Origin of the sequence: Pseudomonas putida (assembly GCA_029953615.1) — a bacterium.
GTDB lineage: Bacteria > Pseudomonadota > Gammaproteobacteria > Pseudomonadales > Pseudomonadaceae > Aquipseudomonas.
Genome location: CP124529.1, coordinates 1,954,243 through 2,415,615, shown reverse-complemented (window position 1 = coordinate 2,415,615; position 461,373 = coordinate 1,954,243). Strand labels below are relative to the sequence as shown.

Sequence of the window (461,373 nt, the reverse complement as noted above, 5' to 3'; positions counted from 1 at the left end):
CAAGAAGCTGGACGAACTGTCCTCCCGTGCCACCGTGGTCATCCCCAACGACGCCACCAACGGCGGCCGCGCGCTGCTGCTGCTGGACAAGGCCGGCGTGATCAAGCTGAAGGACAACAAGAACATCCTGTCCACCGTGAAGGATGTTGCCGAGAACCCGAAAAGCCTGAAGTTCCGTGAACTGGAAGCCGCCACCATCCCGCGCGTGCTGACCCAGGTCGATGCTGCCCTGATCAACACCAACTACGCGCTTGAAGCCAAGCTGAACCCGGAAAAAGACGCCCTGGCCATCGAAGGCAGCGACTCGCCGTACGTGAACATCCTGGTTGCCCGCCCGGACAACAAGGACTCCGATGCGATGAAGAAGCTGGCCGCTGCACTGCACTCGCCTGAGGTGAAGCAGTTCATCAACGAGAAGTACAAAGGCGCTGTAGTTCCGGCGTTCTGATCCGAACTATCGCGCTGGATTCTTCGCGGGCACGTCGGATCGCCGCACCGCCGCTCCCACAGGTACATCGCTAGCCTCAGGCCTTGTGATATCCCTGTGGGAGCGGGCGTGCCCGCGAAGCTTTTAAAGCCCCATCAATCCCGCTTCACAAGCCCGGGCAACTGCGCCGCCAGCTTCTGGTTGTTGAACGGCGCCCGAATGAACCCGCGCTGACGCCCGTCCGGCCCCACAACCGCCAGGTTGCCGCTGTGATCCACGGTATACCCCGGCTTGCTGGTATCGGCCGGGATGAACGGAATGCTCAAAGCATTGGCCAGCTTCTGGGTATCCTCGATCGACCCCACCACCCCGACAAAATCCTTGTCGAAATAACCCAGGTACTGCTTCAGCTGGTTCGGCGTATCGCGGTTCGGGTCCACGCTCACCAACACCACCTGCAGCCGATCGATGGCCTCCTTGGGCAGCTCGCTCTTCACCTGGCGCAACTGGGCCAAAGTGGTCGGGCAGATATCCGGGCAGTAGGTGTAGCCGAAGAACAGCAGCGACCATTTGCCCTTCAAGTCATCCAGTTGCACCGGCTGGCCGTCCTGGTTGGTCATGGTCACGTCGGCCACGGTACGGCTCTGCGGCAGCAGGATGATGCCGGCATCGATCAGCTCGGCGGGGTTCGGCTGGTCGCGGCCATTGAGCACCTTGTTGACGGTCAGGCCCAGGATCAACGCGACCAGGGCAACGAGGATGAAGACGGTTTTCTGGGTTCGGGTCATAGGTTCAGCAACAGGTAGTGGTCGAGGAGCAACGCGATGAACAGCGCGAACAGGTAGCCGATAGAGTACTTGAAGGTGGCGATCGCCGCGTGCGGCCGGCTGCCACGGTACAACACCCAGGCCCATTGCAGGAAGCGCAGGCCCAGCACCAGGGCGCAGGCCAGGTACAGCAGGCCGCTCATGTGGATGGCATAGGGCAGCAGGCTTACTGCCAGCAATACCAGGGTGTACAGCAGGATATGCAGTTTGGTGTAGCGCTCGCCATGGGTCACCGGCAGCATCGGGATATCGGCCTTGGCGTATTCCTCCTTGCGGTGGATGGCCAGGGCCCAGAAGTGCGGTGGGGTCCAGGCGAAGATGATCAGCACCAGCAACAGGGGCTCGGCGCTGACATGCCCGCTGACTGCCACCCAACCCAGCAACGGCGGTGCGGCACCAGCCAAGCCGCCGATGACGATGTTCTGCGGCGTCGCACGCTTGAGAAAGCCGGTGTAGAGCACCGCATAGCCGAGCAGGGAAGCCAGTGTCAGCCAGGCGGTCAGAGCGTTGGTGAACACTAGCAGCAGGGCCATACCCAGCAGCGCCAGCGCCAGGGCGAACAGCAGCGCCGGCAGCGGCTCTACCCGGCCCTGGGCCAGCGGTCGCTTGTGGGTACGCGCCATCAGCGCGTCGATGCGTCGGTCCACCACATGGTTCACCACCGCCGCGCCGCCTGCACACAAGCCGATGCCCAGGTTGCCGAACAGCAGCACGCTCCAGCTGACACCCGCACGGGTGGCAAGGAACATGCCCGCCAACGAGGTGATCAGCATCAGCACCACCACCTTGGGCTTGGTCAGCTCCAGGTAATCACGCCAGCTGGCCCGCCATGCGCTCAGAAGCGTCGCCACGAATCATTCCTCATGTGGTGGGAGATGCCCACGCCAGCCACGGGCCGCAGGCGCCAGCCATGGCCGACCCCCACCCGAACCTTGTCGACCACGCGGATGCGGTAGTTCACCAGCACCATGCTCAGCAGCAACAGCGCCCCACCCGCGTTGTGCGCCACGGCCACGGCCAGCGGCAGGTGCAACAGTACATTGCTGATGCCCAGGCCGACTTGCACCACCAGCGCCAGCAGCACCAACCGCGCCAGGCCAGGGAGGCCGCAACGGTGCAGCTTCCAGCTGAGCATCAGCAGCACGCAGGTCACCAGCAACGCGCCCAGGCGGTGGCTGATATGGATGGCCGTGCGCGCATCACTGTCCAGCTGCCCACCCAGGTAGTTGGGCCCGACGTGCTGGGTCAGGTGGAAACCGTTGCTGAAGTCCGCCGCCGGCCACCACTGGCCGTGGCAGGTGGGCAGGTCGATGCAGGCGACGGCCGCGTAGTTGGCACTGACCCAGCCGCCCAGGGCGATCTGGCCGATCACCACCAGCAACGCCAGCGCAGCGATCACGGCGCAGGCTCAATGGCAGCTTGGGCAAGGGCGCAAATGCCCGAGACAGACGCAGGGACAACAGGAACAACAAGCTCAGGGTAGTGAAGCCGCCAAGTAGATGCGCAGTGACCACCTGCGGCCACAGCTTGAGGGTGACCGTCCACATGCCGAAGGCTGCCTGGGCCAGCACCACGCCCAACAACAGCAAGGGCAGGCGATATGGCTGGCCATCGCGGGCATGCCTGCGCAGCGCCTGTACGGCAAGCAGGGCAATCACCATCGCCAGGGTGCCAGCGAAGTAGCGGTGGACCATCTCGGCCCAGCCCTTGGCGGCTTCCACCGGGTGTTCGGGGAAATGCAGCTCGGCATGGGCCAGCTGCGCTTCGCTCTTGGGCACGCTGATGAAGCCGTAGCAACCCGGCCAGTCAGGGCAGCCGAGGCCGGCGTGGGTCAGGCGGGTATAGGCACCGAGCAAGACGACCAGCAGTGCCAGCAGGGTGGCGAACACAGCAAGACGGAATCCGGGTCTGGCCATGGCAGGCTCCTAGCCGATGTTGGAGAGCTTGAGCAGGTGGCGCAGGTCGTCCAGCACATGCTTGCCGTTGACCTTGGCGTCGTAGCGCAGCACCAGGTTGCCGTGCGGGTCGACGATCCACAGCTGCGGGCCGACCTCACCGACCTGCTGCCGATAGCGCTGGGCATCCAGCGAGTAGCGTTGCAACTGCGGGTACTCGCGGCCGATCAGCGCCTGGTAGTCGGCGCTCAGCGGCTGGGCGGCGGCCAGTGCATGGCTGGCACGGCCAGCATCGCGGCCCAGCCCCACCTGGATCTGCCGAGCCAGGTACACCAGGCGCTGGCAGTCCTCGGCACATCCCTCGGGTGCACTCACCAACAGCTGCCAGCGCTCGTCCTGGCCTGAAACGCCAAGATCGGCGCGGCTTTCACCGTTGCCGATCATGGCGCCGTGGTAACTGCGGCCCTCCGGCACCCAGAATTTGAGCTTGTACATGCTGGTGGCCAGAACCATCGGCCCGAGTACCACCAGCAGAATCAGCAACAGCTGCAAACGCCCGCGGGCTCTGGGTTTGCTACGTTCAGGCACTTCCAGTGGAGTGGCGGTGGCCATGGCGTTTCTCCTTGTTGTGGTGCCAGCCGAAGTAGAGGTAGAGCAGTACCAAAGCGGCTGCCAGGGCAAACCACTGCACGGCGTAGCCCAAGTGTTTTTCCGGGCCCATGGCAACGACCGGCCAGTCCAGGCGATAGGTCGCCGGGCCGGGCTCCAGGCGCAACTCGTGGGCGAAGCCTTCGCGATCGAGCTGTTGCCATAGCTGCGCACCATCCACGGCGTTCAGCAGGTGCGGCCACTGGCCGCCTGCAGGGTCTGGATGCAGCTGGAACGTGCTGCCTGGCGCGACATATACCGAAGCGTCCAGCGCCAACGCCTGGGCCGGAGTGTCGAAACGCACCGGCACACGTCGATCCGGCCAGGGCAGCCAGCCGCGGTTGACCAGCAGCCACAGGCCGCTCGCCTGGTCATGGAAGGGTTGCAGCAGCTCGACACCGGCCTGGCCATCGCGCGTGCGGTTGTCCAGCAGCAGACTGTGCTCGGCGTCGAAACGGCCATAGAGATGCACGCGGCGGAAGGCATTGTCCGGGTTCGCTGTCAGCTGGGCCACGGCCAAGGGCGCTTCGATGCGCCGCTCAGCGTAGGCAGCCAGCAGCACGCGCTTTTCCTCGGCACGGCCGAGTTGCCAGCAGCCAAGCGCGAGCAGCCCCGGCAGCAGCGCAAGCACTACCAGGGTTGGTACCCAGCCCGGACGAAACGGCCTCATCGGAGCCTCGCCGGGCCGATCGCTATACTTGTCCACATCACCGCATCCCCCCGGAGTATCGCCATGCTCAAGGCCGCGATTGTCCTGATGCTGTTGGCCACGATTGCCAGCCTGTTCAGTGGCCTGGTGTTTCTGGTCAAGGACGATGAAAACTCGACCCGTTTGCTGAAAGCGCTGACCGTGCGGGTGACCCTGGCGGCACTGACCATCGGTTTGGTCGCCTGGGGCTTCATCAGCGGTCAGCTGGTCTCGCACGCCCCTTTCTGAAGTTTTCACCTGATCCTGTGGGAGCGGGCATGCCCGCGAATGCGATGTTGAATGTACCGACGCATTCGCGGGCGCGCCCGCTCCCACAGGGTTCTATATTCACAACACATAGACAAAGATGAACAACCCCACCCACACCACATCGACGAAGTGCCAGTACCAGCTGGCCGCCTCGAAACCAAAGTGTTTTTCCGGGTTGAAATGCCCGCGCAAGATGCGCACGAACATCACGATCAGGATGATCGTGCCCAGGGTCACGTGGGCGCCGTGGAAGCCGGTGAGCATGAAGAACGTCGCGCCATAGATCCCCGACCCCAGGGTCAGCCCCAGCTTGGTATAGGCCTCGTGGTACTCGTAGGCCTGTAACGCGATGAAGCTGGCGCCCAGGATGATGGTCAGCGCCATCCACAATTTCAGCGGGCCACGGTGGTCGCGGCGCAGGGCATGGTGAGCGATGGTGATGGTCACGCTCGAACTGACCAGCAGGATGGTGTTGATCAGCGGCAGGTGCCACGGGTCGATCACTTCCTTGGGCGGCGGGAACAGTTTCGGGTCGGGCGTGTGCAGCAGCGGCCAGGTGAACTCGAAGGTCGGCCACAACATATGCGCAACACCCTTCGCCCCTTCACCGCCCAGCCATGGCCCGGCCAGCACCCGCACGTAAAACAGCGCACCGAAAAAGGCCAGGAAGAACATCACCTCGGAGAAGATGAACCAGCTCATGCCCCAGCGGAACGAGCGGTCCAGTTGCGGGCTGTACAGCTCCGCACGGCTCTCCCGCACCACCGAACCGAACCAGCCGAACAGCATGTAGGCCAGGAACAACGCGCCAATGAAGAAGATCAGCGGCCCGTGCGACTCCGGGTGGCCAGCCTTCATGTCGTTGAACCAGGTACCCAGGCCGAACACCGTGATGAACATGCCGATGGTGGCGATGATCGGCCACTTGCTCTGCGCCGGAACGTAGTAGTGCTCATGACTTGCCATTGCTGTTCTCCTTCCCTTAACGGGCGCCCTGGACGTCCTCGGCCGCGACATGCGCGACCGGCGGGTGGCGAGCGGTGATGTCGAACAAGGTGTAGGCCAGTGTCAGGTGCTTCACGCTGGCCGGCAGGTCGCGGTCGACGATGAAGCGCACCGGCATCTCGATGCGTTCACCGGGCTGCAGCACCTGCTGGGTGAAGCAGAAGCACTCGGTCTTGTGGAAGTACGCCGCGGCCTCGGCCGGGGTGATGCTGGGGATGGCTTGCGCACTCATCGGCCGATCGGTCGGGTTGTGGGCGATGAAGATCATCTGGTTCACCGCCCCCGGGTTGACCTCCAGCTGGTCTGCGGTGGAGTAGAAGTCCCAGACCATGTCGCTGGCATTGGTCGACATGAACTGCACCCTCACCGAACGCGTCGGGTCGCTGACCTGGCTGCCTTCATACTGCCCGCCGGTCTTGCCGTTGATGCCGAAGGCCTTGCACATCACGTCATAGATGGGCACCAGGGCGAAGCCGAAGGCGAACATCACCACCGTCAGCATCAGCAGGCGCAACACCAGGCGTTTCAGCGAAAGGCCGTTCATGGCACGCGTCCTATTTCACTTCCGGTGGCGTCTGGAAGGTGTGATACGGCGCAGGCGAGGGGATCGACCACTCCAGGCCCTCGGCGCCATCCCAGGGCTTGGCCGGTGCCGGCGCACCGCCGCGGATGCACTTGATGACAATGAACAGGAAGAAGATCTGCGTGGCGCCGAACATGAACGCGCCAATCGACGACACCATGTTGAAGTCGGCGAACTGCAGGTTGTAGTCGGGGATGCGCCGTGGCATGCCGGCCAGCCCCACAAAGTGCATGGGGAAGAAGGCCATGTTCATGCCGATGAACGATAGCCAGAAGTGCAGCTTGCCGAGGGTTTCGTCGTACATGTGGCCGGTCCATTTCGGCAGCCAGTAATAGGCCGAGGCGAAGATGCCGAAGATCGCCCCCGGCACCAGCACATAGTGGAAGTGCGCCACCACGAAGTAGGTGTCGTGGTACTGGAAGTCCGCCGGGGCGATGGCCAGCATCAGCCCGCTGAAACCACCGATGGTGAACAGGATGACGAAGGCGATGGCGAACAGCATCGGCGTCTCGAAGGTCAGCGAGCCTTCCCACATGGTGCTGACCCAGTTGAACACCTTCACCCCGGTAGGCACGGCAATCAGCATGGTGGCGTACATGAAGAACAGCTCGCCGACCACCGGGATACCGACCACGAACATGTGGTGGGCCCAGACGATGAATGACAGGAAGGCGATGGCGCCGGTGGCGTACACCATGGAGGTATAGCCGAACAGCGGCTTGCGCGAGAACGCCGGGATGATCGAGCTGACCGCGCCGAAGGCCGGCAGGATCATGATGTACACCTCGGGGTGGCCGAAGAACCAGAAGCACGTGCTGGAACAGCACCGGGTCACCGCCACCGGCGGCACTGAAGAAGCTGGTACCGAAATGGATGTCCATCAGCATCATGGTTACCACGCCGGCCAGCACCGGCATCACAGCAATCAGCAGGAACGCGGTAATCAGCCAGGTCCAGACGAACAGCGGCATCTTCATCAGGGTCATGCCCGGGGCACGCAGGTTGAGGATGGTGGCGATCACGTTGATCGCGCCCATGATCGAGCTGATACCCATCAGGTGGATGGCGAAGATGAAGAAGGTAACGCTGGCCGGGGCGTAGGTGGTGGACAGCGGGGCGTAGAAAGTCCAGCCGAAATTCGGCCCGCCTCCCGGGCTGAACAATGTCGAGACCAGCAGCAGGAAGGCCGCCGGCAGCAGCCAGAAGCTGAAGTTGTTCATCCGTGGCAGGGCCATGTCGGGTGCACCGATCATCAGCGGGATCATCCAGTTGGCCAGGCCTACGAACGCCGGCATCACCGCGCCGAATACCATGATCAGGCCGTGCATGGTGGTCATCTGGTTGAAGAACTCCGGCTCCACGATCTGCAACCCGGGCTGGAACAGCTCGGCGCGGATCACCATGGCGAACGAGCCACCGAGCAGGAACATGATGAAGCTGAACCACAGGTACATCGTGCCGATGTCCTTGTGGTTGGTGGTCAGCACCCAGCGCATCAGGCCCTTGGCCGGGCCGTGTGCGTGCTCATGGCCCTGGGCGTGGTCGTCGATCACTGCACTCATGTCCTGTCTCCTGCAATCCGTTGATTGCCGCGAGTAACCCGGTTCATTGCGCTTCTGCCTGCTTCAGCGCCAGCACGTCCTTCGGCGTCACCATGTCACCCTTGTTGTTGCCCCAGGCGTTGCGCTCGTAGGTGACCACGGCGGCGATATCGACTTCCGAGAGCTGCTTGCCGAACGCGGCCATGGCGGTGCCGGGCTTGCCGTGGAAGACGATGCCCAGGTGGCCTTCCTTCGGCCCGGTGGCGATCTTCGAGCCCTTGAGCGCCGGGAACATCGGCGGCAGGCCCTGGCCTTCGGCCTGGTGACAGGCCACGCAGGTGGTGTGGTAGACCTTGTCACCACGTTCCACCAGCTCCTCCAGGGTCCATTCCTTGCTGGTCAGCTCCTTGAGCTTGGCAGCTTCGGCCTTGCGCTCGCCCAGCCAGGTGTCGTAGTCGGCCCTGGACTTGACCTCGACTACCACCGGCATGAAGCCATGGTCCTTGCCGCATAGCTCGGTGCACTGACCGCGGTAGATGCCGGGTTTCTCGATACGGGTCCAGGCTTCGTTGACGAAGCCGGGGATGGCATCACGCTTGACTGCGAAGGCTGGCACCCACCAGGAGTGGATGACGTCGGCAGCGGTCACCAGGAAGCGCACCTTGGCGCCAACCGGCAGCACCAGCGGCTGGTCGACTTCGAGCAGGTAGTGCTCGTCCTTGGGGGCCTGGTTATGGATCTGGTCGGCGGGGGTGGCCAGGTTGCTGAAGAACTCCACGTCCTGGCCCAGGTACTTGTAGTGCCACTTCCACTGGTAGCCGGTAACCTGGATATCGATGTCCGACTCGCTGGCATCGTAGATGTCGATGAGGGTCTTGGTGGCCGGGATGGCCATGGCGACCAGGATCAGGAAAGGGACAACGGTCCAGAGGATTTCCACCCAGGTGTGCTCGTGAAAATGCGCAGCCTGCTGCCCGGTGGAGCGGCGGTGGATGACCATGGACCAGAACATCGCGCCAAAGACAACTACGCCGATGATCACGCAGATCCAGAAGATGGTCATGTGCAGGTCGAAGACGGCGTTGGAGACTTCCGTCGCCCCTGGGTGCATGTTCACGGTCCAGGCGGCGTTGGCCTGACCAAAAACCGACCACAACAGGAGGCCCATCCAGACATGTGGATGTCGCATCATTGCGGGTTCCCCTTCTCGTTCTTGTAGTCCCGGAGGCGTGGCCTGCGGCAAGAGGGAACGGCGGTCAAGACTGCCTGGCTTCGACGACCGAGCCCCTGCTAAAAGCAGTCGGGCCTCATCAACGAATCACGTTCACCGGGAGTATAGACAGCGACCAACGGCACGCAATGAAGGCCGTGAAATGAACGCGACGAAATACCTGAACGGCCTGAAAACCGCGCGCTTGACACGGCATGGCACAATAATGGCGTTTCGATATACCTGAGCATGCACACGTTTGCGCGACTTATAACAAATGCGTCTTAGGTATTCTGTATGTCGAGCTAATTTAGTGTCTTCCGTTTGAAACGTAATGTCCCTGGAGTTGTCATGAACATCGCTGCTGTACGCGAGCAGGTAAGCCAAGCCCATCAACACGAAGGCCAGACCGGCCAACTGAAAAAGCGTCTCGAGCTGCAACTGCCCCACCTGCACCCCTCGATCCAACTGCCCGAGCAGGACGCACAGGGTACTTTGGCGCGCTTCGTCAGCGCCTACATCGACCAGGTTCCGGAACTGCTGGAGGCCGCCCACGAGGTTGCACGCGAAGCCGGGATCGAATCGCAGATCAAACCTGTACTGAAAATTGCCGAAGCCTACTTCCTGCAGCCGCCCAGCGTGATGCAAGGGCATGTAGGCCTGGACTGCCTGCTGGATGAGGCCTACCTGGCGCACCGCCTGGTGGAAGAGGTGAACGACCTGTACATCCGTCACTTCCAGCAGCCGCTGATCCCGGTCGACACCACCGTCGCCAACCTGATTGCCCACCAGTTGATCGGCGAGGAGTTTGCCAACCAGCTGGATGAAGTGGTGCACCACTCGGTAGACGAAATGTTGAACGACGAAAGTTTCGCGGTGGAGTCGGTGGAGGCCTACCGCGAGAAATTGAGCAGCCCGGAAACGGGGGCGGCGTGGAAGCGCTGGCCGTGCTTGTCGCGGCAGCTGGGTGTGGAGTTGGGCCAGCCGGCCTGACATTCCTGTCCCGGCCTCTTCGCGGGCACGCCCGCTCCCACAGGTTCAACACAGGACTCGAAGCCCTGCGCAATACCTGTGGGAGCGGGCGTGCCCGCGAAAGGGCCGGCTCATGCAGCATAGATCCCGGATCTAGGCCCCAACCCCAGCCGTGGTGCGCATCCGCCCCTCGATCCTCCGCTTCAAGCGCCGCTGCTCGATCAGCAACCGCGACCCATTGGCCGAATTACTGCGGCCCCAATCTTCAAGCAGCTCAAGGCACGAGTGGTCGATATAGCTCAGGTTACCCAGCGGCACATGCAGCGTGGTCCCTGCCGGCACGCTATCCAGCACCTGGGTCAGCGCCGGCACCTTGAGGAAGGTGGCGGCACCACTAAGCCGTAACTCCATGTGCCCGGCCGTCTCCAGGCTGACCAGGTTGATCTTCAACCGCGCAGCCTTCAGTGCCAGCTTCAGCAAGGTCAGGGCAAAGCCCAGCAATACGCCGGTCAGCAGGTCGGTAAAGATGATCGCCAGCGCCGTCGCCGCGTAGGTGAACATCGGCATGCGGCCATAGCGGCCTAGTCCGCGAAACGCCTTGAAATCCACCAGTTTGACCCCGGTGAACACCAGCACACCCGCCAGGCTCGCCACCGGGATCTGCTGCAGCACGCTGCTCAGCGCCACCACAAACGCCAGCAGCCAAAAGCCATGGAAGATTGCCGACGCCCGGGTCTGCGCGCCCGCCTGCACGTTGGCCGAGCTACGCACGATCACTCCGGTCATCGGCAACGCGCCCAGCACCCCGCACAGCATGTTGCCGATACCCTGAGCCGACAGCTCGCGGTCGAAGTCCGACCGCTGGCCGCTGTGCATGCGGTCAACCGCTGCAGCCGACAACAAGGTTTCGGCACTGGCGATGAAGGCCAGGGCAAAAGCGGCGACCAACAGGGTGGGGTCGGCCAGTTGCATCAGGTCACCAGGGCGGATCCAGTCGATGGCCTCGGACAGGTCGGCCGGCACCTGTACGCGGTTCACCGGCAAGGCCAGCCACATGCTGATGGCCGTCATGGCCGACACGCCCAACAGGGCACCCGGCACGAAGCGCAGCCGCTGCGGTCGCAGGCGCTCCCAGCCCCACATGATGGCGATGGTACCAAGGCCCAGCGCACCGGCCATCCAGCCGGAGCCGGCGCTTTCCCGTGGCAGGGCTGCGGCCACCGTCGTCGGGAACTCCAGCAGGTTCTGCATGCCGGATGGCTGCGGCGCGGTGTCGAACATCACATGCACCTGCGACAGCACGATCAGCACGCCAATACCCGCCAGCATGCCGTACACCACCGCCGGCGCAGTAACCCGGAACCAGCAGCCCAGGCGCAGGCGCCCGGCCAGCAACTGCAGCAAGCCGGCCAGCAGCAGGATCGGCCCGAGCATGGCCATGCCATGCTGGCGCACCAGTTCGAACACCAATACCGCCAGACCGGCCGCCGGGCCACTGACCTGCAGCGGCGATCCGGCGAGAAAACCTACGACAATGCCGCCGATAATGCCGGTAATCAGACCTTTGGCCGGCGGCATGCCAGAGGCGATCGCAATGCCCATGCACAACGGCAGGGCCACCAGGAAGACCACCACCGACGCCAGCAACTCACGCGGCAGGGCCGCTTTCAACTGTGTAATGTTCACCGTGTTTCTCCTTTCTTTGTCACACAGCCATTCCTCTGGCCGTGGGCACGTTTGTCCCCGACGAGCGCGCAGGCGCGGGCCGCCAGCGGGCGTGCCGGCAGACAGTCAGGGAATTCAGGGCAGCCGAAGGCCGCGCCACACCCCTACAGGGTGCGGCCGGCTATCAAGGTTTCAGCGGGTGGATGGGTCGCTTAGTAGCGACCTCTCGGAGTAGCGCAGGGGACCGGCTCGCCAGCAGTCAGGGGCAGGAAGCTGTCGCTGGCGGCGTCGTAGGCTTCGATCTTGCTGGTCTCGATATCGTAGACCCAGCCATGAATGAACAGCTCACCGGCTGCCAGGCGCGAAGCCACCGAAGGGTGGGTGCGCAGGTGATGCAGCTGGGCGATGACGTTTTCCTTGGTCAGCACTTGCATCGTTTCGTGTTCGCTGCCGCACGAGCAGTTGTTCTCGACCACGGTGCGGGCCACTTCGGCGTGGCGCAACCAAGCGGACACGGTCGGCATCTTGGTCAGCGATTGCGGGTTGAGCACCGCACGCATGGCGCCGCAGTCGGAGTGGCCGCAGACGATGATGTGATGCACTTTCAACGCCAGTACGGCGTACTCGATGGCGCTGGAAACGCCGCCGTTCATCTGGCCATACGGCGGGACCACGTTACCGACGTTACGGGTCACGAACAGGTCGCCAGGCGAACTCTGGGTGATCAGCTCGGGAACGATGCGCGAGTCGGCGCAGGTGATGAACATGGCACGCGGGGTTTGCGCGGTGGCGAGCTTCTTGAACAGCTCTTGCTGCTCGGGGAAAACGTCATGGTGAAAACGCAGGAAGCCGTCGACGATGTGCTTAAGGGCGGCATCGGCGCTCTCCGCGGGGACCTGCGGTACGACCTTGGATGGGTCCTTGACGGGCATGATTCATCCTCTTGACGGTGTGTAGGTAAATCCATTTTACCGGTGAAAGATTCTGGCTATGCAGGGATTTAGATGACACGCACGGGCCATAGATCACAGTCGGTGTGGACTGATTTCCTACGCTAGCGGGGAAAACTTAATTGAAACTTAATTCGGAGGCTCTAGAACGGGTGTTCCAGATGAGCATGGCGGGAACTGGATAATAGCAAATAACCATCAGCTGCCAAGTACCATTACTGCAATTATTCATTCCCATGAGTTGTACTGGGGGTAGCGCACCTCAGCGTCTACCGGGACTGGCGATCCCATACCAGCCAGGGCCTGACCACCTCGTCCAGCTGAGCCCGAGGCACTGCGCCAAAGTAGCGACCGTCGAACGACAACCGGCTGTAATCGGAAAGCATCAGTACCTCGCCATCAGCCAGGCGAAAATGCGTCAATGCCGGGTGCGGCATGCTGCGGCCGCTGGGATCCTTGGACAAAGGCTGGCTGCGCGGCTGCAGCAGGCCGTTGACAGTAACGCCCCCGGCGCCGATCCGCACCTCGTCCCCCGCAACTGCTACCAGGCGCTTGATCATGCGCATGTATCCCCCTGGGCATGGCCCGCTGCTGAGGTAACCTCGCGCGTTGGCCAAGTCGAACACCGGCTGCGGAGGCGGGCAGAACATGACCAGATCGCCTTTCTCCGGCGCCTTGTCGACTACCCAGTAAATGCCCGGCGGGAAGCTGCTGGTGACGTTGATCCGGGCGCCGCCATGCAACACCAGCGGCAACAGCAGCAACACCAGGATGCCCAACAGCGCAGCCATGCTCAGTGGGCGCCTCATGCCAGCGTCGCCGAGCCATGTATGTCGATGGTGCGGTCGCTTTCACGCGGCGCAGGCACCTTTGCACGGGCAAGGAAGATCGGGTCCTGGAAATACAGCGGCTGCTTGCCATAGAACGCCGGGTAGCCAGCGCAATACACCACCATATCGCCGGCTTCCTGGATGTTGCCCTGGCTGTCCTTGCGCGGGCCGGGCATGCGCAAGGCCTCATCGGTGGTCAGCAACGGTCGCTGCACTTCCTGGATGGTGCGCGACACCTGGCCGAGTAGCGCACTGGAGCGGCGCCCACTGGTAGTGATCTGCTCCTTGACGATAGTGGTCTGTCCAGTGAGCTTGGACAGGTGCTCTGCAGTTTCCACGCGGTTCGGTGGGTAGGCGTTCTGAATATGGCAGTTGGAGGTGATGCTCTCGTTCTGCCCGTAGAACTCCTGCAGCTGCGACAAGTCCTGGATGATCAGGTAGCACTTGATACCGTAGCCGGCCACAAAGGCCAGCGACTCCTGCATGATGTCGAGCTTGCCCAGGCTCGGGAACTCATCGAGCATCATCAGCAGGCGGTGTTTGTAATGAGCCTTGGGCCGGCCGTCCTCGAAGTCCATCTTGTCGGCCAGCAGGCGGACGATCATGTTCACCAGGATGCGCACCAGCGGGCGCAGGCGCGCCTTGTCGTTGGGCTGGGTGATGATGAACAGGCTAACCGGGTCGTCGTGGTTCATCAGGTCGCGTATCTTGAACTCCGAGCGGGCGACGTTGCGCGCCACGATCGGGTCGCGGTACAGCGACAGGTACGATTTGGCCGTGGACAGCACCGAGCCGGCCTCTTCCGCCGGGCGATCAAGCATGTCACGCGCGGCAGAGCCCACCAGCGGGTGGTTTTCACCACCGAGGTGCCCGTAGTGAGTCATTTCCTCCCACAGCTCATTGATCGGCCGCGACGGGTCAGCGAGCATGGCGTCCAGGGCCGGCAAACTGGCTACACCACCTTCATCCAGCGAGCGGTAGCACAGGTGCAGGATGCAGCCCACCAGCATCGCCTGCGAAGTTTTTTGCCAGTGGTCGTTGAGGCCCTTGCCGTCCGGGTCGACGATCAGCGTCGCCAGGTTCTGCACGTCACCCACCTCGAATTCGGTGCCGAGGCGGATTTCCTCCAGCGGGTTCCAGCCCACGCAGCCGTTTGCCGTGGCCGGCTCGAAGCGCAGCACCCTGTTGCCGGCATGCTTCTGCCGCCAGCCGGCGGTCAGCGCCCATAGCTCGCCTTTGAGGTCGGTAATCACTGCGCTGTGCTTCCACGACAGCAAGGTCGGAATCACCAGGCCGACGCCCTTGCCGCTGCGGGTCGGGGCGAACGTAAGAATGTGTTCCGGGCCATTGTGGCGCAGGTAATGCAGCTTGTTACGCTTGTCCAGCCAGGCGCCCACATACACACCTTCGTCGGCCAGCAAGCCGGCACTCTCGATGTCCTTGCGCTCGCCCCACCGCGCCGAACCGTGCAGAAAGGCATTGGCCTTGGCGCTGTTGCTGTTGATCAGGCGGATGATCATCACCGCCATCATGCCCCCACCACTGACCAGCATGCCGAGGGAGCCGGCGCGCATCAGCGGGTCCTGATACTGGCCCGACCAGTTGGCGGCCCATACCAGGATCATCCACGGTGCATAAACGCCGTTGAGATTGGCGCCCAACGCCGCGTGGTACTGGAACAGGTAGGCGAAGTACTGGGTGGCAGTAGCCAGGCCGGCGAGCAGGAAGAAGATCGCCAACAAAGCCTGCCAGGTACTGCCGCTGCTACGCTGGCCACCGCGGATCTGCGGGCCGACGGCGTTATTGTGTTTCATAGGTTCGCTCCGTGAACGAAGGAATTGAAAAGGGAATACTCATTCAGGGCGACGAGGTGCGCGAGCGCCCTACGTCCTGGGCCTGGCTGCGCCGCTGCGCTTCGGTCAGGGAGCGCTCGGCCTGGCGTTGCAGGCTCCACTGCTCGGCCAGTTCGGGCTGCTCGGCACGCAGGCGGCGCACCGCCAGCTCCTCGATGCGCGGACTGTAAAGGCCCATGCCGTGATGCAGCTCCTGCACCCGCTCAAGACGGCCTTGCAGTTGCAGCAGGCGCGCCTGGCAGCGCTGGTTGCACTGTTCCCAGGTGGCACGGGTGGAGGGTAGGGCGAGCCAGCCCGGGCGGCCGGCCAGGTTCTGTTGCAGTTGCGCCTGCTGGCGCTCCACCAGGCTTTCCAGGCGCTGCTCGAGCGCTTGCGCCTGTTCGGCCTTCTGCTCGACGTACTCGCCCAGGGCCTGGGTATAACGCGCCTGCACCGGGCTGCCTTCGAGCAGGGCGGTCTGCTCGGTCGCCAGTGCCTGGGCCTGGGCTTCAAGGGCTTGCCCGGCATCTTCCAGCCGGGTCCTGGCCTTGTTCGGATTGTCCATGGGCACCTGCTTCATATCAGGAATAAATAACCGGCCTTGGCCATCGGGATGCGGATCAACCAAAGCGCCAGCAAATGCAGGGGGTAGTAGCCGTAGAACAGCCAACGCCAGCGTGGCAGCTTCGGTTGCAACCAACCGGCCACCAGCAGCAACGGGAGGGCGGCGAACGCCCAGGCGTTGCCATTGATCGGCGACAGCACTGCCAACGAAACCACGACCCCCACGCCAGCCATGGCATTCGGGCGCCGCACGTACCAACCTACGCACAGCCCCAGCAGCACGGCCGGCCACCAGAATTCGACCAGCGCTCCGCCGACCACGAACACACAAAGCGCGACAGCCCAGTAACGTGCTTGCCCAGCCGCCGCACGCTCACAAGCAGCGGTCACCACGGTGACTACCAGCAGGGTAAAGAGAATGTTCAGCGGATAGGCGCCATACAGCAGCCCACCCAGTGCGATGAACGGCGGTGTCGCCAACACACCGAACAGACACAGGCGCATCGCGGTGCGGCGGTAGGCGCCCTTTGCCCCGACACCCGGGCGCGCCAGATTGCACGCCAGCACCGTCACGAACAGCGGCATCGCCAACCGCCCGGCCTCGAACAGGTACGGCAAGGTCTCGTTGAAAAGGTACTTGTTGACGTGATCGCCGGTCATCAACAGCAACGCCAGCCATTTCAATGCCTCCAGGGCACCGTCAGCCAATTGCAGGCGAGGCAGGGCGAAGGTCTTCCGCCCTTGTTGCACTGCAATTTCACCAACCAGACGACGCTCGCTCACCGGCGCATCGCCTGGGACGGGCTCACGTCCAGCTCCAGTTTCGACGCGACGTTTTGGGCCACTTCGCCGATACCTTTGTCATGCACGATCGCGGTGCTCTTGCCCACCTGGAAGTTGCGGCTCGGGTCAACATCGCGGCGGTCATGAATGACGAACTGATCGGTCTGGCCGACCTTCTGCAGGATGTGATGCTCGTCCATGTCGACAACCATTCCGCTGGTGGCCTTGCGCCCGGTTTGCGAGGCTTCGCCAACGCTGGCCGACGGGGTGAGGCTAAGGGCCTTCTCTTCCATGGCCTTGAACGAGTCACTGTGATGAGCTTGGGGGTTTTGCTGTTGGCCTGGGTTGGCTCGCTGCGGAGCTGGCACAGCTTGAAGTTTCAAACTCTCGATATAGTCCGCAGTGGGTTGCGAAGCCTTGAGCGCGCCGGACATCGTAGTAACCTGCTCCTGCGAGGTGGCATTCAGCTGCGCACGAGCCTGCTTCAAGCTATCCATGGTTTCTGCGTGCGCTTGCTTGCGGTTTTCCAGGCCCAGGAACTGCGCCGAAGCCGATAGTGTCTGACGCCCGACGTCCGCTATACGGCCCCCGATCTTCTCGAACCCGCGCACCATTGCACTGCGACCAAGACTTTGATCATTCTCGAAAATGACACCTCGTCCATTGGTCTCATGATCAAAAGGCTTATTTTGGCGGTTGAGAGGATTGAAGTAACCGCGCTCCATAGGAAAGGGCGTGTTGTTAACGACCTGGAAAGAGCCATTCTCACGACGAGTGAAAGCCTTGTTACCTTCCTTGAGGCGCGAGTCGATCAGCGCCTCCTGGACTTTCTCCGGGCTCTTGATCACTTCGTTGTACTGAGCGATGCGCTGCAAGTCTTCCTTCTGCATCGGCTTCATCTCGATGCCGGCCGATTGCAGGCGGTCATACATCACCGCCAGCGGGCCAGCCGCCAGTACGTCGTCCTTGTAGCCACCGCCAACTTGCGAATGGGCACCTGCGAATTTCAACTCCTCGATACGCGAATTGTCGTCATTGCGCAGGGCGCTGGTCAGGCGAAAGGTGTCACGGTACTCGTTCACCGCCACCAGGTGCGTGGTCGAGTCGACGTTCTTGCCAATCTCCAGGTTCTTGCCCAGGTGGGTATCCGACATCGCGTTGCCGTAGGAAGCCACGGTATCGAAGATGCCCAGCTTGTTCACATGCGCCTGGCCGGGAGGAATCAGGAAATCGCCGGTCGCCTTGCCCTGCTCATCCAGCTTGGATACGCCGCGCTCGATGAATTCGTTGGCCAGTGCTCGGGACTGTGCGGCCCCACGGCTGAAGCCGACGATATTCACGTCGATCTTCTGGTCTGGGTACTTGTTGTGAAAAGCAACGATGGCATCGTAGGCTTGATCGATACGCTCCTGGCCACCGAGGCCAGTGCCGCCTTCGAGCAGGGAGCGACCCGAGGTATCGGGCTGGCTGCCAACGCCATCAAAGTAAACCTTCTCCGATTGGCCGGACCGTTCATTGCCATTGTACTGCTGAGGCAGATGCCCGGAATTGCGGGCCAAGTTGCTGCCTTGAGCGGTGTCCAATTCGTAAAGACGGGCCACATTGGTTTGCTTTCCGTCAGGAAAGTCCAGATCTTTATTATTCCCGGTGCCGTCGAAATACACCGTAAAGCGTTTGGTACCGCTCATACCACGTCCCTATGGATGATCCCGCACCAAGACAGGATCGTCACTCCAAAAACTATCGCGTACCGTTTCAGGAATGCTGCTTGTTGAGGGTTACGATCAAATCGTGGACCCCGTCACCGGCACTATTGATGAAGGCGCTCAGGAAAGCATCACTCTTGTGTAGCAATGGGGAGCCCTTCAACGAGTCGCCTGCCGCACGGATGGCGAGTGCACCAAAACTTTCACCCATATCAGAAACACTCTGTGCGCGAGCAGCAGGATCGTCGTACGGTTTCTTGAACCAGGTTGCAATCTGGTACTCGACGTTCTGCGACTGGAAGGCGCGGTTCAGGTGATCGGCCAAGGCGAAAAGCGTTTCTTTGGCCAGCGTCGAATCGACATCATTGGCTTTCAGTAAGGCCTCGACCCGCTTGCCGGCCGCCTCGATCAGGTCCTCGTGGGTGTAACCCTGCATTGGGGGGAAAACGCCCTCAGGCAGTTTCATGCCAGGTGTATAAGGTTGGTACTGGCCTTGACTGTCTTGCATGAAAATCTCCTTGGCTTGAAGCGCAGACGGAATGGCAGGCAATAGCATGCAGGCTCCCAGCACGACAGGGATGAGCGAGCCAAGGCGCAACCGCGACCAGAGGCTCTCGGCGCGGCAACAAGCGTTGCCGAAAATGGATGTATTCGCACCGATGGCGGTACCGTTCAATCCCTGTCTCCCTGAACACGCCTCTCGGCGGATCCCTGTTTAATGTGGTCGCGGCTCCTGCCGCCTAGTGTAAATCGGCGAAGAATACCGATATAGCTGTAACCAGGCGAAGGCTTCATCGCGGTAACTCAGCGCCGCATGGCATTGGCCAATACAGGGCTTAGCTCCATTTTCGGAGCTAGGGTGCCGGCCAGATCGCCGATACCTTTGTCATGCACGATCGCAGTGCTCTTGCCCACCTGGAAGTTGCGGCTCGGGTCAACATCGCGGCGGTCATGAATGACGAACTGGTCGGTCTGGCCGACCTTCTGCAGGATGTGATGCTCGTCCATGTCGACAACCATTCCGCTGGTGGCCTTGCGCCCGGTTTGCGAGGCTTCGCCAACGCTGGCCGACGGGGTGAGGCTAAGGGCCTTCTCTTCCATGGCCTTGAACGAGTCACTGCGTTGCTGCGCCTGGGGGTCTTGCGGCCGATCCTGTTTGAGATCCTTGGGGACTGGCACAGGTTGCAGGTTCAGGCTGCTGATAAAGCTTTGATCAGGTCGCGAGCTGGTCATCGTGTTGGCCATGTCCTGGCTCTGCTGGGTGGCAGCCTGCCGGTACTTGGCCAATTCCTGTTCGAATGAATCTGCCCGTGCTTCCTGCCGCTCGGAACGGCTGCGCAAGCCGAGGTACTCGGATGCACGATCCTTGAGCTGGGAGCCTTTTTCGGCGAACCAGCTTCCAACCGACTCGGCGCCCCGTTGAATGCCACTCTTGCTCAAGGAGTTGTCATTCTCGAAAATTATTCCCCGGCCATTCGTCTGGTGGTCGAAAGGATGGGCCTGGCGATCAAAGATATTGATCGTGCCGCGCTCCATCGGGAAGGGTGTGTTATCCACAGTCTGAAAGGCGCCGTCAGCGCCACGGGTGAACGCGTCCTTGCCGTTGATCAACCGCGAATCGATCAGCGCCTCCTGGACTTTCTCCGGGCTCTTGATCACTTCGTTGTACTGACCGATGCGCTGCAAGTCTTCCTGCTGCATCGGCTTCATCTCGATGCCGGCCGATTGCAGGCGGTCATACATCACCGCCAGCGGGCCAGCCGCCAGTACGTCGTCCTTGTAGCCACCGCCAACCTGCGAATGCGCACCTGCGAATTTCAACTCCTCGATACGCGAATTGTCGTCATTGCGCAGGGCGCTGGTCAGGCGAAAGGTGTCACGGTACTCGTTCGCCGCCACCAGGTGCGTGGTCGAGTCGACGTTCTTGCCAATCTCCAGGTTCTTGCCCAGGTGGGTATCCGACATCGCGTTGCCGTAGGAAGCCACGGTATCGAAGATGCCCAGCTTGTTCACATGGGCCTGGCCGGGAGGAATCAGGAAATCGCCGGTCGCCTTGCCCTGCTCATCCAGCTTGGGTACGCCGCGCTCGATGAATTCGTTGGCCAGTGCTCGGGACTGTGCGGCACCACGGCTGAAGCCGACGATATTCACGTCGATCTTCTGGTCTGGGTACTTGTTGTGGAAAGCAACGATGGCGTCGTACGCCTGGTCGATACGCTCCTGGCCACCCAACCCGGTGCCGCCCTCCAGGGCTGAGCGCGCCGAGGTCTTGCCTTGACTGCCAACCCCGTCGAAGTAGACCTTTTCCGATTGGCCGGAGCGCTCCTGGGCATCGTATTGCTGCGGGACATGCCCCGAATTGCGCGCCAGATTGGTGCCTTTGGCCGTATCCAGGTCGAATAGCCGAGCTACGTTGGTTTGCGTGCCCTCAGGTGTATTCAGATCTTTGTTGTTGCCGGTGCCGTCGAAATACACCGTGAAGCGCAATGCATCGCCCATGTCATATCCCTATGAAGTGCCACGTGCCTAAAACGTAAATCCACCGGCGCGTCGCCGCGCCGACGTTTCCTCAGGAACTCTTTTTATTCAGGGTCACGATAAGGTCATGCACGCCATCACCGGCCGCACCAATGTATGCCTTGTAGAACTCCTTGCCCTTGAGCAACAACGGCGAGCCACTCAGCGAATCGGCTGCCGCGTCGACGGCTGCACCGCCAAAATCTTCACCCATTCGCTCGACACTACGGGCACGTGCGGACGGGTCGTCATAAGGCTTCTGATACCAGCTGGCTACCTGGTACTCGACGCCTTCCTTCTCGAACTGCGTGTTCAGGTGAGACGCCAGAGCAATCAACGACTCCCGCATCAGGGTCGGATCGATACCCTGCTCCTTCATGAGTGCCTCCACACGCACCTGGGCTGCCGCGATAAGGTCTGCATGGGTGTAGCCTGGCATGGGCGGAAACACACCATCAGGCAACTTCATGCCCGGGGTGTAGGGTTGATACTGGCCTTGATTGTCTTGCATGGAAATCTCCTTGGCTTGAAGCGAAGATGAAGTGGCAGGCAGGAGCACACAAATCCCCAGCGCTAAAGGGATGAGCGAGCCCAGGCGCAGCCGCGACCAGAGGTCAGAGGTGAGGCTATAGGCTGTGCCCGAACTGGATGCTTTCGCATCGATGGTTTTACCGTTCAATCTCAATCTCCCTGAACATGGCTCTCGGCGTGTCCCTGTTTGATGTCACGTCGCAGCTCAAGTCGCCTTGCGTGAGGCGAAGAATATCGATAAACCTGTGGCCAGGGGCCACTAGTCGTGTAGTTCAGCAGTAACGACCGTCTCACAACCGCGCTGCGCAGGATTTCGCAATGCGCCATCCAAGACCTCTCTCACCTGCTCCCCGTCACCAGTCCACGGGGTACATAGGCCGACGTAGGGGCGGTTTGCGACGTGACCGGCTGCCGTACGACAGCCGCCTGCACCGCTGGAGCCGTTTCGGCAGTCGCCACCGGAACCTCGCTCGGCACGCTGGATAACACCGCACCTTGCGCCACCTGCTGCGTGGCGAAGCGCTCATCGAGCCAGTCGGCCCACCAGGCCGCGCGACGCATCACCTGATGGCGGTAGCGCGCATTGATCGCTGGCGTGCGCGAATGATAGTTGGCCACCCGCGTCCACAGGTCGCCGCGGTCATTACGCACATGGCCACGCAGGCGCCAGGCAGCCAGGTCGTAGGAGTAGCAGCCACCCTGTTCGACATCCTCGGGGGTGATGCCATAGCGCGAGAGTTCGCGCAGGTACGAGGTATTGAACTGCATGGGCCCCACGTCGTAGGTGCCGTTGCGGTTGCGCACCCACTGGCCAGGCTTGCCGCCCTCCTGGGCGGCCACAGCGAGCACGATGTTCACCGGCAGCTCGTACTTCACGGCGGCCATGATCGAACAGGCGACCGGCTCGCTGAGGGCCGGTGGTGGTGCGTCGGCAACGAATGGCATCTCGGGCGCGCCTCAGATGACCTTGCCGAACTTGTTGTTGATCGACTTGGTCGCGCTCGGGTCGGCCTTCGGGCAGCTGTCGAGGAAGGACTGGCGAGCGTTGGACGTCTGGCTCAGCTTGATCTTGCCTTTCTTCCTCTTGACGATGCTGAAATAGTCAGCGACCGGGCCGTCACAGTTTTCCACCACGCCGGCGCCCTTGAGCTTGCCCCACATGCACAACACAGTGGCGCATGGGTCGCGGGCTTCGGCGGGGAGGGCAATGGCGAAGGTGGCGACCAATGCACCCGTTGCAAAAACTTTTGCTTTTTTCATGAGCACTCCATGTTCAAGTTCTGTCCTGCTTGCTTTCTCTGAAGCTCTTCACCTCGGCATCTGGCTCGAAATCACGACTGACCGAGCGGGTATCCAATCTCGCGCTGCGCGATGAGCCAGGATTGGATAATTCCATGGCAAGCCGTCCGGCGGCTGTTTTGTCGATTCGAGACTGAGCCACGCGGCCCATGCCAGAAGCTAGGTTGGCCGTCATCTGCAGGGCAATACGGCCTGCATTGCCCATCTTGTTGGATGACGACTGGCCAGCACCTCCGGCTTTGCCGCCTTTGCCATCAGAGCCGCTACCGCTCGTCGCCTCGCCCCCACCACTGCTCTCACGCTCACCCAGGGCACCTGAACCGCCTGCAGTCCCCCCCGTTCCGCCGTCTGCATCTTTGTCTGAAGATGCCGCTGAACTGCCAGCTGTTTCGCTAGCTTGGCCAGCTGAAGATGAAGCAGATGCTGAGGATGACTCTTCTCCTGCAGAAGATGCTCTCTGTGCGACCGCACCGGTCGCAGAGGATGAGTTACCCATCACGGAGCCAAGCGGACTGGCGCCGCCAGGGCTGTCTGAGCCAGGGCTAGCTCCGCTAGGGCTACCCGGCCCTCCCAGCATTCCACTAACCCTCGAAGCGATGTCCGTCCCGGCGGAAACGCTGGACTGCGCCCCCTTGAAGGCGGAATTCAAGGCTTGCATGGTACCAACAAGGTTTGCCCCACCCGTCACCATCGCCGACGCTGCCTGGCCCATGTAGGATGCCGCAGTGGTCGCCGCTCCTACAGCCGCTCCTGCACTGAAATTGCCAATACCAGTGGAAGCGCTGCCTGCACCACCTACAAGCGCTGCAATCATCGGAGGTATTTTGTTTACCAAGAACAGCAGCAATACCGATACGACAAGCATCACAGCAAGCTCCTGCACGGCGACATCGTCGCTGATTTTGTCGGCAAACGTCTGGATGAAATCTTTGCCGATAGCAATCAGTAGCACCATGGCGAACAGTTGAGCGCCCAACCCGAGAACGGCCCGGTAGTAATTCAACGCGATATCCGAAGTCCAACGCGAGCCACCGAAGCCCAAGAAGAAGACGCCCGCATACATCAGGAACCAACTCGATGCCAGGAGGATCAACAGGTTGATGCCGACAACCGCTAATACCAGCAAGATGGCGATAGCCATAAATTCCATGGTTAGCTGGCGACCCAATTCTCGCCAACTCAGCTGGTCAGTGGCTTGCACCGTTCGGTCATACAGCTCGAAACCCAAATCGACAATGGTAGAGGGCTTCAGATCTGTGCTACCCAGACTACCTGCTTTAGAACCAAGCTGGCTTAAGGATTTGACGATCGTATCGGCAATTTGCAGCCCACCCATTGCATTCTTGAGCAGCCACCAATAGAAGCCGAACACCACCATAAAACGAATCAGCTCTGAAAAGAATTCGCCGATCTCTGCCTTGCGCATGAGTAGCATACCGAATGTCCAAACCATAGACATGGTTGCTAAAGCGAGGAACAACCTTTCGGCAGCTGACTGGATGGCAGGTAACCACTTGGAGGTAGCCTCATGGAATCTGTCGAGTACCTCATTCATGATGCCTGAGCTACCCAATTGACTCTCCGCCGCAAAGGCAAGCGTCGGCGTTGCAAGAAAGAAAGCAACCAACAGTACTGTAAGGGTTAGCTCCCGACGCTTACCAATCATCAAACTATTCCACCTTAATATTTGTCTTCAGGGCTTTTTTCAAATTTCCACTTGGTCATCTTTTTAGCTTTCAGGAAGCTATTGCAGGCGGCGGTGAATTCATTTCTGTTGGACTCCTTCGACAAACTCGCCAGGTTTTTCTCGTACATATCCGGCGCACAGTTATCTGCTGTAGGCTCAGGTACCTTTTCTTCAAAACAGCCTACAAGCGTAAGAGCCAGACTTGCAGCGAGCGTCAATTTTTATAAAATTGAATATTCATCTTATATCCTCAGTAATTATCTTCAGGGCTTTTTTTGAAATCCCACGTCGTAAGCTTTTTGGCCTGCGCCTGACCACGGGCTTTTTCATCCAGTTCCGCCGCAGCGCGGTTCGCCTCTGCGGTCTGCTGGGCCAACATGAGAGTACGCAATTGCAACAGTTGGTTCGCTTGCTGACTTGAGAGCTGGTTGGCGTACTGAATCGCCTTGACTTGACCATCCGCAGTGGTCGCTGCTTTTTGCAGGTTTTCTAACTGAGAAGCGTCCGCCTTCAGGTTTTCCTGTTGTTGCTTGATGCTCTTAAAGAGTGCGTCATTGGCAGTTTTTTGGGATTTGGATGTCATTTCCTCATGCTTCACAAGCTCTGCTCGATCTGCATCGGTACAGCCACCACCACTAAAGCAGGGGGAACTACGGTAGTAGCTGGTATCTTGAAATTTGTCCAGATAAGCATCAAGGCTACCCGCTTGGTTCGTGTAGTAGTATGAGCATATCTTGAGCTTGCATCAATTTGCTAATAGTGGAGTTGGCTTGATCCCATATATATGCCGCTGGCGCCGCAGTATTCTTGATCATATTTTCATACTGATCCAACTGGGTCTTGTACTGACTAATCTGCGTGCTGTATTCCTCGACCTGCTTCAACGTCTGAGCGATGCTCTCGACCATGGTCACATTGTTCAATGCCACGTTCGCGCCATCAATCACGGGAATACCGGCATTCACCTGCAGGCTGAATCCAAGGCCCGCCAACAGCGCAATCGCCGGCTTCACTAACGTCTTAGACTTCATGTTCCTCTCCTTGGCGTGTTTCATCAGTAATCGAAAGACTGGTAAGGCTTCGAGAACGTCAGGTCCTTGGTCACCATCACGTTGAAGCGATACCCCGGACGGATTTCCAACGTGGGTGCAATGTTCAGGTTCTTGGCGATCATTTGCGCGGTGACCTGACCGAGTTGCTGGCCGAGCGCTTCACTCATGGCACTGCTGGCCGTCTCGCGGTCGGAGCTGTCGCTACTGGCACGGTCCTGACTGAGGCTGATACCTGCGACGATGCCGGACATCAACAGGGCCGACCCGAAGATCCGCACGTAGTGGTTGTTTGTCTTGTCTTCGAAGCCGGAGTACCCCCCCATGTCCGCGCCTGGCATTGAGCCGATGTCCATCGCCTTGCCATCAGGGAAGATGATGCGCTGCCAAGCTACCAGCACGCGCTTCTGTCCGTAGGCAACATCGCTGGAGTAGCTGCCGACCAAGCGCGAGCCTTGCGGAAGCAGCAGGTGCTTGCCGGTGGCGGTGTCGTACACGGCCTGTGATATCTGGGCCATGATCTGCCCCGGCAAATCGGAATTGATACCGGACACCAGCATGGCTGGGATAACAAAGCCTGCACGCAGTTCATAGGGGCTGCGTGGCGCCTCAGGACTGGCGTCCAGTCGCCAGCGATCTTCGCCAGGGATATTGCCGAACTGCTTGTAGTCCTTGGCCGCTGCTGGCCGAGGCCTGCATCAGAAATGGCGAATCACTTTCTGCTCCGCCACCGCCGCCCGCGCCCGCACCAATGCCAGCAGAGCGCAACTCGGCCAGTCGGGCTTTGAAGGCCGCATTTGGATCACTGCGCGATTGTTCATCCAGGCGCTGACGCGCGGCAGCGATACGGGCCAGGGCGTCCTGCTGGCTGAGCGGGCCACCAGCCCCGCCAGCAGCACTCGAGCCCGCGCTGCGTGGCGCCGTGACCTGCACGGTGCTGCGTGCCTGAACGGCTTCCTGGAGCTGCTGCATCTTCATGCGCCGAATGCGCTCGAGCTCTTCGGCATTGACGTCTGACAGCATTTCACGCGGTGGCATGGGTGGTGCGTCGAGGTTGGTCGGTCGCACAACCTGCAGGCCGGCCGGCTGGGCTTGCGTGTTGTCCAGCACCGGCAAGGCCGGCGGCTCGGCCTTGCTCGGGATGATGCCATCCGAATCGATGCCGTTGATCTGCTGGGCAAACAGGCTGCTGTTGCCGGCTTTTTCAGCTTCCTTTTCCACCGGTTTGTTCTGCTTATCCGCACGATCGGCTGCGACCAGCAGCATGATCAGCAAGAAAGTCATGGCAGCACCGCCAATGATGTACATCGGCCAGTTGTTGACCCGGCGCACCCCAGCGCTGCGGTTCAGCTTGCCGGGGGACGCGTCCGGAGACATGGCGTCGTTCATGTTACTCATTGCTCGTCACTCCTTGCGCACCCAGGCACCGGCGGCCAACAGGCGGCCGTTCTGTACCGCGTAGACGCGGCTCAGGGATTCACGCCCGACCAGCAGGGTGACGCGGAACAGCTCGCTGTCCTTGGGCGCATCGACGATATAGTTGACTGGCAGCGGTGCAACCGTACCGGCCGGCGTTGGCGCAGGCTGGGCCTTGGGGTCGAACTCCTGCACCGAGAAGCCTGCGGCGCGCAGTGTGCTCACCAGCGAGGCGCCGTAGCCATCGGGGGTTTCCTGGTTGATCCGCAGGCGCGTGCTGGCCGGCGGGTGTACCACGGCCAGCTGGCGCACAGTGGCACCGGCCAGCTGCTGGTTGATTGCCGGCGTGGTGCGCTCGGCGAAGTTGCCATATGGGCCGCTTGCACAGGCGGCAAGCCAGAGGGGGGCGAACAGTGCGATCCATGCGCGCATATCATTTACCCCGCTGGATGGTGATACGGTCCTGGGACTTGCCGACACCGGCAATCAGGATGGCCTTGTCGAACACGGTGTCGACGATGTAGCGGTCACCCTGGATGCGATAGTTGACCATCACGGTCTCGTCATCGCGGAACCAGCCACCGTCCTTGCGCACCACCAACAGCGACGGCGCTTCGGTCTGAGCCATGCTGCGCGGCATCTGGATGATGGTCTTGCTGCCGTCGTTGTAGACCCGCACCGGCTTCCACGAGGTATCGCCGCTGACGGTGTAGTCGAAGCTCAGGTTGCCCAGGTACTCGCCGGTTTCCGGGATGGTCGCCTTCTTGCGCTCGGTCGCTTCGCGGTTCTTGATCAGGTTCCATTTCGCCAGTGCCTCTTCCGGATAGGTGAAGGCAACTTGCGGCATGTACTGGGTACGGTGCGAGCGCAACTTGAAGTGGTAGGTGCGACGGTTGGTGGTGACCACCAGGGAAGTTTCCAGCCCCACGTCCATCGGCTTGATGATCAGGTGCTGGACCTCGCTCTCGCCCATGCCGGTGATGGCCGGCTCGACCGTCCAGCGTGCAGTGTCGCCAAGGTTGATCGAGTTGACCTGCTCACCGGCTTGCAGGGCGATGTCGCAGACCTGCAGCACGGCACAGACGATACTCGGCTGCTGGGCGCCGTAAATGAAGCGGGCGGTGCCGTCGCCGCCGTCCACTGGCTTGATGCCGGTGGCGCTGGCCTGCTGCCAACGCTGGGAAATGGCCAACGCGGCCTTCTCTTGCGGCGTGAGGGTCGGATTGGCATCGGAGAAGTACAGATCGGCCTGGCTTGTTCCTGGCGCGGCCTGTGCGAACGCGGGCAGGAGTGCCGCGAGGATGGCGCAAAGGTAACGGTTCATGGTCGGTCCTTCAGAGTTGCTTGGACCAGGAGAAGTCGCGCACGTACGTCCCGATCGGGTTCATCCGTATTTGCTCTTCGCTGGTCTGGGTAGTGGGTTCGGCGGTATAGGTGGTCACCAGGGCACGCCAGTTGGCCTTGCTCTTGATCAGGCCCTGGCGGTCACGGGTGACTTCTTCCCAATCGACCTGCCAGGTTTCCGGGGTCTGCTGCATGACCGAGCGGATATCGACGCTGACGGTTTCCTCGGCTGCACGCAGGAACGGGCTCGATTCTTTGGTGCCATTGAGCCACTCGTTCATCTTCTGCGTTGCTGCGTCGTTCGGCGCCAGCAAGGCGTACAGGCGGAAGATCGATTTGCGCAGAAGCGCGACATCCGGTGTAACGGTGCGGGCATCCGCGATAAACAAGGCCACTTGTGACTTCACCACCCGCAGGTCGACGGGCTGGGCCACCTGCGCCGGCGCGACCGCCATCGGTTGGCCGAGCTTGTCGACTTCCACGACGTAAGGCACGAACTTGGACTGGCTACCGATATGGATGATGCCGCCGACACCGGCGAGGGCGACCATCATCGAAAGGATGCCTACCACCTGCCAGGACTGCCGCGAAGTCACCACGCTACCAACATGGTCGTTCCACGTACGACGGGCGGTCAGGTACGGGTTATCGAGGACGGCGCCCTTGGGCCCGGCCGTGTTGCTTTCACCGTTCATGGCGGAAGCTTTGGCGGGGCGTTTCATGACCATCCCCTTGATGCTTTCAGCGAGGCTCATGCGGCCACTCCATAGTCGTTCAATCTGAGGCCCCTGGCCGCCAGCCATTCGGCCACCCAGCCATCACCGTACTTGGCTTCCAGGCGCTTGATGGCGGCCACCGACTCTTTGTCGGAGGAGCCGACGAAGGCCAGCGCCAACGGGCCCAGAGCCAGGTCGTAGAGGCGTCGGCCGTTCTCCGATACGTAGTAGTACTGGCGCTTGGGAACAGCCGTGGCGAGGATTTCGATCTGCCGAGCGTTCAGCCCCATGCGCCGGTAGAGGGCAGCAGTGTCCTCGTCGCGGGCATAGACGTTGGGCAGGAAGATCTTGGTGGCAGTGGACTCGACGATGACATCGAGGATCCCCGAATTGGCCGCGTCCGACAGGCTCTGGGTGGCCATCAGCACCAGGCAGTTGGCTTTACGCAATACCTTGAGCCACTCGCGGATTTTCTCGCGGAAGGCAGGGTGACCGAGCATCAGCCAGGCTTCGTCGAGAATGATCACCGCGGGCTGCCCCTTGAGTGCGCATTCAATGCGGCGGAACAGGTACAGAAGCACCGGCAAGGCGTACTTGTCGCCCAGGTTCATCAGCTCCTCGATCTCGAACACGGTGAAGTCGGACAGCGCCAGGCCGTCCTCCTCGGCATCGAGCAAGTGGCCCATCGTGCCGTCGACGGTGTACTGGCGCAGGGTTTCACGCACGGCCTCGTCCTGCACGATGATGCAGAATTCGGACAGCGTGCGGGAGCCGTCGCGGTACATGGTCATCACCGCATGGCCGATCTCGTTGCGCTGCGCTGCGGTGGTTTCCAGGCCATTGAGCGCCAGTACGGTGTCCAGCCATTCCATCGCCCAGGCGCGGTCGCCCTTGGTTTCCAGGAATTGCAACGGGCAGAAGGCCAGGCGCTCGTCGTCTGCCGCCACGGTAAAGTGACGACCGGACTGACCTCCGCTTTCAGCACGAATACCGGCCGCCAGCGGGTACATGGACATGCCCTTGTCGAAGGCGAAAATCGACATGCCCTGATAGCGACGCAGCTGGGCTGCAATCAGTGCCAGGTGTGTCGACTTGCCAGCGCCGGTCGGGCCGAACATGAAGGTATGGCCCAGGTCACGCACGTGCAGGTTCAGGCGGAACGGTGTGGCACCGCTGGTCACGCAGTGCATCAGCGCTGGTGACAGGGGCGGGTAGAGCGGGCAGGGGGCATCGGCACTGCCGGTCCAGATGCTGCTGGTAGGCAGCAGGTCGGCCAGGTTGAGGGTGTTGATCAGCGGCCGCCGCACGTTTTCCACGCCGTGCCCAGGCAGGCTGCCGAGGTAGGCGTCGAGCGTGTTGATCGATTCGATGCGGGCGGCGAAGCCCATGCGCTCGATGGCTTTCTCGACCTTGCGGGCAGCTTCTTCCAGCTGGGCACGGTCCTCATTCATGAGCACCACTACACTGGTGTAGTACCCCTGCGCAACCAGGCCGCTATTGACTTCGGCGATCGCGTCGGCGGCGTCCTGCACCATGGCCAGGGCGTCCTGGTCGATGTTGCCATTGTTGGTATTGAATACCTGGTCGAAGAAACCGCGAACTTTCTGCTTCCACTTCTTGCGGTACTTTTCCAGGTGCTGGACCGCCTCATGGGTGTCCATGAAAATGAAGCGGCTGGACCAGCGGTATTCGCAAGGCAGTTCAGCCAGTGCCGCGAGAATGCCGGGGGCTGACTCCAGCGGGAACCCTTCGATGGCCACTACCTGGACGAAGTTACGACCAATTTTGGGTACTACGCCCCCCCAAAGTTCCTTGCCGCCGATGACAGCATCCAGGTACATCGGGTTGCTTGGCAGCAGGACCGGCTGGCTTACACCAGTGACACAGAACTGCACCCAGCTGAGCAGGTCGTCATGGGTGATCTCGGCACCTTCCTCGGTAACCATGCGGTTGCCTTTGAGGCGCGTCAACTTGAGCACCGAGGAAAGGCTGCCTTCGACGCCGAGACAGTCACGCTTGAATTGCTCGATCAGGTTACGTGTACGAGCCTTTGCGTCTGGCGGCGCAGTGTCGTCGTCGAACATCAGTTCAACGAATTTCTGTTGCGCCAGCATCGGTGGGAAATAGGTGAGGGTCAGCACGAAATAACCTTCGTACATGGTCCCCAGCGATTCGAAGTACGCACGGCGCTCTTCGTCGATGGCTGCAGTCAGGCTGTCAGCGAAGTGCGAGACACCTTTTGCAGAGTAGTTCGACGCCGGACGGCGCACCGCATCGACGTGGATCATCCAGCCGTTACCCAGGCCGGCCAAGGCCTGGTTGATGCGCAGCGAAACCAGTTCGCGCTGCGCTTCGGTGCTGCTGGCGTTGTCATCTCCGCGGTACAGCCAAGCGGCCATGAAGGCGCCGTTCTTGCCCACGATAACGCCATCGTCGACCATCGCCGCATGGTTCAGCAGGTCGGCAAGGCCGGCATCTTTCGAACGATGCTTCTTCAGCTTGAGTTCGGCATCCACCTGCAGCAGGCGTTGAACCAGCAGCAGTACCAGCAAAACACCGAGGGCAGCGATGGCATACGCAATACCTTCGATCATTTGTATTGACTTCCCTGACTTGGAGGATTGTCCCTGAACGGCGTGCTACGCGCCGGGTAATAGGACTTGTAGCGGCGATGGCGCAGGTACACGTGGCGCATCTTCGGGTCGGACTTGGCCATGACACGGAGCACGAACAGGGCACCGAACCACAGCACCAGGCCGACCATGGTTGCCCGCACTTCCTGTGCACTGAAGATCAGCGCGAAGGCGAGCAACCCGGAAAACATCACCAGCTCGCGATCCCCGCCCATGAACAGGTTGTCCCGGTTTCCGGCCCGCCGGATGGGAATCGTGCGCAGGGCCATGGTTCAGACCTGACCTTGCGCCGGGCCATACTGCGGCAGCAGCTGTGCCAGCTCGGCGCTGGTGCCGAAGAAGGTGGTCATGATGTTGTTCGCGCCAACGATCAGTGCCATTACCAGAACGAGGAAGATCATCGTACGGAAGAAGCCATTGAGGTCGCCGCCGAAGATCAGGACGCCCCCCGCGACCACGATGCCGATGATCGACACAGCGAAAGCAACAGGGCCGGTAACCGATTTTTGCAGCGAGGTCAGCCAGCTCTCATAGGGCAGCGAACCGCCGGTGCTGGAAGAGGCGAAGGCGTTTTCCGGAGCTACCATCACAGCCAGCATCAGGAAGCTGAAGGCCAGGTAGCCAAAGGTCTGGGCGTTAAAGCGGAACAGCGAAGTGTTGGCTTGCATGTGCGATATTTTCCTTAAAGGTTGCGCATGAGGTAACGGCCGTTTTCGTACCCGGAAACTTCGAGGATTTCCTGGACGCGACGGCCTTCTGGGGTTCTGGCGATGGAAATGACGACATGAACCGCTTCGCCAATCAGCGGCTCGATCTCGGCTGGGGCCGATTTGTTGCGGGAAACCAGGGATTTCAGGCGGGTCAGCCCCTCGCTGGCGCTGTTGGCGTGCAAGGTAGCCGCACCACCGGGGTGGCCGGTGTTCCAGGCATCGATCAGGTCGAGCGCCTCTTCGCCACGCACTTCACCGACCAGGATGCGATCCGGGCGCATGCGCAGGGAGGTTTTCAGCAGGTGAGTCATACTCACGTCCACGGTGGTGTGGTACTGCACGAAATTCTTCGCCGCGCATTGAATCTCGCCGGTGTCCTCGATGATGAACACGCGCTCGCTGGGGAACTCGACGACCATTTCGTTGATCACCGCGTTGACCAAGGTGGTCTTGCCGGTACCGGTACCACCAATCACCAGGATGTTGCGGTGCTCGCGGATGGCGCGCTTGATTGCATCGCACTGGGCAGGCGTCATGATCGACGATTCGACGTACTGGTCGAGGGTGTAGATGGCCACTGCCTTCTTGCGGATGGCGAACGTGGCCGCGCGCACGACCGGAGGCAGCTGGCCGGCGAAGCGCGAGCCGTCCAGCGGCCATTCGCCTTCGAGCAGCGGCTTGCTGCGGGTCACTTCCTTGCCATGGAAGCCGGCCACCGTCTTGATGATGGACTCGGCCTGCGCCGGGCGCAGGTCGCCAATGTGTTTCATTGGCTGGCCTAACTGCTCGAGCCAGAGTTTGCCGTCACCATTGCACATCAGCTCGACGGTCTGAGGATCGTTGAGCGCATCAATAATGAGCGGGCCGGCATCGCGCTCCAGCTTTTTCCTGGCGCGATCTTTCAAGCTGGCAGTTTCTGCAGTTTCCACACTAAATCGTCCATGAAATTGATGCCCGACTCCGTTCTTGGGAAGGGCATTTAAGCTTCCTGCTGCAGCTCATCGAACTTTGGCTGAATCGAAGCCTTTTTGGCTCCATCGAACTGGCGATCGAGCAAAAACTCTGCTGATCAATGAGCGGCCTTTTAGAAAGGCGCGGAGATTACCGGAGCGAATTTTCCTACACAATTAGTACCAAAATGCCACCATGCTGCCCCACCAAGACCGCTCTGAATGGGCGTAAATCAAGGCTCTAGCGCTCTGTCGCATCAATTCGTGATGGAATTGCCTTCACGTTTTGCTAGAAAAACATGACGCAGTTCACATTTAACCGCGACGTATTCTTACCTGACTTGCGCATGAACTCGAGCAGTTCACCAATCAAGGTCCTATTGTGATCACGCGTAACTATTCAAAGACCAACAACCCATCAGAGTAATGGCAACTGGCTACCTGGAGGACTGAACTTCGTACAGTCAAGTACTTGGGAATCTCGCCCTTCGAAATCCAGTTTGCGCAGGGTCTTGGCGAAGCGTTGAGCCAGCAATTCGGCAAATACCCCTTCACCGCGCATGCGCACACCAAATCGGCTGTCATACAGCTCGCCACCCCGGCTCTGGCGAATCAGGCTCAACACATGCGCCGCCCGCTGCGGGTAGTGGTCCTGAAGCCATTGCTCGAATAACGGCGCCACCTCCAGCGGCAGGCGCAACATCATGTAGGCCGCGCTCTGGGCACCTGCCTCCCTGGCGGCCTCCAGCAACCGTTCCAGTTCACTGTCGTTGATCATTGGAATCATCGGCGAACACAACACGCCCACGGGCACCCCCGCCTCGCGCAACACGCGGATCGCTCGCAAGCGCGCCTTGGGTGACGCCGCACGCGGTTCCAGCACCCGTTTCAGGTCATCGTCCAGCGTGGTCAGGCTGATCATCACCCGCGCCAGGCGCTGGCGGGCCATCTCGGCGAGCAGGTCGAGGTCGCGTAACACCAGCGAACCCTTGGTGACGATGGTCACCGGGTGGCGAAAACGCAGCAGCACTTCAAGCAGGCGCCGGGTCAGCATTTGTTCCCGCTCGATTGGCTGGTACGGGTCGGTATTGGAACCCAGGTTGATCGGTGCGCACACATAACCCGGTTTACTCAATTGTTGCGCGAGCACTTCGGCGGCGTTGGTCTTGGCAATCAGCTTGGTCTCGAAATCCAGACCGGGGGAAAGGTCCCAGTAGGCGTGGGAAGGGCGGGCATAGCAGTAGATACAACCATGCTCGCAGCCACGGTAAGGGTTGATGGAGCGGTCGAAGGGCAGGTCGGGCGAGGTGTTGCGGCTGATCACCGACTTGGCCGTCTCGACTCGCACCTCGGTGCCCTGGGTTTGCGGCACCTCCTGGTACCAGCCATCATCCTCAGCCACCGAATGGCTGGGGGCAAAGCGGTTGTGCGGATTGTGCGCCGTGCCACGGCCCTTTTGCGGTGCTGGAGGAATCATGGCTTACCCCGGATACTGTATTCATATACAGTATCGTGCATGTCTGAATCTTGCCAGCACCTCCGGTCAGCGTGCCCTCACTTCAGGCCATGCCAACGCAGGTAAGGCTCCTGGCTCGCCTGTCGACCAAGGAACACCTCGATACTTTCACGCAACGGGCGCGATGCCCCCGGGGCAAGCAATGTCTCCTGCAGCGCCCGGCCTGTGGCCCGATCCAGCAGGCCTTGTGCCTCGAAGCGGGTGAACAGGTCCAGGGCGTGCACATCCGACCACAGATAGGCGTAATAGCCGGCATCGTAGCCATTCACCAGATGGTCGAAAGCGTGCGCCGGGTGTTCGAAATCAGCCAGTGGCCAGTAGCCACAGCGCTCACGGGCATCGCTCAGGCGCTGTTCGAGGGACCGGCCATCGTTCGGCGTGCCATGCAGGTCCAGGTCGAACAACGCCAGGCTCAGATCACGCGCGGTTTCCTCCACGCCTTGCTGCCGCAAGCGACGCAGGCACTCATCGACCCGCGCCCGGGTAAGCTGGCTGCCATCACGCTGGTGCGACGAGATCGCCACCAGGTAATCCGCGTCCCAGACCCAGCGCTCGAACAGCTTGCCGAACAGCTCCACGCCATCGGTCCCGAGTTCGGTGACGTTGGACATCACGTGGTTGGTCGTGCGCACCAGCAAGTGGTGCAAGGCATGGCCAAGCTCATGGAACAGCTTGCGCAGTGACAGATGGTCCAGCAACGGCTGGGTACCCGGCAGCGCTGCTGGCACGTCGCTGTAGACCACCACCGAGGCCGCCTGGTAGATCCCCTCGGCATCGACCCGGCGGTTGCGAATATAGGTGGTGAACACCGAGTCAGGCTCCTTGCTGGCATGCTGTACCGCGTCCAGGTAGAGGAAACCGATCAAGGCGTTGTCCTGCCACACCTCGAACGGTTGCACACTGTCATCCCAGGTTGCCAGCGGCCTGGGCTGCAGCGTCACGCCAAACAGCTTCTCCGCCAACTGTTGCAACGCGCTGACCACGGCATTCAGCGGGAAGTATTCGCGCAAGGCTTCGGTGGAAAGCTCCGTGCGCGACGAGGCCTGCAGATAGGCAATGTCCCAGGGTTGAATATTCTCCAACCCCTTGGCTGCGGCCTGGCGCTGCATGTCTGCGCGCCACTGCAGCATGGCCGGCAGCACATGGTCGGCCAGGTCATGAAGAAAGCCGCGCACCTGGGCAACCGAACCCGCGCTCTTTACATGCAGGCTCTGCTCCAGATGGCTGGCAAAGCCGAGCAGGTGGGCCTTTTCTTCCCGCAGCCTCGCCAGTTGCTCCAGGTGCGAGCGATTGTCCTGCTGCAGGCCAAGGCCAACGCCTCGGGTGTTGTAAGCCCGGTACACGCGCTCACGCAGTTGCCGATTGTCGGCATGTTTGAGCACGGCATCGGTGGCCACGCTTTCACAGGCAATCAACCAACCCGGCTCACCCGCCTCCTGTGCCCTTGCAGCCAGCTCTTCACGGATGCGTCGAGGAACACCGCTCAGTTCGGATTCATCCGAGATGCTCAACCCTGGCCGGTTTATGTTGCTGCGAAACGCCTCGCGCCCGGCGCCAATCTGTTTCTGCAGTTCGGCCAGACGCACCTTGCCTGCAGGGTCGAGCAATGCACCACTGGAGGCGAACTTGTGCAAATGCCAGCGCAACGTGGCGCGTTTCTGTGCATCCAGCTGCTTGCCGATGTCGCTGTTGGCCAAGCGCTCGTACAGGGTTTGCAGTGCGGAGTTGGTGAACTTTCGTTCAAACCGCTCTGTGGCCTTGGCGAAGAAGTCGAAGATGGCCCCAGCCCAGGTTTCATCCCGACCAATCAATGGCGAGGCGGCATACAACACCGCCAGCAGCTGGCTATCCAGCCCGTCCACCGCCAGCACCATGTCATCCCAGGTTGGCAATGCCTGCTGGTCGCGGATGATGCGTTCGATACCTTGCTCGTGTGCCAACAGCACGTAGTCGAAGGCAGCTTGCATGTTTTGAAGCGTGATCGACGGATAATCGACGGGGGTGTGGCTGTTTTGCAGAAGGGGATTGTCCATGGTGCAACACCTTGCTCGTAGAAAAGAGCAGGCGAGCTTGCATGGCAAGCGTGCAGCGGGCGCCCTGAATATCTACCACCCGGGCATGCAAGCCCGGGTGGCATGACAGCATTATTCAGCCGGCTTCTTCAGCTTCGGGTTGGGGAAGAACTGCACCGTCTGTACTTTGGCCGGCGCGGCTTTCGGTTCCAGATGGTTGACCCGGGTGCCGAGTTCCTTCGGCACCGACAAGCCCTGCTCGTTGAGGGTGTCGGTAAAGCCGCAGGCCACGCATTCGCGGTGCGGTACGCCGTCTTCGTTCCACATCATCAACTTGTCGGGTTCGCTGCACGCCGGGCATACCGCCCCGGCAATGAAGCGTTTCTTGGTCTTGTTCACGGCTACCTCGCTCATGCTGCAGCGTCCTCGCTCAGGCCACTATGGCGCAGCAAGGCATCGATGGAAGGCTCACGGCCACGGAAATCGACGAACAGCTCCATCGGCTCGCGCGAACCACCGCGTGCCAGGATCGCCTCGCGGAAGGCGCGACCAGTCTCGGCGTTCAGCACACCTTCTTCCTCGAAGCGCGAGAAGGCGTCAGCCGAAAGTACTTCGGCCCACTTGTAGCTGTAGTAGCCCGCCGCGTAACCACCCGCGAAGATGTGCGCAAAGCTGTTGGGGAAGCGGTTGTACGCCGGTGGGCGCATGACCGACACCTCGTCGCGTACGCCTTCGAGCACCTGCAGCACGCTGCGGCCGTCACCATGGGTGGCATGCAGCTCGAAGTCGAACAGCGAGAACTCCAGCTGTCGCACCATCATCATGCCCGACTGGAAGTTCTTCGCCGCCAGCATCTTGTCCAGCAGGTCCTGGGGCAGGGGGGCACCGGTTTCGTAATGGGCGGAGATCAGTGCCAGGCCTTCCGGCTCCCAGCACCAGTTTTCCATGAACTGGCTGGGCAGCTCGACCGCGTCCCAGGCCACGCCGTTGATGCCGGATACGCCGGCATGCTCGATGCGGGTCAGCATGTGGTGCAGGCCGTGGCCGAACTCGTGGAACAAGGTGGTGACTTCATCGTGGGTCAACAGCGCCGGCTTGCCGGGCGCGGCCGGGGTGAAGTTGCACACCAGGTTGGCCACCGGGCTCTGCAACTGGCCAGCGGCGGTGCGGCGACGGTCACGCGCGCCATCCATCCAGGCGCCGCCACGCTTGTTGGCGCGGGCGTAGAGGTCGAAGAAGAAGCGGCCGATTTGCTGGCCGTTTTCCTTGATCTCGAACAGGCGCACATCCGGGTGCCAGCTGTCGAAGCCCTTGAGCTCGGTGATCTCGATGCCGTACAGGCGCTGCACGATGCTGAACAAGCCGCCCAGCACCTTGTCGATCGGGAAGTAGGCGCGCAGGGCTTCCTGCGACACGCTGTAGCGCTGCTCACGCAGCTTCTCGCCGAAGTAGCCGGCGTCCCAGCTGGCCAACTCAGGGCAGCCCTGCTCGGCGGCAAAGGCCTTGAGCTGCTCCAGGTCCTGGGCGGCGAACGGCTTGGAACGCTTGGCCAGGTCACGCAGGAAGCTCAGCACCTGGTCGCTGGACTCGGCCATCTTGGTGGCCAGGCTCAGCTCGGCGTAGTTCTTGTAGCCCAGCAGTTCGGCCAGCTCCTGGCGCAGGCCGAGGATTTCCTGCATCACCGGGCCGTTGTCGAACTGGCCGGCATTCGGGCCCTGGTCCGAGGCACGGGTACAGTAGGCGGCGTACAGCTCTTCGCGCAGTGCACGGTCGCTGGCGTAGGTCATCACCGCGTAGTAGCTGGGAAACTCCAGGGTGATCAGCCAGCCGTCGAGGCCCTTGGCCTGGGCAGCGGCGGCCATCTGCGCCTTGGCCGAATCGGTCAGGCCGGCCAGCGCGGCTTCGTCGGTAACGTGCTTGGTCCAGGCCTGGGTGGCGTCGAGCAACTGGTTGGAGAACCGGCTACCCAGCTCGCTGAGCTTGCTCTGCACTTCGGCATAGCGCTGCTGTTTGTCCGCCGGCAGGTCGATACCCGACAGGCGGAAGTCACGCAGGGCGTGCTCGAGGATAGTCTTTTGCGCCACGTCGAAGCCGGCGGCTTCGGGGCTGGCGATCAGTGCCTGGTAGGCTTCGAACAGCGCACGGTTCTGGCCCAGTTCGGTAGAGTAGGCGCTCAGCGCCGGCAGGCACGACTCGTAGGCTTCGCGCAGTTGTGCGCTGTTGCACACCGCATTGAGGTGGCTGACCGGGCTCCAGGCGGCGCCCAGGCGGTCGTTCAGTTCGTCCATGGCCAGCACCAGGCCGGCCCAGGTAGGGTTCTTGCCCTGCTTTTCGAGGATCTCGGCAATGGCTTTACGGTTGTCGGCCAGGATCGCTTCGATCGCCGGCAACACGTGTTCGGCACGGATTTGCGAGAAGGGCGGCAGATCGTAGGACTGCAGAAGCGGGTTGTTCGCACTCACGGTTTGGATACCTTGGCAGAAGAAACACTGCCCCATCTTAATTACAATCGACGCCGACCGCAGCAGGCAGCCTGCCTATCGGCACAGATGAGAGACGCTATCATGGCCATCCGAAGCTTCCAGCAACACACTCCGAAAGTTGGGCCCAGGGCCTTCGTCGACCGGTCGGCGGTGGTGCTGGGCGATGTGGAAATCGGTGAAGACAGCTCGGTCTGGCCGTTGACCGTGGTACGCGGCGACATGCACCGCATCCGTATCGGCGCGCGCACCAGCGTGCAGGACGGCAGCGTGCTGCACATCACCCATGCCGGCCCATTCAACCCGGACGGCTTCCCGCTGATCATTGGCGACGAAGTGACCATCGGCCACAAGGTCATGCTGCATGGCTGTACCCTGGGCAATCGCATCCTGGTCGGCATGGGCAGCACCGTCATGGACGGCGCCATCGTCGAGGATGAGGTGATCATCGGCGCCGGCAGCCTGGTGCCCCCAGGCAAGCGCCTGGTCAGTGGCTACCTGTACATGGGCAGCCCGGTGAAACAGGCCCGGCTGCTGAACGACCAGGAGCGCGCGTTCTTTTCCTACAGCGCCAGCAATTACGTGAAGCTCAAGGACCAGCATTTGGCCGAGGGCTACGATCAACCTGAATGACCGCATTCGCGGGCTTGCCCGCTCCCACAGGTCTAGTGGAGCCTTCCAGGCCAGCGCTGTACCTGTGGGAGCGGGCGAGCCCGCGAAGCAGGCCACGCAGCACTCAAGTGGAACCCAGTAAATGCACCAGCAGAACATCCTGTTCGACCTCGACGGCACCCTGACCGACCCGCGCCAGGGCATCACCCGCTCGATCCAGTACGCCTTGGCCAAGCTAGGCATCGACGAGCCGGACCTGACCCGCCTCGAACACTTCATCGGCCCACCCCTGCTGCAGGCTTTCATGCAGTTTTACAACTTCGACGAAGCCAAGGCCTGGGATGCGGTGAACTTCTATCGTGAACGCTTCAGCGTCACCGGACTGTACGAAAACCTGGTGTTCGACGGTGTGCCGGAGCTGCTCGATGCGCTGAGCGGCCAAGGCCGCACGCTGTATATTGCCACCTCCAAACCTTGGAAATTCGCTCGCGAAATCGCCCGTCACTTTGCCTTCGACCACCACTTCAAGGTGATCTATGGCAGTGAACTGGACGGCACGCGCACCAACAAGGTCGAGCTGATTCGCCACCTGCTGGATGAGGAGCGCCTGGACCCGGCGCAGACGCTGATGATCGGCGATCGCAAGCATGACCTGATCGGTGCACGCAGCAATGGTTTGCAGGCAGTGGCGGTGGGGTACGGGTTTGGTAGCCAGGAAGAGCTGATGGCGGAAGAACCGGCATTCCACTTTGCTACCTTGGCCGAGATGCATCAGGCATTTCTCAAGGCTTGATGGCCATGGGGGCTGCTTTGCAGCCCATCGCCGGCAAGCCAGCTCCCACAGGTACTGCGCATGACTTGAAATCGGTGCGGTCGGGGTGGGAGTTGGCTTGCCGACGATGGGCCGCAAAGCGGCCCCAAAAACTCACAGGTTAGCCATCAACCTCTGCAACACAGCCTTCCTTTCAGCGATCGGCAACCTTCCCAGTTGCTCAACCCGCTCGTAAAACCGCCGCCAGTCCCCGCCAACCTCGCGGAACACCACCGCAAACGCCGGCACCCACTGGTCATACAGCCCGAACGGCAACAACTTGGCATTGCTCATCGGCCCATACATCCAGGCGTCATAGCGCTTGTCACCACCCCACTGGGCATCACGCACCTGCCGGTATTCCCGCCTTAGACGTTCGAACTCCGCCTGCTTGGCAGCCCGCTTCTGCACATCACCCAGAGGCCCTGCATAAATCGCCTGCAGCCGCTCGCGGCTGGCCAGCACCAGCCGAATGAACTGCTCACGCTGCTTCCCCCGCTCCCCGTCAGAGGCAGCCAGGCCTCGCGCCACGCGCCATTGCCGCGTGCCTTCCTGTTCGACGAAGGAGGCAAACGACTCGTTGAACTCGGTATCGTCCTGCACATAGAAGCGCTGGTGGGCCAGCTCATGGAAGATCAGTGTGGCCAGGCGCTCGTCGCTCCAGCCCACCATCGATGACAGAATCGGGTCGTCGAACCAGCCCAGCGTCGAATAAGCCTCCACGCCGCCCACGTACACATCCATGCCGTCCTGGCGCATCAGCGCTGCCGCCCCACGCGCCGCGCCTTGTTGGTAATAGCCGCGGTAGGCCACACACCCCGCGATCGGGAAGCAGTGCGTCACTGGCTGCAACGACAGCTCGGGGGTGGCGAACACGTTCCACACCACATAGGGCCGGCCAATGTCGGCATACACCCGGTAGCTGCGGTTATCCGGCAGCTTCAGCTGCTGGCTGGCAAATAACCGCGCCTGCCTGGCGTGCTCCAGTCGTGCGCGCAATTGCGTTGAAGTGGCCGGGTTGGCCACTACCTGCTCCACCGGCTGCCGTGCGCGTAGCAGCTGCCACTGGCCCTCGGCCAGCTGCCCATAGTAGGCCACGCTGCTACAACCGTTCAGCAGGAGCACCGCCAGCAGGGGAACCAAACGGCTAAAAACGAGGTCGAGTGGCCCAGGGCCTGAGCGCTGCACAAGAATAAGTCGAAGCATCCGCAACTGTCTGACTCGCTCATGGCCGATTCACGCCAAGACTATCTCGCCAAGGGGGCGTTTCGCCATGCGTGCACTGTTGGTCACCAGCTCACTGTTGCTGATATCCGCCTGTTCGACCCTGCCAGACCCGGACCCGAACCAGGCCTGGATCGACCTCACGCCCTACGACAACACCTCGCTGCACGCCGTGCAGGTAGATGAACGCGACTGGGCCGACAACCGTTACTTCGAAGTACCGCCCGGCAGCCACGAGCTGACCGTGCGCTACCAGTTCCCGGTTACTCCAAGCAATATCGGCCCGGTCGAAGAGCCTTTGTGGCGGGATTGCCAGGTCAAGCTGACCTTCAAGGATTTCAGTGCCGGCCAGCGCTACCAGCTGCAGGCTGGCAGCATCGGCTTCCGCCCCTGGATCAAACTCTACGACCATCAGCAAAAACTGGTTGGCCAAGGTTTGCCTGCAGGCTGCCAACGCACCTGAATCGCACAAACGGCGCTATGCTTGTAGCGTGTAAATCGCAAGCGGGAGTCTTGCCATGCGCCAGCCCATGATGCTGATGGCCCTCAGTGCACTGGGGGCTTGCGCCAGCCCCTTGCCGCCCGTCGACCCCAAGCAGGCCTGGGTCGACCTGTACACCATAACCCCCGGCAGGGTGATCATGGCCGACCGCCTTGATGGCAAACGACTGGAGGATGGCCGTTACTTCCAGGTGACGCCGGGCAAGCACGAACTGGTAGTGCGCTTCGATTATGAGATCAAGGGGGGTGGCCTCACGACCCAGCCCAGGGACCGTACGTGCTACCTGACCGTGCGTTTTGACAACTTCAAGGCCGGTGAGCGCTATCGCCTGGAGGCACGGGCGCCGGTGATGGAGCCGCAGGTGCTGCTGTATGACGGCAGCCGCAAGGTGGTGGTGAACGAACCTAGCGAGGTGTTCTGCATTCCTTGATCAGGGGCCGCTTCGCAGCCCATTCGCAGCATAGGGCTGCTACAAAGATCGCGTATTTCCTGTAGGAGCAGCCTTGCGCTGCGAATGGGCCGCAAAGCGGCCCCAGGCTCCAGGACTCACCGATCATTCTTCTGATAAATGATTTTTTTGGTCCCACCATCACAGGTCCCGACGACCATGTTCGGGTCCTTGACCTCACTGTTGGGCACGATTTCCAGGGTATAGGACGAAACCCCCTGGGCCTGGATCTTGGCCTCGATCTCGGCTTTGAGCTCTTCGCACGGCTTGACCGCCGCCAGCGTAGACGTGGCGACCAGGGAAGCCAACACGGCGATTGCGACGCGAATCATGAAACGGCTCCTGAAAGGGCAGCGTGCTGCCGACGCTGTCTAGACTACAACAAACCGCCCTCATTGCACTGCTTCAACCCACCAACGCCGCATCCAGGCTGATCTTCGCGTTCAGCACCTTGGACACCGGGCACCCGGCCTTGGCCTTCTCGGCAATCTGCAAGAACTGCGCTTCACTCGCCCCGGGCACCTTGGCCCTGAGTACCAGGTGCACTGCGGTAATGGCAAAGCCGTCAGCCTGCTTGTCGAGCGTCACTTCGGCAGCGGTGTCAATCCTGTCCGGGGTGAACCCCGCTTCGCCCAGCATCATCGACAGTGCCATCGAGAAGCAGCCAGCGTGCGCCGCGCCGATCAGCTCCTCCGGGTTGGTCCCGGGCGAGCCCTCGAAACGGGTGTTGAAGCCGTAGGGGTTCTGCTTGAGCGCGCCACTTTCGGTAGAAAGCAGGCCTTTGCCGTCCTTCAGGCCACCTTGCCAGATCGCCGATGCTGTCTTTTTCATGATGCCTCCTGGTCTCGGGTTACATACTTAAGGCTTCAGAGGCCAGCCGCCTACAGCAAGTTCAGAGCAATCGCACGGCAAGCATTGAATCCGGCGAATGTGCCCATACAGAGTTGAAAAGGCCTGTGGCCAAACACCTTTGCGGAGGCTCCATGACGCAGTTGCGTGACCTGAAGATTTCCACCCTCGACCTGGTGCCGGTACGCGCCGATGCCGGCCCGGCGCAGTCGCTGCGCAACTCGCTGGACCTGGCGCAGCACGTCGAGCGCTTTGGCTACAACCGCTTCTGGGTAGCCGAGCACCACAACATGGACGGCATCGCCAGTTCGGCGACTTCGGTGCTGATCGGCTACCTGGCCGGGGGCACCTCGAGCATTCGCGTGGGCTCTGGCGGGGTCATGCTGCCCAACCATGCGCCGCTGGTGATCGCCGAACAATTCGGCACCCTGGCCAGCCTGTATCCGGGGCGTATCGACCTGGGGCTGGGCCGCGCGCCGGGCTCCGACCAGATGACTGCCTACGCCCTGCGTCGCGACCGCGCTGGCGGCCCGGATGACTTCCCGGATGATGTCGAGGAACTGTCACGCTATCTTGGCCCGCGTACCGATGATCAAAAAGTGATCGCTGTGCCTGGGCACGACACCGATGTGCCCATGTGGCTGCTGGGTTCCAGCCTGTTCAGCGCCCAGTTGGCGGGTATGCGCGGCATGCCCTACGCCTTCGCCTCGCACTTCGCACCACGCCTGATGCATGAGGCGATCCGCGTGTACCGCAACCACTTCAAGCCGTCGACCACATTGGACAAGCCGTATGTGATGCTGGGCATTCCCATGGTAGTGGCAGAAACTGACGAAAAGGCCGAGTACCTGGCCACCTCCGTGTACCAGCGCATCCTCGCGCTGATTCGCGGGCAGAGCCTGATGCAGAAGCCGCCAGTGGAAAGCATGGATGGGCTGTGGCTACCCCATGAACGGGACGCGGTGGGCAGCTTCCTCGGCCTGGCGATGATCGGCAGCCCGCAGAAAGTGCGGGCCAAGGTGGAAGTGCTGCTAGAGCAGACCGGCGCGGATGAGCTGATCTTTACCTGTGATTTGTATGAGCATGCGGACCGGATCCGGTCCTATGAACTGATGGCGCAGGCGCTCAAGACCGCGTGACCTTCTTCGCGGGCTTGCCCGCTCCCACAGGGACTGCACAGATGCTGAAACCTGTGCAGCCCCTGTGGGAGCGGGCGAGCCCGCGAAGAAGCCAACGCGTTAACCGCGGCGGTACACAATCTCCTTGGTACCCGCCTCGCAGGTTCCGATCACCTTGCCGGCCGGGTCCCCCTTGTCGACGATCTCCAGCTTGTAGCCGGTGACCCCCTTGGCATCCAGCTTGGCCGCAATTTCTGCCTTGAGCTCCTCACACGGCTTGCCTGCTGCCAGCGCACCACCGGCCAGGGTCATCAGGCCCAGCGCCAGAATCAGTTTGTTCATCACTCGCTTTCCTTGTGCAGATGAAATCAGAAAGGGCACCCGCCAAGGCGCCCCTTTCCTGAATACCCCATCATGCCGGGCTCATCCAGCCCGGCAGTGTTTCAGCTATTGGCGATACGGAAGCCGACCTTCAGCGTGACCTGGAAGTGCGCCGCCTTGTTGTCGCGGATATGGCCACGGGTATCTATCACTTCGAACCACTCCAGATGCTTGATGCTCTTGCCGGCTTCGGCCAGGGCATTGTTGATCGCCTCTTCGATGCTGGTGGTCGAAGACCCCACCAGTTCGATCTTCTTGTAGGTGTGATGATCGGTCATGAGCGCTCTCCTTGGATGATGGTGAAATTGAGCCTAGCAGCGCAGGCCGGGTTTACCTGCGAGCGGTCACCCTAGGCGAAAGTTCGATCGCACTTTCGCTTCGCTTGGCAGTCGCAACCTCTACAGCCCACAACGCGAAGGAGAGTCAATATGCACCGCAATTCGCTGCGTAAAACGTCCCTGGAAAGCATGGAAGCCGAAATCGAGAGCCTTCTGAAAAGTCTGGAGAACCTCAAGCATGACGCGTCGGAAGAATCCCAGAAGTCGGTGAAGGCCATCCGCAGCAACGCCGAAAACGCCCTTCGGCATTCCCGTAGCCTGCTGAGCGATGCCTACGAGGAAGTGAAGCAGCGGACCCGCCAGACCGGCATCGCCACCCGTGATTACGCCCAGGAACACCCGTACACCACTGCGGGTGTTGCCATCGGCGCACTGGGCCTGCTGGCGGCGTACCTGATGTGTAAACGTAACTAAGCGCCCTGGCGCGCCAGTTCCGCCCTTAACCACTGCGCCAACTGCTCGGCGCGCCCGTCCGCGGCGCGCCTGGGCACCCATAGGGCCAGCGCCGCAGGGGTAGGTGAAAAACCCCATGGGGCACTCAAACGGCCCGCCCGCAGGTCATCGGCGACCAGAGGCTGCGGCGCAATCGCCACACCCAACCCGGCCACGGCAGCTTCCAGCAGGTAATACAGGTGCTCGAAAGCCTGGCCATAGTGAAGGGCCGCCGGCTCCAGCCCCTGTTCCAGCGCCCAGGTGGGCCAAGCCTGCGGGCGGGAGGTGGTGTGCAGCAAGGCTTCGCCCAGCAAGGCCTTGGCCGGCGCAGCCTGCAAGCGCTCGAAACCGGCGAAATGCGGGCTGAGCACCGGCCCGATGCGTTCCTCGGCCAGTACATGCACCTGCATGTCCATCGGCCATGGCGGCTCGGCATATACCAGCAGCGCATCCAGCCCTGGCCGTCGCGGGTCCAGGTCCCCTTCACCGGCCGACAGGTGCAGGCGCAGTTCAGGCAAGTCCGCCTGCAGCCGCCCCAATCGCGGGATGAACCAGCGCGCCAGCAGGCTGCCCGAGCAGCCCAGCACGAATGGCGCCTCGCTGACGTCGCGGCTGAGCTCGGCGCACACGCTGCGCAAGCGGTCGAAGGCTTCGCCACTGGCATCGCGCAGGCGTATGCCGGCATCTGTGAGTTTGATGCCACGCCCGTCCTTAACGAAGAGCGCTACGCCCAGGTGCTCTTCAAGCACCTTGATCTGCCGACTGACGGCGCCATGGGTGACATGCAGCGCTTCCGCCGCCTGGCTGACGCTGTTAAGCCTGGCGGTGGCCTCGAAGGCCCGCAGGGCGTTGAGGGGAGGGAGGTCGTGGGCCATGGTACCTGTGAGTTTTTCTGACAAGTTTGCGCAATCTTATCGGTTTTCAGCCGGGCGTGCCGTGGTTAGAGTAAAGCCCATCACTCATTCATTACGCCCTGGAGCGCCCCATGACCCAGTCCCAATACCGCCCCGGCCCCGACGCCAACGGCCTGTTCGGCTCGTTCGGCGGCCGCTACGTGGCCGAAACCCTGATGCCACTGGTGCTGGACCTGGCTCGCGAATACGAAGCGGCAAAGGCAGACCCCAAGTTCCTCGAAGAGCTGGCCTACTTCCAGCGCGACTACATCGGCCGCCCCAACCCGCTGTACTTCGCCGAGCGCCTGACCGAGCATTGCGGCGGCGCGAAGATCTTCTTCAAGCGTGAAGAGCTCAACCACACCGGCGCGCACAAGGTGAACAACTGCATCGGCCAGGTGTTGCTGGCCAAGCGCATGGGCAAGAAGCGCCTGATCGCCGAAACCGGCGCCGGCATGCACGGCGTGGCCACCGCTACCGTCGCGGCCCGCTTCGGCCTGCCTTGCGTGATCTACATGGGCGCCACCGACATCGAGCGCCAGCAGGCCAACGTGTTCCGCATGAAACTGCTGGGCGCCGAAATCGTCCCGGTCACCGCCGGCACCGGCACCCTGAAAGACGCCATGAACGAGGCACTGCGCGACTGGGTCACCAACGTAGAAGACACCTTCTACCTGATCGGCACCGTCGCCGGCCCGCACCCGTACCCGGCCATGGTCCGCGACTTCCAGTCGATCATCGGCAAGGAGACCCGCGCCCAGTTGCAAGAGAAGGAAGGCCGCCTGCCAGGACAGCCTGGTCGCCTGCGTCGGCGGTGGTTCCAACGCCATGGGCCTGTTCCATGAATTCCTCGAAGAACCCAGCGTGCAGATCATCGGTGTCGAAGCCGGTGGCCACGGCGTGCACACCGACAAGCACGCGGCCAGCCTGAACGGTGGCGTACCGGGCGTGCTGCACGGTAACCGCACCTACCTGCTGCAGGACGAAGACGGTCAGATCACCGACGCCCACTCGATTTCCGCTGGCCTGGACTACCCGGGCATCGGCCCGGAGCACGCCTACCTGCACGAAGTGAAGCGTGTCGAGTACGTCAGCATCACCGACGACGAAGCGCTGGATGCGTTCCACGCCACCTGCCGCCTGGAAGGCATCATCCCGGCCCTGGAAAGCTCCCACGCCCTGGCCGAGGCGATCAAGCGCGCACCGAAGCTGCCCAAGGACCACCTGATGGTCGTGTGCCTGTCGGGCCGCGGCGACAAAGACATGCAAACCGTCATGAACCACATGGCCGCCCAGGAGAAACAGGCATGAGCCGTCTTGAACAACGCTTCGCCGAGCTGAAGGCCGAAGGCCGCTCGGCACTGGTCACCTTCGTCACCGCGGGCGATCCGGGCTATGACGCCTCGCTGCAGATCCTCAAGGGCCTGCCGGCTGCCGGTGCCGACGTGATCGAGCTGGGCATGCCTTTCACCGACCCGATGGCCGACGGCGTGGCCATCCAGCTGGCCACCCTGCGTGCCCTGGAAGCCGGCCAGACCCTGGCCAAGACCTTGCAGATGGTTCGCGAATTCCGTGTGGATAACCAGACCACACCGATCGTACTGATGGGCTACTACAACCCGATCCACCGCTTTGGCGTGGAAAAGTTCGTCGCCGAAGCCAAGCAAGCCGGCGTCGATGGCCTGATCATCGTCGACCTGCCGCCAGAGCACGACGCCGAGCTGGCGACCCCGGCCCAGGCCGCAGGCATCGACTTCATCCGCCTGACCACTCCGACCACCGACGACGCGCGCCTGCCGCGCGTGCTGGAGCGCAGCTCCGGATTTGTCTACTACGTGTCGGTAGCCGGTGTGACCGGCGCTGGCTCGGCGACCACCGAGCACGTGACCGAAGCCATTGCCCGCCTGCGTCGGCATACCGATCTGCCGATCAGCGTTGGTTTCGGCATTCGTACGCCGGAGCAGGCTGCGGCCATTGCCCGCCTGTCTGACGGCGTGGTGGTGGGCTCGGCGCTGGTCGACAAGATTGCCCAGGCCAAGAGTGCCGAGCAGGCGGTGAGTGATGTATTGAGCCTGTGCTCGGCACTGGCTGAAGGGGTGCGCGGCGCCCGTCGTTAAACCGCGTCGCCTTCATCGCCGGCAAGCCGGCTCCCACAGGTACAGCGCCGCCCTCAGGCCCTGTGATATCCCTGTGGGAGCTGGCTTGCCGGCGATGAGGCCAGTACAGACTATGAAGATCTAACCCCCAAACATCGACAGATCCAGCGGCCGCACCGCCCCCATCCAGATCGCATGGTCCCGGTGGTCCGCCAGTTCATCCCCGGTTAACGGGTGCATGAACACCACCAACCCCTTCCGATACAGCGCCAACCACGGCAGCACCACCCCCACAAACTCTGGCTCGAAGGCCAGCTGGCAGCTCCAGTCCGGGTGCGGCCCCACGGGTTTCTGGTGCATGCGCCCCATGCTCACGGGAAACAGACGCGCCGCCTCTTCACACAGTTCACGGGCCTGGTCCATGGTCGCTGCGTTGTAGTAAACATGGGCGTGGTAACCCTTGATCCTCTGCACGATAACTCCTGATTGCGGTCCAACCATCACCACCTGCAAAGGGAGTGATGCAGTGAAAAACGCCGAAACCCCAGTGTTCAAACTGGTCCTGTTCGGGCCTGACAGCAGCCTGGGCAATGCCCTGATGGTAGAGCTGTTGTCGCGCCAGCACGAAGTCACCGCCGTGGTCGACGACCTCAACCGCTATGCGCCGCGTCCTGGCCTGCATTTCAAGATAGGCGGGCTGAGCGATGCCGACCAGGCGGAGCAGGGCGCGGCAGGCGGCTCGGCGGTCATTGCCCTGTTGTCGACGCTGGCGCCGGGCGATCTGCCCAGGCAAGCCCGCATGAGCGAGGCGCTGGTGGCGGGGCTTAAGCGTACGACTATACGCCGGCTGTTGCTGGTGGGCGATTTCGATGTGCTGGATGAGCCGGGCAAGTACAGCGAGGCAGAGCGGGAATGTGTGGACCAGGTAGTGGACGGGTTACAGCGCAGTGCGTTGCACTGGACGCTGATCAATGCCCCGCAGGAACTGGCTGGGTTGGGGATGGAGCATTTTCGCAGCACCGAAGGGACGCTGGAGCCGGGGTTGGCTGAGCCGTTGCGGCACCTGGCCAGGGTCGCGGCGGGGGTGGTGGACATGCTGGAGCTGGACTTGCACCGAGGCGAGCACCTGAACTTCGTGGTCTAGATTGCCGGGGCTGCTGCGCAGCCCATCGCGACACAAGGCCGCTCCTACACGGGCCGGCCTTTGTAGGAGCGGCCTTGTGTCGCGATGGGCCGCAAAGCGGCCCCAAAATCTCAAAGGCTACGTTCCTGCTCCAACCAATCCACGAACCGCTCGATCAACGCCCCACGCCGCTTGCGTGGTGGCAGCACCGCGTAATACCCGCGCGCCGAGCGCAAACTCCCCTCCAACGGCCGGCATAGCAACCCTTGCTCCACCAGCCCATCCACCAGGTGCCCCCAGCCAATCGCCACCCCTTGCCCGGCAATCGCGGCCTGGATCAGCAACGTATAGTTATCAAACCGCAACTGCCCGGCCGGCGGCGGGCTGGCCACGCCAAACCCGCGAAACACCCCCGCCCAATCAAACCAGCGGCTAGCCTGCTCGCCCTTCAAATGCAGCAAGGGCAATCGTTGCAAAGCCGCGGCTGACAAGGTTTTGCCATGAATCAGCCGCGGGCTGCACACCGGAAAAACCTCCTCATCGAACAGCCAGCGGCTCTCGCCCTGGTGAAAGCGCCCGTCGCCAAACAGCACCGCCACATCGATGTCCGGGCGCAACATGCCCTGGCTGCGCTCACCGGTCACCAGGCTCACATCCACCTGTGGATAAGCCTCGTGAAAACGCTGCAGCCGTGGCATCAGCCAGAACGCCGCAAAGGCGAAGTCGGTAGCCACCTGCAGCACTTCGCGCTGGCCGCGCCCACTGGCCTGGGCAATGCCGTCCTCCATGGCCTGCAGGCCCTGATGCACCTGTTCGAACAGCACCTGGCCAGCCTCGGTCAGCTCGATACCCCGGTAAATGCGGTCGAACAACCGCGTGCCCAGCTGTGCCTCCAGCCGTTTGACTTGCTGGCTCACCGCCGGCTGCGTGGTGCCCAGCTCCAGTGCCGCAGCGGTAAAGCCACGCAACCGTGCGGCAGCCTCGAACACGCGCAGTGTATCCAGCGACAATTTGGCAAGGTGTTCAAACATAAGCAGGGCTAATCCCAGTCATTGCCCGCCATGGGCTTTACCCATGTTATCCACAGTCGCATCTTGGTAGGCAAGCGGTTCGCATAACCCTCAACGATGGAAGCCACCATGACGCGCCCAAATATCCTGTTCATCATGGCCGACCAGATGGCCGCGCCCTTGCTGCCGATCTACGCCTCTTCGCCAATCCAGATGCCGCACCTGAGCCGCCTTGCCGAACAAGCGGTGGTGTTCGACTCGGCCTACTGCAACAGCCCGTTGTGCGCACCATCGCGCTTCACCCTGGTCAGCGGGCAATTGCCCAGTCGCATCGGCGCCTACGACAACGCCGCCGACTTCCCTGCCGACGTGCCAACCTACGCTCACTACCTGCGCCGCCTGGGCTACCGCACCGCGCTCTCTGGCAAGATGCACTTCTGCGGCCCGGACCAGCTGCATGGCTACGAGGAACGCCTTACCAGCGATATCTACCCGGCCGACTACGGCTGGGCGGTGAACTGGGATGAACCAGACGTGCGCCCGAGTTGGTACCACAACATGTCCTCGGTGCTGCAGGCCGGCCCGTGCGTGCGTACCAACCAGCTGGATTTCGACGAGGAAGTGGTCTTCAAGGCGCGCCAGTACCTGTACGACCATGTGCGCGAAAACGATGGTCGGCCGTTCTGCCTCACCGTGTCGATGACCCACCCGCACGACCCGTACACCATCCCCAAACGCTACTGGGATCGCTACGAGGGTGTGGATATCCCCATGCCCCGTGCCGAATTCAACCAGGCAGAACTCGACCCGCACTCGCAGCGCCTGCTGAAGGTCTATGACCTGTGGAACAAGCCGCTGCCTGTGGACAAGATTCGCGATGCCCGCCGTGCCTACTTCGGCGCCTGCAGCTACATCGACGACAACATCGGCCTGCTGCTGCAGACCCTGGAGGAATGCAACCTGGCCGATGACACCCTGATCGTGTTCTCCGGCGACCACGGCGACATGCTGGGTGAGCGTGGCCTCTGGTACAAGATGCACTGGTTCGAGATGTCGGCGCGCGTGCCGCTGCTGGTGCACGCGCCCAAGCGCTACGCGCCAGCCCGGGTGAGCGCCTCGGTATCGACCTGCGACCTGCTGCCGACCCTGGTCGAGCTGGCTGGCGGCGCTGTGGATAACCACCTGCACCTGGACGGCCGCTCGTTGGTCGGCCACCTGCAAGGGCAGGGCGGCCATGACGAAGTGATCGGCGAGTACATGGCCGAAGGCACCGTCGGCCCGCTGATGATGATTCGCCGCGGGCCGTACAAGTTCGTGTACAGCGAAGACGACCCATGCCTACTCTACGACCTGAGCCGCGACCCGCACGAGCGGGAGAACCTCACCGGCAGCCCGGAACACCAGGCGCTGCTGCAGGCATTTGTCGCTGAAGCACAGCAGCGCTGGGATATCCCCAGCCTGCGCCAGCAGGTTCTGGTCAGCCAGCGGCGCCGCCGCCTGGTAGCCGAGGCGCTGGCCATCGGCAAGCTGAAAAGCTGGGACCACCAACCGCTGGTGGATGCCAGCCAACAGTACATGCGCAACCACATCGATCTCGACGACCTCGAGCGCAAGGCACGTTATCCACAGCCCGCCCCCTTGGATTGAGAAGAGAGGCCGCCATGCACAAGTTCTCCGCCACCGTATTCGCCCTGGCCCTGAGCCTGAGTACCGCCGCAGCCTACGCCGCCGACAGCGACGCGCAATGCACCACCGTGAAGATGGCAGACCCCGGCTGGAGCGATATCGCCACGACCAACGCCGTGGCCCGCCTGCTGCTGGAAAGCCTGGGTTACCAGGTGAAGATCGACAGCCTGGCCGTGCCGATCATCTACGGCGGCCTCAAGGATGGCCGCGTCGATGCCTTCCTCGGCAACTGGATGCCGGCACAGCAGGGCTTTCATGACAAGTTCATCGCCAACGGCGATGTGCAGCAACTTTCACGCAACCTGGAAGGAACCGAGTTCACCCTGGCAGTGCCCGACTATGTGTGGAATGCCGGGGTGAAAGATTTCGCCGACTTGCAGAAGCACGCCGACCAGTTCGACAACAAGCTGTACGGGATTGGCTCGGGCGCACCGGCCAACCTGTCGCTGAAGCAAATCATCGACAACAACGAATTCAACCTCGGCCAGTGGAAGCTGGTGGAGTCCAGCGAGCAGGCGATGCTGGCCCAGGTCGACCGGGCGGTGAAGAAGCAGCAGTTCATCACCTTTCTCGGCTGGACCCCTCACCCGATGAACGTGAAGTTGAAAATGCATTACCTGACGGGTGGGGAGAAGTGGTTCGGCAGCAAGGGCGAGGTGTACACCCTGACCCGCAAGGGTTATCCACAAGCCTGCCCGAATGCGGCGAAGCTGCTGGGTAACCTGAAGTTCACATTGGACATGGAAAACACCATCATGGCCGAGGTTGTGGACAAGAAGATCAGCTTCGATGAAGCGGCCAAGGCTTGGGTGAAGGCGCACCCCGAGTTGCTGGAAGGGTGGTTGGCCGGGGTGACGACCAAGGCCGATGGCAATTGCGCTGGAGGCCGTCAAAGCCAAACTGTAACCTCACAAGCAAACCTCTATCCCTGTGGGAGCGGGCATGCCCGCGAACACCGGCGAAGCCGGTGCCATCCACCGCGGCGGCTTCTTCGCGGGCGCGCCCGCTCCCACAGGGATTGGTGAAACAGTAAGGAATGTGGATAACCCATGCATCGCCTCGCTCACCTGCTGCCCTTCCTCTCCTGGCTCCCCCGCCAATCGGGCCGCAGCCTGCGCCAGGACCTGCTGGTGGGCCTAAGCGGTGCCATCCTCGCCCTGCCGCAATCCATCGCCTATGCCCTGATCGCCGGCCTGCCCGCCGAATACGGCCTGTACGCCGCCATCGTGCCAGTGCTGATCGCCTGCCTGTGGGGCTCGTCCTGGCACCTGATCTGCGGCCCGACCGCCGCCATCTCCATCGTCCTCTACGCCAGCATCAGCCCGCTGGCCGTGGCCGGCAGCGCCGACTACGTCACCCTGGTGCTGCTGCTGACCTTCCTCGGCGGCATCTTCCAGCTGCTACTGGGGCTTTTGCGCTTCGGCGCTCTGGTGAATTTTGTCTCCCATTCCGTGGTGCTCGGCTTCACCTTGGGCGCCGCTGTCGTCATTGCCCTGGGCCAGTTGCCCAACTTGTTGGGCATGGACCTGCCAAGCCAGGCCACGGCGCTGAAGACCGTGCAAGACCTGGCCAGCCATGCCGGCGAGGTCGACCTGCCGTCCTTGTTTCTTGGCCTGGCCACGGTGGTGATCGGCGTGGCCTTCAAACTCTGGCGCCCACGCTGGCCGAGCCTGTTGATAAGCCTGATCCTGGTCAGCCTGCTGGCCTGGCTGCTGCCCGGCTTTTTTGGCCATGTGCCACGGGTGCCTGCGTTCACCGGCCAACTACCGCCCTTCAGCCCGCTGCCCCTGCTGGATGTGGAACTGATCCTGCGCCTGCTGCCCAGCGCCGTGGCGGTGGGCATGCTCGGGCTGGTCACCAGCCTGTCGATCGCCCGCTCGTTGTCGGCACGTTCGGAGCAGTTGATCGACGCAGACCAGGAAATACGCGCACAAGGTCTGTCGAACATAGTCGGTGCGTTGTTCTCCGGTTACCTGTCTTCTGGCTCCTTCACCCGTTCCGGGCTGAGCTACGACGCCGGCGCCCGCTCGCCCATGGCCGGGGTTTTCTCAGCGTTATGGGTGGCGGTGTTCGCCGTTGCCGGGGCCGGGCTGATCGCGCACCTGCCGATCCCGGCCATGGCCGGCAGTATTCTGCTGATTTGCTGGGGTCTGGTGGACCACCGGGGGATTCGAGCGCTGTTCCGGGTCAGCCGCTCCGAGTTTTTGGTAATGGCGCTGACGGCGGCAGCGACCTTGTTGCTGGAGCTGCAGACGGCGATCTATGCCGGGGTGCTGGCGTCGCTGTTCTTCTACCTGAAGCGCACCTCGCGACCACGGGTGCAACAAAGCCGTGAAGGGGAGGCGGATGTGCTGCGGGTGGGCGGGTCGATCTTCTTTGGTGCTGCGCATTATCTGCAAGTGCGCTTGCAGCGCTGCCAGGGGCCGCATGTGGTGATCGATGCCCGGCAGGTGAATTTCATCGATTACTCGGGTGTGGATATGTTGCACCGCGAGGCGCGGCGGTTGCGGCGGGCGGGCGGGAGTCTGACCTTGCACCGGGCCAGGCCGCAGGTGATCGAGGAGTTGCAGAAGCTGGAAGGGGTGGAGCTTTGTCCGATCCGGTTTGAAGAGTGATGTTGGGTTGAGATTTTTGGGGCTGCTGCGCAGCCCATCGCGACGCAAGGCCGCTAAACCGACCGAGCAATGCCTGCTGACGCGGTCCCCTGTAGGAGCGGCCTTGTGTCGCGATGGGCCGCAAAGCGGCCCCGGCAATCTCAGCCGCGAGCCAGCTGCCGGCGCAACTCAGCCAACACCGGCGCCGTATCCGGCCGCACCCCACGCCATATAAAGAACGCCTCTGCCGCCTGCTCAGCCAGCATCCCCAACCCATCCAGTACCTTGGCCGCGCCCAGCTTCTCAGCCCACTGGCAAAACGGCGTCGGCTCCTTGCCATACATCATGTCGTAACAAACCGTGCGCCCCGCCTCGACCAGGCTGTCGGCAATCGGCGGCAATTCGCCGGCCAGGCTCGCCGAGGTGGCATTGATGATCACATCCACCGGCTCCTGCAACCAGGCAAACCCGCTGGCCACCACCGGTCCCAGTTCATCGAACTCACGCGCCAGCTGCTCGGCCTTTTCCACAGTACGGTTGGCAATCACCAGCGACTGCGGCTTGTGCGCCAGGATCGGCTCCAGCACACCACGCACCGCACCACCAGCACCCAGGATCAGAATGCGCTTGCCCGCAAGCTCGACCCCGGCATTCACCGTCAGGTCGCGCACCAGGCCAGCGCCATCGGTGTTGTCGCCCTGCAGGCTGCCATCGGCCAGCTTGCTCAGCGTATTCACTGCGCCAGCGCGTTGTGCACGCGGGGTCAGGCTGTCGCACAGGCGGTAGGCCTCTTCCTTGAACGGCACGGTTACGTTGCCACCGCTGCCTTGCTTGAAGAAACCGCGCGCGCAGTCGCTGAACTCGTCCAGCGGCGCCAGCAGGGTGGCGTATTCCAGGTCCTGGCCGGTCTGCTCGGCGAACAGGCGGTGGATCAGCGGCGACTTGCTGTGGCCGATGGGGTTACCGAAAACGACGTACTGGTCCATGACGGCTCCTTGGTTATCCACAGAATTACTGGCCGAGCCAGTCGCGGTCCTGCAGGAAGTACTCGGTCAGGCGCGCTTCTTCGCTACCGGGCACGGCCTTCCAGTCGTAGCCCCAGCGCACCTGCGGCGGTAGCGACATGAGGATGGACTCGGTGCGGCCACCGGACTGCAGGCCGAACAGGGTGCCACGGTCGTAGACCAGGTTGAACTCCACGTAGCGCCCACGGCGGTATTCCTGGAACTCCCGTTGCTGCGGGGTGTAAGGGGTGCCCTTGCGACGCTGGATGATCGGCAGGTAGGCGTTGACGTAGGCGTCGCCGATGGCGCGGATAAAGGCGAAGCAGGTGTCGAAGCCCCATTCGTTCAGGTCATCGAAGAACAGGCCGCCGATGCCGCGTGGCTCGCCACGGTGCTTGAGGTGGAAGTAGCGGTCGCACCAGGCCTTGTAGCGCGGGTAAACGTCGGCGCCGAACGGCGCGCAGGCCTGCTCGGCCACCCGGTGCCAGTGGATGCAGTCTTCTTCATTGCCATAGTACGGGGTCAGGTCGAAGCCGCCGCCGAACCACCAGACAGCCTCTTCACCTTCCTTTTCGGCAATGAAGAAGCGCACGTTGGCGTGGGAAGTGGGCACATGCGGGTTGTGCGGGTGAATCACCAGCGACACGCCCAAGGCCTCGAAACCACGGCCCGCCAGCTCAGGGCGGTGGGCACTGGCCGAGGGCGGCAGACCCGCACCGAACACATGGGAGAAGTTGACCCCGCCTTTCTCGATCACCTTGCCATCGCCGATCACCCGCGTGCGGCCCCCGCCACCGGCTTCGCGCACCCAGGCGTCCTCGACGAAGCGGGCGCCGCCGTCTTCTGTTTCGAGGGCAGAGCAGATGCGGTCTTGCAGGTCGAGCAGGTAGGCTTTCACGGCCTCGGTGCGGCTAGTCATCGGGTCACCAGGAACGGGCAGGGAAGAATTCGCCGGGTAGCATACCACCGCCAACGCGCGCGCCGCAGTTGACGGCGATCAAGCAAAGGCGTCCGATAGAAGGCCTTTCCCGATCCCGACGACAGGAGTGCGAGATGGCCAAGCGTATCCAGTTCAGCCAGCATGGCGGCCCGGAAGTGCTGCAGTTTGTGGAGTTCGAACCAGCCCCGCCAGGGCCACAGCAGGTGCGTGTGCGTAACCATGCGATCGGCCTGAACTTCATCGATACCTACTTCCGCAGCGGGCTGTATGCACCGCCATCCTTGCCTTCGGGGCTGGGTACAGAAGCGGCTGGCGTGGTCGAGGCCGTGGGCGAGGGTGTGACCCGGCTGAAAATGGGTGACCGCGTGGCCCATGCCGGCGGCCCGTTAGGCGCGTATAGCGAGGTGCATACGCTGCCGGAAGCCAACCTGGTGAAGCTGCCCGACAACATCAGCTTCGAACAGGCGGCGGCGGTGATGCTCAAGGGTTTGACCGTGCAGTACCTGCTGAAGCAGACCTACGAGGTCAAGCCAGGTGACGTGATCCTGTTCCACGCCGCAGCCGGTGGTGTGGGCTCGCTTGCCTGCCAATGGGCCAAGGCCTTGGGCGCCAAGCTGATCGGGACCGTGAGTTCTGCCGAAAAGGCCGAGCGGGCCAAGGCGCTGGGGGCGTGGGCGACTATCGACTACAGCCGTGAGGACGTGGCCCAGCGGGTGCTGGAGCTGACCGATGGCAAGAAATGCCCGGTGGTGTATGACGGCGTGGGTGCCGACACTTGGCTGACTTCGCTGGACTGCCTGCAGCCGCGTGGGTTGATGGTGAGCTTTGGTAATGCTTCCGGTGCGGTGAGCGGGGTAAACCTGGGGATTCTGGCGCAGAAGGGTTCGCTGTATGTGACCCGGCCGACGTTGGCGACCTATGCGAATAATGCCGAGAACACGCAGGCCATGGCTGATGACCTGTTTGCGATGATTGGCAGTGGGAAGCTGGTTGTAGATATTCAGCAGCGGTATCCGCTGAATGAGGCGGCCAAGGCGCAGGCGGAGCTGTCGGCGCGGCGGACTGTGGGTTCTACAATTCTGCTTCCTTGAGTTCACTCATACAGGTACTGCACCGATCTTAAGTGCTGTGCCATCCCTGTGGGGGACGGGGGGTCGGTGACGACTCGATGCCATCGAGAATCGCCTCCACCAACCCCTCCGCCGGTTCTATGGAATGCAGGCTCGACCAGTACATGCCACGGCCCTCTTCGCGCAGGTATTCGAGGGCTTTGGAGCCCGTTTCATATGCACCGCGCAGGTACAGGCCTACATGGACCAAGGCGTCCTCGGCGGAAATGTAGATTCTCGGGCCGCTTTGCGGCCCAATCGCCGGCAAGCCAGCTCCCACACCGACCGCGCCGATTTCAAGTCATGTGCAGTACCTGTGGGAGCTGGCTTGCCGGCGATCGAGGGCGAAGCCCTCGCCAGCGGTATCAGCCTGGACGAACGACTTCGCCAGTAGCCAGGTTCCGAATCACACTCGGATTCTTCCGCCCCCCCAGCGCCCCACCGAGCACCAGGTCCAGCTGGCCATGGAAGTACTGCTCCACCCGCAACCGGGTCTTCGCCGCCGGGCGCCCGCCCGGGTTGCACGAAGTGGAAATCAACGGCCCCACCAACGCACACAGCTCGCGTACCACCGGGTGATCGCTGACCCGCAGCGCCACGGTGTCATGCTCCCCGGTCACCCACTCGGGCAACAGGTCCTGGTGCGGCACCAGCCAGGTGTTCGGCCCCGGCCAGGTGCTGCCCATGCGGTCGATCCAGTCTTCGGGAAAATCCTCGAACAAAAAAGTCGAACTGGCGGATGTTGTCGGCGACCAGAATCAGCCCTTTATCCACAGGCCGCGACTTCAGCGCCAGCAGGCGATACACCGCGTCCTCGTTCCACGGGTCACAGCCCAGGCCCCAGACCGCTTCCGTCGGGTAGGCGATCACCGCGCCCGCCCGGATCTCACGTGCGGCTTGTTGCACACGAAAACTGCTCACCATTTCTGTCACTCCGCCTATAAACCTTGCTTGTGAGCAGTGTACTTAGCCCGCGCGGGCAAACCAACGCCCGGCTTCATTGCTGACCCGGCCCTGCAACTCCAGTTCGGTCAGTTGCGCCAGCACCTCGGCCAAGGGCTGCTCGCTGCAATGGGCCAGGCTTTCACTGGTTTGCGGCGCGGCATGCAGCAGGGCGAGCAGCGGATGGTCGAATTTATCCACAACCGCAGGCGGCAGGTTCTGCCAGCCTTGCAGGCTCTCCAGGATCTGCTCCACGCTTTCCACCAGCAGCGCGCCGTCACGGATCAATTGATGGCAGCCTTTGCTCCCGGGGTGGTGAATGGAGCCCGGAATGGCATACACCTCGCGGCCTTGCTCGGCGGCCAGGCGTGCGGTGATCAGCGAACCACTGGCCAGGCTGGCTTCAACCACCAGCACGCCCAGCGACAAGCCGCTGATGATGCGATTGCGCCGCGGGAAGTTGCCGGGCAACGGCCCGGCATCCAGCGGGTACTCGGAAACCAGCGCGCCGCCATTGTCGATCATCGCTTGCGCAAGCGACTGGTGGCGCTGTGGATAAAGTTTTTGCAACCCCGTGCCGAGCACGCCAATCGTGCCCCCACCAGCCTGCAATGCCGCCCGATGAGCGGCACCGTCGATGCCCACTGCCAAGCCACTGGTAATGGTGAAACCGGCCTGCGCCAGGTAGCGGGAAAACGCCGCAGCCGTATCCAGCGCCGGGGGTGAAGCACGCCTGCTGCCCACAATTGCCAACTGTGGACGCTCGAGCAAAGCAGGGTCGCCAGCGACGAACAGCAGCGGTGGGGCATCATCGGTCTCCGCCAACAGTGGCGGGTAGCCAGGGCCATCCCACATCAGTAAATGCTGGCCCGGGCGCTCTAGCCAGGCCATTGCAGCCAGTGCACCTTCACGCACTTCGGCACTGCGCCGGGCATCAATGGTGGCCTGTGGTATGCCCAATGCGCGCCATGCGCCGGCCGGTGCACACAATGCCGAAGACGCACTGCCAAAGGCCTCCAGCAAGGTGTTGAAGCGACGCAATCCTGTTTCCGGCAGCCGGTGCAGGCGTAATCTTGCCTCCAGTTCGGCAGGCGCAAGAGGCGACGAATGGTAGGTTTGCATGAGGATCATCCTTGATCAAAACGGGGCCAGCGACGTGGCACAAACTGTGGATAACTTTGTTGATAACGCTTTGACAACCTGTCCATCGAATGGGCTATAAGCTGGCCCTGAAAACCCTAGACGAGCTTTCGCAGGTGCTGAATTCCCCGTTTCCCTTTATTATGTGTGCTCAGTTTTCAACCGAACGCACAGTGACTGCCTGACCTTATGGCCATCTTGAACATTCTCGAATTCCCGGACCCGCGCCTGCGCACCATCGCCAAACCGGTGACGGAGTTCGACGACGCCCTGCGTCAGCTGATCGACGACATGTTTGAAACCATGTACGAAGCCCCTGGCATCGGCCTGGCGGCCACCCAGGTCAACGTGCACAAGCAGGTCGTGGTCATGGACCTCAGTGAAGACCGCAGCGAGCCACGCGTCTTCATCAACCCCACGGTCGAAGAGCTGACCCACGACATGGGTCAGTACCAGGAAGGCTGCCTGTCGGTACCGGGCTTCTACGAGAACGTCGACCGCCCGCTGCGTGTGCGGGTCAAGGCCCAGGACCGCGACGGCAAGCCCTACGAGCTGGAATGCGAAGGCCTGCTGGCGGTGTGTGTGCAGCACGAATTCGATCACCTCAACGGCAAGCTGTTCGTCGACTACCTGTCGCAGCTAAAGCGCGACCGGATCAAGAAGAAGCTGGAAAAGCAGCACCGCCAGCAAGCCTGATCCCTACCTTCCAGAAGGCTTGCTCCGGCAAGCCTTTTTCTTTTTTGAAGCGAGAACTCCATGCGCATCGTCTTTGCAGGCACTCCAGAGTTTGCCGCCGAACACCTCAAGGCCCTGCTCGACAGCCCGTACGAGATCGTGGCCGTCTACACCCAGCCCGACCGCCCCGCCGGCCGTGGCCAGAAGCTGATGCCGAGCCCGGTCAAGCAACTGGCTGTGGCCCGTGACATCCCGGTATTCCAGCCGCCGACCCTGCGCAACGCCGAAGCCCAGGCCGAACTGGCCGCGCTGCAGCCGGACCTGATGGTGGTGGTCGCCTATGGCCTGATCCTGCCGCAGGTTGTGCTGGATATCCCGCGCCTGGGCTGTATCAACAGCCACGCCTCCCTGCTGCCACGCTGGCGCGGTGCCGCACCGATCCAGCGTGCCGTGGAAGCCGGCGACGCCGAGAGCGGTGTGACCGTGATGCGCATGGAAGCAGGCCTGGACACCGGCCCGATGCTGCTCAAGGTAGCCACCCCGATCAGCGCCGAAGATACCGGCGGCAGCCTGCACGACCGCCTCGCACAAATGGGCCCGCCGGCTGTCGTCCAGGCCATCGCCGGCCTGGCCGATGGTTCGCTGCACGGTGAAGTACAGGACGATGCCCTGGCCACCTACGCGCACAAGCTGAACAAGGACGAAGCGCGTATCGACTGGAGCCGCCCGGCCGTCGAGCTGGAGCGCCTGATCCGGGCCTTCAACCCGTGGCCGGTGTGCCACAGCACCCTCGATGGCGAAAGCGTGAAAGTACTGGCCGCCAACGTGTCCACAGCGAAAGGCACCCCCGGCGAGATCCTCTCCGCCAGCAAAGACGGCCTGGTGGTCGCCTGCGGTGACCAGGCGCTGAGCCTGACCCGCCTGCAACTGCCCGGCGGCAAGGCGCTGAACTTCAGCGACCTGTTCAACAGCCGTCGCGAGAAGTTCGCCAGCGGCAAGGTGCTGGGCCAATGAACCCACGCCTCGCCGCTGCCCGTGCCCTTGCCGCTGTGCTCAGTGGCAAGGCCTCGCTGAACAGCTCGCTGCCGACGCAACTGGACAAGGTCGATGAACGCGACCGTGGCCTGACCCAGGACCTGGCGTTCGGCACCGCGCGCTGGCAGCCACGCCTCGACCTGCTGGCCGCGCAGCTGCTGCAGAAGCCGTTCAAGGCCGCCGATGCCGATGTGCAGGCGCTGCTGCTGGTCGGCCTGTACCAGCTGTTCTACAGCCGTATCCCGGCCCATGCGGCCATCGGCGAGACCGTCGGCTGTGCTGACAAGCTGAAGAAGCCATGGGCCAAGGGCCTGCTCAATGCCGTACTGCGCCGCGCCCAACGCGAAGGCGAGGAACTGCTGGCCGGCATGGAGCGCGACCCGGTGGTACGCACTGCCCACCCGCGCTGGCTGCAGAAGTCACTGAAGGCCTTCTGGCCCGAGCAGTGGGAGGCCATCTGCGCCGCCAACAACGCCCACCCGCCGATGATTCTGCGGGTCAACCGCCGCCACCACAGCCGCGATGCCTACTTGGCGCTGCTGGCCGAAGCAGGCGTCGGCGCCAGCGCCTGCCAGTACAGCCGTGACGGCATCGTGCTGGCAGAAGCCTGCGACGTGCGCGGCCTGCCGGGCTTCGCCGAAGGCTGGGTGAGCGTGCAGGACGAAGCCGCGCAACTGTCCGCCGACCTGCTGGAGCTGGCCCCCGGTCAACGCGTGCTCGATGCCTGCTGTGCCCCGGGCGGCAAGACCTGCCACCTGCTTGAAGCCGAACCGGGCTTGGCCCACATGACGGCCATCGACCTCGAAGCCAAGCGTCTGACCCGGGTGCGCGAAAACCTCGACCGCCTGCAACTGGAGGCCGAGCTGATCGCCTGCGATGCCCGCGACACCGCCAGCTGGTGGGACGGCAAGCCGTTCCAGCGCATCCTGCTCGACGCACCGTGCTCGGCCACCGGCGTGATCCGCCGCCACCCGGACATCAAGCTGACCCGTCAGGCCGACGACATCCCTGCCCTGGCCACGCTGCAAGGTGAGCTGCTCGATGCCCTGTGGCCGACCCTGGAAGTCGGCGGCATGCTGCTGTACGCCACCTGCTCCAGCCTGCCGACCGAAAACACCGAAGTGATCGATGCCTTCCTCGCCCGCACCCCGGGCGCCCGTGAGCTGGACCTGGCCACCGAAGCCGGTCTGCGCCAGCCCCACGGCCGCCAGTTGCTGGCCCAGGAGGGCGGCCACGACGGTTTCTACTATGCCAAGCTGATCAAGATCGCCGCATCACGCGGATAAGCACAAAAAGGTAGGGAGTAGCGGATGAAGATCATCATCCTCGGTGCAGGGCAGGTAGGCGGTACGCTGGCGGAGCACCTGGCCAGCGAAGCGAATGACATCACCGTGGTCGACACTGATGGCGACCGCCTGCGCGACCTCGGTGACCGCCTGGACATCCGCACCGTGCAGGGCCGCGGCTCGCTGCCCACGGTGCTGCGCCAGGCCGGTGCCGATGACGCCGACATGCTGGTGGCGGTTACCAACAGCGACGAGACCAACATGGTCGCCTGTCAGGTGGCCTATTCGCTGTTCCACACCCCGACCAAGATCGCCCGGGTGCGCGAGTCGGCCTACCTGACACGCGAAGAGCTGTTCGACAACGACCATATCCCGGTCGACGTGCTGATCAGCCCCGAGCAGGTGGTAACCAACTACATCAAGCGCCTGATCGAACACCCGGGCTCGCTGCAGGTGATCGACTTCGCCGAAGGCAAGGCCCAGTTGGTGGCGGTGAAGGCCTACTATGGCGGCCCGCTGGTCGGCCAGCAACTGCGCCAGATCCGTGCGCACATGCCCAACGTAGACACCCGCGTGGCAGCCATCTTCCGCCGCGACCGGCCGATTACCCCCCGCGGCGACACGGTCATCGAAGCCGACGACGAAGTGTTCTTCATCGCCGCGAAGAAGGACATTCGCGCGGTGATGGGCGAGCTGCGCCGTATCGACGAGACCAACAAGCGCGTGGTCATCGCCGGTGGCGGGCAGATCGGCGAGCGCCTGGCCGAGGCCATCGAAAGCCGCTACCAGGTCAAGATCATCGAGATGAGCCCGGCGCGCTGCCGCTACCTCTCTGACACCCTGGAAAGCACCGTGGTGCTGCAGGGCAGCGCCTCGGACAAGGACCTGATGCTCGAAGAGAACATCGCCGACGCCGACATCTTCCTGGCCCTGACCAACGACGACGAAGCCAACATCATGTCGTCGCTGCTGGCCAAGCGCCTGGGTGCGCGCAAGGTGATGACCATCATCAACAACCCGGCCTATGTCGACCTGGTGCAGGGTGGCGACATCGACATCGCCATCAGCCCGCAGCTGGCCACTATCGGCACCTTGCTGGCGCACGTGCGCCGGGGCGACATCGTCAGCGTGCACTCGCTGCGCCGCGGCGCGGCCGAAGCTATCGAAGCGGTGGCGCACGGCGATTCGAAATCGAGCAAGGTAGTCGGCAAAGCGATCGAAGATATCGCCCTGCCGCCGGGCACTACCATCGGCGCGATCATTCGTGACGAAGAGGTGATGATTGCCCACGACGACACCATGATCGCATCGGGCGACCATGTGATCCTGTTCGTTGTGGATAAAAAGCATATTCGCGATGTGGAGAAGCTGTTCCACGTCGGTTTGAGTTTCTTCTAGGAGAACAGGGTATGCGCGAATCGCTGGAGAAGATGCTGGCCAAGGGTGTGGATAACCCGTTGTTGAGGTTTGGGCTGGGCAAGGCCTGGCTGGACGAAGGCAATGGCGCTGAAGCGGCGGTGCACCTGGCGCGCTGTGTGGAGCAGGATCCGAAGTATTCGGCGGCGTGGAAGCTGCTGGGCAAGGCGCATCAGCTGCAGGGTGACCTGGCGGCGGCGCGCAAGGCCTGGGAGGAGGGGATCATGGCGGCGCAGGCCCATGGGGACAAGCAGGCCGAGAAAGAGATGACCGTGTTCCTGAAAAAGCTCAACAAAGTCTGAAATCGCCGGGGCTGCTTTGCAGCCCATCGCAGGCAAGCCAGCTCCCACAAGGACCGAGCAGGCCCTTAGGCTCTGTGCATAACCCCTGACGCCCCCAGGTTGAAGGATAACCTCAGGCCAGCGCGGTCAATGTGGGAGCTGGCTTGCCGGCGAATGGGGCGCAGAGCGCCCCCAACGATCTCAATACCAGCGCGGCTCGCCAGCCGGACGTTTCTTGAAGCGCTTCATGCTCCACATGTACTGGCTCGGGTACTCGCGCACGTAGCGCTCGACCACCTTGCTCATCGCCGCCGCGGACACCGTTACGTCAGTGCTGTACATCTCTTCCGGCGCCGCCTCCAGAAACACCTTGAAGCCCGAGCCATCCGGCAACCGCAGGGCATGCAGGAACACCCCCACTGCCTTGCCCCCGGCCAGCATGTTCGGCACGAACTTGCTGGTCAGCGCCTGGGTGCCGAGGAACGGTACGAACACTCCCGCCGACTCCGCTGGCTCCGGGTCGGCAGGAATACCTACCTGGCCACCACGGCGCACTTCCTTGATCACGCTGAGGATGCCTTCCTTGGTCGAAGGTGCCACGCGGTTGCCCATCTGCACACGCTGCTCACGCAGCAGGTCATCCACCGCCTTCAGCTTCGGCGGGCGATAGAAGATGATCGGTTTGCACTGGTTGCAGTAAAAGTGGTTCAGCACTTCCCAGTTGCCCAGGTGGCTGGTGATGCCGACCACGCCCTTGCCCGAGGCCAAGGCCTGCTCCAGCACTTCCAGGCCATGCACTTCCTTGACCAGCTCCAGCGAGCGCTGCGGTGGCCAGATCCAGGCACAGGCACTTTCGACAAACGATTTACCGATATCCTTCAACGCGCGGCCCACCAGCTGTTCGCGCTCGGCCGGGTTCATCTCCGGGAAGCACTTGGCCAGGTTGATGCGCACGACATTGCGCGAGCCGTTGGGGATCTTCCACATCAGCCAGCCGATACCGGCGCCGACGCGCTGCACGGCGCCCCAGGGCAGCTTGGCAAACAGACGCAGCACCCCAACCATCAGGGCGCCCTTGAACTTTTCCACAGGCGAATTCCTTATTTCAGCAAGGCGCGCATTGTAACCCCTCAGCGCAACAAGGCGGCGTAGCGATCGCAATCGGTGGTGTGGTCCATGACCATGCCGGTGGCCTGCATGAAGGCATAGCAGATGGTCGGGCCAACGAACGTGAAGCCGGCTTTCTGCAGGGCCTTGCTCATGGCCTTGGCTTCATCGGTAACCGCTGGCACTTCGCTGCGGCTTGTGAAGTGGTTGATCTTCGGCACACCACCGACGAACGACCACAGCCATTCGGCGGGGTTATCCACAGCCAGCCAGGCCTGCGCGTTACGCCTGGCAGCCTTGAGCTTGAGGCGGTTGCGGATGATGCCGGCATCCTGCATCAGCTCTTCGATACGTTCGTCGCTCATGACGGCGAGCTGCACCGGATCGAAGCCGTGCATCACCTCACGGTAACGCTCGCGCTTGCGCAATACGGTGATCCATGACAGCCCCGCCTGGAACCCTTCGAGCAAAAGCATCTCGAACAGCAACGCCGGGTCACGCTGTGGCGTTCCCCATTCCTGGTCATGGTAGGCCTGGTACAACGGATCGTCGGTACACCAAAAGCAGCGTGGCATAAGGCTCCAATGAGTAGAGGGCGAGGCGAATCAGGTTATACTCCCGCTCTTTACATCCGCATCCCCAGATACAGGTGAATTTCGTGAGCCAGCCTACGCCAGCCGTGCGTACCTTCCAAGACCTGATCCTCGCCCTGCAGAACTACTGGGCCGAGCAAGGTTGTGTGGTGCTTCAGCCCTACGATATGGAAGTAGGCGCCGGCACTTTCCACACCGCTACATTCCTGCGCGCCGTGGGTCCAGAAACCTGGAACGCCGCCTATGTGCAGCCTAGCCGTCGCCCTGCCGACGGGCGGTATGGCGAAAACCCCAACCGCCTGCAGCACTACTACCAGTTCCAGGTGGTACTGAAGCCCAACCCGGCCAACTTCCAGGAGCTCTACCTCGGCTCGCTGAAAGCCATCGGCCTGGACCCGCTGGTCCACGACATTCGCTTCGTCGAAGACAACTGGGAATCGCCGACCCTCGGCGCCTGGGGCCTGGGCTGGGAAATCTGGCTCAACGGCATGGAAGTCACCCAGTTCACCTACTTCCAGCAGGTTGGCGGCATCGAGTGCTACCCGGTCACCGGTGAAATCACCTACGGCCTGGAGCGCCTGGCCATGTACATCCAGGGCGTCGACTCGGTGTACGACCTGGTGTGGGCCGACGGCCCGTTCGGCAAAGTCACATACGGTGACGTGTTCCACCAGAACGAGGTGGAGCAGTCGACCTACAACTTCGAGCACGCCAACGTCGAGAAGCTGTTCGAACTGTTCGACTTCTACGAAAGCGAAGCCAACCGCCTGATCAAGCTTGAGCTGCCGCTGCCGACCTATGAAATGGTCCTGAAGGCCTCGCACACCTTCAACCTGCTGGACGCCCGCCGCGCCATCTCGGTAACCGAGCGCCAGCGCTACATCCTGCGTGTACGTACCCTGGCCCGGGACGTGGCGCAAAGCTACCTGCAAGCCCGCGCACGCCTGGGCTTCCCGATGGCTACCCCCGAACTGCGTGACGAAGTGTTGGCTAAGCTGGAGGCTGCACAATGAGTGCTCAAGATTTCCTGGTAGAACTGGGCACCGAAGAGCTGCCGCCGAAGGCCCTCGCCAGCCTCGGCGAAGCTTTCCTGGCCGGTATCGAGAAAGGCCTGCAGGCCGCTGGCCTGAACTACACCGGCAAGCAGGTATACGCCGCGCCGCGTCGCCTGGCCGTGCTGATCCGCCAGCTGGACGTGCAGCAGCCTGACCGCAGCATCAATATCGACGGTCCGCCCCTGCAGGCTGCTTTCAAAGACGGCGAGCCTACCCAGGCTGCCTTGGGCTTTGCGAAGAAGTGCGGTGTGGAGCTGTCGGAAATCGACCAGAGCGGCCCCAAGCTGCGCTTCTCCCAGCACATCCCGGGCAAGGCCACCGCTGGCCTGCTGCCGACCATCGTCGAAGATTCGCTCAACGACCTGCCGATCCCCAAGCGCATGCGCTGGGCGGCCAGCCGTGAAGAGTTCGTGCGCCCGACCCAATGGCTGGTGATGCTGCTGGGCGACCAGGTGGTCGACTGCACCATCCTGTCGCAGAAGGCCGGCCGTGAATCCCGCGGCCACCGCTTCCACCACCCGGAAAACGTGGTCATCACCACCCCGGCCAACTACGTCGAAGACCTGCGCAAAGCCTACGTGCTGGCCGACTTCGCCGAGCGCCGCGAGCTGATCAGCAAGCGTACCGCCGAGCTGGCCATGCAGCAGGAAGGCAGCGCCATCGTGCCACCGGCGCTGCTGGACGAAGTGACTGCCCTGGTCGAGTGGCCGGTGCCGCTGGTGTGCTCGTTCGAGGAGCGTTTCCTCGAAGTGCCACAGGAAGCCCTGATCACCACCATGCAGGACAACCAGAAGTACTTCTGCCTGCTGGACAGCGAAGGCAAGCTGCTGCCGCGCTTCATCACCGTGGCCAACGTCGAGAGCCGCGACCCGAAGCAGATCGTGCAAGGCAACGAGAAGGTCGTGCGCCCACGCCTGACAGACGCCGAGTTCTTCTTCAAGCAGGACAAGAAGCAGCCGCTGGAAACCTTCAACGAGCGCCTGAAGAACGTGGTGTTCCAGGCTCAGCTGGGCACCGTGTACGACAAGGCCGAGCGCGTTTCCCGGCTGGCCGCCTTCATCGCCCCGCTGATCGGCGGCGACGCCCAGCGCGCCGGCCGTGCCGGCCTGCTGTCGAAGTGCGACCTGGCCACCGAGATGGTCGGCGAATTCCCTGAAATGCAGGGTGTTGCCGGTTACTACTACGCGCTCAACGACGGTGAGCCGGAAGACGTCGCCCTGGCCCTGAATGAGCAGTACATGCCGCGTGGTGCTGGCGCCGAACTGCCACAGACCCTCACCGGTGCTGCCGTGGCCATCGCCGACAAGCTCGACACTCTGGTCGGCATCTTCGGCATCGGCATGCTGCCTACCGGCAGCAAGGACCCGTACGCCCTGCGCCGTGCCGCCCTGGGCGTGCTGCGTATCCTGATCGAGAAGCAGCTGGACCTGGACCTGACCGGCGCGGTCGAGTTCGCGGTCAAGCAGTTCGGCGCCAAGGTCAAGGCCGCCGGCCTGGCCGAACAGGTACTGGAGTTCATCTTCGACCGCCTGCGTGCGCGTTACGAAGACGAAGGCATCGACGTGGCCACCTACTTGTCGGTTCGTGCCCTGCAACCAGGTTCTGCCCTGGACTTCGATCAGCGCGTGCAGGCTGTACAAGCCTTCCGCAAGCTGCCGGAAGCCGAGGCCCTGGCCGCGGTGAACAAGCGTGTATCGAACCTGCTGAGCAAGGCCGAAGGCGCCATCGCCGATCACGTCGAACCGAAGTACTTCGACAACGCCAACGAGTTCTCCCTGTACTCGGCCATTCAGCAGGCCGACCAGGCCGTGCAACCGATGGCTGCTGCACGCCAGTACAGCGAATCGCTGGCCCGCCTGGCGGCCCTGCGTGATCCGGTCGACGCCTTCTTCGAGGCAGTGATGGTCAACGCCGAGGATGCCAAGGTACGCGCCAACCGTTATGCCCTGCTCAGCCGCCTGCGCGGCCTGTTCCTGGGCGTGGCCGATATTTCGCTGCTGGGGTAAGCCTTGAAACTGCTGATTCTCGACCGTGACGGAGTCATCAACCATGACTCCGACGCCTACATCAAGACGCTGGACGAGTGGATTCCGATCCCTGGCTCGGTCGAAGCGATCGCGCAGTTGAGCAAAGCGGGCTGGACGGTGGCCGTGGCCACCAACCAGTCCGGCATTGCCCGTGGCTACTATGCGCTGGCAACCCTCGAGGCCATGCACGCGCGCCTGCGCGCGCTGGTGGCCGAGCAGGGTGGCGAAGTGGGCCACATCGTGTATTGCCCGCACGGGCCGGACGAAGGCTGCGACTGCCGCAAGCCCAAGCCTGGAATGCTACGGGCGATTGCCGAGCATTACCAGGTTGGCCTTGGAGGCGTCTGGTTCGTTGGCGACAGCAAAGGTGACCTGGAGGCCGCCCTGGCCGTCGGTGCACAACCCGTGTTGGTGAAAACCGGCAAGGGCGAGCGGACCCTGGAAAAAGGTGTTCCGGAAACTACACTGATTTTCGACGATCTGGCAGCTATCGCCAGAGAACTAATTTAAACAGTGCGCCTTCGGGCGCATTTTTCTCAGGCGGGCATGCCCCGCAATGGTACAAGCCACTATGTCGATCCTGCAGGCGATCAGAATCTTTCTTTTTTACCTGCTGCTGGGCACCAGTTCGCTGCTGTGGTGCTCGCTGAGCTTCTTCGTCGCGCCGTTCCTGTCATTCCCCAAGCGCTACAAGTTCATCAACGTGTACTGGTGCCGTTGCGCGTTGTTCCTGGTGCGCACCATCCTGGGTATCGACTACAAGGTCACTGGCGCCGAGAACGTGCCTGATGAGCCTTGCGTCATCCTGTCCAACCACCAGAGCACCTGGGAAACCTTCTTCCTTTCCCAGTACTTCTCGCCGCTGAGCCAGGTGCTCAAGCGCGAGTTGCTGTACGTGCCGTTCTTTGGTTGGGCCATGGCCATGCTGCGGCCGATCGCGATCAACCGCGACAACCCCAAGGAAGCCCTGCGCCAGGTAGCCAGCAAGGGTGACGAGCTACTCAAGCAGAAGACCTGGGTGCTGATCTTCCCGGAAGGCACCCGCGTGCCATTCGGCACAATGGGCAAGTTCTCCCGTGGCGGTACCGCGCTGGCAGTGAATGCCGGGCTACCGGTGCTGCCAGTTGCCCACAATGCTGGCAAGTTCTGGCCGAAGACCGGTTGGGGCAAGCGCGCTGGCACCATCGAGGTGGTGATTGGCGCGCCGATGTACGCCAACGGCACCGGACCACGGGCCATTGCCGAGCTCAACGACCGTGCCGCGGCGTGGAACGAAGCCACTCAGCGGGCCATGGGTTCGCTGCCACCAGCAGAGGAAAAACCCCAGGAGCAGATGGCCTGACCATCTGTGGATAACTTGTGTGCAATTTCTGGATGAAATGCTTTGAATCTACGCTAAGTCGTTGAATTAGCTATTTATTTCTTTGTATGACATTTTTCTGAAAATCGTGCATAAGTTTTTTTGGGGCATAAGAAAACCGGCTTTTACAGCCGGTTTTTTTATGGGTTCATGCAGGTGTGGCTGATCTGTGTAGGAGCGGCCTTGTGTCGCGATAGGCTGCGAAGCAGCCCCGGCAATTTGTGCATCGCTGCTGAACCCCGGGGCCGCTTTGCGGCCCTTTCGCGACACAAGGCCGCTCCTACAAAGGTCCGCGCCAGCCCTTAGATCTTGTCGATATCCACATCCTTGGTTTCTTTCAGGCAGAAGATACCCACCAACAGGCTGACCCCGGTCACCAGCACCGGGTACCACAGCCCATAGAAGATATCCCCGGTGTACACCACCAGCGCGAACGACACCGTTGGCAGGAAGCCACCGAACCAGCCGTTGCCGATGTGGTAGGGCAGCGACATCGAGGTGTAGCGGATGCGAGTCGGGAACAGCTCGACCATCACAGCCGCCAGCGGGCCATAGGTCATGGTCGCGATCAGGATCATCGCCACGATCAGCACCACCACCATCACCTGGTTGACCTGCGCTGGGTCGGCCTTGGCCGGGTAGCCGGCCTGTTCCACCGCAGCACGCATGGCTGCTTCGTCGAAGCCGTTGATGGTTTTGTCACCGATGTTGACCACTACATCGCTGCCGGCCACATCCACCGAGCTATAGGGCAGGCCCTGCTTGACCAGGAAGGTCTTAACCTTGTCGCACGGGCTGTCGAAACGCGCCTTGCCCACCGGGTCGAACTGGAAGGTGCAGCCTTGCGGGTCGGCAGTGACCACGATCGGCGCCTGGCGGCTGGCCGCGTCGATCTGTGGGTTGGCGTAGTGGCTCAGCGCCTTGAACAGCGGGAAGTAAAGTACCGTGGCCAGCAGCAGGCCGAGCATCAGGATCGGCTTGCGGCCAATCCGGTCGGACAACCAGCCGAAGAACACGAAGAACGGCGCCCCAATGACCACGCTGATGATCAGCAGGGTGTTGGCTTGGGCCGGGTCCATTTTCAGCATCTGGGTCATGAAGAACAGCACGTAGAACTGCGCCGTGTAGAAGGTCACGGCCTGCCCTGCGTTGATACTGAACAAGGCAGTGAGCACCACTTTCAGGTTCGGCCAGGAAGTGAACGACTCACGAATAGGCGACTTGCTGACCTTGCCCTGGGCCTTCATTTTCACGAAGGCCGGCGACTCATGCATGCTCATGCGGATCCAGGTGGAAATCGCCAACAGCACGATCGACAGCAAGAACGGCAGGCGCCAGCCCCAGGTTTCGAACTGGTCGCCACTGATATAACGGCTGCCCAGCACCACGACCAGCGACAGCAGTAGGCCGAGAGTGGCGGTGGACTGGATGAAGCCGGTGTGGAAGCCGCGTTTGCCAGGCGGTGCATGCTCCGCCACATAGGTAGCCGCACCGCCGTACTCACCGCCCAGCGCCAGCCCCTGCAGCATGCGCAGGACTACCAGGATGATCGGTGCTGCAATGCCGATGCTGGCATAGGTGGGCAACAAGCCGACGGCAAAGGTCGACAGGCCCATCAGCACGATGGTGACGAGGAAGGTGTACTTGCGCCCGATCATGTCGCCCAGCCGGCCGAACACCAGCGCGCCGAACGGCCGCACCAGGAAGCCGGCGGCAAAGGCCATGAGGGCGAAGATGAAGGCGGTGGTGTCATTCACACCCGCGAAGAACTGCTTGCTGATGACCGCTGCCAACGCACCATAGAGAAATAAAGTCATACCACTCGAAAACGGTCCCGAGGGATGACGCGAAAATGATCTTGCGTTCTTCACGGCCGCTCGCGCTGCTGGCCGCCGCGCCCTGCTCCTGGAGGTAATCCGACATCGTTGCTGTCCTCGGCCCGCAGGCCACAGTGATTATTCTTGTTGTTCCACTGTCGGCAGCTTCTGACCGCCAGCTGCCGGTACTGCACGCACCCGTGGTCAGGGCGTCGGTATCGCGTCTTCGTTCAGATAGGTCTGGGTGGCAGCTCCTTTGAGGATCAGTTGCGCCGCCTTTTCGGCGATCATCAGGGTGGGTGAACAGGTATTGCCGGAGGTAATCTGCGGCATGATCGAGGCGTCCGCCACACGCAGGCCGGGGATGCCGTGCACGCGCAACTGGTTATCCACAACGTCCAGTTCGCCATTACCCATGCGGCAAGTGCCGACCGGGTGAAAGATGGTGGTGCCAATTTTGCCTGCGGCTTCGAACAGCTCTTCTTCGGTTTGCAGCGTTGGGCCCGGCAGGTATTCCTTTGGGTCGAACGCGGCGAGAGCAGGGGCCTGGACGATACGCCGGGTGAGGCGAATGGAATCGGCGGCGACCCGCAGGTCCTGGGGATCACTGAGATAGTTGGGGTCGATCAGCGGCGTGCTGTTCATGTCGCTGCTGCGGATATCGATCCGCCCGCGGCTGGCCGGGCGCAGGTTGCACACCGAAGCGGTAAAGGCCGGGAACCTGTGCAGTGGCTCACCGAAGCGTTCGAGTGACAGCGGCTGCACATGGTACTGCAGGTTGGCGGTGGCCTGCTCCGGGCTCGAACGCACGAACGCGCCCAGCTGGCTCGGCGCCATGGCCAGTGGGCCGCTGCGGTCATAGAGGTAGCGCAGGCCCATGCCCATCTTGCCCCACAAGCTGTTGGCCATCTGGTTCAAGGTGCGGGTATTGCGGATCTGGTAGATCAGGCGCAGTTGCAGATGATCCTGCAGGTTGCCGCCAACGCCTGGCATGTCGTGACGCACGCCAATGCCCAGGCGTTCCAGTAGCTGCCGCGGGCCAATGCCGGAGCGCTGCAGAATGCCGGGTGAGCCCACCGCGCCCGCACAGAGAATGATCTCGCGACGGGCCGCGAACTCGTGCCAGGCCCCTTGCCAAAACGCCTTCACCGCCCGTGCGCGGGTGTTGTTGAGCAGCACCTGGTCAACCTGAACGCCGGTCAGCACGGTGAGATTGGGGCGGTCCTTGATCGGCCGCAAGAAAGCCTTGGAAGCGTTCCAGCGCACACCGCTGCGCTGGTTGACCTGGAAGTATCCACAGCCCTGGTTGTCGCCAGTGTTGAAGTCGTCGACCTTGCCGATGCCGCTCTGCTCGGCGGCGTCGCGGAAGGCGTCGAGGATCGGCCAGCTGTAGCGCTGGCGCTCGACCCGCCATTCGCCGTCACCACCGTGGTGTTCGCTGGCGCCGGCAAAGTGGCTTTCGCTGGCCTTGAACAGCGGCAGTACGTCCTTCCAGGCCCAGCCGTCGTTGCCTTGCTCGGCCCAACGGTCATAGTCGGCGGCCTGGCCGCGCATGTAGATCATGCCGTTGATCGAAGAGCAGCCACCCAGCACCTTGCCGCGTGGATAGCCCAGCGCACGACCGCCCAGACCAGGCTGCGCCTCGGTCTTGAAGCACCAGTCGGTGCGCGGGTTGCCGATGCAATAGAGGTAACCGACGGGGATATGGATCCAGGGATAGTTGTCACGGCCACCCGCTTCCAGCAGCAGCACGCGGCAGGAGGGGTCGGCGGACAAACGATTGGCCAGCAGGCAACCGGCGGGACCGGCCCCTACGACCACGTAGTCGAAGACAGAATCGGCTGATGGCATGTGCAACCTCGGGCCTGATTATTATTCTTGTCCCGATCCATCTTAGTGAGTAATTTCGTGGAGGAAACACGAGATTTCGCGCAGCCGCTGTGCGTTTTAGCACAGTGGTAAGTCTGTACTGGCCTCTTCGCGGGCACGCCCCGCTCCCACAAGGTAACGCGATCCCTGTGGGAGCGGGCGTGCCCGCGAAGAGGCCGGAACGAACTGCCAAAAAGGATCAGCATGTTCGACTGGAACGATCTGCGGTTTTTCCTCGAGTTGCAGCGCAGCGGCCGTTTGCTTACCGCCGCCAAGCGCCTCAACACCACCCACAGCACCGTGGCCCGGCACATCGAGAGCATCGAACAAAGCCTGGGTACCGCGCTGTTCGTGCAGCATGCCCAGGGCTATGAACTGACCCCCTCGGGCCAAGCTCTGCTCAAGCACGCCGAAGCCATGGAAAACGTTGCCCTGCTGGCACAGGAAGAAATCACCCAGGCCATCACGCCACTGGGCAAGATTCGCCTGGGGGTGACCGAAGGCATCGGCATCATGTTCTTCACCCCGCGCATGAATGCGCTGTTCGACCGCTACCCCGGCCTGGAGGTGGAGCTGGTGGCGGTGCCGCGCTTCGTCAGCATCCTCAACCGCGAGGCGGAGATCAGCATCCACCTGGAACGGCCCAACGCAGACCTGCTGATCACCCGCAAGCTCACCGACTATCGCCTGGCCTTGTATGCCAGCCAGGCCTACCTGGATCGCGCGCCCCCGCTACGAAACCGCGAGGACCTGGCCCGGCATAACTGGATCGGCTACGTGGACGATTTGCTGTTCAGCCAGGAACTGCTGTTTCTCAACAGCTTCTGCCGGGCACCTAACGTAGTGTTTCGCAGCACCAGCGTAATCGCCCAACAAACCGCCGCTCGTGCCGGGCTGGGCATCGCCGTGCTGCCCAATTACATGGCCCGCCACGACCCGACACTGGTGCGTGTACTGCCTGGTGAAACCATCCAGCGCAGCTACTGGATCTGCACCCGCCGCGAACTGCACAAGTCAGTGCGCCTGCGAGTAGTGTGGGACTACCTGCTGGCGCTGTGCGCTGCAGAACAAAGCGAGTTGCTAGCCGAGTAACGCCTTGCCGGCCAGCAACAGGGCCGCAGCCCAACCGGCCACCGCAAACATCTGCTGCAAGCGCGGCCCGGCCAGCCTGGCGGCCAAGGGCCGCGCCAGCAGCAGGCCGAGCACCGCGCCGCCAGCGAACGGGGCGCCAACCTGCCAGTGCATCACCCCTGCCAGGCTGGCGCTGACCACACTGCCGGTAGACACCAATGCAATCACCGCCAGCGAGGTGGAGACGATGCTGGCCATGCGCAAGTTGGTATAGCGGTTAAGGGCCGGGATGATGACAAAGCCACCGCCTACGCCGAGCAGGCCGGACAGCAGCCCGGACAGTGCGCCGGTAAACGCCAGGGCGCGGGCGCAGGGCAGGGTCCAGCGCAAACGGCCCTGCAACGGGTTCAGCACGCAGGGTTCGATATAGCGGTGGGCGTCATTGGCTTCGCCGCGCAGTTCCTTGGCCGCCTTGCACCAGATGCGCAGGCAGGCGTACACCAACACGCCGGCGAACACCAACTGCAGTGGCGTGTCAGGCAAGCGGTGGGCCAGCATCAGCCCGAACGGGGCCGCTACCACACCGATCACCGCGATGAACAACGCCGCCCGGTAGCGCACCAGGCCCTGACGCAACCCCAGCACAGCACCCACTGCCGCCGCCATGCCTACGGCCAGCAGGCCGACCGGTGCAGCCTCGACCATCGACAAACCCAGGCCGAACACCAGTAAAGGCACTGCGAGAATGCCACCGCCGGCACCGGTCAAGGCCAGCACGGCACCGATGATCGCGCCCAGGCCCGCTCCCAGTAGTTGATGTTCGATCACTGCCCACCCTCGGCTACCAACTGCGGGCGTGCCAGCCACTCCCGGCCCTTGAGCATGCCTTTCCAGTACAAGGGCGGCAGCACCCGTGCCTTGAGCAACCACGCCAGGCGTGTAGGTCGGCGGCCATCCAGTAACCAGTTTGGGAAACTCGGTGCCAGCTTGCCGCCATAAGTGAACTCAGCCAGCACGATCTTGCCGCGCTCGACGGTGAGCGGGCACGAGCCATAACCATCGTACCGGGCCAAGGCAGGTAGCCTGCCAAGGGCCACCAGCACATTGTTGGCCACGACCGGAGCCTGCTTGCGGGCAGCCGCGGCAGTCTTGGCATTGCTGGTATTGGCCACGTCCCCCAGGGCATGCACATTGGTGAAGTGGCGATGACGCAGGGTGTGCGGGTCAACATCGACCCAGCCGGCGTTGTCGGCCAACGGGCTTTCACGAATGAAGTCCGGTGCCACCTGCGGCGGTACCACGTGCAGCATGTCGAAGGCCTCGATAAGGGTTTCGCTGCTGCCATCGGCCAAGGTGCGCAGGAAGGTGGCGCGCTTGTTCGGGCCGTCCACGGCGACCAGGCGGTGGGAAAAATTCAGGTCCACGCCGTACTTGTCGATGTACTTCATCAGCGCGGGCACGTAATCCGCCACCCCGAACAATACCGCACCGGCGTTGAAGAAGCTGGCCTTCACCGCCCCCAGATGACCATTGCGCAGCCAGTGGTCACATGACAGGTAAAGCGCCTTTTGCGGCGCGCCCGCGCACTTGATCGGCATCGGCGGCTGGCAGAACAGGGCGCGGCCTTGCCTGAGCTTCTGCACCAGCTCCCAGGTGTAGGGCGCCAGATCGTAGCGGTAATTGGAGGTGACGCCGTTGTGGCCCAGGGTCTCGCTGAGCCCATCGATGGCCGCCCAATCCAGCTTGAGGCCGGGGCACACCACCAACTGTTCATAACTGATGGCGTGGCCGCCTTCGAGGAGGACCAGCTGGCCCAGCGGGTCGAACCCCTGCACACGTGCCTTGATCCAGCGCACACCGCGCGGGATGGTCGAGGCCATGGTGCGGGCAGTGCTCTGCGCCTTGAACACACCGGCACCGACCATGGTCCAGCCGGGCTGGTAGTAATGCACCTCGGCGGGGTCGATCAGGGTCACGTCCAGCGACGGGTCACGGCTGATCAGGCTGGAAGCAGTGGCGATACCGGCGGCACCGGCACCGACGATGACCACTTTGTGGTGATCGTTATTGGTAGGGGACAACAAGGCAGGCATGGCGGTAAATCCTGGAAATCTGGTTATGGAGCAGGGCGGTTACAGCTTGTTCAGCGGGATCTTCAGGTAGCTCACACCGTTTTCTTCCGGCGCGGGGAACTGGCCGCTGCGCATGTTCACCTGCACCGATGGCAGGATCAGCACGGGCATGTCGAGCGTCTTGTCGCGGGCTTCACGCATGGCGACGAAGCTGTCCTCGTCGATGCCCTGGTGGATATGAATATTGCTGGCGCGCTGCTCGGCCACGGTGGTGACGTACTGCATGTCGCGGCCACCTGGAAGGTAGTCATGGCACATGAACAGCCGGGTCTGGTCGGGAAAGGCCAGCAGGCGACGGATCGAGCGGTACAGGGTGCGGGCATCGGCCCCCGGGAAATCGCAGCGGGCGGTACCATAGTCGGGCATGAACAAGGTGTCACCGACGAACACCGCGGTCTCGCCTGCGTCCTCGATCATGAAGCTCATGCACGCAGGTGTGTGCCCCGGGGTATGCAGCGCGCGGGCATGCAGGTTGCCGATGCGGAAACCTTCCTCATCTTCGAACAGCACATCGAACTGGCTGCCATCGCGGGCGAAGCCAGGCTCGGCATTGAACAAGGCACCGAATACTTTCTGTACCTGGGTGATGTGCGCGCCGATGGCGGTGTGGCCGCCGAGCTTTTCCTTCAAATAGGCCGCCGCCGAAAGGTGGTCGGCATGCACATGGGTTTCCAGCACCCACTGCACCTCAGCTCGCAGCTCCTTCACCCGGGCAATCAACTGGTCCGCAGAAGCAGTGCAGGTGCGCCCCGACTTGGGGTCATAGTCGAGGACACTGTCAATCAACGCACACTTGCGCGTTACGCCGTCCATGACTAGGTAGCTGATGGTCGAGGTCGCCTTGTCGTAAAAAGCGTCCACGTGCAGGTTGTTGCCGATGATCATCGCGTTCTCCAATTTATCCGCCCAGCCTTGTACAGGCGAAGGCAGTGCCAGGAGGTTTATCAAGATGCATGCCAGGCATTTTCCTGCGCTTGGGCCAATGAAACCGGTCCTTTGCTGGCAACTGCCGATGACCGTGGCAGCGCAGATGGCAGTCGACTGTCAGCCAATGGCAGTGTTTGGCAGTCCTTGCTACTCTCCGTCGCTCATCCAGTCGGTGCCGTCATGCCTGAAGCCCATCCCCTCATCCTAGCCCTGGTTTCCTATCTTGAGCACGATGCCCTGCCAACCATCGTGCTGGATACCGAGTACAACATCCTGGCCGCCAATGCTGCCTATCGCCGCCAGTTCGGCCGGCATGAGCAGGCGCCGCTGGGCGAAAAATGCCACAAGGTCTCGCACCACTATGCCGTGCCTTGCGACCAGGCCGGCGAGCATTGCCCGATGCGCAAGGCGTGGCACAGCAAGGTGCCAGAGCGGGTGTTGCACATTCATCACACGCCACGCGGCCCCGAGCATGTGGATGTCGAGTTGCGGCCGATCCTGGATGAACAGGGCAGGGTGGTGGCCTTTGTCGAACGCCTGACCAGCATCACCCTGGCGTCGGCGCAGCCCCAGGAACACGGGCTGGTCGGGCGAGCGCCAGCGTTTAAAGCGGCTCTGGCCAGCCTGCAGCGTGCCGCGCCGGCGCAGATCCCGGTGCTGCTGCAGGGTGAGTCGGGTACCGGCAAGGAACTGTTCGCTCGCGCGGTGCACATGGGCAGCCCCAGGGCCAACGGCCCATTGGTGGTAGTCGACTGTACCGGCCTGACCGAGTCGTTGTTCGAGAGCGAGTTGTTCGGCTACGAGAAGGGCGCGTTCACCGGTGCCAACCAGCGCAAGATCGGCCTCGCCGAAGCAGCGCATGGCGGCACCCTGTTCCTCGATGAAATTGGTGAAGTACCGCTGGCGATGCAGGTGAAGCTGCTGCGCCTGATTGAGTCCGGCAGCTTCCGCCCGGTGGGTAGCCTGCGCACGGTGCATTCGGATTTTCGCCTGGTTTCGGCTACGCACAAACCCCTCCGGCAGATGGTGGCGGATGGGACCTTCCGCGAAGACCTGTATTACCGCATCAGCGGCTTCCCGATCCGCCTGCCCGCATTGCGCGAACGGGTCGAGGATTTACCCCTGCTGGCACAGAGCCTGTTGCAGCGCATGGCAGGCAAGCCAACGCCCAGGCTGAGCGACGAAGCTCTGCAGCAGCTTGGGCTGCATCCGTTCCCAGGCAACATTCGCGAGCTGCGCAACATGCTGGAAAGGGCGCGACTGTTTGCCGATGACGGGCTGATCCGGCCGGAGCATTTGCCGGAGGATATCGGGCCGGCGGGGGCGATCACGGCAGGTGGCAGGCGCAATCACCTGGGTGAGCTGGCGCAGGCACTGGAACAATTCAAGGGCTCGCGCAGCGAACTGGCCCGTCACCTTGGTCTGAGTGAGCGCACGCTATATCGCCGGTTGAAAGAGCTTGGCCTGAATTAATCGTTCGCTGAACGCGGTCTACAAGGTCCGCGTATCGCCGAGGGCAACACACATCCTGTGGGAGCGGGTTCACCCGCGAACACCGGCGAAGCCGGGGCCATCCAGCGCGCCTCTCAGACCTTTACCGGACCTTTACCTCTGTCCTGACATTAAGCGGGAATGATTGTGGTCTGATCAGTTAACCGAACCTGGCAGCCAGTCAGCTCCCGCCAGGCGTCAACATGCAGAGGACCGCAAAATGTAGAAAACCCTGACCGTGATCTGCGCCGCGCTCATGCTCAGCGCCCCCTTGGCCAGTTTCGCGCAGCCAGGCCCCCCTGACCGGCATGATGGCGGCCCATCACACCAGGGCAACCCACCGCATGGTCAGCCAAAGACTCAAGGCCGACATGATAATGGCCGCGGTCCCGCTTACCGAGACCCGAACTTCCGCTCACAACAGGGGATGCCGGTACCTCATCAACAGTGGCAGCGTGGCCATGTGGTTGACCCGCATTACCGTGGCGACCGTTACTGGGTGACCGACTGGAAAGCACGCCACCTGTATGCGCCACCGCGTGATCACCGGTGGTTCTATGTGAACGGGGACTATGTGCTGGTGGCTATTGCCAGTGGTGTGATCGTCAACGTCCTCAACGGTTACTAAATACCTGTTCCACGTGGAACATTGTCAGCCTACGACGATGGCCATCCAATCTCCTTCCCGGGCTTCAGGTGGGGCTGCAAGAAAACTGAGACAAAAAAAAGCCCGCGCGTGCGAGCTTGATGTTGACCGGCGGGGACCAGAATCTGGGCCCGGCCGGTCATCTATTTTTGGAACGTGCAGCTCTATTCTGTGAACCTACCCCGGATCAGAAGTCCAGGTTCGACACCGACAGCGCGTTGCTTTCAATGAAGTCACGACGTGGCTCGACCGCATCACCCATCAGAGTGTTGAAGATCTGGTCGGCAGCGATCGCATCCTCGATGGTGACCTTGAGCATACGGCGGACGGTCGGGTCCATGGTGGTTTCCCACAGCTGCTCAGGGTTCATCTCGCCCAGCCCTTTGTATCGCTGGATAGTATGGCGCTTGGTGGTTTCGTTCATCAGCCAATCCAGGCCTTCCTTGAACTCGACAATTGCCTTGCGGCGCTCACCGCGCTGCACGTAAGCACCTTCACCCAACAAGCTGGACAGCTTGGCGCCAATGTTGACTACGGTACGGTAGTCATTGCTGCCGAAGAAGTCCCGGTTGAAGGTGACGTAGCTGGCCAGACCGTGGGAGGTAACTTCCACTTCTGGCAACCATACGTTGCGCTCTTTGTCTTCGCGCAGGCTGGCTTTGTAAACCAGGCCGGACTTCTGGCTGCTGTTCAGACGCTCCTGGAACTGGGCCAGCCAGGCTTGCATCACAGCATGGTCACCCAATTGCTCCAGGGTCACCTCCGGCAGGTAGATGAAGTGCTCGGTCAGTTCTTCCGGATACAAGCGCGACAGGCGCTTGAGGGTCTTCATGACACTGCGGAATTCATTCACCAGCGCTTCCAGCTGCACACCGGAAACAGCTGGTGCCGACTCGTCCAGGTGCAGGCTGGCATCTTCCAGGGCCGACTGGGTCATGTACTCTTCCATGGCCTCGTCGTCCTTGATGTACTGCTCCTGCTTGCCTTTCTTCACCTTGTACAGCGGTGGCTGGGCAATGTAGATGTAGCCGCGCTCTACCAGCTCCGGCAGCTGACGGAAGAAGAAGGTCAGCAGCAGGGTACGGATGTGCGAACCGTCAACGTCAGCATCGGTCATGATGATGATGTTGTGATAACGCAGCTTGTCGATGTTGTACTCTTCGCGCCCGATACCGCAGCCCAGTGCGGTGATCAGCGTGCCCACTTCCTGGGACGAGATCATCTTGTCGAAGCGCGCTTTCTCGACGTTGAGGATTTTACCCTTCAACGGCAGGATCGCCTGGGTACGACGGTTGCGACCTTGCTTCGCCGAGCCACCCGCGGAGTCACCCTCCACCAGGTACAGTTCGGAAAGGGCAGGGTCCTTTTCCTGGCAGTCCGCCAGTTTTCCTGGCAGGCCGGCAATATCCAGCGCGCCTTTACGGCGAGTCATCTCACGGGCTTTACGTGCCGCTTCACGGGCACGGGCCGCGTCGATCATCTTGCCAACGACGGCCTTGGCCTCGTTCGGGTTTTCCAGGAGGAAGTCGGCGAAGTACTTGTTCATCTCCTGTTCCACGGCGGTTTTCACCTCCGAGGAGACCAGCTTGTCCTTGGTCTGCGAGCTGAACTTAGGGTCCGGTACCTTCACCGAGATGATCGCGGTCAGGCCTTCACGGGCGTCGTCGCCGGTGGTCGCCACCTTGTTTTTCTTGGCCAGGCCTTCCTGCTCGATGTAGCTGTTCAGGCTACGGGTCAACGAGGAACGGAAGCCCACCAGGTGAGTACCGCCGTCGCGCTGTGGAATGTTGTTGGTAAAGCACAGCAGGTTTTCGTTGAAGCTGTCGTTCCATTGCAGGGCGACTTCAACACCCACGCCATCGTCACGCTGGACGTTGAAGTGGAAAACCTGGGAGTTGACCGGAGTCTTGTTGGTGTTCAGGTATTCGACGAACGCACGCAGGCCGCCTTCGTACTTGAAGAACTCTTCTTTTCCGCTGCGTTCATCCTTCAGCAGGATGCCAACGCCCGAGTTCAGGAACGACAGCTCGCGGATACGCTTGGCCAGGATGTCCCAGCTGAAGTGAATGTTCTTGAAGGTTTCAGCCGATGGCTTGAAGTGGATGTGGGTACCGGTGGTTTCGCTGTCACCGACAACCGCCATCGGCGCCTGTGGAACACCGTGAACGTAGGTCTGTTCCCAGATTTTGCCGCTACGGCGAACGGTCAGTACCAGTTTCTCGGACAGGGCATTCACAACAGAAACACCTACACCGTGCAGACCACCGGATACCTTGTAGGAGTTATCGTCAAACTTACCGCCAGCGTGCAGCACGGTCATGATGACCTCGGCTGCGGAAACGCCTTCTTCTTTATGCACGTCGACCGGAATGCCGCGACCGTTGTCGCGCACACTGATGGATTCGTCCGGGTGGATGATGACGGTGATGTCATCGCAGTGACCAGCGAGGGCTTCGTCGATCGAGTTGTCGACCACCTCGAAGACCATGTGGTGCAGGCCGCTGCCATCATCGGTGTCGCCAATGTACATGCCGGGGCGCTTGCGCACGGCATCCAAACCTTTCAGCACCTTGATGCTGGAGGAGTCGTACGTTTGATTTTCGCTCATGCATTCACTCCCGATGGTCGTGGGTCTGGGTGATACGGCCTTGTTCCACGTGGAACAAAGCAACTGGCGTTTCCGTCTGCCAGCCTTCCCTCAGTAATTCGTGATCTACACAGGTGATGAACACCTGGCAGCGTAACTCTTCAAGCAAGCGGCATAGCGCGCGGCGATGCTGGTCGTCCAGTTCGGACGGCAAGTCATCCACGAGATAAATACAGTGACCGCGGCGAACCTGGCTAACGAGGTGGCCTTGGGCAATGCGCAAAGCGCACACCACCAGCTTTTGCTGACCACGCGACAGGATGTCGGCTGCATTGTTGGCAGCCAGACGAAGACGTAGATCAGCACGCTGCGGACCGGCCTGGGTGTGGCCCATCTGCTGATCGCGAAGGAGAGAGGAGGCGAGTACTTCTTGCAGTTCCCGGTCCTTGTCCCAACCTCGGTAGTAGCTCAGGGTCAACCCGTCCAGCTCGACCAGTTCGCTCAGGGTTCGCTCGAAGACGGGCTTCAAGGCCTTGATGTAGTTGCGACGGTATTCATCTATTTCCGCGCTGGCCAGGCACAATTCCCGGTCCCAAGCGGCTTGCGAAGCTGGGTCAAGTGTACCATGTCGCAACCATGAGTTCCGCTGCCGCAGTGCCTTCTGCAGCCGTTGCCAGGCCGGCAGGAAACGAGGTTCCACGTGGAACACTCCCCAATCCAGGAACTGGCGACGTATTTTCGGGGCACCTTCCAACAGGCGGAAACTGTCTGGGTTGATGAGCTGCAGTGGCAGTAACTCTGCCAGCTGCGCGGCACTACGCGCATTCTGCCCATCTATGCGAATAGTGAACTCCCCTTGTCGCTCCCGGGATACACCCAGGTTGCTGCTGCCACCCTCGGCCAATTGCACTTCGCCAAATACGGTACAGGCGGGCTGTTCGTACTGGATAACCGGGTTCAGGCGGGTGCTGCGGAATGAACGCGCTAGCCCGAGCAGGTGCACGGCTTCGAGCACACTGGTCTTGCCGCTGCCGTTGGCGCCGTAAAGGATGTTGATGCGGGGGGAGGGTGAGAGTGTCACCGGGTGCAAGTTGCGCACCGCGGTGACCATGATACGTCGAAGGGACATTTCGCCTGCTACGGGTTACAGACGCATCGGCATGACAACGTAGGAAGAATCGTCGTTACCTGCTTCCTGCAGCAGGGCACTGCTGTTGGAATCCGACAGGATCAGACGAACTTGCTCGGTAGTCATCACGCCCAGCACGTCCAGCAGGTAACTGACGTTGAAGCCGATCTCCAGCGAGCTACCATCGTAGTCTACGCTGATTTCTTCTTCAGCTTCTTCCTGCTCGGGGTTGTTGGCCTGAATCTTCAGTTGGCCAGCAGCCAGCTGCAGGCGGATACCACGGTACTTTTCGTTGGAAAGAATCGCAGTACGGCTAAAGGCTTCACGCAGCGCCTGGCGGTCGCCGACCACCAGCTTGTCACCGCCCTTGGGCAGTACGCGCTCGTAGTCCGGGAACTTGCCGTCCACCAGTTTGGAGGTGAAGGTGAATTCACCCGTGGTGGCGCGGATGTGATGCTGGCCCAAAACGATGCTCACCATGCCTTCCGGGTCAGTAAGCAGGCGCGCCAGTTCAAGGATACCTTTGCGTGGCACGATGACCTGATGGCGATCATCCTGCTCGATCGGCGCGCTCATGGAGCACAGCGCCAAGCGGTGGCCGTCAGTGGACACCGCACGCAGCGTGTTGCGGGAAACCTCCAGCAGCATACCGTTGAGGTAGTAGCGCACATCCTGCTGGGCCATGGCGAAACCGGTGCGCTCGATCAAGCGACGCAGCTTGCTCTGTTCCAGGTTGCAGGTCAGCGAGCCCGGGCCTTCTTCCACGGTCGGGAAGTCATTGGCCGGCAGGGTCGACAGGGTGAAACGGCTACGGCCGGCCTTGACCAACAGTTTCTGCTCGTCGACCTTGATATCGATCAGGGCATCGTTCGGCAGGCTCTTGCAAATGTCCATCAGCTTGCGCGCCGGGACGGTGATTTCGCCAGGCTCGGCCGGCTCTTCCAGTTGCACGCGGCCTACCAGTTCGACTTCCAGGTCGGTACCAGTCAACGACAGTTGCTGGCCTTGCACCACCAGCAATACGTTGGACAGGACCGGCAAGGTCTGACGGCGCTCGACGACACCGGCGACCAGTTGCAGGGGTTTCAACAGGGCTTCGCGTTGAATGGTGAAATGCATGGTCTAGTCCCTTGCCTTCAATTAGCTGCGCAGACGGCCATCAGGTCGTCAGCGTCCGCAGCAGGTTCTTGTAGTCCTCGCGGATGTCCGCGTCGGATTCCTTCAATTCGTTGATCTTGCGGCAGGCGTGCAGCACGGTCGTATGGTCGCGACCACCGAACATGTCGCCGATTTCCGGCAGACTGTGGTTGGTCAGCTCCTTGGACAGGGCCATGGCCACCTGACGTGGACGCGCCACAGAACGTGAACGACGCTTGGACAACAGATCAGAGATCTTGATCTTGTAGTACTCGGCGACAGTGCGTTGAATGTTATCCACACTGACCAGCTTGTCCTGCAGCGCCAGCAGGTCCTTGAGCGACTCACGGATCAGCTCGATGGTGATGTCGCGGCCCATGAAGTGCGAGTGAGCAATCACCCGCTTCAATGCGCCTTCCAGTTCGCGGACGTTGGAACGGATACGCTGGGCAATGAAGAAGGCTGCATCATGCGGCAGCTCGACCTTGGCCTGGTCGGCTTTCTTCATCAGGATAGCCACCCGCGTTTCAAGCTCCGGTGGCTCGACGGCCACTGTCAGACCCCAACCAAAGCGTGACTTCAGGCGCTCTTCCAGCCCTTCGATCTCCTTGGGGTAGCGGTCAGAGGTAAGGATTACCTGCTGGCCGCCCTCGAGCAAGGCGTTGAAGGTGTGGAAAAACTCTTCCTGAGAGCGCTCTTTACGGGCGAAGAACTGGATATCGTCGATCAGCAACGCATCCACCGAGCGGTAGAAGCGCTTGAATTCGTTGATGGCGTTGAGCTGCAGCGCCTTGACCATGTCCGCGACGAAGCGTTCCGAGTGTAGGTACACGACCTTGGCGTTCGGGTTCTTCTTCAGCAAATGGTTACCCACAGCATGCATAAGGTGGGTTTTACCCAGGCCCACACCACCATAAAGGAAGAGCGGGTTGTAGCCATGCTTGGGGTTGTCGGCCACCTGCCACGCAGCCGCACGTGCCAGCTGGTTCGACTTACCTTCGACGAAGGTGTCAAAGGTAAAAGTACGGTTCAGGTAGCTGGTGTGCTTGAGCGCACCTTCAACCTGTACGGTGCGCTGTTCTGTCCGGGCACCGCCCGCCGGCGCCGAAGCCGGCTCGGCCATGGCATCGAAGCTGTCACGCGAGGATGGCTCGGCCAGTTCATCGACAAGCACAGGCTCGGCGGCGGCCACGGCGACCGGTTCGACAGCTGCCGGCACTGCCTTCAATGTCTGGCTCTGCGCCTGGGTATGCGCCAGCGAAGCGGCCACGGCGGCACTCACTGGCGCGTTAGGCGCAGCACGTGGAGCCGAGCTGCGACGGCTGCCGATCAACAAGGAAAGGGCAGGCGCAATGCCGCTGCCGTTTTCGCCCAACAGTTCGAGCAAACGACCCAGGTACTTTTCATTGACCCAATCGAGAACGAAACGGTTAGGCGCATAGACGCGCAACTCGTCGCCTTCGGCTTCGACCTGTAGCGGACGGATCCAGGTGTTGAATTGCTGGGCAGGCAGTTCATCGCGCAGAAGCTCCACGCACTGCTGCCAAAGTTCCACTGACACGGATATCCCCTGAGTTTGAAAGCCGGATGAGGCAAAAACAAACCGCCATTGTACCGGTCGAGCGTTCAGTTATCCACATGTGGACACACCAGGAACCATGACAAAACAGCCATTTATCGACCGAAACAGCTTCGTGGCGCTGTGAATAAGCCCTGTGGATAAGCTACCATAAGCGCTATGCACAACCCTGAGGTCAAGCCTGTTGATAACTCGGATGTGGATAAGGGCCAATTTAATCCACAGCTTTTGACCACGAAGAAAACAAGCGCAGCACCGGTTTGGAACACAGTTATGAAACTCTGTACAGCGCGTGTTTTCTGGCCTTTGGTAGGTTATCCACAGACGGTTATCCACCTAAGAGTTATAGATTCTTCAGAAAAGCTTTTTATATGTCTCTTCTTTTTTTCATGTTGTCCCCGATTCGTGTGTCCGATCAAGCACCCCTCGGTAAAGGACAAGCACGCACCGTCCATCACGTGCTCTATATGGAAAGACTGGTTGGAAATTGACCTACGGGCTTGCTTTCTCTAGAATCGCCGGTCTCTTAAAAAGGGGGCCATCCCGGCCCGTCGTCGACAAACCAGGTAATACGCCATGAAACGTACTTTCCAACCAAGCACCATCAAGCGCGCGCGCACCCACGGCTTCCGTGCCCGTATGGCTACCAAGAACGGCCGCGCTGTTCTGTCGCGTCGTCGTGCCAAAGGCCGTAAGCGTCTGGCCATTTGATTTTTCGGCACAGGTGGTGAGTCAGGACTTCAGTCGGGAAAAGCGACTGCTTACACCCCGGCATTTCAAAGCGGTCTTCGACTCCCCAACCGGCAAGGTTCCAGGGAAAAACCTGCTGATCCTTGCTCGCGAGAACGGCCTCGATCACCCACGCCTTGGCCTGGTGATCGGCAAGAAGAGCGTCAAGCTCGCCGTTCAACGCAACCGCCTCAAGCGCTTGATGCGCGATTCCTTCCGTCTGAACCAGCAGTTGCTTGCCGGGTTGGACATTGTGATCGTCGCGCGCAAGGGATTGGGTGAGATAGAAAACCCGGAATTGCACCAACACTTTGGCAAACTCTGGAAACGCCTGGCGCGCAGCCGGCCAACTCCAGCAGTGACCGCCAATTCCGCAGGGGTAGACAGCCAAGATGCGTAAACTGGCGCTCGTTCCGATCCAGTTTTACCGTTATGCCATTAGTCCTCTGATGGCCAACCACTGTCGTTTCTTCCCCAGTTGCTCCTGTTACGCTTATGAAGCCATTGAAAACCACGGCCTCTGGCGTGGTGGGTGGCTAGCCGTTCGTCGCCTGGGGCGTTGTCATCCGTGGAATGACGGCGGTTTCGATCCCGTTCCTCCCGCTCCTTCCTCCCGAACTTCTTCGATAGCCGAGTAATCATGGATATTAAACGCACGATCCTGATCGTCGCCCTGGCAATCGTGTCCTACGTCATGGTCCTCAAGTGGAACCAGGACTACGGCCAGGCTGCCCTGCCGACTCAGAATACTGCTTCCAGCACTGTTGCCCCGGGCTTGCCGGATGGCGTACCGGCCGGTAATGCCGGCGCCAGCGCCGATGTACCAAGCGCCAACGCCGAAACCAGCGCAGCCGAACTGGCGCCGGTCGCGGTCAGCAAGGACCTGATCCGGGTCAAGACCGATGTCCTGGAGCTGGCTATCGATCCGGTCGGTGGTGACATCGTCCAGCTGAACCTGCCGCAGTATCCGCGTCGCCAGGATCACCCGGACATTCCGTTCCAGCTGTTCGACAACGGTGGCGAGCGTGTCTACCTGGCGCAAAGCGGCCTGACCGGCACCAACGGTCCGGATGCCCGACCTGCCGGTCGCCCGCTGTACGCTGCCGACAAGAAGGGTTACCAGTTGGCCGATGGCCAGCAGCAACTGGTAGTCGACCTGAAGTTCAGCGACAACGGCGTCAACTACATCAAGCGCTTCAGCTTCAAGCGCGGTGAGTACGACCTGACCGTTAGCTACCTGATCGACAACCAGAGCGGCCAGGCCTGGAGCGGCAACATGTTTGCCCAGCTCAAGCGTGACGCCAGCTCCGATCCGTCGTCGAGCACCGCCACCGGCACCGCTACCTACCTGGGCGCCGCCCTGTGGACAGCTTCCGAGCCTTACAAAAAGGTCTCGATGAAGGACATCGACAAAGGTAGTTTGAAAGAAAATGTGTCCGGCGGCTGGGTTGCCTGGCTGCAACACTACTTCGTGACCGCCTGGATTCCGGCCAAGTCGGACAACAACGTTGTTCAGACCCGCAAGGACAGCCAGGGCAACTACATCATCGGCTACACCGGCCCGGCCATCAGCGTGCCTGCTGGCGGCAAAGTCGAAACCAGTGCCATGCTGTACGCCGGCCCGAAAATCCAGTCCAAGCTGAAAGAGTTGTCCCCAGGCCTGGAACTGACCGTCGACTACGGCTTCCTGTGGTTCATCGCGCAACCGATCTTCTGGCTGCTGCAACATATCCACAGCCTGCTGGGTAACTGGGGCTGGTCGATCATCGTGCTGACCATGCTGATCAAAGGCCTGTTCTTCCCTCTGTCGGCTGCCAGCTACCGTTCGATGGCGCGTATGCGTGCCGTTGCGCCGAAGCTCGCTGCACTGAAGGAACGCTTCGGTGACGATCGCCAGAAGATGTCCCAGGCGATGATGGAGCTGTACAAGAAAGAGAAGATCAACCCGCTGGGCGGCTGCCTGCCGATCCTGGTGCAGATGCCGGTGTTCCTGGCCCTGTACTGGGTACTGCTGGAAAGCGTGGAAATGCGCCAGGCCCCATGGATGCTGTGGATTACCGACCTGTCGATCAAGGATCCGTTCTTCATCCTGCCGATCATCATGGGCGCCACCATGTTCATCCAGCAGCGCCTGAACCCTACGCCGCCGGATCCGATGCAGGCCAAGGTGATGAAAATGATGCCGATCATCTTCACCTTCTTCTTCCTGTGGTTCCCGGCGGGTCTGGTGCTGTACTGGGTTGTGAACAACTGCCTGTCGATCGCACAGCAGTGGTACATCACCCGTAGCATCGAAGCAGCCAGCAAAAAAGCTGCTGCTTGACAGGCTACTGCGCTAGCCTGTGAATAAAAACGCCCCCTAGTGGGGCGTTTTTGCTATCTGTCGTTTTTGTCGTAGAGGCTTTCGAGCATGAACACTGTGCGTGAAACCATCGCCGCCATCGCCACCGCCCAAGGCCGTGGCGGTGTGGGGATTGTCAGGTTGTCCGGCCCTCTGGCTGCCAAGGCCGGCCAGCTGATCACCGGCCGTACGCTTACCCCGCGCCATGCCCATTACGGCCCGTTCCGCGACGAGGAAGGGCTGGTGCTGGACGAAGGGATCGCGCTGTTCTTCCCCGGCCCGAATTCGTTCACTGGCGAGGATGTGCTCGAGCTGCAAGGCCACGGTGGCCCGGTGGTGCTGGATATGCTGCTGCAGCGTTGTGTACAAGTGGGTTGCAGGCTGGCTCGCCCGGGCGAGTTCAGCGAGCGCGCGTTCCTCAATGACAAGCTCGACCTGGCCCAGGCCGAAGCCATTGCCGACCTGATCGAGGCCAGTTCCAGCCAGGCCGCGCGCAATGCCCTGCGCTCGCTGCAGGGGGAGTTCTCCAAGCGTGTACACAGCCTGACCGAGGCGTTGATCGCCCTGCGTATCTACGTCGAGGCGGCGATCGACTTCCCCGAGGAAGAGATCGACTTCCTCGCCGATGGCCACGTGCTGGCAATGCTCGATGCGGTGCGCGGCGAGTTATCCACCGTTCAGCGTGAAGCCGGGCAGGGCGCCTTGCTGCGTGACGGCATGACCGTGGTCATCGCCGGTCGGCCGAATGCCGGCAAGTCGAGCCTGTTGAACCAGCTGGCCGGGCGTGAAGCGGCGATCGTCACCGATATCGCCGGCACCACGCGGGACATCCTGCGCGAACATATCCACATCGACGGCATGCCGCTGCATGTGGTCGATACCGCCGGTTTGCGCGACACCGATGACCACGTGGAAAAGATCGGCGTGGAACGCGCACTGAAGGCCATTGGCGAGGCTGACCGGGTGTTGCTGGTGGTGGACTCCACCGCGCCCGAGGCCAGCGACCCGTTCGCCCTGTGGCCAGAGTTTCTCTACCAGCGGCCTGATCCGGCCAAGGTCACGCTGATTCGCAACAAGGCCGACCTGAGTGGTGAGCGGGTCGCGCTCGAACAGTGCGATGACGGCCATGTAACGATCACCCTCAGCGCCAAAGGGGATGACGCAGGGCTGCAGTTGCTGCGCGACCACCTGAAGGCCTGCATGGGTTATGAACAGACTGCCGAGAGTGGTTTCAGCGCCCGCCGGCGCCACCTGGAGGCCCTGCGCCAAGCCAGCGAGCACCTGGAACACGGCCGTGCACAACTGACCCAGGCTGGCGCAGGTGAGCTGTTGGCGGAAGACCTGCGCCAAGCGCAGCAGGCCTTGGGGGAGATTACCGGGGCATTCAGCTCGGACGACCTGTTGGGCAGGATCTTCTCCAGCTTCTGCATCGGCAAGTAATCCACAGCCAGGCAAGGCCAAGAGCCGCTCCTTCGGGAGCGGCTTTTTTTTGCCTGTAATTCGTTACAGGAGATAACCGGGTACCTGTGGGAGCGGGCGTGCCCGCGAAGAGGCCCTTACAAGCCCTGAATCGCTGTGGCTGTAACGACGCTTTCGCGGGCTTGGCCCGCTCCCACCTTGTCCGCATCCAGGCCTACCTCCATGTTCTTTCCATTCACAGGCTCGAATCCGTGCTCGGGAGCCCTGTGGAAAACCCGCCTTCAGCTCCGTTGATAAGCAGGCTCTTTTTCTGAGGAAAAAACCGCCTGTGGGTAAACTGCTATTTAATCCACAGGCTAAATCACGTTATCCATAGCCCTCATGGCACTCCAGCCACAGGGTTTAATCTTGCCCTATACAGCGTGGATAAAGGCCTTCACAACCTTATCCACAGATAGGGCTGTGCATAAGAATAAACATAAAAACAAAGCTTTTATAAATTTCTCTTCTTTGATTTCTGTTGTCTGCCACTCATCCACAGATTGGTCAAATTTTGCTCAGACGGTTTCTTTAAAGGGGGTGAAGTCCCTATACTTGTCCGCTTACCTTCTCTATTCGCAAAAACAGGCACGAGGTGCGTGGTGGATTTCCCTTCCCGTTTTGAAGTGATCGTCATCGGCGGCGGCCATGCCGGTACCGAGGCTGCGCTTGCGTCTGCACGCATGGGTGTGAAAACCCTGCTGCTGACCCATAACGTGGAAACCCTCGGTCACATGAGCTGCAACCCCGCAATCGGCGGTATTGGCAAAAGCCATCTGGTCAAAGAGATCGATGCCCTCGGCGGCGCCATGGCGCTGGCCACCGACAAGAGCGGCATCCAGTTCCGCGTTTTGAACAACCGCAAGGGCCCGGCCGTACGCGCTACCCGAGCACAGGCCGACCGCGCCATCTACAAGGCCGTGGTGCGTGAAATCCTGGAAAACCAGCCAAACCTGTGGATATTCCAGCAGTCGTGCGATGACCTGATCGTCGAGCAGGACCAGGTCAAAGGCGTAGTGACCCAGATGGGCCTGCGGTTCTTCGCCGAATCGGTGGTACTGACCACCGGTACCTTCCTCGGCGGGCTTATCCACATTGGTCTGCAAAACCATTCCGGTGGTCGCGCTGGTGATCCGCCTTCGATCGCCCTGGCCCACCGTATGCGTGAACTGCCGCTGCGCGTCGGTCGCCTGAAAACCGGTACTCCGCCACGCATCGACGGCCGTTCGGTGGACTTCTCGGTAATGACCGAGCAGCCGGGTGATACGCCGATCCCGGTCATGTCGTTCATGGGCAATGCCCAGATGCACCCGCGCCAGGTGAGCTGCTGGATTACCCATACCAATGCGCGCACCCACGAAATCATTGCCTCGAACCTCGATCGTTCGCCGATGTACTCGGGCGTGATCGAAGGTGTCGGCCCGCGCTACTGCCCGTCGATCGAAGACAAGATCCACCGCTTTGCCGACAAGGAAAGCCACCAGGTGTTCATCGAGCCGGAAGGCCTGACCACCCATGAGCTCTACCCCAACGGTATTTCCACTTCGCTGCCGTTCGACGTGCAGCTGGAGCTGGTGCGTTCGATCCGCGGCATGGAAAACGCCCACATCGTGCGCCCGGGCTATGCCATCGAATACGACTACTTCGACCCGCGCGACCTCAAGTACAGCCTCGAGACCAAAGTCATCGGTGGCCTGTTCTTCGCCGGCCAGATCAACGGCACCACCGGTTATGAAGAAGCCGGCGCCCAGGGTTTGCTGGCCGGGACCAACGCGGCTCTGCGAGCGCAGGGCCGTGACAGCTGGTGCCCGCGCCGCGACGAGGCGTACATCGGTGTACTGGTCGACGACCTGATTACCCTGGGTACCCAGGAGCCGTACCGCATGTTCACTTCGCGTGCCGAGTACCGCCTGATCCTGCGCGAAGACAACGCCGACCTGCGCCTGACCGAAAAGGGCCGCGAACTCGGCTTGATCGACGACCAGCGCTGGGCCGCCTTCTGCGCCAAGCGCGACGGCATCGAGCGCGAGGAGCAGCGCCTGAAGTCGACCTGGGTGCGCCCGAATACCGAGCAAGGCCAAGCCATTGTGGATAAGTTCGGCACCCCGCTCAGCCACGAGTACAGTTTGCTGAACCTGCTGGCGCGTCCGGAAATCGACTACGCCGGGCTGATCGAGGCCACCGGCGGCGAAGCGATCGATCCACAGGTCGCTGAGCAGGTCGAAATCCGCACCAAGTACGCCGGTTACATCGACCGCCAACAGGATGAAATCGCCCGCCTGCGTGCCAGCGAAGACACCCGCCTGCCTGTGGATATCGATTACTCGACGATTTCGGGCCTGTCCAAGGAAATCCAGGGCAAGCTGGGCCAGACCCGCCCGGAAACCCTGGGCCAGGCTTCGCGCATTCCGGGCGTGACCCCGGCGGCGATTTCCCTGTTGCTGATTCACTTGAAAAAACGCGGCGCTGGCCGCGAATTGGAGCAAAGCGCTTGAGTTCCCTGGTCACCCCGCAACACGCCGAAGAGTTGTCCACAGGTGCGCGCCAGCTCGGGGTCGAGCTGACCCCCGAGCATCACGAAAAGCTGCTCGGCTACCTGGCCCTGTTGATCAAATGGAACAAAGCCTACAACCTCACTGCCGTGCGCGACCCGGACGAGATGGTGTCGCGCCACCTGCTCGACAGCCTCAGTGTCATGCCGTTTATCCACAGCGAGCGTGACAACTGGCTGGATGTCGGCAGTGGCGGTGGCATGCCCGGTATTCCGTTGGCTATCCTGCATCCGCACAAGCGCGTGACGGTGCTGGACGCCAATGGCAAGAAGACCCGCTTTCTGACCCAGGTGAAAATGGAGCTCAAACTGGACAACCTCACGGTTATCCACAGCCGGGTCGAGGCCTTCCAGCCGGCACAACCGTTCAGCGGAATCATCTCTCGCGCCTTCAGCAGCATGGAGAACTTCACCAACTGGACCCGCCACCTGGGCGACACCGGGACGCAATGGCTTGCAATGAAGGGGCTGCATCCTGCCGATGAACTGGTAGCATTGCCCGCAGACTTCACAGTGGAAAGCGAGCAGGCCCTGACCGTTCCAGGTTGCCAGGGCCAGCGCCATCTGCTGATACTGCGCCGCAAGGCATGACTGGGAACACACGCAACAATGGCTAAGGTATTCGCAATCGCGAACCAGAAAGGTGGTGTGGGCAAGACAACCACCTGTATCAATCTCGCCGCCTCGCTGGCCGCGACCAAGCGTCGCGTGCTGCTGATCGACCTCGATCCGCAGGGCAACGCCACCATGGGCAGCGGTGTGGACAAGCACGAGCTCGAGCACTCGGTCTACGACCTGCTGATCGGGGAATGCGACCTGGCCCAGGCCATGCATTACTCCGAACACGGTGGTTTCCAGTTGCTGCCGGCCAACCGTGACCTGACCGCCGCCGAAGTGGTGCTGCTGGAAATGCAGGTCAAGGAGAGCCGCCTGCGCAACGCCCTGGCGCCGATCCGCGAGAACTACGACTACATCCTCATCGACTGCCCGCCGTCGCTGTCGATGCTCACCCTGAACGCCCTGGTCGCCTCCGATGGCGTGATCATCCCGATGCAGTGCGAGTACTACGCCCTGGAAGGTCTCAGCGACCTTGTGGATAACATCAAGCGCATCGCCGCCCGGCTGAACCCCGAACTGAAGATCGAGGGCTTGCTGCGGACCATGTACGATCCGCGCCTGAGCCTGAACAACGACGTCTCTGCGCAGCTGAAGGAGCACTTTGGCCCGCAGCTGTACGACACGGTCATTCCTCGCAACATTCGCCTGGCCGAGGCACCGAGCTTCGGCATGCCGGCCCTGGCCTACGACAAGCAATCGCGCGGCGCACTCGCTTATCTGGCCCTGGCCGGTGAACTGGTACGCCGTCAACGCCGTCAGTCACGCACTGCACAAACAACTTAAGGAATCCGTATGGCCGTCAAGAAACGGGGTCTCGGACGTGGGTTGGATGCACTGCTCAGTGGTCCTTCCGTCAGCGCGCTCGAAGAGCAGGCTGTGAAGATCGACCAGAAAGAACTGCAACACCTGCCGGTCGAGTTGATCCAGCGTGGCAAGTACCAGCCACGCCGGGACATGGACCCGCAGGCGCTGGAAGAGCTAGCGCACTCGATTCGCAACCATGGCGTGATGCAGCCGATCGTGGTGCGCCCGATCGATGGCAACCGCTACGAGATCATCGCCGGTGAGCGCCGCTGGCGCGCCACCCAGCAGGCTGGCCTGGACAAGATTCCGGCCATGGTCCGTGAAGTGCCCGACGAAGCCGCCATCGCCATGGCGCTGATCGAGAACATCCAGCGTGAAGACCTCAACCCGCTGGAAGAAGCCCTGGCCCTGCAGCGCCTGCAGCAGGAGTTCGAGCTCACCCAGCAGCAGGTGGCTGATGCCGTGGGCAAGTCGCGGGTAACCGTGGCCAACCTGCTGCGCCTGATCACCCTGCCGGATGCGATCAAGACCATGCTCGCCCATGGCGACCTGGAGATGGGCCACGCCCGTGCATTGCTCGGCCTGGAAGAACACCGTCAGGAAGAGGGGGCGCGTCATGTTGTCGCACGTGGGCTCACCGTGCGCCAAACCGAGGCACTGGTCCGTCAATGGCTCAGCGACAAACCTGATCCGGTCGAACCGAGCAAACCTGATCCGGATATCGCACGCCTTGAACAGCGGCTTGCAGAGCGCCTGGGCTCGGCCGTGCAGATCCGTCATGGCAACAAGGGCAAAGGCCAGTTGGTTATTCGCTACAACTCGCTTGACGAGTTGCAAGGTGTGCTTGCTCACATCCGCTGAAACAATTCCTGTTGTAGCGTGCAGTCGGAAATCACTACGAAGAGTTGAATAGGGGTTAATCCACCCCTATACTCTGCGCGCATTTTGTCGGCACAAATTATGCCAAGTCATAGCTGACTTGTTGGTCGACTTCCGAGGAGCAGTTGTGATGGAAATCCGCACGCCAAACCGCTTGCCTTTCCATCGCTGGGCGGTTTTCCCGGTACTGCTGGCTCAATTCGTCGTACTGCTGCTGGCAACGTTGGTGTTGTGGCAGTGGAAAGGGGCGGTCAGTGGATATTCAGGCCTTTGTGGAGGCTTGATTGCCTGGCTACCCAATGTGTATTTCGCCTGGAAGGCTTTTCGCTTCAGCGGGGCTCGGGCGGCACAAGCCATCGTCAAGTCGTTCTACGCTGGCGAGGCAGGCAAGATGATTTTGACGGCAGTGCTTTTTGCACTGACCTTCGCAGGAGTGAAGCCACTGGCGCCGTTAGCAGTATTCGGCGTCTTCGTGTTGACCCTTTTGGTCAGCTGGTTCGCGCCCCTGCTGATGAATAAAAGACTTTCGAGACCTTAGGGCGTTTGAGGCAACCATGGCAGCAGAAACCGCTTCGGGCTATATCCAGCACCACTTGCAGAACCTGACCTACGGTCAACTACCAGACGGCAGCTGGGGCTTCGCCCATTCGGCTGCAGAAGCCAAGGCAATGGGCTTCTGGGCGTTCCACCTGGACACCCTGGGTTGGTCCGTCGCGCTGGGTCTGATCTTCCTGTTCATCTTCCGCATGGCGGCCAAGAAGGCGACTTCCGGCCAACCTGGCGGCCTGCAGAACTTCGTTGAAGTGCTGGTGGACTTCGTCAACGGCAGCGTGAAGGACTCCTTCCACGGCCGTAGCCCGGTAATCGCCCCGCTGGCGCTGACCATCTTCGTCTGGGTGTTCCTGATGAACGCCATCGACCTGGTACCGGTCGACTGGATTCCTCAGCTGGCCATCCTGATCTCCGGTGACCCGCACATTCCGTTCCGCGCCGTGTCGACCACCGACCCGAACGCGACCCTGGCCATGGCCTTCTGCGTGTTCGCCCTGATCATCTTCTACAGCATCAAGGTCAAGGGCCTGGGCGGTTTCATCGGTGAACTGACCCTGCACCCGTTCGGCAGCAAGAACATCTTCGTGCAGATCCTGCTGATTCCGGTCAACTTCCTGCTGGAATTCGTCACCCTGATCGCCAAGCCGATCTCGCTGGCACTGCGTCTGTTCGGCAACATGTACGCCGGCGAGCTGGTGTTCATCCTGATCGCCGTGATGTTCGGCGCCGGCATCCTCTGGCTCAGTGGCCTGGGTGTGGTGCTGCAGTGGGCGTGGGCAGTGTTCCACATCCTGATCATCACCCTGCAAGCCTTCATCTTCATGATGCTTACCATCGTCTACCTGTCGATGGCTCACGAAGATAACCATTAAGACCGCCTGGCGTGTCTGATAGCCTTCCCCGCTCGTTTGGGGGGAGGGCTTAAAAAGTCCGCAAGGGCATGCTGTACCAAACGATTTGTTTTACCGCTTCAAACTAAAAACCTAACCAATACGACGTAAAAGTCGGGAGGAAAGATGGAAACTGTAGTTGGTCTGACCGCTATCGCTGTTGCTCTGCTGATCGGCCTGGGTGCTCTGGGTACCGCCATTGGTTTCGGCCTGCTGGGCGGCAAGTTCCTGGAAGGCGCTGCTCGTCAGCCTGAAATGGTTCCGATGCTGCAGGTGAAAATGTTCATCGTTGCCGGTCTGCTCGACGCCGTAACCATGATCGGTGTTGGTATCGCTCTGTTCTTCACCTTCGCGAACCCCTTCGTTGGTCAGATCGCCGGCTAATCACTCGTACCCACGAGTTGATGGCTGTGATGAATTAAGACCGAGCGAGGTGTTGGCGTGAACATTAATGCAACCCTGATTGGCCAATCCGTTGCTTTTCTGATTTTTGTACTCTTCTGCATGAAGTACGTATGGCCTCCGGTCATCACTGCTCTGCAAGAGCGTCAAAAGAAGATTGCCGACGGCTTGGACGCTGCCAACCGCGCAGCTCGCGTACCTGGAGCTGGCCCAAGAGAAAGTGGGTCAGCAACTGCGTGAAGCTAAAGCACAGGCAGCCGAAATCATTGAGCAAAGCAAGAAGCGCGCTGCTCAGCTTGTCGAGGAAGCCCGTGATCAGGCCCGCGTCGAAGCTGACCGTGTGAAGGCTCAGGCTCTGGCCGAGATCGAACAGGAACTGAACAGCGCTAAAGACGCCCTGCGTGCCCAAGTGGGTGCCCTGGCCGTTGGCGGTGCTGAAAAGATCCTTGGCGCCACAATCGATCAAAACGCGCATGCGGAGCTGGTTAACAAACTGGCCGCTGAAATTTAAGCGAGGGCGATCATGGCAGAACTGACCACGTTGGCCCGACCTTACGCTAAGGCTGCCTTTGAGCATGCCCAGGCCCATCAGCAACTGGCCAATTGGTCAGCCATGCTCGGCCTGGCTGCTGCGGTGTCGCAAGACGACACCATGCAGCGCCTGCTCAAGGCCCCGCGACTGACGAGCGCAGAAAAGGCCGCCACGTTCATTGACGTGTGCGGTGACAAGTTCAATGCACAGGCACGGAATTTCATTCATGTTGCCGCGGAAAACGACCGTCTCCTGCTTCTGCCGGAGATTGCCGCCCTGTTCGACCTGTACAAGGCCGAGCAAGAGAAATCCGTGGACGTGGAAGTCACCAGTGCCTTCGCGTTGAACCAAGAACAGCAAGACAAACTCGCCAAGGTTCTCAGTGCACGGTTAGGCCAGGAAGTGCGCCTGCACGCGTCGGAGGATGCCAGCCTGATTGGCGGCGTCGTCATCCGCGCCGGTGACCTGGTAATCGATGGCTCTGTTCGCGGCAAGATCGCGAAACTGGCCGAAGCATTGAAATCTTGAGTTTGAAGGGGCAGCAGAGCAATGCAGCAACTCAATCCTTCCGAAATTAGTGAAATCATCAAGGGCCGCATCGACAACCTCGATGTGAGCTCCCAAGCCCGTAACGAAGGTACCGTTGTTTCGGTATCCGACGGTATCGTGCGGATCCACGGTCTGGCCGACGTCATGTACGGCGAAATGATCGAGTTCCCTGGCAGCGTCTTCGGCATGGCCCTGAACCTGGAGCAAGACTCCGTAGGTGCAGTGATCCTGGGTGCCTATGACACCCTCGCCGAAGGCATGAGCGCCAAGTGCACCGGTCGCATCCTGGAAGTTCCGGTGGGCAAAGGCCTGCTGGGCCGCGTCGTCGACGCTCTGGGTAACCCGATCGATGGCAAAGGTCCTCTGACCACCACCGAAACCGACGCGGTCGAAAAGGTCGCTCCGGGCGTTATCTGGCGTAAATCGGTAGATCAGCCTGTACAGACTGGCTACAAATCCGTCGACGCCATGATCCCTGTCGGCCGTGGCCAGCGCGAGCTGATCATCGGTGACCGTCAGATCGGTAAGACCGCCATGGCCATCGACGCCATCATCAACCAGAAAGACTCCGGTATTTTCTGTGTTTATGTTGCAGTCGGCCAAAAGCGTTCCACCGTTGCCAACATCGTTCGCAAGCTGGAAGAAACCGGCGCCCTGGCCAACACCATCGTGGTCGTTGCCAGTGCTTCGGAATCCGCCGCACTGCAGTTCCTGGCGCCATACGCCGGCTGCACCATGGGCGAATACTTCCGTGACCGCGGTGAAGACGCCCTGATCGTTTACGATGACCTGTCCAAGCAGGCCGTTGCCTACCGCCAGATCTCCCTGCTGCTGCGCCGTCCACCAGGACGCGAAGCGTACCCAGGCGACGTGTTCTATCTCCACTCCCGTCTGCTGGAGCGTGCATCGCGCGTTTCGGAAGAGTACGTCGAGAAGTTCACCAACGGCGCAGTCACTGGCAAGACCGGTTCCCTGACCGCCCTGCCGATCATCGAAACCCAGGCTGGCGACGTTTCCGCGTTCGTTCCGACCAACGTGATTTCCATCACCGACGGTCAGATCTTCCTGGAATCGGCCATGTTCAACTCGGGCATCCGCCCTGCAGTGAACGCCGGTGTTTCGGTATCCCGCGTAGGTGGTGCCGCTCAGACCAAGATCATCAAGAAACTGTCTGGTGGTATCCGTACCGCACTGGCTCAGTACCGTGAACTGGCTGCATTCGCCCAGTTCGCTTCCGATCTGGACGAAGCGACCCGCAAGCAGCTGGAGCATGGTCAGCGCGTAACCGAGCTGATGAAGCAGAAGCAGTACGCGCCAATGTCCATCGCGGACATGGCCCTGTCGCTGTACGCCGCTGAGCGTGGTTTCCTGACTGACGTGGAAGTCTCCAAGGTCGGCAGCTTCGAGCAAGCGCTGATCGCCTACTTCAACCGTGATCACGCCGAACTGATGGCCAAGATCAACGTGAAGGGTGACTTCAACGACGAAATCGACGCTGGCATGAAAGCCGGTATCGAGAAGTTCAAGGCCACCCAGACCTGGTAAGCCGCAGCGGGGGCCGCGGCCCCCGCTTGCTAACCTGATAGGTGATACATGGCAGGCGCAAAAGAGATTCGCAGTAAGATTGCGAGCATCAAAAGCACGCAAAAAATTACCAGCGCCATGGAGAAAGTGGCGGTCAGCAAGATGCGCAAGGCACAAATGCGCATGGCAGCTAGCCGTCCTTACGCGGAGCGTATCCGCCAGGTGATCGGTCATCTGGCCAACGCCAACCCGGAATACCGCCACCCGTTCATGATCGAGCGCCCTGTAAAGCGCGCCGGTTACATCGTGGTGAGCAGTGACCGTGGTCTGTGCGGTGGCTTGAACACCAACCTGTTGAAGGCCCTGGTCAAGGACATGAACGCAAACCGCGAACAGGGCGTGGAAATCGACCTGTGCGTGATCGGCAGCAAGGGTGCGGCATTCTTCCGCAACTTTGGCGGCAACGTCGTAGCCGCGATCAGCCACCTGGGCGAAGAGCCATCGATCAACGATCTGATCGGCTCCGTCAAAGTGATGCTGGACGCCTACCTGGACGGCCGTATCGATCACCTCTCGGTGGTTTCGAACAAGTTCATCAACACCATGACCCAAAAACCGACGGTCGAGCAATTGGTACCGTTGGTGGCAACCCCGGATCAGGATCTCAAGCATCACTGGGATTACCTGTACGAACCCGACGCAAAAGAGCTGCTGGACGGCTTGATGGTGCGTTACGTGGAGTCGCAGGTGTACCAGGCGGTGGTCGAGAACAACGCTGCTGAGCAAGCGGCCCGGATGATCGCCATGAAGAACGCCACAGACAACGCCGGTGATTTGATCAAAGAGCTCCAGCTGATCTACAACAAGGCGCGTCAGGCTGCGATCACCCAGGAGATCTCGGAAATCGTCGGCGGCGCTGCCGCGGTTTAACGGTTCAAAAATTCAGAGGATCCAGCTATGAGTAGCGGACGTATCGTTCAAATCATCGGCGCCGTCATCGACGTGGAATTCCCACGTGACGTCGTGCCGAGTGTTTACAACGCGCTGAAAGTACAAGGCGCGGAAACCACCCTGGAAGTTCAGCAGCAGCTGGGCGACGGCGTGGTTCGTACCATTGCGATGGGCTCGACCGAAGGCCTGAAGCGCGGTCTGGATGTCGTCGACACCGGCGCTGCCATTTCCGTTCCAGTTGGTAAGGCCACCCTGGGCCGTATCATGGACGTACTGGGCAACCCGATCGACGAAGCCGGCCCGATCGGCGAAGAAGAGCGTCGCGGTATCCACCAGCCAGCGCCTTCGTTCGCTGACCAGGCAGGCGGCAACGACCTGCTGGAAACCGGCATCAAGGTTATCGACCTGGTCTGCCCGTTCGCCAAGGGTGGTAAGGTTGGTCTGTTCGGTGGTGCCGGCGTCGGCAAGACCGTAAACATGATGGAACTGATCCGTAACATCGCCATGGAACACAGCGGTTATTCCGTGTTCGCTGGTGTGGGTGAGCGTACTCGTGAGGGTAACGACTTCTACCACGAGATGAAGGACTCCAACGTTCTCGACAAGGTAGCGCTGGTCTACGGTCAGATGAACGAGCCACCAGGAAACCGTCTGCGCGTAGCGCTGACCGGCCTGACCATGGCCGAGAAGTTCCGTGACGAAGGTAACGACGTTCTGCTGTTCGTCGACAACATCTATCGTTACACCCTGGCCGGTACCGAAGTATCCGCACTGCTGGGCCGTATGCCTTCGGCGGTAGGTTACCAGCCGACCCTGGCTGAAGAGATGGGCGTTCTGCAAGAGCGCATCACCTCCACCAAGGAAGGTTCGATCACCTCCGTGCAGGCCGTATACGTACCTGCGGACGACCTGACCGACCCGTCGCCAGCCACCACCTTCGCCCACCTGGACGCCACCGTCGTTCTGTCCCGTGACATCGCCTCCCTGGGTATCTACCCAGCGGTCGACCCACTGGACTCGACTTCGCGCCAGCTGGACCCGAACGTGATCGGCAACGAACACTACGAGACCGCTCGTGGCGTTCAGTATGTTCTGCAGCGCTACAAAGAGCTGAAGGACATCATCGCGATCCTGGGTATGGACGAACTGTCCGAAGCCGACAAGCAACTGGTAGCCCGCGCTCGTAAGATCCAGCGCTTCCTGTCGCAGCCGTTCTTCGTGGCCGAAGTCTTCACCGGTTCGCCAGGCAAGTACGTTTCCCTGAAAGACACCATCGCTGGCTTCAGCGGCATCCTCAAAGGTGACTACGACCACCTGCCAGAACAAGCGTTCTACATGGTCGGCAGCATCGACGAAGCGATCGAGAAAGCCAAGAAACTGTAATCCCGGCGCCCCGAAAGGGGCGCTAATCAGGTTGAGGCAAGCAGATGGCTATGACAGTCCATTGCGATATCGTCAGCGCGGAAGGAGAGATTTTCTCCGGCCTGGTCGAGATGGTAGTTGCGCACGGTAACCTGGGTGATCTTGGTATCGCTCCGGGCCACGCGCCGCTGATCACCAATCTCAAGCCTGGTCCGATCACGCTGACCAAGCAGGGTGGCGAGCGCGAGGTGTTCTACATCTCCGGTGGCTTCCTGGAAGTGCAGCCGAACATGGTCAAGGTACTCGCCGACACCGTGCAGCGTGCAGCCGACCTGGACGAAGCCTCCGCTCAGGATGCCGTCAAGGCAGCTGAGAAGGCCCTGCATGAGAAAGGCGCGGATTTCGACTACAGTGCCGCATCCGCACGTCTGGCCGAGGCCGCAGCACAGCTGCGTACCGTCCAGCAGATCCGCAAGAAGTTCGGCGGTTAATTCCGCAGGCTTCATGTAGATTGAGAACAAGGGTAGCCATCGGCTACCCTTTTTCTTTTTTTGTAACCTATGAAACCGGTCATTTCACTGACCGCCCAGGATTGGTAGCCAGTAATGTCACTCGATATCGTTATTCTCGCCGCCGGCCAAGGCACCCGCATGCGCTCGGCGTTGCCCAAGGTGCTGCACCCGGTAGCCGGCAACTCCATGCTCGGCCATGTTATCCACAGCGCGCGCCAGTTGCAGCCGCAAGGTATTCACGTGGTCATTGGCCATGGTGCCGAGCTGGTTCGCGAGCGCCTTGCCGCTGACGACCTGAACTTCGTCATGCAGGACAAGCAGCTGGGTACCGGCCATGCAGTTGCCCAGGCGTTGCCGGCGCTGACCGCCGACACCGTGCTGGTGCTGTACGGCGACGTGCCGTTGATCGAAGTAGAGACCCTGCAGCGCTTGCTGGCCAAGGCCAACGAGCAGCAGCTCGGGCTACTTACGGTGACCCTCGACGACCCGACCGGCTATGGCCGCATCGTGCGTGACGAGCAGGGCAAGGTTACCGCTATCGTTGAGCACAAGGACGCCAACGATACGCAGAAAGCGATCAAGGAAGGCAACACCGGTATTCTGGCTCTGCCTGCCGCGCGCCTGGCCGACTGGATGGGCCGCCTGTCCAACAACAACGCCCAGGGCGAGTATTACCTGACCGACGTCATCGCCATGGCCGTGGCCGATGGCCTGGTTGTGGCTACCGAACAGCCACACGACCCGATGGAAGTGCAAGGCGCCAACGACCGCCGTCAGCTGTCAGAGCTGGAGCGCCATTACCAGCTGCGCGAAGGCCGTCGCCTGATGGCCCAGGGCGTGACCCTGCGCGACCCGGCGCGTTTCGATGTACGCGGTGAAGTGACCGTTGGGCGTGACGTGCTGATCGACATCAACGTGATTCTCGAAGGCAAGGTGGTCATCGAGGACGATGTGCAGATCGGCCCTAACTGCGTGATCAAGAATACCACCCTGCGCAAAGGGGCAGTGGTTAAGGCCAACAGCCATCTGGAAGGCGCGGTGATGGGCGAGGGCAGCGATGCCGGCCCATTCGCCCGCCTGCGCCCGGGCAGCGTGCTGGATGCCAAGGCCCATGTGGGTAACTTCGTCGAACTGAAAAACGCCCACCTCGGGGAAGGCGCCAAGGCCGGTCACCTGACTTACCTGGGCGATGCCGAAATCGGTGCGCGCACCAATATCGGCGCTGGCACCATCACCTGCAACTACGATGGTGCCAACAAGTTCAAGACCGTGATGGGCGAGGACGTATTCATCGGCTCGAACAATTCGCTGGTGGCGCCTGTGGAAATCAAGGCTGGCGCGACCACTGCAGCGGGTTCGACCATCACCCAGACCGTCGAGGCTGGCGACCTGGCGGTGGCCCGTGCACGCCAGCGCAACATCTCGGGCTGGAAGCGGCCGGAGAAAATCAAGAAAGACTGAGTTATACACAGCTGTTTCGATCGAAAGCCGGCTTATGTGAATAAGTCGGCTTTTTTGTTGGCTGGACAAATACCCGCGGTACTAATCTCCAATTTCTATTGCGGCGATTCCTCTGAGGGAGCGGGCACGCCCGCGAACACCGGCGCAGCCGGTGCCATTCACCGCGTTGGATTTTTCGCGGGCGCGCCCGCTCCCACAAGGGCCAGGTTGTTCCATAGATTTATCCACAACTTGACGAATCGCTCATCTTAGGTTTTGATTGCGATCATTATCTTTCGAAACGAAACTTAAGCGCTCATGTCGAAACGAAACACCCCGCAGCGGCGGCACAACATCCTGGCGTTGCTCAGCGAGCAGGGCGAGGTGAGTGTGGATGCGTTGGCCAAGCGTTTCGCAACCTCGGAAGTCACCATTCGCAAGGACCTTGCTGCCCTGGAAACCAATGGCCTGTTGCTACGGCGCTACGGCGGCGCGGTCCCGGTGCCGCAAGAGTTGCTCGGTGAACCTGCCCAGCCGGTGTCTTCCTATAAAAAGGCCATCGCCCGCGCCGCCGTTGCGCGTATCCGCGAACATGCGCGCATCATCATCGACAGCGGCAGCACCACGGCAGCCATGATCCCCGAACTGGGGCGCCAGCCTGGTCTGGTGGTGATGACCAATTCGATGAACGTCGCCCGCGCCATCTGCGACCTCGAACACGAGCCGGTGCTGCTGATGACCGGTGGCACCTGGGACCCGCATTCCGAGTCGTTCCAGGGCCAGGTGGCCGAGCAGGTGTTGCGCTCGTACGATTTCGACCAGTTGTTCATCGGCGCCGACGGCATCGACCTCGGCCGCGGTACCACCACCTTCAACGAACTTCTCGGGCTGAGCCGGGTCATGGCCGAAGTCGCCCGTGAAGTGATTGTGATGGTCGAGTCGGACAAAGTAGGCCGCAAGATCCCCAACCTCGAGCTGCCCTGGGGCAGCGTGCACACCCTTATTACTGACGAACGCCTGCCCGCAGCGGCACGCGAACAAATTCAAGCCCGCGGCATCAACCTGATCTGCGCCGCGATCAGCCAGGAGCAATAAACCATGTGTGGAATCGTTGGTGCCGTCGCCGAGCGCAACATTACAGCCATCCTGATCGAAGGCCTCAAGCGTCTTGAGTACCGCGGGTACGACAGCGCCGGCCTGGCCGTCCTCACCCAGAACAGTGAACTGCAGCGCCGCCGCCGTATCGGCAAGGTCAGCGAGCTGGAAGCCGCTGTTGCCGCCGAGCCGCTGGCTGGCCAACTGGGCATCGCCCACACCCGCTGGGCCACCCACGGTGCGCCGACCGAAGGCAACGCCCACCCGCACTTCTCGGGCAATGAAGTGGCCGTGGTGCACAACGGCATCATCGAGAACCACGAGGAACTGCGCGAAGAGCTGAAGGGCCTTGGCTTTGTCTTCACTTCGCAAACCGATACCGAAGTCATCGTCCACCTGATCCACCACACCCTGAAAAGCGTTCCGGACCTGACCGACGCCCTGAAGGCTGCGGTAAAGCGCCTGCATGGCGCTTACGGCCTGGCGCTGATCAGCACCCAGCAGCCTGATCGCCTGGTAGCTGCACGCAGTGGCAGCCCACTGGTCATCGGCCTGGGCCTGGGCGAGAACTTCCTGGCGTCCGACCAGCTGGCCCTGCGCCAGGTCACCGACCGCTTCATGTACCTGGAAGAAGGCGACATCGCCGAAATCCGCCGTGACCAGGTCTCCATCTGGGACCAGGACGGCCATAAGGTCCAGCGTGAAACCGTGCAGTACCACGAAGGCGCCGAAGCCGCCGACAAGGGTACCTACCGCCACTTCATGCTCAAGGAAATCCACGAGCAGCCAAGCGTGGTGCAGCGCACCCTGGAAGGCCGCCTGGGCAAGGACAACGTGATGGTCCAGGCCTTCGGCCCGAAGGCTGCCGAACTGTTCGCCAAGGTGCGCAACGTGCAGATCGTCGCCTGCGGTACCAGCTACCACGCCGGCATGGTCGCCCGTTACTGGCTGGAAAGCCTGGCCGGCATCCCGTGCCAGGTGGAAGTGGCCAGCGAGTTCCGTTATCGCAAAGTGGTGGTGCAGCCGGACACCCTGTTCGTCTCCATCTCGCAGTCTGGCGAAACCGCCGACACCCTGGCCGCGCTGCGCAACGCCAAGGAACTGGGTTTCCTAGGCAGCCTGGCGATTTGCAACGTTGGTATCAGCTCGCTGGTACGTGAGTCGGACCTGACCCTGCTGACCCTGGCCGGCCCGGAAATCGGTGTGGCCTCGACCAAAGCCTTCACCACCCAGCTGGTATCGCTGATGCTGCTGACCCTGGCCCTGGGCCAGGTACGCGGTACCCTGGAAGCTGGCGTCGAAGCCGAGCTGGTTGAAGAGCTGCGCCGCCTGCCTGCCCGTCTGGGCGAAGCCCTGGCCATGGACGCCACCGTCGAGAAAATCGCCGAGCTGTTCGCCGACAAGCACCACACCTTGTTCCTCGGCCGTGGTGCGCAGTACCCGGTGGCGATGGAAGGTGCACTCAAGCTCAAGGAAATCTCCTACATCCACGCCGAAGCCTACCCGGCAGGCGAGCTGAAGCACGGTCCGCTGGCGCTGGTGGACAACGACATGCCGGTGGTTACCGTTGCGCCAAACAACGAACTGCTGGAGAAGCTGAAGTCCAACCTGCAGGAAGTGCGTGCCCGCGGTGGCGAGCTGGTGGTGTTCGCCGACGAGCAGGCCGGCATGACCAATGGAGAAGGTACCCATGTGATCAAGGTGCCACACATTGCTGACGCCCTGGCACCGATCCTGTACACCATCCCGCTGCAGCTGCTGTCGTACTACGTGGCCGTGCTCAAGGGCACCGACGTCGACCAGCCGCGTAACCTGGCCAAGTCGGTTACGGTCGAGTAAGCAGGAAGCCGGGGACGTTTTGATGGTTTTAGAGAATTAAAGCTTTCGCAGGAGCCGATGAGGTCCATCTCATCGCCTCCTGCGATGCTCCCGGCCCTTCGCCTGGCTCTCGACTCTGTCACCCTTCCTGCACCCGGGGACCGGCCGCCACTCGGATTTAGATATTCTTAGGTCTGCGGATCTCCGTTACTAAAGTTGGAGCAACAGGCAAATAAAGCTGCTTGCCAGTATTATGGGTTGGCATGGCTGTTACGGCTTTAATAAGCTGGTGCATTTGCATACTGATTACCCTTTTCGGAATGTGTTTAAACCAAAAAACTGTTAGCGTACTCAGGGACAGAGTTTGTATCTGGCCGATATTGCTTTGATTCCCTTGCAACTACTGAATCGCCCCTGATTTCCTAGGCCCTTTCAAGCTTCACAATGGCTTGGAGATTCAGGAAACCAGGTGTAGCTCCATGGACGCGAGCCTATTTCAAAGGGTTCATTTTTTGAAGTCGACGCTCAGTTTTGGTCGCTCGTCCACCGAGAGTGAAAACACATCGGGGCGATAGTAATGACCGACTACGTCAAAGTCATAACGAGCACGAACCAGTTCACCAAGGTCAATATTCGCGGTGAGCAGTCCTTCCTGATTTTTAAGGGGACCGGCAAGAACATCACCCAGCGGGCCAATAATGACGCTATTACCACTGATCAATGGTCGGTCGGAATCCCAGCTTGGGACATCGATGCCAAGCGTGGCTGGCGATGGCTGTACCTGACATGCACTCACAACAAACATTCGGCCCTCATGGGCAATGTGGCGCATGGACGAGAGCCAGACGTCGCGCTCGTCGACGGTGGGAGCACACCACACCTCGACTCCTTTTGCGTACATGGCCGTACGGAGCAGCGGCATGTGATTTTCCCAGCAGATGGCCGTACCCAGTTTCCCTGCTTTGGACTCGACAACTGGTAATGTCGAACCGTCTCCTTGCCCCCAGATCAACCGTTCGGTACCAGTTGGCATCAATTTGCGATGCTTAGCGATCAGGCCATGATCAGGCGAGAAAAAAAGTGCACTGCAGTAGAGGGTGTTTCCAGAACGCTCGATGACGCCGATTACGATATGAGCTCCGGTACGTTGAGCTAGTCCTTCCAGTTCGATAGTTTCAGGGCCTGGGACCTCGATAGAGTTTTCGAAATAGGTCTGGAATGCCTGTCGACCTTCGGGTAAGCGGTAGCCCAAACGAGTACCGAATATTTCGCCCTTCGGGTAGCCCCCCAAGACCGCTTCCGGCATTACCACGAGCTCTGCACCGGCTGCCGCAATTTCACTCTCATAGGCAAGAATCGATTCCAGTGTCTTGGCTTTGCCCTCAGGGTGTGAGCCGATTTGAAGTGCCGCAACAGTTGTGGTTGCCATGGTTTTCCTCGCAAGAGAAGGTGTGAATGGGCATAGTCCTCTTCTGGTTAGCTATCAATCAACAGCTCAAAGAAAGCATCTGATATGACTAAAAATGATATCGTGGAGCTGGACCTCAACTTGCTCAAGGTCTTCGAGGCGCTATACGAAGAAGGGGGCGCAGGGCGCGCCGCCGTCCGATTAGGAATAACTCAATCAGCGGTGAGTGCCTCCCTTGCTAGGTTACGGAGAGTGTACGGGGACCACCTGTTCGAGCGCACAGGTCGTGGGTTGAAGCCAACGGCGAAGAGTGAGGAGTTGAGACCTGTCATTAGCGCAGCTCTCGAAAAATGCCGCCAGACTCTCCTGCTGTGTTCCAAAGAGGTCCAGGCGTTTGCTGGCAGAACGCTCACACTGGGGTTGTCGGATGACTATGAGATTGCCATTGGTAGGGCATTGATCAATATGGTGTCCGAGAGGGCTCCCGGGCTTCGTTTAATTTTCAAGCAAACCCATAGCATGATCGCGAGCGAGGCGCTTATGGCTCGTAAGATCGACGTGTCTTTGACTGCGGGATCGGTCCCTTCACGAGCGATCGGACGAAGAGTTCTCACGACCGGGGACTACAGCTGCTTGATTGCGCTTCCTGAGGGCAAGGAGATGATTACTTTGTCCCGGGACGAGTACCTAAGGCGAGGGCATCTACTGGTTTCTTCTGGTGGTTACGTCGGGATTGTGGATGAGGTACTTGCCGCGAGTTCGGCTGTAAGAAAAGTTGAAGCGGCGACGACTCATTTCGCGGCATTGCCGTTTTTGCTCAAAGGCAGTGACTCCGTCGCGACACTGCCAACACATGCTGCACGTGCTCTGGCAGACACCACGGGTCTTTCTTTATGTCCCTGCCCTGTTGAGCTGCCTCGTTACTCAGTTGAGCTCGGGTGGCGTATGGACAGTGCCCGAGACCCGGCACTCCAGTTGCTGGTTGGCCTGATCACTGAGGCGTACAGAGCTCTCGGGCTTCCTGATGCTTCCTTGAATCGCTGCGAATAGGGGCTACTGCCTACCGTCACTGGGACAGGTGGAGGTGGTCTATAGCGGTTTTTGCTATCCACTGTGTCGAAGTCAGGGGGCTAGTGGGCCAGACATGCTGCCTGTCACGACACACGGATTATATAATCCGACGTCAGCCCCTGAACTGACGCGCAGCCCATATTGGCCAGGGTTCGGCTTATTTCATCTCTGAAAATGTCCAACACCTCGCTCACACCCCTTTCACCCGCTGCGGCAAGGCCATAGAGCACCGGGCGCCCTATCAATACGCTGCTAGCACCCAGCGCAAGCGCCTTTACTACATCGGAGCCGCGTCGGAATCCGCTATCTATCAGCACCTTTCCGGGGTGGGCCTGTGCAACCTGCTGAAGCGTTGTCAGTGGCGAACAGCTTGAATCAAGTTGCCGGCCACCGTGATTCGACAGGATGACGCCATCTGCGCCCAGTGCTATGCAGTGCGAGGCATCCTCAGGATGAAGCACACCTTTGACCAGAAGCCGATGGGGCCAGCGGGCACGTAGCCTCTTTAATGCTTCCCAGTCAAAACTAGCATCCATTTTGCGCGAAAGAAGCGCTGCTTGCAGCTCAGTGTCGTAGGCTTCCTTGCTGGCAAAATTGGCCATCTGGGGCATGCCTGCCGTGAGCAGCCGAAGCGACCAACGCGGGTGAAGCAATCCATCTAACATCACTCTGGGCGTGTATTTGAATGGCAGGCCGAAACCGCTGCGCAAATCTCGCTCGCGCTTGCCGTTTACCGCTACGTCAGTGGTCAGGACCAAGGTTCGATAGCCTGCGGCCAGAGCTCGATCGACCAGTTGGTCCGCCAGTGTAGGGTGCACTACGTACAGCTGAAACCACAGATCGCCGCCGACCTTTTCGGCAACTTCTTCGATCGATGTGTTAGAGGCAGTAGAGAGAATAAAAGGAATTCCGGCCTTCTTCGCTGCGCGTGCGACTTCCAGATCGCCCCCTGGCCAGAACGCACCATTGAGCCCAGTCGGAGCAATCATCAACGGCAGTGGCTGATGCCTGCCGAGCACCTGACTGCCTAGATCCCGCTCGGCCACATTGACCAGCCGCCGAGGTAGTAGCTCCAACTTGTCAAACGCGTCGAGGTTGCGCTGCAAACATCTTTCGTCGTCAGCGCCACCTTCAAGGTAGTCAAATACCATTCTGGGTAAACGCTGTCGGGCAAGTTGTCGGTAGCCGACGACGTTGAAAGCTGGGCTCATAGCGTCCTCATGGTACGGCAAGGTAATAACCGTGAGACAACCTAGAGGACGACCAGAACCATAGCAAATCGATACTCGCCGCGCTGGCTATAAACGCTGTCTATGGTGTGCAGGGTTTTTGCGCAATTGCTCAAACGAACGTGCGCGAGTCACGCCGGCGGTCCTGGTTGAGGAGGGTCTCGATCTTGCGCAAGGCGTGGCTCAATTCGGCTTGATTGCTGGCGCCGCCCAGAGAGATTCTCAGGCAGTCCGGTGCAGGTGTCGCAACCGCGAACGAATGCCCGCTGGCTACCTGCACGCCTTGATCGCGCAGGGCATGAGTGAACAGCTCCTGATTCCAGTGCGAAGGCAACTGCAGCCACAGATGCAGCCCGGTCGGATGCGACTGGAACGGGTGCGACAGCAGTTTGCCGGCCAATTGTTGGCGGGCGCGAATTTCGCGTTTGATTTCCTGCATCAAGCTCGCAGCGGCTCCGCTGCTGATCCATTGCTCGACCAAGGCCAGCAGCAATGCCGAGCAACCCATGCTGGTCGCACGCAGGCTGAGTTGCAGGCTCTGGCCGTCATCGCCGTGCGGGGGGAGTACGAATGAGGTGCGCAGGCTTGGCCACAGGCACTTGGACAGGGACGCAAGGTAGTAGGTGTTGCGCCTTCCGGTGAGGGTGGCTATGGGCGGCGGCGCATCGTCGAGGAGATAGCGGTAAGGATCGTCCTCGATCAGCGTGATGCTGCAGCGCAGGATGATTTCGGCGATTTCTCGGCGCCGTGCCAGGGGCATGGTATGTGCCGTCGGGTTATGGAATGTCGGATTCAGGTACAGCAGACGTGCGCCGCTTTCCTCACAGGCTTGAGCCAGGGCGTCGGGTTGCATGCCCTGCGCGCAACTAGGCACAGGCCACAGCCGCAGTTTCAATTGTTCGGCAGCGAGGATCAGCCCCGGGTAGGTAAGCGCGTCGCACAAGACGACGTCTCCCGGGCGCGTCTGCGCACTGAGGATAGCGAAGATCGCCACTTGGGACCCCGAACAAACCACCAGCCCGCCACAGTCAATTTCGCCCAGAGCTGGGCGCAGCCAGCCTTGTGCTGCCTTTAACAAAGCGAGGGGTACCGGCTGCTGCTGGTAGGCCGAGAGCGCCTCGATGCTGTCGCGAGATAACAACTCGGCCATCGCGCTGCTGGCCTGCTGGGCCATCGAGCCATCGGCGGGCTGCGGAGGAATGTTCATCGCCAGGTCGACGCTCTGCGCCATATCAGTTTCGCTGGCGCCCATAACGAAAGAGCCCCGCCCACTGTAGGACGCGATCAGTCCACGGTTACGTGCCTCGGTGTAGGCGCGAGTGATAGTCGTGAGATCTACGCCAAGGTGAGCCGCGAGGATGCGTTGCGGCGGTAGCTGATCTCCTTGCTGGAGTGAACCAGACTGTATGGATTTTTCCAGCATTTCGAGAATTTGTATGTATTTAGCGCCTCCGCCCGGCACAAAAGGCCTGGTCCAAGCGATAACGGGTGGTGCAGATGACTCGTCACTTAGGGGCATAACGATTCCTACGGTTGTAAACCCATACGCTCAAGAATAAAATGTCATACAGATTATCATTATTCCATACAATGTAAAAGCGTATGGTTAATTCTCGGGCACTCGCTCAGCGCGGCAGGTTGCAACCATAAGCGCTTACGGGGTGCCAGTCATGGAGATGTTTCATGAGTGACTGCCATCTGATCTGTGCCAATCGCCTTGGCGATGGTGCCGTGGTCTGGCTGGATGAAGTGTATGGTTGGGTCGAATGCCTGGAGCAGGCTGCGGTTTTCAGCGCCGAGCAGTTGCCGGCTGCGCAGAGCGCTGCCGAGACAGCGGTTCGCGACAACCTGGTGGTTGGGCCACTGCAGTGCCCGGCGTCGCTGGTTGAAGGTGTCCCTGAACCACATAGCCTGCGCGAGCGGCTGCGGGCACGCGGTCCGTCCGTGCGTACCGACCTGGGTAAGCAGGCGCACGCCGAGCGCACTGTGGCCGAGTCACCCAGCCAGCGACCGGTAGTGCCCATGGCTGCCAGCAGAGCTGGGGTTTATCAATACGACCCTGATGAACGCGAGTTTCTCAAGGATCGCGCGCGCCAGTTTGGCCAGCAGGTAGAACGTCGACTCAGCGGTGAGCTCGATGAAGAGGCGTTCAAGGTCTATCGACTGATGAACGGCCTGTATCTGCAACTGCATGGCTATATGCTCCGCGTGGCTATTCCGTATGGCACCTTGAGTGCGGTGCAACTGCGTCAGCTGGCCTATGTCGCGGACACCTACGACAAGGGCTATGGTCACCTCACCACGCGGCAGAACATTCAGTTCAACTGGCCCAAGCTGGCAGATACCGCCGAAATCCTATCGGTGCTGGCCGATGCCGATCTGCACTGCATTCAGACCAGCGGCAACTGCATCCGTAACGTCACCACCGACCATTTCGCTGGCGCCGCCGCCGATGAACTGGTCGACCCGCGGGTGCATGCCGAGATCCTGCGGCAGTGGTCGACCGATCATCCCGAGTTCACCTACCTGCCGCGCAAATTCAAGATCGCCATGACCGGTAGCCCGCATGACCGTGCGGCTGTGCGCTTCCATGACATCGGTATTCTGGCGCGTCGAAACGAGCAGGGGCAGGTCGGCTTCCAGATTTACGCCGGCGGCGGACTGGGGCGTACGCCGATCGTCGGTACGCTCGTACGCGAGTGGCTGCCTGAGCGTGAACTACTGCGTTATGTCGAGGCCATTCTGCGTGTTTACAACGCGCTCGGACGACGTGACAACCTGTATAAGGCGCGCATCAAGATCCTGGTGCGAGAGCTCAAGCCTGGCCGTTTCATCGAGATGATCGAAGACGAGTTCGCGCGCCTGCCCAGCGACCGACAATATCTCGAGCCTGAGATCGTCAAGGCGATCACCGCACGCTTCGTGCAGCCGGCCTTCGAGACGCTACCGGGCCTGTGCGAGGACTTTATCGAGAGACGCGCGGAAGACCCGGCGTTCGCCGCCTGGGTGAGCAGCAACACCCACCCGCACAAACGTCGCGGATACATCAGTGCGGTGGTTTCGCTGAAGCCGCCAGGCGGTATTCCCGGCGATATCAGTACGCAGGAGATGCTCCAGCTGGCCGACCTTGCCGAAGGGTACTCGCTGAATGAAGTGCGTATTTCCCACGAGCAGAACCTGGTACTGCCTCACGTCCGTCAGCGCGACCTCTACACCGTATGGCAGGCGCTGTGCGCCATGGGCCTGGCCACCGCCAATGTCGGCTTGCTGTCTGACTCGATTGCCTGCCCGGGCATGGACTACTGCAGCCTGGCGACTGCCCGTTCGGTGCCGGTTGCCCAGCGCATCGCCGCGCGTTTCGATGGGCCTCGGCAGCGAGAGATCGGCGAGCTGAAGCTGAATGTGTCTGGCTGCATCAATGCCTGCGCCCACCACCATGTCGCGCATATCGGCATCCTCGGGCTGGATAAGTCAGGCCACGAAAACTACCAGATCACCCTGGGCGGCAGCGCCGAGGAAGATGCGGCAGTGGGGACCATTTTGGGCCGCTCCGTGCCCTACGAGCAGGTCCCTGAAGTGATCGAAGCGATCATCGACATCTATCTGAATCTGCGTGAGCCGCACGAGCGCTTCCTCGACACCTATCGGCGTGTCGGTATCGAGCCTTTCAAGGAGGTGCTGCGTGATACTCATTGATCGCCATGGCCTGCCGCAGAGCGACACCTGGCACTACCTGGATCGCGACGAAACGCTGTCCTATTCGCCAAGCACCGTGGTCCACCCGCAGCAATGGGATGCCTACCACATGCACTTTGGTACCCCGGCCCGAGGCCTGTGGCTGACGGGTGAGCAAACGCTCGACCAAGTGCAGGCAATACTCGGCCAGCTCACCCTGATCGTGGTGGAGTTCGCCAAGTCGCGGGATGGCCGCGGCTTCACACTAGCGCGCCTGCTGCGTGAACGCTACGGCTTTGACGGGGACCTGCGTGCCGCCGGGCCGTTGCTACCTGACCAGTTCGCCATGCTCCTGCAGTGTGGTTTCAGCAGCGTTCTCATACCGCCTGCAAGCCCTGTCGTGCGCTGGCAGCAAGCTGCTGGCGCCATTCACAACGCGCGCCCGCGGACACTGCTCGAGCGCCTTTCCCAACGTAATGAGGTATAGCCATGTCTGGCCTGACAGCGCTTGAACTGGCCCGCTTACAGAGTTCGGTTTCACCGTGACATTCCACATCGTCTTCCCGGCGATCACCATCGGCCTGGCCGCATTTCTGGCAATGCTGGAAGGCTTGTGGCTATGGAAGAAAGACAGCGCCTACCTCGACCTGTACCACTTCTGGTCGAAAATCTTTGCGGTCAACTTCGCCATGGGCGTGGTGTCCGGGCTGGTAATGGCTTATCAGTTTGGCACCAACTGGAGCTTCTATTCGCAATTCGCCGGCAGTATTACCGGGCCACTGCTTACCTACGAGGTGCTCACGGCATTCTTCCTCGAGGCAGGCTTCCTCGGTGTGATGCTGTTTGGCTGGCACAAGGTCGGGCGCGGGCTGCATTTCTTCGCCACGCTGATGGTTGCCGTCGGCACGATGATCTCTGCCACCTGGATCCTCGCATCCAACAGCTGGATGCAGACCCCCCAGGGGCATGAGGTGGTCAACGGTGTGGTAATCCCGGTGGACTGGTTCGCGATCATTTTCAACCCGTCCTTCCCCTACCGCCTGGCGCACATGGTCACTGCGGCCATGCTGTCCACGGCGTTGTTCGTCGGCGCTTCGGGCGCGTGGCACCTGCTCAAGGGCAACAACACGCCGGCAGTCAAGCGCATGTTCTCCATGGCGCTGTGGATGCTGCTGTTCACAGCCCCTCTGCAGGTACTGATCGGTGACATGCATGGCCTGAACACCCTCAAGTACCAGCCGGCGAAGATCGCTGCGGTGGAAGGCCATTGGGCCAATGTTCCGGGCGAGGGCGTGCCGTTGATCCTGTTCGGGCTGCCCGACATGGATGCGGAAACCACCCGGTTCAAGGTCGAGATTCCGCGCCTGGCGAGCTTGATCCTGACCCACTCGCTGGATGGGCAGATCGCTGGCCTGAAGGACTTCCCGCGCGAGGACCGCCCCAACGCCACCGTGCTGTTCTGGAGCTTCCGGGTGATGGTCGGGCTTGGCCTGCTGATGGTTCTGCTTGGCGGGTGGGGCGCCTGGATGCGCTGGCGTGGGCGGTTGTACCAGTCGCCGATGCTGGCACGCTTTGCCCTGTGCATGGGGCCGTCAGGGCTGATCGCATTGCTGGCAGGTTGGTACGTCACCGAGATCGGCCGTCAGCCGTGGGTCGTGTATGGGCTGATGCGCACCAAGGACGCGGTCTCCGAGCATTCGGCCATGACCCTCACTGTCGGCCTGGTGGTGCTGGTGGTGATGTACCTGGGCATCTTCGGCACTGGTATTACCTACATGTTGCGCCTGGTGCGAAAGGGGCCGCAGGCGGATGAACCGCACCCTGCGGACATCGCTGACAACCAGCGCCCGGCTCGCCCGCTGTCTGCGGTGGACGAGTCACTGTCCGGCGCATCCAACTCCACACATTGACTACGGGAGACGTTGTCATGGGTATAGATCTTCCGCTGATCTGGTTCCTGATCATCGGCTTCGGGGTGATGATGTATGTCATCACAGACGGCTTCGACCTGGGAATCGGCATTCTCTTTCCTTTCATCCGTGATCGCGAACACCGCGACACCATGGTCAACACCGTGGCGCCGGTATGGGATGGCAACGAAACCTGGCTGGTGCTGGGGGGCGCCGGGCTGATGGCGGCCTTTCCGAAGGTCTATGCGATTCTGCTGAGCGCGCTGTACCTGCCAGCGCTGGGCTTGCTGGCCGGGCTGATCTGGCGAGGCGTATCGTTCGAGTTTCGTTTCAAGGCAGACGAGGCGCACAAGCCGTTCTGGGACCGAGCATTCATGTCTGGCTCATTCGCCGCAGCGTTCTTCCAGGGAGTGATCCTGGGGGCGTTCATCGAAGGCCATCAGATCGTCGACGGCGTAGCCACCAACGACGTCTTGAGCTGGCTGACGCTGTTCAACGTATTCTGTGGCCTGGGTGTGGTGGTGGCCTACGCGCTGCTCGGCGCGACATGGCTGGTGTACAAGACTGAGGGGCCGCTGCAGGCGAGCATCATTCGCGCTGCAACGCCGATCACCCTGGCGACAGTGGTGACCATGCTGGTAGTGAGCATCTGGACGCCGATGACCCATCCGGCGATCTTCGAGCGCTGGTTCAGCCTGCCAAACTTCTGGTTCTTCCTGCCGGTGCCGCTGCTGGTCATGCTGGCTACCTGGGCGATCCTGCGGTCGCTGCGCGGTGTGCCTCATGCTGGCCCGTTCATCTGGTCGCTGGTGCTGGTCTTTCTCGGCTACACGGGGCTGCTGATCAGCATCTGGCCCTATGTGCTGCCACCGAGCCTGACTATCTGGGAGGCGGCCGGCCCGCCGCAGAGCCTGGGCTTCGCCTTGGTCGGCGCGCTGTTCATCATTCCGTTCATTCTGGGTTATTCAGCCTGGTCGTATTACGTTTTCCGCGGCAAGGTCAAAGTCGGCGAGGGATATCACTGATGAGCAAAGCAGTCTCTTCCAATCACTTTGGCCGAAAGCTGCTGTGGATGGCCGGTATCTGGGCCGCCAGCGTGGTCGCCCTGGGCGCCGTGGCCATGGCGGTGAGGGTGGCGATGTCGTTGGCCGGCATGCATCACTGAGCCGCCCCCGCGTCGCTACCCAGTGCCATCTGTACCTGGCGGACAAACCAAGTCAGTGCGGTGGACTGGGCGCTGCGCGAATGCCAGTACAGGGTCACGTCGAAGGCCGGGACATCGAAGGGCAGCTCGAGCGTCTTGAGCTTCCTCGGCAATGGCATCTCGCAAAAGCTTTGGGCGATCTGGTGGGGCAGGATACCCAGCAGATCGGTGCCTGGAATCAGTCTGGGCAGGACCGAAAAATGCGGCAGACGCAGCTTGATCCAGCGCTCGACGCCGAGTAGCTGCAGCGCATCTTCAGCCATGCCATGGCCAGAGGTACGCGTCACCAGCACGTGCGGCTCAGCGAGAAACTGCTGCATGTTGATGGCTTCACCGATACGTGGATGGGCCGCATCGAGCAGCAATACATAGCGCTCTTTCATCAGTACCCGCGAGACCATCCCGGTTTCGTTGAGCTTCCTGCTGCAGATGGCTGCGTCGATGTGGCCATCGTTCAGCCACGTGCCGACCTGGTCGATTTCCAGCGGGACCACTTCCAGCTCGATGTTCGGTGCCAGGGTGCCGAGGTGTTCCATCAACCGAGGCAACAAGGCCATTTCGCCCAGGTCCGACAGCGCCAGACGGAACTGCCGCCGCGAATGGCCGGGTTCGAACTTGCGCGCTTCGCCTACCGCCGAGTCGATGCAGCGCGAGGCTTCCTTGAAACCTCCATAAAGTTGTGTGGCCAGCCGTGTCGGTTGCATGCCTTGGCGATTACGCACGAACAACGCGTCATCGAATTGCTCCCTGAGTTTTGCCAGGGCATAGCTGACGGATGGCTGAGTAACGAACAAACGTTGCGCAGTGGCCGTCACGCTTTGGGTCTCATAGAGGGTGATGAAGGTGGTGATGAGATTCAGATCGAAGCTGGCCATGACCGCACGCCTGTTGTTTTTGTATATCGAGATACGCTTCTGCACCGCTGGCAGCGTGGCTAGAGCCCGGCAACGGATTCAAGCGCTATAAAATAGATCAGATTTATACAGCATCTGTAAAACATTTATTTGATCGATTTGAAGTGGCTTCATAGAGTGGAGCTCTCACGACACACGCGGATTTCTGCCCATGCAAACCATCCACTCCGCGGCTTATACGCTGCTGCGACGCCACGGCATGACCACCATCTTCGGTAACCCGGGCTCCAATGAACTGCCGTTTCTGAAGTCGTTCCCGGAAGATTTTCAGTACGTGCTCGGGCTGCATGAAGGTGCGGTGGTCGGCATGGCCGACGGCTACGCATTGGCTAGCGGCAAACCGGCCTTTGTCAATTTGCACGCGGCAGCGGGCACCGGCAACGGCATGGGTGCACTGACCAACTCCTGGTACTCGCACAGCCCGCTGGTGATCACTGCGGGTCAGCAAGTGCGGCCGATGATCGGTGTCGAGGCCATGCTGGCGAATGTGGATGCAGTGCAATCTGCCTAAGCCGTTGGTGAAGTGGAGCTACGAACCTGCCAATGCGCAGGATGTGCCGCGTGCGCTCAGCCAGGCCATTCACTATGCCAACACCACGCCGAAAGCACCGGTTTACCTGTCGATCCCTTACGACGACTGGGACGCGCAATGCGCCCCCGGCGTCGAGCATCTGTTCGAGCGCCATGTACAGGTCGCTGGCACGCCCGACGCGGCCCAGTTGCAGGCGTTGATCGAGCAACTGGATGACGCACGTAATCCGGTACTGGTGCTAGGCCCTGAGGTGGACGCCACCCTTAGCAACGCTTCCGCCGTGGCCCTGGCCGACAAACTGCACTTGCCGGTGTGGATTGCGCCGTCGGCCTCGCGCTGCCCGTTCCCCACTCGTCACCCAAGCTTCCGTGGCGTGCTTCCGGCAGCCATAGCCGGGATCAGCAAGATTCTTCAAGGGCACGACTTGATCGTGGTGGTTGGGGCGCCGGTGTTCCGTTATCACCAGTTCGCGCCAGGCGACTACCTGCCGGCGGGCGCACGCCTGCTGCACATCACGTCCGATCCGCAGGAAGCGGCGCGCGCGCCCATGGGCGACGCATTGATCGGTGACATCGCAGTCGCCCTGCAAGCGCTGGCCGAGGGCGTCAGGCCGAATTCGCGAGCTTATCCCGAGCCACTGCCGGTGCCACAGGCGATTGCAGACGAACCTCGTCATCTGCGTCCAGAGACCTTGTTCGATGTGCTCAATGCAGTGGCACCGGAAGACGCTATCTACGTCAAGGAATCGACTTCCACCACCAGCGCCTTCTGGCAGCGGATGAACCTGCGCCATCCGGGCAGCTATTACTTCCCGGCTGCAGGCGGCCTCGGCTTCGGCTTGCCTGCTGCAGTCGGCGTTCAGCTGGCCCAGCCGCAGCGGCGCGTAGTCGCACTGATCGGGGATGGCTCTGCCAACTACGGCATCACCGCCTTGTGGACTGCTGCCCAGTACCGCGTGCCGGTGGTGTTCAATCATCCTCAAGAACGGCACCTACGGCGCATTGCGCTGGTTCGCCGGAGTGCTCAAGGCCGAAGACGCCCCTGGTCTGGATGTCCCGGGCCTGGACTTCTGCGCCATTGCCAAGGGCTACGGTGTCAACGCCGTGCACACCGACACTCGTGCCAGCTTCGAGGCGGCATTGCGCGCCGCGCTGGACGCCAACGAGCCTACCGTCATCGAAGTGCCGACGATCACCATCGAACCTCACTGACGTGCTGCGGGGCCATCATGGCCCTTCAACCTACTGACATAAAAACAAGAAGACATGACGATGACTCATAAACCTGCGCTGCACATTGCGGGGGACGCGCCCCTCGGCAAGCTCCATTACACGCTGCTGTTCTGGTGCTCGTTCATCATGCTGTTCGATGGCTATGACCTGGTCATCTATGGCTCGGTGGTACCGCGGCTGATGGAAGAGTGGGCGTTGACCCCCGTAGTGGCCGGCTGGATGGGCAGTGCGGCGTTGTTCGGAATGATGTTCGGTGCGGTGGTGGTCGGGCCGCAGGCTGATCGACTCGGGCGCCGCAAGGTGATCATCGGCTCCATTGCCCTTGCCAGTCTCTGCGCCCTGGGGACTGCCTTTACCTGGGATGCACCTAGCTTTGCCTTGTTGCGGTTCATCACTGGCGTCGGTCTGGGCGGCGCAATTCCCAACATCGTGGCATTGATGAACGACTTGGCGCCGACCTCGCGACGCAGCTCGCTCACCACCATCATGCTTAGCTTCTACTCGATTGGCGCGATGGTTTCGGCGCTGGTGGCGATGCTGATCATCCCGCGTTTTGGCTGGGAGGCGACCTTCATCATCGGGGGCGTACCGTTGCTGCTTCTGCCTTGGCTGGCGCGCCAACTGCCCGAGTCACTGCACTATCTGTTGGAGAAAGACCATGCCGCGGCGAGTGCCCTGCTCAAGCGAATCGATCCGCAGGTAGATACCAGTACCGTCAGTTTTGCCGCACCGCTGCGCACCTCATCTGCAGCACCGCTCTCGCGGCTGTTCGCCGAGGGCCGTGGGGTTGGCACGGTGTTCCTGTGGCTGGGCTTTGGCATGTGCATGCTGATGGTCTACGGACTCAATACTTGGCTGCCGAAGATCATGGTCGCCGGTGGCTTCGAGCTGGGTTCGAGTCTGATGTTCCTCGTTACTCTCAACATCGGCGCTACGGCTGGCGCGCTGGGCGGCGGCTGGCTGGCTGACCGCTGGGGCTGCAAGCCGACATTGATACTGTTCTTCCTGCTTGCCGTGGTGTCCTTGTGCACTCTGGGTCTCAAGCCAGGCCCGGTGCTACTCAACATCATGCTGCTGGTCGCGGGGGCTACAACCATAGGTACACTTGCGGTCATTCATGCCTTCGCAGCCCAGCAGTATCCGAGCGAGATCCGCTCCACGGGCGTCAGCTGGTGCTCGGCAATCGGCCGCTTCGGTGGCGTCGCCGGCCCAACGCTGGGCGGGCTGATGCTGAGTATGAACCTGCCGCTTCAGCTCAACTTCATCCTCTGTGCGGTACCAGGCGTGATAGCCATCTTCGCCATCGCGATGATCCGCCAGCGCCGCATCGCAGTACCAGCCGCCACCATGCCGGCGGTGGACGCGCGGCCTTGAGCTGAGCGCGGCGCCTAGTACATCCAGGGCGAGTTCGCGCCCACCTTGCCATGTCAGGAATTCCCGCCGTTCAGCCATGAGCGGCGGGTGGATCGTGCCGTTCACAAAATAATAAAAAGGTATCGGGTATGCGTTCGTCTCTAATGTGCAGCCGCCGTGTGTGGCTGATAGGTTGTGCCTGCTTTGCCCAATCGTTTGCAGCCAACGCAGACTTTGTCGAAGACAGTACCGTGGCGCTCGGGCTGCGTAATGCTTATATCGACAGGGATTTCAAGCAGCATGATGCCGCCAAGTCACGTGTCGGCAGCTGGACGCAGGGCTTCGACCTGCGCTTTGCTTCCGGATATACCGAAGGCCCTCTGCAGTTCGGTGTAGAGACCAGTACACAGTGGGCCTATCGCCTTGATGGCGGCGGAGGCCGCGGTCCAGACAGTGTGATCCCGTACGATGCCAGCAAGGGTGAACAGGTGCGCGACTATGGGCGCACTGGAGTTACTGGCAAGGTCAAATACTCGCAGACCGAGCTGCGCGTCGGCGAGTTGCGTCCACGTTTGCCAGTAGCCTACATCGACGATTCGCGGCAACTGGTGACTACGTACCAGGGTGTCATGGTCGAGTCCAAAGAGTGGTCCAACCTTGCGCTAACCGCGGGGCGGATCAACGAGATCGCGACTCGCGAGTCCTCGAACCGGGAAAAGATCTACCTCATGAATGGGGCTAACATCCGGCGCCCAAGCGACGGTCTGAACTTTGCCGGCGCTACTTATCAGTTCACCCCTAACCTGTCCGCAACCTACTTTTACGGTCAGCTTGAGGACATCTACCAGCAGAATTATCTAGGCCTCTCCAACCGCTGGGCGCTCTCGGGCGGACTACACCCTGCTGACCGAGCTGCGTTACTACCAGAATCGCGAGGACGGCCAGGCGCTGTACGGTGAGATCGATAACAAGAGCTACGGAGCCATGACCACCCTCAAGACCGGTGGGCATGGCTTGGGTGTTGGCTATCAGCGCATGCTGGGCGACAGCGCCTTCCCGTTGTTCAACGGCTATGCACCGCAACCTTACCTGGTCAACTGGTCGACTGTTGGCTTCTTCAAGGCCAACGAGACGTCCTGGCAGCTGCGCTACGATTACGATTTCGTAGCGCTTGGAGTACCTGGCCTCAGGTTCATGACACGCTACCTGCGTGGCAGTGGCATTGATCGTGGCAATAACGACCTGGACAAGAATGCTGAAAGCGAGCGCAACTTCGTCTTCAGCTATGTGGTGCAAAGCGGTGCACTCAGGGGGTTGGGCTTTGAATGGCGCAACATTGACGTGAAGACGCGCTACGGCAGCGGCAGGGCGTCGGGTGCCGATTACGCCGAAAATCGTCTTATCACGACCTACACCTGGAACTTCTGACTGGGCCGACGGTGGGCAACGGTATCGGTTTACCAAAGCACACATCTCGGGATTTCGGTATCAGCGCATGCACCGAGAATGTGCGGCCTATCACCCATGCGAACCGGGCTGCAGGGACATGCGTTGAGTACAGCCAGCTGCAAGACCCCGCTGTTTAACTGAGCGTCGCATAATTGTTGCCTGAGGCAACCGTGCGCTTCGGGCTGCGCTACCAACCGTTTTCAGCGGAACATTATTTGCAGGTTTACGTTATGCCATCTTCCAGGTAACCGCGATGACGACTTCCATCTCAACTGCCTGCGTTCCGGCGTCAGAGCTCGGCGGTTTCTGGGACGATATCAGCAGCCGATTCTTCGCCAAACTTGATTGTCAGCTGGGCGGACTCTCCAGTAACGATGCGCCTGTTGGTTTTGAGGCGCATCTCAAGCACAGTCGTCTAGGCTGCCTCGATCTGATCGATCTTCAGGCAAGTGCGCACAGCGTCGAGCGTCGGGTCAGCGGTGGCGGCGACCCGCATTATTTCATCCTGAGCCTGATTACCCATGGCATGTGCGAGCTCACCCAGGATGACCGGCGCTGCACTGTAGGTGCTGGCGAGATCGTCCTTTATGATACCCGCCGGCCGTACAAGGTCGTGCTGCCTCGCGCTTTTCGCATGTGCTCGCTGCGCATACCTCAAGAGACCATGCACCTCTACAACCCGGCTGCAGAGCGTGCAGTGTCGAAGCCGCTGACAACGGCCAATGCGATTGGCCGGATCATTGGCGGCCTCATGCTGACGCTGTTCGAAGAACAGAAGCATGCCACCGAAGTGGGTGAAGACGCCTTTGCCAGACCGCTGCTGGAGATGCTCTCGCTGGGTGTGCAGTCGTTGGCCAAGGATGAGGCCGACTCGGCTTGCACCCGTCTCGTCCAGTTTCACCTTGAGCGCATCAAGAGCCTGATCGATGCTCATCTGACCGAGCCACTGCTGAGTGTCGAGTGGATCGCCGAACAGCTGAAGATGTCCGTCAGCTCTGTGCACCGGGTATTTTCCGGGCAACCGGTCTCGGCGAGCGAGTACATCTGGGGCAAGCGTCTGGAGTTGTGTCGGATGGCGCTGGCCAACCCTTGCCTGCGTGACCGCAGCATCAGCGACATCGCCTATAGCTGGGGCTTCTCCAGCAATGCGCATTTCAGTCGGGTGTTCAAACGTCACCTGGGTATGTCTCCCCGCGAATATCGCGCGGTCTCGCTGCCCACGAAGTAAACATCCTGCAGGCCCCGCGCTGTGGCCAATGCCAAGCGAGCGGGGCCAGGCCATCACTACAGGGTGGCGGCACGCTCAGGGGATGCTGCGCTGGCTAAGGCGCGTGGCGCCGTTTCGATGAAGGCGAACGAGACGATAGCGATGGTGGCGAAGGCCACGCCGACAATCATCATCGGATACTGCAGGCCAAATGCATCAGCTAGCCCTCCCGCGACGATAGGCATGAGAACGCCACCGAGCATCTCGCCGATGCAGGTCGGAATGCCCACGGCGCTACCGGTCATGCGCGCGGGTACGGTTTCTGCGGGGATGATCGCCAGAAATATCGGCGCAATGCCGAAGCCGAATACACCTGCAATGAACAACAGCGCGAACATACCGGCCGGGGGCAGTGGGTACAGCGCAAATACCAGCATCAGCGCGCTGTAGGCCGCCGCGCAGACAATCATGATCGGGCGCCGGCCAACACGGTCAGACAGCGCCGGCATAATAATCATGCCGAAGAAACCGCCGAAGCCCCAGCCGGAAACGATCAGGCCAACCGTACTCAGTTCCAGGCCTACGACCTGGGTCAGGTACAGCGCAACGAAGGTCGAGAAAACGAACAGGCCCGTCTGGAAGCAGCAACTGACCATGGTGGCGACCCAGATGTTACGGTAACGCAGCGCCGCGAAGGCGCCATCGCTTGAGGCGCCGTGGGCACTTGGCGCCTCCCGTGCGGGCTCACGCATGAACCTGGCCAAACACCAGGCTAGCAGCACGCCGGGCACGCCCACCACGATAAAGACCATCTCCCAGGGCATGTAGTTATTGAGCTGAGTGGCGATGATCGGCCCCAGCCCGATCCCCAGCAGCGGGAAGAAGGCCTGGTGGATCCCCAGGTTGAGGCCTTTTTTATCGGGCGAGGAGGCGCTGGCAATGGCTGCGACGCTGGTGCTGAATACGCCACCTTCGCCTATGCCCAGCAGCCCTCGGATCACCAGCATGCTGGTGAAACTCTTGGCGATAGCTGTCATCCAGGTCATCAGCGAGAAAAACAGCGTCGAATAGATCAGCACCCGCTTGCGCCCGTACTTGTCGGACATGCTGCCCAGTACCCAGGTCGAGATCGCCCAGGTTAACGCCAGCACGGAAGCTATGGCGCCGGCCTGCATATTGTTGAGGCCAAGCTCAGGGATGATCACTGGGAACAGATAGAGAACGACAAACCGGTCAAGGCCGACGATCCCGAACAGGACAGCCAGCAGGAGTACCAGCTTCCACTCGTAAGAGAGTTTTTTCATGGTTAGTGCTCAGAAAGGAGTGGGCGTCAGAAGGCGTGTGCGATGCGGACGTTCACCCGGAATTTCTCCTGAGCGCCGTTGACGACATCAAGGTCCTGGCCGAATTGGGTCTGTACCTGCAGGGTCGGTTGCAGGAAATGCTGCCACGTCAGCAGATAGCGCTGGGTGCCGGTCGTGTCGTTCTGGGCCACGCCACCGACATGGGTTTCGCCACCTGTGGTGTGAAACCAGCTGACAGCGAACTGATTCGTCTGGTTGAAGACATAGCGCAGGTGCGTTTGCACTTCGAACACATCGTCCTGGCGTAGCGTCTGGCCGAAGAAGTCATCGTTATCGCCGAAGGTGTCGTGTTCCAGCGTTATCTCTGCATACAGCGTGTTAGGCAACAGCGCCTGCACATAGGCCAGGTGCAGCATGCCTTTCCAGCGGTTCTCACCGAGGTTGACCGGAGCGTCTTGGTCATAGCTGCCCAGTGGCATGCCGACATAGCCGGCGATGGCGAGATAGCGCTCTTGCTTGGGGTCGTTTACCAGCCACAGTGCACTTCCGACCATAGGGTCTGCGGCGCCGCTGACGCTATAGTCCTTGCTGCCGCTCAGGTCGAGATGGCCGAAGGGCAGGATGACTTGTGGCGTGACGGTGAAACCGCCCAAGGTGGTCCAGTGCACGAAGCGAGCGATGCCGATGTCGCTGTCCAGGCCAAAGTCCTTGGTCACGGTGCGGCCATCGAGCTTGATACGGTTGCGTTCGGTGTGCTGGTAATACAGCAGACCCAACTCGGTGCCCGGTGGCAAGGCGACATAGTCGCCGGGATCGGTTGATAGCACGGCGGCGTCGACGACGTTGCTGTTGGCCAGAGCCAACGCTGTGAGGGCTGCACACAAGGTTGTGAAGACGGTCTTGTCTTTGCGGGCTTGCATGATGTGATTGCTCCAGAAATTTATTATTGGCAGTGAGCAAAGGGGGCGCTGGCGGGTCGATTCTTATGTGGGGTGCCGCCTCAGACGTCTGGCTGAACCTCATCAGAGTTGTTGGTGGGCGTGACTGCGGCGGGTTGTGCGAAGGTGCCGAGGTGCATTGGCCGGCGAGGGGTGTTGTCGAGCAGCAGGCGGGTGACATCCGGCCGTGAGTAGTGGCCTACCGGGTCGGCGGCGAGCTTGGCCAGGCTCAGAACAGCCAGATCGACGTCCGCAAGTAACAGCCCCTCGCGGTGTTCATCCAGTGGCTCGGCCAGGGGCGCGCCATCGGGCCCGAAGATCCGCGCATGGCCACCGCCAGATGGCAGCAGGCGCTGGGCCTCTTCGTTGTGGCAGAGCAGCTCGATCATCCTGTCGCTCACTACCGAGCTGGGCGCCACGACGAAACACTGGCCTTCTACGGCGTAGGTCTGGGTCACGGCCGTGTTGACCTGCGGACCGAGGGCGTAGGCCGACCCCGCTGTACAGCGAGAAGCTCGGCCAGGCTGCGATATGCACCTGCTCGTGCTGGGCGAACAACGCATATTTGCTCAGCGGCTGCACATGTTCCCAGCAGCACAGCGAACCGACTTTTCCCAGTGGCGTATCGATCACGCTCAGGTCACTGCCATCGCCTTCGCCGAAAAGGCTGCGCTCAACCAGCGTTGGTTTCAGCTTGCGCCGGGTGCTGAGGGTCTTGCCCTGGTCGTCGATCAGCGCTTGGGCCATGTACAGGCTGCCGTTGGATTTTTCGCTGAAGCCGATGGACAAGTAGATATGCAGGCGTCTGGCTGCTTCACACAGGCGCTGGTACTGCGGGCTGTCAATTGTCAGCGAGTTGTCGTGATAGCGCTGGATGGGGGGGGGGGGGGGGGGGGGGGGGGGGGGGGGGGGGGGGGGGGGGGAATTGCATGGCCCAGGCCGGCGAACCCAGCCAGAGAAAGAACGGATAGCCGGGGAAGAAGTTCTCGGGAAAGGCAACGAGGCTGGCGCCGGCGCTGGCGGCCTGTTGCATCAGGCCGATGGCCTTCTCGATGGTAGCTTCCAGATCAAGAAATTCAGGTGCGGCCTGAACGGCGGCAACGCGGTACTGGGGGTGATTGATGGGCATCGCAGGCTCCTTGGGGCATGTGCAGCCTCATTCTATGGAGCTGGCCTGCGGCGCTTTTTACCCTGCGTACCGCCAAAGTTGCCTAGGCGTAGCAAATCCAGGGCGCTGCCCTGGGAAGGCGTAATGTTCAAGGTTAAATAAGTGCGGTCTATGGTTTTCCTATCAACCATCTATTTGTGAGATATCCGACGAGTTCTTACAGTGTGTCTTTACCACTCGGAGAACAGCGATGAAGATTGCGATTGTTGGTGCGGGAGCCATGGGCGGTCTGTTTGGCGCCCGTCTGGCATTGGCAGGGCAAGATGTTTCGTTTGTCGAAGCCTCCGACCACGCCATCGAGATCATCAGCCGGCAGGGTCTGCGCCTGGAAACCCCCGATGTGCAGGCAACCGTGCAGGTCCCGATTGGACGGGCAGCGCAATTTTCTGGCCACGTTGATTTGCTGGTGATCTTCACCAAAGGTTTTCACACCGCAGCGGCGATCGACTCAGTGCGTCATCTGGTCGGGTCCGACACCTGGGCGCTGTCGTTACAGAATGGCCTGGGCAACGCCGAACTGATTGCCGAGGTGGTGCCTGCTGAACGCGTGATCGTCGGCATGACCAACTTTCCTGCCGACCTAGTGGCGCCAGGCGTGGTGCATAGCCATGGCGAAGGCCACGTCAACCTCTGGTCCTATAGCGGCGAAGACAGTCCGGTGGTTCAAGAGGTTGCCGCTGTATTCAGCCAGGCTGGATTGGCCTGTGAGGCCGATCCGCAGGTACAGGTAGCGATCTGGGAAAAGGTTGCCTTCAACGCAGCACTCAACTCGGTGTGTGCCGTTACTCGACAGACGGTCGGTGCGGTTGGCAGCTCCGAGCAGGGGCGCCAGGTATTGGACAGCATCCTTGCGGAAACAGTGGCCGTTGCCCAGGCGAATGGCATCGCGGTAGATGGCGCGCGAGTCAACGCTGCCGTCGACTACGCCTTGCGCAATCACCAGCAGCACAAGCCGTCGATGCTGCAGGACCTGGAAGCCGGGCGAAAAACCGAGATTGATTTCATCAATGGAGCAGTCGTCGCGCAGGGCAAGCGCTTGGGCGTGGCGACGCCAGTGCTGCAGGCGCTGTACAACCTGGTCAAGGTCAGCGAGGGCTAAACCTCGCTGCGTTGCAGGCGGAACTCCTTGGGCGTCAGCCCGGTGGCCCGCTTGAAGTAGCGCGAGAAATAAGCCTGCTCGGCAAAGCCCAGGCTGTCGGCTACCTGTCCGATGGTCATGGAGGTGTAGACCAGGTTGCGCTTGGCCTCGAGGATCACCCGTTGGTTGACCAGTTGCAGCGCAGACTGCCCGGCAAGCTGCCGGCACAGCGCATTGAGGTGGGCAGTGCTGACGCCGATCTGCTGGGCGTAGTGCTCGATCTGTTGGTGTTCCCGGAAGTGCTTTTCAATCAGCTGCGCGAGGTGATCGAGGTGCTGCATGCCGCGCTCTCGGGGTTTGGCGATGTGCTGTGCACGTTCGCGAGAACGCCGCGAGATCCATACCAGCAGGGCGCACAGCAGCGACTGCAACATCAGGTCGCGCTCCGGCCGGCGGGAGGCGTATTCCTCGGTCAGCTGGGCGAGCAACTGTTCAAGGTAATCACGGTCATCGCCGGCCCAGTAGCAGTGTGCTTCAGCCATCGGCTTGCCTTCAAGCAACGGCGCAAAGCGGTCGAGTACCGGCTTGGCCAGGCTTATCACGTAGCCCTGAATGTCCTCGGAGAAGCGAAAACCATGAATGCTCATCACCGGAACAATCTGCAGGGCACCGCCGCTCACTTGTTGCTCGACACCTTCGACCAAGACCCGGGCCTGTCCGGCCTGTACGTAGAGCAACTGAGCAAGGTCACCGTGGCGGTGGGTCTTAATTTCCCAATCATGCAAACGGCTGCGCTCAGGTATCGACTCGCAGTGGATCAGGTCCGGCGTCGGCCAGGACGTCTCGCCGTAGAGCTTGAACACCGGGATGCCATTCACAGTCGCCATACGGATACCTGCCGATCCTCGAAAAGTCCTAAAAATAAAGCAGAAATTGCCTTTTTATAGAACCTTTATCTGCGAAAAATACAGAACGACAAATCGTAACCCAGAGCCGCCAGGCTCATGAGGATAAAAACAATGAAGACTCAAATTGCCATCATCGGGGCAGGTCCGTCTGGATTGCTGCTCGGCCAATTGCTGCACAATGCCGGTATCGACAACGTCATCATCGAGCGCCAGAGCCCTGATTATGTCCTTGGCCGGATCCGGGCTGGCGTGCTTGAGCAAGGCATGGTCGATCTGCTGCGCGAGGCGGGTGTCGGTGCACGGATGGATCAGGAAGGACTGGTGCATGATGGTTTCGAGCTTGCCTTCAATGGTCGTGTGGAGCACATCAACCTGCGCGAAATGACTGGCGGCAAGACCGTGATGATCTACGGCCAGACCGAGGTTACCCGTGACTTGATGCAGGCGCGTCGGCAAAGCGGTGCGCCGACCTACTATGACGCCAGCGATGTGCAACTGCACGAGTTGAAGGGCGAAAAGCCTTACGTCACGTTCATCCAGGACGGTAACCAGGTACGCATCGACTGCGACCTTATCGCCGGCTGCGATGGCTATCATGGCGTTTCCCGCAAATCGATACCGGATGGTGTGCTCAAGGAATTCGAGCGGGTTTATCCGTTCGGCTGGCTGGGTGTACTGGCCGATACGCCGCCGGTCAACGAAGAATTGATCTACGCCAGCCATGAGCGAGGCTTTGCCCTGTGCAGCATGCGCTCGCCTACGCGCACTCGTTACTACGTGCAGGTCGCCAGCGATGAAAAGGTCGAAGACTGGTCGGATCAGCGCTTCTGGGACGAACTCAAGAGCCGTTTGCCCGAAGCCGTTGCCGCCAAGCTGATCACCGGCCCCTCCATCGAGAAAAGCATCGCGCCGCTGCGCAGCTTCGTGGTCGAGCCAATGCAGTATGGCCACCTGTTCCTGGTCGGGGATGCCGCCCACATCGTCCCGCCTACCGGCGCCAAAGGCTTGAACCTGGCCGCCAGCGATGTCAGCACTCTTTACCGGATCCTGCTCAAGTACTACCGCGACGGCCGTCAGGACCTGCTCGAGCGTTACTCGGAGATCTGCCTGCGCCGAGTCTGGAAGGCCGAACGCTTCTCTTGGTGGATGACCTCGGTGTTGCATCAATTCCCCGGCACCGACCCCTTCAGCCAACGCATGCAGCAGACCGAGCTGGAATACTTCGTGAGCTCCGAAGCCGGGCGCAAAACGATTGCAGAAAACTATGTTGGCTTGCCGTACGAGCCAGTGGCGTGAACCCCCTGCGCTGTGATCAACGACTCATCGAACGATGAGCGCTACTCCAATAAAGAGGTAACTCATGACTCACCTTGCCACGCAATTCCCAGTCTTCTCCCAACAGTTCATTGCAGGTCAATGGCGCGACGGCCGTGACGGCAGTGTGCTGCAGGTGACCAACCCGTTCGATGGCAGCGAGTTGGCGCAAATTGTCCAGGCTGATCGCGACGACCTTGATGAAGCCTATCGCAAGGCCGCGCAAGCGCAGGTGCAGTGGGCCGCCACCGGCCCTGCCGAGCGGGCAGCGGTGATGCATCGCGTGGTGCAGTTATTCGACGAGCACCGCGAAGCGATCATCGACTGGATCATTCGCGAGTCGGGCAGTACCCGCATCAAAGCGCAAATCGAATGGGGCGCGGCGCGCAGCATTACCCTGGAGTCGGCCTCGTTCCCGGCCCGGGTTCACGGCCGCCTGTTGCCGTCCAATGTGCCTGGCAAGGAAAACCGCGTATACCGTGAGGCGCTCGGGGTTGTTGGCGTGATCAGCCCATGGAACTTCCCTCTGCACTTGTCGCAGCGCTCCGTTGCGCCTGCCTTGGCCTTGGGTAACGCTGTAGTGATCAAGCCTGCCAGCGACACGCCGGTCACCGGCGGTCTGCTCCTGGCCAGTCTGTACGAGGCAGCCGGGCTGCCGGCGGGGCTGATCAGCGTCGTGGTCGGCGCCGGGGCGAAAATCGGCAATGCGTTCGTCGAGCATGAGGTGCCCAAGTTCATCTCCTTCACAGGCTCGACCCCAGTCGGGCTGAACATCGGCCGCCTGGCATCGGGCGGGCAGCACCTCAAGCATGTGGCGCTAGAACTGGGTGGCAACAGCCCCTTCGTGGTCCTGGCCGATGCTGACCTCGAACAAGCGGTAGGCGCGGCGGTGATGGGCAAGTTCCTTCATCAGGGTCAGATCTGCATGGCGATCAACCGGATCATCGTTGAAGACGCGATCTACGATGAATTTGTCGCGGGTTATGCCAAGAAAGTAAAAGCGTTGAAAGTCGGCAACCCACACGAGGCTGACACAGTGATCGGGCCGATTATCAATGCCAAGCAATTGCAAGGTCTGGTGGAAAAGATTGCGCGAGCCAAGCAGGAGGGTGCCCGGACCGTAGTCGAAGGCGAGGTACAAGGGCAATTGCTGGCGCCGCATGTGTTTGCGGATGTCACCAAGGATATGGAGATCGCCCGCGAGGAGATCTTTGGCCCTCTGGTTGGAATTCAGCGCGCACGTGATGAAGCCCACGCCCTCGAGCTGGCCAACGACAGCGAATTTGGCCTGTCCAGCGCTGTGTTCAGTGGCGATCTGGAACGTGCTGTGCGCTTCGCCCGCAAGGTCAAGGCCGGGATGACTCACGTCAACGATATCCCGGTGAATGACGAGGCGCATGCACCATTTGGTGGCGAAAAGAACTCTGGGCTTGGTCGTTTCAATGGCGACTGGGCCATCGAGGAGTTCACTACCGATCATTGGATCAGCGTGCAAGCCAGCCCGCGACGCTATCCATTCTGAGGCCAACGGGAGAACGATCATGCTGAACGGTAAAGTGCTGGTCATCACAGGTGTGTCCTCAGGCATCGGTGAAGAAACCGCCCGGCTTGCGCGCGCCCAGGGTGCCCACGTGATCGGCGTTGACATCAACCGCCCCACAGTCGAGGTCGACCGCTTCATCCAGGCCGACTTGTCGTCCCAGGCCTCGATCGACTCATTGCTCGGGCAGCTGCCCGATGGCATTGACGGCCTGGCCAATATCGCTGGCTTGGCACCGACGCAAAATGCCGAGCTGGTGCTCAAGGTCAATCTGGTCGGTCTCAAGTACCTTACGCTAGGGATGTTGCCGCGCCTCGCCGACAACGCCTCCATCGTCAACTTGGCCTCGCTCGCGGGTGTGGGCTGGCCACAGTCAATCGCTGCGATCAAAGACAGTGAACATCTGAGTTTCTCTGGCGCAGCGGCGTTCTGTGCTCGCCATGAGATCGTCGGCGCGCGCAGCTATTTTTTCTCCAAGGAAGCGCTGATCGCCTGGACCTTGCAGCATCGCTGGACCTGGCGCGATCGCGGCATTCGCATGAATGCCGTCAGCCCAGGCCCGGTAGACACACCGATCCTCAAGGACTTCATCGAAACCCTCGGTGCCCGTGCCGAAGAAGACATGAAAACCATGGATCGACCCGGCCACGCTTCCGATATTGCGCCGGTAGTGGCCTTTCTGCTCAGCGACGGATCACGCTGGATGCGCGGTACCAATGTGGCGGTCGATGGCGGTATGCATTCGCATATTCTGGCCAGCAGTAACGGCTTATAGACTACTTAGTGTAGGTATCCCGACGAAGCCCTACGTTTAGGGCTCCGTTGAGTTTTCCTGAAAGCAGCGTCGTATATGGCTGCGACAGATTTAATTCTCTAGCGCATCTGTTCACGTAGGCATTTTTGCTACCGCGACAGTTTTGCGTTTCCTCCAAACGAAGCTGCAAGCCACAAAAATCTTGGCCCCGTTGCGACAGTTTTAAGTCTCTAAATCCATTTGAGCCCCGTCGCGACACAAGGCCACTCTTACAGGAGAACGCAATTCCCTGTAGGAGCGGCCTTGTGTCGCGATGGGCTGCAAAGCAGCCCCGGCGATCTAGCATCAGATCTGCATCGCCATCCCGTCCACATTCATCGCTGCCTGGCGCAAGGCCTCGGAGCGGGTCGGGTGGGGGTGGCAGGTGAGGGCGATGTCTTCCGCCGAGGCCGAGAACTCCATGGCCACGCAGAACTCACCGATCATCTCGCTGACACTTGGGCCTACCAGGTGCACACCCAGCACTTCATCGGTTTCGGCATCGGCGATGACCTTGGCGAAGCCTTCGGTCTCATGGTTGATCTTGGCGCGGCTGTTGGCCGTGAAGGGGAACTTGCCCACTTTATAGGCACGCCCTTCGGCCTTGAGCTGTTCTTCGGTCTTGCCCACGGTGGCCAGCTCCGGGCGGGTGTAGATCACGCCAGGGATAAGGTTGTAGTTGACCTCGTGGGGCTTGCCGGCGATGCGTTCGATGCAGGCCACCGCTTCGTCTTCGGCCTTGTGCGCCAGCATCGGGCCGGAGGTGACGTCGCCAATCACCCAGATACCCGGCACGCTAGTGCGGTGGTGGTCGTTGCTGAGCATGCCGCGCTTGTCGGTCTCCAGGCCCACGCTTTCCAGGTTCAGCCCTTTGGTATAGGGGCGGCGACCAATGGCGACCAGTACGTAGTCGGCCTGCAGCGTTTCTGCGCTGCCGCCGGCGGCGGGCTCCAGGGTCAGGCTCACGCCATCGGCGCTGACGCTGGCCTGGGTCACCTTGCTGCCCAGCTTGAACACCATGCCTTGCTTGGCCAAGGCCTTCTGCAGGGTCTTGGCGGTTTCTTCGTCCGTGCCCGGGCAGATGCGGTCGAGGTATTCGATGACCGTAACCTGGCTGCCCAAGCGGCGCCATACCGAACCCAGCTCCAGGCCGATCACGCCGGCACCGATGACGACCAGGTGCTTGGGCACCTGTGGCAGCGACAGCGCGCCGGTCGAGTCGATGATGCGCTGGTTGTCTATGGTCACGCCCGGCAGAGGGGTAGGCTCGGAACCGGTGGCAATGACGATGTCCTTGGCCTGCAGCGCGGTTTCGCTGCCGTCCTCAGCCTTGACAACGACCTTGCCGACACCCTCCAGGCGGCCCCAACCCTTGATCCAGTCGACCTTGTTCTTGCGGAATAGATACTCGATGCCCTTGGTCAGGCCGGTCACGCTCTCGTCCTTCTGTTTCATCATCTGGGCGAGGTTGAGGCTAGGTTTGACTTCGATACCGAGGTGGGCGAACTCGTCACCACTGGCCGCTTCGTACAGCTCGGAAGCATGCAGTAGCGCCTTGGAAGGCATGCAGCCCACGTTCAGGCAAGTGCCGCCCAGGGTCGAGCGGCCTTCCACGCAGGCTACGCTCAGCCCCAGCTGGCCGGCACGGATGGCTGCGTTGTAGCCGCCAGGGCCACCGCCGATGATCACCACGTCATAGGATTTCATGGGTTCAACTCCAGGATGAAGAAGCGCGAGAGGGGCACAAGGTTAAGCTGAGAAGCAAAAATTGTATACAATCTGCTGTGTGGATAAGATCAGTTGGTTCTAGACCATGGTCTCGTTTAGAGGAAACATCCCACGAATGAACTACTCTAATCCGGCGACGTTCGAAATATCAGGCGTCGTGGCCAAATACGGACAGGAGGGTCGTTCATGCTTGCGCAACTTCCACCGGCACTGCAGAGCCTGCATCTGCCGCTGCGGCTGAAACTGTGGGACGGTAACCAGTTCGATCTGGGGCCTAGCCCGCAGGTCACCATCCTGGTCAAGGAACCACAGCTGATCAGCCAGTTGAGCCACCCGAGCATGGACCAGCTGGGCACGGCGTTCGTCGAAGGCAAGCTGGAGCTGGAAGGCGATATCGGTGAAGCCATCCGGGTATGCGATGAGCTGAGCGAAGCGCTACTGACCGATGAGAATGACACCCCACCGCAGCGGCTGGCCCATGACAAGAGCACCGACGCCGAAGCCATTTCCTATCATTACGATGTATCCAACGCGTTCTACCAGCTATGGCTGGATCAGGACATGGCCTATTCGTGCGCCTACTTCCGCGAGCCGGACAACACGCTGGATCAGGCCCAGCAGGACAAGTTCGATCATCTGTGCCGCAAGCTCCGCCTGGACGCCGGTGACTACTTGCTCGACGTTGGCTGCGGCTGGGGTGGGCTGGCGCGTTTCGCTGCTCGCGAATATGGCGCCAAGGTGTTTGGTATCACTCTGAGCAAAGAGCAGCTAAAGCTTGGCCGCGAGCGGGTGAAGGCTGAGGGGCTGGCCGACAGGGTCGACCTGAAGATTCTCGACTACCGCGACCTGCCTCAGGATGGCCGTTTCGACAAGGTTGTCAGCGTTGGCATGTTCGAACATGTCGGGCATGCCAACCTGGCGCTGTACTGCCGGAAGCTGTTCGGTGCCGTGAGGGAAGGTGGCCTGGTGATGAACCACGGCATCACCGCCAAGCATGTCGATGGCCGCCCGGTCGGACGTGGCGCTGGCGAGTTCATCGACCGCTACGTGTTCCCCCATGGCGAGTTACCGCACCTTTCGATGATCAGCGCCAGCATCTGTGAAGCGGGGCTGGAAGTGGTAGATGTGGAAAGCCTGCGTTTGCACTATGCGAAGACCTTGCACCACTGGAGCGAGAACCTGGAGAACCAGTTGCACAAGGCGGCGGATCTGGTGCCCGAGAAGACCTTGCGCATCTGGCGCCTGTACCTCGCCGGGTGTGCCTATGCCTTCCAGAAGGGATGGATCAACCTGCACCAGATACTCGCCGTGAAGCCTTACGCCGATGGGCATCATGACCTGCCTTGGACGCGTGAAGACCTGTATCGCTAATAACGCAACCGCTGTGGGAGATTCTGTCTGGCGCAGTTTCTGTGGGAGCGGGCGAGCCCGCGAACACCGGCAAAGCCGGTGCCATCTACTGCGCCGCCTGTTTCGCGGGCACGCCCGCTCCCACAGTGACCGCATTCAGCTTTACAGGATCGGCGAAATCAGCCGCGCAATCCGCATCCCCAGTTGCTGCAGCCGATGGGTATCGCGGCTGTCCTCAGCAGTAATTTCTCGCGCCTGTTCAAAGTCATTGATCAGCATGCTCTCGACCTGATCGGCGAAGCTGCGGTCTACCGTCAGCAGGGTGATTTCGAAGTTCAGACGGAACGAGCGGTTGTCCAGGTTGGCACTGCCGATCGCGCTGATTTCGTCATCCACCAGCACCACCTTCTGATGCAGGAAGCCCGGTTGGTAGCGGAACATGCGTACACCTGCACGGACTGCTTCGAAGGCGAACAGGCTGGAGGCGGCATAGACGATGCGATGGTCTGGGCGTGACGGGATCAGCACGCGCACATCGACCCCGCGCAGCACCGCCAGACGCAACGCGGCGAACACCGCCTCGTCGGGGATGAAATACGGGCTGGTGATCCAGATGCGCCGGGTGGCTGAATGGATCGCCTCAAGGAAGAACAATGAGCAAGTTTCCTGTGGGTCGGCCGGGCCGCTGGCCAAGGCTTGGCACAGCACGCCATTATCCGGGTATGCGTCTGGCAGGATCAGCGGCGGTAGCTGGCGCGTGGCCCAGTACCAGTCCTCGGCGAACGACTCTTGCAGGCAGGCCAGCACCGGCCCGCTGATTTGCACATGGGTGTCGCGCCAAGGTGAGAGCTGCGGGTGGTCACCGAGGTATTCATCGCCCACATTGTGCCCACCGATGAAACCGAGCAGGCCGTCCACTACCACGATCTTGCGATGGTTGCGGAAGTTCACCTGGAAGCGATTGAACCAGCCACGACGGGTAGCGAAGGCATGGATCTGTACACCACCGTCTCGCAGGCGCTGGCTGTAGTTGGCCGGCAAGGCATGGCTGCCGACGCGGTCGTACAGCACGAATACCTGCACCCCCTCGGCGGCCTTGCGCAGCAGCAGTTGCTGCAGCGCCTTGCCGAGGCAGTCGTCATGGATGATGAAGAACTGCACCAGCACCACGTCGCGAGCTTTTTCGATGGCAGCGAAGATGGCATCGAATGTCGCCTTTCCATCGATCAGTAGCTTCACCTGGTTGTTGGCCAGGCAGGGCATGCGCCCGAGCTTGGGCATGGCGCGCAAGGCCGCATAGCTTTCCGATTCGCGAGCAGTAAGGGCTTCCTCTACCCAAGGCCGCCAGTTAAGGCTGGCCATGGCCACGTGCATTTCCTGGTTGGCCTGGCGCCGGGCCTTGATGTAGGCATAGAACGAGCGCGCACCGAAGACCAGGTAAGGGATCAGGGTGAGGTAAGGGATGAAGAACAACGGCATGGCCCAGGCGATTGCGCCTTGGGCAGTGCGCACGGTGAACAGTGCGTGCAGTGCGGCGACGATACCCAGCAGATGAACCAGGCCGAGTAGATAACCGAAGAAGTAGGGGCTGTGGTAGTCCATATGCATCCTGCTGGCCAAGTACACTTGAGTAACAGAACACGTTCCCGGTCCGCCTTGCAACCTGCAGGTGGATTTGGCGTCTAAGGCTCAGCCCGGCCCGCTTGGCCGGCTTTTTTCCAGGAGCGTTCGTCCATGAAGATTCGTCTGCCACTGTTGGCGTTGGCCCTAGGTGTGAGCAGCCCGCTGGTGCATGCTCAGATGTTGCAGCCTGGCTTGTGGGAGCTGACCACCAGCAACATGCAGGTCGATGGCAAGCCGTTACCCGACATGGAGTTCATGCTCGGCCAGTTGAAAAACCTGCCGCCGGAGCAGCGCGCGATGATGGAAGGGGTGCTGGCCAAACAAGGGGTTACTGTTGGTGGTAAGGGGGTGCGTTCGTGCCTGACGCCAGAGCAGGTGGCAACCAACGATATCCCGCTACAGGACCCGAAGTCAGGTTGTACCCAGAAGATCACCGACCGCACCGGAAATGTGTGGAAGTTCCAATTCAGCTGCCCCAAAGCACAGGGCAGTGGCCAAGCGACTTTCCTCAGTGACCGGGAATTCACCACACAGGTCAATGGCACGTTCAACGCCTCGGGTATTCAGCAACAGGGCAGCATGAACACCCGTGCCGTGTGGTTGGGTAATGACTGCGGGTCGGTCAAGCCGCGCAGCTGACATCCCATTGCCACTGGCTGGTCGCGACAGCGTCGTGGGCGTGCAGGCTTTCTGCATGCTCCACGCGCAGCTTGAAGGCCGTGCTCCATTCTATTTGCCGCAGTGCCCTATGCAGGCGTCGAGCGGCGTCTTCGCAAAACATCAAATTCTGGCCGTTGGCCAAGGCAAAGGCCTGTTCATCTGCGCGCTTTACCGCGGTCTGTACCGCTGTCCCCAGGCTGGCTTCCATGCGGTCGATCAGCTCGGTGATTGGCAGTACCTGCTGATTGCTGTGCAGCCTCACCCGGATTTGCGCGCTACTACGTTGGCTATGGGGCGTCGCTACGATGCCTTCGGCGCTGCCAAGCCACCGCAGCACTGCAGACTTATCAACCTGCTCAGCGCTGAAATGCGACTGGAACTGCTGTTGAATCAGCTGCCGTGAAAGTGCAGCCGAGCATGGGCAGGTCGAGGAGTAAGGTATGGAAACGGATAGTTCCACGTGGAACATTTCATTTTCGATCTTTGCATCGACTGTGACGGCATAGCTTTTCCAACCTTCCAGCGGGCTGATCAAGGCGGGCCTTTTCAGCAGATGATCGAAGCGCAGACGCACATAGGCTGCGGAAGAAAGACCATCATGGCTGTTGAGGAAATCAGCCAGCAACTGGCGGAGGGCAAGCGGCGTCAGGGGCTGGTGTTGCAACGACTCCAAGGCGAGATAAAGCCTCGACATGTGGATACCGCGTGAATTGCCATCTACCAGGTTAACGCCGGCATCGACATTGGCGGCCGCTGTGCGCCCTTCAAACTGCACCGGTTGGGCGATTCCGCACATACCTACCCAGTTCAAGGGCAACGGGTATTCCTGGCGTTGTGCGGCGATGTCGGGGAGCTTGAGCTGGGTCATTTGGCATTCCAAACAGAAGGGGAGCACGCGTCCGTCGATAACGGCTTGGCGAAATTGTATTGTTACTTTATAACATTGTGCAATGCATCGATTCGAATGCGCTCGCCTGAAGAGGTTTCGCCATGTCCAACCGTCTCCCTGTCACCGTGCTGTCCGGCTTCCTTGGCGCCGGCAAGAGCACCTTGCTCAACCATGTGCTGCGTAACCGCGACAATCTGCGGGTCGCGGTCATCGTCAACGACATGAGTGAAATCAACATCGACGCCAGTGAAGTGCAGCGCAACGTCAGCCTCAACCGCGCCGAGGAGAAGTTGGTGGAGATGAGCAATGGCTGCATATGCTGCACGCTGCGTGAAGACCTGCTCGAGGAAGTGGCACGGCTGGCCGAAGAAGGTCGGTTCGACTACTTGCTCATCGAATCCACTGGGATCTCGGAACCGCTACCGGTAGCCGAGACCTTTACCTTCCGCGACGAACAGGGCCGTAGCCTCTCTGACATGGCGCGGCTGGACACCATGGTCACCGTGGTCGATGGCCTGAACTTCATGCGTGATTACCAAGCGGCCGACAGCCTGGCCAGCCGTGGCGAAACCTTGGGTGAAGAGGACGAGCGCTCGATCAGTGACTTGCTGATCGAACAGGTCGAGTTCGCCGATGTGCTGTTGCTGAGCAAGATCGATCTGATCAGTCAGCACGAGCGCGAGGAGCTCATGGCCATTCTGCGCAGCCTCAATGCCCGGGCGCAGATCGTGCCCATGGTCATGGGCCAGGTACCACTGGAACGCATCCTCGATACCGGCCTTTTCGACTTCGACCAGGCTGCCCAGGCCCCTGGCTGGCTGCAGGAGTTGCGTGGCGAGCACGTGCCGGAAACCGAGGAGTACGGCATTGCCGCCACCACCTGGCAGGCCCGGCGACCATTTCATCCACAGCGCTTTTTCGACTTTATCCACACGCCTTGGAGCAATGGGCGACTGCTGCGTTCGAAAGGCTTTTTCTGGTTGGCCAGCAAGTACCAGGAAGCCGGGAGTTGGTCGCAGGCAGGCGGTATGATGCGTCACGGCCTTGCGGGCCGCTGGTGGCGGTTCGTGCCACGCGAGCAGTGGCCACAGGATGTGGATAACACTGCCGCGATCTTGAAGAACTGGGTTGCCGAGTGTGGTGACTGCCGCCAGGAACTGGTGTTCATAGGGCAGAATATCGACTTCGGAAAATTATCCACAGCACTCGACGCATGCCTGCTGACCGACCAGGAAATGGATTTGGGGCACATGGGCTGGTTGCGCCTGCCCGACCCATTCGGTCCATGGAGTGAGGAGGCCGCAGCATGAACCCGGCACGCAAGCCTGTGGATATTTTCCAGGTGTTTGGCGAAACACCGCAGGTGCTGACCGATGTGCTGCAGGAGGGCGTGAACCTGGCGGTATGGCACCGACGTTTGCCGCCGCAACTGGAGGATTTTGCCGCGCTGGTTGTCAGCCTTGGCCAGCCCTTGGCAGATCAGCGCGTCATCGATGTGGACGAACAGCACATGCCGGTATTGACCGAACTGTTGCCCGAAGCGGCGGACTTGCATGGCTATGAGGCATTCGTGGCGGATGTGGCCTGGCTGGTAGCGGCTTATACCTGCCTGGTGGGTGCGCAGCGGGTCGGTTTGCGCCTGCGGGTACTGACAGGCCCCATGTGTCCGCGTTTTCATGTGGATAACGTTCCGCTGCGGCTGCTCACCACCTACGCTGGCCCAGGTAGCGAGTGGCTGAAGGAGGACGCGAGCCCTCGTGGTCACTTACACACAGCGATACCATCTGTGGATAACATCCAGCACCTGCAAGCTGGCGATGTGGCAGTGCTCAAAGGTGAGAGGTGGCAGGGCAACGAAGGCGCGGGCCTGGTGCATCGCTCCCCCTCGGAGAAGCGGGGGCGCCTGCTGCTCAGCCTTGACTGGCTGGCTTGACGGCGCATAGTGAGGCATCACCCTTGCCCGAAGCTGCCCCATGCTGCAGAACATTCCCACCCATGTGATTGCCGGCCCGCTGGGGGCCGGCAAGACCACCCTGATCCGTATTCTGCTGGCCCAGCGCCCTGCCAGTGAGCGCTGGGCTGTGTTGATCAATGAATTCGGCCTGGTAGGCCTGGATGCTGCCTTGCTCAGCCGTGACGAAGACGGCATCGCCATCGGCGAGGTCGCGGGTGGCTGCCTGTGCTGCGTCAATGGCATGCCGTTCCAGGTGGGCCTGGCCCGGCTGCTGCGCAAATCCCGGCCTGACCGGTTATTCATCGAGCCGTCCGGGCTGGGCCATCCTTTGCAGTTGCTTGCGCAGTTACAGCAGGCCCCTTGGGGTGGAGTGCTGACAATACAGCCATTATTGGTGGTTGTGGATGCGCAGTCGATGGTGCGGAACGAGCGGCTCCCGGAGGCTCAACAGCAGGCGTTCGATGCGTCTGAAAGCGTTGTCCTCAACAAATCAGAGGCTGTTGATGATTATTCCAAGCTATTGATAAATAAAAAGTTTTATGGGAAGAAATTATTCTGGACCATCCAAGGAAAGTTGCCCTTGTCGGATCTTCCGGTTGCACCCAAGGGCATTGTCGATAGCTCGCTTGTGGATAACATGATTGTCGACAATCCTGGAAATCCATCCGCAGCGCTATGGACGGATCCTCGCCAACCGATCTGTCTTGCCCAGCAGGGAGAAGGAGGTTGGAGCATTGGCTGGCGCTGGCACCCTGGCCAGCAATTTTATCCACAGCGGCTGCAGGCATTCTTGCGGGCTTGGCCGTGGCGGCGCGCCAAGGGGGTTATCCACAGTGTGGAGGGCTGGCAATCATTCAATGGCCTGAATGGGGATATACCCGCCTGGCAACCCAGCGATTGGCGCAGGGATACGCGTATCGAGCTGATTTTCGACCAGCCGCAATCGCAACTTGCGTTGCAGGCCGGGTTGAGCGAATGCACGCGTCAGTTGATCAGTTGCGCCAGCGGTTGTGCTCCTGGCGCCACTGCTGCATCTCGATGACATTGTCGGCGCGCGGTGGGGTCTTGATCTCGAACGGGTAGGGCGCCAGTTCGATCTGCACGCTGTGGGCGCCGAACTGGGTTACGGTACCGGGGTGGCGCTGTTCGCCCGTGACGGTGAACTCGAAGGCATAGATGCGCGCCAGGCGCTTGCGGCCGTTGGCGTCACGGACAAAGGCAATGCGCTTGAGTGCGACCGCATCGTCGAGCAGTTCGAGGTCGAGCTTGGTGCAATGCTGTTTGACCCGTTCCAGGGCTTTTTCGCGCAACCCGTGGTTGTGCCACAACCAGGCGCCTGCCGTGGCGACCAGCATCAGGACGAAGAGGTTTTCCAGGGTCAACATTTGCATATGCTCCAAACAGGTCGATCCAGCTTAACTGCGTCCCTGGCCTGTCGTACAGGTGGCAATCGAGTTCATACTGCGCTGCGCACAATCCCTGAAACAGCTTTGGAAACCTCCCGCATGAAACGTACCCCGCACCTGCTCGCCATCCAGTCCCATGTGGTGTTCGGCCACGCCGGCAACAGCGCCGCGGTGTTTCCCATGCAGCGTATCGGGGTCAATGTGTGGCCGCTCAATACCGTGCAGTTCTCCAATCACACACAGTATGGCCAGTGGGCGGGTGAAGTGCTTGCCCCGGCGCAAATTCCTGCGTTGGTGGAAGGCATTTCCAACATCGGCGAGCTGGGCCACTGCGATGCGGTGCTGTCCGGTTACCTGGGCAGTGCCGCACAAGGGCGGGCGATTCTGGCCGGCGTCGAGCGGATCAAGGCGGTGAACCCAAAGGCTTTGTACCTGTGCGACCCGGTCATGGGTCACCCGGAAAAGGGCTGCATCGTGCCAGAGGAAGTCAGTGAGTTCCTGCTCGACGAGGCGGCCGCAAGGGCCGACATCCTGTGCCCCAACCAGCTGGAGCTGGACAGCTTCTGTGGGCGCCGGGCGCAGTCGTTGGAGGACTGTGTGAACATGGCGCGCAGCCTGCTGCAGCGCGGGCCGCAGGTGGTGCTGGTCAAGCACCTGGCCTACCCCGGGCGTGCCGAGGAGCAGTTCGAGATGCTGCTGGTGACAGCCGAGCACAGCTGGCACCTGCGCCGCCCGTTGCTGGCGTTCCCGCGGCAGCCGGTGGGGGTGGGTGATCTGACCTCGGGCCTGTTCCTGGCCCGCGTGCTGATGGGCGACAGCTGGGTGCAGGCGTTCGAATTCACCGCTGCGGCTGTGCACGAAGTGCTGCTGGAAACCCAGGCCTGCGCCAGCTACGAGTTGCAACTGGTGCGGGCCCAGGACCGCATCGCGCACCCACGGGTGCGCTTCGAGGCACAGTTGCTGGCGCTTTAAATGGCGTCGGTTTTCAGGTCCTGGTAGCGCTTTTCCAGTTCCTGGCGGATCTGCCGGCGCTGCTGGCCCTGCAGGAAGCGGCGCTTTTCTTCGCTGCTTTGCGGCTGGCGTGGCGGCACCGGCACCGGGCGACGGTTGTCGTCGACCGCGACCATGGTGAAGAAGCAGCTGTTGGAATGGCGTACCGAGCGCTCGCGGATGTTCTCGGTCACCACCTTGATGCCCACCTCCATCGAGGTGTTGCCGGTGTAGTTGACCGACGCCAGGAAGGTCACCAGTTCACCCACGTGCACAGGCTCGCGGAAGATCACCTGATCGACCGACAGGGTGACCACATAGCTGCCGGCATAGCGGCTGGCACAGGCATAGGCCACTTCGTCGAGATACTTGAGCAGGGTGCCGCCATGTACGTTGCCAGAAAAGTTGGCCATGTCCGGGGTCATCAGGACGGTCATGCTCAGCTGGGCGTTTCCAGGTTCCATAGTGTGCTCACGGTGAGGTTGCGCTGAATCGGGCGAGTGGGGGGCGTTATCTGCAGACACTTGTGTTCCCCTCTTCTGAATTTGCCTTCTTGGTACGGGACGTTGGCTGACGCTCCATCGTCACGCCGATCATGCCATCAGCGACGCTTTTCCAGCCGATCTGTTTCTGCATATTGCATCGTCTTTTTACGGCGGGGCGCGATGTTAACCTGACTGCACCCATGCAACATGGGCTTTTCCAGCATTCAAAACAGTATGTACTTGCTGCTCGCTCAGGGTTGCCTTGGCAGAGGAGCGGTCTGCCCAGGCATCCAGCACCGGACGAGAAAAGGAGTATCACGCCATGCATGCCATCAGCTTCATCCAGGATCTGGCAGTCATCATGCTGGTTGCTGGCGTGGTCACCGTTCTCTTTCACCGGCTCAAGCAACCCGTGGTGCTGGGCTACATCGTCGCCGGTTTCATCATCGGCCCGCACACCCCACCGTTCGGCCTGATCCACGACGAAGACACCATCAAGACCCTCGCCGAGCTGGGGGTTATTTTCCTCATGTTCTGCCTGGGGCTCGAATTCAGCCTGCGCAAGCTATTCAGGGTAGGCGCCACGGCATTCATCGCGGCGTTCCTGGAAATCGTGCTGATGATCTGGATCGGCTTCGAGATCGGCCGCTGGTTCGGCTGGAACACCATGGATTCGCTGTTCCTCGGTGCCATCCTGGCAATTTCCTCGACCACGATCATCGTCAAGGCGCTCAACGACCTGAAGATGAAGAACGAGCGTTTCGCCCAGCTGATCTTCGGCGTGCTGATCGTCGAGGACATCCTCGGCATAGGCATCATCGCCCTGCTGTCGGGCATCGCCGTCAGCGGCACAGTCAGCTCGGGCGAGGTGTTCTCCACTGTTGGCAAGCTGTCGCTGTTCATGATCGTCGCGCTGGTGATCGGCATTCTGCTGGTGCCGCGGCTGTTGGCCTACGTGGCTAAATTCGAAAGCAACGAGATGTTGCTAATTACCGTACTGGGCCTGTGCTTCGGCTTCTGCCTGTTGGTGGTGAAGCTGGAATACAGCATGGTGCTTGGTGCCTTCCTGATTGGTGCGATCATGGCCGAATCGCGCCAGTTGCTGAAAATCGAAAGCCTGATCGAACCGGTACGCGACCTGTTCAGTGCGATTTTCTTCGTCGCCATCGGGCTGATGATCGATCCCCAGGTGCTGATCGACTACGCCTGGCCCATCGTGGTCATCACCCTGGCTGTGGTGCTTGGCAAGATGCTGTCGTGCGGCATGGGCGCGTTCATTGCCGGCAATGACGGGCGCACATCGTTGCGGGTGGGCATGGGGCTTTCACAGATTGGCGAGTTTTCCTTCATCATCGCCGCGCTGGGCATGACCCTGCAGGTGACCAGCGACTTCCTCTATCCGGTGGCTGTGGCGGTATCGGCAATCACCACGCTGCTAACACCCTACCTGATCCGTGCCGCCGACCCGCTGTCGCTCAAGCTGGGCAAGGTGGTGCCCAGCCGCCTGGCGCGGGTGCTGTCGTTGTATGGCGAATGGTTGCGCAGCATCCAGCCGCAGGGCGAGAGCGCCATGTTGGCGGCGATGATCCGGCGCATCCTGTTGCAGGTGGGGGTGAACCTGGCGCTGGTGATCGCCATCTTCTTCAGTGGTGGCTACTTCGCCGGGCGCATTGGCAACTGGCTCAGCGAGTGGGTCAGCGATGCCAGCCAGCAGAAAGCGCTGATTTGGGGCGTAGCGTTATTGCTGTCGCTGCCATTCCTGATTGCTGCCTATCGCAAGCTCAAGGCGCTGTCGATGCTGCTGGCGGAGATGGGCGTCAAGCCCGAAATGGCCGGGCGGCATACCCAGCGTGTGCGCCGTGTGGTGGCTGAGGTGATCCCGTTATTGTCGCTGCTGGTGATTTTCCTGCTGTTGTCGGCACTGTCGGCAAGCATTCTGCCGACCAGCGAGTTGCTGCTGGTGATTGCCGTGGTGGCTGCGGTGGTGGTGGCCCTGCTGTGGCGCTGGTTTATCCGCGTGCATACGCGTATGCAGATTGCCTTGCTGGAGACGCTGGAGAACAGCCGCGAGAATACGCACTGACTGTGGGAGCGGGCATGCCCGCGAACACCGGCGCAGCCGGTGCCAGTCACCGCGCTGGGTTCTTCGCGGGCGCGCCCGCTCCTACAGGTACTGCATGGATGCTGACCTTTGTGCAGTACAGCATCAAATCAGAAGTTGGAATCAGCTCTCCAGCCAGACATCCCGCGCCCAGTGCCACACCGATTCCCAGCTTTCCTCGACGACGATTTCCTCTTCGGCATCCCACAGCACCACGGTGCCGTCTTCTTCGACGCAGTAGTAGTTGTCGCCGTCCTGGCACAGCGGAATCAGGTCACGCGGCACGCCGGCATCCCAGGCGTTGGCGGCGACCTCGGGCAGGTAGGTATGCGACTGTGGGTCGGTAACGGTTACCGGCTCCAGTGAGCCATATACCACGTCACTGACGGTTAGCAGGAACTCTTTGAACACGAACGGAATGTTGATGAACAGCTCTTCTTCGATCTCGACCAGCAGGTCCTCGTCGGGAAGCTCAAGGGGCACCGGCACTGGCTCGTTGGCTTCACGGAGTTGTTCGATCACTTCTTCCACGGTTCGCTTCCTCTGACCTAGATGACAACGCTGCGCGTTATACCCTAGTAGGCCACTCTGGCAAAAGCAAAACCCCGGGACAGGCCCGGGGTTTTTTGTGCAGCACGCAGCGGTTAGCCGTTTTGACGGATACCGGCTACCAGCCAAGGCTGGTTTTCGCCTTGGGCGCGAACCATGTGCCAGCTTTCGCTGAACACTTCGCCCTGGTCGAAACGCGAGTTCTTCGACACGCCACGGAAGGTCAGGGTGGCGTCGGTGCGGTCGGCGCGGTCGTCGACACCGTCCAGTTGCACTTCGAGGTTGTCGATGTAGGTGGACTGGAAGCCATCACCCAGTTCGGCGCGCTCGCGCTTGAGGAACTCGAGCATCTGCGGGGTGACGAACTCGGCGATCTTGTCCATCTCGTTGGCGTCCCAGTGCTGCTGCAGCGCCTGGAAGTGGTTACGGGCAGCAGCCAGGAAGTTCTGCTCGTTGAACCAGGCCGGGGCGTTGATCACCGGTGCGGCCGCGGCGGCAGGTGCAGCCGAACCACCGAAGATCGACGGCTGGGCAGGCTGGCCGTGAGCTTCACGCTGCATCGGCGCATGACCTGGCATGGCCATTTGCGGCTGCTGCTGGCGACGGCGCGCGGCGATGAAGCGGAACACCAGGAAGGCGATGAGCGCCACGATCAGGAAGTCCATGATCTGGAAGCCTTCGAAACCGTCGCCCATGAACATGGACGCCAGCAGGCCACCGGCAGCGAGGCCAGCCAGAGGGCCCAGCCAGCGCGAAGCACCGCTGGCGGCCGGAGCGGCACGGCCAGGTGCGGTCGGCGCGGCGGCGGGCGCGGTTGGCGTGGCCTGGCGGGTCTGGTGAATAGGCGCGGAGCCCGAGCTCTTGCCGCCGCCAAAACGCTTGGCGTTGGCATCCAGGCTCAGCGTCAGGCCGACGCAGAGCGCCAGAGCGATGCTAAGAAAACGTTGCATAAATGGGATATCCCCTGTTGTGGATTGCACGCGCGTCATGGTGCACAGGTTCCCGGGCACATGACCAGCGACATAATGTTTCTAGCTTTTGCCTGAATGTTTCCAAGCGAGCAGGACTGGCCCTCTGGATACTGCCGCGGTCCCTGTGGGAGCGGGCGTGCCCGCGAACACCGGCGAAGCCGGTGCCATCCACCGAGTTGCCGGTTTCGCGGGCATGCCCGCTCCCACAGGTATTGCGCAGGCTTTTAGATCGCCTCGAGCTTGGCATACCCCAGCATCAGCCACTTGCTGCCTTCGGCAAAATTCACCTGCACCCGCGCCTGGGCGCCGGAGCCTTCGAAATTGAGGATCACACCCTCGCCGAACACCGCATGCTGCACCCGCTGGCCGAGGTTGAACGCGGTCTGCGGAATGCTGGCATTGGCGAACAGGTTGCTGCTGTTGGTGGCTGCCTTGGTCCCGCCGAACGGGCGGCTGACGCTGTTGGACAGGCGCACTTCCTGAACCAGGCCCGCCGGAATTTCGCGTACGAAACGTGACACCTTGTTGTAGGTCTCGCTGCCATACAGACGACGCGTTTCGGCGTAGGTCATGACCAGCTGGCGCATGGCGCGGGTGATGCCCACATAGGCCAGGCGGCGTTCCTCCTCCAGGCGGCCAGGCTCTTCCAGGCTCATCTTGTGCGGGAACAGGCCTTCTTCCATGCCCACCAGGAACACATACGGGAACTCCAGGCCCTTGGCGCTGTGCAAGGTCATCAGCTGGATGCTGTCTTCATGCTCGTCGGCCTGGGTATCGCCTGCCTCGAGCGAGGCGTGGCCGAGGAACGCCGAGAGTGGCGAGAGGTCGGCGTCTTCGTCGGTGGACTCGAAGTTGCGCGCTGCGCTGACCAGTTCCTCAAGGTTTTCTACCCGTGCCTGGCCTTTTTCACCCTTTTCTTCCTGGTGATAGATGATCAGCCCAGACTGCTCGATGGTGGTCTGGGTCATGGTATGCAGTGGCATGTCCACGACCTTGGCTGCCAACCCCTCGATCAGCTCGATGAACGCACCAAGGGCACTGGCGGCGCGGCCTTTCAGGGCTTTGGCAGCAAGCAGCTGGCACATGGCCTCCCACATCGACAGCTGGCTGTGGCGGGCATGCTCTCTTATGGCTTCGACGGTTTTTTCGCCAATGCCCCGCGGTGGCACGTTGATCACGCGCTCCAGGGCGGCATCGTTGCCACGGCCTTCGATCAGCCGCAGGTAAGCCATGGCGTTCTTGATTTCGGCGCGTTCGAAGAAGCGCTGGCCACCGTAGATACGGTAGGGGATGCGCTCACGCAGCAAGGCTTCTTCCAGCACCCGCGACTGGGCGTTGGAACGGTACAGGATGGCGATTTCGCTACGCGCATTGCCCTTCTTGACCAGGCTCTCGATGGTTTCCACCACGTAGCGCGCTTCGTCGTGCTCGTTGTAGGCCGCGTACAGGGTCAGCGGTTCGCCTTCGCCCAGGTCGGTCCACAGCTCCTTGCCCAGGCGCCCGCTGTTGTTGGCGATCAGCGCGTTGGCCGCCTTGAGGATGCCGCCGGTAGAGCGGTAGTTCTGCTCCAGGCGAATCATTTCGGCGTCGGGGAAGTCGGCGGTGTACTGGTGAATGTTCTCGATCTTGGCGCCGCGCCAGCCGTAGATCGACTGGTCGTCATCGCCCACCGCCATCAGGCTGGCGCCGCCGCGCGCCAACAGGCGCAGCCAGGCGTACTGCACGGCGTTGGTGTCCTGGAACTCGTCTACCAGTACATGCTGGAAGCGCCGCTGGTAGTGTTCCAGCAGGCCGGGGTGGTCGCGCCACAGGTCCAGGGCACGCAGCAGCAGCTCGGAAAAGTCGATGACCCCGGCACGCTCGCAGGCCTGTTCGTACGCGGTATAGACCTCGCGCATGGTCGCCAGGAACAGGTCGCCGCCTGCCTGGATATGCTGCGGGCGCAGGCCTTCGTCCTTCTGCCCGTTGATGAACCACTGGGCCTGGCGTGCAGGCCATTTCTGCTCGTCCAGGCCCAGCTCGCGCATCACCCGCTTGATCAGGCGCTGCTGGTCGTCGCTGTCGAGAATCTGGAAGTTCTGCACCAGCCGTGCTTCCTGCCAGTGGGCCCGCAGCAGGCGATGGGCCAGGCCGTGGAAGGTGCCTACCCACATGCCCGCCGGGTTGATGCCCAGCAGCTGCTCGATCCGCTGGCGCATTTCTGCCGCGGCCTTGTTGGTGAAGGTCACCGACAGGATCGAGTGCGGCGATGCCTGCTCTACCTGGATCAGCCAGGCAATGCGGTGCACCAGCACGCGTGTTTTACCGGAACCGGCGCCAGCAAGCACCAGTTGACGCCCGAGCGTGGCCGCTACGGCCTGGCGTTGGGCATCGTTGAGGGAATTCAGCAGGAGGGAGAGGTCGTCTGTGTGCATCGGGCCATTCTAGGGCGCGGCAGGAAATGGGGCAAACCTCTACTGTATGAATATTCACCTGTCACATGCCCGTTCATCGAGCCAATGGCAGGTGCCAGGTCGCCGCTCGGGCGACCTGGTGGGCAGCGGTTCAGTCAATTGCCTCGATAGTGCGAATTTCGCAGCGCTGCGAACCGCCGGCATGGATGATCTCCACGGTGTTCCAGCCAGTGCCGCCTGCACGTTCGAACACCACGGTTTTTTCCGTCACCACTTGCGGGGTGATTGCGCCGCTATCCTGCAGCTGAAGCTCCAGCACTTCCCAGCCGCCCTTGTGGCGCCCCTTTGGTTCGACCAGCACCGGTTCGATGGCCGGGCAGCCGACCGTAACGGTGCCGTGAACCCTGAAAACCTGCTCGCCGTTGGCGATGTCATTAATTGCAACGAGGTTGGCGATAATAGCCATTGTCTGCTCCTGTCTCGGTTGAAAGTAGCGCCAGCGCGCAGGGGCTACTTTCTGCCCTTTCACCTGCCACAGGAGCAGGGCAGTGCTTCAGCTATGCCAGTGCCTGCCATGCCTGGCGAGCAGGCTGTTGGCTTGCTCCGGCCCGTTGCTGCCTGCCGGGTACGGTCGCGGCGCCTGGAAGTGCTCTTCACAGCCCTTGATGATCGGGTCGATCCAGGCCCAGGCCGCTTCCACTTCATCGCGGCGCATGAACAGCGTCGAGTCGCCCTCCAGCACATCCAGCAGCAGCCGCTCGTAGGCCTCCCAGCGGCGGGTCTGGCTGAACACCTGGGCCAGGTTCAGGTCCAGGTCGACCGGTTCCAGGCGCATGCCTTTGCCCGGACTCTTGGTCATCATGCGCAGGCTGATGCGTTCGTCCGGTTGCAGCTGGATCAGCAACTGGTTGACCTGTCCACCCTTGAACAGCTCGTGGGGCACTGGCTTGAACTGGATGACGATCTGCGATGAGCGCCGTGCCATGCGCTTGCCGGTGCGCAGGTAGAAGGGCACGCCGGCCCAGCGCCAATTGTCGATGTGCGCCTCGATGGCGATGAAGGTTTCGGTGTCGCTGTCGTTGTCGACGTCCTTTTCGAAGTAATAGGCCGGCACTTCCTGGCCGCCGATGTGCCCGGCGCCATATTGGCCGCGTACGGTCTTGTCCTGAACGTCCTGACCAGTGATGGGCTTGAGGGCCCGCAGGATTTTCACTTTCTCGTCGCGCACCGCTTCGGCCTCGAACTGCGCGGGGGGCTCCATGGTCACCAGGCATAGCAGTTGTAACAGGTGGTTCTGCAGCATGTCGCGGGTCGCCCCGGCGCGGTCGTAGTAGCCGCCGCGGTTCTCTACCCCCAGGGTCTCGCAAACGCTGATCTGCACGTGGTCGACCTGGTTGTTGCGCCACACCGGCTCCAGCAGGGCGTTGGCAAAGCGCAGGGCCATCAGGTTCTGCACGGTTTCCTTGCCCAGGTAGTGGTCGATGCGGAATACCTGGTTTTCCTCCAGCACTGCACCAATCGCTTCGTTGATGGCGGTAGCCGATTCCAGCGAGTGACCGATCGGCTTTTCCAGCACGATGCGCGCTTCGGCGTCGGCCAGCCCGGCGTTATGCAGGTGCCTGGCAATCGGCACGAACAGGTTGGGGGCGGTAGCCAGGTAGAAGATGCGGGTCAAGCCGCCGGGCTCGCCCAGGTAGCGCGACAGGCGGCCGAAGTCGGCGCTTTGCGAAGCATCCATGGCAAAATAGTCGACCCGCGCGGAAAACCGCTGCCAGACCTCTTCGTCGAAGTCGTTGCGGGCGATCTGGGCCCGGCAGTGGCGTTCGGCGAGCTTGAGATAGTCGTTACGTGGCAAGGTGCGGCGCGCCAGCGCGATGATCCGCACGGCAGGGTCTAGACGGGCCTCGCGAAACAGGTGGTAGAGCGCCGGAAGCAATTTGTGCAGGGCCAGATCGCCGGTGCCACCGAAGACCAGAATGTCGCAAGGAATAGTCAAACCACCACTCTCCACGTTCGTTTAACTGGGCGGGTTGGCGTCCATGTAGTATAACTACAAGAAAGCTACAACCCGGCCAGCCGATCATAACCGAGTCCAGCCCGTGAATCTGTTGCAACATATCGCCCAATCGCGCCACCTGCTGCGCAAATCGGAACTCAAGGTAGCCGACCACGTGCTACTCGACCCGGCTGCCGTCATGCACAGTTCAATGGCCGACCTGGCGCACAGTGTGGGTATCAGCGAACCGACCATCGTGCGGTTCTGTCGCGCGATCGGTTGCTCGGGCTTTCAGGATTTGAAGCTGAAGCTGGCGCAGAGCCTGGCCGCGGGGGCCAGTTTCGGTCAGTTCGCCATCCATGAAGACGATTCGGTCGCCGACTACAGCCTGAAGATCTTCGACACCACCCTGCACACCCTGATGGAAGTGCGCGAGCACCTCGACCCACAGGCGCTGCAGCAGGCGGTAACCGCCATGGCCCAGGCGCAGCGCGTGGAGTTCTATGGCTTTGGTGCCTCCGGTGCGGTGGCGGCCGATGCCCAGCACAAGTTCTTCCGCCTGCTGCTCAGCGCGGCAGCTTATTCCGACCCGCACATGCAGGCGATGTCGGCGGTGACTCTGAAGCCGGGTGATGTGGCGGTATGCATTTCCCAGTCGGGCCGTTCCAAAGACCTGTTGATTACTGCCAACCTGGTCCGTGAGAGCGGTGCCAACCTGATTACCTTGTGCCCCAGCCAGACACCGCTGGCCGAGCTGTCGACGGTCAACCTGGCGATCGACGTGCATGAAGACACCGAAATCTATACCCCGCTGACCTCGCGTATCGCCCACCTGGTGGTGATTGATGTGCTGGCCATGGGCGTGGCCATGGCGCGCGGGCCGAGCTTGGTCAACCACCTGAAGAGCGTGAAGCGCAGCTTGCGCAGCCTGCGCTTGTCGCCGAAGTCGATCAAGGCTACCGACGACTGAACGCCTGCACCGGCCTCTTCGCGGGCTTGCCCGCTCCCACAGGGATTGCGCCGATTTCAAAAAGTGCGCAGTACCTGTGGGAGCGGGCGAGCCCGCGAAGAGGCCGGTACAGGCAGTGAAACTTCACTGTTTTGTCACCATTCCACAGCCAAACCGTAACCCATCAAGGCCAGTCTGAAACTCCCGCATCCTATCTGGGAGACAGGCAATGGCTCGTGACTTCGACGGTACCTACCAACCCAGCGCCAAGGCTCGCAAGCAGCAGGAAAAGGACCGGCGCCGCATGGAATACCGCCGCGCGATCGAGAGCTATTGCGACCAACGTCAACTGCTCCGCGAACTGGTGGACTATCCCGAGCTGCAAGCGCTCACGGTCTGGCAGGCGTCGGCAGCGGCTTCCCCGAAAAACGCTCAACCAGCGCGCTGATCAACGCACGTTCGCTACGAATGAACGCCAGGAAGGCCAAGGCCACCGGCGACTGCCGTTTGGCCTTGGACTGCACGACGCACCAGCTGCGGTACAGCGGCAGTTCCTCCACCGGCAGTTCCTTCAGCACACCGGTGGCCAGTTCCAGGTTGACCGCATGGCGGGTCAGCAGGGCAATGCCCAGGCCGGCGATCACGCACTCCCGTTGGGCGTCGGCCGAGGCCACTTCCAGGGTCTGGGTGAAATGTACGCGCTTGTCCTTGAAGTATTCCTCGCACGCCTTGCGCGTGCCCGAACCTTGTTCGCGGACCAGCAGGGTATGAGGTTCCAGGTCCTGCAGGCGCAGCTGTTCCAGCTTGCACAGCGGGTGCTCGGGTGGCGCCACCGCGACGATCGGGTTGTTGAGGAATGGCAGGAACTCCAGGCCCATGTCCTGCGGCACCATGGACATGATGATCAGGTCGTCGCGGTTGTCCGACAGGCGGCGGATGGCCTGGGCCCGGTTGACCACCGTCAGGGTCAGGTTGACCTCCGGGTGACGTTGCTTGAAGGCCGCGAACAGGTGTGGCACGAAGTACTTGGCACTGGACTCGATCGCCAGTTTCAACTGCCCCTGCAATGAGCCCTGCATGTCCGACAGCTGCATGTCCAGGCTCTCCAGGCGCCCGAAGATATCGCGGCTGGCGCGTTGCAGGGCCTCGGCAGCTTCGGTCAGGTAGAGCTTCTTGCCTACGTACTCGAACAGCGGCTGGCCGATCAGCTCTTCGAGCTGGCGGATCTGTAGACTAACGGCGGGTTGCGTCAGCGCCATCTCTTCCGCCGCACGGCTGTACGAACGCAAATCGCACACCTCGTTGAAGATCTGCAGCTGACGCAAAGTCATACGCATCAAGGACTTACGCATTTTTATCCGCCCTTCGGCAATACCTTGTTACCGCACTATAAGCTTTTGCTAATACAGCCCCTAACAAATATTGATTTTTGTTTATCAACCTACAGCGCTAGGGTGAATGTGCGACTGGCCAGCAGCGTCTGGTCACGCGCCGACCGGGAGAACCGGCTCGACTGTTCCTACGGCTTTGGGAAGACTCCAGTGATAAAAAAAATCCTGATCGCCAACCGAGGTGAAATTGCAGTTCGGATCGTGCGCGCCTGCGCCGAGATGGGCATTCGCTCGGTGGCGATCTATTCCGACGCCGACCGCCACGCCTTGCACGTCAAGCGCGCCGACGAAGCCCACAGCATTGGTGCCGAGCCGCTGGCCGGTTACCTGAACCCGCGCAAGCTGGTGAACCTGGCTGTGGAAACCGGCTGTGATGCCCTGCACCCGGGCTATGGTTTTCTGTCGGAAAACGCTGAACTGGCAGAGATCTGCGCCGAGCGCGGGATCAAGTTCATCGGCCCGGCCGCCGAGGTCATTCGCCGGATGGGCGACAAGACCGAAGCGCGCCGCACCATGATCGCCGCCGGTGTGCCGGTAACCCCGGGCACCGAAGGCAACGTTGCCGATATCCACGAAGCCCTGAGCGAAGGTGACCGCATCGGTTACCCGGTCATGCTCAAGGCCACCTCGGGTGGTGGTGGCCGTGGTATCCGCCGTTGCAACAGCCGCGAAGAACTGGAACAGAACTTCCCCCGCGTCATCTCCGAGGCTACCAAGGCCTTTGGTTCTGCGGAAGTGTTCCTGGAAAAGTGCATCGTCAACCCCAAGCATATCGAGGCGCAGATCCTTGGTGACAGCTTTGGCAACGTGGTGCACCTGTTCGAGCGCGACTGCTCGATCCAGCGCCGCAACCAGAAGCTCATCGAAATCGCCCCGAGCCCCCAGCTCACCCCTGAGCAGCGCGCCTACATCGGCGACCTGGCGGTGCGTGCGGCCAAGGCGGTGAACTACGAGAACGCCGGTACCGTGGAGTTCCTGCTCGCCGATGGCGAGGTGTACTTCATGGAAATGAACACCCGGGTGCAGGTGGAACACACCATCACCGAGGAAATCACCGGTATCGACATCGTCCGGGAACAGATCCGCATTGCCTCGGGCCTGCCGCTGTCGGTCAAGCAGGAAGACATCCAGCACCGCGGTTACGCGCTGCAGTTCCGCATCAACGCCGAAGACCCGAAGAACAACTTCCTGCCCAGCTTCGGCAAGATCACCCGCTACTACGCCCCCGGCGGCCCGGGCGTGCGTACCGGACACAGCGATCTACACCGGTTACACCATTCCGCCGTTCTACGACTCCATGTGCCTGAAACTGGTGGTGTGGGCGTTGACCTGGGAAGAAGCCATGGACCGCGGCCTGCGGGCCCTGGACGACATGCGCGTGCAAGGGGTGAAGACCACCGCCGCGTACTACCAGGAAATCCTGCGCAATCCGGAATTCCGTAGCGGCCAGTTCAATACCAGCTTCGTCGAAAGCCACCCGGAACTGACCAACTACTCGATCAAGCGCAAACCCGAAGAGCTGGCCCTGGCCATCGCCGCCGCCATCGCCGCCCACGCAGGCCTGTGAGGAACCCCATAATGTCCAAGAAAATTCACGTAACCGACACGATCCTGCGCGACGCCCACCAGTCCCTGCTGGCCACCCGCATGCGTACCGAAGACATGCTGCCGATCTGCGACAAGCTCGACAAGGTCGGCTACTGGTCGCTGGAAGTCTGGGGTGGCGCCACCTTCGACGCCTGCGTGCGCTTCCTCAAGGAAGACCCATGGGAGCGCCTGCGCAAGTTGCGCGCGGCGCTGCCCAACACCCGCCTGCAAATGCTGCTGCGCGGCCAGAACCTGCTGGGCTACCGCCACTACAGCGACGACGTGGTCAAGGCCTTCGTCGCCAAGGCAGCGGTCAACGGTATCGACGTGTTCCGCATCTTCGATGCCATGAACGACGTGCGTAACCTGCGTGTGGCCATTGAAGCAGTCAAGGCCGCCGGCAAGCACGCCCAGGGCACCATCGCCTATACCACCAGCCCGGTGCACACCATCGAAGCCTTCGTGAACCAGGCCAAGCAGATGGAAGCCATGGGTTGCGACTCGATCGCGATCAAGGACATGGCCGGCCTGCTGACCCCGTTCGCCACCGGTGAACTGGTCAAGGCGCTGAAGGCCGAGCAATCGTTGCCGGTGTTCATCCACTCTCACGACACTGCCGGCCTGGCCGCCATGTGCCAGCTGAAGGCTGTGGAAAACGGCGCCGATCACATCGACACCGCCATCTCCAGCTTCGCCTGGGGCACCAGCCACCCGGGTACCGAGTCGATGGTTGCCGCGCTCAAGGGCAGCGAGTTCGACACCGGCCTGGACCTGGAGCTGTTGCAGGAAATCGGCTTGTACTTCTATGCCGTGCGCAAGAAGTACCACCAGTTCGAAAGCGAGTTCACCGCTGTGGACACCCGCGTGCAGGTCAACCAGGTACCGGGCGGCATGATTTCCAACCTGGCCAACCAGCTCAAGGAGCAGGGCGCCCTCAATCGCATGAACGAGGTGCTGGCAGAGATCCCGCGCGTGCGTGAAGACCTCGGCTTCCCGCCGCTGGTGACCCCGACGTCGCAGATCGTCGGCACCCAGGCGTTCTTCAACGTGCTGGCCGGCGAGCGCTACAAGACCATCACCAACGAGGTGAAGCTGTACCTGCAAGGCGGTTACGGCAAGGCCCCGGGCGTGGTCAACGAGCAGTTGCGCCGCCAGGCGATCGGCAGCGAAGAAGTGATCGACGTACGCCCGGCCGACCTGCTGAAGCCGGAAATGGCCAAGCTGCGTGCCGACATCGGCGCTTTGGCCCGTTGCGAAGAAGACGTGCTGACTTTCGCCATGTTCCCGGATATCGGCCGCAAGTTCCTCGAAGAACGCGAAGCCGGCACGCTGACCCCTGAAGCCCTGCTGCCAATTCCTGAAGCCGGCGCAGTGGCATCCCATGGCGGTGAAGGCGTACCGACCGAGTTCGTCATCGACGTGCACGGCGAAACCTACCGCGTCGACATCACCGGCGTGGGCGTGAAGGCCGAAGGCAAGCGCCACTTCTACCTGTCGATCGACGGCATGCCGGAAGAAGTGGTGTTCGAGCCGCTCAACGAATTCGTCGGCGGCGGCAGCAGCAAGCGCAAGCAGGCCAGTGCCCCGGGCCACGTCAGCACCACCATGCCAGGCAACATCGTCGATGTGCTGGTCAAGGAAGGCGACATGGTCAAGACCGGCCAGGCCGTGCTGATCACCGAAGCCATGAAGATGGAGACCGAAGTGCAGGCGGGTATCGCCGGCAAGGTCGTGGCCATCCACGTGGCCAAGGGCGACCGTGTGACGCCGGGTGAGATCCTGATCGAGATCGAAGGCTGAGATAAGCCCTCATCTACAAGCGGTTAACCTCTGGGGAGCGGATGCTCCCCTTTTTTTTGCGTTGAATCTGCCGGCCTCTTCGCGGGCTTGCCCGCTCCCACAGGTTTTCCTCAAGTATCGAGACTGGTGGTGTACCTGTGGGAGCGGGCAAGCCCGCGAAGAGGCCGGTTGTTCCAGTGCAATTCTCAACCCTTGCGGCACGCCTCCAAGGTCAGCACCTGCCCCTCGGGCTGCTGGTTTTCCTCGCTCAACCACCGCTCGAACCCGGCAGCCACGGTCGGCCACTCATCATCGGTAATCGAGTACCAGGCGGTATCCCGGTTGTGGTCTTTCACCACCAGGTGTTTGCGGAACACTCCTTCGAACACAAAGCCAAACCGCTCCGCCGCCCGCCTGGAGCGGGCGTTGGCGTTGTTGCATTTCCACTCCAGCCGGCGGTTGCCCAGTTCGAAGGCCAGCTTGCCCAGCAGGTACACCGCCTCGGTGCCCTTGGGCGTGCGCTGCATGGCGGCGCCGAAGGCGACGTGGCCGATTTCGATGCGGCCGTGGTCGGGTACGATCGACATCAGGCTGAGGATGCCCTGGGCCTGGCCGCTCGGGCGGTCGATCACGGTGTAGAACAGCGGGTCGCGGCCGGCGGCGTTGCCCTCCAGCCAACGGTTGAAGGCGGCACGTTCGGTGAACGGGCCATAGGGCAGGTAGTCCCACAGCACCGGGTCGGCAGCCGGACCTTGCAGCGCCTCCCACAGGTCGTCGCCATGGCGCGCCGGGTCGAGCTTTTCAAGGCGGATGAAGCGGCCGTCGATGGGCTCGGCCTTGGGGGCTGCAGCGGGTTTCCAGTTCAATGCGTCGGTCATGTTCGGGCTTAGAACTCTTTGCGGAATTGTATGAAGCCCGAGCGCTCGGCAACCTGCTGGTACAGGCTGATGGCGGTGGCGTTGGTCTCGTGGGTCACCCAGTACACCTTGCTGCAGTTGTCGGCCTTGGCTCTTGCGTAGACGTGCTCGATCAGCTGGCGGCCGATTCCCAGGCCGCGCTGCGCGCTGTCCACGTACAGGTCCTGCAGGTAGCAGGCGTTGCCGATACTCCAGTTGGTACGATGGTAGATGAAGTTGACCATGCCCACCGCCTTGCCATCGACCCAGGCCAGGACTGAATGGGTCGGCTCGGTGGGGTCGAGCAGGCGCTGCCAGGTGCTGAGGCTCACCTCATCGCTCAGTTCGGATTCATAGAAGCGCAGATAGGCGTGCCACAGGGCAAGCCAGGCAGCATGGTCTTGGGCAGTGACGGGGCGCAGGGTAACGCTGGACATGGGGCTGTTCCTTCAGAGTGGGCGCATGTGCGCCGCGAGTTGGTTATCCAGGTAATCGGGGCTGGCGCTCAGGCCTTCGCGCACGCCGGCAATGTCTTGCTCAGAGCGGTTCTGGCTGAGCTTGCGCGCGCCTTGCAGGCGGGCGATGGGCAGGCGGATGCCGACGATGGCGCGCAGCATGCCGTCGAGGTAGTCACGCGGGGCATCGCTGACGTTCCACGGTTCGCTGCGGCCTTGTTCGTGGCGCTCGGTCAGGCGGCTGACAATGGCCAGCAGAGGCTCGGCGTCGTGTATCACTTCAGCCGTGCCATAGGCGTGCACGGCCAGGTAGTTCCAGGTTGGCACTACCTTGGGGTTGTCGGCCTTGCTCGGGTAGTAGCCGGGGCTGACATAGGCATCGGCGCCGGGGAACACCAGCAGGGCTTCGCTTCCTTGCTCCAGGTCGCACCATTGGCGGTTGGCCCGCGCCAGATGGGCATAGACGGTGCCGAATTCGCCTTCGGCGGTATTGACCAGCACGGGCAGGTGCGTGGCCAGCAGGCCTTGTTCGCCCTGGCTGACCAGGATGGCCAGCCGGGTAGCGAGCATGTGCTGGTGCAGACGCCCGAGGTCGTGTTCCTGATGGGGTTTGCTGTTGTACATGCTCGGTTTCCTTGTGCGATGGCCCTATCCTAGGCAGGCTATTGGTTCATAGTAAGAGCCATTAGCAGCTGTTTTCATAGGTCCAATACCATGAGCGAGCGCCCCCTCGTATTGCCTTTCGACCCTGCCGGGATCGCTCTCGATCGCCGCCGCGGGCTCAGCCAGCAGCTGTACCAGGCGCTACGTGCGCGAGTGCTGGACGGGCGCCTGAGCAGTGGCACGCGTCTGCCCGCTACCCGTGATCTGGCTGCCATGCTGGCGCTTTCGCGCAACAGCGTGGTGCGGGCCTATGACCAGCTGTATGCCGAGGGCTACATCGAAAGCCGGGTAGGCGACGGCACCTATGTCAGCCAGCTGCCGAAACTCTCCACTGCAAAACTATCCACACAAGTATCCACAGGGTTATCCGGGTGGTTATCAACAGGTTTATCCACATTTTCATCAGGAGATACTGAGGATTCATCCAGCAGGCGACGTTTCAGCGAGCCTTTGCAGCGTCTGAAAAGTAACCATTTGCCGCCGCCAAGAAGCGGTGCTCCGCGTGCTTTTCGCGTCGGTATTCCGGCGTTCGACCTGTTCCCGTTCGACGTCTGGGCCAAGCTGCAGGCGGGTTTCTGGCGCAACCCGGGTCCCGCACAGCTGGGCTATGGCGACCCGGCAGGCGAACCGCTGTTGCGCGAACTGATCGCGGCCTACCTGCGTCGCTCGCGTGGTCTGAGTTGTACGGCTGAACAAATTGTGATCACCAGTGGTGCACAGCAGGCCATCAGCCTTTGTGCACAGTTACTGTTGCAGCCGGGCGATGGCGTAGCTGTGGAAAACCCGGGATACCGCGCAGCCGGGCATGCCTTTGCGCTGGCCGGTGGCCGGTTGCATGGCGTACCGGTGGACGAGGACGGCATGGACTGTCGTCAGCTCGGGCAGCTGGCGGGTTGCCGGCTGGCCTATGTCACGCCGGCCCACCAGTACCCAACCGGGGTGACCATGAGCCTGGCGCGACGCCTGGAATTGCTGGCCTGGGCCGAGCGCAGCGATGGCTGGATCATTGAAGACGACTACGACGGCGAATACCGCTACAGCGGCGCGCCCTTGGCCCCGCTTGCGGCGCTCGACCAGCACGGGCGGGTACTGTACGTCGGCACCTTCGGCAAGATCGCCTTTCCGGCGTTGCGCCTGGGCTACCTGGTACTGCCGCCGCAACTGGCGCAGGCATTCAGCCAGGGCAGGGCGCTGGCAGTGCGGCATTCGGAAGTCAGTAGCCAGTGCGTAATGGCCGAGTTCATGGCCCGCGGGCACTTCCAGCGGCATATCCGGCGCATGCGCAAGGCGGCGCTGAGCCGGCGCAATGTGCTCAAGGCCGGCTGGCCTGTGGATATTCCGGGGTTGTGCGGCATGCCGGAAGTAGCGGCCGGGCTGCATGTAAAGGTCGATGTGGATAACTTTGCGCGGGAGCAGGAACTGGTGGCCAAGGCTGAAGCGGTAGGGGTGGAGGTAACACCGCTGAGCAACTTCTGGCTGGCGGATAGCGAGGTACCTGTGGATGAGCGCGCCGGGCTGGTGCTGGGATTTGCAGCGGTGCCGGAGGGGGAGATTGCCGAGGCGTTGATGCGCTTGCGCAAGGCCTGGAGAAAGTGAATGGGGCCGCTGTGCGGCCCTTCGCGGGCACGCCCGCTCCCACCTGGTTCGCCTGTTATGCGATCAATGTGGGAGCGGGCATGCCCGCGAAGCAGGCGACTCAGGTACCGGACTTGATCCGCGTCCAGGCCCTGGTCCGCGCCCGCTCGGCATCCCTTGCCAAAGGCTTGAGCGTGTAAAGCTTGGCCATCGCCTCCGCCGTCGGGTACAGGTTGGGGTTGTTGCGAATCGCCGGGCTTACCTTGTCGGTCGCATCCTTGTTCGGGTTCGGGTACCCGACAAAGTCGCTGATCGGCGCAATCACCTCGGGTTGCAGCAGGTAGTTGATGAATGCATGGGCATCTTCCGGGTTGGCCGCGTTCTTCGGAATCGCCAGCATATCGAACCAGATCGGTGCACCTTCCTTGGGCAGGCGCATGTCCACTACCACGCCATTCTTCGCCTCGCGGGCGCGGTTGGCGGCCTGGGAGAAGCTGCCGCTGTAGCCCACTGCCACGCAGATATCGCCATTGGCGATGTCAGCCATGTACTTCGAGGAATGGAAGTAGGTGATGTGCGGGCGAATCTTCAGCATCAGAGCCTCGGCCTGCTTGTAGTCGGCCGGCTTGTCGCTGTTCGGCGGCAGGCCCAGGTACTGCAACGCCAGCGGCATGATCTCCGAAGGCGAGTCGAGCAGGGCGACGCCGCACTGTTTGAGCTTGGCGATGTTTTCTTCCTTGAAGATCAGATCCCAGCTGTCCACCGGGGCATTGTCGCCGAGCGCCGCCTTTACCTTGGCCGGGTTGAAGCCGATCAGCACCGTGCCGTACATGTAGGGCACGGCAAACTTGTTGCCGGGGTCGTTGGCCTCGATCAGCTTCATCAGCGCCGGGTCCAGGTGCTGCCAGTTCGGCAGCTTGCTGCGGTCCAGCGGCTGGAACACTCCCGCTTCGATCTGCTTGGCGAGGAACACATTGGACGGCACCACCACGTCGTATCCGGAGTTGCCGGTCAGCAGCTTGGCTTCCAGCGCCTCGTTGGTGTCGAAGATGTCGTAGACCAGCTTCACCCCGCTGCCTTTCTGGAACTCGGTGAGGGTTTGCGGGGTGATGTAGTCGAACCAGTTGTACACCCGCAGGGTGCGCTGTTCGGCCTGGGCTTGCAGGGCACCGGCGAACAGGGTCGCGGCGATGAACGGGGCGAGCAGACGTTTGAGTCGGGCCATTACCGGGCTCCTGGCTGGGCGCGCTGGAAGCCTTCCAGCACATTGACTGCGTTGATGCCGATTTCTTCCACAGCGTAGCCGCCTTCCATCACGAACAGGGTCGGCTTGCCGAGCCGGGCGATGCGCTTGCCCATTTCCAGGTAGTCCGGGCTGTCCAGCTTGAACTGCGAAATCGGGTCGTCCTTGAAGGTGTCCACGCCCAGCGAGACCACCAGCACGTCGGCGTCATAGGCGGCGATGCGCTGGCACGCATCTTCCAGGGCGGCGCTCCAGGCTGCCCAGTCGCTGCCGGCCGGCAGTGGGTAGTTGATGTTGCAGCCTTCGCCGGCACCTTCGCCGGTTTCGTCGGCATAGCCGAGGAAGAACGGGAACTCGTCGCGCGGGTCGCCATGGATCGAGGCGAAGAAAACATCGTTGCGGTGGTAGAAGATGTCCTGGGTGCCGTTGCCGTGGTGGTAGTCGACGTCGAGGATGGCGACCTTGTGCCGGCCTTGGTCGAGGAAGGCCTGGGCTGCGATGGCAGCGTTGTTCAGGTAGCAATAGCCGCCCATGACTTCGCCAGCCGCGTGGTGCCCTGGCGGGCGGCACAGGGCGAAGGCGGAATGTGCGCCTTGCTGGATTGCCGCCTGAGCGGTGAGGGCGACCTGGGCGGCGCTGTAGGCGGCCTGCCAGGTACCGGCGGTGATCGGTGCGCCGGCATCGAAGCTGTAGTAGCCCAGTTCACCGTGCAGACCGGTGGGTTTTACCTGGCGCAGGGTGCGTGCGGGCCAGGTGAACGGCAGCAGGTCGCCTTCCTGGCCCAGTGCGGCCCAGCGCGCCCAGGCACCTTCGAAGAAGTTCAGGTAGTCGGCACTGTGGATGCGCAGCAACGGTGCGCGGCCGAAGTCTGTGGGCCCCTGGATGTCGCCGAGGTTGCGCTTTTTGACCTGGTCGAGCACATGGTCGGCGCGTGACGGCATTTCGAAACAGGGCATCAGCTTGCCGTCGATCAGCTCGCAGCGGCCGTGGTGCAGGCGGTGGTCATCGGAATAGATCGTCAGCATTGTTGTTCTCCGGTAGGTACTGGCGTGGGCCCATTTTCATGGGCGGGCCAGTGGGGGAGAACGACGCAAATGGCCAAAAGGGGATCGATGTGGCCAAGGTCTCTGGCCTGTTTTTCCTGCGCCGGCCTCTTCGCGGGCTTGCCCGCTCCCACAGGATCTCCACAACTCTCGAAAGTTGTGGAAGACCGGTGGGAGCGGGCAAGCCCGCGAAGAGGCCGGTGCAGGTCAACCGCGGAAGTGACTGGGCGCCACACCACTCCAACGCTGAAAGGCATGCCGGAAACTGGCCGTTTCGCTGAACCCCAAGGTTTCGGCAATCCGGTAGATCGGCATCTGCTCATCAGCCAGCAACTGCTTGGCCCGCTCGAACCTTAGTTCATCCAGCAGCTGTTGATAACTGCTGCCCAACGCCTGCAAATGCCGGCGCAAGGTGCGCGACGAGCAGTTCATCTGCCGCGCCAGCCCTTCAAGCCCGGGTGCCGCATCCAGTTGCTGCACCAGCAGTTGGCGAATCCGCCCCAGCCAGGCCTGGCGGCCGGTGAATTCCAGGTTCAGCCGTCGGCAACGTTCGCTCATTGCCTTGTGGGTAATCGGGTCGGCCAGCGGCAGTGGTGTGTCCAGCCAGCGCCGTTCGAAGGCAAAGGCATTGTCCTCGGCGCCGAAACCGACCGGGCACGGGAATGCCCCGGCGTAGAGCGCGTGGTAGCCGGGGCGTGGGTGTTCGAAACGGGCCCCCAGCAGCGGCAGTGGGCGGCCGAGCAGGTCGTCGCAGATGACTTTCAGCGATACCAGGCAGAACTCGGCATTGAAGGCGGTCAGCGTCGGGCTGTCGTGGTAGTCGCTGGCGCTGAGCCAGACGCGCTGGCCGTCGTCGAGCAGGCGCAGCTTGAAGACTGTTCCCAGCAGTGCCGGGTACTGCAGCGCCAGGCGCAAGGCGTCACCCAAAGTGGCACTGGAGAGCAGGGCGTAACCGAGCATACCGTAGCACGACACATGCATGCGCCGGCCCAGTTCCAGGCCGATATCCTCGCGCCGGGCAACGGCATTGGCACACACCTGCAGTTCCTGTTGGGTGGTGATGCGCGCATCGGCATGGCCCAGGTCCGCCGGGCCGATGCCGCTGCCGGCCAGCAGCGCCGACGCTTCGCAACCGTCTGCCTGGAACACGTTGAGGATCAGCGAAACCGCGTTGAGGGTGGTCAGGTGGCTGTGCAGCATGCTGGGTAATCCCGTTGGCCTGGGACGCATTATGGAGCAAGTTGTGTGCCGATGTTCGACTGCTGTCCGCAGGGCTATTGTGGGAGCGGCCCTGCGTCGCGATGGGCTGCAAAGCAGCCCCGGAATCCTTCAGGCAAAAAAAAGGCCCGAAGCATGGGCTCGGGCCTTGGAAAGGTTGAGAGGTGTCTAGTCCCTCGACCTGGTGAGACTGTTTACAGCGGCCTGGTTACGCCTTCAGCGGAACCAGACGCGGAGCGATCATGTTTTCCGGACGCAGGATGTCGTCGAGCATCGCGTCGTCCAGCAGCTTCTCTTCGCGCACCAGTTCCAGTACGCCGCGGCCGGTTTCCAGGGCAACGCGGGCGATACGGGTGGCGTTTTCGTAGCCGATGTACGGGTTCAGGGCGGTGACCAGGCCGATCGAGTGCTCGACCAGTTCACGGCAGCGCTGTTCGTTGGCGGTGATGCCGACGATGCAGTGCTCGCGCAGCATGTCCATGGCGCGTTGCAGCAGGCGGATCGAGTCGAAGATCTTGTAGGCGATCAGTGGCTCCATCACGTTCAGCTGCAGCTGGCCACCTTCGGCAGCGACGGTCAGGGCCAGATCGTTGCCCATGATGGCGAAGGCCACCTGGTTGACGGCTTCCGGGATAACCGGGTTGACCTTGCCTGGCATGATCGAGCTGCCTGGCTGACGCGCTGGCAGGTTGATCTCGTTGATGCCAGTGCGCGGGCCGCTGGACAGCAGGCGCAGGTCGTTGCAGATCTTCGACAGCTTGACTGCGGTACGCTTGAGCATGCCGGAGAACAGCACGAAAGCGCCCATGTCGGAGGTGGCTTCGATCAGGTCGGCAGCCGGTACCAGCGGCTGGCCACTGATGGCAGCCAGGCGCTGTACGGCCAGGGCCTGGTAGCCAGGGTCGGCGTTGATGCCGGTGCCGATGGCGGTACCGCCCAGGTTGATTTCGGTCAGCAGTTCCGGGGCCAGCGAGCGCAGGCGCTGCAGGTCTTCGGTCATGGTGGTGGCGAAGGCGCGGAATTCCTGGCCCAGGGTCATCGGTACGGCGTCCTGCAGCTGGGTACGGCCCATCTTCAGTACGTGATCGAACTCTTTACCTTTGGCAGCGAAGGCCTGGATCAGGCTGTCGAGGCTGGCCAGCAGGGCGTCGTGGCCCAGCAGCAGGCCCAGACGGATGGCGGTCGGGTAGGCGTCGTTGGTCGACTGCGCCATGTTCACGTCGTTGTTCGGGTGCAGGTACTGATACTCACCCTTCTGGTGGCCCATGGCCTCCAGTGCGACGTTGGCGATGACTTCGTTGGCGTTCATGTTGGTAGAAGTACCAGCACCGCCCTGGATCATGTCCACCACGAACTGGTCGTGGTAATCGCCTTTGATCAGGCGGGCGCAGGCTGCAGTGATAGCAGCATGCTTGGCATCGCTCAGGTGACCCAGCTCACGGTTGGCGTCGGCGGCAGCCTGCTTGACCATGGCCAGGGCCACGACCAGCTTCGGGTAGTGCGACAGCGGAACACCGGAGAGGTGGAAGTTGTTGGCAGCGCGCAGGGTCTGGATGCCGTAGTAGGCATCTGCAGGAACTTCAAGGGTGCCCAACAAATCTTTTTCGACGCGGAACGATGCAGCGGAGGACATGATGTATATCATCTCGATTTTGACCCGGCACATGCCGGAATGGCGCCAATCCTAGGCCTGAAGGTGATTTTGCGGCCAATGCTGTTGCACGCTAACCTATGCACAAACGGCATAGTGTTTCATGTGACGCCAATTGACATTCGAGCGTGTTCCATTTTGGTGCACGCCAGGAGATGTGCTTCGTGAACCTTGAAAGCAAATGGCTGGAAGACTTCAGTGCGCTGGCCGCCACCCGCAGTTTTTCCCAGGCGGCAGAGCGGCGTTTCGTCACCCAGCCGGCCTTCAGCCGGCGCATTCGCAGCCTGGAGGCCGCGTTGGGCCTACAGTTGGTGAACCGTTCCCGCACGCCGATCGAACTGACCGAGGCCGGCCAGCTTTTTCTTGTCACGGCACGCACAGTTGTCGACCAGTTGAGCGAAATTCTTCGCCATTTGCATCATCTGGAAGGCGGCCAGGGTGAGGTGGTTCAGGTGGCGGCGGCGCATTCCCTGGCGTCGGGCTTTTTCCCGCGTTGGGTGGCTCAGCTGCGCAACGACGGGTTGAACATCGCCACCCGCCTGGTTGCGACCAACGTCGGAGATGCCGTGCATGCATTGCGTGAAGGTGGCTGCGACCTGATGCTGGCCTTCTATGACCCGGATGCCGCCCTGCAGATGGATGCCGAAATCTTCCCGTCGCTGCACATGGGTACCACCGAAATGTTGCCGGTGTGCGCCGTGGATGCCGACGGCAAGCCGTTGTTCGACCTGGAAGGCGAGGGTAGCGTGCCGCTGCTGGCCTATACCGCCGGCGCCTTCCTCGGCCGCTCGGTCAACCTGCTGCTGCGCCAGCGCAACCTGCGCTATACCACCGTCTATGAAACCGCCATGGCCGACAGCCTGAAAAGCATGGCGCTGGAAGGCATGGGCATCGCCTGGGTACCGCGCCTGTCGATGCGTGGCGAACTGGAACGAGGCGAGCTGGCGATCTGCGGCGGCAGCCAGTGGCACGTGCCGCTGGAAATCCGCCTGTACCGCTGCGCACTGGTGCGCAAGGCCAATGTAAGGCTGCTGTGGCGCAAGCTCGAGGGGGCGGCAATGGTTGACCCAAAAGTCAGCCAAAGCCCCGAAAAATAAGGGGCGACAGTTGGTCGCCGGGGTGCCTTAAACGCACCACCTTACGGTATACTGCGCGGCCTTTCGACCGGATGCGTCCGGTCCTGATCAGCAAACAAGCCACGCCGGTCGTCCCGCGTGGCTTGTTGTTTTTTGACGCGCCCAAGGGCGCACAAGCGAAGAGGCTCGACGATGAGTGCACTGGTTGGCGTGATCATGGGCTCCAAGTCCGATTGGTCCACCCTTAGCCACACCGCCGATATGCTGGAAAAACTCGGCATTCCCTACGAGGTGAAGGTGGTTTCCGCCCACCGTACCCCGGATCTGCTGTTCCAGTATGCCGAGGAGGCTGAGGGCCGTGGCATCGAGGTGATCATCGCCGGTGCCGGTGGCGCAGCCCACCTGCCAGGCATGTGCGCCGCCAAGACCCACCTCCCGGTGCTGGGCGTGCCCGTGCAATCGTCGATGCTGTCGGGTGTCGATTCGCTGCTGTCGATCGTGCAGATGCCAGCCGGCGTGCCGGTTGCCACCCTGGCCATCGGTCGTGCCGGTGCGGTCAACGCCGCGCTGCTGTCGGCCAGCATTCTCGGCGCCAAGTACCCGCAGTACCACGCGGCGCTCAAGCAGTTCCGCACGGAGCAGACCGACACCGTGCTGGACAACCCAGACCCGCGCCAGGCTTGAGGCTAAACCCATGAAGATCGGTGTAATCGGTGGCGGCCAGCTGGGCCGCATGCTGGCCCTGGCGGGTACCCCGCTGGGCATGAACTTCGCTTTCCTCGACCCGGCGCCGGACGCCTGCGCCGCGCCGCTTGGCGAGCACCTGCGTGCCGACTACGGCGACCAGGACCACCTGCGCCAGCTGGCTGATCAAGTCGACCTGGTTACCTTCGAGTTTGAAAGCGTCCCGGCCGAGACCGTGGCCTTCCTCTCGCAGTTCGTACCGGTATACCCCAGCGCCGAAGCGCTGCGCATCGCCCGTGACCGCCTGTTCGAGAAGAGCATGTTCCGCGACCTGGGTATCCCAACCCCGGCCTTCGCCGACATTCTTTCGCAGGCCGACCTGGAGGCCGCGGTGGCCAGCATCGGCCTGCCGGCCGTGCTGAAAACCCGCACCCTGGGTTACGACGGCAAGGGCCAGAAGGTGCTGCGCACCCCAGAGGACGTGGTCGGTACCTTTGCCGAGCTGGGCAGCGTGCCGTGCCTGCTGGAAGGCTTCGTGCCGTTCACCGGCGAAGTGTCGCTGGTGGCCGTGCGTGCCCGTGATGGCGAAACCCGCTTCTACCCGCTGGTGCACAACACCCACGAAAGCGGCATCCTGCGCCTGTCGGTCGCCAGCCAGGCGCACCCGCTGCAGGCCCTGGCCGAAGACTACGTGGGCCGGGTGCTCAAGCAACTGGACTATGTGGGCGTGATAGCCTTCGAGTTCTTCGAAGTCGACGGCGGCCTGAAGGCCAACGAGATCGCGCCGCGCGTGCACAACTCCGGGCACTGGACCATCGAAGGCGCCGAGTGCAGCCAGTTCGAGAACCACCTGCGCGCCGTCGCCGGCTTGCCGCTGGGCTCGACCGCCAAGGTCGGTGAGAGCGCAATGCTCAACTTCATCGGTGAAGTGCCGGCGGTGGACAAAGTGGTCGCCATCGGTGACTGCCACCTGCACCACTACGGCAAGGCCTTCAAGGCCGGTCGCAAGGTTGGCCACGCTACCCTGCGTTGCCACGACATGGCCACCCTCGAGCGCAAGATTGCCGAAGTAGAAGCCCTGATCGGCAACTGATCGAACTTCTACCAGCGGCTTGCCCTCTGAAATGGCAACGAGCCAAAGCGCTGTCTAGGCTTTGGCTTGTTCCATCATTACTGCAGAGGGATTGCCATGGGTATCATTGGAACCATCTTCATCGGCCTTATTGTCGGCCTGCTGGCCCGCTTCATCAAGCCGGGCGACGACAGCATGGGCTGGATCATGACCATCCTGCTAGGTATTGCCGGTTCCCTGCTGGCCACCTACGGCGGCCAGGCGCTGGGTATCTATCAGGCCGGGGAGGCGGCGGGCTTCTTTGGTGTGCGCTGGTGGGGGCGGTGGTCCTCCTGGTGATCTACGGATTCATCAAGAAACGCTGAATACTGGTTAGAATGCCCGGCAATTCATTCGAGTTGCCGAGCATTTTCATGCGTGCCTTATTCCTCGCCTCACTGCTGTTGGCCAGCACCCTGGCTCATGCCGAACTGCCTGAAACCGACTGGCTGGAGCTGATGCCCAAGTCGGACCAGCAGGCGCTCGAGCAAATGCCTGAAATCGACCACAACTCGCCGGAAGCCATGGGCACCTTTACCGACAAGGGCGGCCTGAAGCAGGGCAAGGGTTTGCCGGCGGTGATGTACTCGACCAAGACCGTGGCGGCCATGAACGGCAAGGACATCCGCCTGGGCGGTTACCCCGTACCACTGGAGAGCGACGCCAAGGGCAACAGCACGCTGTTCTTCCTGGTGCCGTACCCGGGCGCGTGCATCCACGTGCCGCCACCACCGCCAAACCAGCTGGTGCTGGTGCGCTACCCGAAAGGCCTGAAGATCGATGACATCTACACCCCGCTGTGGGTCAGCGGAACGCTGAAGGTGGAGAAGGTCAGCAATGACCTGGCCGACGCGGCCTATGCGCTGGATGCGGGGAAGGTGAGGGTGGTGGAGGATGCTGATCTCTGACTTTTCTGTGCCGGCCTCTTCGCGGGCTTGCCCGCGAAGAGGCCCGCACAGGCACTGCAAGACTCAGATCATTTCACAGCCAATCCTGACCCCCAGCGAGCTGCTGGCCCCAGGCTTCAATTCTACTAGGTCATCCCACACATTCGCCGTCTCGATGCACAGCATCCGCTGCCAGCCATCATCCGCCATGTCCGGCAATTCCCTGGCCCGATCGGTCCAGGGGTTCCAGATCACCGCCGAACGCGACCCGCTGCTGGTCAGGGTTATCCGCCGGTTCCAGTGCGGGTCGACGATGCTCAGCTGGGGCGGGGTCGCCAGGTAGATCCGGTCAGTCTCCCCGGCAAACTCAAGGGCCCCCTGCTGCTGACGCTGTTCCCAGTCAGCCAGGGTCTCGATATAGCCAAGCCCCTCAACCCCTTCGACCCGCGCCTGGCGCACGTCACTGACTGCGAAGTAACTGTGCAGGGCCTGGCTGATGGTAACCGGGGTATTGCCCATGTTGCGGCTGGTCAGGTTCAGCTGCAGGTCTTCGCCCAGCTCAACCACCAGCTTCAGTTCGACGTCATGAGGCCAGCCAGGCAGGTCACCCTGCGCTTGCGGTAGTTCGAATTCGATGCGCAGTCTGTCGCCTGCTTCCTCGATACCCAGCAATTGCCAGTCGCGCGCGCGCGCCAGGCCGTGCGCGGGTGCCTGTTCGCCATGGTACATGGCCTGCACGGCCTGGGGGTTGCGCTGCAGGTTGCCGAACCACGGCCAGCACACCGGCACTCCGGCGCGTACCGACTTGCCCTTGCGGAAGATGGCCTGGTCGCTCAGCCACAGCAGCGGTGGCTCGCCCACTCGCTGGTAGCTGAGGATCTGCGCGCCCTGCTGGGCGATCAGGAGTTCGGCGCGGTCGCTGCTGATACGCCAGCAGTCGAGTTCGCCATGTTGCTCGGTTACGACCTGGAAGGTAGCCATTGCATTCATCTCATTGATTGCCAGTGGGCCTTGGACCCGGGCTCATGCAATGAGTTTACCGCCGGCGTGGCTCAGCGACGAGGTACGGAGCGGGTGCGGCCACTGCCGTCGATGGCGACGAAGACGAACACGGCTTCGGTGACCTTGCGCCATTCGCTGGACAGTGGGTCGTCGCTCCACACTTCGACCATCATCTGGATCGAGCTGCGGCCGATTTCCAGGGTCTGGGTATAGAACGACAGCTGCGCGCCAACGGCGACCGGTACCAGAAAGGCCATGCGGTCGATCGCCACGGTAGCCACGCGGCCGCCGGCGACACGGCTGGCCATGGCGGTGCCGGCCAAGTCCATCTGGGCGACCAGCCAGCCGCCGAAGATGTCGCCAAAGCCGTTGGTTTCACGCGGCAGCGCGGTGATCTGCAAGGCCAGGTCGCCTTGCGGGATTGGATCTTCTTGTTCGAGCTCAATCATGCGATGGGGCCTCTGACCCGTGACGCTTTTCGTTGGTGTGGCGCAAAGGCCGGGTAAACGATTCAGCTTGAAACATACTACGCCGATTTCGTTTCACTGGGCGGCCGTAGGGAAACTCTGCGAAACCGCCTGACAATAATGACCGGCGTTTTCGCACAACATCCCACGTTAGGAGCAACCTTTTCCTACGAAGCGCCAGTATATAGAGCATGACGGCCAGCGACGACCGCGCATTCATGAATATGTGTAGGGATTTTGTATCGCTTTCGGCGCAGCTCAGCAATTTGCTATCTTCGCCTGTCTCCCAATCCAGAAGCCGCGTGCCAAGCGGCCTGCATGCCCACAAAGAGAACAATCAGCGATGACTTCCGTGCCGAGCAGTATCGAGCAGCCCTCGCGGCCGCTGACCCGCAGTGACTACAAGACCCTCTCACTGTCCGCTCTGGGCGGCGCGCTGGAGTTCTACGACTTCATCATCTTCGTGTTCTTCGCCACTGTGGTCGGCAAACTGTTCTTCCCGGCTGACATGCCCGAATGGCTGCGCCTGATGCAAACCTTCGGCATTTTCGCCGCCGGCTATCTGGCGCGGCCGCTGGGCGGCATCATCATGGCCCACTTCGGCGACCTGCTCGGGCGCAAGAAAATGTTCACCCTGAGCATCTTCATGATGGCCTTGCCGACGCTGATCATGGGTCTGCTGCCCACCTATGCACAGATCGGCATGTGGGCACCGATCCTGTTGCTGCTGATGCGCGTGATACAGGGTGCGGCCATTGGTGGCGAGGTACCGGGTGCCTGGGTGTTCGTGTCCGAGCACGTGCCAGAGCGCAATACCGGCTACGCCTGCGGCACCCTCACCGCCGGCCTGACTGCCGGAATCCTGCTCGGTTCGCTGGTGGCCACCCTGATCAACAGCGTCTACAACGCGCAGGAAGTGGCAGATTACGCCTGGCGTATCCCGTTCCTGCTCGGCGGTGTATTCGGCCTGTTCTCGGTGTACCTGCGCCGTTGGCTGCACGAAACCCCGGTGTTCGCCGAAATGCAGCAGCGCAAGGCGCTGGCCGAGGAGCTGCCGTTGCGCGCGGTGCTGCGTGACCATCGTGGTGCGATCATCCTGTCGATGCTGCTGACCTGGATGCTGTCGGCTGCCATCGTGGTGCTTATCCTGATGACCCCGGCGCTGCTGCAAAGCATCTACCACATCAGCCCCACCGATTCCCTCAAGGCCAACAGCCTGGCCATTGTGCTGCTCAGCTTTGGCTGCATAGGTGCTGGCAGCCTGGCCGACCGCTTTGGCGCGGGCCGGGTGTTCGTGATCGGTAGCCTGCTGCTGCTGGTGACCTCCTGGACCTTCTACCACAGCCTGCCTACGCGGCCCGAGCTGCTGTTCCCGTTGTATGCCGTGACCGGACTGTGCGTGGGCGTGATCGGTGCGGTGCCTTATGTGATGGTCAAGGCCTTTCCGGCGGTGGTGCGCTTCAGCGGGCTGTCGTTCTCGTACAACGTGGCCTACGCGATCTTTGGCGGGCTGACACCGATGGTGGTGACTGCGCTGCTGAAAGTGAGCCCGATGGCGCCTGCCTACTATGTGGCGGGGCTGTGTGCCGTTGGTCTGGCTGTGGGCCTGTACCTGCTCGCCAACAAGCGCTGATCTGCGCCAGGGCTACTGGCCTCTTCGCGGGCACGCCCGCTCCCACAGGGCCTTTGGTGAACCCTGTGGGAGCCGGCATGCCCGCGAAGAGGCCGGGCCTGCTTTTCGATGATGGCCTTTCATCCAATTGTCATATTCAAGTCATATCGTATTCATGCGGCCTACAGATACTTGGGCCCGTTCCATCCAACACCCCAATATTCCTGCTAGGAGCAAGGCATGAAACTGAAGCGTTTGATGGCGGCCCTCACCTTTGCCGCCGCTGGCGTTGCAACCGCCAACGCGGTAGCCGCTGTCGATCCTGCGATCCCGACCTACACCAAGACCACCGGTGTTTCGGGCAACCTCTCCAGCGTCGGTTCGGACACCCTCGCCAACCTGATGACTCTGTGGGCCGAGGCCTACAAGAAGGAATATCCGAACGTAAACATCCAGATCCAGGCTGCCGGCTCCTCCACCGCGCCACCCGCGCTGACCGAAGGCACCGCCAACCTCGGCCCGATGAGCCGCAAGATGAAGGATGTCGAGCTGCAGGCCTTCGAGCAGAAGTACGGCTACAAGCCGACTGCCATCCCGGTCGCCGTAGACGCCCTGGCTGTGTTCGTGCACAAGGACAACCCGATCAAAGGCCTGACCATGGCCCAGGTCGACGCCATTTTCTCTTCCACCCGCCTGTGCGGTGGCAAAGCCGACGTCAAGACCTGGGGTGACCTGGGCGTGACCGGCGACCTGGCCAACAAGCCAGTACAGCTGTTCGGCCGTAACTCGGTATCGGGCACCTATGGCTACTTCAAGGAAGAAGCCCTGTGCAAAGGCGACTTCAAGGCTAACGTCAACGAACAGCCTGGCTCGGCTTCGGTCGTGCAGTCGATCAGCTCCTCGCTGAACGGCATCGGCTATTCGGGTATCGGCTACAAGACCGCCAGCGTCAAGACCGTGGCCCTGGCCAAGAAGGAAGGCGGCGAGTTCGTCGAAGACAATGAAACCAACGCCCTGAACGGCACCTACCCGCTGTCGCGCTTCCTGTACGTCTACGTCAACAAAGCCCCGAACAAGCCTCTGGCCCCGCTGGAAGCCGAGTTCGTCAAGCTGGTGTTGTCGCAAGCTGGCCAGCAGGTCGTGGTGAAGGATGGCTACATTCCGCTGCCGGCCAAAGTCGTCGACAAGACCCTGGCTGACCTGGGCCTGTCCCACGCAGGTAACGTTGCAAAAAAGTAAGTAACTGAGGAGGAGGCCGGTGCTGCTGCCCGGCCTCTTCCACGAAATTTCAGTCCGAAGCCAGGTTTCCTGTGCGGCGGGCTTTCGTGCGTCACCACTTTGTAATGTTTTTGTCACACGGGACCGCTAGGGTGTGCGCATGAATGATCTGGCCAACTCCAACATGACCCAAAATTCCCAGCCTGTGCGGATTGATTTCAATACGCCGGAGTTGCAACGCAAGCGTCGCATGCGCGCGCTCAAGGACCGCCTGACCCGCTGGTATGTACTGGTGGGCGGGCTTGCCGTATTGGCGGCGATCACCCTGATCTTCTTCTATCTGGCCTATGTAGTGCTGCCGCTGTTCCAGGGCGCCGAGCTGACCAGCAAGAAGGCCTTGGAGCCGACCTGGCTGCAACAGGATGCCGGCAAGCCGCTGATGATCGCGCTTGAAGAGCAGAACCTGGTGGGCATGCGCGTTTCGGACAAGGGCCAGGCACTGTTCTTTGATACCAAGACCGGCAACGAGCTCAAGCGTTTCGACCTGCCGGTGCCGGCAGGCACCCAGGTCACTTCGATCAGTGCCGACCAGCCGGGTAGCCCGCTGGTGGTGCTGGGCTTGTCCAATGGCCAGGCGCTGGTGTTCCACCACACCTACAAGATCACCTACCCGGACAACAAGAAAACCATCACCCCCGGCATCGACTACCCGTACGGCGAGCAGCCGTTCGTGCTCGACGAGCAGGGCCGTGCGCTGGAGCATGTCAGCGTCAACGTCAATGGCGACACCCTGCTAATGGCCGGTTCCACCGGCGCGCACCTGCAGGTGGTCGAGCTGACCCGCAGCGAAAACATGATGACCGAAGAGGTCACCACCGAGCAGCGCCGCATCGAACTGCCGCAGATGACCGAAACGGTGAAGAACATCTTCATCGACCCGCGTCAGCAGTGGCTGTACGTGATCAACGGCCGTGCCACCGCGGACGTGTTCAACCTGCGTGACAAGAGTCTCAACGGCCGCTACAAGCTGTCTGAAAGCGCCGACACCGAAATTACCGCCACCGCCCAGCTGGTCGGCGGCATCTCGCTGATCATCGGCGACTCCAAGGGCGGCCTGGCCCAGTGGTTCATGGCCCGTGACCCGGATGGCGAATCGCGCTTCAAGCTGATCCGCACCTTCCAGATGGGCAAGGCCGCAGTCGTGCAGATCGACGCCGAAGAGCGCCGCAAGGGCTTCGTGGCCCTCGACGCCGCAGGCGAGCTGGGCGTGTTCCACAGCACCGCGCACCGTACCCTGCTGGTCGAGCCGGCCGCCGAAGGCCCTGGTATCCTGGCCCTGTCGCCACGTGCCAACCGCATCATCATCGAAGAAGGCGGCAAGCTGCTGCCGCTGAGCCTGCGCAACCCGCACCCGGAAATTTCCTTCAGCGCGCTGTGGGGCAAGGTGTGGTACGAGAACTACGACGAGCCGAAATACGTCTGGCAATCGACCGCTTCGAACACCGACTTCGAGCCAAAGCTGAGCCTGTCGCCACTGACCTTCGGTACTCTGAAGGCCGCGTTCTACGCCATGATCCTGGCGGCCCCGCTGGCGATTGCCGCGGCTATCTACACCGCCTACTTCATGGCCCCGGGCATGCGCCGCAAGGTCAAGCCGGTGATCGAACTGATGGAAGCGATGCCGACGGTGATCCTCGGCTTCTTTGCCGGCCTGTTCCTCGCCCCGTACCTGGAAGGCCACCTGCCGGGCGTGTTCAGTCTGTTCCTGCTGATGCCGCTCGGTATCCTGCTGGCCGGCTTCGCCTGGACCCGCCTGCCCGAGTCGATCCGCCTGCGTATCCCGGATGGCTGGGAAGCGGCGATCCTGATCCCGGTCATCCTGTTCACCGGCTGGTTCGCCCTGACCATGAGCCCGCACCTCGAAAGCTGGCTCTTTGACGGCGACATGCGCCTGTGGATCACCAACGATCTGAAGATAACCTACGACCAGCGCAACGCCCTGGTGGTGGGTATCGCCATGGGCTTCGCGGTCATCCCGAACATCTACTCCATCGCCGAAGACGCCGTGTTCAGCGTGCCGCGCAGCCTGACCCTGGGCTCCCTGGCCCTGGGTGCAACGCCCTGGCAGACCCTGACCCGCGTGGTCATCCTCACCGCCAGCCCGGGCATTTTCTCGGCGCTGATGATCGGCATGGGCCGTGCGGTGGGCGAGACCATGATCGTGCTGATGGCCACCGGCAACACACCGGTGATGGAGCTGAACCTGTTCGAGGGCATGCGCACCCTGGCCGCCAACGTGGCCGTGGAAATGCCGGAATCGGAAGTCGGCGGCAGCCACTATCGCGTGCTGTTCCTGGCCGCGCTGGTGCTGCTGATGTTCACCTTCATCATGAACACCTTGGCCGAGCTGATTCGCCAGCGTCTGCGCAAGAAATACTCGTCGCTTTGATAGAAAGGTAGCGATCCGTGAAAAAGGATTCCCTCAAAGGCTGGTTCAAGAGCGGCGCCCCAGGCGTCTGGATGAGCGGCGGCGCGGTGGCCATGGCAGTGATCATGACCGTTGGCCTGCTGGCGGTGATTGCCGTGCGCGGCCTGGGCCACTTCTGGCCGGCCGATCTTGTCCAGGCCACCTACAAGGTGCCGGGCCAGGCCGATCACGTTGTCATTGGCGAAGTGGTGCAAAAGGAAGAGGTACCCCGCGCCCGCCTCAAGGGCGCCGGCCTGCCAGTGCCTGACCAGGGCCCGGAGTTCATGACCCGCGAGCTGATCAAGGTGGGCAACCGTGACCTCAATGGTAGCGACTTCACCTGGGTGGTCGGCGACTGGCTGGTCGACGAAAAGCACCCGACCGATCTGATCGCCCTGGAGCGCCGGGAGTGGGGCAACTTCTACGGTTACCTGGTCAGCGTCAAGGAAGAGGGCCGTGTGGTCGCCGAAGGCGCTGCCGCCTGGAACGAGCTTCAGGCCCGTCTCAAGCGTGCCAACCAGCTCAACAGCGAACTGCAAGGCCTCGAGAAGAAAGACATCGGTGCCATCAACCACGGCCTCGAGCGCCTGCGTCTGCAGGCGCGCAAGCTGGAGCTGGAGGGCAAGCTGGACGCCGCCGCCCAGGCCGACTTGGACGCCGAGCGCGCCGAGCTGAACAGCCGCTACAAGGCCATCGAAGACCGCCTGACCGGCCTGCACCAGGCCTTCGCCCGCGACAGCCTGGTGGCTCGCGATGGTGACGGCCGCGAAGTGGAAATCAACCTCAGCAAGGTGGTGCACGCCATCCAGCCGAACGCCATGTCGGGCGTTACCAAGCTGGGCACCTACTTCACCAAGGTCTGGGAGTTCCTTAGCGACGACCCACGTGAAGCCAACACCGAGGGCGGTATCTTCCCGGCCATCTTCGGTACCGTGATGATGACCCTGATCATGGCCGTAATCGTCACTCCGTTCGGTGTGCTGGCTGCCGTGTACCTGCGCGAATACGCCAGGCAGGGCCCGGTGACCCGCCTGATCCGCATCGCGGTGAACAACCTGGCCGGGGTACCGGCGATCGTCTATGGCGTGTTCGGCCTGGGCTTCTTCGTCTACGTGCTGGGTGGCTCGATCGACCGGCTGTTCTTCCCCGAAGCACTGCCGGCGCCAACCCTGGGTACCCCTGGCCTGCTGTGGGCATCGCTGACCCTGGCGCTGCTGGCCGTGCCGGTGGTGATCGTGGCCACCGAGGAAGGCCTGGCGCGTATCCCGCGCACCGTGCGCGAAGGCTCGCTGGCGCTGGGGGCGACCAAGGCCGAGACCCTGTGGAAGATCGTTTTGCCGATGGCCAGCCCGGCGATGATGACCGGCATGATTCTCGCCGTGGCCCGCGCCGCCGGCGAAGTGGCGCCGCTGATGCTGGTAGGCGTGGTGAAGCTGGCGCCGTCGCTGCCGGTGGATGGTAACTACCCGTACCTGCACCTGGACCAGAAGATCATGCACCTGGGCTTCCACATCTATGACGTCGGCTTCCAGAGCCCCAACGTCGAAGCCGCGCGACCGCTGGTATATGCCACGGCGTTGCTGCTGGTGCTGGTGATCGCGGCCCTCAACCTCTCGGCCGTGTGGATCCGTAACCACCTGCGCGAGAAGTACAAGGCCCTCGACAGCTGATCCTGATTGCAAGCGCGCCGCTCGCGAACGGGCGGCCCTTTGAAACGAATTGTTAGCGTATGGAGTTGACCATGCAGCAAGAATCCCACGCCCACGGCATCGACATGTCTGCCTTGGGCCGCGACAAGCAGAGCCTGCGCCTGGCCGAAGAAACCGTAGCCATCGAAGTTCCGGGCCTGAGCCTGTTCTACGGTGACAAGCAAGCGCTGTTCGACGTGCAGATGAACATCCCCAAGCAGCGCGTGACCGCCTTTATCGGCCCGTCCGGCTGTGGCAAGTCGACCCTGCTGCGCACCTTCAACCGCATGAACGACCTGGTTGACGGCTGCCGCGTGGAAGGCGCCATCAATCTGTACGGCAACAACATCTATCGCAAGGGCGAAGACGTGGCCGAGCTGCGCCGCCGTGTGGGCATGGTGTTCCAGAAGCCCAACCCGTTCCCCAAGACCATCTACGAAAACGTGGTCTACGGCCTGCGCATCCAGGGCATCAACAAGAAGCGTGTGCTTGACGAAGCGGTCGAGTGGGCGCTGAAGGGCGCAGCTCTGTGGGACGAGGTCAAGGACCGCCTGCACGACTCGGCACTGGGCCTGTCCGGTGGCCAGCAGCAGCGTCTGGTCATTGCCCGCACCATCGCCGTGGAGCCGGAAGTGCTGCTGCTAGACGAACCGTGCTCGGCACTGGACCCGATCTCGACCCTGAAAGTCGAGGAACTGATCTACGAATTGAAATCCAAGTACACCATCGTCATCGTTACCCACAACATGCAGCAGGCGGCCCGTGTTTCCGACTACACCGCCTTCATGTACATGGGCAAACTGATCGAATTCGGGGATACCGACACCCTGTTCACCAACCCGGCGAAGAAGCAGACCGAAGACTACATCACCGGTCGCTACGGCTAAGCCGCTTTGCAATCTACCCCTGGGCCTCTGTGGGAGCGGGGTTTCACCCGCGAATCAGGCGCCGCGGTGTATGGCACCGGCTTTGCCGGTGTTCGCAGTTAAACCCGCTCCCACAGGCCAGGGAACGAGACGAATTACTTGAAGCTTGCAGCTGCTTCGCGGAGCGAACGATGATCAACAAAGAAAGCCTTACCCATCACATTTCCCAGCAGTTCAACGCCGAGCTCGAAGAGGTGCGTAGCCACCTGCTGGCCATGGGGGGCCTGGTCGAAAAGCAGGTCAATGACGCAGTCACCGCGCTGATCGAAGCCGACTCGGGCCTGGCCCAGCAAGTGCGCGAAGTCGACGAGCAGATCAACCAGATGGAGCGCAACATCGACGAGGAGTGCCTGCGCATCCTCGCCCGCCGTCAGCCGGCGGCCTCCGACCTGCGCCTGATCATCAGCATCTCCAAGTCGGTGATCGACCTGGAGCGCATCGGTGACGAGTCGACCAAAATCGCCCGCCGTGCCATCCAGCTGTGCGAGGAAGGCGAGTCGCCACGCGGCTACGTCGAGGTGCGCCACATCGGTGACCAGGTACGCAACATGGTCCGCGACGCGCTGGACGCCTTTGCCCGCTTTGACGCCGACCTGGCACTGTCGGTGGCCCAGTACGACAAGACCATCGACCGCGAGTACAAGACCGCCCTGCGTGAGCTGGTGACCTACATGATGGAAGACCCGCGTTCGATTTCGCGGGTACTGAGCGTGATCTGGGTCCTGCGTTCGCTGGAGCGCATCGGCGACCATGCACGCAACATTTCCGAGCTGGTGATCTACCTGGTGCGCGGCACCGACGTGCGGCATATGGGTCTCAAGCGCATGACGGCAGAAGTGCAGGGCACTGCTGTCGTCGAAGGCGAAAACGCTAATGTTCCGGCTGAACCTGACGATAAGTAAGGTTGCTCCCGAGCATCGACGCCCGGCCTCGGCCGGGCGTTTTCGTTTGCGGTCGGGGAGCCGGCAGGCACCCGCGAACGATATGAAGAAGTCCCGGCGTGACCAGGTTGTAGCAAGTGGCCATTATTCGGCGGTAGGCTAGTCGGGATTCAGAAGGAGTATCGATGAGTAAAGTGAATGTGCTGGTCGTGGATGACGCCCCGTTTATCCGCGACCTGGTCCGCAAATGCCTGCGCAATGCCTTCCCGGGCATGACCATCGACGACGCCGTCAACGGTCGCAAGGCCATGGCCATGCTGGGCAAGGAAGCGTTCGACCTGGTCCTGTGCGACTGGGAAATGCCGGAAATGTCCGGCCTGGAACTGCTTACCTGGTGCCGTCAGCAGCCTGCGTTGAAGAACCTGCAGTTCATCATGGTGACCAGCCGTGGTGACAAGGAAAACGTCATCCAGGCGATCCAGGCGGGGGTTTCCGATTTTGTCGGCAAGCCATTCACCAACGAGCAGTTGCTGACCAAGGTGAAAAAGGCCCTGACCAAGATCGGCAAGCTCGACAGCCTGATGGCCAGCGGCCCGGCGCGGATCAATTCGGCGTTCGCCAATGACTCGCTGAACGCGCTGACAGCTGGCAAGCCTGAGGCAGTGAAGGTCGCGGCGCCGGCACCTGTACCCGCCAGGCCAGTGGCCAGCGCCCCTCGGCCCGCCACTCCTGCGCCGACCGGTCGTGGCCAGGGCCAGTTGCGCCTGGCCAGCGGCATGCAGGCGTGCGTGATCAAGGCACTGAGTCTGAAAGAGGCCCTGCTGGTGGTGCGCCGTGGCGAAGCGCTGCCGCAGGTGCTGGAGGGCGCGGTGCTGGACCTGGAACAGGGCGAGAATGCCGAGGTCGCGCGCCTGAACGGCTACCTGCATGCCATCGCGGCACTGGAACCCAAGCCTGACAGTGACTGGTTGCAACTGACCTTCAAGTTCGTCGACCAGGATGCCCAGAAACTCGACTACCTGTCGCGGCTGATTGCCCGCGGGACGGCGCAGAAGCACTTCACCCCCGGCGCCTGATTAACGGCTGCTGGCCTCATCGCCGGCAAGCCAGCTCCCACAGGTACAGCGCCAACCCAGGGCCTTGTGCATTTCCTGTGGGAGCTGGCTTGCCGGCGATGAGGCCAGTCCTGCTGACGCCATCCGACCAACTGCAATACCCGCCAGCAAACCCGCTGCTAGGCTTCGACAAATCATAACTGTCAAAAAGCCACTATCATGCCCGCGCGCCTGCTGCTGTTCTGTGCATTGCTCATGGCCTCGGCGTCGAGCCTGGGCATGACCATCTACGAGATTACCGATGATGGCCGGGTAACCTCCTATTCCGACCGGCCCGGCCCCGGTGCCAAAACCTTTGTGCAGCGCGTACCCATGGTCGAAGTGCCCGAAGGCCAGGTGCTGCTGAACGCGATTACCTTCAACGGCGGCGTGAGCTTTTCGGCCCGCAACCAGCTGCATGTGCCGGTGGAGGTGGAGTTGCGCCTGGACAACCTGGTGAACGCCCAAGGCGGCAACGCACCGCGTATCGTCCGCCGGGTGCTGCCGCCGCGCACCACGCAAATGCTCAGCGTGCTCAGGGGGCGGCCCGGGATGCTGCTGAACTACCGCTCGACCCTGCTGCAGGCCATGGGCGACCCCGGCAAGCGGCCCCAGGGCTTCCGCTATGCATTCCCCTGGATTGGTGGGCCATTCCGCGTGACCCAAGGGCCCAATGGCCGAATCAGCCATTTTGGGCCCAAGGGGCGATATGCCATGGATATCGCCATGCCCGAAGGCACCACCATCATCGCGGCGCGGGAGGGGGTGGTGGTGAAAACGGAGAACAGCCAGAGTGGGCGCGGCCCCAACCCGTCGGGCAATTTCGTCAGGGTCCTGCACCCGGACGGCACCATGGGCGTGTACCTTCACCTGATGCGCGGTTCGGTCGTGGTGGCGGAGGGGCAACGGGTGCGGCAGGGGCAGATGCTGGCCAAGTCGGGCAATACCGGCAACAGCACCGGGCCGCACCTGCATTTCGTGGTGCAGCGCAATGTGGGGTTGGCGCTGGAATCGATACCTTATCGGTTCGACAGGCCGATCAGCGGGTTGCCTGACTTTACCGCGGGTAATCCATGATCAGTGCCGGCCTCTTCGCGGGCATGCCCGCTCCCACAGGATTACATCGGCCTTGGGTCTTGCACATCACCTGTGGGAGCGGGCGAGCCCGCGAATAGCCCTTAATCCAGCTTGAGCACCTTGGCCAACACGATCTTCGGCCCTTTCATCTTCTTGATGATGATGCGCAGCCCTTCGACCTCCAGCACTTCCTCTTCTTCTGGCACGCGCTTGAGCGTCTCGTAGACCAGGCCGGCCAGCGTTTCCGCCTCGATGTGGTCAAGGTCGACGCCCAGCAGGCGCTCGACCTTGAACAGCGGCGTGTCGCCACGCACCAGCAGCTTGCCTGGCTGATAGGCGAGGATGCCGCGCTCGGTCTTGCGGTGTTCGTCCTGGATGTCGCCCACCAGTACTTCCAGTACGTCTTCCATGGTCAGGTAGCCAATCACCTTGCCATCGGCTTCCTCCACCAGCACGAAGTGCGCGCCGCCTTTACGGAACTGCTCCAGCAATTGCGCCAGGGGCATGTGCCGCGACACGCGTTCCAGCGGCCGGGCCAGGTCGTCCAGGTCGATGGTTTCGGGCAGGTGCTCGAGTTCGGCCAGCTCCAGCAGCAGGTCCTTGATGTGCAGCAGGCCGGTGAACTCCTCGCGCTCGGCGTCGTACACCGGGTAGCGGCTGAACTTGTGGCGGCGTACCAGGGCCAGGATCTGCTTCAGCGGTGCATGGGCGTCGATGCTGACCATGTCCTCGCGTGAGTTGGCCCAGTCGACCACCTCCAGCTCGCCCATTTCCACGGCCGAAGCCAGTACACGCATGCCCTGGTCGCTCGGGTCCTGGCCACGGCTGGAGTGCAGGATCAGCTTGAGCTCTTCACGGCTGTAGTGGTGTTCGTGATGCGGGCCGGGCTCGCCCTGGCCGGCAATGCGCAGGATAGTGTTCGCACTGGCATTGAGCAGGTAGATGGCCGGGTACATCACCCAGTAGAACAGGTACAGCGGCACTGCAGTCCACAGCGACAGCAGTTCGGGCTTACGGATGGCCCAGGACTTGGGCGCCAGCTCGCCAACCACGATGTGCAGGTACGAGATGACAAAGAAGGCGACGAAGAACGAGATGGCCTTGATCAGCTCGGGCGTGTCCACGCCCAGGTATGCCAGCAGCGGTTCGAGCAGGTGGGCGAATGCCGGTTCACCGACCCAGCCCAGGCCCAGCGAGGCGAGGGTGATGCCCAACTGGCAGGCCGACAGGTAGGCGTCGAGCTGGTTGTGTACCTTGCGCAGGATGCTGCCACGCCAGCCGTGCAGCTCGGCGATGGACTCGACGCGGGTGGCGCGCAGCTTGACCATGGCGAACTCGGCGGCAACGAAGAAGCCGTTGAGCAGCACCAGGAGCAAGGCAAAGATGATCATGCCGAAATCGGCGAATAACGAGGTGAGGCTGATACCAGGGGAAGGGTCCATGATGGGGCTTTTTACGGGGTCCGTCTTCGAGATAGAGAGAAAAAAAGTGCCAGCTTTAGCTGGCACAGGGGGTTCAATGTAGCGGCTGGGGCCGCAAAAGCAAAGTGTGGCGGACTTATTGCGGTCCCTGTGGGAGCGGGCGTGCCCGCGAAGGGCTGCGCAGCAGCCCCGATCTCAACCCTTGCCGTTGGCCAATTGTGCCGGCGCGAAGTGACAGGTAAAGGTACTGCCATGCCCCGGCACGCTGCTGATCTCCAACTTGCCGCGGTGGCGCATCAGCACATGCTTGACGATCGCCAGCCCCAGCCCGGTGCCGCCGGTATTCGACGCACGGCTGGAATCGACCCGGTAAAAGCGCTCGGTCAGGCGTGGCAGGTGCTTGGCATCGATGCCCACCCCCGAGTCCTGCACCGACAGGTGCGCGCCCTGGGCATCGGCCCACCAGCGGATACGGATGCTGCCTTCATCCTGGGTGTACTTGACCGCGTTGAACACCAGGTTGGAAAAGGGCACTGCGCAGCTCCGACTCGCTGCCCTTCAACTGCACGCCGGGTGCGGCTTCCAGGGTGATGCGCTGGTTGCGCGGCCCGGACAGGGCCTGGGCGTCGTTCCTGATGGCGGCGAGCAAGGCATCGACCGCTACCGGCTGGTTGTCCGACGGGTAGTCGGTGGCCTCCAGCTTGGCCAACAGCAACAGGTCGTTGAGCAGCGTCTGCATACGCGAGCCTTGCTGGCTCATCTGCTGCAGGGCGCGGCTCCAGCGCGGGTTCACGTCCTCGACGTTGTCCAGCAGGGTTTCCAGGTAGCCGGTGATCACCGTCAGCGGCGTGCGCAGCTCGTGGGACACGTTGGCGACGAAGTCCTTGCGCATCTGCTCCAGCTGGTGGATGCGGGTTACATCGCGCACCAGCATCAGGTGCTCGTTGTTGCCGTAGCGAGTGATGTGCAGCTGCACGCGCATGCGGTCGTTGATCGGCGAGGGGATTTCCAGCGGTTCAAGATAGCTGCCTGCCTCGAAGTATTCCTTGAAGCGCGGGTGGCGCACCAGGTTGGTCACCTGCTGGCCGCCGTCCTGCGGGGTCTTGAAGCCCAGCAGGGTCTCGGCGGCGCGGTTCCACCATTCCAGGTTGCCGTCGCTGTCGAGCATGATCACTGCGTCACGCAGCGCGGCTGTGGACTCCTGCACCCGATCGATCACCGCCTGCAGGCGCCCGCGTACGCGCTGGTCGCGGCGTTGCAGGTGGTAGATGCTGTCGAACACCTCGCCCCACAGGCCGTAGCCATCGGGCGGAGCTTCGTCGGGTTGGTGGTTGCGCAGCCAGTCATGCAGACGCAGCAGCTGCTTGAGGGTCCAGCCCAGGTAGAGCGCCAGGCCGATAGCCAGGCTCCAGCCATAGTAACCGCTGATCAGCCCGCCGATCAGGCAGACGGTGATCAGCAGCAGCAGGTGGCGAATCAGGGTCGCGTGCCAGTTCTGGTTCAATTGACGGTCCTTGTACGACGTGCAGCTTGGCGCTTTACAGCTCGATCAGCTCTTGGTCGAGAAGCGGTAGCCGGTGCCCCGGACGGTTTGTACCAGATTTTCGTAGGCCTCACCCAGCGCCTTGCGCAAGCGGCGGATGTGTACGTCGACGGTGCGTTCCTCGACATACACGTTACCTCCCCACACCTGGTCCAGCAGCTGGCCACGGGTGTAGGCGCGTTCCTGGTGGGTCATGAAGAACTGCAGCAGGCGGTACTCGGTGGGGCCCATTTCGGCGGGCTTGCCGTCGATGGTCACACGGTGGCTGATCGGGTCCAGCAGCAGGCCGCCGACTTCGATCGGTGCTTCGCTGTCGCTCGGGCCGGTGCGGCGCAGCACGGCTTTCAGGCGGGCGACCAGTTCACGCGGCGAGAAAGGCTTGGTGATGTAGTCGTCGGCGCCCACTTCCAGGCCCTGGATCTTGTTGTCTTCTTCACCCTTGGCGGTGAGCATGATGATCGGGATGTCGCCGGTCAGCTCGTCGCGCTTGAGGCGCCGGGCCAGCTCGATGCCGGAGGTACCCGGCAGCATCCAGTCGAGCAGGATCAGGTCCGGTTTTCGGTCGACGATGATCGCGTGGGCTTGCTGGGAATTTTCCGCTTCCAGGCAGTCATAGCCGGCCATTTCCAGGGCAACGGCGATCATCTCGCGAATCGGCGCTTCGTCGTCGACGATCAGAATGTTCCTGCCAACCATGCTCAAAACCTCTCCTGGATACGGTGTCTTGGCCCGCATTAGATAACGGAATTATTGCAGCTGTGTGACAGGGTGTTGGCCGTTATGGCGACATTCCGTGACTGAACTAGGCTTTAAAGGCCGTAGTTGTGGCAAACGGAACTCAATCCCCCCCGAAACAATGGTGAATCCAATGACACGACAAACGCTGAGCTGGATGGCCCTTTTCACTGCGCTGGCGCTCCCGGGGGTGGCCTTGGCCGACCATGCGATGGAGAAGGGCGGCATGTTGGTCGATCATGCCGGCATGACCCTGTACACCTTCGACAAGGATGCGGGCGGCAAGTCGATGTGCAATGGCGAATGCGCCAGCAACTGGCCGCCGCTGATGGTCAAGGCCAATGACGAACCGGCCAAGGGCAAGTGGACGGTGGTGATGCGCGATGACGGCAGCAAGCAGTGGGCCTATGACGGCAAACCGCTGTACACCTTCATCAAGGACAAGAAGGCCGGGGACAAGACCGGTGATGGCGTGAAGGACGTCTGGCATATCGCCAAGCCTTGAGATCCCGGGGCCGCGTTGCGGCCCATCGCCGGCAAGCCAGCTCCCACAGGTTATGTGCAAGCTGTGAAGGCAGCGCTGTACCTGTGGGAGCTGGCTTGCCGGCGATAGGGCCATCAGCTTTAGCGCAATGCGTAATCCAGCACCACTCCGATGAACACCAGCATCCCCGCCCAGTGGTTGTGCAGAAACGCCTTGAAGCACGATTCCCGGTCCAGCCTGCGCGTCGACCAGTACTCCCAGGCAAAGCACGCCGCCGCGCCCAGCAGCCCCAGGTGGAACCAGCCACCCAGCTCGAACCGGCTGCCGGCCAGCGACAGGCAACCCAGCGACAGCAGCTGCAAGGTCAGGATGATAGTACGGTCGGCGTCGCCGAACAGGATCGCGGTCGATTTCACGCCAATCTTCAAGTCGTCATCACGGTCGACCATGGCGTAGTAGGTGTCGTAACCCACCGTCCACAGCAAGTTGGCGATATACAGCAGCCAGGCACTGGCCGGCAGCTCGCCGCCCGCTGCGGTAAAGGCCATGGGAATGCCCCATGAATACGCCGCCCCCAGCACCACCTGCGGGTAATAGGTGTAGCGCTTCATGAACGGGTAGCAGAATGCCAGTGCCACTGCGCCGAATGACAGCCACACCGTGCGGCTGTTGGTGCACAGCACCAGCAGGAAGCTCACGCCGACCAGGATGGCGAACAGTGCCAGTGCTTCGCGCGGGCGGACCCGGCCACTGGCCAGGGGGCGGTCGGCGGTGCGTTTGACGTGGCCGTCCACCTTGCGGTCGGCAAAATCGTTGATGCAGCAGCCTGCGGCGCGCATCAGCACCACGCCGAGGCCGAAGATCAGCACGTTGGCCAGGGTGGGTGAGCCGTTGCCGGCAATCCACACTGCCGACAAGGTCGGCCACAGCAGCAGGTAGATACCAATCGGCCGGTCCATGCGGCTGAGCTGGACGAAGTCCCAGGCCCGCGGGTGCAGGCGGTTGAGCGACTTCAGCAGGTGCAGGTACATCAGCGGTTTTCCTCCTTGGCCGCTTGCCACAATGCTGGCAGGAACACCTCTGCCACCAGCAGGTCCAGGCCGCCACGTTCGAAGCGCGAACGGCGGCCCCACAGCGCCGCATGGGCGGCATCGCTCGGCAGCCAGGCCTGTGGATAACTGCACACCTCGATGGGGTGGCGGATGAACGCCTGGTCGCAGAAAAGCAGCTCGCCCAGCGAGCGGCTGCCCAGGGTTTCCAGGTCCAGCCCGCCGCGCTCCAGGGCGCTGCGGCTGGCGACGCTGCGGGCGAATACCCAGGGTTGGCCATAGCCGCGCAGGTACACCTCACGCACCCAACCCTCGGCGCCGGCGGCGATGCCCAGTGCCTGGCATTCGTCATCGCGCAGCGGCTGCCAGCCCTCGAACAGCGGGGTGACGGAGAAGTGATCATTGGACAGGCGGGTCAGGCGACGGGTCAGCGAGCCCTCGTCGAACAGCCAGTCAAGGGTAGGCTGGTCGATATCGGTCGCCAGCCGTGAATACGGCAGCCACGCGACAGCGGCTGCTTGCGGGGATTCGTACGACACGTCGGTCTGCTTGTTACAACCAGAGAGGCGGCGAGCTTAGCATGATTGCCCCGACTGCTTGCATACTGCTGGCAGGGCCGCTACAAAGCCCCACGCATTGCGCGCTGGCCTTTTCGCGGGCGCGCCCGCTCCCACAGGTTATGCACAACGCCTGTGGGAGCGGGCGTGCCCGCGAAGAGAGCGCCATCAGCAGCAACACGAAGCCCCAGCCTGAACCGAGGAAACCCACCCCCCATGAAAAAGTGGCAATGTATTGTCTGCGGCCTGATCTACGACGAAGCCGAAGGCTGGCCCGACGACGGCATCACCCCCGGCACCCGCTGGGAAGACGTGCCTGAAGACTGGCTGTGCCCCGACTGCGGTGTCGGCAAGAGCGACTTTGAAATGATCTCCATCGGCTAATCGAGGAAAGCACGACATGACGTCCCCTGTGGTAATCATCGGTACCGGCCTTGCGGGCTACAACCTGGCCCGTGAATTTCGCAAGCTCGATGCGCAGACGCCGCTGCTGCTGATCACCGCCGATGACGGTCGCTCCTACTCCAAGCCCATGCTGTCCACCGGCTTTGCCAAGCAGAAAGACGCCGATGGCCTGTGCATGGCCGAGCCGGGCGCCATGGCCGAGCAACTGAACGCCGAGATTCGCACCCATACCCGCATTAGCGGTATCGACCCGGGCCACAAGCGCCTGTGGATTGGAGAGGAGGCGGTGGAGTACCGCGACCTGGTGCTGGCCTGGGGGGCGCAGACCGTGCAGGTGCCGATCGAAGGCGATGGCGGCGATCGGGTGTTCCCGATCAATGACCTGGAAGACTACGCGCGTTTCCGTGCCGCCGCCTTCGGTAAACAGCGTGTGCTGGTCCTCGGTGCCGGCCTGATCGGCTGCGAATTCGCCAACGACCTGAGTCTGGGTGGCTTCCAGGTCGATGTGGTAGCGCCCTGCGAGCAAGTCATGCCGACCCTGCTGCACCCGGCCGCTGCCACTGCCGTGCAGGCCGGGCTGCAAGACCTCGGCGTGCGCTTTCACCTGGGCCCGGTGCTGACTCGCCTGCAGCAGGTGGCCCAGGGCCTGGAGGCACACCTGTCCAATGGCAGCGTAATCGCTTGCGATCTGGTGGTTTCGGCTATTGGCCTGCGCCCGCGCACCGACCTGGCTGCCGCCGCCGGCCTGCAGACCAACCGGGGCGTTTGCGTGGATCGCCAGTTGCGTACGTCCCACGCCAACATCTTTGCCCTTGGCGATTGCGCAGAGGTCGATGGCATCAACCTGCTCTATGTGATGCCGCTGATGAGCTGTGCCCGGGCCCTGGCGCAAACCCTGGCCGGCAAGCCGACAACGGTCGCCTACGGGCCGATGCCAATAACCGTGAAAACCCCGGCCTGCCCGCTGGTGGTATCGCCGCCGCCACAGGGGCACGAAGGCACCTGGCAGGTGGAGGGGCAGGGCAGTGACCTCAAGGTGCTTTGCCTTGATGCAGACGGCAAGCTGCTGGGCTACGCCCTCACCGGGGCGGCCGTGATGGAAAAGCTGGCCCTGAATCGCCAGCTACCGGCCGTGATGGCGTAAATAGCGGGTGTTCTGTCGGATTTATCCTGTTGTTGCTCGCACAATGGCCGCCCAGATACTGGCGCGGCCCCGGTGCACGTGCCATTCTCACTTCCGTCTGCCGCAGATTAGAGCCTGCGGTGCCTTGAGCGCTGCTCGCAGGGCAGCACGGCATAACAACAAGAATTCCGTCAAAGAGGCTTCACTATGCGCAAACCAGAACTCGCCGCCGTCATCGCCGAAAAGGCCGATCTGACCAAGGAAAAGGCCAATCAGGTTTTGAACGCGATTCTCGACAGCATCACGGGTGCCCTGGACAAGGACACCGTGACCCTTGTCGGTTTCGGCACCTTCGAAAAACGTCATCGCGGTGCGCGTACCGGCAAGAACCCGCAAACCGGCGAGCCGGTGAAGATCAAGGCCAGCAATACCGTGGCCTTCAAGCCAGGCAAGAACCTGCGCGACAGCGTCAACATCCCCGTCAAGGCGGCCAAGAAAGGCAAGTGATCGCTCACTGACATCCCAGTGTCAGCCAAGCGGGCGCCTCGGGGCGCCCGTTGTGCTTTCTGTAGGCAAAATGTTTCGAACTTGCATAAATAGTTCCTGAAAAGGATAAACTGCGCGCCTTAGTCACTTTTAATTCGAGGCGCGTTGATGAAGTTCCGCTTTCTTCTCTGGGCCATGGGGCTGTTGATGGCCAGGGCCAGCCGCAACAACCCGGCCTTCCAGCAGCAGCTCAAGGGCAAGGACCTGGTGTTCCAGATGCAGACCCTGGACGGCAAGGTCGCCCGGCACTTCATCGTCAACAACGAACGCATCAGCAGCAAGGGCGGTTCGCACCCGCAGCCGGCGTTCGCCATTGCCTTCAAGGATGCGGCCTACGGCTTCGCTACCATGCAGGCAGGTAACAAGCAGTTGGCGTTCATGCAGGGGATTCAGGACAAGAACATCCAGATCAAGGGCAATCCGGCGTTGGTAATGTGGTTTCAGGGGTTGATGAAGTACCTGAAGCCGAAGAAGAAGGGCTGAAAACCCGACGGGGATGTTGACGCTTTACCTGTGGGAGCGGGCATGCCCGCGAAACAAACGACGCGGTGTATGGCACCGGATTCGCCGGTGTTCGCGGGCACGCCCGCTCCCACAGGTTACGCGTTGATGCTTAATGCGGTGCATGGAACTGCGCAGCCAGCTCGCGCAGCAGATTCTCGGCTTCGAGCACCTTGTTCACCACCTCCTCCGCCTTTTCCCGGGTAATCCCCAGCCGCTCCAGCAGCTCGTCAGGGATTTCCTGTTGCGGCCCCGAGCCGATACCCCGCGAGCGCAGCAGGCGGGTGGCCAGGCACACCAGGTTGGGGAAGGCCGAAAACTCGCCGTCATAGACCGGGTCGTGCTGGAAGCGCAGCGCGGTAGACAGTTCTTCCGGCATATCCCACAGCTTCATCAGCCAGGCACCGATCTGTTCGCGGCTGATGCCCAGCAGGTGTTGTTCCACGTAAGTGTGGCACAGGTGCGGGTTGACCTCCAGGTGGCGGCAGATCAGCGAGAAGTGTGGCGGAAACACGTGTGCCAACAGCAAGTAGCCGAAATTGTGCAACAGCCCGGCCAGGTAGGTCAGGCCAGCTTCCGGGCGTTCGGCGCGCGGCATGGCACGGGTCAGGCCATCGATGACTGCAGCCGTGTAGATCGACTGCTGCCAGTACGGGGTGGCCTGCTGCGGGTGGTCTTTCGGCAGGCTCAGGGTCTTGCCCAGTGCGAGGCCCAAGGCCAGGTTGATCACCAGGTCGAAACCCAGCACACGCACGATGGCATCTTCCACAGAGCGAATCTTGTGGCTCGAGCCGTAGTAGGGCGATGCCGCCCAGCTCACCACCTGTGCCGCCAGCGCCGGGTCGGTCTCGACCACGCCAGTGATGTCGTCGACACTGGCGTTGGGGTCTACCCGCAGCTTGATGATCTTTTGTGCGGTGTCGGCCAGTGGCGGGATTTCGATGGTTTCTTCCAGGCGCTTCTGAATGCGCCTGGCGGTGAAGGCCTGCACTGCCTGGGTGATTTCCCGAGTGTCGTCATCGGGGCGGTTGAGGTTGGGGCTGATGGCCTCGACCTCCTGGCCGAAGCTGCTGGCGCTGGCCTTGACCAGCATGCGCTTGAAGTGCGCGCGGTCGATTTCCAGTAGCAGGCCGGCTTCACCGGACTGGATGAACACGCTATCGGCGTCGAGCAGGCTCTTTTCGTACTGGCACGGCGAGCTTGTCAGCGCCGGGATGGCCGGCAGGGCCTTGAGCTGATGCTTGTCCAGCATCTGCTTCAGGCGCGGCACCGACACCGCTGTGAGCTTGCGACCGGTCAGTTCGGCCAGGCGGTCAAGGTCCAGCAGCTGGCTTTGCGGGAACAGCACCATCAGGGCGCCGACCTCGTCATCGAGCAGCACGGCCTGCACCCGCGACGCTGGCGGCAGGTGTGGATGCTCGACCACCTCGCGGTAGGCTACGCCGAGTTTGTCGAGCAGCAGCCGGATGACCGAGGGAGCGTGGGGGGGCGCGGTGTCCAGGGCAACTTCAGTCATGGTCCGTATCCACTGATTCGATAAACGCGAAGTATAACCAGCCTCGGGATAAAACTGGATCCATTATGGGACTAGCGTCACACTTGGCCATATTGCTGACCATGGCGCAGCCAGCGGTCGAGCAGAGGGCTGACGTGTTCCGGCCAGCGTGCGATCAGGGCCTGGGCGGCGTCACGTACGGCCGGCAGCAGGTCGGCGTCGCGCATCAGGTCGGCGACCTTGAATTGCAAAAGACCGGTCTGGCGGGTGCCGAGCATCTCGCCCGGCCCACGCAACTCCAGGTCTTTCTCGGCGATGATGAAGCCGTCGTTGGTTTCCCGCATGATCCCTAACCGCTCGCGGCCGATCTGCGACAGTGGCGGGTGATACAGCAGCACGCAATGGCTGACGGCACTGCCGCGGCCAACCCGGCCGCGCAGCTGGTGCAACTGGGCCAGGCCCAGGCGCTCGGGGTTCTCGATGATCATCAGGCTGGCGTTGGGCACGTCCACGCCCACCTCGATGACCGTGGTGGCCACCAGCAACTGCAGGTTGCCGGCCTTGAACTCGGCCATGATCTCGGCCTTTTCCGCCGGTTTCATGCGCCCGTGGATCAGCCCCACCCGCAACTCGCCCAAGGCGCTGCCCAGCTCCTCGTAGGTGCTTTCGGCGGCCTGGCAGGTCAGTTCTTCGGATTCTTCGATCAGGGTGCACACCCAGTAGGCCTGGCGCCCTTCGGCGCAGGCCGCACGCACCCGCTCGACCACTTCGAAGCGTCGGCTGTCGGCCACCAGCACGGTGTTTACCGGCGTGCGCCCGGGTGGCAGTTCGTCGAGCACCGAGGTGTCCAGGTCGGCGTAGGCGCTCATGGCCAGAGTGCGCGGAATGGGCGTGGCGGTCATGATCAGCTGATGCGGGCACAGCTCGCCGGCTACGCCCTTCTTGCGCAGTGCCAGGCGTTGCTGCACGCCAAAACGGTGCTGTTCATCGATGATCGCCAGGGCCAGGTGCTTGAACTTCACCTCTTCCTGGAACAGCGCATGGGTGCCGACCACCATGGGTGCACCGTTGGCGATCTGCTCCAGGGCGGCTGCCCGGGCCTTGCCCTTGAGCTTGCCGGCCAGCCAGGCGACTTCGATGCCCAGCGGTTCGAGCCAGCGCTTGAAGGTGATGTAGTGCTGCTCGGCGAGGATTTCGGTGGGCGCCATCAAGGCCACCTGGTAGCCGGCCTCAAGGGCCTGCAGCGCGGCCAGGGCTGCGACCACGGTCTTGCCGGCGCCCACATCGCCCTGCACCAGACGCATCATCGGCTCATGCTGGCTGAGGTCGTAGGCAATTTCGTTAGCCACCCGTTGCTGCGCGCCAGTCGGCTGGAAGCCCAGGTTGGCCAGGTACTGCGCCGGCAGGCGCTGGGCCTTGGGCAGGACTGGCGCGCGCAGGCTGCGCAGGCTTTCACGCAGGCGTTGCTGCGAAAGCTGGTGGGTCAGCAGTTCTTCGAAGGCCAGGCGGTGCTGGGCCCAGTGCTGGCCTTCGGCAAGTTCGTCGAGGTCGGCGTCGGCCGGCGGGTTGTGCAGGTAGCGGATGGCATCGTCCAGCGGTGCCAGCTGGTAATCCCGGGCCAGTTCGTCGGGCAGCCAGTCCGGCAGGCTGCGCGGGCCGAGCAGCCCCAGGCTCTGCTGGCACAACAGGCGCAGGCGTTGCTGGGTAAGCCCTTCGGTTGACGGGTAGATCGGCGTCAGGGTCTGCTCGACCGGTGGCGGCGGTTCGTCGCCATTCAGCGCGCGGTATTCCGGGTGGTAGATTTCCAGGCCGGAAGCACCGGGGCGGGCTTCGCCGTAGCAGCGCAGGTGGGTGCCACGCTTGAGGCCTTCTTTCTGCGCGTTGCTGAAGTGGTAGAAGCGCAGGCTCAGTACGCCAGTGCCGTCACCCAGGCGCACAACCAGGCTGCGGCGCTTGCCCATGGTCACATCGGCGCCGCTGACCACGCCTTCGATCACTGCGTCCTGGCCCGGGCGCAACTGGCCGATCGGTACGACGCGGGTGCGGTCCTGGTAGCGCAGGGGCAGATGGAACAGCACGTCCTGCAGGTTCTCCAGGCCGACCTTGGCGAGTTTCTCCGCCATGGCCTCGCCAACCCCCTTGAGTACCGTGACCGGAACCTTCGACAGCTCACTCATGACTCAGGCCGGCTGTTCCGCAGGGGTTTTGGCGACCGAGCACAGGCGGATCGAGTCGGCGAGGATCTCGATGGCCTTCGGCCGCGGGAAGCTGGCGCGCCAGGCGATGGCCACGGTGCGGAATGGAGCCGGTGCGGTCAGTGGGCGAACCTCGATGACGCCGGGGGCGTAGTGGTGGCTGTGCACCGCCGACAGTGGCAGGATCGACACGCCAAGGCCCGAGGCCACCATGTGACGGATGGTTTCCAGCGAGCTGGACTCCACCGTGGTGTGCCTGGAGCCTTCACCGCCCTTGTTCAGCGTTGGGCAGGCTTCCAGTACCTGGTCGCGGAAGCAGTGGCCTTCACCGAGCAGCAACAGGCTCTTGTCGTTGAGCATGGCGGTGTCGATGGTCTTTTTCGCCGTCCACGGGTGGTCGGCCGGCATCAGGGCGCAGAACGGCTCGTCGTACAGCGGCAGGGTCAGCACGTCGGCTTCGTTGAACGGCAGGGCGATGATCACCGCGTCCAGTTCGCCGTTGCGCAGCTTTTCGCGCAGTACATGGGTGAAGTTCTCTTCGATGTACAGCGGCATCTGCGGTGCCACGCGGTGCAGCTGCGGAATCAGGTGCGGGAACAGGTATGGGCCGACGGTGTAGATGGCGCCGACCTTGAGCGGGGCGGTGAGCTGGTTCTTGCCGGCCTGGGCCAGCTCGCGAATGCCCTGGGCCTGCTCCAGTACCTTTTGCGCCTGGGCGACGATGCTTTCACCGACCGGGGTCAGGCGGACCGCGCTCTTGCTGCGTTCGAAGATCAAAACGCCAAGCTCATCCTCGAGCTTCTTCACACCGACCGACAGGGTCGGCTGGCTCACGTGACAGCGCTCGGCGGCATGGCCGAAGTGCTGTTCCTGGGCAAGTGTGACGATGTAGCGTAATTCTGTGAGGGTCATAACGTGCGTCCATGAAGTTGCGAGCCCAGCATAGCGGCTGCAATCGATAGACGCACGTTATCAGACTTGCCGATTTGTGACAGAAGCAAAAGTCTTAGCGGCGGTCCAGCGAGTAGACGAACGGTGCCACGACCTCGATCGTGCCATTGTTCAGCAACTCGGGTGGCGGCTTGGGTACCGTGCCGGCCCGACGGATCATTTCCAGGGTCGCCCGGTCGAGGGCGGCACTGCCCGAGCCACCGGCCATGGAGTACGACACCACCTTGCCTTCGGCGTCGACCACGAAGCGCAGGCGGTTGATGCCCTGCAGGCCGCGGCGGCGTGCGTCTTCCGGGTAGCGCTTGTACTTGGCCAGGTGACGCAGCAGGTCGCTCTGCCAGGTCGGCAGGGCGTTGCTGTTGGACGCAATGCTTGGCGCCGGTGCCGCCGACTTCTGCGGTGGCGTGTTGCTGGGCGGTGCGTCTACCGTCTGTTCGGTCGGAGGTGCTTCCTTCGGCGGCTCAGGCTTTTTCTCGGGCTTCGGCGGCTGCGGCTTGGCCTTTGGCTTGGGCGGCTTGGGTATGGCGATCTTGGGTTTGGGGGCCTCGGCCAGCTTCGGCAGCGGCGGTTCCTCGACCGGTGCCGGTGGCTGCGGGGCCGCTTTTGGCGGTGGTGGTGGCGCAGGCTCCGGCAACGGTGCCAGCTCGACCATCATGGCTGCCGGGGGCAGCTCGATAGCCTGGGGCACCGACCAGTTGAGCGTCAGCAGCACGGCGACCACGTGCACGCCCAGCACGATCGCCAGGCTGCCACCGTAGCGCGCCATGTTCGAGCGCGTTCTTGTCATTTCTTGGCTGCCGTCTCGAGACCTACCAGACCGACTTTCAGGTAGCCGGCCGCGCGCATGTTGTTCATCACCTCCATCAGGTCACCGTAATCCACGCCTTTGTCAGCCTGGAAGAAGATGGTGGTTTCCTTGTCCCCCTTGGTTTTGGCATCGAGCATCGGGCCAAGCTGGTCGGGGGCCGGGACCTGATCGTCGCCGACGTACAGCTTCTGGTCGGCCTTGACGCTGACGAACACCGGTTTCTCGGGCCTCGGCGCCGGCTTGGCGGTCGAGGCGGGCAGATCGACCTTGATGTCGACTGTGGCCAGAGGGGCTGCAACCATGAAGATGATCAGCAGCACCAGCATCACGTCGATGAACGGCGTAACGTTGATTTCGTGGTTTTCGGCGAGGTCGTCGCCACCTTCGTTGAGATGCAGGCCCATGGCTTACCCCACTTTCACCATGTGCGGGGCAACACGGTCGCTGCCCTGGTGGTCCAGGTCACGGCTGACCAGCAGCAGCACCTGGGCGGAGGCGTCGGACACCTGTGCCTTGTAGCCAGCAATGGAGCGGGCGAAGACGTTGTAGATGACCACGGCCGGAATTGCTGCGACCAGGCCCAGGGCGGTGGCCAGCAGGGCCTCGGCGATACCCGGTGCAACCACGGCCAGGTTGGTGGTCTGGGTCTTGGCGATGCCGATGAAGCTGTTCATGATGCCCCATACGGTACCGAACAGGCCGACGAATGGCGCAGTGGAGCCGATGGTGGCAAGTACGCCGGTGCCGCTGCTCATGGTACGACCGCTGGCGTGTACCAGGCGCTCCAGGCGGAAGCTGACGCGCTCCTTGATGCCTTCTTTTTCGCGAGCGTTGGCCGACAGGCGCATCTCTTCGAGTGCATCGTGGACCAGCGTGTGGGCCAGGGTGCCTTCCTTGTTGGAAACCTCGCTGGCTTCCTTGAGGCTGGCGGACTTCTTCAGCAGGGCGATTTCACTACGCAGGCGACGCTTGGCGCCCATCAGCTCGAAGCCTTTGGCGATCCAGATGGTCCAGGTGATGATGGAGGCGATGGCCAGGCCGATCATGACCGCCTTCACCACCACGTCGGCGTTCTTGTACATGCCCCATGGGGACAGGTCGTGGGCCATGCCCAGCGAGGTGTCTTCAACCAGGGCTTCGACGCTCGGGTCTACCGCGACCGGGGCATCAGCCGGGGTGGCGGTAGCTGCGCCGTCAGCCGGTGCTGCGACTGGAGCGGCTGCCGGAGCAGCTGGTGCAGTAGCGGCTGCAGGCGTGGCAGCATTGGCGGTTGGCTCATCGGCCATGGCCACCGGGGCCAGCACCAGGCTGAGTGTCAGCGCGGCGATGGCGCGCCAGGTGCGCGACGGGGTTGGCGAAGCGGAAGGTTGAGTACGTGTCATGCTGGCCGGACCTGATGAAGAATGAAGTTAACGTTCTCCAAGGCCTCGAGGTAGGCCGAGAACAATTTGGCGGCCATTATTGCAAGTAATTCTTGTTAACAAAAGTAATCTTGTTGCTTTTTTCGCCTATGGTCTACCCATCCATCGTGTAGCGTGGTCGGGCTGATCAATTGGTCTAGGGAGTTCAGAGATGTCAGACCTTTCCGTGATGGTGGTGGGTTGTGGTGATGTAGGCGGGCGCCTTGCCCGGCAGATGCTTGCGCGCGGCTGGCAGGTGAGTGGCCTGCGCCGCTCGGTCGGGCAGTTGCCTGCCGGGGTCGTACCGGTGGCTGCGGACTTGTCCGAGCCATCGATTCCCGACGCCTGGCCGCAGCGCGCGCCGGACTACCTGGTGTATTGCGTGGCGGCCAGCCAGCACGACGAAGCGGGTTACCAGGCGGCGTATGTCGACGGTTTGCGCCATGTGCTGGCCTGGCTGGCCGAGCGCGGCCAGCGCCCACGACGCCTGCTGTTCGTGTCCAGCAGCAGCGTGTATGCACAGAAGGACGGCGAGTGGATCGAAGAAGGCGCTGCCACCGAGCCCGAAGGCTATTCCGGGCGGTTGATGCTGGAGGCTGAACGGCTGGCACTGGCCAGCGGCATCCCGGCCAGCGTGGTACGCCTGACTGGCATCTATGGCCCTGGCCGCGAGTGGCTACTCAGCCAGGTGCGCCAAGGCTACCGAGTGGCCGAGGAGCCACCGCTTTATGGCAATCGCATTCATGCCGAGGACGCAGCCAGCCTGCTGGCGTTCCTGTTGCAGGCCGATGCCGACGGCAAGGTGCTCGACGACTGCTACATCGGCGTCGACGACGACCCGGCGCCACTGGCCGATGTTGTGGCCTGGCTGCGGGCGTACATGGGGGTAACCGAATGGTCGGATGAGCAGCGCGTGCGGCGCACCGGCAGCAAGCGCTGCAGCAATGCCCGGGCGCGGGCATTGGGCTGGGCACCGGTATTCTCCACTTACAAGGAAGGATACGCGGCCATTCTCGAGGGCAAGCGCTGAGTCCCGATGCCCCTGCATATGTACCCCTTCTTCGCCGCGGCTCACGGTCATGCTGGGTTTTGCCAAGCACAGGCTTTGCAAAAAACAGATGGCTGAAAAAGGGGAATTACATGGTGTTCGACTTGAATCGCTACATAGGTAAGCTAGGTGCCGAACGCAGCGAGGTTATTAGCAGTGGCCTCATCCCGCCAGGGGAGTTCGATGACGTCAGCTGGGCTGCGCCTGGCGTGTATCTGGCGTTCAGGATTCATGACCAACAGTTTCAGGCGCTGGGATTTGTTTTCGACAAAGCCCGCGTCGAGCTTGCTGACGTGTTTGTACGCGATAACTTCAAGGGCAGGTTGCCGCAGCCGTTTGCATCACTCACAAATCGCAACGATGTGCGCTGCCTGGCTGATGGCGAAGAATTTCGCGTGAAACTGTTTGATGGAGGCTACACCCGCTTCAGGTACAGCCTGAAAAAGGCGCACGGTTGGCCGGGACAGGATGTCGTCCTTGGTGTGACATATGACGATCAGGGCGGGCTGGTAGCCTTGGAGTTCGTCTGCGTAGAAGCTTCAGAACTGTTAACGCTGAGCGATTTTTACAGCAGACAGTAAGCAAACCCATGGGCACACCGCCTTGTTTCGACATGGCGGCGTACCCACGCGTCTAGTTTATCTATCCCGCTTCAGCACCCATTGCCGGGCGCCCGCTGCCAGTTGCGGGAATTCATCCGCTTTGGCGGTGTTTACTGCCGTATAGATCGTCAGCTGCTCACCATCGCGCTTGAGGATGAACGGTGCACCGCGCTGATTGCGCTCCAGCCACAGGCTGTCATTGCTGCCACCCATGGTCGCGCAATCGCCCGCCAGGCACAGGGCGAAACGGTCTGGTCCGGGCAGGCCGGTGACATTGCCGGTGTCGCTGAAGCGCACGCTGGCGCCTTTGCCCTGGCCTTCGACAATCTTCCAGTTGCCACCCAGGAAGGCCTGGTACAGCGCCTTCTCGAAGTTGCTGCCCAGTGGTGCATTGGCCGCTGCCGGTGCCTTGGCGCGCACGAAGGTCTGCTTGCCGCCGTTCTGATCGACAGCCTGCAGTTCGTCGCCATCGAGCGACAACTGCTCGGTCTGGCCGCCCTGGAAGCTGGCCTGCCATTGCTTGTCGGTGGCGCTCAACTGGCCGTCGGCCGCTTCGAAACCATTGCTGTAGCTGGCCTGCTGGCTGGCGACGTCAAGCTTCCATTCGAACACCGGACCGTGCTCATTGAGCGCCTGACGCAGGCTGCCGCCCTTGACGGCCGCATCGATGGCGTCCTGGTTGATCCAGGTGCCGTTGAAATCTTCGGGTTTGTGGCTGGCGCAGCCGCCCAGAAGCAGGGCTGCCAGCGCGAAAGGCAGTGCTTGACGCATGACGGGGATAACCTTGCAGAGAAGGGAAGGTGACGGGCAGGGCGCCCGTCACCGGGGCATCATTCGATGACCAGGATGGCGTCCATTTCGACCTGGGCGCCTTTCGGCAGCGCGGCAACGCCGATGGCGGCGCGGGCCGGGTACGGCTGCTCGAAGTAGCGGCCCATCACCTCGTTGACCTTGGCGAAGTGGCTCAGGTCGGTGAGGAAGATGTTCAGCTTGACGATGTCCTTGAACGAACCGCCAGCGGCTTCAGCCACGGCCTTGAGGTTCTCGAACACCTGTACGGTCTGGGCTTCGAAGCCATCGACCAGTTCCATGGTCTTCGGGTCCAGCGGGATCTGGCCCGACATGTACACGGTGTTGCCGGCTTTGATCGCCTGCGAGTAGGTGCCGATGGCGGCAGGGGCCTTGTCGCTGTTGATGACGGTCTTGCTCATGATGACTCCTTGCGGTTGGCGGACTACGTACGCATGCGGGTGATGCGGACCACACCGGTCAGGGTACGCAGCTTCTTGATCACACGCGCCAGGTGCACGCGGTCGTGCACGCTGACCACCAGTTGGACCACGCTGATACGGCCGTCGCGTTCGTCCATGCTGATCTTCTCGATGTTGCCGTCGGCGGCGTTGACACTGCTGGCCAGCAGGGCGATCAGGCCGCGCTGGTGCTCCAGTTCGACACGCAGCTCGACATTGAACTCACCGGTGATGTCCTTGGCCCAGGAGAGCTGTACGCATTTCTCCGGGTTGTGGCGAATTTCACTGATGTTGCGGCAGTTTTCCAGGTGTACGACCATGCCCTTGCCGGCTGACAGGTGGCCGACGATCGGGTCGCCCGGAATCGGCGTGCAGCACTTGGCGTAGCTCAGCACCAGGCCTTCGGTACCGCGGATCGCCAGCGGGCCTTCCGGTGCCGGCAGCTGTTCGCCTTCGGCCGACAGCAGGCGGCGTGCGACCACGTAGGCCATGCGGTTGCCCAGGCCGATGTCTTCGAGCAGGTCTTCGATCAGCTCCAGGCGGTACTCGGCAAGAATCGCCTGGATACGCTCCTGAGGGATCATCTCCAGGCTGCTGTCGAAGCCGGTGAGCACCTTGTTCAGCAGGCGTTCGCCCAGGCTGATGGACTCGGAGCGACGCTGCTGCTTGAGCGCGTGGCGGATGTGCGTGCGCGCCTTGCCGGTAACCACGAAGTTGAGCCAGGCCGGGTTGGGCCGCGCGCCCGGGGCGCTGACGATTTCCACCGTCGAGCCGCTTTGCAGCGGTTCGGACAGCGGCGCCAGTCGGCGGTTGATGCGGCAGGCGATGCAGCTGTTGCCAACGTCGGTATGCACCGCGTAGGCGAAATCGACGGCCGTGGACCCTTTGGGCAGCTCCATGATGCGGCCTTTGGGCGTGAACACGTAGACCTCGTCCGGAAACAGGTCGATCTTCACGCTCTCGATGAACTCCAGCGAGTTGCCGGCACGTTGCTGCAGCTCGAGGATGCCCTTGACCCACTGGCGGGCGCGGGCGTGGCTGCCCTTGGGCTGTTCGTCGTCGTTGGACTTGTACAGCCAGTGCGCAGCGATGCCGTTGTTGGCCATCTCCTCCATCTCGCGGGTGCGGATCTGGATTTCGATGGGCACGCCGTGCATGCCGAACAGCGTGGTGTGCAACGACTGGTAGCCATTGGCTTTGGGGATCGCGATGTAATCCTTGAAGCGACCGGGCAGCGGCTTGTACAGGTTGTGCACGGCGCCGAGCACGCGGTAGCAGGTGTCGACCTTGTCGACGACAATGCGGAAGGCGTACACATCCATGATCTCGTTGAAGGCGCGGCGCTTGCCACGCATCTTCTTGTAGATGCCATAGAGGTGCTTCTGCCGGCCGCTGACCTCGCCCTCGATGCCGTCGGCGGCCAGGCAGTTGGCCAGCGAGTGCTCGATCTTGGCGACGATCTCTTTACGATTGCCGCGTGCGCTTTTTACCGCCCTGTGAATCAGCGACGAGCGCATCGGGTGCATGGCCTTGAAGCCGAGGTCCTCGAACTCCACGCGCACGGTGTGCATGCCCAGGCGGTTGGCGATGGGGGCGTAGATTTCGAGGGTTTCCTTGGCGATGCGCCGGCGTTTTTCGCCGGACAGCACTTCCAGGGTGCGCATGTTGTGCAGGCGGTCGGCCAGCTTGACCAGGATCACGCGGATATCGCGTGCCATGGCCATGGCCATCTTCTGGAAGTTTTCGGCCTGCGCCTCGGCCTTGGTCTCGAAGTTCATCTGGGTCAGCTTGCTGACCCCGTCGACCAGTTCGGCCACGGTCTCGCCAAATTGCTGGCTGAGGGCTTCCTTGGCGATGCCGGTGTCTTCGATCACGTCGTGCAGCATGGCCGCCATCAGGCTTTGATGGTCCATGTGCATGTCGGCGAGGATGCTGGCCACGGCCAGGGGGTGGGTCACGTAGGGCTCGCCACTGCGGCGGCGCTGCCCATCGTGGGCCTGTTCGGCGTAGAAATAGGCACGCCGGACCAGGTTGACCTGTTCGGGGCCAAGATAGGTCGACAGCCGTTCGGCCAAGGCTTCTATACCCGGCATAGGTTCACCTCCTGCCGAGGAAGGGGGCCTTGCGCCGTGCGACGTCGACCAGGCATCAATCAGACAGCCTCGTTGTTCTCGTCCTCGAACGCGGCGAACACCGGATCCTCGGTGACGATCTCTTCAGCGGCGATGAACTCGTTGGTGACGATGCCTTCGGCGATTTCACGCAGGGCAACAACGGTCGGCTTGTCGTTTTCCCACGCAACGCGTGGCTCTTTGCCGCCGGTCGCCAGCTGGCGAGCGCGCTTGGTCGAGAGCATGACCAGCTCAAAGCGGTTATCCACGTGTTCCAGGCAGTCTTCAACAGTTACGCGGGCCATGGTCTTCCTCAGTAGCAATTGCGGTGGGCGTGCAGCCCGATAATGGGCAGGCGGACTCGATAGTTTAAAAAATCACCAGCCAATAGGGAAGCGCTGTTTTGTCGGGTAGATCGGTGTGGGCTTCTTCGCGGGCATGCCCGCTCCCACAAGTCCTGCACAGTTCCCACCGTCGCCGCTTTAACTGTGGGAGCGGGCGTGCCCGCGAAAGGGCCGGAACAGACACCCTCGATACATGAGCCTGACGATAACCTCAGAGCATCGCGTCACGCAACCGCGGGGTCAGCTCCTCGAACAGGGTCTGCACCGAGCGCAACGCCCGACAATCCGGCCGTGTTAGCAACCATAGCTGGGTGTCGCAACCCGGCAGCGGTCCGCTCAGCGCATCCACCCCGGGCAGTGCGTGCACCATGTAGTCCGGCAACGCCGCCACACCGAGCCCGGCCGTGACCAGCTGGGCGATGGTCGACATGCTGCTGCACTGGTAGCGCGGGCTCAACCCCGGGTGCTGCTGGTTGCGCCAGACCACCGTGGGGTGGTCCTGCATCGAGTCGTCGGGGGCGATCCACGGCACGCTGGCCGGTGACTCTGCCAGGCGTTCGCGCCACTGCGGCTGGCCGCAGACAACGTAGGAGGTGGACCCTAGATTGCGCCCCACCAGGTGCTCCGGCGGCGTGTTGGTCAGGCGCAGGGCTATGTCGGCATCGCGCCGGCTGAGGTTGGCGAAGGTGTTGGAGGTGCCCATCTCCAGCGACAAGGCCGGGTAGTTAGGCATGAACTCGGCCAGCGCCGGCAGCAGCAGGCTGTGCATCACCGCCTCGGTACAGGTCAGGCGCACGGTGCCGCTGACCACCTGCTCGCCACTGGTCATGGCGATGCGCGCCGCCTCCAGTGCCTGCTCGGCGCGTTCGGCCTGTTCGGCCAGGGCCTGGGCGGTGTCGGTCGGCAGGTAGCCTTTGCGGCTTTTTACAAACAGCGCGGTACCGAGTGCCGATTCAAGCCGACGAATCGAGCGAAACACGGTCGAAACGTCGACTTTGAGCAGCTCGGCGGCTTTGGCCAGCGAGCGTCCGCGTTCCAGAGCCAGGACCAGGGAGAGGTCGGCGTGGGTAATCTGATATTGCATTGGTGCACGCTCTGCTTGCCGAATTGCCAATGTCTGTTGCGTTTTGGCCATTTTATAGTGGAACGGCCCCCGGGAATCAATGCGCCCGGTCGGGTAACCAGTCCCCACGATGGGAAAGTGAAAAGAACAACAGCTGCAACCATCGTCGCCCGTGAGGCGCCAGCCGTATCCCCACATCGCCGCAGCAAATCAAAGGATGTACAGCCATGACGTCGGTAACCCCGTGCGCCAGTTCTTCCAGCGAGATGAATGACTTCCTCCAGGCCCATCCGGACACGCAGTACGTCGATCTGCTGATCTCCGACATGAACGGCGTGGTACGTGGCAAGCGCATCGAGCGGGCCAGCCTGCACAAGGTTTACGAGAAAGGCATCAACCTGCCGGCATCGCTGTTCGCCCTGGACATCAACGGTTCCACCGTCGAGAGCACCGGCCTTGGCCTGGACATCGGTGATGCCGACCGCATCTGCTTCCCGATCCCCGGCACGCTGTCGGACGAACCGTGGCAGAAGCGCCCCACCGCCCAGTTGTTGATGACCATGCACGAGCTGGATGGCCAGCCGTTCTTCGCCGACCCGCGCGAAGTGCTGCGTCAGGTGGTGAGCAAGTTCGACGACCTGGGCCTGGATATCTGCGCCGCGTTCGAGCTGGAGTTCTACCTGATCGACCAGGACAACCTCAACGGTCGCCCGCAACCGCCGCGTTCGCCAATTTCCGGCAAGCGCCCGCAGTCGACCCAGGTGTACCTGATCGATGACCTCGATGAATATGCCGACTGCCTGCAGGACATGCTCGAAGCGGCCAAGGAGCAGGGCCTTCCCGCCGACGCCATCGTCAAGGAAAGCGCTCCGGCACAGTTCGAGGTCAACCTGCACCACGTGGCTGACCCGCTGAAGGCCTGCGACTACGCGATTCTGCTCAAGCGCCTGATCAAGAACGTCGCCTACGACCATGAAATGGACACCACGTTCATGGCCAAGCCCTACCCGGGCCAGGCAGGCAACGGCCTGCACGTGCACATTTCGTTGCTGGACAAGAAAACCGGCAAGAACATCTTCGCCAGCGACGACCCGCTGCAAAGCGACGCGCTGCGCCACGCCATCGGCGGCGTGCTGGAGACCATGCCAGCGTCGATGGCCTTCCTCTGCCCGAACATCAACTCGTATCGCCGCTTCGGCGCGCAGTTCTACGTGCCCAATGCGCCAAGCTGGGGCCTGGACAACCGCACCGTGGCCGTGCGCGTGCCCACCGACAGCAGCGACAACGTACGCCTCGAACACCGCGTGGCTGGTGCCGACGCCAACCCGTACCTGATGCTGGCTGCAATTCTGGCTGGCGTGCACCACGGCTTGACCAGCAAGGTCGAACCGGGCGCCCCGATCGAGGGCAACTCTTACGAACAGCTGGAGCAGAGCCTGCCGAACAACCTGCGCGATGCCCTGCGCGCGCTGGACGACAGCGAAGTCCTCAACCAATACATCAGCCCGGACTACATCGATATCTTCGTGGCCTGCAAGGAAAGCGAACTGGCCGAGTTCGAAGTGTCGATTTCCGACCTCGAGTACAACTGGTACCTGCACACGGTGTAAGCCCATGAGCGCAAATGCGGTCCCCTTGATCGGTGTCAGCGCCTGCCGCCAGCAGGTGGGGAAGAACTCGTCGCACACGGTAGGCGACAAGTATGTCGAGGCGGCCGGCTTTGCCGGCTTGCCGCTGATCTTGCCGGCTCGTGACGGGGGCAGCGACACGCAGGCGCTGCTGGCCCGCCTGCACGGCATTGTTTTTACCGGCTCACCTTCAAATATCGAACCGCATCATTACAATGGCGCCCCCAGCGCGGCGGGTACCCGGCACGACCTGGCACGCGATCGCTTGACCCTGCCGCTGTTGCAGGCAGCCATTGCCGCTGGTGTACCGGTGTTCTGTATCTGCCGTGGCTACCAGGAATTGAACGTAGCCCTGGGCGGCAGCCTGCACCAGCGCGTGCAGGAACTACCCGGCTACCTTGACCACCGTGAACCTGAGGACGCACCCCTGGAGGTGCAATACGGCCCTCGTCACCCTGTCGGCATCGAGCCTGGCGGGTTGTTCGAGCGCCTGGGCCTGGCGGCGCAGTTCGAGGTCAACTCGCTGCACAGCCAGGGCATCGACCGCCTGGCCCCGGGCCTGCGCGTCGAGGCACGGGCCCCGGATGGCCTGATCGAAGCGGTGTCCATGCCTGCGGCGCCGGGTTTTGTGCTCGGCGTGCAGTGGCACCCGGAATGGCGATTTACCGAAAACCCGGTTTCGCTTCGCCTGTTTCAGGCGTTTCGCGAAGCCTGCATTGCTTACGCAGCACGGGAGGGCGCACGGCAGAAGGCACTCTGACGTCAGCCGAAGGTCTCGGATGACGTGTTCCCGGCAGCAAGCTTTCAATGAGTGAAAGCGGGCCTTGTACCCAAGGCCTGTGAAAACAATTCCAAAATTTACGGCAAATACTCATGAGCAATTACACAGAAGCCGGCCGCCCACCCGATGTGGCGACCGACGCGGGCAACACCCAGCGCAGCAAGGGCCTGGCCAAAGGCCGGCTGGGCTTGCTGGCCAGCGTGGTGCTGGGCATCTCAACCATCGCCCCGGTCTACACCCTGACTGGTGCCCTTGGCCCGACCGTGCGTGAGGTGGGGGCGCACCTGCCTGCCGTGTTCATCGTCGGCTTCCTGCCGATGTTGCTGGTGGCCCTGGGCTACCGCGAACTGAACTCGGCGGAGCCGGACAGCGGTACTTCGTTTACCTGGTCGGCGCGAGCCTTCGGCCCGATGATCGGCTGGATCGGCGGCTGGGGCCTGGTGGTCGCCACCACCATCGTGTTGTCGAACCTGGCAGGGGTCGCGGTCGACTTCTTCTACCTGTTCCTTGGCCAGATCACCGGCAAGCACGAACTGGCGGCGTTGGCCGACAACCTGTTGATCAACGTAGTGACCTGTTGCGTGTTCATTGCCCTGGCGGTATGGATCTGCTGCCGTGGCATCGCCACCACCATGACCGTGCAGTACGGCCTGGTGGCACTGCAGTTGGTGGTGCTGATCGGCTTTGCCTTCGCTGCCTTCGACGGTGCCACCGCGCCGCCGCCGCTTGAATTCGACTTCGCCTGGTTCAACCCGTTCGGTGTCGAATCGTTCTCGGCCTTTGCCGCCGGGCTGTCGCTGTCGATCTTCATCTTTTGGGGATGGGACACCTGCCTGACCGTCAGCGAAGAGTCGGTAGGCAGTGAAGAGGTGCCGGGCAAGGCTGCCACCTGGACCGTGATGTTGATTCTCGGCCTGTATCTGTTCACTGCGATCGCCACCCTGCAGTTTGCCGGGATCAGCGAGTCTGGCCTGGGCCTGAACAATCCGCGCATCCAGGAAAACGTGTTTGCCCACCTGGCTGGCCCGGTCATGGGGCCGCTGGCGATCCTGATGTCCATCGCTGTGCTGGCCAGTACGGCGGCGTCGCTGCAGTCGACCTTCGTGGCGCCGGCACGCACCTTGTTGGCCATGGGTTACTACGGTGCGGTACCGCAGAAGTTCGCCAGCGTCTGCCCACGCTCGCAGACCCCGCGCTACGCCACCATCTGCGCCGGCGTGGCTGCGGGCGTGTTCTACGTGACCATGCGTACCCTGAGCGAGAACGTGCTGGCAGACACCATCACTGCGCTGGGCATGATGATCTGCTTCTACTACTCGCTGACCGCGTTCGCCTGTGTCTGGTATTTCCGCCACAGCCTGTTCGACAGCCTGCGCCACTTCATCATGCGTGGCCTGTGCCCGCTGGTGGGAGGGGTGATCCTGTCGGTAATCTTTGTTCGCACTGCCATCGACAGCGCTTCGCCAGACTTCGGCAGTGGCTCGCATGTGGGCGGGCTGGGGCTGGTGTTCGTGATTGCCGCGATCATCTCGGTGCTCGGCATCGCGCTGATGATGCTGTCGCGCATGCGCGCGCCGGCGTACTTCCTGGGGGCTACCCTGCGTCAGCAGGCTACCTTGCCACTGCAGGAATAAAGCTGGGGGCGCTTTGCGCCCCTATCGCGACACAAGGCTGCTCCTACAAAAGATCGCGTTAGTCAGGCTTGCGCGATCTCCTGTAGGAGCGGCCTTGTGTCGCGAAAGGGCTGCAAAGCAGCCCCGTGCGGTCTATCAGGAGAGCAGTTCTTTCAGCAAAGCAGCATGGCGCTGCTGCTGCTTCTTCAACACCAGGCGATTCGAGCGGAACACCGCTTTCAAATCCTCCAGCGCCACGTCGAAATCATCATTGATGATTACGTAGTCATACTCGTCGTAGTGCACCATCTCGCTGACCGCTTCCTTCATGCGCCCCGCGATGATCTCTTCGCTGTCCTGACCGCGGCCGTCCAGGCGATGGCGCAGGGCCTGCTGGCTTGGCGGCAGGATGAACACCGACAACGCCTGCGGCATCAGCTTGCGCACTTGCTGCGCGCCCTGCCAGTCGATTTCCAGGATCAGGTCGTAACCCTGGTCCAGGGTTTGCTGCAGCGCGCTGCGCGAGGTGCCGTAGAAATTGCCGAACACCTCGGCATGCTCCAGGAAGTCGCCTTGGGCGATCAGCGCCCTGAATTCCTCGTGGACGACGAAGTGGTAGTTCACCCCGTGCTGCTCGCCCGGGCGCATGGCGCGGGTGGTGTGCGAAACCGAGACGCGGATTTGCTTGTCGTCTTTGGTCAGGGCGGTGACCAGGCTGGTCTTGCCTGCGCCCGAAGGGGCCGAAACGATGTAGAGGGTGCCGCTGCTGTGGTTCATGGTCGGGGTGGCCTTACTCGATGTTCTGTACTTGTTCACGCATTTGTTCGATCAATACCTTCAGGTTGACCGCCGCTTGCGTGCTGCGTGGGTCGAAGGCCTTGGAGCCGAGGGTGTTGGCCTCGCGGTTGAGCTCCTGCATCAGGAAGTCCAGGCGCCGGCCGGCGGCGCCGCCACCCTTGAGCACCCGGCGCACTTCGGTGACGTGGGTGCTGAGGCGGTCAAGCTCTTCGGCCACGTCGCTCTTCTGGGCCAGGAGTACCATCTCCTGCTCCAGGCGCTGCGGGTCGAGTTCGGCCTGCATGTCGCCGAAGCGGTCGAGGATTTTCTGCCGCTGCGCCGCCAGCATCTGCGGCACCAGGGCGCGCAGGGTGGTGACTTCGCTGGCCATGTTGTCCAGGCGTTCGTTGATCAGCCGGGCCAGTTCCTGGCCTTCACGCTGGCGCCCGGCCTTGAGTTCGGCCAGCGCTTCGTCGAACAGCGCCATGGCTTCGGCGTTCAGTGCCTGCGGGTCGCTAGCGTCGGCCACCAGCACGCCTGGCCACGACAGCACCTCCAGCGGGTTCAGCGGTGCCGGCTGCTTGATCAGGCTGGCCACTTCCTCGGCGGCGGCAACCAGCTGCGCGGCGCGTTCGCGGTCCACCTTCAGCGGTTTGCCGTTGCTGTCTTCGTTCAGGCGCAAGGTGCATTCCACCTTGCCCCGCGACAGGCCCTGGCGCAGGCCCTCACGCACGGCGCCTTCGAGGTCGCGCAGGGCCTCGGGCAGGCGCAGGTGCGGTTCCAGGTAACGGTGGTTGACCGAACGCAGCTCCCAGACCAGGGTGCCTTGGCTGCCGGCGCGCTCGACTCGCGCGAAAGCGGTCATGCTGTGCACCATGGGGAGTACCTCGCGTAGATGAATGAACGGTGGGAGCCTCTCGGCTGCAAGGCGCAGGATTGTAGCGCAGTGGGGCCTTGGCGCCCAATCCACCCATGTTACCGACGGGTGGCCTGGCCGGTAGGAAAAGGCGACGGGCTGTGGCGGGCGCGACAATAGGCATGTCTTCCCCGGGCCGTGGGCTCTATAATGCTCGGCAGATTCAAAGTCCCAGTACAGGTATCCCAGATGAAACGTCCAAGTGGTCGCGCCGCCGATCAGCTCCGCTCGATCCGCATTACCCGCAACTACACCAAGCACGCCGAAGGGTCGGTACTGGTCGAGTTCGGTGACACCAAGGTCATTTGCACGGTCAGCGTGGAAAACGGTGTGCCGCGCTTCCTCAAGGGCCAGGGCCAAGGCTGGCTGACCGCCGAATACGGCATGCTGCCGCGCTCCACCGGCGAGCGTAACCAGCGCGAAGCCAGCCGTGGCAAGCAGGGTGGCCGCACCCTGGAAATCCAGCGTCTCATCGGCCGTTCATTGCGCGCCGCGCTGGACATGAGCAAGCTCGGTGACATCACTCTGTACATCGACTGCGACGTGATCCAGGCCGATGGTGGCACCCGTACCGCGTCCATCACCGGTGCCATGGTCGCCCTGTGCGATGCTCTGGCGGTGATCAAGAAGCGCGGTGGCCTCAAGGCCGGCAACCCGCTCAAGCACATGATCGCCGCAGTATCGGTGGGCATGTACCAGGGCGAAGCGGTGCTCGACCTGGACTACCTGGAAGACTCCGCCGCCGAAACCGACCTGAACGTGGTCATGACCAGCGCCGGTGGTTTCATCGAAGTGCAGGGTACCGCCGAAGGTGCGCCGTTCCAGCCTGAAGACTTCAACGCCATGCTCGCTCTGGCGCAGAAGGGCATGAACGAGATCTTCGAACTGCAGCAGGCGGCGCTGGCCGACTGAACCCAGCCAGGGAGGTGCGGGGCATGAGCGAATCCAACCTGTCGATCACCCCGCCCAATGCCGAAATCCGGCAGTGGGCGATGTTCTGCCACCTCTCCGCGCTGTTGGGCCTGGTGGTGCCGCTCGGGCACTTGCTGGGCCCGCTGGTGCTGTGGCACCTCAAGCGCGAGCAAGACCCTTTCATCGACGCCCAGGGCAAAGAGGCGCTGAACTTTCAGATCAGCGTGACCATTGCCGGGTTCATCTGCTTCCTGCTGATGTTCGTGTTCATCGGGTTGATGCTGTTCGCCATGCTGATGGTGGCGGTGCTGGTGCTGATCATCATTGCGGCGGTGCGGGCGAATGAAGGCAAGCCGTATCGCTACCCGATGATCTGGCGGCCGATCAAATAAAGCTGGGGCTGCTTTGCAGCCCTATCGCGACACAAGGCCGCTCCTACAGGGGAATGCATAACCCTTGTAGGCGCGGCCTTGTGTCGCGATAGGGCCGCAAAGCGGCCCCATGCCTTTTAGATGGTCAACGTCCAGTCATAGTCGACAATCAGCGGCGCATGCTGGGAGAAGCGCGGCTGACGTGGCAGGCGGGCATTGCGCACGAAGCGGCGCAGGCCCGGGGTGAGGATCTGGTAGTCGAACCGGTAGCCCAGGTTGAGCATTTCGGCCTGCTCGTTGTCCGGCCACCAGCTGTACTGATCACCCTCACGGCTGACTTCGCGCAGGGCATCGACGTAACCCATCTCGCCAGTGATCGCGTCCATCCAGGCACGCTCCGGCGCCAGGAAGCCCGGCGACTGCTGGCTGTCACGCCAGTTCTTGATGTCGAGCTTCTGCTGCGCCACGTAGAACGAGCCGCAGTAGATGTATTCGCGACGCTTGCGACGCTGTTTGTCCAGGTACTTGGCGAAGTCGTCCATCAACTTGAACTTCTGGTTCAAGTCTTCGTCGCCGTTCATGCCCGAAGGCAGCAGCAGGCTGGCAATACTGACTTTGTCGAAATCTGCTTGCAGGTAACGCCCGTAGCGGTCGGCTGTCTCGAAGCCCAGGCCGGTGATGACTGCCTTGGGCTGCATGCGCGAATACAGGGCCACACCACCTTGGGCAGGCACCTCCGCGTCGCAGGCATAAAGGAAATAGCCATCGAGCTGGAAAGCTGGGTCATCGAGTTCAAAGGCCGAGGCGCGGGTATCCTGAAGGCGAGATGACGTCGGCATTCTGGGCTTGCAGCCAGCTGAGCAAACCACGCTCGGCCGCAGCCTGAATGCCATTTACGTTCACACTGATGATCCGCATAAATGGCCCCAAAAATCTCGTGCGTGTATGATACCCGAGCTCAACCCATTTAGCTAAATCCGTGGTGTCCGGGACTATTCATGCAGCCGTATCAGCGCGACTTCATCCGTTTTGCCATCGATCGCGGGGTACTGCGTTTCGGTGAATTCACCCTGAAATCGGGGCGTACCAGCCCGTATTTCTTCAATGCCGGCCTGTTCAACAGCGGTTCTGCCCTGGCCCAGCTGGGCCGTTGCTATGCGGCGGCCATCGTCGACAGCAAGATCCCGTTCGACGTGCTGTTCGGCCCGGCCTACAAGGGTATCCCGCTGGCGGCGGCCACCGCCGTGGCCCTGGCCGAGCAGCACCAGCTCGACGTGCCATGGTGCTTCAACCGCAAGGAAGCCAAGGACCACGGTGAAGGCGGCAGCCTGGTCGGCGCACCGCTGGCCGGTGATGTGCTGATCATCGACGACGTGATCACTGCCGGTACCGCCATTCGTGAGGTCATGCAGATCATCAACGCCCAGCAGGCCAAGGCTGCTGGTGTGCTGATCGCACTGAACCGCGAAGAGCGTGGCAATGGCGAGCTGTCGGCGATCCAGGAAGTGGAGCGCGACTTCGGTATCCCGGTGGTCAGCATCGTGTCGCTGACCCAGGTGCTGGAGTTCCTGGCCGATGACCCTCAGCTGAAGCAGCACCTGCCGGCTGTCGAGGCTTACCGGGCGCAGTACGGGATCTGATCCTGGCCTGGCAATGAAAAAGGCGACCTTCTTGTGAAGGTCGCCTTTTTTGTGTCGCCTGTACCGGCCTCTTCGCGGGCATGCCCGCTCCCACAGGTTTTGCGCCATCCCTGTGGGAGCGGGCGTGCCCGCGAAGGGGCAGTGCAGGCTAACCGATCACTCAGCGCGGTTTGCGGTTGGTAATCAAGGTACCCACGCCGCTGTCGGTGAAGATTTCCAGCAGCACTGCATTCGGCACGCGGCCGTCGATGATGTGCGAGCTGTTCACGCCGCCCTGGACCGCATCCAGCGCGCACTTGATCTTCGGCAGCATGCCGCCGTAGATGGTACCGTCAGCGATCAGTTCGTTGACCTGCTCGGTGGTCAGGCCGGTCAGTACTTCGCCCTGCTTGTCCATCAGGCCGGCGATGTTGGTCAGCAGCATCAGCTTCTCGGCCTTCAGCGCCTCGGCTACCTTGCCCGCCACCAGGTCGGCGTTGATGTTGTACGACTCACCGTTGGCACCCACGCCGATCGGCGCGATCACCGGGATGAAGTCGCCCTTCACCAGCATGTTCAACAGGTCGGTGTTCACGCTTACCACTTCGCCCACGTGGCCGATGTCGATGATTTCCGGGGTGGTCATCTCGGGCGTCTGGCGGCTGACAGTCAGCTTGCGGGCGCGGATCAGCTCCGCGTCCTTGCCGGTCAGGCCGATGGCGCTGCCGCCGTGGCGGTTGATCAGGTTGACGATGTCCTTGTTGACCTGGCCACCCAGCACCATCTCTACCACGTCCATGGTCGCCGAGTCGGTGACGCGCATGCCGTCGATGAAGTGGCTTTCGATCGACAGGCGCTTGAGCAGGTCGCCGATCTGCGGGCCACCACCGTGGACCACCACCGGGTTGATGCCCACAGCCTTCATCAGCACGATGTCACGGGCGAAGCCGGTCTTGAGCTCCTCGCTCTCCATCGCGTTGCCGCCGTACTTGATCACCAGGGTCTTGCCGACAAAGCGGCGGATGTAAGGCAGTGCTTCGGACAAAACCTCGGCTACATGGGAAGCGGCATCGCGATCGAGGGTCATGCAGGGCTCCTGTAAGGAACAGATAGTCGGTCAGAACGGCAGTTGCAACTCAGGCTCTACCCGCAGCAACTGGGTACGGAATACATCCTTGATACGTTGCAATTCGGCGTCGCTGTCGGCCTCGAAGCGCAGCACCAGCACCGGGGTGGTGTTGGAGGCGCGAACCAGGCCCCAGCCGTGGGCGTAATCCACCCGCACACCGTCGATGGTGGTCAGGTTGGCTTCGCCCCATTCGGCGTCGCGTTGCAGTGCATCAATGATGCTGAATTTACCCTCGTCGGTCACATCAATATTGATTTCCGGCGTGGAAATATCGTTCGGGAAGGCGGCAAACAGGTTTTCGGCGCTCTGCCCGGCCTTGCTGAGGATCTCTAGCAGGCGCGCGGCACTGTAGATGCCGTCGTCGAAACCGTACCAGCGTTCCTTGATGAAGATGTGACCGCTCATCTCGCCGGCCAGCAGCGAGCCGGTCTGCTTCATCTTCTTCTTGATCAGCGAGTGACCAGTCTTCCACATCAGTGCGCGGCCGCCGTGCTGCTCGATCAGCGGGGTCAGGCGACGGGTGCATTTGACGTCGAAGATGATTTCGGCGCCCGGGTTGCGCGACAGCACGTCCTGGGCAAACAGCATCAGCAGGCGGTCGGGGTAGACGATGCTGCCGGTATTGGTCACCACGCCGACGCGGTCGCCGTCACCGTCGAAGGCCAGGCCGATATCGGCGCCGGTTTCCTTGACCTTGGCGATCAGGTCTTCGAGGTTTTCCGGCTTGCCTGGGTCCGGGTGGTGGTTGGGGAAGTTGCCGTCGACCTCGCAGAACAGCGGGATCACTTCGCAGCCCAGGGCTTCGATCAATTGCGGCGCGATTACGCCCGCGGCACCGTTGCCACAGTCCACGACCACCTTGAGCTTCCTGGCCAGCTTCACGTCCTCGACAATCTGCTGGAAGTAGCGGTCAAGGATCTCGACCTTTTCCACGCGGCCATCGGCGCGGCTCAGGTTGTTGGTTTTCAGGCGGGTCAGCAGGGCCTGGATCTGTTCGTTGGCCAGGGTGTCACCGGCAATCACGATCTTGAAGCCGTTGTAGTCCGACGGGTTGTGGCTGCCGGTCAGCATCACTCCGGACTTGCCGGCCAGCACATTGGCTGCATAGTACAGGGCCGGGGTAGGCACCAGGCCGACGTCGCTGACGTGGCACCCGGCGTCGACCAGGCCCTTGATCAGCTCTTCGACCAGCATCGGGCCGGACAGGCGGCCATCGCGGCCGACCGAAACCTGCGGTTCGCCCTGGGCCAGGCTCTGCGCGCCGATGGCACGGCCGATCCAGTAGGCGGTTTCGGCGTGAAGGGTTTTGCCGACCACGCCGCGAATGTCATACGCGCGGAAAATGCTGTCTGGCAGTGCGGCGGGTACCAGGTGGGCCATGTCGTTCATCTCTGGAAGCTCCATTAGTCAAAGGCTTTCTGGGCAGGCGCAAACTGAACGCTTGGACGGTGGTTTCGCCAGAGAGTTCGCCATCCTTGGCCTGAACGGTCGTTTCTCGGCTCAGTGGCTGCCGGAATGACCAAAGCCGCCAGCGCCGCGCTGGCTTTCATCGAACGCTTCGACGATGTCGAAATGGGCCTGGACTACGGGTACCAGCACCAGCTGGGCAATGCGCTCGCCAACGGCGATGGTGAACGGGGTGTTGCCACGGTTCCAGCACGACACCATCAACTCGCCCTGGTAGTCCGAGTCGATCAGCCCGACCAGGTTGCCCAGCACGATGCCGTGTTTATGGCCCAGGCCCGAGCGTGGCAGGATCACCGCCGCCAGGCCCGGGTCGCCGATGTAGATCGACAGGCCGGTAGGGATGAGCAGGGTCTGGCCTGGCTCGAGGACGGTGTCTTCCTTTAGCAGGGCGCGCAGGTCGAGGCCGGCGGAGCCAGGGGTGGCGTAGGTCGGCAGCGGAAATTCGCTGCCCAGGCGTGGGTCGAGGATCTTGGCTTGAAGAGCGTGCATGTAACTTATTGAACCTGGTTGAGCCGTTCGGCGATGAAGGCGACCAGTTGCCGGGCAATCTTGCCTTTGCTGGTCTGCGCGAAGAGGGTCTGGTGCTGCTGGCGGTCGATCACGGTCAAGGCGTTTTCCTCGCTGTTGAAGCCGATGCTGGGGTTGGCCACATCATTGGCGACGATCAGGTCGAGGTTCTTGTCCTTGAGCTTGCGCGTGGCGTAATCGAGCAAGTGTTCGGTCTCGGCGGCGAAACCGACGCTGAACGGGCGGTCGGCGCGGCCAGCGAGGGTGGCAAGGATATCGGGATTGCGCACCATCTGCAGCAGCATGCCGTCGCCGGTCGTAGGATCTTTCTTCAGTTTTTGCGTGGCAACGACTTCCGGGCGGTAGTCCGCGACCGCCGCCGAGGCGATGAACAGGTCGCACGGCATGGCCGCTTCACAGGCGGCGAGCATGTCCCGCGCGCTGACCACGTCGATTCGGCTGACCCGGTCGGGCGTCGGCAGGTGTACCGGGCCGGTGACGAGGGTGACCCGAGCCCCGGCTTCGGCGGCCGCTTCGGCCAGAGCGAAGCCCATCTTGCCGGAGCTATGATTGGTGATGTAACGCACCGGGTCGATGTTTTCCTGGGTCGGGCCGGCGGTAATCAGTACGTGCTTGCCGGTCAGTGCCTGGCGCTTGAAGCTTTCCGCGGCACACCAGGCCAGGTCGGTGGCTTCGAGCATGCGGCCCAGGCCCACGTCGCCACAGGCCTGGCTGCCGGACGCCGGGCCGAACACCTGGATGCCACGGCTCTTGAGCAGCTCGAGGTTGGCCTGGGTGGCCGGGTCGCGCCACATGGCCTGGTTCATCGCCGGGGCTACGGCGACGGTGGCGTCGGTGGCCAGCACCAGGGTGGTCAGCAAGTCATCGGCCATGCCTTGGGCCATACGCGCCATGAGGTCGGCGGTGGCGGGGGCGATCAGCACCAGGTCGGCCCACTTGGCCAGTTCGATATGGCCCATGGCCGCTTCGGCGGCAGGGTCGAGCAGGTCCATGTGCACCGGGTGGCCCGACAACGCCTGCAGGGTCAGCGGGGTGATGAACTCCGCACCCCCACGGGTCATGACGACGCGCACCTGCGCGCCGTGCTCCAGGAGACGGCGAATCAGTTCGGCGCTTTTGTAGGCGGCAATGCCGCCACCCACGCCGAGAACGATGCGCTTGCGATACAGCCGCTGCATAGGCTTGCCTTTTTCCAGTGAGAGCGGGCGGCGACGTTTGAAGATGCCTGCGGCAGAACGTCGCATGTACGAGGCGAAATAGATTAACACAGGGCCGAAATGGGCCGCAGCAAAGGCAAAGGGACGGGATGAATATCAGGGAGTGGCCGGCTGAAGAACGGCCGAGGGAGAAGTTGCTGCAGCGTGGGGCAGCGGCGCTGTCGGATGCAGAGTTGCTTGCCGTGCTGCTAGGTTCCGGGGTTGCCGGGCGTAATGTGCTGGACCTTGCGCGGGGGCTGCTGGTTCGTTTTGGCGGGCTGAGGCAGTTTCTTGAGGCTGATCGCGAGGCTGTACTGCGCGAGCTGGGCATAGGGGCCGTGAAATATGCACAGTTACAGGCGCTTTTGGAGATCGGCCGACGTTATCTGGATGAGAACATCGAGCGCGCAGCGGCTCTCGAAGGCCCGGCGGCGGTACGGCGTTATCTCAAGGCCATGCTGCGTCATGAGGCCAGTGAGGTATTCGGTTGCCTGTTTCTCGATACCAAGCACAGGCCGTTGGCTTTTGAAATCCTGTTCAGGGGCACGATAGACCGGGCGAGTGTCTACCCGCGGGAGGTGGTGCGGCGGGCATTGCTGCATAACGCGGCGGCTTTGATCCTGTGCCATAACCACCCCTCGGGTATCAGTGAACCGAGCCAGGACGATGTGCATTTGACCCTATCGTTGAAGCGGGGGCTGGCGTTGATCGATGTGCGGGTGCTGGACCACATCATCATTGGCGACGGGGAGCCGCTGTCGATGGTCGAGCATGGGTGGATCGTGGCTTAGGCCCTTGTGCTGCCTGTCCCGGCCTCTTCGCGGGCTCGCCCGCTCCCACAGGTATCGCACCAACCTTGAGTGTTGTGCTGTCCCTGTGGGAGCCGGGCAAGCCCGCGAAGAGGCCGGTGCAGGTTTACTTGGTCACTGAGACCTTGCTGAAATCCAGCCGCCCGAACGGGCTCACCTGATACCCCTCTACACCCTGACGCAGCAGCGTCGCCGCCGTAGGATGCGCCAATGGCACCCACAGCGCCTGCTGCTGAATCAAGGTTTGCGCCTGCTGGTACAGCCGGCTGCGCACGCTCTGGTCGTTGGTGGTACGCCCGGCGCTGATCAACTGGTCCAGGCGGCTGTCGCAGAAGCGTGCGAAGTTGGTCCCCGACTGCACCGCCGCGCAGGAAAACTGCGGGCTGAGGAAGTTGTCCGGGTCCCCGTTGTCCCCCGCCCAGCCCATGAACAGCAGGTCATGCTCGCCCGCCTTGGCGCGGCGGATCAGCTCGCCCCACTCGATCACGCGAATCTCGGCCTTGATCCCGGCCTTGGCCAGGTCCGCCTGCAGCATCTGTGCACCAAGGCTGGGGTTGGGGTTGAGCAGGCTGCCCGACGGACGGGTCCAGATCGTGGTGCTGAAGCCCTCGGCCAGGCCGGCCTTGGTCAGCAGGGCCTTGGCTTTTTTAAGGTCCAGCGGGTAGCCGGCCAGGTCCTTGGCGTAGCTCCAGGTATTGGGCGGGTAGGGGCCGTTGGCGGCCACCGCGGAGTCTTCGAATACCGCCTTGAGGTAGGCCTGCTTGTCGAAGGCCAGGTTGATGGCCTGGCGCACCTCCGGCTTGTCCAGCGGCGGGTGCTGGCTGTTGATGGCGACAAAGGCGGTCATGAACGCCGGGGTGGTGGCCACCTTGAGGTTGCCGTCCTTTGCAGCTTCGGCAATATCCAGTGGTTTGGGTGACAATGCGACCTGGCACTCGCCGCGCTTGAGCTTCTGCAGACGCACGTTGGCGTCGGTGGTGATGGCGAAGATCAGCGGGTCGACCGCCGGCTTGCCGGCGAAGTAGTCGGGGTTGGCGCGGTAGCGCACCACGGCGTCCTTCTGGAAACGCTGGAACACGAACGGCCCGGTGCCGACCGGCTGGCTGTTGAGCTTCTCCGGCGTGCCGGCCTTGAGCAGCTTGTCGGCGTATTCGGCGGAGTAGATCGAGGCGAAGCCCATGCTCAAGGTGGCCAGGAACGTGGCGTCCGGATGGTTGAGGGTGAAGCGCACGGTGTTTGGCGTCGGCGCCTCGATCGCCTTGATCAGGCTGCCCAGCTGCAGCGACTGGGCATGCGGGTAACCGCCCGGTGCGGTCTTGTGCCAGGCATGGGCGGGGTAGAGCATGCGCTGGAAGCTGAACAGCACATCGTCGGCGTTCAGGGCGCGGCTTGGCTTGAAATAGGCGGTGCTGTGGAATTTCACCTCGTCACGCAGGGTGAAGTCGTAGATCAGGCCATCGGCCGATATCGTCCAGCTGGTTGCCAGGCTCGGTACCACCTTGCCTTGCGCCGCGTCGAATTCCACCAGGCGGTTCATCAGCACATCGGCCGTGGCGTTGGTGGTGCTCAGCGAGTTGTACTGCACCACATCGAAGCCTTCGGGGCTGGCCTCGCTGCAGACGCTCAGCGGGGCTGCCTGGGCAGCGCCTGCGGCAAACAGGGCGCCTGCGGCGAACAGGGAGTTGAACAATAAGGAAAGGGCGGCGGCACGCATGGTGGCTCCTTGGCTGTCAGTGGCCCATCTGCCAGTGCAGTCTGGAAAAGGCCTACCCTAGTGTGCCCGTCGGGAAATGACCACACCCTTTTTTACAAAACTGGCGACGAGCGGTCGACTGCTGGCGGGGCCTGCCGCTATGCTGGCCCGGCGCGCTTGGCCGGTACCGGAAACGTATCTTCTGTTGTTGTGGCCAAGTCTTTCTGGTATAAAGCAGCGCTCTTTTCTAGGGGCTCGGCCTGTCGCGTCAGCGTATCCGGTCGGTAAGACCTCCAGAATCACGGCGCCCAGGCGCCAAAGACTGAGAGATTAAGCGGCCAACCCATGCCGGGTTGGGCATGTGGTTTTAGAGGGCTGAGTCCATGTCGAGAGTCTGTCAAGTTACTGGTAAGGGTCCAGTAACCGGGAACAACATTTCCCACGCAAACAACAAAACCCGTCGTCGTTTCCTGCCGAACCTGCAGCACCACCGTTTCTGGGTTGAATCCGAGAAGCGTTTCGTGCGTCTGCGCGTATCCGCCAAAGGCATGCGCGTCATTGACAAGCGTGGTATCGACGTAGTGCTGGCCGAGCTGCGCGCTCGCGGCGAAAAGTTCTAAGGAGAACGTCATGCGTGAATTGATCCGTCTGGTTTCGAGTGCTGGCACTGGCCACTTCTACACCACCGACAAGAACAAGCGCACCACTCCGGACAAAATCGAGATCAAGAAATACGATCCGGTTGTTCGCAAGCACGTGGTGTACAAGGAAGCCAAGATCAAGTAATTGATCGGCAACCTGAAAAAACCCGTATCCGAAAGGCTGCGGGTTTTTTTATGCCTGTTCGGGCCTCTTCGCCGGCTTGCCCGCTCCCACAGGTACATCACAAGCCCGAGAGCAGTGAGATCCCTGTGGGAGCGGGCGAGCCCGCGAAGAGGCCGGAACAGCCTCAGATCATTTCTGCTCGAACATCACATAAATCTTGCGGCAAGGCTCCAGCACCTCCCAAGTGCCCTTGAAGCCGGCCGGGATGACAAACCGATCACCGGCACGCAGGGTCTTGGCCCCGCCATCCTGGTCACGCAGCACCGAAACACCCTGGACGATCTCGCAGTATTCATGCTCGGTGTAGTTCACCGTCCACTGTCCCACCTCGCCTTCCCACACGCCCGCAGCAAACTGCCCGCAGGGGCTGGAATAATGGTTGTAGACCGCCTGGTCGGGCTCGCCCTTGAGGATTTTTTCCGCCGCCGGGCGGTAGCGTTCGGCCTCGGTGATGACCTGCGCGAAGTCGATGATGCTGTCGATGCTCATGGTACGGCTCCTGTTGTTGTTTAATAAAATGCACATCAGTAGGCTTTTGAGCCATCTGTGTCAAATATATTGATAGTTTACCCGGGCTGGTTTAGGGTATCGCTTGCCAGTGTGCGCTCGTCGCCCGGCCAGAATTCTGACAACGCCTGTGAGTCCTCAGTGCGGCGTTGCACCTAAACAAGAGGAGGAGTTTCGTATGACCACCCTGACTCGTGCGGACTGGGAACAACGCGCCCAGCAACTGAAGATCGAAGGCCGTGCCTTCATCAACGGCGAATACACCGATGCCGTCTCCGGTGAAACCTTCGAGTGCCTGAGCCCGGTCGACGGACGCTTCCTGGCCAAGGTTGCCAGCTGCGACCTGGCCGATGCCAACCGCGCTGTGGAAAACGCCCGTGCCACCTTCAACTCCGGCGTGTGGTCGCAGCTGGCCCCGGCCAAGCGCAAAGCCAAGCTGATCCGCTTCGCCGACCTGCTGCGCAAGAACGTCGAAGAGCTGGCACTGCTGGAAACCCTGGACATGGGCAAGCCGATCGGCGACTCCTCCAGCATCGATGTACCTGGCGCTGCCAATGCCATTCACTGGACTGCCGAAGCCATCGACAAGGTCTACGACGAAGTCGCCCCGACCCCGCATGACCAGCTCGGCCTGGTCACCCGCGAAGCGGTGGGTGTGGTCGGAGCCATCGTACCGTGGAACTTCCCGCTGCTGATGGCCTGCTGGAAGCTCGGCCCGGCCCTGGCCACCGGTAACTCGGTAGTGCTCAAGCCGTCCGAAAAATCGCCGCTGACAGCCATTCGCATCGCTCAGCTGGCCATCGAAGCCGGTATTCCGGCTGGCGTGCTGAACGTGCTGCCAGGCTACGGCCACACCGTGGGCAAGGCCCTGGCCCTGCACATGGACGTCGACACCCTGGTGTTCACCGGTTCGACCAAGATCGCCAAGCAGCTGATGGTTTATGCCGGCGAATCGAACATGAAGCGCATCTGGCTGGAAGCTGGCGGCAAGAGCCCGAACATCGTCTTCGCCGACGCTCCGGACCTGCAAGCCGCCGCAGAAGCTGCCGCCAGCGCCATCGCCTTCAACCAGGGTGAAGTGTGCACCGCAGGCTCGCGCCTGCTGGTCGAGCGTTCGATCAAGGACAAGTTCCTGCCAATGGTGGTCGAGGCCCTGAAAGGCTGGAAGCCAGGTAACCCGCTGGACCCACAGACCACTGTCGGTGCCCTGGTCGACACCCAGCAGATGAACACTGTGCTGTCGTACATCGAGGCTGGCCACAAGGACGGCGCCAAGCTGCTGGCCGGCGGCAAGCGCACCCTGGAAGAAACCGGTGGCACTTATGTCGAGCCGACCATCTTCGACGGCGTGACCAATGCCATGAAGATCGCCCAGGAAGAAATCTTCGGCCCAGTGCTGTCGGTGATCGCCTTCGACACCGCTGAAGAAGCTATCGCCATTGCCAACGACACGCCGTATGGCCTGGCCGCTGGTATCTGGACCTCGGACATCTCCAAGGCCCACAAGACCGCCCGTGCCGTGCGTGCTGGCAGTGTCTGGGTCAACCAGTACGACGGCGGCGATATGACCGCGCCGTTCGGTGGCTTCAAACAGTCGGGCAACGGCCGTGACAAGTCGCTGCATGCGCTGGAGAAGTACACCGAGCTGAAGGCGACCTGGATCAAGCTGTAATCCCAGGGGGCCGCTTTTGCGGCCCATTCGCGGGTAAACCCGCTCCCACAGGTACACCACTGCCCTTGAGAGCGGTGCAGTACCTGTGGGAGCGGGTTTACCCGCGAATGGGCCATGGAAAATTCTTGGCCTGGGAGGCTGCAATGCGTTGGGGTACCTACTTCGCCGTACTGGCATCGGTGCTTAGTGTCGGCCTGGCGCTGGGCGTAAGCATGCCGCTGGTATCCCTGCGCCTGGAGGCCTGGGGCTACGGCAGCTTCGCCATTGGCGTGATGGCCGCGATGCCGGCGCTGGGCGTACTGGTAGGTGCCAGCCTGGCCAGCCGCCTGGCCGGCTGGGTCGGCGTGCCCTCGGCCATGCGCCTGTGCCTGTGGGGCGGAGCGCTGTCGATCGGCCTGGTCGCACTGTTGCCCAGCTACCCCCTGTGGCTGTTGTTGCGCCTGCTGATCGGCATGTCGCTGACGGTGGTGTTCATCCTCGGCGAAAGCTGGATCAACCAGCTGGTGGTCGAGCAATGGCGTGGTCGCCTGGTGGCGCTGTACGGCAGCAGCTATGCCCTCAGCCAGCTGGCCGGGCCGCTGGTACTGGGCTTTCTCGGCTCGGATGACGACTTCGGCTTCTGGGCCGCGACCGGCCTGCTGCTGGTGGCTCCGCTGATCCTCCTTGGGCGTGGCGGTGCGCCGAGCACAGAGGCCTGTAGCGTCACCTTCGGTGATCTGTTCGCATTTTGCCGACGCTTGCCGGTGATCGCCTGGGCCATTGCCCTGTTTGCCTCGTTCGAGGCGATGATCCTGACCTTGCTGCCGGTGTACTGCCTGCAGCAAGGCTTCAGCACCGAAATCGCCCTGTTCATGGTCAGTACCGTGGTGGTGGGCGATGCGGTGCTGCAGCTGCCCATCGGTGCGCTGGCCGACCACATGTCGCGGCGCACCCTGTTCACCGGCTGTGCGGTGACCCTGCTGGTATCCAGCCTGGCGATTCCGCTGTTGTTGCACACGCCGGCGATCTGGCCGTTGTGGGTACTGTTCGGGGCCAGTGCAGGGGGCTTGTTCACCCTTTCGTTGGTGCTGATCGGCGAGCGCTACCGCGATGATGAGCTGGTGCGGGCCAATGCCCATGTGGCGCAGCTGTGGGGTATTGGTTGCTTGCTCGGGCCATTGCTGGCGGGGGCGGGGAGCCAGTGGATCAGTGGGCATGCGTTGCCGTTGCTGATGGCGGCGGGGGCTGCGGGGTTGGTGGTGTTGACCCGGCGGCGTGGGGCTTTTGAGCCTGTGTCTGCCTGATGGATATTGGGGCCGCTTTGCGGCCCATCGCGACACAAGGCCGCTCCTACAAGGGATCGCGTACCTCCTGTAGGAGCGGCCTTGTGTCGCGATGGGCTGCAAAGCAGCCCCAAAAATCTCTGCTACAACATCTTCTCCAAGCCCACCGCCTTGCTGACCCAGGCATTGAACCGTCGCCATATCCCGCCCGGCTCGGAAGTCAGCATATGCCGTTGGCCATTGTCCTCGGTCGCCCACACCAACTTGTTCCCCACCAGCTTCACCTGGTAGCTCAACGCCGGGGCCATACCCTGCTCGGCCAGTTCGCGGGTGTATTCGGCCAACTCCGGGCTGTCTACCAGCACCCCGACCTCGGTATTCCACAGCACCGACCTAGGGTCAAAGTTGAACGAGCCGATGAAGGTCTTGCGCCGGTCGAATACGATCGCCTTGGTATGCAGGCTCGAATCCGAGCTGCCGTGATAGCTCAAACGCCCGGCGCTGGGGTCGCCTGGCTGTCGGCGAAGCTCGTACAGCTGCACGCCATGTTCGAGCAAGGCCCGGCGATAGGGCGCATAGCCGCCATGCACGGCCGGCACATCGGTGGCCTCGAGCGAGTTGGTCAGCAGCTTCACCGAAGTGCCGGCATCGGCACGCCCGGTCAGGTACAGCAAGCCCGGCTCGCGCGGCACGAAATAGGCCGACATCAGGATCAGCTCGCGCTGGACGCTGGCCAAGTCAGGTGCCAGTTGCTGGCTCAGCAGCAGTTGCGGGTCTGGTTCGTCGTTGGCCAGCACCTTGCTCGGTGCATCCCACAGCGCCTGGGCATGGGCCCAGATCAGCTCGTTGCGCCACACATCCAGGCGCGGCTGCGACTGGTAGGCCATCAGGCGGTCATACAGTGCTTTGCGCTGGGTCCTGGCTTCAGCCAGGGAAATTTCCAGGCGGTGGCGGCTGGCGCGCAGGTCGCTGGCATCCGGGTCACTCCAGAGGAAATCGGTGATCGGTCGGCTGAGGGCGCTATTCCAGTACTGGTCGAAGCTGTGCCCCAACTGCTCGGCTATCGGGCCTACCCCCAGCAAGTCGATGTCGGTGAAGTTGAGGTTGGGTTCGGCATCGAAATACTCGTCACCCAGGTTGCGCCCGCCGACGATGGCCATGCTGTTGTCCACCAGGAACAACTTGTTGTGCATGCGCCGATGCTGGCGCGACAGGTTGAACAGGCGGCCCACGGCGCGCGTTACGCCGGTACTGCGGCCCAGGTGCAATGGGTTGAATACGCGGATGTGGATGTTCGGATGGGCATCGAGGGTGCCCATGATGACATCCAGGCCGTCGCTGGTAGTGTCGTCGAGCAGGATGCGCACGCGCACGCCACGGTCGGCGGCGCGCAGCAGTTCATGCACCAGGGCACGGGTGCTGAGGCCATCGTGGACAATGTAGTACTGCAGGTCGATGCTCGCCTGGGCGTTGCGGATCAGTTCGGCGCGGGCGCGGAACGCCTCGTTGCTGTTGGGCAGCAGGCGAAAGCCCGAGCGGCCGCCGTAGGGCGTGGCCTGGCGCAGCACCGAGCGGCCGAAGGCCGAGTCGTTGGCGGGCAGCGCCTGGCTGGTTTCGCGGGGCGTGCCAACGCTGGCACAGCCGGCAAGGCCGAGCAGCAGCGCCAGCAGCAGAGGCAGGGCTCGCTGGAGTCTCAAGGGTAGATCGTCCTGTGCAACGAAGGCTTTAAGGATTGGACCGTGGCGGGCGGCGCAAAGTTACGCGTCGGCGCTTTCTTCATCCAGTAGACGAAGGGCGGTTTCACCTACCTTGCGCACGGCAGCCTCGATCTGTGGCGTTGGCCGTGCGGCAAAGTTCATGCGCAGGCAGTGGCGGAATTTACCCGAGGCCGAGAAGATGCTGCCAACGGCCACCTGCACACCTTCTTCCAGTAAAGCGCGGTTCAGCCGCAGCGTATCGAAATGTTCAGGCAATTCCACCCACAGCATGAAGCCGCCCTGGGGCCGGCTGACACGGGTGCCCGCCGGAAAGTAGCGGGTCACCCAGTCGCTCATCAGGTCGCGGCTACGCTGGTACTGGCTGCGCATGCGCCGTACGTGGGGCTGGTAGTGCCCGCCAGCGATAAAGTCGGCGATGGCAAGCTGGGGCTGACTGGCCGTGCTGCCGGTGCTGATGTATTTCATGTGCAGTACCCGCTCCAGGTAGCGCCCGGGTGCTACCCAGCCTATCCGCAAGCCGGGAGCGAGAGTCTTGGAGAACGAACTGCAGAGCAGCACACGACCATCGTCGTCGAACGACTTGAGGGTGCGCGGGCGCGGATAGGTATAGGCAAGGTCGCCATACACATCATCTTCCAGGATGGCTACGTCGTAGCGCTGGGCCAGGTTAAGCAGGGCCTTCTTGCGGGCCTCGGGCATGATGTAGCCGAGCGGGTTGTTGCAGCTTGGGGTGATCTGTATGAGCTTGATCGGCCATTGCTCCAAGGCCAGTTCCAGCGCCTCCAGGCTGATGCCGGTGACCGGGTCGGTGGGGATCTCCAGGGCTTTCATGCCCAGGCCCTTGAGGGTTTGCATGGCGCCGTGGAAGCTCGGGGAGTCGACCGCGACGATATCGCCCGGCTCGCACACCGCGCGGATGCTGCATGACAGCGCCTCATGGCAGCCGGTGGTAATCACCAGGTCGGCCGGGCCCAGGCGGCAGCCGGAGTCGAGCATCAGCCGGGCCACCTGTTCGCGCAGTGCCAGGTTGCCGTGGATGTTGTCGTAGTACAGGCCAGGCATGTCCTGCCGCCGGCTCAGCTGGGCGAGGCTGCGCAGCAGTGGCTTGAGGGTGGGGCTGTCGATGTCGGGCATGCCGCGACCGAGCTGGATCACGCCCTGGCGTGGGGTGCTGCGCACCAGGTCCAGCACCTGCTCCCATTGCGAGATGTCCACCGGGCGCTGGGCCGGGCGGCTGACGGCGGGCAGGGCCGGCAGGTGGCGGTGGTCGCTGACGAAGTAACCGGACTTCGGCCGGGGCGAGACCATGCCGCTGTCTTCCAGTATGCGGTAGGCCTGCTGCACGGTGCTCAGGCTGACCCCGTGCTCCACACTCAGGGCGCGCACTGACGGCAGGCGCTGGCCGGGGCGGTAGAGGCCCTGCTCGATGCGGGCACCGAGCAGTTCGGCGAGGTTCAGGTAGAGGGTCACGGCATACTCCTGCGCTGCATTGGCATAGCGACCGGTACAGTTGGGGTGAAAATACAGCATTCAGTCGGCCAGCGGCCAATTCTGTATGGGAATAATAAGGCGGTATTGGATCTGTATTGCAGATACTGCCGACGCGCATGCTTTCCCTACGGTATCAACTGAACGGGAGGATGCGGTGATGGGTGGCATGAGCGATGTGCGCTTGCAACTGTTGGCCAGGGAACTGGAAGCCGGGCAGCAGGCCAAGGTGTTCAACGCGCCAGCGGGGCTGGGGCGTTGGGGGCTGATGCTGCATCGCTGGCACACTCGCAGGGCGCTGCTGCAGTTGACCGATGACGAGTTGCGCGATGTCGGACTGAGCTGGGAGCAGGCGCGTACGGAAGGGCAAAAGCCTTTCTGGAAGGACTGACCATACAGATATTGCGCGGTCGATGTAGGAGCGGCCTTGTGTCGCGATAGGGCCGCAGAGCGGCCCCAGCGGTATTTGCGGCGAAGCTGAAACCTGGGGGTGCTACGCACCCCTTTCGCGACACAAGGCCGCTTCTACAGGGACCGCGCAGCTTTCAGATCAGCTCTTTCAGGCGATGCCAGAGCATGCCCAGCGCCAGCAGCGGCGAGCGCAAATGCTGGCCGCCGGGGAAGGTGATGTGCGGCACTTTGGCAAACAGGTCGAAACGCCCGCTCTCCTGGCCGCTGATGGCCTCGCCCAGCAAGCGCGCCGCCAGGTGGGTCGCGTTGAGCCCATGGCCCGAATAGGCCTGCGCGTAATACACGTTCGGCTGGCTGGCCAGGCGGCCGACCTGCGGCAGGCGGTTGGCGCCGATGCCGATCATGCCGCCCCACTGGTAGTCGATACGTACGTCGGCCAGCTGCGGGAACACCTTTAGCATCTTCGGCCGCATGTAGGCGGCAATATCCTTCGGATCGCGGCCCGAATAATGGCAGGCGCCGCCGAACAGCAGGCGGTTGTCGGCAGACAGGCGGTAGTAATCCAGCGCGACACGCTGGTCACACACTGCCATGTTCTGCGGTAGCAGCGCGCGGGCGCGTTCCTCGCCCAGAGGCTCGGTGGCGATGATGTAGCTGCCGGCTGGCAGCACCTTGCCGCCCAGTTCGCGGTTCAGGTTGTTGTGGTAGGCGTTGCAGCACAGCACCAGGGTCTTGGCGCGCACCCGGCCCTGGGCGGTATGCACCTGCACTTCAGGGCCGTAGTCGATCTGGGTGACCTCGGACTGCTCGAACAGCTTCACGCCCAGGCTGCTGGCCACGGCAGCTTCACCCAGGGCCAGGTTGAGCGGGTGCAGGTGGCCGGAGCCCATGTCGATTAGCCCGCCGACATAGCAGTCGGCACCGACCACGCTGTGGATATCGTCCTTGCCGACCAGGCGCAGTTCATGTGCGTAGCCGAGGCTGCGCAGTTCCTCGGCATCCTGCGCAAAGCCCAGCAGTTCGGCGGGTTTGTTGGCCAGGTCACAGTAACCCCAGGTCAGGTCGCAGGCGATGGCGTGCTTTTCGACCCGCTCGCGGACAATCTGCACGGCTTCCAGGCCCATCAGCTTCATGCTGCGCACACCTTCCTCGCCGATCACCGGAAGGAACTGTTCCAGGCCGTGGCCGACGCCACGGATCAGCTGCCCGCCATTGCGCCCGCTGGCGCCCCAACCGAGCTTGCGCGCTTCCAGCAGGATGACCGTAAAGCCGCGTTCGGCCAGTTCGATGGCGGTGTTAAGGCCCGAGTAGCCGCCGCCGACAATGCACACATCGGCGCTGTGCTCGCCTTGCAGGAAGGAGTGGTCGGGGTGTGGCGCGCTGCTGGCGGCGTAATAGGAGGCGGCGTGCTGCGCGCTGTGGATCATTGGGGCTGGTCCTGGGCTGATGGGCTAGGGGAGGAGGATAAGCCGGGGCTTTGGGGGGGGCAACCGGCCTCATTCGCCGGCAAGCCAGCTCCCACAGGAGTTGCGCAATGGCTGAGACCAGTGGTGTACCTGTGGGAGCTGGCTTGCCGGCGAATGGCCCTATAATCCAACCTCAGTTGCCAACTTTGTACTTAGCCATGTCCTGCAACCGCCACAAGATCCACTTCCTGCGCGAACTCATCCCTTCCTTCGAGTGCGAGCCCGGCTGCCACGACTGCTGCGGCCCGGTCACCACTTCGGCGGAAGAAATGGCGCGCCTGCCGCGCAAGTCCCAGGCCGAGCAGGACGCCGCCCTGGAGCGCCTGGACTGCGTGCACCTGGGCCCCAACGGCTGCACGGTGTATGAAGAGCGCCCGATGATCTGCCGCCTGTTCGGCACCACGCCGCGCCTGGCCTGCCCGCGTGGTCGTGGCCCTGAACAGATGATCGAGCCTGCTGCGGAGCAGCTGGTCCACCAGTTCATTGCCACCACCCGCCAGGTGCTGGTCTGACTTCAGTCCGGGATCGGCAGGCAAAGGCTCTCCTTCACCTCTTCCATCACGATATAGCTTTTGGATTCGCGCACGTGCGGCAGTTTCAGAAGGATGTCGCCGAGCAGCTTGCGGTAAGAGGCCATCTCGGAAATCCGAGCCTTCACCAGGTAGTCGAAGTCACCTGAAACCAGGTGGCATTCCAGTACGTGGGGCAGTTTCAGCACCGCGCGGCGGAACTCCTCGAAAGTGTCGCCCGATTTGTAGTCCAGGCTGATTTCCACGAATACCAGCAGGCTGCCCTTGAGGTGCTGCGGGTTCAGGCGGGCGTTGTAGCCCATGATGATGCCCTCGCGCTCCAGGCGGCGGACCCGCTCGGTGCAAGGGGTGGTGGAAAGCCCGACTTTCTCGCCCAGTTCGGTGAAGGAAATGCGCCCGTCATTCTGCAGGATACGCAGAATGTTACGGTCGATCTTGTCCAGTTCACGCTTGCTCTGGTGCTGGGTTCTCATAGGGGATGCCCCTCCGTGAAAGGCGATTTTGCCGAGAATTCTCGCCAATAATAGGCTTTTATATAGTGAATTGCACTGCCTTCAAATTCCTATACTGCGCGCATTCATGCCATTTCAATAAAAGTCTGCGGCGCGCCGCGTGCGAGGGATAAAACGATGCGAGTTCTGGTACTAGGTAGCGGAGTAATCGGAACCGCCAGTGCCTACTATCTGGCCCGGCAAGGTTTCGAAGTAACGGTGGTCGATCGCCAGCCGGCGGTGGCCATGGAAACCAGCTTTGCCAACGCCGGCCAGATCTCGCCTGGCTATGCCTCGCCCTGGGCCGCCCCGGGCGTGCCGCTGAAGGCCATCAAGTGGCTGCTGGAGCGCCACGCGCCCCTGGCCATCAAACTCACCGGCGACGTCGACCAGTACCTGTGGATGGCCCAGATGCTGCGCAACTGCACCGCCAGCCGTTACGCGGTGAACAAGGAGCGCATGGTGCGCCTGTCCGAGTACAGCCGTGACTGCCTCGACGAGCTGCGCGCCGATAACCGGTATCGCCTACGAGAACCGCAGCCTGGGTACTACCCAGCTGTTCCGTACCCAGGCTCAGGTAGATGCTGCGGCCAAGGACATTGCCGTGCTGGAACAGTCCGGCGTGCCTTACGAGCTGCTCGACCGCGACGGCATTGCCCGCGTCGAACCGGCTCTGGCTGGCGTCAAGGACATCCTGGCCGGCGCCCTGCGCCTGCCCAATGACCAGACTGGCGACTGCCAGCTGTTCACTACCAAGCTTGCCGAAATGGCCGTGAAGCTGGGCGTGGAGTTCCGCTTCGGCCAGGACATCCAGCGCCTGGACTTCGCGGGTGACCGCATCAATGGCGTGTGGATCGACGGCAAGCTGGAAACTGCCGACCGTTACGTGCTGGCGCTGGGCAGCTACTCGCCGCAGATGCTCAAGCCGTTGGGCATCAAGGCCCCGGTTTACCCACTGAAGGGCTACTCGCTGACCGTGCCGATCACCAACGGTGACATGGCCCCGACCTCGAACCATTCTCGATGAGACCTACAAGGTCGCCATCACCCGTTTCGACAACCGCATCCGCGTCGGCGGCATGGCTGAAATCGCCGGTTTTGACCTGTCGCTGAACCCGCGTCGGCGCGAAACGCTGGAGATGATCGTCAACGACCTTTATCCTCGCGGCGGTGACCTGAGCCAGGCCAGTTTCTGGACCGGCCTGCGCCCGGCGACCCCGGATGGTACCCCGATCGTCGGTGCCACGGCGTTCCGCAACCTGTTCCTGAACACCGGTCACGGTACCTTGGGCTGGACCATGGCGTGCGGCTCCGGTCGCCTGCTGGCCGACCTGATTGCGCGCAAGAAGCCGCAGATCAGTGCCGAAGGCCTGGACATTTCCCGTTATGGCAACAGCCAGGAAGTGGCCAAGCACGGGCAGACCGCGCCGGCTCACCAGCAGTAAGTTCGCCTGTACCGGCCTCTTCGCGGGCTCGCCCGCTCCCACAGGAACACCACAGATGTTGAAAACTGTTGCAGTACCTGTGGGAGCGGGCGAGCCCGCGAAGAACCCAACACCGATTTCAACCCGAACCACCATAAGGCAGCCGCCATGCGTCCCGCCCGCGCTCTGATCGACCTCCAGGCCCTGCGCCACAACTACCGTCTGGCCCGTGAACTGACCGGTGCCAAAGCCCTGGCCGTGATCAAGGCCGATGCTTACGGCCACGGCGCCGTGCGCTGTGCCCTGGCCCTGGAGGCCGAAGCTGACGGCTTTGCCGTGGCCTGCATCGAAGAAGCGCTGGAGCTGCGCGCTGCCGGTATCAAGGCCCCGGTACTGCTGCTCGAAGGCTTCTTCGAAGCCAGCGAGCTGGCCCTGATCGCCGAGCACGAGCTGTGGTGCGTGGTTCACTCGCTGTGGCAACTGGAAGCGATCGAAAAGACTCAGCTGCACAAGCCGCTCACCGTCTGGCTCAAGCTTGACAGCGGCATGCACCGTGTCGGCCTGCACCCCAAGGACTACCACGAGGCCTACCAGCGCCTGCTGGCCAGCGGCAAGGTCGCGCGCATTGTGCTGATGAGCCACTTCGCTCGCGCCGACGAACTGGAGGCCGACGCCACCGCCCAGCAGATCGCCGTGTTCGAGGCCGCCCGCCAAGGCCTGGCCGCCGAGTGCAGCCTGCGCAACTCCCCCGGTGTGCTCGGCTGGCCGCAGGCCCCCAGCGACTGGGTGCGCCCGGGCCTGATGCTGTATGGCGCCACACCGTTCGAAGTGGCCCAGGCCGAGGCCGAGCGCCTGCAGCCGGTGATGACCCTGCAATCGCGGGTGATCAGCGTGCGCGAGCTGCCTGCCGGCGAGCCGGTGGGCTATGGCGCCAAGTTCGTCAGCCCACGGCCAACCCGCGTTGGCGTCGTTGCCATGGGCTATGCCGATGGCTACCCGCGCCAGGCGCCCAACGGTACCCCGGTGCTTGTCGCCGGCAAGCGCACCCAACTGATCGGCCGGGTGTCGATGGACATGCTCAGCATCGACCTGACCGATGTACCGGAAGCCACTGTCGGCAGCCCGGTCGAACTCTGGGGCAAGCATGTGCTGGCCAGTGACGTGGCTGCGCACGCGGGTACCATTCCCTACCAGATTTTCTGCAACCTTAAGCGGGTACCGCGGGACTACATCGGCGAATGACACGCTGAAGCGGACAGGTTGAAGGGTGGTGTGTTGTAAATACTGAACGGCATTGCCATGATATCGTTCACATCCACCCCCCTTTCCACCGTTTCAGGAGGCTCCAGCTTTGGACGTCGGCGAACGACTGCAAGCCATCCGCAAGCTCAAGGGCCTGTCCCAGCGTGAACTCGCCAAGCGTGCCGGCGTGACCAACAGCACCATCTCGATGATCGAGAAGAACAGCGTGAGCCCGTCGATCAGCTCGCTGCGCAAGGTGCTGAGCGGCATTCCCATGTCCATGGTCGAGTTCTTCTCGGTCGAACTGGAACCTGAAAGCCCCACGCAGATCGTCTACAAGGCTCATGAACTGATCGATATCTCCGACGGTGCCGTGACCATGAAGCTGGTCGGCAAGTCGCACCCCAACCGTGCCATCGCCTTTCTCACCGAGGTGTACCCGCCGGGTGCCGACACGGGGGCCGAAATGCTTACCCACGACGGCGAAGAAACCGGCATCCTGCTCGAAGGCCGCCTGGAGCTGGTGGTCGGCAACGAGATCTTCATCCTTGAAGAGGGCGATAGCTACTACTTCGAAAGCACCCGCCCGCACCGCTTTCGCAACCCGTTCGACCGGCCGGCGCGGCTGATCAGTGCGGCGACGCCATCAAACTTTTGATCCAGCGCAGTGCATTGATTCGGCAATACCCCTTTCCTGTGTGGGGTCGTTTCACGGCCTCTGGGTTCCCGCTATACTTTTCAACGCTCGCCGATCCGTGGCCGCGAGCGTGATTAGCCACCATGAGGGTGTTCGCGTGAACCAAATCAAGAAGATGCTGGCCGTACCAGCAGCCGTATTCGCCCTCTGGGCAATGAGCGCAACCGCTGCGACCAATGATGACATCGCCAAGCGCCTGGAGCCGGTTGGCCAGGTGTGCGTCCAGGGCCAGGAGTGCAAAGGCATGGAAGTGGCCGCCGCCGCAGGTGGCGGGGGCGCCAAGACACCGGACGAGATCATTGCCAAGCACTGCAATGCCTGCCATGGTTCCGGCCTGCTCGGCGCGCCGAAGATTGGCGATACCGCAGCGTGGAAGGAACGCGCCGACCACCAGGGCGGCCTCGATGGCATCCTGGCCAAGGCCATTACCGGCATCAACGCCATGCCACCGAAAGGCACCTGCGCCGACTGCTCGGATGACGACCTGAAAGGGGCAATCAAGAAAATGTCCGGGCTGTGAGAAACAGCTGAATTGCATGAGGCCCGCCATTATTGGCGGGCTTTGTTTTTGTGGGGCATGTGCCGGCCCTTTCGCGGGCTTGCCCGCTCCCACAGGTGTGTCACAGGCCTGTTCCTGTGGGAGCGGGCAAGCCCGCGAAGAGGCCGGCACAGGCAACCAAATACTTAAGGCCCATGTCCAACCCCTGAACCCATGGATGTCTCAGGAGGCCCCGATGCACCTCTGCTCCATCGACCAGGCTGTCGAGCAAGTCCTGGCGCGCCTGCCAGCTCACATTCACATGGGCCTGCCGCTGGGCCTGGGCAAGCCCAACGCCTTCGTCAATGCGCTCTATGCCCGCGTGCGCGAGCTACCGGAGCGGCAGCTGACCATCTACACGGCCTTGTCCCTCGGCCGCCCGCCACTGGGCGATGGCCTGCAACGGCGCTTTCTCGAACCCTTCGTCGAGCGCGTGTTCGCCGATTACGAAGAACTCGCCTACCTCGCCGACCTGCGTAACGACAGCCTGCCGCCGAACATCCGTGTCGAACAGTTCTTCATGCAGCCGGGCAGCCTGCTGCACAGCGAATCGGCCCAGCAGGACTACGTCAGCAGCAACTACAGCCATGCCGCGCGCGACATCAACGCCAAGGGCCTGAACCTGGTCGCCCAGCTGGTGGCTGCCACCCCCGAGAAACCTGTGCACCTGAGCCTGGCCTGCAACCCCGACATCACCCTCGACCTGCTGCCGATGATCGCCAAGCGCCGCGCCGCCGGCGAGACCATCCTCATGCTCGGCCAGGTGCATGCAGAGCTGCCTTACATGCCGGGCGACGCCGAGCTACCCATCGATACGTTCGACCTGCTGATCGACTCAGCCGAGCAGCGCCGCCTGTTCTCCACGCCAAACATGCCGGTCAACACTCAGGACCATTGCATAGGCCTGCACGCCAGCAGCCTGGTGCGTGACGGCGGTACGCTGCAGATCGGCATTGGTGCCATGGGCGATGCGATCGCCGCGGCATTGCTGGCGCGCCAGGGCGATAACGCGGGCTACCGTGCGGTGCTCAATGCGCTGGATGTCGGCCCCTGGCGGGCGCTGATCGAGCGGGAAGGGGGCCTGGATACCTTCGCTCAAGGCCTGTATGGCTGCAGCGAGATGTTCGTCAACGGCTTGCTGGTGCTGGCCGAGGCAGGCCTGTTGCGACGCCCGGCGGATGAGCAGGGCGCGTTACTGCATGGCGGCTTCTTCCTCGGCCCGCAGGCGTTCTACCAGCGCCTGCGCGACATGCCGCTGGAACAGCGCGCAAGGTTTGCCATGACGCGTATCAGCTTCATCAACGAGCTGTACGGGCAGGAGGAACTCAAACGCCGACAGCGCCGCGATGCGCGCTTCATCAACACGGTGTTCGGCATGACCCTGCTCGGCGCCGGGGTGGCCGACCAGCTGGAAGACGGTCGCGTGCTCAGCGGCGTGGGTGGGCAGTTCAACTTCGTCGTCCAGGGCCATGCGCTGGAGGGCGGGCGTTCGGTCCTGCTGCTGCGCAGCTGGCGTGAGGCGGGCGGGGAGGTGACCTCGAACCTGTTCTGGAACTATGGCCACTGCACCATCCCCCGGCACCTGCGCGATATCGTGGTGACCGAGTATGGCATTGCCGACCTGCGTGGGCAGACCGACAGCGAGGTGATTGCGCGGTTGCTGGCGGTGTGCGACTCGCGGTTCCAGCAGGGGCTGATCGAACAGGCAAAGGATGCTGGCAAGCTGGCCAGGGATTTCCAACTGGAGGCGCGCTTTACCGACAACACGCCGCAGCGCCTGGAAGCGATCAGGGCGCGGTATGCGCGATTGTTCCCGGAGTATCCGCTGGGTACTGACTTTACGGCTGAAGAGCAGGATTTGTTGCGGGCGCTGAACTGGCTGAAGAGCAAGTTCAAGCTGAGCGAGGTGCTGGAGCTTGGCAAGGCAGCGCTGGATGCGCCGGGGCCGGAGGGGTATGAGCGGCATCTGGCGCGGATGCAGCTGGATCAGCCGCAGGGGCTGAAGGAAGAGCTGTACCAGCGGTTGTTGCTGGCGGGGTTGGCGGCTGCCAGATAGAGAGGGTTGAGGCCATTCGCGGGCATGCCCGCTCCCACAAGGCCAACACAGGTCCTGGAAATCTGTGGTGTACCGGTGGGAGCGGGCGTGCCCGCGAAGCAGGCGCCGCGATTACTCGATGAAGGTCACCACACCACCTTCCAGCGACTTCACCCGGGCCAGCGATTCAACGCGGTAGCCCTGGCTGTCCAGCTCGGCACGGCCGCCCTGGAACGACTTCTCGATCACGATACCCAGGCCGGCGACGGTGGCGCCGGCCTGCTTGATGATCGAAATCAGTGCCTGCGACGCCTTGCCGTTGGCCAGGAAGTCGTCGATCACCAGCACGCGGTCGCTGCTGTTGAGGTGGCGCGGCGAGATGGCAACGGTGTTCTCGGTCTGCTTGGTAAAGGAATACACCGAAGCGGTCAGCAGGTTCTCGGTCAAGGTCAGCGACTGGTGCTTGCGGGCGAAGATCACCGGCACACCCAGCTTCAGGCCGGTCATCACCGCCGGGGCGATGCCCGAAGCCTCGATAGTGACGATCTTGGTCACGCCCGCGTCGGCGAACAGACGGGCGAACTCGTCACCGATCAGCTGCATCAGTGCAGGGTCGATCTGGTGGTTGAGAAACGCATCGACTTTTAGAACCTGATCGGAAAGCACGATGCCTTCTTCGCGAATCTTCTGATGCAGTGCTTCCACTGTGGTATTCCTCGATGTAACAAAGGTGGCCGCACATAGCGGCAAAGTTAAAGAGTAATGGTTGATCAGCGTTTGAGCATTGCCCGGATATCGGCCAGGGCGTTGTTGCCCCGTGCGGCCTTTACCTCGACCGGTGCATCGTCCAGGCCTTCCCAGGCCAGGTCGTCCGGCGGCAGTTCGTCGAGGAAACGGCTGGGCGTGCAGTCGATGATTTCGCCGTACTGCTTGCGCTTGGCGGCGAAGGTGAAGGCCAGGGTCTGGCGTGCGCGGGTAATTCCCACGTAGGCCAGGCGGCGTTCCTCTTCGATGGTGTCGGCCTCGATGCTGGAGCGGTGCGGGAGGATTTCCTCTTCCATGCCCATGATGAACACGTAGGGGAACTCCAGGCCCTTGGAGGCATGCAGGGTCATCATCTGCACACCTTCGGCGTTCTCTTCCTCTTCCTGCTGGCGCTCAAGCATGTCGCGCAGCACCAGCTTGCCGATGGCGTCTTCGATGGTCATGTCACCCTCTTCATCCTTTTCGAGGGTGTTCTTCAGCGCTTCGACCAGGAACCAGACGTTGCTGATGCGGAACTCGGCCGCCTTGTCGCTGGCGGTCTGCTGGCGGATCCAGTTCTCGTAGTCGATATCGCGGATCATCTCGTGCAGCGCGGCAATCGGGTCTTCCAGGGCGACCTTGTGGCGCACCCCGTCCAGCCAATGCTTGAAGCGCTGCAAACGCTCGGTGTAGCGGGCATCCAGATGCTCGCCCAGGCCCAGCTCCTCGCTGGCGGCGTACATCGAAATGCCGCGCTCGGTGGCGTAGTTGCCAAGCTTTTCCAGGGTGGTGGAGCCGATTTCGCGGCGCGGTACGTTGATCACCCGCAGGTAGGCGTTGTCATCGTCCGGGTTCACCAGCAGGCGCAGGTAGGCCATCAGGTCCTTGACCTCCTGGCGGCCGAAGAAGCTGTTGCCGCCCGACAGGCGATACGGCACCTGGTGGTGCTGTAGCTTCAGTTCGATCAGTTTGGCCTGGTAGTTGCCGCGGTAGAGGATGGCAAAGTCGCTGTACGGGCGGTTGGTGCGCAGGTGCAGGGTGAGGATTTCCATGGCCACGCGTTCGGCCTCGGCTTCCTCGTTCTTGCAGCGGATCACGCGGATCTCGTCGCCCACGCCCATCTCGCTCCACAGCTGCTTCTCGAACGCGTGCGGGTTGTTGGCGATCAGCACGTTGGCGCAGCGCAGAATGCGACTGGTCGAGCGGTAGTTCTGCTCCAGCATCACCACTTTCAGGGAGGGGTAGTCCTCCTTGAGCAGCATCAGGTTTTCCGGCCGGGCGCCACGCCAGGCATAGATCGACTGGTCGTCGTCGCCCACCACGGTGAACTGGTTGCGCATGCCGATCAGCATCTTCACCAGCAGATACTGGCTGGCGTTGGTGTCCTGGTACTCGTCCACCAGCAGGTAGCGCACGCGGTTCTGCCAGCGCTCCAGCACGTCGGGGTGCTCCTGGAACAGCTTGACCGGCAGCAGGATCAGGTCGTCGAAGTCCACCGCATTGAACGCCTTGAGCGTGCGCTGGTAGTGGGTGTAGACGATGGCGGCGGTCTGCTCACGCGGGTTGCGCGCTTTCTCCAGGGCCTCGGCGGGCAGGATCAGGTCGTTCTTCCAGGCACCGATCATGTTCTTGATCTCGTCGATGCCGTCGTCGCCGGAGTATTCCTTCTGCATGATGTCCGACAGCAACGCCTTGATGTCGGACTCGTCGAAGATCGAGAAACCCGGCTTGTAGCCCAGGCGCTCGTGCTCCTTGCGAATGATGTTCAGGCCCAGGTTGTGGAAGGTGCACACCGTAAGGCCACGGCCTTCCCCCGGACGCAGCAGGGTCGCTACCCGTTCCTTCATCTCGCGGGCGGCCTTGTTGGTGAAGGTCATCGCCACGATGTACTGGGCGCGGATGCCGCAGTTCTGGATGAGGTGGGCAATCTTGCGCGTGATCACGCTGGTCTTGCCCGAACCTGCACCGGCGAGCACCAAAAGAGGGCCGCCGACATAGTCACGGGCTTCCTGCTGCCGGGGATTGAGTCGGGACATGCTAGAAACCGGGGGTCGCCAGAAAATAGCCGCGCATTCTAACAGGCATGGGGCAGTTGTGGCGCGACCGTCTGACGTCTGAGTCAAATATGTAAACGGGATTTGCCGGCAAGCGCAGTTTCGCGCAGGATGCACGACAAAATACGTCGGGATGCTACGCGCGCAAATACATGTATTAAAGTGAAAAGCATTTTCATTTAATGCAGTAGCATACCTGGCAGTCCCGTTGCACCGTAAAGCCCTAAGGAGCCCGCTTGTCCACGCCTGTCGAACCGTTGCGTTTGCTGCTGTTGGCCGATGAGCCGGAATGGGCCGCCCTGTTGCACGCCTGCATGCCTGACCTGGGTGGCACTGCGGTGCTGCTGACTGCACCGAACTGGGAGTCGGTCGACAGCCTGTTCAGCCAGGATCGCCAGGCCGTCGTGCTGGCGACGCCAGCGCTGCAACCGGCGCCCGGACGCTGCGAGCTGCCGACTATCCTGCTGCTTGACCACGAGCCCCAGGTAGCGCCCAGTGCCGTTAGCGACTGGTTGGTGCGTGACCGCCTTGATACCGATACTTTGCGCCGTTCGCTGCGTCACGTGCGCGAGCGCGGCGTGCTGGTGGCCACCCTGCAGCGCCTGGCCGAGCAGGACCCGTTGACCGGTATCGCCAACCGCCAGGGCTTCCAGGCTCTGCTGACCGCGCGTCTGGCCGAGAACGAAGGCCGCGGCGTTGCCCTCGGCCATCTGGACCTGGACAACTTCCGCCACGTCAACGATGCCCTCGGTCACCAGAGCGGCGATCGGCTGATCCTGCAGGTGGTGGCACGCCTGAAACAGCAACTGGAGGCGGGCGACCAGCTGGCGCGCCTGGGTAGCGACGAGTTCGCCCTGCTGATCGACACCCGTCGCGACGCCAACCGTGCCGAATGGATTGCCGAGCGGATTGTCGAGGCGTTGGCCGAACCCTACTGGATCGACGGCGAAAGCCTGCTGCTGGGTTGCAGCCTGGGGCTGGCCCATGCCCGTGCCCAGGGTGGCGCCGACCCACTGATGTGGCACGCGCACATCGCCATGCGCCAGGCCAAGGGCAGCCAGGGTTGCACCTTCCATGTGTTCAACGAACGCATCAACCGCAACGCCCGCAGCCTGGCCGACCTGGAAAGCGAACTGCGCCGCGCCCTGCGTCGTGACGAGCTGGAGCTGCACTACCAACCGCGGTTGAACCTGGCGGACGGGCGTATCGTTGGCCTCGAAGCGCTGGTGCGCTGGCGGCATGCAGAGCGCGGCCTGTTGCCGCCCAGCGAGTTTGTGCCGCTGGCCGAGCAGAGCGGCCTGATCGTGCCGCTGGGCTACTGGGTGATTTCCCGTGCCCTGCGTGACATGCAGGCGCTGTGCGAGCGCGGGCTGGAGCCGCTGCACATGGCGGTCAACCTGAGCTTCCGCCAGTTTCAGGACAGCCAGCTGCTGGCAACCCTGAGCCGCCTGATTCTCGAGCATGGCGTGGATGCCCGCTGGCTGGAGTTCGAACTGACCGAAACGGCGGTGATGCGCCGTAACGAGCTGGTACGCCAGACCATGGACGCCCTGGGGCGCCTGGGGGTGCGCTTTTCGCTCGATGATTTCGGTACCGGCTTCTCTTCCTTCGTTCATCTCAACAGCCTGCCGATCACCTTGCTCAAGGTGGACCGCAGCTTTGTCGCGGAGATGGAAATGCGCGAGGAGAACCGCAAGCTGGTGCACGCCATGATCAATCTGGCGCACAACCTCAACCTCGAAGTGGTGGCCGAGGGAGTGGAGAGTGAGGAGCAGATGGCGTTGTTGCGCGGGTTTGGTTGTGACCAGGTGCAGGGGTTCCTGGTCAGCAAGCCGCTGCCGGTGGGGGAGTTGATGGAGTTCTTGCTGGATTACAGCAGGCCGAAGCTGGTTAGCCTGTGACATTGCAGGGGAGGGCTTTGCCCTCCATCGCGACACAAGGCCGCTCCTACAGGGGACCGCATGACCTGAGCCTGTCGCGGTCCCTGTAGGAGCGGCCTTGTGTCGCGAACGGGCTGCAAAGCAGCCCCAACAATCACACAGACACTGGTGAACCGTCTGCCAGACCGGCCTTGCCCAACAACCGCTTCATCCGCCACTCGAAGCCAAAGGTCAGCGCCACCGCCGCACACGCCAGCCCCAACGCCAGCCCCCACCATACCCCAACCGCACCACCGCCCAAGGTAAAGGTGAACAGCCAGGCACTCGGCGCCCCCACCAGCCAGTAGCACACCAGCCCGATCAGGAAGGTGGTCTTGGCATCCTTCAGCCCGCGGATCGAGCCCATGGCAATCGTCTGCATGCCATCGAACAGCTCGAACCACGCCGCCACCATCAGCAACTGCACCGCCAGCTGGAAGATCGCCGCAAACGCCGGGTCGTCACGGTCGATGAACAACCCCACCAGCGCATCGGGCAGCAGCCAGAACAGCGCGGCGAAGGCAAACATGATCATCGCCCCGAAGCCGATGCCCACCCGCCCGGCGCTGCGCGCCGCCAGCAGGTTGCCGGCGCCGTAGTACAACCCCACGCGCATGGTCACCGCATACGACAACCCGGTCGGCACCATGAACGCCGTAGAGACGATCTGCAGGGCGATCTGGTGCGCCGCCAGTTCGGTACTGCCCAGTACGCCCATGCACAGCGCGGCGAAGGCGAACAGGCCGACTTCCACCATATAGGTACCGCCAATCGGCAGGCCCAGCCGCCACAGCTCGCGCAGTGCCGGCAGCGACGGGCGTGACAGGCCCTTGCGCAGCGGGTAGGCGGCATACGCCGGGTGCCAGCGGATATACAGCGCCAAGGCGATGGCCATGCCCATCGACACCACTGCAGTGACCAGGCCGATGCCCATCAGGCCCAGCTTGGGCAGGCCGAACATGCCTTCGATCAACGCCACGTTGAACAGGTAGTTGAGCACCGTGCCGACCAGGCTGATGACCATCACCGGGGTCGAGCGGCCCAGCGCGCTGGTGAAGCCGCGCAAGGCCATGAAGGTCAGGTAGCCGGGCAGGGCCAGTGGCAGCAGGGTGAGGAATTCGGCGGCCGAGGCAACGTTCTCGGGCTTTTGCCCGAACAGCAGCAGCACCGGCTCCAGGTTCCACAGCACCAGCGCAGCGAACAGGGCCAGGCCCCAGGCCAGCCACAAGCCGCCCTGCGCCAGGCGGGTGGCGCCCTCGATGTCGTTGGCGCCCTTGCGGATCGCCACCAAGGTGCCGACCGCCGCGATCACGCCCAGGCAGAAGATCGACACGAACGAGTAGCTCGCCGCGCCCAGCCCGCCACCGGCCAGGGCTTGCGGGCTGATGCGGGCCATCATCAGGGTATCGGTCAGCACCATCAGCATGTGCGCCAGCTGCGAGGCGATCAGCGGCCCGGCCAGGCGCAGCAAAGCCTTGAGTTCTGTGGTGGGCGCGACATGCATGGGGCAGTCCTTTTCCTGGGGTGATCGACGAAGGGCGATTCTGAGGCTTTGGTCAACTTTGCACAAAAGGATAAAAGCGATCATTGGCATGAGTCTGACTCATGCATATATGCTTCTCGGTGATTCGCTCCACAGCCCCTTATGGCAGGTGCCCCATGTCCCGTCAGCTCCCCCCGCTGTATGCCTTGCGCGCATTCGAAGCCGCCGCACGGCTAAGCTCCTTCACCCGTGCCGGTGAAGAGCTGTCGATTACCCAGAGCGCGGTCAGCCGGCATATCCGCACACTGGAGGAGCACTTTGCCTGCCGCCTGTTCGTGCGCAGTGGCCGCAGCCTGCAACTGACCGAAGCGGCGCGGGTGCTGCTGCCTGGTGTACGCGAAGGCTTTGCTGCGCTGGAGCGGGCGTGCGATACCTTGCGCGGTGAGGATGACATCCTGCGGATGAAGGCCCCCTCGACCCTGACCATGCGCTGGTTGCTGGCGCGCCTGAGCCGCTTTCGCCATTTGCAGCCTGGCAATGAAGTGCAGCTGACCAGTGCCTGGATGGATGTTGACCATGTGGACTTCAACCAGGAACCTTTCGATTGCGCGGTGTTGCTCAGCGACGGGGTGTTTCCGCCAGACTGGGAAGTGCGCAAGTTGTTCCCGGAGTTGCTGATCCCAGTGGGTGCGCCTGACCTGCTCGACGAGCAACCCTGGGACGAGCGCCGGCTGGCCTGCATCGAATTGCTGCACCCCACGGTGGACAAGCGCGACTGGCGGGAATGGCTGGAGCGCATGGGCCTGAGTGACAAGGTTTCGCTCAAGGGCGGGCAGGTGTTCGACACCCTGGAGCTGGGCATGATTGCCGCGGCGCGTGGCTATGGCATTTCCATGGGCGATTTGCTGATGGTGGCCGAGGATGTGGCGCAGGGGCGCTTGAGCTTGCCTTGGCCGACGGCGGTGCCTAGCGGGATGGATTATTACCTGGTGTGGCCGCGCACTCGTCCGGGGGGCGAGCGGTTACGGCGGCTGAGCGATTTTCTGGAAGAAGAGGTGGCGGCGATGGATTTGCCGGATGTGGAAATCCTGCCGCCCCTCTGATCGCCTGTGCCTTACATCGAGCCCAGGTTCAACGCCTGTGCACAGGCTTGCAGCGACCGGCGCTCGCTCTGCGCATACAGCGCCAGCTCATCCTGCACCTGCAGCCCCAGCGCCGCTTCGAACGCGTCGCGGTTGGCGTTGATGCCATACTCGGCCTGCGCATCGTCACCCAGGTTGGACTGGAAGATCCCCGCTGCGCTCACTGGCAGGAAGTCCTCGTACACCAGCGCCTCGAAGTGCACATGGCCAGCCTCGATCAGCCCTTCCAGTGTGGTCGGGCGGTCATCCTGGTCGCGCGCGGCCAGGCCTTTTTCGGTGGCGAAGTAGCGGAAGTAGGCCAGCCCTTGCTCACGCATCTGCGCCAGGTCATCCGGGAACTCGGCAAAGGTGTCTTGCAACAACGCCATGTAGCGTTCGGCATTGGCCTCGGCCGGGGCGCCACCCAGGGCGGCGCGGGTGGCGTCGAGCAGCTTGTCGTACAGCTGGCGACCTTTCGGCGTCAGCGCCGCGCCGCGTTGCTCGATTTCGCCGAAGCGCGCGGTGTGGCTGCCTTCGCTGCCCTGCTGGCCGCTGAACGCGACCTTTTCCTGCAGGGCCTTGAAGCTGGTCTGGCGCAGCAGGATCGGGTGACGGCGGGTGGGCGGGCCTTCGACCACAGCCTTCGGCGGGATGCCCTTGGCCGGCATGCCGAGCTGGATCGCATCGATGTCCAAGGTGCGTGGGGTCAGGTGGTTGATGTGTGGGCCCTTGAAGGCCACCACATCGGCGATCAGGCGGTGCTGGTCGTGCAACTGTTGGTACTGCTCGGCAGTGACGGTGGCGTCGTGGTGCCAGCGGAAGGTGTGCAGCGCTTCCTGCACGAACGCCTCGGCATCGGTGGCATTCAGGCCACCATCGCGCTCGCATTGGTCGATCAGTTCAAGGGCGCGGGCGGTGAAAATCTGGCGCTTGGCCAGAATGCTCTCTGCCAGCTCGCGCAGTTGCGGGTTGTCGATCAGCTCCAGGCGCAGCAGCGAAGTGAATACGCGGAACGGGCTAACGTGCAGCGACTGCTCATGCACCGCACGGAAGGCGGTGGAATGCACCGGCACGCCGGCGGAGCTGAGGTCGTAGTAGCCGACCGGCTGCATGCCCATGACCGCGAACAGCCGGGCGATGGTGGCCAGCTCTGCCGCGGTGCCGACGCGGATGGCACCATGGCGTTCCTGGTCCAGGCGCTCGATCTCGCCGGTCCAGCGCAGGGCCTCGGCAACCTCGGGTTGCTGGTCCATGACTTGCTGGTTGATTTCGCTCACCAGCTCCAGCAACGTGCCGTACAGGGGCACTTCCTGTTTGTACATGAGCGACATGGCGGCAGAGAACTGCGCGCGGATGCTGTCGGGGCTGACGAAATCTTGGGCGGGCATCGCTAGCTTCCTGGTTGGGTTCGGACGCTTACATGAAAGCTGGGAATGCACTCGCCTCACAAGCGAAAAAAAGTGAGTGTGTCATTCCTTTTTTGATCGACCTCAAGGGCCCTATCGCCGGCAAGCCAGCTCCCACAGGTTGGACACAGGATTCAGCAATTGTGGAGCTCCCTGTGGGAGCTGGCTTGCCGGCGATGGGCCGCAAAGCGGCCCCGGCAATCTCAAGCCTGAAGCTGCTCCCGAATCCATTCCACCAACGCCCTTACCTTGGGCACCTCCGCCGCATGCTCGGCATACGCCAGGTAATGCGCCCCGGCACTGCGCATCGCATGGTTCCACGGCACCACCAAACTCCCCTCCGCCAATTCCTTCGCCGCCAGGTAACGCGGCACCAGCGCCACCCCGCACCCGGCCTGTGCCGCGCTCAAGGCCATATAGAACGTATCGAAGCGCGGCCCGTGGTAGGCGCTGACGCTCTGCAAACCCAATTCCAGGAACCACTCGTGCCAGGCCTCCGGGCGCGAGGTGCTCTGTAACAGCACCAGCCCGGCCAACGCCTCGGCACCCTCCAGCTCCCGCCCGGCCAGCAATTCCGGCGCACACACCGGCACCACCTCTTCACCGAACAGTTCCACGCAGGTGGCCCCCGGCCACGTGCCCTGGCCATAGAAGAACACCACGTCTGCCGAGCCCTGCAGCAGGGCGAACGGCTCCATCTCGTTGCGGATGTCCAGGTGGATATTGCTGTAGCGCTTGCCAAAGCCCTTGAGGTGCGGGATCAACCAGCGCACGCCAAAACTCGGTTGAGTGGCTACCTTAAGTATCTCGGTCTGCTCGCCGTAGGTAAGCACGTAGCGGCTGGACATATCCACCTGCGTGAGGATCTTGTTGACCTCGGCCAGGTACAGGCTGCCCGCCGGTGTCAGCTGCAGGCGGCGGCGGATACGCAGGAACAGGTGGTGGCGCAACATGTCTTCAAGCTGCGCCACCTGCTTGCTGACGGCACTCTGGGTCAGGTGCAGCTCTTCGGCGGCACGGGTAAAGCTCAAATGGCGGGCTGCAGCTTCAAAGCACTGCAGGGCGGTCATGGAGGGCACCAGGCGTTTGGACATAGCGGTCTCTGCGGCTCAAATCATTACCTGACGGAATGATATGCGGAATAAAGGTCGTTTGTTGTACCTATGTGATCGGATTAATACTGATCCACATCATTTTTCCACCCCATCACCCGATGTAGGAGAAGCACAAATGGTTGCTGGATTGCTCGAGCGCCTTGGCGTTGCCGCCGAGGCTTACACCCAGGGCGACTACCCTGTTCACACGCCGATCGACGGCAGCCAGATCGCCTCGGTGAAACTGCTCGGCAAGGCCGAGACCATCGCCCGCATCGATCAGGCCCAAAGCGCCTTCGAAGCCTGGCGCAGCGTACCGGCCCCACGTCGTGGCGAGCTGGTGCGTCTGTTCGGTGAAGTGCTGCGTGAGCACAAGGCCGACCTCGGCGAGCTGGTATCGATCGAAGCCGGCAAGATTACCCAGGAAGGCCTGGGCGAAGTGCAGGAAATGATCGACATCTGTGACTTCGCCGTTGGTCTGTCGCGCCAGCTGTACGGCCTGACCATCGCTTCCGAACGCCCTGGCCACCACATGCGTGAAACCTGGCACCCGCTTGGCGTGGTCGGTGTGATCAGCGCCTTCAACTTCCCGGTTGCCGTCTGGGCCTGGAACACCGCCCTGGCCCTGGTCGCCGGTAACTCGGTAGTGTGGAAACCGTCCGAGAAGACCCCGCTGACTGCCCTGGCCTGCCAGGCGCTGTTCGAAAAAGCCCTGAAAGCCTTCGGCGATGCCCCGGCTGGCCTGGCACAACTGGTGATCGGCGGCCGTGAAGCCGGCGAAGCCATGGTCGACGACCCGCGCGTACCGCTGGTCAGCGCCACCGGCAGCACCCGCATGGGGCGCGAAGTCGGCCCGCGTGTGGCTGCCCGCTTCGGCCGCAGCATCCTCGAGCTGGGCGGCAACAACGCCATGATCCTGGCCCCGAGCGCCGATCTCGACCTGGCCGTGCGTGGCATCCTGTTCTCCGCCGTCGGCACCGCCGGCCAGCGTTGCACCACCCTGCGCCGCCTGATCGTGCACCGTTCGATCAAGGACGAAGTGGTGGCCCGCGTCAAAGCTGCCTACGGCAAGGTGCGCATCGGCGACCCACGCAAGGACAACCTGGTGGGCCCGCTGATCGACAAGCAGTCGTTCGACGCCATGCAGGGCGCGCTGGCCAAGGCCCGCGACGAAGGTGGCCAAGTGTTTGGTGGCGAGCGTCAGCTGGCCGACCAGTATCCGAATGCCTACTACGTGTCGCCTGCCATTGCCGAAATGCCGGCCCAGAGCGACGTGGTGCGCCACGAAACCTTCGCTCCGATTCTGTACGTGCTGGCTTACGACGACTTCGAAGAGGCCCTGCGCCTGAACAACGAAGTGCCACAAGGCCTGTCGTCGTGCATTTTCACTACCGACATCCGTGAAGCCGAGCGCTTCCAGAGCGCCTCGGGCAGCGACTGCGGCATCGCCAACGTCAACATCGGTACCAGCGGCGCCGAGATCGGCGGTGCGTTCGGCGGCGAGAAGGAAACTGGCGGTGGTCGTGAGTCTGGTTCGGATGCCTGGAAAGGCTACATGCGTCGCCAGACCAACACCGTGAACTACTCGCGCGAGCTGCCGCTGGCGCAGGGTATCGTGTTCGACTGATAGCCGCAGGCGGGGGCTTCGCCCCCGTTTCGCCGGCAAGCCAGCTCCCACAGGGATCGTGCAGGTGGCCACGATCATTGTGGGAGCTGGCTTGCCGGCGATGGGCTGCAAAGCAGCCCCAACAAGAGAACAAATTGCTGGAGCCGGGCCATGTCCGAACTGCGTCAAGAATGCTTGTGGGAATTCGTCAGCAAACCGAGCGTCGCCGCCCAGGCCCTGGCCGGTGAGCACAAGGCCGATGTCTGCGTGATCGGAGGCGGCATTACCGGCCTGTCGGCGGCCATCCACCTGCTCGAACAGGGCAAGTCGGTGATCCTGCTGGAGGCCTGGAAGATCGGTCACGGTGGCTCCGGGCGCAACGTCGGCCTGGTCAACGCCGGCACCTGGATCCGCCCCGACGATGTCGAGGCCACCCTCGGCCTGCAGCAGGGCAGCCGCCTGAACAAGGTGCTTGGCGAAGCCCCGGCCGAAGTGTTCGCCATGATCGAACGCCTTGGCATCGACTGCCAGGCCCAGCACAAAGGCACGCTGCACATGGCGCATAACGCCACCGGTATCGCCGACCTCGAAGCCCGCCACGAACAATGGCGCCGCCGTGGTGCCGATGTGGAGCTGCTGACCGGTGCCCAGTGCCAGGAATACTGCGGCACCGACAAGATCTCCGCCGCGTTGCTCGACCGCCGCGCCGGAACCATCAACCCCATGGGCTACACCCAGGGCCTGGCCGCAGCGGTGGCGCGCTTGGGTGGCAAGCTGTACCAGCAGTCATCGGTCGAAGGCCTGGAGCGTGACGGCGATGCCTGGCGGGTGAAGACCGCACGTGGTTCGGTGCGTGCCGACAAGGTGGTGATTTCCACCGGCGCCTACACCGAGGGCGACTGGAGCAACCTGCAGAAGCAGTTTTTCCGTGGCTACTACTACCAGGTAGCGTCCAAGCCTTTGCAGGGCGCCGCAGCCGACAAGGTGCTGCCACATGGCCAAGGCTCCTGGGACACCCGCACCGTGCTCAGCAGCATCCGTCGCGACGACCAGGGCCGCCTGCTGCTCGGCAGCCTGGGCCGGGTCGACAACAAGCCGACATGGTTCGTGCGCAGCTGGGCCGACCGGATCCAGAGCCACTATTACCCGGAGCTGGGAAAGGTCGAGTGGGAAATGCACTGGACCGGCTGCATCGACTTCACCCCAGACCACCTGATGCGCCTGTTCGAACCGGCGCCGGGGCTGGTGGCAGTGACTGGCTACAACGGGCGGGGCAATACCACCGGGACCGTGATTGGCCGGGCGTTCGCCGAGTTCTTGCTGAAGGGGGAGGAGGGCAGCCTGCCGATCCCGTTCTCGCCGATGAAGGGCGTGAGTGCGCCCTCGCTGCGGACGGCGTTCTACGAGTCCGGGTTCTCGCTGTACCACGCGGGGCAATGCCTGAGAGTTGTGTTGTAAGCACTGGCCCCTTCGCGGGCATGCCCGCTCCCACAGTGAGTGCTGTGGTGGACATGTGGGAGCGGGCGCGCCCGCGAAGAGGCCAGCACAGGCTTACTTGTGCAGCCAGCTGAGGAAGCCGCCTTTCTTGATCGAAACCGGCTTCTGCAGCAACAACGACTCCCGGCTCTGCCGCCGAAACCGCTGCAACTTGCTCAACGCCGTCTGCACATCGCCGCGTTGCACCAGGCAGCTCTTCACCTGTTCCTTGTCGATCCGATACAACACGCAACCGGTCAGCGTGCGGAACTCGGCCAGCGATTCCTCTTCGTCGATGATCCCCTCGATACCCAGCACCTCACCCGGCCCCATGCGCCCGGCCTCGACCAGCCTGTCGCCATCGCGAATCGACGCCGACACCACCCCGCTGCCAATCACCAGCAAATGATCGGAATGCTCGCCCACGCCCAGGATTACCTGGTCCGCCAGGTATTCCACCGCCGTCATGCGCTGGCTCAGCGCATCGCGCTCTTCACTGCTTAGCGAGCGGAACACCCGCACCTCGTCCAGCACCTCGCGCTGGCGGCTGCGGGGTGGCATGGCCAGGTCGGCGTTCCACATTACCCCGCTGGCCTCCAGGTGCCGGTGGGCCAGGTCGAACAGCTGGTTGCGCGCGTCGCCCTTGGCGCCTGCGTCGGCCACGAAGCCACTGGCTTCGTACTCCACTGATTCCAGCGTCGAGGCTTTCACCGTCACCTTTGGTTTTGGGGTTGCAAGAATGGCACTGACGCCTTGCAAGGCCTTTTCCAGCGCATCGAACACCCGCTTGGGCCGCACCTTGGCCGGCACCACCACGGTAATCGATACCCCGTGCACATCGGCCGGGCGGCTGTGGTTGAGCAGCCGCGCCTTGGCCGCCACCGAGTTGGGGATCACTGCCAGGCTGCCGTTGCTGGTGAGCAGGCGGGTGGCACGCCAGTCGATTTCCAGCACTTTGCCTTCGGTGCTGTCGATGGAGATCGAGTCGCCAATCTGATACGGCCGCGTGGTGTTGAGGATGATGCCACTGAACACGTCGGCCAGTGTGCTTTGCAGCGCCAGGCCGATGACGATGGCCATCACCCCCGATGTGGCCAACAGGCCCTTCACCGGCAGCTGCAATACATAGCCTGCGGCAGCGACCACGGCAGCCAGAAAGATCAGCGCCCCCAGCACATCCTGCAGCAAACGCCCGCCATGGCTGCCGCGGGCCACCAGCAACAGGCCGAACACCACCGTCACCGTGCGTGCGCCGAACAGCCACCAGCCGATCGCCAGTACCGTGGCGAGCAGGTTGCGCGAGACGTCATCGGGCCAGGGTGGCGGTTGCAGCGGGCTCATGCCAGCTGCCATCAGCACCGCGCTGAACAGCAGGAACAGCACCAGCCGCGCGGCGATGCGCCAGGCCCGGTGCTGCAGAGGAATGAGCTGCCAGAGCACGAGGTCGAGCAGGATCAGGGCGATGCCGAGCAACAGCGGGTATGACTGGATGAACGCCAGCATGGTGGTCTCGGGTGAGGGAGGGTTGTGGGTAGTAATAGAGCAGGTTGGCCGGGCAGGCAATGACAGCCTGCGCCGGCCTCTTCGCGGGCTTGCCCGCTCCCACAGGGATCGCACATCCATCAAGTTATGCACAACTACTGTGGGAGCGGGCAAGCCCGCGAATAGGCCGGCGAGACCAACATCAATTTATCGTTCCTTAAACAGAACGCTAGGGCCAAAAACCGCTATCTACCGCTGAAAAGGTGTTGGTTTTAATCTTCTCCCATCAACGCGAAACACCCAACTTACTGAAAATCAAAACCCTTAGGAGCTACCCCATGACCAACTTCAAATACAACCGCCTGAACAAAGACGACGCCGCCGTACTGCTGGTCGACCACCAGGCTGGCCTGCTGTCGCTGGTCCGTGACATCGAGCCGGACGCTTTCAAGAACAACGTATTGGCCTTGGCCGACCTGGCCAAGTTCTTCAACTTGCCGACCATCCTCACCACCAGCTTCGAACAAGGCCCGAACGGCCCGCTGGTGCCAGAGCTGAAAGCCCTGTTCCCGGACGCCCCGTACATCGCCCGTCCAGGCCAGATCAACGCCTGGGACAACGAGGACTTCGTCAAGGCGGTGAAGGCCACTGGCAAGAAGCAACTGATCATTGCCGGCGTGGTGACCGAAGTGTGCGTAGCCTTCCCGGCGCTGTCGGCCCTGGAAGAAGAGTTCGAAGTGTTCGTGGTCACCGATGCCTCCGGCACCTTCAACGCCATGACCCGCGACGCCGCCCATGACCGCATGAGCCAGGCCGGCGCACAACTGATGACCTGGTTCGGCGTGGCCTGCGAGCTGCACCGCGACTGGCGCAACGACATCGAAGGCCTGGCTGCGCTGTGCTCCAACCACATCCCGGACTACCGCAACCTGATCACCAGCTACAACGCCTTCAACGCCAGCAAGTAAACCGATCGCCCCGGGCACCGCCAGTCGGTGCCCGGCAAGGCAGCACACCTGTCCAATCCAGCGCCCGTCCGCCGTTGCACAGTGGATGCGGGCAAGCTCATCCCAAGGAACGCTGATGAACACCGCACTCCAAGACAACCGCGAAGTAGTAACCGTATGCCTGCAACACCAGGTTCTTGATAGCACCCCGGGCACCACGGCAGCGCAACCGCCGCGCTGGAAGCAGGCGCTGCTGACCTACCTGGTGATCTGCCCGATGACCATGGTCATTCCGCAACTGCTGGCGCCGCTGTTCGCACGCTTTCCGCAGCTGGGCGGTGTGATTGCCGGCAACCTGATCGTCAATGTGTTCGTCATCCTGCCCGTGGTGTTCTACATCATGCCTTGGGTAACCCGCCGCTGCGCCAACTGGCTGCGTGGCTGAGCCAGGCCTTTACCTCGACATTTTCAAGGAGATACCGACATGAGCACCTTCGTTACCCGCGATGGCACTTCGATCTACTTCAAGGACTGGGGCAGCGGCAAGCCGGTGCTGTTCAGCCACGGCTGGCCACTGGATGCCGACATGTGGGATTCGCAGATGGAATTCCTGGCCAGCCGCGGCTACCGCGCCATCGCCTTCGACCGCCGTGGTTTCGGCCGTTCGAGCCAGCCGTGGAGCGGCTACGACTACGACACCTTTGCCGACGACATCGCCCAGCTGATCGAGCACCTCGACCTGCGCGACGTGACCTTGGTGGGCTTCTCGATGGGGGGCGGTGACGTCAGCCGCTACATCGCCCGCCACGGCAGCGAGCGGGTGGCCGGGCTGGTACTGCTGGGCGCGGTAACGCCGGTGTTCGGCAAGCGTGACGACAACCCTGAAGGCGTCGACCTGTCGGTATTCGAGGGCATCCGCGCCGGCCTGCGTGCCGACCGGGCGCAGTTCATCGCCGATTTTGCTGCGCCGTTCTATGGCATCAACCATGGGCAGCAGGTGTCCCAGGGCGTGCAGACCCAGACCCTGAACATTGCGCTGATGGCATCGATCAAGGGCACCCTGGATTGCGTGACTGCGTTCTCCGAAACCGACTTCCGTCCGGATATGGCCAAGGTCGATGTGCCGACCCTGGTGATCCACGGCGACGATGACCAGATCGTGCCGTTCGAGACCACCGGTAAGCAGGCGGCGGAACTGATTCGCGGAGCTGAGCTGAAGGTGTATGCAGGGGCGCCGCACGGGTTTGCGGTGACTCATGCACAGCAGCTGAATGAGGACTTGCTGGCGTTCCTCCAGAAGTAACGGTGCTGGGGCATTCGCGGGCTCGCCCGCTCCCACAGGTAGTGCACAGCATTCGAACGCTGTGATTTCACTGTGGGAGCGGGCGAGCCCGCGAAGAGGCCAGCCCAGGCAGCACAAAACCTGATCAGGGCTAACCTTCTACGACCCACCGCACATTCATCCAAGCCCTGACCCGCCACCAACCGGCATGCTCTGCAGTTGCGCCTGCCGCCGCCGCACCCAGAGACGGAGAACCCCATGTCCCAGGACCGCAACGACAAGACCCGTCGCCAGTTCCTCGCCACCAGTACCGTGCTCGGTGCCGCCGGCGCGCTCTGGTCCGCATTGCCCTTTACCGGTTCCGCCGGTTCCGCTCACGCATCCACCCAAGGAGGTTCCATGACCGCCGATCTCATTCTGTTCAACGGCAAACTGCACACCGTTGATCGTGAAAAGCCCACCGCGACCGCCGTTGCCATCAAGGATGGCCGCTTCATCGCCGTGGGCAACGACGCCGAGGCCATGGCCCACAAGGGCGCCACCACGCAGATCATCGACCTCAAGCAGCGCACGGTCATCCCGGGCCTGAACGACTCGCACCTGCACCTGATCCGTGGTGGCCTGAACTACAACCTGGAATTGCGCTGGGAAGGCGTGCCGTCGGTGGCCGATGCCCTGCGCATGCTCAAGGACCAGGCTGCACGTACGCCCACCCCGCAGTGGGTACGCGTGGTCGGTGGCTGGAACGAGTTCCAGTTCGCCGAAAAGCGCATGCCCACCCTGGAAGAAATCAACCAGGCCGCGCCGGATACCCCGGTGTTTCTGCTGCACCTGTATGACCGCGCGCTGCTCAACCGCGCCGCACTCAAGGCCGTCGGTTACACCAAGGACACGCCCAACCCACCGGGTGGCGAGATCCAGCGCGACAAGTTCGGCAACCCGACCGGCATGCTTATCGCCCGCCCCAACGCGATGATCCTCTACGCCACCTTGGCCAAGGGGCCGAAGCTGCCGCTGGAATACCAGGTCAACTCCACCCGCCAGTTCATGCGCGAGCTCAACCGCCTGGGCCTGACCAGCGCCATCGATGCCGGTGGTGGCTACCAGAACTTCCCGGACGACTATCAGGTGATCCAGGAGCTGGCCGACAACAACCAGCTGACCGTGCGCATTGCCTACAACCTGTTCACCCAGAAACCCAAGGAAGAGCTGGACGACTTCCGCAAGTGGACCTCCAGCGTCAAGCTGCACAGCGGCACCGACTTCCTGCGCCACAATGGTGCCGGCGAAATGCTGGTGTTCTCCGCCGCCGACTTCGAAGACTTCCTCGAACCGCGCCCGGACCTGCCGCAGACCATGGAACAAGAGCTTGAGCCGGTGGTGCGTCATCTGGTCGAGCAGCGCTGGCCGTTCCGCCTGCACGCCACCTACAACGAATCGATCACGCGCATGCTCGACGTGTTCGAAAAGGTCAACCGCGACATCCCGTTCAATGGCCTGCCGTGGTTCTTCGACCACGCCGAAACCATCACCCCGCAGAACATCGAGCGCGTGCGTGCGCTGGGCGGCGGCATCGCCATCCAGGACCGCATGGCCTTCCAGGGTGAGTACTTCGTCGACCGCTACGGCGCCAAAGCCGCCGAACAGACCCCGCCGATCAAGCGCATGCTCGACATGGGCGTGCCGGTGGGCGCCGGTACCGACGCCACCCGCGTATCCAGCTACAACCCGTGGACCTCGCTGTACTGGCTGGTCAGCGGCAAGACCGTCGGTGGTATGGAGCTGTACCCGGAAGGCCTCAGCCGTGACACCGCGCTGCAGCTGTTTACCCAGGGCAGCGCCTGGTTCTCCAGCGAGCAGGGCAAGAAAGGCCAGATCAAGGTGGGCCAGCTGGCCGACCTGGCGGCGCTGTCGCTGGACTTCTTCAGTGTTGATGAAGAGGCGATCAAGGGCATCGAGTCGGTGTTGACCGTGGTCGATGGCAAGGTGGTGTATGGCGCGGCGGAATTCGACAAGCTCGGCCCGCCTCAGGTGCCAGTCTTGCCGGAGTGGTCGCCGGTGACCAAGGTGCCAGGCCACTGGCGGGTGGGCACGCCATCGCTGGCAGCCGCCGTGCACCAGTGCAGCGGGCCATGCGGGGTGCATGCGCATAGCCATGAAAAGGCGCGGCATTCGAGCGTGCCGGTGAATGACTACCAGGGCTTCTGGGGGGCGTTGGGTTGTTCGTGCTTTGCTTTCTAAGCTGAGCTGGTGTGAAAAGGGGGGGCCAGTTATTGGCCCCCCTTTTTTGTTCCTTCAGTGCTGGCCTCTTCGCGGGCTCGCCCGCTCCCACAGGTTCACCCCAGTCCTCAGGCTCTGTGCGATCCCTGTGGGAGCGGGCGAGCCCGCGAAGAGGCCGGGAAAGCCAACATCAATGGTGAGCCTTGTGCACACCTCCAGCCAACAGATGCCGGATCTTCACCTCAATCCCATCGGTCTGCAGCACCCGCACCCGGGCCTCGATCTTCAGCTCACCCCGGGTTACCCGGTGGTGGTGCCGCAAATGCTCCAGCCACGACTCCTCGAAGAAGAATTCCAGCCACAACGCCGGGTCCGCACTGTCGCGCATCAACCCCCACGACAACGCGCCATTGCGCTTGCGCATCGCCTCCAGCTCCCGAGCTGCCTGCTGGAATGCCTCGGCCTTGGCCGGGTCAACGTGGTACTCCACGGTGACCATCACCGGCCCGCTTTCCTTGTCCATGTCGTCGCTCAGCAGCGGCACTGGCCAATGCAGTGAGGGAGTCAGCTCCTCGGCTGCGGTTTCCGGCAGCGTCACCTTGCAGGTCAGCAGCGTGCCCAGCGCCAAACCACCTGCGGCCAGCAGCAGGCTCAAGGTGATCGTTGCATGGCTGGCCAGCGTGCCCCACAGCAACCCGCCACTGGCCATGGCACCAAAGAAGATCAGGATGTACACCGACAACGCCCGCGCCCGTACCCAGGCCGGCACCGAGGTCTGCGCCGCCACCTGCAGGTTGGACAACACAGCTATCCAGGCAGCGCCGCTGAGCAGCATCGCCGGCAGCAGCACATAGAAATTGCGCACCAGCGCCAGGGCCAGCAGGAACAGGGCATACAGCAGGCTGGCGAGCAGTACCAGGCGGTCGCGGCTGATGCGTTCGCGCAGGCGTGGCAGCAAGGTGGCGCCGGCCACCGCACCGATGCCGATGGCCGCCAGCAGCAAGCCGAAATCGGCGGCAGTGCCATGCATCTCGCCACGCACGATCAGCGGCAGCAGCGAGGTGCCGGCGCTGGCGCAGAAAAAGAACGCCAAGGCGCGTAGTATCACGGCTTGCAAGGGCTTGGCGCTGCGCGCGAAACGCAGCCCGGTGCGCATGGCGCCGACGAAGCGCTCGGCCGGCAGCAGCGGTTCCTTGACCTCGCGTTTCCACAGGAACAACACCAGAATCACCCCGGCGAACGAGATGGCATTCAGGGCGAAGGTCAGCCAGGGGCCGACCATGCTCACCACCACGCCCGCCAAAGCCGGGCCGATGGCGCGCGACACATTGATACCGACACTGGACAGCGCCACCGCGTTGGCCAGGTCGTCCTTGCCTACCAGCTCCGGTGTCAGCGCACTCCAGGCCGGCATCATCAGTGCCGTGCCGATGCCCAGCGCCAGGGTAAGCACCAACAGCAGGGTGACGCTCATCAGCCCGAGCAGGGTCAGGGCCGCCAGCACCACGGCAACCGCGGACATCCACAGTTGCACCAGCAACAGGTAACGGCGCTTGTCGACGATATCCGCCGCCGCGCCGGCCGGCAGGGCGAGGAAGAACATCGGTAGCGAGCCGGCTACCTGGATCAGCGCCACATGCAACGGGCTGGCCGACAGTGTGGTCATCAGCCAGCCGGCGCCTACCTCATGCATCCAGGTGCCGATGTTGGAAGCGATGGTGGCAATCCACAGCATGCGGAAGGTGGTGTTGCGCAATGGGCTCCAGGCGCCTGAAGGGGATGTGCTCATGTCAGAAGCTGCCTTTGAGTGGGTATTCGATGATCAGGTAGATCCGGTCGATGTCATCGCCGGCCTGGGCCTGGTTGGCGCGGTGGCTGACGTGGGAAAACGACAGGCTCAGGTCCTTGGCGGCGCCCGACTGCACCACGTACTTCAGGTCGATGTCGCGCTCCCAGTGCTTGCCGCCTTCGCCGTACTGGCCCACGTAGGCGCCGCCCGCCGGGGCATGGCTGCCGTCGATGCCACGGCCGCTGACATAGCGCCCCATCAGGCTCAGGCCGGGGGCGCCGAAATTGGCGAAGTCGAGGTCGTAGCGCAGTTGCCACGAGCGCTCGCCGGGGCCATTGAAGTCGGCGTACTTGATCGAGTTGGCCAGGTAGATGGAGTCGCCGCCAACGAAGTCGAACGGCGTGTCGCTCTCGACCTTCTGGTAGGCCAGGCTCAGCGCCTGGGCGCCGAAGCTGTACCTGGCCAGCAGGCTGTAGGCGAGGGTGTCGATTGCCCCGGCACTGGCATTGCCGGTGTCGCGGGTCTTGTACAGATTGCCGTCCAGGCGCCAGTTGCCTTCGGCCAGGTTCAGGTTGAGGTAGGCCTGGCGCCAGGTGTCCTCCAGCTGGCCAGCGTACAGTGCACCACCGAATGGCCCATCGGGAGCGAACGCGGCACCGGCCAGGCTGATGGCGCGGTTGTCGGTGGTAGCGCCGTAGCCGCTGAAGTCATCATGGCTGGAGCTGTTGTCCTGATTGTTGAAGGCGGTGAAGCGCCCGGCCTGCAGGCGCCAGTCGGGCAGATCGGTGTTATCCAGGAACCAGCCGGTGGCGTACTCCGGGTGCAGGCGTTTGTCGCTGGTGTCGAACACCGGGGTTTCCACGGTCATTTCGCCGTAGCGCAGCTGGGTATTGCCCATCCTCAGCTTGAGTGCTGCACCGGCGCTGGAGTAGTCGGACTCGGCACGGCCATCACTGTCGCGCGGCAGCAGGCCAGTGCCGGCATGGCCGCGGCCGCCGTCCAGTTTGAAGCCGAGAAAACCATGGGCATCGATGCCGACGCCGAGTGTGCCCTCGGTGAAACCGGAGCGGATTTCGCCGATGAAGCCCTGGGCCCATTCCTGGCGGTAGTTCTGGCCACTGCCGGAGGGCGAGCGGAAGTCGCTGTGCAGGAAGTAGTTGCGGCTGAGCAGCGACCAGCCGGGCTCTTCGGCCTGGCTGAGCGCCGGGTACAGGGCGAGGGTGGCGAGCAGGGCGCGGCCTGGTCCGTGAGTGGCGCGGATCATGGGGGCTCCAGGGGGGATGATCCGGGATTGTGGATGAAGGATAGGCAAGGGGGCTTGTATGTGTGTGCTCTGGCTGGTCTTGCCTGTGCCGGCCTCTTCGCGGGCTTGCCCGCTCCCACAGGTTCACCACAGGCTCTGAACCCTGTGCAATACCTGTGGGAGCGGGCGAGCCCGCGAAGAGGCCGGTAACAGCCAACCCAGAACTCAAGCCATGTCGCTGATCGCAAACTCCTCGGCCAGATGATCGATCAACGCCCGCACCGACGGCAGCAGCCCCCGCCGCGACGGGAAGATCGCATGCACGATGCCGCAACGCGGGTGCCAGTCCGGCAGCAACTCCACCAGCCGCCCCGCCGCCAGGTCTTCACGCACCGCCACCCGAGGCAGGTGCGCAATACCCACCCCCGCCACCACGAAATGGCGCAGGGCAAACAGGTCATCCGTCACCATGCGCGGTGTATGCGGGATGACGATGCTGCGGCTGCTGTCCTCGCCCTGGAACAGCTCCCACTGGTATTCGCGCTGGGCGCTGCCCCAATGCACGCTCGGCAGTGTGCCAAGCAGTTGCGGGTCGAAACCCTTGGGCAACTGCTCCAGGTACTGCGGCTGGCCGACCAGGCACTGGGTACTGTTGCTGAGTACCTTCATCACCATGTCGGTGTTCTCCAGCGGCGGAAAGCGCACCCGCAGAGCGACGTCGAAACCCTCGTGCAGCAGGTCGACACGGCGGTTGGTGCTCTCGATGAACAGCTCCACCTGCGGGTACTTGAGCATGTAGCGGGTCAGCATCGGCCCGACCCAGGAATTGAGCAGGGTGGTCGGGCAACTGATACGCACCAGACCGCGCGGTTCGCTGCGGTTGCGCTCGATGATCTCCGCCGCGCCCTCGGCCTCCACGCGCATGGCCAGGCAGCGGTTGTAGTAGGCCTGTCCGATCTCGGTGAGCGAACAATGGCGGCTGGTGCGGTGCAGCAGACGCACGCCCAGGCGGTCTTCGAGATCGGCGATGCGCCGGCTGAGCTTCGACTTGGGCATGTTCAGCGCCCGGCCAGCCGGGGCGAAGCCGCCGTGCTCGACTACCTGGGTGAAGTAGTAGAGGGAGTTCAGGTCTTCCAATGATCGGTCTCCGGTTGTTGGTTGCCTGTACTGGCCTCTTCGCGGGCACGCCCGCTCCCACAGGTACCGCACTGGCCTTGAATCTTGTGCGATCCCTGTGGGAGCGGGCGTGCCCGCGAAGAGGCCAGTAAATCCAGCGCCAATCTATCGTTCACGAAACAGAACGCTAAAGCCAAATTCTGCTATCTACCGCCACAAAGGTGATGATTTTAATCTGTGCCCATCAACGCGAAACACCCCAGATTGCTGAAAAATTCATAACCTTCAGGAGCACAGACCATGAGCAAATTCACCTACAACCGCCTGAACAAAGACGACGCCGCTGTCCTGCTGGTCGACCACCAGGCTGGCCTGCTGTCGCTGGTCCGCGACATCGAGCCGGACGCGTTCAAGAACAACGTATTGGCCCTGGCCGACCTGGCCAAGTTCTTCAACTTGCCGACCATTCTCACCACCAGCTTCGAACAAGGCCCGAACGGCCCGCTGGTGCCAGAGCTGAAAGCCCTGTTCCCGGACGCCCCGTACATCGCCCGCCCAGGCCAGATCAACGCCTGGGACAACGAAGACTTCGTCAAGGCGGTGAAGGCCACTGGCAAGAAGCAGCTGATCATCGCCGGCGTGGTGACCGAAGTGTGCGTAGCCTTCCCGGCGCTGTCGGCCCTGGAAGAAGAGTTCGAAGTGTTCGTGGTCACCGATGCCTCCGGCACCTTCAACGCCATGACCCGTGACGCCGCCCATGACCGCATGAGCCAGGCCGGCGCACAACTGATGACTTGGTTCGGCGTGGCCTGCGAGCTGCACCGCGACTGGCGCAACGACATCGAAGGCCTGGCGGCGCTGTGCTCCAATCACATTCCGGATTATCGCAACCTGATTACCAGCTACAGCGCGTTGACTGCGGGTAAGTAACACCAAGTAATCTGATGCATGGCCTCCGCAATGGGGCCATCGTTGACTTAGTCCAGGAGTGTTGTTAGCGTTTCACCTGAGCGCGAAACCAGCTGCCATTCAGCGGCAATAGCTGGTGTAGGAACCCCGTCGATGGCTGAATCATCAGCGTCGGGTGAGACCTCCACACCCCGGCTTGAGGGTGTGTATACGAATATCAAGCACGAGCACAGGGCCACTGGTTACAGTGGCCCTTTTCTTTGCTCGGCACATAAGCGTACCGCTTGTAGAGCAGTTTGCCGTGGCGATGCTTATTCAGTGCCTTTGCATCGCACTGCATGAAATTCCACAGCATTTTGCCGTTATCGAGTGTCACGACCACCAGCATCTGCCGCTTGGTCTCGTACACGCCAATGAACGCCAGCCTGTAGGTGTCATTGGTGTAGGCAACCTGCCATACCTCAAATGGTCCGATCAGCGTATCCAGCGCTACTTTTACATAGCGTTCCCGGGCATCTTGTCGCTTCTCGACGATGTGATGGATACAGCTGCGTTGAATCCGGATGTTGCCCATTGGCGTTCTGACGGTTACTACGCTGGCTTCTTCACTGTTCAAACCCAGATGCTGCGCAGCAAGTTCGATTGCTGCTTCATGCGAATCGGCAGCAGCCAATTCTTCGATAGCCCGTGTACGCAATTCACGCGCGAGCGTTCTGAGGTCGGGTAGCTGCTCGTCCAGCCAAGTGTTCTGGCCTTTCTTCTCGGCGACTTTCGCGGTGGGGCTGTTGGGGCTCAATGAGATACCTGGCTGCGATCAGTGCGGCCAAGTGAGCCTAGGGAGAAGGGTTTCCTCGAACAATCAGACGGTGATTGACTCTTTTTGTAGGGCGTTTCCTATATTGAGGCGGAGCAGGCCGGTTACCGCAGCCTGCTCTGTGCAAAAGCGCTTCAACTTACAGGCTGCGACTCAATCCCATCCAGCAATGCCTCAACCAATCCTTCTGCCATTTCGAGCGCATTCAGGTTGCTCCAGAACAGGCTCTTGCCGGTTTCATCCAGGTGTTCCAGGGCTTTGTAGCCACAGTCGTAGGCGCCGCGCAGGTACTGGGCGACATGCACCAGGGCGTCGTGGGCAGAGACGTCTGGGTTTACTGTGAACAAAGGTGGATGGCCGGCATCGCAGCGGCTGAAGGCGCGTTCTTTGGTGTTGGGGAGAGGTGGATTGGGAACAATTTTTTTCATAGCCAAACTCCGATAGAGGTTGGCCGGCACCATCCGTTTCCACGCGAAGGGTGGCGGCTGCACGCGGGGTGGAAAGCCAGGCTATCGGAACCCCGGCAGGCCATTCGGCCTCCCGCGCGCAGCTGCCATGACAACAGCTATTCCGATTTACCTGCCGGGTTTCCACACCCGATCGCTGAACCGACAGCGACCCGGCAAGCCTAGAGAGCAGGCTTTCCCCGGACAATCAGACGGGCTTCGACACGGTGCGTAGGATAATTCGTCAGATGGTATGGCTGAGTAGGAAATGGCTCGCAACGAAGTAGGATGCTGCTGATATTTTTGTGCATTGGGTCCGCTACGCGGCCCTTCGCGGGCTCGCCCGCTCCCACAGGGACTGCGCTGCCTGGCAGGTTTGCGCATATTCCTGTGGGAGCGGGCAAGCCCGCGAAGAGGCCGGCACATGGCGATAGCTCAATCCGCATCCGAATCAAACAACCGCTCCAACTCCGCCCGGGCCTCCTTGGCCGTCTGCATCACCTTGGCCCGGTCATCACGCACCTGCCCCTGTGCCTCCAGCACCTCTTCGTCATGCTGGGTAAACCGCGCAATCCGGTCCGCCGCCTGCGCGTCGCTCAACCCCAACCCCACCAATGCACGGCGGGTCATCTCCAGGCTGGAGTAGAACGTCTCGCGAATCGGCTCGGCGCCGGCATCCGCCAACTTGTGCACATGCTGGCGGTTGCGCGCGCGGGCCAGTACCTTCAGGTGCGGGTACAGGCGTTTCACCCTTTCCGCGGTGTGAATGGCAGCTTCCGGGTCGTCGATGGTGATGATGAAGTATTCCGCCTCGCCCACCTTGGCCGCATGCAGCACCTCGGGGCGCAGCGGGTCGCCGTAGAACACCGGCACCTGTTCGAACATACGGGTCATCTCGATGGTGTCTACCGAGGTTTCCAGGGCAATGAACGGAATCTTCTGTGCCCGCAGGATACGCGCGACAATCTGGCCCATGCGGCCCATGCCGACGATCACCACCCGTGGCGTGTCAGCCTGGATCTGCTTGTAATGCTCCGGCACCTCACGCGCCGGTTGCGGGCGCTTGAGGGCGTGGGCGCAGCCAATCATCAGCAGCGGCGTAATAGCCATCGACAACGTGATGGTCATCAGCAGCAAGTCGTAGGTCTGGGTATCGAACAGGCCCTGGTCCTTGCCCAGCTTGAACACCACGAAGGCAAATTCGCCACCAGCAGCCAGCACCATGCCCAGGCGCAGGGCGCTGGCGCTGTTCAGGCCACCGACCAGGCGGCCGACGCCGACCAGCAGCACCAGCTTCACGGTCACCAGCAGCAGGGTCAGGCCCAGCACAACCAACGGCATTTCCAGCAGCAGGTGCAGGTTGGCACCCATGCCGACACTGATGAAGAACAGCCCCAGCAACAGGCCCTTGAACGGCTCGATCTGCGATTCCAGCTCGTGGCGGTACTCCGAGTCGGCCAGCAGCAGGCCTGCAAGGAAGGCGCCCAGGGCCATGGAAATGCCGGCTTCTTCCATCAGCCAGGCAGTACCGATCACCACCAGCAGCGCGGTGGCGGTGGATACCTCTGGCAGACCGGTACGGGCGACGGTGCGGAACACTGGGCGTAGCAGGTAGCGGCCGCCGATGATCACCACGGCGATGCTGGCGAACACTTTCAGGCCGTGTTGCAAGCTGTCGCCATGGCTGGTGTCCGGGCCGCTGGCTGCCAGCAGCGGCACTAAGGCAATCAGCGGGATGGCGGCGATGTCCTGGAACAGCAGAATGGCGAACGCCAAACGGCCGTGCGGGGCGTTGAGCTGCTTGCTCTCGGCCAGGCTCTGCAGGCCAAGGGCGGTGGACGACAGCGCCAGGCCCAGGCCGAGCACGATGGCCGCCGGTAGCGTCTGGCTGAAGCCGAACAGGGCAATGGCGCCGATCAGCGCACCGGTCAGCAGCACCTGGGCGGTACCGACGCCGAACACGGCCTTGCGCATCAGCCACAGGCGCTTGGGCGACAGTTCCAGGCCAATGATGAACAGCAGCAGGACCACGCCCAGCTCGGAAATGTGCGCCACGCTTTCGGTGTCGCGGATCAGGCCCAGCGCCTGCGGGCCGATGATCACACCGGCGAGCAGGTAACCGAGCACGGCCCCCAGTTGCAGGCGCTTGGCCAGCGGGACGGCGAGGACAGCGGCGAGCAGGAAGATCACCGCGGTTTGCAGAAGGCTGCCTTCGTGTGGCATTGGCTCGTACTCCATGAGCTGCCGGGGCAGCGTTAGATCAGTTTGGCGGACGATTTTGGGGGTTGAGATGGCGTCGAACAATCTGCTCTCGGGGAGAAACATTGTCCCGATACGGGTGACAACCTGTGGTGATCTCTTCGCGGGCACGCCCGCTCCCACAGGTACAACACTGCCCCTGAGGCCGGTGTAATCTCTGTGGGAGCGGGCGTGCCCGCGAAGAAGGCAGCGCAGATCCGACTATTCACCGCCACCAAACTGCGCCCGATACTGCGCTGGCGTCATGCCAATCCGCTCGCAAAACACTTTGCGCAAATGCCGGTCACTGCCAAACCCGCACTGCGCAGCCACTACCTTCAAGGGCAGGTCGGTGCCTTCCAGCAGTTTGCGCGCCCGGTCGATGCGCGCATTCTGCAGGTACTGCAGCGGCGTGATCCCAACCTCGCGCAGAAAGGTCCGGGCAAAGTTGCGCCCGCTCATGGCCACCAGGTTTGCCATTTTCTGCACGGTGAAGGCTTGCTCGATATGGTCGACGATGTACGCCTGCACCCGGGCAATCGGCGAATCGTCTCGCGGTACTGCCGCCAGCAGTGGCCCGTAGGGTGTCTGCCCGCCCTGGCGATGGCGGGCGACCAGCAGCACCTTGGCCACTTCCAGGGCCAGCGCCTTGCCATGGTCCTCGGCCACCACCGCCAACGCCAGGTCGCATGCCAGCGGTGATGCCGCCCGAGGTAATCAGGCAGCGATCAATCACGTAGATCTGCTCGGTCTCGACCTTGGCCTCGGGGAACGCCTTTGCCAGGCGCTCCACGTAGTTCCAGTGGGTGGTGCAGCGATAGCCATTCAGCAGCCCGGCCCGGCCCAGCAGGAAGACCCCGGTGCAGATGGCGCCGAAGCGTTTGGCCCGGCGCACGGCCTGGGGCAGCCAGCGTTCGATGCCTGGCAGGGCGATGTCATAGGCCCCTGGGCCGCCTGGCACCAGCAACAGGTCGACGGCTTCCGGCAAGTCCTCCAGGCGCAGGTCGGCGATCACCTTCAGCCCGCATGAGCCGCGCACCGCCGTTTGCCCCTCGGCCAGGGTCAGCAAGCGGTATTGCTGCTCGGCAGGCAGGAACCGGTTGGCGATGGCGAACGCATCCATGGGCCCCGTGACATCCAGCAACAACACATCGTTGAACAGCACCATGGCCACGGTGCGGTGGGCGTTTTGCTGCATACCTCTTGGCTCTGTAGCTGAATATGTCATGCATCTTAAGGTATCCAGCCGCACACAATTAATAACAATTCAGGTTTGCCTCAGGACTTTGTCATGTGCCGAGGGCGAGACTTTCTGCATTGAACAGGAGAGTCGCCATGCACCTCGGGACGCCCCAAGCGCCGCTGCAAACCCCCGGCGCGCTTACGCCTGCGCGGTTGCGCCGGGCCAAGGAACTGATGTTGCACAGCCCGTTGTCGATCATCGAGATCGCCGGCGTGTGCAACCTCACACGCAGCCACTTCTCCCGCGCATTCAAGGTCAACACCGGCCTCTCGCCACAAGCCTGGCGCCTGCTGGCACGCATGGAAAAGGCCAAGCGCCTGCTCGCCACCGAGGCGCCGATCACCCATGTGAGCCTGGAATGCGGCTTCTGCGACCAGGCCCATTTCACCCGTGCCTTCAGCCGCCTGGTCGGCCAGCCGCCCAAGGCCTGGCGCCAGGCGCACGCCCATTCTTAAGCCGAACCTATCCGCCGGTATAGCCCCTTGTGGACAGTGCCGGCCCGTTTCCCAACCCAAGGAGTCACCCCGATGAGCCAACCCGATTACAAGCGCCTGAACAAAGACGACGCCGTGGTGCTGTTGGTCGATCACCAGACCGGCCTGATTTCGCTGGTGCAGGACTTCTCGCCCAACGAGTTCAAGAACAACGTGCTGGCCCTGGGCGACCTGGCCAGGTTCTTCGGCTTGCCGACCATCCTCACCACCAGCTTCGAGCAAGGCCCGAACGGCCCGCTGGTACCCGAGCTGAAGGAGATGTTCCCGGATGCGCCGTACATTGCCCGCCCAGGCCAGATCAACGCCTGGGACAACGAAGACTTCGTCAAGGCGATCAAGGCCACTGGCCGCAAGCAGCTGATCATCGCCGGCGTGGTGACCGATGTGTGCGTGGCGTTCCCGACGCTGTCGGCGCTGGCAGAAGGTTTTGAAGTGTTCGTGGTGACCGATGCTTCTGGCACCTTCAACGAAACCGTGCAGCAGGCGGCCTGGGTGCGCATGACCCAGGCGGGTGCACAGATGATGAACTGGTTCTCGGTGGCCTGTGAGCTGCACCGGGACTGGCGCAACGACATCGAAGGGCTGGGTAACCTGCTGTCGCAGCGCATTCCCAACTACCGCAACCTGATGAACAGCTATGCGGCCTTGAGCGCCCGTTGATGTAAACCTGTACCGGCCCCTTCGCGGGCACGCCCGCTCCCACAGGGATAGCGCACAGCTTGAGAGCTGCACGGTTCTGTGGGAGCGGGCGTGCCCGCGAAGAGGCGGTACAGGCTTAAGAAGCATTCACAGGCAACGTGAAACGAATCCGGCACCCGCCCAGCTCCGACACCAGCGCCTGCAACTCCCCACCATGGGCCTGCACCACCGAGCTGCAAATCGCCAAGCCCATCCCCATGCCGCCCATCTTGGTGGTATGAAACGCATTGAACACCCGCTCTCGCTCATCCACGGCTATCCCCGGCCCGTTGTCGTCCACGCAGACCTCCACCCCGTCCCCGACCACCGCCAACGCAATGCGCAGCACCCCGTCGCTGCGATACCCCGCGAGCGCCTCCAGGCCATTGGTAATCAGGTTGAACACCAACTGCTGCAACTGCACCGGGTCGGCCATCACGCTCACCCCCGCCTGCAACTGCGTCTGCACGTCCACCGTGCCCTTGGCGGCATCGGCCGAGGTCAGGCGCACCACTTCGCGGATCAGTTCGTCCAGCTTCACCACCTTGAGTTGCATTGGCGACTGCTTGGCCAGCGAGCGCAGCGCACGCACTATGTTGGCGGCCCGTTCGCTGTCGTTGCGGATGTCTTCCAGGCCGGCAATCGCCTCTGCCAGGTCGGGCTTGGCGCGCTTCAGCCAGCGCAGGCTGGCAGCGGCGTTGGAAGCGATGCCCAGCAGCGGCTGGCTGATCTCGTGGGCGATGGATGCCGACAGCTCGTTCATCACCTGCAGGTGCGCAGTGCGCGCCAATTCCGCGCGTGAGCGGCGTAGCTCGGCTTCCATCTGGGCGCGGGTCTGGTTGTCTTCGGCCAGGCGTGTGTACAACTTGGCGGTCTGCAGCGACACCGCCGCCTGCGAGGCGAGGATTTCCAGCATGGCCAGGCGCTGGCTACCGAACAGGTTCGGCACCAGGCGGTTTTCCAGGTACACCAGGCCGATCAGCACGCCCTGGATCACCAGCGGCAGGCACAGCACCGAACGGGCATTGCGCGCCTGCAGCTGCTGGCGGAAGGCCTCGGGGCAATCGCTCTGGGCATCGTTGAGCACCAGCGGTTTCTTGGTGCGCATGGTGGCGTTGATGATTGATAGCGGCGCCTGGGTCATGAACTTCTGGCAATCGTCCATGCTCACGTGCAGCCCGGCGTCGTCGATGTAGGAGAGGGCAGCCATCTGGAATTCGGCACCGCTGACGATCAGCAGTGCACCGTGGTCGGCGCCGGAATGCTGGGTCAGCTGGCCCATCAGGATTTCGATCAGGCCCTCGAGCAGCACTTCCTCGGACAGCGCCCGGGCTGCCTTTATACCGGCTTCCAGATCGAGCCTGGCCTGGTGGGTGGCGCGATGGCTTTCCTGGATCGGCTGGGTGCGCAGGAACGGGTGCAAAGCCTCCAGCTGGTGCACCTTGCCGGTCGCGCCCCAGATATGGAAACAGTCGCGGGCGATGCGTAGGTGCAGGTTGGCGCCGGAGATCAGGCCGCTGGGGATACATACCTCGGCCAGCTGTTCGTGGGCCAGCGCCTGCTCGTGGATGAAACCGGCAGCGCTGGCGGCGATCTGTGCTTGGTCGAAGCAGCGGATGGCGGCCAGGCCGTCGCCTTCGAGCTTGGCGATCACGCCTTCGATCAGCAACAGCTTGTTGCGGAAGGTGGCCGGGTTGAAGCCGGCCCAGCGGCCGAAGCGTTCGCGCAGAGCCTGAAGCTCGCGCAGCTTGTCGGCAGGGCTGCCAGCGGCCTCGGGGCTGCCCAGGGCCAGGCCGCGGAACAGGTGATAGTCGGCCAGGTTGATGTGCGCCGGTCCCGCCCAGGTGTTGTCGCCGGCCAGTGCCAGGTTGCGCATGGCCTGCGGGATGTTGCCCAGGTAGAAGTCGCACATACCGGCCATCAGGTACTGGAAGAACCGCGTGGTGGGCGATTTCGAGGCTGCGGGCAAGCCCGGGCAGGGCATGCTGCTCAATTTGGCGACGAACGCTTGCTGGGCCTGCAGGATCTGCTCGATGTCGCGGTAACCGTAGCGACGCACGGTGGCCAGGCCTTGCGCCAGTTCCTCCAACACATCCGGCAGGTAGCGGCCCATGAACAGCGAATCGGAAACCAGGTGGTTGCAGGCATAGCAGCTCATCGCCAGGTCACCGCTCAGGCGCCCCGAGTCGACCGCATCCAGCGCGGTACGGCGGGCGAACTCCATGGGCGAGGTCCAGGCGCTGACCTGGTCCAGGGCCAGTAGCGCACTGGTCAGGTCAGCGTCGAAACCGTGCCGCTCGATCAGCTTGAGCGCGGCCAGGCAACAGGCATGGCCGTCATGGTAGGCGCCGAAATGCTCGGCGATCATCACCCCGTACCAGGCCATGCCGTAGGTGCTCCCCGGGGCAACGCCGTGCAGCAGCGACAGCTCCATGAGCTTGGCCAGGTGCAGGAAGCAGATGTCATCCTTTACGAAAAACGATGACGAAAGGGTGGCCAGCAGGCTGATGGCAACCGTCACTTCCTCCGAATCGGTGCACGGTAGCGACTCCAGGCAGTGCCGGCCTTTCTGTTCGACCAGAGCCTGTACCCGGGCATGACTGGCCTCGACCTGTTGCCAGTCGGCACCCCGCACCGGGCTTGTACCCAGCAAGTCCAGGCCGGATATGGCGCTGTCGATGGCCGCCTGATAGTCGCCGCGCAAGGTGTACAGCAGAGCCTGCAGCCGGCACACCCGCGCCTGGTCCAGCGACGAGCGTGCGCGCTGGCGGCATTCGCTGATGCGCGCCTCGGCCGCGGTCATTCGCGACAGTTGCATGTCGCACTCGGTGGCCATGCAGGCGATGGCAAAGCCATGCGTGGCGCGGCTTTCCAACGTGGCGCCGTGGTGCAGCAACTGCTCGGCCGTATGCAGGTAGCCAGCGGCCTGCTCTAAGGCGCCGTCGTCGCGTGCGCGTGATGCTGCTTCGCGTAAATGCAGCAGGAACGTTTCGCAGTCGTCCGCTGCAAACCCGTATGGGCTGGCGCGTTGCAGCTGGTTGGCGAGTTCGAACAGCACCTCGTGCAAGTCATCTTGCCAGGCGCGGCGCATGGCCAGGGCAATATGTGCATGCAGCGGGGCACGCTCGCGCACGGGCGTGAGAGCGTATGCGGCCTCCATCACCCGTTCATGGGCAAAGCCCAGGCCGTTCTGGCCCGGTTGCAGGAAACCCGCGTCAATCAGGGCTTTCAACGGTTCGCCGGGCACTTTGGCGAGGACATGGTGAAGCAGGCGTTCATCGCAACGGCTGCCCGCGGCGCCAGCCACCCGCAGCAGGTCGCGCTGCGCTGCTGGCAGGCGCGCCAAGCGGTCGATCAGCAGGTCGGCGACATTGTCGGAGTAGCGATGGCGGGCCACGGCCTGCAGGCACCATGACCAGCGCATGGCCTGGGCGTCGAAGGTGAACAGCTGATCCTCCACCATGGCCCGGAGGATCTGATTGATGAAAAACGGGTTGCCCGCCGTTTTGCCGTGCACCAGTTCGGCCACCTGAAATGCATCCTCGGGGCCGACGTGGTAGCGCTCGCCGATCAGCTCGGTCACCGCACCCACGTCCAGGGGCCGCAGGTTCAGCGTGGTGCTGCGCACTGTTGCAGGTAGGGCAAGGGGTGTACTACCGGCTGGTGCATCATTACGCCGTGCGAAGATCAGCAGCAGGTTGCCTGGCGCGTGAGCCAGCAGTAGCGCCAGTAGTTGCTGGCTGGCGTCGTCGGCCCACTGCAGGTCATCGAAGAACAGCACCAGCGGCTGGCCGGGGCGGCTGAACACTTGCAGGAATTCGACGACCGCCCGCAGCTCCTTCTGCAGCGTCAGACGCGTGGGCTTGGCTGGCAGTTCGGGCAGGGGGCCGAGGACCAGTTGCAGGTCTGGCGCCAGCTTGGCGAGCAGCCGGCCGTGGCCTTTAATGCGGCGCAGGATCTCGCGGCGCAGGGTGTCGAGGTCCTGGCTGTTCTTGGCCAGCAACTGGGTGGTCAGCGCGCCGAGAATTTCGACCCAGGGCGCGTAGGGAATGGCCTGGGCAACGCTGTTGCACCTGCCGATGGCCCAGTAGCCCTTGGCGTTGGCCTTGAGAGCTGCCTCGACCAGGCTCGACTTGCCCATGCCGGCGGCACCGTTGATCAACAGGGCATGGGGTTGGCTGTCGCGGCGCAGGGCCTTGAGCAGCAGGGCGATGGCTTTCTGTTCGGCGCAGCGGCCATACAGGCGTGCGCGGCTTGGCGTGACCGGGTCGGCACAACCTGGTTCGAAAGCCTCCATCGTCTTGCCGGCAGCCGACTGCCGCTGGCAGTGGGCCAGGTCCACCGCCAAGGCGCGGGCACTCTGGTAGCGGGCGTCCGGCTCTTTGGCCAAGGCCTTGGCCAGGATCCGGCTGAGGGGCTGCGGGACATTGCGGTTCACTTCGCAGGCCGCCCGCGGCTGCACACCGGCATGCAGCTGTCGCCAGTGCTGGGTGTCGCGCCCGGCCAGCGGCAGTTCGCCCAGCAGTAGCTGGTAGAGGATCGCGCCCAGGGCATAGATGTCGGTGCGTCGGTCGCTGCTGCTGCCGTGCGGGCAGACCTGTTCCGGCGCCAGGTACGCCCAGTTGCCGAGCGGGGTGCCTTGTTCGCTGATCAGCTGCGCCGGGTCGGCGCGAAAGCAGCCCAGCCGCACGCGCTGGTTGGTGTGCAGGCACACATGCTCGGGTTGCAGCGCGCCGTGCAGCACATTGCGTTCGTGGGCCAGGGCCAGGGCAGTGGCCGCGTTTACCGCGACTTCGAGAAACGGCGCCAGGGCCATCGGGCCTTCAGCGATCAGGTCAGCGATGGAGCGGCCGGCCGGGTACACCAGCAGCGGGCCTTCGGCCGAACGCACGAACGCCGAGGGGATCACCGCCCACTGCGGGTCCAGTTGCAGGCGGTAGTCACGCTCCAGGCGCTGGCAGGCGGCGGGGGCCTCGCGCGGGGCGCGTACGGCGATCCAGGCCTGTTGGGTGTCAGGGTCTTGAAGCCGGAAGTAGCTGAGCTCACCTTCCTGGCCCAGCGCGCTGATGTCACACCGATTCAGCCAGCCCTCGTCGATGGACTGGTCGTAATCGATGGGCCTGTGGGCAAGGCGTTCATCGAGCATAAGGCACCCCTGCTAGCGACATCCTGACGTGCGAGTATACGCAGCGGGCCCAGTACGGATGCGGGCTGCAGCCTGCTTGGCAGAAACGGGCACGCTGTTGTCCGTTATCGTCCCCTGCTGGGTGACGGGCTTTTGTATAGTCCTCAGGCCAACCTATCCCTCGGGATAATTGTCTGAAGGCGTACGCTGGCCTAGGCTGCCCGGGGTTGGAAAACGCCCGTGCCCGCGCGAGGAAGCCATGATCCGAATAGGTAATGCCCAGGTGTCGCTGGAGCGGCGCGAAGTCTATATTGACGGCCGGCCGATCCTGTTGGGCGGGCGAGCCTTCGAGGTGCTGGCGACGCTGATCAAGGCCAAGGGCCGGGTGGTCGGCAAGGACGAGCTGTTCAGCCAGGTGTGGGCCGGAACGGTGGTCGAGGACAACAACCTGCAGGTGCAGGTGTCCTTGCTGCGCAAGGCCTTTGGCGACCGTGGCCTGATCCAGACCGTGCCGCGGCGGGGCTACCGCCTGGCTGCCGAGATCAGCTTCGAGGTGCCTGGCACCCTGTCGGTCCAGTCGCCACTGTGCGCCGGGGCCGACACTGTCGAGCTGTTCGATGAGCACTTCAACGTGCCGGTGCTGGTGGTGGATGACGACCCGTCGGTGCGTACGGCGTTGGGCCGTCTGTTGCGTTCTCAGGACATTCCCCATCAGTTGTTCGCCAGTGCCGAGGCGTTGTTCGAGGCCCGCCTGGAAACGCCCTGTGCCTGCCTGTTGCTGGACATGCACCTGCCCGATACCAGCGGCCTGGAGGTACAAGACGCGCTGCGCCGGCTGGCGCTACCCTGGCCGATCGTGTTCATGACCGGCTTCGGCACCATCCCGATGACTGTCCAGGCCATGCGTGCCGGGGCCGTGGAGTTCCTGACCAAGCCGTTCGACGAAGACCAGCTGCTGACACTGTTGCCGGCGGTGCGCACGCGCGCAGTGGTCGAAGGCCGCAAGTGGCACCATGCGCGGCAGGTCGAGGAAAAGTACCAGCGCCTGACCCAGCGTGAGCGCCAGGTGTTCTCGCTGGTGGTCGGCGGCCTGTCGCACAAGCAGATCGCCAGGCATATCGGCACCAGCGAGGTTACGACCAAGGTGCACAAGAAGAACATCATGAACAAGATGCAGTCCCGCTCGCTGCTGGAGCTGGTGGCCATGCACAACGTCATCGGGACGCGGCCTGAGGGCCTGGGCGGCGCATGAGCAGAGCGGTGTGCATCGTCGACGACGATGCGTCGGTGCGCAAAAGCCTGGCCAACCTGTTGCGCTCAGCCGGGTTCGAGAGCCTGTCTTTCGCTGCGGGCGATGTGTTTCTGGCCTCGGCGTCGGCGCGGCAGGCGGGGTGTGTGCTGCTCGACCTGAGGATGCCCAGCATGAGCGGGCTGGCGGTGCAGCGCGAACTGGCCCGGCTGGGCTGGCGTTTGCCGGTGATCTGCATGTCGGCGCATTGGGATGAAGGGGCGGTGCACGCGGCGATGGCGCTCGGGGCGCTGGCCTGCCTGGGCAAGCCATTTTCTGACGAGGTGCTACTGAAGGTGGTTGAAGAGGCTTTGACTGGCGATCAGTGAGGTATTGCGGTCCCGGCCCCTTCGCGGGCTCGGCCCGCGAAGAGGCCGGTAGCTTTAACATCGATCCGGCGCTGCAAAGCAGCCCCGGCAATCTAGCTGCTCCCCGGCCGGTACTGCAGGGCCTCGGCCAGATGCGCCCGGCCAATTGCCTGGCTACCTTCCAGATCCGCCAGCGTTCGCGCAACCTTCAGCAACCGATGCGCCGCGCGCAACGACAGGGTCAGCCGTTCACAGGCCCCCTCCAGCCAGGCTTGGTCCGCCGCCGCCAGCCCACAATGGCGGCGCAACCCCTCAAGGTCGAGAAACGCATTCGCACACCCTTGCCGACGTTGTTGCAGTTCACGTGCCTCGGCCACCTTGGCCGCCACATCGGCACTGGTCTCGCCGCAGGGCTGATTGTTCAGCGTGGTGCTCTCCCGGGCCACGGTCAGGTGCAGGTCGATACGGTCCAGCAACGGCCCTGACAGCTTGTTGCGATACCGCGCGATCTGCTCGGTGCTGCAACGGCAGCGGCCAGTGGGATCGCCCAGATAGCCGCAAGGGCAGGGGTTCATTGCCGCCACCAGTTGAAAGCGTGCGGGGAAACGGACCTTGTCGCGGGCCCGGGCAATCACGATCTCGCCCGACTCCAGCGGTTCGCGCAACACTTCCAGCACACGCCGCTCGAATTCCGGCAGTTCATCCAGAAACAGCACGCCGTGGTGGGCGAGGGTAATTTCGCCCGGTTGTGGCCGGCTGCTGCCGCCGACCAGTGCCGGGCCGGAAGCGGAGTGGTGCGGATGACGAAAAGGCCGCTGCGGCCAGCTGTTCAGTGGCGTATGGCCGCTGACCGACTGGATTGCCGCCACTTCCAGTGCCTCGTGCTCGTCCAGCGGTGGCAACAGCCCCGGCAGGCGGCTGGCGAGCAAGGTTTTGCCGGTGCCGGGGGGGCCGGTGAACAGCAGGTTATGTGCCCCGGCTGCCGCTAGCAGCAGGGCGCGCTTGGCCGCCAGCTGGCCCTGCACCTCACTCAGGTCCGGGTACGGGCGTTGATTGCAGGATCAGGCCGTTGGCGGCATACGGCGGCAACGGCACCTGGCCGTTCAGGTGGGCGACCAGCTCCAGCAGGTGCCCCACCGCATACACCACCAGCCCGCCTGCCAGGCTGGCTTCCTCGGCGTTTTCCCGTGGCACCACCAGCGCCCGGCCTGCTTCGCGTGCCGCCAGTGCCGCGGGCAACACGCCCTGCACCGGGCGCAACTTGCCAGACAGCGCCAGTTCACCCAGGCATTCGACCTCGGCAAGGCTGGCCGTTGGCACCTGGCCATCGGCGGCGAGGATACCCAGGGCAATGGCCAGGTCATAGCGCCCACCATCCTTGGGCAGGTCGGCGGGGGCGAGGTTCTGGGTGATGCGCCGCTGCGGGTAGTTCAAACCGGAGTTGACGATGGCGCTGCGTACCCGGTCCTTGCTTTCCTTGACCGTGGTTTCCGGCAGGCCGACCAGGGTGAGGTGGGGAAGGCCGTTGGCCAGGTGGGTTTCGACGCTGACTGCCGGTGCCTGCACACCCACTTGGGCGCGGCTGTGGACGAGGGCTAGGGACATGGACGCTCCGTTGTCGCTGAAAAGGGCCGCTTCCTGCGGCTTTGCAAGCATAGCGAGCGCGACCCGGGCCGGCGCAGGAAGTGTGCGTCCTGGTTTTTCAGGCAGCGATTGCCCGCTGCATGCTCACCCCGTTGGGTGGGTGCCGGCTGCGCGCCCGAAGGACTCAGGCGCGGACATAGACCCAGGCAGTCAGGCCCGAAGCGAGGGTGACGGCCACGCGTTTGTAGTCGGCGACTTCATAGCGGTCCGCTGCCGCCAGCTCCTCTTCGCTGATCTGGAAGACCATACCGGCCACGCTGTCGTCGCTCTGGCTGCTGGGGCTGACGATAGGGTGATGGGACTTGCCGCTGGCCGCGAGCACGGCCGGGTCGGTGATCTCGACCCAGTCCTGGCGGTAGCCCGGCATGCGGTCGGCCTGCCCGCTCAGTTCGCGGCCGAAGTTGGCCAGTTGCACGGCCTTGTCCTGCAAGGTGCCGTAGGAAAACAACAATACCGGGTAAGCGCTGGAGGGCTGCATTCACTCATCCTGTGGGGTCGGGTCAAGCCGGGCTTCCAGCTCGGCTACCTGTTTTTCCAAGGCCTCGAGGCGTGCACGGGTACGCGCCAGCACGACCATCTGGCTGTCGAATTCTTCGCGGCTGACCAGGTCCAGCTTGCTGAAGGCACCTTGCATCAGCAGCTTGAACTGGCTTTCCAGTTCGGCGCGGGGCTGGGCGGTATCACTGCTGAACAGGCGCGAGGCCTGGTCGCTCAGGGCGTCGAGAAGGGCTTTGGGCGCGAGCATGGGGCGGTCCACTGATACTGGGAAATGGCCGGCAGTGTAGCACGCATGCATGTGCATTCGGCCTCGTCGCTGGCTCCTGCAGAAAGCAGCGCCCCTCTGAAACTGCACATTTTTCGAGCAACGCGCCAGGTCGGACCGCACCGAAATTGTGCATGTTTTCGATGCTGGCGACTGGCCAATCCCGACTGATTCACATAACTCGCTGTTTTCCCGCGCGTTGGCAGAACTGGCAAGGTTTCTGCAACGCCCCGTACGAGCCATGCACTGATGCGGTTCTTTGTGACCAGGCAGTGCGCATGCGGAGCCGGATGCCGACGACGCGTTACAAAGCCAACTGCTGCGCTTAGACTTGAGACGGGTTTGTTTTCCTGGGGCAAGTCCACCAAATCGGGAGAGAGTTTCATGAAGCTAGTCACAGCCATCATCAAGCCGTTCAAGCTGGACGACGTGCGCGAGTCGCTGTCGGAAATCGGCGTGCAGGGCATCACCGTCACCGAAGTCAAAGGCTTCGGTCGGCAGAAGGGCCACACCGAGCTGTATCGCGGTGCTGAATACGTGGTCGATTTCCTGCCCAAGGTGAAGATCGATGTCGCCATCGATGACAAGGACCTTGATCGGGTAATCGAAGCCATCACCAAGGCAGCCAACACCGGCAAGATCGGTGACGGCAAGATTTTCGTGGTGAATCTGGAGCAGGCGATCCGTATCCGTACCGGCGAAACCGATACCGACGCGATCTAAACAGCAACAAAGCCTCACCAAACCCAACGCCCCAGGAGAAAACAACATGACTCTGCGTAAGATCGCAGGGCTAGGAGCCCTATTGTCCCTCGTAATGCCCGGGCTTGCCCTGGCCGAGGAAGCTGCCCCAGCGCTGAACTCCGGCGACACCGCCTGGATGCTGACCGCAACGGCGCTGGTGCTGTTCATGACCATTCCGGGCCTGGCCCTGTTCTATGGCGGCATGGTGCGTTCGAAGAACGTGCTGTCGGTGATGATGCAGTGCTTTGCAATCACTGGCCTGATGAGCATTCTCTGGGTCGTCTACGGCTACAGCATGGCCTTCGATACCACCGGTATGGAAAAGGGCGTGCTCAACTTCAATTCCTTCGTCGGCGGCTTCTCCAAGGCGTTCCTCAGCGGCGTCACGCCCTCGAACCTGACCTCGGCTGCCGCGCTGTTCCCTGAAGCGGTATTCATCACCTTCCAGATGACCTTCGCCATCATCACCCCGGCGCTGATCGTCGGTGCCTTCGCCGAGCGCATGAAGTTCTCCGCGATGCTGGTGTTCATGGGCATCTGGTTCACCCTGGTCTATGCGCCTATCGCGCACATGGTCTGGAGCGGTGACGGTGCGCTGATGTGGGACTGGGGCGTGCTGGACTTCGCCGGTGGCACCGTGGTGCACATCAATGCCGGTATCGCTGGCCTGGTCTGCTGCCTGGTGCTGGGCAAGCGCAAGGGCTACCCGACCACCCCGATGGCCCCGCACAACCTGGGCTACACCTTGATGGGCGCGGCCATGCTGTGGATCGGCTGGTTCGGCTTCAATGCTGGCTCTGCCGCGGCCGCCAACGGCACTGCCGGCATGGCTATGCTGGTGACCCAGATCGCCACCGCTGCCGCAGCCCTGGGCTGGATGTTCGCCGAGTGGATCGGCCACGGTAAACCGAGTGCCCTGGGCATCGCTTCGGGTGTGGTCGCAGGCCTGGTCGCCATCACCCCGGCTGCCGGTACCGTAGGCCCGATGGGCGCCCTGGTGATCGGCCTGGTCTCGGGCGTGGTCTGCTACTTCTGCGCCACCAGCCTCAAGCGCAAGCTGGGCTATGACGACTCGCTGGACGCCTTCGGCGTGCACGGTGTCGGGGGCATCCTCGGTGCGATCCTCACTGGCGTGTTCGCAGCGCCAGCGCTGGGTGGCTTTGGCGCGGTCACCGACATCGGTGCCCAAGTCTGGATCCAGGCCAAGGGCGTGATCTTCACCGTGGTCTACACCGCCATCGTTACCTACGTGATCCTCAAGGTGCTGGATCTGGTGATGGGCCTGCGGGTCAGCGAAGAAGAAGAGTCGGTCGGCCTCGACCTGGCTCAGCACAACGAGCGCGGCTACAACCTGTAACTGCGACGCGGTAAAAACTTGCCCGGCTTGCCGGGCATTTTTTTGCCAGATTTTTAGCATTTCCCGCACGGCAAACGGTTTATCCGACACGTTCGCGACTTAGGCTGAAAACTTACAAAACGCAGAGCATTCATGGTGCTTTGCTTTTTCTGCTGGCGCGCTAGAATGCGCGCCGAAGGGTGTTTGACGAGTAGTCCACACGCTTCGCCAGCCTTTGCTAGGCTTGCCAATAGCGTGTGGCCAGCAGGGGCTAAAGGATTTGTCAGGTCCTGCCAGGAGCAGGTCCTGCTGGGTGCCGCCTCCCATCAGGAGCGCCGACCCATGGGCAGTGGCCTAACCCACGGCCAGTTGAATTTTCACTGGTGGCTGCCGGTCTACGGCTGCACTGGTCTATAACTAACCTGCTTTTCGCAAGTCATGAGGTAGAACATGAGCGACGACGATCTGGAAAATGATGACCTCGAAGTAGGCGACGAAGACGAGGGCGATGAAGGCCTCGAAGCGGCAACTGATGACGTTGCCGAAGATGCTGGCGATGACGACAGCAGCCCGGCACCCGTTGCCAAGGGCAAATCCAAGGCGGCAGTCTCGGTAGACGAGATGCCGAGCATGGAAGCCAAGCAGAAAGAGCGTGACGCCCTGGCCAAGGCCATGGAAGAGTTCCTCGCTCGCGGTGGCAAGGTTCAGGAAGTCGAGGCCAATGTGGTCGCGGATCCGCCCAAGAAACCGGACAACAAGTACGGCAGCCGCCCTATCTGAGTGGCTGAACGAAAAAAGCCCGCCGTCGCTGCGGGCTTTTTTGTGCCTTTGGGTTTTGTGTTGCCTGTGCCGGCCTCTTCGCGGGCATGCCCGCTCCCACAGGATCACCGCAGGCTTAAGCCTTGCGCAGCCCCTGTCAGCGCCAGCGCGCGAGGATGTCGGGCAACTGCGAAAGGCGCTGGATCTCGGCATCAGGCGCCTGCTCGCCTACCCAGGCCTTGCCCTGCGGGTTGAACCACACCGCCCGCAGCCCGGCACGCTGAGCGCCGGCGATGTCATCGCCCGGGTGGTCACCGATGTGCACCGCCGCGCTGGCCTCCACATCCCCACGGCGCAGCGCTTCCAGGAACGGCGCCGGGTCCGGCTTGCCGATGCCGAGGTCCTCGGCACACAGGGCAAAGCGAAAATAGTCCGCCAGCCCCAGCCGGCTCACGTCGGCATTGCCGTTGGTGACCACGCCCAGGGTGTAGCGGTGGCGCAGGATCTCCAGCACCGGCTGCACCTCCGGAAAGATCTCCACCTGGTGGCGGGCATGCAGGAACACTTCGAAACCTTCGTTGGCCAGCTCCTGCGCATGCTTTTCGCTGTAGCCGACTTCCTCCAGGGCATGGAACAGCACTCGGCGGCGCAGGGCGCTGATGCGGTGCTTCAGGCCAGGTTCGGCCTGTACCAGACGTTCGCGAATGGCGAACAGGTGCTCCACCGGCACGCCGCCAAGGATTGGGGCGTTGGCTTCGAGCCAGTCGCGCAGCACGACTTCCGCGCTGGCAATCACCGGCGCGGTATCCCACAGGGTGTCGTCGAGGTCGAAGGTGATCAGCTTGATGCTCATGAGTCTGTGCCTTTGCTGCGTTTGGCCCGAGGGTGGGCGCTGTCGTACACCGCGGCCAGGTGCTGGAAGTCCAGGTGGGTGTAGATCTGCGTAGTGCCGATGTCGGCATGGCCGAGCATTTCCTGCACGGCGCGCAGGTCCTGGGACGATTCCAGCACGTGGCTGGCGAAGGAATGGCGAAGCATGTGCGGGTGCAGGTGCTGGCCCAGCTCGCGCTCACCGGCCGCCTTCACCCGCTGCTGTACGGCCCGGGGGCTGATGCGGTTGCCTTGGCGGGTGATGAACACCGCACGGTCGCGCGGGTTGCCGATGCCGCGCAGGCGGTACCAGGCCTGCAAGGCCTCGCGGGCCTTGCGGCCGACCGGCAGCACGCGGGCCTTGCCGCCCTTGCCCAGCACCTGCACCAGGCCGGCGGCGAGGTCGAGGTGATCAAGGTCGAGGTTGGTCAGCTCGGACAGGCGCAGGCCCGACGAATAGAACAGTTCGAGAATGGCCTGGTCGCGACGGGCGATGAAGTCATCGTCGACACCGCCATCGAGCAGTTGCAGGGCGCGGTCAGTGTCCAGCACCTTGGGCAGCCGGCGCTCGCCCTTGGGCGCGCTCAGGCCGCTGGCCGGGTCGTGCTGGCACAGGCCTTCGCGGTTCAGGTAGCGGTACAGGCCACGTACCGCCGACAGCAGCCGCGCCAGGCTGCGCGAGGACTGGCCGTGGTGGTGCTGGCGGGCGATCAGCTGGCGTAGCTGCTGGATCTGCAGCGCCTGCCAATCGGCAATGCCGTGTTCCTTGCAGTAGGCGACGACCTTGTCCAGGTCGCGGCGGTAGCCCAGCAGGGTGTGCTCGGACACCTGGCGCTCGTTGCGCAGGTGTGCGCAATAAGCCTCCAGCTGGCGTTCCATCAACGTACCGGGCGCAGGGTCTGGGTAACGCGGGGCACAACCCGGCCAAGTACTTCGGCGATGTAGCCGAGGAACAGGGTGCCGACGCTGCTCTTGTAGTGTTGCGGGTCGCGGCTGCCGATCGCCAGCACCCCGTGCAGGCCATGGTATTCCAGGGCAGCCACGGCGCTGGAGCCCACTTCCCGGCGCTGTTCTTCACCGAACAGGAAGGCCAGCTCGTGCTCGCGCAGGTTGCCGCTGACCGTCTTGCCGCCGCCCAGCAGGGCACCGATGGCCTGCTGCGCTTCGGCGTTGCTCACCCAGCGCCCGACCGGCGCGACATTTTCGCCGAACAGGATCAGGCTGACGAAGGGTACCTGGAACTCCTGGCGCAGGCTGTCTTCGACCGCCATCACCACTTCTTCCAGGCTGCCGGCATCGAGCAGGTCGAGGATCAGCCGGCGGGTCTTGTCGAACAGCCGGTCGTTGTCACGGGCCACGTCCATCAGTTGCGACAGGCGGTGGCGCATCTCGATGTTGCGGTCGCGCAGCAGCTTGAGCTGGCGCTCTACCAGCGACACGCTGTCGCCCCGCTGGTGCGGGATGCGCTGTTCGATCAGCAGCTCGTCGTGCTCGGCGAAGAAAGTGGGGTGGGCGCGCAGGTAGGCGACCACCGCTTCGGCATCGAGCTCGGCGTACTGCTGGGGTACAACCTTGGGCTGATCGGTCATGGCGGTTACTCGCTTAGAGACGAACCTGTCCTTCGTAGACGCGTACGGCCGGGCCGGTCATCAATACGGGCTTGCCGGGGCCGGCCCATTCGATGTGCAGGCGGCCACCGGGCAGGTCGAGGGACACCGGAGAGTCCATCCAGCCCTGGCTGATCGCTGCCACGGCGGCGGCGCAAGCGCCGGTGCCGCAGGCCTGGGTTTCGCCGGCTCCACGTTCCCATACCCGCAGGTTGGCGCGGTGGCGGTCGATGACCTGGAGGAAGCCGGCATTCACCCGCTGCGGGAAGCGTGGGTGGTTTTCGATCTTCGGGCCCAGCTGGTGCACCGGTGCGGTACGCACATCGTCGACACGCAGCACGGCATGCGGGTTACCCATGGACACGGCGGCAATCGAATGCACCTGGCCGTCGACTTCCAGTGGGTAGCTCAGCGCCTGCTCGTCGGCGACGAAGGGGATTTCGGCAGGGATGAAGCGCGGTGGCCCCATGTCGACACTGACCTGGCCGTCATTCTGTACGTCCAGTTCGATGATGCCGCTCTTGGTTTCCACGCGGATGCGCTTTTTCGCGGTCAGGCGCTTGTCCAGCACGAAGCGGGCGAAGCAGCGGGCACCGTTGCCGCACTGCTCTACCTCGGAGCCGTCGGCGTTGAAGATGCGGTAGCGGAAATCCACTTCAGGGTTGTTCGGTGCCTCGACGATCAGCAACTGGTCAAAGCCGATGCCGGTGTGGCGATCACCCCATTGCTTGGCGTGCTTGGGCTGGATGTGCGCATGCTGGCTGACCAGGTCGAGGACCATGAAGTCGTTGCCCAGCCCATGCATCTTGGTAAAACGCAGCAGCATGGGGTTACTCCGGCAGCAGGCTTTCGCCAGCGTACAATTCGGCGATGGTCTCGCGGCGGCGTACTTCGAAGGCCTGGTCGCCGTCGACCAGGATTTCAGCGCAACGGCCACGGGTGTTGTAGTTGGAGCTCATGACAAAACCATAGGCGCCCGCGGACTGTACGGCCAGCAGGTCCCCTTCGGCCAGGTTCAGTACGCGATCCTTGCCGAGGAAGTCGCCAGTCTCGCAGATCGGGCCGACCAGGTCGTAGGCACGGCCTTCGCCTGTGCGTGGCTTGACCGCGCTGATGCCCATCCAGGCCTGGTACAGGGCCGGGCGGATAAGGTCGTTCATCGCTGCATCGATGATGGCGAAATCCTTGTGCTCGGTGTGCTTGAGGTATTCCACGCGGGTAAGCAGGACGCCGGCGTTAGCCACGATGTAGCGGCCCGGCTCGAACACCAGGGCCAGGTCGCGGTCGCCGACGCGCTCGCGGATGGCCTTGATGTAGTCGGCCACCAGCGGCGGCTCCTCATCGCGGTAACGCACGCCGACACCGCCACCCAGGTCCAGGTGGCGCAGGTGGATGCCGCACTCGGCCAGGCGGTCGACCAGCACCAGCAGGCGGTCGAGGGCATCGAGGAAAGGCTCGACGGTGGTCAGCTGCGAACCGATGTGGCAGTCGACACCGACCACTTCCAGGTTTGGCAGCTGCGCGGCGCGCACGTAGATGGCCTCGGCATCGGCGATGGCGATGCCGAACTTGTTCTCTTTCAGGCCGGTGGAGATGTACGGGTGGGTGCCGGCGTCGACATCCGGGTTGACCCGCAGCGAGACCGGGGCAACTTTGCCCATCTCGGCGGCCACCACTTGCAGGCGCTCCAGTTCGTCGGTGGATTCGACGTTGAAGCAGTGCACGCCGACTTCCAGGGCACGGCGCATGTCGTCGCGGGTCTTGCCGACGCCGGAGAACACCACGCGGTCGGCACGGCCGCCAGCGGCCAGCACGCGCTCCAGCTCACCGCCGGAGACGATGTCGAAGCCTGCCCCCAGGCGCGCCAGCACGTTCAGCACACCGAGGTTGGAGTTGGCCTTGACCGCGAAGCACACCAGGTGCTCGGTGCCTTGCAGGGCGTCGGCGTAGCTGCGGTACTGGGCCTCGATGTGGGCGCGTGAATACACGTAGGTGGGGGTGCCATAGCGTTCGGCGATGGCCGACAGGCCCACGCCTTCCGCGAACAGCTCGCCGTCGCGGTAATTGAAAGCGTTCATCTGATTTCCTTTACTGCGCTGGCGACTGCTCGGGCTCAGACTCGGGCTGCTGCTCTTGCGTCGGGGCCGGCTTGGCTTTTGGCTGGTACTGGTGCGACTTGTGGCTGGCCTTGCCGTCCTTGCCGTCTTCAGGCAGGTAAAGCGGGCCTTTCTGGCCGCAGGCCGAAACGAGGCAGGCAACAGCGACCAGCGCCGCAAGGGAGGAAATCAGGCGCTTCATTGGGTGAAATCCTTAGAATATGCAGTATTGCGGCCCGAGTATACCGAGCGACCGACGGCTTGCCTATGCAAGGGCCGGTCCGCCGGGCGGGCTATTCTTGGTGCCTGCAAGGGCCCTTTCGCGGTACCTGTGGGAGCGGGCGTGCCCGCGAACACGGGCGGAGCCCGTGCCAACCACCGCAGAGCCTGCTTCGCGGGCGTGCCCGCTCCCACAGGTACTGCGCTGGCTTCGAGTTCATACCAGTGAAGGCAACGGCTAAACCTTTGCATTCAGCGGCCAGCGCCCGTATCTTGCCGGGCTTGCCTGTAACGCAGCCAATTTCGAGGTTCCTGCAATGAGTTTGAGTGAAGCGCGTTTCCACGACCTGGTCGACGCGACCCAACAGGCGCTGGAAGACCTGTTCGACGAGAGCGGCCTGGACCTGGACATGGAGAACTCCGGCGGCGTCCTCACCGTCAAGTTCGAGGGCGGCGCCCAGCTGATCTTCAGCCGCCAGGAGCCGCTGCGCCAGCTGTGGCTGGCCGACCGGTCCGGCGGTTTCCACTTCGACTACGACGAGGACAGCGGCAAGTGGGTGTGCGAAAAGAGCGAGGAACTGCTGGGCGAAATGCTCGAACGCATCGTCTGGGAGCGGGCCGGCGAGAAGCTGGACTTCGACGAGATCTGACATGAGCAGTACCCAGGCCCGGCCGCCCAAACCACTCTATAGCAACGTCAGCCCCGCCGTGCCGTCGCCGTGCATCAGCGTTTGCCGGCTGGACGAACAGCGGGTGTGCACGGGGTGCCACCGGCATGTCGAGCACATCCGTGAGTGGCGTTCGGCCGATGACGAACGGCGCCGGCAGATCTGCCGCGAGGCCCAGGCGCTGCGCGACCAGGCTAAGGCACACTGATCGCAGGGGCTTGAGTATTTACCCGGCTGTGGTAACGTCGGGTTCTGCGTCGGTGACGCCAAAGTCTTCACAAACCCCGCCCTTGGGCGGGGTTTTGCTTTATCTGCACGATGAAAACCGCCTGTTCAAAGGAGTCTGACTGGATCATGAGCACCAAGCCTTCCCTCATCCTCACCCGATTGGACGTACAACGTCTGGAGCGTCTGATCGACAGCCTCGACGAGAGTACGCCGGGTGTGCTCGCCTTGATCGGCGAGCTGGACCGCGCCGAGCAGGTGGTCGGTCACGAGGAGGTCCCGGCTGGCGTGGTGACCATGAACTCGCGCGTGCACTGCCGCGAGGAAGCCAGCGGCAAGGATTACCACCTGACGCTGGTGTATCCGAAGGATGCCGGGCCGGAAGGCAAGGTCTCGATCCTGGCGCCGATCGGTTGCGCCTTGCTCGGGCTTTCGGTGGGCGAGCAGATCGACTGGCCGGCGCCGGGGGGCAAGACCCTCAAGCTGAAGCTGCTGGAAGTCGAGTACCAACCGGAAGCGGCGGGCGATTTCGACCTGTAAGGCCCAGGGGGCCGCTTTGCGGCCCATCGCCGGCAAGCCAGCTCCCACAAGGATTGCATAAGGCCTGAGGTTGGCGCTGTACCCTGTGGGAGCTGGCTTGCCGGCGATGGGCTGCAAAGCAGCCCCGGCAATTCAGGATTTCTCCGCCAAAACCTGCTCCAACCCCTCATTCAGCGCCTGCTCCAGCTCCCGCTTGTAGCGCAGGTACATCTGCGTCGACCCCAACTGGTCATCCAGCAACTCGGACAAGTCCAGATCAGTGATGTAGCACCGGTACTGCCCTGCACCCCGTCGCTGCCCGATGATCTGCCGGGCCACCACTGCATAAAGCTGCTCACCATGCTCCAGTTCGGAAAACTCCTGCTGGTCGCAATACAGCGTCACGTGCGCCGCACCCGCCACCCCGGCCTGGATGATTGCCTGCACCTCGTAGCAAGGCTGGTCGTTACCCTCGAACGGGGCCTGGCGCGGTTCGATGCTGCGCGCCTTGCCTGGCCCGGAAGGCAACAGTTGCGCGTAGTGGATGTCCAGTGACGCCGCGCGCTGGGTGTCCAATGGCAGACGGGCATCCCGGCGCATCACCACAGAGCGCAGAAAGCGTTGCAGCGGCAACAGCAGGTGGACGTCGTCGTGCATCGGCAGGCGTTGCTGCCACAGGGCGTTGTATTCATCCAGCACGTACAGCTCGGCCCAGCCACCCTGCAGGCGGTAGAACACCTGGATGCAGGCCGGCCGGCCTTGCTCCAGCACCAGGCGCAGGTCGTCGTCCTGCAAAGCGTTGGCGTCCAGGTACAGCGGGCTGTAGGCGTTACGCTCTTCGCCCAGGTGGTCCAGCAGCGCGTCGTGCTCGGCCAGGGTGGTCAGGCCGACATGCCCGGCCAGCAGCTCCAGCACATGGGTGTGCTGGGCCACCTGCAGCAGGTAGCGGTGGTTCAGGCCCTGGTCCAGCAGCAGTTGCACGGTGTCGAAAATTTCCTCCACACGTTGGCCGATGGCCTGGGCGCGGCTTTGGCAGAAACAGCGCACCCGCACCCTTGGCCGCTGGCCGCGCAACACCGGACTGTTGAGAAAGTCGCGCAGGCAGCGCATCAGCGCATGCTCGCCGTCATAGCGCTGGACCAGTACCTCGTTCCAGCTGTTGAGGGTGACCTGGTCCAGGGTCAGGACCAGGTTTTCGCGCACGCCTGCATAGCTCAGCGAGTCGGTGCGCTCGGTGGTCATCAGGATGTTCAGGTCGCGGTGGTGACGCAACGGGTCGATGGCGACGTTGACCAGCAACAGCACTTCGTCGGCAACGCTGGGTTGCAACAGGCGCACCTCGCTGACGGTCGGCAAGGGCAGGGGAATGCTCTGTTGCAGGCAGCCGATCAGGTTGAACAGCTCGAATTCGCTGAGGTCGCTGACACCCGGGTGTAGCGCCAGGCGCGTGCTGCTGTCGATTACCCCGTTGCGATGGGCCCAGGTCAGCAGCTCGAGCAGCTCGCGGCAGCGCTTTAGCGGGCTGAAGTGGTCCACCTCATGGGTGCTCAGGTTGCCGGTGTACAGCTCCCAGTGGTGGCTGCCGGGCTCCTTGCGGTTAGGCGCCTGGACCAGGGTCAGGGTGCCTTCGGCCAGGTCCGGGGCGATACCGGGGTTGATCACTTCGACCTTGCCGGCGCGGCGTTCGAAGGCCGCGTAAAGGCGCCGGCCCAGCACATTGAGGTCGCGCTGGTCGGCGCGGCTGCTGGCGTTCTGGGAGCGGGCAAACTGGCTGAGGAAGCGGTAGCTGTGGTTCAGTTCGGCCACCAGTTCACGGCGTTCGACGGCAACTTGCTGCACCTTCCATTGGCTGCGGCTGTCGAGCAGGGCCAGCTGGCGCTCATCCCAGCCCCACTCGTTGGCCAGGCGCTGCAACAGGCGGCGTTGCCAGCCATTGGCCCGGGCCGGGTCGCTGAGCTTCTTGTTCACCTTCAGGTACAGGCTGCGCCGCACCAGCTCCAGGCGCGCGGCCTCGCCACGTTGCAGCAGGTAGCGCTCGATGCGCCGGTACACCATAACGTAGGGGTCCAGCTCGTCGAGGTCGAGCTGGTTGGCGAACACTGCCTGCTTGTAGTCCAGGCTCAGGCAACGTACGGCGGGGTGTTCGCTGGCATAGGCCTCGGTCAGCAGCAACTTGAGCAACGACTTGTAGGGCGAATCGATGCCTTTGAACAGTTGCCACAAGCCGGCGCCGACGAACTCGCCGGGCGGGATGTGCGCCAGGTTGCCGAGATCGAGGGCGTCCTGGCTGCGGATGAAACGCTTGGACAGCAGAGTCTGGGTGTAGGCGTGGTAATCGTGTTCCTGGTAGACCGGCACCAGCCACCATAGCGGTGTGCGCCCGGCCAGCCAGATAGTGGTGCGGTAGAACTCATCCAGCAGCAGGTAGTGCTGGGTGGTACCGCAATCGTCGGAACCGAGCTGGCCTTCGCGTTGGCCCTGGGCGAAACCTTGCGTGTCGATCAGAAAGAAGTGCGCCTCTGCACCCAGGCTTTCCGCCCACGCTTCCAGCAGTTGGCATTTGCGACGCAGCTCACCCAGAAGCTCGTCGGCCAGGCCGGGCGCGTGGCACACCCACAGGTCCATGTCGCTGTGCTCGGCCTGGGCCAGCGAGCCCAGGCTGCCCATCAGGAACAGGCCGTGGATCAGCCGCGGCGGATTGCCATGGCGGGCTTTGTAGGTGAACGAGCGGGCAAGGCGCTGGGCCTCGACTATCAGGTCGGCGCTCGGCTCGTAGCCCGATACGCCGGCGGGGGTAGTGCCGGAGACGTAGCCCGGCAGCAACGGGTGGTTCACATGAAACAGCAGCGGCAGCAGCGTCAGCACTTGTTGCTGGCGCGTCGACAGGCCCTCCAGCGCCCGCTGCAGCCGGCCCTGGTTAAGCTGCAGGAAGCGCGCACGCAATGTCGCCAGTACCTTGCGGTCGATGCCTTCGTCCAGGTCGGGGCGGATTTCGTGGGGGTGGTTCATTGCGCACTCGGGCAGGCCAGCGGAGCTGTGCCGAGTGTAGCCTGAGTGGCGGGGGCGGATAAGCGGCAATTGAAATATTGGCGCCATTTTCCCAGCGCTGCGTGGGCAGTTGCTGCAGCTTCCGCTGCGCTTGAGGCATGATGGTGGCCTCAAGCCGATTGTGAGGTTTTCCGATGCGTGTGTGGATCGATGCCGACGCCTGCCCCAAGGCGGCCAAGGATCTGATCGTCAAGTTCGCCCTCAAGCGCAAGTTCGAGGTGGTGATGGTGGCGGGCCAGGCTGTGGCCAAGCCGGCGTTCGCGATCGTGCGCCTGATCGTGGTACCCAGCGGCATGGATGCGGCCGACGATTACCTGGTGGAGCACGCCGTGCCCGGCGAGCTGGTGATCTGCAGTGACGTACCGTTGGCCGACCGCCTGGTAAAAAAGGGCGTGGCGGTGTTGGACCCACGCGGGCGCGAGTTCGACGAGCGCAACATGGGCGACCGGCTGGCGGCGCGCAACCTGTTCACCGACCTGCGCGAGCAGGGCCAGGTGGGGGGAGGGCAGGCGCCTTATGGCGAGCGCGAGAAGCAGGCGTTTGCCAATGCGCTGGACCGGATCATCGCCCGGTTGTCCAAACCCTGAAGCGGGGCTGCTTTGCAGCCCATCGCCGGCAAGCCAGCTCCCACCCGACCGCGCTGACCTCAAGCCATGCGCAGTACCTGTGGGAGCGGGCAAGCCCGCGAAACAGGCGACGCGGTGGATGGCACGGGCTTCGCCCGTGTTCGCGGGCCCGCCCGCTCCCACAGGTATCGCGCATGGCTTGAGGTCGACGCGGTCCAAGTGGGAGCTGGCTTGCCGGCGATGGCCTGCGCAGCAGGCCCGAGGATTTACTGGTCACCCTCGTGGGTCAGCTCCAGCACCCGATCCACCAGCTTGTAAATGCCACCAGCCGCCTCGCTGATCGACTTGGCCTCCATGTACGCCGGGGTAGTCACCAGTTTGCGCTGGGTGTCCTCGACAATATCGTGCACATCGCACTCTTCATGGGTGCCCCCCATTTTCTGCACGGCTGCCGCAGTACTGGCGTCAGTACCGATGGTGCAGACCACGCCCGGCCCGTAGATCTTTGCCGCCAGCGCCGGCGAGATGCAGATCAGGCCAACCGGCTTGCAGGCGTCGGCAAAAGCTTCGGCCAGGGCCAGCACATCCGGGTGGACGCTGCAGTTGGCGCCTTCCACGGCAAAGTTGGACAGGTTTTTCGCCGCGCCGAAACCGCCCGGCACGATCAGCGCATCGAAGTCTTCGGCCTTGGCTTCGCGAATATCCTTTACCTCGCCGCGGGCAATGCGCGCCGATTCCACCAGCACATTGCGCGACTCGGGCATTTCCTCGCCAGTCAGGTGGTTGATCACATGCATCTGCGCAATGTTCGGCGCGAAGCACTGCACCTGCGCACCACGCTGGTCGAGGCGCAGCAGGGTGATCACGCTTTCGTGGATTTCGGCGCCGTCATACACGCCACAGCCGGAAAGAATCACCGCTACTTTTTTTGTCATGCTTTTTACTCCAGTGTCGAGGCGCTAAATGTCCTCTAGTTTGGCAGATGTCGCCATAGGGATTCCTGCGCGCGCGGCCTAGTCTTGGCGGATAACGCCTGAGGTCGTACCCATGGACCTGATCCTGCTGGCCGTGCCGTTCTTCTTCGTGCTGATTGCCGTCGAGCTGCTGGCCGACTGCGTGCGTGGCCAGCGCAACTTCACCCTGGCCGATTCGATCAACAGCCTCAGCACCGGCGCGCTGTCGACCACTACCGGGTTGCTGACCAAAGGGGTGGGGCTGGTGACCTATGCCCTGGCCTTCGAGCACCTGGCGTTGCTGCGCCTGCCGGCGCAGGCCTGGTGGGTGTGGCTGCTGGCCTTTGTCCTGTACGACATCTGCTACTACTGGCTGCACCGTCTTGGCCACGAGCGCAACGTGCTGTGGGCTGCGCACTCGGTGCATCACCAGAGCGAGGAGTACAACCTCACCACGGCGCTGCGCCAGACCAGCAGCGGGTTCATTTTCTCGTGGCTGTTCTACCTGCCGCTGGCGTTGCTCGGTGTGCCACCGCTGGTGTTCATCACGGTGGCGTCGCTCAACCTGCTGTACCAGTTCTGGGTGCATACCCGGCACATTCCCAAGCTGGGCTGGCTCGAGTGGGTGTTGATCACGCCATCCAACCATCGCGTCCACCATGCGCAAAATCCTGCTTACTTGGATCGCAATTACGGTGGCGTGTTCATTCTCTGGGATCGTCTGTTCGGTACCTTCAAAGAGGAGGACCCGGCCGAGCCGGTGGTGTTCGGGGTGACCACGCCGCTGGCCAGCTGGAACCCGCTGTGGGCCAACCTGCAGTTCTATGCCCAGCTCTGGCACGATGCCCGGCGCGCCGACAGCCTGTGGGACAAGCTGCGGATATGGTTCATGCCCACCGGCTGGCGCCCGGCCGATGTGGCTGCACGCTACCCACAGGCCAAGCAGGACCTGACGTTGTTTCGCAAGTTCGAGGTTGCCCTGGGCCGTGCGCAGCAGGCCTATGTGGCGGCGCAGTTCGTGGTTTACGTGGCGCTCGGCAGTTATCTGATGGAGGTGGCCGAGCGCGTGCCGACCGCCGCCCTGGTACTCGGCTGGGCGCTGATGGCGTTTGGCTTGTTCGTGCTTGGCGCGCTGCTGGAGGATCGGCCATGGGCCGTGCGCATGGAGCGGGTGCGGCTGCTGGTGAACGCGCCGGCGCTGTACCTGGCCGGCGCATTGGGCTTAGCGGTGGTCGCGCCGCTGGCCTGGTTCCTGCTCGTGACTTACAGCCTGTTCAGCCTCTGGGGCCTGGGGCATGCCCGCCGCCTTGCGCTCCGCACGCAGGGTGCGGAAGCGCCGGCGCAGCCATAGCAGGCCACCCAGCGCCAGCAGGCCACCGAGTACCCATAGCTCGTAGCGCTTCACGTTGCCCAGCAGGCCTTCGAGGATGGCGCCGAAGTGGTACGCTGCCGCGCCCAGCGCCACTGCCCAGATGGCCGCGCCGAGACCGTTCAGCAGCAGGTAGCGGCGTGGCGGGTAGCCGGACAGGCCAATGGCCACCGGCATGACCGTGCGCAAGCCATAGACGAAGCGGAAACTCAGTACCCAGATGTCGGGGTGGCGACGGATGTGGTCCAGCGCCCGGTCACCCATCGCCTGCCAGCGTGGTTTGCGCGCCAGGATCCTGCGCCCGTGGCGACGGCCCATGAAGTACCACAGCTGGTCGCCGGCATAGCTGCCGAAAAACGCCACCAGGCACACCAGGTTAATGTCCATGTAACCGCGAAACGCAAGGAACCCCGCAAGCACCAGGATGGTCTCGCCTTCAAAGAAGGTGCCTAGAAAAAGGGCGAAGTAGCCGAAATCCTGCAGGAATTGTTGAAGCATTTTCTGAGGTGCTGGCGAAATGAACGCGAAGCCTACCCCTTCGCGCGCGTTCGTGAAAGTGTCCAAATGTGTCTCGACATGAACAATGCCTGCTCGGAGAATGCCAGAAGCCACGCGCCATGGCTTGCCCTGGTGTGTAACACAGGCGTCATAATGGGCGCTTATCTTGCCGCTCAATTGATGATAGGGCGTTAACGTCCTCAGGAACGCCAGATGAATAATGAAGTGCTAACCCCTGTCGCGATCAAGGATGCTCAGGAAATCCCCGAAGAGATGGTGCAGACTCCGCCAGACCTGCCGCCGGCGCCCCAGCCCGCAGTGGAAGCGGTGGCCGAGCCCGTGGCGCCGGCGCCTGCACCAGCCCCGGTGATCGCCGTCCCGGGCCTGGACGACAGCAGCCTGTACATTCATCGCGAACTCTCGCAGCTGCAGTTCAACATCCGGGTGCTGGAGCAGGCACTGGACGAGAGCTATCCGCTGCTCGAACGCCTCAAGTTCCTGTTGATCTTCTCCAGCAACCTAGACGAGTTCTTCGAGATCCGCGTCGCCGGCCTGAAAAAGCAGATCAACTTCGCCCGGGAACAGGCCGGTGCCGATGGCCTGCAGCCGCACCAGGCGCTGGCGCGTATCAGCGACCTGGTACACAGCGAAGTCGAGCGCCAGTACGCGATCCTCAATGACGTGCTGTTGCCCGAGCTGGAAAAGCACCATATCCGCTTCATCCGCCGCCGCTACTGGACACCCAAGCTCAAGACCTGGGTGCGCCGCTACTTCCGCGACGAAATCGCCCCGATCATCACCCCGATCGGCCTCGACCCGACCCACCCGTTCCCGCTGCTGGTGAACAAGAGCCTCAACTTCATCGTCGAGCTCGAGGGGGTCGATGCCTTCGGCCGCGATTCGGGCCTGGCGATCATCCCGGCCCCGCGCCTGCTGCCGCGGGTCATCCGCGTGCCGGAAGAAGTGGGTGGCCCAGGTGCCAACTACGTGTTCCTGTCGTCGATGATCCATGCCCACGCCGACGACCTGTTCCAGGGCATGAAGGTGAAGGGCTGCTACCAGTTCCGCCTGACCCGTAACGCCGACCTGGCGCTGGACTCCGAAGAGGTCGACGACCTGGCCCGCGCCCTGCGCGGCGAGCTGTTCTCGCGCCGCTATGGTGACGCCGATGCGCCTGGAGGTGGCCGACACCTGCCCGAAACACCTGTCGGACTACCTGCTCAAGCAGTTCAGCCTCAGTGAAAGCGAGCTGTACCAGGTCAACGGCCCGGTCAACCTTACCCGCCTGTTCAGCATTACCGGCCTGGACAGCCACCCCGAGCTGCAGTACACGCCATTCACCCCGGCGATCCCCAAGCTGCTACAGAACGCCGACAATATCTTCAGCGTGATCGGCAAGCAGGACATCCTGCTGATGCACCCGTTCGAGTCCTTCACCCCGGTGATCGACCTGCTGCGCCAGGCCGCCAAGGACCCGCACGTGCTCGCCGTACGCCAGACCCTGTACCGTTCCGGGGCCAACTCGGAAATCGTCGACGCGCTGGTGGACGCGGCGCGTAACGGCAAGGAGGTCACCGCGGTGATCGAGCTGCGGGCGCGGTTCGACGAAGAGTCCAACCTGCAGATGGCCAGCCGCCTGCAGGCCGCCGGTGCGGTGGTTATCTACGGCGTGGTCGGCTTCAAGACCCACGCCAAGATGATGCTGATTTTGCGTCGTGAGCAGGGCGAGATCGTGCGTTATGCGCACCTGGGCACCGGCAACTACCACGCCGGCAACGCCCGCCTGTACACCGACTACAGCCTGCTGACCTCTGACGACGCTCTCACCGAGGATGTGGGCAAGCTGTTCAGCCAGTTGATCGGCATGGGCAAGACCCTGCGCATGAAGAAGCTGCTGCACGCGCCGTTCACCCTGAAGAAGGGCATGCTCGACATGATTGCGCGGGAAACCCAGTTCGCCCTCGAAGGCAAGCCGGCGCATATCATTGCCAAGTTCAACTCGCTGACCGATGCCAAGGTCATCAAGGCGCTGTACAAGGCCAGCCAGTCAGGTGTGAAAATCGATCTGGTGGTGCGTGGCATGTGCTGCCTGCGCCCAGGCATTCCAGGGGTTTCGCACAACATCCAGGTGCGCTCGATCATCGGCCGCTTCCTCGAACACACGCGGGTGTTCTACTTCCTCAATGGCGGCGAAGAGCAGATCTACCTGTCCAGCGCCGACTGGATGGAGCGCAACCTCGACAAGCGCGTCGAGACCTGCTTCCCGGTGGAAGGCAAGAAGCTGTTGCTGCGGGTGAAGAAGGAGCTGGAAGGCTACCTGACCGACAATACCCACGCCTGGACCCTGCAGCCGGACGGGCGCTATGTGCGCAGCACGCCGACCGGTAACCAGAACCCGCGCAGTGCCCAGGCGACCCTGCTGGAGCGCCTGAGCAACCCGGTCCTCAACGTACGCTGAGGACGAAGCCGACCCGGGCCAGCCACTCCGCCTCGTTGGCGAAGTCGGCCTGGGTCAGCTGGTTCTGTTCCAGCCAGCCCTCAGGGAAGGCCACATCCAGGCTGCTGTCGGCAGCCTTGAGCTCGACCTTCGGCATCTGCTGGTTGCCACGGATGTGGTGGAACAGGATGGCGAAGCGCAGCAGCACGCACAGGCGCAGCAGCTTGACCCCTTCCTCACCCAGTTCGGCGATCTTGTCCTTGGGGATGTTGCGGCGGTGGCCGCGCACCAGCAAGGCCATCATCTGCTGGTCCTCGCGGGAAAAGCCCGACAGGTCGGAATGCTCGATCAGGTAGGCGCCGTGCTTGTGGTAGTGGTAGTGGGCGATATCCAGGCCGATTTCGTGCACTTTCGCCGCCCAGCCGAGCAGATCGCGCCAGTTCCCGTCTTTCAGGTCCCAGGCGTCGGCCACCTGGTCGAAGGCGTGCAAGGCTTTGCGCTCGACCCGTGCGGCCTGGCCCTGGTCCACGTGGTAGCGTTCCATCAGCGAGTTCAGGGTGCGTTCGCGCACGTCTTCGTGGTGGTGGCGGCCGAGCAGGTCGAACAGCACGCCTTCACGCAGGGCTCCATCGCAGTGGTCCATGCGCTGCAGCTCCAGGGCATCGAAGATCGCTTCGAGAATCGCCAGACCGGCCGGGAAGATGGCGCGGCGATCCGGCTTGACGCCTTCGAAGTCGATCTTGTCGACTTCACCCAGCTTGAACAGTTTGCGCTTGACCCAGGCCAGCCCCTCGGCGTTGACCTCGCCATTGCCCAGGCCGCCGGCCTTGATCGCGGCACCGATGGCACGAATGGTACCGGACGAGCCGATGGCTTCGTCCCAGGTCAGGCGGTGCAGGGCATTCTCGATGCTCATCAGTTCCAGGCGTGCGGCGGTATAGGCCTGGGCGTAACGGGCCGGGGTGATCTTGCCGTCGCGGAAGTAGCGCTGGGTGAAGCTGACGCAGCCCATCTGCAGGCTTTCGCGCAGCAGCGGCTCGAAGCGCTGGCCGATGATGAATTCGGTGCTGCCGCCGCCAATGTCGGCCACCAGCCGCTTGCCGGGGGTGTCGGCCAGGGTGTGTGATACGCCCAGGTAGATCAGGCGCGCTTCTTCACGGCCGGAGATAACCTCGACCGGGTGGCCGAGGATGGCTTCGGCGCGCTGGATGAATTCGTTGCGGTTGCGCGCTTCGCGCAAGGCGTTGGTGCCGACGATGCGCACCGAGCCTGCCGGCATGCCGTTGATCAACTGGGAAAAGCGCTTGAGGCAGTCCAGGCCTCGTTCCATGGCTTCTTCGCTGAGCAGGCGCTCTTCGTCGATGCCGGCGGCCAACTGAACCTTCTCGCCGAGCCGCTCGAGAATGCGGATTTCGGTATGGTGGGCCTTGGCCACGACCATGTGAAAGCTGTTGGAGCCAAGGTCGATGGCGGCGATCAGGGACAGGTTCTTCGCGATGGTATGCGGCATGATCTGGTTGTTCTCGGTCGTTAACCTGGCAATCGTGCCACGATAGCAGGCTATCGCCAACGCGTGACACTCAGCCGTTGTGCTGGCCTTGATACAAGGCAATGTGCCATTCGATGCTATGACACTTGTATGACGGTTTCGATTCGTGGCGTCTTGCGCAACTATAGTTACACTCAATCGTCCGCGGCTTCCTGTAGGAGACGGGTGCGGCTATGATGGGCAACGTTTTTATTGCTTACGACCTTGGAGATTTCCATGAGCGACAAAATCAAACACGTCACCGACGCCAGCTTCGAAGCCGACGTACTGCAGGCTCAAGGCCCGGTGCTGGTCGACTACTGGGCTGAATGGTGCGGCCCATGCAAGATGATCGCTCCGGTTCTGGACGACATCGCTGCTACCTACGAGGGCAAACTGACCGTCGCCAAGCTGAACATCGACGAGAACCAGGAAACCCCGGCCAAGCACGGCGTGCGTGGTATCCCGACGCTGATGCTGTTCAAGAACGGCAACGTCGAAGCCACCAAGGTCGGCGCCCTGTCCAAATCGCAGCTGGCCGCGTTCCTCGACGCCCACCTGTGATATGAAAAAGCCCCGCAGATGCGGGGCTTTTTTTGCCTCTGCAAAGGCAGTCTTGCCCATGCAGGAGCAGCCTTGTGCTGCGAAAGTGCCGGTAAGACTGACGTTGTCGCTGCGGCTGATGGCCTCTTCGCAGCACAAGGCTGCTTCTACAGAAAGGTGTGTTGCAGCTGAAAATGGCAGGGCAAAACCACTAGACGTCGAAAAAAGCAAGTGTTACATTCGGCCTCGCACTGCTTTTCCAGTGCCCTCTACACGCCGTCGCCGAAGCATCCCTAATTCGAATCAGTACGCGATCCTGTCGCCATCTAGCGGCGCGGCCTCATTAAGCCAGAAGCTTAATTCTCCCTTCTTACATGATTACGTCATTCCCCTTATGAACCTGACTGAACTCAAGCAAAAGCCGATTACCGATCTTTTGGAAATGGCCGAACAGATGGGCATCGAAAACATGGCCCGTTCGCGCAAACAGGACGTGATTTTCGCCCTGCTGAAGAAGCACGCGAAAAGCGGCGAAGAGATCTCGGGTGACGGCGTGCTGGAGATTCTCCAGGATGGTTTCGGTTTCCTGCGCTCGGCTGATGCGTCCTACCTGGCCGGCCCTGACGATATCTACGTCTCGCCCAGCCAGATCCGCCGCTTCAACCTGCGTACCGGCGACACCATCGTCGGCAAGATCCGCCCGCCGAAGGAAGGGGAGCGTTACTTCGCCCTGCTGAAGGTCGACACCATCAACTTCGACCGCCCGGAAAACGCGAAGAACAAGATCCTGTTCGAAAACCTGACGCCGCTGTTCCCGAACAAGCGCCTGAAGATGGAAGCCGGCAACGGCTCCACCGAAGACCTGACCGGCCGCGTGATCGACCTGTGCGCCCCGATCGGCAAAGGCCAGCGTGGCCTGATCGTCGCTCCGCCGAAAGCCGGTAAGACGATCATGCTGCAGAACATCGCGGCCAACATCACCCGTAACAACCCCGAGTGCCACCTGATCGTCCTGCTGATCGACGAGCGCCCGGAAGAAGTGACCGAAATGCAGCGCACCGTGCGCGGCGAAGTGGTTGCCTCCACCTTCGACGAGCCGCCAACCCGCCACGTGCAGGTTGCCGAGATGGTGATCGAGAAGGCCAAGCGCCTGGTCGAGCTACAAAAAGGACGTGGTTATCCTGCTGGACTCCATCACCCGTCTGGCGCGTGCCTACAACACCGTGATCCCGAGCTCCGGCAAGGTACTGACCGGTGGTGTCGACGCCCACGCCCTGGAGAAGCCGAAGCGCTTCTTCGGTGCAGCGCGTAACATCGAGGAAGGCGGTTCGCTGACCATCATCGCCACCGCGCTGGTCGAAACCGGCTCGAAGATGGACGAAGTGATCTACGAAGAGTTCAAGGGCACCGGCAACATGGAGCTGCCGCTGGACCGCCGCATCGCCGAGAAACGTGTGTTCCCGGCCATCAACATCAATCGTTCCGGTACCCGCCGCGAAGAGCTGCTGACCGCCGACGACGAACTGCAGCGCATGTGGATCCTGCGCAAGCTGCTGCACCCGATGGACGAAATCGCCGCCATCGAGTTCCTGGTCGACAAGCTCAAGCAGACCAAGACCAACGATGAGTTCTTCCTGTCGATGAAGCGCAAGTAAGCGTTTCAGGCCAGGCAGTAATTGGGGCCGCTTCGCGCCCCTTCGCGGGCACGCCCGCTCCCACAGGTTCTGTGTGATCCTTGTGGGAGCGGGCGTGCCCGCGAAGGGGCGCGAAGCGGCCCCAATGCATTTTCGCCCCAAACAAAGCCCGAACGGCGCTACACTCTGCACCCCCGACCGATACGGCCAACACGAGGCTTCTGCATGCAGTATCGCGACTTGCGCGACTTCATCCGTGGCCTGGAACAGCGCGGCGAGCTCAAGCGCATCCAGGTTCCGATCTCCCCCGTCCTGGAAATGACCGAGGTCTGCGACCGCACCCTGCGTGCCAAGGGCCCGGCATTGCTGTTCGAAAACCCCACCGGCTTCGACATCCCGGTGCTGGGCAACCTGTTCGGTACCCCGGAGCGCGTGGCCATGGGCATGGGCGCCGAGTCGGTCGATGAACTGCGAGAAATCGGCAAGCTGCTGGCCTTCCTCAAGGAGCCCGAGCCGCCGAAGGGCTTGAAGGATGCCTGGTCCAAGCTGCCGATCTTCAAGAAAGTCGTGTCTATGGCGCCGAAAGTGGTCAAGGACGCGGTGTGCCAGGAAGTGGTGGTCGAGGGTGACGATGTCGACCTCGGCGCCCTGCCGATCCAGCACTGCTGGCCGGGCGACGTGGCGCCGCTGATCACCTGGGGGCTCACCGTTACCCGCGGCCCGAACAAGGACCGCCAGAACCTGGGTATCTACCGCCAGCAGGTGATCGGCCGCAACAAGGTCATCATGCGCTGGCTCAGCCACCGTGGTGGCGCCCTGGACTACCGCGAGTGGTGCGAGAAGAACCCTGGCCAGCCGTTCCCGGTCGCCGTGGCCCTGGGCGCTGACCCTGCCACCATCCTCGGCGCCGTGACCCCGGTGCCGGATACCCTCTCCGAGTACGCCTTCGCCGGCCTGCTGCGCGGCAACCGCACCGAACTGGTCAAGTGCCGGGGCAGCAACCTGCAGGTACCGGCCACCGCCGAAATCATTCTGGAAGGTGTGATCCACCCGGGCGAAATGGCCCCCGAAGGCCCATACGGCGACCATACCGGTTACTACAACGAAGTGGACAGCTTCCCGGTGTTCACCGTCGAGCGCATCACCCACCGGCAAAAACCGATCTACCACAGCACCTACACCGGCCGACCGCCAGACGAGCCCGCGATCCTCGGCGTGGCGCTGAACGAAGTGTTCGTACCGATCCTGCAGAAGCAGTTCCCGGAAATCGTCGATTTCTACCTGCCGCCAGAAGGTTGCTCGTACCGCATGGCGGTGGTGACCATGAAAAAGCAGTACCCGGGCCACGCCAAGCGCGTGATGCTGGGTGTGTGGTCGTTCCTGCGACAGTTCATGTACACCAAGTTCGTTATTGTCACCGATGACGATATCAATGCCCGTGACTGGAACGATGTGATCTGGGCCATCACCACGCGCATGGATCCCAAGCGTGATACGGTGATGATCGACAACACCCCGATCGACTACCTGGACTTCGCGTCGCCGGTATCCGGGCTGGGGTCGAAGATGGGCCTGGACGCCACGAACAAGTGGCCGGGCGAGACTACACGGGAATGGGGACGGGTCATCGTCAAGGACGAAGCCGTCACCCGCCGTATCGATGAGCTGTGGGATCAGTTGGGAATAGATTGATGCAGGTAACGTTGCAGCCGTCCGGGGCGGTGCTGGCGCTCGAACCCGGGGAACGGATCCTGGATGGAGCGCGGCGGCTGGGCTATGACTGCCCGAACAGCTGCCGCAATGGCAATTGCCATGTCTGCGCCGCGTTGTTGGTCGAAGGCCGGGTCCGCCAGGACGGCGAAGTCCGCGACCATGGCGAGCTGTTCACCTGCATTGCCGAACCGCTGGAGGACTGCGTGTTGCTCTGGGATGGTGTGCTCGCCCTGGGCGAGCTGCCGGTGCGCAAACTGGCGTGCAGTGTCAGTGAGTGCGTCGAGGTCGGTGGCGACGTCTGGCGCGTGCGCTTGCGCGCACCGGCCGGCAAGCCGCCGCGTTACCACGCCGGGCAGTACCTGATGATCGAGCGCGAGGGCGGCAAGCAGGCGGCATTCTCGCTGGCATCCGCGCCCCATGCCGGGCGCGAGCTGGAGCTGCATGTGCTGGCGCGCGAGCCCAGTGCGCTGCAGCTTGTCCAGCAGCTCAAGCGCGACGGCCTGGCCCGCATCGAAATGCCGTTCGGTGACACCCACCTGGCCGAGTTGCCCGACGGGCCGCTGGTGCTGATCGCTGCCGGCACAGGTATGGGCCAGATGCACAGCCTGGTCGAGCATTGCCGGGCCCAGGGCTTCAAGCATCCAGTACACCTGTACTGGGGCGTGCGCCGGCCCGAGGACTTCTACCAGATTGAGCACTGGGACGAATGGCAGCGCCTGCCCAACCTGTTCCTGCACCAGGTGGTCAGCGACCTGTGCGGTTGGGAAGGCCGTTGCGGCATGCTGCATGAGGCGGTCTGCGAGGACATTGCCGACCTCAACAGCGTGCATGTATATGCCAGCGGTTCGCCCAACATGATCTATGCCACTCTCGACGCCTTGGTCGAAGCCGGCATGGATGCACATCGCATGCGCGCCGATGTGTTTGCCTACGCGCCACGCGGCTAATAACCGAAGTTGGAAAGCAGGGATATAAGGCGGTAATTGTTACCGCCTTGGCCAATAACTTTCACAGTTGCCGAAACAGTACTTCCCAGTCGTCGGGAGCACGGATGAAACTCTGGCCCGAGGGCTTGAGTATTCCTGTGCTTCTGTCCTATGGTTACTGCAAGCGCCCCTGGTACAGAGGCTTGGGGCCACATCGTAATCGAATTTCGCTACATCCGTAGTTCACAGGGATAATGGCGGCAGCTTATGTCGGCACTTGAAAGCATGTCCTGGGAAGTTTCATATCCACCGACACTCGACTTCGGTCAGCAACATACTCGCGAACAGTTGTTCAATTCCATGAAGACAACCATGTCTCGCCATCGGGGTGGGCCGGTTTGGTTGTTCGCGTATGGTTCGTTGATCTGGCGGCCGGAGTGCAACTCGGTGGAACGCCAACGGGCGCGTGTACATGGTTACCACCGTGGCTTGTACCTGTGGTCGCACGAACACCGCGGCACCCCGGAAACCCCCGGCCTGGTATTTGGCCTGGACCGTGGTGGCTCCTGCAGTGGTTTTGCCTACCGGCTGGATGAAAGCACCCTGGACGATTCGCTGATGGCCCTGTGGCAGCGCGAGATGCCATACCCGGCGTACCGGCCGCACTGGCTCAGTTGCCGGCTGGGTGATGGCAGCAAGGTGCAGGCCTTGGGCTTTGTGCTTGAGCGGCATTTGCCGTGCTACGCCGGGAACTTGCCAGACACCCTGCTCAGCCAGATCCTGGCCAGTGCCAAGGGGCGTTATGGCACCACGCGTGATTATGTCGAACAGACCTTGAATGCCCTGCGCAGCCACCAGATGCCCGATCGTAACCTGGAGGCGCGGTTCAGGCGTTGCCATAACCTGCGCGAAGTTTGATTTGTCTGCACCGGCCTCTTCGCGGGCACGCCCGCTCCCACAGGATCACCACAGCCTCGAACGGCATGGTATTCCTGTGGGAGCGGGCGTGCCCGCGAAGAGGCCGGAACAGTCGATAAACCCCTGAAGCCTTACCTGGCCAGCACCACCAACTTCCCCACAGCCTGTCGCTGCCCCAGCCTCTCAATGGCTGCCCCCGCCTCAGCCAGTGGATAAGTCTGTGACACCAGCGGCTTCAACTTGCCTTCTGCATGCCAGGCAAACAGCTGCCGAAAGTTGGCCGCATTGTCCTCCGGCTGACGCTGGGCAAATGCCCCCCAGAACACCCCGAGCACCGCCGCGCCCTTGAGCAACACCAGGTTGGCCGCCAGCTGCGGGATGGTTCCGCTGGCAAAGCCCACCACCAGCAACCGGCCATTCCAGGCCAGCCCGCGCACTGCCTGCTCGAACAGCTCGCCGCCCACCGGGTCGTAGATCACATCCACCCCCTGGCCGCCGGTCAGGCGCTTGATCTCGTCACGCAGGCTGGCCTGGCTGTAGTCGATCAGTTCATCCGCCCCGGCTGCCTTGGCCACGGCCAGTTTTTCCGCACTGCTGGCGGCCGCGATCACCCGCGCGCCCATGGCCTTGCCGATCTCCACCGCCGCCAGGCCCACTCCGCCGGACGCGCCCAGCACCAGCAGGGTCTCGCCCGCCTGCAACTGGCCGCGCTGGCGCAGGGCGTGCATGGAGGTGCCGTAGGTCATGCCGAACGCCGCTGCGGTGGTGAAGTCCATGCTCGCGGGGATCGGCAGCACATTGTAGAACGGCACCGCCACCTGCTCGGCGAACGCACCCCAGCCGGTCAGCGCCATGACCCGGTCGCCGACCTTGAACGTGCCGGCCTTTTCACCGACTGCGGCCACCACGCCGGCCGCCTCGCCGCCGGGGGAGAATGGCAACGGTGGCTGGAACTGGTACTTGCCTTCGATGATCAGGGTGTCGGGGAAGTTGACCCCGGCGGCCTGCACATCCAGCAGGATTTCGTTTTTCTTTGGCACCGGGCTGGCCACCTCTTCCAGCACCAGGTCGCGCGCCGGGCCCAGGGTTTTGCACAACACAGCTTTCATCGGGGCTATTCCTTTGCGGGTAGTGGCCGATAAGTGTAGGAGGGGCGCCGGTCCGGTCAACGAGCATGGCCCACCCTGATGTGCAGGCATAAGTGGCGGCACAAGCCTGTGCTTGGGTTTGAGTGGCATGCTGGGTAAGCTGGCGCCAACTGTATTGAGGAGCGAATTCGTGAAAGCGTGGATCTTGATGGTGCTGGCGCTGCTGCTGCCAGCTGCGGCCATGGCCGAGGAAGCCAAGGAAGGGGCGCCTAAAGTCGCCTACATCAGCTTGAGCCCGCCCTTTGTCGGCAACTACGCCCTCGACGGCAGCCCGCGGCTGCGCGTGTACAAGGCCGACGTGGCCCTGCGCGTAACCGGCGACGAAGCCGCGAAGGCGGTGAAGCACCACGAGCCGCTGATCCGCAACCAGCTGGTGGCGCTGTTCACCCAGCAGTCGGTGGACAGCATGAGCAATGTCGAGGCCAAGGAACATCTTCGCCAGGAAGCGCTGAAACAGGTGCAGCAGGTGATGGAAGCCGAAGAGGGCAAGCCGATCGTTGAAGATTTGCTGTTCAACAACCTGATTGTGCAGTGACCCACTGGTTCGAGTTGACGCACTTCGGGTTGAAACTACTTTCAATGGCCTGGCAGGGACCTGTGGGGGCGGGCGAGCCCGCGAAGCAGGCGCCGCGGTGAATGGCACCGGCTTCGCCGGTGTTCGCGGGCGTGCCCGCTCCCACAGCGATCGCGCAGACTCTTGAATTTGAACCGGGCAGGTGGTCTTGAGTTTTGCTCAGGACGCCAGGCTTCGGCGAAACCGTGCCAGCGCCACGCCGAAGAACACCAGGCCGATCACGGCCAGCACCAGGATGTCCGGCCACACCACCGTCCACCCGGCATCACGGAACAGGATTGCGGCACCAAGGCTGACGAAGTGCGTCGACGGCGACCCCTGCATCACCCACTGCAGCCACTGCGGCATGCTGTCCAGCGGCGTGCTGCCGCCGGACAGCAACAGCATCGGGATGATCACCGGAATCGCCAGCAGGCCGAACTGCGGCGTCGAGCGCGCCAAGGTGGCGAGGAAGATACCCAGTGCGGTACTGGCAAACAGGTACAGCGCGGTGACAGCCAGGAACAGCCCCATCGAGCCGGACAGCGGCACGCCCAGCGCACCCTTGACCACCACCACCAGCGAAATCCAGGTGCAGATCACCACCACCAGCGCGTTGCTGGCGATTTTCGCCAGCATGATTTCCAGGGCGGTCAGCGGTAGCACCAGCAGGTGGTCGAGGGTGCCATGTTCGCGCTCGCGCAGCAGCGCGGTGCCGGTGAGGATGATCGCCAGGATGGTGATGTTGTTGACGATCTGGATCACCGCCAGGAACCAGCCACCCTCCAGATTGGGGTTGAACAGGGCCTTGGCATTGATCGCGATCGGGCTCTGGGCGTCCGCCCGCTGGCCGTAGTCGAGCAGCTCGCGTTCGAAGATGCGGCCGATATAGCCGGCGCCCATGAACGCCTGGCTCATGGCGGTGGCATCGACGTTGATCTGCAGCTCCGGCGAGCGCCCTGCCAGCAGGTCGCTCTGGAAGTTCACCGGCACATTGATGACGAAGGTGTACTGGCCGCTGTCCATGGCCTGGTCCAGGCGCTCCGGGGCCAGCGGCACGGCGGGCTGGAACTCGGGCGGTTGCAAGGCTTCGCTGAGCTTGCGGGACAGCAGGCTGTGGTCTTCGTCGACCACTGCGACGCTGGCATTGTGCACGCCGATCACCGAACCGGCTGCCGGCATGTAGATGGCCACGCTGAAGGCGTACAGCAGGAACAGCAGTAACACGCTGTCATGGCGCAGGCTGGTCAGTTCCTTGAAGCCCAGGCGCAGGGTGTGGCTGAAGTGCGACATGTCAGGCCTCCTGCTTCTTCAGCATGGCCAGGCTGAGGCCGGTGAATACGGTGAAGAAGCCCAGCAGGATCAGGCACTGCGGCCACAGTTCGCGCAGGCCCAGTGCCTTGGTGAAGGTGCCGACCGCGATGTCGAGGAAATAGCCCGCCGGGAACAGCTGGCCCATCACCGCTGCCGCGCCGTCCAGCGACGAGCGTGGCACGATCAGCCCGGAAAACTGGATGGTCGGCAGGCTGGTGATGATCATGGTGCCGAGGATGGCGGCGATCTGCGTGCGAGTGAAAGCCGAGATCAGCAGGCCCAGGCTGGTGGTCGCCAGCAGGTAGGCCAGGCCGCCACAGGCCAGGGCCAAGACGCTGCCCTTGAGCGGTACGGCGAACAGCCAGCGGTTCATCGCCACCAGCAGCGCCAGGTTGACCAGGCTCACGGCCAGGTAGGGCATCTGCTTGCCGAGCAGGAACTCCAGGCGGGTGATGGGGGGTGGCGTAGAAGTTGGTGATGGAGCCGAGCTCTTTCTCGCGGACGATACCCAGCGCGGTGAGCATCGCCGGGATGAACGCCAGGATCAGCGCCATCACCCCCGGGCCGATGGCGTTCACGCTGACCACATCCTGGTTGTAGCGAAAACGGGTTTCCAGGCGCACCAGGTCCTGACGCGGCTGCGGCTGTGGGCTGGCCTTGGCCAGATGCTCAAGGTTGGCCTGGTGCACGGCTTCCACGTAATTGCGGCTGGTTTCCGCGCGGAATGGCATGCCGCCGTCGAGCCAGGCGGCCACTACCGGTTGGCGCCCGGCGTACAGGTCGCGGCCAAACCCGGGCGGAATTTCCAGCGCCAGTTTGATTTCCGAGCGCTGGAGGCGCTGGTGCATTTCGCGGGTATCGCGGATGGGCGCCTGTTCGGCGAAATAGCGTGAACTACGGAAAGCTTCGAGGTAGGCCCGGCTTTGCGGGCTCTGGTCCTGGTCGTGCACGGCGAAGGCGAGGTTTTCCACATCCAGGGAAATGCCATAGCCGAAGATCACCATCATGAACATCGCCCCCAGCAGGGCGAAGGCCAGGCGCACCTTGTCGCGCAGCAGCTCCTTGCCCTCACGGCTGGCCACCGCCAGCAGGCGACGCAGGCTGAAGCCCTGGCGCAGCGCCGGCACCGGCGTGGCGGCCTGCTCCAGCACGGCGTTGTCGGTGGTGGGTGGCGCCAGTTCCTGGGCTTGTTCCAGGCAGCGAACGAACGCGTCTTCCAGGGTGTTGCCCTGGAACTGGCGTTGCAGGGCATCCGGTGTGTCGCAGGCCAGTACCCGGCCGGCATGCATCAACGAGATGCGGTCGCAGCGCTGGGCTTCGTTCATGAAGTGGGTGGAAAGGAAGATGGTCACGCCCTGCTCGCGTGACAGCTCTACCAGCAGGCGCCAGAAGTCGTCGCGGGCAGCCGGGTCGACACCGGAGGTGGGTTCGTCGAGGATCAGCACTTCCGGACGGTGCAGCACCGCTACCGCCAGCGACAGGCGTTGGCGCAGGCCGAGGGGCAGGGCGCCGGACGGCTGGTCGGCGATGGCGCTCAGGTCGAAGCGCTCGATAAGCTCGTCGATACGCTTGGCGCTCTCTGCCTTGGGCAGGTCGAACAGGCGGGCATGCAGGGCCAGGTTCTGCCGTGTGTTGAGCTCGCCATACAGCGAAAAACTCTGCGACATGAAACCGACCCGCTTGCGCGTGGCCAGGTCGCTGGCATCCACCGGGCGGCCGAGCAGGCTGGCACTGCCCTCGCTGGCCGGCATCAGGCCGGTGAGCACTTTCATGGTGGTGGTCTTGCCGCAGCCGTTGGAGCCGAGGAAGCCGAAGATCTCCCCGCGGCCAATCGCGAAACTGACCTTGTTCACGGCAGTGAAATCGCCAAAGCGCAGGGTCAGGTCGTGCGCCTCGATGGCGACCGGGCCGTCCGTGGCAGGGCGCGGCGGAATGGTCAGCGGTTGATGCTGGGCCTTGCCCGCGCCCTGATAGTGGATGAAGGCGTCGTCGAGCTTGCCGCCGGGGGTGACTGCGGCCAGTTCATGGCTGGGGCCTGCGGCCAGCAGGCGGCCGCCGTCGAGCATCAGGCAATGCTCGAACTGTTCGGCTTCCTCCATGTAGGCGGTGGCCACCAGCAGGGTCAGTTGCGGGCGTTGCGCGCGCACCTGTTCGACCAGCTCCCAGAAGCGCCGCCGTGACAGCGGGTCGACACCCGTCGTCGGTTCGTCGAGGATCAACAGGTCCGGTTCGTGGATCAGCGCGCAGCACAGGCCCAGCTTCTGCTTCATGCCGCCCGACAGCTTGCCCGCCGGGCGCTCGGCGAAGCGCTGCAGGTCGGTGGCCTGCAGCAGGTTTGCCATGCGCTGTTCGCATTCGCGGCGGCCGAGGCCGAACAGGGTGGCGAAAAAACGGATGTTTTCGCGGATCGACAGTTCCGGATACAGGTTGTTACCCAGTCCCTGCGGCATGAACGCCACTTTCGGGTACAGCGCTGCACGATGGCGCCGCTGGCGGATCGAGCCGCCCAGCACCTGCAGTTCGCCCTGTTGCAGGCGCTTGACGCCGGCGATCAGCCCCAGCAGGGTCGATTTGCCAGCCCCGTCAGGGCCGATCAGCGCGCAGCGGGTGCCCGCAGGCAGGCTGAAGCCAAGGGGATGCAGGGCCACCAGGTCGCCATAGCGATGGCTGATGCCCTCGGCCAGCAAGGCCGGGGCGTTCATTGCAGGTTGGCCGGCCAGTCCACTTCAGCCGTGCGTACATAGCCGGCGCCTGGCATGCCTGGCTTGGCTTGTGGCACGGCGCCCGGGTCGCTCAGGCGCAGCTTGACGCGAAACACCAGCTTCTGCCGCTCGTCGCGGGTTTCCACCTGCTTGGGGGTGAACTGGGCCTTGGCCGCGACAAAGGTCACTTTCGCCGGCAGCGCCTGCTCGGGCAGGGCGTCGAGCACGATACGTGCCTGGTCGCCGACGGTCAGCCGGCCGCTGGTGGAGGCCGGCAGGTAGAGGTTCATGTACTGGTCGCTGGGGTCGATCAGCATCAGTACGCGGCCGCCGGCACCCAGCACTTCACCGGGTTCGGCCAGGCGCAGCTGGATGATGCCGTCGATCGGTGCGCGCAGGCTGCTGTCGTCGATTTCGCTGGTGAGCTGCGCCACCTGGGCCTCGGCGGCGCCAATGGCGGCCTTGATCGCCGCCAGTTGCGCGCGGGCGGCGACCACGGCGGCGTTGGCCGTGTCGAAGCGCGCCTGCTGCTGGTCGAGCAATTGCTGGCTGGCGTACTTGCGCTGGAATATCTCGCGCACACGCTTGAGCTCCTGGCTGGCCAGCAGCAGTTCGCTCTGGCGCAGCTGCACGCTGGCCTGGGCGGCGGCGTAGTTTTCCCGGGCGCGCAGCACTTCGGCTTCGGCCTGGCTGCGTTGGGCTTCCAGGGTGCGGGTGTCGATGCGCGCCAACAGCTGGCCGCGAGTGACCTTGTCACCTTCGTCGACCAGCACTTCGGCCAGGCGCCCGGGGATCTTGCTGGCGATCTGCACTTCGGTGGCTTCGAGGCGGCCGTTGCCCATGCTCAGGCCTTCGGGCAACTGGTCGTGGAGCGACTTCCAGTATCCCAGCCCACCGGCTGCTGCGAGCAGGGTGATCAGCGCGGTGGCGAAGATTCTGGGGGCGTATCGGTTCATCGTTCTGCATCCTTGCGGTCATGCACATTGCATCATGGCCTGTGGCCGCGCGCGGCGTGTTGATATCAGTCAAATCCATGACTGGGTCTGCTTCGCAACCCATCGCCGGCAAGCCAGCTCCCACAGGGGCAGCGCATGGCTTGAGGTCTATGCGGTCGGGGTGGGAGCTGGCTTGCCGGCGATGGGCCGCAGAGCGGCCCCTTTGGTTTATGACCTTAGCCGCAGTTTCAGCGCAAAGCGACAATCACCGCCCACTGCTCTGGCGTCACCGGCATCACCGAAAGGCGGCTCCCACAGGGGCAGCGCATGGCTTGAGGTCTATGCGGTCGGGGTGGGAGCTGGCTTGCCGGCGATGGGCCGCAGAGCGGCCCCTTTGGTTTATGACCTTAGCCGCAGTTTCAACGCAAAGCGACAATCACCGCCCATTGCTCTGGCGTCACCGGCATTACCGACAGGCGGCTGCCCTTTTGCACCAGCGGCAGTTCGGCCAGGCCGGCCTGCTGTTTCAGCCTGCCCAGCTCCAGCACCCGTGGCAGGGTTTGTACATGGGCCACATCCACCGCGCTCCACGGGTTCTTGTCAGGCGTGGCCTTGGCATCGTAGTAGTGGCTTTGCGGGTCCAGCGCGGTCGGGTCCGGGTAGGCTGCGCGGGTGATCCTGGCGATGCCGGCAATGCCCGGCTGGGGGCAGCTGGAGTGGTAGAAGAAGAACTCGTCACCAACGTTCATGGCCCGCAGGAAATTGCGCGCCTGGTAGTTGCGCACGCCGTCCCAGCGCGCTTCGCCAAGGCGGCCAAGGGCTTCGATGGAGAGCTCGTCGGGCTCGGATTTCATCAGCCAGTAGGCCATGGGTGCTGCTCCTGAAAAGGTTTGAAATAACCTGTTGCACGAAACCGACAGCCGGTTGACGTCAAGGTTTGCTTGCAGACGCAGGTTGTCGGAAAATGCGCCCCGTTTAAAGCGCGATGCTCCGGCGATTCCCAGAAAATTCGCCGAGCCTGAACAGTTTGCCGGGGGGGCAATCTTCGATGAATCAACGTAACAAGCCGGATCTGCTGTGGGTCCTGGTGTTCATTTTCGGCCTGGGTGTGGTCACTACCGGTTATGCGCAAGGGTTCTGGGAGCGCAAGCTGGACAACGCCTATCAGATGCCGGTCGACGCCAGCCAGCCGCAACGTTGATGCCCCTCGCTGGCGCCGCTCAACGCGGGGCCAGGTACCAGCCACGGTCCGAGACCGTCCCCTGCAACGGTACATCCCAGCTGGCCTGCGCCAGCCGTTCGACCTTCTGGCATTCATGCGCTAGGCCCAGCAACAACGGCTTTTTCCAGGTTTGCCGACGTGCCTGGTAGGCCAGGCTGCGATCATAGAAACCACCCCCCATTCCCAGGCGCCCGCCCACTTCGTCGAAACCGACCAACGGTAGCAGGATCAGGTCCAGCGACCAGATCGGGCGCTGGCGCTTGCGCTCGGTGACCGGTTCTGGAATGCGAAAGCGGTTAGGCTTGAGCTTCTCGCCCTGCTCGAAGCGCTGGAACACCATGCGCGTGCGCGGCCAGGCGTGCAGCACCGGCAGGTAGGTGCGCTTGCCGCGGCGCTGGGCTTCGCGCAGTAGCAGGTAAGGGTCGATTTCACCGTCGTTGGGCAGGTACAGGGCAATGTGCCGGGCGCGGCGGAACAGCGGGTGCTGTGCCAGCTGGCGGTACAGGCCAAGAGCGGCCTGGCGTTGCTGGGCCGGGGTAAGAGCGCGGCGGGCATTGCGGAGCAGGCGACGAAGCTGGGGGCGGGTGAGCGGTGCAGTGTCGGTCATGGCACGGACATCCCGGAGGTGCAGGCCACCATGGAAGGTCGGCCATAACGAATTGCCCGCCGGAACGGGCGGGCAAGAGAATTCAGGCTCCCCGACAAGACCGCTATCGGTGTAGCCCTTGAACCCGAAAGTTCAAGGTGGAGATTGCAGGGGGCGTTAAGGCTTTCCGTCGGGCGGACATGCACACCGGCCCCAGCGTGCAACCCCCGTGGTTGTGCGTATCGGCTCAGGGACATAACCGACTGGCGCATCCCCCAGGGAGTGGCGCCAGTATACCAATCTCAGCCGATTTTGGTATCCGCGTCGTCGGACAGTGCCTGATCGACCCGTTCCAGCAGGTCGCGCACCTGTTCGCGGGTGGTGCCGCCTGCCGGGGCATCGTTGCGGTCTTCCTGGCGGTGCAGCATTTCGTGGGTGATGTTCAACGCTGCCATGACCGCGATGCGGTCGGCGCCGATCACCTTGCCGCTGCTGCGGATCTCGCGCATCTTGCCGTCCAGGTAGCGCGCGGCGCTGACCAGGTTGTTGCGCTCTTCCGGCGGGCAGATGATCGAATATTCCTTGTCGAGGATCTGCACGGTGACGCTATTGCTTGAACTCATGAGTCTTGCTCCAGAGCCTTGAGGCGTAAGATCATCGACTCGACCTTGCGCTTGGCGATCTCGTTCTTTTCGATGAGGTGGGCGCGCTCTTCGCGCCAGGATTTTTCCTGAGCTACTAGGAGTGCATTTTGCCGTTTTAGTTGCTCGACACGTTCGATCAGCAGCTCGAATCGGCTCATCAGTGCCTGCAGGTCGTTCTCTTGCGTGGGTTGCACTCGATTCGCTCCGTCGTTCAGTCACCTGGCGATGATGCCTCTCCCTGGGCGGCGACGGCCAGTGCCGATGGTCTTGGCGCGCCTGCCGGTGCTAGGATACAAGGTCTCCATTCTAGTCATTGCGCCGTCTGGCGCCTAGTTGCCCATGCCCAATACCCAATCGCCCTACATCGCCTTCGCCATGCTGCTGTCCAGCAATGGCCATCCTGTCACCCCGGCCGAACTGCACGGCCTGCTGATCGGGCGCAGCTGCGCCGGTGCCGGCTTCGATGCCGACGGCTGGCTGGCCGATGCCGCCCAGCTGCTGGAAACCGAGCCCGGTGACAGCGTGCGCAACGCCCTGGTCGGCCTGCAGGAAATGGTCAAGGGCGAGCTCTCCAGCGACGACATGGCGATCGTCCTGTTGCTGCCTTCCGACGATGCCGCCCTGAGCGACCGCGCCACCGCGCTGGGCCAGTGGTGCCAAGGCTTCATTACCGGTTTCGGCCTGAATGCCGGTGGCAAGGACCTGTCCGACGAAGCCAAGGAAGTGCTGCAGGACCTGGTGGCCATTTCCCAGGTTCAGGAGGCCCTTGAAGAGTCCGAGGATGGCGAGAGCGACTACATGGAAGTCATGGAATACCTGCGCGTGGCACCCCTGCTGCTGTTCTCCGAGCTGGCCAGGCCGGCTGCCCCCGCACCCAAGCCATCGCTGCACTGATCAACCGGGGGTAGTCTGCCCATGAGCCACATTCCCAAGGCCGAGTATGCCCGTCGGCGCAAGGCGCTGATGGCGCAGATGGTCCCCAACAGCATCGCCATCCTGCCCGCTGCCGCGGTTGCCATCCGCAACCGCGACGTCGAGCACGTGTACCGCCAGGACAGCGACTTCCAGTACCTCAGCGGCTTCCCCGAGCCGGAGGCGGTGATTGTACTGATCCCGGGGCGCGAGCATGGCGAATACGTGCTGTTCTGCCGTGAACGCAACCCCGAGCGCGAGCTGTGGGATGGCCTGCGCGCCGGGCAGGAAGGTGCGGTACGCGATTTCGGCGCCGACGATGCCTTCCCCATCACCGACATCGACGAGATCCTGCCGGGCCTGATCGAAGGCCGTGAGCGGGTGTACAGCGCCATGGGCAGCAACCCCGAGTTCGACCGCCGGCTGATGGACTGGATCAACGTGATCCGCTCCAAGGCCCGCCTGGGTGCCCAGCCGCCGAACGAGTTCGTTGCGCTGGATCATCTGCTGCACGACATGCGCCTGTATAAATCGGCGGCGGAAGTGAAGGTGATGCGCGCTGCCGCCGATATCTCGGCGCGGGCCCACGTGCGGGCCATGCAGGCCTGCCGGGCCGGGTTGCACGAATACAGCCTGGAAGCCGAGCTGGACTACGAGTTCCGCAAGGGCGGGGCGAAGATGCCGGCCTACGGTTCTATCGTCGCGGCCGGGCGCAATGGCTGCATCCTGCACTATCAGCAGAACGACGCCCCGCTTAAGGATGGCGACCTGGTGCTGATCGATGCCGGCTGCGAAATCGACTGCTACGCCAGCGACATCACCCGTACCTTCCCGGTCAGCGGGCGCTTTTCGCCGGAGCAGAAGGCCATCTACGAGCTGGTGCTCAAGGCCCAGGCCGCGGCGTTTGCCGAAATCGCCCCCGGCAAGCACTGGAACCACGCCCACGAGGCGACCGTGCGGGTCATCACCGAGGGCCTGGTGGAACTGGGCCTGCTGACTGGCGAGGTGCAGGCGCTGATCGACAGTGAGGCCTATCGAGCCTTCTACATGCACCGCGCCGGGCACTGGCTGGGCATGGATGTGCACGATGTCGGCGAGTACAAGGTGGGCGGCGAATGGCGGGTGCTTGAACCCGGGATGGCGCTGACCGTCGAGCCAGGCATCTACATAGGCGCCGACAATCAGGCCGTGGCGAAGAAATGGCGCGGCATTGGAGTAAGGATCGAGGATGACGTGGTTGTGACCAGGCAAGGCTGTGAAATCCTGACTTCGGGCGTGCCGCGTACGGTCGCCGAGATCGAGGCGCTGATGCAGGCCGCGCGCAAGGATGCGGCATGAATCGGGTCAACCTGGCGATCATCGGTGGCGGCCTGGTGGGCGCAAGCCTGGCCCTGGCCCTGCAGGCCGGGGCCAAGGCGCGCGGCTGGAAAATTCTGCTGATCGAGCCGTTCGCCCCGGGTGACAGCTTTCAGCCCAGCTACGATGCGCGTTCGTCGGCGCTATCGTTCGGTACCCGGCAGATCTACCAGCAGCTGGGCCTGTGGCAGGCCATCAGCCATCGCGCCGAGCCGATCCGGCAGATTCACGTGTCCGACCGCGGCCGCTTCGGCGCCACCCGCCTTGATGCCCTGGAAGAGGGCGTGCCGGCGCTTGGCTACGTGGTGGAAAACGCCTGGTTGGGGCAGTGCCTGTGGCAAGGGCTGGACAGCGAGGTGGTGAGTTGGCGCTGCCCGGCGGAAGTGACCGCGATGCAGGCCATCGAAGGCGGCTACCGCTTGCGACTGAACGACGACACCCAGCTGGAATGCGACCTGGCGGTACTGGCTGACGGTGGCCGCTCCGGTCTGCGCGAACAGCTGGGCATCCATGTGCGCCACACGCCCTACCAACAGAGCGCGCTGATCGCCAATATCACCCCGGGCCAGGCCCACGGTGGTCAGGCCTTCGAGCGCTTCACCGAAGAAGGCCCCATGGCCCTGTTGCCGCTGCCGGATAACCGCTGTGCGCTGGTCTGGACCCGCCAGGGCATGGACGCGCGGCGCCTGGCCGACATCGATGAGCGCAGTTTTTTGCGCGAGCTGCAGGGCGTGTTCGGCTATCGACTGGGCGCCTTGCGCCAGGTTGGCGCGCGGCACCTCTATCCATTGTCGCTGATCGAGGCCCAGGAGCAGGTGCGGCCGCATCTGGTGGTGCTGGGCAACGCCGCGCACAGCCTGCACCCGATTGCCGGCCAGGGTTTCAACCTGTCGCTGCGTGACGTGCAGGCGCTAGCCGAGGCGCTGCTGGCCGGCCCGCAGCAGCCTGGCGGCCTGACCACCCTGCAGGCCTACCACCAGCGCCAGCGCCTGGACCAGGCCATGACCATCGGCTTTTCCGACCAGGTCACGCGCCTGTTCGGCAGCAACCAGCCGTTGCTGGCCGCCGGGCGTAACCTCGGCCTGCTCGGGCTCGACCTGCTGCCGCCGGCCAAAAGCTGGTTCGCCCGCCAGGCCATGGGCCTGGGCACTCGCCCCGATCCGCGGGGCCAGGCATGAGCAACCCTCGTAAGCTGGCGCGCCGGGCGCGCATGCTGCGCTGGCTGCTGAACCTCTACCCCCCTTACCTGGGCGCCGGGATCCGTGTGCAGCACATCAGCCCGGACCTGCGCAGCGTCAAGGTGGCGATGAAGCTGACCCGCTGGAACCGCAACTATGTCGGTACTCAGTTCGGCGGCAGCCTGTATTCGATGGTCGACCCGTTCTACATGCTGTTGCTGATCGAACAGCTGGGGCGTGACTACATCGTCTGGGACAAGGCCGCCAGCATCGATTTCATTGCCCCGGGCAAAGGTCCGGTGTATGCCGAACTCCACGTCGATGACGCGCTGCTGGAGGAAATCCGCCAGCAGACCGCCACCGGCAAGAAGTGCCTGCCACGTTTGCAGGTCGATATCCGCGACGGCGCCGGCGAGCTGGTGGCGCGGGTCGATAAAACCCTATACGTGCGGCTCAAGCCGCAAGCGAGGCTGGCGTAAGGCATGGAAATGCGCGCAGATCTGTTGATTGTCGGTGCCGGTATGGTCGGCAGCGCCCTGGCCCTGGCATTGCGCCACAGTGGCCTGCAAATCCTCTTGCTCGACGGTGGCCCGCTGACGGTCAAGCCGTTCGATGCCCAGGCCCCGTTCGAGCCGCGCGTCAGCGCGCTGTCGGCGGCCAGCCAGCGTATTCTCGAGCGCCTTGGCGCCTGGGACGGCATTGCCCAGCGGCGTGCCACGCCCTACTCGGACATGCATGTGTGGGATGGCAGCGGCACCGGGCAGATTCACTTTTCGGCTGCCAGCGTGCATGCCCAGACGCTCGGCCATATCGTCGAGAACCGGGTGGTGCAGGACGGCCTGCTGGAGCGCCTGCATGACAGCGACATCGGCCTGTTGGCCAATGCGCGGCTGGAGCAGCTACGTCGCTCTGGCGACGAATGGCTGCTGACCCTGGCAGATGGCCGGCAACTGCGTGCGCCGCTGGTGATTGCTGCCGATGGCGCCAACTCGGCGGTGCGGCGCCTGGCCGGTTGCGAAACCCGCGAGTGGGATTATCTGCACCATGCCATCGTCACCAGCGTGCGTTGCAGTGTCGGCCACCAGGCCACGGCCTGGCAGCGCTTCACCGATGAAGGGCCATTGGCGTTTCTGCCGCTGACGCGTGATGGCCAGCAGGACTGGTGCTCGATCGTGTGGTCGACTACCCCGGAGCATGCCGAGCAGTTGATGGCACTGGATGAAACGGCCTTCCTGAAGGCCCTGGAACGTGCTTTCGAGGGGCGCCTGGGTGATGTGCTGCAGGCCGACCCGCGGCTGTGTGTACCGCTGCGCCAGCGCCACGCCAAGCGCTATGTGGACGAGGGCCTGGCGTTGATCGGTGATGCCGCGCACACCATTCACCCGTTGGCCGGGCAGGGCGTCAACCTGGGCTTCCTCGATGCTGCGGTGCTGGCCGAGGTACTGGTCAATGCCTGCGAGCGTGGCGAGCGGCTGGCGGATGTGAAGGTGCTGAGCCGTTACGAGCGGCGGCGCATGCCGCACAACCTGGCGCTGATGGCGGCAATGGAAGGGTTCGAGCGGTTGTTCCAGGCCAACCCGTTGCCGCTGCGTTGGTTGCGCAACAGCGGGTTGAAGCTGGTGGAGCAGATGCCGGAGGCCAAGGCGCTGTTCGTGCGCCAGGCGCTGGGTTTGAGCGGTGACCTGCCGGATCTGGCCAAGGCTTGAGATTGCCGGGGCCGCTCTGCGGCCCTTTCGCCGGCAAGCCAGCTCCCACAGGTACGGCGCAGGCCTCCTGGCCTTGTGAGATCCCTGTGGGAGCTGGCTTGCCGGCGATGGGCTGCGCAGCAGCCCCCTCTGCAACATCCGGTAACGGCTATGTAGATGAGTCGGAAAATGGGATTCACTACCATTTGCGCCTCTCATACGATCCGAGGAGTGCTTTCCATGTTGCCACGCAAGCCCCTACTGGCCGCCCTGGCCCTGACCTTGTTCGGCGGCACCGCCCAGGCGGCAGACGAAGTGGTGGTGTACTCCTCGCGCATCGATGAGCTGATCAAGCCGGTGTTCGATGCCTATACCGCAAAGACCGGGGTCAAGATCAAGTTCATCACCGACAAGGAAGCCCCGCTGATGCAGCGCATCAAGGCCGAGGGCGAAAATGGCGTGGCCGACCTGCTGCTGACCGTCGATGCCGGCAACCTGTGGCAGGCCGAGCAGATGGGCATCCTGCAGCCGATCAAGTCCGACATCATCGACCAGAACATCCCGCCGCAGTACCGCGCCTCGTCCCACGACTGGACCGGCCTGAGCCTGCGCGCCCGCACCATCATCTACTCCACCGAGCGGGTCAAGCCGCAGGAACTGAGCACCTACGAAGCCCTGGCCGACAAGCAGTGGGAAGGTCGCCTGTGCCTGCGCACGGCGAAAAAGGTGTACAACCAGTCGCTGACCGCCACCCTGATCGAGACCCACGGCGAGGCGAAGACCGAGCAAATCGTCAAAGGCTGGGTCAACAACCTGTCCACCGATGTGTTCTCCGACGACAACGCAGTGATCCAGGCCATCGAGGCCGGCCAATGCGACGTGGGCGTGGTCAACACCTACTACTACGGCCGCCTGCACAACCAGAACCCGAAGCTGCCGGTGAAGATCTTCTGGCCCAACCAGGGTGATCGAGGCGTGCACGTGAACCTGTCGGGTATCGGCCTGACCAAGCATGCACCGCACCCGGAAGCGGCGAAAAGGCTGGTGGAATGGATGACTGGCGAAGAGGCGCAGAAGCTGTTTGCCGACATCAATCAGGAGTTCCCGGCCAACCCGAAGGTCAAGCCATCGGAAGAAGTGGCGGCGTGGGGCAGCTTCGAGGCTGACAGCATTCCGGTGGAAATCGCAGGCAAGCGCCAGGCTGAAGCGATTCGCTTGATGGATCGGGCTGGCTGGAACTAAGCGCCAGGCTTTATCCTTCCGGGGCCTTTCAGGGCCTCTTCGCGGGCATGCCCGCTCCCACAGGCACCGCACAATGCTTGAATCCTGTGCAATTCCTGTGGGAGCGGGCGTGCCCGCGAACGACCGCAAAACGGTCGCAAATCAGCCATCGAGACATTCAACTTGCCCCACACCCCCCAACGCCGCTGGTACCTCCCGGTCACCCTGGTCGCCGCCCTGGTGCTCCTGCCCCTGAGCGTTCTGCTGTTGTCCTGGCAAACCATCGACCTGCAGATCTGGTCGCACCTGCTCGACACCCAGATGACTCGCCTGCTGGGCAATACCCTGACGCTGGTGGTGGGTGTGGGCATCGGCGTCACCGTGCTCGGCGTCAGCCTGGCCTGGCTGACCAGCCTCTGCGAGTTCCCCGGCCGGCGCTGGCTGGACTGGGCGCTAATGCTGCCGTTCGCTATCCCGGCCTACGTACTGGCGTTCGTCTTCGTCGGCCTGCTGGACTTCGCCGGCCCTGTGCAGAGCGCCCTGCGCGAGGTGTTCGGGCCGATGCGCCTGCCGCGGGTGCGTTCCACTGGCGGGGTGATTGTCGTCCTGGTGCTGGTGTTCTACCCCTATGTCTACCTGCTGGCGCGTACCGCATTCCTGGCCCAGGGCAAGGGCCTGATGGAGGCTGCACGAGTGCTGGGGCTGTCCCCGCTGCAAGCGTTCTGGCGCGTGGCCCTGCCCATGGCACGGCCGGCGATCGGCGCCGGTATTGCCTTGGCCCTGATGGAAACCCTGGCCGACTTCGGCGCGGTGGCGGTATTCAACTTCGACACCTTCACCACGGCGATCTACAAGACCTGGTACGGCTTCTTCAGCCTGTCCAGTGCGGCCCAGCTGGCCAGCCTGTTGCTACTGGCGGTGATGCTGGTGCTGTATGGCGAGCGCCGGGCCCGGGGTGCCAGCCGCAGCGGCAACGAGCGGCCGCGCGGGCAGGCGCTGTACCAACTGCACGGGTTCAAGGCATTGCTGGCCAGTGGCTGGTGCCTGCTGGTGTTCGCCTGCGCCTTCGTCATCCCGCTGCTGCAACTGCTGGCGTGGTTCTGGCAGCGTGGGCGGCATGACCTGGACGAGCGCTATGTCGGCCTGGTGCTGCACACCCTGTACTTGGGTGGCATGGCGGCGCTGGTCACGGTGTGCGTGGCGTTGCTGCTGGCGTTTGCCCGGCGCCAGGCACCGACGGGCGGTATCCGCGCCGGGGTAGGCCTGGCCAACCTGGGCTACGCCTTGCCCGGCTCGGTGCTGGCGGTGTCGATCATGCTGGCCTTCAGTTACCTCGACAACCACCTGGTCATCCCGTTGTCGAGCTGGTTGGGCGGGGCCGGCAAGCCACTGCTGCTGGGCAGCCTGGGCGCGTTGCTGCTGGCCTACCTGGTGCGCTTCATCGCGGTGGCATACGGGCCGCTGGAGAGCAGCCTGGAGCGTATCCGCCCGTCACTGCCTGAGGCATCCCGCAGCCTTGGCGTCGGTGGCGCGGGATTGTTTTTCAAGGTGTATCTGCCGCTGCTGGTGCCTGGCGCGCTCAGCGCCGCCTTGCTGGTGTTTGTCGATGTGCTCAAGGAAATGCCGGCCACCTTGCTGATGCGCCCGTTCGGCTGGGACACCCTTGCGGTGCGGGTGTTCGAGATGACCAGCGAGGGTGAGTGGGCGCGTGCCTCGCTGCCGGCACTGACCTTGGTGCTGGTGGGGCTGCTGCCGGTCATCGGCCTGATCCGCCGTTCGGCCCGTCGACCCGGTCACAGTCACTGAGGGTGTCAGCCCGCGCCCTTGCGGCTACAATGCGCGGCACTCGCGCGGCGGGTCCTACACAAGAAGAGCTGACGACCCAACGTCATCGACCGCCGCCGCTTCGCCACGCCCGGAAGGAGAAACCCATGGGACAGCGCACGCTTTTGTATGACCTGCACCTGGCGCTGGGCGCCAAGACGGTCGATTTCGGTGGCTGGGACATGCCCCTGCACTATGGCTCGCAGGTCGAGGAGCACCATCAGGTGCGCAGCGATTGCGGGGTGTTCGATGTGTCCCACATGACCGTGATCGATGTCGAGGGTAGCGACGCCACTGCCTGGTTGCAGCGCTTGCTGGCCAACGATGTGGCCCGTCTCGACGATATCGGCAAGGCGCTGTATAGCCCGTTGCTTCAGGAGCAGGGCACGGTCATCGACGACCTGATCGTCTACCGCACCGAAACCGGCTACCGCCTGGTCACCAACGCCGCCACCCGGGCCAGGGTACTCGATTGGCTGGCAGCACAGCGTGCCGGTTTTGCCGTGGACTTCCGGGTCCGCCCGGACCTGGCCATCCTCGCCATCCAGGGCCCGCATGCACGCGAGAAGGTGGCCGCCTTGCTCAGCCCCGCGCGCGCCGCGCTGATTCGCGAGCTGCGCCCGTTCGAGGGCATTGCCGAAGGCGACTGGTTCATTGCCCGCACCGGTTATACCGGTGAAGACGGACCTGGAGATCATTCTTCCTGGCGAGCAGGCCGTGGCCTTCTTCAACGACCTGGTCGGCGCCGGTATTGCCCCAAGTGGCCTTGGCGCCCGCGACACCCTGCGCCTGGAAGCCGGCATGAACCTGTACGGCCAGGACATCGACGAAACACACACACCGCTCACCTCCAATCTGGGCTGGAGCATTGCCTGGGAGCCAGCCGAGCGCAACTTCATCGGCCGCACCGGCTTGCTGGCGGAAATCGAGAACGGCGTGCAGGAAAAACTGGTCGGCCTGGTGCTGGAAGAGCGCGGCGTGCTGCGTGCCCATCAGGTAGTGCGTGTAGCCGGGATTGGCGAAGGAGAGATCACCAGTGGTAGTTTCTCGCCTACGCTGAGCAAGTCCATTGCCCTTGCACGCGTGCCCATGGCCACCGGCGACCGGGCCGAGGTGGAAATCCGCGGCAAGTGGTACCCGGTGCGGGTGGTCAAACCGACCTTCGTGCGCCACGGCAAGATCCTGATCTGAACAATTTTTAACCGGCGGGCGTACCGCTGAGCCAATCGAGGAATTCAAGACATGAGCAATATCCCCGCCGACCTGCGTTTTGCCGAAAGCCACGAGTGGGCTCGCCTGGAAGCCGACGGCAGCGTGACCGTGGGTATCAGTGACCACGCCCAGAAAGCCCTGGGTGACGTGGTGTTCGTCGAGCTGGCCGAAGTCGGCAAGGTGTTGGCCGCTGGCGACGCTGCCGGTGTGGTCGAGTCGGTCAAGGCCGCTTCGGACATCTATGCCCCGGTCGCCGGCGAAGTGATCGCGGTCAACGACGAACTGGCAGACAGCCCTGAGTTGCTCAACGAAGAGCCTTACGAGTCGTGGATCTTCAAGCTCAAACCAAGCAACCCGGCCGAGCTGGACAAGCTGCTGGATGCTGCAGGTTACGCGGCCGCGATCGGCGAGTAAGACCGCGTCGCCTGCTTCGCGGGCATGCCCGCTCCCACAGGGGTCGCGCCAGCCTCAGTGTGGTCTTGTGGTTGACCTGTGGGAGCGGGCATGCCCGCGAAGAGGCCGATACTGCAAAACAAGTTTCCCCGCACAATCGGCAATCCCTTCCTAGACTTGTAAGTCTCCATGAGAGCTGGCCTAGGAAGAGAGCGTCGTCATGTCCCAGTCGCCATCCCTGCATCAACTGCAAGAGCTCAACCCGTTCCTGCGTCGCCACCTGGGCCCGGATGCCACGGAGCAGCAGGCCATGCTCAACGCGCTGGGTGCCGCCAGCCGCAGTGAGCTGATCGAGCAGACCGTACCGCCAGACATCCGCCTCAATCGCCCCCTCGACCTGCCTCCGGCGCTGGGCGAACAGGCCGCCCTGGCCAAGCTCGCCGGGTACGCCGGGCAGAATCAGGTCTGGACTAGCCTGATCGGCATGGGCTACCACGGCACCATCACCCCCACGGTCATCCTGCGCAACGTGCTTGAGAACCCGGGCTGGTACACCGCCTATACGCCCTATCAGCCCGAGATTGCCCAAGGTCGGCTGGAGGCGCTGCTGAACTTCCAGCAAATGGTCATCGACCTCACCGGGCTGGCTCTGGCCAATGCCTCGCTGCTCGACGAAGCCACCGCCGCCGCCGAGGCCATGGCCCTGGCCAAGCGGGTGGCGCGCAACAAGAGCAATGCTTTTTTCGCCGACCAGCACTGTCACCCGCAGACCCTGTCGGTACTCAAGACCCGTGCCGAGGGCTTCGGCTTCGAGCTGATCGTCGATTCTGTGGATAACCTTGGCAGGCACGCTGTGTTCGGGGCCTTGCTGCAGTACCCGGATACTCACGGCGAGGTGCGCGACCTGCGCCCGCTGATCGACCATCTGCACAGCCAGCATGCCCTGGCCTGTGTGGCCGCCGACCTGCTCAGCCTGGTGGTGCTGGCACCGCCCGGGGAGCTGGGCGCCGATGTGGTGCTGGGCTCGACCCAGCGCTTTGGCGTACCGATGGGCTATGGCGGCCCCCACGCCGCCTATTTCGCCTGCAGGGATGACTACAAGCGAGCCATGCCGGGGCGCATCATCGGCGTGTCGCGCGATGCGCGTGGCAACACCGCGCTGCGCATGGCGCTGCAAACCCGCGAGCAGCATATCCGCCGCGAGAAGGCCAACTCCAACATCTGCACGGCCCAGGTTCTGCTGGCCAACATTGCCGGCTTCTACGCGGTGTACCACGGCCCGGAAGGCCTGCAGCGCATTGCCCAGCGTGTGCACCGGCTGACCTTCATCCTGGCCGCCGGCCTCGAAGCCAAGGGTATCAAGCGCCTCAACCAGCATTTCTTCGACACCCTGACTCTGGATGTCGGTGGCACCCAGGCGGCTATTATCGAAAGTGCCGAAGCCGCGCAGATCAACCTGCGTATCCTCGGCCGCGGGCACCTGGGTGTGAGCCTGGATGAGACCTGTACGGAGCAGACGGTGCTGCGTCTGTTCGATATCTTCCTGGGGGTGGACCACGGCCTGGACATAGCCACACTCGACCAGCAGGCTCTGCCCGAAGGCATCCCCGCCAGCCTGGTGCGGCGCACGCCGTTCCTCGCCCACCCGGTGTTCAACCTGCACCACAGCGAAACCGAGATGCTGCGTTACCTCAAGCAGCTCGAGAACAAGGACCTGGCGCTGAACCAGTCGATGATCCCGTTGGGTTCGTGCACCATGAAACTCAATGCCACCAGCGAGATGATCCCCATCACCTGGCCTGGCTTTGCCCAGCTGCACCCGTTTGCCCCGGCGGCGCAGGCCACCGGCTACAAAGCGATGATCGACGAACTGGAAGGCTGGCTGTGCGCCATTACCGGCTTCGATGCCATCTGCATGCAGCCCAACTCCGGCGCCCAGGGCGAGTACGCCGGCCTGATGGCCATTACCCGCTACCACCGCAGCCGACACCAGCCGCATCGCACGCTGTGCCTGATCCCGTCGTCGGCCCACGGCACCAACCCGGCATCGGCGCAAATGGCCGGCATGGAGGTGGTGATTGTCGATTGCGACGCTGATGGCAACGTCGACCTGGCCGACCTCAAGGCCAAGGCCCACGCGGCCGGGGACCGTTTGTCGTGCCTGATGATCACTTACCCGTCGACCCACGGCGTGTACGAAGAGGGCATTCGCGAAATCTGCGAGGTGGTTCATCAGCACGGTGGCCAGGTGTACATGGACGGTGCCAACCTCAATGCCCAGGTGGGGCTGGCGCGTCCGGCGGATATCGGCGCTGACGTTTCGCACATGAACCTGCACAAGACCTTCTGCATCCCCCATGGCGGAGGCGGCCCGGGCATGGGCCCGATTGGCATTCGCGCGCACCTCAAGCCGTTCGTCGCCAGCCACCCGGTGGTGCCGGTGCCCGGCCTGGACCCGAACAACAGCGCGGTCAGCGCCGCGCCCTGGGGCAGTGCGAGCATCTTGCCGATCAGCTGGATGTACATCGCCATGATGGGGCCGCAACTGGCCGATGCCAGCGAGGTGGCGATCCTCTCGGCCAACTACCTGGCCAGCCAGCTGGCTCGCGCTTTCCCGGTGCTGTACCGCGGGCGCAACCAGCGCGTGGCGCATGAGTGCATCCTCGACCTGCGGCCGCTGAAGGCGCTGACTGGCATCAGCGAAGAGGATGTGGCCAAGCGCCTGATGGACTATGGCTTCCACGCGCCTACGATGTCGTTCCCGGTGCCGGGCACGCTGATGGTCGAGCCGACCGAGAGTGAGTCGAAGGCCGAACTGGACCGCTTCGTCGAGGCAATGCTGGCGATTCGGGCGGAAATCGGCGAAGTGCAGGAGGGCAACTGGCCGGCGGAGAACAACCCGCTCAAGCATGCGCCGCATACCCTGGCCGATGTGCTGGCTGTGTGGGACAGGCCCTACAGCCTGGAGCAGGCGGTGGCGCCCAGTGCTCACGTGCGCCAGCACAAGTACTGGCCAGCGGTGAACCGGGTCGACAACGTGTATGGGGACAGGAATCTGTTCTGTGCTTGTGTGCCGGTGGAGGCGTATCGGTAGGGCTGAAAATTGGTGTTGGCTTCATCGCCGGCAAGCCAGCTCCCACAGGTATTGCACAGCTTGGAGGGCGACGCAATCCTGTGGGAGCCGGCTTGCCGACGATCGGGGGCGAGGCCCCCGCTGCGGTTACTCGGTTACCGCATTTTTGGCCAGGATGGCATTGGCCAGTTCCATGTCGGAAGCCTGCAGCCCCGGGTTTTCCGCGCGGGCCTGGCGAATCGCCGCTTCAAGGAACGGCCCGCGGATAGCGCCTTCGCTGGCCACGAAGCTACCGGCGTCGTCCTGCGCCGCCATCACCAGCTTGTGATCCCCGGAAGTCAGATAGCTCGATGCCGTGGTAGCACCGGTAGTCATCACGTTACGCCAGAAGGTATCGGCCATGGCCGAGCCAATAGGCAGCGAGAGCAAGGCAGCGGCAGCGATGGCGGTTTTGAAACGCATGTTGAAACACCTCGAAGGGTGAGGGTTGAAGATGCGCGGTTTGATCCTGCTACAGGGCTGCAAGTTCCTTGAATACAAGGGATTTTTGCTCAGGAACAGGCCCGCAGCACTTCCTCTTGGCGGGTTTGCCCACGGGCCACTTTTGCCTCTCCGCTGCGGCGTAGATCAAGCAGCCCATCCGCTACGGCCTGACGCCGCAAACTGGCCAAGTCGCTGCCTGGACCTATCTGGGCGCGCAGGCTGTCGCTGGGCACCAGCAGTTCGAACAACCCTGTGCGCCCGTGAAACCCGGTGCCACGACAGGTGCGGCACGGCTGGCCACCGGGCAGCGCTGCATTTCCCCGGCAATCTGCGCACAGTGTGCGCACCAACCGCTGGGCCATGACCCCGACCAGCGTCGCCTTGATCAGGTAGTCGGCCACCCCCAGTTCCTGCAGGCGAGTGATCGCACCACAGGCATCGTTGGTATGCAGGGTGGACAGCACCAAGTGCCCGGTCAGGGCCGCTTGCACCGCCACCAGGGCAGTTTCGCGGTCGCGGATTTCGCCGATCATGATGATGTCCGGGTCCTGGCGTAGCATGGCCCGCACACCGTTGGCGAAACCCAGGTCCAGGGCGGGCTGCACCTGCAGTTGGTTGAAGGCCGGTTCCAGGCGCTCGATCGGGTCTTCGATGGTGCACAGGTTGACCTGCGGTGTGGCCAGCAGCTTTAGGCTGGCGTACAGCGTGCTGGTCTTGCCGGAACCGGTGGGGCCAGTGACCAGAATGATGCCCTGACGCTGGCGCAGCAAGCCTTTCCACTGTTCCAGTTGAAGCCCGTCCAGGCCGAGCCGGTCGAAGCCTTCTTGCAACTGTTGCGGGTCGAACAGGCGCAGTACCAGTTTTTCGCCGAACGGGGTCGGCAGGGTCGACAGCCGCAGTTCCACCTCGCCGCCGCCAGGCAGGCGGCTTTGCAGCCGGCCATCCTGCGGCCGGCGCTTTTCCGCGACGTCCATGCGCCCCAGGTGTTTCAGGCGGCTGACCAGCGCCAGGGCAACCCCGGCGGGGAAGGCATAGACGCTGTGCAGCAGGCCGTCGATGCGGTAGCGCAGCTGGCCCTGCTCGCGGCGTGGTTCCAGGTGGATATCGCTGGCGCGTTGCTCGATTGCGTACTGCAGCAACCAGTCGACGATATGCACGATGTGCGCGTCGTCCGCGCTGGCCTCGGCCTGGCGCTTGCCCAGCTCCAGCAACTGTTCGAGTTCGCCCAGGCTGGCTGACTGCTGGTATTGCGCGCTTTTTACCGATTGGGCCAGGCGCTGGAATGACTGCCCTGCCTGGCGGATCTGCTGGGGGCTGGCCAGCACACGGTGGATCGGCCGGCCCAGGCTGCGGGTGAGATCGGCCTGCCAGTCGTCCTGGTAGGGCTGGGCGCTGGCGACGGTGACGCTGCCGGTGTCGGCGGCGACGATGAGGATGCCATGGCGCTGGGCGAAAGCCGGGGATATCAGGCCGCTGACCTGGGGCAGGTCCAGTTGCAGCGGGTCGATGCGCAGGTAGGGCTGGCCGACCTTGTTGGCCAGCCAATGGCAGAGGTGGTCCAGGTCGAGGCGGCGGCCGGGGTTCTGACGGTCTTCGACGTCACAGGCGTCGATCTGTTCCAGTGGGTGGAGGGTGGGGCAGGTAGCGGCATGTTCGAGTACTTGCAGGGTGTCGTTGGCATGCAGGCGCAGGTCGGCGAGCAGGGCCTGGAGCACGCGCTTGAGGTCGAGTGCCGGGTTGTCGGGGGTATGCATGGTTGGCGTCCGTGCCTGATAGGGGATGCTGATCAAGGCTAGACGGGCGGGGCTGGGTTGATGGGGATGAAGGGTTTCGGGATCTTGCAGTGCCTGTGCTGGCCTCTTCGCGGGCTCGCCCGCTCCCACAGGATTATCACCGACCTCAGCCTTGTGGTGTACCTGTGGGAGCGGGCGAGCCCGCGAAGGGGCCAAAGCGGATGGCTCAGACCACCGCCAGCTCCACCCGCTGCAGGTTGCTCAGACTCACCTCACCCACACACACCAGGTTACGCAGTTTCTGCGCAATCACTTCGGCCCGGTGCCAGCTCAGGCCACCGATGCCGACCTCGATTTCCAGCCAGTCATCCTGCTGGCTGACCTGCACGCTGTGCGGGGTCAGGAACTGCAGGGCAAACAGGTTGAGCACTCGGCACAGGCTGTCAGGCTCGGCCTCGGCCTGCAGGCGATAGTGCACGGTGCTGTGGGCGCTGCTGGCGGCCCAGGCGTCGGTACGGGGCTGTGCGTTCATGCTGGTCTCCGCGAATGTGGGAGAAATTCTTGCACGTTGGCAGCGGTATTTTTTCGCTATGATTTGAGCATTTCGCTGCATTGGCGAATTGTTCTATTCATTAAGTGCTGTTCAGGAGAATTTTTGATGCACAGCGAGCTGGACGCCTATGACCGCCGTATCCTCGAGCTGCTGCAGGAGGACGCTTCGCTGTCCAGCGCGCAGATCGCCGAACGCGTGGGGCTGTCGCAATCACCGTGTTGGCGGCGTATCCAGCGGTTGAAGGAGGAGGGAGTGATTCGCGGGCAGGTAACCCTGCTGGACCGCAAGAAGGTCGGCCTGAACACGCAGATTTTCGCCGAGGTGAAACTGAACGCCCACGGGCGCTCCAACTTCGCCGAGTTCACCGACGCGATCCGCGGGTTTCCGGAGGTGCTCGAGTGTTATGTGCTGATGGGGTCGGTGGACTTTCTGCTGCGCATTGTCACCTCGGATATCGAGGCTTATGAACGGTTCTTCTTCGAAAAGCTGTCGAACGTGCCGGGAATTCAGGAAGTGAACTCGATCGTGGCGCTGTCGGAGATCAAGTCCACCACCAGCCTGCCACTGTCGCGCTGAGGCATTCGCGGCGGTTCGGCGCCCCGACTCGCCCGCTCCCACAGGTGCTGTGCAGGCCCAGGCCTTGTGCAGTTCCCTGTGGGAGCGGGCAAGCCCGCGAAGCAGGCTACGCGGTATCAAGCCTTGAGCAGGTGCTTCCAGCCGCGGCTCTGATCTACCGCCCGGGCCTGTTCGATACGCGCTTCCAGCACTTCATCGCTGATCGGCTGTTCAGACAGCTCATGCAGCTTCTTCAGGTCGCCATACAGGCGGTCCATCTGCGGAGCCTCAAGCACCTGACGAGCATGGTGCAGCCAGGCCAGCAGCTGTTCGATACGCGGCAGTTGCTCAGCCAGGTCTTCCGGACGCTGGGTATACAGCGGCAGCTTCAACGCTCGGCCTTCTTCGCCCAGCAGGTGTGCCAGCCAGCTTGCCAGCTGCGCCTTGCCCTGGCGCTCGCCGCGGCCTTTGCGCTCCACGGTCCAGGCGCGGGCCAGCAGCCAGCGCGAGGTTTCCAGCGAGAACTGGCCCCACCGCACGTCTTCCAGCTCTTCGGCGAACTGCTCGGGGGCGGCGCGACGGATATCTTCGTCGTCATTGCCGGCCTGCACCAAAGGGCGCCAGTCTTCGAGCAGGGCGTCGAGGCTGCTGCGCAGGTCGCGGGTGGTGGCGCGCGGCGCGGCCTGGCCCAGGCTGGCGGTAACGGCACGCAGCTCGGTCAGGCACTCGACCCAGTCCTGCAACAGGCGCCAGTGGCCGTTGTGGCGATATTGCTCCGCCAGGCGCTGGCTGCTGCCCAGCAGTTGCCAGGCCAGTGCGGCGTAGGCGTCGTCCACGGCCATTTCGGCCTCCAGCTCGGTGTGCGGCAGGCTCAGCTCGTAGCTGTCCGGCTCCAGCAGGCGGTAGCCACGCTCGGCCTTGCTGATGTCGCATGGCATCAGCGGCAGGCTGGCGGCCAGCTCGGCGGCCAGTTCCAGCAGCGCCTGTGGCTCGCCTTCACGCAGTTCCAGTTCCAGCTCGCAGATTTCTTCCTTGCGCTTGCCGGCGATCACGAAGCCCTGGTCGAGTGCGGCCTCGATCACTACCTTGCTCTTGCCACGGCCCCAGGCGATTTCGGCGTATTCACGGCTGAAGTCGGTGGTGAACAGCGGCTTGATGGTCTTTTTGTCCAGGCTGGCCAGTTGCGCGGGCCAGCAGCTGTCGTCGAGCTTCTTCAGGTCGAGCTTGACCTTGTCCAGCTGCCATTCGTGCTCGTTGCGCTCGGACAGGCCGGCCACGCTGGTGCCGCGGCACTTGAGAGTCTGGATGACGGCTTCGCCATCGCGGCGCAGGCGCAGGGCGACGCGGGCAGCGGAGAGCTCGCGCTCGGGGGTGTCGAAGTACTGGTTGAGCAGTTCGCGGGTCTGCCAGCCGGACTTGTTGCGCTTCTTCAGCAGAGGGTGCTCGCGCAGGGCGGCAAGGGTCTCGCGGCTGGCGCGGAGCTTGAGTTCGGTTTCTTTGTGCATCACAGGCTCGAAGGAGGGGGCGTGGTTGCCCAGCAGTCTACAGGAGTCGGCTCTCGTCTGTTGGATCGTGGTGGCCTTCTTCGCGGGCTTGCCCGCTCCCACAGGTACAGCATCGCTTTCAAGGGCGGTGCAACCCCTGTGGGAGCGGGCGAGCCCGCGAAGAAGCCCACACGGTTGCCCCGCGAACGATTGGCATTGCTATGATGGGCAACGCTTCCGAGGAGTACGCGCATGCCGTTGCCGACGCTGAAAGACCAGTTCGCCGCCCTGATTGCCGCGCCCTCGGTCAGTTGCACCCAGCCTGCGCTGGACCAGTCCAATCGCCAGGTCATCGACCTGCTGGCCGGCTGGCTGGGCGACCTGGGTTTCAAGTGCGACATCCAGCAGGTCAGCCCCGGCAAGTTCAACCTGCTGGCCAGCCGTGGCACTGGCCCGGGTGGCCTGGTGCTGGCGGGGCACAGCGACACCGTACCTTATGATGAACAGCTGTGGGCCAGTGACCCGCTGAAGCTGACCGAAACCGATGGCCGCTGGGTCGGTCTGGGCAGCTGCGACATGAAGGGCTTCTTCGCACTGGTCATCGAAGCGGTCACCCCATTGCTGGAGCACGACTTCAAACAGCCGCTGCTGATCCTTGCCACCTGTGACGAAGAAAGCTCCATGTCCGGCGCCCGTGCGCTGGCCGAGGCCGGCCAGCCGCTCGGCCGTGCGGCAGTGATCGGCGAACCCACCGGGCTGCGGCCGATCCGCATGCACAAGGGCATCCTCATGGACCGCATCGACATCCTCGGGCGCAGCGGCCACTCTTCGGACCCAAGCCTGGGCCGCAGCGCCATGGAGGCCATGCACGCAGTAATGAGCGAGTTGATGGGTTTGCGCCAGCAATGGCAGCAGGCCTACCGCAACCCGCAATTCACCGTGCCGACCCCGACCATGAACTTCGGCTGCATTCACGGCGGCGACAACCCCAACCGTATCTGCGGCCAGTGTGCCCTGGAGTTCGACCTGCGCCCGCTGCCAGGCATGGATGTGGAGCAACTGCGTGCGGCCATCCGCGCCAGGCTGGTACCGGTGGCAGAGCGCTTCGAGGTGCGCATCGACTATGCGCCTTTGTTCCCGGAGGTGCCGCCATTCGAGCAGGCCGCCGACACCGAGCTGGTGCAAGTGGCGGAGCGCCTGACCGGCCATCGCGCCGAAGCGGTGGCGTTCGGCACCGAAGCGCCTTATCTTCAGCAGCTGGGTTGCCAGACCATCGTGCTGGGCCCCGGCGACATCGCTTGTGCCCACCAGCCGGGCGAGTACCTTGAAATGTCACGAATCGAGCCTACCGTGCGTCTATTGCGTGACCTGATCCGGCACTATTGCCTGGACTAAACGTCAACCGGACTGATTCGTTCCTGCCTAGAGGAGACCGCGCGTGACCGCAAGCCTGTTCCGACGATGATCCTGAACGCCCCCTGTATCGCCGTTCTCCGTCCACTTATCCACAGGCCCTGTCATGCCCGACTACGTCAACTGGCTGCGTCATGCCTCCCCGTACATCAATGCCCATCGCGACTGCACCTTCGTGGTCATGCTCCCTGGCGATGGGGTGGAACACCCTAATTTCGGCAACATCGTCCACGACCTGGTACTGCTGCACAGCCTGGGCGTGCGCCTGGTGCTGGTACATGGCTCGCGCCCGCAGATCGAAAGCCGCCTGGCGGATCGGGGCCTGACCCCGCACTACCACCGTGGTCTGCGCATTACCGACGCCGCCACCCTGGACTGCGTGATCGATGCTGTGGGCGCCCTGCGCCTGGCCATCGAGGCGCGCCTGTCGATGGACATCGCCGCTTCGCCGATGCAGGGCTCGCGCCTGCGCGTGGCGTCCGGCAACCTGGTCACGGCGCGGCCGATCGGCGTGCTCGAAGGTGTGGACTACCACCACACCGGCGAAGTGCGCCGGGTCGACCGCAAGGGGATCAGCCGCCTGCTCGACGAGCGCTCCATCGTGCTGTTGTCGCCGCTGGGCTACTCGCCCACGGGGGAAATTTTCAACCTGGCCTGCGAAGACGTGGCCACCCGCGCCGCCATCGAACTGGGTGCCGACAAGCTGCTGCTGTTCGGTGCCGAGCCGGGCCTTCTGGATGCCGATGGCAAGCTGGTGCGTGAGCTGCGCCCGCAGCAGGTTGCTCCGCATTTGCAGCGTCTGGGCAGTGATTACCAGGGCGAATTGCTGGATGCCGCGGCCGAAGCCTGCAAAGGCGGTGTGGCGCGCAGCCATATCGTCAGCTATGCCGAGGACGGCGCCTTGCTGACCGAGCTGTTCACCCGTGGTGGTGGCGGCACGTTGGTGTCGCAGGAGCAGTTCGAAGTGGTGCGCGAGGCAACCATCGAGGATGTGGGCGGTTTGCTGGAGCTGATCAGCCCGCTGGAAGAGCAGGGCATCCTGGTACGTCGCTCGCGCGAGGTGCTGGAGCGGGAGATCGAGCAATTCAGCGTGGTCGAGCGCGAAGGCATGATTATCGCCTGTGCGGCGTTGTACCCGATTGCCGACTCCGACGCCGGCGAACTGGCGTGCCTGGCGGTGAACCCGGAGTACCGCCATGGCGGGCGTGGTGACGAACTGCTGGAACGTATCGAGAGCCGGGCGCGGCAGTTGGGGCTGAACACCTTGTTCGTGCTGACGACGCGAACCGCGCACTGGTTCCGCGAACGCGGGTTTGCGCCGAGTGGGGTGGAGCGGCTGCCGGCGGCGCGGGCTTCGCTGTACAACTACCAGCGCAACTCGAAAATCTTCGAGAAGCCCTTGTAAGCCTGTACCGGCCTCTTCGCGGGCTCGCCCGCTCCCACAGGGTACTCACAAGGCCTGAAACCTGTGGTGTACCTGTGGGAGCGGGCAAGCCCGCGAAGCAGGCGACACCGATCTCAAACAAGAACGCCGCCCTGTGGGCGGCGTTTTCGTTTACACGGTATGCAGGTACCAGTTGTACTCGAGGTCGGAGATCGAGTGCTCGAACTCCTCCAGCTCGCTCTCCTTGCACGCGACGAAGATGTCGATGTACTTCGGATCGATGTACTTGTTCAGGATCTCGCTGTCGTCCAGCTCGCGCAGGGCATCGCGCAGGTTGTTCGGCAGGCTCTGCTCCAGCTGCTCGTACGAGTTGCCTTCGATCGGCGCACCCGGCTCGACCTTGTTGGTCAGGCCATGGTGTACGCCGGCCAGCACGGCGGCCATCATCAGGTACGGGTTGGCGTCGGCACCGGCCACGCGATGCTCGATACGCACGGCGTCCGGCGAACCGGTCGGCACGCGCAGGGCCACGGTGCGGTTGTCCAGGCCCCAGCTAGGCGCGTTCGGTACATAGAACTGCGCACCGAAGCGGCGGTACGAGTTGACGTTCGGGCAAAGGAACGCCATCGAAGCGGGCAGGGTCTCGAGCACACCGCCGACAGCGTGACGTAGCGCGGCGTTCTGCTCGGGATCCTCGCTGGTGAAGATGTTGTTGCCATCTTTGTCCAGCACGGAAATGTGTACATGCAGGCCGTTGCCTGCCTGGCCCGGGTAGGGCTTGGCCATGAAGGTGGTGTCCATTTCATGGTCGTAGGCGATGTTCTTGATCAACCGCTTGAGCAGTACCGCGTAGTCGCAGGCCTTGAGCGGGTCGGCCACGTGGTGCAGGTTGACTTCGAACTGCGCCGGGGCGCTTTCCTTGACGATGGCGTCGGCCGGGATACCTTGCTCTTTCGCGCCTTCGAGGATGTCCTGCAGGCAGTCGGCATATTCGTCGAGGTCGTCGATCAGGTACACCTGGGTCGACTGCGGGCGTTTGCCGGAAATGGGCGAGCGTGGCGGCTGCGGGCGGCCGTTCACGTTCTCCTGGTCGATCAGGTAGAACTCCAGCTCGAATGCGGCGCAGATGGTCAGGCCCATTTCGGTGAACTTGCTCACGACCTGGCGCAGTACTTCACGCGGGTCGGCGAAGAACGGCTCGCCTTCGAGCTCGTGCATGGTCATCAGCAGCTGGGCGGTGGGGCGCTTTTGCCACGGCTCATTACAGAGTGTGTCAGGGATTGGATAGCAGATGCGGTCAGCATCGCCGATATCCAGGCCCAGCCCGGTGCTTTCGACGGTGGAACCGTTGATGTCCAGGGCGAAGAGGGAGGCCGGCAGGTTGATGCCTTTCTCGTAAACCTTGTGGAGGCTGGTGCGCTCTATGCGCTTGCCACGCACCACACCATTCATATCTGCAATCAGAAGGTCAACGTAGAGAACCTCAGGATGTTCCTTAAGGAACGCGTTCGCTTCGTTAAGCTGAACGGCACGCGGGGGTACCGACATGATGCAACACCTTTGTTGTTAAAAATATCAATCAAGGGGGGCTTGCAAGACCAGTCAATCGAAAAGACAAACTGATGTCAAGCCAACCCCATGATGCCCTGAAATGGCTCATCGACGGCAGATTTGCTGCATATCGGGGCAAGCCATTATCCGCTATTTACCGCACGAAGGGCTATCTCCGACGAGCCGTGTTTTATTTTTTACGGAGGTGTTGTGTAAAAAAATGAACAAGGCTAAGCTCGGTCTCAACCCAGAACACAATAATACGAGGGTCACATGGTCCGCTTGCCGCGACCTGAAAGCACTGCCTGCGCAGTGCCATCGGGTACATCCGTCATTTTTGCAAGCTTCGTCGATGGCGTTGCCGCCCTGGCCGCAATAATTGACGTTTGGCGCGCCCGGACCTGCCCTCGTAGCGGCTTGCCGCCCTTCGTTTCGTCTTCCTGCCTTTCGAACTCATTACGGACGCACCTGTTTTCAGTGTATCCACTGTGGCTCTGCGCGGGGGTTTTTGCTTTAGCAATGTACTCCATCCAGAATCAGTGCGCGGACCACCTTACCTCCTGAGGTATTTATGAGTAACAACCTCGACCAGCTCACCGATTGGTTGAAAGAGCACAAGATCACCGAAGTCGAATGCATGATCAGTGACCTGACCGGCATCACTCGCGGCAAAATTTCGCCTACCAACAAGTTCATCGCCGAAAAAGGCATGCGCTTGCCCGAGAGCGTGCTGCTGCAGACCGTGACCGGCGATTACGTCGACGACGACATCTATTACGAACTGCTGGACCCGGCGGACATCGACATGATCTGCCGCCCCGACGAGAACGCCGTGTTCCTCGTGCCATGGGCCATCGAGCCGACCGCCCAGGTGATCCACGACACCTACGACAAGAAGGGCAACCCGGTCGAACTATCGCCGCGCAACGTCTTGAAGAAAGTGCTCAAGCTCTACGCTGACAAGGGCTGGCAGCCGATTGTCGCGCCAGAGATGGAGTTCTACCTGACCAAGCGCAGCGAAGACCCTGACTTCCCGCTGCAGCCCCCGGTAGGCCGCTCGGGCCGCCCGGAAACCGGCCGCCAGTCGTTCTCGATCGAAGCCGCCAACGAATTCGACCCGCTGTTCGAAGACGTTTACGACTGGTGCGAACTGCAGCAGCTGGACCTCGACACGCTTATCCATGAAGACGGCACGGCGCAGATGGAGATCAATTTCCGTCATGGCAATGCCCTGCACCTGGCCGACCAGATCCTGGTGTTCAAGCGCACCATGCGCGAGGCCGCGCTCAAGCACAATGTCGCCGCCACCTTCATGGCCAAGCCCATGACCGGCGAGCCAGGCAGTGCCATGCATCTGCACCAGAGCGTGGTCGACGTGGCTACCGGCAAGAACATCTTCAGCAACGACGACGGCAGCATGAGCGAACTGTTCCTGCACCACATCGGTGGCCTGCAGAAGTTCATCCCCGAGGCGCTGCCGCTGTTTGCCCCCAACGTCAACTCGTTCCGCCGCTTCCTGCCCGACACCTCGGCGCCGGTGAACGTGGAGTGGGGCGAGGAAAACCGTACCGTCGGCCTGCGCGTGCCGGACGCCGGCCCGCAAAGCCGCCGGGTCGAGAACCGCCTGCCAGGCGCCGACGCCAACCCTTACCTGGCCATTGCCGCCAGCCTGCTGTGTGGCTACATCGGCATGGTCGAAGGCATCGACGCCAGCGCGCCGGTGCAGGGCCGTGGCTACGAACGCCGCAACCTGCGCCTGCCACTGACCATCGAAGATGCCTTGGAACGCATGGAAAACAGCCGTGCACTGGTGCAGTACCTGGGCAAGAAGTTCATCACCGGCTACGTCGCTACCAAGCGCGCCGAGCACGAGAACTTCAAGCGAGTCATCAGTTCCTGGGAGCGTGAGTTCCTGCTGTTTGCTGTCTGATAAATCTGGTGCCGCAGGACGCGGCTGTCGAACAACGGAGAAGCACATGAGCGTCAACAACCCGCAAACCCGTGAATGGCAAACCCTGAGCGGGGAGCATCACCTCGCGCCCTTCAGTGATTACAAGCAGCTGAAGGAAAAGGGGCCGCGCATCATCACCAAGGCCCAGGGTGTGCATTTGTGGGATAGCGAGGGGCACAAGATTCTCGACGGCATGGCTGGCCTGTGGTGCGTGGCAGTAGGCTACGGCCGTGAGGAACTGGTGCAGGCGGCAGAAAAGCAGATGCGCGAGCTGCCGTATTACAACCTGTTCTTCCAGACTGCCCACCCGCCTGCGCTGGAGCTGGCCAAGGCCATCTCCGACGTGGCGCCACAGGGCATGACCCATGTGTTCTTCACCGGTTCCGGCTCCGAAGGCAACGACACCGTGCTGCGCATGGTCCGCCACTACTGGGCGCTGAAAGGCAAGCCACAGAAGCAGACCATCATCGGCCGCATCAACGGCTACCACGGCTCCACCGTGGCTGGTGCCAGCCTGGGCGGCATGAGCGGCATGCACGAGCAAGGCGGCCTGCCGATCCCTGGCATCGTGCATATCCCGCAGCCTTACTGGTTCGGCGAAGGTGGCGACATGACCCCGGATGAGTTCGGGGTGTGGGCAGCCGAGCAGCTGGAGCAGAAAATCCTCGAAGTCGGCGAAGACAACGTCGCCGCTTTCATCGCCGAGCCGATCCAGGGTGCCGGCGGCGTGATCATCCCGCCGGAAACCTACTGGCCGAAGGTGAAGGAGATTCTCGCCAGGTACGACATCCTGTTCGTCGCCGACGAAGTGATCTGCGGCTTCGGCCGCACCGGCGAGTGGTTCGGTTCCGACTACTACGACCTCAAGCCCGACCTGATGACCATCGCCAAGGGCCTGACCTCCGGTTACATCCCCATGGGCGGTGTGATCGTGCGTGACACCGTGGCCCAGGTACTCAGCCAAGGCGGCGACTTCAACCACGGCTTCACCTACTCCGGCCACCCGGTAGCGGCGGCGGTGGGCCTGGAAAACCTGCGCATCCTGCGCGACGAGAAAATCGTCGAGAAGGCGCGCACCGAAGCGGCACCGTATTTGCAAAAGCGTTTGCGTGAACTGCAGGACCACCCGCTGGTGGGCGAGGTACGCGGCCTGGGCCTGCTCGGCGCGATCGAGCTGGTCAAGGACAAGGCCACCCGCAGCCGTTACGAAGGCAAGGGCGTGGGCATGATCTGCCGCACCTTCTGCTTCGACAATGGCCTGATCATGCGCGCGGTGGGGGACACCATGATCATCGCGCCACCGCTAGTGATCAGCCACGCGGAGATCGACGAACTGGTGGAAAAGGCACGCAAATGCCTGGACCTGACGCTCGAAGCGATTCGTTGACAGTTTGCTAGGCTAGCGATGTGACATTAAGTCGTTACAAGGCCCTGCTTTCCTTGATACAGAGCCTTGTAACTTGCCAGACTAGCGACTGTTTCAGTCGCCGCGCGCTCTGCACCGTAGGTCCTGGCTGCTGAACAGATGGCTAAACAAAAAAATTCTGGAGCATTACGCATGAATAAAATGGGCAAGACGTTGCTGGCCGCCGCCCTGATGGGCGCCATGGCTACCGCTGTTCAGGCTGAAGACAAGGTGTTGAACGTCTACAACTGGTCGGACTACATCGCTCCGGACACCATTGCCAAGTTCGAGAAGCAGACCGGTATCAAGGTCAAGTACGACGTGTTCGACAGCAACGAAACCCTCGAAGCCAAGCTGCTGGCCGGCAAGTCCGGCTACGACATCGTGGTGCCGTCCAACAACTTCCTGGCCAAGCAGATCAAGGCTGGCGTGTACGAGGAGCTGGACCGCTCCAAGCTGCCGAACTGGAAGAACCTCGACCCTGACCTGCTCAAGGCCGTTGGCGATGCCAGCGACAAGGACAACAAGCACGCCTTCCCGTACATGTGGGGCTCGATCGGCATCGGCTACAACCCGGAGAAGGTCAAGGCCGCGCTGGGCGTGGACAAGATCGACTCGTGGGACGTGGTGTTCAAGCCTGAGAACATCGCCAAGCTCAAGAGCTGCGGCGTGAGCTTCCTCGACGCCCCGACCGAAATGCTCCCGGCTGCGCTGCACTACCTCGGCAAGCCGACCGACAGCACCAAGAAGGAAGACCTGAAGGCCGCCGAGGACCTGTTCCTCAAGATCCGTCCTTCGATCACCTACTTCCACTCGTCCAAGTACATCGGCGACATGGCCAACGGCAACATCTGCGTAGCCGTCGGTTACTCGGGTGACCTGGAGCAGTCCAAGGCCCGTGCCCACGAAGCTGGCGACAAGGTCAAAGTGGACTACGTCATTCCGAAGGAAGGTGCCGGTACCTTCTACGACATGGTCGCTATCCCCAAGGATGCCGAGCACAAAGACGCTGCCTACCAGTTCATGAACTTCCTGATGCAGCCGGAAATCATGGCTGAAATCACCAACGCCGTGCGCTTCCCGAACGGCAACGCTGCCGCCACCCAGTTCGTGGACAAGGAAATCACCAGCGACCCAAGCATCTACCCACCAGCCGAAGTGAAGAAACAGCTGTACGCCATCGCTGCACCTGAAGCGAAGGCCCAGCGTGACATCACCCGCAGCTGGACCAAGATCAAGTCGGGCAAATAACCCCGATGCGGCACCTCTGGGCCGGGGGATCCCGGCCCAGAGCCAGTGAAAGGCAATTGATGATTGCGGCATCGAAGCTGCGAAGGTAAGTTGCGCGCCGGTTTTGCGTGTGCGGCAGCATTGTCGCTACCCAGGCACTGATTGTGAGGACCACCCACTTGTCCATTTCTGTATTCCGCAAAGCCTTGATGGCTGGAGCGGGCCTGACGCTGGCATGCAGCGTCCAAGCGGCGCCTACGGTGCACTTCTACAACTGGTCCGACTACGTCGGCCCGACCACACTCGCGGACTTCGAGAAAGCCACGGGCATCAAGCCCGTGCAAGACGTGTTCGATTCCAACGAAACCCTGGAAGGCAAGCTGCTGGCCGGCAATACCGGCTATGACGTGGTGGTGCCGTCCAACCATTTCCTCGGCAAGCAGATCAAGGCGGGCGCGTTCCAGAAGCTCGACAAGAACCTGCTGCCCAATTATTCCAACCTGGACCCGGCGCTGATGAAGCGCCTGGAAAGGAACGACCCGGGCAACCAGTACGCCGTGCCTTACCTGTGGGGCACCAACGGCATCGGTTACAACGTCGACAAGGTGAAGGCTGCGCTGGGCGTGGACACCATCGACTCCTGGGCAGTGCTGTTCGAGCCCGAAAACATGAAGAAGCTCGCCAAGTGCGGCGTGGCCTTCCTCGACTCGGCGGACGAAATGCTGCCGGCGGTGCTCAACTACATGGGGCTGGACCCCAATAGCACCAACCGCCAAGGACTACCAGGCCGCCGAGAAGAAACTGCTGGCGGTGCGCCCGTACGTGACCTACTTCCACTCGTCCAAGTACATCACCGACCTGGCCAACGGCGACATCTGCGTCGCGGCAGGTTTTTCGGGTGATGTGTTCCAGGCCAAGACCCGCGCCGAAGAGGCGAAGAAGGGCGTGAACCTGGCCTATGCCATTCCCAAGGAAGGCGGCAACCTCTGGTTCGACGTGCTGGCGATCCCCAAGGACGCCAAAAACGTCAAAGAGGCGCATGCCTTCATCAACTATTTGCTGAAGCCTGAGGTTATCGCCCAGGTCAGTGATTACGTCGGTTACGCCAACCCGAACCCCAAGGCTGGCGACCTGATGGACCAGGCCGTGAGGACTGACGCCGCGGTTTACCCACCGCAGGAAGTGCTGAACAAGATGTTCGTGAATTCAGAGTTGCCACCCAAGGTGCAACGGCTGATGACCCGTAGCTGGACCAAGGTCAAGTCGGGCAAGTAAAAATCCAGGCCCGTGGAGGCCCCTGTAGAACAGGGCTCGCGGGCACAAAAATCTTGTTGGGAGTTTCACTCATGGCAGTTGCCTCCGGTGCCTATAAAAAAGCCCTCGAGGGTGGCCAGCAACCCAAGCAGGTGCTGGTCAAGATCGACCGGGTCACGAAAAAGTTCGACGAAACGGTAGCCGTGGACGATGTGTCCCTGGAAATCCGCAAGGGCGAGATCTTCGCCCTGCTGGGTGGCTCCGGTTCCGGCAAGTCCACCTTGCTGCGCATGCTGGCCGGCTTCGAGCGTCCGACCGAAGGGCGGATCCTCCTCGATGGCGTCGACATCACCGACATGCCGCCCTACGAGCGGCCGATCAACATGATGTTCCAGTCCTACGCGCTGTTCCCGCACATGACCGTGGCGCAGAACATTGCCTTCGGCCTGCAGCAGGACAAGATGCCCAAGGCCGAGATCGACGCCCGCGTGGCCGAGATGCTCAAGCTGGTGCACATGACCCAGTACGCCAAGCGCAAGCCGCACCAGCTGTCCGGTGGCCAGCGCCAGCGCGTGGCCCTGGCCCGCTCGCTGGCCAAGCGCCCCAAGCTGCTGCTGCTCGACGAGCCGATGGGCGCGCTGGACAAGAAACTGCGTTCGCAGATGCAGCTGGAACTGGTGGAGATCATCGAGCGCGTGGGCGTGACCTGCGTGATGGTGACCCATGACCAGGAAGAGGCCATGACCATGGCCCAGCGCATCGCCATCATGCACCTGGGCTGGATCGCCCAGATCGGTTCGCCGGTGGACATCTACGAGACGCCTACCAGCCGCCTGGTGTGCGAGTTCATCGGTAACGTCAACCTGTTCGAAGGTGAAGTGGTCGACGACGCCGAAGGCCACGCGATCATTGCCAGCCCGGAGCTGGAGCGCAAGATCTACGTCGGCCACGGCATCACCACCTCGGTGGAAGACAAGCACATCACCTACGCCCTGCGCCCGGAAAAGATGCTGGTCACCACCCAGCAACCGACCTGCGAGCACAACTGGTCGCGCGGCAAGGTTCACGACATTGCCTACCTGGGTGGCCACTCGGTGTTCTATGTCGAGCTGCCGAGCGGCAAGGTCGTGCAGTCGTTCGTCGCCAACGCCGAGCGCCAGGGCACCCGCCCGACCTGGGGCGACGAAGTGTACGTGTGGTGGGAAGACGACAGCGGCGTGGTACTGCGGTCATGAAACTGCGCAAGCTCAAGCGAGCCTTCCAGCGCATTACCCCGGAGGGGCGGCACTTGGTGATCGGCGTGCCGTTCATCTGGCTGTTCCTGTTCTTCATGCTGCCGTTCTTCATCGTGTTGAAGATCAGCTTCGCCGAAGCCGACGTGGCGATCCCGCCGTATACCGAGATCTACAGCTACGTCGAAGACAAGATCCAGCTGGTGCTCAACCTGGCCAACTACGGCCTGTTGACCGAGGATGAACTGTATATTTCGGCCTACCTGGGCTCGCTGAAGATGGCCTTCTTCAGCACCTTGCTGTGCCTGCTGATCGGCTACCCGATGGCCTATGCCATTGCCAACGCCAAGAAGGAGACGCAGACGGTCCTGCTGTTGCTGATCATGATGCCGACCTGGACCGCGATCCTGATCCGCGTTTATGCCTGGATGGGGATTCTCAGCAACAACGGCCTGCTCAACGGCTTCCTGCTGTGGATCGGGTTGATCGACCAGCCGCTGCAAATCCTCAACACCAACCTGGCGGTGTACATCGGCGTGGTCTATTCGTACCTGCCGTTCATGATCCTGCCGCTGTTCGCCAACCTGGTGAAGCACGACGCGAGCCTGCTCGAGGCCGCTTCGGACCTGGGTTCGAGCACCTTCAACAGCTTCTGGAAGATCACCGTGCCACTGTCGAAGAACGGCATCATCGCCGGCTGCATGCTGGTGTTCATCCCGGTGGTTGGCGAGTTCGTGATCCCTGAGCTGCTGGGCGGCCCGGAAACCCTGATGATCGGCAAGGTGCTGTGGCAGGAATTCTTCAACAACCGTGACTGGCCGGTGGCCTCGGCGTTGGCGGTGGTGATGCTGGCGATCCTGATCGTGCCGATCCTGCTGTTCAACCGCAGCCAGGCCAAAGAAATGGAGGGCAGGACATGAAGCGCTTCAGTTTCTCCAAGCTGATGCTGGTGCTCGGCTTGCTGTTCATCTACCTGCCGATGCTGATCCTGGTGATCTACTCGTTCAACGCCTCCAAGCTGGTGACGGTATGGGGTGGCTGGTCGATCAAGTGGTACGTCGGCCTGCTCGACAACACCCAGCTGATGGGGTCGGTGATGCGCTCGCTGGAAATCGCCTGCTACACGGCGGTGGCAGCTGTGGCGCTGGGTACCCTGGCGGCGTTCGTACTGACCCGGGTTACCCGCTTCAAGGGCCGCACGCTGTTCGGTGGCCTGGTCACCGCGCCACTGGTAATGCCGGAAGTGATCACCGGTCTGTCGCTGTTGCTGCTGTTCGTGGCCATGGCGCAGATGATCGGCTGGCCGCAGGAGCGTGGCATCGTCACCATCTGGATCGCCCACACCACGTTCTGTGCGGCGTATGTGGCGGTGGTGGTGTCGGCACGCCTGCGTGAGCTGGATCTGTCGATCGAAGAGGCGGCGATGGACCTGGGGGCCAAGCCGTGGAAGGTGTTCTTCCTGATCACCATCCCGATGATCGCGCCATCGCTGGCAGCGGGCGGCATGATGTCGTTCGCGCTGTCGCTGGATGACCTGGTGCTGGCCAGCTTCGTGTCTGGCCCGGGCTCGACCACCTTGCCGATGGAAGTATTCTCTGCGGTGCGCCTGGGTGTGAAACCGGAGATCAACGCCGTGGCCAGCCTGATCCTGCTGTCGGTGTCGCTGGTGACCTTCTTCGTCTGGTACTTCAGCCGCCAGGCCGAAGAGCGTCGTCGCAAGGCAATTCAGCAGGCGATCGAAGAGGGTGCTGCGGCCAATGCCTCGCAGCCGCAGGTCAAGCGCCCGGTGCAGGTTACGGCTTCGGCCTGATCCGGCCCTTTCGCGGGCACGCCCGCTCCCACAGGGATATCACAGCTTTCAGGCTTGTGGTGAACTCCTGTGGGAGCGGGCAAGCCCGCGAAGGCCCCAACACCGATTCAAAGCCATACCGCATCCCAGTGTGGGTAGTCCCTGACACTCCTGACCAATCCTGCCCTCAAGGGATTGGCAACAATGTACCGGGCCACATGCACCACACTCTCTTCCCCCCGCAGCGCATGGTCGTGGTAACCCGGTTGCCATATCGGCTTGTGCCTGACACCTGCCTTGCGCAATGCAATGGCTGTGCGTGATTTGAATTTGCGCATCAGTGTTCCCAGTGTCACTTCTTTCAGCTCGATCAGCCAATGCAGATGGTCTGGCATCACTACCCAGGCCAATGACCGGCAGTCCTGAATGTCATCTGAGACCCGCAAGTGTCTGACCACCAGGCGAGCATTGTCGAAGTCATGGAACAGTGGCAGCCGCAGGTGTGTTTTGGTGGTCAGCATGTAGAGCCTGCCTGGCTCGGAGAAGCGCCCACGACGTAGCAGGCGGGATTCGGCTAACGGCATTGTGATCTTCCTTGAAGTTGAACCTCCCTTTTGAAAGGTAGCGGCTGAAGCGGGGTTGCCGAGTGGCTGATGGTTTCTGAATATGGCAGAAACTGATGTGCCGGCCTCTTCGCGGGCTCGCCCGCTCCCACAGGTACAGCGCAAGTCACAAGGCCTGCGATATCCCTGTGGGAGCGGGCGTGCCCGCGAAGAGGCCCGCACAGGCGCCGAAAATGCCAGCTTGATCGCGGTCAGTGATGTTTATCCAACCCTGAACTACGCTGACAGTCGCATCCCACGAATCATTTGCGCGCAAGCAAGGAGCCTGCATGACGTTTATGCGTCCGCTGTTGGTCATTTGCCTGGGGCTGGGTACCCTGCTGTCAGGCTGTAGCAAGGAAGAAACCACCGAAACACTGCCACGCGTAGGCGTGCAACAGGTACAGCCGACCGACTTCGCCGCCAGGGTCACCCTGACCGGCGACGTGCAGGCGCGGGTGCAGACCGACCTGTCGTTCCGCGTAGGTGGCAAGATCATTTCGCGTAGCGTCGACGTCGGCGATCACGTCAAGGCCAACCAGGTGCTGGCGCGCCTGGATCCGAAAGACCTGCAGAACAACGTTGACTCGGCCAAGGCCGAGGTGTTCGCCGCACAAGCGCGAGTCACCCAGACCAGCGCCGCCTTCGTACGCCAGCAAAAGCTGTTGCCCAAAGGCTACACCAGCCAAAGCGAATACGACGCCGCCGAAGCCGCCTTGCGCAGCAACCAGAGCGCGTTGAAGGCGGCTCAGGCACAGCTGGCCGACGCCAACGAACAACTCAGCTACACCGCGCTGGTCTCCGAGGCTGATGGGGTCATCACCGAGCGCCAGGCCGAGGTCGGCCAGGTGGTGCAGGCGACCATGCCGATCTTCAGCCTGGCCACCGATGGCGATCGTGACGCCGTGTTCAACGTCTACGAATCGCTGCTGGTGGCTCCGCCCAGTGATGCCGGGGTGATCGTCAGCCTGCTGGACGACCCTAAGGTCCAGGCTCATGGCTTCGTACGCGAAATCACGCCTACCGTGTCGGCGCAGAGCGGCACGGTGCAGGTCAAGGTAGGGCTCAAGGATGTACCGCCGGGCATGCAACTGGGCGCGCCGGTAACCGCCACCACCAATGCCCAGGGGCGACCCAGTATCGAGCTGCCATGGTCGGCCTTGACCAAGGCCTTGCATGAGCCCGCCGTCTGGGTAGTGGGCGAGGGCGACAAGGTCGAGCTGCGCAAGGTGGAAGTCAGTCGCTATCTCACCGGCCGTATCGTGGTCGCCGACGGCCTCAAGGGCGGCGAGACCGTGGTGGTGAATGGCGGGCAATTGCTGCACCCCGGCATGCAGGTACACAAGATCGATGCCAAGGCCCAAGGAGGTGAGCTATGAAGCGCCTGCTGCTGATGTTGTCAGCCGGCGTGCTGCTGGGTGGCTGCGGTGGCGAGGACGAAGTGCCTGAGCCGGTTCGGCCGGTGCTGTCGGTGAAGGTCGAGCCCCAGGTGCAATCGCAACTGGGGCGTTTCGCCGGCAGTATCCAGGCGCGCTTCGAAAGCACGCTGGGCTTCCGCGTTTCCGGGCGTATCGCCAGGCGCTGGCTGAATGTGGGTGCTCAGGTGAAACCGGGCGATACCTTGGCCACCCTCGACCCGACCGACCAGCAGAACCAGCTGCGCGCCGCCGAAGGCGACCTGGCCAAGGTGCAGGCGCAGTGGATCAACGCCCAGGCCGATGCCCGTCGCCAGCAACAGCTGTACGACCGTGGCGTAGGCGCCCAGGCGCAGCTGGATATCGCCCAGACCAACCTGAAAACCACCAGCGCCGCGCTGGAACAGGCGCGCTCTGCGCTCAGCCAGGCGCGTGACCAGCTCGACTACAGTACCCTGCGTTCCGACCACGCCGCAGTGATTACCGACTGGAAGGCCGAAGCCGGGCAAACCGTTACCGCCGGCCAGGCCGTGGTAACCCTGGCTCGGCCGGATGTGAAGGAAGCGGTGATCGATCTGCCGATCGGCCTGGCCGAGCAGCTGAGCAAAGGCCTGACCTTCACCGTTGCCTCGCAACTCGACCCGACCATCAACACCACTGCCAGCCTGCGCGAACTGGAGCCCCAGGCCGATGCCACCACCCGTACCCGCCGTGCCCGGCTGACCCTGGCCAGCACACCGGCGGCCTTCCATCTGGGCACTGCCATCAGCGTGACCCTGAGCTCGGCAGTGACGCCGCGCAGCGAACTGCCCTCGAGCGCCTTGCTCGAGCGTGACGGCAAGACCCAGGTGTGGGTGATCGATACACAACAGAAAACCGTGGCCACCCGTGACGTGGCCCTGATCGACCGCACCGCCGAGAGCATCGTCCTGACCTCGGGTGTGCAGCCCGGCGAGCGTGTGGTCACCGCCGGCGTCAACAGCCTCAAGCCTGGCCAGAAGGTCACCTTCGACGAGGATGCGCAATGAAAGGAAGCTTCAACCTGTCCGACTGGGCACTCAAGCATCAATCGTTCGTCTGGTACCTGATGTTCGTTGGCCTGCTGATGGGGATCTTCTCCTACTTCAACCTGGGCCGTGAAGAAGACCCGTCGTTCACCATCAAGACCATGGTCATCCAGACCCGCTGGCCCGGCGCGACCCAGGACGAAACCCTGTACCAGGTCACCGACCGCATCGAGAAGAAGCTCGAGGAGCTCGACTCGCTCGACTACACCAAAAGCTACACCCGCCCTGGTGAATCCACGGTCTACGTGTACCTGCGCGACACCACCAAGGCCAAGGACATCCCGGAAATCTGGTACCAGGTGCGCAAGAAGATCCAGGACATTCGCGGTGAATTCCCGGCGGGCATCCAGGGGCCCGGGTTCAACGATGAATTCGGCGATGTTTTCGGTTCGATCTATGCCTTCACTGCCGACGGGCTGACCCTGCGTCAGCTGCGCGACTACGTGGAACAGGCGCGGGCCGAAGTGCGCGATGTACCCAACATCGGCAAGATCGAGCTGCTTGGCACCCAGGACGAAGTGCTGTACCTGAACTTCTCCACCCGCAAGCTGGCAGCCCTTGGCATCGACCAGCGCCAGGTCATGCAGGCCCTGCAATCGCAAAACGCCGTGACCCCTGCCGGGGTGATCGAGGCAGGGCCTGAGCGTATCTCGGTGCGTACCTCCGGGCAGTTCACCTCGGAAAAGGACCTGCAAACCGTCAACCTGAAGATCAACGACCGCTTCTTCCGCCTGGCCGACATCGCCGACATCGAGCGCGGCTACGTCGACCCGCCATCACCGATGTTCCGCTACAACGGCCAGACCGCCATCGGCCTGGCCATCGGCATGAAGGCCGGTGGCAACATGCAGGTGTTCGGCGCGGCGCTGAAAAAACGCATGGACCGGGTGGTCGAAGACCTGCCGATAGGTGTCGGGGTCCACACCGTGTCGGACCAGGCTGTGGTGGTCAAGCAGGCAGTCGGCGGCTTCACCAGCGCGCTGTTCGAAGCGGTAGTGATCGTGCTGGCAGTGAGCTTCGTCAGCCTTGGCATGCGCGCCGGCCTGGTGGTGGCCTGCTCGATTCCATTGGTGTTGGCGATGGTGTTCGTGTTCATGGAGTACAGCGGCATCACCATGCAGCGGATTTCGCTGGGGGCGCTTATCATCGCCCTCGGCTTGCTGGTGGATGACGCGATGATCACTGTAGAGGTGATGGTCACGCGCCTGGAAATGGGCGAGACCAAGGAGCAGGCGGCCACGTTCGCCTACACCTCGACGGCGTTCCCCATGCTGACCGGTACCTTGGTGACGGTTGCCGGCTTCGTGCCCATCGGCCTCAACGCCAGTTCTGCGGGTGAGTACACCTACACGCTGTTCGCGGTGATCGCGGTGGCACTGATGGTGTCGTGGGTGGTGGCTGTATTCTTCGCACCGGTGCTGGGGGTGCACATTCTCAGCAGCGCCAAGCTCAAGGCCCATGAAGCCGAGCCTGGGCGCGTCGGCCGGGCGTTCGAGCATGGTTTGCTGTGGTGCATGCGCAACCGTTGGCTGACCATCATTGGTACCGTGCTGCTGTTTGCCCTGGCGATCTTCTGCGAGCGCTTCGTGCAGAACCAGTTCTTCCCGTCCTCGGATCGCCCGGAAATCCTCGTCGACCTCAACCTGCCGCAGAACGCCTCGATCGAGGAAACCCGCAAGGTGGTCGACCGTTTCGAGGCGCGGATCAAGGATGACCCGGACCTGGTGAGCTGGAGCACCTACATCGGCCAGGGCGCCATTCGCTTCTACCTGCCACTCGACCAGCAGTTGCAGAACCCGTACTACGCGCAGTTGGTGATCGTCAGCAAGGGCTTCGAAGAGCGCCAGGGCATGATGGCGCGGTTGCAGAAGATTTTGCATGAAGAGTTCGTCGGCATCGGTGTCAACGTGCAATCGCTGGAGATGGGCCCGCCGGTGGGCCGGCCGATCCAGTACCGGGTCAGTGGCGCCAATATCGACGAGGTGCGCAAGCACGCCATCGAACTGGCCACCTTGCTCGACCAGAACGAGCACATCGGCGAGATGATCTACGACTGGAACGAGCCGGGTAAGGTACTGCGCGTGGACATCGCCCAGGACAAGGCGCGCCAGCTGGGGCTGTCGTCGGAAGACGTGGCCAATGTGATGAACAGCATCGTCAGCGGGGTGGATATCACCCAGGTCAACGACAACATCTATCTGGTCGACGTGGTCGCCCGTGCCGAGGACAGTGAGCGGGGTTCACCCGATACCCTGCAGAACCTGCAAATTCTCACACCCAACGGCACCGCGATCCCGCTGCTGTCGTTCGCCACCGTGCGCTACGAACTGGAGCAGCCGCTGGTATGGCGCCGTGACCGTAAGCCGACCATTACCATCAAGGCCTCGGTCAACGGCGATATCCAGCCTACCGACCTGGTGGCCCAGCTGAAGCCGCAGATCGACGAGTTCGCCAGCAAGCTGCCGGTGGGTTACGAAGTGGCCACCGGCGGTACGGTGGAGGAGAGCGCCAAGGCCCAGGGGCCGATCCGCAAGGTCATCCCGCTGATGCTGTTCCTGATGGCGACGTTCCTGATGATCCAGCTGCACAGCGTGCAGAAGCTGTTCCTGGTGGTCAGCGTGGCGCCGTTGGGGCTGATTGGCGTGATCATCGCGCTGGTGCCCACCGGTACGCCCATGGGCTTCGTGGCGATTCTCGGCATTCTCGCGCTGGCGGGCATCATCATTCGTAACTCGGTGATCCTGGTGACCCAGATCGACGAGTTCGAAGCCCAGGGCTTGTCGCCGTGGGATGCGGTGGTGGAGGCCACCAACCACCGGCGCCGGCCGATTCTGCTGACAGCGGCGGCGGCGAGCCTGGGCATGATTCCGATTGCCCGCGAGGTGTTTTGGGGGCCGATGGCCTACGCCATGATTGGCGGGATCATCGTGGCGACCTTGCTGACGCTGCTGTTCCTTCCGGCGTTGTATGTGGCCTGGTACAAGATCCGCGAGCCTGAACACAAGACCGAAACCCAGCACTGAACCCTGTGGGAGCGGGCGTGCCCGCGAATGCGATGGTGAATTTACTGACGCATTCGCGGGCACGCCCGCTCCCACAGGGCCTTCTGTGGTCTTCAAAACGAGCTTTTATTTTCGGTTATATAAACATTCTTAAACAGTATTTTTAAGAATAACCCCGCCTCACTACTATTGCCCTCAAGCCAGGCGCAAATCCCCTTCAAACCTCAGCCCGGCACCCTCACTCCAAGGAGAACGAGCATGAGTGCATCTCTGCGTAGCATCGACGGCCAGGACGAAGCCACCATTCTGCGGGAAATCCAGAGCGCTCTGCGCGACCTGCGATTCGGTGCGGTGGAGATCACCGTGCACAACGCTCAGGTTGTACAGATCGAGCGCAAGGAGAAGTTCCGCCTGCAACAGCCCGGCAACAAGACCGGCTGATCGCACCACCCATCCAAAACTAGAAAAATGCCAATCGGGAGCTTCACCATGTCCATCCGCCGTTATGCGCTCGCCGCCCTGGCCAGTGCTGTTTTTGCCGGTTCCGCCATCGCCAAGGACTACGAACTGTTGAACGTGTCCTACGACCCGACCCGCGAGCTGTATCAGCAGTACAATGCCGAGTTCATCAAGCACTGGCAGCAGGCCCACCCGGGCGACAAGGTGAAGATCCAGCAATCCCACGGCGGTTCGGGCAAGCAGGCCCGTGCGGTGATCGACGGCCTGCGTGCCGACGTGGTGACCCTGGCCCTGGCCGGCGATATCGACGAAGTCGCCAAGCTCGGCAAGACCCTGCCGGACAACTGGCAGACTCGTCTGCCGGATGCCAGCACCCCGTACACCTCGACCATCGTGTTCCTGGTGCGCAAGGGCAACCCGAAAGGTATCAAGGACTGGGGCGACCTGATCAAGAAGGACGTGTCGGTCATCACCCCCAACCCGAAAACCTCCGGCGGCGCCCGCTGGAACTTCCTGGCTGCCTGGGCCTATGGCCTGAAGACCGGCGGTAGCGAAGAGAAAGCCAAGGCTTACGTTCAGGAGCTGTTCAAGCACGTGCCGGTGCTGGACACCGGCGCCCGTGGCTCGACCATTACCTTCGTCAACAACGGCCAGGGCGATGTACTGCTGGCCTGGGAAAACGAAGCCTTCCTGGCACTGAAGGAAGACGGTGGTGCCGACAAGTTCGAGATCGTCGTGCCTTCGCTTTCGATCCTGGCCGAACCGCCAGTGGCGGTGGTTGACAAGAACGCCGAGAAGAAGGGCAATACCGAGATTGCCAACGAGTACCTCAAGCATCTGTACAGCCCGGCCGGGCAGAAGATTGCCGCCGAGAACTTCTACCGCCCGCGTGACGAGAAGGTCGCAGCCGAGTTCGGCAAGCAGTTCCCGAAACTTGACCTGGTGACTATCGACAAGGACTTTGGTGGCTGGAAGACTGCACAACCGAAATTCTTCAATGATGGCGGTGTGTTCGACCAGATCTATCAGGCACAGTAAGCGCCAGGGAAAAGCGGGGCCGCTCTGCGGCCCATTCGCAGCGCAAGGCTGCTCCTACAGGAAATCGCGATCCATGTAGGAGCGGCCTTGTGCCGCGAATGGGCTGCGCAGCAGCCCCAGGATTCAGAAGCTAGCAACGGCCCGGGATCGTCCCCGGGCCAAGTGCGTTCAACCAGGGATATTTATGTCACGCCGCATTTCCCCCGTCATACCCGGCTTCGGGCTGACGCTGGGCTACACCTTGGTGTACCTCAGCCTGATCGTGCTGATACCGCTGGCCGCCATGTTCGTGCATGCCGCGCAGCTTACCTGGGAGCAGATCTGGAACGTCATCAGTGCGCCGCGGGTGATCGCCGCGCTCAAGCTGAGTTTCGGAACTGCCCTGTTCGCCGCCATCATCAACGGTGTGATCGGCACCCTGCTGGCCTGGGTGCTGGTGCGCTACACCTTCCCGGGGCGCAAAATCATCGATGCGATGATCGACTTGCCGTTCGCCCTGCCCACGGCTGTGGCCGGTATCGCCCTCACCGCCCTGTATGCGCCTTCGGGCTGGGTTGGCCAGTTCGCCACCGACCTGGGCTTCAAGATCGCCTACACCCCGCTGGGCATCACCTTGGCGTTGACCTTCGTCACCCTGCCGTTCGTGGTGCGTACGGTGCAGCCGGTACTGGCCGACATTCCGCGTGAAGTGGAGGAGGCCGCCGCCTGCCTGGGCGCCAAGCCGCTGCAGGTGTTCCGCCACGTGCTGGCGCCAGCGCTGCTGCCAGCCTGGCTGACAGGCTTTGCCTTGGCCTTCGCCCGCGGCGTGGGCGAGTATGGTTCGGTGATATTCATAGCCGGCAACATGCCGATGAAGACCGAGATCCTGCCACTGCTGATCATGGTCAAGCTCGACCAGTACGATTACACCAGGCGCGACCACCATCGGCGTATTGATGCTGGTGGTTTCCTTCATCCTGCTGCTGCTGATCAACCTGCTGCAGCGTCGTATCGAAACCCCTTGAAGGAGGCCGGCATGTCCAGTTCATCCCTGAGTGCAAGTGCCGCCGCCAACGCCGCCCGCCGTGGCAGCGCGACTTCGCGGCGCATCCTGATCGGCCTTGGCTGGCTGGTGTTCGCGCTGTTCCTGCTGCTGCCGCTGGTAATCGTGGTGTCGCAGGCGCTGAAGAACGGCTTTGGCACCTTCTTCGAGGCGATCTTCGAGCCTGACGCGTTGTCGGCCCTGAAGCTGACCCTGCTCGCCGTGGTCATCTCGGTGCCGCTGAACCTGGTGTTCGGCGTCAGCGCTGCCTGGTGCGTGAGCAAGTACACCTTCCGTGGCAAGAGCATCCTGGTCACCCTGATCGACTTGCCGTTCTCGGTCTCACCGGTGATCGCAGGCCTGGTCTACGTGCTGATGTTCGGCGCGCAAGGCCTGTTCGGGCCGTGGCTGCAGGACCACGATATCCAGATCGTGTTCGCCCTGCCGGGCATCGTCCTGGCCACCATCTTCGTCACCGTGCCGTTCGTGGCCCGTGAGCTGATCCCGCTGATGCAGGAGCAGGGCACACAGGAAGAGGAGGCCGCGCGCCTGCTCGGCGCCAATGGCTGGCAGATGTTCTGGCACGTGACCCTGCCGAACATCAAATGGGGCCTGATCTACGGCGTGGTGCTGTGCACCGCGCGGGCCATGGGCGAGTTTGGCGCGGTGTCGGTGGTGTCTGGCCACATTCGCGGCGTAACCAACACCTTGCCGCTGCACGTGGAGATCCTCTACAACGAGTACAACCACGTCGCGGCCTTCAGCGTGGCCAGCCTGCTGCTGATCCTGGCGCTCTTCATCCTGCTGCTCAAGCAGTGGAGCGAGAACCGTATTAACCGCCTGCGCCACAGCGCCGCGGAGGAATGATTCATGTCGATCGAAGTTCGTAACGTCAGCAAGCGCTTTAACAGCTTCCAGGCCCTGGACAACATCAACCTGGACATCAACAGCGGCGAGCTGGTGGCCCTGCTCGGCCCGTCCGGCTGCGGCAAGACCACCCTGCTGCGCATCATCGCCGGCCTGGAAACCCCGGACCAGGGCAATATCGTGTTCCATGGCGAGGACGTGTCGGGCCATGACGTGCGCGACCGCAACGTCGGTTTCGTGTTCCAGCACTACGCCTTGTTCCGCCACATGAGTGTGTTCGACAACGTTGCCTTCGGCCTGCGCATGAAGCCCAAGGGCGAGCGGCCGAGCGAGAGCAAGATTGCCGAGAAGGTGCATGAGCTGCTGAACATGGTGCAGCTGGACTGGCTGTCCGACCGCTACCCCGAGCAGTTGTCCGGCGGCCAGCGCCAGCGTATCGCCCTGGCCCGCGCCCTGGCGGTAGAGCCCAAGGTGCTGCTGCTGGACGAGCCGTTCGGTGCGCTGGATGCCAAAGTGCGCAAGGAGCTGCGCCGCTGGCTGGCGCGCCTGCACGAGGACATCAACCTGACGTCGGTGTTCGTCACCCACGACCAGGAAGAGGCCATGGAGGTGGCTGACCGCATCGTGGTGATGAACAAGGGCGTGATCGAGCAGATCGGCTCGCCTGGTGAGGTATACGAGCACCCTGCCAACGATTTCGTCTACCACTTCCTCGGTGACTCCAACCGCCTGGCCCTGAGCGAAGGGCATCATGTGCTGTTCCGCCCGCACGAAGTGTCGCTGTCGCGGCATGAGACCGAAGGGCACCATGCGGCCGAGGTGCGGGACATCCGGCCGTTGGGCGCGACCACGCGGGTGACCTTGAAGGTGGAAGGGCAGAGCGAGCTGATCGAGGCCGAGGTGGTCAAGGACCATGACAGCCTGACCGGGTTGGCGCGGGGGGAGACATTGTTCTTCCGGCCGAAGGTTTGGCAGAAGGTGGCGGATATCTGAGTCGCCTTTGATGATGAAAGAGCCCGGGGTTGGTCCCGGGCTTTTTTATGCCTGGGAGATTATCGGGGCTGCTTTGCAGCCCATCGCGACACAAGGCCGCTCCTACAAGAACCGCGCATTGCCTGAACTAGCGCGGTCCCTGTAGGAGCAGCCTTGTGCTGCGAATCGAGGGCGCAGCCCTCGCGGCAATTTCATGCCGTAAGCGAATATTTTGCATGCCCGCAATGCATCGCCTTGAACTGGTCTTTCGGCAGCCCGCGAATTCCGCGGCTTTGCCACAATCCCACCTAAAGCATATTCATTTAAGTTCTAACCATAATTTTAAACATTACTTTATGGGATAAGCCTCTGGCACCGATGATTCAGCCACACACCTGAATCGGAACCCCAGGAGTTTGATCAATGGGTAATGTCCAGTCGGCCGTCAGGGCCTACGACCAGCCATGGCGCCCGGCCCCGGGCGACCTGGTCGACCTTGGACGCACGCTTCGCCTCCCGCTTGGCCAGCTGCGCCTGCAACGCACGCCCGTCAGCGGGCTCAAGGGCCGCGACAAGCTGGTGTTGGGCCTGCTGGTGCTGGCCCTGCATGGCGCTGCAGCGTACTGGGTCAGCCAGGCGCCAACGCCCGAGCTGCCGGTGGTGCCACCGCAAGTACCGCCGATGACCATCGAATTCGCCGCGCCGGCACCGCCTGTGGTCGAGCCACCGCCTCCAGCCCCGGCACCGCCGGTGGTTCAGCCACCTCCACCGCCCGTGGTCGACGAACTGGCCGCCAAGCCCAAACCCAAACCCGTGCCCAAGCCGGTGGTCAAGCAACAGCCCAAACCCCAGCCCAAGCCGGTCGAGGCGCCGCCGCCAGCCCCGGTGGCCGCCCCGGCTCCGCCAGCACCACCCGCGCCGGCCCCGGTCACCCCGCCATCGGCCAACGCGGCGTACCTGAAGAACCCGGCGCCGGAGTATCCACAGATGGCCCAGCGCCGCGGTTGGGAAGGCACCGTGCTGCTGCGCGTCGAGGTGCTGCCCAGCGGCAAGCCCGGGCAGATCCAGATCCAGAAAAGCAGCGGCCGCGATGCCCTCGACGCCGCCGCACTGGCCGCAGTCAAGCGCTGGAGCTTCGTGCCCGCCAAGCAGGGCGACGTGGCCCAGGCCGGCTGGGTCAGCGTGCCGATCGATTTCAAGCTTCGCTAACTTTTTCGCAGAACACAGGAAGACATCATCATGAGCCTGCTGGCATCCCCTCTCGAATCCGTTGAAAGCGCAGTCATCTGGCTGCTGGTCGGTTTTTCTGTCGTCACTTGGGGCCTGGCCCTGGTCAAGGTCGTGCAGTTCGTGCGGCTGAAGCACCAGGACAAGCGTTTCCACCAGCAATTCTGGGCCGCTTCGAGCCTGGACTCGGCTGCCGAGCCCAGCCACGAACTGCCTGGACCGGCCGCCCGTGTTGCCCAGGCCGGGTATGCCGCCATCGCCGTTGGTGATGGCCAGGCCAATGACCTGAGCCACGCCATCAATCACCAGGACCGCCTGGAACGCGCCCTGCGCCAGCAGATCGTGCGCGAACGCCGCTCGCTGGAAACCGGTTTGGCAGTGGTCGCCAGTATCGGCAGTACCTCGCCCTTCATCGGCCTGTTCGGCACCGTCTGGGGCATCATGGAAGCGCTCAAGGGCATCAGTGCGGCCGGCTCCGCAAGCCTGGAAACCGTGGCCGGGCCGATTGGCTCGGCACTGGTGGCCACCGGCGTGGGTATCGCCGTCGCGGTGCCAGCGGTGCTGGTCTACAACTACTTCCTGCGCCGCCTCAAGCTGACTGCCGCCGACCTCGATGACTTCGCCCACGACTTTTACAGCCTGGCGCAGAAGAGTGCCTTCCGCGTGCTGGTGCACCCGGCCGTGCACAGGCCCCAGGCCGGTTTCACCCAGCCGGTGAAGGAGGCGTCCTGACATGGCCTTTTCGACCCAGGACAGCGACGAAGTCCTCAGTGAAATCAACGTCACGCCGTTGGTGGACGTCATGCTGGTGCTGCTGGTGGTGTTCATTGTCACCGCGCCGCTGCTGACCAATGCCATCCCCATCAACCTGCCCAAGACAGAGGCCGTGGCCCCGGTGGAGCAGAAAGACTCGCTGGTGGTCAGCATCGATGGTGATGGCAAGTTGTTCATCAACAAGGACGAGATCCAGCCCGACCTGCTGGAAACCAGCCTCAAGGCTGCCAAGGACAAAGATGTGGACGTGCGTGTACAGCTGCAGGCCGATGACGGCGTGAACTACGGCGAAGTGGCGCGGGCCATGGCGGCTATCGAACGTGCGGGGATCAGCAAGCTGGCGGTGATTACCGCGCGCTGATCTCGTCAACTTTCTTCAGGCAAGTGCTTAGGGGCCATATCTCTTGGCAGGGGATGGCCCTTTTTTTTGCCCTCAGATCCCTGTGGGAGCGGGCGTGCCCGCGAACACGGGCGAAGCCCGTGCCATCCACTGCGGCGCCTGATTCGCGGGCTTGCCCGCTCCCACAGGGGTCATCATTTCGGTTATTAATAAATAGCTTCTTATTCCTTTACTGATATAACTCCCTCCCTATACTGGTCTCCAAGCACGCAAACTCACTGGAGGCGTCCCCATGCGCAACGAGTCGATCCGTTACCTGATTGTGCCGGGCTGGCAAGGATCGCCAGACAATCATTGGCAAAGTCACTGGCAGCGCACCCTGCCCAACAGTGCCCGGGTCGAGCAGCACGACTGGCTGACCCCGCAGCGCCGGGACTGGGTGCAGGCACTGGAGCAGGCGATTGCCGCCGAGCGCTCGCCGGTGATTCTGATTGCCCATAGCCTGGGCTGCATAACCGTCGCGCATTGGGCCGCGCAAGCCAGCCCGGCCCTGCTGCGGCGAGTACGTGGCGCGCTGCTGGTTGCACCCGCTGACGTGGAGCGGTCGACCTGCGCGCCGGCGCTGCGCAACTTCGCGCCGATCCCGACCGCAGTACTGCCGTTCCCCAGCCAGGTGGTCAGCTCGGACAACGACCCGGCCGTAAGCGTGCCGAGGGCGCTGTACCTGGCCCAGGCCTGGGATGCCGAAGCAGGGCTGCTGACCAACGCCGGGCACATCAACGTCAAGTCCGGCCACGAGCGCTGGGAACAAGGCTTCGCCTACCTGTATCGCTTGCAAAGCCGGGTCGAGCAGCGCGCGCTGCGCCGCGCCTGATCGCCCTTACTGTTTAACGTTTGCCTGACGCCCGGCCACTGCAGGCCTGGGGCGGGAGTTCGTCATGACTTTTCAAAACCCCTTTGGCCAGCCGTTGCTGACCTTCCCCGAGCTGGACAAGAGCCCGCTGAGCATCCGCGCCAAGGCGCTGGTGTTCATCGACCCGCGCTCGCAACAGTTGCGCGCAGAGCTGGAGCACCTGGCGCCGCAACCCGTGCCGGTGCTGATCCGTGGCGAAACCGGCACCGGCAAGGAGCTGCTGGCCCGGCAGATCCACCGCGCCAGCGACCGCAGCGGGCTGTTCGTGTCGGTCAACTGCGCGGGCATCAGCCCCACCTACGCCGATGCCGAGCTGTTCGGCTACAGCGCCGGCAGCCAGGGTGGTACAGCCAGCAGCCGGGCCGGCTGGTTCGGTTCGGCCAACGGCGGCACGTTGTACCTGGACGAGATCGCCGACTTGCCACTGGCCATTCAGGGCAAGTTGCTGGCCGCCCTGGAAAACCGAGAGGTAACCCGGGTGGGCGCGCAGCAGCCGCAACCGGTGGATGTGCGTCTGGTGGCCGCCACCAGTATCGACCTGGCGCGGGTGGTGCGTGCGGGGCGCTTCAACGAGCGCCTTTACCAGTACCTGCGCGAGGGGGCGCTGGAGCTGCCGCCGCTGCGCGAGCGGCCCGGCGATATCCTGCCGTTGGCCGAGTACTTCGTGGGTATCTATAGCGTGCGCCTGCAGCGGCCTGTGCCGCTGGTGAGCGAGGCGGCACAGCAGGTGCTGGAGGCGCATTCCTGGCCTGGCAACACGCGTGAACTGGAGAATGTCATCCACTTCGCCTTGCTGGTGAATGACGGCGAAGAGATCCTGGCTGAGGACCTGGATCTGTCCAACCCCGCGCGCTAGACACCGCTCATAAGCAAAGTGGCTGATGGCAGTTTGTTTTTGGAATAAGCAGCTAAATAAAAGATATTTTTACGGAATAAAAAATCTCGGTATTGTCCGCCTCACGCCCGCTGGTGAACCGGTTGGGCACCCGATTCGCCATCGTCGATGGCCCAGAACCAGAACAAGGACCACCATGAAGAAGACCCTGCTGACCACTGCCCTGGCCGCTGCCCTGTCGTTCGCCGGCCTGGCTACCGCCGCCGAAAAACTGGTGGTTGCCGCCACCCCGGTACCGCACGCCGAAATCCTCGAACTGATCAAGCCGACCCTGGCCAAGGAAGGCGTGGACCTGCAGATCAAGGTCTTCACAGACTACGTGCAGCCGAACGTGCAGGTTGACCAGAAGCGTCTGGATGCCAACTACTTCCAGACCCTGCCGTACCTGCAGAACTTCAACGAAGGCAAGGGCACTCACCTGGACACCGTAATTGGCGTGCACGTCGAACCCTTCGGTGGTTACTCGAAGAAGGTCAAGAGCCTGAACGAGCTGAAAGAAGGCGCCACCGTTGCCATCCCTAACGAGGGCAGCAACAGCGGCCGCGCCCTGCTGCTGTTGCAGAAAGCTGGCCTGATCACCCTGAAGGATCCGAAGAACGCCCTGGCCACCCCCAAGGACATCGCCGAGAACCCGAAGAAGCTGAAGTTCCGCGAGCTTGAGTCGGCCATGCTGCCGCGCGTGCTGGATCAGGTCGACCTGGACATGATCAACACCAACTACGCCCTGGAAGCCGGCCTGAACCCGGCCAAGGACGCGCTGGTGATCGAAGGCAGCGACTCGCCGTACGTGAATTTCCTGGTTGCCCGCCCGGACAACAAGGACAGCGAAGCCATCCAGAAACTGGCCAAGGCCCTGACCAGCCCGGAAGTGAAAGAATTTATCGCCAAGAAGTACCAAGGTGCGGTGCTGCCGGCGTTCTGATGCGCTTGCATTACCTGGCATGACTCAACGCCGACACCCATGTGTCGGCGTTTTCGTTTCCGGGCGCAGGACCTTGTGGGAGCGGGCGCGCCCGCGAACACCGGCGTAGCCGGTGCCGTCCACCGCGTCGCCTGCTTCGCGGGCGCGCCCGCTCCCACAGGGGCTCTGCGTGACGTCTCGGTGATATGTATATTCCATAATGGTATTTATTAAAATTTTTTTAGATCATTAGAGTCTAGCTATCGTGCCGCTGCGCACCCTGCAGACCTGCGTTACCCATGACCCTCGATACCGCATTCATCCTCACCACGCTGCCCGCCTTCCTCAAGGCCGTAGGCGTGACTCTGCAGGTCGGCCTGATCGCCATCGTCACCTCGCTGCTGGTCGCCCTGGTCAATGCCACCCTGCTGGTATTGCGCACCCCGTACCTTTGGCGCCTGGTAAAAGTCTATGTGGAGCTGGCCCGCAACACACCGCTGCCTGATCCAGCTGTTTTTCGTCTACTTCGCCTTGCCCAGCCTGGGCCTGAAGATTACCGGCTTTGCCGCGGCAATCATCACCATGACCTTCATGGGCGGTGCCTACCTCACCGAGGTGCTGCGTGCCGGCGTCGAGGCCGTGCCCCGTGCCCAGCTGGAGTCGGGGCGCTCCATCGGCTTGTCCGAAGGCCAGCTGCTGCGCCACGTGGTACTGCCCCAGGCCGGCATCCTCAGCCTGCCGGCGCTGTTCGCCAACTTCATCTTCCTGCTCAAGGAGACCACCGTGGTGTCGGCGGTGGCCGTGCCGGAAATTCTCTACACCACCAAGAACTACATCGCGCTGTACTACAAGACCTATGAAATGCTCACCGTGCTGACCCTGCTCTGCGTGCTGCTGTTCCTGCCGCTGTCATTGCTGCTGCGCCATGTCGAAAGGAGGCTGCAGCATGCCCAGTTCGGCGTCTGAACTGCTGTTGCAGGCGTTGCCGCAGCTGGCTGGCGGTGCGGCGCAGACCTTGGCCATCTCCGTGCTGGGTATCCTCTTCGCGACGCTGGGCGGTGTGCTTTATGGTGTGCTGGCAACCTTGGGCAACCGGGCCCTGAATATCGCCTTGCTGGTGTACCTGGAGCTGTTCCGTGCCATCCCGGTGCTCGTCTGGCTGTATCTGGTGTTCTTCGGCCTGCCGATCTTCTTTGCCCTGAGCATCCCCAGCTTCTGGTGCGCGGTGCTGGTGCTGGGCCTGTGGGGCGCCAGCGAGGTGGGTGAGGTGGTGCGAGGCGCGCTGCGTTCGCTGCCGCGTGGCCAGCGCGAGGCGGGGCTGTCGATCGGCCTGGCTGGCTGGCAGCTGTATGGCTACGTGCTGTTGCCACAGGCGCTCAAGCGCATGACCCCGCCGACCATCAACATCTACACGCGGATCATCAAGACCAGCTCGCTGGCGGTGCTGATCGGCGTGGTCGAGGTGATCAAGGCCGGCCAGCAGATCATCGAACGTACTTACGAGTCGGTGCTGATCTACGGTGCCTTGTTCCTGTTCTTCTTCATCGTCTGTTATCCGCTGTCCGCCGCGTCACGCGTGCTGGAACGCCGCTGGGCCCACTCATGAGCGCATTGATCGAATTCCAGGGTTTCAACAAGTTCTTTGGCGAGCACCAGGTGCTCAAGGACGTCGACCTCCAGGTGGCGGCCGGCGAGGTGGTGGTCATTCTCGGCCCCAGCGGCTGTGGCAAAAGCACGCTGCTGCGCTGCCTCAATGGCCTGGAGCAGGCCCACGGCGGCCACCTGCGCCTGGCCGGGCAGGAACTGCTCGACCCACGCACCGATTGGCGCGAAATCCGCCAGCGGGTCGGCATGGTGTTCCAGAGCTATCACCTGTTCGGTCACATGAGCGTGATCGACAACCTGCTGCTTGGCCCGCTCAAGGTGCAAAAGCGCGAGCGCGCCGAAGCGCAGGCACAGGCCGAGGCGCTGCTGGCGCGGGTGGGCCTGCTGGACAAGCGCGACGCCTTTCCCCGGCAATTGTCCGGGGGCCAGCAACAGCGCATCGCCATCGTGCGTTCGCTGTGCATGAACCCCGAGGTGATGCTGTTCGATGAAGTTACCGCGGCCCTCGACCCGGAAATGGTCAAGGAGGTGCTGCAGGTGATCCAGGGCCTGGCCCGCGACGGCATGACCTTGCTCATCGTTACCCACGAAATGGCCTTCGCTCGCGCGGTGGCCGACCGCATCGTGTTCATGGAGGCCGGCAGGATCCTTGAACAGGGCGACCCCGAGAGCTTCTTCACACGACCGCGGACCGCACGCGCGCAGCAGTTCCTGGAGAAATTCTCCTTCGTAGAAAGCCTGCCGAAGACACTGCACAAGGAACTGTCATGAAAACTGCCAACCTCACCAAACTGCTGGCGCCATTGTTCGGCCTGGCCTTGCTGGCCGGCTGCAACAAGGCTGAAGAACCCCCCAAGCCCGCGGCGGCCTCGCCGGCCACCAGTTACCTGGAAACCATCAAGGCCCGTGACAAGCTGATTGTCGGGGTGTTCACCGACAAGCCACCGTTCGGGTTCGTCGATGAAAAGGGCCGCTACGTGGGCTTTGATACCGACATCGGCCGGCGCCTGGCCAAGGACCTGCTGGGTGATGAAAACAAGGTCGAGTTCGTTGCTGTGGAGCCGGCCAGCCGTATCCCGTTCCTGCAGAGCGACAAGGTCGACCTGATCCTCGCCAACATGACCGTGACCCCGGAGCGCAAGGAAGCGGTGGACTTCACCAACCCCAACCTGCGCGTAGCGGTGCAGGCCATCGTCGCAGATGGCAGCCCGGTGCAGAAGCTCGACGACCTGGCCGACAAGACCATCATCGTCACCACCGGTACCACTGCGGATATCTGGCTGACCAAGAACCACCCGGACTGGAAACTGCTCAAGTTCGAGAAGAACAGCGAGTCGCTGCAAGCGCTGGCCACCGGGCGTGGCGATGCCTATGCGCAGGACAACCTGATTCTGTTCCAGCTGGGCCAAGCAGAACCCCGGGTACCGCGTGCTGCCTGAACTGTTGGGTGACGAGGCACCGATTGCTCCGGCGGTGAAGAAGGGCAATACCGAGCTGCGTGACTGGGTGAACGCCGAGTTGGCCAAGCTGGGGGAGGAGAAGTTTTTGCTGAAGCTGTATGACCAGTATGTGCGCAAAGAACTGAGCGATGACACCAAGCCGGAAAGCGTGATTGTGGAAGGGGGCAAGTGGCAGGGGTGACGCTGCCATTGGGGCCGCTTTGCGGCCCATCGCCGGCAAGCCAGCTCCCACATGTACTGCACAGTGCTCAAGACCTGCGCAGACTTTGTGGGAGCTGGCTTGCCGGCGATGGGCTGCAAAGCAGCCCCCTCGATCACCCGCCAGGCACCAATCGCAAGGTGCTCTGCGCCGGGATAACGCCCATCTGCGCCCTCTGGTACTGCCCCTGCACATACCCCTCGGCCTGGTCCGAGTAATGCCGGTCAAACGGCACGCCACTCTGCCCGACCGGGTTGCTGGTCAGCGTCTGCCCGGCATCGGCAAAGTCGATAAGCCGCCGCGTCGACGGTCCATAGGTTACTGGCCATGGCGCCGGACCAATCTTCGCCGATAGATTGTTCGGCACTTCGTGAGTACCGGGTGCGGCGAAAGGCCCGACGTTGAACAGCAGGTTCAGCGGCTTCTTCACCCCCAGCGGATGGTTATGGGTGAGGGTATGGGCCTTGCCCCACTGCCAGCTGGCCGGGTCGTTGCCCAAGGTGTTGCGCAGGTGCTTCAGGCTTTGCTGCCAGGCCGTGCGTACCACCGTCGTGCGGTCAGTACGCTGGTTGCCACCGCGGGTATTCCACCACGGCGAATCGGGATTTGCCGCCAGGCGCGGCAGGGCGGCGTCGATGGCGCGGGTGCTGATCAGCACCGGGAACCAGGTGTCGCCCAGTTCGTCATGCAGAGCCGCGAACGCCAGCTCGTAGAGGAACTGGTTGAACAGCGTGGCGCTGGTCGAGTCGAGCGGGTAATCGCCGCCCCAGGCTGCCAGCTGTTCGACCAGCTCCTTCTCTTCGTCACCTTCGGCCACTGCGCGCAGTGTTGCCAGCAGCGGTGCAAGGGTGCGCGGCCCGTGGTCGCTGGCAGTGTCCAGCTGCAGCGCCTGGCTGTTCTGGGTATCCCACTTCACATCGGTGTTGGCCAGGTGGCGGTCGAGCTGACGGCCTCGGTCCGGCAGGTTGTAGTAACCGGGTATCGGCACCGCCGCCGGAGGCTGGTAGTTGGCCGAGACAATGTAGCCACGCGGCGGGTTCTCCTGTTGCGGGTTGACGCTGAAAGGATAGAAACCGAGCTTGTCGGCCTGCGCACTGGCACCGTCGAGGATGAACGCGGGATCGACTCCGTCGGGGCGGATCGGTAATTTCGCCGCCGCCCACCAGCCGATATCGCCACGGGCATTGGCCCAGACCAGGTTCAGCCCTGGCGCATGCACCTTGGCTGCGGCCTCGCGCATCTTGCCCAGGGTATCGGCGCGGTTGAGCTGATAGAAACCGTCGAGGATCGGGTTTTCGGTTTCCAGAAACGCCCACCACATGGCGATGGGCGTAGGCCCGGCAGTGGCGCCCAGCACATCGTTGACGATCGGGCCGTGGGGCGAGCGACGCAGGCTAAGGGTGACCGGTGCTTCGCCTTTGACGGCAATCTGTTGCTCGGTCTTTTCCAGTGCCAGCCATTTGCCATCGATCATCACCTGGTTCGCGTCGGCCGGGTTGGTGCGCTCGGCAATCAGGTCGACGTCGTCGTTCTGGAACATGGTCAGGCTCCAGCCGAAGTCGCGGTTGTGGCCGAGCAGGGCGAACGGGTTGAGCGCCTGGAAGTAGCCATACAGGTTGAAACCGGGCGCCGACAGCTCCGCCTCGTACCACACCGCCGGCACCGCGAAACCGATGTGCGGGTCGCCGGCCAGCAGCGGCCTGCCGCTGCGGGTGTGGCTGCCGGCCACGGCCCAGGCGTTGCTGCCCTCGAACTGCGGGATGCCCGCATCGCCCAGTGCATCATGGCTGAGGCGGGCCAAGGCCTCCAGGCTTTGCCAGTCGGCAGCGGCCAACGGTGTGCCCAGGGCGCCCTCGGGCTGCCAGGCGAGATCGAAGATGTTCAGGTACTCAGGGCCCAGCTGGTCGCGGATGTAGGTGAGCGCGGGCTCGGTCCGGAACGCGGCGGCAAAGCTGTAGGCCAGGTAGCCGGCGATGCTCAGGGTGTCTTCGGCGCTGAAAGGGCGCGGGGTGATGCCGAGCAGGTCGAATTCCATGGGCTTGGGGTGGCTCGCCTGCCAGCTGTTCACCCCGTCGAGGTAGGCCTGCAGGGCTTGCCAGGCGGGTGACTGGCGGTCCTGACGCTTGGCCATCAGTGCTGCCTGTTCGCGAATGCGCAGGCTGCGGAACAGCGTGTCGGTGGGCAGCAGCTTGTCGCCCAGTACCTCGGCCAGCTCGCCCCGGGCCAGGCGGCGCAGGATCTCCATCTGGAACAGCCGGTCCTGGGCATGCACGTAACCGAGGGCACGGTACAGGTCCGGCTCGCTCTGCGCCTGCAGGTGCGGCACGCCGCGGGCGTCGTAGCGCACGCTGACCGGCGCCTGCAGGCCGGCGATGGCGACCTCGCCCTCACGTTGCGGCAGCTTGCCCTGCACGTACCAGTATCCGGCGCCGGCGGCCGCGGCAACCACCACGGCCAACAGGGTCAGGCTGCGCTTCATGCAGGCTCCTTGTGCGTTCAGGCGAAAAATGTGGTCCGATGATCGGCGGATTCGCGATCAGAGCATAGCCCCCCAAAGGAGTTTCCATGTCCCTCAGCGAAAAACAGAAAATGCTTACAGGCCAGCTCTATCACGCTGGTTGCCCCGAGCTGCAGGCCGAGCAGATCGCCAACAAGCACTGGATGCACCGTTACAACAGTAGTGTCGAACTGCTCAACGACGCACGTCATGGGCTGTTGATAGAGCACTTTGGCCAGGTCGGCGAAGGCACGGTGATCCGCCCGCCGTTCTTTTGCGACTATGGCTACAACATCAGCGTCGGCCGCAACACCTTCATGAACTTCAACTGCGTGATCCTCGATGTGCTGCCGGTGCGTATCGGTGACGACTGCCAGATCGGCCCCAACGTGCAGATCTATACCGCCGACCACCCGCTCGACCCCGAGGTGCGCCGCACAGGGCTGGAGAGCGGTCGGCCGGTAACCATCGGCAACAACGTGTGGATCGGCGGCGCGGCGATCATCCTGCCGGGGGTGACCATTGGCGACAACGCCGTGGTAGGGGCCGGTAGTGTGGTCACCCGTGATGTGCCAGCGGGCGCGGTGGTAGTGGGCAACCCTGCACGGGTGCGTCAGCCGGCCCAGGGGCAGTAGCAGCCCACCGCCAGGGTATTGGAGGCACTCACCTGGCGGCCGTCGAGTAGAGCCTTGAGGATCGGCTCGATGAAGCTGTTGCTGGCGTTGCACACCGTGCCTTCACTGTAGGGGCCGAAGTAGGCCAGGCGGCCCTGCCGGTCCCAGATGGCCACGGCCGGGGAGGCGGGCAGGTGTTCGCTGCCGGGCAGGCTGGCGAGTGGCTTGAGGGCGGTGAGGTTGGCGGGCAACTGCCCGTGGCTGCCGGGCTTTTGCAGCACGTGGAAGGTTACCTCCTGGCTGGCGAACTGGCTGACCAGTTCCCCCAGGTGCTGCTGGTTGCCGACATTGCAGGGGCAGGCCGGGTCCCAGACGTGCACCACGCGGATCGGGCCTGGGCCGGCCAGTTCGGGGGGCAGTTGCAGCTGGCTGCCGTCGAACAGCGTGGCCTGGTTGTCGAAGGGGCGCAGGTAGCGGGCCTGGAAGGTGGTGTAGGCCTGCCAGAGGATGACGGCGCCGATCAGGAGGGCAAGTGCCATGCACAGTGGCTTGATGATCCGGTTCTTCATGAAGTCTTCGCGGTCCCCTGTAGGAGCGGCCTTGTGTCGCGATAGGGGTGCGAAGCGCGCGCCCCGGGATTTGTGCATCAAGCTGATATTGCCGGGGCCGCTTTGCGGCCCTATCGCGACACAAGGCCGCTCCTACAAGGGATCGGTGCTGGTTGAACGATGGGAGCAAGCTTGCCACGACGTCGGCCAGAGCTGAATATCCCAGATCAATACTTGCTTCGCTTTGGATGTACCCGATGCCCGCTGCCTTTCACCCTGACTTCCTGCGCACCAGCCTGGCGCCGTTCACCGCTCGCCAGCCGTTGTCGGCCCAGGCGCAGGACTATCAGCGCTTCTATGGCCTGAACCTGTCGGCCAACAGTTGGCTGGGCGGCTTCCAGGCCGCAGGCTTCGAGCTGGCAGGGCAGGCCTGGCTACCCGACCAGCCAAGCGCGACGCTGTTCCTGCTGCACGGTTATTACGACCATATGGGCCTCTACCGGCATGTGATCGATTGGGCGCTGAAACAGGGTTTCGCCGTGATCAGCTGCGACCTGCCCGGCCACGGTCTGTCCAGCGGCGAGCGGGCCAGCATCAGTGATTTCGCGCTGTACCAGCAGGTGCTGGAGGCGTTGTTCGAGCAGGCGCGCACGCTGCAATTGCCGCGCCCCTGGCACCTATGCGGGCAAAGCACCGGTGGCGCCATCGCTGTGGACCACCTGCTGCACCAGGGCGCGCGCAGTCCCATCGATGGCCAGGTCATCCTGTTGGCGCCGCTGGTGCGGCCCTGTGCCTGGCGCTGGTCGAAGCTGAGCTATCGCGTGTTGCGTCACTTCGTGAATGGCATCGAGCGGCGCTTCAGCGAGAACACCAATGACCCGGCCTTCCTGCCGTTCCTCGAAGCCGATCCGCTGCAACCGCGCCGCCTGCCAACGGCCTGGGTGGGTGCCTTGATTGCCTGGGTCAAACGCATCGAGGCCGCGCCACGCAGCACGCTGCGGCCGTTGATCGTGCAAGGAGAGGCGGATGGCACAGTGGACTGGCCCTATAACCTCGAAGTACTCAAGGCCAAGTTCGCCGAACCGCAGATTCTGATGCTGCCCGAGGCCCGTCACCACTTGGCCAACGAGCTGCCGGGCATTCGCCAGCGCTACTTCGACTTCATCGACCAGCGCCTGGGCTGATCACTTCAGGTCGCTGCTGCTCTGGCCAACCGCCAGGCCTGCGCGAACGGCGGCCAGGGCGGCCTGGTAGTAAGCCTTGCCGTCTGGCGACTCGGCAAAGGTGGCGAACTCTTCCAGCTCGGCATCGGACAGGTCGCGGTAGACATACAGCAGCGTGTTGTTGAGGTCTTCGCCGATCTGGCTAATCAGGCGCTGGCGCTGACCATCGAGCAGGCCCTGGGCCTGGCCGCCGCCGAACAGGCCGGGGATCATCGAGCTGAGGCTGTCGGCCGCCACGCCAGCGATGGCCAGGCTCACTTCGGCGCCGGCTTCGCGCGCCGGCAGGGCCTGGGCCAGGTGGCCGATGATCAGCAAGCGGTCGTCGCTGGCCTGGATTTTCGGCAGGCCCTTGGCATGCCTGGCCAGTTCATCCTTGCGGGTGGCCTTGAGCTCGGCAGCTACCACCTTACGCCCTAGCGGTGACCGGAAGAAGGCCAGCGCCGGTGCCGGGTTGGCCAAGGTTGCGCGCAGCTGGGCCTGGGCGCGACGGTCCACCGCCTGGGCCTGGAAACGCTGGTTGCTGTTGTTGACCAGCGCCTGGTACACGGCGGGTGGCAAACTGTTGCGGTAGCGTTCCTGGGCGGCGGTCAGGGCATCGTTGAAATGGGCGCGCTGGTCGGGCCAGCCGGCGGCCTTGTACAGTTGATCCAGGTTGTCTGCCCAGACAGGCACGGTGCAGATCATCAGCAGAATCAGGGAAAACAGACGGCGCATTCAGGACTCCTGTCGGCAGGTGGCTATTGTCCGTGGGCTGGCGCCGGTTTGTCGAGATATCCGCGTGCTTCTCGGCCAAGTGGCGCTGTGCGCCAGCATGGCGAATGGATATGATGCGCGCCATGCACACCTCCCCTGAACACCCGATGCTTGCGGCCGTCGTCGACGATCTGGCCACCCATGGCTGGTCCCAGCAGGCGCTGTTTCTGCCTGCCGACCTGGTGCGCGCGCTGGCGGCCGAGTGCCGGCGCCGTGATGCCGAAGGCGAACTCAACCCCGCGGGGGTTGGGCGCGGTGCTGCCCAGGAGGTGCGCGAGGCCATCCGCGGCGACCAGATCCAGTGGATCGACCCTGGCCAGGCCGAGGCCTGCGACCGGTACCTGGCCGCCATGGATCAACTGCGCCAGGCCATCAACCAGGGCCTGTTCCTGGGCCTGGAAGACTTCGAGTGCCATTTTGCCTTGTACCCGCCCGGGGCATTCTATCGCCGGCACCTGGACCGCTTCCGCGACGATGACCGGCGCATGGTGTCGGCAGTCCTGTACCTGAATGAAGGCTGGCAGCCGCAGGACGGTGGCCAGTTGCGCATGTTCCTGGCGGACGGTGTCGAGCATGATGTGCAGCCTGTAGCGGGCTGCCTGGTGGTGTTCCTGTCGGGCGAGGTGCCCCATGAAGTGCTGCCGGCAGGGCGTGAGCGGCTTTCGTTGACCGGCTGGTTCCGGCGCCGTGGCAATGACCCGTTCTGACTTGCCCAAGGTGCTGGTCAGCGCCTGCCTGCTGGGGCAGCCAGTGCGCTATGACGGCCGCGCCAGTGGCCACCCCGACCTATTGCAGCGCTGGCAGGCCGAAGGGCGCGTGGTGCCGTTGTGCCCCGAAGTGGCGGGTGGCTTGCCGACCCCACGGCCGCCTGCAGAAATACCGGGCGGGCAGGGCGCCAAGGTGCTCGACGGCGGCGCGCAGGTGCTGACGGTGACGGGCGAGGATGTCAGCGCCGAATTCCTGGCCGGGGCGCAGCGGGCGCTGGAGCTGGTGCGCCAGCATGGCATTCGCGTGGCGGTACTGAAGGCGGGTAGCCCTTCGTGTGGCAACCGGTTGACCTACGACGGCACGTTCAGTGGTGTGAAGGTGGCGGGGGAAGGGGTTGACCACGGCATTACTGCGGCGGGCCGGGGTTCTGGTGTTCAGCGAGCTGGAGCTGGACCTGGCGGAACAGGCGCTGGCTGGGCTTTCAGCTTAAGCCTGGTCCGGCCCTTTCGCGGGCACGCCCGCTCCCACAGGGATAGCACCCGCCTGTGGGAGCGGGCGTGCCCGCGAAGAGGCCGGTGCAGGCAATCAAGCACTTACTGCCCGGCCGCAGTCTCAGGCACCCCCTTGAACCATTTCTGCTCAAGCTCGGCAGTTCGCCCGTTGTCCTTGAGCCGCTGCAGTGCATTGTTCACCGCGCTCTCGAACGCCGGGTTGTCCTTCTGGAACGGGATCACCAGCTGCTTCTCGCTGAACGGCAGACTCACATCGAGCGGGCCGTTACCCTTGGGCGATTCGCTCGACGGGGTCAGTGCTATGTCGTACTTGCCAGCCTCGACACCCGGCAGCACCTCTGCGGCAGGGGCTTCGATGAATTCGGCGCGCAGGTCCAGTTCCTTGGCCAGCGCCTGGCCGAAGTCGATCTCGAAGCCGCTCAGGTGGTCGTTTTCCTTGAATGCGTACGGCGAGTTGTCGGCCTGCACGGCAATGCGCAGTTCGCCCCGGTCGGCAATATCATCAATCAGCTCGGCCTGAGCCAATGGCGTGATCAGTACCGCCAGCATTACCCCAATAGTCGTACGCATGAAAAGCCCCTTTATATCTTTGGCAGATGAATAACCTTCGCCACGGCTTTCTTCCTCGCCGTGGTCGAGCGCAGCCTATGACCTTGAAGCCTCGGCATTGTTTAACCCTGATTGAAATATTTCTGCCTGACGATGTGAACATCTGGACGAACATATCAACTAAGGTGAACTACCGCCGCCACCGGAATAGTGGCGGCGGTCAATAAGTGAATCACAGGAGAAGTGAATGAACAGCCTATTTTCGCGTGCTGCCGTTGCTGGTCTGTTGATGGGAGCGTCAATGTTCGCCAGCGCCGCAGATGCCCTGAAAAGCCAGGAGCCGCCCAAGGAGGCCAAGGTCTTCATCGTTTCCCCAGCCGATGGCGCCACGGTCGACAGGACCTTCACCGTCAAGTTCGGCATCGAGGGTATGGCGCTCAAGCCTGCGGGTGACAGCACCCCGCACACCGGCCACCACCACCTGCTGGTGGATGTGGATAAAGAGCCGGTAGCCGACATGGCGCTGCCGACCAGCCTGATGCCACAGGCCGGCACCGCATTGCCGGATGGCCCGCAGGTGCTGCACTTCGGCAAGGCGCAGACCGAAACCAGCATTACCCTGACCCCGGGCAAGCACACCCTGCAACTGGTGCTGGGTGACCAGTATCACGTGCCGTTCAAGCCGAGCGTCGTGTCGCAGAAGATTACTGTCGACGTGAAATAGGTGTCGGGCTCTTCGCGGGCTTGCCCGCTCCCACAGGATTCCACTGGCTTCGAGGCTCGTGGGGAACCGGTGGGAGCGGGCAAGCCCGCGAAGCAGGCGACGTCGATTTCACAGGCAAAAAAAGGGAGGCCACCAGGGCCTCCCTTTTTCATGCTGCCAGCGAACTCAGAACAGGACGCGGGAGCGGATGGTGCCCTTGACCTGTTGCAGCTTCTCTTGCGCCAGGTCCGAGTACTCGGCGTCCACGTCGATCACCACGTAACCGACTTTATCGTTGGTTTGCAGGAACTGACCGGAGATGTTGATGCCATTCTCGGCGAAGACCTTGTTGATCTCGCTGAGCACGCCCGGGATGTTTTCGTGGATGTGCAGCAGGCGGTGCTTGCCAGGGTGCGCCGGCAGGGCTACTTCCGGGAAGTTGACCGAGGACACCGAGGTACCGTTGTCGCTGTACTTGACCAGCTTCTCGGCTACTTCCAGACCGATGTTGGCCTGGGCTTCGGCGGTGGAGCCACCGATGTGCGGGGTCAGGATCACGTTGTCCAGGCCGCGCAGCGGGCTTTCGAACTCTTCGTCGTTGGAGCGTGGCTCGACCGGGAACACGTCGATGTGGCGGCGCCGATCAGGTGCTTGTCCTTGATGGCGGCGGCCAGGTGGTCCAGTTCGACCACGGTGCCACGTGCGGCGTTGATCAGGATCGAGCCTTTTTTCATTGCACGAATTTCCTTCTCGCCGATCATCCACTGGGTGGATGGCAGCTCAGGTACGTGCAGCGAAACGATATCGGCCAGGCCCAGCAGCTCGTGCAGGCTGGTGACCTGAACGGCGTTGCCCAGTGGCAGCTTGGTCAGCGGGTCGAAGAAGTAGACCTGCATGCCCAGGCTTTCGGCCAGCACCGACAGCTGGGTACCGATCGAACCATAACCGACGATGCCCAGTTTCTTGCCGCGGATCTCGAACGAGTTGGCCGCGCTCTTGATCCAGCCACCACGGTGGCAGGAAGCGTTCTTCTCAGGGATGCCGCGCAGCAGCAGGATGGCTTCGGCCAGTACCAGTTCGGCAACCGAACGGGTGTTGGAGTACGGCGCGTTGAACACGGCGATACCGCGCTCGCGGGCAGCTTCCAGGTCGACCTGGTTGGTGCCGATGCAGAAGCAGCCAACGGCGACCAGTTTCTTGGCGCAGTCGAAGATCTCTTCGGTCAGCTGGGTGCGCGAACGGATGCCGATGAAGTGGGCATCGGCGATCTTTTCCTTCAGCTCGGCTTCCGGCAGCGAACCAGTGAGGTATTCGATGTTGGTGTAGCCGGCGGCCTTGAGGGTATCGACCGCGTTCTGGTGCACACCTTCAAGAAGAAGGAACCGGATCTTGCTCTTGTCGAGAGAAGTCTTGCTCATCTGCGTAAACCTGTATCCCGGAGAAAAAATGGCGAGGGTGATGCCAGGCGCAAAGGCAGCCTTAGCATGAACAGCGGGAGGGCTATGCTAGCATACGCGACACAATCTGAGCTTATCCCGACAGGTGAAGAGTGCTCAGGGTGACTATGAATAAGTCGAGAGTTCCAGCGATGACTCACCCCGCTGTAATTGATGAACTGATGACCCTTGTCGACCCTGGCAAGGTCCTGACCGACGCAGCTTCCCTGGAAGCCTATGGCAAGGACTGGACCAAGCACTACCCACCGGCGCCCAGCGCCATCGTTTTCCCCAGGACGGTGGAGCAGGTGCAAGCGATCGTGCGCTGGGCCAATACGCACAAGGTGGCACTGGTGCCGTCTGGCGGGCGTACAGGGCTATCCGCCGGCGCCGTGGCGGCCAATGGTGAAGTGGTGGTCGCCTTCGACTACATGAACCAGATACTCGGCTTCAATGCCTTCGACCGCACCGTGGTTTGCCAGCCAGGGGTGATTACCCGTCAGTTGCAAGCCTATGCCGAAGAGCAGGGCCTGTATTACCCGGTGGACTTCGCCTCCAGCGGTTCCAGCCAGATTGGCGGCAATATCGGCACCAATGCCGGCGGGATCAAGGTGATTCGCTACGGCATGACCCGTAACTGGGTGGCAGGGCTGAAAGTGGTCACCGGCAAGGGCGAACTGCTGGAGCTGAACAAAGAACCTGATCAAGAACGCCACCGGCTACGACCTGCGCCAGCTGTTCATCGGTGCCGAAGGTACCCTGGGCTTCGTGGTCGAGGCCACCATGCGTCTGGACCGTGCGCCGCGCAACCTCACCGCGATGGTGCTAGGCACCCCGGATTTCGACTCGATCATGCCGGTGCTGCATGCCTTCCAGGGCAAGCTGGACCTGACCGCGTTCGAGTTCTTCTCTGACAAGGGCCTGGCCAAAATCCTGGCGCGTGGCGATGTGCCGGCGCCGTTCGAGAGCGACTGCCCGTTCTACGCGCTGCTGGAGTTCGAGGCCAGCACCGAAGAGGTGGCAAACGAAGCCTTGGCCACCTTCGAACACTGCGTCGAGCAGGGCTGGGTGCTGGACGGGGTGATGAGCCAGAGCGAGACCCAGCTGAAAAACCTGTGGAAACTGCGCGAGTACCTGTCGGAAACCATCTCGCACTGGACCCCGTACAAGAACGACATTTCGGTCACCGTATCGAAAGTGCCAGCGTTCCTGCGCGATATAGATGCCGTCGTTGCCGAGCATTACCCGGATTACGAAGTGGTGTGGTACGGCCACATCGGTGACGGCAACCTGCACCTGAACATTCTCAAGCCCGAGCACATGAGCAAGGACGACTTCTTCGCCTCGTGCACCAAGGTCAACAAGTGGGTGTTCGAGATTGTCGAGCGCTACAACGGCTCGATTTCCGCCGAGCATGGTGTGGGCATGACCAAGCGCGACTACCTGGGCTACAGCCGCTCGCCGGAAGAAATCGCCTGCATGAAAGCAATAAAGGCCGTGTTCGACCCTAACGGCATCATGAATCCGGGTAAGATCTTCGCACCTGAATAGAAAGCAGTATCCAGAGGAGTCGGCCATGAGTTACCAGCACCAGTACGTAGACGGCACGCGCATTCACTTCCCGCTGGGCAAGGTGGTGTGCATCGGCCGCAACTATGCCGAGCATGCCAAGGAACTGGACAACCCGATCCCCGCCGAACCGCTGCTGTTCATCAAGCCGGGCAGTTGCGTGGTGCCGGCCGAAGGTGGCTTCAAGATCCCGACCGAGCGCGGTTCGGTGCACTATGAGGCTGAAATTGCCGTGTTGCTGGGCAAGCCGCTGTCAACTCATCCGACCGAGGAAGAGGTGCTGGACGCCATTTCCGGCTATGCCCCGGCGCTGGACCTTACCCTGCGCGACGTGCAGGCCAAGCTGAAGGAAAAGGGGCTGCCCTGGGAACTGGCCAAGTGCTTCGATGGCGCCTGCGTACTGCCGCCGTTCGTGTCGGCCGCCAGCTTCGAGACCTTGACCGACATCCCGGTGCGCCTGACCGTCAACGGCGAAGTGCGCCAGGACGGTAACAGCGCGATGATGCTCAACCCTATTGTGCCGATGATCCAGTACATGGCCGCGCATTTCTCGCTGCAGGCGGGGGATGTGATCCTCACCGGCACCCCGGCGGGCGTAGGTCCGTTCAATGTCGGTGACGAAGTGGTGCTTGAGCTGCCGGGTGTGAGCCGCTTCGAAAGCCGGGTGCTCTGATTCAAGACCGGGTTGCCTTCTTCGCGGGCACGCCCGCTCCCACAGGGTTATTCACAGGGCTGAAGCTTGTGATATCCCTGTGGGAGCGGGCGTGCCCGCGAAGAGGCCGGTCCTGTTTACCGATTTTTCACACCCGATCAGGATAATGCGCGGATCTACGCCTATTTCCCAGGAACCCCGCATGCCATCTCCCACCAGCGCCCCGGCAACCCCCAAGCGTCGTTTCTTCCTGCGCTGGCCCTTCGGCCTGGCCGTGGCAGCGGTAATCGGCTATGGCGTGGCTATGGCCATGCACTGGGATGACCGCGGTGCGCTGTGGGTCAAGGAAAGCTTCGAAAGCACCGCCGAGCGCAGCGAAAGTGTATGGCTGCCGGACTACCAGGTGGATATCGATGCCAAGCCGTTGCCGGGCATGGACGACGATGAAGCCTCGGACGTGGCTTTCAACCCGCGTACCCGCACCCTGTTCGCGGTCATGGGCAAGAACCCGATCCTGGTCGAACTGAGCCTGGATGGCGATATACTGCGCAAGATCCCGCTCAACGGCTGGAACAACCCCGAAGGCGTCGCCGTGCTGGAAGACGGCTACCTGGCAATCACCGACGAGCGCCTGCACGACCTGACCCTGGTCAAGGTGGATGCGCAGACCACCGCGTTGAACCATGATGATTTCCAGAGCCACGACCTGGGCCAGTCGGTGAAGAGCAACAAGGGCTTCGAGGCGGTAGCCTGGGACCCACTGCGTCAGCGCCTGGTCATTGGCGAGGAGCGCCCGCCCAGGCTGTACACCTGGAACACCGATGGCCACAGCCCGCTCACGGGCGAAAAGCAGCCATTGCCCAGCGATGAACTGGACTTGCGCAACCTCTCGGCGCTGAGCGTCGACCCGCGTACTGGCCACCTGCTCGTACTTTCGGCCGATTCCAACATGCTGCTGGAACTGGACGAGCAGGGCCAGCAAGTCAGTTTCATGACCTTGCTGGGCGGTTTCAACGGCTTGCAGGGCACCATACCGCGGGCCGAAGGGGTTGCCATGGACGACAAGGGCAACCTGTACATGGTCAGCGAGCCGGCCCTGTTCTATCGCTTCAGAAAGAACTGAGCCCAATATCCGGCTTTTCGGATGCTGGCATTAAGCTTTATTTCAGTTGCTCATGGTTAGATTCGCCATCCCTATGTCGAGTCTGCCCTCATGCGTCATTCTGTTCGCCTGCTCCTTGTCCTGGCCGCCATCGGCCTGCTTCTGCTCGGCCTGGCCGGGCAGGAGTTCCGCCTGTTCGAGCGTGGCTGGTTCAACCTCAAGGCCTGGTGGCAACCCGCCGAACAGAGCATCGGCCTGGACCGTTACCAGGTAGTGGTGGAGGCGCAGCCGGTCGAAGGGCTGGATGACGACCTATCGGCGCTGACCTATGACCCAGATCGCAAAACCCTGTTTACCGTCACCAATGCCCGCTCGGAGCTGATCGAGCTCTCGCTGGACGGCCGCATCCTGCGCCGGGTACCGCTTACCGGCTTCGGCGACCCGGAAGCCGTGGAGTACGTCGGGCCCAACAGCTATGTGATCACCGACGAGCGTCAGCAGCGGCTGATTCGCGTGCGCCTGGAAGACGACACGATGTTCCTCGATGCCGGCGATGCCGAGCAGCTGACCTTGGGCATTGGCCTGAACGGCAACAAGGGCTTCGAGGGGCTGGCCTACGATTCGGCGGGCAAGCGCCTGTTCGTGGCCAAGGAACGTGACCCGATGCTGATCTACGAGGTGCATGGTTTCCCGCACGAAAACCCGGAGCAGCCCTATGCGGTGCATGTGGTGCAGGACCGCAAGCGCGATTCGCGGCTGTTCGTGCGGGACCTGTCGAGCTTGCAGTTCGATGAGCGTAGCGGGCACCTGCTGGCGCTGTCGGACGAGTCGCGGCTGGTGCTGGAGCTGGATGTGGAGGGCCGACCGCTGAGCACCTTGTCATTGCGCAAGGGGTTCCAGGGGTTGCAGGCGACGGTGCCGCAGGCGGAGGGGATTGCGATGGACGAGGCGGGGACCATCTACCTGGTCAGTGAGCCGAACCTGTTCTATGTGTTCAGGCAGCCGGCGGAGTGAGTGCCTGCGAGGGCCAATTCGCGGGCATGCCCGCTCCCACAGGTACGCCACAGTTTTCAGACCCCTGTGCAGTACCTGTGGGAGCGGGCGCGCCCGCGAAGAAGGTTACTCGGCCTTCAGGCTCTTAACGCCCTCAGCGGTACCCAGCAGCAGCAAATCCGCCGGCCGCGCCGCGAACAGGCCGTTGGTCACCACGCCAACGATGGCGTTGATCTGTGCTTCCAGCTCCACCGGGTTGGTGATCTGCAGGTTGTGCACATCGAGGATCACGTTGCCGTTGTCGGTCACCACGCCCTCACGGTACACCGGGTCGCCGCCCAGCTTGACCAGCTGACGCGCCACGTGGCTACGGGCCATCGGGATCACTTCGACCGGCAGCGGGAAGGCGCCCAGCACCGGTACCAGCTTGCTGGCGTCGGCGATGCAGATGAAGGTCTTGGCCACGGCGGCGACGATCTTCTCGCGGGTCAGGGCTGCGCCGCCGCCCTTGATCAGGTTCAGGTGCGCGTCGCTCTCGTCGGCGCCGTCCACGTAGAACTCCAGTTCGCTGACGCTGTTCAGCTCGTAGACCGGGATGCCATGGCCCTTCAGACGCTGGGCGGTGGCTTCGGAGCTGGCGACCGCGCCGTCGAAGGCAGTCTTGTGCTGAGCCAGGGCGTCGATGAAGAAGTTGGCGGTCGAACCGGTACCGACGCCGACGACGCTCTTTTCATCCAGCTTGGGCAGAATGAAGTCGACAGCGGCCTGGGCGACGGCCTGTTTGAGTTGGTCCTGGGTCATGCGGGCTCCGAGAGGGGCAGGGCGGATTTGAAAAGAGCCTAGTATAACGGCTCGGGCGGCTTTGCTGTGGTAGCCCGACGTAGCGCTGGGGTAGACTCCAAGCCCTTGTCCCGCGGCCCAGTGATGCTTTCCCGATGCTCGAACAGTACGTCAAGAAGATCCTCACCTCGCGCGTCTACGACGTTGCGGTCGAAACCCCGCTGCAGAGCGCCGGGCAGCTGAGCAAGCGCCTGGGCAACCAGATTCTGCTCAAGCGTGAAGACCTGCAGCCGGTGTTCTCGTTCAAGATACGCGGGGCCTACAACAAGCTGGCCCAGCTGAGCCCGGAAGAACTGGCCCGTGGCGTGGTCACCGCCTCGGCCGGCAACCATGCCCAGGGCCTGGCCCTGGCTGCACGCGAAATGGGCATCAAGGCCACGATCGTGATGCCCAAGACCACCCCGGAGATCAAGGTCGAAGGCGTGCGTTCGCGGGGCGGCAAGGTGGTGCTGCATGGCGACTCGTTCCCCGAGGCGCTGGCCTATTCGCTGAAACTGGTCGATGAAAAGGGTTTCGTCTACGTCCACCCCTACGACGATACCGCACACCATCGCCGGGCAGGGCACCGTGGCCATGGAAATCCTGCGCCAGCACCCTGGCCAGCTGGACGCGATCTTCGTGCCGGTGGGTGGCGGTGGCCTGATCGCCGGCATTGCTGCCTATGTGAAGTACCTGCGCCCGGAAATCAAGGTGATTGGCGTCGAGCCGGACGACTCCAACTGCCTGCAGGCGGCCATGGCGGCTGGCGAGCGCGTGGTCTTGCCGCAGGTCGGGCTGTTCGCCGACGGTGTGGCGGTGGCGCAGATCGGTCAGCACACCTTCGATATCTGCCGCCATCATGTGGATGAAGTGGTCACCGTCAGTACCGACGAAATTTGCGCGGCAATCAAGGATATCTACGACGATACCCGCTCGATCACCGAACCTGCCGGTGCCCTGGGCGTGGCGGGCATCAAGAAGTACGTCGAGTTGTACGGCGTGACCGGGCAGACGCTGGTTGCCATCGACTCGGGTGCCAACGTCAACTTCGACCGCCTGCGCCATGTGGCCGAGCGTGCCGAGCTGGGTGAAAAGCGCGAGGCGATCATCGCCGTGACCATCCCCGAACGCCCGGGCAGCTTCAAGGCATTCTGCGAGGCCATCGGCAAGCGCCAGATCACCGAGTTCAACTACCGCAAGCACACCTCCGACGAGGCGCATATCTTCGTCGGCGTGCAGACCCACCCGGAAAACGACCCGCGGGCGGCGCTGGTGCAGCAACTGGGCGAGCAGGGCTTCCCGGTTACCGACCTGACCGACAACGAGCTGGCCAAGCTGCATATTCGCCACATGGTCGGTGGCCATTCGGCCGGTGCCAGTGACGAGATGGTGCTGCGCTTCGAGTTCCCCGAGCGGCCGGGGGCGCTGTTCAACTTCCTCAACAAGCTGGGCGGACGCTGGAACATCTCGATGTTCCATTACCGCAACCATGGCGCCGCTGACGGGCGCGTGGTGGCGGGGCTGCAGGTGCCGGAGGACGAGCGCCACCTGGTGCCGGCGGCACTGGCGAAGATCGGCTACCCGTACTGGGACGAGACTGACAACCCGGCTTACAAGCTGTTCCTGGGCTGAGCAGCTAAGCTGGGGCTGATGGCCCTTTCGCGGGCTCGCCCGCTCCCATAGGTACTTCGCAGGCTTCAGCGCCTGTGATATCCCTGTGGGAGCGGGCAAGCCCGCGAAGAAGCCTGCACGAAATGGCCTGTTCAAGGACAACCGAGACATGGATCACCTGACCACCCTCAAGACCCTGCACATCGCTGCCACCGCCCTCCTGCTGCTGGGCGCCCTGGGCCTGGCGATCTGGACCGTACGCGCCCGCCGCCAGGGCGATACCGAGGCCTACGCCAAGCTGTTGCGTCGACCGCTGGTGTTCGTCTGGCTGGTGATGGGCCTGTGCCTGGTGAGCATGCCGTTCAGCGGCTGGTGGCTGGTACACCTGGTGGGCTGGCCGCTGGGGCAGACCTGGGTGCTGGCGTCCAGTGTCATCTATACGCTGGGCGCGTTTGCCGTGTGGTGGCTGCTGGTGCGGTTGAACCGGCTGCGCAAGGCCGAGGTGGTGGGGTTGCGGTTTACCTTGGCACTGGCGGTGTTCAGCGGGGTTTGCTTCCTGTCCATTGCCGGGCTTATGGGCGCCAAGCCAGTCTGACAGCTTTGTGCTGGTTTCTTCGCGGGCTTGCCCGCTCCCACAGGTACAGCGTAGCCCTCAAGGCTTGTGGTGAGCCCTGTGGGAGCGGGCAAGCCCGCGAAGAGGCCAGCACAGGAAAACCTCAAGCCTCAGCGAAACCACCGGCCAGCCACGCCTCTCGGCCTCCGCCCGCAGCTTCGGGTCGGGGTCCACCGCCACCGCATGCGTCACCCGCTCGAGCAACGGCAGGTCATTCATCGAGTCGCTATAGAAGTAGCTGTCCTCAAGATCGAAGCCGTTCTCCAGCATCCAGCGCTCCAGCCGCGTCACCTTGCCTTCACGGAAACACGGTATATCGATACTACGCCCGGTATAGCAGCCATCACGCTTCTCGCATTCGGTCGCCAGCAACACGCGAACGCCCAGGCGCCGGACAATCGGTGCGGTGACGAAGCGGTTGGTGGCGGTGATGATCACCAACTGGTCGCCGGCCTCGCGGTGCTGCTGCAGCAAGCTCAGCGCCTTGGGCAGGATGATCGGCTCGATGCAGTCGCGCATGAAATCGCGGTGCCATTCGTCGAGCTGGGCTACCGGTGTGGCCGCAAGGATTTCCATGGAAAAGGCCAGGTAGGCCTGCAGGTCCAGGGTGCCGTTCAGGTAGTCCTGGTAGAAGCCATCGTTGCGTTGCTTGTAGGCAACCGGGTCAAGGATGCCGCGCTGGCAAAGGTAGTCACCCCAGGCATGGTCGCTGTCACCACCGAGGAGGGTATTGTCCAGGTCGAATAAAGCCAGGCGCATCGCGGTCACTCCCATCAGCCACAGGGTAGGCCCGCAGAATACGGAGTTTTCACGCCGCTGCACATAAGCTTGGCGGGCGCGTTGCTGCGCTCGCAGGCTTTGTGGAACAATGCGGTGACATGCGTTTGCGAGGTTGCTGCCGTGATCGACCCGGATGGTTTTCGCCCCAACGTCGGGATCATTCTCACGAATGATGCCGGGCAGGTGCTATGGGCTCGACGGATCAACCAGGATGCCTGGCAGTTTCCCCAGGGTGGCATAAACCCTGACGAGACGCCGGAAGATGCCCTGTACCGCGAGCTGAACGAAGAAGTTGGCCTTGAACGCGATGATGTGGAAATTCTTGCCTGCACACGTGGCTGGTTGCGTTATCGTTTACCCCAACGGCTGGTGCGTACGCATAGCCAGCCGCTGTGCATCGGCCAGAAGCAGAAATGGTTCCTGCTGCGCCTGGTCAGCAACGAACAACGAGTACGGATGGATCTGACCGGCAAGCCGGAATTCGACGGCTGGCGCTGGGTCAGCTATTGGTACCCGCTGGGCCAGGTTGTGACATTCAAGCGCGAGGTCTACCGACGCGCCCTGAAAGAGCTAGCACCGCGTCTGCTGACGCGCGACTGACGACGGAGTTCGACCCCGAGCCATGCTCAATACGCTGCGCAAGATCGTCCAGGAAGTAAACTCCGCCAAAGATCTCAAGTCGGCGTTGGGGATCATTGTCTTGCGTGTCAAGGAGGCCATGGGCAGCCAGGTCTGCTCGGTCTACCTGCTCGACCCGGAAACCAACCGCTTCGTGCTGATGGCCACCGAAGGCCTGAACAAGCGCTCCATCGGCAAGGTCAGCATGGCCCCCAACGAAGGCCTGGTCGGCCTGGTCGGTACCCGGGAAGAGCCGCTCAACCTGGAAAACGCTGCCGACCACCCGCGTTACCGCTACTTTGCCGAAACCGGCGAAGAAAAATTCGCGTCGTTCCTTGGTGCACCGATCATCCACCACCGCCGCGTGGTCGGGGTATTGGTCATCCAGCAAAAGGAGCGCCGCCAGTTCGACGAGGGCGAAGAAGCCTTCCTGGTCACCATGAGCGCCCAGCTCGCAGGGGTTATCGCCCACGCCGAGGCGACCGGCTCGATCCGCGGCCTGGGCCGCCAGGGCAAGGGCATCCAGGAAGCGCGCTTCGTCGGCGTGCCGGGTTCGCCTGGCGCCGCCGTGGGGCGCGCCGTGGTGATGCTGCCGCCGGCTGACCTGGAAGTGGTACCGGACAAGATCGTCGATGACATTGATGCCGAACTGAAGCTGTTCCAGAACGCCCTCGAAGGCGTGCGCGACGACATGCGCAAGCTGTCTGCCAAGCTGGCCACCCAGTTGCGCCCGGAAGAGCGTGCACTGTTCGATGTGTACCTGATGATGCTCGAAGACGCCGCCCTGGGCGGTGAGGTGACCGAAGTCATCAAGACCGGCCAATGGGCCCAGGGGGCCCTGCGCCAGGTGGTGGGCGAGCACGTCAACCGCTTCGAACTGATGGACGATGACTACCTGCGCGAGCGTGCCTCCGACGTCAAGGACCTTGGCCGGCGCCTGCTGGCATACCTGCAGGAAGCCCGCGCGCAGTCGCTGGTGTATGCCGACAACACGATTCTTGTCAGTGAAGAGCTGACCCCGGCGATGCTCGGCGAAGTGCCGGAAGGCAAGCTGGTCGGCCTGGTCTCGGTACTGGGCTCGGGCAACTCCCATGTCGCTATCCTGGCGCGCGCCATGGGCATCCCCACGGTGATGGGCCTGGTCGATTTGCCATATTCCAAGGTCGACGGCATCGAGATGATCGTCGACGGCTACAAGGGCGAGGTGTTCACCAACCCCAGCGAAGTGCTGCGCAAGCAGTACAGCGACGTTGTCGAGGAGGAGCGCCAGCTGGCCCAGGGCCTGGATGCCCTGCGCGAGCTGCCGTGCGTTACCCCGGACGGCCACCGTATGCCGCTGTGGGTCAACACCGGCCTGCTCGCCGACGTGGCCCGTGCCCAGCAGCGTGGTGCCGAAGGGGTAGGGCTGTACCGCACCGAAGTGCCGTTCATGATCAACCAGCGCTTCCCCAGCGAGAAAGAGCAGCTGGCCATCTACCGCGAGCAACTGGCGGCCTTCCACCCGCTGCCGGTGACCATGCGGACCCTCGACATCGGCGGTGACAAGTCGCTGTCGTACTTCCCGATCAAGGAAGAAAACCCGTTCCTGGGCTGGCGCGGCATCCGCGTCACCCTCGACCACCCGGAAATCTTCCTGGTGCAGACTCGCGCCATGCTCAAGGCCAGCGAGGGGCTTAACAACCTGCGTATTCTGCTGCCGATGATTTCCGGCATCCATGAGCTGGAAGAGGCACTGCACCTGATCCACCGCGCCTGGGGCGAGGTGCGTGACGAAGGTACCGATGTGCCGATGCCACCGGTTGGCGTGATGGTGGAAATTCCTGCGGCGGTGTACCAGACCAAGGAGCTGGCACGGCAGGTGGACTTCCTGTCGGTCGGCTCCAACGACCTGACCCAGTACCTGTTGGCGGTGGACCGCAACAACCCGCGGGTCGCCGACCTGTACGACTACCTGCACCCGGCGGTGCTGCAGGCGCTGAACACGGTAGTGCGCGATGCCCATGGCGAAGGCAAACCGGTGAGTATCTGCGGCGAGATGGCCGGTGATCCGGCAGCGGCGATACTGTTGATGGCCATGGGCTTCGACAGCCTGTCGATGAACGCCACCAACCTGCCGAAGGTGAAGTGGATGCTGCGCCAGATCAACCTGGGCAAGGCCAAGGAATTGCTGACCGAGGCCTTGAGCCATGACAACCCGCAGGTTATCCACAGCTCGCTGCAACTGGCCCTGAAGAACCTCGGGCTGGCGCGGATGATCGGGCCTGGGGCCAATAAAACCCTGTGAGGGTGAGGGTGCCTGTACTGGCCTCTTCGCGGGCTTGCCCGCTCCCACAGGTACAGCGCTGTACTTGTGGGAGCGGGCAAGCCCGCGAAGAGGCCAGTACAGGCAACATCAAAAGATCAGACTGAAAGCTCTATCTCCCCAAGATGTCCACCAAAGGGCCCGAAACTGCGCTCAATAAGCCGCCTTCTGCCCTGATCATCCACAATCAGTACCGTACTCGCCCGCGTCCCGTAATTCTGGCTGGCAATGAACACACTCGACAGCAGTTTCTCGGTCGCCAACCCCACCCCCGTTTCCGGCAATTCGCCCTCCGGCGCCGGCTCGGCATCTGCCAGCAATGCCAGCAAGCGCTGAGGCTCTGGCGTTTCCAGTAACCCTTCCAACCCGCTACGCGCCTTCACCAGCTTCGGCCACGGCGTATCCAGCCCGGCATTGGAAAGCCCGTAAACCCCAGCTGCCAGCAAGCGCGGCGCTGCGTCCCGGGCGTGCAGGTAACCCAGCTGCCGCCCATCGCCCACCAGCAGGTTGAACCCCGAATACTGCCCGCTGCGGCTGGCTACCTGGTCCAGGTAAGCCTCGACCCCCTGCTCACCCTGCAGGTAGGCCGCCACCAGTTCGCCTCGCGAACGCGGGCCGAGTGCCTGCCCCAGGTCACGAATATTGGTCAATGCCGCGAACCGCCCCTGCGGGCCCACGCCCAGCCAGGTGCCGCGCGCTTCCAGGTCGCGCCCGGCATAAACCCCCGGTGCATCTTCCCAAGCTGCCAGGGCCTGGGTAGGGCGGGCATAGAACTCGTCGCGGTTGGCCGCCACGATCAGCGGCAGGGCATGCCCCGGCCGCCAGGCGAATACGATCAGGCACATCGGTTGGGCCTCTGTGTTTTCCGCCACTGTACCCATAGCCGTGGGGCGGTTCCATCCTGACACAGACTTCACTAGAGCCTCGAACCCGGCTTCCGTTACCATGCCGGATTGATTTCTCGGGGATGGCGAATGGAATTCGTGCTCTATCTGCTGTTAGGCGCCTGTGCCGGAGTGCTGGCCGGGCTGTTCGGCGTGGGCGGCGGTATCATCATCGTGCCGGTGCTGGTGTTCAGCTTTACCTTGCAGGGTTTCGATGCCTCGGTGCTGACTCACCTGGCGGTCGGTACGTCGCTGGCCACAATCGTCTTCACCTCGATAAACGCCGTGCTCGAGCACCAGCGCAAGGGCGCGGTGCAATGGCCGATCTTCGCCTGGATGACCCTTGGCATCCTCCTTGGGGCCGGTGTCGGCGCCAAGACCGCCTCGCTGATACAGGGGCCGTTGCTGCAAAAGATCATCGGTGTGTTCGCCTTGGTCATCGCCGCGCAGATGGCCCTGGACCTCAAGCCCAAGGCCAGCCGTGGTATCCCCGGCAAGCCAGCGCTGATCGGTGCCGGTGGAGTGATCGGCTGGGCTTCTGCCATTTTCGGCATCGGCGGCGGCTCGCTGACCGTGCCGTTCCTGACCTGGCGCAGCCTGCCCATGCAGCAGGCAGTGGCCACCTCCTCGGCCTGTGGTTTGCCGATTGCGGTGGCCAGTGCCCTGAGTTTCATGCTGTTGGGCTGGCATGAAGAGCACCTGCCGGCCCACAGCCTGGGTTACGTGTACCTGCCGGCGCTGGTCGGCATTGCCGTGACCAGCATGTTTTTCGCCCGCTTCGGCGCGCGCCTGGCGCACAAGCTGTCGCCACGTCTGTTGAAACGCCTGTTCGCAGCCCTGCTGTTCTGTGTCGGCCTCAGCTTTTTGATTTGAATCGAGAGGAAGTTCCATGCTGCCTTACCCGCAGATAGACCCCGTGGCGGTGGCCCTCGGGCCGCTGAAAATCCATTGGTACGGCCTGATGTACCTGGTCGGCATCGGCGGTGCCTGGCTGCTCGCCTCGCGCCGGCTGAACCGCTTCGATCCCACCTGGACACGCGAAAAACTCTCCGACCTGGTGTTCTGGCTGTCGATGGGTGTGATTGTCGGTGGTCGCCTGGGCTACGTGCTGTTCTACGACCTGCACGCTTACCTGGCCAATCCGACGCTGATCTTCGAGGTGTGGAAGGGGGGCATGTCGTTCCATGGCGGTTTCATCGGCGTGATGTTGGCGGCCTTGTGGTTCGGCAAGCGCAACAACAAGTCGTTCTTCGAGCTGATGGACTTCGTCGCCCCGCTGGTGCCGATCGGTCTGGGCGCCGGGCGCATCGGCAACTTCATCAACGCCGAGCTGTGGGGCAAGGCCACCGACGTGCCATGGGCGATGGTCTTCCCGCCGTTCAGCGACCCGGCGCAATTGCCGCGTCATCCGTCGCAGCTGTACCAGTTCGCACTCGAAGGTGTGGCGCTGTTCCTGATCCTCTGGGCGTTCTCGCGCAAGCCGCGGCCGACCATGGCGGTTTCCGGCATGTTCGCGCTGTTCTACGGCATCTTCCGCTTCATCGTCGAATTCGTCCGTGTACCGGATGCCCAGCTTGGCTACCTGGCCTGGGGCTGGCTGACCATGGGTCAGATTCTGTGTGTCCCGATGATCCTGGCTGGCCTTGGCCTGATCTGGTGGGCTTATAATCGCAAGCCCACGGCGAAACCCGCCTGATTAATCCCACGGCAGGGGCGATCCTCCTGCCGTTCTTGCTACAGGTAAGCCATGAAAACAGTATCTGGACCTGGTCCGCGACGTCATCGAAAACGGCACGCTGCAGGGCAACCGCACCGGCATCCGTACCATCAGCCTGCCGGGCGCCATGCTGCGTTTCGACTTGCAGAAGGGCTTTCCGGCCATCACCACGCGCAAGCTGGCGTTCAAGTCGGCGATCGGTGAAATGGTCGGTTTCCTGCGTGGCGTGAAGAACGCCGGTGAGTTCCGCGAGCTGGGCTGCAAGGTGTGGGACCAGAACGCCAACGAGAACGCCCAGTGGCTGGCCAACCCGTTCCGCCAGGGGCATGACGACCTGGGCGAGATCTACGGCGTGCAATGGCGCCAGTGGCCAGGCTACAAGCGCATCCCGCTGAGCAACCCGGCGGCCATCGAAATGGCTGAAAAGGCGGGCTTCCGCCGCATCGCCCAGGACGAGGAGGACGGCGTCGCGTTCGTCATCCTGTACAAGGCCATCGACCAGGTGCGCCAGTGCCTGGATACCATCGCCAATGACCCGGGCAGCCGCCGTATCCTGTTCCACGGCTGGAACTGCGCGCAGCTGGACGAAATGGCCCTGCCGCCGTGCCACCTGCTGTACCAGTTCCACCCGAATGTAGAGACGAAGGAAATTTCCCTGACCCTGTACATCCGCTCCAACGATCTGGGCCTGGGTACGCCGTTCAACCTCACCGAAGGCGCGGCGCTGCTGTCGCTGTTCGGCCGCCTGACCGGTTACACCCCGCGCTGGTTCACTTACTTCATCGGCGATGCCCATGTGTATGAAAACCACCTGGACATGCTCAACGAGCAGCTCAAGCGTGAGCCGCTGGCAGCGCCGAAGCTGGTGATCAGCGACCGCGTGCCGGCATTTGCCGAGACCGGCAAGTACGAGCCGGAGTGGCTGGAGAAGATCGAACCGAGTGATTTCTGGCTGGAAGGGTATGAGCATCATGCGCCGATGACAGCGCCGATGGCGGTCTGACTGATCGCTATTGCCTGAACTGGCCTATTCGCGGGGCACGCCCGCTCCCACAGGTACAGCGCAGCCTTCAGGTGCGGCGCGGTCCCTGTGGGAGCGGGCGTGCCCGCGAAGCTTTTGGGGCTCAATGTCCGTGACTACGCCCCACATGCGAATGCTCGGTATCCGGCACCGATACCGCCCCGTTCGTTTCCAGTTGCTGCAAGATCGCGCACTCAGCCCCCTGTGCATTGCAGCGCCGCCGTAGCTCCACAAGCTGTTCCTGCAGCGCCACCAACCCATCGATGCGTGCCTGCACATGCTCGATATGCTCGTCGATCAGCGCATTGACGCTGCCGCACGAATCGTCGGGGCTGTCGCGCAGGCGTAGCAGGCTGCGGATTTCATCCAGGGTCATGTCCAGGGTGCGGCAGTTGCGGATGAAGGTCAGCCGTTCGACATGGGCCTGGGTGTACAGCCGGTAGTTACCGTCGCTACGCGCCGGCTCTGGCAGTAACTGTTCACGCTCGTAGTAGCGGATGGTTTCCACCGCGCAATCGGTGGCCTTGGCCAGTTCTCCGATTTTCATCACGAAATTCTCCAGCAGATAGCTTGACCCTATAGTGGCTACAGGGTGTTCACTTGGCAACAGGCTCAAATTAAGGATGCCCCCATGAACCAGCCTGTCAGCCACGAACACAAACACGATCACCACGCCCACAGCTGCTGTAGCGCCGCCGCTGCACCTGCCAAGGTGCAATTGAGCGAAAAGGCCAGCAGCCACGCCCAGTTCAGCCGTTTCCGCATTGAGGCCATGGACTGCCCTACCGAGCAGACCCTGATCCAGGACAAGCTGGGCAAGCTGCCTGGTATCGAGCAGCTGGAATTCAACCTGATCAACCGTGTGCTTGGCGTGCGTCACACCCTGGGGGGCACAACGGAAATCGAGCAGGCAATCGACAGCCTGGGCATGAAAGCCGAGCCGCTTGGCGCCGAAGACGACGGAGCCACCAGCGCAGCACAAGTGGTCAAGACCCGTTGGTGGCCGCTGGCGCTGTCAGGTATTGCCGCGATCGCCGCCGAAATCGTGCATTTTGCCGCGCTAGCACCGGAGTGGGTGGTGGCGGCGCTGGCGCTGGCAGCGATCCTCGGCTGTGGCCTGGGTACCTACAAGAAGGGCTGGATCGCCCTGAAAAACCGTAACCTCAACATCAACGCGCTGATGAGCATCGCCGTGACGGGCGCGGTGCTGATCGGCCAGTGGCCGGAAGCGGCCATGGTGATGGTGCTGTTCACCGTTGCCGAACTGATCGAAGCCCGCTCGCTGGACCGCGCGCGGAATGCCATCGGGGGCCTGATGCAGCTCACCCCCGACATGGCCACCGTGCGCCAGGCCGATGGCCAATGGCGGGAAGTGGAGGTGCGGGAGGTGGCCATTGGTGCCTTGGTGCGGGTACGCCCCGGCGAACGCATTGGCCTGGACGGTGAAGTGGCCAGCGGGCAATCCAGCGTCGATCAGGCACCGATCACCGGCGAAAGCCTGCCTGTAGAGAAGTCTGTGGGTGACAAGCTGTTCGCCGGCACCATCAACCAGGCCGGGGCGCTGGAGTTCCGCGTTACCGCCGCTGCCGGGCAATCGACCCTGGCGCGTATCATCAAGGCCGTGGAGGAGGCGCAAGGCGCACGGGCGCCGACCCAGCGCTTCGTCGACCGGTTTTCGCGCGTCTACACCCCGGTGGTGTTTGCCATTGCCCTGGCTGTTGCAGTGATACCGCCGCTGTTCATGGCTGGTGCCTGGTTCGACTGGGTCTATCGCGCCCTGGTGCTGTTGGTGGTGGCTTGCCCATGCGCCCTGGTGATTTCGACCCCGGTGACCATCGTCAGTGGCCTGGCCGCGGCGGCGCGCAAAGGCATCCTGATCAAGGGCGGTGTTTACCTGGAGGGTGGGCGCCACCTGGACTTCCTGGCCCTGGACAAGACCGGCACCATTACCCACGGCAAGCCGGTGCAAACCGACGCCAAGGTACTTGAGACGCTGTTCGAAGGCCGCGCGCAAGCGCTGGCCGCCAGCCTGGGCGAGCGTTCGGACCACCCGGTATCTCGCGCCATTGCCCAGTTCGGCAAGGAGCAAGGCCTGACCTTGAGCGAGGTCGATGACTTCGTCGCCCTGGCCGGGCGCGGCGTGCGCGGCACCATCGCGGGTGAGGTTTACCACTTGGGTAACCACCGCCTGGTCGAGGAGCTGGGGCTGTGCTCGCCCGCGCTCGAGGCCCAGCTGGATGCGCTGGAGCGCCAGGGCAAGACCGTGGTGCTGCTGCTCGACCGCTCCGGCCCGTTGGCGCTGTTCGCCGTGGCCGACACGGTCAAGGAAAGCAGCCGCCAGGCCATCGCCGAGCTGCACGAGTTGGGTATCAAGACGGTCATGCTGACCGGCGATAATCCGCATACCGCCCAGGCCATCGCCAAGGTGGTGGGTATCGACCGCGCCGAAGGCAACCTGCTCCCTGCCGACAAGCTCAAGAGCATCGAAGCTCTGTACGCCCAAGGCCATCGGGTGGGCATGGTCGGTGACGGTATCAACGACTCCCCGGCACTGGCTCGCGCCGAGATCGGTTTCGCCATGGCGGCAGCCGGCACCGACACAGCCATAGAGACCGCCGATGTGGCGCTGATGGACGATGACTTGCGGAAAATCCCGGCCTTCGTCAGGCTGTCGCGCCAAAGTGCGGCGATCCTCATGCAGAACATCGTTCTGGCGTTGGGCATCAAGGCGATATTTCTGGCGATCACCTTTGCCGGCATGGCCACCATGTGGATGGCGGTGTTCGCCGACATGGGCGTGAGCCTGCTGGTGGTGTTCAACGGCTTGCGCCTGTTGCGCAAATAGAGGACGTGCATGCTGAGTTCGGAGCTGAAAGCCTTTTACATGGTGGCCCGCCTGGGCAGCATCACCCTGGCGGCGAAGAAGCTCGGGCTCAGCCAGCCCACGGTAACCACGCAGATCCGCAACCTGGAAGGCCAGTACGCGGTGGAGTTGTTCTACCGTGGCGGGCGGCGCCTGGTGCTGAGCGAGGAGGGCGTGCGCCTGCTGCCGATGGTAAAGGCGCTGTTGCAGCAGGAAGCGGACATCGAGTTCAAACTGCGCAACAGCAGCCAGGCGCAGGGCAGCCTGCGCATCGCGGCCACGGCGCCTTACTACATTCTCGACCTGGTGAAGATCTACCGCGAACGGCTGCCGCAGGTGGAAGTGGCGGTGGAAATCGGCAACTCGCAGCAAGTGCTGGAGATGCTCGACGACTACCGTGTGGATATCGCTGCTTCGTCGCAACTGCTGGAAGACGCGCGGCTGGTGCGGCGGGTGCTGGGGACTGACCCGTTGGTGGTGGCGGTGCATCGCAACCACCCGTTGGCACACCGCCAGGCGGTGTCCATTGATGTGGTGGCCGGGCATTGCCTGCTGATGCGCGAAAGAGGCTCGACCACACGTACGCTGACCGAGCAGATGATGCAGGAGGCAGGGGTGAAGGCCGGGACATTGCTGGAGATCAGCAGCCGCGAGTCGATCCGCGAGGCAGTGCTGCGCAATATCGGCATCAGCGTGATTGCCCGGCACGAGGTACCGCACAACCCTGAGTTGCGGGTGCTGGCGCTGGAGAACGCGCCGGTGATGCATGAGTACCTGTATTGCCTGAAGGAAAGGCGTCAGGCCCGGTTGCCGGCGGCCTTCCTTGGGGTGGCGCAGGAAGTGGCCGGCTCACACTTATAGATTTGTGTTGGCTTCTTCGCGGGCTTGCCCGCGAAGAGGTCCTGTCAGGCCACTACAAAATCTGCCTATACCACTATCACCCGCTTTTACCCTGAAGCCACAGAACCTTCGCACAGCCTTCCTAGCATGGCCCCCATCTCTTCGATGAGGCCCTGCCATGAACAACACCACCCCCGGCGCACAGATGACAGTGCGCAACATCCATAAGCGCTTCGGCGCCTTCACTGCGCTCAACGATGTCTCGCTGGACATCGCCGCCGGCGAACTGGTGTGTCTGCTCGGCCCGTCCGGCTGCGGCAAGACCACTCTGCTGCGTTGCATCGCCGGCCTGGAGCGCCAGGACCGCGGTACGTTGTACATCGGCGAGCGCGATATCTCCAAGCTGCCACCTCAGGCCCGTGACTACGGCATCCTGTTCCAGTCCTACGCACTGTTCCCCAATCTCACCGTCGAAGCCAATATCGCCTACGGCCTGACCGGCAGTGGCCGCGAGCAGGCCCGCCAGCGGGTGGCCAACATGCTCGAACTGGTAGGCCTTTCTGGTAGCGAGAAAAAGTACCCAGGCCAGCTTTCCGGTGGCCAGCAACAACGCGTGGCCCTGGCCCGCGCACTGGCACCGTCGCCCTCTTTGCTGCTGCTGGACGAGCCGATGTCGGCACTGGACGCCCGGGTGCGCGAGCACCTGTGCACCGAACTGCGCCAGCTGCAACGCCAGCTGGGTATCACCACGCTGATGGTCACCCACAACCAGGACGAAGCCATGCTCATGGCCGACCGCATCGCGGTGATGAACAACGGCCAGGTGGAGCAATATGCGACCCCGCAGCAGATCTACGACCAGCCGGCCACGCCGTTCGTTGCCGAGTTCGTCGGCCAGGGCAACTGGTTGCCGTTCCAGCGCAGCAGTGACAGCCATGCCCAGGTCGGTGGTATGAATATGCGCCTGGCTCCAGGTTCCGCCCAGGCCAGCAGCGGCCGGCTGTTCTGCCGCCCGGAGGCGATCACGGTCAACCCGGCGGTGCACGAAGAAAACCTGTTCCCGGCCATGGTCCGCGAAATTACCTTCCTCGGTAACCGCTGCCGCATGAGCTTCGAGCTCAAGGCCCTGCCGGGCCATGCACTGCTGGCGGAGCTGGCCCCCGAGGCCATGCCGCGCCTGGGTTCGCAGGACATCTGGGTGGCACTGCCGCCGCAGAGCCTGCAGGTGTTTGCCTGAGATGGCCGCGCCAATGTCCCTGCCGCTGAACCCGCCCAAAGTTGCGCCGCGTGCGGGCGTCGCCCTGGGTGACCGGTTGTTCGTCGTCGGCGGCAAGAGCCTGCTGCTGATCCTTCTGGTGCTGGCGGTGCTGATGCCGCTGCTGGCGATCTTCTGGCGCGGCTTCAGTGCCGAAGCAGGCCAGGGTGGTGGCCTGCTGGCGGCCCGCGAGCTGTTCGCCAGCGAAAACTTCCACTGGCTACTGGGCAACAGCCTGTCGGTGGCCTTCACGGTGGCGGCCATCGTGGTACCGCTGGCCTACCTGTTCGCCTACGCCCTGCAACGCACGCTGATTCCGGCCAAGGGCCTGTGGCGGGGCATTTCGCTGCTGCCGCTGCTGGCACCGTCGATGTTGCCGGCCATCGCCCTGGTCTACCTGTTCGGTAACCAGGGGCTGCTGCGCGGGTTGCTCAGCGACAACATCTATGGCTTCTGGGGGATTGTGCTGGGCGAGGCCATCTACACCTTCCCGCATGCCCTGATGATCCTGCTGTCGGCGCTGTCGCTGGCCGATGCACGCCTGTTCGACGCAGCGTCCAGCATGGGTGCCGGCCCTTGGCGGGCGTTCACCAGCATTACCTGGCCGGCTACGCGACAGGCAGTGTTCGCGGCGTTCTGCCTGGTCTTCACCCTGACCATCACCGATTTCGGAGTGCCGGTCGTGGTCGGCGGCGACTATCAGGTGCTGGCGCTGGAAGCCTACAAGGCGGTGGTCGGTCAGCAACAGTTCGGCCGTGGTGCGTTGATCGGCATGGTGTTGCTGGTGCCGGCGCTGCTCAGCTTTACCGTCGATGCCTGGCTGCGCCGGCGACAGGGCGAGGCCATGAGCGGCCGTGCCCAGGTGTTCGAGCCCAAGCCGTCGCGGGGCCGTGATGCCTGCTTCCTGATGATCGTGTTGCTGGTGTGCGCTGTGTTGCTGCTGGTGATCGGCATGGCGGTGTACTCGTCGCTGGTCACGTTCTGGCCGTACAACCTGTCGTTGTCGCTGCGTCACTACATGTTCGAAGACACCGCTGGTGGCGGCTGGCTGGCCTACCGCAACAGCGTGACCATGGCCATCGGCACCGCGCTGATCGGCAGCATGGTGATCTTCACCGGCGCCTACCTGATGGAGAAGACCCAGGGCCAACGCCTGCTCAACCAGGCGCTGCGCCTGCTCAGCTTCATTCCCATGGCCGTGCCAGGCCTGGTGCTGGGCCTGGGCTACGTATTCTTCTTCAACCTGAACGGCAACCCGCTGCATGTGTTCTACGGCGGCATGGGGCTACTGGTGGTGTGCACCATCGCCCACTACCTGACCACCGCTCAGATGACCGCGAGCACCGCCCTGCGCCAGCTTGACGGCGAATTCGAGGCCGCAGCGCTGTCGCTGAAGGCGCCTTTGTACAGGCACTTTCTGCGGGTGACCGTGCCGATCTGCCTGCCGGCGCTGCTCGACATCATTCGCTACCTGTTCGTCTCGGCGATGACCACCGTGTCGGCGGCGATATTCCTGTACAGCCCCGACACCATCCTGGCTGCCGTCGCCGTGCTTGAACATGGACGATGCCGGCAACGTCGGTGGTGCCGCCGCGATGTCCACGTTGATTCTGCTGACCAGTGCCGGCGCTTCACTGCTGCTGGCCGCAGCCTCACGCGGCCTGTTGCGCCGCTCCCAAGCCTGGCGCCAACGCGCCGCGACCGTCTGACCTGTAAGGAACCTCCCCATGTACAAGCACCTTGCACTTGCCGCTGCCGTTTCCGCCGTGTTCAGCCTGCAGGCTTCGGCCGCCGGGACCCAGCTGACGGTTTACACCGCCCTGGAAGCCGAGCAGCTGAAGAGCTACAAGCAGGCCTTCGAGAAGGCCAACCCGGACATCGAGATCAAGTGGGTCCGTGACTCCACCGGCATCATCACCGCCAAGCTGCTGGCCGAGAAAGACCGCCCGCAAGCCGACGCGGTGTGGGGCCTGGCCGCTTCCAGCCTGGCCATCCTCGACCAGAACGGCATGCTCGAAGCCTACGCACCGAAGGACCTGGGCAAGATTGCCGCCAACTACCGCGACGCTGCCAACCCGCCAGCCTGGGTCGGTATGGACGTGTGGGCCGCGACCCTCTGCTTCAATACCATCGAGGCCGAGAAGCAGGGCCTGAGCAAGCCGGTGAGCTGGCAAGACCTGACCAAGCCTGAGTACAAGGGCAAGATTGTCATGCCGAACCCGGCCTCCTCCGGCACCGGCTTCCTGGATGTCAGTGCCTGGTTGCAGACGTTTGGCGAGCCGCAGGGTTGGGCGTACATGGATGCGCTGCACCAGAATATCGGCCAGTACGTTCACTCCGGTTCCAAGCCGTGCAAGCTTGCCGCGGCGGGTGAATTCCCGATCGGTATTTCGTTCGAGTACCCGGCCGTGCAGCTCAAGCGCCAGGGCGCGCCGCTGGACATCGTGCTGCCGAAGGAAGGCCTGGGCTGGGAGATCGAGGCGACGGCGGTGATCAAGGGTTCGCCCAATGCGGATGCGGCCAGGCGCCTGGCTGATTTCTCGGCAAGCCCGGCGGCCATGGAGCTGTACAAGGAGAACTTCGCCGTGCTGGCCGCGCCGGGCATTGCCAAGCCACAGACCGAACTGCCGGCGGATTATGAACAGCGCCTGATCAAGAACGACTTTGCCTGGGCCTCGAAGAACCGTGACCAGATCCTGGCCGAATGGCGCAAGCGCTATGACGGCAAGTCGGAGAAGTTGGTCCAGCAGTAACCTGCACCGGCCTCTTCGCAGCACAAGGCTGCTCCTACGGGGCGGCGACAACCTGTAGGAGCAGCCTTGTGCTGCGAAGAAGCCACCACCAAAACAAGCCAGGAGAAGACGATGATGCCCACCCCAGCCCAGATCATTGACAGCACCTTCGCGCTGTACGAACGCCACGGCAGTGATGACTACATCGGCGAAGCCATCACCCAGCTTGAACACATGTCCCAGGCCGCGCAACTGGCCATGGCTGAAGGCTTCGACGACGAAGTGGTGCTGGCGGCGTTCTTCCACGACATCGGCCATCTGTGCGGCGGTGACGCCAGCATGGGCGGCTATGGCGTGGTCAGCCATGAGCGCATCGGCGCCGAGTACTTACGCCGCTGTGGCTTCGGCGAACGCATGGCGCGGCTGGTGCAGTATCACGTGGAGGCCAAGCGCTACCTGACTTTGCGCCAGCCTGGGTATTACCAGCGGTTGAGTGAAGCGAGCCGGCGGACCTTGGAGTATCAGGGGGGCGTGATGAGCAAGGACGAGGCGGATGTGTTCGAGCGGGATCCGCTGTTCGAGGTGAGCTTGCGGATGAGGGAGTGGGATGAAATGGCCAAGGAGATTGGGGTGCCGGTGGTTGATCTGGGTGGGTTGAAGCAGAGGGCTTTGGCACTGCTTTGAGAGATGGGCGGCCTGTGCCGGCCTCTTCGCGGGTAAACCCGCTCCCACAGGAATAGTGCATATCTCAAGGAATGTGAGATACCTGTGGGAGCGGGCAAGCCCGCGAAGAGGCCAGGCCTGCCCACTCAAAACTGTGAAACCAGCGCCTCCAGCTGCTCCTGCCGCTCAGCCTGGTTAAGCTTCGCCCCAGGGTTCAACGTGGACCACTGCGGATGCGCCCTCGCCTTCACCAGCGCCTCCGGCAACTTGCCCTCCCGCCAGGCCTTCTCATCCAGTTCCCCCAGCCGAATGCTGTCCTGCGCCGCATGCCCGCGGTTTTCCAGCGCCACCATCAACTGCTGCTGACGCAAGGCCAACAAGCGCAACACCGTATCGTCCACCGTCAGCTCGCGCTTGCCCTTGAGCTTGCCCATCAAGCGTGAACCATAGTTGCGCGCCGTCTGCAGCGCGCCACCGGCAATCGCCCCGGCCAGGGCGGCAGCCCCCAGTGTCAGGCCACCGACCAGCAGGTCCACCCCGGCACCCGCCGCGGCACCGGCGGCCACACCACTGCCCAAGCGCACGCCCAGCAGCTTCAAGGTTTCGGGATTGAACAGGTCATCGCCCCAACGGCCATCCAGCAGCGGCAGGTCGCTGGCATGGGCGTCCTCGCGGCGGAAGGCATACAGCTTGAGCAGTGCCTCGACGCAGCGCTGTTCGCGCTGGCGCACCTCCTGGCGCAAGGCCTCGATGGCCCGGGCTTCGGCAGCCGGGTCGGCCTCGACGCTGCGCCGGCATGCGGCGCAGTCCAGCAGCAGCTCGGCAATCAGGCGTTTGCCGCTGTGCCGGCGTGCCAGGCGCTGTGCCTGCTGGTCATCGATCAACCGCTGCAGGGCCGGGCGGGCGTCTTCCAACAGCAGGGCCAGGCTTTCGTACAAACGGCGCTCGCCATCCTCTGGTGGGGCCACGCTGTCGAACCGCACCAACGCGTGAAGCCCAAGCCTGGCAAGGGCTTCACGCCATTGCGGTTCGCGGTGCTGATGGCTGGCGACGAAATTGAGCACCGGCAGCAGCGGCTTGCCGCAGCTGGCCAGCACTTCCAGTTCGTCGCGGTATTTGGCCAGCACCGGTTCGCGGGCGTCGATCACATACAAGCCGGCATTGCTGGCCAGCAACTGGCGCAGCACTTTGGCCTCCTGCTCGAAACGCTGGCGTGCCTCGCTGCCTTGCAGAAAGCGCTCGAGGCGGGCCGGGCCGTCAAGGCGCTCGCCCGGGCGTTCCAGGCGTTCGAGGTAGTCGAGCAGGGCGATGGCGTCTTCCAGGCCCGGAGTGTCGTACAGCTCGAGCAAGGGTTCACCGTCCACCGACAGCCGCGCACCTTCCACATGACGGGTGGTGCTGGGGCGGTGGGAAACTTCGCCAAAGCCTACGTCGCGGGTCAAGGTGCGCAGCAGCGAAGTCTTGCCGACGTTGGTGTGGCCGACCACGGCCAGTTTCAGTGGCTCAGTCATGACCATGCTCCAGCCAGGTCAGCGGCGAGGTCTCGGCATGCACCAGGCCAAGGCGGTCGAGGGCTTCGTGCCAGTCGCCCAGGCGTTGGGCGTCCAGGGCCTCGCCTGGTGCGGCCTGCAGCAGCCAGATGCGGGTCGCACCGGCGTTGCGTGCCAGTTCGGCGAGCAGCGCCAGGCTGCCGCGGTCGGGCGAGCGGCGCGGGTCGCAGGCGATGGCCAGGCGTGCGGGGGGGAACCGGCTGAGCTGTTCGAGCAGGCGGTTGCGCGATTCGCGGCTGTCGAGCACGCCGGCACTGGTCACGCTTTTCGGCAGGGCGGGTGGCCAGGGATGCTGGTCGTCCAGCTCCAGGCCGACCAGCAGGGCACCGCTGCTGCCGCTTTCCAGCTGGCCAGCGGCAAACTGTGGCAAGGCTTCGGGCGCGGCATCCTGCACGCCGATGCGTTCGCTGCGCGGCATCAGCGCTTCGCGCAGTTGCGCATAGCCGGGCAGGCTGAGGTCCAGCACCAGGCGTTGGTGGCCCTGGCGCCAGCGCCACAGGCACAGCCCGGCCAACAGCAGGCGCGGCAGCAGGCCGTACACCAGCACCACGCCAAGCAGCCAGCTGGCCCAGGCCTGGCGTGCCAAGTCCAGGGCCGGCTGGCTGACGCCGCTGGCGCGGATCATGGCCTCGTCGGGTACCGTGAAGCCCAGTAACGAGGGCAGCGCGCCCAAGGCCCGGGTCAGGTGGATGAACGGGTCGGCGGCGAGCAGGGTGGTTTCCCAGACAAAGCCATAGCGCCGGGTCGCCAACAAGGCCAGTAGCATGCCCAGCGCGGTGATCATCGCCAGCAGCCACAGGCCATGCACCAGCAGGCCGAGCAACCAGCGGTTGAGGCGCTGGCGTTGCAGCAGCACCAGCAGCGCCGGCGCCAGGTGCGCGGCCTTGGCATCACGGGCGAAGCGTTCGCTCAGCCACAACCACAGGCGGCCCAGCCCCGCGCCATGCTCGCCGCTCAGGGCAAAGCCGATGGCCCAGCCCAGCAGCATCAGCAGGTTCAGCCCGAGCAGGCTGCCCAGGGCCCAAAACACATTCACCGGGCGTTGTCCGTCGCCCAGGGCGGCCAGTGCCATCCCGGCACCGCTGAGCACGGCCAGCAGCAGCAAGGCCAGCAGCGCCAGGCGTGCGCCCTGCTTCCAGTGGCGCAGGGCGGTGCTGATACCGTCGCGTTCGGCCAGGAACAGGGCACGGGTTTCGATGCGGGCCGCCAGGTCACCGCCTGCCTTGCGGGCGCGGCGGTTGGCTTCCTGATCCTCCAGGGGGCCGGCATGTTCCTCGCGCAGGCGTACCGCTTCGGTGAGCCAGCGCTTGTCCAGTGAAGTCGGTGCGGTCACAAGGTCTTCCATTGCACAGGTCAGGGCAGAAGCATAACCCACACGCCCGATGCTATCCTCGCTGGCATGAATACATCACTCCCCCTCAGCCTGATCGCGGCTCACGCCGAGAACCGCGTGATCGGCATCGACAATTCCATGCCCTGGCATCTGCCGGGGGACTTCAAGTACTTCAAGGCCACTACCCTGGGCAAGCCGATCATCATGGGGCGCAAGACCTGGGACTCGCTGGGCAGGCCGCTGCCTGGGCGGTTGAATATCGTGGTCAGCCGGCAGGCAGGGCTGGAACTGGCGGGGGCCGAGGTGTTTGGCTCGCTGGAAGAGGCGCTGGTGCGTGCCGAGCAGTGGGCGCGTGAGCAGGGCGCCGACGAGCTGATGCTGATTGGCGGGGCACAGCTGTATGGACAGGCGCTGGAGAAGGGGTTGGTCAGCCGCATGTACCTGACGCGGGTCGAGTTGTCGCCAGAGGGGGATGCCTGGTTCCCGGAGTTCGATCGGGGGCAGTGGAAGCTGGTGTCGAGCGAGGCGCAGGTTGAGGAAGGCAAGCCTGGGTATCACTTCGAGGTCTGGGACAGGGCTTGAGATTGCCGGGGCTGCCTTGCAGCCCTTTCCGACCGGTCCGGCGCTCAGGTGAGCAGCTTGATGATCAATGCGGTGACAGTAGCCACCGTGGTGACGAAACCGACGGCGATGGCCACCGGGTACCAGAAGGTTTCGCGAGTCATTTTGCCGGCTTCAGCATTCAGCTTGCGTGTCTCGGCCATCAACTTATCCACTTCGACGCGGATCTTGGCAACCTCGACTCGGATCTTTTCGGCTTCTGCCTGGGTCATGTCGTACTGCTGCATGGTGGTTCCTTTCCATCGGCGTATTCGCTAGCCCGGCTAGCAGTATAGCAACGCCAATAGCCAGCTATTGCTTGCTTCCCATGCCATTGCGTTACTGGATATTGGGGGGCCGCATAGCGCCCCCCTTTCTGATCAGGTATGGCTCAGCTCGGCATGTTCATCGCCAGCCAGCACTTGTTTGTCGGTCTCTTTCAGCAGCTGGCTGGTCACCACCCCCGCCGTCATCGAGCCGTTCACGTTCAACGCCGTACGGCCCATGTCGATCAGCGGCTCCACCGAAATCAGCAACGCCACCAGTTCCACCGGCAAGCCCATGGCCGGCAACACGATCAGCGCGGCGAAAGTCGCACCGCCACCTACGCCGGCAACCCCGGCCGAACTCAGGGTGACGATGGCCACCAGGGTGGCGATCCACAGCGGATCGAAGGTATCGATGCCCACCGCCGGCGCCACCATCACCGCCAACATGGCAGGATAGAGGCCGGCGCAGCCGTTCTGGCCAATGGTGGTACCGAACGATGCGCTGAAGCTGGCAATCGACTGTGGCACACCCAGGCGGCGGGTTTGCGCTTCGATGTTCAGCGGAATGCTGGCGGCGCTGGAGCGGCTGGTGAAGGCGAAGGTCAGCACCGGCCACACCTTGCGGAAGAAACGCAACGGGCTCACGCCGGTAGCGGCAAGGATCACGCCGTGCACCACGAACATCAGCGCCAGGCCCAGGTACGACACCACCACGAAGCTGCCCAGCTTGAGGATATCTTCCATGTTCGAGCTGGCCACTACCTTGGTCATCAGCGCCAGCACGCCATACGGGGTCAGCTTCATCACCACCCGCACCAGGCGCATCACCCAGGCCTGCAGGGTGTCGATGGCCGACAGCGCGCGCTCGCCTTTCTCGGCATCGTCCTTGATCAGTTGCAGCGCGGCCAGGCCAAGGAACACGGCAAAGATCACCACGCTGATGATCGAGGTCGGCTTGGCCCGTGCCAGGTCACCCACCGGGTTGCTGGGGATGAACGACAGCAGCAGCTGCGGGATGTTGAGGTCGGCGACCTTGCCGGCGTAGTCGCTGTGGATAACCTGCATGCGTGCGCTTTCCTGGGCGCCAGCCACCAGGCCTTCGGCGCTGAGGCCGAACAGGTTGGTCAGGACGATGCCGATCAACGCGGCAATTGCGGTGGTCAGCAGCAGGGTGCCGATGCTCAGCACGCTGATGCGGCCGAGCGACGAGGCATTGTGCAGGCGTGCCACCGCACTGAGGATCGAGGCGAAGATCAGCGGCATGACGATCATCTGCAACAGGCCGACGTAACCGTTGCCGACCAGGTCGAGCCAGGCGATGGTGGCCTTGAGCACGGGGTGGCCAGCGCCATAGATCGTGTGCAGGACCAGGCCGAAGACAACGCCCAGCACCAGGCCCAGCAACACCTTCTTGGCCAGGCTCCAGTCGGTGCGGCGGGTTTGTGCCAGGCCCAGCAACAGGGCCAGGAACGCCAGCAGGTTAAGGGACAGCGGCAGGTTCATTGAAGCTCCAGCAGAAAAAAGCAGAAGAGGCATCGCCTCTGTGAGCGATTGCGAACGGAAATGCTAACAGGCTGAAAACAAACGAATTTATACCCAAATGGAATGTGCATAGTCGCTTATGGAATAACGACATGTCGCGGATTGCAATGAACGCGACGTTTACGGCTGCATGAGGGTCGTTATGAAAGGCCGTCGGCAACGCTCGTTGCACTAGCGTTTCCCGGTCATTTCAGGAGATTCGTACATGAAATCTGCTCCGAAAGCTGTCGCTGTCGCCCTGTCCCTGCTGTTCAGTATCGAAACCTTCGCCACCGAGCTCAAGCACTGGCCGGCCGAGGCCGCCAAGCAACTCGACACCCTGATTGCCGCCAATGCCAACAAGGGCAACTACGCAGTGTTCGACATGGACAACACCAGCTACCGTTACGACCTTGAAGAGGCCTTGCTGCCGTTCATGGAAAACAAGGGCCTGCTGAGCCGCGACAAGCTCGACCCGTCGCTGAAGCTGATGCCGTTCAAGGATACCGCCGAGCACAAGGAAAGCCTGTTCAGCTACTACTACCGGCTGTGTGAAGTCGACGACATGGTCTGCTACCCATGGGTAGCCCAGGTATTTTCGGGCTTCACGCTGCAAGAGCTGAAGGTGCAGGTGGATGAGATGATGGCTTCGGGCAAGCCGATCCCCAGCACTTACTACGAAGGTGACCAGGTCAAGGCCATCGAGGTGCAGCCGCCGAAGGTCTTCAAGGGGCAGGCGGAGCTGTACAACAAGCTGATGGAGAACGGCATCGAGGTCTACGTGATTTCTGCCGCATCCGAGGAGCTGGTGCGCATGGTCGCCTCGGACCCCAAGTACGGTTACAACGTGAAGCCGCAGAACGTGATTGGCGTGAGCCTGTTGCTGAAGGACCGCGCCAGCGGCCAGCTGACTACAGCGCGCAAGCAGATCAGTGCCGGGCACTATGATGCCAAGGCCAACCTGGGGCTGGAGCTGACCCCTTACCTTTGGACCCCGGCCACGTGGATGGCGGGTAAGCAGGCGGCGATCCTGACCTATATCGATGAGTGGAAGAAGCCGGTATTGGTAGGGGGCGATACGCCGACCAGCGATGGCTACATGCAGTTCCATGGCGTGGATGTGGGCAAAGGCGGCATCCACCTGTGGATAAACCGCAAGGCCAAATACATGGACCAGCTGAACGGGATGATTGCGAAGAATGCGGCGGCGCAGGCCAAGGAAGGGCTGCCGGTGACGGCGGACAAGAACTGGGTGATCGTGACGCCGGAGCAAATCCAGTAAGCCTTGTGGCGCCTGTGCTGGCCTCTTCGCGGGCACGCCCGCTCCCACAGGGATTCGCGCCGTACCTGTGGGAGCGGGCGCGCCCGCGAAGAGGCCGATACAGGCCCATAAAAAAACCGGCGCTCAAGGCGCCGGTTCTTCTTTCACACTAGAAGAGCCTCACAGCCCTTCCAGCATCGCCTTGTTACGCACAGCACCCTTGTCGGCACTGGTCGCCAGCAGGGCGTAGGCCTTCAGCGCGGTGGTCACCTTGCGTGGGCGTACTTCAGCTGGCTTCCAGCCCTTCTTGTCCTGCTCGACACGGCGCTCGGCCAGCTCTGCGTCGCTGACCTGCAGGTTGATCGAACGATTCGGAATGTCGATCAGCACCTTGTCGCCGTCGCGCACCAGGCCGATGGCGCCGCCAGCAGCGGCTTCCGGCGAGGCGTGGCCGATGGACAGGCCCGAGGTACCGCCCGAGAAGCGACCGTCGGTGAGCAGGGCGCAGGCCTTGCCCAGGCCCTTGGACTTCAGGTACGAGGTCGGGTAGAGCATTTCCTGCATGCCCGGGCCACCTTTCGGGCCTTCGTAGCGGATGATCACGATGTCGCCGGCCTTCACTTCGTCGGCGAGGATGCCGCGTACGGCGCTGTCCTGGCTCTCGAAGATCTTCGCGGTGCCTTCGAACACCAGGATCGACTCGTCGACACCGGCGGTTTTCACCACGCAGCCATCCAGTGCGATGTTGCCGTACAGCACGGCCAGGCCGCCTTCTTGCGAGTAGGCGTGCTCGACACTGCGGATGCAGCCTTCGGCGCGGTCCAGGTCCAGGCTCGGCCAGCGGGTCGACTGGCTGAACGCGGTCTGGGTCGGGATGCCGGCAGGGCCGGCCTTGAAGAAGGTATGTACGGCTTCGTCATCGGTCTGGGTGATGTCCCACTTGGCGATGGCTTCTTCCATGCTGCGGCTGTGTACGGTCGGCAGGTCGGTGTGCAGCAGGCCGCCACGGGCCAGCGAACCGAGGATGCTGAAGATGCCGCCGGCACGGTGCACGTCTTCCATATGATACTTCTGGATGTTCGGCGCAACCTTGCACAGCTGCGGCACCTTGCGCGACAGGCGGTCGATGTCGCGCAGGTCGAATGCCACCTCGGCTTCCTGGGCGGCGGCCAGCAGGTGCAGGATGGTGTTGGTCGAGCCGCCCATGGCGATGTCGAGCATCATGGCGTTCTCGAACGCCTTGAAATTGGCGATGTTGCGCGGCAATACCGACTCGTCGTTTTCGCCGTAGTAGCGCTTGCACAGCTCGACGATGGTGCGGCCAGCGGTAAGGAACAACTGCTCGCGGTCGGCGTGGGTGGCCAGGGTCGAACCGTTGCCCGGCAGGGCCAGGCCCAGTGCTTCGGTCAGGCAGTTCATCGAGTTGGCGGTGAACATGCCGGAGCACGAACCGCAGGTCGGGCAGGCGCTGCGCTCGTATTCGGCGACTTTTTCGTCGGACGCCGAGGAGTCGGCGGCAATGACCATGGCGTCGACCAGGTCCAGGCCGTGGCTGGCCAGCTTGGTCTTGCCGGCTTCCATCGGGCCGCCGGACACGAAGATTACCGGGATGTTCAGGCGCAGGGCGGCCATCAGCATGCCAGGGGTGATCTTGTCGCAGTTGGAGATGCACACGATGGCGTCGGCGCAGTGGGCGTTGACCATGTACTCCACGGCGTCGGCGATGATCTCGCGGCTTGGCAGCGAGTACAGCATGCCGTCGTGGCCCATGGCGATGCCGTCATCGACCGCGATGGTGTTGAATTCCTTGGCCACGCCACCGGCGCGTTCGATTTCGCGGGCGACCAGCTGGCCCAGGTCCTTCAGGTGCACGTGGCCCGGGACGAACTGGGTGAACGAGTTGGCGATGGCGATGATCGGTTTCTTGAAGTCCTCGTCCTTCATCCCGGTGGCACGCCACAGGGCACGGGCACCGGCCATGTTGCGGCCTTGGGTGGAAGTCTTGGAACGATAATCAGGCATGAAACACTCCTGGCGGCTTAATCAGGTCACAAAAAGGGGAGTGAGCTTTCTTGTCCTTTGTACCGCAGGCCGGTTGCCACTGGCACGGATGGGGCCGAAGACCGCGACGGGATCGCCGCGTGCTTGGGCAGAGCTCATAAACCCGCCGGGGATGACTGGCGATGAATAGGCCGATTCTACACCGCTGGCGCGGCGAGGGAATGGCGATGTGTCTGGGCGGTGGTTTTGGCTTTATGACCGGTTGATTGTAGGACGCTTCTGAATCGCCAGTGAAGGGGCTGACCGGCACATAGAGAGCCTCTATTATCCCGCCGCCGCATGTGCGGTTTCACGAGATATCCCTCAATGGACCTTCCCAGTTACCGGTTCCACACGAACCTGCTATCTGGCACTGAGCGCGCCGCCGCCAGGGCTGCCGAAGGCTTGAGTCCGCGAGGCTGAGGTCTGTGGGCGCCCGGTCCGGCGCCTGGAGAACTTCATGCAACATCAAACTGATAAAAGCGTCCTTCAGCCAGACGCCCATGCGGCCCTCGAGGCGCAACGGCGCGAGGCCACCGAGGACTTCCACAGAGGCGCTTCGATCACCAGTCACGTTGGCAACCTGCGCGATGCAACCCTGGGGCTGCTTTACCGCAAACGCGTGCTGTGGCTGGTGTTACTGGTGTTTGGCAACCTGTTTTCCGGAGCGGGTATTGCAGCCTTCGAAGAAACCATCGCCGCACACATTGCCCTGGTGTTTTTTCTGCCGTTGCTGGTGGACAGCGGCGGTAACGCCGGTGCCCAGTCGGCAACGCTGATGGTTCGAGGGTTGGCCACAGGCGAGGTGGTCATGCGCGATTGGTGGCGCATGCTGGGGCGTGAATGTGGCGTGGCGCTGGCGTTGGGCGCAACCATGGCCGTTGCAGTGGCATCTTTGGGTGTGCTGCGGGGCGGGCCGCAGATAGCCGTGATCGTAGCCAGCAGCATGGTGGTGATCGTGCTGGTGGGCAGCCTGATCGGCATGAGCCTGCCGTTCCTGCTTAGCCGCTTCAAGCTTGACCCGGCCACGGCAAGCGGGCCGCTGATCACATCGATAGCCGATGCGGCTGGGGTGCTCGTGTATTTTGGTATTGCGACGCAGGTGTTGGGGATCTGACGCTGTCTCGTGCCGGTTTCACCGGCCTCATCGCCGGCAAGCCAGCTCCACAGGTACTGCACAGGTCTCGAGGGCTGTGGTGATCCTGCGGGAGCTGGCTTGCCGGCGATGGGGCCGGTGCAAGCCGTCTGGATATCGGTCAGCTGTTTGGCAGCAACCGGCAGGTGATGCTCTTGATGTAGCGGGTTTCGGCGATGGCCGGGTGCACCGGGTGGTCCGGGCCTTGGCCGCCGCGTTCGAGCAACTGCAGGTTGCGGTCCAGATGGCGGGCGCTGGTGAGCAGGATGTTGTGCAGGTCGTCCTCGGGCAGGTGCATGGAGCACGAGGCACTGACCAGGATGCCGTCCTTGGTCAGCATGCGCATGGCCTGCTCGTTCAGGCGGCGGTAGGCCGCTTCGCCGTTTTTCAGGTCTTTCTTGCGCTTGATGAAGGCGGGTGGGTCGGCAATGATCACGTCGAAGCGCTCTTCGGCGGCTTTGAGTTCGCGCAGGGCCTCGAACACATCGCCTTCGATGCAGGTCAGCTTCTCGCTGATGCCGTTCAGGGCCGCATTACGTTCCACGCCGTCCAGGGCAAAGCCCGAGGCGTCGACGCAGAACACTTCGCTGGCGCCGAAGGCACCGGCCTGCACACCCCAGCCACCGATATAGCTGAACAGGTCGAGCACGCGCTTGCCTTTCACGTACGGTGCCAGGCGTGCACGGTTCATGCGGTGGTCGTAGAACCAGCCGGTCTTCTGGCCTTCGCGTACCGGGGCTTCGAACCTGACGCCGTTCTCTTCCAGCGGCACCCAGTCCGGCACTTCGCCGTACACGGTCTCGACATAGCGCTGCAGGCCTTCGGCATCACGTGCAGAGGAGTCGTTCTTGAACAGAATGCCGCTTGGCTTGAGCACCTGTACCAGGGCTGCAATCACGTCGTCCTTGTGCGCTTCCATGGTGGCCGAGGCCAATTGCACCACGAGGATGTCGAAGAAACGATCGACCACCAGACCTGGCAGCAGGTCGGAGTCGCCATAGACCAGGCGGTAGCACGGTTGGTCGAACAGGCGCTGACGCAGCGACAGGGCAACGTTCAGGCGGTGCACCAGCAGCGACTTGTCCAGCGGCAGCTTGGCGTCGCGCGACAGCAGGCGGGCGCAGATCAGGTTGTTCGGGCTCAGTGCAACGATACCCAGTGGCTTGCCGTTGGCCGCCTCGAGAACGGCCTGCTGGCCGGCCTGGAAGCCTTGCAGCGGGGTCGCGGTGACGTCGACTTCGTTGCTGTAGACCCACAGGTGGCCGGCGCGCAGGCGGCGGTCGGCATTGGCTTTGAGGCGAAGGCTTGGCAGGGACATGACGTCGCTCCGGGAAAAAGAGCGGGATTATAACGTGTCTGCTGTGCTTTCGCCTTTAGCGGTGCAGGCCTGTGACGGCGAGCACCTGGAGGGTTAGAATCGCCGGTCCCAAACGAGTGTGTACGTATGTCCCAAGAACTCAGCGCCGAACAGATCCAGCAAGCCTTGCAAGGCATCACCATTCCGCCGCAACCGCAGATCATGGTCGATCTGCAGTTCGAGCAGTACATGCCAGACCCGGACCTGGAAACCATCGCCAAGCTGATTTCGCAGGACCCGGGCCTCTCGGGCGCCTTGCTCAAGCTGGTCAACTCCCCGCATTTCGGCCTTTCCAACAAGATCGGCTCGATCCAGCGCGCGGTGAACCTGCTGGGCAGCCGTTCGATCATCAACCTGATCAACGCCCAGTCGATCAAGGGCGAGATGACCGACGAAACCATCGTTACCCTCAACCGCTTCTGGGACACTGCCCAGGACGTGGCGATGACCTGCCTGACCCTGGCCAAGCGCACCGGCATCCAGCCGGCGGACGAAGCTTATACCCTGGGCCTGTTCCATGACTGTGGCGTGCCGCTGATGCTCAAGCGCTTCCCCGATTACATGGAGGTGCTGGAGGAGGCCTATGCCAAGGCCGACGAGGAGACCCGCGTGGTCGACACCGAAAACCACGCGTTCAACACCAACCATTCGGTAGTCGGCTATTTCACCGCCAAGTCCTGGCGCTTGCCGGAGCACCTGAGCGCGGCCATCGCCAACCACCACAATGCCCTGGCGGTGTTCCGCGACGAGAGCTCGCGCAATACCCAGCTGAAAAACCTGCTGGCGGTACTGAAAATGGCCGAGCACATCTGCGCCTCCTACCGGGTACTGGGCAACCAGGCCGTGGACCACGAATGGAATGTGGTCGGCCCGCTGGTGCTCGATTACATTGGTTTGTCGGAATACGATTTCGAAAACCTCAAGCAGAACATTCGCGAGTTGGGCGGGCACTGATACATGCCGGAATTGCCAGAAGTAGAAACCACCCGGCGCGGTATTGCGCCTCATCTGGAAGGCCAGCGTGTCAGCCGGGTGGTGGTGCGTGACCGGCGCCTGCGCTGGCCGGTTCCGGAAGACCTGGATGTGCGCCTGTCAGGGCAGCGCATCGTCAATGTCGAGCGGCGTGCCAAGTACCTGTTGATCAACGCCGAGGTCGGTACCCTGATCAGTCACCTGGGCATGTCGGGCAACCTGCGCCTGGTCGAGCTGGGTTTGCCGGCGGCCAGGCATGAGCACGTGGATATCGAGCTGGAGTCGGGGTTGATGCTGCGCTACACCGACCCGCGCCGCTTTGGCGCGATGCTGTGGAGCCTGGACCCGCACAACCATGAACTGCTGTTGCGCCTGGGGCCGGAGCCACTGACCGACCTGTTCGACGGTGAGCGGCTGTTCCAGCTGTCCCGTGGGCGGTCGATGGCGGTCAAGCCGTTCATCATGGACAACGCGGTCGTGGTGGGGGTGGGCAACATCTACGCCACCGAGGCGCTGTTTGCCGCCGGCATCGATCCTCGTCGGGCAGCGGGCGGGATTTCCCGGGCGCGCTACCTGAAGCTGGCGATCGAGATCAAGCGTGTGCTGGCGGCGGCGATCGAGCAGGGTGGCACCACGCTACGCGACTTCATCGGCGGCGACGGGCAGCCGGGGTACTTCCAGCAGGAATTGTTCGTGTACGGGCGGGGCGGGCAGCCGTGCAAGGTATGTGGCACGGAGTTGCGCGAGGTGAAGCTGGGGCAACGGGCGAGTGTGTATTGCCCGCGCTGTCAGCGCTGAGGCTTACAGGCGATTGCTGTCCCCTGTAGGAGCGGCCTTGTGTCGCGAAGGGGTGCGAAGCGCCCCCAAAATTTCAGCTTCGCCGCAGAAATCGCCAGGGCCGCTGCGCGGCCCATCGCGACACAAGGCCGCTCCTACAGGGACCGCGCAGGCCTGTGGGTTCAGGCTTTGCCGGTGATTCGGCGGTACTTGGCCATCAGCTCTTCTTCGGTTTCCGGGTGCGCTTCATCCAGCGGGATGCAGTCGACCGGGCAAACCTGCTGGCATTGCGGCTCGTCGTAATGGCCCACGCACTGGGTGCACAGGTTAGGGTCGATCACGTAGATCTCTTCGCCTTGGGAGATGGCCTCGTTCGGGCACTCGGGTTCGCAGACGTCGCAGTTGATGCAATCGTCGGTGATGATCAGGGACATGGGGACTCCGGCCGGGGCTCAGCGCCCGGGCATGTTCAACGCAGTGGGCACAATTGTGCCGCATTCGCGCCCGCAGTGCACGCGGGCGCGATGATCAGCTGCCAAAGATCACTTCTTGAAGCGTTCGGTCAGCGCCTCGGCCACCACCGGGTGGACGAACTTGCTGATATCACCGCCCAGTGCGGCAATTTCCCGGACCAGGGTCGAGGAAATGAACGAGTAGCGCTCCGAAGGCGTAAGGAACAGGCTTTCGACGTCGGGGGCCAGTTGCCGGTTCATGTTCGCCAGCTGGAACTCGTACTCGAAGTCGGACACCGCGCGCAGGCCACGCAGGAAGACGTTGGCGCCCTGTTCCTTGGCGAAATGCGCCAGCAGCGAGGAGAAGCCGATGACTTCGACATTGGGCAGGTGCTTGGTGACCTCACGGGCGAGCTCCACCCGTTGTTCCAGCGGGAACAGCGGGTTTTTCTTGGGGCTGGCCGCCACCGCGATGATCACGTGGTCGAACAGCCGCGAGGCGCGCTCGACCAGGTCGCCATGGCCTTTGGTAATGGGGTCGAAAGTACCCGGGTACAACACTCGGTTCATCGCGTCATCCTGGCTGGAGTGCGTTGGGGAGTCGGATGGTAGCGCAGCGACGGCGCCCCGGCCAAGTCATGCGGCCGGCTGATGGCACTATAGACAGGGGCCCTGTTGCTTGTCATGCGCTGCGTGCCAGGCGGGCGACCAGTGCTTCGGTGAGCCTGGCACTGATGGCATATACCGACAGTTGCGGGTTGGCGCCGATGCTGGTGGGGAACAGCGAACCGTCGTGAACCGACAGGTTTTCCAGCTGGTGATGACGGCCCAGGCTGTCGCACACCGCCTGGCGCGGGTCGTCGCCGAGGGCGCAGCCACCCATCACATGGGCGCTGTCCCAGGCGCGTGCGGAACGGCTCCAGGCGCAACGTGCCGATCATGGCCAAGGCCTGTTCCAGGCTGGACGCGGCGCTGGCGTCGCTGTGCACGGGGGTAACCTGGGTGGCGCCGGCCGCAAACTGGATTTGCGCCATGCTGCGGTAGGCGCGGCGCAGGCCGTCGCGCAGGTAGTCGGTGACCGGGTAATCGAGCACCGGTGAGCCATCGCCGCGCAACTCCACGGCACCGCCCAGGCTTTGCGGGTGGAAGCCGTCACGCAGCAACGCCAGCATCACGTGGGTATGCGGCAGCTCGGCCATGCGCCGGGCATTCTCGTGGCCATGCCCGCCCAGCAGCGTGCTGGCCAGGGCCGGGTGCAGCGGAGGTACCTCCAGCTTGTAGCCCACCGGGCCGTCGCTGCCGCCTTGCCACTGGAAGTGGTCACTGTAGATGGACTGCGGGGCGCCGTAGTAGGGGTCGATACGGTCGTTGAAGCGTGCTGCGCTGAAGTTGACCAGGTGCAGGAAGGTCCGTTTGCCAAGGCGTCCATGCGGGTCGGGCGCGTCGGAACGCAGCAGCAGGGCCGGGCTGTTGATGCCGCCACCGGCAAGGATGTAGTGACGCGCGCGAACGCGGACCTGCCGGCCTGTGGCGTGTATGCCCTGGCTATCCAGGGCCTGGCATGATAGGCCCTGGATGCGCTCGCCGTTGTGTTCGAAGCGCTCGGCCCGAGCCAGGTACAGCAACTCGCCGCCCTGTTCGAGGGTGGCGGGAATACGCGTGACCAGCATCGATTGCTTGGCATTCACCGGGCAGCCCATGCCGCAGTAACCCAGGTTCCAGCAGCCGCGCACGTTGCGCGGGATCACTGCCCAGTGGTAGCCCAGTTGTTCGCAGCCACGGCGCAGCACGTCGTTGTTGGCATTTGGTGGCAGGGCCCAGGGAGTGATGCCCAGTTCCTGTTCGATGCGTTCGAACCAGGGGCGCAATTGCGCCTCGCCCAGGCCGGTCACGTTGTGGGCTGCAGCCCAGTGCGCCAGGGTTTGTGGCGGCGTGCGAAAGCTTGAGGTCCAGTTGACCAGCGTGGTGCCGCCCACGGCACGGCCCTGGAGGATGGTGATGGCGCCGTCCTTGCTCATGCGGCCCAGACCTTCCTGGTACAGGCTGGCATAGGCTTCGTTTTCCAGCAGGTGGAAATCGCTGCTGGTCTTCAGCGGGCCTTCTTCGATCAGCAGCACCTTGAAGCCGGCAGTGCTGAGTATCTGTGCGCTGGTAGCGCCACCGGCACCACTGCCGATTACGGCCACATCGGCTTCCAGCGTGAGATCGTGCTCCAGGCGCGACGCGTCGTAGGTGATCCAGCCGCGTTCCAGGCCTTGGCGAAAGGGGTCGGGTACAGGCATTGGCGCTGCTCTTGTCGTTTTCAGATTTTCGGTGGCCCCGGGTAACCGCAGGCGGCCCAGGATTCGGGGCGTTCGTACCAGGCCATCTGCAGCAACTGCAGCAGCGAGGCGTGGCCCATGCGCAGCAGGTCAAGCGAGCTGTCCCGCCAACGTTGCAGGAAGGCGGTGACCTGCGCGGCGCCGGCTTGCTCCCAGGTGCCCCAGACGCCGGTCAGGGGACCACGGGTGAGCGGCAGATTGAGCACGTCGAACAACTGCTGGGTGAGTTTGAGCATTTCTGGCGACAGCGCCGCCAGCTTGTGGTCGAGGCTATGCAGCACCAGTGTCTCGGCGGCCTGCGTGCCGGCCAGTACCACCGGGATCAGCGCGCGCAGCAACGGCAGGTCGTCGTCACGCAATACCTGGTAGCCCGTCGCGACGGTTTGTGCGCTGCAGCCGACCAGGCTGGTGCCGGCCAGGAAGACGCTGGCGCCAAGGCTGAAACGCAGCAGGTCTCGGCGGTGCATGGGGCGGCCCTCAACGGATGAAAAGCTTGAAGACCAGGCGCTGCAGGGCTTTGCCATAAGGCGGGTAGATCAGCCGGGCAGCGTTGAAGCGTTGTTTGGCCAGCACCGCCTTGGCCTTGCTGAAGGTCAGGAAGCCGTCATGGCCATGGTAATGGCCCATGCCTGAAGGGCCGATGCCGCCGAACGGCAAGTCGTCCTGCGCCACGTGCAGCAGGGTGTCGTTCAGGCATACTCCGCCGGAGTGGGTGTGGCGCAGCACCTGCTCCTGGGCGGCGCGGTCATAGCCGAAGTAGTACAGCGCCAGAGGGCGCGGGCGCTGGTTGATGTAGGCCAGTGCCTGCTCGAGGCTGTCGTAGGGCACCAGCGGCAGTAGCGGGCCGAAGATTTCGTCCTGCATCACCTGCATGCCGTCGTTCACCCGCAGCAGCAGGTGTGGTGGCAAACGTCGGCCCTGGCGGGTTTCACCAGGGTACAGGTCCAGCACCTGCGCACCTTTGGCGCGGGCGTCGTCCAGCAGGTGCTGCAAGCGCTGCAGTTGACGCTGATTGATGATGGCGGTGTAGTCGGGGTTGTCGGCGATGCGTGGGTACAGCCGGCGTACGGCGCGCTGGTAGGCGTCGCTGAAGGCCTCCAGCCGCTCGCGCGGCACCAGCACGTAGTCGGGGGCGACACAGGTCTGGCCGGCGTTGAGGGTCTTGCCGAAGGCGATGCGCTCGGCGGCGGTGTCCAGCGGTACGTCGGCCGAAACGATAGCTGGCGACTTGCCGCCCAGTTCCAGGGTGACCGGGGTCAGGTTGTGCGCCGCTGCCAGCATTACCTGGCGCCCCACGCTGGTGGCGCCGGTGAACAACAGGTGATCGAACGGCAGGCGGGCAAAGGCCTGGCCTACCTCGACCTCGCCAAGCACCACGCTGACCAGGTCGCTGGGGAATACGCGCTCAAGCAGTTGCTTCAGCGCCTGGCCCGTGGCGGGCGTGGCTTCGCTGAGCTTGAGCATGACCCGGTTACCGGCGGCCAGGGCACAGGTCAGCGGGCCGATGGCGAGGAACAGTGGGTAGTTCCACGGCACGATGATGCCGACCACGCCCAGCGGTTGGTAGCGCACCTGTGCGCTGGCCGGCTGGAAGGCCAGGCCGACCCGACGTCGGCTGGCGCGCATCCAGCGCTGCAGGTGTTTTTCGGCGTGGCGCAGGCCTTGCACCGAGGGCATCAGCTCGGCCAGCAGGGTCTCGTCGGCGCTGCGCCCTGCAAAGTCCTGGCCGATGGCCTCGATCAGTTCGGCCTGGCCGGCCAGCAGGGCTGCACGCAGGCTTTTCAGCCATTGGCGCCGCTGTGCCGCCGGCGGCAGCGGGTTGCCGGCAAAGGCCTGGCGCTGCGCGGCGAACGTCGCCGCAAGGTCGAGGTCGGATAGCACAGGGGGCAAGGCACTGGGCGAGTTCATGGCGGCTTCGAGTCCGGGCAGGGAATCCCTAGAGCCTATACTCTAATTTGTACGATGGTGCGAATTTTTCCGCGTTGTCGAGCGGTGCATTCCACCGCCAATACGCCGTAAGATGACCCTTTGATGAAGGCCCGCAGACTGGGAGCTGAGCATGGCCCCGCGCATGAAGACCCGAGAGCGCATCGTGCAGAACAGCCTGGAGCTGTTCAACCAGCAGGGCGAACGCAGCGTCAGTACCAACCACATTGCCGCGCACATGGAGATTTCGCCCGGCAACCTGTATTACCACTTTCCCAACAAGCAGGCGATCATTGCCCTGTTGTTCAGCCAGTACGAAGAGCTGGTGGACAGTTTCCTGCGCCCGCCGCAAGGCCGCGCCGCGACCGTGGAGGACAAGCGCTTCTACCTCAAGGCCCTGCTGGCGGCGATGTGGAACTACCGTTTTCTGCACCGCGACCTGGAGCACCTGCTGGACAGCGACCCGGAGCTGGCCGCCCGTTATCGGCGCTTTTCCGAACGCTGCCTACGGCAGGGCCAGGCGATCTACCGCGGTTTCGTCGAGGCGGGCATCCTGGCCATGGCACCGGCGCAGATCGAATCGCTGACCATCAATGCCTGGATCGTGCTGACGTCCTGGGTGCGTTTTCTCAGCACGACGCGAGAGCATTCCGCGCACCTGGGTGAAGAGGCCTTCAAGCGTGGCGTCTACCAGGTACTGGTGCTGGAGCTCGGCTTCGTCACCGATAACGCCCGCAATGCCGTGGACGCTCTGTGCCAGGAATTCCATGTACCGTTCAACCAGGCCCTGGAGCACTAGTCCAGTGCCTTAGTGCTATCGATAGTGCCATCGATCAGGAGATTGTCATGCCACTTGCGCAATTGATCACCCCGCAGCAGTTGGCCGAGCGTCTGGGCTCGCCCAAGTTGGTGATCCTCGACTGCCGCTTTGCCCTCGAGGATGTGGACTATGGCCAACGCAGTTATGCCCAGGGTCATATCGCCGGGGCGCATTTTGCCGACCTCGAGCGCGACCTTAGCGGGCCGGTGAGCAAGGGCCGCACAGGGCGCCACCCGTTGCCCGATGCGCGCCGGCTGGTCGAGCGACTGCGGGAGTGGGGGCTGGACGCTGACAGCGAGGTGGTGCTGTACGACGACGGCCCAGGCGCCTTCGCCGCCCGCGCCTGGTGGCTGCTGGCCTGGCTGGGCAAGCGCAGCGGCGTGGCTATTCTCGATGGTGGCCTGAAAGCCTGGCATGCGGCACATCTGCCGCTGAGCCTGGACCCGCCGCCGAAGCGCGAGGGCACCTTCAGCGGTGAGCCGGACGCCAAGCTGCTGATCGATGCCGAACACCTGGGCAAGCGCCTGGGTAGCGCTGACCTGACCCTGATCGATGCGCGAGCCTTGCCGCGTTTCCGTGGCGAAGTGGAACCGATCGACCCAGTCGCAGGGCATATTCCGGGGGCGCAGTGTGCAGCCTTTACCGACAATCTGGATGCTGACGGGCGCTTTCTGCCGGCGGACCAGCTCAAGCAGCGCTTTGCCGAAAAACTGGCCGGGCGTGCGCCGGAGCAGTTGGTGGCGTATTGCGGATCAGGGGTGACGGCCTGCCATAACCTGTTTGCCCTGGCGTTGGCGGGGTACCCGCTGGGCAAGTTGTATGCCGGGTCGTGGAGCGAGTGGATCAACGATCCCGCTCATGGCGTAGCCACTGGCGAATAAACCTGTCAAATCCTGCAGGAGATCGCCCAGGCTCTGTGGGAGCGGGCGAGCCCGCGAAGCATGCAGCGCGGTGGCTGGCACCGGCTGCGCCGGTGTTCGCGGGCGCGCCCGCTCCCACAGAGTTCTGCAAAACAATCGTTTATGTGCCTTCCGTCAACCACTGCGGAATCCGCCGCTCCAGGTAATACCCAGGGTTGCGCAGGCTTCCGTCGACAAAGCCCACATGGCCGCCGCGGCTGTGCAGTTCGAAGTGGGTCTGCGGCGCTAGTTCGCGGGGCGTGGGCAGGCTGTGGCCGGCGACGAAAGGGTCATCACTGGAGTGAATGATCAGCGTCGGCGTGCGGTTCTGGCGGAGGAAGAAATGACTCGATGAGCGGCGGTAGTAGTCGTGCGCATCACGAAAGCCGTTCAGCGGTGCGGTGACCTTGCCGTCGAAATCCCAGAACGTACGCAAGTTGCCCAGCGGCCCCAGCCGTTGCAGCGTCGCCAGCCGTTCATGCTGGCCCTTGTCCTGGAAGTGCCGCTGTTTGAGCTGCACATAAGCAAGCATCTCACGCATGAAATGCGCCTGGTAGACCTTTGAAAAGCCTTGGCCGATACGGTCGGCGCAGTGGTCCAGACGAAACGGCACCGACACCGCCACCGCTGCCTGCAACTGGCTGGCAATACCGCTTTCGCCCAGGTACTTCAGCAGCACATTGCCCCCTAGCGAATAACCCACCGCATACAACGGCGCCAATGGGCGCTGGGCGCGCAGGTGGCTGACGATTTCGGCCAGGTCTTCGCTGGCGCCTGAATGGTAGCTGCGTGGCAGCAGGTTGGGCTCGCCCGAGCAACCGCGCCAGTTCACCGCCACACTGGCCCAGCCGCGGCCTTGCAGCGCTTGCTGCAAGCCTTTGACGTAGGGCGATCGGGATGACCCGGTCAGCCCGTGCAGCACCAGCACCAACGGTGCATGCGGCTGGTGCGGGCCGTGCCAGTCCAGGTCGATGAAATCGCCATCGGCCAGCCACAGCCGCTCGCGGTCGCGCTGCAGTTCGGGCAGCTTGCGCCACAGCGGCCCCCACAGGGTTTGCAGGTGGGGGTTGGACAGGCCGATGGCCGGGCGGAAGGTGGTGCTGGGGCTGGGCATGCTGGGCGACTCGTGTTGTGCCTGCCTAGAGTGCCATGAAACAGCGCCACTGTACCTGCGCTATGGGGTGGTGGCTGGCAGCGGTTGCTGTTCGACACGTGGCCCGACACTGACCTGCACCTTATAGTCCAGGTCGAGCCAGCGCTGCATCACCGCGCGGATATCTGCCGGGCTCAGCCTGCCGATGCGCTCGATGTAGGTGTTCAGGTGGTCTGCGGGCTGACGTTGCTGGGTCATCTCCGTGAGCAATGCTGCCAGGCTGTTGTTCTGCGCCACGCCACGCAGCAATTGCCCCGCCAGCTGTTTGCGCGCCAGTTGCAGCTCGGCCTGGGTTGGCCCTTGCTCGATGAAGTCGCGCAACAAGGCTGCCACCCGGTCCTGCGAACCTTGCACGTACTGTGGCGCGATCTCCCACTCGATGGTGAACAGCCCGCCGCTACTCAACGGTGATGGACGACTGTAGATGTCGTAGGTCAGGCCGCGGCGTTGGCGCAGCTCCACCATCAGGCGCGATTCGAGGCCTGACCCCAACACTTCACTGGCCAGCACCAGGGCTGGGAAATCCGGGTCACTGGCGGCAACGTTCATGGGTAGCGCCAGCAGTACTGCACTGCTGGTGCCGGGTTGTTCGACGTTGATGGTTGCTTGGGTCGCTACCGGAACGGCTGGCAGGTCAACGGCGGACCAGCCTTGCGGCAGAGCCTGGCTGATCTGTTGCGCGATGGCTTGCGCCTCGCTCAGGGCCAGGTCCCCGACAAGCACGATTTCCAGGTTGCTGGCGCTATAGGCGCGTTGGTGGAAGGCCCGCAAGTCTTCAGGGCTGACGGCGGCCACGCCTTGAATGGTGCTGCCCAGCGGGTTGCCGTAGGGATGGTCCTGGAACAAATGGCGAAACGCCTCGCTGCGTGCCCTGAGCCTGGGGCGCTGTTCGCGTGATGCGTTGTGCTGCACGAGCTGGCGTTTGACCTTTTCCAGGGCAGGTGCGAGGAAAGCCGGGTTTGCCACGAGGTCGGTAAGCAGGTCCAGGGCCGGCTCGAGTATCGTTTTCGTGCTCACGCTGCGCAGGCTGAGCGTTGCATGCTCCAGGCGTATCTGTTTTTCCAGGATTGCGCCCAGGCGCTCCATGCCCGCAGCTTGCCGGGCAGCCGTGTAGCGCCGGCTGCCCTCGTCGAGCATGTATAGCGTCAAGGCTGCCAGGCCGGGCTGCTCGGTGTCCTGGGTCGTGCCGGCCTTGAACCGCAAGACAACGTCGACGATAGGTAGCCCGCGTGTTTCGACGAATTTCACGCCGGTGCCTGCTTCCGTGGTCCACATCTGCACCTGCGTCTGAAGGGGTTCGAGCTGGTCAAGGTCAACCCCTTGGGCCGAGACCAGGCTACTGAAACCTCCGTTGGTGCCAGTCGGCTGCGGCATGCTCTCGATCTTGTCATTCATCGGTACTTTCCTCCTGGTGCATGTCCTCCTGGTGCATGTCCTTGTGGAGCATGAAGGTGATGGCCGCACGGGCTTCAGTCAGGAATTCCAGGGCAACCAGGCCTACCTGCTCGGCTGTCACCGCTTCGATGGCTTGCCGCTCATCGTCCAGGGCAACAGGGTCCAGACCGCAGGCGGCCTGTTTGCCAATGGCCGCTGCCTGGTTCCCGATATCGTCCCTTTCGAACAGTTGCCTGGCCAGCAGGCGAGCCTTGGCGCGTTGAAGGTCTTCTCTGGAGGGGGCTGACTGGCGGAACGCTTCGATTTCCTGCATCAGCCTTTCGGCTGCAAACTCCGGCGTAACCTGCGGGCTGCAGAATGCGTAGAGGGTCAGCAGGCTGTCACCACGCTGCCAGGGCTCATAGGTCGCTTTCAGGCCCTGTAGCAGCGAAGCGTTCTGCACCAACAGGCGCTGCAGCGTGCTGGCCTGGCCTTCGGCAAGAATGTCGGGCAACAGGCGCAGTGCACAGGCTTGCGCGCCAGACCGGGCGGTGCATTGGCTGGGAAGGTTGAAGCTGACGATCACGCCGGTGTTCAGGCCATGCCAGTTCAGGGTCTGGATGCGCCGAACCTGCCCGGAGGGGCTGGCGGGTGTTTGCCGGGTTGGCAGGCGCTGGGCGGGGATTGCCGCAAAATGGCGGGTCACCAGCTTTTGCAGCTGCACCAGAGTAATGTCGCCGGCCACGGCGAGCGTGGCGTTGTTGGGGTGGTACCAAGTGTTGTACCAGGTGCGCGCCGCCGCCGGGGTCATATGGCCCAGGTCGGTCTTGTAGCCAATCACAGGTGTGCCATGGCCGCTGTTGCCGTAGGCCAGTGACAGGTGATGTTCCAGTGCCAGTGCCAAGGGGCTGTTGTCGACATCCTCGCGTCGCTCGGCCATGACCACCGCCAGTTCACGGGCAAAGGGTGCATCGCTGAGGGTGGCGCTGGCCATGACGTCGGCCATCGCTTCCAGCGCAATTTCCACGCGGTTGCAAGGCAATGTCAGCGGAAAGACCGTTGCATCGGCGTATGTGAAGGCATTCGGTTCACCGCCCAGGTGGGTCATGAGCGTTGCATATTGGCCTGGGGCCAGTTTGCTGCTGCCTTCGAACAGCAAATGCTCCAGGGCATGGGACAGGCCGGTGTGGCCTTCAGGTTCGTAGCTGGAACCTACGTGGTACCACAGCTGTACGCTGACCAGTGGCGCACGGTGGTCTTCACGCAGGTAGACCCGCAGGCCGTTGGCGAGGGTAAAGGCGTGCACCGAGCTTGCTGGCACAGGCGGGGATGGGGGTGCGGTCATGGTTGAAGTGCTCCTGCAGGAAAGGAAGGAGCAGCTTCAGCCATCGGGACGGCGGGTTTGTGGTAACTAAATACGGCAACCCTGGGTTACCGGGTCAGCCCCGTTGCCAAAGTGCGTAATGCACCTGGCCGGTCTTCTTCTCGCGGTGCAGGCGCCAGTTGCCCGGCAACTGCAAGCTTGAAGGCGCCGCTTCGCTTTCGGTGTAGACCCACGCCTGTTCGCGCAGCCACTGATTCTGTTCCAGGAGGTTGCAGGTGTCGGCCAGCAGGTCCTGGTGGAACGGCGGATCGAGGAACACCATGTCGAACTGCTGCTTGGCCGGGCCTTGCAAATAGCGCAGGGCGTCGGTCTGCAGGATTTGCCCGCGCGGGCAGCGCAGGATCTCGAGGTTGTTCTTCAGGTTGGCGATGGCTGCCGGGTTGCTGTCCAGCGCCACGGCGTCTTCGGCCCCGCGGGACAAGGCTTCGAGCACCAGCGCGCCGCTGCCGGTAAAGGCGTCCAGCACGCGGGCACCCTCGATGTACGGCGCCAGCCAGTTGAATACGGTTTCCCGCACGCGATCGGGCGTTGGTCGCAGGCCCTCACCTTCGGGCACTGCCAGGCGACGGCTGCGCCACTCGCCGGCGATGATGCGCAGGTGACCCTGGCCTTTGCTTTGGCTCGATTGGGGGCGAGTGGGTGGGGTGGATCTTGGCATTAGTGCTCCGGTACCCCGAGCGGCTGCTCGGAGGGCTTGTCAGTGGGGGCTGGCAGCGGTTTTTGTGGCACTTTCGGACCAACCGTGACGATCACCAGTTTATCGGCTGACAGGTGTTTGTTCATGGCCGTCTTGACCTGCTCGACAGTGAGGGCCTGGGACTGCTGCATGAAGTCCTCCAGCCAGGTCAGCGGCAGATTGTAGAAGCCGATCGCGCCCAACTGGCCGACGATACTGGCGTTGCTGGCATTGGACAGCGGGAAGCTGCCGGCCAGTTCGCGCTTGGCATCGTCCAGCTCCTGCTGGGTAGGGCCGTTCTTGAGGTAATCGCCGAGTATGCCCTGCACCAGCTTGAGCGTGCCTTCGCTGAGCTCGGCACGGGTCTGCAGGTTGATCATGAACGGGCCACGCACCTGCATCGGGCTGAACACCGAGTACACGCCGTAGGTCAGGCCGCGCTTTTCCCGCACCTCGCTCATCAACCGGGTGCCGAATGCACCTCCCCCGAGGATCTGATTGCCCAGTGACAGGGCCGGCCAGTCCGGGTCCTGGCGGTCGATGCCAAGCTCGGCCAGCATCAGGTGGGTTTGCTTGGACGGGAAGTCGATGTGGGTCAGGCCTGCCTTGGCGTCAGTGGGTTGGGCTGGTGCGGCCAGCGCCGGGCCTTTGGGCAGGCCGGCGGAGACCTGGGCGGCGATGGCTTCGGCTTCGGCGCGGCTGAGGTCGCCGACCAGGGCGATGACCGCGTTGCCACCGGTGTAGGCCTTGGCGTGGAAGGCGCGCAGCTGAGCCAGGGTGATACCGTTGATGCTTTCCGCGGTGCCGTCGCTCGGGTGGGCGTAGGGGTGGTCGCCGTAAAGCATTGCCGAACAGCGTCTTGCCGGCGATCTTGCCGGGGTTCTGCTTTTCATATTCGAAGCCGGCCAGCATCTGGTTCTTGATGCGTTTGAGAGCGTCTTCGGGGAAGGTCGGCTTACCGGCCACCTCGGTGAACAGCTTGAGCGCAGGTTCGCGCTTGTCCTTGGCGCTGAGGCTGCGCAACGAGGCCACGGCCATGTCGCGGTAGGAACCATTGCCAAAGTCGGCGCCCAGGCCCTCGAAGCCTTCGGCGATGGCCGTCACGTCCTTGCCTGCCACGCCCTCGTTGAGCATGGCATTGGTCAGGGCCGCCAGGCCCGGGGTGCCGCCGTCCTGGCTGCTGCCGGCGGCAAAGGTGACGCGCAGGTCGAACATCGGCAGCTCGCGTGCCTCGACGAACAGCACCCGTGCACCTTCGGCGGTGCTCCAGTGCTGAATGTTCAACTGGCGCCGGCTGGGTGCCTTGCCATCCAGCTCGGCCAGCGACTGCAAGGTGTTGGCCGGGCGTGCTGCATTGCTGTCGGCCTTGGCGGCGTTGTCGGCCATGGCCGGGGCGGCCAGCACTGCCGCCAGCGCCAGGGCGCGGATACCCGTGGCCAGCAGGGTTGGGCGTGGTGCGCAGCGATCACTCATGAGCGGACTCCTCGGGCAGTACATGGGCAACGCTCAGGCGTTCGCGGGTGAAGTAGGTGCGCGCGGCGTTCTGGATGTCCTGCGGGGTAACGCGCTTGAGCTCGTCCAGCTCGCTGTCGATCAGCTTCCAGGACAGGCCGACGGTTTCCAGCTGGCCGATTGTAGTGGCCTGGCTGCTGATGGAGTCGCGGTCATAGACCAGGCCGGCAATGACCTGGGCGCGTACGCGTTCCAGCTCTTCGGCGCTGGGCGGGGTGGTCTTGAGCTCATCCAGCAGCTGCCAGATGCCCTTCTCGACATCGGCGAGGGTTTTCTGCTTCTGCACGTTCGGCGTGGCCGAGATCAGGAACAGGCTGTCGCCGCGGGTGAAGGCGTTGTAGCTGGACGAAGCACCGGCCACCAGCTCCTGGCCACGCTCCAGGCGTGCCGGCATGCGGGCGCTGTAGCCGCCATCGAGCAGTGCCGAGATCAGGCGCAGGGCGTGCACCGTGCGCGGATCCTTGGCGGTGGCCAGGCCAGGAGCGTTGAAGCCGTAGATCAGGCTGGGCAGCTGGGTGCGTACGTGCAGGGTCAGCTGGCGCTGGCCCGGTTCGGCCAGTTCCAGTGGCAGCTTGGCCGGCGGTACGGCGCGCTTCGGGATGCTGCCGAAGTACTTCTGCGCCAGGCCCTTGACCTCGTCGGCGGTGACATCGCCGACCACTACCAGGGTGGCGTTGTTGGGGGTGTACCAGGATTCGTACCAGTGGCGCAGTTCCTCGACCTTCATGCGCTCCAGGTCGGCCATCCAGCCGATGGTCGGGGTGTGGTAGCCGCTGGCCGGGTAAGCCATGGCACGGAACAGCTCGAACGCCTTGGCGTTGGGCTGGTCGTCAGTGCGCAGGCGGCGTTCTTCCTTGATCACCTCGATTTCGCGGCTGAACTCGTCGGCGGGCAGACGCAGGCTGGCCAGGCGGTCGGCCTCCAGCTCCAGGGCAACCGGCAGCCGGTCGCGGGCCAGCACCTGGTAATAGGCGGTGTAGTCGTCGCTGGTGAAGGCGTTTTCTTCGGCGCCAATGTCACGCAGGATGCGCGAGGCCTCGCCAGGGCCGACCTTGGCGCTGCCCTTGAACATCATGTGCTCCAGCGCGTGGGACAGGCCGGTCTGGCCCGGGGTTTCGTAGCTGGAGCCAACCTTGTACCAGATCTGCGAGACCACCACCGGGGCGCGATGGTCTTCACGCACGACCACTTTCAGACCATTGTCGAGGATGAATTCGTGGGTGGGTTGCACCTCGGCGGCGAAAGCCGCGAGCGGCAGGCAGAGCGTGCCGAGCAACAGGCCAGCGGCGCGGCGGGCTAGAGCATTCATACGGTGTTTAACCTGTTCGGCGGGCCCGCTGGGTTTAGCGTCGGCGGGCCAGGAGGTGCTAGGATACTGATCCGGTTGCCTGGCGACCATGCCTGTCGCCGTTCTGGCCCACAGGACACTAAGACAAAACGTTGCGCATGAACCAGCCGGCTTCAAGATAGTCTGTTCTGCGTAGAGAGAATTCCCGATGCGCCATAGCTGGCCCATCGCTACCCTGAGATAGCCGTCTTCCATGTTTGGTTCCAACGACGACAAAAAAGCGCCGGCCGAGGCTGGTGAGAAGAAAGGCCTGTTCAGCTGGTTTCGCAAGAAGCCGCAGCCACCTGTGGCAACGGGTGTGCCCGCGAATGAACCCCCAGCCGTCGAGCAGCCTGCAGCCGCTCCGGTCGAAGGGGCTAGCGCCGAAGCGCCACAGGCCCCTGAGCCCGTTCAGGCCCCTGCGGCCCCACAGCTGACTGAACCGCAGCAAGTCGCCGCACCCGTTGAGTCACCGGTGGTCGAGGCCCCTGTGCCTGAACCGGTCGCTTCCCAACCGTTGCAGGCCCCTGAGCCCGAGCCGGTCGCGTCCCGGCCGCTGGTCGCACCTGCATCGCAGCCGATCGCGTCCGTGCCTTTGCAGGCGGCCCCGGTCGAGGCGGCTCCGGTCGTCGAGCCGGCCGCGCCGGTCAGCAACCTGGTGCTGCCGGTTGCCGAAGAACCCGTGGCCCTGGTGGCGGACCTGGAGCCGAAAGCGCCGCCCGCCATCCCGGAGCGCCCAGCACCAGCGCCTGCTGCCCCGGTGGCTGAAGCTCCGGTCGCCGCGCCGGCCGAGCAGGCCAAGCCCGGCTTCTTCGCCCGCCTCAAGCAGGGCCTGTCGAAGACCAGCGCCAGCATCGGCGAGGGCATGGCCAGCCTGTTTCTGGGCAAGAAGGTCATCGATGACGACCTGCTCGACGAAATCGAAACCCGTCTGCTGACCGCCGACGTTGGTGTGGAAGCCACTTCCACCATCGTCCAGAACCTGACCCAGAAGGTTGCCCGCAAGCAGCTGGCCGACGCCGATGCCCTGTACAAGTCGCTGCAGGAAGAGCTGGCGGCGCTGCTGCGCCCGGTCGAGCAGCCGCTGGTGGTACAGGCGCAGAACAAGCCCTATGTGATCCTGGTGGTCGGTGTGAACGGCGCCGGCAAGACCACCACCATCGGCAAACTGGCCAAGAAGCTGCAGCTTGAAGGCAAGAAAGTGATGCTGGCCGCGGGCGACACCTTCCGTGCCGCGGCGGTCGAGCAGCTGCAGGTGTGGGGCGAGCGCAACCAGATCCCGGTGATCGCCCAGCACACTGGCGCCGACTCCGCTTCGGTGATCTTCGATGCCGTACAGGCTGCCAAGGCCCGTGGCGTCGACGTGCTGATCGCCGATACCGCAGGCCGCCTGCACACCAAAGACAACCTGATGGAAGAGCTGAAGAAGGTCCGCCGGGTCATCGGCAAGCTCGACGCCGAGGCGCCGCACGAGGTGCTGCTGGTGCTCGATGCCGGCACCGGCCAGAACGCCATCAGCCAGGCCAAGTACTTCAACCAGAGCGTCGAACTGACCGGTCTGGCCCTGACCAAGCTCGATGGCACTGCCAAGGGCGGGGTGATTTTCGCCCTGGCCAAGCAGTTCAAGCTGCCGATTCGCTTCATTGGTGTCGGTGAAGGCATCGACGACCTGCGTACCTTCGAAGCCGAGCCGTTCGTCAAGGCTCTGTTCGCCGAGCGAGACTGAACATGATCCGATTCGAACAGGTTGCCAAGCGCTACCCCAATGGTCATGTGGGTTTGCATGAGCTGAGTTTCCGGGCGCGCCGGGGCGAATTCCTGTTCGTCACCGGCCACTCGGGCGCGGGCAAGAGCACCTTGCTGCGCCTGCTGCTGGCCATGGAGCGCCCGACCAGCGGCAAGCTGATGCTGGCCGGGCAGGACCTGGGCCAGATCAGCAATTCGCAGATCCCGTTCCTGCGCCGGCAGATTGGCGTGGTGTTCCAGAACCACCAGCTGTTGTTCGACCGTACGGTATTCAACAACATCGCCTTGCCGCTGCAGATTCTCGGCCTGTCCAAGGCCGAGGTCGCCAAGCGCGTGGACTCTGCGCTGGAGCGTGTGTCGCTGGCCGACAAGGGCGAGCTGTTCCCGGCCGACCTGTCCACCGGCCAGCAGCAGCGGGTGGGTATCGCCCGCGCCATCGTCCACCAGCCCGCCCTGCTGCTGGCCGATGAACCCACCGGTAACCTGGACCCGCGCCTGGCCGCAGAGATCATGGGCGTATTCGAGGACATCAATCGGCTGGGTACCACCGTATTGATCGCCAGCCACGACCTGGCACTGATTGCGCGCATGCGCCACCGCATGCTGACCTTGCAGCGCGGCCGCTTGATCGGCGATGGGGAGGCCGGGCAATGAGCACTACACGTACGCCGAAGGTTTCCGAGCGGGTTGCGCCGAAACCGGCCGACCCGCAACCGGCGAAGAAAAAGCACGACGACGATGATGGCCCGGATTTCCGCACGCTGCTGCATGCCTGGCTGGAAAGCCACCGTGCCAGCATGGCCGACAGCCTGCGCCGGCTGGGCAAGCAGCCGATCGGCAGCTTCTTCACCTGCCTGGTGATGGCCGTGGCGCTGAGCATGCCCATGGGCCTGTCGTTGCTGCTGAAGAACGTTGAAAAGCTTGGTGGCTCGTGGCAGCGCGCCGCGCAGATCTCGCTGTACCTCAAACTTGATGCCGGCAGCCGCGAAGGCGAGGCGCTGCGCGACGAGATCAAGGGCATGCCCGGTGTGGCCGACGCGCAGTATGTCAGCCGCGAGCAGGCGCTGGAGGAGTTCCAGCAGCAGTCAGGCCTGGGCGAAGCCCTGCGTGAACTGCCTGACAACCCGCTGCCTGGCGTGGTGGTGGTAACCCCGACCGAGGTCGACAAGCCGGCCCTGGAAGCCTTGCGTCAGCGCCTGTCGGAGCTGCCGCGGGTGGAAGTGGCGCAGCTCGACCTGGTGTGGGTCGAGCGCCTGGACGGCCATCCTCAAGCTGGGTGACCGCTTTGTCTTCGGCCTGGCCGTGATGCTGATTTCTGCCCTGCTGTTAGTAATCGGTAACACAATTCGTCTACACATTGAAAACCGCCGTACCGAGATCGAAGTGATCAAGCTGGTCGGTGGCACCGATGCCTACGTACGCCGGCCTTTCCTGTACATGGGCGCGCTGTATGGCCTGGGCGCGGGGGTGATCGCATGGGGCATCCTGGCGTTTGGCCTGAACTGGCTGAACGAGGCGGTGGTAGGGCTTTCCGGGCTGTACGGCAGCGACTTCGCCCTGGGCGGGGTGCCGGCGTCCGATGGTCTGTCGCTCTTGATCGGAGCGGTGCTGTTGGGGTATATCGGTGCATGGATCGCAGTGGCCCGCCATTTGAACGAGCTGGCGCCGCGATAGTTTTTACCTGCCAGCATTGACAAATTCTTCACCATGGAACTTGTACCGTCGTTCCAGGTCAATGTTGGCAGCGCCCACAAGGCGTGAGTTCTGTAAGTCGGAGGTTCTTGAATGACCACATCGTTGCAACCTGCCTATGCCCTGGTACCCGGTGCGAACCTGGAAGCCTACGTGCACACGGTCAACAGCATCCCGCTGCTGACGGTCGAGCAGGAGCGTGATCTGGGCGAGCGTCTCTATTATGAGCAGGATGTCGAGGCCGCTCGTCAAATGGTGATGGCCCACCTGCGTTTCGTCGTACATATCGCCCGTAGCTATGCCGGCTACGGGCTGGCTCAGGCCGACCTGATCCAGGAAGGCAACGTCGGGTTGATGAAAGCCGTCAAGCGCTTCAACCCTGAAATGGGCGTGCGCCTGGTGTCGTTCGCCGTGCACTGGATCAAAGCAGAGATCCACGAGTTCATCCTGCGCAACTGGCGCATCGTCAAGGTGGCCACCACCAAGGCCCAGCGCAAGCTGTTCTTCAACCTGCGCAGCCAGAAGAAGCGTCTGGCCTGGCTGAACAACGACGAAGTGCACCGCGTTGGCGGAAAGCCTGGGCGTGGAACCGCGTGAAGTACGCGAGATGGAAAGCCGCCTCAGCGGCCAGGACATGGCCTTCGACCCGGCAGCGGAAGCTGACGACGACAGTGCCTTCCAGTCGCCTGCGCATTACCTCGAAGACCACCGTTACGACCCGGCGGTGCAGCTGGAAGATGCCGACTGGAGCGACAACTCCACCAGCAACCTGCACGAAGCACTGCAAGGGCTGGACGAACGTAGCCGCGACATTCTCTACCAGCGCTGGTTGGCAGAAGAGAAGGCCACATTGCATGAGCTGGCGGACAAGTACAGCGTTTCGGCCGAGCGGATTCGCCAGCTTGAGAAGAATGCGATGAACAAGGTCAAGGCGCTGATCGCGGCCTGATCAAGCCTTGGCTGCAAAGAAAGCCGCTGGCCTGGATAGGGTTGGCGGCTTTTTTGTTGCCTGTTGGATTTTGGGGCCGCTTTGCGGCCCTTTCGCGACACAAGGCCGCTCCTACAGGAGACCGCGATCCCTTGTAGGAGCGGCCTTGTGTCGCGAAAGGGCTGCGCAGCAGCCCCAAGAGGCTCAAAGCTTGCGCGAAGTGTCGAGCTGCATCAGATAGCTGGGCCCGCCCAGCTGGCTCATCTGCCGACGAATCCAGCCGGCCCGGCTGGCCACGTAGGCACTCGGCCGGCTGGCACTCCACTTGATCGGGCTGGGCAGCACGGCGGCCAATTGTGCCGCCTGCTGGCGGTTAAGCCGGCTGGCATCGACGCCAAAGTGATAGCGCGCTGCCGCCTGGGCGCCAAACACACCCTTGCCCCATTCGGCGCTGTTCAGGTAGACCTCGAGAATCCGCTCCTTCGACCAGAACAGCTCGATCAACGCGGTGAACCAGGCCTCCAGCCCTTTGCGGAACCAGCTGCGCCCGGACCACAGGAACAGGTTCTTGGCCACTTGCTGGGTCAGGGTGCTGGCACCGCGAATGCTGCCGCCGCGCTCGTTGTAGGCCAGCGCTGCCTGGATAGCCGGGATGTCGAAGCCCCAGTGGCTGGCAAACTTCTGGTCTTCGCCAGCGATAACCGCGACCTTGAGGTCGTCGGAGATGTTCTCCCACGGCTCCCAGTCGCGTTGCAGGTCGATCGGCTCGCCATTCACCCAGGACTGCACCTTGCGCTCGACCATCAGCGCGGTACCGGGTGGTGGCACCCAGCGGAACACCAGCACCAGCACGATGCTGCCGGCAGCGAACCAGAGCAGGGCGCGGGAGAGGCGGCGGAGAAGGGTTGGCAGCATGGCGATGGCTTGGCCGTACGGGTGGAAGGGGCCATTATACAGACCCGATCCAAGGAGTCGTCCCATGCTTCGCAGCTTCCTGATGCTTGCCGCCTTTTTCGGCTTCACCGGTGTCGCCCTGGGCGCGTTCGCCGCCCACGGCCTGAAAAGCCGACTGACGGCCGACTACCTGGCGATCTTCCAGACCGGCGTGACCTACCAGTTGGTGCATGCCCTGGCGATCTTCGCCGTCGCCGTGCTCTCGGTGCACCTGCCAGGGCGCCTGGTCGGCTGGGCCGGCGGCCTGTTTGCCCTGGGTATAGTGCTGTTCTCCGGTAGCCTGTACCTGCTGACCCTCAGCGGCCTGGGCAAGCTTGGCATCATCACCCCGCTTGGCGGCCTGTGCTTCCTGGCCGGCTGGTTGTGCCTGGGCCTGGCAGCCTGGCGGCTGGGCTGACCGGGTAGTCCACAATCGCGACTAATGGCGTGCAGCGCCCTTGGGTTGCAGGGCGGTTCGGCGCTAGAATGCGGGCCCCAAAGAACAATGGTGGCCGTGCGCATGCGCATTCAACTGAACGGTGAACCTTACGAATTGCCCGCTGGCGAAAGCGTCGCGGCCCTGCTGGCCCGCCTGGAGCTGACCGGGCGCCGCGTCGCGGTGGAACTGAACCTGGATATCGTGCCGCGTAGCCAGCACGACAGCACGCTGCTGAACGACGGCGACCAGGTCGAGGTGGTCCACGCTATCGGTGGCGGCTGATTCCGGCCGGCGATTCACCTGCAAGCCCAGCAACCTTTTCCCGAGGAACAACCATGAGCAACGTTCGTAGCGACAAGCCCTTCACCCTGGCCGGGCGTACCTTCCAGTCGCGCCTGCTGGTCGGCACCGGCAAATACCGTGACATGGAAGAAACCCGCCTGGCCATCGAGGCCTCGGGTGCCGAGATCGTCACCGTTGCCGTGCGCCGCACCAACATCGGTCAGAACCCGGGCGAGCCGAACCTGCTCGATGTGCTGCCGCCAGACCGCTACACCATCCTGCCGAACACCGCTGGCTGCTACGACGCGGTCGAAGCCGTGCGCACCTGCCGCCTGGCCCGCGAACTGCTGGATGGCCACAACCTGGTCAAGCTGGAAGTGCTGGCCGACCAGAAAACCCTTTTCCCCAACGTGATCGAAACCCTCAAGGCTGCCGAAGTGCTGGTCAAGGACGGTTTCGACGTGATGGTCTACACCAGTGACGACCCGATCATCGCCCGTCAGCTGGCCGAAGCCGGCTGCATCGCGGTCATGCCGCTGGCAGGCCTGATCGGTACCGGCCTGGGTATCTGCAACCCCTACAACCTGCAGATCATCCTGGAAGAGTCCAAGGTGCCGGTGCTGGTCGATGCCGGCGTGGGTACCGCGTCCGATGCCACCATCGCCATGGAAATGGGCTGCGAAGCGGTGCTGATGAACTCGGCCATTGCCCACGCCCAGCAGCCGGTGCTGATGGCCGAGGCCATGAAGCACGCCATCGTCGCCGGTCGCATGGCCTACCTGGCCGGTCGTATGCCGAAGAAACTCTATGCCAGCGCCTCTTCGCCGCTGGATGGTCTGATCAAGTAAGAGCCCCTGATGACTGAATCGCACGATACGCCGATCACCCCCGACGGCGAAGCCCGCCCGCACCGCCGCATCAAGAGTTTCGTGATGCGTGCCGGGCGCATGACCGAAGGCCAGCAACGTGGCCTGGAGCAGGGTGGCCCGCTGTACATTCTGCCGCTGGCCGACAGCCCGGTGGACTACGACCAGGTGTTTGGCCGTTCGGCGCCGCGCACCCTGGAGATCGGTTTCGGCATGGGCCATTCCCTGCTGGAAATGGCAGCTGCCGCGCCTGAGCAGGACTTCATCGGTGTGGAAGTACACCGCCCGGGTGTTGGAGCGCTGCTCAACGGCGTTTTGACCCAAGGCCTGAAGAACCTGCGGGTGTATGACTGCGATGCCATAGAAGTGCTGAACCGCTGCGTGGCGGACAACAGCCTCGACCGCCTGATGCTGTTCTTCCCCGACCCATGGCACAAGGCGCGCCACCACAAGCGCCGCATCGTCCAGCTGGAGTTCGCCGAACTGGTACGACGCAAGCTCAAGCCCGGTGGCGTGTTCCACATGGCTACCGACTGGGAGCCGTATGCCGAGTACATGCTGGAAGTGATGAGCGCTGCCCCTGGCTATCGCAACCGTGCGGCCGACGGCACTTACGTGCCGCGCCCGGAAGAGCGCCCGATCACCAAGTTCGAACGCCGCGGCGAACGGCTGGGGCATGGCGTTTGGGACTTGAAGTTCGAGAAGGTGGATTGATCGGCTGATACGGCCTTTCGATGTGCTGATGCCTGCAGAAATGCAGGCGAAAAAAAACCGCCTTGAGAAAGGCGGTTTTCTTTTGAGCGACAGGACTGAGTATCCTTCGCTCGGTGTTTCACCGAAAACCTCCACACGGTAGAAAGATCATAAGTAGGCTGACAGGGAGCGTCAATGCTCCGAAATATCCAGCATTACGTGTGTCGGAGCGGTTAACAGTTTTGCGAACACATCCCAAGTATCATCGCGCTGCTCCTGTGTGGATTTGATCGGTGATGGGCCGGGTAGGAGAAGAATTCTGCTTTCCGGCCCCTTCGACATGGCCTGAGAACCATGCCGGCAACTGACTTTGAAGGGCCATTAACCTGGCCACTTCACCGAAAACCTCCACACGGTTTTCGAAGGCATCGAAGCGCCGGTTAGATGCTGGAAGATTGGCCCGCCAACACGGAGGCCAAGGCATATGAAGCGTTTGCTTGATGCGCTGAGCCGCGTTTGGACGTTCATCCGGATCTTGACTGTGCTCAAGACCGTTCGGGACTTCATGCGCGACCACTTCGATGATGCCCGCTAAGGGCTAGTCAGGTGGTAGGGCTGCCCTGGTTCGCCGGGGCAGCTTTTAGAATCATTCCCTGCACCGGCCCGTACCCAGAAACTGCACTATCTCCTGGCATGCGCGGTATCTGTGGGAGCGGGCAGGCCCGCGAAGCAGACGACTCGGTGGATGGCACGGGCTTCGCCCGTGTTCGCGGCGGTTCGACGCCTCGACACGCCCGCTCCCACAGGGTAAGTGCAACTCCCGAATATTGGCTCAGCCCCGCCGATCAGCCACCACGCCAATTATCACCAGCACCACCAGCAATACCGGCGCCAGCGCGTAGTTGTTGAACTGGCTCAGCCCCTTCACCACCCACGGTGTGGCGTAGATCAGTGCCGCACCGCTGCCGATCATCACCATCAGCGCCATGAACGGCACGCGCAGAGCGCCCGCCAGGTTGCCCAGGCGTTGCTCAGCCCAGGCTTTGACATCGGTGCCGAACAGCACCAGCAGGCAGCCTACCAAGGCCAGTGAAATCTCCGACAGGTTGCTGCGGCTCCAGCGAGAAACCGTCGCGAGCAGATCAAGTACCAAATCCATGGGTCATCCTTAGGTCAAGAAATACTGCAGCAGGTCATTGAGGAACAACTGGCCCCTCGGGGTGGCCACCAGTCGATCCGGTTCGACCTGTAAAAGGCCTTTTTGTTCGGCTGCGCGGCGTGCCTCGCGCAGCTGTGCCAGCGGCAAACCGGTGCGTTGGGTAAACAGTTCGGCTTCCACCCCATCGGTCAGGCGCAGGGCGTTCATCAGGAACTCGAACGGCAGCTCGTCGACTGGCAGCAGCTTTTCGCCGGCCTTGAACGGCTTTGCCAGGTTCAGGTAGTCCTTCGGCAGGCGGGTCTTCCAGGTGCGCAGGATGCGCCCGTCGGCGAAGGTCAGCTTGCCGTGGGCACCAGCGCCAATGCCGATGAAGTCGCCAAAGCGCCAGTAGTTGAGATTGTGCCGTGCGGCGCGCCCCGCCTGGGCATAGGCCGAGACTTCGTACTGGCGGAAGCCGTGTTCGGCCATCAGCGCCTGGCCTGCCTCCTGGATGTCCCAGAGGATGTCGTCCTCGGGCAGCTCGGGCGGCTGGTTCCAGAACACCGTGTTCGGCTCCACGGTCAGCTGGTACCACGACAGGTGCGTCGGCCCCAGGTCGATGGCCTGCCGCAGGTCGCCCAGCGCGTCGTCCAGCGACTGGTCGGGAAGGCCGTGCATCAGGTCCATGTTGAAGTTGTCGAAGCCGGCTGCGCGTGCCATGCCAGCGGCGCGGACTGCTTCATCACCGTTGTGGATACGACCCAGCGCCTGCAGTTTGGCTGGCTGGAAACTCTGCACGCCGATGGACAGGCGGTTGATGCCGGTTTGCCGGTAGGCCTTGAACTTGTCCTGCTCGAACGTACCCGGGTTGGCCTCCAGGGTGATTTCGATGTCCGGCGCAAACGGGATACGTTGCTCTACGCCACGCAGCAATCGGCCAAGGGCGTCGGCACTGAACAGGCTGGGGGTGCCGCCGCCGAAGAAGATCGAGCTGATCGGCCGGCCTTGCACTGCGACCAGCTCCTGGTCGAGGTCGGTCAGCAGGGCGGCGACGTAGGCGTCTTCCGGCAGTTCAGGCCCGGCGGCGTGGGAGTTGAAGTCGCAGTAAGGGCATTTGCGTACGCACCACGGTATGTGGATATACAGCGCCAGCGGTGGCAGGCTGGTGAAACCCGCCGCCCCGGGGGTGGACAGCGTTTCGATCATGCCAGGCCCAGACGTTGGCGCAGCAGGGCCATGGCGCGGGCGCGGTGGCTGAGCTGGTTCTTGTCCACAGGGGCCAGGTCGGCGCTGGAGCAGTTGCGTTCCGGTACCCAGAACAGCGGGTCGTAGCCGAAGCCGTGCTCGCCACTGGCCTCGAACATGATGCGCCCGTGCCACAGGCCTTCGCACAGGATCGGCAACGGGTCGTCGGCATGACGCACCAGCGCCAGGACGCAGACGAACTGTGCACCGCGCTCGGCTTCAGGCACGTCTTTCAGCGCTTCGAGCAGCTTGGCGTTGTTCGCCGCGTCACCCTTGCCGTCGGCATAGCGCGCCGAGTAGATGCCAGGCGCGCCGCCAAGGAAGTCTACCGCCAGGCCCGAATCGTCGGCCAGGGCTGGCAGGCCGGAAATGCGTGCGGCGTTGCGCGCCTTGAGGATGGCGTTCTCGACGAACGACAGGCCGGTTTCTTCCGGTTCGACCTGGCTGAACTCGCCGATCGAGCGCAGCTGCACGGACGCGCCGAGCATGGCCTGGAGTTCCTTGAGTTTGCCGGCGTTGTGGCTGGCCAATACGAGTTGCTGGAAATTCATCATTCGCCTGGGAAAACGTCCTGGTTGAAGCTGAGGGAGTTGCTGATGCCGCCGGTTTCGATATTCAGGTCGAAGGTGACGGTTTCTGGCTGGTCGATCTTGAACTGGGCGATGTAGTACACCGCGCCCTGTTCGGTGATCTGCTTGAACGAGAGCGGGCTGCTGCGCCCGGTCAGGTCCTTGACCGTGCCGCTGACCACCGCCGTGGCGGGCTTGTTGGCCTTGAGCACGGCGATGTTGAGTACACCCTGGTTCTTGCTGCGTACCAGGCCGGTGGCTGCGGCCACCTCCGGCGTCAGCATGCTCGAAGTGAACGCGCTGTAGTGTACCGTCACGTCGCCAAACACCTCCTTGCGCTCGGGGCGGGCAGCATCGGCAGCCAGTACCGGCAGGGCCAGGCACAGGCTGAACAGGAACAGGGCTAGGCGACGCATGGGGGGATTCCTCCGCTGGGCGTCAGACCGCGAGCTGATGTTCTTGCAGGCCCGGGCTGCTGACGCGGTAGATGCCGATCTCACCTAGAAGATTAGGCCAAAGCCGGCCACCCCACCCGTTGCGGTGCAAGTGGTCGACGGCCAGGCGGTCGAGCACCTTGGCGCGGCGCTCGTGGCACAGCTCTTCGAAGTCGGCGAAGGTGCAGAAGTGGATGTTCGGCGTGTTGTACCAGGTGTATGGCATGAAGTCCGATACCGGCATGCGGCCTTTGGTCGCCAGGTACCAGCGGCAACGCCAGTGGCCGAAGTTGGGGAAGGTGATGATGCACTGGCGGCCCACGCGCAGCATCTCGTCGAGGATGCGGTCGGGGTACTCCACGGCCTGCAGGGCCTGGGTCATGATCACCACGTCGAAACTGTTGCTGGCGAAGTTGCCCAGGCCCTTGTCCAGGTCCTGCTCGATGACGTTGACGCCCTTGGCCACGCAGGCGGCGATGTTGTCGGCATCGATCTCCAGGCCATAGCCGGTGACCTGCTTGCGGTCGCGCAGCGAGGCCAGCAGTTCGCCGCTGCCGCAGCCCAGGTCGAGTACCCGGCTGCCGGCGGGGATCCAGTCGTGGATGATTTCCAGATCGGCTCTCATGCTGCCCTCAGATGGTAATGCGGTTCATGTAGTTCGAGAAACCCTGCATGTAGCGAGGCGTGGGGATCAAGAAGGCATCGTGCCCGTAAGGCGAGTCGATCTCCAGGTAGCAGACGTTCTTGCGCGCGGCCATCAGGGCGTCGACGATCTCGCGCGAACGGGCCGGGGAGAAGCGCCAGTCGGTGGTGAACGACATGATGCAGTAATCCGCCTTGACGTGGGCCAGTGTGGCCGCCAGGTCGCCGCCCTGGGCGGCGGCGGGGTCGAAGTAGTCCAGCGCCTTGGTCATCAGCAGGTAGGTGTTGGCGTCGAAGCGCCCGGAAAACTCCTCACCCTGGTAGCGCAGGTAGCTCTCGACCTGGAATTCGACGCTGTGGAAGTCGTAGTTGAGCTTGTCGCTCTTCAGCTCACGGCCGAATTTTTCACCCATCGAGTCGTCCGACAGATAGGTGATGTGGCCGACCATGCGCGCCAGCATCAGGCCGCGCTTGGGGATCACGCCCTGGTCCTGGAACGAACCACCGTGGAATTCGGGGTCGGTGAGGATCGCCTGGCGTGCCACTTCGTTGAAGGCGATGTTCTGTGCCGACAGTTTGGGCGCCGAGGCAATGTCGACGCAATGGCGTACGCGTTCGGGGTAGCTGATGGTCCACTGCAGCGCCTGCATGCCACCCAGGCTGCCACCGACCACCGCAGCCCACTGCTGGATGCCCAGGCGCTCGGCCAGGCGCACCTGGCTGTGTACCCAGTCTTCCACGGTCAGCACCGGGAAGTCGGCGCCATAGGGCTTGCCGGTGGCCGGGTTGACGCTGCTGGGGCCGGTGCTGCCGTTGCAGCCGCCCAGGTTGTTCAGGCTGACCACGAAGAAGCGGTTGGTGTCGATCGGCTTGCCAGGGCCGATGCAGCTGTCCCACCAGCCCGGCTTGCGGTCGGTGGCGGCATGGTAGCCAGCGGCATGGTGGTGGCCGGAGAGGGCATGGCAGATCAGCACGGCGTTGCTCGCGCTGGCGTTCAGGGTGCCATAGGTCTCGTAGACCAGTTCATAACTGGCCAGGGAGCGGCCACAAGCCAGGGCCAGCGGTTCATCGAACCGGGCGGTTTGCGGTACTACCAGACCGACGGAATCTTCGGGAAAGACTGTGGACATCGACCCTGCTCACGCTTGACGGAGGCGTAAGTCTAAAGAGCGCTACCCCCAGCGGCAAGCAAAGGCTTGCCACTGGAAGCAACCAAGGTCAGGTTAGGCTCAGATCATCCGCCACAGCTCTTGCGGCATGCCGGCGTAGGCGGCCAGCGGCGGCATGACGAACGACTGGATGACCTGGATCGCGAGGAAGGCGAAGATCGGCGAGATGTCCATGCCGCCCAGGTTGGGCACGATGCGGCGGAACGGCGCCAGCACCGGTTCGCTGATCTGGTAGGCCAGTTCGGCCGCCGGGTTGTGGCTGTTGGGGGCCACCCATGAAACGATCACCATGACGATCATCGCCACCCAGAAAATCTTCAGGAACAGCGAGGTGATACCAATGATCGCCCACATCAGCAGGTGCAGGATGTCACCGAAGGTGCCGTAGGTGACCATCAGCACGAACGCCATCAGCAGCGCCTGGATGACCACTGACAACAGCAGCGACGAGGTATCCAGCCCACCAACACTGGGGATGACCCGGCGAATCGGCTTTAGCAGCGGCTGCGTGGCGCGCACGGCGAACTGGCACAGCGGGTTGTAGAAGTTGGCTTTGACCAGCTGCAGGACGAAGCGCAGCAGGACGATCACCAGGTACAGGCTGACCAGGGTTTGCACCACGAAGATCGCGGCGCCGGACAGTGCATTCATCTAAGGCTCCTTATTTGCCCAGTTGTTCGGCCAGCTCGGCGGAACGTGTGGCCGCAGCTTGCAGCGCCTGTTCGACGATAGCTTCGAAGCCGCTGGCCTGGAACGACTTGATCGCCGCCTCGGTGGTGCCGGCAGGCGAGGTGACGCGGCGGCGAAGTTCGGCAGCGTCGACATCGCTGGCAACCGCCATGCGCGCGGCGCCCAGGGCTGTCTGCAAGGTCAGCTGGGAAGCGGTTTCACGTGGCAGGCCAAGCTTTTCGCCCGCCGCGGTCATGGCTTCGATCAGCAGGAAGAAATACGCCGGGCCGCTGCCGGAGACGGCAGTCACGGCGTCCAGTTGCTGCTCCTGCTGCAGCCACAGGGCGGTGCCCACGGCCGACAGCAGTTGCTCGGCTTGCTGGCGCTGGTCGGCAGTAACCTCTGCGGTGGCGTACAGGCCGCTGACGCCCTGGCGCAGCAGTGCCGGGGTGTTGGGCATGCAGCGCACCACCGGGCGAGCGCCGACCCAGCTTTGCAGGCTGGCGCAGGTGATGCCGGCGGCAATGGAAACGAGCAGCTGGCCATCCTGCAGGTTCGGTTGCAGGGCCTGGCATACCGCTTTCATGACCTGCGGCTTGACCGCCAGGACGATGACGTCGGCGCCATCGATGGCCTGGGCGTTGTTCTCGAAGGTTTCGATGCCGTGCTCGGCCTGGATGCGGCTGCGGGTCTCGGCGCCCGGGTCGCTGGCGCGGATCTGCGAGGCGTCCAGGCCCTGGGCACGCAGACCACCGATCAGGCTGGCGGCCATGTTGCCGGCGCCGATAAAGGCAATACGAGTCTTGCTCATGTCAGGTCCTTGTGGGAAAGAGTGAGTAAAGCATGGAATCAGGGCTGCCCGTAGTCGCGGGCGCCGAACAGGGCGGTACCGATACGTATCCAGGTCGCACCCTGTGCAATGGCAGCTTCCAGGTCGTGGCTCATGCCCATGGACAGGGTGTCCAGGCCAAGGCCAAGGCCCTCCTGCAACTGGCGCAGGGTGGCGAAGGCGGCTTCCTGCGCGGCGCGGTCATCGGTAGGTTCGGGGATTGCCATCAGCCCGCGCAGGCGCAGGTTGGGCAGCGCGGCTACCGCCTTGGCCAGGGCTGGCAGGTCGGCGGGGGCGCAACCAGACTTGCTGTCTTCGCCGCTGACGTTCACCTGCAGGCAGATGTTCAGTGGTGCCAACCCGGCCGGGCGCTGCTCCGAGAGGCGTTGGGCGATTTTCAGGCGGTCCACGGAATGTACCCAGGCGAAATGCTCGGCGATGGCTTTGGTCTTGTTCGACTGAATGGGGCCGATGAAGTGCCAGATCAAGGGCAGGTCACTGAGTGCCTGCTGCTTTGTCAGCGCTTCCTGTAGGTAGTTTTCCCCGACATCGCAAACACCGGCGGCGTGGATCTCGCGGATGGCGCTGGCTGGCTTGGTCTTGCTCACGGCCAGCAACTGGACACTGGCCGGATCACGCCCGGCAGCCTGGGCAGCGCTGGCGATACGGGCGGAAATAGCGGAAAGGTTGTCTGCTAGGGTGGACATGGATTGATGCCGGCGGCTGTGGGGTTTGCGGCATTCTACCTACTTGAAGGCCTTTGGGGAGTCTCATGGATGTGACCGACCTGTTGGCCCGGGCCGTGGATGCGGGGGCTTCCGACCTGCATCTGGCGGCGGGCCAGATACCGATGTTGCGCCTGGATGGCGAGTTGCAGCGCATGGCTCTGCCGACCTTGAGCCCGGACGCCTTGATCGAGGGCATGGCACCCATGCTGGATGAAGCCCAGCGCCGACAGTGGACCCAGGGAGATGAACTGGACCTGGCGCTGGAATTGCCGGCACTGGGGCGCTTTCGGCTGAACCTGTTTCGCCAGTTGCAGGGGCCGGCTGCCACCTTTCGCCTGATCCCGGGGCGTATCGCCACGCTCGATGAACTCGACCTAGGGGATGTGTTTCAAGCTGTTGCGCAGGGCAGCGATGGCTTGATACTCGTGGGTGGGCCGACCGGCAGCGGCAAGTCCAGCACCCTGGCGACGCTGCTCGACCAGCTGAGCCGTGAGCGGGCACTGCATATCATCACCCTCGAAGACCCTGTCGAAGTTATCCATAGCAGCCAGCGCAGCCTGGTCAACCAGCGTGAGATCGGTCGCCATTGCGGCGGGTTTGCCCAAGGGCTGCGCAGTGCCCTGCGTCAGGACCCGGATGTGATCATGATCGGGGAGCTGCGCGACCTGGAAACCATTCGCCTGGCCTTGCGCGCGGCGGAGACCGGGCACCTGGTGCTGGCGACCGTGCATACGCGTTCGGCGGTGAACAGCGTTGACCGGTTGGTGGAGGTGTTTGCTGCCGAAGAGAAGCCGCTGGTGCGGGCGATGCTGGCCGAGTCGTTGCGCCTGGTGGTGGCGCAAATATTGGTCAGGCGTGCGGGTGGAGGGCGGGTTGCGGCGCGTGAGGTGCTGGTGGTTACGCCAGCGGTGCGTAACCTGATTCGGGAAGGGCGGATGGCGCAGTTGTGTTCGGTGATGCAGGCGGGTGGTGCGGACGGGATGCGGACGATGGAGGGGGCGATGCGAGGACTGAGGGAGCGAGGGCTGATTGAGGACTTGTAGTGGCTGTACCGGCCCCTTCGCGGGCACGCCCGCTCCCACAGGTATGGCGGTGCCCGCGAGAGCGACGCGGTACCTGTGGGAGCGGGCGTGCCCGCGAAGAGGCCGATACAGGAGAGCGACGATCAGATCAGCGCTTGGCCAGGTTCAGTTGCTGCTGTTCTTTTGGCAACACTCGCTTGGCTACTACGTAATGCTTCTGCCAGTAAGGCTTGCTCAGGGTGTCGATGCTCACCCGCTTGCCACGGCGTGGCGCATGGATGAAGCGGTCGTTGCCCAGGTAGATGGCAACATGGTTCACCCGGCGGCTCTTGATGTTGAAGAAGATCAGGTCACCCGGTTTCAGGTCATCCTGGGCCACCTTCACACCATGGCCCTGAGCCATGGCATTGGAGGTGCGCGGCAGGTCGACGTCGGCGACGTCGTTGAAGGCATATTTGACCAGTCCGCTGCAGTCGAAGCCTTTCTTCGGGCTGCTGCCGCCCCATACATAAGGGGTGCCGAGCACATTCACCGCACGGCTGAGCACATCGCTGCTCTGCTTCGGCGACATGGCAGCGACCGGCATGCCGCGGCTGCTGCTGGCAGCATTGCTTGGGCGGGTGCGCAGCGCGGTCTGTTTGACCGGTGCGTGTCTCACCGAGGCGTTGGTGGTATAGCCGGTGAAACCATTGGGAAGACGTTGCTCACGATTGGTGGCGTGGGCGGCCAGGGGCAATAATAGGCAGAGGGTCAGCCATGTCTTGAGTAAAGGCGGCATAGATGAAGCTCTTATGAATAGTTATGTGTTGGGCGCGCAACTTTATAACAGCTTTTTGATCAATCTTTGATCCGTTGGTCGATTGCCCAGGTGCCGTACGTCGGCCTGCGACAAGAAAGTCACATTTTTTTTTAGAAAATTTTCGGATAACCCACGAGGGCTATGAATGAACAGTTATCAACAAGGGGCGCCATTTCACGACACCCATAGCAAGACCATTGGCTATCTGCTATGGATTTTCGGCTTTACCGGATCGCACCGTTTCTATTACGGCAAGCCGGTAACTGGCACCATCTGGTTCTTCACCCTGGGCCTGCTGGGTATCGGCTGGTTGATCGACCTGTTTCTGATCCCGGCCATGGACCGTGAAGCCGACCTTAGGTTCCAGTCCGGGCGGATTGACTACAACATCGCCTGGATCCTGCTGACCTTCCTCGGTGTGTTTGGCCTGCACCGGCTGTATCAGGGCAAGTGGGTGACCGCGGTCATCTACTTCTTTACCGGCGGGCTGTTCCTGGTGGGGGTGCTGTATGACTTCTGGACGCTGAACAGCCAGGTTTCCGAGCGGAATGCGGGGCGGGGTTGACGCGCAGCCCTTTGTGGGAGCGACACAAGGCCGCTCCCAGAGGGCCGCAAATGCAGGTTACTGACGGGTTTGCCGCTGTTGCAGCAACAGGTTGCTGAAACCTGCACCGGCCAGTTGCTTCTGCGCCCCGGTCAGCTGCTCGCGATTGCTGAACGGGCCCACCAGTACGCGGTACCAGGTTTCGTCCTTGACCGTGCCTGACTCTACCTTCACCGCCTGGCCCAGCAGAATGATCTGCGCGCGTACTTTGTCGGCATCGGCCTGCTTGCGGAACGAGCCTGCTTGCAGGAAGAACTGGGTGGTCGCCGCCGGTTTGATTACCGGCGGTGCCGGTGGCGGGGTCTGCCCCATCAATGCTGCCTGGGCTCGCGCCGTGTCGATCTTCGCCGCTTCGGCCGGTGTCACCGGGGTCACTGGCTGGGCCGGGACGGGTGGCGTCTTCTCTGGAACGGCCTCTGGCGGCACGATCACCTCGGACTCTGGCAGCAGTGTGTAGAAGTCGTACTTCGGCTTTACTGGCTGCTGTGGGGTAGCCTGTGCCGGCTTGCCGGCTTCAGCCACTTTCTCCGCCTTCTGCTGCTCGGGCTTGGTGCGCTTGATGTCTTCGCCACCGGGCTCGAGCTTCATCAGGAACACGATGAACGCGCCTACTGTGAGGCCGACCGCCAGCCATACCCAACCGGGGATCGGCTGCTTGGCCGGCGCCGTCTGGCGGCTGGCGCCGCGTTTGGGTGCGGGTTTTTTCTTGGCAGCCAACTTACATGCGCTCCAGGGTTTCCAGGCCGAGCAGTTCCAGACCTTGCTTGAGGGTGCGGCCGGTCAGGGCCGCCAGGCGCAGGCGGCTCTGCTGCTGCTGCGGGGTTTCGGCGGCAAGAATCGGGCAGTTCTCATAAAAGCTGGAGAACAGGCCGGCCAGGTCGTACAGGTAACTGCACAGCACGTGCGGCGTGCCCTTGTCGGCGACGTTGTTGAGGATTTCGCCAAACTGCGCCAGGCGTGCGGCCAGGTCCTGCTCGTGGGCAGCCTGCAGCACGATGTTGCCTTCGACTTCATCGAAGCCCTTGCCCAGTTTGCGGAATACGCCGGCCACGCGGGTGTAGGCGTATAGCAGGTAAGGTGCGGTATTGCCTTCGAAGTTGAGCATCAGCTCGAAGTTGAAGCTGTAGTCGCTGGTGCGGTGCTTGGACAGGTCGGCGTACTTCACCGCGCCAATGCCCACCACTTCACCAATGTGGCGCAGTTCTTCATCGGCCAGGCTCGGGTTCTTTTCCTTGACCAGCGCGTAGGCGCGCTCCTTGGCCTCGGTGAGCAGGTCGATCAGCTTCACGGTGCCGCCGTCACGGGTCTTGAACGGGCGGCCGTCGGCGCCGTTCATGGTGCCGAAGCCCATGTGCTCCATCTGCATCGGGTGGCCGACGAAACCTGCGCGGCGTGCAACTTCGAACACCTGGTTGAAGTGCAGGGCCTGGCGCTGGTCGACGAAGTACAGGGCGCGGTCGGCCTTGAGCACGTTGCTGCGGTAGCGCACGGCGGCCAGGTCGGTGGTGGCGTACAGGTAGCCGCCGTCAGCCTTCTGCACGATCACCGGCAGTGGTTCGCCTTCACTGTTCTTGAATTCGTCGAGGAACACGCACTGGGCGCCCTGGTCTTCTACCAGCAGGCCCTTGGCCTTGAGGTCGGCGACCACGTTGGCCAGGTCGTCGTTGTAAGCGCTTTCACCCATCACGTCGGCCATGGTCAGCTTGACGTTGAGCAGCTCGTAGGTCTTCTGGCAGTGCGACAGCGAAATGTCCTTGAAGCGCGTCCACAGGGCCATGCAGTCCGGGTCGCCGGCCTGCAGCTTGACCACCAGGCCGCGGGCGCGGGTGGCGAATTCTTCGGATTCGTCAAAGCGCTTCTTGGCGGCACGATAGAAGTTTTCCAGGTCCGACAGCTCGTCGCTGGTAATCGGGTTTTCTTCCAGGTATGCCAGCAGCATGCCGAACTGGGTGCCCCAGTCGCCCACGTGGTTCTGACGGATCACATCATCGCCGAGGAACTCCAGCACGCGCGCCACGCTGTCGCCGATGATGGTCGAACGCAGGTGGCCGACATGCATCTCCTTGGCCAGGTTGGGGGCCGACATGTCGATCACCACCTTTTGCGCAGGGCCGGCTTTGCGCGCGCCCAGGCGTGCGTCGGCCAGTGCGGCATCCAGGCGGTTGGCCAGCGCGTCGGTGTTCTGGAAGAAGTTGAGGAAGCCCGGGCCGGCGATCTCGACCTTGCTGATGTCGGCGCTGGCCGGCAGGGCATCGATCAGTTTTTCGGCCAGGTCGCGCGGCTTCATGCCTGCCGGCTTGGCCAGCATCATGGCGATGTTGCTGGCGAAGTCGCCGTGGGTCTTGTCCCGGGCGTTTTCCACCTGGATCGCCGGCGACAGCCCTTCAGGCAGCACACCGTCGATGACGAGTTGGGTGAGGGCTTGCTGGATCAGCTGGCGAATGGTGTCTTTCATGGGGATCTCTTTTCGACCGCAAGCGCGGTGGAGCGCTTGGATGCGCAGGTGGAAAAACTGGGCATTATCCGTGGCTGAGGGCGGGTTGCCAACCTTTGGGGCTTGCCTGCCTTCAGAATGCCGGGGCCGCTCTGCGGCCCTTTCGCGACACAAGGCCGCTCCTACAAGCGGCCTTGTGTCGCTATGGGCTGCAAAGCAGCCCCTGAAATCAATACAGGTCTACCGGGTCGACATCCAGCGACCAGCGCACCTGGCGCCCGCTCGGCATCTGCTCCAACACTAGCAACCAGGCGCTGATCAGTCGATGCAAAGGCGCCCGCGTATTGGCCTGTATCAACAGTTGCGCGCGGAAGCGCCCGGCGCGGCGCTCCATCGGTGCCGGAACCGGCCCCAGCAGTTCAATGCCCGGCAGGCGCTGTTGGGCCACCAGGCGCTCGGCGGCGGCGCAAGCCTCGTCGAGGAAAGCTTCGGCTTGCCCGGGCTTGTGCGCTTCGGCGCGCAGCAGTGCCAGGTGCGAGTAAGGCGGCAGCCCGGCGGCGCGGCGTTCGTCCAGGGCCTGCTCGGCGAAAGCGAAGTAGCCCTGCTCGGTAAGCTGCACCAGCAGCGGATGGTCGGCCAGGTGGGTCTGGATGATGACCTTGCCGGGCTCCTCGGCGCGCCCGGCCCGCCCGGCAACCTGCACGATCAGCTGTGCCATGCGTTCGCTGGCGCGGAAGTCGCCGGAGAACAGCCCGCCATCGGCATCGAGGATGGCCACCAGGGTCACCCTCGGGAAGTGGTGGCCCTTGGCGAGCATCTGGGTGCCGACAAGGATGCTCGGCTGGCCACGCTGGATGGTGCTGAACAGGTTGTGCATGGCGTCCTTGCGCGCCGTGCTGTCGCGGTCCACGCGCAGGATCGGGTAATCCGGGAACAGCACTTTCAGGCGTTCCTCGGCGCGCTCGGTACCGGCGCCGACCGGGCGCAGGTCAACGTGGTTGCACTGCGGGCACTGCTGGGGCAGGCGCTCGTCATAGCCGCAATGGTGGCAGCGCAGCACGCCGGAGCGCTGGTGCACGGTCATGCGCGCATCGCAGCGCGGGCACTCGGACAGCCAGCCGCAATCGTGGCACAGCAAGGTCGGGGCGAAGCCGCGGCGGTTGAGGAACACCAGCACTTGCTGGCCCGCCTCCAGGGTTTGACGGATGGCCTGCTGCAACGGCCCGCTGATGCCGCTGTCCAGCGGCAGGCTCTTCACATCCAGGCGCAGCATGCGCGGCGGGCGGGCGCCGCCAGCCCGCTGATTCATGCGCAGCAGGCGGTAGCGGCCGCTCAGGGCGTTGTGCAGGGTTTCCAGCGATGGGGTGGCCGAGCCGAGCAAAATCGGGATGTTTTCCTGATGGGCACGTACCAGCGCCAGGTCGCGGGCGTGGTAGCGCAGGCCTTCCTGCTGTTTATAGGAGCCGTCGTGTTCCTCGTCGATGATGATCAGGCCGGGGTTTTTCATCGGCGTGAACAGCGCCGAGCGGGTGCCGATGATGATGTCAGCCTCTCCGTCGCGGGCGGCCAGCCAGGCATCCAGGCGTTCGCGATCATTTACCGCCGAATGCAGCAGGGCGATGCGGGCGTTGAAGCGCTGTTCGAAGCGGGCCAGGGTCTGCGGACCGAGGTTGATTTCCGGGATCAGCACCAGGGCCTGCTTGCCGGCTTCCAGGGTTTCGCGGATCAGCTGCAGGTAGACCTCGGTCTTGCCGCTGCCGGTGACGCCGGCCAGCAGGAAGGCGCCAAAGCTGCCAAAGCCTTCGCGCACGGCGTCGAAGGCATCGCGCTGCTCTTCGTTGAGTGGCAGTTCCGGCTGAGCCAGCCAGTGTTCGTGGCGTATCGCTGGCAGGTGACGGCGGACCTCGATCTGCACCAGGTCCTTGGCCAGCAGCAGGTCGAGGCTGTCCTTGTTCAGGTTGAGCTTGGCCAGCAGGCTGTGGGCCACGCCGTGCGGGTGCTGGGCCAGGGTCTTGAGGGCATCGCGCTGGCGCGGTGCCCGGGCGATGCGCGGGTCTTCCAGGCGGGCGCCGGGGGCGACATGCCAGAAGCGCTCCTGGCGCATCTCGGCGGGTTCGCCCTGGCGCAGCAGCGTGGGCAGGGCCCAGCTCAGGGTGTCGCCCAGGCTGTGCTGGTAGTACTGGGCGGTCCACAGGCACAACTTGAACAGCGACGGCGGGATCGGCGATACCGGGTCGAGCAGGGCGCTGGCCGGCTTGAGCTTGTCGGCGGGCACTTCGCTCTGCTCGCACACTTCCACCAGCACGCCGATCATTTCGCGGCGGCCGAACGGCACGCGAATGCGCATGCCCGGGGTCAAGGCCTGGCGTGCCATGCTTGCCGGCGCCTTGTAGTCGAACAGGCGACGCAGCGGAGAGGGCAGGGCAAGGCGCAGGATGACGTCGGACACGCGGATAGTCTCGGAGGGCGTTTCAAAGACTGGCGAGCCTAGCAGACGACGGTCGGTGCAAGCGACAACTTGCGTTGGCGTGATGCTCTGGTATTATTCGCCGCCTAATTACGTGCGGTATTCAACAATTGGTGTTGGGTGGCGGCACGCAGCTCGAGGAAGTGACCATGAAAGCAGATATTCATCCGAACTACGAAGTAGTTGCAGTCACCTGCAGCTGCGGCAACAAGTTTGAAACCCGTTCGACCCTGGGCAGCACCCTGGCGATCGACGTTTGCAACCTGTGCCACCCGTTCTACACCGGTAAGCAGAAAGTCCTGGACACCGGTGGTCGCGTACAGAAGTTCGCCGATCGCTTCGGCATGTTCGGTACCAAGAAGTAATCATGCGCATGGCGAACCCCTCGGGTTTCGCATTGCTGCAAAAAAAGGCGCCCCTTGTGGGCGCCTTTTTTATGGGCGTCATCTGGCACTTCCCTGCACTGGCGTTCTGCCCGTTACCGGACCGCCCGCAGCAGGTGGCGGTGCGCCAGGTGGTGGATGGCGATACCTTGCGCCTGGTCGATGGCCGCAGCGTGCGCCTGATTGGCATCAATACCCCGGAAATCGGCCGTAACGGGCGCACTAGCGAGCCCTACGCCGAGGCCGCCAGGCGGCGTTTGCAGGCGTTGGTCAAGGCCAGTGACGGGCGTGTCGGGCTGGTGCCGGGTATCGAGGCCAAAGACAAATACGGCCGCGCACTGGCGCATATCTATGGCCGTAATGGCGACAATCTGGAAGCACAACTGCTCAGCGAGGGCTTGGGCTACCGGGTTGCCGTGGCCCCCAACGTGCGCCTCAGCGGTTGCCAGCAACTTGCTGAACAAGCGGCGCGCAAGGCCGGCGCCGGTTTGTGGCGCCGTTCGCCGGTGGTGCGTGCGGCTGATGTCAGGCAGTCGGGTTTTGCTGTTGTCGGGGGGCGCATAGAGGGCATAGAGCGCAACCGTGGTGGGGTTTGGCTGACCCTGGACAGTGCCGTGGTGTTGCAGGTTCCCGCTCGTCTGCAACGCAACTTTCCCGCCAGCTTCTTCGATAACCTCAAGGGACGCCAGGTCGAAGCGCGCGGCTGGGTGCTGGATCGTTCCCGCAAGGGCGGCCTCAAGCCTGGGCAGCGACGCTGGGTGTTGCCATTGACCGATCCGAGCATGTTGGAACGTATTTAAGGCCAAAAGATGTAGACATTTCGCTATCAGATTGTACACACTGTGAGCCGTATGCCCCCGTGGGTTATAGCGTAAAGTCGTAGGCTAAAGGCCTTGACACAAGTGACCGACCAGTCTTGTGACTCCCCGGCTCTTTGCGTATCCTCGGCGGTCCGTCAGAACAGTAAATAGCGGAATGCCCACCATGTCAGACCTGAAAACCGCCGCTCTCGAATACCACGCTCAACCTCGTCCGGGGAAACTGAGCGTCGAGCTCTCCAAGCCCACTGCCACCGCCCGTGACCTCGCCCTGGCCTACAGCCCAGGTGTTGCTGAGCCGGTGCGTGAAATTGGCCGTGATCCAGAGCTGGCTTACAAATACACCGGCAAGGGCAACCTGGTTGCGGTGATTTCCGATGGCACCGCCATCCTCGGTCTGGGCGACCTCGGCCCACTGGCTTCCAAGCCGGTCATGGAAGGCAAGGGTGTTCTGTTCAAGCGTTTCGCCGGTATCGACGTATTCGACATCGAAGTCGAGTCGGAAAGCCCGCAAGCGTTCATCGACACCGTTCGCCGCATCTCGATCACCTTCGGTGGCATCAACCTCGAAGACATCAAGGCGCCTGAGTGCTTCGAAATCGAACGCACCCTGATCGAACAGTGCGACATCCCGGTATTCCACGATGACCAGCACGGCACCGCCATCGTGACCGCGGCCGGTATGATCAACGCCCTGGAAATCGCCGGCAAGAAGCTGGAAGACGCCAAGATCGTCTGCCTGGGGGCCGGCGCTGCAGCCATTTCCTGCATGAAGCTGCTGGTGAGCATGGGTGCCAAGGTCGAAAACATCTACATGATCGACCGCAGCGGCGTGATCCACGCTGGCCGTGACGACCTGAACCAGTACAAGGCGCAGTTCGCCCATGCTACCGACAAGCGCACCCTGGCTGACGCCCTCGACGGTGCTGACGTGTTCGTAGGCCTGTCCGGCCCGAACCTGCTGAGCGCCGAAGGCCTGAAGTCGATGGCTGCCAACCCGATCGTGTTCGCCTGCTCGAACCCGGACCCGGAAATCTCGCCAGAGCTGGCGCACGCCACTCGCAGCGACGTGATCATGGCTACCGGTCGTTCCGACTACCCGAACCAGGTCAACAACGTACTGGGCTTCCCGTTCATCTTCCGTGGTGCCCTGGACGTACGCGCCAAGCGCATCAACGAAGAAATGAAAATCGCCGCCGCCGTCGCCCTGAAAGACCTGGCCAAGCTGCCGGTTCCGAAGGAAGTCTGCGAAGCCTACGGCGTCGAGGGCCTGGAGTTCGGTCGTGAGTACATCATTCCGAAGCCGCTGGACGCCCGTCTGATCACCGTCGTTTCCGACGCTGTGGCCAAGGCCGCCATCGAATCCGGCGTGGCTACCCTGCCGTATCCGAAGCACTACCCGCTGACCAGCGTGGATGACGTGTTCAACGGCTGATTGCTGCCTGGCGACACAAAAAAGCCCCGGCTCGTATGAGCCGGGGCTTTTTGTTTGCCGGTGGGATTGGCGCGGCCTCTGTGGGAGCGGGCATGCCCGCGAAGAACTCAGCGCGGAGGCTGGCACCGGCTGCGCCGGTGTTCGCGGGCATGCCCGCTCCCACAGGTCGGTGTTGCCTTCGAGGGCCCTTAGAACAGATCCATCGGCGCCGCTTCATCCGCCGGCAACGGGCTGCCCGGTGCTGCGCCAGTGCCCAGTTCGTCCACCGACGGCGGCGAGTCTTCGGCCTTGAACAGCTCGAAGTAGGCATTCGGCGTGCTCGGCGAAGCGGCACGGCCGCTGACCGGATCGACGCGCAGGCTGAGGATGCCTTCCGGCTCGGCCGGTGCATGCATAGGCTTGTCCTTGAGCGCCGCGCCCATGAAACTCATCCAGATCGGCAGTGCCACGGTGCCGCCATACTCGCGGCGGCCCAGGGTTTCGGGCTGATCAAAACCGACCCACACGGTGGTCACGTAGTCAGCGTTGTAGCCGGAGAACCAGGCGTCCTTGGACTCGTTGGTGGTACCGGTCTTGCCTGCCAGATCGGTACGGCCCAGGGCCAGTGCCCGGCGGCCGGTGCCACGCTTGATCACGTCCTGCAGCATGCTGGTGAGGATGTAGGTGGTGCGCCCGTCGATGATCTGCTCGGCCACGGCCGGCGCCTGCGGTGCCGACGCCACCTGGCTGAAGGCAGCGGGTGCCTCGCCCGGCATGGCGGCGGTGCTGATCGGCTGTTCGGGCGCTGCCAGGCCCGCCTGGTCCTCGACACCTTGCGGTACCCGGGCCGGGTTGGCAGTGAACAGCGTCTCGCCGCTACGGCTTTCGATGCGCTCGATCAGGTACGGGGTGATCTTGTAGCCGCCGTTGGCAAAGGTGCTCCAGCCGGTTGCGATCTCCATCGGGGTCAGGGTAGCGGTGCCCAGTGCCAGCGACAGGTTACGTGGCAGGTCCTGTTTGTTGAAGCCGAACTTGGCGATGTAGTCGATGGTGCGGTCCACGCCCATGGCCTGCAGCAGGCGGATCGACACCAGGTTGCGCGACTTGTACAACGCTTCGCGCATGCGGATCGGGCCAAGGAAGGTATTGGTGTCGTTCTTCGGTCGCCAGACCTTGTCCAGGTACTCGTCGACAAACACGATTGGCGCGTCGTTGACCAGGCTGGATGCGGTATAGCCACTGTCCAGGGCGGCACTGTAGACGAATGGCTTGAAGCTCGAGCCCGGCTGGCGCTTGGCCTGCATGGCACGGTTGTAGTTGCTCTGCTCGAACGAGAAACCGCCGACCAGGGCGCGGATGGCGCCGTTGTACGGGTCAAGGGTGACCAGTGCACTCTGTGCCCCTGGTACCTGGCTGAACTTGAGCTTGCCATCCTCCAGGCGCTGCAGGCGTACCAGGTCGCCGACCTGGGCCACGTCTGCCGGTGACTGCGGCGCACGGCCCTGGGCGTTACTGTTGATGAACGGGCGCGCCCATTTCATGGTGTCCCAGGCCACCATCTCTTCCTGGCCACTGCGGGTCAGCACCTTGAGGCCGGTTTTCTCGACCTGGGTGACGATTGCCGGCTCCAGGCCGCCAAGGCTGCGCTGCTTGCCCAGTTCCTGCAGCCAGGCCGCCTGGGTGCGGCCCGGGAAACGTGCTTCGGGGCCGCGGTAGCCGTGGCGCTCATCGTAGGCGGAGAGGCCGTTGAGGATGGCCTTGTTGGCCATTTCCTGCATGTCGCTGGGCACAGTGGTGGTAACGCGGAAACCTTCGGTGTAGGCGTCGCTGCCGTAGCGGCCGACCATTTCGGCGCGGGCCATTTCGGCGATGTAAGGTGCATTCACCTCAGGTGTGGGCACGTGGTAGCTGGCGTTGAGCGGTTCGGCAAGGGCTGCCTGGTAGCTGGCTTCGTCGATCTTACCCAGCTTGTACATGCGGCCAAGGATCCAGTCGCGGCGCTCTTTCGCGCGCACCGGGTTGGCCAGCGGGTTGAAGCGCGAGGGTGCCTTGGGCAGGCCGGCGATCATCGCCATCTGCGCCAGGCTCACGTCGCGGATCGACTTGCCGTAGTACACCTGCGCGGCGGCGTCGATACCGTAGGCGCGGTTGCCCAGGTAGATCTTGTTCACGTACAGCTCGAGGATCTCGTCCTTGGTCAGCTCACGCTCGATCTGCAGGGCCAGCAGGATTTCGTTGGTCTTGCGCGAGAAGCTGCGTTCGCTGGTAAGGAAGAAGTTCTTCGCCACCTGCATGGTGATGGTACTGCCGCCGGTCTGGATATGCCCGGTTTTCACCAGCTGGGTCGCGGCGCGCATCAGGCTGCTGGGGTCGACACCATAGTGGTTGAGGAAGTTGTCATCCTCGGCCGACAGAAGCGCCTGGATGAACTGTGGGGGAATTTCCGCGAAACGGATTGGCGAGCGACGCATTTCGCCGAACTCGGCAATCAGCTTGCCGTCGCTGCTGTACACCCTTAGGGGGATCTGCAACTGGATGCTTCTGAGCGATTCGACCGAGGGCAGGCTGGGGCTAAGATACAGAAACGCACCGCTCACACCGAGTACGAGCGCGCAGATGACTGCGACGGAAGACCACCAGAAGAACTTCAGCAGGCGTATCAAGGCTTTTCGGTGTCCAGGTTGGGAGTGGATTGCGCGCAGGTCCGGCGGACCAGAAAACGCTGGGCATTATAAGCATTTTTTCGCCTCTCCGGGTTACCGGTCAGGCTGCCCGTCGCCTCGATGGGCCAGCGTGGCCCAGTGTTGGCGCGGGGTTGAGACAGACAGCAAGGATGTCACGATGCTAGGACGCTTCGGCAAGGATGCCGGTTCACTCGTGGGGCTGGAAATTGCCCCTGACAACGTTCGGATGGTGCAACTGCAGCGGCGTAACCGACGCTGCCGGGTGCTTGCCGCGGTACAAGAACCGTTCGAATCGCCGGCTGGTAGTGACTGGGCGGCAGAGCCGGCCGCCGTGGTGGCAGCCCTTAAGCGTGCCTACCGACGCAGCGGCCTCAGGCAGCGCCGCGTAGCGCTGGCACTGCCGGCCAGCCAGGTGATCTGCAAGCTGTGCCACTTGCCAGCGGAACAGGGCGGGGCAGAAATGGAGGCGCAACTGCTGGCTGACGCCGAACGGCTGTTCCCGTTTCCGCTGGAAGACCTGGCGCTGGATTTTCAGGTCATGGGGGCCTCCCGTGTCCAGCCAGGCTGTTCCGAGGTGATGGTGGCTGCATGTCGGCAGCGTGCGCTGGCACCACTTGCAGGCGTCGTCGAGGCGGCCGGGTTGCAACTGGAGGCCGTGGAAGTCGACAGCATTGCCTTGGGGCGCATGCTGCCGCAGGGCAGTCAGCAAGCGGCGGCGCTGCTGCGTATCGAGACGCATGGCACCACCCTCTACAGCTGGCAGACGGGCCAGCCGCAACGGCGTGAGCTGAGCCTGGGGATGGCGGCGATAACGGCGGCGCTGCCGGAGCGCCTGCCGGCCCTGCTTGCCGGTGAACCTTTGCCCGATTGCCTGTTGATCGCCAGCTGTTCACCGATCGAACCCTGCCGGTTGCAGAGCCTCGGTTCGCAGTTGAACCTGCCGTGTCGCCCGCTGCCCGACCTGGCGGGCCTGGAGCAGGTCGATGGCGCGATGATCCTGGCATGCGCCCTGGCGCTTGGAGGGTTGCGCCAATGATGCGGCTGAACCTTCTGCCCTGGCGCGAACGGCAGCGCCAGGCGGCGTTGCGGTGTTTTCGCAGGCAACTGGTCGCTGGTGTGCTGCTGGCCTTGTGTGCCGTGACGCTGGTCGACCAGTTGGCTCGCCAGCGCGGGCAGCAGCAGGCGCTGGCCAATGCCCAGCGCCAGGCAGCCCTTGCAGTGTTTGGCGAGCAATTGCAGCCGCTGGCCGAGGTGCGTGCACAGCACGAGGCACTGCTGGCCCGCACGGCGGCGCTGGAAGGCCTGCGCGCCCATCAGGATGTGCTGACCGGGGTGTTCGCCGACCTCGAGAGGGCGTTGCCAGTGGGGGTACAGCTACTCGACCTCCGTCTGGAAAATGGCCGGCTGCAAATGACCGGGCTGGCCACGTCCGGTGCCGTGGTCGCGCAGTTCATGCGTGACCTGGGTCGCTCGAATGCGTTGCTCGATCTGCAGCTCAAGCGTATCAGGAGCCTGCCGGGCGGCGACGAATTCCTGCTGGACGCGCGCGTTTCGGCGTTCTGGTCGTGAATGCTGCACAGGTGCTCGGCTGGCTGGCTGTGGCCGAGCGCTCCTCACGCTTCAGGCAACTGGCGCCGGTGCTGGTGGCAGTGGCGTTGTTCGGCTTGGGCTGCGCGATACGTCTGCCGGTGGTTTTGCAGCAGCAGGCGCTCGAGAAGACCCGGCACACCCAGCTGAACGAACAGCAGGCAGCCAGCGCGTTGCAGCAGGCCGAACGTGAGCAGCTCCAGGCGTCCGTGGCCATGGCCGAGCAACGCTTGCAGGAGGCGCACTGGCACCTGGCGGCCGGGGAGGGCATGAGCGAGCTACTTGAGCGCCTGGCGGCTTCGGCGCATGCGCATGGTTTGCTCATCGAGCGGTTCGATGTGCATGAAGGCGAACAGCAGGCCGGTTTGCGCAAGGTGCCGCTGGAGCTGCAGGTGGTGGGGCGTTACGTGGCCCTGCGCCAGTGGCTGGGCGACTGGTTGGGCCAGGCGCGGGTGCTGCGCAGCGGTGACCTGCAGCTGGCGGCAGCCGTTGGTCAGCCTGGCCTGTTGCGCCTGCGGTTGCAGGTTGATGCCTATGAGGCGCTGGCGCCCACACCGACGGCTGCTGTGCTTGCGCAAACGCCGGCCAGGGGCGTGACGGCAGCGCCCACTGTCGACCCGTTCGACCCTGGGGCGACGCGATTGATGGGGGCCCGGCTGGCCAGTGTGCCGTTGGCACAACTGGAGATGGTCGGCAGCCTGTCGCGTGGGGCGGTGCACGAAGCACTGCTGTTGGCGGCTGGCAGGCTCTATCGCGTACGTCCTGGGGACCGGGTCGGGCGTGATCTGGGGGTGGTGGCAAGGGTTGATCAACGCCAGGTCGAAGTACGCGAGCGGCTGTTCATGGCTGGGGAGTGGCACGAGCGCACGGCGTTCATCACCCTCGCAAAGCGCCTGGGCAAGGAGGCCCCGGACCACGATGAAAACATTGAAAAAATGGGCACTGGCAGCGTTGCTGCCGATCCCGCTGGCGCTGGCGATGCCTTGTCAGGGTGAACCGCTGTCGTTGAACTTCCAGGATGTGGAAGTGCGTTCGGTGCTGCAGGTGCTGGCTGACTATGCCGGCGTCAACCTGGTCGCCAGCGATGCTGTGCAGGGTAGCGTCACCTTGCGCCTGGAGGATGTGCCATGGGGCCAGGCGCTGGACCTGGTACTGCGCAGCAAGGGCCTGGCCCGGCGCCAGGAGGGTAATGTGCTGTTGGTGGCGCCTGCGGCCGAGTTTGCCGCTCAGTCTGCCAATGCACGTGTGGGCCAGGCGCTGGATGCGCAGGTGCAACCGTTGCGTCGGGAACTGTTGCCCATCCATCACGCCAAGGCCGCCGAAATGGCGGAGTTGCTGCTGGCGAGCCTGGCGGATGACGGTATTCTCACCGGGCGGGGTAGCCTGAGTGTCGATGAACGCACCAATACCCTGGTGGCATACCAGCCCGCCGACCGCCTCGCCGAGTTGCGGCAACTGGTGGCGCAGCTGGACGTGCCAGTGCGGCAGGTGACAATAGAGGCGCGTATCGTCGAGGCCAACGTCGATTACGAGAAAAGCCTGGGGGTACGTTGGGGTGGGCCTCTGTACGTTGAAGCCCCGCGGCCGGGCAAGGAGTTGTTCGTCGACCTTGGAGTGGAGCGCGTGGGCAGCAGCATCGGCCTGGGCCTGCTGCGCGGCGGCGTGCTGCTCGACCTGGAGCTCAGCGCCATGGAAAAGAGCGGCAATGGTGAAATCATCTCGCAGCCCAAGGTAGTCACCGCCGACAAGGAAACGGCCAGGATCCTCAAGGGCACCGAGGTGCCGTACCAGGAAACCAGCAAGAGTGGCGCCACCTCGGTCGCGTTCCGCGAAGCCTCGCTGTCGCTGGAAGTGACCCCGCAGATCACTCCGGACAACAAGGTGATCATGACCGTCAGGGTGACCAAGGACGAGCCGGATTACGTCAATGCCTTGAACAACGTACCGCCGATTCGCAAGAACGAGGTCAATGCCAAGGTTCGCGTGGCGGACGGCGAAACCATCGTGATCGGTGGCGTGTACTCGACTTCGCAAAACAATGTGGTCGACAAGGTGCCATTTTTCGGCGATCTGCCGTATGTTGGGCGGCTGTTTCGACGCGATGCATTACAAGAGAAAAAATCCGAGCTGCTGGTCTTCCTGACTCCGCGTATCATGAGTGACCAGGCGATTGCTGTGAGTCGTTGATTCTGTGCGAAATTTGATACTTGTGGGACCCATGGGCGCTGGTAAAAGCACCATCGGACGCCTATTGGCCAAAGAGCTGCGCCTGCTGTTCAAGGATTCCGACAAGGAAATCGAACTGCGATGCGGCGCCAACATCCCGTGGATTTTCGACAAGGAAGGCGAGCCGGGTTTCCGTGACCGCGAACAGGCGATGATCGCCGAGCTGTGCGCACTCGACGGCGTGGTCCTGGCGACCGGCGGTGGTGCGGTGATGCGCGAAGCCAACCGCAAGGCCCTGCACCAGGGTGGCCGGGTTATCTACCTGCATGCTTCGGTGGAACAGCAGGTTGGCCGCACCGCCCGCGATCGCAATCGTCCCTTGCTGCGCACCGCCAATCCCGAGGCGACCTTGCGCGCCCTGCTGGAAACCCGCGACCCGCTCTACCGCGAGATCGCCGACCTGGTGGTGGAAACCGACGAGCGGCCGCCACGCATGGTGGTGATCGATATTCTCGAGCGCTTGCAGCAGTTGCCGCCCCGTTAGCCCGGGACTATTCTCGGCCACCAGCGCCGAGGCGAGGTTCAACGTTACCGCGCGGGTGCCTGAACGGCACCGCGTCCAAGTACATTGTGGGGATACATGCAGACACTAAAGGTCGACCTGGGCGAGCGTAGCTACCCGATCTACATTGGCGAAGGCCTGCTGGACCAGCCCGAGCTGCTGGCGCCGCACATCGCCGGGCGGCAGGTTGCCATCGTTTCCAACGAGACCGTCGCGCCCCTGTATCTCGAACGCCTGAGCAAGACCCTGGGTGCCTATTCGGTGCTGCCGGTGGTATTGCCAGATGGCGAGGCCCACAAGAACTGGGAAACCCTGCAACTGATCTTCGATGGCCTGCTGACGGCACGGCACGACCGCCGCACCACCGTGGTCGCCCTGGGCGGCGGCGTGATCGGTGACATGGCCGGTTTCGCTGCCGCCTGTTACCAGCGCGGCGTCGACTTTATCCAGGTGCCGACCACCCTGCTGTCTCAGGTCGACTCTTCGGTCGGCGGCAAGACCGGCATCAATCACCCGCTGGGCAAGAACATGGTTGGTGCCTTCTACCAGCCCAATGCGGTGCTGATCGACACCACCAGTCTCAAGACCCTGCCGGCGCGCGAGTTGTCCGCAGGCCTGGCCGAAGTGATCAAGTACGGCCTGATCTGTGACAAGCCGTTTCTCGCCTGGCTCGAGGACAATATGCAGGCGCTGCGTGCCCTCGACCCTGTGGCGCTGACCGAGGCCATCCGCCGCTCTTGCGCGGCCAAGGCCGCGGTGGTGGGTGCCGACGAGCGCGAATCTGGCGTGCGCGCCACATTGAACCTGGGGCATACCTTCGGGCATGCCATCGAGACCCATATGGGCTATGGCGTGTGGCTGCACGGCGAAGCCGTGGCGGCGGGCACGGTAATGGCCCTGGAGATGTCCATGCGCCTTGGCTGGATCGAGCAGGCCGAGCGCGATCGCGGAATCCGCCTGTTGCAGGACGCAGGTTTGCCGGTGGTGCCACCACAGGAAATGACCCCGGCGCATTTCATGGAACACATGGCGGTCGACAAAAAAGTGCTCGACGGCCGTCTGCGTCTGGTGCTGCTGCGCCAGATGGGCGAGGCCGTGGTGACCGACGACTATCCGAAAGAGATTCTACAGGCCACGTTGTCGGCGGATTACCGCGCGATCGTGGCCCAGCTTTGAGGTTGTGACAGCGCAATGACCAGTTTGCATGCCGATGAGGCCTTTCTCGACCATTACCAGTTGAGCCACGATCCGTTCGCGCCCCGCGTGCCCGGCTTCAAGTTCTTCCCGGCCCAGCGCAAGCCCGTGCTCGGCCAACTGCACCACCTGGCGCGCTACAGCCAGCTGATGCTGGTTGTCAGCGGCCCGCTGGGCAGCGGCAAGACCCTGCTGCGCCAGGCCCTGGTGGCCAGCACCAACAAGCAGGCGGTGCAGAGCGTGGTGGTGTCCGCCCGTGGCGCCAGCGATGCCGCCAGCGTACTGAGCCAGGTCGCGCAGAACCTGGATGTGGCCCAGGCCGAAGTGCAGGCAATCCTGGCCAAGGTGGTGCAACTGGCACTGACCGGCCAGGAAGTGTATTTGCTGGTGGACGATGCGGAACAACTCGACGAGTCGGCACTCCAAGCGTTGCTGGAATTGGCGGCGGGTTTACCGGAAGGTCGCCCGCATGTGTTCCTGTTCGGTGAGCCGTCTCTGATTGCCGGGCTGGAGGAGATCAATGTCGAGGAAGAGCGCTTCCACATCATTGAGCTCGCCCCCTACAGTGAAGAAGAGACCCGCGAGTACCTGGAGCAGCGCCTGGAAGGTGCTGGCCGGGGCATCGAGGTGTTCAGCCGTGAACAGATCGTCGATATCCATGAAAACTCCGACGGCTGGCCTGGCAACATCAACCAGGTCGCCCGTGACACTTTGATCGAAGCCATGATCGCCAGCCGCTCGACGGCCAAGCGACCATCCATGGGGTTCAAGATGCCTAAAAAACATGTGCTCGCGCTGTCCGCTGTGGTTGTGGTCGCGGTTGCGGCCGCGGTGTTGATGCCGAAGAAAGGTGACAAGGCGCCTGCCGAAGTGCCGGCTGCCCAGGCCCAGCTGCCGCTTGGCGAGGGCCAGGCCAATGGTGGCAACCCGGCCATCGAGTTCTCGGGGTCGTCCCAGCCGATGCCGCTACCGCTGGTTGGCCAGTCGCAGCCGGTGATGCGCGAGCCGCTGGCCCAGGCCGCGGGCATGGGCGAGGGTGAAGAGGGCAGCCCGGCCGGTGATACTGCCCTGCAGCCAGGCAACCCACCGCCAACCGTGACCACCATCGCGCCGCCGCAAGGTGTGCCGGCGGGCCCGGCACCGGTACCTGCCCAGTCAGTAGCCACAGCGCCAGCCCAGCCGGTGCAGCCACAGCCGGTAGCGCCTGCGCCAAAACCTGTTGCAACCCAGCCTGCCAAGCCGGTAGCGCCTGCCAAGCCTGCACCTGCACCGACCCAGGTCGCCGTGGCCAAGCCGGCCGCCAAGCCCGCCGACAAGCCAGCAGCTGGTGGCAGCGGCAACAGCGGCTGGTACGCCGGGCAGAAACCTGGCAATTACGTGGTGCAAATCCTGGGTACCAGCTCCGAGGCTTCGGCCCAGGCCTTCGTCAAGGCCCAAGGTGGCGACTATCGCTACTTCAAGAAAAACCTGCAGGGCAAGCCGCTGTACGTAGTCACTTACGGCAACTTCGCCAACCGCGACGCAGCGGTTGCGGCAATCAAGAACTTGCCAGCGAAGGTCCAGGCTGGTAAACCTTGGCCACGTACCGTCGCCAGCGTCCAACAAGAGCTGGCCTCGGCCCGCTGATACCTGCCGGGCGGCATCACCCCCGCCGCCCAGTTGCTGAGCGATAACGACATTCGAATAGCCTGCTGCGCCTGAGCGCGGCAGGCTTTTCTGTCCCAGACTGCCGGCCACAAGCCTTTACTTGCAGTCATGGCTGAAACGCTTCAGACTCGAGCCAAGCCGCTATCACGGCGCATGGCGCAAAAACATTCAAAATTGCGACATAAATTTTCAATGGTGAGACATGAAAATTTGTGAGCATCGCTGTCGCTGTGCAACAATGGTTTTCCATGGCCACCGCAAAAAAGCTGGCGTTTGATCGGCGTGGATGGTAAGTGGTTGTTAAAAAAAGAGATTTACCTCCGTTGAGAGGTGAACCTGGTGAGAATGTGTCTATGAAAACAGGTCTGTACCATCCCGAAGAATTCAAGGACAACTGTGGTTTTGGCCTGATCGCCCATATGACGGGCGAACCGAGCCACCATCTTCTGCAAACCGCCATGCAGGCCCTGACTTGCATGACCCACCGCGGCGGCATCAACGCCGACGGCAAGACCGGTGACGGTTGCGGTCTGCTCATGCAGAAGCCCGATCAGTTCCTGCGTGCCGTGGCCCAGGAGCACTTCGCCGTCGAGCTGCCCAGGCAGTACGCCGTCGGCATGGTGTTCTTCAACCAGGACCCGGTCAAAGCCGAAGCCGCCCGCGCCAACATGGACCGCGAAATCCTCGCTGCCGGCCTGAAACTGGTCGGCTGGCGCAAGGTGCCGATCGACACTAGCGTGCTCGGCCGCCTGGCCCTGGAGCGCCTGCCGCAGATCGAGCAGGTGTTCATCGGTGGGGAAGGCCTCAGCGACCAGGAATTCGCCATCAAGCTGTTCAGTGCCCGTCGCCGTTCGTCCGTGGCCAACGCCCACGACGCCGACCACTACATCTGCAGCTTCTCGCACAAAACCATCATCTACAAAGGCCTGATGATGCCGCGCGATCTGGCGGCGTTCTACCCGGACCTGGGTGACGAGCGCCTGCAAACCGCGATCTGCGTGTTCCACCAGCGCTTCTCCACCAACACCCTGCCGAAATGGCCGCTGGCGCAGCCGTTCCGCTTCCTCGCCCACAACGGCGAGATCAACACCATCACCGGCAACCGCAACTGGGCCATGGCCCGTCGCACCAAGTTCGCCAACGACCTGATCCCCGACCTCGAAGAGCTCGGCCCGCTGGTCAACCGCGTCGGTTCCGATTCCTCCAGCATGGACAACATGCTGGAGCTGATGGTCACCGGCGGTATCGACCTGTTCCGTGGTGTGCGCATGCTGGTACCGCCAGCCTGGCAGAACGTCGAGACCATGGACGCCGACCTGCGCGCCTTCTACGAATACAACTCCATGCACATGGAACCGTGGGATGGCCCGGCCGGTATCGTCATGACCGAAGGCCGCCACGCGGTGTGCCTGCTCGACCGGAACGGTCTGCGCCCGGCGCGCTGGGTGACCACCAAGAACGGCTACATCACCTTGGCCTCGGAAATCGGCGTATGGGACTACAAGCCCGAGGACGTCATCGCCAAGGGCCGTGTCGGCCCGGGCCAGATCTTCGCCGTGGACACCGAAACCGGCCAGATCCTCGACACCGACGCTATCGACAACCGCCTGAAGTCGCGCCACCCGTACAAACGCTGGCTGCGTCAGCATGCCACGCGCATTCAGGCGACGCTGACCGACGACCAGGGCGTGGCCAGCTACGACGCCGACCAGCTCAAGCAATACATGAAGATGTTCCAGGTCACCTTCGAGGAGCGTGACCAGGTGCTGCGCCCGCTCGGCGAGCAGGGCCAGGAAGCGGTCGGCTCGATGGGTGACGACACGCCGATGGCCGTGCTGTCGCAGCGCGTGCGTTCGCCGTACGATTTCTTCCGCCAGCAGTTCGCCCAGGTGACCAACCCGCCGATCGACCCGCTGCGCGAAGCGATCGTCATGTCCCTGGAAATCTGCCTGGGTGCCGAGCGCAACATCTTCCAGGAATCCCCGGAGCACGCTTCGCGGGTAATCCTCAGCTCGCCGGTCATTTCGCCCGCCAAGTGGCGTTCGCTGATGAACCTGGAGCGCGAAGGCTTCGACCGCCAGCTGATCGACCTCAACTATGAAGAGAGCGTCGGCCTGGAAGCGGCCATCCGCAACATCGCCGACCAGGCTGAAGAAGCCGTGCGCGCTGGCAAGACCCAGCTGGTGCTGAGCGACCGCTACATCGCCCCGGGCAAGCTGCCGGTACACGCCTCGCTGGCTGTGGGTGCGGTGCACCACCGCCTGACCGAACAGGGCCTGCGTTGCGACAGCAACATCCTGGTGGAAACCGCCACCGCCCGTGACCCACATCACTTCGCCGTGCTGCTGGGCTTCGGTGCCTCGGCCGTTTATCCGTACCTGGCCTATGAAGTGCTGGCTGATCTGATCCGTACCGGCGAAGTGCTGGGCGACCTGGACGAAGTCTTCAAGTACTACCGCAAGGGCATCTCCAAGGGCCTGCTGAAGATCCTGTCGAAGATGGGTATCTCCACTATCGCCTCGTACCGTGGCGCGCAGCTGTTCGAAGCCATCGGCCTGGCCGAGGAAGTGGTCGGCCTGAGCTTCAAGGGCGTTTCCAGCCGCATCAAGGGTGCGCGTTTCGCAGACCTGGAAAGCGACCAGAAACTGCTGGCAGCCGAAGCCTGGAGCGCGCGCAAGCCGATCCAGCAAGGCGGCCTGCTGAAGTTTGTCCATGGTGGCGAATACCACGCCTACAACCCGGACGTGGTCAACACCCTGCAGGCTGCCGTGCAGCAGGGCGATTACGCCAAGTTCAAGGAATACACCACGCTGGTCGACCAGCGCCCGGTGTCGATGATCCGCGACCTGCTGAAGGTGAAGGTGGCCGACCAGCCGCTGCCGCTGGAGCAGATCGAGCCGCTGGAGGCGATCCTCAAGCGCTTCGACTCTGCCGGTATCTCGCTGGGCGCACTGTCGCCAGAGGCCCACGAAGCGCTGGCCGAGGCGATGAACCGCCTGGGCGCGCGTTCCAACTCCGGTGAGGGCGGTGAAGACCCGTCGCGCTACGGCACCATCAAGAGCTCGAAGATCAAGCAGGTGGCCACCGGCCGCTTTGGCGTGACCCCGGAATACCTGGTCAACGCCGAAGTGCTGCAGATCAAGGTTGCCCAGGGCGCCAAGCCCGGGGAGGGCGGCCAGCTGCCAGGCGGCAAGGTCAACGGCCTGATCGCCAAGCTGCGTTACGCGGTACCGGGCGTGACCCTGATCTCGCCACCGCCGCACCACGACATCTACTCGATCGAAGACCTGGCTCAGCTGATCTACGACCTCAAGCAGGTAAACCCGCAGGCCCTGGTTTCGGTCAAGCTGGTGGCAGAAGCTGGTGTCGGAACCATCGCCGCCGGTGTGGCCAAGGCCTATGCCGACCTGATCACTATCTCCGGCTACGACGGTGGTACCGGTGCTTCGCCGCTGACCTCGATCAAGTACGCCGGCGCCCCATGGGAGCTGGGCTTGGCCGAGACCCACCAGACCCTGCGCGGCAACGACCTGCGCGGCAAGGTGCGGGTACAGACCGACGGCGGCCTGAAGACCGGCCTGGACGTGATCAAGGCGGCCATCCTCGGCGCCGAGAGCTTCGGCTTCGGTACCGCGCCAATGATCGCCCTGGGCTGCAAGTACCTGCGTATCTGCCACCTGAACAACTGCGCCACCGGCGTCGCTACCCAGAACGACAAGCTGCGCAAGGACCACTACATCGGCACCGTCGACATGGTGATCAACTTCTTCACCTTCGTCGCCGAAGAAACCCGTGAGTGGCTGGCCAAGCTGGGCGTGCGCAGCCTCGGCGAGCTGATCGGCCGTACCGACCTGCTCGAGGTGCTGCCAGGTGACACCGAGCGCCAACAGTATCTGGACCTGTCGCCGCTGCTGGGCAGCTCGCACATCCCGGCTGACAAGCCGCAATTCTGCGAAGTCGACAAGAACCCGCCGTTCGACCAGGGCGAGCTGGCCGAGAAGATGGTGGAAATGGCCATGCCGGCCATCCGCGACCAGGCCGGTGGCGAGTTCAACCTCGACATCTGCAACTGCGACCGCTCCATCGGTGCGCGCGTGTCGGGCGAGATCGCCCGCCTGCACGGCAACCAGGGCATGGCTGCGGCGCCGATCACCTTCCGTTTCAAGGGCACCGCGGGCCAGAGCTTCGGCGTGTGGAACGCCGGTGGCCTGAACCTGCACCTGGAAGGTGACGCCAACGACTACGTCGGCAAGGGCATGACCGGTGGCAAGGTCACCATCGTGCCGCCTGCCGGCAGCCCGTTCGAAACCCAGCACAGCGCCATCGTCGGCAACACCTGCCTGTACGGCGCCACTGGCGGCAAGCTGTTTGCCGCGGGTACTGCTGGCGAGCGCTTCGCTGTACGTAACTCCGGCGCCCACGCTGTTGTCGAGGGCACTGGCGATCACTGCTGTGAATACATGACCGGCGGCTTTGTCTGCGTGCTGGGCAAGACCGGTTACAACTTCGGTTCTGGCATGACTGGCGGCTTCGCCTACGTGCTCGACATGGACAATACCTTCGTCGACAAGCTCAACCATGAGCTGGTGGAAATCCAGCGTATCAGTGGTGAAGCGATGGAGGCCTACCGCAGCCACCTGGCGCGGGTCCTTGCCGAGTACGTGGAAGAGACCGGCAGCGAGTGGGGGCGTGAGCTCTCGGAGAACCTGGACGACTACGTGCGGCGCTTCTGGCTGGTCAAGCCGAAGGCAGCCAACCTGAAGCAACTGCTGTCCAGCACCCGTGCCAACCCGCAGTAACAACAGCTGCAAGTGACGGCCCCGTGCGCGGGGCCCGTCGTGCTCAAGTGATCGTCTTGCAGCTTGCAGCCTGAGGCTGGCAACTGCGGTAAAGAGGTTTTGAAAAATGGCTGAACGTCTGAACAACGACTTCCAGTTCATCGAAGTGGGCCGCAAGGACCCGAAGAAAAAGCTGCTGCGCCAGCGCAAGAAGGAGTTCGTGGAAATCTACGAGCCGTTCAAGCCGCAGCAGTCCGTGGAGCAGGCGCACCGCTGCCTGGGCTGCGGTAACCCGTATTGCGAATGGAAGTGCCCGGTACACAACTTCATCCCCAACTGGTTGAAGCTGGTCTCCGAAGGCAACATCCTGGCCGCGGCGGAACTGTCGCACCAGACCAACACCCTGCCGGAAGTGTGCGGCCGCGTATGCCCGCAGGATCGCCTGTGCGAGGGTGCCTGCACCCTGAACGACGGCTTTGGTGCGGTGACCATCGGCTCGGTGGAGAAGTACATCACCGACACCGCCTTCGCCATGGGCTGGCGCCCGGACATGTCCAAGGTCAAACCAACCGGCAAGCGCGTCGCCATCATCGGTGCCGGCCCGGCCGGCCTGGGCTGTGCCGACGTGCTGGTACGTGCCGGTGTGACTCCGGTGGTGTTCGACAAAAACCCGGAAATCGGTGGCCTGCTGACCTTCGGCATTCCTGAGTTCAAGCTGGAAAAGACCGTGCTCAGCAACCGTCGTGAAGTGTTCACCGGCATGGGTATCGAGTTCCGCCTGAACACCGAGGTGGGCAAGGATGTGACCATGGAACAGCTGCTCGCCGAATACGACGCGGTGTTCATGGGCATGGGTACCTATACCTACATGAAGGGCGGTTTCCCGGGTGAGGACCTGCCAGGCGTGCATGATGCGCTGGATTTCCTCATCGCCAACGTCAACCGCAACCTCGGCTTCGAGAAGTCGCCGGAAGACTTCGTCGACATGCAGGGCAAGAAGGTGGTGGTGCTGGGCGGTGGTGACACCGCGATGGACTGCAACCGTACCTCGATCCGCCAGGGCGCCAAGTCGGTGACTTGCGCCTATCGCCGTGACGAAGCCAACATGCCGGGTTCGCGCAAAGAGGTGAAGAACGCCAAGGAAGAAGGCGTGAAGTTCCTCTACAACCGCCAGCCTATCGCCATTGTCGGCGAGGACAAGGTCGAAGGCGTGAAGGTGGTCGAGACCCGTCTCGGCGAACCGGATGCCCGTGGCCGTCGCAGTCCCGAGCCAATCCCGGGGTCCGAAGAGATCCTGCCGGCCGATGCGGTGGTCATCGCCTTTGGCTTCCGCCCGAGCCCCGCGCCGTGGTTCGAGCAGCATGGCATCCAACTGGACAGCCAGGGCCGTGTGGTGGCGCCGGAGAAGGGCAAGTTCAAGCACCAGACCAGCAACCCGAAAGTGTTTGCCGGTGGCGACATGGTGCGCGGGTCGGACCTGGTGGTGACGGCTATCTTCGAAGGGCGTACTGCTGCAGAAGGTATTCTGGACTACCTGGAAGTCTGATTTTCGACCAGTTCGCGGGCATGCCCGCTCCCACAGGTTCAGCGCAGAATCTGTGGGAGCGGGCGTGCCCGCGAAGCTTTGTATACAAAAACGCTTGATCTGTAGCATCCAATAGAC

The 461,373-nt window shown here is 62.8% G+C and carries 393 protein-coding genes, 1 other RNA gene and 39 pseudogenes (1 of these 433 only partly in view); 231 read left to right on the top strand and 202 right to left on the bottom strand.

The window, feature by feature from the left end; genetic code table 11:
- Positions 1-448: the 3' portion of a MetQ/NlpA family ABC transporter substrate-binding protein gene (locus tag QIY50_11100; GenBank protein WGV22660.1), read on the top strand. 323 nt of this gene lie to the left of the window's left edge; 448 of the gene's 771 nt are visible here — the last part of the coding sequence; its start codon lies off the left edge, out of view; it ends in the stop codon at positions 446-448.
- Positions 449-582: 134 nt separating this feature from the next.
- On the opposite strand, the gene QIY50_11095 is transcribed toward QIY50_11100, so the two are convergent.
- The 5 genes and pseudogenes from QIY50_11095 to QIY50_11075 all read right to left on the bottom strand — a co-directional run bounded on the left by QIY50_11095 (position 583) and on the right by QIY50_11075 (position 4,467).
- The gene (locus QIY50_11095) at positions 583-1,215 is read right to left on the bottom strand and encodes an SCO family protein (GenBank protein WGV22659.1); all 633 of its coding nucleotides are present in this window, start codon (positions 1,213-1,215) and stop codon (positions 583-585) included.
- Entirely contained in the window at positions 1,212-2,105 is an 894-nt protein-coding gene (gene cyoE / locus QIY50_11090; protein ID WGV22658.1) for a heme o synthase, read from the bottom strand. Before cyoE ends, QIY50_11095 begins: the two co-directional genes overlap by 4 nt.
- A pseudogene (locus QIY50_11085) lies at positions 2,090-3,170 on the bottom strand (COX15/CtaA family protein). The gene cyoE and the pseudogene QIY50_11085 overlap by 16 nt, the downstream one beginning before the upstream one ends.
- Before the next feature lie 9 nt (positions 3,171-3,179).
- The gene (locus QIY50_11080; GenBank protein WGV22657.1) at positions 3,180-3,761 is read right to left on the bottom strand and encodes a hypothetical protein; all 582 of its coding nucleotides are present in this window, start codon (positions 3,759-3,761) and stop codon (positions 3,180-3,182) included.
- On the bottom strand, positions 3,730-4,467 hold the full coding sequence (locus QIY50_11075; GenBank protein WGV22656.1) for an SURF1 family protein: 738 nt from the start codon (positions 4,465-4,467) through the stop codon (positions 3,730-3,732). Before QIY50_11075 ends, QIY50_11080 begins: the two co-directional genes overlap by 32 nt.
- 63 nt (positions 4,468-4,530) lie before the next feature.
- Between QIY50_11075 and QIY50_11070 the strand changes: the two genes are divergently transcribed.
- Positions 4,531-4,734, top strand: coding sequence for a twin transmembrane helix small protein (locus tag QIY50_11070; protein WGV22655.1), 204 nt, complete (start codon positions 4,531-4,533; stop codon positions 4,732-4,734).
- 99 nt (positions 4,735-4,833) lie between these two features.
- Here the strand turns inward: QIY50_11070 and QIY50_11065 are convergent, their stop codons facing one another.
- The 4 genes and pseudogenes from QIY50_11065 to coxB form a co-directional block, all read right to left on the bottom strand.
- Positions 4,834-5,721 carry a cytochrome c oxidase subunit 3 gene (locus tag QIY50_11065; protein ID WGV22654.1) on the bottom strand — a complete coding sequence of 296 codons (888 nt, stop codon included), beginning with the start codon at positions 5,719-5,721 and terminating at the stop codon, positions 4,834-4,836.
- A 16-nt stretch (positions 5,722-5,737) separates the two neighbouring features.
- Complete coding sequence (locus tag QIY50_11060; protein WGV22653.1) at positions 5,738-6,304, bottom strand: cytochrome c oxidase assembly protein; 567 nt, start codon at positions 6,302-6,304, stop codon at positions 5,738-5,740.
- A gap of 10 nt (positions 6,305-6,314) precedes the next feature.
- Positions 6,315-7,905 (bottom strand): annotated as a pseudogene (gene ctaD, locus QIY50_11055) (cytochrome c oxidase subunit I).
- Positions 7,906-7,948: 43 nt separating this feature from the next.
- On the bottom strand, positions 7,949-9,076 hold the full coding sequence (coxB, locus tag QIY50_11050; protein WGV22652.1) for a cytochrome c oxidase subunit II: 1,128 nt from the start codon (positions 9,074-9,076) through the stop codon (positions 7,949-7,951).
- A gap of 369 nt (positions 9,077-9,445) precedes the next feature.
- Between coxB and QIY50_11045 the strand changes: the two genes are divergently transcribed.
- The gene (locus tag QIY50_11045) at positions 9,446-10,087 is read left to right on the top strand and encodes a hypothetical protein (protein ID WGV22651.1); all 642 of its coding nucleotides are present in this window, start codon (positions 9,446-9,448) and stop codon (positions 10,085-10,087) included.
- A 132-nt stretch (positions 10,088-10,219) separates the two neighbouring features.
- Here QIY50_11045 and QIY50_11040 read toward each other — a convergent pair whose 3' ends face one another.
- From QIY50_11040 to prlC, 28 genes and pseudogenes are all read right to left on the bottom strand, one after another.
- The gene (locus tag QIY50_11040; protein ID WGV22650.1) at positions 10,220-11,752 is read right to left on the bottom strand and encodes a SulP family inorganic anion transporter; all 1,533 of its coding nucleotides are present in this window, start codon (positions 11,750-11,752) and stop codon (positions 10,220-10,222) included.
- A gap of 191 nt (positions 11,753-11,943) precedes the next feature.
- Complete coding sequence (locus QIY50_11035; protein WGV22649.1) at positions 11,944-12,663, bottom strand: carbonic anhydrase; 720 nt, start codon at positions 12,661-12,663, stop codon at positions 11,944-11,946.
- A gap of 287 nt (positions 12,664-12,950) precedes the next feature.
- Positions 12,951-13,472, bottom strand: a complete 522-nt coding sequence (gene traF, locus QIY50_11030; protein WGV22648.1) for a conjugative transfer signal peptidase TraF — start codon at positions 13,470-13,472, stop codon at positions 12,951-12,953.
- Positions 13,473-13,486: 14 nt separating this feature from the next.
- Positions 13,487-15,325, bottom strand: coding sequence for a type IV secretory system conjugative DNA transfer family protein (locus QIY50_11025; protein ID WGV22647.1), 1,839 nt, complete (start codon positions 15,323-15,325; stop codon positions 13,487-13,489).
- A gap of 43 nt (positions 15,326-15,368) precedes the next feature.
- Positions 15,369-15,908, bottom strand: a complete 540-nt coding sequence (locus QIY50_11020) for a conjugal transfer protein (GenBank protein ID WGV22646.1) — start codon at positions 15,906-15,908, stop codon at positions 15,369-15,371.
- A gap of 11 nt (positions 15,909-15,919) precedes the next feature.
- A complete protein-coding gene (locus QIY50_11015) occupies positions 15,920-16,690 on the bottom strand; it encodes a TraX family protein (GenBank protein WGV22645.1) in 771 nt (256 codons plus the stop codon).
- Positions 16,687-18,378: a DUF2235 domain-containing protein gene (locus tag QIY50_11010; protein WGV22644.1), complete on the bottom strand. Its 1,692-nt coding sequence runs from the start codon at positions 18,376-18,378 to the stop codon at positions 16,687-16,689. Before QIY50_11010 ends, QIY50_11015 begins: the two co-directional genes overlap by 4 nt.
- 67 nt (positions 18,379-18,445) lie before the next feature.
- Positions 18,446-19,072, bottom strand: a complete 627-nt coding sequence (locus QIY50_11005) for a hypothetical protein (protein ID WGV22643.1) — start codon at positions 19,070-19,072, stop codon at positions 18,446-18,448.
- 128 nt (positions 19,073-19,200) lie between these two features.
- The gene (locus QIY50_11000) at positions 19,201-20,895 is read right to left on the bottom strand and encodes a DUF2235 domain-containing protein (protein ID WGV22642.1); all 1,695 of its coding nucleotides are present in this window, start codon (positions 20,893-20,895) and stop codon (positions 19,201-19,203) included.
- 70 nt (positions 20,896-20,965) lie between these two features.
- Complete coding sequence (locus QIY50_10995) at positions 20,966-21,592, bottom strand: hypothetical protein (GenBank protein ID WGV22641.1); 627 nt, start codon at positions 21,590-21,592, stop codon at positions 20,966-20,968.
- 191 nt (positions 21,593-21,783) lie between these two features.
- Complete coding sequence (locus QIY50_10990) at positions 21,784-22,389, bottom strand: transglycosylase SLT domain-containing protein (protein WGV22640.1); 606 nt, start codon at positions 22,387-22,389, stop codon at positions 21,784-21,786.
- 12 nt (positions 22,390-22,401) lie between these two features.
- Entirely contained in the window at positions 22,402-22,704 is a 303-nt protein-coding gene (locus tag QIY50_10985) for a TrbM/KikA/MpfK family conjugal transfer protein (GenBank protein ID WGV22639.1), read from the bottom strand.
- Positions 22,705-22,717: 13 nt separating this feature from the next.
- Complete coding sequence (gene trbL, locus QIY50_10980; GenBank protein ID WGV22638.1) at positions 22,718-24,409, bottom strand: P-type conjugative transfer protein TrbL; 1,692 nt, start codon at positions 24,407-24,409, stop codon at positions 22,718-22,720.
- Positions 24,410-24,423: 14 nt separating this feature from the next.
- Complete coding sequence (gene trbK / locus QIY50_10975; protein WGV22637.1) at positions 24,424-24,648, bottom strand: entry exclusion lipoprotein TrbK; 225 nt, start codon at positions 24,646-24,648, stop codon at positions 24,424-24,426.
- A gap of 32 nt (positions 24,649-24,680) precedes the next feature.
- Positions 24,681-25,461: pseudogene (trbJ, locus tag QIY50_10970) on the bottom strand (P-type conjugative transfer protein TrbJ).
- 23 nt (positions 25,462-25,484) lie between these two features.
- Positions 25,485-26,039, bottom strand: coding sequence for a TrbI/VirB10 family protein (locus tag QIY50_10965; protein ID WGV22636.1), 555 nt, complete (start codon positions 26,037-26,039; stop codon positions 25,485-25,487).
- 49 nt (positions 26,040-26,088) lie between these two features.
- On the bottom strand, positions 26,089-26,877 hold the full coding sequence (locus tag QIY50_10960; GenBank protein WGV22635.1) for a hypothetical protein: 789 nt from the start codon (positions 26,875-26,877) through the stop codon (positions 26,089-26,091).
- A gap of 6 nt (positions 26,878-26,883) precedes the next feature.
- Positions 26,884-27,327, bottom strand: coding sequence for a conjugal transfer protein TrbH (locus QIY50_10955; GenBank protein WGV22634.1), 444 nt, complete (start codon positions 27,325-27,327; stop codon positions 26,884-26,886).
- Position 27,328: 1 nt separating this feature from the next.
- Positions 27,329-28,219 (bottom strand): P-type conjugative transfer protein TrbG, encoded by an 891-nt coding sequence (gene trbG / locus QIY50_10950; protein WGV22633.1) that lies wholly within the window; start codon positions 28,217-28,219, stop codon positions 27,329-27,331.
- 10 nt (positions 28,220-28,229) lie between these two features.
- Positions 28,230-28,994 (bottom strand): conjugal transfer protein TrbF, encoded by a 765-nt coding sequence (locus QIY50_10945; GenBank protein WGV22632.1) that lies wholly within the window; start codon positions 28,992-28,994, stop codon positions 28,230-28,232.
- A complete protein-coding gene (locus QIY50_10940; protein WGV22631.1) occupies positions 28,991-31,549 on the bottom strand; it encodes a VirB4 family type IV secretion/conjugal transfer ATPase in 2,559 nt (852 codons plus the stop codon). The genes QIY50_10945 and QIY50_10940 overlap by 4 nt, the downstream gene beginning before the upstream one ends.
- A complete protein-coding gene (locus tag QIY50_10935; GenBank protein WGV22630.1) occupies positions 31,546-31,857 on the bottom strand; it encodes a conjugal transfer protein TrbD in 312 nt (103 codons plus the stop codon). Before QIY50_10935 ends, QIY50_10940 begins: the two co-directional genes overlap by 4 nt.
- A gap of 3 nt (positions 31,858-31,860) precedes the next feature.
- Positions 31,861-32,256: a conjugal transfer system pilin TrbC gene (gene trbC, locus QIY50_10930; protein WGV22629.1), complete on the bottom strand. Its 396-nt coding sequence runs from the start codon at positions 32,254-32,256 to the stop codon at positions 31,861-31,863.
- 14 nt (positions 32,257-32,270) lie between these two features.
- On the bottom strand, positions 32,271-33,227 hold the full coding sequence (gene trbB, locus QIY50_10925) for a P-type conjugative transfer ATPase TrbB (GenBank protein ID WGV22628.1): 957 nt from the start codon (positions 33,225-33,227) through the stop codon (positions 32,271-32,273).
- A gap of 439 nt (positions 33,228-33,666) precedes the next feature.
- Positions 33,667-34,725, bottom strand: coding sequence for a PA0069 family radical SAM protein (locus QIY50_10920; GenBank protein WGV22627.1), 1,059 nt, complete (start codon positions 34,723-34,725; stop codon positions 33,667-33,669).
- 77 nt (positions 34,726-34,802) lie between these two features.
- Positions 34,803-36,797, bottom strand: coding sequence for a M3 family metallopeptidase (locus QIY50_10915; GenBank protein ID WGV22626.1), 1,995 nt, complete (start codon positions 36,795-36,797; stop codon positions 34,803-34,805).
- A 111-nt stretch (positions 36,798-36,908) separates the two neighbouring features.
- Entirely contained in the window at positions 36,909-37,190 is a 282-nt protein-coding gene (locus QIY50_10910; GenBank protein ID WGV22625.1) for a YheV family putative zinc ribbon protein, read from the bottom strand.
- The gene (gene prlC, locus QIY50_10905) at positions 37,187-39,274 is read right to left on the bottom strand and encodes an oligopeptidase A (GenBank protein ID WGV22624.1); all 2,088 of its coding nucleotides are present in this window, start codon (positions 39,272-39,274) and stop codon (positions 37,187-37,189) included. The genes QIY50_10910 and prlC overlap by 4 nt, the downstream gene beginning before the upstream one ends.
- Positions 39,275-39,340: 66 nt before the next feature.
- Here prlC and QIY50_10900 point away from each other — a divergent pair, with 66 nt between their 5' ends.
- On the top strand, positions 39,341-39,889 hold the full coding sequence (locus QIY50_10900) for a gamma carbonic anhydrase family protein (protein WGV22623.1): 549 nt from the start codon (positions 39,341-39,343) through the stop codon (positions 39,887-39,889).
- A 121-nt stretch (positions 39,890-40,010) separates the two neighbouring features.
- A complete protein-coding gene (locus tag QIY50_10895; GenBank protein ID WGV22622.1) occupies positions 40,011-40,661 on the top strand; it encodes an HAD family hydrolase in 651 nt (216 codons plus the stop codon).
- 132 nt (positions 40,662-40,793) lie between these two features.
- Here QIY50_10895 and QIY50_10890 read toward each other — a convergent pair whose 3' ends face one another.
- A complete protein-coding gene (locus QIY50_10890) occupies positions 40,794-41,867 on the bottom strand; it encodes an aminopeptidase (protein ID WGV23038.1) in 1,074 nt (357 codons plus the stop codon).
- An 85-nt stretch (positions 41,868-41,952) separates the two neighbouring features.
- Between QIY50_10890 and QIY50_10885 the strand changes: the two genes are divergently transcribed.
- Together QIY50_10885 and QIY50_10880 are read left to right on the top strand one after the other, a co-directional pair.
- The gene (locus tag QIY50_10885; GenBank protein ID WGV22621.1) at positions 41,953-42,366 is read left to right on the top strand and encodes a hypothetical protein; all 414 of its coding nucleotides are present in this window, start codon (positions 41,953-41,955) and stop codon (positions 42,364-42,366) included.
- Between the two features lie 55 nt (positions 42,367-42,421).
- Positions 42,422-42,835, top strand: a complete 414-nt coding sequence (locus QIY50_10880) for a hypothetical protein (GenBank protein ID WGV22620.1) — start codon at positions 42,422-42,424, stop codon at positions 42,833-42,835.
- Between the two features lie 116 nt (positions 42,836-42,951).
- Here the strand turns inward: QIY50_10880 and QIY50_10875 are convergent, their stop codons facing one another.
- On the bottom strand, positions 42,952-43,185 hold the full coding sequence (locus QIY50_10875; GenBank protein ID WGV22619.1) for a DUF1161 domain-containing protein: 234 nt from the start codon (positions 43,183-43,185) through the stop codon (positions 42,952-42,954).
- A 73-nt stretch (positions 43,186-43,258) separates the two neighbouring features.
- Complete coding sequence (locus QIY50_10870) at positions 43,259-43,684, bottom strand: OsmC family protein (protein WGV22618.1); 426 nt, start codon at positions 43,682-43,684, stop codon at positions 43,259-43,261.
- A gap of 152 nt (positions 43,685-43,836) precedes the next feature.
- Here QIY50_10870 and QIY50_10865 point away from each other — a divergent pair, with 152 nt between their 5' ends.
- On the top strand, positions 43,837-44,841 hold the full coding sequence (locus tag QIY50_10865) for an LLM class flavin-dependent oxidoreductase (GenBank protein ID WGV22617.1): 1,005 nt from the start codon (positions 43,837-43,839) through the stop codon (positions 44,839-44,841).
- A gap of 99 nt (positions 44,842-44,940) precedes the next feature.
- Here QIY50_10865 and QIY50_10860 read toward each other — a convergent pair whose 3' ends face one another.
- Entirely contained in the window at positions 44,941-45,162 is a 222-nt protein-coding gene (locus tag QIY50_10860) for a DUF1161 domain-containing protein (protein ID WGV22616.1), read from the bottom strand.
- Positions 45,163-45,263: 101 nt separating this feature from the next.
- The gene (locus QIY50_10855; GenBank protein WGV22615.1) at positions 45,264-45,479 is read right to left on the bottom strand and encodes a dodecin family protein; all 216 of its coding nucleotides are present in this window, start codon (positions 45,477-45,479) and stop codon (positions 45,264-45,266) included.
- A gap of 150 nt (positions 45,480-45,629) precedes the next feature.
- Here QIY50_10855 and QIY50_10850 point away from each other — a divergent pair, with 150 nt between their 5' ends.
- Positions 45,630-45,953, top strand: coding sequence for a DUF883 family protein (locus QIY50_10850; GenBank protein ID WGV22614.1), 324 nt, complete (start codon positions 45,630-45,632; stop codon positions 45,951-45,953).
- Here the strand turns inward: QIY50_10850 and QIY50_10845 are convergent.
- Positions 45,950-46,846, bottom strand: a complete 897-nt coding sequence (locus QIY50_10845) for a LysR family transcriptional regulator (GenBank protein ID WGV22613.1) — start codon at positions 46,844-46,846, stop codon at positions 45,950-45,952. The two genes, QIY50_10850 and QIY50_10845, sit on opposite strands and share 4 nt — an antisense overlap.
- A 110-nt stretch (positions 46,847-46,956) precedes the next feature.
- On the opposite strand from QIY50_10845, the pseudogene trpB reads away from it, so the two are divergent.
- Positions 46,957-48,175, top strand: a pseudogene (gene trpB, locus QIY50_10840) (tryptophan synthase subunit beta).
- A complete protein-coding gene (gene trpA, locus QIY50_10835) occupies positions 48,172-48,981 on the top strand; it encodes a tryptophan synthase subunit alpha (GenBank protein ID WGV22612.1) in 810 nt (269 codons plus the stop codon). Before trpB ends, trpA begins: the two are co-directional and overlap by 4 nt.
- A gap of 120 nt (positions 48,982-49,101) precedes the next feature.
- On the opposite strand, the gene QIY50_10830 is transcribed toward trpA, so the two are convergent.
- Positions 49,102-49,434 (bottom strand): DOPA 4,5-dioxygenase family protein, encoded by a 333-nt coding sequence (locus QIY50_10830; GenBank protein ID WGV22611.1) that lies wholly within the window; start codon positions 49,432-49,434, stop codon positions 49,102-49,104.
- 52 nt (positions 49,435-49,486) lie between these two features.
- On the opposite strand from QIY50_10830, the gene QIY50_10825 reads away from it, so the two are divergent.
- Complete coding sequence (locus QIY50_10825) at positions 49,487-50,104, top strand: NAD(P)H-binding protein (protein ID WGV22610.1); 618 nt, start codon at positions 49,487-49,489, stop codon at positions 50,102-50,104.
- A 110-nt stretch (positions 50,105-50,214) separates the two neighbouring features.
- Here QIY50_10825 and QIY50_10820 read toward each other — a convergent pair whose 3' ends face one another.
- Entirely contained in the window at positions 50,215-51,114 is a 900-nt protein-coding gene (locus tag QIY50_10820; protein WGV22609.1) for a LysR family transcriptional regulator, read from the bottom strand.
- Between the two features lie 108 nt (positions 51,115-51,222).
- On the opposite strand from QIY50_10820, the gene betC reads away from it, so the two are divergent.
- The 3 genes and pseudogenes from betC to QIY50_10805 all read left to right on the top strand — a co-directional run bounded on the left by betC (position 51,223) and on the right by QIY50_10805 (position 55,394).
- Positions 51,223-52,740 (top strand): choline-sulfatase, encoded by a 1,518-nt coding sequence (gene betC, locus QIY50_10815; GenBank protein WGV22608.1) that lies wholly within the window; start codon positions 51,223-51,225, stop codon positions 52,738-52,740.
- Positions 52,741-52,754: 14 nt separating this feature from the next.
- Positions 52,755-53,685 (top strand): annotated as a pseudogene (gene choX / locus QIY50_10810) (choline ABC transporter substrate-binding protein).
- Positions 53,686-53,828: 143 nt separating this feature from the next.
- Positions 53,829-55,394: a SulP family inorganic anion transporter gene (locus tag QIY50_10805; protein WGV22607.1), complete on the top strand. Its 1,566-nt coding sequence runs from the start codon at positions 53,829-53,831 to the stop codon at positions 55,392-55,394.
- Positions 55,395-55,534: 140 nt separating this feature from the next.
- On the opposite strand, the gene aroE is transcribed toward QIY50_10805, so the two are convergent.
- Both aroE and hemF read right to left on the bottom strand, forming a co-directional pair.
- Positions 55,535-56,359 carry a shikimate dehydrogenase gene (gene aroE / locus QIY50_10800; GenBank protein ID WGV22606.1) on the bottom strand — a complete coding sequence of 275 codons (825 nt, stop codon included), beginning with the start codon at positions 56,357-56,359 and terminating at the stop codon, positions 55,535-55,537.
- A 25-nt stretch (positions 56,360-56,384) separates the two neighbouring features.
- Positions 56,385-57,296: an oxygen-dependent coproporphyrinogen oxidase gene (gene hemF / locus QIY50_10795; GenBank protein WGV22605.1), complete on the bottom strand. Its 912-nt coding sequence runs from the start codon at positions 57,294-57,296 to the stop codon at positions 56,385-56,387.
- 134 nt (positions 57,297-57,430) lie between these two features.
- Between hemF and QIY50_10790 the strand changes: the two genes are divergently transcribed.
- Positions 57,431-58,408, top strand: a complete 978-nt coding sequence (locus QIY50_10790) for an NADPH:quinone reductase (GenBank protein WGV22604.1) — start codon at positions 57,431-57,433, stop codon at positions 58,406-58,408.
- 28 nt (positions 58,409-58,436) lie between these two features.
- Here QIY50_10790 and QIY50_10785 read toward each other — a convergent pair whose 3' ends face one another.
- The 3 genes and pseudogenes from QIY50_10785 to dprA all read right to left on the bottom strand — a co-directional run bounded on the left by QIY50_10785 (position 58,437) and on the right by dprA (position 60,490).
- Complete coding sequence (locus tag QIY50_10785; protein WGV22603.1) at positions 58,437-58,694, bottom strand: hypothetical protein; 258 nt, start codon at positions 58,692-58,694, stop codon at positions 58,437-58,439.
- A 97-nt stretch (positions 58,695-58,791) separates the two neighbouring features.
- A pseudogene (locus QIY50_10780) lies at positions 58,792-59,350 on the bottom strand (L-threonylcarbamoyladenylate synthase).
- Positions 59,351-59,392: 42 nt separating this feature from the next.
- Entirely contained in the window at positions 59,393-60,490 is a 1,098-nt protein-coding gene (gene dprA / locus QIY50_10775; protein WGV22602.1) for a DNA-processing protein DprA, read from the bottom strand.
- Positions 60,491-60,697: 207 nt separating this feature from the next.
- Between dprA and def the strand changes: the two genes are divergently transcribed.
- Genes def through QIY50_10750 form a run of 5 tightly spaced genes read left to right on the top strand, consistent with a single transcriptional unit; the run spans position 60,698 to position 65,222 of the window.
- Positions 60,698-61,204, top strand: coding sequence for a peptide deformylase (def, locus tag QIY50_10770; GenBank protein ID WGV22601.1), 507 nt, complete (start codon positions 60,698-60,700; stop codon positions 61,202-61,204).
- A gap of 60 nt (positions 61,205-61,264) precedes the next feature.
- On the top strand, positions 61,265-62,197 hold the full coding sequence (gene fmt / locus QIY50_10765; protein WGV22600.1) for a methionyl-tRNA formyltransferase: 933 nt from the start codon (positions 61,265-61,267) through the stop codon (positions 62,195-62,197).
- The gene (gene rsmB / locus QIY50_10760) at positions 62,194-63,504 is read left to right on the top strand and encodes a 16S rRNA (cytosine(967)-C(5))-methyltransferase RsmB (GenBank protein WGV22599.1); all 1,311 of its coding nucleotides are present in this window, start codon (positions 62,194-62,196) and stop codon (positions 63,502-63,504) included. The genes fmt and rsmB overlap by 4 nt, the downstream gene beginning before the upstream one ends.
- Positions 63,505-63,528: 24 nt before the next feature.
- Positions 63,529-64,902, top strand: a complete 1,374-nt coding sequence (gene trkA / locus QIY50_10755; protein WGV22598.1) for a Trk system potassium transporter TrkA — start codon at positions 63,529-63,531, stop codon at positions 64,900-64,902.
- Positions 64,903-64,913: 11 nt separating this feature from the next.
- On the top strand, positions 64,914-65,222 hold the full coding sequence (locus tag QIY50_10750; GenBank protein ID WGV22597.1) for a tetratricopeptide repeat protein: 309 nt from the start codon (positions 64,914-64,916) through the stop codon (positions 65,220-65,222).
- A gap of 180 nt (positions 65,223-65,402) precedes the next feature.
- Here the strand turns inward: QIY50_10750 and QIY50_10745 are convergent, their stop codons facing one another.
- Positions 65,403-66,290, bottom strand: a complete 888-nt coding sequence (locus tag QIY50_10745; protein ID WGV22596.1) for a lysophospholipid acyltransferase — start codon at positions 66,288-66,290, stop codon at positions 65,403-65,405.
- 41 nt (positions 66,291-66,331) lie between these two features.
- On the bottom strand, positions 66,332-66,883 hold the full coding sequence (locus QIY50_10740; protein WGV22595.1) for a DNA-3-methyladenine glycosylase I: 552 nt from the start codon (positions 66,881-66,883) through the stop codon (positions 66,332-66,334).
- An 83-nt stretch (positions 66,884-66,966) separates the two neighbouring features.
- Between QIY50_10740 and glyQ the strand changes: the two genes are divergently transcribed.
- From glyQ to QIY50_10720, 4 genes are read left to right on the top strand one after another with little or no spacing between them, the layout of a single operon-like run.
- Positions 66,967-67,914 (top strand): glycine--tRNA ligase subunit alpha, encoded by a 948-nt coding sequence (gene glyQ / locus QIY50_10735; GenBank protein WGV22594.1) that lies wholly within the window; start codon positions 66,967-66,969, stop codon positions 67,912-67,914.
- The gene (gene glyS, locus QIY50_10730; protein WGV22593.1) at positions 67,911-69,962 is read left to right on the top strand and encodes a glycine--tRNA ligase subunit beta; all 2,052 of its coding nucleotides are present in this window, start codon (positions 67,911-67,913) and stop codon (positions 69,960-69,962) included. Before glyQ ends, glyS begins: the two co-directional genes overlap by 4 nt.
- Positions 69,963-69,965: 3 nt before the next feature.
- Positions 69,966-70,493 (top strand): D-glycero-beta-D-manno-heptose 1,7-bisphosphate 7-phosphatase, encoded by a 528-nt coding sequence (gmhB, locus tag QIY50_10725; protein ID WGV22592.1) that lies wholly within the window; start codon positions 69,966-69,968, stop codon positions 70,491-70,493.
- A 46-nt stretch (positions 70,494-70,539) separates the two neighbouring features.
- The gene (locus tag QIY50_10720) at positions 70,540-71,325 is read left to right on the top strand and encodes a lysophospholipid acyltransferase family protein (GenBank protein ID WGV22591.1); all 786 of its coding nucleotides are present in this window, start codon (positions 70,540-70,542) and stop codon (positions 71,323-71,325) included.
- A gap of 320 nt (positions 71,326-71,645) precedes the next feature.
- Here QIY50_10720 and QIY50_10715 read toward each other — a convergent pair.
- Positions 71,646-73,266: pseudogene (locus QIY50_10715) on the bottom strand (MFS transporter).
- A 98-nt stretch (positions 73,267-73,364) separates the two neighbouring features.
- Entirely contained in the window at positions 73,365-75,011 is a 1,647-nt protein-coding gene (locus QIY50_10710; GenBank protein WGV22590.1) for a GMC family oxidoreductase N-terminal domain-containing protein, read from the bottom strand.
- 222 nt (positions 75,012-75,233) lie between these two features.
- Between QIY50_10710 and QIY50_10705 the strand changes: the two genes are divergently transcribed.
- Positions 75,234-76,121: a LysR family transcriptional regulator gene (locus QIY50_10705; GenBank protein WGV22589.1), complete on the top strand. Its 888-nt coding sequence runs from the start codon at positions 75,234-75,236 to the stop codon at positions 76,119-76,121.
- On the opposite strand, the gene QIY50_10700 is transcribed toward QIY50_10705, so the two are convergent.
- From QIY50_10700 to QIY50_10690, 3 genes are read right to left on the bottom strand one after another with little or no spacing between them, the layout of a single operon-like run.
- The gene (locus tag QIY50_10700; GenBank protein WGV22588.1) at positions 76,110-76,928 is read right to left on the bottom strand and encodes a sulfite exporter TauE/SafE family protein; all 819 of its coding nucleotides are present in this window, start codon (positions 76,926-76,928) and stop codon (positions 76,110-76,112) included. The genes QIY50_10705 and QIY50_10700 overlap by 12 nt on opposite strands.
- Positions 76,925-78,193: an FAD/NAD(P)-binding oxidoreductase gene (locus QIY50_10695; GenBank protein WGV22587.1), complete on the bottom strand. Its 1,269-nt coding sequence runs from the start codon at positions 78,191-78,193 to the stop codon at positions 76,925-76,927. Before QIY50_10695 ends, QIY50_10700 begins: the two co-directional genes overlap by 4 nt.
- A 39-nt stretch (positions 78,194-78,232) precedes the next feature.
- On the bottom strand, positions 78,233-79,117 hold the full coding sequence (locus QIY50_10690) for an MBL fold metallo-hydrolase (GenBank protein WGV22586.1): 885 nt from the start codon (positions 79,115-79,117) through the stop codon (positions 78,233-78,235).
- A 222-nt stretch (positions 79,118-79,339) separates the two neighbouring features.
- Between QIY50_10690 and QIY50_10685 the strand changes: the two genes are divergently transcribed.
- The gene (locus QIY50_10685) at positions 79,340-80,632 is read left to right on the top strand and encodes a sigma 54-interacting transcriptional regulator (GenBank protein ID WGV22585.1); all 1,293 of its coding nucleotides are present in this window, start codon (positions 79,340-79,342) and stop codon (positions 80,630-80,632) included.
- 274 nt (positions 80,633-80,906) lie between these two features.
- Entirely contained in the window at positions 80,907-81,278 is a 372-nt protein-coding gene (locus QIY50_10680; protein ID WGV22584.1) for an RcnB family protein, read from the top strand.
- A gap of 205 nt (positions 81,279-81,483) precedes the next feature.
- Here the strand turns inward: QIY50_10680 and gyrB are convergent, their stop codons facing one another.
- Genes gyrB through dnaA form a run of 4 tightly spaced genes read right to left on the bottom strand, consistent with a single transcriptional unit; the run spans position 81,484 to position 87,710 of the window.
- Positions 81,484-83,904, bottom strand: a complete 2,421-nt coding sequence (gyrB, locus tag QIY50_10675; GenBank protein WGV22583.1) for a DNA topoisomerase (ATP-hydrolyzing) subunit B — start codon at positions 83,902-83,904, stop codon at positions 81,484-81,486.
- Positions 83,905-83,908: 4 nt separating this feature from the next.
- A complete protein-coding gene (recF, locus tag QIY50_10670) occupies positions 83,909-85,012 on the bottom strand; it encodes a DNA replication/repair protein RecF (GenBank protein ID WGV22582.1) in 1,104 nt (367 codons plus the stop codon).
- Positions 85,013-85,027: 15 nt separating this feature from the next.
- Complete coding sequence (gene dnaN / locus QIY50_10665; protein WGV22581.1) at positions 85,028-86,131, bottom strand: DNA polymerase III subunit beta; 1,104 nt, start codon at positions 86,129-86,131, stop codon at positions 85,028-85,030.
- A gap of 40 nt (positions 86,132-86,171) precedes the next feature.
- Positions 86,172-87,710 carry a chromosomal replication initiator protein DnaA gene (gene dnaA, locus QIY50_10660; protein WGV22580.1) on the bottom strand — a complete coding sequence of 513 codons (1,539 nt, stop codon included), beginning with the start codon at positions 87,708-87,710 and terminating at the stop codon, positions 86,172-86,174.
- A 594-nt stretch (positions 87,711-88,304) separates the two neighbouring features.
- Between dnaA and rpmH the strand changes: the two genes are divergently transcribed.
- From rpmH to glmS, 21 genes and pseudogenes are all read left to right on the top strand, one after another.
- On the top strand, positions 88,305-88,439 hold the full coding sequence (gene rpmH, locus QIY50_10655; protein WGV22579.1) for a 50S ribosomal protein L34: 135 nt from the start codon (positions 88,305-88,307) through the stop codon (positions 88,437-88,439).
- A gap of 13 nt (positions 88,440-88,452) precedes the next feature.
- Complete coding sequence (rnpA, locus tag QIY50_10650) at positions 88,453-88,857, top strand: ribonuclease P protein component (GenBank protein WGV23037.1); 405 nt, start codon at positions 88,453-88,455, stop codon at positions 88,855-88,857.
- Positions 88,850-89,095 carry a membrane protein insertion efficiency factor YidD gene (gene yidD / locus QIY50_10645; GenBank protein ID WGV22578.1) on the top strand — a complete coding sequence of 82 codons (246 nt, stop codon included), beginning with the start codon at positions 88,850-88,852 and terminating at the stop codon, positions 89,093-89,095. Before rnpA ends, yidD begins: the two co-directional genes overlap by 8 nt.
- A gap of 2 nt (positions 89,096-89,097) precedes the next feature.
- On the top strand, positions 89,098-90,780 hold the full coding sequence (gene yidC / locus QIY50_10640; GenBank protein ID WGV22577.1) for a membrane protein insertase YidC: 1,683 nt from the start codon (positions 89,098-89,100) through the stop codon (positions 90,778-90,780).
- 87 nt (positions 90,781-90,867) lie between these two features.
- Complete coding sequence (mnmE, locus tag QIY50_10635) at positions 90,868-92,238, top strand: tRNA uridine-5-carboxymethylaminomethyl(34) synthesis GTPase MnmE (protein WGV22576.1); 1,371 nt, start codon at positions 90,868-90,870, stop codon at positions 92,236-92,238.
- A gap of 620 nt (positions 92,239-92,858) precedes the next feature.
- Complete coding sequence (mnmG, locus tag QIY50_10630) at positions 92,859-94,751, top strand: tRNA uridine-5-carboxymethylaminomethyl(34) synthesis enzyme MnmG (GenBank protein ID WGV22575.1); 1,893 nt, start codon at positions 92,859-92,861, stop codon at positions 94,749-94,751.
- A complete protein-coding gene (rsmG, locus tag QIY50_10625; GenBank protein WGV22574.1) occupies positions 94,748-95,398 on the top strand; it encodes a 16S rRNA (guanine(527)-N(7))-methyltransferase RsmG in 651 nt (216 codons plus the stop codon). Before mnmG ends, rsmG begins: the two co-directional genes overlap by 4 nt.
- Before the next feature lie 18 nt (positions 95,399-95,416).
- Positions 95,417-96,208 carry a ParA family protein gene (locus tag QIY50_10620; GenBank protein WGV22573.1) on the top strand — a complete coding sequence of 264 codons (792 nt, stop codon included), beginning with the start codon at positions 95,417-95,419 and terminating at the stop codon, positions 96,206-96,208.
- A 9-nt stretch (positions 96,209-96,217) separates the two neighbouring features.
- Positions 96,218-97,090, top strand: a complete 873-nt coding sequence (locus QIY50_10615; protein WGV22572.1) for a ParB/RepB/Spo0J family partition protein — start codon at positions 96,218-96,220, stop codon at positions 97,088-97,090.
- 148 nt (positions 97,091-97,238) lie between these two features.
- A complete protein-coding gene (locus QIY50_10610) occupies positions 97,239-97,646 on the top strand; it encodes a F0F1 ATP synthase subunit I (GenBank protein WGV22571.1) in 408 nt (135 codons plus the stop codon).
- A 16-nt stretch (positions 97,647-97,662) separates the two neighbouring features.
- A complete protein-coding gene (atpB, locus tag QIY50_10605) occupies positions 97,663-98,532 on the top strand; it encodes a F0F1 ATP synthase subunit A (protein ID WGV22570.1) in 870 nt (289 codons plus the stop codon).
- A 144-nt stretch (positions 98,533-98,676) separates the two neighbouring features.
- A complete protein-coding gene (atpE, locus tag QIY50_10600) occupies positions 98,677-98,934 on the top strand; it encodes a F0F1 ATP synthase subunit C (protein ID WGV22569.1) in 258 nt (85 codons plus the stop codon).
- A 57-nt stretch (positions 98,935-98,991) separates the two neighbouring features.
- Positions 98,992-99,463 (top strand): annotated as a pseudogene (locus tag QIY50_10595) (F0F1 ATP synthase subunit B).
- A 12-nt stretch (positions 99,464-99,475) separates the two neighbouring features.
- On the top strand, positions 99,476-100,012 hold the full coding sequence (locus QIY50_10590) for a F0F1 ATP synthase subunit delta (GenBank protein ID WGV22568.1): 537 nt from the start codon (positions 99,476-99,478) through the stop codon (positions 100,010-100,012).
- Positions 100,013-100,033: 21 nt separating this feature from the next.
- Positions 100,034-101,578 (top strand): F0F1 ATP synthase subunit alpha, encoded by a 1,545-nt coding sequence (gene atpA, locus QIY50_10585; GenBank protein WGV22567.1) that lies wholly within the window; start codon positions 100,034-100,036, stop codon positions 101,576-101,578.
- A 48-nt stretch (positions 101,579-101,626) separates the two neighbouring features.
- The gene (gene atpG, locus QIY50_10580) at positions 101,627-102,487 is read left to right on the top strand and encodes a F0F1 ATP synthase subunit gamma (GenBank protein WGV22566.1); all 861 of its coding nucleotides are present in this window, start codon (positions 101,627-101,629) and stop codon (positions 102,485-102,487) included.
- 27 nt (positions 102,488-102,514) lie between these two features.
- On the top strand, positions 102,515-103,891 hold the full coding sequence (gene atpD / locus QIY50_10575) for a F0F1 ATP synthase subunit beta (protein WGV22565.1): 1,377 nt from the start codon (positions 102,515-102,517) through the stop codon (positions 103,889-103,891).
- 44 nt (positions 103,892-103,935) lie between these two features.
- On the top strand, positions 103,936-104,361 hold the full coding sequence (locus tag QIY50_10570; GenBank protein WGV22564.1) for a F0F1 ATP synthase subunit epsilon: 426 nt from the start codon (positions 103,936-103,938) through the stop codon (positions 104,359-104,361).
- Positions 104,362-104,475: 114 nt separating this feature from the next.
- On the top strand, positions 104,476-105,843 hold the full coding sequence (gene glmU, locus QIY50_10565; protein WGV22563.1) for a bifunctional UDP-N-acetylglucosamine diphosphorylase/glucosamine-1-phosphate N-acetyltransferase GlmU: 1,368 nt from the start codon (positions 104,476-104,478) through the stop codon (positions 105,841-105,843).
- A gap of 297 nt (positions 105,844-106,140) precedes the next feature.
- Positions 106,141-106,917, top strand: a complete 777-nt coding sequence (locus QIY50_10560; protein WGV22562.1) for a DeoR family transcriptional regulator — start codon at positions 106,141-106,143, stop codon at positions 106,915-106,917.
- 3 nt (positions 106,918-106,920) lie between these two features.
- The gene (gene glmS / locus QIY50_10555) at positions 106,921-108,756 is read left to right on the top strand and encodes a glutamine--fructose-6-phosphate transaminase (isomerizing) (GenBank protein WGV22561.1); all 1,836 of its coding nucleotides are present in this window, start codon (positions 106,921-106,923) and stop codon (positions 108,754-108,756) included.
- 484 nt (positions 108,757-109,240) lie between these two features.
- On the opposite strand, the gene QIY50_10550 is transcribed toward glmS, so the two are convergent.
- A complete protein-coding gene (locus tag QIY50_10550) occupies positions 109,241-110,164 on the bottom strand; it encodes a carbon-nitrogen hydrolase family protein (protein ID WGV22560.1) in 924 nt (307 codons plus the stop codon).
- A gap of 84 nt (positions 110,165-110,248) precedes the next feature.
- Between QIY50_10550 and QIY50_10545 the strand changes: the two genes are divergently transcribed.
- Complete coding sequence (locus QIY50_10545) at positions 110,249-111,193, top strand: LysR family transcriptional regulator (protein WGV22559.1); 945 nt, start codon at positions 110,249-110,251, stop codon at positions 111,191-111,193.
- A 104-nt stretch (positions 111,194-111,297) separates the two neighbouring features.
- Here the strand turns inward: QIY50_10545 and QIY50_10540 are convergent, their stop codons facing one another.
- Together QIY50_10540 and QIY50_10535 are read right to left on the bottom strand one after the other, a co-directional pair.
- The gene (locus QIY50_10540) at positions 111,298-112,425 is read right to left on the bottom strand and encodes an alpha-hydroxy-acid oxidizing protein (protein WGV22558.1); all 1,128 of its coding nucleotides are present in this window, start codon (positions 112,423-112,425) and stop codon (positions 111,298-111,300) included.
- A gap of 130 nt (positions 112,426-112,555) precedes the next feature.
- On the bottom strand, positions 112,556-113,962 hold the full coding sequence (locus QIY50_10535) for a PLP-dependent aminotransferase family protein (protein WGV22557.1): 1,407 nt from the start codon (positions 113,960-113,962) through the stop codon (positions 112,556-112,558).
- Between the two features lie 164 nt (positions 113,963-114,126).
- Between QIY50_10535 and QIY50_10530 the strand changes: the two genes are divergently transcribed.
- The 5 genes and pseudogenes from QIY50_10530 to QIY50_10510 all read left to right on the top strand — a co-directional run bounded on the left by QIY50_10530 (position 114,127) and on the right by QIY50_10510 (position 119,193).
- Positions 114,127-116,139, top strand: a complete 2,013-nt coding sequence (locus tag QIY50_10530; GenBank protein ID WGV22556.1) for a DUF2849 domain-containing protein — start codon at positions 114,127-114,129, stop codon at positions 116,137-116,139.
- On the top strand, positions 116,126-116,605 hold the full coding sequence (locus QIY50_10525; GenBank protein WGV22555.1) for a DUF934 domain-containing protein: 480 nt from the start codon (positions 116,126-116,128) through the stop codon (positions 116,603-116,605). The genes QIY50_10530 and QIY50_10525 overlap by 14 nt, the downstream gene beginning before the upstream one ends.
- A gap of 2 nt (positions 116,606-116,607) precedes the next feature.
- Positions 116,608-118,028: pseudogene (locus QIY50_10520) on the top strand (cytochrome ubiquinol oxidase subunit I).
- A gap of 17 nt (positions 118,029-118,045) precedes the next feature.
- Positions 118,046-119,053, top strand: coding sequence for a cytochrome d ubiquinol oxidase subunit II (gene cydB / locus QIY50_10515; GenBank protein ID WGV22554.1), 1,008 nt, complete (start codon positions 118,046-118,048; stop codon positions 119,051-119,053).
- Positions 119,053-119,193: a DUF2474 domain-containing protein gene (locus QIY50_10510; protein ID WGV22553.1), complete on the top strand. Its 141-nt coding sequence runs from the start codon at positions 119,053-119,055 to the stop codon at positions 119,191-119,193. Before cydB ends, QIY50_10510 begins: the two co-directional genes overlap by 1 nt.
- Here QIY50_10510 and QIY50_10505 read toward each other — a convergent pair.
- Entirely contained in the window at positions 119,187-120,107 is a 921-nt protein-coding gene (locus QIY50_10505; protein ID WGV22552.1) for a LysR family transcriptional regulator, read from the bottom strand. The two genes, QIY50_10510 and QIY50_10505, sit on opposite strands and share 7 nt — an antisense overlap.
- A gap of 190 nt (positions 120,108-120,297) precedes the next feature.
- On the opposite strand from QIY50_10505, the pseudogene mdlC reads away from it, so the two are divergent.
- From mdlC to QIY50_10485, 4 genes and pseudogenes are all read left to right on the top strand, one after another.
- Positions 120,298-121,889 (top strand): annotated as a pseudogene (gene mdlC / locus QIY50_10500) (benzoylformate decarboxylase).
- 60 nt (positions 121,890-121,949) lie between these two features.
- Positions 121,950-123,284, top strand: coding sequence for an aromatic acid/H+ symport family MFS transporter (locus QIY50_10495; GenBank protein WGV22551.1), 1,335 nt, complete (start codon positions 121,950-121,952; stop codon positions 123,282-123,284).
- Positions 123,285-123,427: 143 nt separating this feature from the next.
- A pseudogene (locus tag QIY50_10490) lies at positions 123,428-124,691 on the top strand (OprD family porin).
- A 274-nt stretch (positions 124,692-124,965) separates the two neighbouring features.
- Positions 124,966-125,940, top strand: coding sequence for a helix-turn-helix domain-containing protein (locus tag QIY50_10485; protein WGV22550.1), 975 nt, complete (start codon positions 124,966-124,968; stop codon positions 125,938-125,940).
- A gap of 56 nt (positions 125,941-125,996) precedes the next feature.
- On the opposite strand, the gene QIY50_10480 is transcribed toward QIY50_10485, so the two are convergent.
- The 3 genes and pseudogenes from QIY50_10480 to QIY50_10470 form a co-directional block, all read right to left on the bottom strand.
- Positions 125,997-127,223, bottom strand: a complete 1,227-nt coding sequence (locus QIY50_10480; protein ID WGV22549.1) for an MFS transporter — start codon at positions 127,221-127,223, stop codon at positions 125,997-125,999.
- A 26-nt stretch (positions 127,224-127,249) separates the two neighbouring features.
- Positions 127,250-128,143 carry a transporter gene (locus QIY50_10475; GenBank protein ID WGV22548.1) on the bottom strand — a complete coding sequence of 298 codons (894 nt, stop codon included), beginning with the start codon at positions 128,141-128,143 and terminating at the stop codon, positions 127,250-127,252.
- A gap of 80 nt (positions 128,144-128,223) precedes the next feature.
- Positions 128,224-129,290: pseudogene (locus QIY50_10470) on the bottom strand (carbon-nitrogen hydrolase family protein).
- 229 nt (positions 129,291-129,519) lie between these two features.
- Here QIY50_10470 and QIY50_10465 point away from each other — a divergent pair.
- Complete coding sequence (locus tag QIY50_10465) at positions 129,520-130,428, top strand: 2-dehydropantoate 2-reductase (protein WGV22547.1); 909 nt, start codon at positions 129,520-129,522, stop codon at positions 130,426-130,428.
- On the opposite strand, the gene QIY50_10460 is transcribed toward QIY50_10465, so the two are convergent.
- Positions 130,425-131,294 carry a helix-turn-helix domain-containing protein gene (locus QIY50_10460; GenBank protein WGV22546.1) on the bottom strand — a complete coding sequence of 290 codons (870 nt, stop codon included), beginning with the start codon at positions 131,292-131,294 and terminating at the stop codon, positions 130,425-130,427. The two genes, QIY50_10465 and QIY50_10460, sit on opposite strands and share 4 nt — an antisense overlap.
- A 132-nt stretch (positions 131,295-131,426) precedes the next feature.
- Here QIY50_10460 and pobA point away from each other — a divergent pair, with 132 nt between their 5' ends.
- The 3 genes from pobA (at position 131,427) to QIY50_10445 (ending at position 134,944) form a co-directional block, all read left to right on the top strand.
- Positions 131,427-132,611, top strand: coding sequence for a 4-hydroxybenzoate 3-monooxygenase (gene pobA, locus QIY50_10455; protein WGV22545.1), 1,185 nt, complete (start codon positions 131,427-131,429; stop codon positions 132,609-132,611).
- Positions 132,612-132,675: 64 nt separating this feature from the next.
- Positions 132,676-134,151 (top strand): aldehyde dehydrogenase family protein, encoded by a 1,476-nt coding sequence (locus QIY50_10450; GenBank protein ID WGV22544.1) that lies wholly within the window; start codon positions 132,676-132,678, stop codon positions 134,149-134,151.
- A 19-nt stretch (positions 134,152-134,170) separates the two neighbouring features.
- Positions 134,171-134,944: a coniferyl-alcohol dehydrogenase gene (locus QIY50_10445; GenBank protein WGV22543.1), complete on the top strand. Its 774-nt coding sequence runs from the start codon at positions 134,171-134,173 to the stop codon at positions 134,942-134,944.
- A 324-nt stretch (positions 134,945-135,268) separates the two neighbouring features.
- Here the strand turns inward: QIY50_10445 and lpdA are convergent, their stop codons facing one another.
- A complete protein-coding gene (gene lpdA / locus QIY50_10440; protein WGV22542.1) occupies positions 135,269-136,669 on the bottom strand; it encodes a dihydrolipoyl dehydrogenase in 1,401 nt (466 codons plus the stop codon).
- 207 nt (positions 136,670-136,876) lie between these two features.
- Here lpdA and cfaB point away from each other — a divergent pair, with 207 nt between their 5' ends.
- Positions 136,877-138,061 (top strand): C17 cyclopropane fatty acid synthase CfaB, encoded by a 1,185-nt coding sequence (gene cfaB / locus QIY50_10435; protein WGV22541.1) that lies wholly within the window; start codon positions 136,877-136,879, stop codon positions 138,059-138,061.
- A gap of 141 nt (positions 138,062-138,202) precedes the next feature.
- On the opposite strand, the gene cls is transcribed toward cfaB, so the two are convergent.
- A complete protein-coding gene (gene cls, locus QIY50_10430; protein ID WGV22540.1) occupies positions 138,203-139,642 on the bottom strand; it encodes a cardiolipin synthase in 1,440 nt (479 codons plus the stop codon).
- A gap of 132 nt (positions 139,643-139,774) precedes the next feature.
- Between cls and QIY50_10425 the strand changes: the two genes are divergently transcribed.
- Entirely contained in the window at positions 139,775-140,302 is a 528-nt protein-coding gene (locus QIY50_10425) for a DUF3617 domain-containing protein (protein ID WGV22539.1), read from the top strand.
- Here QIY50_10425 and folE2 read toward each other — a convergent pair.
- Complete coding sequence (folE2, locus tag QIY50_10420) at positions 140,286-141,191, bottom strand: GTP cyclohydrolase FolE2 (protein WGV22538.1); 906 nt, start codon at positions 141,189-141,191, stop codon at positions 140,286-140,288. The two genes, QIY50_10425 and folE2, sit on opposite strands and share 17 nt — an antisense overlap.
- 122 nt (positions 141,192-141,313) lie before the next feature.
- Between folE2 and zigA the strand changes: the two genes are divergently transcribed.
- Genes zigA through QIY50_10405 form a run of 3 tightly spaced genes read left to right on the top strand, consistent with a single transcriptional unit; the run spans position 141,314 to position 144,208 of the window.
- A complete protein-coding gene (gene zigA / locus QIY50_10415) occupies positions 141,314-142,522 on the top strand; it encodes a zinc metallochaperone GTPase ZigA (protein ID WGV22537.1) in 1,209 nt (402 codons plus the stop codon).
- A complete protein-coding gene (locus QIY50_10410) occupies positions 142,519-143,145 on the top strand; it encodes a DUF1826 domain-containing protein (protein ID WGV22536.1) in 627 nt (208 codons plus the stop codon). Before zigA ends, QIY50_10410 begins: the two co-directional genes overlap by 4 nt.
- A 40-nt stretch (positions 143,146-143,185) precedes the next feature.
- Complete coding sequence (locus tag QIY50_10405; GenBank protein ID WGV22535.1) at positions 143,186-144,208, top strand: CobW family GTP-binding protein; 1,023 nt, start codon at positions 143,186-143,188, stop codon at positions 144,206-144,208.
- Here QIY50_10405 and QIY50_10400 read toward each other — a convergent pair.
- Positions 144,159-144,551, bottom strand: a complete 393-nt coding sequence (locus QIY50_10400) for a DUF3301 domain-containing protein (protein ID WGV22534.1) — start codon at positions 144,549-144,551, stop codon at positions 144,159-144,161. The genes QIY50_10405 and QIY50_10400 overlap by 50 nt on opposite strands.
- A 120-nt stretch (positions 144,552-144,671) precedes the next feature.
- Here QIY50_10400 and pdxY point away from each other — a divergent pair, with 120 nt between their 5' ends.
- A complete protein-coding gene (gene pdxY, locus QIY50_10395) occupies positions 144,672-145,544 on the top strand; it encodes a pyridoxal kinase PdxY (protein WGV22533.1) in 873 nt (290 codons plus the stop codon).
- Here pdxY and QIY50_10390 read toward each other — a convergent pair.
- On the bottom strand, positions 145,541-146,026 hold the full coding sequence (locus QIY50_10390; GenBank protein ID WGV22532.1) for an acyl-CoA thioesterase: 486 nt from the start codon (positions 146,024-146,026) through the stop codon (positions 145,541-145,543). The two genes, pdxY and QIY50_10390, sit on opposite strands and share 4 nt — an antisense overlap.
- 343 nt (positions 146,027-146,369) lie before the next feature.
- On the opposite strand from QIY50_10390, the gene QIY50_10385 reads away from it, so the two are divergent.
- A complete protein-coding gene (locus tag QIY50_10385) occupies positions 146,370-148,130 on the top strand; it encodes a cation:proton antiporter (protein WGV22531.1) in 1,761 nt (586 codons plus the stop codon).
- A gap of 141 nt (positions 148,131-148,271) precedes the next feature.
- Here the strand turns inward: QIY50_10385 and QIY50_10380 are convergent, their stop codons facing one another.
- The 5 genes from QIY50_10380 to zwf all read right to left on the bottom strand — a co-directional run bounded on the left by QIY50_10380 (position 148,272) and on the right by zwf (position 154,057).
- A complete protein-coding gene (locus QIY50_10380) occupies positions 148,272-148,679 on the bottom strand; it encodes an SMI1/KNR4 family protein (protein ID WGV22530.1) in 408 nt (135 codons plus the stop codon).
- A gap of 113 nt (positions 148,680-148,792) precedes the next feature.
- Complete coding sequence (locus tag QIY50_10375; protein WGV22529.1) at positions 148,793-149,647, bottom strand: TIM44-like domain-containing protein; 855 nt, start codon at positions 149,645-149,647, stop codon at positions 148,793-148,795.
- 245 nt (positions 149,648-149,892) lie between these two features.
- Entirely contained in the window at positions 149,893-152,082 is a 2,190-nt protein-coding gene (gene uvrD, locus QIY50_10370) for a DNA helicase II (protein ID WGV22528.1), read from the bottom strand.
- Positions 152,083-152,212: 130 nt separating this feature from the next.
- Complete coding sequence (locus QIY50_10365; protein WGV22527.1) at positions 152,213-152,527, bottom strand: hypothetical protein; 315 nt, start codon at positions 152,525-152,527, stop codon at positions 152,213-152,215.
- Positions 152,528-152,614: 87 nt separating this feature from the next.
- Positions 152,615-154,057, bottom strand: coding sequence for a glucose-6-phosphate dehydrogenase (gene zwf, locus QIY50_10360; GenBank protein WGV22526.1), 1,443 nt, complete (start codon positions 154,055-154,057; stop codon positions 152,615-152,617).
- 103 nt (positions 154,058-154,160) lie between these two features.
- Between zwf and hexR the strand changes: the two genes are divergently transcribed.
- Positions 154,161-155,027, top strand: coding sequence for a transcriptional regulator HexR (gene hexR, locus QIY50_10355; GenBank protein WGV22525.1), 867 nt, complete (start codon positions 154,161-154,163; stop codon positions 155,025-155,027).
- A gap of 208 nt (positions 155,028-155,235) precedes the next feature.
- Positions 155,236-155,454: a hypothetical protein gene (locus QIY50_10350; GenBank protein WGV22524.1), complete on the top strand. Its 219-nt coding sequence runs from the start codon at positions 155,236-155,238 to the stop codon at positions 155,452-155,454.
- On the opposite strand, the gene QIY50_10345 is transcribed toward QIY50_10350, so the two are convergent.
- The gene (locus QIY50_10345) at positions 155,396-156,358 is read right to left on the bottom strand and encodes a LysR family transcriptional regulator (GenBank protein ID WGV22523.1); all 963 of its coding nucleotides are present in this window, start codon (positions 156,356-156,358) and stop codon (positions 155,396-155,398) included. The two genes, QIY50_10350 and QIY50_10345, sit on opposite strands and share 59 nt — an antisense overlap.
- A gap of 189 nt (positions 156,359-156,547) precedes the next feature.
- On the opposite strand from QIY50_10345, the pseudogene QIY50_10340 reads away from it, so the two are divergent.
- Positions 156,548-157,964, top strand: a pseudogene (locus tag QIY50_10340) (acetyl-CoA carboxylase biotin carboxylase subunit).
- A gap of 11 nt (positions 157,965-157,975) precedes the next feature.
- Entirely contained in the window at positions 157,976-159,784 is a 1,809-nt protein-coding gene (gene oadA, locus QIY50_10335) for a sodium-extruding oxaloacetate decarboxylase subunit alpha (GenBank protein ID WGV22522.1), read from the top strand.
- A 185-nt stretch (positions 159,785-159,969) separates the two neighbouring features.
- On the opposite strand, the gene QIY50_10330 is transcribed toward oadA, so the two are convergent.
- The 3 genes from QIY50_10330 to QIY50_10320 are packed head-to-tail and all read right to left on the bottom strand — an operon-like array spanning position 159,970 to position 161,738.
- Positions 159,970-160,641: a GNAT family protein gene (locus QIY50_10330; protein ID WGV22521.1), complete on the bottom strand. Its 672-nt coding sequence runs from the start codon at positions 160,639-160,641 to the stop codon at positions 159,970-159,972.
- Positions 160,642-160,649: 8 nt separating this feature from the next.
- Complete coding sequence (locus tag QIY50_10325) at positions 160,650-161,096, bottom strand: GNAT family N-acetyltransferase (GenBank protein WGV22520.1); 447 nt, start codon at positions 161,094-161,096, stop codon at positions 160,650-160,652.
- Between the two features lie 12 nt (positions 161,097-161,108).
- Positions 161,109-161,738 (bottom strand): FMN-binding negative transcriptional regulator, encoded by a 630-nt coding sequence (locus tag QIY50_10320; GenBank protein ID WGV22519.1) that lies wholly within the window; start codon positions 161,736-161,738, stop codon positions 161,109-161,111.
- Positions 161,739-161,828: 90 nt separating this feature from the next.
- On the opposite strand from QIY50_10320, the gene QIY50_10315 reads away from it, so the two are divergent.
- A complete protein-coding gene (locus QIY50_10315; GenBank protein WGV22518.1) occupies positions 161,829-163,373 on the top strand; it encodes a PLP-dependent aminotransferase family protein in 1,545 nt (514 codons plus the stop codon).
- A 100-nt stretch (positions 163,374-163,473) separates the two neighbouring features.
- On the opposite strand, the gene QIY50_10310 is transcribed toward QIY50_10315, so the two are convergent.
- From QIY50_10310 to aspA, 4 genes are all read right to left on the bottom strand, one after another.
- On the bottom strand, positions 163,474-164,577 hold the full coding sequence (locus QIY50_10310; protein ID WGV22517.1) for a polyamine ABC transporter substrate-binding protein: 1,104 nt from the start codon (positions 164,575-164,577) through the stop codon (positions 163,474-163,476).
- Complete coding sequence (locus QIY50_10305; protein ID WGV22516.1) at positions 164,577-165,620, bottom strand: histone deacetylase family protein; 1,044 nt, start codon at positions 165,618-165,620, stop codon at positions 164,577-164,579. Before QIY50_10305 ends, QIY50_10310 begins: the two co-directional genes overlap by 1 nt.
- Positions 165,621-165,845: 225 nt before the next feature.
- Positions 165,846-166,838 (bottom strand): AraC family transcriptional regulator, encoded by a 993-nt coding sequence (locus QIY50_10300; protein WGV22515.1) that lies wholly within the window; start codon positions 166,836-166,838, stop codon positions 165,846-165,848.
- 226 nt (positions 166,839-167,064) lie between these two features.
- Entirely contained in the window at positions 167,065-168,489 is a 1,425-nt protein-coding gene (gene aspA, locus QIY50_10295) for an aspartate ammonia-lyase (protein WGV22514.1), read from the bottom strand.
- Between the two features lie 182 nt (positions 168,490-168,671).
- Here aspA and QIY50_10290 point away from each other — a divergent pair, with 182 nt between their 5' ends.
- The 5 genes and pseudogenes from QIY50_10290 (at position 168,672) to QIY50_10270 (ending at position 172,286) form a co-directional block, all read left to right on the top strand.
- A complete protein-coding gene (locus tag QIY50_10290) occupies positions 168,672-169,604 on the top strand; it encodes a LysR substrate-binding domain-containing protein (protein ID WGV22513.1) in 933 nt (310 codons plus the stop codon).
- A gap of 171 nt (positions 169,605-169,775) precedes the next feature.
- Positions 169,776-170,267: a 5-(carboxyamino)imidazole ribonucleotide mutase gene (purE, locus tag QIY50_10285; protein WGV22512.1), complete on the top strand. Its 492-nt coding sequence runs from the start codon at positions 169,776-169,778 to the stop codon at positions 170,265-170,267.
- 10 nt (positions 170,268-170,277) lie between these two features.
- Entirely contained in the window at positions 170,278-171,360 is a 1,083-nt protein-coding gene (locus tag QIY50_10280) for a 5-(carboxyamino)imidazole ribonucleotide synthase (GenBank protein ID WGV22511.1), read from the top strand.
- A 96-nt stretch (positions 171,361-171,456) separates the two neighbouring features.
- Positions 171,457-171,704, top strand: a pseudogene (locus tag QIY50_10275) (GlsB/YeaQ/YmgE family stress response membrane protein).
- Positions 171,705-171,716: 12 nt separating this feature from the next.
- Positions 171,717-172,286, top strand: a complete 570-nt coding sequence (locus QIY50_10270; GenBank protein WGV22510.1) for a DUF3299 domain-containing protein — start codon at positions 171,717-171,719, stop codon at positions 172,284-172,286.
- A gap of 63 nt (positions 172,287-172,349) precedes the next feature.
- Here QIY50_10270 and QIY50_10265 read toward each other — a convergent pair whose 3' ends face one another.
- Together QIY50_10265 and QIY50_10260 are read right to left on the bottom strand one after the other, a co-directional pair.
- Positions 172,350-173,246 (bottom strand): D-hexose-6-phosphate mutarotase, encoded by an 897-nt coding sequence (locus tag QIY50_10265; protein WGV22509.1) that lies wholly within the window; start codon positions 173,244-173,246, stop codon positions 172,350-172,352.
- Positions 173,247-173,317: 71 nt separating this feature from the next.
- A complete protein-coding gene (locus tag QIY50_10260) occupies positions 173,318-173,716 on the bottom strand; it encodes an acyl-CoA thioesterase (GenBank protein WGV22508.1) in 399 nt (132 codons plus the stop codon).
- Positions 173,717-174,077: 361 nt separating this feature from the next.
- Here QIY50_10260 and QIY50_10255 point away from each other — a divergent pair, with 361 nt between their 5' ends.
- From QIY50_10255 to QIY50_10220, 8 genes are all read left to right on the top strand, one after another.
- Positions 174,078-175,367, top strand: a complete 1,290-nt coding sequence (locus QIY50_10255; GenBank protein WGV22507.1) for an MFS transporter — start codon at positions 174,078-174,080, stop codon at positions 175,365-175,367.
- 219 nt (positions 175,368-175,586) lie between these two features.
- Positions 175,587-176,585, top strand: coding sequence for a phosphate ABC transporter substrate-binding protein PstS (locus QIY50_10250; GenBank protein ID WGV22506.1), 999 nt, complete (start codon positions 175,587-175,589; stop codon positions 176,583-176,585).
- A 139-nt stretch (positions 176,586-176,724) separates the two neighbouring features.
- On the top strand, positions 176,725-179,013 hold the full coding sequence (locus QIY50_10245; GenBank protein ID WGV22505.1) for an ABC transporter permease subunit: 2,289 nt from the start codon (positions 176,725-176,727) through the stop codon (positions 179,011-179,013).
- A 71-nt stretch (positions 179,014-179,084) separates the two neighbouring features.
- On the top strand, positions 179,085-180,701 hold the full coding sequence (gene pstA / locus QIY50_10240; protein ID WGV23036.1) for a phosphate ABC transporter permease PstA: 1,617 nt from the start codon (positions 179,085-179,087) through the stop codon (positions 180,699-180,701).
- 71 nt (positions 180,702-180,772) lie between these two features.
- Entirely contained in the window at positions 180,773-181,606 is an 834-nt protein-coding gene (gene pstB / locus QIY50_10235) for a phosphate ABC transporter ATP-binding protein PstB (GenBank protein ID WGV22504.1), read from the top strand.
- A gap of 170 nt (positions 181,607-181,776) precedes the next feature.
- Positions 181,777-182,547 (top strand): phosphate signaling complex protein PhoU, encoded by a 771-nt coding sequence (phoU, locus tag QIY50_10230; GenBank protein WGV22503.1) that lies wholly within the window; start codon positions 181,777-181,779, stop codon positions 182,545-182,547.
- A 164-nt stretch (positions 182,548-182,711) separates the two neighbouring features.
- Positions 182,712-183,602 (top strand): response regulator, encoded by an 891-nt coding sequence (locus QIY50_10225; GenBank protein ID WGV22502.1) that lies wholly within the window; start codon positions 182,712-182,714, stop codon positions 183,600-183,602.
- Positions 183,603-183,800: 198 nt separating this feature from the next.
- Positions 183,801-184,697, top strand: a complete 897-nt coding sequence (locus QIY50_10220; protein WGV22501.1) for a M23 family metallopeptidase — start codon at positions 183,801-183,803, stop codon at positions 184,695-184,697.
- Positions 184,698-184,798: 101 nt separating this feature from the next.
- On the opposite strand, the gene QIY50_10215 is transcribed toward QIY50_10220, so the two are convergent.
- The 3 genes and pseudogenes from QIY50_10215 to phoB form a co-directional block, all read right to left on the bottom strand.
- Positions 184,799-186,139, bottom strand: coding sequence for a hemolysin family protein (locus QIY50_10215; GenBank protein ID WGV22500.1), 1,341 nt, complete (start codon positions 186,137-186,139; stop codon positions 184,799-184,801).
- A gap of 174 nt (positions 186,140-186,313) precedes the next feature.
- A pseudogene (gene phoR / locus QIY50_10210) lies at positions 186,314-187,622 on the bottom strand (phosphate regulon sensor histidine kinase PhoR).
- Positions 187,623-187,667: 45 nt separating this feature from the next.
- Complete coding sequence (gene phoB / locus QIY50_10205) at positions 187,668-188,357, bottom strand: phosphate regulon transcriptional regulator PhoB (GenBank protein ID WGV22499.1); 690 nt, start codon at positions 188,355-188,357, stop codon at positions 187,668-187,670.
- A 172-nt stretch (positions 188,358-188,529) separates the two neighbouring features.
- Here phoB and QIY50_10200 point away from each other — a divergent pair, with 172 nt between their 5' ends.
- A complete protein-coding gene (locus QIY50_10200; protein ID WGV22498.1) occupies positions 188,530-188,901 on the top strand; it encodes a hypothetical protein in 372 nt (123 codons plus the stop codon).
- Between the two features lie 119 nt (positions 188,902-189,020).
- On the opposite strand, the gene ubiA is transcribed toward QIY50_10200, so the two are convergent.
- Together ubiA and QIY50_10190 are read right to left on the bottom strand one after the other, a co-directional pair.
- Entirely contained in the window at positions 189,021-189,911 is an 891-nt protein-coding gene (gene ubiA / locus QIY50_10195) for a 4-hydroxybenzoate octaprenyltransferase (GenBank protein ID WGV22497.1), read from the bottom strand.
- Positions 189,911-190,468: a chorismate lyase gene (locus QIY50_10190; GenBank protein ID WGV22496.1), complete on the bottom strand. Its 558-nt coding sequence runs from the start codon at positions 190,466-190,468 to the stop codon at positions 189,911-189,913. The genes ubiA and QIY50_10190 overlap by 1 nt, the downstream gene beginning before the upstream one ends.
- Positions 190,469-190,702: 234 nt before the next feature.
- On the opposite strand from QIY50_10190, the gene QIY50_10185 reads away from it, so the two are divergent.
- The 4 genes from QIY50_10185 (at position 190,703) to QIY50_10170 (ending at position 193,043) form a co-directional block, all read left to right on the top strand.
- Entirely contained in the window at positions 190,703-190,870 is a 168-nt protein-coding gene (locus tag QIY50_10185) for a rubredoxin (GenBank protein WGV22495.1), read from the top strand.
- Between the two features lie 16 nt (positions 190,871-190,886).
- Positions 190,887-192,035: an FAD-dependent oxidoreductase gene (locus QIY50_10180; GenBank protein ID WGV22494.1), complete on the top strand. Its 1,149-nt coding sequence runs from the start codon at positions 190,887-190,889 to the stop codon at positions 192,033-192,035.
- A gap of 186 nt (positions 192,036-192,221) precedes the next feature.
- Positions 192,222-192,521, top strand: a complete 300-nt coding sequence (locus tag QIY50_10175; protein WGV22493.1) for an HU family DNA-binding protein — start codon at positions 192,222-192,224, stop codon at positions 192,519-192,521.
- A gap of 147 nt (positions 192,522-192,668) precedes the next feature.
- Entirely contained in the window at positions 192,669-193,043 is a 375-nt protein-coding gene (locus QIY50_10170) for a helicase (protein ID WGV22492.1), read from the top strand.
- 130 nt (positions 193,044-193,173) lie between these two features.
- Here QIY50_10170 and QIY50_10165 read toward each other — a convergent pair whose 3' ends face one another.
- The 6 genes from QIY50_10165 to exbB all read right to left on the bottom strand — a co-directional run bounded on the left by QIY50_10165 (position 193,174) and on the right by exbB (position 199,892).
- Complete coding sequence (locus QIY50_10165; protein WGV22491.1) at positions 193,174-194,577, bottom strand: HDOD domain-containing protein; 1,404 nt, start codon at positions 194,575-194,577, stop codon at positions 193,174-193,176.
- A 77-nt stretch (positions 194,578-194,654) separates the two neighbouring features.
- A complete protein-coding gene (gene recG, locus QIY50_10160; GenBank protein WGV22490.1) occupies positions 194,655-196,733 on the bottom strand; it encodes an ATP-dependent DNA helicase RecG in 2,079 nt (692 codons plus the stop codon).
- Between the two features lie 3 nt (positions 196,734-196,736).
- Complete coding sequence (locus tag QIY50_10155) at positions 196,737-197,663, bottom strand: LysR substrate-binding domain-containing protein (protein ID WGV22489.1); 927 nt, start codon at positions 197,661-197,663, stop codon at positions 196,737-196,739.
- Between the two features lie 94 nt (positions 197,664-197,757).
- Positions 197,758-198,489 carry an energy transducer TonB gene (locus tag QIY50_10150; protein ID WGV22488.1) on the bottom strand — a complete coding sequence of 244 codons (732 nt, stop codon included), beginning with the start codon at positions 198,487-198,489 and terminating at the stop codon, positions 197,758-197,760.
- On the bottom strand, positions 198,486-198,914 hold the full coding sequence (gene exbD / locus QIY50_10145) for a TonB system transport protein ExbD (GenBank protein ID WGV22487.1): 429 nt from the start codon (positions 198,912-198,914) through the stop codon (positions 198,486-198,488). The genes QIY50_10150 and exbD overlap by 4 nt, the downstream gene beginning before the upstream one ends.
- A gap of 3 nt (positions 198,915-198,917) precedes the next feature.
- Positions 198,918-199,892 (bottom strand): tonB-system energizer ExbB, encoded by a 975-nt coding sequence (gene exbB, locus QIY50_10140; GenBank protein WGV22486.1) that lies wholly within the window; start codon positions 199,890-199,892, stop codon positions 198,918-198,920.
- 190 nt (positions 199,893-200,082) lie between these two features.
- Here exbB and QIY50_10135 point away from each other — a divergent pair, with 190 nt between their 5' ends.
- Positions 200,083-200,940 carry an SDR family oxidoreductase gene (locus QIY50_10135; GenBank protein ID WGV22485.1) on the top strand — a complete coding sequence of 286 codons (858 nt, stop codon included), beginning with the start codon at positions 200,083-200,085 and terminating at the stop codon, positions 200,938-200,940.
- A gap of 110 nt (positions 200,941-201,050) precedes the next feature.
- Complete coding sequence (locus QIY50_10130) at positions 201,051-201,539, top strand: hypothetical protein (GenBank protein WGV22484.1); 489 nt, start codon at positions 201,051-201,053, stop codon at positions 201,537-201,539.
- A 57-nt stretch (positions 201,540-201,596) separates the two neighbouring features.
- On the opposite strand, the gene QIY50_10125 is transcribed toward QIY50_10130, so the two are convergent.
- The 5 genes from QIY50_10125 to QIY50_10105 all read right to left on the bottom strand — a co-directional run bounded on the left by QIY50_10125 (position 201,597) and on the right by QIY50_10105 (position 206,349).
- Positions 201,597-202,331, bottom strand: coding sequence for a hypothetical protein (locus QIY50_10125; GenBank protein ID WGV22483.1), 735 nt, complete (start codon positions 202,329-202,331; stop codon positions 201,597-201,599).
- A 59-nt stretch (positions 202,332-202,390) separates the two neighbouring features.
- A complete protein-coding gene (locus tag QIY50_10120; GenBank protein WGV22482.1) occupies positions 202,391-202,771 on the bottom strand; it encodes a RidA family protein in 381 nt (126 codons plus the stop codon).
- A gap of 23 nt (positions 202,772-202,794) precedes the next feature.
- Positions 202,795-204,903, bottom strand: coding sequence for a bifunctional GTP diphosphokinase/guanosine-3',5'-bis pyrophosphate 3'-pyrophosphohydrolase (spoT, locus tag QIY50_10115; protein ID WGV22481.1), 2,109 nt, complete (start codon positions 204,901-204,903; stop codon positions 202,795-202,797).
- Between the two features lie 59 nt (positions 204,904-204,962).
- Entirely contained in the window at positions 204,963-205,226 is a 264-nt protein-coding gene (gene rpoZ / locus QIY50_10110; protein WGV22480.1) for a DNA-directed RNA polymerase subunit omega, read from the bottom strand.
- Positions 205,227-205,476: 250 nt separating this feature from the next.
- A complete protein-coding gene (locus tag QIY50_10105; protein WGV22479.1) occupies positions 205,477-206,349 on the bottom strand; it encodes a LysR family transcriptional regulator in 873 nt (290 codons plus the stop codon).
- Positions 206,350-206,555: 206 nt separating this feature from the next.
- Here QIY50_10105 and QIY50_10100 point away from each other — a divergent pair, with 206 nt between their 5' ends.
- The 3 genes from QIY50_10100 to QIY50_10090 all read left to right on the top strand — a co-directional run bounded on the left by QIY50_10100 (position 206,556) and on the right by QIY50_10090 (position 210,371).
- On the top strand, positions 206,556-207,938 hold the full coding sequence (locus QIY50_10100) for a glutamine synthetase family protein (GenBank protein WGV22478.1): 1,383 nt from the start codon (positions 206,556-206,558) through the stop codon (positions 207,936-207,938).
- 4 nt (positions 207,939-207,942) lie between these two features.
- Entirely contained in the window at positions 207,943-208,716 is a 774-nt protein-coding gene (locus QIY50_10095; protein ID WGV22477.1) for a gamma-glutamyl-gamma-aminobutyrate hydrolase family protein, read from the top strand.
- A 113-nt stretch (positions 208,717-208,829) separates the two neighbouring features.
- On the top strand, positions 208,830-210,371 hold the full coding sequence (locus QIY50_10090) for an APC family permease (GenBank protein WGV22476.1): 1,542 nt from the start codon (positions 208,830-208,832) through the stop codon (positions 210,369-210,371).
- Positions 210,372-210,506: 135 nt separating this feature from the next.
- Here the strand turns inward: QIY50_10090 and gmk are convergent, their stop codons facing one another.
- Positions 210,507-211,127 carry a guanylate kinase gene (gmk, locus tag QIY50_10085; protein WGV22475.1) on the bottom strand — a complete coding sequence of 207 codons (621 nt, stop codon included), beginning with the start codon at positions 211,125-211,127 and terminating at the stop codon, positions 210,507-210,509.
- A 13-nt stretch (positions 211,128-211,140) separates the two neighbouring features.
- On the bottom strand, positions 211,141-212,004 hold the full coding sequence (locus QIY50_10080) for a YicC family protein (protein ID WGV22474.1): 864 nt from the start codon (positions 212,002-212,004) through the stop codon (positions 211,141-211,143).
- A gap of 228 nt (positions 212,005-212,232) precedes the next feature.
- Between QIY50_10080 and rph the strand changes: the two genes are divergently transcribed.
- On the top strand, positions 212,233-212,955 hold the full coding sequence (rph, locus tag QIY50_10075; protein WGV22473.1) for a ribonuclease PH: 723 nt from the start codon (positions 212,233-212,235) through the stop codon (positions 212,953-212,955).
- Positions 212,956-212,978: 23 nt separating this feature from the next.
- Positions 212,979-213,347 carry a DUF4870 domain-containing protein gene (locus tag QIY50_10070; protein ID WGV22472.1) on the top strand — a complete coding sequence of 123 codons (369 nt, stop codon included), beginning with the start codon at positions 212,979-212,981 and terminating at the stop codon, positions 213,345-213,347.
- A 116-nt stretch (positions 213,348-213,463) separates the two neighbouring features.
- On the opposite strand, the pseudogene QIY50_10065 reads toward QIY50_10070, so the two are convergent.
- Positions 213,464-214,244: pseudogene (locus QIY50_10065) on the bottom strand (exodeoxyribonuclease III).
- An 80-nt stretch (positions 214,245-214,324) separates the two neighbouring features.
- Between QIY50_10065 and pyrE the strand changes: the two are divergent.
- On the top strand, positions 214,325-214,966 hold the full coding sequence (gene pyrE, locus QIY50_10060; protein WGV22471.1) for an orotate phosphoribosyltransferase: 642 nt from the start codon (positions 214,325-214,327) through the stop codon (positions 214,964-214,966).
- A gap of 160 nt (positions 214,967-215,126) precedes the next feature.
- Here the strand turns inward: pyrE and argB are convergent, their stop codons facing one another.
- The 4 genes from argB to coaBC form a co-directional block, all read right to left on the bottom strand.
- Positions 215,127-216,032 (bottom strand): acetylglutamate kinase, encoded by a 906-nt coding sequence (gene argB / locus QIY50_10055; GenBank protein WGV22470.1) that lies wholly within the window; start codon positions 216,030-216,032, stop codon positions 215,127-215,129.
- Positions 216,033-216,062: 30 nt separating this feature from the next.
- A complete protein-coding gene (locus tag QIY50_10050; protein ID WGV22469.1) occupies positions 216,063-217,463 on the bottom strand; it encodes a phosphomannomutase/phosphoglucomutase in 1,401 nt (466 codons plus the stop codon).
- A 111-nt stretch (positions 217,464-217,574) separates the two neighbouring features.
- On the bottom strand, positions 217,575-218,030 hold the full coding sequence (gene dut, locus QIY50_10045) for a dUTP diphosphatase (GenBank protein ID WGV22468.1): 456 nt from the start codon (positions 218,028-218,030) through the stop codon (positions 217,575-217,577).
- Between the two features lie 5 nt (positions 218,031-218,035).
- Complete coding sequence (coaBC, locus tag QIY50_10040) at positions 218,036-219,247, bottom strand: bifunctional phosphopantothenoylcysteine decarboxylase/phosphopantothenate--cysteine ligase CoaBC (protein ID WGV23035.1); 1,212 nt, start codon at positions 219,245-219,247, stop codon at positions 218,036-218,038.
- A gap of 128 nt (positions 219,248-219,375) precedes the next feature.
- On the opposite strand from coaBC, the gene radC reads away from it, so the two are divergent.
- A complete protein-coding gene (radC, locus tag QIY50_10035; protein ID WGV22467.1) occupies positions 219,376-220,056 on the top strand; it encodes a DNA repair protein RadC in 681 nt (226 codons plus the stop codon).
- A 124-nt stretch (positions 220,057-220,180) separates the two neighbouring features.
- On the opposite strand, the gene QIY50_10030 is transcribed toward radC, so the two are convergent.
- Positions 220,181-221,788, bottom strand: a complete 1,608-nt coding sequence (locus QIY50_10030) for an ABC transporter substrate-binding protein (GenBank protein ID WGV22466.1) — start codon at positions 221,786-221,788, stop codon at positions 220,181-220,183.
- A 362-nt stretch (positions 221,789-222,150) separates the two neighbouring features.
- On the opposite strand from QIY50_10030, the gene rpmB reads away from it, so the two are divergent.
- Positions 222,151-222,387, top strand: coding sequence for a 50S ribosomal protein L28 (rpmB, locus tag QIY50_10025; protein ID WGV22465.1), 237 nt, complete (start codon positions 222,151-222,153; stop codon positions 222,385-222,387).
- A 10-nt stretch (positions 222,388-222,397) separates the two neighbouring features.
- Positions 222,398-222,553: a 50S ribosomal protein L33 gene (gene rpmG, locus QIY50_10020; GenBank protein ID WGV22464.1), complete on the top strand. Its 156-nt coding sequence runs from the start codon at positions 222,398-222,400 to the stop codon at positions 222,551-222,553.
- Between the two features lie 168 nt (positions 222,554-222,721).
- Here rpmG and QIY50_10015 read toward each other — a convergent pair whose 3' ends face one another.
- Positions 222,722-223,081, bottom strand: coding sequence for a cupin domain-containing protein (locus QIY50_10015; protein WGV22463.1), 360 nt, complete (start codon positions 223,079-223,081; stop codon positions 222,722-222,724).
- A gap of 196 nt (positions 223,082-223,277) precedes the next feature.
- Between QIY50_10015 and QIY50_10010 the strand changes: the two genes are divergently transcribed.
- Positions 223,278-224,771 carry an aldehyde dehydrogenase gene (locus QIY50_10010; protein ID WGV22462.1) on the top strand — a complete coding sequence of 498 codons (1,494 nt, stop codon included), beginning with the start codon at positions 223,278-223,280 and terminating at the stop codon, positions 224,769-224,771.
- Positions 224,772-224,914: 143 nt separating this feature from the next.
- Positions 224,915-226,054, top strand: coding sequence for an MFS transporter (locus tag QIY50_10005; protein ID WGV22461.1), 1,140 nt, complete (start codon positions 224,915-224,917; stop codon positions 226,052-226,054).
- Between the two features lie 122 nt (positions 226,055-226,176).
- On the opposite strand, the gene QIY50_10000 is transcribed toward QIY50_10005, so the two are convergent.
- Together QIY50_10000 and QIY50_09995 are read right to left on the bottom strand one after the other, a co-directional pair.
- Positions 226,177-227,730 carry a phospholipase D family protein gene (locus tag QIY50_10000; GenBank protein ID WGV22460.1) on the bottom strand — a complete coding sequence of 518 codons (1,554 nt, stop codon included), beginning with the start codon at positions 227,728-227,730 and terminating at the stop codon, positions 226,177-226,179.
- 60 nt (positions 227,731-227,790) lie between these two features.
- Positions 227,791-229,221: a PLP-dependent aminotransferase family protein gene (locus QIY50_09995; protein WGV22459.1), complete on the bottom strand. Its 1,431-nt coding sequence runs from the start codon at positions 229,219-229,221 to the stop codon at positions 227,791-227,793.
- A gap of 178 nt (positions 229,222-229,399) precedes the next feature.
- Here QIY50_09995 and QIY50_09990 point away from each other — a divergent pair, with 178 nt between their 5' ends.
- The gene (locus tag QIY50_09990; protein ID WGV22458.1) at positions 229,400-229,630 is read left to right on the top strand and encodes a DUF1127 domain-containing protein; all 231 of its coding nucleotides are present in this window, start codon (positions 229,400-229,402) and stop codon (positions 229,628-229,630) included.
- A gap of 154 nt (positions 229,631-229,784) precedes the next feature.
- Here QIY50_09990 and QIY50_09985 read toward each other — a convergent pair whose 3' ends face one another.
- Entirely contained in the window at positions 229,785-231,077 is a 1,293-nt protein-coding gene (locus tag QIY50_09985; GenBank protein ID WGV22457.1) for an FAD-binding oxidoreductase, read from the bottom strand.
- A gap of 197 nt (positions 231,078-231,274) precedes the next feature.
- On the opposite strand from QIY50_09985, the gene QIY50_09980 reads away from it, so the two are divergent.
- A complete protein-coding gene (locus QIY50_09980) occupies positions 231,275-231,628 on the top strand; it encodes a YkgJ family cysteine cluster protein (protein WGV22456.1) in 354 nt (117 codons plus the stop codon).
- A gap of 2 nt (positions 231,629-231,630) precedes the next feature.
- On the opposite strand, the gene dadR is transcribed toward QIY50_09980, so the two are convergent.
- Positions 231,631-232,119, bottom strand: coding sequence for a transcriptional regulator DadR (gene dadR / locus QIY50_09975; protein WGV22455.1), 489 nt, complete (start codon positions 232,117-232,119; stop codon positions 231,631-231,633).
- A 156-nt stretch (positions 232,120-232,275) separates the two neighbouring features.
- Between dadR and dadA the strand changes: the two are divergent.
- The 5 genes and pseudogenes from dadA to QIY50_09950 all read left to right on the top strand — a co-directional run bounded on the left by dadA (position 232,276) and on the right by QIY50_09950 (position 238,094).
- Positions 232,276-233,582 (top strand): annotated as a pseudogene (gene dadA, locus QIY50_09970) (D-amino acid dehydrogenase).
- Between the two features lie 147 nt (positions 233,583-233,729).
- A complete protein-coding gene (gene alr, locus QIY50_09965) occupies positions 233,730-234,803 on the top strand; it encodes an alanine racemase (protein ID WGV22454.1) in 1,074 nt (357 codons plus the stop codon).
- A gap of 109 nt (positions 234,804-234,912) precedes the next feature.
- A complete protein-coding gene (locus QIY50_09960; GenBank protein ID WGV22453.1) occupies positions 234,913-235,461 on the top strand; it encodes a cupin domain-containing protein in 549 nt (182 codons plus the stop codon).
- 154 nt (positions 235,462-235,615) lie between these two features.
- The gene (locus QIY50_09955) at positions 235,616-236,020 is read left to right on the top strand and encodes a c-type cytochrome (protein ID WGV23034.1); all 405 of its coding nucleotides are present in this window, start codon (positions 235,616-235,618) and stop codon (positions 236,018-236,020) included.
- Between the two features lie 214 nt (positions 236,021-236,234).
- Positions 236,235-238,094 carry an acetyl-CoA hydrolase/transferase C-terminal domain-containing protein gene (locus tag QIY50_09950; protein ID WGV22452.1) on the top strand — a complete coding sequence of 620 codons (1,860 nt, stop codon included), beginning with the start codon at positions 236,235-236,237 and terminating at the stop codon, positions 238,092-238,094.
- A gap of 111 nt (positions 238,095-238,205) precedes the next feature.
- Here the strand turns inward: QIY50_09950 and QIY50_09945 are convergent, their stop codons facing one another.
- Both QIY50_09945 and rep read right to left on the bottom strand, forming a co-directional pair.
- Entirely contained in the window at positions 238,206-238,778 is a 573-nt protein-coding gene (locus tag QIY50_09945) for a xanthine phosphoribosyltransferase (protein ID WGV22451.1), read from the bottom strand.
- Positions 238,779-238,843: 65 nt separating this feature from the next.
- Positions 238,844-240,853, bottom strand: coding sequence for a DNA helicase Rep (gene rep, locus QIY50_09940; protein ID WGV22450.1), 2,010 nt, complete (start codon positions 240,851-240,853; stop codon positions 238,844-238,846).
- Between the two features lie 254 nt (positions 240,854-241,107).
- Here rep and QIY50_09935 point away from each other — a divergent pair, with 254 nt between their 5' ends.
- Positions 241,108-242,772 (top strand): bifunctional diguanylate cyclase/phosphodiesterase, encoded by a 1,665-nt coding sequence (locus QIY50_09935; GenBank protein ID WGV22449.1) that lies wholly within the window; start codon positions 241,108-241,110, stop codon positions 242,770-242,772.
- 133 nt (positions 242,773-242,905) lie between these two features.
- Here the strand turns inward: QIY50_09935 and QIY50_09930 are convergent, their stop codons facing one another.
- Positions 242,906-244,294 carry a NorM family multidrug efflux MATE transporter gene (locus QIY50_09930; GenBank protein WGV22448.1) on the bottom strand — a complete coding sequence of 463 codons (1,389 nt, stop codon included), beginning with the start codon at positions 244,292-244,294 and terminating at the stop codon, positions 242,906-242,908.
- A 155-nt stretch (positions 244,295-244,449) separates the two neighbouring features.
- Between QIY50_09930 and QIY50_09925 the strand changes: the two genes are divergently transcribed.
- The gene (locus QIY50_09925) at positions 244,450-245,376 is read left to right on the top strand and encodes a LysR substrate-binding domain-containing protein (protein ID WGV22447.1); all 927 of its coding nucleotides are present in this window, start codon (positions 244,450-244,452) and stop codon (positions 245,374-245,376) included.
- Positions 245,377-245,387: 11 nt separating this feature from the next.
- Here the strand turns inward: QIY50_09925 and QIY50_09920 are convergent, their stop codons facing one another.
- Complete coding sequence (locus tag QIY50_09920; GenBank protein WGV22446.1) at positions 245,388-246,782, bottom strand: VOC family protein; 1,395 nt, start codon at positions 246,780-246,782, stop codon at positions 245,388-245,390.
- A gap of 221 nt (positions 246,783-247,003) precedes the next feature.
- Positions 247,004-247,894 carry a LysR family transcriptional regulator gene (locus QIY50_09915; GenBank protein ID WGV22445.1) on the bottom strand — a complete coding sequence of 297 codons (891 nt, stop codon included), beginning with the start codon at positions 247,892-247,894 and terminating at the stop codon, positions 247,004-247,006.
- Positions 247,895-248,030: 136 nt separating this feature from the next.
- Here QIY50_09915 and QIY50_09910 point away from each other — a divergent pair, with 136 nt between their 5' ends.
- Positions 248,031-249,521: an aldehyde dehydrogenase family protein gene (locus tag QIY50_09910; GenBank protein WGV22444.1), complete on the top strand. Its 1,491-nt coding sequence runs from the start codon at positions 248,031-248,033 to the stop codon at positions 249,519-249,521.
- A gap of 150 nt (positions 249,522-249,671) precedes the next feature.
- Positions 249,672-250,958 carry an FAD-binding oxidoreductase gene (locus QIY50_09905; protein WGV22443.1) on the top strand — a complete coding sequence of 429 codons (1,287 nt, stop codon included), beginning with the start codon at positions 249,672-249,674 and terminating at the stop codon, positions 250,956-250,958.
- 93 nt (positions 250,959-251,051) lie between these two features.
- Here the strand turns inward: QIY50_09905 and QIY50_09900 are convergent, their stop codons facing one another.
- Complete coding sequence (locus QIY50_09900) at positions 251,052-252,479, bottom strand: mechanosensitive ion channel family protein (protein WGV22442.1); 1,428 nt, start codon at positions 252,477-252,479, stop codon at positions 251,052-251,054.
- Positions 252,480-252,796: 317 nt separating this feature from the next.
- Here QIY50_09900 and ycaC (QIY50_09895) point away from each other — a divergent pair, with 317 nt between their 5' ends.
- The 4 genes from ycaC (QIY50_09895) (at position 252,797) to QIY50_09880 (ending at position 256,928) form a co-directional block, all read left to right on the top strand.
- The gene (gene ycaC / locus QIY50_09895; protein WGV22441.1) at positions 252,797-253,426 is read left to right on the top strand and encodes an isochorismate family cysteine hydrolase YcaC; all 630 of its coding nucleotides are present in this window, start codon (positions 252,797-252,799) and stop codon (positions 253,424-253,426) included.
- A 115-nt stretch (positions 253,427-253,541) separates the two neighbouring features.
- The gene (locus QIY50_09890; protein ID WGV22440.1) at positions 253,542-253,850 is read left to right on the top strand and encodes a hypothetical protein; all 309 of its coding nucleotides are present in this window, start codon (positions 253,542-253,544) and stop codon (positions 253,848-253,850) included.
- Positions 253,851-253,889: 39 nt separating this feature from the next.
- Positions 253,890-254,708: an alpha/beta hydrolase gene (locus QIY50_09885; protein ID WGV22439.1), complete on the top strand. Its 819-nt coding sequence runs from the start codon at positions 253,890-253,892 to the stop codon at positions 254,706-254,708.
- Between the two features lie 378 nt (positions 254,709-255,086).
- Entirely contained in the window at positions 255,087-256,928 is a 1,842-nt protein-coding gene (locus QIY50_09880; protein ID WGV23033.1) for an amidohydrolase, read from the top strand.
- 169 nt (positions 256,929-257,097) lie between these two features.
- Here the strand turns inward: QIY50_09880 and QIY50_09875 are convergent, their stop codons facing one another.
- The 3 genes from QIY50_09875 to QIY50_09865 all read right to left on the bottom strand — a co-directional run bounded on the left by QIY50_09875 (position 257,098) and on the right by QIY50_09865 (position 261,076).
- Positions 257,098-258,696: an MFS transporter gene (locus QIY50_09875; protein ID WGV22438.1), complete on the bottom strand. Its 1,599-nt coding sequence runs from the start codon at positions 258,694-258,696 to the stop codon at positions 257,098-257,100.
- Between the two features lies 1 nt (position 258,697).
- On the bottom strand, positions 258,698-259,960 hold the full coding sequence (locus QIY50_09870; protein WGV22437.1) for an OprD family porin: 1,263 nt from the start codon (positions 259,958-259,960) through the stop codon (positions 258,698-258,700).
- 204 nt (positions 259,961-260,164) lie between these two features.
- Positions 260,165-261,076, bottom strand: a complete 912-nt coding sequence (locus QIY50_09865; protein WGV22436.1) for a LysR substrate-binding domain-containing protein — start codon at positions 261,074-261,076, stop codon at positions 260,165-260,167.
- Between the two features lie 279 nt (positions 261,077-261,355).
- Between QIY50_09865 and ycaC (QIY50_09860) the strand changes: the two genes are divergently transcribed.
- Positions 261,356-261,985, top strand: coding sequence for an isochorismate family cysteine hydrolase YcaC (gene ycaC / locus QIY50_09860; protein ID WGV22435.1), 630 nt, complete (start codon positions 261,356-261,358; stop codon positions 261,983-261,985).
- Positions 261,986-262,181: 196 nt separating this feature from the next.
- Here the strand turns inward: ycaC (QIY50_09860) and QIY50_09855 are convergent, their stop codons facing one another.
- The 4 genes and pseudogenes from QIY50_09855 to QIY50_09840 all read right to left on the bottom strand — a co-directional run bounded on the left by QIY50_09855 (position 262,182) and on the right by QIY50_09840 (position 266,660).
- A complete protein-coding gene (locus QIY50_09855; protein WGV22434.1) occupies positions 262,182-262,760 on the bottom strand; it encodes a PBECR2 nuclease fold domain-containing protein in 579 nt (192 codons plus the stop codon).
- Between the two features lie 152 nt (positions 262,761-262,912).
- Positions 262,913-263,206 carry a hypothetical protein gene (locus tag QIY50_09850; GenBank protein WGV22433.1) on the bottom strand — a complete coding sequence of 98 codons (294 nt, stop codon included), beginning with the start codon at positions 263,204-263,206 and terminating at the stop codon, positions 262,913-262,915.
- A gap of 453 nt (positions 263,207-263,659) precedes the next feature.
- Positions 263,660-265,447, bottom strand: a complete 1,788-nt coding sequence (locus QIY50_09845; GenBank protein WGV22432.1) for a monovalent cation:proton antiporter-2 (CPA2) family protein — start codon at positions 265,445-265,447, stop codon at positions 263,660-263,662.
- Between the two features lie 237 nt (positions 265,448-265,684).
- Positions 265,685-266,660, bottom strand: a pseudogene (locus QIY50_09840) (GlxA family transcriptional regulator).
- Positions 266,661-266,797: 137 nt separating this feature from the next.
- Between QIY50_09840 and QIY50_09835 the strand changes: the two are divergent.
- Positions 266,798-267,160 carry an AraC family transcriptional regulator gene (locus tag QIY50_09835; protein ID WGV22431.1) on the top strand — a complete coding sequence of 121 codons (363 nt, stop codon included), beginning with the start codon at positions 266,798-266,800 and terminating at the stop codon, positions 267,158-267,160.
- A 72-nt stretch (positions 267,161-267,232) separates the two neighbouring features.
- Positions 267,233-267,859 (top strand): isochorismate family cysteine hydrolase YcaC, encoded by a 627-nt coding sequence (ycaC, locus tag QIY50_09830; protein ID WGV22430.1) that lies wholly within the window; start codon positions 267,233-267,235, stop codon positions 267,857-267,859.
- Positions 267,860-267,974: 115 nt separating this feature from the next.
- Here the strand turns inward: ycaC (QIY50_09830) and QIY50_09825 are convergent, their stop codons facing one another.
- Positions 267,975-273,023: an AAA family ATPase gene (locus QIY50_09825; protein ID WGV22429.1), complete on the bottom strand. Its 5,049-nt coding sequence runs from the start codon at positions 273,021-273,023 to the stop codon at positions 267,975-267,977.
- A gap of 238 nt (positions 273,024-273,261) precedes the next feature.
- On the opposite strand from QIY50_09825, the gene QIY50_09820 reads away from it, so the two are divergent.
- Together QIY50_09820 and QIY50_09815 are read left to right on the top strand one after the other, a co-directional pair.
- Positions 273,262-274,254 (top strand): response regulator, encoded by a 993-nt coding sequence (locus QIY50_09820; GenBank protein ID WGV22428.1) that lies wholly within the window; start codon positions 273,262-273,264, stop codon positions 274,252-274,254.
- Entirely contained in the window at positions 274,251-274,619 is a 369-nt protein-coding gene (locus tag QIY50_09815) for a response regulator (GenBank protein WGV22427.1), read from the top strand. Before QIY50_09820 ends, QIY50_09815 begins: the two co-directional genes overlap by 4 nt.
- A 92-nt stretch (positions 274,620-274,711) precedes the next feature.
- On the opposite strand, the pseudogene QIY50_09810 reads toward QIY50_09815, so the two are convergent.
- The 3 genes and pseudogenes from QIY50_09810 to QIY50_09800 all read right to left on the bottom strand — a co-directional run bounded on the left by QIY50_09810 (position 274,712) and on the right by QIY50_09800 (position 276,987).
- A pseudogene (locus tag QIY50_09810) lies at positions 274,712-276,203 on the bottom strand (YifB family Mg chelatase-like AAA ATPase).
- A 163-nt stretch (positions 276,204-276,366) separates the two neighbouring features.
- A complete protein-coding gene (locus QIY50_09805; protein ID WGV22426.1) occupies positions 276,367-276,720 on the bottom strand; it encodes a gamma-glutamylcyclotransferase in 354 nt (117 codons plus the stop codon).
- The gene (locus QIY50_09800; GenBank protein WGV22425.1) at positions 276,721-276,987 is read right to left on the bottom strand and encodes an accessory factor UbiK family protein; all 267 of its coding nucleotides are present in this window, start codon (positions 276,985-276,987) and stop codon (positions 276,721-276,723) included. It abuts the gene before it with no gap.
- Positions 276,988-277,389: 402 nt separating this feature from the next.
- Between QIY50_09800 and glnK the strand changes: the two genes are divergently transcribed.
- The 3 genes from glnK to sutA all read left to right on the top strand — a co-directional run bounded on the left by glnK (position 277,390) and on the right by sutA (position 279,865).
- Positions 277,390-277,728, top strand: a complete 339-nt coding sequence (gene glnK, locus QIY50_09795; protein ID WGV22424.1) for a P-II family nitrogen regulator — start codon at positions 277,390-277,392, stop codon at positions 277,726-277,728.
- Between the two features lie 46 nt (positions 277,729-277,774).
- Positions 277,775-279,106: an ammonium transporter gene (locus tag QIY50_09790; protein WGV22423.1), complete on the top strand. Its 1,332-nt coding sequence runs from the start codon at positions 277,775-277,777 to the stop codon at positions 279,104-279,106.
- A 429-nt stretch (positions 279,107-279,535) separates the two neighbouring features.
- Entirely contained in the window at positions 279,536-279,865 is a 330-nt protein-coding gene (sutA, locus tag QIY50_09785) for a transcriptional regulator SutA (GenBank protein ID WGV22422.1), read from the top strand.
- Between the two features lie 136 nt (positions 279,866-280,001).
- Here sutA and QIY50_09780 read toward each other — a convergent pair whose 3' ends face one another.
- Genes QIY50_09780 through QIY50_09755 form a run of 6 tightly spaced genes read right to left on the bottom strand, consistent with a single transcriptional unit; the run spans position 280,002 to position 284,619 of the window.
- Entirely contained in the window at positions 280,002-280,697 is a 696-nt protein-coding gene (locus QIY50_09780; protein WGV22421.1) for an HAD family hydrolase, read from the bottom strand.
- The gene (gene xerC, locus QIY50_09775) at positions 280,694-281,593 is read right to left on the bottom strand and encodes a tyrosine recombinase XerC (GenBank protein ID WGV22420.1); all 900 of its coding nucleotides are present in this window, start codon (positions 281,591-281,593) and stop codon (positions 280,694-280,696) included. The genes QIY50_09780 and xerC overlap by 4 nt, the downstream gene beginning before the upstream one ends.
- Positions 281,593-282,303, bottom strand: coding sequence for a DUF484 family protein (locus QIY50_09770; GenBank protein WGV22419.1), 711 nt, complete (start codon positions 282,301-282,303; stop codon positions 281,593-281,595). Before QIY50_09770 ends, xerC begins: the two co-directional genes overlap by 1 nt.
- A 13-nt stretch (positions 282,304-282,316) precedes the next feature.
- Complete coding sequence (gene dapF / locus QIY50_09765) at positions 282,317-283,147, bottom strand: diaminopimelate epimerase (protein WGV22418.1); 831 nt, start codon at positions 283,145-283,147, stop codon at positions 282,317-282,319.
- A gap of 4 nt (positions 283,148-283,151) precedes the next feature.
- On the bottom strand, positions 283,152-284,399 hold the full coding sequence (gene lysA, locus QIY50_09760; protein ID WGV22417.1) for a diaminopimelate decarboxylase: 1,248 nt from the start codon (positions 284,397-284,399) through the stop codon (positions 283,152-283,154).
- A gap of 10 nt (positions 284,400-284,409) precedes the next feature.
- A complete protein-coding gene (locus tag QIY50_09755; GenBank protein ID WGV22416.1) occupies positions 284,410-284,619 on the bottom strand; it encodes a lipoprotein in 210 nt (69 codons plus the stop codon).
- 334 nt (positions 284,620-284,953) lie between these two features.
- Between QIY50_09755 and cyaY the strand changes: the two genes are divergently transcribed.
- The 3 genes from cyaY to rnk all read left to right on the top strand — a co-directional run bounded on the left by cyaY (position 284,954) and on the right by rnk (position 286,069).
- Positions 284,954-285,286 carry an iron donor protein CyaY gene (gene cyaY / locus QIY50_09750; GenBank protein WGV22415.1) on the top strand — a complete coding sequence of 111 codons (333 nt, stop codon included), beginning with the start codon at positions 284,954-284,956 and terminating at the stop codon, positions 285,284-285,286.
- Between the two features lies 1 nt (position 285,287).
- A complete protein-coding gene (locus QIY50_09745; GenBank protein ID WGV22414.1) occupies positions 285,288-285,512 on the top strand; it encodes a DUF1289 domain-containing protein in 225 nt (74 codons plus the stop codon).
- Between the two features lie 146 nt (positions 285,513-285,658).
- Positions 285,659-286,069 (top strand): nucleoside diphosphate kinase regulator, encoded by a 411-nt coding sequence (gene rnk / locus QIY50_09740; protein WGV22413.1) that lies wholly within the window; start codon positions 285,659-285,661, stop codon positions 286,067-286,069.
- Positions 286,070-286,201: 132 nt separating this feature from the next.
- On the opposite strand, the gene QIY50_09735 is transcribed toward rnk, so the two are convergent.
- Entirely contained in the window at positions 286,202-289,057 is a 2,856-nt protein-coding gene (locus QIY50_09735; protein WGV22412.1) for a class I adenylate cyclase, read from the bottom strand.
- 173 nt (positions 289,058-289,230) lie between these two features.
- Here QIY50_09735 and QIY50_09730 point away from each other — a divergent pair, with 173 nt between their 5' ends.
- Positions 289,231-289,683 carry a YaiI/YqxD family protein gene (locus QIY50_09730; GenBank protein WGV22411.1) on the top strand — a complete coding sequence of 151 codons (453 nt, stop codon included), beginning with the start codon at positions 289,231-289,233 and terminating at the stop codon, positions 289,681-289,683.
- Between the two features lie 245 nt (positions 289,684-289,928).
- Here the strand turns inward: QIY50_09730 and elbB are convergent, their stop codons facing one another.
- The gene (gene elbB, locus QIY50_09725) at positions 289,929-290,597 is read right to left on the bottom strand and encodes an isoprenoid biosynthesis glyoxalase ElbB (GenBank protein ID WGV22410.1); all 669 of its coding nucleotides are present in this window, start codon (positions 290,595-290,597) and stop codon (positions 289,929-289,931) included.
- A gap of 112 nt (positions 290,598-290,709) precedes the next feature.
- Between elbB and QIY50_09720 the strand changes: the two are divergent.
- Positions 290,710-291,288, top strand: a pseudogene (locus QIY50_09720) (sterol desaturase family protein).
- Positions 291,289-291,837: 549 nt separating this feature from the next.
- On the opposite strand, the gene QIY50_09715 reads toward QIY50_09720, so the two are convergent.
- Positions 291,838-292,482 carry a DedA family protein gene (locus tag QIY50_09715; protein ID WGV22409.1) on the bottom strand — a complete coding sequence of 215 codons (645 nt, stop codon included), beginning with the start codon at positions 292,480-292,482 and terminating at the stop codon, positions 291,838-291,840.
- A 213-nt stretch (positions 292,483-292,695) separates the two neighbouring features.
- Between QIY50_09715 and ppk1 the strand changes: the two are divergent.
- Positions 292,696-294,940 (top strand): annotated as a pseudogene (gene ppk1, locus QIY50_09710) (polyphosphate kinase 1).
- Here ppk1 and ppx read toward each other — a convergent pair.
- Positions 294,927-296,429, bottom strand: coding sequence for an exopolyphosphatase (gene ppx, locus QIY50_09705; GenBank protein WGV22408.1), 1,503 nt, complete (start codon positions 296,427-296,429; stop codon positions 294,927-294,929). The pseudogene ppk1 and the gene ppx overlap by 14 nt on opposite strands.
- 255 nt (positions 296,430-296,684) lie before the next feature.
- Between ppx and trxA the strand changes: the two genes are divergently transcribed.
- From trxA to QIY50_09680, 5 genes and pseudogenes are all read left to right on the top strand, one after another.
- On the top strand, positions 296,685-297,011 hold the full coding sequence (trxA, locus tag QIY50_09700) for a thioredoxin TrxA (protein ID WGV22407.1): 327 nt from the start codon (positions 296,685-296,687) through the stop codon (positions 297,009-297,011).
- Positions 297,012-297,384: 373 nt separating this feature from the next.
- A pseudogene (gene rho, locus QIY50_09695) lies at positions 297,385-298,645 on the top strand (transcription termination factor Rho).
- 204 nt (positions 298,646-298,849) lie between these two features.
- Positions 298,850-300,316, top strand: coding sequence for a 4-hydroxy-3-polyprenylbenzoate decarboxylase (ubiD, locus tag QIY50_09690; GenBank protein WGV22406.1), 1,467 nt, complete (start codon positions 298,850-298,852; stop codon positions 300,314-300,316).
- Positions 300,316-301,284, top strand: coding sequence for a CDP-6-deoxy-delta-3,4-glucoseen reductase (locus QIY50_09685; protein ID WGV22405.1), 969 nt, complete (start codon positions 300,316-300,318; stop codon positions 301,282-301,284). The genes ubiD and QIY50_09685 overlap by 1 nt, the downstream gene beginning before the upstream one ends.
- 246 nt (positions 301,285-301,530) lie before the next feature.
- A complete protein-coding gene (locus QIY50_09680) occupies positions 301,531-302,181 on the top strand; it encodes a gamma-glutamylcyclotransferase (GenBank protein ID WGV22404.1) in 651 nt (216 codons plus the stop codon).
- Between the two features lie 131 nt (positions 302,182-302,312).
- Here QIY50_09680 and QIY50_09675 read toward each other — a convergent pair whose 3' ends face one another.
- A complete protein-coding gene (locus QIY50_09675) occupies positions 302,313-303,290 on the bottom strand; it encodes an NADPH:quinone oxidoreductase family protein (protein ID WGV22403.1) in 978 nt (325 codons plus the stop codon).
- Between the two features lie 169 nt (positions 303,291-303,459).
- On the opposite strand from QIY50_09675, the gene QIY50_09670 reads away from it, so the two are divergent.
- Positions 303,460-303,864 carry a flagellar basal body-associated protein FliL gene (locus QIY50_09670; GenBank protein ID WGV22402.1) on the top strand — a complete coding sequence of 135 codons (405 nt, stop codon included), beginning with the start codon at positions 303,460-303,462 and terminating at the stop codon, positions 303,862-303,864.
- A gap of 198 nt (positions 303,865-304,062) precedes the next feature.
- On the opposite strand, the gene QIY50_09665 is transcribed toward QIY50_09670, so the two are convergent.
- The 5 genes and pseudogenes from QIY50_09665 to QIY50_09645 all read right to left on the bottom strand — a co-directional run bounded on the left by QIY50_09665 (position 304,063) and on the right by QIY50_09645 (position 309,702).
- Positions 304,063-305,175 carry an ABC transporter permease gene (locus tag QIY50_09665; GenBank protein WGV22401.1) on the bottom strand — a complete coding sequence of 371 codons (1,113 nt, stop codon included), beginning with the start codon at positions 305,173-305,175 and terminating at the stop codon, positions 304,063-304,065.
- 1 nt (position 305,176) lies between these two features.
- Positions 305,177-307,898 (bottom strand): annotated as a pseudogene (gene rbbA / locus QIY50_09660) (ribosome-associated ATPase/putative transporter RbbA).
- On the bottom strand, positions 307,895-308,854 hold the full coding sequence (locus QIY50_09655; protein WGV22400.1) for an HlyD family efflux transporter periplasmic adaptor subunit: 960 nt from the start codon (positions 308,852-308,854) through the stop codon (positions 307,895-307,897). Before QIY50_09655 ends, rbbA begins: the two are co-directional and overlap by 4 nt.
- Positions 308,855-309,081: 227 nt before the next feature.
- Positions 309,082-309,147: pseudogene (locus QIY50_09650) on the bottom strand (EVE domain-containing protein).
- Between the two features lie 105 nt (positions 309,148-309,252).
- On the bottom strand, positions 309,253-309,702 hold the full coding sequence (locus tag QIY50_09645) for an EVE domain-containing protein (protein WGV22399.1): 450 nt from the start codon (positions 309,700-309,702) through the stop codon (positions 309,253-309,255).
- Positions 309,703-309,881: 179 nt separating this feature from the next.
- On the opposite strand from QIY50_09645, the gene QIY50_09640 reads away from it, so the two are divergent.
- Complete coding sequence (locus tag QIY50_09640) at positions 309,882-310,034, top strand: hypothetical protein (GenBank protein ID WGV22398.1); 153 nt, start codon at positions 309,882-309,884, stop codon at positions 310,032-310,034.
- 19 nt (positions 310,035-310,053) lie between these two features.
- On the opposite strand, the gene QIY50_09635 is transcribed toward QIY50_09640, so the two are convergent.
- From QIY50_09635 to QIY50_09620, 4 genes are all read right to left on the bottom strand, one after another.
- Positions 310,054-310,662 (bottom strand): 5-formyltetrahydrofolate cyclo-ligase, encoded by a 609-nt coding sequence (locus tag QIY50_09635; protein WGV22397.1) that lies wholly within the window; start codon positions 310,660-310,662, stop codon positions 310,054-310,056.
- An 84-nt stretch (positions 310,663-310,746) separates the two neighbouring features.
- Positions 310,747-310,926, bottom strand: a non-coding RNA gene (gene ssrS / locus QIY50_09630) — 6S RNA.
- Between the two features lie 17 nt (positions 310,927-310,943).
- Complete coding sequence (locus tag QIY50_09625; GenBank protein ID WGV22396.1) at positions 310,944-311,264, bottom strand: cell division protein ZapA; 321 nt, start codon at positions 311,262-311,264, stop codon at positions 310,944-310,946.
- Positions 311,261-311,443 (bottom strand): TIGR02449 family protein, encoded by a 183-nt coding sequence (locus tag QIY50_09620; GenBank protein ID WGV23032.1) that lies wholly within the window; start codon positions 311,441-311,443, stop codon positions 311,261-311,263. The genes QIY50_09625 and QIY50_09620 overlap by 4 nt, the downstream gene beginning before the upstream one ends.
- A gap of 181 nt (positions 311,444-311,624) precedes the next feature.
- Between QIY50_09620 and QIY50_09615 the strand changes: the two genes are divergently transcribed.
- The 10 genes and pseudogenes from QIY50_09615 to gcvP all read left to right on the top strand — a co-directional run bounded on the left by QIY50_09615 (position 311,625) and on the right by gcvP (position 324,160).
- Positions 311,625-312,179, top strand: a complete 555-nt coding sequence (locus tag QIY50_09615) for a YecA family protein (protein ID WGV22395.1) — start codon at positions 311,625-311,627, stop codon at positions 312,177-312,179.
- A 21-nt stretch (positions 312,180-312,200) separates the two neighbouring features.
- Positions 312,201-313,535, top strand: coding sequence for a Xaa-Pro aminopeptidase (gene pepP / locus QIY50_09610; protein WGV22394.1), 1,335 nt, complete (start codon positions 312,201-312,203; stop codon positions 313,533-313,535).
- Positions 313,532-314,731, top strand: coding sequence for a 2-octaprenyl-6-methoxyphenyl hydroxylase (gene ubiH, locus QIY50_09605; protein WGV22393.1), 1,200 nt, complete (start codon positions 313,532-313,534; stop codon positions 314,729-314,731). Before pepP ends, ubiH begins: the two co-directional genes overlap by 4 nt.
- The gene (locus QIY50_09600) at positions 314,728-315,210 is read left to right on the top strand and encodes a DUF4442 domain-containing protein (protein ID WGV22392.1); all 483 of its coding nucleotides are present in this window, start codon (positions 314,728-314,730) and stop codon (positions 315,208-315,210) included. The genes ubiH and QIY50_09600 overlap by 4 nt, the downstream gene beginning before the upstream one ends.
- Positions 315,211-315,219: 9 nt before the next feature.
- Entirely contained in the window at positions 315,220-316,437 is a 1,218-nt protein-coding gene (locus tag QIY50_09595; protein WGV22391.1) for a 2-octaprenyl-3-methyl-6-methoxy-1,4-benzoquinol hydroxylase, read from the top strand.
- 219 nt (positions 316,438-316,656) lie between these two features.
- On the top strand, positions 316,657-317,658 hold the full coding sequence (locus QIY50_09590) for an extracellular solute-binding protein (protein WGV22390.1): 1,002 nt from the start codon (positions 316,657-316,659) through the stop codon (positions 317,656-317,658).
- A 162-nt stretch (positions 317,659-317,820) separates the two neighbouring features.
- A complete protein-coding gene (locus QIY50_09585) occupies positions 317,821-319,443 on the top strand; it encodes an iron ABC transporter permease (protein ID WGV22389.1) in 1,623 nt (540 codons plus the stop codon).
- 125 nt (positions 319,444-319,568) lie between these two features.
- Positions 319,569-320,652: pseudogene (gene gcvT / locus QIY50_09580) on the top strand (glycine cleavage system aminomethyltransferase GcvT).
- A 51-nt stretch (positions 320,653-320,703) separates the two neighbouring features.
- On the top strand, positions 320,704-321,087 hold the full coding sequence (gene gcvH / locus QIY50_09575; GenBank protein ID WGV22388.1) for a glycine cleavage system protein GcvH: 384 nt from the start codon (positions 320,704-320,706) through the stop codon (positions 321,085-321,087).
- 199 nt (positions 321,088-321,286) lie between these two features.
- Positions 321,287-324,160 (top strand): aminomethyl-transferring glycine dehydrogenase, encoded by a 2,874-nt coding sequence (gcvP, locus tag QIY50_09570; protein ID WGV22387.1) that lies wholly within the window; start codon positions 321,287-321,289, stop codon positions 324,158-324,160.
- A 126-nt stretch (positions 324,161-324,286) separates the two neighbouring features.
- Here gcvP and QIY50_09565 read toward each other — a convergent pair whose 3' ends face one another.
- The 3 genes from QIY50_09565 to QIY50_09555 form a co-directional block, all read right to left on the bottom strand.
- On the bottom strand, positions 324,287-324,601 hold the full coding sequence (locus QIY50_09565; protein ID WGV22386.1) for a DUF2388 domain-containing protein: 315 nt from the start codon (positions 324,599-324,601) through the stop codon (positions 324,287-324,289).
- Positions 324,602-324,690: 89 nt separating this feature from the next.
- A complete protein-coding gene (locus QIY50_09560) occupies positions 324,691-326,376 on the bottom strand; it encodes a GspE/PulE family protein (GenBank protein WGV22385.1) in 1,686 nt (561 codons plus the stop codon).
- Positions 326,377-326,581: 205 nt separating this feature from the next.
- Positions 326,582-326,887 carry a hypothetical protein gene (locus QIY50_09555; protein WGV22384.1) on the bottom strand — a complete coding sequence of 102 codons (306 nt, stop codon included), beginning with the start codon at positions 326,885-326,887 and terminating at the stop codon, positions 326,582-326,584.
- 126 nt (positions 326,888-327,013) lie between these two features.
- Here QIY50_09555 and QIY50_09550 point away from each other — a divergent pair, with 126 nt between their 5' ends.
- Positions 327,014-327,484, top strand: coding sequence for an Lrp/AsnC family transcriptional regulator (locus tag QIY50_09550; protein ID WGV22383.1), 471 nt, complete (start codon positions 327,014-327,016; stop codon positions 327,482-327,484).
- Between the two features lie 116 nt (positions 327,485-327,600).
- Here QIY50_09550 and QIY50_09545 read toward each other — a convergent pair whose 3' ends face one another.
- Entirely contained in the window at positions 327,601-328,968 is a 1,368-nt protein-coding gene (locus QIY50_09545; GenBank protein WGV22382.1) for a CYTH domain-containing protein, read from the bottom strand.
- A 231-nt stretch (positions 328,969-329,199) separates the two neighbouring features.
- On the opposite strand from QIY50_09545, the gene argE reads away from it, so the two are divergent.
- A complete protein-coding gene (gene argE / locus QIY50_09540) occupies positions 329,200-330,342 on the top strand; it encodes an acetylornithine deacetylase (protein ID WGV22381.1) in 1,143 nt (380 codons plus the stop codon).
- A 124-nt stretch (positions 330,343-330,466) separates the two neighbouring features.
- Entirely contained in the window at positions 330,467-331,765 is a 1,299-nt protein-coding gene (gene argA, locus QIY50_09535) for an amino-acid N-acetyltransferase (protein ID WGV22380.1), read from the top strand.
- Between the two features lie 150 nt (positions 331,766-331,915).
- Here the strand turns inward: argA and QIY50_09530 are convergent, their stop codons facing one another.
- Positions 331,916-333,292 carry a glutamine synthetase family protein gene (locus QIY50_09530; GenBank protein WGV22379.1) on the bottom strand — a complete coding sequence of 459 codons (1,377 nt, stop codon included), beginning with the start codon at positions 333,290-333,292 and terminating at the stop codon, positions 331,916-331,918.
- Positions 333,293-333,866: 574 nt separating this feature from the next.
- Between QIY50_09530 and QIY50_09525 the strand changes: the two genes are divergently transcribed.
- The 7 genes and pseudogenes from QIY50_09525 (at position 333,867) to QIY50_09495 (ending at position 342,177) form a co-directional block, all read left to right on the top strand.
- Positions 333,867-335,225 carry a glutamine synthetase family protein gene (locus QIY50_09525; protein ID WGV22378.1) on the top strand — a complete coding sequence of 453 codons (1,359 nt, stop codon included), beginning with the start codon at positions 333,867-333,869 and terminating at the stop codon, positions 335,223-335,225.
- A 46-nt stretch (positions 335,226-335,271) separates the two neighbouring features.
- The gene (locus QIY50_09520) at positions 335,272-336,633 is read left to right on the top strand and encodes an aspartate aminotransferase family protein (protein WGV22377.1); all 1,362 of its coding nucleotides are present in this window, start codon (positions 335,272-335,274) and stop codon (positions 336,631-336,633) included.
- Positions 336,634-336,804: 171 nt separating this feature from the next.
- The gene (locus tag QIY50_09515; protein ID WGV22376.1) at positions 336,805-337,902 is read left to right on the top strand and encodes a polyamine ABC transporter substrate-binding protein; all 1,098 of its coding nucleotides are present in this window, start codon (positions 336,805-336,807) and stop codon (positions 337,900-337,902) included.
- A gap of 158 nt (positions 337,903-338,060) precedes the next feature.
- Positions 338,061-339,156: pseudogene (locus tag QIY50_09510) on the top strand (polyamine ABC transporter substrate-binding protein).
- 71 nt (positions 339,157-339,227) lie between these two features.
- Complete coding sequence (potA, locus tag QIY50_09505) at positions 339,228-340,370, top strand: polyamine ABC transporter ATP-binding protein (protein ID WGV22375.1); 1,143 nt, start codon at positions 339,228-339,230, stop codon at positions 340,368-340,370.
- A complete protein-coding gene (locus QIY50_09500) occupies positions 340,367-341,287 on the top strand; it encodes an ABC transporter permease subunit (GenBank protein ID WGV22374.1) in 921 nt (306 codons plus the stop codon). The genes potA and QIY50_09500 overlap by 4 nt, the downstream gene beginning before the upstream one ends.
- The gene (locus tag QIY50_09495; GenBank protein WGV22373.1) at positions 341,284-342,177 is read left to right on the top strand and encodes an ABC transporter permease subunit; all 894 of its coding nucleotides are present in this window, start codon (positions 341,284-341,286) and stop codon (positions 342,175-342,177) included. Before QIY50_09500 ends, QIY50_09495 begins: the two co-directional genes overlap by 4 nt.
- A 107-nt stretch (positions 342,178-342,284) precedes the next feature.
- Here the strand turns inward: QIY50_09495 and QIY50_09490 are convergent, their stop codons facing one another.
- Positions 342,285-342,740: a transposase gene (locus QIY50_09490; GenBank protein ID WGV22372.1), complete on the bottom strand. Its 456-nt coding sequence runs from the start codon at positions 342,738-342,740 to the stop codon at positions 342,285-342,287.
- Between the two features lie 308 nt (positions 342,741-343,048).
- Here QIY50_09490 and QIY50_09485 point away from each other — a divergent pair, with 308 nt between their 5' ends.
- The 18 genes and pseudogenes from QIY50_09485 to QIY50_09400 all read left to right on the top strand — a co-directional run bounded on the left by QIY50_09485 (position 343,049) and on the right by QIY50_09400 (position 360,895).
- Positions 343,049-344,137 (top strand): efflux RND transporter periplasmic adaptor subunit, encoded by a 1,089-nt coding sequence (locus QIY50_09485; protein ID WGV22371.1) that lies wholly within the window; start codon positions 343,049-343,051, stop codon positions 344,135-344,137.
- The gene (locus tag QIY50_09480) at positions 344,134-345,201 is read left to right on the top strand and encodes an efflux RND transporter periplasmic adaptor subunit (GenBank protein WGV22370.1); all 1,068 of its coding nucleotides are present in this window, start codon (positions 344,134-344,136) and stop codon (positions 345,199-345,201) included. The genes QIY50_09485 and QIY50_09480 overlap by 4 nt, the downstream gene beginning before the upstream one ends.
- Complete coding sequence (locus QIY50_09475; protein ID WGV22369.1) at positions 345,198-348,263, top strand: efflux RND transporter permease subunit; 3,066 nt, start codon at positions 345,198-345,200, stop codon at positions 348,261-348,263. Before QIY50_09480 ends, QIY50_09475 begins: the two co-directional genes overlap by 4 nt.
- A gap of 237 nt (positions 348,264-348,500) precedes the next feature.
- On the top strand, positions 348,501-348,683 hold the full coding sequence (gene oscA / locus QIY50_09470) for a sulfur starvation response protein OscA (protein ID WGV22368.1): 183 nt from the start codon (positions 348,501-348,503) through the stop codon (positions 348,681-348,683).
- Positions 348,684-348,731: 48 nt separating this feature from the next.
- The gene (locus tag QIY50_09465) at positions 348,732-349,739 is read left to right on the top strand and encodes a sulfate ABC transporter substrate-binding protein (GenBank protein WGV22367.1); all 1,008 of its coding nucleotides are present in this window, start codon (positions 348,732-348,734) and stop codon (positions 349,737-349,739) included.
- 184 nt (positions 349,740-349,923) lie between these two features.
- Positions 349,924-350,743, top strand: a pseudogene (gene cysT, locus QIY50_09460) (sulfate ABC transporter permease subunit CysT).
- An 11-nt stretch (positions 350,744-350,754) separates the two neighbouring features.
- Positions 350,755-351,627, top strand: a complete 873-nt coding sequence (cysW, locus tag QIY50_09455) for a sulfate ABC transporter permease subunit CysW (protein WGV22366.1) — start codon at positions 350,755-350,757, stop codon at positions 351,625-351,627.
- A gap of 3 nt (positions 351,628-351,630) precedes the next feature.
- A complete protein-coding gene (locus QIY50_09450) occupies positions 351,631-352,620 on the top strand; it encodes a sulfate ABC transporter ATP-binding protein (GenBank protein ID WGV22365.1) in 990 nt (329 codons plus the stop codon).
- Positions 352,621-353,022: 402 nt separating this feature from the next.
- Positions 353,023-353,808: an energy transducer TonB gene (locus QIY50_09445; protein WGV22364.1), complete on the top strand. Its 786-nt coding sequence runs from the start codon at positions 353,023-353,025 to the stop codon at positions 353,806-353,808.
- A gap of 30 nt (positions 353,809-353,838) precedes the next feature.
- Positions 353,839-354,558, top strand: coding sequence for a MotA/TolQ/ExbB proton channel family protein (locus tag QIY50_09440; GenBank protein ID WGV22363.1), 720 nt, complete (start codon positions 353,839-353,841; stop codon positions 354,556-354,558).
- Position 354,559: 1 nt separating this feature from the next.
- Positions 354,560-354,961, top strand: coding sequence for a biopolymer transporter ExbD (locus QIY50_09435; GenBank protein ID WGV22362.1), 402 nt, complete (start codon positions 354,560-354,562; stop codon positions 354,959-354,961).
- A 271-nt stretch (positions 354,962-355,232) separates the two neighbouring features.
- A complete protein-coding gene (locus QIY50_09430; protein WGV22361.1) occupies positions 355,233-355,814 on the top strand; it encodes an alpha/beta hydrolase in 582 nt (193 codons plus the stop codon).
- A 64-nt stretch (positions 355,815-355,878) separates the two neighbouring features.
- The gene (locus QIY50_09425; protein WGV22360.1) at positions 355,879-356,709 is read left to right on the top strand and encodes a sigma 54-interacting transcriptional regulator; all 831 of its coding nucleotides are present in this window, start codon (positions 355,879-355,881) and stop codon (positions 356,707-356,709) included.
- A 175-nt stretch (positions 356,710-356,884) separates the two neighbouring features.
- On the top strand, positions 356,885-357,670 hold the full coding sequence (locus QIY50_09420; GenBank protein ID WGV22359.1) for a MetQ/NlpA family ABC transporter substrate-binding protein: 786 nt from the start codon (positions 356,885-356,887) through the stop codon (positions 357,668-357,670).
- A 278-nt stretch (positions 357,671-357,948) separates the two neighbouring features.
- Positions 357,949-358,615, top strand: a pseudogene (locus QIY50_09415) (amino acid ABC transporter permease).
- Positions 358,596-359,255, top strand: coding sequence for an amino acid ABC transporter permease (locus QIY50_09410; GenBank protein ID WGV22358.1), 660 nt, complete (start codon positions 358,596-358,598; stop codon positions 359,253-359,255). The pseudogene QIY50_09415 and the gene QIY50_09410 overlap by 20 nt, the downstream one beginning before the upstream one ends.
- Positions 359,252-360,025, top strand: a complete 774-nt coding sequence (locus tag QIY50_09405) for an amino acid ABC transporter ATP-binding protein (GenBank protein WGV22357.1) — start codon at positions 359,252-359,254, stop codon at positions 360,023-360,025. The genes QIY50_09410 and QIY50_09405 overlap by 4 nt, the downstream gene beginning before the upstream one ends.
- Positions 360,022-360,895: pseudogene (locus QIY50_09400) on the top strand (transporter substrate-binding domain-containing protein). The gene QIY50_09405 and the pseudogene QIY50_09400 overlap by 4 nt, the downstream one beginning before the upstream one ends.
- Before the next feature lie 133 nt (positions 360,896-361,028).
- On the opposite strand, the gene QIY50_09395 reads toward QIY50_09400, so the two are convergent.
- Entirely contained in the window at positions 361,029-363,392 is a 2,364-nt protein-coding gene (locus QIY50_09395) for a penicillin acylase family protein (GenBank protein WGV22356.1), read from the bottom strand.
- An 86-nt stretch (positions 363,393-363,478) separates the two neighbouring features.
- Between QIY50_09395 and QIY50_09390 the strand changes: the two genes are divergently transcribed.
- Positions 363,479-364,045, top strand: coding sequence for a sugar O-acetyltransferase (locus QIY50_09390; protein ID WGV22355.1), 567 nt, complete (start codon positions 363,479-363,481; stop codon positions 364,043-364,045).
- Here QIY50_09390 and QIY50_09385 read toward each other — a convergent pair.
- On the bottom strand, positions 364,024-364,593 hold the full coding sequence (locus QIY50_09385; GenBank protein WGV22354.1) for a DUF6436 domain-containing protein: 570 nt from the start codon (positions 364,591-364,593) through the stop codon (positions 364,024-364,026). The two genes, QIY50_09390 and QIY50_09385, sit on opposite strands and share 22 nt — an antisense overlap.
- A 236-nt stretch (positions 364,594-364,829) precedes the next feature.
- Between QIY50_09385 and QIY50_09380 the strand changes: the two genes are divergently transcribed.
- Positions 364,830-365,756, top strand: coding sequence for an alpha/beta hydrolase (locus QIY50_09380; GenBank protein ID WGV22353.1), 927 nt, complete (start codon positions 364,830-364,832; stop codon positions 365,754-365,756).
- Here QIY50_09380 and QIY50_09375 read toward each other — a convergent pair whose 3' ends face one another.
- Positions 365,757-366,509, bottom strand: a complete 753-nt coding sequence (locus QIY50_09375; protein WGV22352.1) for a hypothetical protein — start codon at positions 366,507-366,509, stop codon at positions 365,757-365,759. It abuts the gene before it with no gap.
- A 113-nt stretch (positions 366,510-366,622) separates the two neighbouring features.
- Here QIY50_09375 and QIY50_09370 point away from each other — a divergent pair, with 113 nt between their 5' ends.
- Together QIY50_09370 and QIY50_09365 are read left to right on the top strand one after the other, a co-directional pair.
- The gene (locus QIY50_09370) at positions 366,623-367,255 is read left to right on the top strand and encodes a 2OG-Fe(II) oxygenase (GenBank protein ID WGV23031.1); all 633 of its coding nucleotides are present in this window, start codon (positions 366,623-366,625) and stop codon (positions 367,253-367,255) included.
- Positions 367,242-367,746, top strand: a pseudogene (locus tag QIY50_09365) (DUF523 domain-containing protein). Before QIY50_09370 ends, QIY50_09365 begins: the two are co-directional and overlap by 14 nt.
- 103 nt (positions 367,747-367,849) lie before the next feature.
- Here the strand turns inward: QIY50_09365 and QIY50_09360 are convergent.
- Entirely contained in the window at positions 367,850-368,338 is a 489-nt protein-coding gene (locus QIY50_09360) for a transporter substrate-binding domain-containing protein (protein WGV22351.1), read from the bottom strand.
- A gap of 226 nt (positions 368,339-368,564) precedes the next feature.
- On the opposite strand from QIY50_09360, the gene QIY50_09355 reads away from it, so the two are divergent.
- Entirely contained in the window at positions 368,565-369,041 is a 477-nt protein-coding gene (locus tag QIY50_09355) for a DUF4399 domain-containing protein (GenBank protein WGV22350.1), read from the top strand.
- 165 nt (positions 369,042-369,206) lie between these two features.
- On the opposite strand, the pseudogene serA reads toward QIY50_09355, so the two are convergent.
- A pseudogene (gene serA, locus QIY50_09350) lies at positions 369,207-370,438 on the bottom strand (phosphoglycerate dehydrogenase).
- 170 nt (positions 370,439-370,608) lie between these two features.
- Here serA and QIY50_09345 point away from each other — a divergent pair.
- The 4 genes and pseudogenes from QIY50_09345 to QIY50_09330 all read left to right on the top strand — a co-directional run bounded on the left by QIY50_09345 (position 370,609) and on the right by QIY50_09330 (position 374,793).
- Positions 370,609-372,007: pseudogene (locus QIY50_09345) on the top strand (FAD-binding oxidoreductase).
- Between the two features lie 25 nt (positions 372,008-372,032).
- Positions 372,033-372,698: a fumarylacetoacetate hydrolase family protein gene (locus tag QIY50_09340; GenBank protein WGV22349.1), complete on the top strand. Its 666-nt coding sequence runs from the start codon at positions 372,033-372,035 to the stop codon at positions 372,696-372,698.
- Between the two features lie 181 nt (positions 372,699-372,879).
- On the top strand, positions 372,880-373,800 hold the full coding sequence (locus QIY50_09335; GenBank protein ID WGV22348.1) for an SdiA-regulated domain-containing protein: 921 nt from the start codon (positions 372,880-372,882) through the stop codon (positions 373,798-373,800).
- 90 nt (positions 373,801-373,890) lie between these two features.
- Entirely contained in the window at positions 373,891-374,793 is a 903-nt protein-coding gene (locus QIY50_09330; protein ID WGV22347.1) for an SdiA-regulated domain-containing protein, read from the top strand.
- Between the two features lie 105 nt (positions 374,794-374,898).
- Here the strand turns inward: QIY50_09330 and rpiA are convergent, their stop codons facing one another.
- The gene (gene rpiA, locus QIY50_09325) at positions 374,899-375,573 is read right to left on the bottom strand and encodes a ribose-5-phosphate isomerase RpiA (protein WGV22346.1); all 675 of its coding nucleotides are present in this window, start codon (positions 375,571-375,573) and stop codon (positions 374,899-374,901) included.
- Between the two features lie 134 nt (positions 375,574-375,707).
- Between rpiA and ilvA the strand changes: the two are divergent.
- Both ilvA and QIY50_09315 read left to right on the top strand, forming a co-directional pair.
- Positions 375,708-377,223 (top strand): annotated as a pseudogene (gene ilvA, locus QIY50_09320) (threonine ammonia-lyase, biosynthetic).
- Positions 377,224-377,371: 148 nt separating this feature from the next.
- The gene (locus tag QIY50_09315) at positions 377,372-377,797 is read left to right on the top strand and encodes a DUF2269 domain-containing protein (protein WGV22345.1); all 426 of its coding nucleotides are present in this window, start codon (positions 377,372-377,374) and stop codon (positions 377,795-377,797) included.
- Between the two features lie 126 nt (positions 377,798-377,923).
- Here the strand turns inward: QIY50_09315 and QIY50_09310 are convergent.
- Positions 377,924-378,574: pseudogene (locus tag QIY50_09310) on the bottom strand (HAD family hydrolase).
- A 141-nt stretch (positions 378,575-378,715) separates the two neighbouring features.
- Between QIY50_09310 and QIY50_09305 the strand changes: the two are divergent.
- Together QIY50_09305 and ptsP are read left to right on the top strand one after the other, a co-directional pair.
- Positions 378,716-379,195 (top strand): RNA pyrophosphohydrolase, encoded by a 480-nt coding sequence (locus QIY50_09305; GenBank protein ID WGV23030.1) that lies wholly within the window; start codon positions 378,716-378,718, stop codon positions 379,193-379,195.
- A 22-nt stretch (positions 379,196-379,217) separates the two neighbouring features.
- Positions 379,218-381,497, top strand: a complete 2,280-nt coding sequence (gene ptsP / locus QIY50_09300) for a phosphoenolpyruvate--protein phosphotransferase (GenBank protein WGV22344.1) — start codon at positions 379,218-379,220, stop codon at positions 381,495-381,497.
- Between the two features lie 116 nt (positions 381,498-381,613).
- On the opposite strand, the gene QIY50_09295 is transcribed toward ptsP, so the two are convergent.
- Entirely contained in the window at positions 381,614-382,360 is a 747-nt protein-coding gene (locus QIY50_09295; GenBank protein ID WGV22343.1) for an NRDE family protein, read from the bottom strand.
- Positions 382,361-382,489: 129 nt separating this feature from the next.
- Here QIY50_09295 and QIY50_09290 point away from each other — a divergent pair, with 129 nt between their 5' ends.
- The 3 genes from QIY50_09290 (at position 382,490) to QIY50_09280 (ending at position 385,119) form a co-directional block, all read left to right on the top strand.
- Positions 382,490-383,272: a sulfite exporter TauE/SafE family protein gene (locus QIY50_09290; GenBank protein ID WGV22342.1), complete on the top strand. Its 783-nt coding sequence runs from the start codon at positions 382,490-382,492 to the stop codon at positions 383,270-383,272.
- Positions 383,273-383,288: 16 nt separating this feature from the next.
- Positions 383,289-384,095, top strand: coding sequence for a prolipoprotein diacylglyceryl transferase (gene lgt / locus QIY50_09285; protein WGV22341.1), 807 nt, complete (start codon positions 383,289-383,291; stop codon positions 384,093-384,095).
- 64 nt (positions 384,096-384,159) lie between these two features.
- Positions 384,160-385,119 (top strand): thymidylate synthase, encoded by a 960-nt coding sequence (locus tag QIY50_09280; GenBank protein ID WGV23029.1) that lies wholly within the window; start codon positions 384,160-384,162, stop codon positions 385,117-385,119.
- 121 nt (positions 385,120-385,240) lie between these two features.
- Here the strand turns inward: QIY50_09280 and cadR are convergent, their stop codons facing one another.
- Complete coding sequence (gene cadR, locus QIY50_09275) at positions 385,241-385,684, bottom strand: cadmium resistance transcriptional regulator CadR (protein ID WGV22340.1); 444 nt, start codon at positions 385,682-385,684, stop codon at positions 385,241-385,243.
- Positions 385,685-385,768: 84 nt separating this feature from the next.
- Here cadR and QIY50_09270 point away from each other — a divergent pair, with 84 nt between their 5' ends.
- The 6 genes and pseudogenes from QIY50_09270 (at position 385,769) to QIY50_09245 (ending at position 393,511) form a co-directional block, all read left to right on the top strand.
- The gene (locus QIY50_09270) at positions 385,769-387,982 is read left to right on the top strand and encodes a heavy metal translocating P-type ATPase (protein ID WGV22339.1); all 2,214 of its coding nucleotides are present in this window, start codon (positions 385,769-385,771) and stop codon (positions 387,980-387,982) included.
- Positions 387,983-387,991: 9 nt separating this feature from the next.
- Positions 387,992-388,861, top strand: coding sequence for a LysR family transcriptional regulator (locus QIY50_09265; protein ID WGV22338.1), 870 nt, complete (start codon positions 387,992-387,994; stop codon positions 388,859-388,861).
- 157 nt (positions 388,862-389,018) lie between these two features.
- Entirely contained in the window at positions 389,019-390,077 is a 1,059-nt protein-coding gene (locus tag QIY50_09260) for a putative 2-aminoethylphosphonate ABC transporter ATP-binding protein (protein WGV22337.1), read from the top strand.
- A 1-nt stretch (position 390,078) separates the two neighbouring features.
- Positions 390,079-391,804, top strand: a pseudogene (locus QIY50_09255) (putative 2-aminoethylphosphonate ABC transporter permease subunit).
- A gap of 18 nt (positions 391,805-391,822) precedes the next feature.
- On the top strand, positions 391,823-392,848 hold the full coding sequence (locus QIY50_09250) for a putative 2-aminoethylphosphonate ABC transporter substrate-binding protein (protein ID WGV22336.1): 1,026 nt from the start codon (positions 391,823-391,825) through the stop codon (positions 392,846-392,848).
- A 114-nt stretch (positions 392,849-392,962) separates the two neighbouring features.
- Entirely contained in the window at positions 392,963-393,511 is a 549-nt protein-coding gene (locus QIY50_09245; protein WGV23028.1) for an HDIG domain-containing protein, read from the top strand.
- A 125-nt stretch (positions 393,512-393,636) separates the two neighbouring features.
- On the opposite strand, the gene QIY50_09240 is transcribed toward QIY50_09245, so the two are convergent.
- Both QIY50_09240 and QIY50_09235 read right to left on the bottom strand, forming a co-directional pair.
- Positions 393,637-395,001: a GTPase/DUF3482 domain-containing protein gene (locus QIY50_09240; protein WGV22335.1), complete on the bottom strand. Its 1,365-nt coding sequence runs from the start codon at positions 394,999-395,001 to the stop codon at positions 393,637-393,639.
- On the bottom strand, positions 394,994-396,385 hold the full coding sequence (locus QIY50_09235) for a DUF2868 domain-containing protein (protein WGV22334.1): 1,392 nt from the start codon (positions 396,383-396,385) through the stop codon (positions 394,994-394,996). Before QIY50_09235 ends, QIY50_09240 begins: the two co-directional genes overlap by 8 nt.
- A gap of 54 nt (positions 396,386-396,439) precedes the next feature.
- On the opposite strand from QIY50_09235, the gene QIY50_09230 reads away from it, so the two are divergent.
- Positions 396,440-396,955 carry a dihydrofolate reductase gene (locus QIY50_09230; GenBank protein ID WGV22333.1) on the top strand — a complete coding sequence of 172 codons (516 nt, stop codon included), beginning with the start codon at positions 396,440-396,442 and terminating at the stop codon, positions 396,953-396,955.
- 44 nt (positions 396,956-396,999) lie between these two features.
- Here QIY50_09230 and QIY50_09225 read toward each other — a convergent pair whose 3' ends face one another.
- Together QIY50_09225 and QIY50_09220 are read right to left on the bottom strand one after the other, a co-directional pair.
- A complete protein-coding gene (locus QIY50_09225) occupies positions 397,000-397,206 on the bottom strand; it encodes a hypothetical protein (protein WGV23027.1) in 207 nt (68 codons plus the stop codon).
- 147 nt (positions 397,207-397,353) lie between these two features.
- Entirely contained in the window at positions 397,354-398,745 is a 1,392-nt protein-coding gene (locus QIY50_09220; GenBank protein ID WGV22332.1) for an L-cystine transporter, read from the bottom strand.
- Between the two features lie 244 nt (positions 398,746-398,989).
- On the opposite strand from QIY50_09220, the gene QIY50_09215 reads away from it, so the two are divergent.
- Entirely contained in the window at positions 398,990-400,045 is a 1,056-nt protein-coding gene (locus QIY50_09215) for a haloacid dehalogenase-like hydrolase (GenBank protein ID WGV22331.1), read from the top strand.
- A 159-nt stretch (positions 400,046-400,204) separates the two neighbouring features.
- Here QIY50_09215 and ilvD read toward each other — a convergent pair whose 3' ends face one another.
- A complete protein-coding gene (ilvD, locus tag QIY50_09210) occupies positions 400,205-402,046 on the bottom strand; it encodes a dihydroxy-acid dehydratase (protein ID WGV22330.1) in 1,842 nt (613 codons plus the stop codon).
- A 478-nt stretch (positions 402,047-402,524) separates the two neighbouring features.
- On the opposite strand from ilvD, the gene QIY50_09205 reads away from it, so the two are divergent.
- Positions 402,525-403,181 carry a magnesium transporter gene (locus QIY50_09205; GenBank protein ID WGV22329.1) on the top strand — a complete coding sequence of 219 codons (657 nt, stop codon included), beginning with the start codon at positions 402,525-402,527 and terminating at the stop codon, positions 403,179-403,181.
- Positions 403,182-403,320: 139 nt separating this feature from the next.
- Here QIY50_09205 and QIY50_09200 read toward each other — a convergent pair whose 3' ends face one another.
- Positions 403,321-404,517 (bottom strand): class I SAM-dependent rRNA methyltransferase, encoded by a 1,197-nt coding sequence (locus QIY50_09200; GenBank protein WGV22328.1) that lies wholly within the window; start codon positions 404,515-404,517, stop codon positions 403,321-403,323.
- A 180-nt stretch (positions 404,518-404,697) separates the two neighbouring features.
- On the opposite strand from QIY50_09200, the gene QIY50_09195 reads away from it, so the two are divergent.
- Positions 404,698-405,510: an HDOD domain-containing protein gene (locus tag QIY50_09195; protein WGV23026.1), complete on the top strand. Its 813-nt coding sequence runs from the start codon at positions 404,698-404,700 to the stop codon at positions 405,508-405,510.
- Positions 405,511-405,513: 3 nt separating this feature from the next.
- Positions 405,514-406,326, top strand: a complete 813-nt coding sequence (gene mutM, locus QIY50_09190; GenBank protein WGV22327.1) for a bifunctional DNA-formamidopyrimidine glycosylase/DNA-(apurinic or apyrimidinic site) lyase — start codon at positions 405,514-405,516, stop codon at positions 406,324-406,326.
- Positions 406,327-406,487: 161 nt separating this feature from the next.
- On the opposite strand, the gene QIY50_09185 is transcribed toward mutM, so the two are convergent.
- The 5 genes and pseudogenes from QIY50_09185 to QIY50_09165 form a co-directional block, all read right to left on the bottom strand.
- Complete coding sequence (locus QIY50_09185) at positions 406,488-406,739, bottom strand: YfhL family 4Fe-4S dicluster ferredoxin (GenBank protein WGV22326.1); 252 nt, start codon at positions 406,737-406,739, stop codon at positions 406,488-406,490.
- Positions 406,740-406,847: 108 nt separating this feature from the next.
- Positions 406,848-407,327, bottom strand: coding sequence for a pantetheine-phosphate adenylyltransferase (gene coaD / locus QIY50_09180; GenBank protein ID WGV22325.1), 480 nt, complete (start codon positions 407,325-407,327; stop codon positions 406,848-406,850).
- Positions 407,328-407,439: 112 nt separating this feature from the next.
- Positions 407,440-409,039 (bottom strand): annotated as a pseudogene (locus QIY50_09175) (GMC family oxidoreductase).
- A gap of 20 nt (positions 409,040-409,059) precedes the next feature.
- Positions 409,060-409,545 (bottom strand): twin-arginine translocation pathway signal protein, encoded by a 486-nt coding sequence (locus QIY50_09170; GenBank protein ID WGV22324.1) that lies wholly within the window; start codon positions 409,543-409,545, stop codon positions 409,060-409,062.
- 10 nt (positions 409,546-409,555) lie between these two features.
- Entirely contained in the window at positions 409,556-410,986 is a 1,431-nt protein-coding gene (locus QIY50_09165; protein ID WGV22323.1) for a coniferyl aldehyde dehydrogenase, read from the bottom strand.
- Positions 410,987-411,137: 151 nt separating this feature from the next.
- Between QIY50_09165 and QIY50_09160 the strand changes: the two genes are divergently transcribed.
- Both QIY50_09160 and QIY50_09155 read left to right on the top strand, forming a co-directional pair.
- Positions 411,138-411,803, top strand: a complete 666-nt coding sequence (locus tag QIY50_09160; protein ID WGV22322.1) for a TetR/AcrR family transcriptional regulator — start codon at positions 411,138-411,140, stop codon at positions 411,801-411,803.
- A gap of 47 nt (positions 411,804-411,850) precedes the next feature.
- A complete protein-coding gene (locus QIY50_09155; protein ID WGV22321.1) occupies positions 411,851-412,705 on the top strand; it encodes a sulfurtransferase in 855 nt (284 codons plus the stop codon).
- 139 nt (positions 412,706-412,844) lie between these two features.
- Here QIY50_09155 and QIY50_09150 read toward each other — a convergent pair whose 3' ends face one another.
- From QIY50_09150 to QIY50_09125, 6 genes and pseudogenes are all read right to left on the bottom strand, one after another.
- The gene (locus QIY50_09150) at positions 412,845-413,837 is read right to left on the bottom strand and encodes a hydrolase (protein WGV22320.1); all 993 of its coding nucleotides are present in this window, start codon (positions 413,835-413,837) and stop codon (positions 412,845-412,847) included.
- A gap of 60 nt (positions 413,838-413,897) precedes the next feature.
- Entirely contained in the window at positions 413,898-415,271 is a 1,374-nt protein-coding gene (locus QIY50_09145) for a pitrilysin family protein (protein WGV22319.1), read from the bottom strand.
- The gene (locus QIY50_09140; protein ID WGV22318.1) at positions 415,264-416,595 is read right to left on the bottom strand and encodes a pitrilysin family protein; all 1,332 of its coding nucleotides are present in this window, start codon (positions 416,593-416,595) and stop codon (positions 415,264-415,266) included. Before QIY50_09140 ends, QIY50_09145 begins: the two co-directional genes overlap by 8 nt.
- Before the next feature lie 94 nt (positions 416,596-416,689).
- Entirely contained in the window at positions 416,690-417,292 is a 603-nt protein-coding gene (gene rsmD / locus QIY50_09135) for a 16S rRNA (guanine(966)-N(2))-methyltransferase RsmD (GenBank protein WGV22317.1), read from the bottom strand.
- A pseudogene (locus QIY50_09130) lies at positions 417,292-418,783 on the bottom strand (pitrilysin family protein). Before QIY50_09130 ends, rsmD begins: the two are co-directional and overlap by 1 nt.
- Complete coding sequence (locus tag QIY50_09125) at positions 418,776-420,131, bottom strand: pitrilysin family protein (protein ID WGV22316.1); 1,356 nt, start codon at positions 420,129-420,131, stop codon at positions 418,776-418,778. Before QIY50_09125 ends, QIY50_09130 begins: the two are co-directional and overlap by 8 nt.
- Positions 420,132-420,363: 232 nt before the next feature.
- On the opposite strand from QIY50_09125, the gene ftsY reads away from it, so the two are divergent.
- From ftsY to rpoH, 4 genes and pseudogenes are all read left to right on the top strand, one after another.
- Positions 420,364-421,875, top strand: a complete 1,512-nt coding sequence (gene ftsY, locus QIY50_09120; protein ID WGV22315.1) for a signal recognition particle-docking protein FtsY — start codon at positions 420,364-420,366, stop codon at positions 421,873-421,875.
- Positions 421,876-421,877: 2 nt separating this feature from the next.
- Positions 421,878-422,549 carry a cell division ATP-binding protein FtsE gene (gene ftsE, locus QIY50_09115; GenBank protein ID WGV22314.1) on the top strand — a complete coding sequence of 224 codons (672 nt, stop codon included), beginning with the start codon at positions 421,878-421,880 and terminating at the stop codon, positions 422,547-422,549.
- A pseudogene (ftsX, locus tag QIY50_09110) lies at positions 422,546-423,569 on the top strand (permease-like cell division protein FtsX). The gene ftsE and the pseudogene ftsX overlap by 4 nt, the downstream one beginning before the upstream one ends.
- 111 nt (positions 423,570-423,680) lie before the next feature.
- Positions 423,681-424,536: pseudogene (gene rpoH / locus QIY50_09105) on the top strand (RNA polymerase sigma factor RpoH).
- 183 nt (positions 424,537-424,719) lie between these two features.
- On the opposite strand, the gene mtgA reads toward rpoH, so the two are convergent.
- Positions 424,720-425,430: a monofunctional biosynthetic peptidoglycan transglycosylase gene (gene mtgA / locus QIY50_09100; protein ID WGV22313.1), complete on the bottom strand. Its 711-nt coding sequence runs from the start codon at positions 425,428-425,430 to the stop codon at positions 424,720-424,722.
- Between the two features lie 64 nt (positions 425,431-425,494).
- Between mtgA and QIY50_09095 the strand changes: the two genes are divergently transcribed.
- From QIY50_09095 to trmB, 4 genes are all read left to right on the top strand, one after another.
- The gene (locus QIY50_09095; protein ID WGV22312.1) at positions 425,495-425,866 is read left to right on the top strand and encodes a DUF423 domain-containing protein; all 372 of its coding nucleotides are present in this window, start codon (positions 425,495-425,497) and stop codon (positions 425,864-425,866) included.
- A gap of 102 nt (positions 425,867-425,968) precedes the next feature.
- Positions 425,969-426,169, top strand: coding sequence for a sulfur carrier protein ThiS (gene thiS / locus QIY50_09090; protein ID WGV22311.1), 201 nt, complete (start codon positions 425,969-425,971; stop codon positions 426,167-426,169).
- A gap of 53 nt (positions 426,170-426,222) precedes the next feature.
- Complete coding sequence (locus tag QIY50_09085) at positions 426,223-427,017, top strand: thiazole synthase (GenBank protein ID WGV22310.1); 795 nt, start codon at positions 426,223-426,225, stop codon at positions 427,015-427,017.
- A 9-nt stretch (positions 427,018-427,026) separates the two neighbouring features.
- Positions 427,027-427,749, top strand: coding sequence for a tRNA (guanosine(46)-N7)-methyltransferase TrmB (gene trmB / locus QIY50_09080; protein ID WGV22309.1), 723 nt, complete (start codon positions 427,027-427,029; stop codon positions 427,747-427,749).
- Positions 427,750-428,560: 811 nt separating this feature from the next.
- Here the strand turns inward: trmB and QIY50_09075 are convergent.
- The 9 genes from QIY50_09075 to QIY50_09035 all read right to left on the bottom strand — a co-directional run bounded on the left by QIY50_09075 (position 428,561) and on the right by QIY50_09035 (position 435,130).
- Positions 428,561-428,887: a DUF3392 domain-containing protein gene (locus QIY50_09075; protein WGV22308.1), complete on the bottom strand. Its 327-nt coding sequence runs from the start codon at positions 428,885-428,887 to the stop codon at positions 428,561-428,563.
- 9 nt (positions 428,888-428,896) lie between these two features.
- Positions 428,897-430,072: a radical SAM family heme chaperone HemW gene (hemW, locus tag QIY50_09070; GenBank protein ID WGV22307.1), complete on the bottom strand. Its 1,176-nt coding sequence runs from the start codon at positions 430,070-430,072 to the stop codon at positions 428,897-428,899.
- Positions 430,069-430,665, bottom strand: coding sequence for an RdgB/HAM1 family non-canonical purine NTP pyrophosphatase (gene rdgB / locus QIY50_09065; protein WGV22306.1), 597 nt, complete (start codon positions 430,663-430,665; stop codon positions 430,069-430,071). Before rdgB ends, hemW begins: the two co-directional genes overlap by 4 nt.
- Entirely contained in the window at positions 430,662-431,096 is a 435-nt protein-coding gene (locus QIY50_09060; GenBank protein ID WGV22305.1) for a DUF4426 domain-containing protein, read from the bottom strand. Before QIY50_09060 ends, rdgB begins: the two co-directional genes overlap by 4 nt.
- A gap of 22 nt (positions 431,097-431,118) precedes the next feature.
- A complete protein-coding gene (gene metW, locus QIY50_09055) occupies positions 431,119-431,739 on the bottom strand; it encodes a methionine biosynthesis protein MetW (GenBank protein WGV22304.1) in 621 nt (206 codons plus the stop codon).
- 7 nt (positions 431,740-431,746) lie between these two features.
- Entirely contained in the window at positions 431,747-432,886 is a 1,140-nt protein-coding gene (locus QIY50_09050) for a homoserine O-acetyltransferase (GenBank protein WGV22303.1), read from the bottom strand.
- Positions 432,887-432,985: 99 nt separating this feature from the next.
- Positions 432,986-433,576, bottom strand: coding sequence for a YggT family protein (locus QIY50_09045; protein WGV22302.1), 591 nt, complete (start codon positions 433,574-433,576; stop codon positions 432,986-432,988).
- A 10-nt stretch (positions 433,577-433,586) separates the two neighbouring features.
- The gene (gene proC / locus QIY50_09040) at positions 433,587-434,405 is read right to left on the bottom strand and encodes a pyrroline-5-carboxylate reductase (protein ID WGV22301.1); all 819 of its coding nucleotides are present in this window, start codon (positions 434,403-434,405) and stop codon (positions 433,587-433,589) included.
- 38 nt (positions 434,406-434,443) lie between these two features.
- The gene (locus tag QIY50_09035; GenBank protein WGV22300.1) at positions 434,444-435,130 is read right to left on the bottom strand and encodes a YggS family pyridoxal phosphate-dependent enzyme; all 687 of its coding nucleotides are present in this window, start codon (positions 435,128-435,130) and stop codon (positions 434,444-434,446) included.
- Positions 435,131-435,195: 65 nt separating this feature from the next.
- Between QIY50_09035 and QIY50_09030 the strand changes: the two genes are divergently transcribed.
- Positions 435,196-436,194 carry a PilT/PilU family type 4a pilus ATPase gene (locus QIY50_09030; protein WGV22299.1) on the top strand — a complete coding sequence of 333 codons (999 nt, stop codon included), beginning with the start codon at positions 435,196-435,198 and terminating at the stop codon, positions 436,192-436,194.
- Between the two features lie 127 nt (positions 436,195-436,321).
- On the opposite strand, the gene QIY50_09025 is transcribed toward QIY50_09030, so the two are convergent.
- A complete protein-coding gene (locus tag QIY50_09025) occupies positions 436,322-436,951 on the bottom strand; it encodes a C40 family peptidase (GenBank protein WGV22298.1) in 630 nt (209 codons plus the stop codon).
- Between the two features lie 166 nt (positions 436,952-437,117).
- On the opposite strand from QIY50_09025, the gene QIY50_09020 reads away from it, so the two are divergent.
- A complete protein-coding gene (locus QIY50_09020) occupies positions 437,118-437,537 on the top strand; it encodes a TM2 domain-containing protein (protein ID WGV22297.1) in 420 nt (139 codons plus the stop codon).
- 57 nt (positions 437,538-437,594) lie between these two features.
- On the opposite strand, the gene QIY50_09015 is transcribed toward QIY50_09020, so the two are convergent.
- The 3 genes from QIY50_09015 to QIY50_09005 form a co-directional block, all read right to left on the bottom strand.
- A complete protein-coding gene (locus QIY50_09015; protein ID WGV22296.1) occupies positions 437,595-438,293 on the bottom strand; it encodes an SPOR domain-containing protein in 699 nt (232 codons plus the stop codon).
- Position 438,294: 1 nt separating this feature from the next.
- A complete protein-coding gene (gene argS, locus QIY50_09010) occupies positions 438,295-440,031 on the bottom strand; it encodes an arginine--tRNA ligase (GenBank protein ID WGV22295.1) in 1,737 nt (578 codons plus the stop codon).
- A gap of 208 nt (positions 440,032-440,239) precedes the next feature.
- Positions 440,240-442,459: a primosomal protein N' gene (locus QIY50_09005; protein ID WGV22294.1), complete on the bottom strand. Its 2,220-nt coding sequence runs from the start codon at positions 442,457-442,459 to the stop codon at positions 440,240-440,242.
- A gap of 167 nt (positions 442,460-442,626) precedes the next feature.
- Here QIY50_09005 and rpmE point away from each other — a divergent pair, with 167 nt between their 5' ends.
- The 3 genes from rpmE (at position 442,627) to QIY50_08990 (ending at position 445,113) form a co-directional block, all read left to right on the top strand.
- Positions 442,627-442,842 carry a 50S ribosomal protein L31 gene (rpmE, locus tag QIY50_09000; GenBank protein WGV22293.1) on the top strand — a complete coding sequence of 72 codons (216 nt, stop codon included), beginning with the start codon at positions 442,627-442,629 and terminating at the stop codon, positions 442,840-442,842.
- 2 nt (positions 442,843-442,844) lie between these two features.
- The gene (locus tag QIY50_08995) at positions 442,845-443,660 is read left to right on the top strand and encodes a thermonuclease family protein (GenBank protein ID WGV22292.1); all 816 of its coding nucleotides are present in this window, start codon (positions 442,845-442,847) and stop codon (positions 443,658-443,660) included.
- A gap of 184 nt (positions 443,661-443,844) precedes the next feature.
- Positions 443,845-445,113, top strand: a complete 1,269-nt coding sequence (locus QIY50_08990) for a malic enzyme-like NAD(P)-binding protein (protein WGV22291.1) — start codon at positions 443,845-443,847, stop codon at positions 445,111-445,113.
- Positions 445,114-445,301: 188 nt separating this feature from the next.
- Here the strand turns inward: QIY50_08990 and QIY50_08985 are convergent, their stop codons facing one another.
- On the bottom strand, positions 445,302-447,755 hold the full coding sequence (locus QIY50_08985) for a penicillin-binding protein 1A (GenBank protein ID WGV22290.1): 2,454 nt from the start codon (positions 447,753-447,755) through the stop codon (positions 445,302-445,304).
- A 178-nt stretch (positions 447,756-447,933) separates the two neighbouring features.
- Here QIY50_08985 and pilM point away from each other — a divergent pair, with 178 nt between their 5' ends.
- From pilM to QIY50_08940, 9 genes are all read left to right on the top strand, one after another.
- Entirely contained in the window at positions 447,934-448,812 is an 879-nt protein-coding gene (gene pilM / locus QIY50_08980) for a pilus assembly protein PilM (protein WGV22289.1), read from the top strand.
- A complete protein-coding gene (locus QIY50_08975) occupies positions 448,809-449,345 on the top strand; it encodes a PilN domain-containing protein (GenBank protein WGV22288.1) in 537 nt (178 codons plus the stop codon). Before pilM ends, QIY50_08975 begins: the two co-directional genes overlap by 4 nt.
- An 11-nt stretch (positions 449,346-449,356) precedes the next feature.
- A complete protein-coding gene (locus QIY50_08970) occupies positions 449,357-450,358 on the top strand; it encodes a pilus assembly protein PilP (protein WGV23025.1) in 1,002 nt (333 codons plus the stop codon).
- Positions 450,282-451,550 (top strand): secretin N-terminal domain-containing protein, encoded by a 1,269-nt coding sequence (locus QIY50_08965; GenBank protein ID WGV22287.1) that lies wholly within the window; start codon positions 450,282-450,284, stop codon positions 451,548-451,550. The genes QIY50_08970 and QIY50_08965 overlap by 77 nt, the downstream gene beginning before the upstream one ends.
- 4 nt (positions 451,551-451,554) lie before the next feature.
- Positions 451,555-452,073: a shikimate kinase AroK gene (gene aroK / locus QIY50_08960; protein WGV22286.1), complete on the top strand. Its 519-nt coding sequence runs from the start codon at positions 451,555-451,557 to the stop codon at positions 452,071-452,073.
- Positions 452,074-452,169: 96 nt separating this feature from the next.
- Positions 452,170-453,267 carry a 3-dehydroquinate synthase gene (aroB, locus tag QIY50_08955; GenBank protein ID WGV22285.1) on the top strand — a complete coding sequence of 366 codons (1,098 nt, stop codon included), beginning with the start codon at positions 452,170-452,172 and terminating at the stop codon, positions 453,265-453,267.
- A 15-nt stretch (positions 453,268-453,282) separates the two neighbouring features.
- Positions 453,283-454,911 carry an SPOR domain-containing protein gene (locus tag QIY50_08950; GenBank protein WGV22284.1) on the top strand — a complete coding sequence of 543 codons (1,629 nt, stop codon included), beginning with the start codon at positions 453,283-453,285 and terminating at the stop codon, positions 454,909-454,911.
- Between the two features lie 374 nt (positions 454,912-455,285).
- Positions 455,286-459,731: a glutamate synthase large subunit gene (gene gltB / locus QIY50_08945; protein WGV22283.1), complete on the top strand. Its 4,446-nt coding sequence runs from the start codon at positions 455,286-455,288 to the stop codon at positions 459,729-459,731.
- A gap of 106 nt (positions 459,732-459,837) precedes the next feature.
- Entirely contained in the window at positions 459,838-461,256 is a 1,419-nt protein-coding gene (locus tag QIY50_08940; protein ID WGV22282.1) for an FAD-dependent oxidoreductase, read from the top strand.
- The last annotated feature ends 117 nt before the right edge of the window (positions 461,257-461,373 follow it).

Bases quoted from the DNA above. Each gene is read 5' to 3' on its own strand.
- QIY50_10315 (WGV22518.1), top strand. From the start codon at position 161,829: ATGAGCGAGCGCCCCCTCGTATTGCCTTTCGACCCTGCCGGGATCGCT.
- QIY50_10530 (WGV22556.1), top strand. From the start codon at position 114,127: ATGAGTGACTGCCATCTGATCTGTGCCAATCGCCTTGGCGATGGTGCC.
- rpoZ (WGV22480.1), bottom strand. From the start codon at position 205,226: ATGGCCCGCGTAACTGTTGAAGACTGCCTGGAACACGTGGATAACCGC.
- QIY50_10480 (WGV22549.1), bottom strand. From the start codon at position 127,223: ATGAAAAAACTCTCTTACGAGTGGAAGCTGGTACTCCTGCTGGCTGTC.
- QIY50_09915 (WGV22445.1), bottom strand. From the start codon at position 247,894: ATGTCCAAACGCCTGGTGCCCTCCATGACCGCCCTGCAGTGCTTTGAA.
- QIY50_10940 (WGV22631.1), bottom strand. From the start codon at position 31,549: ATGATCGAAGGTATTGCGTATGCCATCGCTGCCCTCGGTGTTTTGCTG.
- QIY50_09075 (WGV22308.1), bottom strand. From the start codon at position 428,887: ATGGATTTGGTACTTGATCTGCTCGCGACGGTTTCTCGCTGGAGCCGC.
- QIY50_09485 (WGV22371.1), top strand. From the start codon at position 343,049: ATGACGTTTATGCGTCCGCTGTTGGTCATTTGCCTGGGGCTGGGTACC.
- QIY50_09595 (WGV22391.1), top strand. From the start codon at position 315,220: ATGCGCGCAGATCTGTTGATTGTCGGTGCCGGTATGGTCGGCAGCGCC.
- QIY50_09755 (WGV22416.1), bottom strand. From the start codon at position 284,619: ATGAAGCGCCTGATTTCCTCCCTTGCGGCGCTGGTCGCTGTTGCCTGC.
- pstA (WGV23036.1), top strand. From the start codon at position 179,085: ATGAGCGGCGGCGCGGTGGCCATGGCAGTGATCATGACCGTTGGCCTG.
- QIY50_10095 (WGV22477.1), top strand. From the start codon at position 207,943: ATGAGCGCAAATGCGGTCCCCTTGATCGGTGTCAGCGCCTGCCGCCAG.
- QIY50_09410 (WGV22358.1), top strand. From the start codon at position 358,596: ATGCCCAGTTCGGCGTCTGAACTGCTGTTGCAGGCGTTGCCGCAGCTG.
- QIY50_10545 (WGV22559.1), top strand. From the start codon at position 110,249: ATGACTAAAAATGATATCGTGGAGCTGGACCTCAACTTGCTCAAGGTC.
- potA (WGV22375.1), top strand. From the start codon at position 339,228: ATGGCAGTTGCCTCCGGTGCCTATAAAAAAGCCCTCGAGGGTGGCCAG.
- QIY50_09825 (WGV22429.1), bottom strand. From the start codon at position 273,023: ATGCTCGATGAACGCCTTGCCCACAGGCCCATCGATTACGACCAGTCC.
- atpG (WGV22566.1), top strand. From the start codon at position 101,627: ATGGCAGGCGCAAAAGAGATTCGCAGTAAGATTGCGAGCATCAAAAGC.
- QIY50_10560 (WGV22562.1), top strand. From the start codon at position 106,141: ATGTCGAAACGAAACACCCCGCAGCGGCGGCACAACATCCTGGCGTTG.
- QIY50_10465 (WGV22547.1), top strand. From the start codon at position 129,520: ATGAAGATTGCGATTGTTGGTGCGGGAGCCATGGGCGGTCTGTTTGGC.
- QIY50_10740 (WGV22595.1), bottom strand. From the start codon at position 66,883: ATGCCACGCTGCTTTTGGTGTACCGACGATCCGTTGTACCAGGCCTAC.
- QIY50_09370 (WGV23031.1), top strand. From the start codon at position 366,623: ATGCGCGCCATGCACACCTCCCCTGAACACCCGATGCTTGCGGCCGTC.
- QIY50_09780 (WGV22421.1), bottom strand. From the start codon at position 280,697: ATGAGCATCAAGCTGATCACCTTCGACCTCGACGACACCCTGTGGGAT.
- ycaC (WGV22441.1), top strand. From the start codon at position 252,797: ATGACCAACTTCAAATACAACCGCCTGAACAAAGACGACGCCGCCGTA.
- QIY50_10135 (WGV22485.1), top strand. From the start codon at position 200,083: ATGTCAGACCTTTCCGTGATGGTGGTGGGTTGTGGTGATGTAGGCGGG.
- coaBC (WGV23035.1), bottom strand. From the start codon at position 219,247: ATGCAGCGGCTGTATCGCAAGCGCATCGTTCTCGGCGTGGGTGGCGGC.
- QIY50_10245 (WGV22505.1), top strand. From the start codon at position 176,725: ATGAATGATCTGGCCAACTCCAACATGACCCAAAATTCCCAGCCTGTG.
- glmS (WGV22561.1), top strand. From the start codon at position 106,921: ATGTGTGGAATCGTTGGTGCCGTCGCCGAGCGCAACATTACAGCCATC.
- QIY50_09735 (WGV22412.1), bottom strand. From the start codon at position 289,057: ATGAACCACCCCCACGAAATCCGCCCCGACCTGGACGAAGGCATCGAC.
- QIY50_10350 (WGV22524.1), top strand. From the start codon at position 155,236: ATGGCTCGTGACTTCGACGGTACCTACCAACCCAGCGCCAAGGCTCGC.
- QIY50_09465 (WGV22367.1), top strand. From the start codon at position 348,732: ATGTCCATCCGCCGTTATGCGCTCGCCGCCCTGGCCAGTGCTGTTTTT.
- QIY50_10385 (WGV22531.1), top strand. From the start codon at position 146,370: ATGCATGCCATCAGCTTCATCCAGGATCTGGCAGTCATCATGCTGGTT.
- QIY50_09495 (WGV22373.1), top strand. From the start codon at position 341,284: ATGAAGCGCTTCAGTTTCTCCAAGCTGATGCTGGTGCTCGGCTTGCTG.
- QIY50_09990 (WGV22458.1), top strand. From the start codon at position 229,400: ATGGGTGGCATGAGCGATGTGCGCTTGCAACTGTTGGCCAGGGAACTG.
- QIY50_11025 (WGV22647.1), bottom strand. From the start codon at position 15,325: ATGAAACACAATAACGCCGTCGGCCCGCAGATCCGCGGTGGCCAGCGT.
- QIY50_09515 (WGV22376.1), top strand. From the start codon at position 336,805: ATGAATAAAATGGGCAAGACGTTGCTGGCCGCCGCCCTGATGGGCGCC.
- QIY50_10895 (WGV22622.1), top strand. From the start codon at position 40,011: ATGCACCAGCAGAACATCCTGTTCGACCTCGACGGCACCCTGACCGAC.
- QIY50_10885 (WGV22621.1), top strand. From the start codon at position 41,953: ATGCGTGCACTGTTGGTCACCAGCTCACTGTTGCTGATATCCGCCTGT.
- elbB (WGV22410.1), bottom strand. From the start codon at position 290,597: ATGACAAAAAAAGTAGCGGTGATTCTTTCCGGCTGTGGCGTGTATGAC.
- rsmB (WGV22599.1), top strand. From the start codon at position 62,194: ATGAACCCACGCCTCGCCGCTGCCCGTGCCCTTGCCGCTGTGCTCAGT.
- QIY50_11020 (WGV22646.1), bottom strand. From the start codon at position 15,908: ATGGACAATCCGAACAAGGCCAGGACCCGGCTGGAAGATGCCGGGCAA.
- atpE (WGV22569.1), top strand. From the start codon at position 98,677: ATGGAAACTGTAGTTGGTCTGACCGCTATCGCTGTTGCTCTGCTGATC.
- QIY50_10300 (WGV22515.1), bottom strand. From the start codon at position 166,838: ATGCTGCACAGCCACCTGACCACCCTCAACGCGGTTTCGCTGATCCTC.
- atpA (WGV22567.1), top strand. From the start codon at position 100,034: ATGCAGCAACTCAATCCTTCCGAAATTAGTGAAATCATCAAGGGCCGC.
- QIY50_09950 (WGV22452.1), top strand. From the start codon at position 236,235: ATGCACCTCTGCTCCATCGACCAGGCTGTCGAGCAAGTCCTGGCGCGC.
- phoB (WGV22499.1), bottom strand. From the start codon at position 188,357: ATGGTTGGCAGGAACATTCTGATCGTCGACGACGAAGCGCCGATTCGC.
- QIY50_11035 (WGV22649.1), bottom strand. From the start codon at position 12,663: ATGCCCGTCAAGGACCCATCCAAGGTCGTACCGCAGGTCCCCGCGGAG.
- QIY50_10865 (WGV22617.1), top strand. From the start codon at position 43,837: ATGACGCAGTTGCGTGACCTGAAGATTTCCACCCTCGACCTGGTGCCG.
- QIY50_10695 (WGV22587.1), bottom strand. From the start codon at position 78,193: ATGCCTGCCTTGTTGTCCCCTACCAATAACGATCACCACAAAGTGGTC.
- QIY50_09800 (WGV22425.1), bottom strand. From the start codon at position 276,987: ATGCTCGCGCCCAAAGCCCTTCTCGACGCCCTGAGCGACCAGGCCTCG.
- QIY50_09225 (WGV23027.1), bottom strand. From the start codon at position 397,206: ATGACCCAGGCAGAAGCCGAAAAGATCCGAGTCGAGGTTGCCAAGATC.
- ilvD (WGV22330.1), bottom strand. From the start codon at position 402,046: ATGCCTGATTATCGTTCCAAGACTTCCACCCAAGGCCGCAACATGGCC.
- QIY50_10750 (WGV22597.1), top strand. From the start codon at position 64,914: ATGCGCGAATCGCTGGAGAAGATGCTGGCCAAGGGTGTGGATAACCCG.
- QIY50_09480 (WGV22370.1), top strand. From the start codon at position 344,134: ATGAAGCGCCTGCTGCTGATGTTGTCAGCCGGCGTGCTGCTGGGTGGC.
- QIY50_10880 (WGV22620.1), top strand. From the start codon at position 42,422: ATGCGCCAGCCCATGATGCTGATGGCCCTCAGTGCACTGGGGGCTTGC.
- QIY50_10445 (WGV22543.1), top strand. From the start codon at position 134,171: ATGCTGAACGGTAAAGTGCTGGTCATCACAGGTGTGTCCTCAGGCATC.
- ftsY (WGV22315.1), top strand. From the start codon at position 420,364: ATGTTTGGTTCCAACGACGACAAAAAAGCGCCGGCCGAGGCTGGTGAG.
- QIY50_10460 (WGV22546.1), bottom strand. From the start codon at position 131,294: ATGGCGACTGTGAATGGCATCCCGGTGTTCAAGCTCTACGGCGAGACG.
- lpdA (WGV22542.1), bottom strand. From the start codon at position 136,669: ATGAAATCCTATGACGTGGTGATCATCGGCGGTGGCCCTGGCGGCTAC.
- QIY50_10965 (WGV22636.1), bottom strand. From the start codon at position 26,039: ATGCTGGTGTCCGGTATCAATTCCGATTTGCCGGGGCAGATCATGGCC.
- QIY50_10820 (WGV22609.1), bottom strand. From the start codon at position 51,114: ATGTTTGAACACCTTGCCAAATTGTCGCTGGATACACTGCGCGTGTTC.
- QIY50_09730 (WGV22411.1), top strand. From the start codon at position 289,231: ATGCGTGTGTGGATCGATGCCGACGCCTGCCCCAAGGCGGCCAAGGAT.
- QIY50_10615 (WGV22572.1), top strand. From the start codon at position 96,218: ATGGCCGTCAAGAAACGGGGTCTCGGACGTGGGTTGGATGCACTGCTC.
- QIY50_09170 (WGV22324.1), bottom strand. From the start codon at position 409,545: ATGCACCGCCGAGACCTGCTGCGTTTCAGCCTTGGCGCCAGCGTCTTC.
- QIY50_10450 (WGV22544.1), top strand. From the start codon at position 132,676: ATGACTCACCTTGCCACGCAATTCCCAGTCTTCTCCCAACAGTTCATT.
- rph (WGV22473.1), top strand. From the start codon at position 212,233: ATGAAACGTCCAAGTGGTCGCGCCGCCGATCAGCTCCGCTCGATCCGC.
- QIY50_10960 (WGV22635.1), bottom strand. From the start codon at position 26,877: ATGAGTAACATGAACGACGCCATGTCTCCGGACGCGTCCCCCGGCAAG.
- argS (WGV22295.1), bottom strand. From the start codon at position 440,031: ATGAAAGACACCATTCGCCAGCTGATCCAGCAAGCCCTCACCCAACTC.
- QIY50_10910 (WGV22625.1), bottom strand. From the start codon at position 37,190: ATGAGCGAGGTAGCCGTGAACAAGACCAAGAAACGCTTCATTGCCGGG.
- QIY50_10855 (WGV22615.1), bottom strand. From the start codon at position 45,479: ATGACCGATCATCACACCTACAAGAAGATCGAACTGGTGGGGTCTTCG.
- pepP (WGV22394.1), top strand. From the start codon at position 312,201: ATGAGCCACATTCCCAAGGCCGAGTATGCCCGTCGGCGCAAGGCGCTG.
- dadR (WGV22455.1), bottom strand. From the start codon at position 232,119: ATGAGAACCCAGCACCAGAGCAAGCGTGAACTGGACAAGATCGACCGT.
- QIY50_09850 (WGV22433.1), bottom strand. From the start codon at position 263,206: ATGAAAAAAATTGTTCCCAATCCACCTCTCCCCAACACCAAAGAACGC.
- trxA (WGV22407.1), top strand. From the start codon at position 296,685: ATGAGCGACAAAATCAAACACGTCACCGACGCCAGCTTCGAAGCCGAC.
- QIY50_09545 (WGV22382.1), bottom strand. From the start codon at position 328,968: ATGCACAAAGAAACCGAACTCAAGCTCCGCGCCAGCCGCGAGACCCTT.
- QIY50_09155 (WGV22321.1), top strand. From the start codon at position 411,851: ATGCCACTTGCGCAATTGATCACCCCGCAGCAGTTGGCCGAGCGTCTG.
- QIY50_10010 (WGV22462.1), top strand. From the start codon at position 223,278: ATGACCACCCTGACTCGTGCGGACTGGGAACAACGCGCCCAGCAACTG.
- gcvH (WGV22388.1), top strand. From the start codon at position 320,704: ATGAGCAATATCCCCGCCGACCTGCGTTTTGCCGAAAGCCACGAGTGG.
- QIY50_10365 (WGV22527.1), bottom strand. From the start codon at position 152,527: ATGGCTATTATCGCCAACCTCGTTGCAATTAATGACATCGCCAACGGC.
- atpD (WGV22565.1), top strand. From the start codon at position 102,515: ATGAGTAGCGGACGTATCGTTCAAATCATCGGCGCCGTCATCGACGTG.
- QIY50_11080 (WGV22657.1), bottom strand. From the start codon at position 3,761: ATGGCCACCGCCACTCCACTGGAAGTGCCTGAACGTAGCAAACCCAGA.
- betC (WGV22608.1), top strand. From the start codon at position 51,223: ATGACGCGCCCAAATATCCTGTTCATCATGGCCGACCAGATGGCCGCG.
- QIY50_09910 (WGV22444.1), top strand. From the start codon at position 248,031: ATGGTTGCTGGATTGCTCGAGCGCCTTGGCGTTGCCGCCGAGGCTTAC.
- QIY50_09250 (WGV22336.1), top strand. From the start codon at position 391,823: ATGTACAAGCACCTTGCACTTGCCGCTGCCGTTTCCGCCGTGTTCAGC.
- QIY50_08990 (WGV22291.1), top strand. From the start codon at position 443,845: ATGTCAGACCTGAAAACCGCCGCTCTCGAATACCACGCTCAACCTCGT.
- QIY50_09215 (WGV22331.1), top strand. From the start codon at position 398,990: ATGAAATCTGCTCCGAAAGCTGTCGCTGTCGCCCTGTCCCTGCTGTTC.
- QIY50_09340 (WGV22349.1), top strand. From the start codon at position 372,033: ATGAGTTACCAGCACCAGTACGTAGACGGCACGCGCATTCACTTCCCG.
- QIY50_09145 (WGV22319.1), bottom strand. From the start codon at position 415,271: ATGAATGACAAGATCGAGAGCATGCCGCAGCCGACTGGCACCAACGGA.
- QIY50_09560 (WGV22385.1), bottom strand. From the start codon at position 326,376: ATGCATACCCCCGACAACCCGGCACTCGACCTCAAGCGCGTGCTCCAG.
- QIY50_10985 (WGV22639.1), bottom strand. From the start codon at position 22,704: ATGAAAAAAGCAAAAGTTTTTGCAACGGGTGCATTGGTCGCCACCTTC.
- QIY50_10105 (WGV22479.1), bottom strand. From the start codon at position 206,349: ATGCAATATCAGATTACCCACGCCGACCTCTCCCTGGTCCTGGCTCTG.
- QIY50_10550 (WGV22560.1), bottom strand. From the start codon at position 110,164: ATGGCAACCACAACTGTTGCGGCACTTCAAATCGGCTCACACCCTGAG.
- QIY50_09450 (WGV22365.1), top strand. From the start codon at position 351,631: ATGTCGATCGAAGTTCGTAACGTCAGCAAGCGCTTTAACAGCTTCCAG.
- QIY50_09640 (WGV22398.1), top strand. From the start codon at position 309,882: ATGAATCAACGTAACAAGCCGGATCTGCTGTGGGTCCTGGTGTTCATT.
- QIY50_09405 (WGV22357.1), top strand. From the start codon at position 359,252: ATGAGCGCATTGATCGAATTCCAGGGTTTCAACAAGTTCTTTGGCGAG.
- QIY50_10345 (WGV22523.1), bottom strand. From the start codon at position 156,358: ATGCGTAAGTCCTTGATGCGTATGACTTTGCGTCAGCTGCAGATCTTC.
- QIY50_10875 (WGV22619.1), bottom strand. From the start codon at position 43,185: ATGATTCGCGTCGCAATCGCCGTGTTGGCTTCCCTGGTCGCCACGTCT.
- QIY50_10305 (WGV22516.1), bottom strand. From the start codon at position 165,620: ATGCTGACGATCTATTCCGATGACCACCGCCTGCACCACGGCCGCTGC.
- QIY50_09655 (WGV22400.1), bottom strand. From the start codon at position 308,854: ATGAACCGATACGCCCCCAGAATCTTCGCCACCGCGCTGATCACCCTG.
- ubiH (WGV22393.1), top strand. From the start codon at position 313,532: ATGAATCGGGTCAACCTGGCGATCATCGGTGGCGGCCTGGTGGGCGCA.
- QIY50_10990 (WGV22640.1), bottom strand. From the start codon at position 22,389: ATGCCATTCGTTGCCGACGCACCACCACCGGCCCTCAGCGAGCCGGTC.
- QIY50_09500 (WGV22374.1), top strand. From the start codon at position 340,367: ATGAAACTGCGCAAGCTCAAGCGAGCCTTCCAGCGCATTACCCCGGAG.
- QIY50_10790 (WGV22604.1), top strand. From the start codon at position 57,431: ATGGCCAAGCGTATCCAGTTCAGCCAGCATGGCGGCCCGGAAGTGCTG.
- QIY50_08950 (WGV22284.1), top strand. From the start codon at position 453,283: ATGACCAGTTTGCATGCCGATGAGGCCTTTCTCGACCATTACCAGTTG.
- QIY50_10310 (WGV22517.1), bottom strand. From the start codon at position 164,577: ATGGCCCGACTCAAACGTCTGCTCGCCCCGTTCATCGCCGCGACCCTG.
- uvrD (WGV22528.1), bottom strand. From the start codon at position 152,082: ATGCACACAGACGACCTCTCCCTCCTGCTGAATTCCCTCAACGATGCC.
- cadR (WGV22340.1), bottom strand. From the start codon at position 385,684: ATGAAAATCGGAGAACTGGCCAAGGCCACCGATTGCGCGGTGGAAACC.
- QIY50_09360 (WGV22351.1), bottom strand. From the start codon at position 368,338: ATGCGTACGACTATTGGGGTAATGCTGGCGGTACTGATCACGCCATTG.
- aspA (WGV22514.1), bottom strand. From the start codon at position 168,489: ATGTCCTCCGCTGCATCGTTCCGCGTCGAAAAAGATTTGTTGGGCACC.
- QIY50_09420 (WGV22359.1), top strand. From the start codon at position 356,885: ATGAAGAAGACCCTGCTGACCACTGCCCTGGCCGCTGCCCTGTCGTTC.
- folE2 (WGV22538.1), bottom strand. From the start codon at position 141,191: ATGACCCAGCTCAAGCTCCCCGACATCGCCGCACAACGCCAGGAATAC.
- aroB (WGV22285.1), top strand. From the start codon at position 452,170: ATGCAGACACTAAAGGTCGACCTGGGCGAGCGTAGCTACCCGATCTAC.
- QIY50_09790 (WGV22423.1), top strand. From the start codon at position 277,775: ATGACTCTGCGTAAGATCGCAGGGCTAGGAGCCCTATTGTCCCTCGTA.
- QIY50_09985 (WGV22457.1), bottom strand. From the start codon at position 231,077: ATGATCCACAGCGCGCAGCACGCCGCCTCCTATTACGCCGCCAGCAGC.
- gcvP (WGV22387.1), top strand. From the start codon at position 321,287: ATGTCCCAGTCGCCATCCCTGCATCAACTGCAAGAGCTCAACCCGTTC.
- QIY50_09955 (WGV23034.1), top strand. From the start codon at position 235,616: ATGCTGGCCGTACCAGCAGCCGTATTCGCCCTCTGGGCAATGAGCGCA.
- QIY50_09095 (WGV22312.1), top strand. From the start codon at position 425,495: ATGCTTCGCAGCTTCCTGATGCTTGCCGCCTTTTTCGGCTTCACCGGT.
- QIY50_10590 (WGV22568.1), top strand. From the start codon at position 99,476: ATGGCAGAACTGACCACGTTGGCCCGACCTTACGCTAAGGCTGCCTTT.
- QIY50_10680 (WGV22584.1), top strand. From the start codon at position 80,907: ATGCTCAGCGCCCCCTTGGCCAGTTTCGCGCAGCCAGGCCCCCCTGAC.
- rpmG (WGV22464.1), top strand. From the start codon at position 222,398: ATGCGTGAATTGATCCGTCTGGTTTCGAGTGCTGGCACTGGCCACTTC.
- hemW (WGV22307.1), bottom strand. From the start codon at position 430,072: ATGATCGAAACGCTGTCCACCCCCGGGGCGGCGGGTTTCACCAGCCTG.
- QIY50_09815 (WGV22427.1), top strand. From the start codon at position 274,251: ATGAGCAGAGCGGTGTGCATCGTCGACGACGATGCGTCGGTGCGCAAA.
- hemF (WGV22605.1), bottom strand. From the start codon at position 57,296: ATGACTAGCCGCACCGAGGCCGTGAAAGCCTACCTGCTCGACCTGCAA.
- QIY50_09880 (WGV23033.1), top strand. From the start codon at position 255,087: ATGACCGCCGATCTCATTCTGTTCAACGGCAAACTGCACACCGTTGAT.
- alr (WGV22454.1), top strand. From the start codon at position 233,730: ATGCGTCCCGCCCGCGCTCTGATCGACCTCCAGGCCCTGCGCCACAAC.
- pyrE (WGV22471.1), top strand. From the start codon at position 214,325: ATGCAGCCGTATCAGCGCGACTTCATCCGTTTTGCCATCGATCGCGGG.
- QIY50_09380 (WGV22353.1), top strand. From the start codon at position 364,830: ATGCCCGCTGCCTTTCACCCTGACTTCCTGCGCACCAGCCTGGCGCCG.
- QIY50_09555 (WGV22384.1), bottom strand. From the start codon at position 326,887: ATGAACGCACAGCCCCGTACCGACGCCTGGGCCGCCAGCAGCGCCCAC.
- spoT (WGV22481.1), bottom strand. From the start codon at position 204,903: ATGCCGGGTATAGAAGCCTTGGCCGAACGGCTGTCGACCTATCTTGGC.
- QIY50_10180 (WGV22494.1), top strand. From the start codon at position 190,887: ATGACGTCCCCTGTGGTAATCATCGGTACCGGCCTTGCGGGCTACAAC.
- QIY50_09600 (WGV22392.1), top strand. From the start codon at position 314,728: ATGAGCAACCCTCGTAAGCTGGCGCGCCGGGCGCGCATGCTGCGCTGG.
- QIY50_09245 (WGV23028.1), top strand. From the start codon at position 392,963: ATGCCCACCCCAGCCCAGATCATTGACAGCACCTTCGCGCTGTACGAA.
- QIY50_09425 (WGV22360.1), top strand. From the start codon at position 355,879: ATGACTTTTCAAAACCCCTTTGGCCAGCCGTTGCTGACCTTCCCCGAG.
- QIY50_09290 (WGV22342.1), top strand. From the start codon at position 382,490: ATGGAATTCGTGCTCTATCTGCTGTTAGGCGCCTGTGCCGGAGTGCTG.
- cysW (WGV22366.1), top strand. From the start codon at position 350,755: ATGTCCAGTTCATCCCTGAGTGCAAGTGCCGCCGCCAACGCCGCCCGC.
- QIY50_10870 (WGV22618.1), bottom strand. From the start codon at position 43,684: ATGAAAAAGACAGCATCGGCGATCTGGCAAGGTGGCCTGAAGGACGGC.
- QIY50_09125 (WGV22316.1), bottom strand. From the start codon at position 420,131: ATGAATGCTCTAGCCCGCCGCGCCGCTGGCCTGTTGCTCGGCACGCTC.
- glyS (WGV22593.1), top strand. From the start codon at position 67,911: ATGAGTGCTCAAGATTTCCTGGTAGAACTGGGCACCGAAGAGCTGCCG.
- mtgA (WGV22313.1), bottom strand. From the start codon at position 425,430: ATGCTGCCAACCCTTCTCCGCCGCCTCTCCCGCGCCCTGCTCTGGTTC.
- QIY50_10845 (WGV22613.1), bottom strand. From the start codon at position 46,846: ATGGCCCACGACCTCCCTCCCCTCAACGCCCTGCGGGCCTTCGAGGCC.
- QIY50_11000 (WGV22642.1), bottom strand. From the start codon at position 20,895: ATGGGCGATGCATTGCGCTTCACGGTGTATTTCGACGGCACCGGCAAC.
- QIY50_09835 (WGV22431.1), top strand. From the start codon at position 266,798: ATGCACCTCGGGACGCCCCAAGCGCCGCTGCAAACCCCCGGCGCGCTT.
- QIY50_09355 (WGV22350.1), top strand. From the start codon at position 368,565: ATGAACAGCCTATTTTCGCGTGCTGCCGTTGCTGGTCTGTTGATGGGA.
- QIY50_10170 (WGV22492.1), top strand. From the start codon at position 192,669: ATGAAGTTCCGCTTTCTTCTCTGGGCCATGGGGCTGTTGATGGCCAGG.
- QIY50_10400 (WGV22534.1), bottom strand. From the start codon at position 144,551: ATGTTGACCCTGGAAAACCTCTTCGTCCTGATGCTGGTCGCCACGGCA.
- QIY50_09235 (WGV22334.1), bottom strand. From the start codon at position 396,385: ATGGAAGACCTTGTGACCGCACCGACTTCACTGGACAAGCGCTGGCTC.
- QIY50_09390 (WGV22355.1), top strand. From the start codon at position 363,479: ATGTCCCTCAGCGAAAAACAGAAAATGCTTACAGGCCAGCTCTATCAC.
- oadA (WGV22522.1), top strand. From the start codon at position 157,976: ATGTCCAAGAAAATTCACGTAACCGACACGATCCTGCGCGACGCCCAC.
- gltB (WGV22283.1), top strand. From the start codon at position 455,286: ATGAAAACAGGTCTGTACCATCCCGAAGAATTCAAGGACAACTGTGGT.
- mutM (WGV22327.1), top strand. From the start codon at position 405,514: ATGCCGGAATTGCCAGAAGTAGAAACCACCCGGCGCGGTATTGCGCCT.
- QIY50_10540 (WGV22558.1), bottom strand. From the start codon at position 112,425: ATGAGCCCAGCTTTCAACGTCGTCGGCTACCGACAACTTGCCCGACAG.
- QIY50_10920 (WGV22627.1), bottom strand. From the start codon at position 34,725: ATGATTCCTCCAGCACCGCAAAAGGGCCGTGGCACGGCGCACAATCCG.
- QIY50_09185 (WGV22326.1), bottom strand. From the start codon at position 406,739: ATGTCCCTGATCATCACCGACGATTGCATCAACTGCGACGTCTGCGAA.
- QIY50_09230 (WGV22333.1), top strand. From the start codon at position 396,440: ATGAATACATCACTCCCCCTCAGCCTGATCGCGGCTCACGCCGAGAAC.
- QIY50_09385 (WGV22354.1), bottom strand. From the start codon at position 364,593: ATGAAGAACCGGATCATCAAGCCACTGTGCATGGCACTTGCCCTCCTG.
- QIY50_09645 (WGV22399.1), bottom strand. From the start codon at position 309,702: ATGGCCTACTGGCTGATGAAATCCGAGCCCGACGAGCTCTCCATCGAA.
- QIY50_09925 (WGV22447.1), top strand. From the start codon at position 244,450: ATGTCCCGTCAGCTCCCCCCGCTGTATGCCTTGCGCGCATTCGAAGCC.
- QIY50_09025 (WGV22298.1), bottom strand. From the start codon at position 436,951: ATGCCGCCTTTACTCAAGACATGGCTGACCCTCTGCCTATTATTGCCC.
- QIY50_09905 (WGV22443.1), top strand. From the start codon at position 249,672: ATGTCCGAACTGCGTCAAGAATGCTTGTGGGAATTCGTCAGCAAACCG.
- QIY50_08975 (WGV22288.1), top strand. From the start codon at position 448,809: ATGATGCGGCTGAACCTTCTGCCCTGGCGCGAACGGCAGCGCCAGGCG.
- QIY50_09665 (WGV22401.1), bottom strand. From the start codon at position 305,175: ATGTCGCACTTCAGCCACACCCTGCGCCTGGGCTTCAAGGAACTGACC.
- QIY50_10215 (WGV22500.1), bottom strand. From the start codon at position 186,139: ATGGACCCTTCCCCTGGTATCAGCCTCACCTCGTTATTCGCCGATTTC.
- QIY50_10955 (WGV22634.1), bottom strand. From the start codon at position 27,327: ATGCGCGCATGGATCGCACTGTTCGCCCCCCTCTGGCTTGCCGCCTGT.
- QIY50_09315 (WGV22345.1), top strand. From the start codon at position 377,372: ATGGATCACCTGACCACCCTCAAGACCCTGCACATCGCTGCCACCGCC.
- ubiD (WGV22406.1), top strand. From the start codon at position 298,850: ATGCAGTATCGCGACTTGCGCGACTTCATCCGTGGCCTGGAACAGCGC.
- QIY50_10685 (WGV22585.1), top strand. From the start codon at position 79,340: ATGCCTGAAGCCCATCCCCTCATCCTAGCCCTGGTTTCCTATCTTGAG.
- QIY50_09030 (WGV22299.1), top strand. From the start codon at position 435,196: ATGGATGTGACCGACCTGTTGGCCCGGGCCGTGGATGCGGGGGCTTCC.
- QIY50_10425 (WGV22539.1), top strand. From the start codon at position 139,775: ATGAAGATTCGTCTGCCACTGTTGGCGTTGGCCCTAGGTGTGAGCAGC.
- yidC (WGV22577.1), top strand. From the start codon at position 89,098: ATGGATATTAAACGCACGATCCTGATCGTCGCCCTGGCAATCGTGTCC.
- QIY50_10720 (WGV22591.1), top strand. From the start codon at position 70,540: ATGGTACAAGCCACTATGTCGATCCTGCAGGCGATCAGAATCTTTCTT.
- QIY50_09050 (WGV22303.1), bottom strand. From the start codon at position 432,886: ATGTCCACAGTCTTTCCCGAAGATTCCGTCGGTCTGGTAGTACCGCAA.
- aroE (WGV22606.1), bottom strand. From the start codon at position 56,359: ATGGACCAGTACGTCGTTTTCGGTAACCCCATCGGCCACAGCAAGTCG.
- QIY50_09525 (WGV22378.1), top strand. From the start codon at position 333,867: ATGAGTAACAACCTCGACCAGCTCACCGATTGGTTGAAAGAGCACAAG.
- QIY50_10850 (WGV22614.1), top strand. From the start codon at position 45,630: ATGCACCGCAATTCGCTGCGTAAAACGTCCCTGGAAAGCATGGAAGCC.
- QIY50_08940 (WGV22282.1), top strand. From the start codon at position 459,838: ATGGCTGAACGTCTGAACAACGACTTCCAGTTCATCGAAGTGGGCCGC.
- QIY50_09870 (WGV22437.1), bottom strand. From the start codon at position 259,960: ATGATCCGCGCCACTCACGGACCAGGCCGCGCCCTGCTCGCCACCCTC.
- QIY50_09060 (WGV22305.1), bottom strand. From the start codon at position 431,096: ATGCGTCGCCTAGCCCTGTTCCTGTTCAGCCTGTGCCTGGCCCTGCCG.
- QIY50_10125 (WGV22483.1), bottom strand. From the start codon at position 202,331: ATGCGTCAAGCACTGCCTTTCGCGCTGGCAGCCCTGCTTCTGGGCGGC.
- QIY50_09265 (WGV22338.1), top strand. From the start codon at position 387,992: ATGCTGAGTTCGGAGCTGAAAGCCTTTTACATGGTGGCCCGCCTGGGC.
- QIY50_10325 (WGV22520.1), bottom strand. From the start codon at position 161,096: ATGTCCAGCGTTACCCTGCGCCCCGTCACTGCCCAAGACCATGCTGCC.
- QIY50_09675 (WGV22403.1), bottom strand. From the start codon at position 303,290: ATGAAAGCTGTGTTGTGCAAAACCCTGGGCCCGGCGCGCGACCTGGTG.
- QIY50_09220 (WGV22332.1), bottom strand. From the start codon at position 398,745: ATGAACCTGCCGCTGTCCCTTAACCTGCTGGCGTTCCTGGCCCTGTTG.
- QIY50_10265 (WGV22509.1), bottom strand. From the start codon at position 173,246: ATGGCTACCTTCCAGGTCGTAACCGAGCAACATGGCGAACTCGACTGC.
- trpA (WGV22612.1), top strand. From the start codon at position 48,172: ATGAGCCGTCTTGAACAACGCTTCGCCGAGCTGAAGGCCGAAGGCCGC.
- coxB (WGV22652.1), bottom strand. From the start codon at position 9,076: ATGATGCGACATCCACATGTCTGGATGGGCCTCCTGTTGTGGTCGGTT.
- cydB (WGV22554.1), top strand. From the start codon at position 118,046: ATGGGTATAGATCTTCCGCTGATCTGGTTCCTGATCATCGGCTTCGGG.
- QIY50_10200 (WGV22498.1), top strand. From the start codon at position 188,530: ATGACACGACAAACGCTGAGCTGGATGGCCCTTTTCACTGCGCTGGCG.
- QIY50_09395 (WGV22356.1), bottom strand. From the start codon at position 363,392: ATGAAGCGCAGCCTGACCCTGTTGGCCGTGGTGGTTGCCGCGGCCGCC.
- trbL (WGV22638.1), bottom strand. From the start codon at position 24,409: ATGATTGGTAAGCGTCGGGAGCTAACCCTTACAGTACTGTTGGTTGCT.
- recF (WGV22582.1), bottom strand. From the start codon at position 85,012: ATGTCCCTTCGACGTATCATGGTCACCGCGGTGCGCAACTTGCACCCG.
- QIY50_11010 (WGV22644.1), bottom strand. From the start codon at position 18,378: ATGAGCGGTACCAAACGCTTTACGGTGTATTTCGACGGCACCGGGAAT.
- trbG (WGV22633.1), bottom strand. From the start codon at position 28,219: ATGAACCGTTACCTTTGCGCCATCCTCGCGGCACTCCTGCCCGCGTTC.
- QIY50_10900 (WGV22623.1), top strand. From the start codon at position 39,341: ATGGCCATCCGAAGCTTCCAGCAACACACTCCGAAAGTTGGGCCCAGG.
- QIY50_09550 (WGV22383.1), top strand. From the start codon at position 327,014: ATGCACAGCGAGCTGGACGCCTATGACCGCCGTATCCTCGAGCTGCTG.
- QIY50_11070 (WGV22655.1), top strand. From the start codon at position 4,531: ATGCTCAAGGCCGCGATTGTCCTGATGCTGTTGGCCACGATTGCCAGC.
- QIY50_10155 (WGV22489.1), bottom strand. From the start codon at position 197,663: ATGACCCTCACAGAATTACGCTACATCGTCACACTTGCCCAGGAACAG.
- QIY50_10860 (WGV22616.1), bottom strand. From the start codon at position 45,162: ATGAACAAACTGATTCTGGCGCTGGGCCTGATGACCCTGGCCGGTGGT.
- QIY50_09980 (WGV22456.1), top strand. From the start codon at position 231,275: ATGTCCTGCAACCGCCACAAGATCCACTTCCTGCGCGAACTCATCCCT.
- trbC (WGV22629.1), bottom strand. From the start codon at position 32,256: ATGCAAGCCAACACTTCGCTGTTCCGCTTTAACGCCCAGACCTTTGGC.
- argE (WGV22381.1), top strand. From the start codon at position 329,200: ATGCCGTTGCCGACGCTGAAAGACCAGTTCGCCGCCCTGATTGCCGCG.
- traF (WGV22648.1), bottom strand. From the start codon at position 13,472: ATGGCTGCGCTGTTGGGCATCCTGGTGTTGCTGCTGTTGCCGCTGGTG.
- rep (WGV22450.1), bottom strand. From the start codon at position 240,853: ATGTCCCGACTCAATCCCCGGCAGCAGGAAGCCCGTGACTATGTCGGC.
- QIY50_09035 (WGV22300.1), bottom strand. From the start codon at position 435,130: ATGTCCACCCTAGCAGACAACCTTTCCGCTATTTCCGCCCGTATCGCC.
- QIY50_09530 (WGV22379.1), bottom strand. From the start codon at position 333,292: ATGTCGGTACCCCCGCGTGCCGTTCAGCTTAACGAAGCGAACGCGTTC.
- QIY50_09335 (WGV22348.1), top strand. From the start codon at position 372,880: ATGCCATCTCCCACCAGCGCCCCGGCAACCCCCAAGCGTCGTTTCTTC.
- radC (WGV22467.1), top strand. From the start codon at position 219,376: ATGAATATCAGGGAGTGGCCGGCTGAAGAACGGCCGAGGGAGAAGTTG.
- coaD (WGV22325.1), bottom strand. From the start codon at position 407,327: ATGAACCGAGTGTTGTACCCGGGTACTTTCGACCCCATTACCAAAGGC.
- QIY50_09205 (WGV22329.1), top strand. From the start codon at position 402,525: ATGCAACATCAAACTGATAAAAGCGTCCTTCAGCCAGACGCCCATGCG.
- QIY50_09745 (WGV22414.1), top strand. From the start codon at position 285,288: ATGAGCAGTACCCAGGCCCGGCCGCCCAAACCACTCTATAGCAACGTC.
- QIY50_10070 (WGV22472.1), top strand. From the start codon at position 212,979: ATGAGCGAATCCAACCTGTCGATCACCCCGCCCAATGCCGAAATCCGG.
- QIY50_09875 (WGV22438.1), bottom strand. From the start codon at position 258,696: ATGAGCACATCCCCTTCAGGCGCCTGGAGCCCATTGCGCAACACCACC.
- lgt (WGV22341.1), top strand. From the start codon at position 383,289: ATGCTGCCTTACCCGCAGATAGACCCCGTGGCGGTGGCCCTCGGGCCG.
- cyaY (WGV22415.1), top strand. From the start codon at position 284,954: ATGAGTTTGAGTGAAGCGCGTTTCCACGACCTGGTCGACGCGACCCAA.
- QIY50_09165 (WGV22323.1), bottom strand. From the start codon at position 410,986: ATGAACTCGCCCAGTGCCTTGCCCCCTGTGCTATCCGACCTCGACCTT.
- QIY50_10505 (WGV22552.1), bottom strand. From the start codon at position 120,107: ATGGCCAGCTTCGATCTGAATCTCATCACCACCTTCATCACCCTCTAT.
- QIY50_10535 (WGV22557.1), bottom strand. From the start codon at position 113,962: ATGCCCCTAAGTGACGAGTCATCTGCACCACCCGTTATCGCTTGGACC.
- QIY50_10390 (WGV22532.1), bottom strand. From the start codon at position 146,026: ATGGAACCTGGAAACGCCCAGCTGAGCATGACCGTCCTGATGACCCCG.
- QIY50_10130 (WGV22484.1), top strand. From the start codon at position 201,051: ATGGTGTTCGACTTGAATCGCTACATAGGTAAGCTAGGTGCCGAACGC.
- QIY50_09475 (WGV22369.1), top strand. From the start codon at position 345,198: ATGAAAGGAAGCTTCAACCTGTCCGACTGGGCACTCAAGCATCAATCG.
- argA (WGV22380.1), top strand. From the start codon at position 330,467: ATGCCCGACTACGTCAACTGGCTGCGTCATGCCTCCCCGTACATCAAT.
- lysA (WGV22417.1), bottom strand. From the start codon at position 284,399: ATGAACGCTTTCAATTACCGCGACGGCGAGCTGTTCGCGGAAGGCGTG.
- QIY50_11045 (WGV22651.1), top strand. From the start codon at position 9,446: ATGAACATCGCTGCTGTACGCGAGCAGGTAAGCCAAGCCCATCAACAC.
- QIY50_10255 (WGV22507.1), top strand. From the start codon at position 174,078: ATGACTTCCGTGCCGAGCAGTATCGAGCAGCCCTCGCGGCCGCTGACC.
- sutA (WGV22422.1), top strand. From the start codon at position 279,536: ATGAGCGACGACGATCTGGAAAATGATGACCTCGAAGTAGGCGACGAA.
- QIY50_10705 (WGV22589.1), top strand. From the start codon at position 75,234: ATGTTCGACTGGAACGATCTGCGGTTTTTCCTCGAGTTGCAGCGCAGC.
- dnaN (WGV22581.1), bottom strand. From the start codon at position 86,131: ATGCATTTCACCATTCAACGCGAAGCCCTGTTGAAACCCCTGCAACTG.
- QIY50_09635 (WGV22397.1), bottom strand. From the start codon at position 310,662: ATGACCGACACTGCACCGCTCACCCGCCCCCAGCTTCGTCGCCTGCTC.
- thiS (WGV22311.1), top strand. From the start codon at position 425,969: ATGCGCATTCAACTGAACGGTGAACCTTACGAATTGCCCGCTGGCGAA.
- QIY50_09140 (WGV22318.1), bottom strand. From the start codon at position 416,595: ATGACCGCACCCCCATCCCCGCCTGTGCCAGCAAGCTCGGTGCACGCC.
- QIY50_09020 (WGV22297.1), top strand. From the start codon at position 437,118: ATGAACAGTTATCAACAAGGGGCGCCATTTCACGACACCCATAGCAAG.
- cfaB (WGV22541.1), top strand. From the start codon at position 136,877: ATGCTTGCGCAACTTCCACCGGCACTGCAGAGCCTGCATCTGCCGCTG.
- rnk (WGV22413.1), top strand. From the start codon at position 285,659: ATGAGCACCAAGCCTTCCCTCATCCTCACCCGATTGGACGTACAACGT.
- QIY50_10080 (WGV22474.1), bottom strand. From the start codon at position 212,004: ATGGTGCACAGCATGACCGCTTTCGCGCGAGTCGAGCGCGCCGGCAGC.
- QIY50_09920 (WGV22446.1), bottom strand. From the start codon at position 246,782: ATGCCCGCCCAAGATTTCGTCAGCCCCGACAGCATCCGCGCGCAGTTC.
- QIY50_09885 (WGV22439.1), top strand. From the start codon at position 253,890: ATGAGCACCTTCGTTACCCGCGATGGCACTTCGATCTACTTCAAGGAC.
- xerC (WGV22420.1), bottom strand. From the start codon at position 281,593: ATGGAACGCCAGCTGGAGGCTTATTGCGCACACCTGCGCAACGAGCGC.
- QIY50_10410 (WGV22536.1), top strand. From the start codon at position 142,519: ATGAACCCGGCACGCAAGCCTGTGGATATTTTCCAGGTGTTTGGCGAA.
- QIY50_10485 (WGV22550.1), top strand. From the start codon at position 124,966: ATGACGACTTCCATCTCAACTGCCTGCGTTCCGGCGTCAGAGCTCGGC.
- QIY50_10050 (WGV22469.1), bottom strand. From the start codon at position 217,463: ATGAACGACATGGCCCACCTGGTACCCGCCGCACTGCCAGACAGCATT.
- ubiA (WGV22497.1), bottom strand. From the start codon at position 189,911: ATGTACCTGCACCTGCTGAAGTCGCTCAACCGCCTGCACCCGCGGGCC.
- QIY50_09440 (WGV22363.1), top strand. From the start codon at position 353,839: ATGAGCCTGCTGGCATCCCCTCTCGAATCCGTTGAAAGCGCAGTCATC.
- QIY50_10570 (WGV22564.1), top strand. From the start codon at position 103,936: ATGGCTATGACAGTCCATTGCGATATCGTCAGCGCGGAAGGAGAGATT.
- QIY50_10710 (WGV22590.1), bottom strand. From the start codon at position 75,011: ATGCCATCAGCCGATTCTGTCTTCGACTACGTGGTCGTAGGGGCCGGT.
- QIY50_09430 (WGV22361.1), top strand. From the start codon at position 355,233: ATGCGCAACGAGTCGATCCGTTACCTGATTGTGCCGGGCTGGCAAGGA.
- oscA (WGV22368.1), top strand. From the start codon at position 348,501: ATGAGTGCATCTCTGCGTAGCATCGACGGCCAGGACGAAGCCACCATT.
- glmU (WGV22563.1), top strand. From the start codon at position 104,476: ATGTCACTCGATATCGTTATTCTCGCCGCCGGCCAAGGCACCCGCATG.
- QIY50_10175 (WGV22493.1), top strand. From the start codon at position 192,222: ATGCGCAAACCAGAACTCGCCGCCGTCATCGCCGAAAAGGCCGATCTG.
- dprA (WGV22602.1), bottom strand. From the start codon at position 60,490: ATGCAAACCTACCATTCGTCGCCTCTTGCGCCTGCCGAACTGGAGGCA.
- QIY50_10005 (WGV22461.1), top strand. From the start codon at position 224,915: ATGCGTTGGGGTACCTACTTCGCCGTACTGGCATCGGTGCTTAGTGTC.
- QIY50_10945 (WGV22632.1), bottom strand. From the start codon at position 28,994: ATGAGCCTCGCTGAAAGCATCAAGGGGATGGTCATGAAACGCCCCGCC.
- QIY50_10375 (WGV22529.1), bottom strand. From the start codon at position 149,647: ATGCAACGTTTTCTTAGCATCGCTCTGGCGCTCTGCGTCGGCCTGACG.
- dut (WGV22468.1), bottom strand. From the start codon at position 218,030: ATGCACGCTCTTCAAGCCAAGATCCTCGACCCACGCCTGGGCAGCGAA.
- ppx (WGV22408.1), bottom strand. From the start codon at position 296,429: ATGCCGCATACCATCGCGAAGAACCTGTCCCTGATCGCCGCCATCGAC.
- QIY50_10320 (WGV22519.1), bottom strand. From the start codon at position 161,738: ATGTACAACAGCAAACCCCATCAGGAACACGACCTCGGGCGTCTGCAC.
- trmB (WGV22309.1), top strand. From the start codon at position 427,027: ATGACTGAATCGCACGATACGCCGATCACCCCCGACGGCGAAGCCCGC.
- QIY50_09085 (WGV22310.1), top strand. From the start codon at position 426,223: ATGAGCAACGTTCGTAGCGACAAGCCCTTCACCCTGGCCGGGCGTACC.
- QIY50_09590 (WGV22390.1), top strand. From the start codon at position 316,657: ATGTTGCCACGCAAGCCCCTACTGGCCGCCCTGGCCCTGACCTTGTTC.
- QIY50_09045 (WGV22302.1), bottom strand. From the start codon at position 433,576: ATGAATGCACTGTCCGGCGCCGCGATCTTCGTGGTGCAAACCCTGGTC.
- QIY50_09200 (WGV22328.1), bottom strand. From the start codon at position 404,517: ATGTCCCTGCCAAGCCTTCGCCTCAAAGCCAATGCCGACCGCCGCCTG.
- QIY50_11060 (WGV22653.1), bottom strand. From the start codon at position 6,304: ATGAACGGCCTTTCGCTGAAACGCCTGGTGTTGCGCCTGCTGATGCTG.
- atpB (WGV22570.1), top strand. From the start codon at position 97,663: ATGGCAGCAGAAACCGCTTCGGGCTATATCCAGCACCACTTGCAGAAC.
- QIY50_10270 (WGV22510.1), top strand. From the start codon at position 171,717: ATGCCCGGCAATTCATTCGAGTTGCCGAGCATTTTCATGCGTGCCTTA.
- QIY50_09625 (WGV22396.1), bottom strand. From the start codon at position 311,264: ATGAGTTCAAGCAATAGCGTCACCGTGCAGATCCTCGACAAGGAATAT.
- proC (WGV22301.1), bottom strand. From the start codon at position 434,405: ATGAGCAAGACTCGTATTGCCTTTATCGGCGCCGGCAACATGGCCGCC.
- QIY50_09820 (WGV22428.1), top strand. From the start codon at position 273,262: ATGATCCGAATAGGTAATGCCCAGGTGTCGCTGGAGCGGCGCGAAGTC.
- QIY50_09900 (WGV22442.1), bottom strand. From the start codon at position 252,479: ATGCTGGCGTTCATCCAGTCATACCCGCTGTTGCTCGGCATCGCCCTG.
- gyrB (WGV22583.1), bottom strand. From the start codon at position 83,904: ATGAGCGAAAATCAAACGTACGACTCCTCCAGCATCAAGGTGCTGAAA.
- mnmE (WGV22576.1), top strand. From the start codon at position 90,868: ATGAACACTGTGCGTGAAACCATCGCCGCCATCGCCACCGCCCAAGGC.
- prlC (WGV22624.1), bottom strand. From the start codon at position 39,274: ATGGGGCAGTGTTTCTTCTGCCAAGGTATCCAAACCGTGAGTGCGAAC.
- QIY50_10915 (WGV22626.1), bottom strand. From the start codon at position 36,797: ATGGACAATCCCCTTCTGCAAAACAGCCACACCCCCGTCGATTATCCG.
- QIY50_08995 (WGV22292.1), top strand. From the start codon at position 442,845: ATGCGCATGGCGAACCCCTCGGGTTTCGCATTGCTGCAAAAAAAGGCG.
- QIY50_10330 (WGV22521.1), bottom strand. From the start codon at position 160,641: ATGACCGACGCATTGAACTGGAAACCCGCTGCAGCCCCCAAGGCCGAG.
- QIY50_09375 (WGV22352.1), bottom strand. From the start codon at position 366,509: ATGCGCCGTCTGTTTTCCCTGATTCTGCTGATGATCTGCACCGTGCCT.
- argB (WGV22470.1), bottom strand. From the start codon at position 216,032: ATGACCCTCGATCGCGATGCCGCTTCCCATGTAGCCGAGGTTTTGTCC.
- QIY50_09330 (WGV22347.1), top strand. From the start codon at position 373,891: ATGCGTCATTCTGTTCGCCTGCTCCTTGTCCTGGCCGCCATCGGCCTG.
- QIY50_09565 (WGV22386.1), bottom strand. From the start codon at position 324,601: ATGCGTTTCAAAACCGCCATCGCTGCCGCTGCCTTGCTCTCGCTGCCT.
- phoU (WGV22503.1), top strand. From the start codon at position 181,777: ATGATCAACAAAGAAAGCCTTACCCATCACATTTCCCAGCAGTTCAAC.
- ycaC (WGV22435.1), top strand. From the start codon at position 261,356: ATGAGCAAATTCACCTACAACCGCCTGAACAAAGACGACGCCGCTGTC.
- QIY50_09685 (WGV22405.1), top strand. From the start codon at position 300,316: ATGCAGGTAACGTTGCAGCCGTCCGGGGCGGTGCTGGCGCTCGAACCC.
- zigA (WGV22537.1), top strand. From the start codon at position 141,314: ATGTCCAACCGTCTCCCTGTCACCGTGCTGTCCGGCTTCCTTGGCGCC.
- QIY50_10495 (WGV22551.1), top strand. From the start codon at position 121,950: ATGACTCATAAACCTGCGCTGCACATTGCGGGGGACGCGCCCCTCGGC.
- QIY50_09445 (WGV22364.1), top strand. From the start codon at position 353,023: ATGGGTAATGTCCAGTCGGCCGTCAGGGCCTACGACCAGCCATGGCGC.
- QIY50_09620 (WGV23032.1), bottom strand. From the start codon at position 311,443: ATGAGCCGATTCGAGCTGCTGATCGAACGTGTCGAGCAACTAAAACGG.
- QIY50_10225 (WGV22502.1), top strand. From the start codon at position 182,712: ATGAGTAAAGTGAATGTGCTGGTCGTGGATGACGCCCCGTTTATCCGC.
- QIY50_10185 (WGV22495.1), top strand. From the start codon at position 190,703: ATGAAAAAGTGGCAATGTATTGTCTGCGGCCTGATCTACGACGAAGCC.
- rpmH (WGV22579.1), top strand. From the start codon at position 88,305: ATGAAACGTACTTTCCAACCAAGCACCATCAAGCGCGCGCGCACCCAC.
- pilM (WGV22289.1), top strand. From the start codon at position 447,934: ATGCTAGGACGCTTCGGCAAGGATGCCGGTTCACTCGTGGGGCTGGAA.
- QIY50_11075 (WGV22656.1), bottom strand. From the start codon at position 4,467: ATGAGGCCGTTTCGTCCGGGCTGGGTACCAACCCTGGTAGTGCTTGCG.
- QIY50_10805 (WGV22607.1), top strand. From the start codon at position 53,829: ATGCATCGCCTCGCTCACCTGCTGCCCTTCCTCTCCTGGCTCCCCCGC.
- QIY50_09490 (WGV22372.1), bottom strand. From the start codon at position 342,740: ATGCCGTTAGCCGAATCCCGCCTGCTACGTCGTGGGCGCTTCTCCGAG.
- QIY50_09260 (WGV22337.1), top strand. From the start codon at position 389,019: ATGAACAACACCACCCCCGGCGCACAGATGACAGTGCGCAACATCCAT.
- QIY50_09770 (WGV22419.1), bottom strand. From the start codon at position 282,303: ATGACCGATCAGCCCAAGGTTGTACCCCAGCAGTACGCCGAGCTCGAT.
- QIY50_09715 (WGV22409.1), bottom strand. From the start codon at position 292,482: ATGCTTCAACAATTCCTGCAGGATTTCGGCTACTTCGCCCTTTTTCTA.
- QIY50_09270 (WGV22339.1), top strand. From the start codon at position 385,769: ATGAACCAGCCTGTCAGCCACGAACACAAACACGATCACCACGCCCAC.
- QIY50_09805 (WGV22426.1), bottom strand. From the start codon at position 276,720: ATGCAGCCCTCCAGCGCTTACCCGGTATTGTTGTTTTCCTACGGCACC.
- purE (WGV22512.1), top strand. From the start codon at position 169,776: ATGAGTGCACTGGTTGGCGTGATCATGGGCTCCAAGTCCGATTGGTCC.
- recG (WGV22490.1), bottom strand. From the start codon at position 196,733: ATGAGTGAGCTGTCGAAGGTTCCGGTCACGGTACTCAAGGGGGTTGGC.
- yidD (WGV22578.1), top strand. From the start codon at position 88,850: ATGCGTAAACTGGCGCTCGTTCCGATCCAGTTTTACCGTTATGCCATT.
- QIY50_09680 (WGV22404.1), top strand. From the start codon at position 301,531: ATGTCGGCACTTGAAAGCATGTCCTGGGAAGTTTCATATCCACCGACA.
- rdgB (WGV22306.1), bottom strand. From the start codon at position 430,665: ATGATGAATTTCCAGCAACTCGTATTGGCCAGCCACAACGCCGGCAAA.
- ycaC (WGV22430.1), top strand. From the start codon at position 267,233: ATGAGCCAACCCGATTACAAGCGCCTGAACAAAGACGACGCCGTGGTG.
- QIY50_10510 (WGV22553.1), top strand. From the start codon at position 119,053: ATGAGCAAAGCAGTCTCTTCCAATCACTTTGGCCGAAAGCTGCTGTGG.
- QIY50_09160 (WGV22322.1), top strand. From the start codon at position 411,138: ATGGCCCCGCGCATGAAGACCCGAGAGCGCATCGTGCAGAACAGCCTG.
- QIY50_10150 (WGV22488.1), bottom strand. From the start codon at position 198,489: ATGACAAGAACGCGCTCGAACATGGCGCGCTACGGTGGCAGCCTGGCG.
- trkA (WGV22598.1), top strand. From the start codon at position 63,529: ATGAAGATCATCATCCTCGGTGCAGGGCAGGTAGGCGGTACGCTGGCG.
- QIY50_10610 (WGV22571.1), top strand. From the start codon at position 97,239: ATGGAAATCCGCACGCCAAACCGCTTGCCTTTCCATCGCTGGGCGGTT.
- metW (WGV22304.1), bottom strand. From the start codon at position 431,739: ATGAGAGCCGATCTGGAAATCATCCACGACTGGATCCCCGCCGGCAGC.
- QIY50_10250 (WGV22506.1), top strand. From the start codon at position 175,587: ATGAAACTGAAGCGTTTGATGGCGGCCCTCACCTTTGCCGCCGCTGGC.
- QIY50_10475 (WGV22548.1), bottom strand. From the start codon at position 128,143: ATGCAAGCCCGCAAAGACAAGACCGTCTTCACAACCTTGTGTGCAGCC.
- QIY50_10690 (WGV22586.1), bottom strand. From the start codon at position 79,117: ATGATCATCGGCAACAACCTGCACGTGGACGCTTTTTACGACAAGGCG.
- def (WGV22601.1), top strand. From the start codon at position 60,698: ATGGCCATCTTGAACATTCTCGAATTCCCGGACCCGCGCCTGCGCACC.
- QIY50_09520 (WGV22377.1), top strand. From the start codon at position 335,272: ATGAGCGTCAACAACCCGCAAACCCGTGAATGGCAAACCCTGAGCGGG.
- rpmE (WGV22293.1), top strand. From the start codon at position 442,627: ATGAAAGCAGATATTCATCCGAACTACGAAGTAGTTGCAGTCACCTGC.
- cls (WGV22540.1), bottom strand. From the start codon at position 139,642: ATGGACTACCACAGCCCCTACTTCTTCGGTTATCTACTCGGCCTGGTT.
- QIY50_08965 (WGV22287.1), top strand. From the start codon at position 450,282: ATGAAAACATTGAAAAAATGGGCACTGGCAGCGTTGCTGCCGATCCCG.
- QIY50_09150 (WGV22320.1), bottom strand. From the start codon at position 413,837: ATGCCCAGCCCCAGCACCACCTTCCGCCCGGCCATCGGCCTGTCCAAC.
- QIY50_10120 (WGV22482.1), bottom strand. From the start codon at position 202,771: ATGAGCAAGACCGTCATCAACAGCGACAAGGCCCCTGCCGCCATCGGC.
- QIY50_11065 (WGV22654.1), bottom strand. From the start codon at position 5,721: ATGGCAAGTCATGAGCACTACTACGTTCCGGCGCAGAGCAAGTGGCCG.
- QIY50_10100 (WGV22478.1), top strand. From the start codon at position 206,556: ATGACGTCGGTAACCCCGTGCGCCAGTTCTTCCAGCGAGATGAATGAC.
- rsmD (WGV22317.1), bottom strand. From the start codon at position 417,292: ATGCCAAGATCCACCCCACCCACTCGCCCCCAATCGAGCCAAAGCAAA.
- ftsE (WGV22314.1), top strand. From the start codon at position 421,878: ATGATCCGATTCGAACAGGTTGCCAAGCGCTACCCCAATGGTCATGTG.
- QIY50_10280 (WGV22511.1), top strand. From the start codon at position 170,278: ATGAAGATCGGTGTAATCGGTGGCGGCCAGCTGGGCCGCATGCTGGCC.
- gmk (WGV22475.1), bottom strand. From the start codon at position 211,127: ATGAACCACAGCAGCGGCACCCTCTACATCGTTTCGGCCCCTTCGGGC.
- glnK (WGV22424.1), top strand. From the start codon at position 277,390: ATGAAGCTAGTCACAGCCATCATCAAGCCGTTCAAGCTGGACGACGTG.
- pobA (WGV22545.1), top strand. From the start codon at position 131,427: ATGAAGACTCAAATTGCCATCATCGGGGCAGGTCCGTCTGGATTGCTG.
- QIY50_10165 (WGV22491.1), bottom strand. From the start codon at position 194,577: ATGACTGAAGTTGCCCTGGACACCGCGCCCCCCCACGCTCCCTCGGTC.
- pstB (WGV22504.1), top strand. From the start codon at position 180,773: ATGCAGCAAGAATCCCACGCCCACGGCATCGACATGTCTGCCTTGGGC.
- dapF (WGV22418.1), bottom strand. From the start codon at position 283,147: ATGCTGCTGCGTTTTACCAAGATGCATGGGCTGGGCAACGACTTCATG.
- QIY50_10220 (WGV22501.1), top strand. From the start codon at position 183,801: ATGCCCGCGCGCCTGCTGCTGTTCTGTGCATTGCTCATGGCCTCGGCG.
- QIY50_09240 (WGV22335.1), bottom strand. From the start codon at position 395,001: ATGACTGAGCCACTGAAACTGGCCGTGGTCGGCCACACCAACGTCGGC.
- QIY50_09615 (WGV22395.1), top strand. From the start codon at position 311,625: ATGCCCAATACCCAATCGCCCTACATCGCCTTCGCCATGCTGCTGTCC.
- QIY50_11095 (WGV22659.1), bottom strand. From the start codon at position 1,215: ATGACCCGAACCCAGAAAACCGTCTTCATCCTCGTTGCCCTGGTCGCG.
- rpmB (WGV22465.1), top strand. From the start codon at position 222,151: ATGTCGAGAGTCTGTCAAGTTACTGGTAAGGGTCCAGTAACCGGGAAC.
- exbB (WGV22486.1), bottom strand. From the start codon at position 199,892: ATGACACGTACTCAACCTTCCGCTTCGCCAACCCCGTCGCGCACCTGG.
- exbD (WGV22487.1), bottom strand. From the start codon at position 198,914: ATGGGCCTGCATCTCAACGAAGGTGGCGACGACCTCGCCGAAAACCAC.
- QIY50_10260 (WGV22508.1), bottom strand. From the start codon at position 173,716: ATGATTGAGCTCGAACAAGAAGATCCAATCCCGCAAGGCGACCTGGCC.
- QIY50_10935 (WGV22630.1), bottom strand. From the start codon at position 31,857: ATGGCCCTGCGCACGATTCCCATCCGGCGGGCCGGAAACCGGGACAAC.
- ptsP (WGV22344.1), top strand. From the start codon at position 379,218: ATGCTCAATACGCTGCGCAAGATCGTCCAGGAAGTAAACTCCGCCAAA.
- QIY50_09930 (WGV22448.1), bottom strand. From the start codon at position 244,294: ATGCATGTCGCGCCCACCACAGAACTCAAGGCTTTGCTGCGCCTGGCC.
- QIY50_09845 (WGV22432.1), bottom strand. From the start codon at position 265,447: ATGCCACACGAAGGCAGCCTTCTGCAAACCGCGGTGATCTTCCTGCTC.
- QIY50_10030 (WGV22466.1), bottom strand. From the start codon at position 221,788: ATGCGTGCCGCCGCCCTTTCCTTATTGTTCAACTCCCTGTTCGCCGCA.
- QIY50_10015 (WGV22463.1), bottom strand. From the start codon at position 223,081: ATGAGCATCGACAGCATCATCGACTTCGCGCAGGTCATCACCGAGGCC.
- QIY50_10090 (WGV22476.1), top strand. From the start codon at position 208,830: ATGAGCAATTACACAGAAGCCGGCCGCCCACCCGATGTGGCGACCGAC.
- QIY50_09435 (WGV22362.1), top strand. From the start codon at position 354,560: ATGGCCTTTTCGACCCAGGACAGCGACGAAGTCCTCAGTGAAATCAAC.
- fmt (WGV22600.1), top strand. From the start codon at position 61,265: ATGCGCATCGTCTTTGCAGGCACTCCAGAGTTTGCCGCCGAACACCTC.
- QIY50_10620 (WGV22573.1), top strand. From the start codon at position 95,417: ATGGCTAAGGTATTCGCAATCGCGAACCAGAAAGGTGGTGTGGGCAAG.
- pdxY (WGV22533.1), top strand. From the start codon at position 144,672: ATGAAACGTACCCCGCACCTGCTCGCCATCCAGTCCCATGTGGTGTTC.
- QIY50_09890 (WGV22440.1), top strand. From the start codon at position 253,542: ATGAACACCGCACTCCAAGACAACCGCGAAGTAGTAACCGTATGCCTG.
- QIY50_10405 (WGV22535.1), top strand. From the start codon at position 143,186: ATGCTGCAGAACATTCCCACCCATGTGATTGCCGGCCCGCTGGGGGCC.
- QIY50_09295 (WGV22343.1), bottom strand. From the start codon at position 382,360: ATGTGCCTGATCGTATTCGCCTGGCGGCCGGGGCATGCCCTGCCGCTG.
- rpiA (WGV22346.1), bottom strand. From the start codon at position 375,573: ATGACCCAGGACCAACTCAAACAGGCCGTCGCCCAGGCCGCTGTCGAC.